The 461,373-nt window shown below is 36.9% G+C and carries 470 protein-coding genes, 10 pseudogenes, 6 riboswitches and 3 other annotated features (2 of these 489 cut by a window edge); of the genes and pseudogenes, 158 read left to right on the top strand and 322 right to left on the bottom strand.

What is annotated here, in order from left to right; all coding sequences use genetic code 11:
- Both ACMGGO_RS11105 and ACMGGO_RS11100 read left to right on the top strand, forming a co-directional pair.
- Positions 1–3,081: the 3' portion of an ATP-binding cassette domain-containing protein gene (locus ACMGGO_RS11105; protein WP_420281907.1), read on the top strand. 90 nt of this gene lie to the left of the window's left edge; 3,081 of the gene's 3,171 nt are visible here — the last part of the coding sequence; its start codon lies off the left edge, out of view; it ends in the stop codon at positions 3,079–3,081.
- A gap of 144 nt (positions 3,082–3,225) precedes the next feature.
- On the top strand, positions 3,226–4,176 hold the full coding sequence (locus tag ACMGGO_RS11100; RefSeq protein WP_420281906.1) for a nucleoside hydrolase: 951 nt from the start codon (positions 3,226–3,228) through the stop codon (positions 4,174–4,176).
- On the opposite strand, the gene ACMGGO_RS11095 is transcribed toward ACMGGO_RS11100, so the two are convergent.
- The 3 genes from ACMGGO_RS11095 to ACMGGO_RS11085 are packed head-to-tail and all read right to left on the bottom strand — an operon-like array spanning position 4,177 to position 7,946.
- Complete coding sequence (locus tag ACMGGO_RS11095; protein WP_420281905.1) at positions 4,177–5,301, bottom strand: Ger(x)C family spore germination protein; 1,125 nt, start codon at positions 5,299–5,301, stop codon at positions 4,177–4,179. It abuts the gene before it with no gap.
- The gene (locus ACMGGO_RS11090; RefSeq protein WP_420281904.1) at positions 5,288–6,409 is read right to left on the bottom strand and encodes a GerAB/ArcD/ProY family transporter; all 1,122 of its coding nucleotides are present in this window, start codon (positions 6,407–6,409) and stop codon (positions 5,288–5,290) included. Before ACMGGO_RS11090 ends, ACMGGO_RS11095 begins: the two co-directional genes overlap by 14 nt.
- Before the next feature lie 16 nt (positions 6,410–6,425).
- Complete coding sequence (locus tag ACMGGO_RS11085) at positions 6,426–7,946, bottom strand: spore germination protein (protein ID WP_420281903.1); 1,521 nt, start codon at positions 7,944–7,946, stop codon at positions 6,426–6,428.
- 418 nt (positions 7,947–8,364) lie between these two features.
- On the opposite strand from ACMGGO_RS11085, the gene ACMGGO_RS11080 reads away from it, so the two are divergent.
- The 4 genes from ACMGGO_RS11080 to argH all read left to right on the top strand — a co-directional run bounded on the left by ACMGGO_RS11080 (position 8,365) and on the right by argH (position 13,941).
- Positions 8,365–9,246, top strand: a complete 882-nt coding sequence (locus ACMGGO_RS11080; RefSeq protein WP_403018836.1) for a GNAT family N-acetyltransferase — start codon at positions 8,365–8,367, stop codon at positions 9,244–9,246.
- Between the two features lie 184 nt (positions 9,247–9,430).
- Entirely contained in the window at positions 9,431–10,726 is a 1,296-nt protein-coding gene (locus ACMGGO_RS11075) for a hypothetical protein (RefSeq protein WP_048392800.1), read from the top strand.
- A gap of 291 nt (positions 10,727–11,017) precedes the next feature.
- The gene (locus ACMGGO_RS11070; protein ID WP_374805524.1) at positions 11,018–12,589 is read left to right on the top strand and encodes an APC family permease; all 1,572 of its coding nucleotides are present in this window, start codon (positions 11,018–11,020) and stop codon (positions 12,587–12,589) included.
- Between the two features lie 32 nt (positions 12,590–12,621).
- Positions 12,622–13,941, top strand: coding sequence for an argininosuccinate lyase (argH, locus tag ACMGGO_RS11065; protein ID WP_420281902.1), 1,320 nt, complete (start codon positions 12,622–12,624; stop codon positions 13,939–13,941).
- A 255-nt stretch (positions 13,942–14,196) separates the two neighbouring features.
- On the opposite strand, the gene ACMGGO_RS11060 is transcribed toward argH, so the two are convergent.
- Positions 14,197–15,060 (bottom strand): PhzF family phenazine biosynthesis protein, encoded by an 864-nt coding sequence (locus ACMGGO_RS11060; protein ID WP_420281901.1) that lies wholly within the window; start codon positions 15,058–15,060, stop codon positions 14,197–14,199.
- A gap of 144 nt (positions 15,061–15,204) precedes the next feature.
- Positions 15,205–16,413, bottom strand: a complete 1,209-nt coding sequence (locus ACMGGO_RS11055; RefSeq protein ID WP_420281900.1) for a CynX/NimT family MFS transporter — start codon at positions 16,411–16,413, stop codon at positions 15,205–15,207.
- A 133-nt stretch (positions 16,414–16,546) separates the two neighbouring features.
- Here ACMGGO_RS11055 and ACMGGO_RS11050 point away from each other — a divergent pair, with 133 nt between their 5' ends.
- Positions 16,547–17,101, top strand: a complete 555-nt coding sequence (locus ACMGGO_RS11050) for a helix-turn-helix domain-containing protein (RefSeq protein WP_131520223.1) — start codon at positions 16,547–16,549, stop codon at positions 17,099–17,101.
- Between the two features lie 385 nt (positions 17,102–17,486).
- On the opposite strand, the gene qoxD is transcribed toward ACMGGO_RS11050, so the two are convergent.
- Genes qoxD through qoxA form a run of 4 tightly spaced genes read right to left on the bottom strand, consistent with a single transcriptional unit; the run spans position 17,487 to position 21,226 of the window.
- A complete protein-coding gene (qoxD, locus tag ACMGGO_RS11045) occupies positions 17,487–17,771 on the bottom strand; it encodes a cytochrome aa3 quinol oxidase subunit IV (RefSeq protein ID WP_036079092.1) in 285 nt (94 codons plus the stop codon).
- A gap of 1 nt (position 17,772) precedes the next feature.
- Complete coding sequence (gene qoxC / locus ACMGGO_RS11040; RefSeq protein WP_048392792.1) at positions 17,773–18,369, bottom strand: cytochrome aa3 quinol oxidase subunit III; 597 nt, start codon at positions 18,367–18,369, stop codon at positions 17,773–17,775.
- Positions 18,366–20,315 carry a cytochrome aa3 quinol oxidase subunit I gene (gene qoxB, locus ACMGGO_RS11035; RefSeq protein WP_048392790.1) on the bottom strand — a complete coding sequence of 650 codons (1,950 nt, stop codon included), beginning with the start codon at positions 20,313–20,315 and terminating at the stop codon, positions 18,366–18,368. Before qoxB ends, qoxC begins: the two co-directional genes overlap by 4 nt.
- A gap of 20 nt (positions 20,316–20,335) precedes the next feature.
- Positions 20,336–21,226, bottom strand: coding sequence for a cytochrome aa3 quinol oxidase subunit II (qoxA, locus tag ACMGGO_RS11030; protein WP_374805529.1), 891 nt, complete (start codon positions 21,224–21,226; stop codon positions 20,336–20,338).
- Positions 21,227–21,578: 352 nt separating this feature from the next.
- Between qoxA and ACMGGO_RS11025 the strand changes: the two genes are divergently transcribed.
- Together ACMGGO_RS11025 and ACMGGO_RS11020 are read left to right on the top strand one after the other, a co-directional pair.
- Positions 21,579–23,009, top strand: a complete 1,431-nt coding sequence (locus ACMGGO_RS11025) for a PLP-dependent aminotransferase family protein (RefSeq protein WP_374805531.1) — start codon at positions 21,579–21,581, stop codon at positions 23,007–23,009.
- A 1,021-nt stretch (positions 23,010–24,030) separates the two neighbouring features.
- Positions 24,031–25,560, top strand: coding sequence for a DHA2 family efflux MFS transporter permease subunit (locus ACMGGO_RS11020; RefSeq protein ID WP_048392785.1), 1,530 nt, complete (start codon positions 24,031–24,033; stop codon positions 25,558–25,560).
- A gap of 128 nt (positions 25,561–25,688) precedes the next feature.
- Here ACMGGO_RS11020 and ACMGGO_RS11015 read toward each other — a convergent pair whose 3' ends face one another.
- A complete protein-coding gene (locus tag ACMGGO_RS11015) occupies positions 25,689–26,597 on the bottom strand; it encodes a C40 family peptidase (protein ID WP_048392783.1) in 909 nt (302 codons plus the stop codon).
- 539 nt (positions 26,598–27,136) lie between these two features.
- On the opposite strand from ACMGGO_RS11015, the gene ACMGGO_RS11010 reads away from it, so the two are divergent.
- Positions 27,137–27,745: a DUF4304 domain-containing protein gene (locus ACMGGO_RS11010; protein WP_279495042.1), complete on the top strand. Its 609-nt coding sequence runs from the start codon at positions 27,137–27,139 to the stop codon at positions 27,743–27,745.
- 47 nt (positions 27,746–27,792) lie between these two features.
- Here ACMGGO_RS11010 and ACMGGO_RS11005 read toward each other — a convergent pair whose 3' ends face one another.
- Positions 27,793–28,395, bottom strand: a complete 603-nt coding sequence (locus ACMGGO_RS11005; RefSeq protein ID WP_131520219.1) for a YczE/YyaS/YitT family protein — start codon at positions 28,393–28,395, stop codon at positions 27,793–27,795.
- Between the two features lie 127 nt (positions 28,396–28,522).
- On the opposite strand from ACMGGO_RS11005, the gene ACMGGO_RS11000 reads away from it, so the two are divergent.
- Entirely contained in the window at positions 28,523–29,041 is a 519-nt protein-coding gene (locus tag ACMGGO_RS11000) for a GNAT family N-acetyltransferase (protein ID WP_054550151.1), read from the top strand.
- A gap of 45 nt (positions 29,042–29,086) precedes the next feature.
- On the opposite strand, the gene ACMGGO_RS10995 is transcribed toward ACMGGO_RS11000, so the two are convergent.
- Positions 29,087–29,704 carry an FMN-binding negative transcriptional regulator gene (locus ACMGGO_RS10995; RefSeq protein ID WP_279495044.1) on the bottom strand — a complete coding sequence of 206 codons (618 nt, stop codon included), beginning with the start codon at positions 29,702–29,704 and terminating at the stop codon, positions 29,087–29,089.
- Positions 29,705–29,870: 166 nt separating this feature from the next.
- Between ACMGGO_RS10995 and ACMGGO_RS10990 the strand changes: the two genes are divergently transcribed.
- A complete protein-coding gene (locus tag ACMGGO_RS10990; protein ID WP_279495045.1) occupies positions 29,871–31,286 on the top strand; it encodes a PLP-dependent aminotransferase family protein in 1,416 nt (471 codons plus the stop codon).
- A 69-nt stretch (positions 31,287–31,355) separates the two neighbouring features.
- Complete coding sequence (locus tag ACMGGO_RS10985) at positions 31,356–31,787, top strand: DUF2935 domain-containing protein (RefSeq protein WP_066036753.1); 432 nt, start codon at positions 31,356–31,358, stop codon at positions 31,785–31,787.
- A gap of 79 nt (positions 31,788–31,866) precedes the next feature.
- Here ACMGGO_RS10985 and ACMGGO_RS10980 read toward each other — a convergent pair whose 3' ends face one another.
- Positions 31,867–32,232, bottom strand: coding sequence for a hypothetical protein (locus ACMGGO_RS10980; protein ID WP_048392769.1), 366 nt, complete (start codon positions 32,230–32,232; stop codon positions 31,867–31,869).
- Between the two features lie 347 nt (positions 32,233–32,579).
- On the opposite strand from ACMGGO_RS10980, the gene ACMGGO_RS10975 reads away from it, so the two are divergent.
- The 4 genes from ACMGGO_RS10975 to ACMGGO_RS10960 all read left to right on the top strand — a co-directional run bounded on the left by ACMGGO_RS10975 (position 32,580) and on the right by ACMGGO_RS10960 (position 37,809).
- Positions 32,580–35,627 (top strand): ATP-binding protein, encoded by a 3,048-nt coding sequence (locus ACMGGO_RS10975; RefSeq protein WP_420281899.1) that lies wholly within the window; start codon positions 32,580–32,582, stop codon positions 35,625–35,627.
- A complete protein-coding gene (locus ACMGGO_RS10970) occupies positions 35,624–36,730 on the top strand; it encodes a response regulator (RefSeq protein WP_054550156.1) in 1,107 nt (368 codons plus the stop codon). Before ACMGGO_RS10975 ends, ACMGGO_RS10970 begins: the two co-directional genes overlap by 4 nt.
- 71 nt (positions 36,731–36,801) lie before the next feature.
- Positions 36,802–37,326, top strand: a complete 525-nt coding sequence (locus tag ACMGGO_RS10965; RefSeq protein WP_279495049.1) for a GNAT family N-acetyltransferase — start codon at positions 36,802–36,804, stop codon at positions 37,324–37,326.
- A 15-nt stretch (positions 37,327–37,341) separates the two neighbouring features.
- Entirely contained in the window at positions 37,342–37,809 is a 468-nt protein-coding gene (locus ACMGGO_RS10960; RefSeq protein ID WP_054550158.1) for a DinB family protein, read from the top strand.
- A 27-nt stretch (positions 37,810–37,836) separates the two neighbouring features.
- Here ACMGGO_RS10960 and ACMGGO_RS10955 read toward each other — a convergent pair whose 3' ends face one another.
- The gene (locus tag ACMGGO_RS10955; RefSeq protein ID WP_279495052.1) at positions 37,837–38,577 is read right to left on the bottom strand and encodes a DUF3888 domain-containing protein; all 741 of its coding nucleotides are present in this window, start codon (positions 38,575–38,577) and stop codon (positions 37,837–37,839) included.
- 90 nt (positions 38,578–38,667) lie between these two features.
- Here ACMGGO_RS10955 and ACMGGO_RS10950 point away from each other — a divergent pair, with 90 nt between their 5' ends.
- Entirely contained in the window at positions 38,668–39,087 is a 420-nt protein-coding gene (locus ACMGGO_RS10950) for a hypothetical protein (RefSeq protein WP_345803567.1), read from the top strand.
- A 31-nt stretch (positions 39,088–39,118) separates the two neighbouring features.
- Here ACMGGO_RS10950 and ACMGGO_RS10945 read toward each other — a convergent pair whose 3' ends face one another.
- Entirely contained in the window at positions 39,119–40,600 is a 1,482-nt protein-coding gene (locus tag ACMGGO_RS10945; RefSeq protein WP_048392759.1) for an Lsa family ABC-F type ribosomal protection protein, read from the bottom strand.
- Between the two features lie 565 nt (positions 40,601–41,165).
- A riboswitch (cobalamin riboswitch) is annotated at positions 41,166–41,346 on the top strand.
- A 173-nt stretch (positions 41,347–41,519) separates the two neighbouring features.
- Between ACMGGO_RS10945 and metE the strand changes: the two genes are divergently transcribed.
- The 15 genes from metE (at position 41,520) to ACMGGO_RS10870 (ending at position 56,342) form a co-directional block, all read left to right on the top strand.
- Positions 41,520–43,817 (top strand): 5-methyltetrahydropteroyltriglutamate--homocysteine S-methyltransferase, encoded by a 2,298-nt coding sequence (gene metE / locus ACMGGO_RS10940; RefSeq protein WP_279495054.1) that lies wholly within the window; start codon positions 41,520–41,522, stop codon positions 43,815–43,817.
- 147 nt (positions 43,818–43,964) lie between these two features.
- Positions 43,965–44,158, top strand: a riboswitch (cobalamin riboswitch).
- A gap of 148 nt (positions 44,159–44,306) precedes the next feature.
- Positions 44,307–45,923 carry a nickel ABC transporter substrate-binding protein gene (nikA, locus tag ACMGGO_RS10935; protein ID WP_374805543.1) on the top strand — a complete coding sequence of 539 codons (1,617 nt, stop codon included), beginning with the start codon at positions 44,307–44,309 and terminating at the stop codon, positions 45,921–45,923.
- A gap of 71 nt (positions 45,924–45,994) precedes the next feature.
- Positions 45,995–46,948, top strand: coding sequence for a nickel ABC transporter permease (gene nikB, locus ACMGGO_RS10930; RefSeq protein WP_115673607.1), 954 nt, complete (start codon positions 45,995–45,997; stop codon positions 46,946–46,948).
- Between the two features lie 2 nt (positions 46,949–46,950).
- The gene (locus ACMGGO_RS10925) at positions 46,951–47,760 is read left to right on the top strand and encodes an ABC transporter permease subunit (RefSeq protein WP_227744871.1); all 810 of its coding nucleotides are present in this window, start codon (positions 46,951–46,953) and stop codon (positions 47,758–47,760) included.
- Between the two features lie 13 nt (positions 47,761–47,773).
- Positions 47,774–48,544 carry an ABC transporter ATP-binding protein gene (locus ACMGGO_RS10920; RefSeq protein ID WP_269898459.1) on the top strand — a complete coding sequence of 257 codons (771 nt, stop codon included), beginning with the start codon at positions 47,774–47,776 and terminating at the stop codon, positions 48,542–48,544.
- 9 nt (positions 48,545–48,553) lie between these two features.
- Positions 48,554–49,360 carry an ABC transporter ATP-binding protein gene (locus ACMGGO_RS10915; RefSeq protein ID WP_374805546.1) on the top strand — a complete coding sequence of 269 codons (807 nt, stop codon included), beginning with the start codon at positions 48,554–48,556 and terminating at the stop codon, positions 49,358–49,360.
- 190 nt (positions 49,361–49,550) lie between these two features.
- Positions 49,551–49,916, top strand: coding sequence for a DUF2089 domain-containing protein (locus tag ACMGGO_RS10910; RefSeq protein WP_004229931.1), 366 nt, complete (start codon positions 49,551–49,553; stop codon positions 49,914–49,916).
- Between the two features lie 12 nt (positions 49,917–49,928).
- A complete protein-coding gene (locus ACMGGO_RS10905) occupies positions 49,929–50,315 on the top strand; it encodes an SHOCT-like domain-containing protein (protein WP_374805548.1) in 387 nt (128 codons plus the stop codon).
- A gap of 9 nt (positions 50,316–50,324) precedes the next feature.
- Entirely contained in the window at positions 50,325–50,606 is a 282-nt protein-coding gene (locus ACMGGO_RS10900; protein ID WP_048392756.1) for a hypothetical protein, read from the top strand.
- Between the two features lie 370 nt (positions 50,607–50,976).
- A riboswitch (cobalamin riboswitch) is annotated at positions 50,977–51,155 on the top strand.
- Between the two features lie 116 nt (positions 51,156–51,271).
- Positions 51,272–51,496, top strand: coding sequence for a glutaredoxin family protein (locus tag ACMGGO_RS10895; RefSeq protein ID WP_004229925.1), 225 nt, complete (start codon positions 51,272–51,274; stop codon positions 51,494–51,496).
- Positions 51,493–51,852, top strand: coding sequence for a class Ib ribonucleoside-diphosphate reductase assembly flavoprotein NrdI (gene nrdI / locus ACMGGO_RS10890; protein ID WP_048392755.1), 360 nt, complete (start codon positions 51,493–51,495; stop codon positions 51,850–51,852). Before ACMGGO_RS10895 ends, nrdI begins: the two co-directional genes overlap by 4 nt.
- Positions 51,849–53,942, top strand: a complete 2,094-nt coding sequence (gene nrdE / locus ACMGGO_RS10885; protein WP_054550167.1) for a class 1b ribonucleoside-diphosphate reductase subunit alpha — start codon at positions 51,849–51,851, stop codon at positions 53,940–53,942. Before nrdI ends, nrdE begins: the two co-directional genes overlap by 4 nt.
- Entirely contained in the window at positions 53,930–54,898 is a 969-nt protein-coding gene (gene nrdF / locus ACMGGO_RS10880; protein ID WP_259950137.1) for a class 1b ribonucleoside-diphosphate reductase subunit beta, read from the top strand. Before nrdE ends, nrdF begins: the two co-directional genes overlap by 13 nt.
- A gap of 12 nt (positions 54,899–54,910) precedes the next feature.
- Entirely contained in the window at positions 54,911–55,348 is a 438-nt protein-coding gene (gene dut / locus ACMGGO_RS10875) for a dUTP diphosphatase (RefSeq protein WP_048392753.1), read from the top strand.
- A 145-nt stretch (positions 55,349–55,493) separates the two neighbouring features.
- On the top strand, positions 55,494–56,342 hold the full coding sequence (locus ACMGGO_RS10870; protein WP_259950139.1) for a copper amine oxidase N-terminal domain-containing protein: 849 nt from the start codon (positions 55,494–55,496) through the stop codon (positions 56,340–56,342).
- An 82-nt stretch (positions 56,343–56,424) separates the two neighbouring features.
- Here ACMGGO_RS10870 and ACMGGO_RS10865 read toward each other — a convergent pair whose 3' ends face one another.
- Positions 56,425–56,916, bottom strand: a complete 492-nt coding sequence (locus tag ACMGGO_RS10865; RefSeq protein WP_048392750.1) for a PaaI family thioesterase — start codon at positions 56,914–56,916, stop codon at positions 56,425–56,427.
- Between the two features lie 300 nt (positions 56,917–57,216).
- On the opposite strand from ACMGGO_RS10865, the gene ACMGGO_RS10860 reads away from it, so the two are divergent.
- Positions 57,217–57,813, top strand: coding sequence for a hypothetical protein (locus ACMGGO_RS10860; RefSeq protein WP_420281898.1), 597 nt, complete (start codon positions 57,217–57,219; stop codon positions 57,811–57,813).
- Between the two features lie 111 nt (positions 57,814–57,924).
- Here ACMGGO_RS10860 and ACMGGO_RS10855 read toward each other — a convergent pair whose 3' ends face one another.
- The gene (locus tag ACMGGO_RS10855) at positions 57,925–58,311 is read right to left on the bottom strand and encodes a hypothetical protein (RefSeq protein WP_420281897.1); all 387 of its coding nucleotides are present in this window, start codon (positions 58,309–58,311) and stop codon (positions 57,925–57,927) included.
- Positions 58,312–58,505: 194 nt separating this feature from the next.
- On the opposite strand from ACMGGO_RS10855, the gene ACMGGO_RS10850 reads away from it, so the two are divergent.
- The 6 genes from ACMGGO_RS10850 (at position 58,506) to ACMGGO_RS10825 (ending at position 64,351) form a co-directional block, all read left to right on the top strand.
- Complete coding sequence (locus ACMGGO_RS10850; protein WP_420281896.1) at positions 58,506–59,000, top strand: DinB family protein; 495 nt, start codon at positions 58,506–58,508, stop codon at positions 58,998–59,000.
- 47 nt (positions 59,001–59,047) lie between these two features.
- Positions 59,048–59,602, top strand: coding sequence for a GNAT family N-acetyltransferase (locus ACMGGO_RS10845; protein ID WP_115673611.1), 555 nt, complete (start codon positions 59,048–59,050; stop codon positions 59,600–59,602).
- Between the two features lie 14 nt (positions 59,603–59,616).
- Complete coding sequence (locus tag ACMGGO_RS10840; RefSeq protein WP_131520203.1) at positions 59,617–60,378, top strand: glycosyltransferase; 762 nt, start codon at positions 59,617–59,619, stop codon at positions 60,376–60,378.
- Between the two features lie 193 nt (positions 60,379–60,571).
- Complete coding sequence (locus ACMGGO_RS10835) at positions 60,572–61,516, top strand: serine hydrolase domain-containing protein (RefSeq protein ID WP_279495073.1); 945 nt, start codon at positions 60,572–60,574, stop codon at positions 61,514–61,516.
- Between the two features lie 330 nt (positions 61,517–61,846).
- The gene (locus tag ACMGGO_RS10830; protein ID WP_048392738.1) at positions 61,847–62,413 is read left to right on the top strand and encodes a TetR/AcrR family transcriptional regulator; all 567 of its coding nucleotides are present in this window, start codon (positions 61,847–61,849) and stop codon (positions 62,411–62,413) included.
- A 57-nt stretch (positions 62,414–62,470) separates the two neighbouring features.
- Entirely contained in the window at positions 62,471–64,351 is a 1,881-nt protein-coding gene (locus tag ACMGGO_RS10825) for an alpha/beta fold hydrolase (RefSeq protein WP_420281895.1), read from the top strand.
- Positions 64,352–65,023: 672 nt separating this feature from the next.
- Here the strand turns inward: ACMGGO_RS10825 and ACMGGO_RS10820 are convergent.
- Entirely contained in the window at positions 65,024–65,911 is an 888-nt protein-coding gene (locus ACMGGO_RS10820) for a LysR family transcriptional regulator (protein ID WP_048392734.1), read from the bottom strand.
- 115 nt (positions 65,912–66,026) lie between these two features.
- Here ACMGGO_RS10820 and ACMGGO_RS10815 point away from each other — a divergent pair, with 115 nt between their 5' ends.
- Positions 66,027–67,424 carry an MFS transporter gene (locus ACMGGO_RS10815; RefSeq protein WP_420281894.1) on the top strand — a complete coding sequence of 466 codons (1,398 nt, stop codon included), beginning with the start codon at positions 66,027–66,029 and terminating at the stop codon, positions 67,422–67,424.
- 994 nt (positions 67,425–68,418) lie between these two features.
- Here ACMGGO_RS10815 and ACMGGO_RS10810 read toward each other — a convergent pair.
- The 4 genes and pseudogenes from ACMGGO_RS10810 to ACMGGO_RS10795 form a co-directional block, all read right to left on the bottom strand.
- Positions 68,419–69,375: an acetyl-CoA carboxylase carboxyltransferase subunit alpha gene (locus ACMGGO_RS10810; RefSeq protein ID WP_420281893.1), complete on the bottom strand. Its 957-nt coding sequence runs from the start codon at positions 69,373–69,375 to the stop codon at positions 68,419–68,421.
- Positions 69,368–70,216, bottom strand: a complete 849-nt coding sequence (gene accD, locus ACMGGO_RS10805) for an acetyl-CoA carboxylase, carboxyltransferase subunit beta (protein ID WP_420281892.1) — start codon at positions 70,214–70,216, stop codon at positions 69,368–69,370. The genes ACMGGO_RS10810 and accD overlap by 8 nt, the downstream gene beginning before the upstream one ends.
- A gap of 21 nt (positions 70,217–70,237) precedes the next feature.
- Positions 70,238–70,874: pseudogene (locus ACMGGO_RS10800) on the bottom strand (FadR/GntR family transcriptional regulator).
- 1,051 nt (positions 70,875–71,925) lie between these two features.
- On the bottom strand, positions 71,926–73,113 hold the full coding sequence (locus ACMGGO_RS10795) for an MFS transporter (RefSeq protein WP_420281891.1): 1,188 nt from the start codon (positions 73,111–73,113) through the stop codon (positions 71,926–71,928).
- A gap of 91 nt (positions 73,114–73,204) precedes the next feature.
- Between ACMGGO_RS10795 and ACMGGO_RS10790 the strand changes: the two genes are divergently transcribed.
- Complete coding sequence (locus ACMGGO_RS10790; protein WP_054550181.1) at positions 73,205–74,074, top strand: LysR family transcriptional regulator; 870 nt, start codon at positions 73,205–73,207, stop codon at positions 74,072–74,074.
- Between the two features lie 485 nt (positions 74,075–74,559).
- On the opposite strand, the gene serS (ACMGGO_RS10785) is transcribed toward ACMGGO_RS10790, so the two are convergent.
- The 4 genes from serS (ACMGGO_RS10785) to ACMGGO_RS10770 form a co-directional block, all read right to left on the bottom strand.
- Positions 74,560–75,840 (bottom strand): serine--tRNA ligase, encoded by a 1,281-nt coding sequence (gene serS, locus ACMGGO_RS10785; RefSeq protein ID WP_420281890.1) that lies wholly within the window; start codon positions 75,838–75,840, stop codon positions 74,560–74,562.
- Positions 75,841–75,916: 76 nt separating this feature from the next.
- Positions 75,917–76,132, bottom strand: a binding site (T-box leader).
- Positions 76,133–76,839: 707 nt separating this feature from the next.
- Positions 76,840–77,364 (bottom strand): GNAT family N-acetyltransferase, encoded by a 525-nt coding sequence (locus tag ACMGGO_RS10780; protein WP_420281889.1) that lies wholly within the window; start codon positions 77,362–77,364, stop codon positions 76,840–76,842.
- Between the two features lie 468 nt (positions 77,365–77,832).
- On the bottom strand, positions 77,833–78,546 hold the full coding sequence (locus ACMGGO_RS10775) for an SDR family oxidoreductase (protein ID WP_420281888.1): 714 nt from the start codon (positions 78,544–78,546) through the stop codon (positions 77,833–77,835).
- Between the two features lie 32 nt (positions 78,547–78,578).
- A complete protein-coding gene (locus ACMGGO_RS10770) occupies positions 78,579–79,130 on the bottom strand; it encodes an NAD(P)H-dependent oxidoreductase (protein ID WP_420281887.1) in 552 nt (183 codons plus the stop codon).
- Between the two features lie 370 nt (positions 79,131–79,500).
- On the opposite strand from ACMGGO_RS10770, the gene ACMGGO_RS10765 reads away from it, so the two are divergent.
- A complete protein-coding gene (locus tag ACMGGO_RS10765; protein ID WP_288582426.1) occupies positions 79,501–79,839 on the top strand; it encodes a winged helix-turn-helix transcriptional regulator in 339 nt (112 codons plus the stop codon).
- A gap of 996 nt (positions 79,840–80,835) precedes the next feature.
- Here the strand turns inward: ACMGGO_RS10765 and ACMGGO_RS10760 are convergent.
- The 14 genes and pseudogenes from ACMGGO_RS10760 to ACMGGO_RS10695 form a co-directional block, all read right to left on the bottom strand.
- On the bottom strand, positions 80,836–81,717 hold the full coding sequence (locus ACMGGO_RS10760; protein WP_420282323.1) for an alpha/beta fold hydrolase: 882 nt from the start codon (positions 81,715–81,717) through the stop codon (positions 80,836–80,838).
- A gap of 1,024 nt (positions 81,718–82,741) precedes the next feature.
- Positions 82,742–83,224 carry a hypothetical protein gene (locus tag ACMGGO_RS10755; protein WP_328024448.1) on the bottom strand — a complete coding sequence of 161 codons (483 nt, stop codon included), beginning with the start codon at positions 83,222–83,224 and terminating at the stop codon, positions 82,742–82,744.
- Positions 83,225–83,247: 23 nt separating this feature from the next.
- Positions 83,248–84,405: a C39 family peptidase gene (locus ACMGGO_RS10750; RefSeq protein WP_420281886.1), complete on the bottom strand. Its 1,158-nt coding sequence runs from the start codon at positions 84,403–84,405 to the stop codon at positions 83,248–83,250.
- Positions 84,406–84,501: 96 nt separating this feature from the next.
- Positions 84,502–84,627, bottom strand: a complete 126-nt coding sequence (locus ACMGGO_RS10745) for a GNAT family N-acetyltransferase (RefSeq protein ID WP_420281885.1) — start codon at positions 84,625–84,627, stop codon at positions 84,502–84,504.
- Between the two features lie 57 nt (positions 84,628–84,684).
- Entirely contained in the window at positions 84,685–86,037 is a 1,353-nt protein-coding gene (locus ACMGGO_RS10740; RefSeq protein WP_131520192.1) for an NAD(P)-binding domain-containing protein, read from the bottom strand.
- 96 nt (positions 86,038–86,133) lie between these two features.
- Positions 86,134–86,355, bottom strand: coding sequence for a hypothetical protein (locus ACMGGO_RS10735; RefSeq protein ID WP_048395860.1), 222 nt, complete (start codon positions 86,353–86,355; stop codon positions 86,134–86,136).
- Between the two features lie 45 nt (positions 86,356–86,400).
- Entirely contained in the window at positions 86,401–86,817 is a 417-nt protein-coding gene (arsC, locus tag ACMGGO_RS10730) for an arsenate reductase (thioredoxin) (protein WP_131520191.1), read from the bottom strand.
- 12 nt (positions 86,818–86,829) lie between these two features.
- Entirely contained in the window at positions 86,830–87,888 is a 1,059-nt protein-coding gene (gene arsB / locus ACMGGO_RS10725) for an ACR3 family arsenite efflux transporter (protein WP_420281884.1), read from the bottom strand.
- Positions 87,881–88,207, bottom strand: a complete 327-nt coding sequence (locus tag ACMGGO_RS10720; protein WP_048395856.1) for an ArsR/SmtB family transcription factor — start codon at positions 88,205–88,207, stop codon at positions 87,881–87,883. The genes arsB and ACMGGO_RS10720 overlap by 8 nt, the downstream gene beginning before the upstream one ends.
- 346 nt (positions 88,208–88,553) lie before the next feature.
- A pseudogene (locus ACMGGO_RS10715) lies at positions 88,554–88,937 on the bottom strand (hypothetical protein); the annotation flags it as partial.
- Between the two features lie 218 nt (positions 88,938–89,155).
- Positions 89,156–89,851, bottom strand: coding sequence for an alpha/beta fold hydrolase (locus ACMGGO_RS10710; RefSeq protein WP_131520189.1), 696 nt, complete (start codon positions 89,849–89,851; stop codon positions 89,156–89,158).
- A gap of 235 nt (positions 89,852–90,086) precedes the next feature.
- The gene (locus tag ACMGGO_RS10705) at positions 90,087–90,305 is read right to left on the bottom strand and encodes a hypothetical protein (RefSeq protein ID WP_131520188.1); all 219 of its coding nucleotides are present in this window, start codon (positions 90,303–90,305) and stop codon (positions 90,087–90,089) included.
- Between the two features lie 197 nt (positions 90,306–90,502).
- A pseudogene (locus ACMGGO_RS10700) lies at positions 90,503–91,251 on the bottom strand (class I SAM-dependent methyltransferase).
- A 299-nt stretch (positions 91,252–91,550) separates the two neighbouring features.
- A complete protein-coding gene (locus ACMGGO_RS10695; protein WP_131520187.1) occupies positions 91,551–91,994 on the bottom strand; it encodes an Lrp/AsnC family transcriptional regulator in 444 nt (147 codons plus the stop codon).
- Positions 91,995–92,233: 239 nt separating this feature from the next.
- Between ACMGGO_RS10695 and ACMGGO_RS10690 the strand changes: the two genes are divergently transcribed.
- Positions 92,234–93,442: an MFS transporter gene (locus ACMGGO_RS10690; protein WP_131520186.1), complete on the top strand. Its 1,209-nt coding sequence runs from the start codon at positions 92,234–92,236 to the stop codon at positions 93,440–93,442.
- A 274-nt stretch (positions 93,443–93,716) separates the two neighbouring features.
- Here ACMGGO_RS10690 and ACMGGO_RS10685 read toward each other — a convergent pair whose 3' ends face one another.
- The 6 genes and pseudogenes from ACMGGO_RS10685 to ACMGGO_RS10660 form a co-directional block, all read right to left on the bottom strand.
- On the bottom strand, positions 93,717–94,100 hold the full coding sequence (locus tag ACMGGO_RS10685; protein WP_131520185.1) for a pilus assembly protein PilB: 384 nt from the start codon (positions 94,098–94,100) through the stop codon (positions 93,717–93,719).
- A 122-nt stretch (positions 94,101–94,222) separates the two neighbouring features.
- Positions 94,223–95,503, bottom strand: a complete 1,281-nt coding sequence (gene serS, locus ACMGGO_RS10680; protein ID WP_131520184.1) for a serine--tRNA ligase — start codon at positions 95,501–95,503, stop codon at positions 94,223–94,225.
- 129 nt (positions 95,504–95,632) lie between these two features.
- Positions 95,633–95,853: a binding site (T-box leader), on the bottom strand.
- A gap of 184 nt (positions 95,854–96,037) precedes the next feature.
- Complete coding sequence (locus ACMGGO_RS10675; RefSeq protein ID WP_420281883.1) at positions 96,038–96,547, bottom strand: EVE domain-containing protein; 510 nt, start codon at positions 96,545–96,547, stop codon at positions 96,038–96,040.
- 11 nt (positions 96,548–96,558) lie between these two features.
- On the bottom strand, positions 96,559–97,095 hold the full coding sequence (locus tag ACMGGO_RS10670; protein ID WP_374805552.1) for a DinB family protein: 537 nt from the start codon (positions 97,093–97,095) through the stop codon (positions 96,559–96,561).
- 67 nt (positions 97,096–97,162) lie between these two features.
- On the bottom strand, positions 97,163–98,110 hold the full coding sequence (locus tag ACMGGO_RS10665) for a helix-turn-helix transcriptional regulator (protein ID WP_374805553.1): 948 nt from the start codon (positions 98,108–98,110) through the stop codon (positions 97,163–97,165).
- A 198-nt stretch (positions 98,111–98,308) separates the two neighbouring features.
- Positions 98,309–98,601, bottom strand: a pseudogene (locus ACMGGO_RS10660) (hypothetical protein).
- 656 nt (positions 98,602–99,257) lie between these two features.
- Here ACMGGO_RS10660 and ACMGGO_RS10655 point away from each other — a divergent pair.
- Positions 99,258–99,404 (top strand): YrzI family small protein, encoded by a 147-nt coding sequence (locus ACMGGO_RS10655; RefSeq protein ID WP_081011020.1) that lies wholly within the window; start codon positions 99,258–99,260, stop codon positions 99,402–99,404.
- A gap of 465 nt (positions 99,405–99,869) precedes the next feature.
- Here ACMGGO_RS10655 and ACMGGO_RS10650 read toward each other — a convergent pair whose 3' ends face one another.
- Positions 99,870–100,364: an NUDIX hydrolase gene (locus ACMGGO_RS10650; protein ID WP_054550199.1), complete on the bottom strand. Its 495-nt coding sequence runs from the start codon at positions 100,362–100,364 to the stop codon at positions 99,870–99,872.
- 558 nt (positions 100,365–100,922) lie between these two features.
- Here ACMGGO_RS10650 and ACMGGO_RS10645 point away from each other — a divergent pair.
- Complete coding sequence (locus ACMGGO_RS10645; protein WP_279495089.1) at positions 100,923–102,350, top strand: serine hydrolase domain-containing protein; 1,428 nt, start codon at positions 100,923–100,925, stop codon at positions 102,348–102,350.
- A 444-nt stretch (positions 102,351–102,794) separates the two neighbouring features.
- On the opposite strand, the gene ACMGGO_RS10640 is transcribed toward ACMGGO_RS10645, so the two are convergent.
- From ACMGGO_RS10640 to ACMGGO_RS10620, 5 genes and pseudogenes are all read right to left on the bottom strand, one after another.
- On the bottom strand, positions 102,795–104,330 hold the full coding sequence (locus ACMGGO_RS10640; protein ID WP_374805555.1) for a multicopper oxidase family protein: 1,536 nt from the start codon (positions 104,328–104,330) through the stop codon (positions 102,795–102,797).
- Between the two features lie 125 nt (positions 104,331–104,455).
- Positions 104,456–104,995: a TVP38/TMEM64 family protein gene (locus tag ACMGGO_RS10635; RefSeq protein WP_115673635.1), complete on the bottom strand. Its 540-nt coding sequence runs from the start codon at positions 104,993–104,995 to the stop codon at positions 104,456–104,458.
- Positions 104,996–105,045: 50 nt separating this feature from the next.
- Positions 105,046–105,225 carry a hypothetical protein gene (locus ACMGGO_RS10630; protein WP_374805584.1) on the bottom strand — a complete coding sequence of 60 codons (180 nt, stop codon included), beginning with the start codon at positions 105,223–105,225 and terminating at the stop codon, positions 105,046–105,048.
- Positions 105,226–105,245: 20 nt separating this feature from the next.
- A pseudogene (gene resA / locus ACMGGO_RS10625) lies at positions 105,246–105,701 on the bottom strand (thiol-disulfide oxidoreductase ResA); the annotation flags it as partial.
- A 38-nt stretch (positions 105,702–105,739) separates the two neighbouring features.
- Positions 105,740–106,450: a cytochrome c biogenesis CcdA family protein gene (locus ACMGGO_RS10620; protein ID WP_420281882.1), complete on the bottom strand. Its 711-nt coding sequence runs from the start codon at positions 106,448–106,450 to the stop codon at positions 105,740–105,742.
- Positions 106,451–106,822: 372 nt separating this feature from the next.
- On the opposite strand from ACMGGO_RS10620, the gene ACMGGO_RS10615 reads away from it, so the two are divergent.
- Complete coding sequence (locus tag ACMGGO_RS10615; protein ID WP_048395961.1) at positions 106,823–107,098, top strand: YqhV family protein; 276 nt, start codon at positions 106,823–106,825, stop codon at positions 107,096–107,098.
- A 549-nt stretch (positions 107,099–107,647) separates the two neighbouring features.
- Here the strand turns inward: ACMGGO_RS10615 and ACMGGO_RS10610 are convergent.
- Positions 107,648–107,968, bottom strand: coding sequence for an ArsR/SmtB family transcription factor (locus ACMGGO_RS10610; RefSeq protein WP_374805556.1), 321 nt, complete (start codon positions 107,966–107,968; stop codon positions 107,648–107,650).
- Positions 107,969–108,465: 497 nt separating this feature from the next.
- On the opposite strand from ACMGGO_RS10610, the gene ACMGGO_RS10605 reads away from it, so the two are divergent.
- The gene (locus tag ACMGGO_RS10605) at positions 108,466–109,086 is read left to right on the top strand and encodes a class I SAM-dependent methyltransferase (protein ID WP_048392989.1); all 621 of its coding nucleotides are present in this window, start codon (positions 108,466–108,468) and stop codon (positions 109,084–109,086) included.
- A 188-nt stretch (positions 109,087–109,274) separates the two neighbouring features.
- On the opposite strand, the gene ACMGGO_RS10600 is transcribed toward ACMGGO_RS10605, so the two are convergent.
- Positions 109,275–110,168 carry a DMT family transporter gene (locus tag ACMGGO_RS10600; protein ID WP_374805557.1) on the bottom strand — a complete coding sequence of 298 codons (894 nt, stop codon included), beginning with the start codon at positions 110,166–110,168 and terminating at the stop codon, positions 109,275–109,277.
- 182 nt (positions 110,169–110,350) lie between these two features.
- Here ACMGGO_RS10600 and ACMGGO_RS10595 point away from each other — a divergent pair, with 182 nt between their 5' ends.
- Positions 110,351–111,220, top strand: a complete 870-nt coding sequence (locus ACMGGO_RS10595) for a LysR family transcriptional regulator (protein WP_319839204.1) — start codon at positions 110,351–110,353, stop codon at positions 111,218–111,220.
- A gap of 64 nt (positions 111,221–111,284) precedes the next feature.
- On the opposite strand, the gene ACMGGO_RS10590 is transcribed toward ACMGGO_RS10595, so the two are convergent.
- Both ACMGGO_RS10590 and ACMGGO_RS10585 read right to left on the bottom strand, forming a co-directional pair.
- Positions 111,285–113,441: an ATP-dependent helicase gene (locus tag ACMGGO_RS10590; protein ID WP_374805558.1), complete on the bottom strand. Its 2,157-nt coding sequence runs from the start codon at positions 113,439–113,441 to the stop codon at positions 111,285–111,287.
- A 224-nt stretch (positions 113,442–113,665) separates the two neighbouring features.
- Entirely contained in the window at positions 113,666–114,115 is a 450-nt protein-coding gene (locus ACMGGO_RS10585) for a GNAT family N-acetyltransferase (RefSeq protein ID WP_054550210.1), read from the bottom strand.
- Positions 114,116–114,570: 455 nt separating this feature from the next.
- Here ACMGGO_RS10585 and ACMGGO_RS10580 point away from each other — a divergent pair, with 455 nt between their 5' ends.
- On the top strand, positions 114,571–114,720 hold the full coding sequence (locus ACMGGO_RS10580; protein ID WP_016992948.1) for a hypothetical protein: 150 nt from the start codon (positions 114,571–114,573) through the stop codon (positions 114,718–114,720).
- Positions 114,721–114,807: 87 nt separating this feature from the next.
- On the opposite strand, the gene ACMGGO_RS10575 is transcribed toward ACMGGO_RS10580, so the two are convergent.
- The 4 genes from ACMGGO_RS10575 to ACMGGO_RS10560 all read right to left on the bottom strand — a co-directional run bounded on the left by ACMGGO_RS10575 (position 114,808) and on the right by ACMGGO_RS10560 (position 117,593).
- On the bottom strand, positions 114,808–115,626 hold the full coding sequence (locus ACMGGO_RS10575; RefSeq protein ID WP_374805559.1) for an SPL family radical SAM protein: 819 nt from the start codon (positions 115,624–115,626) through the stop codon (positions 114,808–114,810).
- 30 nt (positions 115,627–115,656) lie between these two features.
- Complete coding sequence (adaB, locus tag ACMGGO_RS10570) at positions 115,657–116,190, bottom strand: methylated-DNA--[protein]-cysteine S-methyltransferase (RefSeq protein WP_054550483.1); 534 nt, start codon at positions 116,188–116,190, stop codon at positions 115,657–115,659.
- Positions 116,174–116,794, bottom strand: coding sequence for a bifunctional transcriptional activator/DNA repair enzyme AdaA (locus tag ACMGGO_RS10565; protein ID WP_259419463.1), 621 nt, complete (start codon positions 116,792–116,794; stop codon positions 116,174–116,176). Before ACMGGO_RS10565 ends, adaB begins: the two co-directional genes overlap by 17 nt.
- A gap of 85 nt (positions 116,795–116,879) precedes the next feature.
- Positions 116,880–117,593, bottom strand: coding sequence for a 2OG-Fe(II) oxygenase (locus ACMGGO_RS10560; protein ID WP_281216397.1), 714 nt, complete (start codon positions 117,591–117,593; stop codon positions 116,880–116,882).
- 162 nt (positions 117,594–117,755) lie between these two features.
- Here ACMGGO_RS10560 and ACMGGO_RS10555 point away from each other — a divergent pair, with 162 nt between their 5' ends.
- Positions 117,756–118,667, top strand: a complete 912-nt coding sequence (locus ACMGGO_RS10555) for a DNA glycosylase (protein ID WP_420281881.1) — start codon at positions 117,756–117,758, stop codon at positions 118,665–118,667.
- Between the two features lie 123 nt (positions 118,668–118,790).
- On the opposite strand, the gene ACMGGO_RS10550 is transcribed toward ACMGGO_RS10555, so the two are convergent.
- Positions 118,791–119,672: a LysR family transcriptional regulator gene (locus ACMGGO_RS10550; RefSeq protein WP_420281880.1), complete on the bottom strand. Its 882-nt coding sequence runs from the start codon at positions 119,670–119,672 to the stop codon at positions 118,791–118,793.
- A gap of 124 nt (positions 119,673–119,796) precedes the next feature.
- Here ACMGGO_RS10550 and ACMGGO_RS10545 point away from each other — a divergent pair, with 124 nt between their 5' ends.
- Entirely contained in the window at positions 119,797–120,696 is a 900-nt protein-coding gene (locus ACMGGO_RS10545) for a PhzF family phenazine biosynthesis protein (RefSeq protein WP_420281879.1), read from the top strand.
- 102 nt (positions 120,697–120,798) lie between these two features.
- Here ACMGGO_RS10545 and ACMGGO_RS10540 read toward each other — a convergent pair whose 3' ends face one another.
- The gene (locus tag ACMGGO_RS10540) at positions 120,799–121,683 is read right to left on the bottom strand and encodes a LysR family transcriptional regulator (protein WP_420281878.1); all 885 of its coding nucleotides are present in this window, start codon (positions 121,681–121,683) and stop codon (positions 120,799–120,801) included.
- Positions 121,684–121,787: 104 nt separating this feature from the next.
- On the opposite strand from ACMGGO_RS10540, the gene ACMGGO_RS10535 reads away from it, so the two are divergent.
- Entirely contained in the window at positions 121,788–122,555 is a 768-nt protein-coding gene (locus ACMGGO_RS10535; protein ID WP_259419469.1) for a sulfite exporter TauE/SafE family protein, read from the top strand.
- A 126-nt stretch (positions 122,556–122,681) separates the two neighbouring features.
- On the opposite strand, the gene ACMGGO_RS10530 is transcribed toward ACMGGO_RS10535, so the two are convergent.
- The 9 genes from ACMGGO_RS10530 to ACMGGO_RS10490 form a co-directional block, all read right to left on the bottom strand.
- A complete protein-coding gene (locus ACMGGO_RS10530) occupies positions 122,682–123,434 on the bottom strand; it encodes an SDR family NAD(P)-dependent oxidoreductase (RefSeq protein WP_349531726.1) in 753 nt (250 codons plus the stop codon).
- Between the two features lie 71 nt (positions 123,435–123,505).
- A complete protein-coding gene (locus ACMGGO_RS10525; protein ID WP_048393027.1) occupies positions 123,506–123,802 on the bottom strand; it encodes a hypothetical protein in 297 nt (98 codons plus the stop codon).
- A gap of 58 nt (positions 123,803–123,860) precedes the next feature.
- Positions 123,861–124,376, bottom strand: a complete 516-nt coding sequence (locus ACMGGO_RS10520) for a hypothetical protein (RefSeq protein WP_420281877.1) — start codon at positions 124,374–124,376, stop codon at positions 123,861–123,863.
- Positions 124,377–124,643: 267 nt separating this feature from the next.
- Positions 124,644–125,900, bottom strand: coding sequence for a DUF4179 domain-containing protein (locus ACMGGO_RS10515; RefSeq protein ID WP_048393031.1), 1,257 nt, complete (start codon positions 125,898–125,900; stop codon positions 124,644–124,646).
- The gene (locus tag ACMGGO_RS10510; RefSeq protein ID WP_115673645.1) at positions 125,897–126,397 is read right to left on the bottom strand and encodes a sigma-70 family RNA polymerase sigma factor; all 501 of its coding nucleotides are present in this window, start codon (positions 126,395–126,397) and stop codon (positions 125,897–125,899) included. The genes ACMGGO_RS10515 and ACMGGO_RS10510 overlap by 4 nt, the downstream gene beginning before the upstream one ends.
- Before the next feature lie 163 nt (positions 126,398–126,560).
- Complete coding sequence (locus ACMGGO_RS10505) at positions 126,561–126,923, bottom strand: hypothetical protein (protein WP_420281876.1); 363 nt, start codon at positions 126,921–126,923, stop codon at positions 126,561–126,563.
- Positions 126,924–126,963: 40 nt separating this feature from the next.
- Positions 126,964–128,403: a PLP-dependent aminotransferase family protein gene (locus ACMGGO_RS10500; RefSeq protein WP_420281875.1), complete on the bottom strand. Its 1,440-nt coding sequence runs from the start codon at positions 128,401–128,403 to the stop codon at positions 126,964–126,966.
- A gap of 133 nt (positions 128,404–128,536) precedes the next feature.
- A complete protein-coding gene (gene hemL / locus ACMGGO_RS10495; RefSeq protein WP_420282322.1) occupies positions 128,537–129,826 on the bottom strand; it encodes a glutamate-1-semialdehyde 2,1-aminomutase in 1,290 nt (429 codons plus the stop codon).
- Positions 129,827–129,852: 26 nt separating this feature from the next.
- Complete coding sequence (locus tag ACMGGO_RS10490) at positions 129,853–131,079, bottom strand: benzoate/H(+) symporter BenE family transporter (protein ID WP_349531729.1); 1,227 nt, start codon at positions 131,077–131,079, stop codon at positions 129,853–129,855.
- 612 nt (positions 131,080–131,691) lie between these two features.
- Here ACMGGO_RS10490 and ACMGGO_RS10485 point away from each other — a divergent pair.
- On the top strand, positions 131,692–132,723 hold the full coding sequence (locus tag ACMGGO_RS10485) for a S66 family peptidase (RefSeq protein WP_054550224.1): 1,032 nt from the start codon (positions 131,692–131,694) through the stop codon (positions 132,721–132,723).
- A 258-nt stretch (positions 132,724–132,981) separates the two neighbouring features.
- On the opposite strand, the gene ACMGGO_RS10480 is transcribed toward ACMGGO_RS10485, so the two are convergent.
- The 12 genes and pseudogenes from ACMGGO_RS10480 to ACMGGO_RS10425 all read right to left on the bottom strand — a co-directional run bounded on the left by ACMGGO_RS10480 (position 132,982) and on the right by ACMGGO_RS10425 (position 143,679).
- Positions 132,982–133,524 (bottom strand): pyridoxamine 5'-phosphate oxidase family protein, encoded by a 543-nt coding sequence (locus tag ACMGGO_RS10480; protein WP_054550225.1) that lies wholly within the window; start codon positions 133,522–133,524, stop codon positions 132,982–132,984.
- A 171-nt stretch (positions 133,525–133,695) separates the two neighbouring features.
- Positions 133,696–134,169, bottom strand: coding sequence for a flavin reductase family protein (locus ACMGGO_RS10475; protein WP_048393159.1), 474 nt, complete (start codon positions 134,167–134,169; stop codon positions 133,696–133,698).
- A 61-nt stretch (positions 134,170–134,230) separates the two neighbouring features.
- The gene (locus tag ACMGGO_RS10470) at positions 134,231–135,559 is read right to left on the bottom strand and encodes an MFS transporter (RefSeq protein WP_048393044.1); all 1,329 of its coding nucleotides are present in this window, start codon (positions 135,557–135,559) and stop codon (positions 134,231–134,233) included.
- A 53-nt stretch (positions 135,560–135,612) separates the two neighbouring features.
- The gene (locus ACMGGO_RS10465; RefSeq protein ID WP_387254183.1) at positions 135,613–136,479 is read right to left on the bottom strand and encodes an adenylyltransferase/cytidyltransferase family protein; all 867 of its coding nucleotides are present in this window, start codon (positions 136,477–136,479) and stop codon (positions 135,613–135,615) included.
- A gap of 161 nt (positions 136,480–136,640) precedes the next feature.
- Positions 136,641–137,354, bottom strand: coding sequence for a hypothetical protein (locus tag ACMGGO_RS10460; RefSeq protein WP_115673652.1), 714 nt, complete (start codon positions 137,352–137,354; stop codon positions 136,641–136,643).
- 1 nt (position 137,355) lies between these two features.
- Entirely contained in the window at positions 137,356–138,030 is a 675-nt protein-coding gene (locus tag ACMGGO_RS10455; protein WP_054550227.1) for a DUF2848 family protein, read from the bottom strand.
- The gene (locus ACMGGO_RS10450) at positions 138,030–138,821 is read right to left on the bottom strand and encodes a carbon-nitrogen family hydrolase (RefSeq protein ID WP_054550228.1); all 792 of its coding nucleotides are present in this window, start codon (positions 138,819–138,821) and stop codon (positions 138,030–138,032) included. The genes ACMGGO_RS10455 and ACMGGO_RS10450 overlap by 1 nt, the downstream gene beginning before the upstream one ends.
- 28 nt (positions 138,822–138,849) lie before the next feature.
- Positions 138,850–140,316 (bottom strand): 4-hydroxyphenylacetate 3-hydroxylase family protein, encoded by a 1,467-nt coding sequence (locus ACMGGO_RS10445; RefSeq protein ID WP_244205625.1) that lies wholly within the window; start codon positions 140,314–140,316, stop codon positions 138,850–138,852.
- Positions 140,317–140,594: 278 nt separating this feature from the next.
- Positions 140,595–141,266 carry a GntR family transcriptional regulator gene (locus ACMGGO_RS10440; RefSeq protein ID WP_048393050.1) on the bottom strand — a complete coding sequence of 224 codons (672 nt, stop codon included), beginning with the start codon at positions 141,264–141,266 and terminating at the stop codon, positions 140,595–140,597.
- Between the two features lie 261 nt (positions 141,267–141,527).
- Positions 141,528–142,526: an NADP-dependent oxidoreductase gene (locus ACMGGO_RS10435; protein WP_326140988.1), complete on the bottom strand. Its 999-nt coding sequence runs from the start codon at positions 142,524–142,526 to the stop codon at positions 141,528–141,530.
- Positions 142,527–142,557: 31 nt separating this feature from the next.
- A pseudogene (locus tag ACMGGO_RS10430) lies at positions 142,558–142,868 on the bottom strand (ArsR/SmtB family transcription factor).
- A 214-nt stretch (positions 142,869–143,082) separates the two neighbouring features.
- Entirely contained in the window at positions 143,083–143,679 is a 597-nt protein-coding gene (locus tag ACMGGO_RS10425) for an SCO family protein (RefSeq protein WP_004227948.1), read from the bottom strand.
- 584 nt (positions 143,680–144,263) lie between these two features.
- Between ACMGGO_RS10425 and ACMGGO_RS10420 the strand changes: the two genes are divergently transcribed.
- The 5 genes from ACMGGO_RS10420 to ACMGGO_RS10400 all read left to right on the top strand — a co-directional run bounded on the left by ACMGGO_RS10420 (position 144,264) and on the right by ACMGGO_RS10400 (position 148,800).
- Positions 144,264–144,599: a DUF485 domain-containing protein gene (locus ACMGGO_RS10420; RefSeq protein ID WP_004227946.1), complete on the top strand. Its 336-nt coding sequence runs from the start codon at positions 144,264–144,266 to the stop codon at positions 144,597–144,599.
- Positions 144,600–146,153 (top strand): cation acetate symporter, encoded by a 1,554-nt coding sequence (locus ACMGGO_RS10415; RefSeq protein ID WP_257960894.1) that lies wholly within the window; start codon positions 144,600–144,602, stop codon positions 146,151–146,153.
- Positions 146,154–146,634: 481 nt separating this feature from the next.
- Positions 146,635–146,973, top strand: coding sequence for a DUF485 domain-containing protein (locus ACMGGO_RS10410; protein WP_048393058.1), 339 nt, complete (start codon positions 146,635–146,637; stop codon positions 146,971–146,973).
- Positions 146,974–146,981: 8 nt separating this feature from the next.
- Entirely contained in the window at positions 146,982–148,526 is a 1,545-nt protein-coding gene (locus ACMGGO_RS10405; protein WP_048393165.1) for a cation acetate symporter, read from the top strand.
- Positions 148,527–148,623: 97 nt separating this feature from the next.
- A complete protein-coding gene (locus tag ACMGGO_RS10400; protein WP_004227938.1) occupies positions 148,624–148,800 on the top strand; it encodes a hypothetical protein in 177 nt (58 codons plus the stop codon).
- Positions 148,801–148,826: 26 nt separating this feature from the next.
- Here ACMGGO_RS10400 and ACMGGO_RS10395 read toward each other — a convergent pair whose 3' ends face one another.
- The 7 genes from ACMGGO_RS10395 to parE all read right to left on the bottom strand — a co-directional run bounded on the left by ACMGGO_RS10395 (position 148,827) and on the right by parE (position 157,134).
- Complete coding sequence (locus tag ACMGGO_RS10395) at positions 148,827–149,576, bottom strand: TatD family hydrolase (protein ID WP_326141055.1); 750 nt, start codon at positions 149,574–149,576, stop codon at positions 148,827–148,829.
- On the bottom strand, positions 149,566–150,315 hold the full coding sequence (locus ACMGGO_RS10390) for an ABC transporter ATP-binding protein (RefSeq protein WP_103118201.1): 750 nt from the start codon (positions 150,313–150,315) through the stop codon (positions 149,566–149,568). The genes ACMGGO_RS10395 and ACMGGO_RS10390 overlap by 11 nt, the downstream gene beginning before the upstream one ends.
- Entirely contained in the window at positions 150,290–151,063 is a 774-nt protein-coding gene (locus ACMGGO_RS10385) for an ABC transporter permease (protein ID WP_420281874.1), read from the bottom strand. The genes ACMGGO_RS10390 and ACMGGO_RS10385 overlap by 26 nt, the downstream gene beginning before the upstream one ends.
- On the bottom strand, positions 151,063–151,353 hold the full coding sequence (locus ACMGGO_RS10380) for a thiamine-binding protein (RefSeq protein ID WP_004227928.1): 291 nt from the start codon (positions 151,351–151,353) through the stop codon (positions 151,063–151,065). Before ACMGGO_RS10380 ends, ACMGGO_RS10385 begins: the two co-directional genes overlap by 1 nt.
- A gap of 1 nt (position 151,354) precedes the next feature.
- The gene (locus ACMGGO_RS10375) at positions 151,355–152,350 is read right to left on the bottom strand and encodes an ABC transporter substrate-binding protein (RefSeq protein WP_054550232.1); all 996 of its coding nucleotides are present in this window, start codon (positions 152,348–152,350) and stop codon (positions 151,355–151,357) included.
- 153 nt (positions 152,351–152,503) lie between these two features.
- Positions 152,504–152,614, bottom strand: a riboswitch (TPP riboswitch).
- Between the two features lie 108 nt (positions 152,615–152,722).
- The gene (gene parC / locus ACMGGO_RS10370; protein WP_103118203.1) at positions 152,723–155,161 is read right to left on the bottom strand and encodes a DNA topoisomerase IV subunit A; all 2,439 of its coding nucleotides are present in this window, start codon (positions 155,159–155,161) and stop codon (positions 152,723–152,725) included.
- Positions 155,158–157,134 (bottom strand): DNA topoisomerase IV subunit B, encoded by a 1,977-nt coding sequence (parE, locus tag ACMGGO_RS10365; protein ID WP_048393067.1) that lies wholly within the window; start codon positions 157,132–157,134, stop codon positions 155,158–155,160. The genes parC and parE overlap by 4 nt, the downstream gene beginning before the upstream one ends.
- A gap of 561 nt (positions 157,135–157,695) precedes the next feature.
- On the opposite strand from parE, the gene plsY reads away from it, so the two are divergent.
- From plsY to ACMGGO_RS10335, 6 genes are all read left to right on the top strand, one after another.
- Positions 157,696–158,298, top strand: a complete 603-nt coding sequence (gene plsY / locus ACMGGO_RS10360; protein WP_048393068.1) for a glycerol-3-phosphate 1-O-acyltransferase PlsY — start codon at positions 157,696–157,698, stop codon at positions 158,296–158,298.
- Positions 158,299–158,317: 19 nt separating this feature from the next.
- The gene (locus ACMGGO_RS10355) at positions 158,318–158,608 is read left to right on the top strand and encodes a HesB/YadR/YfhF family protein (RefSeq protein ID WP_048393071.1); all 291 of its coding nucleotides are present in this window, start codon (positions 158,318–158,320) and stop codon (positions 158,606–158,608) included.
- 188 nt (positions 158,609–158,796) lie between these two features.
- The gene (locus tag ACMGGO_RS10350; protein ID WP_374805570.1) at positions 158,797–160,341 is read left to right on the top strand and encodes a spore germination protein; all 1,545 of its coding nucleotides are present in this window, start codon (positions 158,797–158,799) and stop codon (positions 160,339–160,341) included.
- A 25-nt stretch (positions 160,342–160,366) separates the two neighbouring features.
- Positions 160,367–161,566, top strand: a complete 1,200-nt coding sequence (locus ACMGGO_RS10345) for a Ger(x)C family spore germination protein (protein WP_374805571.1) — start codon at positions 160,367–160,369, stop codon at positions 161,564–161,566.
- A 5-nt stretch (positions 161,567–161,571) separates the two neighbouring features.
- Positions 161,572–161,805: a hypothetical protein gene (locus ACMGGO_RS10340; RefSeq protein ID WP_221682867.1), complete on the top strand. Its 234-nt coding sequence runs from the start codon at positions 161,572–161,574 to the stop codon at positions 161,803–161,805.
- A 31-nt stretch (positions 161,806–161,836) separates the two neighbouring features.
- Entirely contained in the window at positions 161,837–162,985 is a 1,149-nt protein-coding gene (locus ACMGGO_RS10335) for a GerAB/ArcD/ProY family transporter (RefSeq protein ID WP_374805572.1), read from the top strand.
- A 39-nt stretch (positions 162,986–163,024) separates the two neighbouring features.
- On the opposite strand, the gene metA is transcribed toward ACMGGO_RS10335, so the two are convergent.
- Positions 163,025–163,960 carry a homoserine O-acetyltransferase MetA gene (metA, locus tag ACMGGO_RS10330; RefSeq protein WP_004227915.1) on the bottom strand — a complete coding sequence of 312 codons (936 nt, stop codon included), beginning with the start codon at positions 163,958–163,960 and terminating at the stop codon, positions 163,025–163,027.
- 123 nt (positions 163,961–164,083) lie between these two features.
- Positions 164,084–164,195: riboswitch (SAM riboswitch) on the bottom strand.
- A 203-nt stretch (positions 164,196–164,398) separates the two neighbouring features.
- Here metA and ACMGGO_RS10325 point away from each other — a divergent pair.
- Complete coding sequence (locus ACMGGO_RS10325) at positions 164,399–164,770, top strand: nucleotide excision repair endonuclease (RefSeq protein WP_004227912.1); 372 nt, start codon at positions 164,399–164,401, stop codon at positions 164,768–164,770.
- A 52-nt stretch (positions 164,771–164,822) separates the two neighbouring features.
- Here ACMGGO_RS10325 and ACMGGO_RS10320 read toward each other — a convergent pair whose 3' ends face one another.
- Both ACMGGO_RS10320 and ACMGGO_RS10315 read right to left on the bottom strand, forming a co-directional pair.
- Positions 164,823–165,209, bottom strand: coding sequence for a hypothetical protein (locus ACMGGO_RS10320; RefSeq protein WP_066036677.1), 387 nt, complete (start codon positions 165,207–165,209; stop codon positions 164,823–164,825).
- A 22-nt stretch (positions 165,210–165,231) separates the two neighbouring features.
- Positions 165,232–166,014, bottom strand: a complete 783-nt coding sequence (locus ACMGGO_RS10315; RefSeq protein WP_054550238.1) for a TrmB family transcriptional regulator — start codon at positions 166,012–166,014, stop codon at positions 165,232–165,234.
- Between the two features lie 125 nt (positions 166,015–166,139).
- On the opposite strand from ACMGGO_RS10315, the gene ACMGGO_RS10310 reads away from it, so the two are divergent.
- Complete coding sequence (locus ACMGGO_RS10310; RefSeq protein ID WP_374805573.1) at positions 166,140–166,910, top strand: TSUP family transporter; 771 nt, start codon at positions 166,140–166,142, stop codon at positions 166,908–166,910.
- A gap of 40 nt (positions 166,911–166,950) precedes the next feature.
- On the opposite strand, the gene panF is transcribed toward ACMGGO_RS10310, so the two are convergent.
- From panF to ACMGGO_RS10235, 15 genes are all read right to left on the bottom strand, one after another.
- Positions 166,951–168,396, bottom strand: coding sequence for a sodium/pantothenate symporter (panF, locus tag ACMGGO_RS10305; RefSeq protein ID WP_048393080.1), 1,446 nt, complete (start codon positions 168,394–168,396; stop codon positions 166,951–166,953).
- The gene (locus ACMGGO_RS10300) at positions 168,396–168,659 is read right to left on the bottom strand and encodes a YhdT family protein (RefSeq protein ID WP_004227902.1); all 264 of its coding nucleotides are present in this window, start codon (positions 168,657–168,659) and stop codon (positions 168,396–168,398) included. The genes panF and ACMGGO_RS10300 overlap by 1 nt, the downstream gene beginning before the upstream one ends.
- A gap of 253 nt (positions 168,660–168,912) precedes the next feature.
- Positions 168,913–169,467, bottom strand: a complete 555-nt coding sequence (locus ACMGGO_RS10295) for a short-chain dehydrogenase (RefSeq protein ID WP_054550239.1) — start codon at positions 169,465–169,467, stop codon at positions 168,913–168,915.
- A gap of 61 nt (positions 169,468–169,528) precedes the next feature.
- On the bottom strand, positions 169,529–171,004 hold the full coding sequence (locus ACMGGO_RS10290; RefSeq protein WP_420281873.1) for a class I adenylate-forming enzyme family protein: 1,476 nt from the start codon (positions 171,002–171,004) through the stop codon (positions 169,529–169,531).
- 15 nt (positions 171,005–171,019) lie between these two features.
- Entirely contained in the window at positions 171,020–171,751 is a 732-nt protein-coding gene (gene fabG, locus ACMGGO_RS10285) for a 3-oxoacyl-ACP reductase FabG (protein WP_048393085.1), read from the bottom strand.
- On the bottom strand, positions 171,735–172,646 hold the full coding sequence (locus ACMGGO_RS10280) for an alpha/beta fold hydrolase (RefSeq protein WP_269898412.1): 912 nt from the start codon (positions 172,644–172,646) through the stop codon (positions 171,735–171,737). Before ACMGGO_RS10280 ends, fabG begins: the two co-directional genes overlap by 17 nt.
- 12 nt (positions 172,647–172,658) lie before the next feature.
- Positions 172,659–173,663, bottom strand: a complete 1,005-nt coding sequence (locus ACMGGO_RS10275; RefSeq protein WP_420281872.1) for a 3-oxoacyl-ACP synthase — start codon at positions 173,661–173,663, stop codon at positions 172,659–172,661.
- Positions 173,660–174,676, bottom strand: a complete 1,017-nt coding sequence (locus tag ACMGGO_RS10270) for a branched-chain amino acid ABC transporter permease (RefSeq protein WP_420281871.1) — start codon at positions 174,674–174,676, stop codon at positions 173,660–173,662. Before ACMGGO_RS10270 ends, ACMGGO_RS10275 begins: the two co-directional genes overlap by 4 nt.
- Positions 174,673–175,545 (bottom strand): branched-chain amino acid ABC transporter permease, encoded by an 873-nt coding sequence (locus tag ACMGGO_RS10265; protein ID WP_004227888.1) that lies wholly within the window; start codon positions 175,543–175,545, stop codon positions 174,673–174,675. The genes ACMGGO_RS10270 and ACMGGO_RS10265 overlap by 4 nt, the downstream gene beginning before the upstream one ends.
- A 16-nt stretch (positions 175,546–175,561) precedes the next feature.
- On the bottom strand, positions 175,562–176,269 hold the full coding sequence (locus ACMGGO_RS10260; RefSeq protein WP_103118208.1) for an ABC transporter ATP-binding protein: 708 nt from the start codon (positions 176,267–176,269) through the stop codon (positions 175,562–175,564).
- A complete protein-coding gene (locus tag ACMGGO_RS10255) occupies positions 176,244–177,020 on the bottom strand; it encodes an ABC transporter ATP-binding protein (RefSeq protein ID WP_103118209.1) in 777 nt (258 codons plus the stop codon). The genes ACMGGO_RS10260 and ACMGGO_RS10255 overlap by 26 nt, the downstream gene beginning before the upstream one ends.
- 60 nt (positions 177,021–177,080) lie before the next feature.
- Positions 177,081–178,316, bottom strand: a complete 1,236-nt coding sequence (locus ACMGGO_RS10250) for a substrate-binding domain-containing protein (RefSeq protein ID WP_103118210.1) — start codon at positions 178,314–178,316, stop codon at positions 177,081–177,083.
- Between the two features lie 354 nt (positions 178,317–178,670).
- Positions 178,671–179,204 (bottom strand): GNAT family N-acetyltransferase, encoded by a 534-nt coding sequence (locus tag ACMGGO_RS10245; RefSeq protein ID WP_279495160.1) that lies wholly within the window; start codon positions 179,202–179,204, stop codon positions 178,671–178,673.
- A gap of 1 nt (position 179,205) precedes the next feature.
- On the bottom strand, positions 179,206–180,024 hold the full coding sequence (locus ACMGGO_RS10240; RefSeq protein WP_420281870.1) for an alpha/beta fold hydrolase: 819 nt from the start codon (positions 180,022–180,024) through the stop codon (positions 179,206–179,208).
- Positions 180,025–180,221: 197 nt separating this feature from the next.
- On the bottom strand, positions 180,222–183,410 hold the full coding sequence (locus ACMGGO_RS10235; RefSeq protein WP_326140978.1) for a BTAD domain-containing putative transcriptional regulator: 3,189 nt from the start codon (positions 183,408–183,410) through the stop codon (positions 180,222–180,224).
- A gap of 287 nt (positions 183,411–183,697) precedes the next feature.
- Between ACMGGO_RS10235 and ACMGGO_RS10230 the strand changes: the two genes are divergently transcribed.
- Positions 183,698–183,826 carry a hypothetical protein gene (locus ACMGGO_RS10230; protein ID WP_009371726.1) on the top strand — a complete coding sequence of 43 codons (129 nt, stop codon included), beginning with the start codon at positions 183,698–183,700 and terminating at the stop codon, positions 183,824–183,826.
- Positions 183,827–183,881: 55 nt separating this feature from the next.
- On the opposite strand, the gene ACMGGO_RS10225 is transcribed toward ACMGGO_RS10230, so the two are convergent.
- Positions 183,882–184,862 carry a diaminopimelate dehydrogenase gene (locus ACMGGO_RS10225; RefSeq protein WP_009371727.1) on the bottom strand — a complete coding sequence of 327 codons (981 nt, stop codon included), beginning with the start codon at positions 184,860–184,862 and terminating at the stop codon, positions 183,882–183,884.
- A 284-nt stretch (positions 184,863–185,146) separates the two neighbouring features.
- Here ACMGGO_RS10225 and ACMGGO_RS10220 point away from each other — a divergent pair, with 284 nt between their 5' ends.
- Positions 185,147–185,458 carry a hypothetical protein gene (locus tag ACMGGO_RS10220; protein ID WP_066036665.1) on the top strand — a complete coding sequence of 104 codons (312 nt, stop codon included), beginning with the start codon at positions 185,147–185,149 and terminating at the stop codon, positions 185,456–185,458.
- Positions 185,459–185,553: 95 nt separating this feature from the next.
- Here the strand turns inward: ACMGGO_RS10220 and yeiL are convergent, their stop codons facing one another.
- Positions 185,554–186,216 (bottom strand): transcriptional regulator YeiL, encoded by a 663-nt coding sequence (yeiL, locus tag ACMGGO_RS10215; RefSeq protein WP_054550251.1) that lies wholly within the window; start codon positions 186,214–186,216, stop codon positions 185,554–185,556.
- Between the two features lie 97 nt (positions 186,217–186,313).
- Between yeiL and ACMGGO_RS10210 the strand changes: the two genes are divergently transcribed.
- On the top strand, positions 186,314–187,465 hold the full coding sequence (locus tag ACMGGO_RS10210) for an MFS transporter (RefSeq protein ID WP_048393107.1): 1,152 nt from the start codon (positions 186,314–186,316) through the stop codon (positions 187,463–187,465).
- Between the two features lie 36 nt (positions 187,466–187,501).
- Here the strand turns inward: ACMGGO_RS10210 and ACMGGO_RS10205 are convergent, their stop codons facing one another.
- The gene (locus ACMGGO_RS10205) at positions 187,502–188,686 is read right to left on the bottom strand and encodes an oxalate decarboxylase family bicupin (RefSeq protein WP_054550252.1); all 1,185 of its coding nucleotides are present in this window, start codon (positions 188,684–188,686) and stop codon (positions 187,502–187,504) included.
- 327 nt (positions 188,687–189,013) lie between these two features.
- On the bottom strand, positions 189,014–190,456 hold the full coding sequence (locus ACMGGO_RS10200; RefSeq protein WP_326140975.1) for a PLP-dependent aminotransferase family protein: 1,443 nt from the start codon (positions 190,454–190,456) through the stop codon (positions 189,014–189,016).
- 110 nt (positions 190,457–190,566) lie between these two features.
- On the opposite strand from ACMGGO_RS10200, the gene ACMGGO_RS10195 reads away from it, so the two are divergent.
- Positions 190,567–191,169, top strand: a complete 603-nt coding sequence (locus ACMGGO_RS10195; protein ID WP_054550253.1) for a LysE/ArgO family amino acid transporter — start codon at positions 190,567–190,569, stop codon at positions 191,167–191,169.
- Positions 191,170–191,211: 42 nt separating this feature from the next.
- Here ACMGGO_RS10195 and ileS read toward each other — a convergent pair whose 3' ends face one another.
- The 4 genes from ileS to ACMGGO_RS10175 form a co-directional block, all read right to left on the bottom strand.
- The gene (ileS, locus tag ACMGGO_RS10190; protein ID WP_420281869.1) at positions 191,212–194,304 is read right to left on the bottom strand and encodes an isoleucine--tRNA ligase; all 3,093 of its coding nucleotides are present in this window, start codon (positions 194,302–194,304) and stop codon (positions 191,212–191,214) included.
- A 61-nt stretch (positions 194,305–194,365) separates the two neighbouring features.
- Positions 194,366–194,604 (bottom strand) — a binding site (T-box leader).
- Between the two features lie 192 nt (positions 194,605–194,796).
- The gene (locus ACMGGO_RS10185) at positions 194,797–195,765 is read right to left on the bottom strand and encodes a DUF3221 domain-containing protein (protein WP_420281868.1); all 969 of its coding nucleotides are present in this window, start codon (positions 195,763–195,765) and stop codon (positions 194,797–194,799) included.
- Positions 195,758–196,273 (bottom strand): sigma-70 family RNA polymerase sigma factor, encoded by a 516-nt coding sequence (locus ACMGGO_RS10180; protein WP_081011042.1) that lies wholly within the window; start codon positions 196,271–196,273, stop codon positions 195,758–195,760. The genes ACMGGO_RS10185 and ACMGGO_RS10180 overlap by 8 nt, the downstream gene beginning before the upstream one ends.
- A 64-nt stretch (positions 196,274–196,337) precedes the next feature.
- Positions 196,338–196,781 carry an Lrp/AsnC family transcriptional regulator gene (locus ACMGGO_RS10175; protein WP_048393120.1) on the bottom strand — a complete coding sequence of 148 codons (444 nt, stop codon included), beginning with the start codon at positions 196,779–196,781 and terminating at the stop codon, positions 196,338–196,340.
- A gap of 141 nt (positions 196,782–196,922) precedes the next feature.
- Between ACMGGO_RS10175 and ACMGGO_RS10170 the strand changes: the two genes are divergently transcribed.
- On the top strand, positions 196,923–197,507 hold the full coding sequence (locus ACMGGO_RS10170) for a DJ-1/PfpI family protein (RefSeq protein ID WP_054550256.1): 585 nt from the start codon (positions 196,923–196,925) through the stop codon (positions 197,505–197,507).
- A 55-nt stretch (positions 197,508–197,562) separates the two neighbouring features.
- Here the strand turns inward: ACMGGO_RS10170 and ACMGGO_RS10165 are convergent, their stop codons facing one another.
- Both ACMGGO_RS10165 and acnA read right to left on the bottom strand, forming a co-directional pair.
- On the bottom strand, positions 197,563–199,053 hold the full coding sequence (locus ACMGGO_RS10165) for a DUF6612 family protein (protein WP_374805582.1): 1,491 nt from the start codon (positions 199,051–199,053) through the stop codon (positions 197,563–197,565).
- Positions 199,054–199,267: 214 nt separating this feature from the next.
- Positions 199,268–201,973: an aconitate hydratase AcnA gene (acnA, locus tag ACMGGO_RS10160; RefSeq protein WP_048393126.1), complete on the bottom strand. Its 2,706-nt coding sequence runs from the start codon at positions 201,971–201,973 to the stop codon at positions 199,268–199,270.
- Positions 201,974–203,125: 1,152 nt separating this feature from the next.
- Here acnA and ACMGGO_RS10155 point away from each other — a divergent pair.
- Positions 203,126–204,286 carry a Ger(x)C family spore germination protein gene (locus tag ACMGGO_RS10155; protein WP_420281867.1) on the top strand — a complete coding sequence of 387 codons (1,161 nt, stop codon included), beginning with the start codon at positions 203,126–203,128 and terminating at the stop codon, positions 204,284–204,286.
- Between the two features lie 57 nt (positions 204,287–204,343).
- On the opposite strand, the gene ACMGGO_RS10150 is transcribed toward ACMGGO_RS10155, so the two are convergent.
- The 34 genes from ACMGGO_RS10150 to ACMGGO_RS09985 all read right to left on the bottom strand — a co-directional run bounded on the left by ACMGGO_RS10150 (position 204,344) and on the right by ACMGGO_RS09985 (position 229,458).
- Positions 204,344–205,045 (bottom strand): N-acetylmuramoyl-L-alanine amidase, encoded by a 702-nt coding sequence (locus ACMGGO_RS10150; protein ID WP_328004171.1) that lies wholly within the window; start codon positions 205,043–205,045, stop codon positions 204,344–204,346.
- Positions 205,045–205,311 (bottom strand): hypothetical protein, encoded by a 267-nt coding sequence (locus ACMGGO_RS10145; protein WP_202340978.1) that lies wholly within the window; start codon positions 205,309–205,311, stop codon positions 205,045–205,047. Before ACMGGO_RS10145 ends, ACMGGO_RS10150 begins: the two co-directional genes overlap by 1 nt.
- A gap of 1 nt (position 205,312) precedes the next feature.
- Positions 205,313–205,636: a hypothetical protein gene (locus ACMGGO_RS10140; protein WP_420281866.1), complete on the bottom strand. Its 324-nt coding sequence runs from the start codon at positions 205,634–205,636 to the stop codon at positions 205,313–205,315.
- 67 nt (positions 205,637–205,703) lie between these two features.
- Positions 205,704–205,859 (bottom strand): XkdX family protein, encoded by a 156-nt coding sequence (locus ACMGGO_RS10135; RefSeq protein WP_420281865.1) that lies wholly within the window; start codon positions 205,857–205,859, stop codon positions 205,704–205,706.
- The gene (locus ACMGGO_RS10130; protein WP_420281864.1) at positions 205,859–206,074 is read right to left on the bottom strand and encodes an XkdW family protein; all 216 of its coding nucleotides are present in this window, start codon (positions 206,072–206,074) and stop codon (positions 205,859–205,861) included. Before ACMGGO_RS10130 ends, ACMGGO_RS10135 begins: the two co-directional genes overlap by 1 nt.
- Positions 206,074–208,635, bottom strand: coding sequence for a sialidase family protein (locus tag ACMGGO_RS10125; protein ID WP_420281863.1), 2,562 nt, complete (start codon positions 208,633–208,635; stop codon positions 206,074–206,076). The genes ACMGGO_RS10130 and ACMGGO_RS10125 overlap by 1 nt, the downstream gene beginning before the upstream one ends.
- A gap of 2 nt (positions 208,636–208,637) precedes the next feature.
- Positions 208,638–209,237 (bottom strand): hypothetical protein, encoded by a 600-nt coding sequence (locus ACMGGO_RS10120; RefSeq protein ID WP_288585181.1) that lies wholly within the window; start codon positions 209,235–209,237, stop codon positions 208,638–208,640.
- A complete protein-coding gene (locus tag ACMGGO_RS10115) occupies positions 209,230–209,538 on the bottom strand; it encodes a hypothetical protein (RefSeq protein WP_288585178.1) in 309 nt (102 codons plus the stop codon). The genes ACMGGO_RS10120 and ACMGGO_RS10115 overlap by 8 nt, the downstream gene beginning before the upstream one ends.
- Positions 209,535–210,203, bottom strand: a complete 669-nt coding sequence (locus tag ACMGGO_RS10110) for a hypothetical protein (RefSeq protein ID WP_288585176.1) — start codon at positions 210,201–210,203, stop codon at positions 209,535–209,537. Before ACMGGO_RS10110 ends, ACMGGO_RS10115 begins: the two co-directional genes overlap by 4 nt.
- Positions 210,196–211,371 carry a baseplate J/gp47 family protein gene (locus ACMGGO_RS10105; RefSeq protein ID WP_288585174.1) on the bottom strand — a complete coding sequence of 392 codons (1,176 nt, stop codon included), beginning with the start codon at positions 211,369–211,371 and terminating at the stop codon, positions 210,196–210,198. Before ACMGGO_RS10105 ends, ACMGGO_RS10110 begins: the two co-directional genes overlap by 8 nt.
- Positions 211,349–211,705 (bottom strand): hypothetical protein, encoded by a 357-nt coding sequence (locus ACMGGO_RS10100; RefSeq protein WP_420281862.1) that lies wholly within the window; start codon positions 211,703–211,705, stop codon positions 211,349–211,351. The genes ACMGGO_RS10105 and ACMGGO_RS10100 overlap by 23 nt, the downstream gene beginning before the upstream one ends.
- A gap of 12 nt (positions 211,706–211,717) precedes the next feature.
- The gene (locus tag ACMGGO_RS10095; RefSeq protein ID WP_420281861.1) at positions 211,718–212,257 is read right to left on the bottom strand and encodes a Gp138 family membrane-puncturing spike protein; all 540 of its coding nucleotides are present in this window, start codon (positions 212,255–212,257) and stop codon (positions 211,718–211,720) included.
- Entirely contained in the window at positions 212,254–213,090 is an 837-nt protein-coding gene (locus tag ACMGGO_RS10090) for a phage protein (RefSeq protein ID WP_420281860.1), read from the bottom strand. Before ACMGGO_RS10090 ends, ACMGGO_RS10095 begins: the two co-directional genes overlap by 4 nt.
- On the bottom strand, positions 213,083–213,403 hold the full coding sequence (locus ACMGGO_RS10085) for a phage baseplate plug family protein (protein ID WP_288585167.1): 321 nt from the start codon (positions 213,401–213,403) through the stop codon (positions 213,083–213,085). Before ACMGGO_RS10085 ends, ACMGGO_RS10090 begins: the two co-directional genes overlap by 8 nt.
- Complete coding sequence (locus ACMGGO_RS10080; protein WP_420281859.1) at positions 213,403–213,924, bottom strand: phage baseplate protein; 522 nt, start codon at positions 213,922–213,924, stop codon at positions 213,403–213,405. Before ACMGGO_RS10080 ends, ACMGGO_RS10085 begins: the two co-directional genes overlap by 1 nt.
- A gap of 12 nt (positions 213,925–213,936) precedes the next feature.
- The gene (locus ACMGGO_RS10075; protein WP_420281858.1) at positions 213,937–215,979 is read right to left on the bottom strand and encodes a hypothetical protein; all 2,043 of its coding nucleotides are present in this window, start codon (positions 215,977–215,979) and stop codon (positions 213,937–213,939) included.
- A 183-nt stretch (positions 215,980–216,162) separates the two neighbouring features.
- Positions 216,163–216,429 carry a hypothetical protein gene (locus ACMGGO_RS10070; RefSeq protein ID WP_066037360.1) on the bottom strand — a complete coding sequence of 89 codons (267 nt, stop codon included), beginning with the start codon at positions 216,427–216,429 and terminating at the stop codon, positions 216,163–216,165.
- Between the two features lie 5 nt (positions 216,430–216,434).
- Positions 216,435–216,827, bottom strand: coding sequence for a phage structural protein (locus tag ACMGGO_RS10065; RefSeq protein ID WP_315058773.1), 393 nt, complete (start codon positions 216,825–216,827; stop codon positions 216,435–216,437).
- Between the two features lie 12 nt (positions 216,828–216,839).
- Positions 216,840–217,862, bottom strand: a complete 1,023-nt coding sequence (locus ACMGGO_RS10060; protein WP_420281857.1) for a DUF3383 family protein — start codon at positions 217,860–217,862, stop codon at positions 216,840–216,842.
- Between the two features lie 4 nt (positions 217,863–217,866).
- Positions 217,867–218,349: a phage neck terminator protein gene (locus tag ACMGGO_RS10055; RefSeq protein WP_420281856.1), complete on the bottom strand. Its 483-nt coding sequence runs from the start codon at positions 218,347–218,349 to the stop codon at positions 217,867–217,869.
- Positions 218,346–218,687: a hypothetical protein gene (locus tag ACMGGO_RS10050; RefSeq protein ID WP_420281855.1), complete on the bottom strand. Its 342-nt coding sequence runs from the start codon at positions 218,685–218,687 to the stop codon at positions 218,346–218,348. Before ACMGGO_RS10050 ends, ACMGGO_RS10055 begins: the two co-directional genes overlap by 4 nt.
- Positions 218,687–219,151, bottom strand: a complete 465-nt coding sequence (locus tag ACMGGO_RS10045) for a hypothetical protein (RefSeq protein WP_312126271.1) — start codon at positions 219,149–219,151, stop codon at positions 218,687–218,689. The genes ACMGGO_RS10050 and ACMGGO_RS10045 overlap by 1 nt, the downstream gene beginning before the upstream one ends.
- Positions 219,152–219,517 (bottom strand): DUF4054 domain-containing protein, encoded by a 366-nt coding sequence (locus ACMGGO_RS10040; RefSeq protein WP_259419521.1) that lies wholly within the window; start codon positions 219,515–219,517, stop codon positions 219,152–219,154.
- A 21-nt stretch (positions 219,518–219,538) separates the two neighbouring features.
- Complete coding sequence (locus tag ACMGGO_RS10035) at positions 219,539–219,859, bottom strand: hypothetical protein (protein ID WP_420281854.1); 321 nt, start codon at positions 219,857–219,859, stop codon at positions 219,539–219,541.
- Positions 219,859–220,758: a DUF2184 domain-containing protein gene (locus ACMGGO_RS10030; RefSeq protein ID WP_259950317.1), complete on the bottom strand. Its 900-nt coding sequence runs from the start codon at positions 220,756–220,758 to the stop codon at positions 219,859–219,861. The genes ACMGGO_RS10035 and ACMGGO_RS10030 overlap by 1 nt, the downstream gene beginning before the upstream one ends.
- A 16-nt stretch (positions 220,759–220,774) precedes the next feature.
- The gene (locus ACMGGO_RS10025) at positions 220,775–221,221 is read right to left on the bottom strand and encodes a structural cement protein Gp24 (RefSeq protein WP_259419524.1); all 447 of its coding nucleotides are present in this window, start codon (positions 221,219–221,221) and stop codon (positions 220,775–220,777) included.
- Between the two features lie 26 nt (positions 221,222–221,247).
- On the bottom strand, positions 221,248–222,327 hold the full coding sequence (locus ACMGGO_RS10020; protein WP_259950318.1) for a DUF2213 domain-containing protein: 1,080 nt from the start codon (positions 222,325–222,327) through the stop codon (positions 221,248–221,250).
- A gap of 45 nt (positions 222,328–222,372) precedes the next feature.
- The gene (locus tag ACMGGO_RS10015; protein ID WP_259950319.1) at positions 222,373–223,242 is read right to left on the bottom strand and encodes a hypothetical protein; all 870 of its coding nucleotides are present in this window, start codon (positions 223,240–223,242) and stop codon (positions 222,373–222,375) included.
- A gap of 67 nt (positions 223,243–223,309) precedes the next feature.
- Positions 223,310–224,071 (bottom strand): minor capsid protein, encoded by a 762-nt coding sequence (locus ACMGGO_RS10010; protein WP_259950320.1) that lies wholly within the window; start codon positions 224,069–224,071, stop codon positions 223,310–223,312.
- Positions 224,064–225,404 (bottom strand): DUF1073 domain-containing protein, encoded by a 1,341-nt coding sequence (locus ACMGGO_RS10005; protein ID WP_259950321.1) that lies wholly within the window; start codon positions 225,402–225,404, stop codon positions 224,064–224,066. The genes ACMGGO_RS10010 and ACMGGO_RS10005 overlap by 8 nt, the downstream gene beginning before the upstream one ends.
- 6 nt (positions 225,405–225,410) lie before the next feature.
- Positions 225,411–226,871, bottom strand: a complete 1,461-nt coding sequence (gene terL, locus ACMGGO_RS10000; protein WP_420282321.1) for a phage terminase large subunit — start codon at positions 226,869–226,871, stop codon at positions 225,411–225,413.
- Positions 226,858–227,820: a terminase small subunit gene (locus tag ACMGGO_RS09995; RefSeq protein WP_420281853.1), complete on the bottom strand. Its 963-nt coding sequence runs from the start codon at positions 227,818–227,820 to the stop codon at positions 226,858–226,860. The genes terL and ACMGGO_RS09995 overlap by 14 nt, the downstream gene beginning before the upstream one ends.
- Positions 227,821–227,948: 128 nt before the next feature.
- Complete coding sequence (locus tag ACMGGO_RS09990) at positions 227,949–228,503, bottom strand: hypothetical protein (protein ID WP_259950324.1); 555 nt, start codon at positions 228,501–228,503, stop codon at positions 227,949–227,951.
- A 469-nt stretch (positions 228,504–228,972) separates the two neighbouring features.
- Complete coding sequence (locus ACMGGO_RS09985; protein WP_420281852.1) at positions 228,973–229,458, bottom strand: sigma-70 family RNA polymerase sigma factor; 486 nt, start codon at positions 229,456–229,458, stop codon at positions 228,973–228,975.
- A gap of 434 nt (positions 229,459–229,892) precedes the next feature.
- On the opposite strand from ACMGGO_RS09985, the gene ACMGGO_RS09980 reads away from it, so the two are divergent.
- Positions 229,893–230,180: a hydrolase gene (locus ACMGGO_RS09980; RefSeq protein ID WP_326140946.1), complete on the top strand. Its 288-nt coding sequence runs from the start codon at positions 229,893–229,895 to the stop codon at positions 230,178–230,180.
- Between the two features lie 721 nt (positions 230,181–230,901).
- Here ACMGGO_RS09980 and ACMGGO_RS09975 read toward each other — a convergent pair.
- From ACMGGO_RS09975 to ACMGGO_RS09900, 16 genes are all read right to left on the bottom strand, one after another.
- A complete protein-coding gene (locus tag ACMGGO_RS09975) occupies positions 230,902–231,645 on the bottom strand; it encodes a hypothetical protein (protein WP_259950333.1) in 744 nt (247 codons plus the stop codon).
- Positions 231,646–231,647: 2 nt separating this feature from the next.
- A complete protein-coding gene (locus tag ACMGGO_RS09970; RefSeq protein WP_420281851.1) occupies positions 231,648–232,193 on the bottom strand; it encodes a Holliday junction resolvase RecU in 546 nt (181 codons plus the stop codon).
- A complete protein-coding gene (locus tag ACMGGO_RS09965; protein WP_420281850.1) occupies positions 232,183–232,371 on the bottom strand; it encodes a DUF6011 domain-containing protein in 189 nt (62 codons plus the stop codon). The genes ACMGGO_RS09970 and ACMGGO_RS09965 overlap by 11 nt, the downstream gene beginning before the upstream one ends.
- Positions 232,372–232,383: 12 nt before the next feature.
- Positions 232,384–232,911: a single-stranded DNA-binding protein gene (ssb, locus tag ACMGGO_RS09960; protein WP_420281849.1), complete on the bottom strand. Its 528-nt coding sequence runs from the start codon at positions 232,909–232,911 to the stop codon at positions 232,384–232,386.
- Positions 232,904–233,206: a DUF6877 family protein gene (locus ACMGGO_RS09955; RefSeq protein WP_420281848.1), complete on the bottom strand. Its 303-nt coding sequence runs from the start codon at positions 233,204–233,206 to the stop codon at positions 232,904–232,906. Before ACMGGO_RS09955 ends, ssb begins: the two co-directional genes overlap by 8 nt.
- Entirely contained in the window at positions 233,193–234,314 is a 1,122-nt protein-coding gene (locus tag ACMGGO_RS09950) for a DNA replication protein DnaD (RefSeq protein WP_420281847.1), read from the bottom strand. Before ACMGGO_RS09950 ends, ACMGGO_RS09955 begins: the two co-directional genes overlap by 14 nt.
- 14 nt (positions 234,315–234,328) lie before the next feature.
- Positions 234,329–234,508 carry a hypothetical protein gene (locus ACMGGO_RS09945; protein ID WP_313150853.1) on the bottom strand — a complete coding sequence of 60 codons (180 nt, stop codon included), beginning with the start codon at positions 234,506–234,508 and terminating at the stop codon, positions 234,329–234,331.
- On the bottom strand, positions 234,505–235,224 hold the full coding sequence (locus ACMGGO_RS09940; protein WP_420281846.1) for an ERF family protein: 720 nt from the start codon (positions 235,222–235,224) through the stop codon (positions 234,505–234,507). The genes ACMGGO_RS09945 and ACMGGO_RS09940 overlap by 4 nt, the downstream gene beginning before the upstream one ends.
- A gap of 104 nt (positions 235,225–235,328) precedes the next feature.
- Positions 235,329–235,487, bottom strand: a complete 159-nt coding sequence (locus tag ACMGGO_RS09935; RefSeq protein WP_420281845.1) for a hypothetical protein — start codon at positions 235,485–235,487, stop codon at positions 235,329–235,331.
- 193 nt (positions 235,488–235,680) lie between these two features.
- Entirely contained in the window at positions 235,681–235,815 is a 135-nt protein-coding gene (locus tag ACMGGO_RS09930; protein WP_420281844.1) for a hypothetical protein, read from the bottom strand.
- A gap of 60 nt (positions 235,816–235,875) precedes the next feature.
- A complete protein-coding gene (locus ACMGGO_RS09925) occupies positions 235,876–236,151 on the bottom strand; it encodes a hypothetical protein (RefSeq protein ID WP_420281843.1) in 276 nt (91 codons plus the stop codon).
- Positions 236,139–236,417: a helix-turn-helix domain-containing protein gene (locus tag ACMGGO_RS09920; protein WP_237898078.1), complete on the bottom strand. Its 279-nt coding sequence runs from the start codon at positions 236,415–236,417 to the stop codon at positions 236,139–236,141. Before ACMGGO_RS09920 ends, ACMGGO_RS09925 begins: the two co-directional genes overlap by 13 nt.
- A 134-nt stretch (positions 236,418–236,551) precedes the next feature.
- Positions 236,552–236,860: a hypothetical protein gene (locus ACMGGO_RS09915; RefSeq protein ID WP_420281842.1), complete on the bottom strand. Its 309-nt coding sequence runs from the start codon at positions 236,858–236,860 to the stop codon at positions 236,552–236,554.
- Entirely contained in the window at positions 236,857–237,579 is a 723-nt protein-coding gene (locus ACMGGO_RS09910; RefSeq protein WP_420281841.1) for an ORF6C domain-containing protein, read from the bottom strand. Before ACMGGO_RS09910 ends, ACMGGO_RS09915 begins: the two co-directional genes overlap by 4 nt.
- Positions 237,580–237,766: 187 nt before the next feature.
- The gene (locus ACMGGO_RS09905; protein ID WP_237898081.1) at positions 237,767–238,033 is read right to left on the bottom strand and encodes a helix-turn-helix transcriptional regulator; all 267 of its coding nucleotides are present in this window, start codon (positions 238,031–238,033) and stop codon (positions 237,767–237,769) included.
- A 75-nt stretch (positions 238,034–238,108) separates the two neighbouring features.
- Positions 238,109–238,345 carry a helix-turn-helix transcriptional regulator gene (locus tag ACMGGO_RS09900; protein WP_420281840.1) on the bottom strand — a complete coding sequence of 79 codons (237 nt, stop codon included), beginning with the start codon at positions 238,343–238,345 and terminating at the stop codon, positions 238,109–238,111.
- A 157-nt stretch (positions 238,346–238,502) separates the two neighbouring features.
- On the opposite strand from ACMGGO_RS09900, the gene ACMGGO_RS09895 reads away from it, so the two are divergent.
- The 7 genes from ACMGGO_RS09895 to ACMGGO_RS09865 all read left to right on the top strand — a co-directional run bounded on the left by ACMGGO_RS09895 (position 238,503) and on the right by ACMGGO_RS09865 (position 243,975).
- Positions 238,503–238,865 (top strand): helix-turn-helix domain-containing protein, encoded by a 363-nt coding sequence (locus ACMGGO_RS09895; protein WP_420281839.1) that lies wholly within the window; start codon positions 238,503–238,505, stop codon positions 238,863–238,865.
- Positions 238,866–239,126: 261 nt separating this feature from the next.
- Positions 239,127–239,642, top strand: coding sequence for a TerB family tellurite resistance protein (locus ACMGGO_RS09890; RefSeq protein ID WP_066037330.1), 516 nt, complete (start codon positions 239,127–239,129; stop codon positions 239,640–239,642).
- A gap of 81 nt (positions 239,643–239,723) precedes the next feature.
- Complete coding sequence (locus ACMGGO_RS09885) at positions 239,724–240,995, top strand: hypothetical protein (protein ID WP_066037329.1); 1,272 nt, start codon at positions 239,724–239,726, stop codon at positions 240,993–240,995.
- A complete protein-coding gene (locus ACMGGO_RS09880) occupies positions 240,931–241,335 on the top strand; it encodes a hypothetical protein (RefSeq protein WP_066037328.1) in 405 nt (134 codons plus the stop codon). The genes ACMGGO_RS09885 and ACMGGO_RS09880 overlap by 65 nt, the downstream gene beginning before the upstream one ends.
- Positions 241,328–242,086: a hypothetical protein gene (locus ACMGGO_RS09875; RefSeq protein WP_066037327.1), complete on the top strand. Its 759-nt coding sequence runs from the start codon at positions 241,328–241,330 to the stop codon at positions 242,084–242,086. The genes ACMGGO_RS09880 and ACMGGO_RS09875 overlap by 8 nt, the downstream gene beginning before the upstream one ends.
- Positions 242,087–242,168: 82 nt before the next feature.
- Entirely contained in the window at positions 242,169–242,669 is a 501-nt protein-coding gene (locus ACMGGO_RS09870) for an ImmA/IrrE family metallo-endopeptidase (RefSeq protein ID WP_420281838.1), read from the top strand.
- Positions 242,670–242,805: 136 nt separating this feature from the next.
- On the top strand, positions 242,806–243,975 hold the full coding sequence (locus ACMGGO_RS09865; RefSeq protein WP_420281837.1) for a tyrosine-type recombinase/integrase: 1,170 nt from the start codon (positions 242,806–242,808) through the stop codon (positions 243,973–243,975).
- A 516-nt stretch (positions 243,976–244,491) separates the two neighbouring features.
- Here the strand turns inward: ACMGGO_RS09865 and ACMGGO_RS09860 are convergent.
- The 3 genes from ACMGGO_RS09860 to ACMGGO_RS09850 all read right to left on the bottom strand — a co-directional run bounded on the left by ACMGGO_RS09860 (position 244,492) and on the right by ACMGGO_RS09850 (position 246,944).
- Positions 244,492–245,313, bottom strand: a complete 822-nt coding sequence (locus ACMGGO_RS09860) for a DUF2785 domain-containing protein (protein ID WP_420281836.1) — start codon at positions 245,311–245,313, stop codon at positions 244,492–244,494.
- Between the two features lie 61 nt (positions 245,314–245,374).
- The gene (locus ACMGGO_RS09855) at positions 245,375–245,971 is read right to left on the bottom strand and encodes a hypothetical protein (protein ID WP_420281835.1); all 597 of its coding nucleotides are present in this window, start codon (positions 245,969–245,971) and stop codon (positions 245,375–245,377) included.
- 373 nt (positions 245,972–246,344) lie between these two features.
- A complete protein-coding gene (locus ACMGGO_RS09850; RefSeq protein ID WP_066037318.1) occupies positions 246,345–246,944 on the bottom strand; it encodes an undecaprenyl-diphosphatase in 600 nt (199 codons plus the stop codon).
- A 282-nt stretch (positions 246,945–247,226) separates the two neighbouring features.
- Between ACMGGO_RS09850 and ACMGGO_RS09845 the strand changes: the two genes are divergently transcribed.
- Positions 247,227–247,430: a hypothetical protein gene (locus tag ACMGGO_RS09845; protein WP_231595622.1), complete on the top strand. Its 204-nt coding sequence runs from the start codon at positions 247,227–247,229 to the stop codon at positions 247,428–247,430.
- Positions 247,431–247,880: 450 nt separating this feature from the next.
- Positions 247,881–248,078 (top strand): hypothetical protein, encoded by a 198-nt coding sequence (locus ACMGGO_RS09840; RefSeq protein ID WP_048392664.1) that lies wholly within the window; start codon positions 247,881–247,883, stop codon positions 248,076–248,078.
- 214 nt (positions 248,079–248,292) lie between these two features.
- Here ACMGGO_RS09840 and ACMGGO_RS09835 read toward each other — a convergent pair whose 3' ends face one another.
- The gene (locus ACMGGO_RS09835; RefSeq protein ID WP_048392662.1) at positions 248,293–248,613 is read right to left on the bottom strand and encodes a DUF1827 family protein; all 321 of its coding nucleotides are present in this window, start codon (positions 248,611–248,613) and stop codon (positions 248,293–248,295) included.
- A 303-nt stretch (positions 248,614–248,916) separates the two neighbouring features.
- Between ACMGGO_RS09835 and ACMGGO_RS09830 the strand changes: the two genes are divergently transcribed.
- Positions 248,917–249,252 (top strand): hypothetical protein, encoded by a 336-nt coding sequence (locus tag ACMGGO_RS09830; protein ID WP_054550262.1) that lies wholly within the window; start codon positions 248,917–248,919, stop codon positions 249,250–249,252.
- Positions 249,253–249,533: 281 nt separating this feature from the next.
- Here ACMGGO_RS09830 and ACMGGO_RS09825 read toward each other — a convergent pair whose 3' ends face one another.
- Positions 249,534–249,923, bottom strand: coding sequence for a VOC family protein (locus tag ACMGGO_RS09825; protein ID WP_066037316.1), 390 nt, complete (start codon positions 249,921–249,923; stop codon positions 249,534–249,536).
- 233 nt (positions 249,924–250,156) lie between these two features.
- The gene (locus tag ACMGGO_RS09820) at positions 250,157–250,561 is read right to left on the bottom strand and encodes a MerR family transcriptional regulator (RefSeq protein WP_054550264.1); all 405 of its coding nucleotides are present in this window, start codon (positions 250,559–250,561) and stop codon (positions 250,157–250,159) included.
- 551 nt (positions 250,562–251,112) lie between these two features.
- Between ACMGGO_RS09820 and ACMGGO_RS09815 the strand changes: the two genes are divergently transcribed.
- Both ACMGGO_RS09815 and ACMGGO_RS09810 read left to right on the top strand, forming a co-directional pair.
- The gene (locus tag ACMGGO_RS09815; RefSeq protein WP_288585065.1) at positions 251,113–251,742 is read left to right on the top strand and encodes a TetR/AcrR family transcriptional regulator; all 630 of its coding nucleotides are present in this window, start codon (positions 251,113–251,115) and stop codon (positions 251,740–251,742) included.
- Between the two features lie 28 nt (positions 251,743–251,770).
- On the top strand, positions 251,771–251,935 hold the full coding sequence (locus tag ACMGGO_RS09810; protein WP_066037314.1) for a DUF2197 domain-containing protein: 165 nt from the start codon (positions 251,771–251,773) through the stop codon (positions 251,933–251,935).
- Positions 251,936–252,269: 334 nt separating this feature from the next.
- On the opposite strand, the gene ACMGGO_RS09805 is transcribed toward ACMGGO_RS09810, so the two are convergent.
- On the bottom strand, positions 252,270–252,830 hold the full coding sequence (locus ACMGGO_RS09805; RefSeq protein ID WP_305192824.1) for a hypothetical protein: 561 nt from the start codon (positions 252,828–252,830) through the stop codon (positions 252,270–252,272).
- A gap of 308 nt (positions 252,831–253,138) precedes the next feature.
- Here ACMGGO_RS09805 and ACMGGO_RS09800 point away from each other — a divergent pair, with 308 nt between their 5' ends.
- Positions 253,139–254,080, top strand: a complete 942-nt coding sequence (locus ACMGGO_RS09800; RefSeq protein WP_048392645.1) for a DMT family transporter — start codon at positions 253,139–253,141, stop codon at positions 254,078–254,080.
- Positions 254,081–254,215: 135 nt separating this feature from the next.
- Here the strand turns inward: ACMGGO_RS09800 and ACMGGO_RS09795 are convergent, their stop codons facing one another.
- The 11 genes from ACMGGO_RS09795 to ACMGGO_RS09745 all read right to left on the bottom strand — a co-directional run bounded on the left by ACMGGO_RS09795 (position 254,216) and on the right by ACMGGO_RS09745 (position 261,620).
- Positions 254,216–254,695 (bottom strand): GNAT family N-acetyltransferase, encoded by a 480-nt coding sequence (locus tag ACMGGO_RS09795; RefSeq protein ID WP_054550269.1) that lies wholly within the window; start codon positions 254,693–254,695, stop codon positions 254,216–254,218.
- 252 nt (positions 254,696–254,947) lie between these two features.
- Complete coding sequence (locus ACMGGO_RS09790; RefSeq protein ID WP_374805970.1) at positions 254,948–255,799, bottom strand: hypothetical protein; 852 nt, start codon at positions 255,797–255,799, stop codon at positions 254,948–254,950.
- Positions 255,800–256,632: 833 nt separating this feature from the next.
- Entirely contained in the window at positions 256,633–256,803 is a 171-nt protein-coding gene (locus ACMGGO_RS09785; RefSeq protein ID WP_197078717.1) for a hypothetical protein, read from the bottom strand.
- 118 nt (positions 256,804–256,921) lie between these two features.
- Positions 256,922–257,290: a hypothetical protein gene (locus tag ACMGGO_RS09780; protein WP_048392639.1), complete on the bottom strand. Its 369-nt coding sequence runs from the start codon at positions 257,288–257,290 to the stop codon at positions 256,922–256,924.
- Between the two features lie 95 nt (positions 257,291–257,385).
- Positions 257,386–257,760 carry a DUF6713 family protein gene (locus ACMGGO_RS09775; protein ID WP_420281834.1) on the bottom strand — a complete coding sequence of 125 codons (375 nt, stop codon included), beginning with the start codon at positions 257,758–257,760 and terminating at the stop codon, positions 257,386–257,388.
- 276 nt (positions 257,761–258,036) lie between these two features.
- Positions 258,037–258,642, bottom strand: a complete 606-nt coding sequence (locus ACMGGO_RS09770) for an ABC-2 transporter permease (protein WP_281216352.1) — start codon at positions 258,640–258,642, stop codon at positions 258,037–258,039.
- On the bottom strand, positions 258,635–259,501 hold the full coding sequence (locus ACMGGO_RS09765; RefSeq protein WP_115673689.1) for an ABC transporter ATP-binding protein: 867 nt from the start codon (positions 259,499–259,501) through the stop codon (positions 258,635–258,637). The genes ACMGGO_RS09770 and ACMGGO_RS09765 overlap by 8 nt, the downstream gene beginning before the upstream one ends.
- A gap of 5 nt (positions 259,502–259,506) precedes the next feature.
- Positions 259,507–259,878 (bottom strand): GntR family transcriptional regulator, encoded by a 372-nt coding sequence (locus ACMGGO_RS09760; RefSeq protein WP_004225203.1) that lies wholly within the window; start codon positions 259,876–259,878, stop codon positions 259,507–259,509.
- A 15-nt stretch (positions 259,879–259,893) separates the two neighbouring features.
- Entirely contained in the window at positions 259,894–260,199 is a 306-nt protein-coding gene (locus ACMGGO_RS09755) for a YfzA family protein (protein ID WP_374805968.1), read from the bottom strand.
- A 345-nt stretch (positions 260,200–260,544) separates the two neighbouring features.
- On the bottom strand, positions 260,545–261,390 hold the full coding sequence (locus tag ACMGGO_RS09750; protein ID WP_374805967.1) for an MBL fold metallo-hydrolase: 846 nt from the start codon (positions 261,388–261,390) through the stop codon (positions 260,545–260,547).
- Positions 261,391–261,482: 92 nt separating this feature from the next.
- Complete coding sequence (locus ACMGGO_RS09745; protein ID WP_374805966.1) at positions 261,483–261,620, bottom strand: hypothetical protein; 138 nt, start codon at positions 261,618–261,620, stop codon at positions 261,483–261,485.
- Between the two features lie 272 nt (positions 261,621–261,892).
- Between ACMGGO_RS09745 and ACMGGO_RS09740 the strand changes: the two genes are divergently transcribed.
- The 3 genes from ACMGGO_RS09740 to ACMGGO_RS09730 all read left to right on the top strand — a co-directional run bounded on the left by ACMGGO_RS09740 (position 261,893) and on the right by ACMGGO_RS09730 (position 263,571).
- Positions 261,893–262,402: a DUF3231 family protein gene (locus ACMGGO_RS09740; RefSeq protein ID WP_048392625.1), complete on the top strand. Its 510-nt coding sequence runs from the start codon at positions 261,893–261,895 to the stop codon at positions 262,400–262,402.
- Between the two features lie 454 nt (positions 262,403–262,856).
- On the top strand, positions 262,857–262,973 hold the full coding sequence (locus ACMGGO_RS09735; RefSeq protein WP_004225198.1) for a YjcZ family sporulation protein: 117 nt from the start codon (positions 262,857–262,859) through the stop codon (positions 262,971–262,973).
- A 199-nt stretch (positions 262,974–263,172) separates the two neighbouring features.
- Positions 263,173–263,571, top strand: coding sequence for a hypothetical protein (locus ACMGGO_RS09730; protein WP_048392620.1), 399 nt, complete (start codon positions 263,173–263,175; stop codon positions 263,569–263,571).
- A gap of 205 nt (positions 263,572–263,776) precedes the next feature.
- Here ACMGGO_RS09730 and ACMGGO_RS09725 read toward each other — a convergent pair whose 3' ends face one another.
- The 6 genes from ACMGGO_RS09725 to ACMGGO_RS09700 all read right to left on the bottom strand — a co-directional run bounded on the left by ACMGGO_RS09725 (position 263,777) and on the right by ACMGGO_RS09700 (position 269,446).
- A complete protein-coding gene (locus ACMGGO_RS09725; protein ID WP_004225195.1) occupies positions 263,777–263,977 on the bottom strand; it encodes a cold-shock protein in 201 nt (66 codons plus the stop codon).
- A gap of 347 nt (positions 263,978–264,324) precedes the next feature.
- Positions 264,325–265,218, bottom strand: a complete 894-nt coding sequence (locus ACMGGO_RS09720) for a cation diffusion facilitator family transporter (RefSeq protein WP_374805965.1) — start codon at positions 265,216–265,218, stop codon at positions 264,325–264,327.
- Positions 265,219–265,558: 340 nt separating this feature from the next.
- The gene (locus ACMGGO_RS09715) at positions 265,559–266,314 is read right to left on the bottom strand and encodes an SDR family oxidoreductase (RefSeq protein WP_374805964.1); all 756 of its coding nucleotides are present in this window, start codon (positions 266,312–266,314) and stop codon (positions 265,559–265,561) included.
- Between the two features lie 208 nt (positions 266,315–266,522).
- A complete protein-coding gene (locus tag ACMGGO_RS09710; protein WP_420281833.1) occupies positions 266,523–267,179 on the bottom strand; it encodes a hypothetical protein in 657 nt (218 codons plus the stop codon).
- A 46-nt stretch (positions 267,180–267,225) separates the two neighbouring features.
- Positions 267,226–267,699: a GNAT family N-acetyltransferase gene (locus tag ACMGGO_RS09705; protein ID WP_103118249.1), complete on the bottom strand. Its 474-nt coding sequence runs from the start codon at positions 267,697–267,699 to the stop codon at positions 267,226–267,228.
- A 271-nt stretch (positions 267,700–267,970) separates the two neighbouring features.
- On the bottom strand, positions 267,971–269,446 hold the full coding sequence (locus ACMGGO_RS09700; RefSeq protein WP_281216346.1) for a methyl-accepting chemotaxis protein: 1,476 nt from the start codon (positions 269,444–269,446) through the stop codon (positions 267,971–267,973).
- A gap of 138 nt (positions 269,447–269,584) precedes the next feature.
- On the opposite strand from ACMGGO_RS09700, the gene ACMGGO_RS09695 reads away from it, so the two are divergent.
- A complete protein-coding gene (locus ACMGGO_RS09695) occupies positions 269,585–270,547 on the top strand; it encodes an MBL fold metallo-hydrolase (protein ID WP_374805962.1) in 963 nt (320 codons plus the stop codon).
- A 194-nt stretch (positions 270,548–270,741) separates the two neighbouring features.
- Here the strand turns inward: ACMGGO_RS09695 and ACMGGO_RS09690 are convergent, their stop codons facing one another.
- Positions 270,742–272,559: a DNA ligase D gene (locus ACMGGO_RS09690; protein ID WP_374805961.1), complete on the bottom strand. Its 1,818-nt coding sequence runs from the start codon at positions 272,557–272,559 to the stop codon at positions 270,742–270,744.
- 106 nt (positions 272,560–272,665) lie between these two features.
- Between ACMGGO_RS09690 and ACMGGO_RS09685 the strand changes: the two genes are divergently transcribed.
- On the top strand, positions 272,666–273,487 hold the full coding sequence (locus tag ACMGGO_RS09685) for a Ku protein (RefSeq protein WP_420281832.1): 822 nt from the start codon (positions 272,666–272,668) through the stop codon (positions 273,485–273,487).
- A 31-nt stretch (positions 273,488–273,518) separates the two neighbouring features.
- Here ACMGGO_RS09685 and ACMGGO_RS09680 read toward each other — a convergent pair whose 3' ends face one another.
- The gene (locus tag ACMGGO_RS09680) at positions 273,519–274,040 is read right to left on the bottom strand and encodes an AAA family ATPase (RefSeq protein ID WP_374805959.1); all 522 of its coding nucleotides are present in this window, start codon (positions 274,038–274,040) and stop codon (positions 273,519–273,521) included.
- A 140-nt stretch (positions 274,041–274,180) separates the two neighbouring features.
- On the opposite strand from ACMGGO_RS09680, the gene ACMGGO_RS09675 reads away from it, so the two are divergent.
- Positions 274,181–275,188, top strand: coding sequence for a serine hydrolase domain-containing protein (locus ACMGGO_RS09675; protein ID WP_374805958.1), 1,008 nt, complete (start codon positions 274,181–274,183; stop codon positions 275,186–275,188).
- A gap of 14 nt (positions 275,189–275,202) precedes the next feature.
- On the opposite strand, the gene ACMGGO_RS09670 is transcribed toward ACMGGO_RS09675, so the two are convergent.
- Positions 275,203–275,733 carry a dihydrofolate reductase family protein gene (locus ACMGGO_RS09670; RefSeq protein ID WP_374805957.1) on the bottom strand — a complete coding sequence of 177 codons (531 nt, stop codon included), beginning with the start codon at positions 275,731–275,733 and terminating at the stop codon, positions 275,203–275,205.
- A 100-nt stretch (positions 275,734–275,833) separates the two neighbouring features.
- On the opposite strand from ACMGGO_RS09670, the gene ACMGGO_RS09665 reads away from it, so the two are divergent.
- Together ACMGGO_RS09665 and ACMGGO_RS09660 are read left to right on the top strand one after the other, a co-directional pair.
- The gene (locus ACMGGO_RS09665) at positions 275,834–276,787 is read left to right on the top strand and encodes a helix-turn-helix transcriptional regulator (RefSeq protein WP_374805956.1); all 954 of its coding nucleotides are present in this window, start codon (positions 275,834–275,836) and stop codon (positions 276,785–276,787) included.
- A gap of 90 nt (positions 276,788–276,877) precedes the next feature.
- Positions 276,878–277,924: a DUF418 domain-containing protein gene (locus ACMGGO_RS09660; protein WP_374805955.1), complete on the top strand. Its 1,047-nt coding sequence runs from the start codon at positions 276,878–276,880 to the stop codon at positions 277,922–277,924.
- Positions 277,925–278,280: 356 nt separating this feature from the next.
- On the opposite strand, the gene ACMGGO_RS09655 is transcribed toward ACMGGO_RS09660, so the two are convergent.
- Complete coding sequence (locus tag ACMGGO_RS09655; RefSeq protein WP_054550286.1) at positions 278,281–279,135, bottom strand: hypothetical protein; 855 nt, start codon at positions 279,133–279,135, stop codon at positions 278,281–278,283.
- 426 nt (positions 279,136–279,561) lie between these two features.
- Here ACMGGO_RS09655 and ACMGGO_RS09650 point away from each other — a divergent pair, with 426 nt between their 5' ends.
- Positions 279,562–279,807 (top strand): hypothetical protein, encoded by a 246-nt coding sequence (locus ACMGGO_RS09650; RefSeq protein ID WP_115673264.1) that lies wholly within the window; start codon positions 279,562–279,564, stop codon positions 279,805–279,807.
- A gap of 53 nt (positions 279,808–279,860) precedes the next feature.
- On the opposite strand, the gene ACMGGO_RS09645 is transcribed toward ACMGGO_RS09650, so the two are convergent.
- Complete coding sequence (locus tag ACMGGO_RS09645; protein ID WP_036076405.1) at positions 279,861–280,253, bottom strand: RidA family protein; 393 nt, start codon at positions 280,251–280,253, stop codon at positions 279,861–279,863.
- A 707-nt stretch (positions 280,254–280,960) separates the two neighbouring features.
- Positions 280,961–281,509, bottom strand: a complete 549-nt coding sequence (locus tag ACMGGO_RS09640) for a hypothetical protein (RefSeq protein WP_374805954.1) — start codon at positions 281,507–281,509, stop codon at positions 280,961–280,963.
- A 217-nt stretch (positions 281,510–281,726) separates the two neighbouring features.
- Here ACMGGO_RS09640 and ACMGGO_RS09635 point away from each other — a divergent pair, with 217 nt between their 5' ends.
- Positions 281,727–282,392 (top strand): response regulator transcription factor, encoded by a 666-nt coding sequence (locus ACMGGO_RS09635; protein WP_036076407.1) that lies wholly within the window; start codon positions 281,727–281,729, stop codon positions 282,390–282,392.
- A 106-nt stretch (positions 282,393–282,498) separates the two neighbouring features.
- Complete coding sequence (locus tag ACMGGO_RS09630; RefSeq protein WP_374805953.1) at positions 282,499–283,641, top strand: sensor histidine kinase; 1,143 nt, start codon at positions 282,499–282,501, stop codon at positions 283,639–283,641.
- A 141-nt stretch (positions 283,642–283,782) separates the two neighbouring features.
- Here the strand turns inward: ACMGGO_RS09630 and ACMGGO_RS09625 are convergent, their stop codons facing one another.
- The 11 genes from ACMGGO_RS09625 to ACMGGO_RS09575 form a co-directional block, all read right to left on the bottom strand.
- Complete coding sequence (locus ACMGGO_RS09625) at positions 283,783–284,337, bottom strand: ferric reductase-like transmembrane domain-containing protein (RefSeq protein ID WP_054550290.1); 555 nt, start codon at positions 284,335–284,337, stop codon at positions 283,783–283,785.
- Positions 284,327–285,232, bottom strand: coding sequence for an FAD:protein FMN transferase (locus ACMGGO_RS09620; RefSeq protein ID WP_374805952.1), 906 nt, complete (start codon positions 285,230–285,232; stop codon positions 284,327–284,329). The genes ACMGGO_RS09625 and ACMGGO_RS09620 overlap by 11 nt, the downstream gene beginning before the upstream one ends.
- A gap of 28 nt (positions 285,233–285,260) precedes the next feature.
- Positions 285,261–285,518, bottom strand: a complete 258-nt coding sequence (locus ACMGGO_RS09615) for a hypothetical protein (protein ID WP_279495204.1) — start codon at positions 285,516–285,518, stop codon at positions 285,261–285,263.
- Between the two features lie 17 nt (positions 285,519–285,535).
- Entirely contained in the window at positions 285,536–286,180 is a 645-nt protein-coding gene (locus ACMGGO_RS09610; RefSeq protein WP_420281831.1) for a copper amine oxidase N-terminal domain-containing protein, read from the bottom strand.
- A gap of 324 nt (positions 286,181–286,504) precedes the next feature.
- The gene (locus ACMGGO_RS09605; RefSeq protein ID WP_036076413.1) at positions 286,505–287,710 is read right to left on the bottom strand and encodes an EAL-associated domain-containing protein; all 1,206 of its coding nucleotides are present in this window, start codon (positions 287,708–287,710) and stop codon (positions 286,505–286,507) included.
- Between the two features lie 443 nt (positions 287,711–288,153).
- Positions 288,154–289,257, bottom strand: a complete 1,104-nt coding sequence (locus ACMGGO_RS09600; RefSeq protein WP_288584977.1) for a hypothetical protein — start codon at positions 289,255–289,257, stop codon at positions 288,154–288,156.
- Between the two features lie 14 nt (positions 289,258–289,271).
- The gene (locus ACMGGO_RS09595) at positions 289,272–290,603 is read right to left on the bottom strand and encodes an SPFH domain-containing protein (RefSeq protein WP_048392584.1); all 1,332 of its coding nucleotides are present in this window, start codon (positions 290,601–290,603) and stop codon (positions 289,272–289,274) included.
- Positions 290,604–290,766: 163 nt separating this feature from the next.
- A complete protein-coding gene (locus ACMGGO_RS09590) occupies positions 290,767–291,141 on the bottom strand; it encodes a DUF423 domain-containing protein (RefSeq protein ID WP_066037288.1) in 375 nt (124 codons plus the stop codon).
- An 11-nt stretch (positions 291,142–291,152) separates the two neighbouring features.
- Positions 291,153–291,578, bottom strand: a complete 426-nt coding sequence (locus ACMGGO_RS09585) for an acyl-CoA thioesterase (RefSeq protein WP_004225136.1) — start codon at positions 291,576–291,578, stop codon at positions 291,153–291,155.
- A 709-nt stretch (positions 291,579–292,287) separates the two neighbouring features.
- Positions 292,288–292,791: a hypothetical protein gene (locus tag ACMGGO_RS09580; RefSeq protein WP_281216338.1), complete on the bottom strand. Its 504-nt coding sequence runs from the start codon at positions 292,789–292,791 to the stop codon at positions 292,288–292,290.
- Between the two features lie 203 nt (positions 292,792–292,994).
- Complete coding sequence (locus ACMGGO_RS09575; RefSeq protein ID WP_197078715.1) at positions 292,995–293,171, bottom strand: hypothetical protein; 177 nt, start codon at positions 293,169–293,171, stop codon at positions 292,995–292,997.
- Between the two features lie 471 nt (positions 293,172–293,642).
- On the opposite strand from ACMGGO_RS09575, the gene catA reads away from it, so the two are divergent.
- Positions 293,643–294,293 carry a type A chloramphenicol O-acetyltransferase gene (gene catA / locus ACMGGO_RS09570; RefSeq protein WP_420281830.1) on the top strand — a complete coding sequence of 217 codons (651 nt, stop codon included), beginning with the start codon at positions 293,643–293,645 and terminating at the stop codon, positions 294,291–294,293.
- Positions 294,294–294,402: 109 nt separating this feature from the next.
- Here catA and ACMGGO_RS09565 read toward each other — a convergent pair whose 3' ends face one another.
- The 4 genes from ACMGGO_RS09565 to ACMGGO_RS09550 form a co-directional block, all read right to left on the bottom strand.
- Entirely contained in the window at positions 294,403–294,546 is a 144-nt protein-coding gene (locus tag ACMGGO_RS09565; RefSeq protein WP_420281829.1) for a hypothetical protein, read from the bottom strand.
- Positions 294,547–294,819: 273 nt separating this feature from the next.
- Complete coding sequence (locus tag ACMGGO_RS09560) at positions 294,820–295,008, bottom strand: hypothetical protein (protein ID WP_054550360.1); 189 nt, start codon at positions 295,006–295,008, stop codon at positions 294,820–294,822.
- Between the two features lie 210 nt (positions 295,009–295,218).
- On the bottom strand, positions 295,219–296,577 hold the full coding sequence (gene pbfA / locus ACMGGO_RS09555; RefSeq protein WP_420281828.1) for a (R)-1-hydroxy-2-aminoethylphosphonate ammonia-lyase: 1,359 nt from the start codon (positions 296,575–296,577) through the stop codon (positions 295,219–295,221).
- A gap of 642 nt (positions 296,578–297,219) precedes the next feature.
- Positions 297,220–297,900 (bottom strand): TraR/DksA C4-type zinc finger protein, encoded by a 681-nt coding sequence (locus ACMGGO_RS09550; RefSeq protein ID WP_374805974.1) that lies wholly within the window; start codon positions 297,898–297,900, stop codon positions 297,220–297,222.
- 235 nt (positions 297,901–298,135) lie between these two features.
- Between ACMGGO_RS09550 and ACMGGO_RS09545 the strand changes: the two genes are divergently transcribed.
- Both ACMGGO_RS09545 and ACMGGO_RS09540 read left to right on the top strand, forming a co-directional pair.
- The gene (locus ACMGGO_RS09545) at positions 298,136–298,765 is read left to right on the top strand and encodes a LysE family translocator (RefSeq protein ID WP_048392575.1); all 630 of its coding nucleotides are present in this window, start codon (positions 298,136–298,138) and stop codon (positions 298,763–298,765) included.
- Positions 298,766–298,838: 73 nt separating this feature from the next.
- On the top strand, positions 298,839–300,071 hold the full coding sequence (locus tag ACMGGO_RS09540) for an MFS transporter (RefSeq protein WP_279495210.1): 1,233 nt from the start codon (positions 298,839–298,841) through the stop codon (positions 300,069–300,071).
- A gap of 409 nt (positions 300,072–300,480) precedes the next feature.
- Here ACMGGO_RS09540 and ACMGGO_RS09535 read toward each other — a convergent pair whose 3' ends face one another.
- Positions 300,481–300,609 carry a hypothetical protein gene (locus ACMGGO_RS09535; RefSeq protein ID WP_279495212.1) on the bottom strand — a complete coding sequence of 43 codons (129 nt, stop codon included), beginning with the start codon at positions 300,607–300,609 and terminating at the stop codon, positions 300,481–300,483.
- 377 nt (positions 300,610–300,986) lie between these two features.
- Between ACMGGO_RS09535 and ACMGGO_RS09530 the strand changes: the two genes are divergently transcribed.
- The 3 genes from ACMGGO_RS09530 (at position 300,987) to ACMGGO_RS09520 (ending at position 302,947) form a co-directional block, all read left to right on the top strand.
- Positions 300,987–301,325, top strand: a complete 339-nt coding sequence (locus ACMGGO_RS09530) for a hypothetical protein (protein WP_048392571.1) — start codon at positions 300,987–300,989, stop codon at positions 301,323–301,325.
- Between the two features lie 286 nt (positions 301,326–301,611).
- A complete protein-coding gene (locus ACMGGO_RS09525; RefSeq protein WP_048392570.1) occupies positions 301,612–302,001 on the top strand; it encodes a hypothetical protein in 390 nt (129 codons plus the stop codon).
- A gap of 763 nt (positions 302,002–302,764) precedes the next feature.
- Positions 302,765–302,947: a hypothetical protein gene (locus ACMGGO_RS09520; protein WP_115673274.1), complete on the top strand. Its 183-nt coding sequence runs from the start codon at positions 302,765–302,767 to the stop codon at positions 302,945–302,947.
- A 125-nt stretch (positions 302,948–303,072) separates the two neighbouring features.
- Here the strand turns inward: ACMGGO_RS09520 and ACMGGO_RS09515 are convergent, their stop codons facing one another.
- Both ACMGGO_RS09515 and ACMGGO_RS09510 read right to left on the bottom strand, forming a co-directional pair.
- A complete protein-coding gene (locus ACMGGO_RS09515; RefSeq protein ID WP_305192842.1) occupies positions 303,073–307,200 on the bottom strand; it encodes a chitobiase/beta-hexosaminidase C-terminal domain-containing protein in 4,128 nt (1,375 codons plus the stop codon).
- A gap of 871 nt (positions 307,201–308,071) precedes the next feature.
- Positions 308,072–308,581: a ClbS/DfsB family four-helix bundle protein gene (locus tag ACMGGO_RS09510; protein WP_054550367.1), complete on the bottom strand. Its 510-nt coding sequence runs from the start codon at positions 308,579–308,581 to the stop codon at positions 308,072–308,074.
- Between the two features lie 246 nt (positions 308,582–308,827).
- On the opposite strand from ACMGGO_RS09510, the gene ACMGGO_RS09505 reads away from it, so the two are divergent.
- Together ACMGGO_RS09505 and ACMGGO_RS09500 are read left to right on the top strand one after the other, a co-directional pair.
- A complete protein-coding gene (locus ACMGGO_RS09505) occupies positions 308,828–309,031 on the top strand; it encodes a hypothetical protein (protein ID WP_048392560.1) in 204 nt (67 codons plus the stop codon).
- A 174-nt stretch (positions 309,032–309,205) separates the two neighbouring features.
- A complete protein-coding gene (locus tag ACMGGO_RS09500) occupies positions 309,206–309,667 on the top strand; it encodes a DinB family protein (protein ID WP_048392558.1) in 462 nt (153 codons plus the stop codon).
- Positions 309,668–310,130: 463 nt separating this feature from the next.
- On the opposite strand, the gene ACMGGO_RS09495 is transcribed toward ACMGGO_RS09500, so the two are convergent.
- Positions 310,131–310,292 (bottom strand): hypothetical protein, encoded by a 162-nt coding sequence (locus ACMGGO_RS09495; RefSeq protein WP_199768259.1) that lies wholly within the window; start codon positions 310,290–310,292, stop codon positions 310,131–310,133.
- Between the two features lie 398 nt (positions 310,293–310,690).
- Here ACMGGO_RS09495 and ACMGGO_RS09490 point away from each other — a divergent pair, with 398 nt between their 5' ends.
- From ACMGGO_RS09490 to ACMGGO_RS09480, 3 genes are all read left to right on the top strand, one after another.
- The gene (locus ACMGGO_RS09490) at positions 310,691–312,115 is read left to right on the top strand and encodes a VanZ family protein (RefSeq protein ID WP_387254405.1); all 1,425 of its coding nucleotides are present in this window, start codon (positions 310,691–310,693) and stop codon (positions 312,113–312,115) included.
- A 243-nt stretch (positions 312,116–312,358) separates the two neighbouring features.
- A complete protein-coding gene (locus ACMGGO_RS09485; protein ID WP_103118271.1) occupies positions 312,359–312,883 on the top strand; it encodes a hypothetical protein in 525 nt (174 codons plus the stop codon).
- A gap of 294 nt (positions 312,884–313,177) precedes the next feature.
- Positions 313,178–313,912: a class I SAM-dependent methyltransferase gene (locus ACMGGO_RS09480; protein WP_048392554.1), complete on the top strand. Its 735-nt coding sequence runs from the start codon at positions 313,178–313,180 to the stop codon at positions 313,910–313,912.
- 1,390 nt (positions 313,913–315,302) lie between these two features.
- On the opposite strand, the gene ACMGGO_RS09475 is transcribed toward ACMGGO_RS09480, so the two are convergent.
- Positions 315,303–315,737 carry a hypothetical protein gene (locus ACMGGO_RS09475; RefSeq protein ID WP_112118491.1) on the bottom strand — a complete coding sequence of 145 codons (435 nt, stop codon included), beginning with the start codon at positions 315,735–315,737 and terminating at the stop codon, positions 315,303–315,305.
- Positions 315,738–315,871: 134 nt separating this feature from the next.
- Between ACMGGO_RS09475 and ACMGGO_RS09470 the strand changes: the two genes are divergently transcribed.
- The gene (locus ACMGGO_RS09470; RefSeq protein ID WP_387254409.1) at positions 315,872–316,786 is read left to right on the top strand and encodes a class I SAM-dependent methyltransferase; all 915 of its coding nucleotides are present in this window, start codon (positions 315,872–315,874) and stop codon (positions 316,784–316,786) included.
- Positions 316,787–316,947: 161 nt separating this feature from the next.
- Here the strand turns inward: ACMGGO_RS09470 and ACMGGO_RS09465 are convergent, their stop codons facing one another.
- A complete protein-coding gene (locus ACMGGO_RS09465; protein WP_131520058.1) occupies positions 316,948–317,331 on the bottom strand; it encodes a VOC family protein in 384 nt (127 codons plus the stop codon).
- Positions 317,332–317,473: 142 nt separating this feature from the next.
- Between ACMGGO_RS09465 and ACMGGO_RS09460 the strand changes: the two genes are divergently transcribed.
- A complete protein-coding gene (locus tag ACMGGO_RS09460) occupies positions 317,474–318,667 on the top strand; it encodes a Ger(x)C family spore germination protein (RefSeq protein ID WP_083225348.1) in 1,194 nt (397 codons plus the stop codon).
- Between the two features lie 47 nt (positions 318,668–318,714).
- On the opposite strand, the gene ACMGGO_RS09455 is transcribed toward ACMGGO_RS09460, so the two are convergent.
- A complete protein-coding gene (locus ACMGGO_RS09455) occupies positions 318,715–319,470 on the bottom strand; it encodes a class I SAM-dependent methyltransferase (protein ID WP_066037270.1) in 756 nt (251 codons plus the stop codon).
- Between the two features lie 267 nt (positions 319,471–319,737).
- Here ACMGGO_RS09455 and ACMGGO_RS09450 point away from each other — a divergent pair, with 267 nt between their 5' ends.
- The 3 genes from ACMGGO_RS09450 to ACMGGO_RS09440 all read left to right on the top strand — a co-directional run bounded on the left by ACMGGO_RS09450 (position 319,738) and on the right by ACMGGO_RS09440 (position 321,761).
- Complete coding sequence (locus ACMGGO_RS09450) at positions 319,738–320,604, top strand: AraC family transcriptional regulator (protein ID WP_066037269.1); 867 nt, start codon at positions 319,738–319,740, stop codon at positions 320,602–320,604.
- 16 nt (positions 320,605–320,620) lie between these two features.
- A complete protein-coding gene (locus ACMGGO_RS09445; RefSeq protein WP_048392543.1) occupies positions 320,621–321,196 on the top strand; it encodes a GNAT family N-acetyltransferase in 576 nt (191 codons plus the stop codon).
- 142 nt (positions 321,197–321,338) lie between these two features.
- On the top strand, positions 321,339–321,761 hold the full coding sequence (locus ACMGGO_RS09440) for a hypothetical protein (RefSeq protein ID WP_066037268.1): 423 nt from the start codon (positions 321,339–321,341) through the stop codon (positions 321,759–321,761).
- Between the two features lie 81 nt (positions 321,762–321,842).
- Here the strand turns inward: ACMGGO_RS09440 and ACMGGO_RS09435 are convergent, their stop codons facing one another.
- The gene (locus tag ACMGGO_RS09435) at positions 321,843–322,685 is read right to left on the bottom strand and encodes an alpha/beta fold hydrolase (protein WP_066037267.1); all 843 of its coding nucleotides are present in this window, start codon (positions 322,683–322,685) and stop codon (positions 321,843–321,845) included.
- A gap of 185 nt (positions 322,686–322,870) precedes the next feature.
- On the opposite strand from ACMGGO_RS09435, the gene ACMGGO_RS09430 reads away from it, so the two are divergent.
- Complete coding sequence (locus ACMGGO_RS09430; protein WP_054550378.1) at positions 322,871–323,314, top strand: SMI1/KNR4 family protein; 444 nt, start codon at positions 322,871–322,873, stop codon at positions 323,312–323,314.
- Positions 323,315–323,344: 30 nt separating this feature from the next.
- On the top strand, positions 323,345–323,830 hold the full coding sequence (locus ACMGGO_RS09425; RefSeq protein ID WP_112118482.1) for a tetratricopeptide repeat protein: 486 nt from the start codon (positions 323,345–323,347) through the stop codon (positions 323,828–323,830).
- A 36-nt stretch (positions 323,831–323,866) separates the two neighbouring features.
- Here the strand turns inward: ACMGGO_RS09425 and ACMGGO_RS09420 are convergent, their stop codons facing one another.
- From ACMGGO_RS09420 to ACMGGO_RS09400, 5 genes are all read right to left on the bottom strand, one after another.
- Positions 323,867–324,082: a DUF3955 domain-containing protein gene (locus tag ACMGGO_RS09420; protein WP_244205579.1), complete on the bottom strand. Its 216-nt coding sequence runs from the start codon at positions 324,080–324,082 to the stop codon at positions 323,867–323,869.
- Positions 324,083–324,372: 290 nt separating this feature from the next.
- On the bottom strand, positions 324,373–325,416 hold the full coding sequence (locus ACMGGO_RS09415) for a phosphotransferase family protein (protein ID WP_333880336.1): 1,044 nt from the start codon (positions 325,414–325,416) through the stop codon (positions 324,373–324,375).
- A gap of 13 nt (positions 325,417–325,429) precedes the next feature.
- Positions 325,430–326,206 carry an SDR family oxidoreductase gene (locus tag ACMGGO_RS09410; protein WP_048392531.1) on the bottom strand — a complete coding sequence of 259 codons (777 nt, stop codon included), beginning with the start codon at positions 326,204–326,206 and terminating at the stop codon, positions 325,430–325,432.
- Entirely contained in the window at positions 326,203–327,438 is a 1,236-nt protein-coding gene (locus ACMGGO_RS09405; RefSeq protein ID WP_103118285.1) for an acyl-CoA dehydrogenase family protein, read from the bottom strand. Before ACMGGO_RS09405 ends, ACMGGO_RS09410 begins: the two co-directional genes overlap by 4 nt.
- Before the next feature lie 150 nt (positions 327,439–327,588).
- Positions 327,589–328,476: a LysR family transcriptional regulator gene (locus ACMGGO_RS09400; RefSeq protein ID WP_103118286.1), complete on the bottom strand. Its 888-nt coding sequence runs from the start codon at positions 328,474–328,476 to the stop codon at positions 327,589–327,591.
- 140 nt (positions 328,477–328,616) lie between these two features.
- On the opposite strand from ACMGGO_RS09400, the gene hutG reads away from it, so the two are divergent.
- Positions 328,617–329,582: a formimidoylglutamase gene (hutG, locus tag ACMGGO_RS09395; RefSeq protein ID WP_054550383.1), complete on the top strand. Its 966-nt coding sequence runs from the start codon at positions 328,617–328,619 to the stop codon at positions 329,580–329,582.
- Positions 329,579–330,763, top strand: coding sequence for a sodium/glutamate symporter (gene gltS / locus ACMGGO_RS09390; protein WP_016993292.1), 1,185 nt, complete (start codon positions 329,579–329,581; stop codon positions 330,761–330,763). The genes hutG and gltS overlap by 4 nt, the downstream gene beginning before the upstream one ends.
- A 48-nt stretch (positions 330,764–330,811) precedes the next feature.
- Here the strand turns inward: gltS and ACMGGO_RS09385 are convergent, their stop codons facing one another.
- From ACMGGO_RS09385 to ACMGGO_RS09360, 6 genes are all read right to left on the bottom strand, one after another.
- Positions 330,812–332,074 (bottom strand): polysaccharide deacetylase family protein, encoded by a 1,263-nt coding sequence (locus ACMGGO_RS09385; RefSeq protein ID WP_420281827.1) that lies wholly within the window; start codon positions 332,072–332,074, stop codon positions 330,812–330,814.
- 528 nt (positions 332,075–332,602) lie between these two features.
- Entirely contained in the window at positions 332,603–333,439 is an 837-nt protein-coding gene (locus ACMGGO_RS09380) for a D-alanyl-D-alanine carboxypeptidase family protein (RefSeq protein WP_115673283.1), read from the bottom strand.
- A gap of 78 nt (positions 333,440–333,517) precedes the next feature.
- Positions 333,518–334,135, bottom strand: a complete 618-nt coding sequence (locus tag ACMGGO_RS09375; RefSeq protein ID WP_016993289.1) for a histidine phosphatase family protein — start codon at positions 334,133–334,135, stop codon at positions 333,518–333,520.
- Between the two features lie 44 nt (positions 334,136–334,179).
- A complete protein-coding gene (locus ACMGGO_RS09370) occupies positions 334,180–334,599 on the bottom strand; it encodes a DUF3995 domain-containing protein (protein WP_420281826.1) in 420 nt (139 codons plus the stop codon).
- Positions 334,600–334,691: 92 nt separating this feature from the next.
- Positions 334,692–335,201, bottom strand: coding sequence for a TetR/AcrR family transcriptional regulator (locus ACMGGO_RS09365; protein WP_279495226.1), 510 nt, complete (start codon positions 335,199–335,201; stop codon positions 334,692–334,694).
- 198 nt (positions 335,202–335,399) lie between these two features.
- Complete coding sequence (locus ACMGGO_RS09360) at positions 335,400–337,088, bottom strand: AAA family ATPase (RefSeq protein ID WP_416141790.1); 1,689 nt, start codon at positions 337,086–337,088, stop codon at positions 335,400–335,402.
- A gap of 93 nt (positions 337,089–337,181) precedes the next feature.
- Here ACMGGO_RS09360 and ACMGGO_RS09355 point away from each other — a divergent pair, with 93 nt between their 5' ends.
- Positions 337,182–337,613: a hypothetical protein gene (locus ACMGGO_RS09355; RefSeq protein WP_048392515.1), complete on the top strand. Its 432-nt coding sequence runs from the start codon at positions 337,182–337,184 to the stop codon at positions 337,611–337,613.
- A gap of 32 nt (positions 337,614–337,645) precedes the next feature.
- On the opposite strand, the gene ACMGGO_RS09350 is transcribed toward ACMGGO_RS09355, so the two are convergent.
- From ACMGGO_RS09350 to ACMGGO_RS09335, 4 genes are all read right to left on the bottom strand, one after another.
- Positions 337,646–338,566, bottom strand: a complete 921-nt coding sequence (locus tag ACMGGO_RS09350) for a helix-turn-helix transcriptional regulator (protein WP_420281824.1) — start codon at positions 338,564–338,566, stop codon at positions 337,646–337,648.
- 395 nt (positions 338,567–338,961) lie between these two features.
- Positions 338,962–339,276: a YbjQ family protein gene (locus ACMGGO_RS09345; RefSeq protein ID WP_004225046.1), complete on the bottom strand. Its 315-nt coding sequence runs from the start codon at positions 339,274–339,276 to the stop codon at positions 338,962–338,964.
- The gene (locus tag ACMGGO_RS09340) at positions 339,276–339,767 is read right to left on the bottom strand and encodes a nucleoside 2-deoxyribosyltransferase (protein WP_115673287.1); all 492 of its coding nucleotides are present in this window, start codon (positions 339,765–339,767) and stop codon (positions 339,276–339,278) included. The genes ACMGGO_RS09345 and ACMGGO_RS09340 overlap by 1 nt, the downstream gene beginning before the upstream one ends.
- 12 nt (positions 339,768–339,779) lie before the next feature.
- A complete protein-coding gene (locus ACMGGO_RS09335; RefSeq protein WP_420281823.1) occupies positions 339,780–340,214 on the bottom strand; it encodes a GNAT family N-acetyltransferase in 435 nt (144 codons plus the stop codon).
- A gap of 183 nt (positions 340,215–340,397) precedes the next feature.
- Between ACMGGO_RS09335 and ACMGGO_RS09330 the strand changes: the two genes are divergently transcribed.
- Together ACMGGO_RS09330 and ACMGGO_RS09325 are read left to right on the top strand one after the other, a co-directional pair.
- The gene (locus ACMGGO_RS09330) at positions 340,398–341,564 is read left to right on the top strand and encodes an immunity 26/phosphotriesterase HocA family protein (protein ID WP_259419599.1); all 1,167 of its coding nucleotides are present in this window, start codon (positions 340,398–340,400) and stop codon (positions 341,562–341,564) included.
- A gap of 116 nt (positions 341,565–341,680) precedes the next feature.
- Positions 341,681–342,715, top strand: a complete 1,035-nt coding sequence (locus ACMGGO_RS09325) for a YdcF family protein (protein ID WP_048392508.1) — start codon at positions 341,681–341,683, stop codon at positions 342,713–342,715.
- A 61-nt stretch (positions 342,716–342,776) separates the two neighbouring features.
- Here the strand turns inward: ACMGGO_RS09325 and ACMGGO_RS09320 are convergent, their stop codons facing one another.
- The 9 genes from ACMGGO_RS09320 to ACMGGO_RS09280 form a co-directional block, all read right to left on the bottom strand.
- A complete protein-coding gene (locus ACMGGO_RS09320; RefSeq protein WP_103118297.1) occupies positions 342,777–343,244 on the bottom strand; it encodes a hypothetical protein in 468 nt (155 codons plus the stop codon).
- Between the two features lie 21 nt (positions 343,245–343,265).
- Positions 343,266–343,733, bottom strand: coding sequence for a DUF4259 domain-containing protein (locus ACMGGO_RS09315; protein WP_259419601.1), 468 nt, complete (start codon positions 343,731–343,733; stop codon positions 343,266–343,268).
- A gap of 129 nt (positions 343,734–343,862) precedes the next feature.
- On the bottom strand, positions 343,863–344,663 hold the full coding sequence (locus tag ACMGGO_RS09310) for a hypothetical protein (protein WP_259419602.1): 801 nt from the start codon (positions 344,661–344,663) through the stop codon (positions 343,863–343,865).
- A gap of 17 nt (positions 344,664–344,680) precedes the next feature.
- Entirely contained in the window at positions 344,681–345,376 is a 696-nt protein-coding gene (locus ACMGGO_RS09305) for a DUF4274 domain-containing protein (protein WP_259951133.1), read from the bottom strand.
- Between the two features lie 13 nt (positions 345,377–345,389).
- Positions 345,390–347,051 (bottom strand): DUF6138 family protein, encoded by a 1,662-nt coding sequence (locus tag ACMGGO_RS09300; protein ID WP_387254441.1) that lies wholly within the window; start codon positions 347,049–347,051, stop codon positions 345,390–345,392.
- 66 nt (positions 347,052–347,117) lie between these two features.
- Positions 347,118–348,179, bottom strand: a complete 1,062-nt coding sequence (locus ACMGGO_RS09295) for a suppressor of fused domain protein (RefSeq protein ID WP_420281822.1) — start codon at positions 348,177–348,179, stop codon at positions 347,118–347,120.
- Between the two features lie 369 nt (positions 348,180–348,548).
- Positions 348,549–349,097, bottom strand: coding sequence for a hypothetical protein (locus tag ACMGGO_RS09290; RefSeq protein ID WP_036076496.1), 549 nt, complete (start codon positions 349,095–349,097; stop codon positions 348,549–348,551).
- Positions 349,098–349,973: 876 nt separating this feature from the next.
- On the bottom strand, positions 349,974–350,696 hold the full coding sequence (locus ACMGGO_RS09285; protein WP_066037249.1) for an SDR family NAD(P)-dependent oxidoreductase: 723 nt from the start codon (positions 350,694–350,696) through the stop codon (positions 349,974–349,976).
- A gap of 557 nt (positions 350,697–351,253) precedes the next feature.
- Positions 351,254–351,424, bottom strand: coding sequence for a hypothetical protein (locus ACMGGO_RS09280; protein WP_167444824.1), 171 nt, complete (start codon positions 351,422–351,424; stop codon positions 351,254–351,256).
- Positions 351,425–351,561: 137 nt separating this feature from the next.
- Here ACMGGO_RS09280 and ACMGGO_RS09275 point away from each other — a divergent pair.
- A pseudogene (locus tag ACMGGO_RS09275) lies at positions 351,562–351,978 on the top strand (SDR family NAD(P)-dependent oxidoreductase); the annotation flags it as partial.
- Here ACMGGO_RS09275 and ACMGGO_RS09270 read toward each other — a convergent pair.
- Positions 351,979–352,146, bottom strand: a pseudogene (locus ACMGGO_RS09270) (SDR family oxidoreductase); the annotation flags it as partial.
- Positions 352,147–352,176: 30 nt separating this feature from the next.
- Between ACMGGO_RS09270 and ACMGGO_RS09265 the strand changes: the two are divergent.
- Complete coding sequence (locus ACMGGO_RS09265) at positions 352,177–352,782, top strand: hypothetical protein (RefSeq protein ID WP_420281821.1); 606 nt, start codon at positions 352,177–352,179, stop codon at positions 352,780–352,782.
- Positions 352,783–352,843: 61 nt separating this feature from the next.
- Here ACMGGO_RS09265 and ACMGGO_RS09260 read toward each other — a convergent pair whose 3' ends face one another.
- The 3 genes and pseudogenes from ACMGGO_RS09260 to ACMGGO_RS09250 all read right to left on the bottom strand — a co-directional run.
- Positions 352,844–353,197 carry a hypothetical protein gene (locus ACMGGO_RS09260; protein WP_009370358.1) on the bottom strand — a complete coding sequence of 118 codons (354 nt, stop codon included), beginning with the start codon at positions 353,195–353,197 and terminating at the stop codon, positions 352,844–352,846.
- Entirely contained in the window at positions 353,181–353,516 is a 336-nt protein-coding gene (locus tag ACMGGO_RS09255; protein WP_009370357.1) for a YolD-like family protein, read from the bottom strand. The genes ACMGGO_RS09260 and ACMGGO_RS09255 overlap by 17 nt, the downstream gene beginning before the upstream one ends.
- A 12-nt stretch (positions 353,517–353,528) precedes the next feature.
- Positions 353,529–354,590, bottom strand: a pseudogene (locus ACMGGO_RS09250) (DNA polymerase thumb domain-containing protein); the annotation flags it as partial.
- A 198-nt stretch (positions 354,591–354,788) separates the two neighbouring features.
- Between ACMGGO_RS09250 and ACMGGO_RS09245 the strand changes: the two are divergent.
- The 4 genes from ACMGGO_RS09245 to ACMGGO_RS09230 are packed head-to-tail and all read left to right on the top strand — an operon-like array spanning position 354,789 to position 361,619.
- On the top strand, positions 354,789–356,150 hold the full coding sequence (locus tag ACMGGO_RS09245) for a hypothetical protein (RefSeq protein ID WP_094878436.1): 1,362 nt from the start codon (positions 354,789–354,791) through the stop codon (positions 356,148–356,150).
- The gene (locus tag ACMGGO_RS09240) at positions 356,143–359,133 is read left to right on the top strand and encodes a hypothetical protein (RefSeq protein ID WP_094878435.1); all 2,991 of its coding nucleotides are present in this window, start codon (positions 356,143–356,145) and stop codon (positions 359,131–359,133) included. Before ACMGGO_RS09245 ends, ACMGGO_RS09240 begins: the two co-directional genes overlap by 8 nt.
- A gap of 6 nt (positions 359,134–359,139) precedes the next feature.
- A complete protein-coding gene (locus ACMGGO_RS09235) occupies positions 359,140–360,873 on the top strand; it encodes a tyrosine-type recombinase/integrase (RefSeq protein WP_094878434.1) in 1,734 nt (577 codons plus the stop codon).
- Positions 360,874–360,878: 5 nt separating this feature from the next.
- Positions 360,879–361,619, top strand: a complete 741-nt coding sequence (locus tag ACMGGO_RS09230; RefSeq protein ID WP_094878433.1) for a hypothetical protein — start codon at positions 360,879–360,881, stop codon at positions 361,617–361,619.
- Between the two features lie 156 nt (positions 361,620–361,775).
- Here ACMGGO_RS09230 and ACMGGO_RS09225 read toward each other — a convergent pair whose 3' ends face one another.
- The 9 genes from ACMGGO_RS09225 to gfa all read right to left on the bottom strand — a co-directional run bounded on the left by ACMGGO_RS09225 (position 361,776) and on the right by gfa (position 371,983).
- Positions 361,776–362,123, bottom strand: coding sequence for an aconitate hydratase (locus ACMGGO_RS09225; RefSeq protein ID WP_094878432.1), 348 nt, complete (start codon positions 362,121–362,123; stop codon positions 361,776–361,778).
- Positions 362,116–362,448, bottom strand: coding sequence for a YolD-like family protein (locus tag ACMGGO_RS09220; RefSeq protein WP_094878431.1), 333 nt, complete (start codon positions 362,446–362,448; stop codon positions 362,116–362,118). Before ACMGGO_RS09220 ends, ACMGGO_RS09225 begins: the two co-directional genes overlap by 8 nt.
- Before the next feature lie 11 nt (positions 362,449–362,459).
- Positions 362,460–363,719: a DNA polymerase thumb domain-containing protein gene (locus tag ACMGGO_RS09215; RefSeq protein WP_094878430.1), complete on the bottom strand. Its 1,260-nt coding sequence runs from the start codon at positions 363,717–363,719 to the stop codon at positions 362,460–362,462.
- A 381-nt stretch (positions 363,720–364,100) separates the two neighbouring features.
- Positions 364,101–365,378 (bottom strand): IS110 family transposase, encoded by a 1,278-nt coding sequence (locus ACMGGO_RS09210; RefSeq protein ID WP_131522764.1) that lies wholly within the window; start codon positions 365,376–365,378, stop codon positions 364,101–364,103.
- A 157-nt stretch (positions 365,379–365,535) separates the two neighbouring features.
- Positions 365,536–365,658: a hypothetical protein gene (locus tag ACMGGO_RS09205; RefSeq protein WP_256990655.1), complete on the bottom strand. Its 123-nt coding sequence runs from the start codon at positions 365,656–365,658 to the stop codon at positions 365,536–365,538.
- A 1,195-nt stretch (positions 365,659–366,853) separates the two neighbouring features.
- Positions 366,854–369,121: a bifunctional glutamate--cysteine ligase GshA/glutathione synthetase GshB gene (gene gshAB / locus ACMGGO_RS09200; RefSeq protein ID WP_094878428.1), complete on the bottom strand. Its 2,268-nt coding sequence runs from the start codon at positions 369,119–369,121 to the stop codon at positions 366,854–366,856.
- Between the two features lie 112 nt (positions 369,122–369,233).
- Complete coding sequence (gene fghA, locus ACMGGO_RS09195; RefSeq protein WP_094878427.1) at positions 369,234–370,067, bottom strand: S-formylglutathione hydrolase; 834 nt, start codon at positions 370,065–370,067, stop codon at positions 369,234–369,236.
- Between the two features lie 5 nt (positions 370,068–370,072).
- Positions 370,073–371,188 carry an S-(hydroxymethyl)glutathione dehydrogenase/class III alcohol dehydrogenase gene (locus ACMGGO_RS09190; protein WP_014824368.1) on the bottom strand — a complete coding sequence of 372 codons (1,116 nt, stop codon included), beginning with the start codon at positions 371,186–371,188 and terminating at the stop codon, positions 370,073–370,075.
- A gap of 216 nt (positions 371,189–371,404) precedes the next feature.
- Positions 371,405–371,983: an S-(hydroxymethyl)glutathione synthase gene (gfa, locus tag ACMGGO_RS09185; protein WP_094878426.1), complete on the bottom strand. Its 579-nt coding sequence runs from the start codon at positions 371,981–371,983 to the stop codon at positions 371,405–371,407.
- A 125-nt stretch (positions 371,984–372,108) separates the two neighbouring features.
- On the opposite strand from gfa, the gene ACMGGO_RS09180 reads away from it, so the two are divergent.
- The 3 genes from ACMGGO_RS09180 to ACMGGO_RS09170 all read left to right on the top strand — a co-directional run bounded on the left by ACMGGO_RS09180 (position 372,109) and on the right by ACMGGO_RS09170 (position 374,478).
- Positions 372,109–372,471, top strand: a complete 363-nt coding sequence (locus tag ACMGGO_RS09180) for a winged helix-turn-helix transcriptional regulator (RefSeq protein WP_094878425.1) — start codon at positions 372,109–372,111, stop codon at positions 372,469–372,471.
- 350 nt (positions 372,472–372,821) lie between these two features.
- A complete protein-coding gene (locus tag ACMGGO_RS09175) occupies positions 372,822–373,970 on the top strand; it encodes a zinc-dependent alcohol dehydrogenase (RefSeq protein ID WP_094878424.1) in 1,149 nt (382 codons plus the stop codon).
- Between the two features lie 79 nt (positions 373,971–374,049).
- Entirely contained in the window at positions 374,050–374,478 is a 429-nt protein-coding gene (locus ACMGGO_RS09170; protein WP_094878423.1) for an ASCH domain-containing protein, read from the top strand.
- Positions 374,479–374,675: 197 nt separating this feature from the next.
- Here ACMGGO_RS09170 and ACMGGO_RS09165 read toward each other — a convergent pair whose 3' ends face one another.
- From ACMGGO_RS09165 to ACMGGO_RS09155, 3 genes are all read right to left on the bottom strand, one after another.
- Positions 374,676–376,982, bottom strand: a complete 2,307-nt coding sequence (locus ACMGGO_RS09165; RefSeq protein WP_094878422.1) for an ATP-binding cassette domain-containing protein — start codon at positions 376,980–376,982, stop codon at positions 374,676–374,678.
- A 700-nt stretch (positions 376,983–377,682) separates the two neighbouring features.
- Positions 377,683–377,916: a hypothetical protein gene (locus ACMGGO_RS09160; protein WP_420281820.1), complete on the bottom strand. Its 234-nt coding sequence runs from the start codon at positions 377,914–377,916 to the stop codon at positions 377,683–377,685.
- Positions 377,913–378,134, bottom strand: a complete 222-nt coding sequence (locus ACMGGO_RS09155) for a transcriptional regulator (protein WP_048392481.1) — start codon at positions 378,132–378,134, stop codon at positions 377,913–377,915. Before ACMGGO_RS09155 ends, ACMGGO_RS09160 begins: the two co-directional genes overlap by 4 nt.
- A gap of 240 nt (positions 378,135–378,374) precedes the next feature.
- On the opposite strand from ACMGGO_RS09155, the gene ACMGGO_RS09150 reads away from it, so the two are divergent.
- Together ACMGGO_RS09150 and ACMGGO_RS09145 are read left to right on the top strand one after the other, a co-directional pair.
- Positions 378,375–379,031: a cupin domain-containing protein gene (locus ACMGGO_RS09150; RefSeq protein WP_420282320.1), complete on the top strand. Its 657-nt coding sequence runs from the start codon at positions 378,375–378,377 to the stop codon at positions 379,029–379,031.
- A gap of 97 nt (positions 379,032–379,128) precedes the next feature.
- Complete coding sequence (locus ACMGGO_RS09145) at positions 379,129–379,611, top strand: DUF3231 family protein (RefSeq protein WP_048392480.1); 483 nt, start codon at positions 379,129–379,131, stop codon at positions 379,609–379,611.
- 48 nt (positions 379,612–379,659) lie between these two features.
- Here the strand turns inward: ACMGGO_RS09145 and ACMGGO_RS09140 are convergent, their stop codons facing one another.
- The 5 genes from ACMGGO_RS09140 to ACMGGO_RS09120 form a co-directional block, all read right to left on the bottom strand.
- A complete protein-coding gene (locus tag ACMGGO_RS09140) occupies positions 379,660–382,266 on the bottom strand; it encodes a cation-translocating P-type ATPase (protein WP_048392479.1) in 2,607 nt (868 codons plus the stop codon).
- Between the two features lie 253 nt (positions 382,267–382,519).
- Entirely contained in the window at positions 382,520–383,710 is a 1,191-nt protein-coding gene (locus ACMGGO_RS09135; RefSeq protein WP_009370354.1) for an MFS transporter, read from the bottom strand.
- Positions 383,711–383,783: 73 nt separating this feature from the next.
- A riboswitch (purine riboswitch) is annotated at positions 383,784–383,883 on the bottom strand.
- A gap of 397 nt (positions 383,884–384,280) precedes the next feature.
- Positions 384,281–384,841 (bottom strand): signal peptidase I, encoded by a 561-nt coding sequence (gene lepB, locus ACMGGO_RS09130; RefSeq protein WP_048392477.1) that lies wholly within the window; start codon positions 384,839–384,841, stop codon positions 384,281–384,283.
- A 149-nt stretch (positions 384,842–384,990) separates the two neighbouring features.
- A complete protein-coding gene (locus ACMGGO_RS09125; protein ID WP_004230560.1) occupies positions 384,991–385,101 on the bottom strand; it encodes a hypothetical protein in 111 nt (36 codons plus the stop codon).
- A gap of 347 nt (positions 385,102–385,448) precedes the next feature.
- Positions 385,449–386,384 carry an LCP family protein gene (locus ACMGGO_RS09120; protein WP_387254456.1) on the bottom strand — a complete coding sequence of 312 codons (936 nt, stop codon included), beginning with the start codon at positions 386,382–386,384 and terminating at the stop codon, positions 385,449–385,451.
- Between the two features lie 292 nt (positions 386,385–386,676).
- On the opposite strand from ACMGGO_RS09120, the gene ACMGGO_RS09115 reads away from it, so the two are divergent.
- Together ACMGGO_RS09115 and ACMGGO_RS09110 are read left to right on the top strand one after the other, a co-directional pair.
- Positions 386,677–387,765: a M24 family metallopeptidase gene (locus tag ACMGGO_RS09115; protein WP_420281819.1), complete on the top strand. Its 1,089-nt coding sequence runs from the start codon at positions 386,677–386,679 to the stop codon at positions 387,763–387,765.
- Positions 387,766–387,779: 14 nt separating this feature from the next.
- Positions 387,780–388,979, top strand: coding sequence for an aminotransferase class V-fold PLP-dependent enzyme (locus ACMGGO_RS09110; protein WP_387254458.1), 1,200 nt, complete (start codon positions 387,780–387,782; stop codon positions 388,977–388,979).
- Between the two features lie 27 nt (positions 388,980–389,006).
- On the opposite strand, the gene ACMGGO_RS09105 is transcribed toward ACMGGO_RS09110, so the two are convergent.
- The 6 genes from ACMGGO_RS09105 to ACMGGO_RS09080 form a co-directional block, all read right to left on the bottom strand.
- Entirely contained in the window at positions 389,007–389,780 is a 774-nt protein-coding gene (locus ACMGGO_RS09105; protein ID WP_036077236.1) for an IclR family transcriptional regulator, read from the bottom strand.
- A gap of 440 nt (positions 389,781–390,220) precedes the next feature.
- Complete coding sequence (tnpA, locus tag ACMGGO_RS09100) at positions 390,221–390,697, bottom strand: IS200/IS605 family transposase (protein ID WP_115673398.1); 477 nt, start codon at positions 390,695–390,697, stop codon at positions 390,221–390,223.
- Between the two features lie 179 nt (positions 390,698–390,876).
- Complete coding sequence (locus tag ACMGGO_RS09095) at positions 390,877–391,305, bottom strand: MarR family winged helix-turn-helix transcriptional regulator (protein ID WP_004230567.1); 429 nt, start codon at positions 391,303–391,305, stop codon at positions 390,877–390,879.
- A gap of 25 nt (positions 391,306–391,330) precedes the next feature.
- Complete coding sequence (locus ACMGGO_RS09090; RefSeq protein ID WP_036077242.1) at positions 391,331–392,086, bottom strand: SDR family NAD(P)-dependent oxidoreductase; 756 nt, start codon at positions 392,084–392,086, stop codon at positions 391,331–391,333.
- 171 nt (positions 392,087–392,257) lie between these two features.
- Complete coding sequence (locus tag ACMGGO_RS09085) at positions 392,258–393,262, bottom strand: anti sigma factor C-terminal domain-containing protein (RefSeq protein ID WP_420281818.1); 1,005 nt, start codon at positions 393,260–393,262, stop codon at positions 392,258–392,260.
- Positions 393,252–393,755, bottom strand: a complete 504-nt coding sequence (locus ACMGGO_RS09080; RefSeq protein WP_403018639.1) for an RNA polymerase sigma factor — start codon at positions 393,753–393,755, stop codon at positions 393,252–393,254. Before ACMGGO_RS09080 ends, ACMGGO_RS09085 begins: the two co-directional genes overlap by 11 nt.
- A gap of 195 nt (positions 393,756–393,950) precedes the next feature.
- Between ACMGGO_RS09080 and ACMGGO_RS09075 the strand changes: the two genes are divergently transcribed.
- Positions 393,951–394,319, top strand: coding sequence for a hypothetical protein (locus tag ACMGGO_RS09075; RefSeq protein WP_048392470.1), 369 nt, complete (start codon positions 393,951–393,953; stop codon positions 394,317–394,319).
- A 44-nt stretch (positions 394,320–394,363) separates the two neighbouring features.
- Here ACMGGO_RS09075 and ACMGGO_RS09070 read toward each other — a convergent pair whose 3' ends face one another.
- Together ACMGGO_RS09070 and ACMGGO_RS09065 are read right to left on the bottom strand one after the other, a co-directional pair.
- Positions 394,364–396,097 carry an ABC transporter ATP-binding protein gene (locus ACMGGO_RS09070; protein WP_054550412.1) on the bottom strand — a complete coding sequence of 578 codons (1,734 nt, stop codon included), beginning with the start codon at positions 396,095–396,097 and terminating at the stop codon, positions 394,364–394,366.
- A complete protein-coding gene (locus ACMGGO_RS09065) occupies positions 396,094–397,836 on the bottom strand; it encodes an ABC transporter ATP-binding protein (RefSeq protein WP_115673309.1) in 1,743 nt (580 codons plus the stop codon). The genes ACMGGO_RS09070 and ACMGGO_RS09065 overlap by 4 nt, the downstream gene beginning before the upstream one ends.
- Positions 397,837–398,750: 914 nt before the next feature.
- Here ACMGGO_RS09065 and crcB (ACMGGO_RS09060) point away from each other — a divergent pair.
- The 3 genes from crcB (ACMGGO_RS09060) to ACMGGO_RS09050 are packed head-to-tail and all read left to right on the top strand — an operon-like array spanning position 398,751 to position 399,804.
- On the top strand, positions 398,751–399,116 hold the full coding sequence (gene crcB, locus ACMGGO_RS09060; RefSeq protein WP_396631922.1) for a fluoride efflux transporter CrcB: 366 nt from the start codon (positions 398,751–398,753) through the stop codon (positions 399,114–399,116).
- Positions 399,113–399,442 (top strand): fluoride efflux transporter CrcB, encoded by a 330-nt coding sequence (gene crcB / locus ACMGGO_RS09055; protein ID WP_054550415.1) that lies wholly within the window; start codon positions 399,113–399,115, stop codon positions 399,440–399,442. Before crcB (ACMGGO_RS09060) ends, crcB (ACMGGO_RS09055) begins: the two co-directional genes overlap by 4 nt.
- 14 nt (positions 399,443–399,456) lie before the next feature.
- The gene (locus ACMGGO_RS09050; protein WP_048392463.1) at positions 399,457–399,804 is read left to right on the top strand and encodes a hypothetical protein; all 348 of its coding nucleotides are present in this window, start codon (positions 399,457–399,459) and stop codon (positions 399,802–399,804) included.
- Positions 399,805–399,834: 30 nt separating this feature from the next.
- Here ACMGGO_RS09050 and ACMGGO_RS09045 read toward each other — a convergent pair whose 3' ends face one another.
- From ACMGGO_RS09045 to ACMGGO_RS09035, 3 genes are all read right to left on the bottom strand, one after another.
- On the bottom strand, positions 399,835–400,536 hold the full coding sequence (locus ACMGGO_RS09045) for an SIR2 family NAD-dependent protein deacylase (protein WP_259951143.1): 702 nt from the start codon (positions 400,534–400,536) through the stop codon (positions 399,835–399,837).
- Positions 400,537–400,590: 54 nt separating this feature from the next.
- A complete protein-coding gene (locus ACMGGO_RS09040) occupies positions 400,591–401,217 on the bottom strand; it encodes a trimeric intracellular cation channel family protein (protein WP_233732807.1) in 627 nt (208 codons plus the stop codon).
- A gap of 229 nt (positions 401,218–401,446) precedes the next feature.
- Positions 401,447–402,373 carry a substrate-binding domain-containing protein gene (locus tag ACMGGO_RS09035; RefSeq protein WP_420281817.1) on the bottom strand — a complete coding sequence of 309 codons (927 nt, stop codon included), beginning with the start codon at positions 402,371–402,373 and terminating at the stop codon, positions 401,447–401,449.
- Between the two features lie 163 nt (positions 402,374–402,536).
- Between ACMGGO_RS09035 and modA the strand changes: the two genes are divergently transcribed.
- A complete protein-coding gene (modA, locus tag ACMGGO_RS09030) occupies positions 402,537–403,316 on the top strand; it encodes a molybdate ABC transporter substrate-binding protein (protein ID WP_420281816.1) in 780 nt (259 codons plus the stop codon).
- A 3-nt stretch (positions 403,317–403,319) separates the two neighbouring features.
- A complete protein-coding gene (gene modB / locus ACMGGO_RS09025; protein ID WP_103118319.1) occupies positions 403,320–403,976 on the top strand; it encodes a molybdate ABC transporter permease subunit in 657 nt (218 codons plus the stop codon).
- A gap of 37 nt (positions 403,977–404,013) precedes the next feature.
- On the opposite strand, the gene moaD is transcribed toward modB, so the two are convergent.
- The 5 genes from moaD to ACMGGO_RS09000 are packed head-to-tail and all read right to left on the bottom strand — an operon-like array spanning position 404,014 to position 407,524.
- Complete coding sequence (moaD, locus tag ACMGGO_RS09020; protein ID WP_004230585.1) at positions 404,014–404,247, bottom strand: molybdopterin converting factor subunit 1; 234 nt, start codon at positions 404,245–404,247, stop codon at positions 404,014–404,016.
- Positions 404,244–404,720, bottom strand: coding sequence for a molybdenum cofactor biosynthesis protein MoaE (locus ACMGGO_RS09015; RefSeq protein WP_048392456.1), 477 nt, complete (start codon positions 404,718–404,720; stop codon positions 404,244–404,246). Before ACMGGO_RS09015 ends, moaD begins: the two co-directional genes overlap by 4 nt.
- A complete protein-coding gene (gene mobB / locus ACMGGO_RS09010) occupies positions 404,717–405,235 on the bottom strand; it encodes a molybdopterin-guanine dinucleotide biosynthesis protein B (RefSeq protein ID WP_420281815.1) in 519 nt (172 codons plus the stop codon). The genes ACMGGO_RS09015 and mobB overlap by 4 nt, the downstream gene beginning before the upstream one ends.
- Positions 405,205–406,494, bottom strand: a complete 1,290-nt coding sequence (gene glp, locus ACMGGO_RS09005) for a gephyrin-like molybdotransferase Glp (protein WP_420281814.1) — start codon at positions 406,492–406,494, stop codon at positions 405,205–405,207. Before glp ends, mobB begins: the two co-directional genes overlap by 31 nt.
- Positions 406,495–406,507: 13 nt before the next feature.
- Positions 406,508–407,524 (bottom strand): thiazole biosynthesis adenylyltransferase ThiF, encoded by a 1,017-nt coding sequence (locus ACMGGO_RS09000; protein ID WP_288584813.1) that lies wholly within the window; start codon positions 407,522–407,524, stop codon positions 406,508–406,510.
- A 107-nt stretch (positions 407,525–407,631) separates the two neighbouring features.
- Between ACMGGO_RS09000 and ACMGGO_RS08995 the strand changes: the two genes are divergently transcribed.
- The 3 genes from ACMGGO_RS08995 to moaC are packed head-to-tail and all read left to right on the top strand — an operon-like array spanning position 407,632 to position 409,188.
- The gene (locus tag ACMGGO_RS08995; protein ID WP_115673315.1) at positions 407,632–408,126 is read left to right on the top strand and encodes a MogA/MoaB family molybdenum cofactor biosynthesis protein; all 495 of its coding nucleotides are present in this window, start codon (positions 407,632–407,634) and stop codon (positions 408,124–408,126) included.
- A complete protein-coding gene (mobA, locus tag ACMGGO_RS08990) occupies positions 408,123–408,713 on the top strand; it encodes a molybdenum cofactor guanylyltransferase (RefSeq protein WP_420281813.1) in 591 nt (196 codons plus the stop codon). The genes ACMGGO_RS08995 and mobA overlap by 4 nt, the downstream gene beginning before the upstream one ends.
- A complete protein-coding gene (gene moaC / locus ACMGGO_RS08985; protein ID WP_048392450.1) occupies positions 408,706–409,188 on the top strand; it encodes a cyclic pyranopterin monophosphate synthase MoaC in 483 nt (160 codons plus the stop codon). The genes mobA and moaC overlap by 8 nt, the downstream gene beginning before the upstream one ends.
- A 49-nt stretch (positions 409,189–409,237) precedes the next feature.
- Here the strand turns inward: moaC and moaA are convergent, their stop codons facing one another.
- Genes moaA through ACMGGO_RS08970 form a run of 3 tightly spaced genes read right to left on the bottom strand, consistent with a single transcriptional unit; the run spans position 409,238 to position 411,430 of the window.
- Positions 409,238–410,254 carry a GTP 3',8-cyclase MoaA gene (moaA, locus tag ACMGGO_RS08980; protein WP_054550427.1) on the bottom strand — a complete coding sequence of 339 codons (1,017 nt, stop codon included), beginning with the start codon at positions 410,252–410,254 and terminating at the stop codon, positions 409,238–409,240.
- Complete coding sequence (fdhD, locus tag ACMGGO_RS08975; RefSeq protein ID WP_412758696.1) at positions 410,255–411,070, bottom strand: formate dehydrogenase accessory sulfurtransferase FdhD; 816 nt, start codon at positions 411,068–411,070, stop codon at positions 410,255–410,257.
- A gap of 12 nt (positions 411,071–411,082) precedes the next feature.
- On the bottom strand, positions 411,083–411,430 hold the full coding sequence (locus ACMGGO_RS08970) for a DUF2294 domain-containing protein (RefSeq protein WP_420281811.1): 348 nt from the start codon (positions 411,428–411,430) through the stop codon (positions 411,083–411,085).
- 572 nt (positions 411,431–412,002) lie between these two features.
- On the opposite strand from ACMGGO_RS08970, the gene fdhF reads away from it, so the two are divergent.
- The 3 genes from fdhF to ACMGGO_RS08955 are packed head-to-tail and all read left to right on the top strand — an operon-like array spanning position 412,003 to position 416,482.
- Complete coding sequence (gene fdhF, locus ACMGGO_RS08965) at positions 412,003–414,939, top strand: formate dehydrogenase subunit alpha (protein WP_420281810.1); 2,937 nt, start codon at positions 412,003–412,005, stop codon at positions 414,937–414,939.
- Positions 414,940–414,943: 4 nt separating this feature from the next.
- Positions 414,944–415,423 carry a DUF1641 domain-containing protein gene (locus ACMGGO_RS08960; RefSeq protein WP_420281809.1) on the top strand — a complete coding sequence of 160 codons (480 nt, stop codon included), beginning with the start codon at positions 414,944–414,946 and terminating at the stop codon, positions 415,421–415,423.
- 12 nt (positions 415,424–415,435) lie between these two features.
- On the top strand, positions 415,436–416,482 hold the full coding sequence (locus tag ACMGGO_RS08955; protein ID WP_420281808.1) for an Mrp/NBP35 family ATP-binding protein: 1,047 nt from the start codon (positions 415,436–415,438) through the stop codon (positions 416,480–416,482).
- Positions 416,483–416,528: 46 nt separating this feature from the next.
- Here ACMGGO_RS08955 and ACMGGO_RS08950 read toward each other — a convergent pair whose 3' ends face one another.
- The 4 genes from ACMGGO_RS08950 to ACMGGO_RS08935 form a co-directional block, all read right to left on the bottom strand.
- Complete coding sequence (locus ACMGGO_RS08950) at positions 416,529–416,819, bottom strand: hypothetical protein (RefSeq protein ID WP_048392436.1); 291 nt, start codon at positions 416,817–416,819, stop codon at positions 416,529–416,531.
- Between the two features lie 93 nt (positions 416,820–416,912).
- Positions 416,913–418,022 (bottom strand): PA2928 family protein, encoded by a 1,110-nt coding sequence (locus ACMGGO_RS08945; protein WP_420281807.1) that lies wholly within the window; start codon positions 418,020–418,022, stop codon positions 416,913–416,915.
- 24 nt (positions 418,023–418,046) lie between these two features.
- Complete coding sequence (locus ACMGGO_RS08940; protein WP_342556753.1) at positions 418,047–418,877, bottom strand: CbrC family protein; 831 nt, start codon at positions 418,875–418,877, stop codon at positions 418,047–418,049.
- 25 nt (positions 418,878–418,902) lie between these two features.
- Positions 418,903–419,211 carry an antibiotic biosynthesis monooxygenase family protein gene (locus ACMGGO_RS08935; protein ID WP_048392433.1) on the bottom strand — a complete coding sequence of 103 codons (309 nt, stop codon included), beginning with the start codon at positions 419,209–419,211 and terminating at the stop codon, positions 418,903–418,905.
- An 88-nt stretch (positions 419,212–419,299) separates the two neighbouring features.
- On the opposite strand from ACMGGO_RS08935, the gene ACMGGO_RS08930 reads away from it, so the two are divergent.
- On the top strand, positions 419,300–419,986 hold the full coding sequence (locus ACMGGO_RS08930) for an ArsR/SmtB family transcription factor (protein ID WP_066037762.1): 687 nt from the start codon (positions 419,300–419,302) through the stop codon (positions 419,984–419,986).
- Positions 419,987–420,005: 19 nt separating this feature from the next.
- Here the strand turns inward: ACMGGO_RS08930 and ACMGGO_RS08925 are convergent, their stop codons facing one another.
- The 14 genes from ACMGGO_RS08925 to ACMGGO_RS08860 form a co-directional block, all read right to left on the bottom strand.
- Entirely contained in the window at positions 420,006–420,878 is an 873-nt protein-coding gene (locus ACMGGO_RS08925; protein ID WP_420281806.1) for a DMT family transporter, read from the bottom strand.
- A gap of 177 nt (positions 420,879–421,055) precedes the next feature.
- A complete protein-coding gene (locus ACMGGO_RS08920; RefSeq protein WP_420281805.1) occupies positions 421,056–422,018 on the bottom strand; it encodes an alpha/beta fold hydrolase in 963 nt (320 codons plus the stop codon).
- Between the two features lie 163 nt (positions 422,019–422,181).
- On the bottom strand, positions 422,182–423,543 hold the full coding sequence (locus tag ACMGGO_RS08915; protein ID WP_054550443.1) for a sensor histidine kinase: 1,362 nt from the start codon (positions 423,541–423,543) through the stop codon (positions 422,182–422,184).
- Positions 423,540–424,214: a response regulator transcription factor gene (locus ACMGGO_RS08910; RefSeq protein WP_112118421.1), complete on the bottom strand. Its 675-nt coding sequence runs from the start codon at positions 424,212–424,214 to the stop codon at positions 423,540–423,542. Before ACMGGO_RS08910 ends, ACMGGO_RS08915 begins: the two co-directional genes overlap by 4 nt.
- A gap of 141 nt (positions 424,215–424,355) precedes the next feature.
- On the bottom strand, positions 424,356–425,144 hold the full coding sequence (locus ACMGGO_RS08905) for a lipid II flippase Amj family protein (protein WP_054550492.1): 789 nt from the start codon (positions 425,142–425,144) through the stop codon (positions 424,356–424,358).
- Positions 425,145–425,555: 411 nt separating this feature from the next.
- A complete protein-coding gene (locus ACMGGO_RS08900; protein ID WP_420281804.1) occupies positions 425,556–426,047 on the bottom strand; it encodes a kinase in 492 nt (163 codons plus the stop codon).
- Between the two features lie 16 nt (positions 426,048–426,063).
- Positions 426,064–427,332, bottom strand: a complete 1,269-nt coding sequence (locus ACMGGO_RS08895; RefSeq protein WP_112118420.1) for an MFS transporter — start codon at positions 427,330–427,332, stop codon at positions 426,064–426,066.
- A 153-nt stretch (positions 427,333–427,485) separates the two neighbouring features.
- Complete coding sequence (locus ACMGGO_RS08890; protein ID WP_420281803.1) at positions 427,486–428,673, bottom strand: MFS transporter; 1,188 nt, start codon at positions 428,671–428,673, stop codon at positions 427,486–427,488.
- A gap of 220 nt (positions 428,674–428,893) precedes the next feature.
- Positions 428,894–429,763: a metal ABC transporter permease gene (locus tag ACMGGO_RS08885; RefSeq protein WP_420281802.1), complete on the bottom strand. Its 870-nt coding sequence runs from the start codon at positions 429,761–429,763 to the stop codon at positions 428,894–428,896.
- Positions 429,760–430,632, bottom strand: coding sequence for a metal ABC transporter permease (locus ACMGGO_RS08880; RefSeq protein WP_420281801.1), 873 nt, complete (start codon positions 430,630–430,632; stop codon positions 429,760–429,762). Before ACMGGO_RS08880 ends, ACMGGO_RS08885 begins: the two co-directional genes overlap by 4 nt.
- Positions 430,633–430,643: 11 nt before the next feature.
- A complete protein-coding gene (locus ACMGGO_RS08875) occupies positions 430,644–431,372 on the bottom strand; it encodes a metal ABC transporter ATP-binding protein (protein ID WP_420281800.1) in 729 nt (242 codons plus the stop codon).
- Positions 431,373–431,381: 9 nt separating this feature from the next.
- Positions 431,382–432,296 carry a metal ABC transporter solute-binding protein, Zn/Mn family gene (locus ACMGGO_RS08870; RefSeq protein ID WP_420281799.1) on the bottom strand — a complete coding sequence of 305 codons (915 nt, stop codon included), beginning with the start codon at positions 432,294–432,296 and terminating at the stop codon, positions 431,382–431,384.
- A gap of 150 nt (positions 432,297–432,446) precedes the next feature.
- The gene (locus tag ACMGGO_RS08865) at positions 432,447–432,608 is read right to left on the bottom strand and encodes a hypothetical protein (protein WP_004230657.1); all 162 of its coding nucleotides are present in this window, start codon (positions 432,606–432,608) and stop codon (positions 432,447–432,449) included.
- A 205-nt stretch (positions 432,609–432,813) separates the two neighbouring features.
- Complete coding sequence (locus tag ACMGGO_RS08860; protein WP_420281798.1) at positions 432,814–433,422, bottom strand: TetR/AcrR family transcriptional regulator; 609 nt, start codon at positions 433,420–433,422, stop codon at positions 432,814–432,816.
- A 160-nt stretch (positions 433,423–433,582) separates the two neighbouring features.
- On the opposite strand from ACMGGO_RS08860, the gene ACMGGO_RS08855 reads away from it, so the two are divergent.
- Both ACMGGO_RS08855 and ACMGGO_RS08850 read left to right on the top strand, forming a co-directional pair.
- Positions 433,583–434,320, top strand: coding sequence for an SDR family NAD(P)-dependent oxidoreductase (locus tag ACMGGO_RS08855; protein ID WP_349531846.1), 738 nt, complete (start codon positions 433,583–433,585; stop codon positions 434,318–434,320).
- A 125-nt stretch (positions 434,321–434,445) separates the two neighbouring features.
- Positions 434,446–435,474: an S-layer homology domain-containing protein gene (locus ACMGGO_RS08850; RefSeq protein WP_054550451.1), complete on the top strand. Its 1,029-nt coding sequence runs from the start codon at positions 434,446–434,448 to the stop codon at positions 435,472–435,474.
- A 22-nt stretch (positions 435,475–435,496) separates the two neighbouring features.
- On the opposite strand, the gene ACMGGO_RS08845 is transcribed toward ACMGGO_RS08850, so the two are convergent.
- The 4 genes from ACMGGO_RS08845 to ACMGGO_RS08830 all read right to left on the bottom strand — a co-directional run bounded on the left by ACMGGO_RS08845 (position 435,497) and on the right by ACMGGO_RS08830 (position 438,945).
- Entirely contained in the window at positions 435,497–436,396 is a 900-nt protein-coding gene (locus tag ACMGGO_RS08845) for a LysR family transcriptional regulator (protein WP_420281797.1), read from the bottom strand.
- Between the two features lie 261 nt (positions 436,397–436,657).
- The gene (locus ACMGGO_RS08840) at positions 436,658–437,197 is read right to left on the bottom strand and encodes a flavodoxin family protein (RefSeq protein WP_420281796.1); all 540 of its coding nucleotides are present in this window, start codon (positions 437,195–437,197) and stop codon (positions 436,658–436,660) included.
- Positions 437,198–437,378: 181 nt separating this feature from the next.
- Positions 437,379–437,981 carry a hypothetical protein gene (locus tag ACMGGO_RS08835; protein WP_054550453.1) on the bottom strand — a complete coding sequence of 201 codons (603 nt, stop codon included), beginning with the start codon at positions 437,979–437,981 and terminating at the stop codon, positions 437,379–437,381.
- A gap of 253 nt (positions 437,982–438,234) precedes the next feature.
- Positions 438,235–438,945, bottom strand: coding sequence for a TspO/MBR family protein (locus ACMGGO_RS08830; RefSeq protein ID WP_420281795.1), 711 nt, complete (start codon positions 438,943–438,945; stop codon positions 438,235–438,237).
- A gap of 355 nt (positions 438,946–439,300) precedes the next feature.
- Between ACMGGO_RS08830 and ACMGGO_RS08825 the strand changes: the two genes are divergently transcribed.
- From ACMGGO_RS08825 to ACMGGO_RS08815, 3 genes are all read left to right on the top strand, one after another.
- Positions 439,301–440,209 carry a MerR family transcriptional regulator gene (locus tag ACMGGO_RS08825; protein WP_054550455.1) on the top strand — a complete coding sequence of 303 codons (909 nt, stop codon included), beginning with the start codon at positions 439,301–439,303 and terminating at the stop codon, positions 440,207–440,209.
- Between the two features lie 378 nt (positions 440,210–440,587).
- Positions 440,588–442,159, top strand: coding sequence for a phytoene desaturase family protein (locus ACMGGO_RS08820; protein WP_420281794.1), 1,572 nt, complete (start codon positions 440,588–440,590; stop codon positions 442,157–442,159).
- 57 nt (positions 442,160–442,216) lie between these two features.
- Positions 442,217–443,020, top strand: a complete 804-nt coding sequence (locus tag ACMGGO_RS08815; protein ID WP_004230681.1) for a methyl-accepting chemotaxis protein — start codon at positions 442,217–442,219, stop codon at positions 443,018–443,020.
- 115 nt (positions 443,021–443,135) lie between these two features.
- Here the strand turns inward: ACMGGO_RS08815 and ACMGGO_RS08810 are convergent, their stop codons facing one another.
- The 3 genes from ACMGGO_RS08810 to ACMGGO_RS08800 all read right to left on the bottom strand — a co-directional run bounded on the left by ACMGGO_RS08810 (position 443,136) and on the right by ACMGGO_RS08800 (position 446,186).
- Positions 443,136–443,672: a DUF6143 family protein gene (locus ACMGGO_RS08810; protein WP_004230683.1), complete on the bottom strand. Its 537-nt coding sequence runs from the start codon at positions 443,670–443,672 to the stop codon at positions 443,136–443,138.
- Positions 443,673–443,922: 250 nt separating this feature from the next.
- Positions 443,923–445,668: an adenine deaminase gene (gene ade, locus ACMGGO_RS08805; protein WP_420281793.1), complete on the bottom strand. Its 1,746-nt coding sequence runs from the start codon at positions 445,666–445,668 to the stop codon at positions 443,923–443,925.
- Positions 445,669–445,763: 95 nt separating this feature from the next.
- Positions 445,764–446,186 carry a pyridoxamine 5'-phosphate oxidase family protein gene (locus tag ACMGGO_RS08800; RefSeq protein WP_048392416.1) on the bottom strand — a complete coding sequence of 141 codons (423 nt, stop codon included), beginning with the start codon at positions 446,184–446,186 and terminating at the stop codon, positions 445,764–445,766.
- A 163-nt stretch (positions 446,187–446,349) separates the two neighbouring features.
- Between ACMGGO_RS08800 and ACMGGO_RS08795 the strand changes: the two genes are divergently transcribed.
- The 3 genes from ACMGGO_RS08795 (at position 446,350) to ACMGGO_RS08785 (ending at position 447,999) form a co-directional block, all read left to right on the top strand.
- A complete protein-coding gene (locus ACMGGO_RS08795) occupies positions 446,350–446,976 on the top strand; it encodes a YczE/YyaS/YitT family protein (RefSeq protein ID WP_004230690.1) in 627 nt (208 codons plus the stop codon).
- A 143-nt stretch (positions 446,977–447,119) separates the two neighbouring features.
- A complete protein-coding gene (locus ACMGGO_RS08790; RefSeq protein WP_054550495.1) occupies positions 447,120–447,407 on the top strand; it encodes a PadR family transcriptional regulator in 288 nt (95 codons plus the stop codon).
- Positions 447,394–447,999, top strand: coding sequence for a DUF2812 domain-containing protein (locus ACMGGO_RS08785; RefSeq protein ID WP_281216279.1), 606 nt, complete (start codon positions 447,394–447,396; stop codon positions 447,997–447,999). The genes ACMGGO_RS08790 and ACMGGO_RS08785 overlap by 14 nt, the downstream gene beginning before the upstream one ends.
- 48 nt (positions 448,000–448,047) lie before the next feature.
- Here ACMGGO_RS08785 and ACMGGO_RS08780 read toward each other — a convergent pair whose 3' ends face one another.
- The 8 genes from ACMGGO_RS08780 to ACMGGO_RS08745 all read right to left on the bottom strand — a co-directional run bounded on the left by ACMGGO_RS08780 (position 448,048) and on the right by ACMGGO_RS08745 (position 455,879).
- Complete coding sequence (locus tag ACMGGO_RS08780; RefSeq protein ID WP_420281792.1) at positions 448,048–448,683, bottom strand: 50S ribosomal protein L25/general stress protein Ctc; 636 nt, start codon at positions 448,681–448,683, stop codon at positions 448,048–448,050.
- 82 nt (positions 448,684–448,765) lie between these two features.
- On the bottom strand, positions 448,766–449,962 hold the full coding sequence (gene cntE / locus ACMGGO_RS08775) for a staphylopine family metallophore export MFS transporter CntE (RefSeq protein ID WP_112118409.1): 1,197 nt from the start codon (positions 449,960–449,962) through the stop codon (positions 448,766–448,768).
- Complete coding sequence (locus ACMGGO_RS08770) at positions 449,959–450,771, bottom strand: ABC transporter ATP-binding protein (protein ID WP_281216276.1); 813 nt, start codon at positions 450,769–450,771, stop codon at positions 449,959–449,961. Before ACMGGO_RS08770 ends, cntE begins: the two co-directional genes overlap by 4 nt.
- Positions 450,765–451,637 carry an ABC transporter ATP-binding protein gene (locus tag ACMGGO_RS08765; protein ID WP_420281791.1) on the bottom strand — a complete coding sequence of 291 codons (873 nt, stop codon included), beginning with the start codon at positions 451,635–451,637 and terminating at the stop codon, positions 450,765–450,767. The genes ACMGGO_RS08770 and ACMGGO_RS08765 overlap by 7 nt, the downstream gene beginning before the upstream one ends.
- Before the next feature lie 17 nt (positions 451,638–451,654).
- Complete coding sequence (locus ACMGGO_RS08760) at positions 451,655–452,458, bottom strand: ABC transporter permease (RefSeq protein WP_269898253.1); 804 nt, start codon at positions 452,456–452,458, stop codon at positions 451,655–451,657.
- Positions 452,458–453,399 (bottom strand): ABC transporter permease, encoded by a 942-nt coding sequence (locus ACMGGO_RS08755; protein ID WP_420281790.1) that lies wholly within the window; start codon positions 453,397–453,399, stop codon positions 452,458–452,460. The genes ACMGGO_RS08760 and ACMGGO_RS08755 overlap by 1 nt, the downstream gene beginning before the upstream one ends.
- A 5-nt stretch (positions 453,400–453,404) precedes the next feature.
- Positions 453,405–455,012 (bottom strand): nickel ABC transporter substrate-binding protein, encoded by a 1,608-nt coding sequence (gene nikA, locus ACMGGO_RS08750; RefSeq protein ID WP_420281789.1) that lies wholly within the window; start codon positions 455,010–455,012, stop codon positions 453,405–453,407.
- Between the two features lie 162 nt (positions 455,013–455,174).
- Positions 455,175–455,879, bottom strand: coding sequence for a YjjG family noncanonical pyrimidine nucleotidase (locus ACMGGO_RS08745; protein ID WP_279495320.1), 705 nt, complete (start codon positions 455,877–455,879; stop codon positions 455,175–455,177).
- A 62-nt stretch (positions 455,880–455,941) separates the two neighbouring features.
- Here ACMGGO_RS08745 and ACMGGO_RS08740 point away from each other — a divergent pair, with 62 nt between their 5' ends.
- The gene (locus ACMGGO_RS08740) at positions 455,942–456,787 is read left to right on the top strand and encodes a hypothetical protein (RefSeq protein WP_420281788.1); all 846 of its coding nucleotides are present in this window, start codon (positions 455,942–455,944) and stop codon (positions 456,785–456,787) included.
- 14 nt (positions 456,788–456,801) lie between these two features.
- Complete coding sequence (locus ACMGGO_RS08735; protein WP_066037785.1) at positions 456,802–457,056, top strand: hypothetical protein; 255 nt, start codon at positions 456,802–456,804, stop codon at positions 457,054–457,056.
- 281 nt (positions 457,057–457,337) lie between these two features.
- Here the strand turns inward: ACMGGO_RS08735 and yfkAB are convergent, their stop codons facing one another.
- Complete coding sequence (yfkAB, locus tag ACMGGO_RS08730) at positions 457,338–458,441, bottom strand: radical SAM/CxCxxxxC motif protein YfkAB (RefSeq protein ID WP_066037786.1); 1,104 nt, start codon at positions 458,439–458,441, stop codon at positions 457,338–457,340.
- 222 nt (positions 458,442–458,663) lie between these two features.
- Between yfkAB and ACMGGO_RS08725 the strand changes: the two are divergent.
- Positions 458,664–458,867 (top strand): annotated as a pseudogene (locus ACMGGO_RS08725) (radical SAM/CxCxxxxC motif protein YfkAB); the annotation flags it as partial.
- 93 nt (positions 458,868–458,960) lie between these two features.
- On the opposite strand, the gene ACMGGO_RS08720 reads toward ACMGGO_RS08725, so the two are convergent.
- The 3 genes in view from ACMGGO_RS08720 to ACMGGO_RS08710 are tightly spaced (at most 13 nt apart) and all read right to left on the bottom strand, a layout consistent with a single transcriptional unit that may run on beyond the window.
- A complete protein-coding gene (locus tag ACMGGO_RS08720) occupies positions 458,961–460,175 on the bottom strand; it encodes a hypothetical protein (RefSeq protein WP_420281787.1) in 1,215 nt (404 codons plus the stop codon).
- Positions 460,176–460,188: 13 nt separating this feature from the next.
- Positions 460,189–461,016, bottom strand: a complete 828-nt coding sequence (locus tag ACMGGO_RS08715) for a hypothetical protein (protein WP_420281786.1) — start codon at positions 461,014–461,016, stop codon at positions 460,189–460,191.
- A protein-coding gene (locus ACMGGO_RS08710; protein ID WP_066037788.1) for an ABC transporter ATP-binding protein crosses the window boundary here: on the bottom strand, positions 461,013–461,373 show its 3' portion. The gene runs 329 nt beyond the window's last position; only the last 361 of its 690 coding nucleotides appear in the window; its start codon lies off the right edge, out of view; it ends in the stop codon at positions 461,013–461,015. The genes ACMGGO_RS08715 and ACMGGO_RS08710 overlap by 4 nt, the downstream gene beginning before the upstream one ends.

Here is a 461,373-nt window from a genome sequence, read left to right as displayed (position 1 = left end):
GGTTCAGGGAAGACGACATTTTGTCAAACGATTGGGGAAGAATCCAAAAAACGTCTTGTTTCTTTATTGCCAAAGGCTGAATATCAATATTTGTTTCCAAACATTATGGAAACGAACTTCAGTGCCATCAAAATGGAGGACATGCCCCTTGTACTTTTTCTAGGAAAATCCTCAATCTCTAGCAATCCACGTTCCACAATTGGTACACATACAGGTGTTTTTAAAGAAATTCGTAATCGACTGGCAGATGAGTTTCAGCTATCGCCAGAGATGTTTTCCTTTAACAATGCGTTAGGTTGGTGTCCTGCATGTAAGGGGCGAGGCACGACAAAAAATGTAGAATGTAAAAAATGTTTGGGTAAGCGCTATAGTCCAGAAGTGGAGCAGTATAAAATCACTTTATGGAATGAACTCTATAGTATTTCTGATATTCATCATTTAAGTATAGAAGCCATCTATTCCTTATCAAAAGAATTAAATATCAGTGAAGAAAAACAGCATATTCTGCATAATATTATGCAAATGAATATTGGCTACTTAACCTTAAATCGTATTATGGGGACTTTATCAGGTGGAGAATTAACAAGGCTGTACTTAGCAGAATTCATGGCAACAAGCGAAAACACCGTGATTATTGTTGATGAAATTTCTGTGGGTCTGGACCATAACACCTTACTAAAAATTTTAGAGCAAATACAACAGCTAGGCGCTAAAAACCAAATTTGGTTGATTGATCATTCTGATACTGTGTTAGACACGGCAGACGAGCATCTATTCTTTGGACCAGGTAGTGGAAAATACGGAGGAAAAATCGTTGAAGAATCTCCACGACCAAAGCCTATTTATTGGGAACGAAATCCAGCAGCAACAACATCCTATTATCAATTCGGAGATTTATATTGCCGTAATATCCAAATGGATGCAATAGACATTCCACAAAATCGACTTGTTACCTTTACAGGAGAGTCTGGTTGTGGGAAATCAACGCTTGTTAATGAGTGTATTGCTAAAGATTTTATCAAACGCTATCCAAAGGACAAACTCGTGATGGTTGGGCAAGATCGTAACCAATCCATTACGAGTCGTTCCACTGTCGCGACATTCCTTGATATTAAAAAGAAACTAACAAAATATAGTGAGGACATTGATGATATTTTCCAGCGCTCGATTGAAGATATAATCGATGAACTACCTAATGAGGATATCGCACATAAACGCTTAAGCTTATTGATTAAGCTTGGACTGGGCTACTTAACGCTTGAGAGAAAAACGCAATCTCTATCGACTGGTGAATTCCAATGTGTGCATCTAGTCTCAGAGTTATTTGCCAACGCTCGTAATCCCCATACATTATTTATTTTTGATGAGCCTTCTAAAGGGCTATCTCAGAACATTTTAAACCAATTCATCGATAGTGTCAGGGACATCCTAGAGGATGAATCTATCTCCATCATCATGATTGAGCATAATGCCTATATGCTGGAAAGCTCTGATTTTGTTGTTGACTTCGGTAAAAGACAGCAGGAGCCTGTAACACATCTAAATGTATTTAGTCATGAAGATTATTTTAATCAGGATAATCATTCAATGGGTTCAACTCCATTACAAATCACATCTACACTCGCATTAAGGCAGGGCATTCAATACTTAGAAGACAACCATATTAGCTATTTCAAAAATGCGGAAAATATATATAAGGGTGGCATCTTAAAAAGCTTATCTTCCATGGCTCGTCTGATTTACGGTGAATATGAATCGAACAAAATTGCCCCAGTTGTTGCCATTGATTTGGAAAGACATTTATATAGCCAATATAGCTTCCTGTATGAAATAGGTGGCCTAATCAATCATATTGTGGCTGCTCATCCAACAAATAAGGATACGAGAAGCTTCGATTTTTATAGCCAAGAAAATCATTGCCCTAGCTGCTCTGGTCGATTGGAAATTGAAAAATTCGATTTTGATCTTGTGGTACAAGACAAAAACGTGCCATTTTGGGACGGCCTACTACATCCCGATATAATGGAGGTTTTAAAATACTATCAACATTCTAAATTAGAATTTCTCTTTGAGCAGATTAAAATAGAGCTGGGTCAGGACATTAGTAAAAGCTATCATGATATGACTGAGGAAGAAAAGCATACATTTTTATATGGTTATTGGGACAAGTCCTTTTATGATAAGGCAACGAAATCCTCGAAAAAGTGGGAGGGCTTTAATTTTATCATTGGTCGTTATATCGTGATTTCAAAATCCATTATTAAAGAGCAAATGAAGGAAACAAGAGAAATGGTCCCATGCCCAATTTGTCATGGGACTGTGCTCAACCACCAAAAGAAATTACGATTTGGGGACACAGATATTCGTGACTTAATTCGCCAGCCGCTTGATGAAGTCATCAACATTGTAGGCAACTTACCACAACTAGAAAAAATCAAAGCCATCGTGGGCGGAGACATGTCACTGCTACAGGATGTTTCCTTATTGCCAAGGGAAACACAGGTATCCCTAAAAATGCTGGAATTAGAGCTAGCAAGCTTTGTCGGCTATGAAATCGTACTACAAAATGCTTTTCCTTTTTGGGCCAAAATCAAAGATAATCTAGAGCGCATCAGCCATAAAAATCAAGTGACCATCTGTGATTTTGCCAATATACAGGAGACAAGAGAAACCATCATCGATCAATATTTTACGAATGGTAAATATAAAAAACTAACATATGTATATGAAGCATTTGGCTACAAGAAAATCGTAACCCAAATCAATAAAGTCAAAGCCAGTCATTCCTGTCCATTCTGTAAAGGGAAAAAGGTGCTCTCTGAAGATGGACTGCATGATGGAGTCCATAAATTAACCGTGCCCTGTGTAAGCTGTGGCGCAAGTGGCATTAATGAGGAGGGACGCCAGCAAATCGTTGATGGCATTGATGTGGAAACATGGCTAACTGGTACTGTAAGCGATGTTGTTACAGAGGGCTCCCATCTTGAGGCCGTTGCCAATATTCCTATTTTTAATCGTATACGCGAATTGAATAAGCAGGAAATGATGGCAGTCTATCAGTTCCTCCAATCAAATCACTAAATCATCAAACCCATGTGCTTCGGCATATGGGTTTCTTTCGTTGGACTAGAATTACTCACTCATTTTTCCACAAAAATTCATAATTCGTGTCATCTTTGATTACTATAAAGATAACAGTAATGGTAGTAAAAGGGAGGACATGGTTTGGTAAAAAAAGTGCTGTTATTCGGGGATATTGGCATTGATGATACGGTGGCATTGATCTATGCACGGCTTAATCAAGAAATAGAAATTGTGGGACTCGTTGCAGATTATGGCAATGTATCGCGAGAGGATGCGGTATCCAATATTTATTATGTCATGAAATTGTTCGACTTCCCTCAAGGTATTCCTGTGATCTTAGGAGCAGAAGTACCCTTAACAGGAGAGCAGCCGACCTATTACCCAGAAATTCATGGTGAACGAGGTCTTGGACCCATCATCCCAATTGATGATCACGAATTAAAAATTGAGAACTTTTTTGAAATCGTCAACATTATTGAAAGGTATAAGCATGATGAGCTAATTATTGTTAATATTGGGCGATTAACCTCACTAGCCACGATGCTTATCCTTTATAAAGAGCTTATGAAAAATATCAAGGAATTTTATATTATGGGTGGAGCATTTTGGGTGCCAGGTAATGTAACGACAGTGGCTGAAGCGAATTTCCATGGTGATCCCTTTGCCGTTAATATTGTGCTTACCTATGCAACGAATGTGACAATCATCCCTTTAAATGCGACACAAAAGGCCATTGTCACACCTGGGATGGTGGACTATATTGACTCCTTTGGCAAAACAAAAATTCTAAAGCCCTTAATGGAATACTATACACGTTTTTATAAAGAACGGGACCCCTCACTTCTAGGAAGTCCCGTGCATGATGCGTTAACACTAATGGCAGTCATTTATCCTGACATGTTTATTTATGAGTCCTATCCTGTAACCGTTGTCGACAAGTTAGAAGGACCTGCAAGGGGGCAAAGTATTGCCGAGACAAGACCTTATGAAAATAATAATGGCGAAAAAAAGCATCGTATTGCTGTTGATATTCATTATGAACATTTTTTCCAAAACTTTTTATCGGTTATGACAGGGCAACCATTTCACTAGTTATTCAAAAACACCATCCCTTAAAATTGTAAAATCAACATGGACATTTACCTTCATGTCTTTATATATTTTTTGCCATTTATCCTTTGTTAGCTTAGAATGTCTTACTTCGCTTCGATATTTCTCACCAAAGCCAAAGATATCTGACTCAACTTCCTGACTATGAGCAATCACTCTACGTATTTCCTTTGACAATTTTTTCTCGATTGCTTTTTCCAGTGCCGCCACACTTTTTGGGTCCCCTTGATTGATATCAGGGTACACCTCTAATACTCTCGATTTGATTTTGATGTTCAGGTCAAATGTTGGCGTATCCGCATCAACTAACATCATTTCTCGTTTCGACTGGATTGCATCAAAGGCTACCGTTATTTTATTGGCAGGCTTTTGAAGAATTTCGGAAGGTACATCTTCGTTTTCCAGAACAGTTTCATATAAACTTACTTTAAAGGTATCTCTGACAATCTTTACGTAAAAGCTATCATTTGCTGGAAGGGTACTGACCATTTTGCTGCCTTTAAAAAGAGCTATCCCACTTAATTCCACCAGCTCGTCATCTCTTTTAATAATAGGCATGGCAAATTCTTTTCCAGATGAATAGAAATCATGGGCAATTTGATGAAGTGTAGAGGAAATCATATATTCCTGCTTGACATTTTGTTCAATCAACCTAAAAATATGCTGCCCAATATCCTCAATATTTTGATATTCGTATTTCAGTAATGTTTCTGTTTCACCTTCCACAATAGCCATAAAGATTCCATTGCTGACACTAGCATTTTCTAGGTTTGTATCAATATAATAGCGAAGGTCTTTTTTTGCCAATTCCTCTCCAAATAGGATGACTCTCATTTGACCAACCATGATTTTTTTCGAAAGCTTACGATTGGCTTCCATCCGATTTCCTTTACTCGTATCGTTTTCTGTAGACAGAACTTCCACATTGCTTTGAAATTCGGGATTTACTTCACGAATAACAGCTGTTGTCTTTATTTTATCCTCTGTTCCTACATCATAGCCGACTAAAGTAGTTAATCCAACTTTATCCAAAATATTGGTTTGTGCACATCCATATAAAAAAACAAAGGATAGAAGAATCATCCATCTTCCTCTAAGTTTGTTCATTATTTTTCACCTTCTTTGATGTGAAGTTCTTCTTTAGTCGTGCTATTGGCCAAAGTAAAATAGGGTAGACAAAGATTACGTAAAAAGCAATCTGTCCAAACACCGTGTTAATTGTATTAATCTGTGTCCGTGTTTGAACCAATAATGTTCCAATTAAAACGATGAATGAAAAGAGCCAAACAAATGTCTTTTCACTTATCGGGAATAAACGAATTGCTCCGCGGTACGCAGCCCATAAGTATAGACATAGATTCGGTAAAATGATTAGCATCCAAAAACAAACAGCTACAAATTCAAAGCGTTCCATAAAGGGAAAGCTAATAAAACTAAATAATGTCAAAGTTGCCCATATCGTTTTCAATAGCTTGCCCTCACTGTAATAAGCAATGGACACCAGCATCACGGCTAAATAGATGATGGTTGTAGCTAATAGTCCTAAATGAACAGGTTTTCTGATTTTTTTCTTGTCTTTTACAAAGGGGTAAATCACGTTTAGAATTTCAAAGCCGATAATCGTAAAGGTCATTGATTGTGCCCCTTTTAAAATGGAGCGAATATCATTTTCTAAAATAGGGAGAAGACTTTCTACTGTAGCGTATTTCATCGGAAATGCTAGCATTGGGAAAATCCATAAGGAGAGAATGATACTAAAAAAAGACACGCCTACAATGACACGAAGCCCTCCCGTAAAGGCATAAATAATAATAATTAATAAAGTTGCGGACAGGAACCAGGTCTCGATGCTAGGAAAAATCCATGCTTGTATAACTTCAATATAATTTCGTAAAACAGAAAAGAACGCCACAGAGCAATAGATGACATAAATTGCATTTAAAAAATTGCCAATCCATTTGCCAAAAATATCAATTTGAATTCCGTAAAGATCATCAGAGCCGTAAATTTCTAACGTTTTAATCATACAAAACGTAACAAGATGTGTGGCAATCCCAGCCAGTAGAACAGAAATCCATGCATCCTGTCTAGCATCCTGATAGATAATGCGTTGAAATCCCTGTATACCAACCCCAATTTGAGCACCGTGTACCACAAAAAAAAGCAAATAAGCATTAATCATATCTTTAGGGCTAAGTTGTATAGGTTTTGCCATTTATTTCACCTTCAGTTCAACTTTTATCAGGTTTCACTGGCTCTGGCACAAATTTATGTTCATCCTTTGGTCTTGTCAAAGCAGGTCTTTTTGATGTTAATGGGACAGGCATTCTAATAATACTATCCCGCATTTCCTTCAACCTCGGTGGATAGAAGGGAGACATATACGGAGCACCCAAGCTTGACTGACGTAACAAATGAATCAGAATAAAACAAAAAGCCAACATGATACCATAAAAACCCCAAAATCCTGCAAGTATAATAATAGGGAAGCGAATAAGACGAATCACATTGCCCATCATATAACTTGGCGACGTAAAAGAGGCTAGGGCACTTAACGCAATGATAATCAGCAATATATTACTGGTAATCCCTGCCTGTACAGCTGCTGTTCCAATAACGATACCACCAACGATACCGATTGTTTGTCCAATTTTAGTTGGTAATCTGGCTCCTGCTTCTCTCAGTAGTTCAATAATAAATTCCAGCAGCAAAGCCTCAAATATGGGCGGGAAAGGAACTAAAGCCCTTGATTCACTTAATGGTACGAGAAAGGCTTGTGGAATCACTTCATAATGAAAGGTAAGAGCTGCCACATAAAATGGTGTTAAATAAACAGATAAAAAGAAGGCAGCCAGTCGTAATAAACGAAGAAAAGTAGCAATTTGCCATCTTAAGTTTTGATCTTCCTGACTTTGGAAAAACTCTGTAAACGCTTGTGGGCAAACTATAGCCATGGAGCTGCCATCCACAAGAACACCCACTTTGCCATCTAAAAGAGCATCACATAATCTATCAGGCCTTTCAGTCATAAGCATTTGAGGGAAGACTGACAAAGAGTTATCATCAATCATTTCAGCCAAAACTGCGCTATCTAGTAATTGATCAACATCAAGATCTGATAATCGTTGACGCAATGTATTAACCATTTGATCGGAGGCAATACCACTCATATATAAAATGGAAACTGACGTATTCGTCCGCCTGCCAATTTTGAGCTTTTCATTACAAAGTTCTGGACTCACTATGTAGCGACGAATTAAGGAAATATTCGTTGAAAGACTCTCGTTAAAACCAACTTGTGTACCAATAACTTGTGATTCATTTTCAGGAGCTGATAATGCTCTAGATTCTCTTGTTGCAATATCGACTAAAAGAACTTTAGTGTAGCCATCTACATGAATTACAACAGATCCATTTACCATTGATTCTACTGTTTCCCTCAGTAGACTGGACTCATTGACTTCTGGTACAGAAAGGGAAATTTCAATATCTTCGGGTGTTTCTTTTGGATTATTTTGTAAATTAGCGATAATATCATGATTTAATGTTTGATCATCGACTAAATTATCAATATAAATAACAGTAAGGTTTGATGGAAGAGATTTTATGATTAAATCTGCCGGATTATTAGTAGCATTTTTAATCGATTGAATAAAATGATCTGTGGCATGTGCAACTCTCACAAGATTTTCTTTAGGCGCCTCTTGAACTGGTTGTTGTTGTTGTTTGTTGAAAGGTAGTTTAAATTTCATAGTAAATGGTAGGCTCCCTTCATTGCTAACTTCGTTTATAGAATAGGCTTTAAAGGGGTATTCTATACTTATTTCATTTATTTTCATCATGTAGACATATCTAACAAATAACGGTAATATAATAGTAATCTTAAAAACAGAAGGGAGATTAGCCTTTTTTATGCTAAAACTAATTATCGCAAATTAAATTCAATGAATTTAATAAAGGGGTTATTCTATAATTTTTTTAAAATTATAGGGTCTATTTAGTAATGCCCTTTTGCGATAAAAGAGAAGCATAATGATGTCTAATCCACAGTTATATTTTATATAACAAAGGACTCTATGAGCTTGTTCTCATAGGGTCTTTTTCTGTTTTTAGGAGGTGATGATTCCCACAAAAATTAGCGATTGAAACATAAAATAGGAGGGAATAGACGTGGCAAAATATGAATTAGTTAGTGATTATCGTCACAATGAAAATTTAAAGGCAAGTTTTAATGATTTAGCAATGAAAACATTTGGTTTGGACTTTCGAGGCTGGTATAACAAAGGCTATTGGAATGACCAATATATTCCTTACTCATTTGTACAAGCAGGAAAAGTAATCGCGAATGCTTCTATTTATAAGATGTCGATTCGCGTAAAAGGTGAGCGATTAAAGGGAATTCAGATTGGTACAGTGATGACGGATGAACATTATCGTCATCAAGGCTTGGCAAAGCAGTTGATGCTGCATCTCATGAAAGAGTACGAAGATGCCTGTGATTTCATGTATCTCTTTGCCAATGAAACAGTACTAGATTTTTATCCGAAGTTTGGCTTTACGCGAATCCATGAAAGTGAATACAGCTTAGATCTTACCACAAGACCTATTCAGCCAAAGCAGACCAGCGTCCAACAGCTGACAATTGAGCAGAATCTAGCACTTCTTGAAGAGTATGCAAAAAATCGTTATATCCATTCTAGTATGATTGCTGTTGAGGAAAATGAAAGTTTATTAATGTTTTATTTTACGTTAGTTTTCCCTCATGCTATTTACTATTTAGAAGAATTTGACACAATAGTATTAATGGAGGAGGAGGAAGGGGTATTAAATATTTATGATATCATCTCTTTACAGGCAACCAATGCAGAGACTGTATTAGCAAGCATTATTAAGGATACAACAAAAAAAGTAGTATTCTATTTTACACCTGACTTTACAATCGAAGGTATGACAGCCACCATCACCACAAATGATGACGATGCCTTATTCATTCTCTCGAAAAAGCCCTTCTTACAAGGGCACTTTATGTTTCCTTTAACATCCCATTGCTAGGTTGGGTTTCAGAAGGCTGTATCGGAGCTTTGTGAATTAAAGAATGAGCGCGCTTTTGAATAAAATATGAGCAACTCCTGTCCCCTTGTCCTTTACCAAAACAGACTTTTTTAATTGACACTATAAATATTGGGCAATTCTCTATAGAATGGTATATATAAAGTAATTTTACTAGGAGGAAAAAATGTATACAGTTGGAGTCATTGGCCCTAATTCATCTGTAGAGCGCATCATTCAATTAGGCAAAGAATACGAAATGACTATGAATTTCGTAGCATTTCCCTATCATGATTTTCATGAAACCGTAAATATCGTAAAGGATAATCATCACGCTGTTGATGCATGGTTTTTTTCTGGCCAAATTTCGTATATGGTTGCGAAAAATACGTTACAATCAGGTGAAAACTTAGTTTATATTCAACATACTGAATCCGGCATTTATAAATGTCTATTGCATATGGGCTTTTATCAGGGAGAATTTTTGAACAAGGTAAGCATTGATGAAATCACGACTTCACACTTGGAGCAAGCCGTCAAACAGCTAGATTTTGCGCCTAAAGAAATCTATGTGAAAACCTTTGATGTAAATACCAGTACAAAAGAATTAATGGATTTTCATATCGACTTATGGAATCAACAAAAAACAGCAGGTGCTTTGACTTGCTTTGAAGCTGTTTATCGCGGGCTGAAAGAGGCAGGTGTCCCTGCTTATCACATTTCCACTACAGATATGGAAATCCGCCAAACATTACGAATACTGGAAGAAAAACTCAGAGCCTTCTATTTTAAGGATACACAGATCGGTGTGCAAATTATCGAAATCGAACATTTTGATAAAATCTCTGAAAAAGCGAAGAGCTCCTATCATTTACAGTATTTAGAATTAAAATTAAAGGAAACGTTATTGCGATTTTGTGAGCAACTAGATGGCTCCTTGTTAGAAAAAGGAAATGGTCGCTATATCATTTTTAGTTCGAGAGGAGCCATTGAACGTAAAATCAAGGATTTACAGGATACCATCTATCAGCTATCACATGAATCCCATACAACAGTCACTGTCGGAATTGGCTATGGGGTAACTGTTCACTCTGCGGAAATCAATGCGCAGCGAGCCATCCAGCTCTCCAAGGAGAAATCTGAGCAACCAATTGTGATTGTCCAAGAAAATGGAACGATTACTGAATCGGCTGGTGAAGAAGATGAAGTGAGCTTTTCATACCGTATTAATGATGACATTTTATTAGAGAAATTAAAAAAAGCAAAAATTAGTTTAAAAAATTACAGTAAATTATACACACTTATTAAAAAAATGAATTGGCAGGAATTCACCATTAAAGATTTAGCAGCACATCTCTATTGGGATGAAAGTAATGCTAGACGCATTTTAGCCAGTTTATGTGAGGTTGATCTCGTCGAATACACAGGGAAAGACGCACAAATATCCAGAGGACGACCAAGTAAAATTTATCGTTTGAAATAACCATCTAAGTGAGATGGTTATTTTTTTTGTAAAAAAAGTGTTGAAAAATTCAAACGATTAAAATAAAATCATTTTAAGGTAAAAACCTTTTAATAACCTTTAATTAATGGTGCATGAAAAATGTGTCAATGTTTCATCATCTAGAAAGGAGCACAATCTATATTAGTCACCTACACTACATTGCACTGCAGAGTAAAATATGTAAATTTTTTCTGTCAAAACGTCATTTTATTGAAGCGTCCAAATTAAAAGGGTCATACCAATATTCTCTTTTCAGAGAGGGGAACATTCATGAGTCAAGAACAATATTTGAAAAAGAAAATGGGGTTTTGGTCACTTACAACATTATCTCTAGGGGGAATAATAGGATCTAGTTGGCTCTTTGGACCATGGGTAGCAGCTAAATTAGCAGGCCCGGCAGCCATACTTTCTTGGATTATTGGTGCGTTTGTTATCACACTCATAGCGCTTGTTTATGCTGAATTAGGAAGAGTAAAACCTGAAACAGGAGGCCTAGCAAGATATCCGCTTTATTCTCACGGAAAAATGCTTGCTACCGTTACTAGTTATTCAATCTGGTTTGGCTATTGTGCTACAGCTCCCGTAGAATCATCCGGTGTTATTCAATATGCCAATCAGTTTTGGCCAGGGTTATATGATGTAGCAAAAGAACAACTAACAACATCAGGTATTCTTGCAGCGATGGTTTTAATGATATTCTTTGTTGTTTTCAATTATTTTGGGGTGAAATTATTCGCAGTCACGAACAATATCATTACAACAATTAAGTTTATAGTCCCTGTACTAACAATCATTGCATTTTTTATGACAGGCTTTCATCCAGAGAATTTTTCAAGCCAAGGATTTGCACCAAATGGCTATAGCGCTGGTTTAAGTGCCATTTTAACAACCGGAATATTTTTTGCTTATACTGGGTTTGGCAACGTCATCATGATGAGTGGGGAAGTCGTCAACCCTAGAAGAAATATTCCACTTGCCCTCATTACATCATTAGGTGTTGCGGCAGTATTATATGTGTTACTTCAAATTACATTTATCGGCGTAGTTCCAACAGAAATGTTAGCGAATGGTTGGAGTGGCATTAAATTTGATTCACCATTTGCTAATTTAGCAATGATGGCTAATATGGTTTGGCTATCTTGGATTATTACAGCTGATGCGATGGTTTCGCCAACAGGTTCAGCTCTTACTTATACAGCTGGTACGTCAAGACATGTATTTGGTATGGCGAAAAGTGGATTCCTACCATCTTATTTTGGAACAATTAATAAAAAATTCGGTGTTCCAACACGTGCACTTGCACTCAATTTCCTAGTAGGATTATTATTTTTATTCCCACTGAAAAGCTGGACAGCTATCGTTGCGATTGTAGGAGCTATCGGTATTTTTAAATATGCTTCAGCATGTGTAACGGTTATGGTTTTCCGTAGAGTAGGTCTGACAAAAAATAATGGGCTACCTGGTATGCAATTCATTGCGCCAATGGCATTCGTTTTTGCCACACTGCTTATTTATTGGACAAATTGGAGTAAGGTACAGCTAGCCATTACTGGATTAATAATAGGTATTGTTTGTTATTTAGTAATTTTCTTTATTCAAAAACACCAATCAGTTGAATTTTTTGGTGGTATCTACATTATTATTTATATTTTAATGCTTGTATTGATGTCTTTCTTAGGGAATTTCGGTGGGAAAGGTATCATTCCTGACCCTTATATGTCCGTAATTGTCGCTATATTTGGCTTAGCCTTTTACTATTTTGCTGTTTACAATGGTGTCTGGTATATGCGTAAAAGAGGAAATATTGAGGAATTACAGGAAAGCATTTCTGAAATATCATAACGTTTAATAGATTGATTGAAGGAGAATGAATGATGAAGCTTTGGGGCGGTCGCTTTAGAAAAGAAGAAAACAAATTAATGGAAGATTTCAATAGTTCATTAAAGGTGGATCAAAGACTTTACAAAGAAGATATTAAAGGCAGTATTGCCCATGTCCATATGCTAGTACAATGCAATTTATTGACTGAGAGGGAAGGACAAGATATTGAGAATGCACTTCTTTCCATTTTAGAGGATATTGATAATGGCACATTACAAATTGAAGGAAATTATGAAGATATTCATAGTTTCGTAGAGTCGAATTTGACTCAACGGATCGGTGACACAGGGAAAAAACTTCATACAGCGAGAAGTCGTAATGACCAAGTAGCAACAGATATTAGACTTTATGCAAAAAACAAGGCGTTTGAGGTGATTGCCTCAATTGAAGCGTTACAACAGAGCTTAGCACAAAAAGCAAAAGACAATAACGTTATGATGCCAGGATACACACATCTTCAACGTGCGCAGGTTGTAACGTTTCAACATCATTTGATGGCTTATTATCATATGTTAAACCGCGATAAAAAAAGAATTGTGAAAGCGATAGAAATTATGAACGAAAGCCCGCTTGGATGTGGAGCATTAGCAGGAACTACTCATGCGATTAACCGTGAGATGACAGCTAATGAGCTAGGCTTCTCTAAGCCTGTAGATAATTTCTTAGATGGAGTAAGTGATCGCGACTATTTATTAGAGTTAATGTCAGATTTTTCAATCATTATGATGCATTTAAGTAGATTAAGTGAAGAGCTCATTTTGTGGAGTAGTCAAGAGTTTAGATTTATTACGATTGATGATGCCTATTCTACTGGCAGCAGTATTATGCCACAGAAGAAAAACCCTGATGCCGCTGAGCTGATACGAGGCAAAACAGGACGTGTATATGGTTCACTGACTTCACTCTTAACAACAATGAAGGGCTTACCACTTGCTTACAATAAAGATATGCAAGAAGATAAGGAGCCATTTTTCGATGCATTGGACACCGTATTATCTTGTCTACAAATTATGTCAAAAATGATTGCTACGATGAAGGTGAACAGTGAAAACATGAAAAAAGCAGTCAAAGGAGGTTTTCTGAATGCAACAGAGGTCGCTGATTATTTAGTGAGCAAAGGCGTTGCGTTCAGAGATGCACACAGCATCGTGGGTTCCATCGTTATTTATTGTGAAGATCATGACAAAGCCATTGAAGATTTAACAATGGATGAATTGAAAGAATTAAGTTCGTTCATCGATGACGATATCTATGACTATATTGACTATCAAAATATTTTAAATAAGGGGATTAAAGTAGGCTTATTATTATAATGAAGCAGGGAAAACGACTTTGTTGAAATGCATGACGGGCTTCTAGGGTGGAAAAAAGGCAAGGCATTCATTGAGGATGTACCACTTAAGCAATGGAAACGAATCGGTTACGTCCCACAAGCTCATAAAAGGTAGCAGAAATTGAAGACAAACACATTGTTCAATTATAAAAATGTGTTTGTCTTTTTATCTATTTTTCTATTTTTAAATTAAAATTCAAAAAATCTACAGTCTGAGGTTGAAAAATTAAATTGTTCACACCATATCTTCTACATTTAAATATTTTGTTTCACAGTAATAGCCTTTGCCGCCAACATAAACTTTTTCTATTTCATTCTTGCTATTGGTTGCTAATTTCACTAATATTTCGGAAGGCGAGTGTAAAGAATAACCTTGTTCAAATACATAGACTTCCTTTTGTAAGTGATGCTGTTCATAAAGGTAGCAAGCTAATGCACCGTTAGAAGTTCCAGTCGCTGCTTCTTCATTGATGTCGTATAGTGGAGCAAAATTTCTACATATTATTCGATTGTCATTAAACGTATACAGATGCGTCCCAACAACATGATAATACTCGCTGATTTCTTTTATTTTTTCAAAATTAGGTTGCAGTGCATGTAATTGTGTTTCGCTTGTTATCGGAATTAAAATATCTTTTAAGCCAGTGGAAACAATTTGTATTGGGTATTTATTGTCTATATCTTTAATGTCAAAACAATCGATAAAGTCGTTTGGAGAAATAATATCATAGAATATCGGTTTGTTTTGTTCCATGAAAATGATGTCATCTTTTATGGTAATAGTAAGAACACCGCTGTTTGTTTCAATCGTATAGCGATCCTTGAAAAGTTTATTTAAATGCATCAGTATCGTGAAAGCGCCAATTGTGGCATGACCACATAAATCAACCTCTTCTTTTGGTGTAAAATACTCTAATTTATAATCAGCCATTTCAGATGCTGATATAAATGCGGTTTCCGCATAGCCCAATTCTTTAGCTATCGCCATTTTTTGAGTAGTGGTCAATGTATGCTCATGCTCATTAAATACCACTCCTGCTTTATTCCCGCCTTGATAATCCTTGCTAAATGCACTTGCAACGTAAACAGATATTTTCATAAGACTCTTCCTTCCTCACTTATAATGAATAGTAGCATAGAAATTACGATTTAAAAGTATTTTTAGCAGGAGACAAACTATTTTAGCATCTGAAATCTCTAAATATAGTTTGTCTACAATCTAAAACACGGTTGAAACACTCCGTCATCTACTAGGTAGAACGCGAATAGTAGCTGATTCCGTCTTTGTTTTAACCTTTAACGTCAGCCCCATAATAACGATGATTATAAATAATAAGGTGAAAAGGGCAACGTCAAATGTATTCGTCATATCTTTGATGACACCAACAAGCATAGGAATGATACCACTAATGATATAGCCACCGAATTGAATCATCGCTGTCCATTCACTTGCCTCTTTTGGTGTAGTCGTAGCATCTAAAGGTAAAATCATTGCTAGCGGGAATAAACCACCAGCACCGATCCCTGTCAACGTCGCACAGAAAATTGGCGAGATGCCGCCCATAATTAACATCAAAATGCCAATAAAGGAGCTTGAAGCGCAAAGTAGCATCCAAGGCTTTCTCTTGAAACTATTATTTATTAAGATGGGGATGATAAAGCTACAAATCATTTGCATGACAGAAAAAATAGTGACCGTTGTTGCGGCGTAGGCGTCACTATATCCCATATCCTGTACTTTTGGAGCGAGCCAAGTCGCGAGGGAATAATAAACGCCAGATTGTAAACCGAACATGACCATAAGGAGCCAAACATATCGGTTTCCCCAAGGTAGTCGACTTTTTTGACCTGTAGATTTCTCTAATGACTCTTGAGATTGCTTGGATTTTTTGATAATTGGAATCCAAACAATAATACCCATAAAAGCAAATGCCGACCATATTGCTAAAGCTGCGTTCCATGATTGATGAAAAGCATGCATAGCAGGCACAACTAACCCAGCACTTAATGACGCTCCAATTCCCATACCCGCAGAATATACACCGATCATCGTAGAAGAATATTTAGGAAATTCCTTTTTGATATAGCCTGAAATCAGTGGACCTGTAATAGCAATACCTATCCCACTAAGAATTGCTGTTACTAATAAAAATAAAGGAAAAGTTGCCACTAACCGTAAAGCTGTTGATACACCAATTAATAAAACGGATAGCCCAATCGTCCATTCGATACCCCATCGTTCACTTAGCTTGCCAGCCAATGGTGCAAAAATCCCCATACAAAATACGGGAAGTGCTGTTAATAAACTTACAACAACACTTGTCATCTGCAAATCCATTTGAATATTTTTCAATACCGGCGAGATAGATGTGATCGAAGCTCGTAAATTCATAGATAGTATAAACAAAGAAAAAACGCTCCAAATAATCGGAAAGTTTTTTGATTTCGCCATCACTGAAAACACCTCTTTTAGTTATTATTTGATATACTATAGTTAACTTTTAAATTAAAAAATAAACTATAATTAATCGACTTGTATACTATAATATACTATTTATACAAAGTCAATGGGAGGGGTGCGCAGAATGCAGGAGGAAAATATCGACTTATCTGGACAAGTTGGAGGAAATTTACGGGAAATTAGAAAAAGCAAAAGGATGAGTTTAGAGGAGCTGGCGAATGTCAGCAATGTTAGTAAATTGACGTTAGGGAAAATTGAACGAGGGGAAACGAATCCGACTGTCAATATTCTGTGGAAAATTTGTAGAGGGCTTAATATTCCGCTTGTCGCTTTACTATCTTTTGAAGAAAATATAGAGGTTCATCGTTTTGGCTCAGACTACCAATTCGCAGGTCATAATAACGACTGGTTTGTCGATCCATTATTCAAAACAAATGGGACTGAGTGGTTTAGAGGTCGTCTTGAACCGAATAGTGAATACAGCGAGTGTCACCTAGCAGGTTCCGAGGAAATTGTGCTTGTATTAAATGGGCAATTGGAGCTAAAGGTCGGAGAGAAAACCCATCAGCTAAACCAATGGGATGTCATTAAATTCAAGGGTGAAGAACTTCACACGTATATCAATCACTCGGATGAAAAAGTACATTTAATGCTGTCATTAACATATACAACCCCATGATTGTTCCACAATAATCAAGCAGAAGATGATCCTATTTTGGGGAGGAAAAAAATAATTCTGATTATCGATTTCATCATTGTTTATTATTTTCATGAATATCAATAAAAGCTTGTAAAGGATGTGCTATACGCCAATCATTTAAAAGAAGAAATCGATAAAATTGGCATTATAAAAATAAACATTGATAAAGGCAATCCTATATTTATCCCATTCAATCAATCTCAACAATGATTACTTGATATCACAATGAATGAAAGTGTGGACTCTTACTTTGATGGTGAAAATTTCAAAGAATTGTTTACCCTCATTGTCTTTTGACTATATATCATGCGTTTCCATACAAAAATCGTCCTTACTAAGTTAAGTAAGGACGATTTTTTTCTATTTAGATATAACCCCAAATCATACATAATAATGTTCCGAAAATGGTCACGAGCGCAATGATTAAGCCATAATAAATATTGGTATAGATGGCTGGTTTATCATTTGTTTCACCAGCATGCATAAAGACAACTAACTGCAAGCCTGCCTGAATAAATGCTGTGACTAATAAAATAGTCATGGTAATTGGAAAAGATAGATTGAAAAAATATACACATGCCGCAATGATCGTAAGGATTATGGACACACCAAACCCCATGACTTGTTTCATCGGGAATAAATCACTCATGTTACACCATTCCTTTCAAGTAAATGAAGCTGAAAATAAAAATCCAGACCACATCTAAAAAGTGCCAGTATAAAGAGAAGATAAACGATTTATTGGCTGTTTCTGGTGTTAAACCACGTTGGATGAGCTGATAGACGATGAACATTCCCCAAAATACCCCAAAGGTAACGTGTGCACCATGTGTTCCTAATGTTGTTAAAAGGGCAGCCGTAAAGGCACTCGTCTGTAAGCTCGCACCAACATGAATATAGTGCATAAACTCGTAAACTTCAAAACCAATAAATACGACACCGAGTACTAATGTCAAAACATAAAACCATATCATTGCTTTCGTATAGCCCTTACGCATAGCATGTATACCTAAGCCAATGGTAAAGCTACTTGTTAAAAGAATAAACGTTTCAAATAAAACAGGTGTAATTTCAAAAATCTCCGCTCCTGTTGGACCATTCCCAGTACGGTCTACTAAAACAAAATAACCTGCGAATAATGTGCCGAAAAGCATAATTTCAGCACCAATAAACACCCAGAAGCCTAATATATTCAATTGATTTTGCTGAGTACTATATTCTAAAGGAAGTGATTGATCGATTTTCATAATTGACTACCTCGCAATTTCGATTCCGTTGCTTTCACTTTTTCGACAGGTACATAGTGTCCTGGATCTTTTTCCAATGAACGGTGAGCCATGCAGATAAAAATACCAATGGTTGTGAGAATTGTTGGTATCCACATACCAAAAACAAAGGAGAAGCCCCATGCAAAGAAAATACAGCCTAATATAAAAGGTACACCGCTATTATTCGGCATATGAATCTTTTCATATGGCTCTGGGAACAGTTCATGCTGATGATATTTTGCATCCCATAACGCTTCTGTTGAAATCACGTGTGGAACCTTGGCAAAATTATAATAAGGCACAGGGCTTGGTGTAGCCCACTCTAATGTGCGAGCGTCCCATGGATCCGACCCAACATTCCTTGGTGAATAACGAATACTGTAAATAACATTGTAAACAATTAAGATAAAACCAATTGTTAAGCCAATTGCACCAATAAACGAAATCATATTCCACAGCCCAAAACCAGTAGAGGCAGAATAAGTGTACATACGGCGTGCTTGTCCATCTAAGCCAGAGACAAACATTGGCATAAAGGCTAGCAGCGTACTGACGGCAATAATCCAAGCCGTCCACTTGCCGATTTTTTCATTCAACATAAAGCCAAACATTTTTGGCCAATAGTAATGTAAGCCAGCTAGCATAGCAAAGACAACACCAGGAATAATCACCATATGGAAGTGGGCAACCAAGAACATTGTGTTATGGTATTGATAGTCAGCGGCTGACATGCCAAGCATTACACCCGTTACGCCACCTATTGTAAAGGTAGGAATAAATAACATGGAGTAAAGCATTGGCGTTGTAAAAACAATTTTTCCTTTCCAAAGGGTGAATAACCAGTTAAAAATTTTAACCCCAGTTGGGACGGCAATAGCCATCGTTGTAATCGAGAAAATACTATTTGTTAAAGCACCTTGTCCCATCGTAAAGAAATGATGTGTCCATACTAAAAACGAAAGGAAGGAAATGATTACCATGGAGCCGACCATTGATTTATAGCCATAGAGATTGCGTCCTGAAAAAGTAGAAATAATCTCACTGTAGATCCCAAACGCAGGTAAAATCAGGATATAAACCTCAGGATGCCCCCAGACCCAGAAAAAGTTTGCCCACAGCATATCCATACCACCATCGGATGTTGTGAAAAAATTAGTAGCAAATAGTCGGTCAAAAGTTCCCATCGTTAAAGCTACCGTTAAAACTGGAAAAGCAAAAACGATAATCACGTTTGCTACTAATGAAGACCACGTAAACATCGGCATTTTCATAAGTGTCATGCCTGGTGCTCTCATTTTAAGTATCGTCACAATCATATTAATACCAGTAATTAATGTGCCAAGACCTGAAATCTGTAAGGCAAATAAATAATAGTTTGTTCCTACAGATTGACTAAATTCATTATTTGCTAGAGGGAAATAATTCGTCCAGCCAGCATCAGGGGAGCCACCTATAACAAAGGATATATTTAGTAGCATAGCCCCCATGAAAAATAGCCAAAAGCTTAATGCATTCAATCGTGGGAAAGCAACGTCTCTTGCACCGATTTGTAAGGGCACAATATAATTCATAAAGGCCATAATAAAAGGCATGGCCATAAAAATAATCATGACTGTTCCATGTGTTGTGAAGATTTCATTATAATGCTGCGCATCAAGTAATGTATTGTCAGGTACAGCCATTTGGGCGCGCATCATAATCGCATCTGCTCCACCACGGAAAAGCATCAGAAGGGCAGAAATTAGATACATAATACCAATACGTTTATGATCAACGGTAGTTAACCATTCACGCCAAAGGTAGCCCCATTTTTTAAAGTAGGTTAAGCCAACTATAATTGCTATCACCGTCAGTCCAATCGCAACCATCGATGCATAGATAGCTGGGCTTGGATGGGGTATAGCAAATCGTTCGAAGTACTCCATATGACTATGTCTCCTTTTAATTAATGATCGTTTTGTTGAGAAGCATGATCTTTAATGTGTGATGTACCATGCTGATGTCCACCATTCTCACCCTCAGGGGCTGGCAGGAATGTTAAATGTGTACCAGTGTAGGTTGATTGGCCAACGTGTCCTGGTTCTAGCAACGTATTAAATTTTTCTTCTGTTAATGGTTCAGCTGTTGCTTTTACTTCCTTCACCCAATCATCAAACTCATCCTGAGTCACTGCTGTTACGTTAAACGTATTTTCAGCGAACCCTTTACCATTAAAGTTTGCATTTCTCCCCATATACTCCCCAGGTAGATCCGCAGCCAGATGCAATGTATTCACCATATCGGCCATTGCATATTTTTGACCACCCAGTTGAGGAATCCAGAAACTTGTAATTGGTCCGTAAGAATAAAGTTTAAATTCGATAGGACGCTCTGCAGGAATATACAAATAATTCACCGTTTCAATATCTTCCTCTGGATAGCTAAAATGCCATTTCCAGTTCGATGTTGAAGCATAAATGATTAACGGCTCTTCCTGTTTGTATTTCTCTGGTGTAGATTCCACCTTATAGTTACTTTCAACAGAAATAAAGGATAGGTACGCTACAATTAAAACGGGTATACCTACACAAATGATTTCCACCTTTGTACTCCCCTTAATGTGGGGAGGCTTATAGTCAGGGCTTTGCTTAGATGCACGAAATTTCACTAACATATAAGCTAACAACACAAAAAGAATGAGTACGATAAAGGACATAATCCCTATCGAGAGTATAATATCTTTGGCTTGCACTTGAGCTTGAGGTCCTTTTGGATCTAATACTAACAATGGGTCACAGCCTGTTAGCATTGTGACAATAGTGGAAAGACCAATTAATCTGAGCCAACTTTTTTTCATAAACAAACCCCTTTAACTATTTCATTGAAGTGCTATTGGCTACTACGAGTTTGTATGGAATTCGATTCACAATTGATTTTTATAATAGGGGCACTTCTTTTGAAAGACAAGGCGTTTTCCAAGATAACACAGAATGTTCTCAAACGAGAAAAATAATTTCAGTATAATTTTATCGAAGGAAATGCGCATCGAGTAAGGGCTTTCATCAATTAGAATAGATTGAAATTGAAAGTGGATGGTGAAAGTAATAAGGAAATGGATGGTTAGTTTCAAATATTGTTATAGTATGATTGTCTTTTTAGCTTATTTACTAGAGCTAAGAAAGGATAAGGTATAACCGAGGTGAATAAACATGGATTGGAAACCTGATCGAACAGTAAAAAAAGCGATTTATAAGCAGCTCGCAGAATACATTGAAAAGGGTATTGCAGATGGGACATTCCCGCCCGATAAGCCCTTACCATCTGAGCGCTATTTAGCAAACGCTTTGAGTGTAAACAGAAGTACGGTAGTTAGTGCATACGATGAGTTGGAAGCAATGGGGCTGATTGAACGAAATCGTGGAAGTGGCACAACCATTAGCAAAGACATCTGGGGCATCACAAGGAAACGAATTCCTAGCTGGAATCGCTATATTGAGGCAGGTTCCTTTTTACCGAACCTTCCTGTTACCCAAAAAATTAGAAAAGAGGCTATTGAACATAAATTAATTAATCTAGCTACTGGCGAATTATCAGAGGATCTTTTTCCCAAAAGCGCCTTGAGAGAAATTACCGCAACGCGTTCATTTATCGGTAGCCTTGGGTATGACCATCCTTTAGGGAGTGACATATTACGGACAACCCTTACACGGCATATTAAAAACAGCAGGGGAATTGAGACAAAGCCGTCCTCCATACTGATTACTTCAGGAGCACAGCAAGCGCTACATTTGATTGTCCAATGCCTGTTAAAGCCTGGAGATGCAGTCGCCATAGAAGATCCTTCTTACAACTTTAATCTGCCTATATTTAAAACAGCAGGCTTGCAAATCCATTATCTTCCTGTCAATAAGGATGGCATTAACCCGGATGATTTGCAAGTATTATATAAAAAACATCGAATTAAAATGATTTTTCTAAATCCTGATTTTCATAATCCTACGGGATCTTCCTTAGATTTGAAGAAAAGAGAAGCTATTCTAGACATATCCTCTAAACTAGGTATACCAGTAGTAGAAGATGACCCCTATAGCCTAACAGCTTTTTCGGGGGATAAAATGCCTACGCTTAAATCGCTCGATAAGAACGGGAATGTTTTATATATTAGCTCTTTGTCCAAAATTGTAGCCTCAGGCTTACGAATAGGATGGATTGTTGGTCCTACATCTGTAATCGAACGACTATCCGATGCCAAGCAACAAATTGACTTTGGGCATTCTAGTTTCACGCAATGGATTGCCAATGATTTTTTAGAATCCCCTAATTTTAATTTGCATATTAAGCATTTAGTGAAGGAATTAGAAACACGACGAGATACCATTGTACAGAGCCTCGATATGTATTTAAAGGACGAAGTGACGTTTTCCATTCCTCAAGGTGGGATACATTTATGGTGTAATGTTCTCAAGGAATATAACGAAACGCAATTACTTGAGGAATCCATTAAGCGAGGCGTCATTTATGTTCCTGGATCTACGATGGGCTCCAAAAAGGGTTTTGTACGCTTCACTTATGCGAGGGAGGATGTTCATTCAATCAATGAGGGGATTAAAAGGTTTGCACAAGCTCTAAATAGCTTCTAGTAATTTTGTAAATTATAGCCAAGTGGATGGCTAAGAAAGTGCTTAAGTGGATGGTTTAAATTCGCTAGAAAGTATTTAAGATAGAGTCATGGATAACAACTATCCATCAAGGCTAACTACTATCATGGCAGTGTGGATGGATTCACAATTATTCACACAAGTAATGAAATTTTTTATGATCTGGAAGGTGATAGGACAAACCTATTAGTAGCAAGAGAAAGATATCAGTGAAGAGGTAGTTCACTTGATTCGCTATAAAAATAGGCAAACACTTTAATCAAGAGATTTAAAAAATTCACAACAAGTATCGTTGGTTTTCTCAGTTTTACCTGTTCAAACAGTCTCAATCGTTAGCTTTAGGCTGCTGATGAGAAAACATCAAGGCAGTCACACCTTATTATATTTTAATTCCCACAAAGGTATAGTGGGGAAATAGGCACCCCTTCTATACGGACACTTAAATCTTAGTTAAAAAAACACCATCCAGCCACTTAGTCTCGATATTCAATCGATGCTAGGTGGCTGCTTTTTTTCATTAAAAGTAGTTGAGTAGTACAAGAAGACAATTTGGTGGAGCTATCATTAGTGTTTTGCATAATCGCCGCTACACTTACAAGAAGCCGCCACTACATTATGAATTAACACTAGGGAAGGATTATTTAAAAAATAACGACAACAAAAAAAGCCGCATTCCTGTAGTTCAGGGATCGACTTTTTGGGAAAAAATTTATGAGAAATACATTGAAATATGTATAGTCTTGTGATAAATTTATAGAGATAGACACTGTATAATTATTATACCGCGCATTATCCCTATTTTAATTATACAATACAATCTATTGTGTCGTCAACAATTTTAATTTAAATTTTTTGAGGGGTGGTTGCGATGAAATCAGCAGGGGCAAAACAGCAGATTGGGGGAACAAACACACGAAGAAGCTCCATTGTTTGAGACAATCAAATGGCTTCCTAAAGATGTGAATGAAATTGAAAAAGATAAAGAAAGTAGGACTGATACTATATGTCAGAGAAAACCATTTCAGTTGAGACAAAAGCGCCTTATGGCATGATTGCCATTTTATTTATCGGGGCCTTTGTTGCTATTTTAAATGAGACCTTACTCAACATTGCACTACCAGCCATTATGGACGAATTCGATGTGAAAGCCACTGCAGTACAATGGCTTTCTACAGGCTATATGCTAATTAACGGTATTTTAATTCCTGCCAGTGCATTCTTCATTCAACGCTTTACAGATAAAAAATTATTTATTACAGCGATGGCTCTGTTTACATTAGGTACATTTCTAGCTAGTATTGCACCTGCATTTGGTGTGTTATTAGCAGCACGTATGATCCAAGCTGCAGGCTCAGCAATCATGATGCCTTTATTAATGAATGTGATGCTAACTGCATTTCCAGTTGAAAAGCGAGGAGCTGCAATGGGGATGTTCGGTCTTGTCATGATTACAGCTCCAGCGATCGGGCCGACGCTTTCTGGTTGGATAATCGAGCATTATAGCTGGAGAATGTTATTTGATCTTGTGCTACCAATTGCCATTTTAACTTTAATTTTTGCAGCCTTTAAATTAAAGGATGTGACACCACAACGTGCCATTAAGCTCGATGTAATTTCTCTTATTCTATCAAGCATTGGATTTGGCGGCTTGCTTTATGGCTTTAGTTCCGCAGGTGAAAAAGGATGGGATCATATCCTTGTATATGGAACTATTATTATTGGGACGATTGCTTTAATTACGTTTACCCTTCGTCAGCTACGAATGGATGAGCCCATGCTTGAGTTTCGGATTTTCAAATATCCAATGTTTGCCTTATCCTCAGCCATCTCCATCGTTATTTCGGTGGCGATGTTCTCGGCTATGATTTTAATGCCTATTTACGTACAAACCATTCGTGGTATTTCCCCAATGGATTCAGGTCTACTCATGCTGCCTGGTGCCATTGTGATGGGCATTATGTCTCCGATTACAGGGAAGCTCTTTGATAAATACGGGGCAAGAAGCTTGGCTGTATTTGGCTTGATCATTACCATTGTTACGACATATTACTTCAGTAAAATTAGTATGGATACAGCTTATTCTACATTGGTGCTGCTGTATACATTACGTATGTTTGGGATGTCTATGGTAATGATGCCCGTGATGACAAATGGTTTAAATCAGCTACCAGCACACAATAATCCACACGGTACAGCTATGAACAACACATTACAACAGGTTTCTGGTGCGATTGGTTCTGCGGTGCTGATTACGATTATGAACAATAAAACAACTGCCAAGGCAGAGGAACTGGCTGCAGGTGCGATGAACAATATGAGTGCCAATGCAGCACAGGCTACGACACAGTCTGCCAGCGAAGTAAAACAGCAAATCTTAAACGAAGCCATGCTGCATGGCATCAATTATACGTTCTTCCTTTCCACATTGATTGCGGCCATCGCACTCATACTTGCCTTCTTTATAAAGCGAGTTAAGCCTAACTATGATAATCACTCAGGTGGGGAAGTTGCTGGAAAACAGGTAGAGGAATAATAGTAGACGGGTGTTGCTTCAGTTTAGCAACGCCCGTTTTTTCTTAAGACATTTTATATAGAGGTGGGGAAACCTAGTAAGAATAAAAAAAGGCATTCCATCCATAGATGAAATACCTTTTCTAGTAGTTATTGAGCTAATCGTTGGATAAAGGCTTCTAATTGGACCAATGTGACATTGTCGTTCACACCGAATGTGCCGTCACCTTTACCTACGGTTACTTTATTCGAAGCAAGGATCCCTACATAATTATTTGCCCAATGTGAGCCTGGAACATCAATAAATTGTTCAGCTGTTCCTTGCTGTGTTAAATGAAATGCTTCCACTAAGACTTTAGATAGTTGTCCACGTGTCATTGGAGAACCAGGATTGAACTTTCCATTATCATCACCCGTAAAAACGCCAATTTTTTTAAGTGCCTCTGCAGCACCTGCATATTTAGACGAAGGCTTAATATCTGGGAAACTTGAATTCGTATTACTCGTATCTAAATGTAATTTATTAGCTAATCGAAGAGCTACCTCTCCACGCGATGCATATATGCTAAAGTCAATTTCCGCATCTTTTACTTCTCCATAATCAGAGAAGTTGGCAATACGTTTTGCTCCTACATAACGTGAACCCCAATAGTATGGGTCATTCACTGTATCTACCTTAACCCCAGAACTTGTAGTAGCTGAGATAAAATTATTGTCACCTATGTATATACCAACGTGTGAAACACCGCTTCCAGATGTATTAAAAAATACGAGATCACCCGTTTTTAAATTGTCTTTTGCGATCGAAGTACCTTGTTGGTATTGAGCTTTAGATGTACGCTCTAATGAAATGCCTAGCTTAGAAAAAACTAACTGTGTATATGCTGAGCAATCCACACCTGTCTTAATATCCGTTCCTCCATATTTATAAGGAGCTCCTATATATGCTTTGGCTGTATTTGTTATATCTGCTATTGTTGCCGCTTTCGCATCATGAATACCCATACCTGTAAAGAACATAAACGATGCGAAAATGGGTAGTAACCATTTTTTCTTCAAATCAATCTTACTCCTCTCAAAAAGCTTTCGCCTTTGAACTAAAGTAAGAATAGCATGAAATAGGGCAGAGTTATTTTTCAATAATATTACCAATTACCCCTAATCACCAAAATTGAAACCTTAATTTTAATTGTGTAAAACTTTTGCAATAATAATGGGCAATTTTACTAAAAATATATGAAATTAATGGATTTATAGGGACATAAGTGTTAATTTAAACGTTTTATCCAATTGAAAAATCGTTATTGTAATAGTGGCTTTCCATCATAACGGTTATTTAAACATTATTATTTTTAGGTGATACTACGTTATGACACTAAGGATAGTGGTAGAAAATTCTGCTTTTATGTAGCTCCCGTAACTGCAAAGTCGTTTACTGTTAGATAGGAAAAGTTAGCCTTAATTTATGTTTTTGAACAATGGATACGTTAAACTATAATAAAATAAGTAGGTTCAACATGAAGAAATACAGCTGCGAGCTAATGAAATAATAAGGAAACATAAATCGAATGAATACTAAACGAGAAGGAGGTATTCCATTGCAGCAAATTTTTAATGAATTAATAAAACAGGACATCAAGCCATTTCTAATCAAGCTAGGCTTTAAAAAGAAAGGATTGAATTTCTATCGAAAAACCGAAAACCTTATCTATCTGATCAATTTCCAAAAATCTTCTGGTAATACAGTCGATACTATGATGTTTTATGTGAACTGTGGGATATACGCGGCAGAGCTAGCACGACTACAATCAAGAGAAATGGTGACAGCACCCAAAGAAGCAGAATGTCACTTCCGAGCAAGGATTAACTCCATTGTCGAAGATGCACCTGATCGATTTTCCATCACAGCCACTACAAATTTGGACGAATTAACAAAAATATTGCTGCTGGGGTTAGAGGAGGTTCATAATTTCTATGAAACCATGACTTCTGCAAGATCCATTGTTGATTATTATATAGCAGGGCCATTTTTGCACTTGGGCGAAGAAAGTTTTCATTTGTTATTACAAGCCAATGATGTAACAACAGCAAAGCTCTATTATAATGCATTGCAGAAGAAGCATGGAACCGAACAGAGGTGGTCCATTTTTCAAAATAAATACCAAGCCATTTTCAATCAATACGGTGTGGAATTTGGGGAAAATTAGTCATCAAAACCAGAGCTCATTCTTGAACGAGAATCTGGTTTTATATTTTAGGAGTTGTTCAGTATATTATCTAGTATTCTTCCAGTTATCGGCATAAAAAAATGGAGGATATAACCACCTAAGCAAACTGTTAATAATGTCCCGACACCGATGGGGCCATTAAAAATGATAGCTAACATTAAAAATAAAATATAAATAAGGGTTCTTGAGAAGAAAACCGTTTTTCTTGTTAATTCTTTGATGATCAAAGTAAGTCGATCTACAGGAATTGGTGCAAAATTTGTATGTAAATAAGTTGCCGTTCCTAACCCAACCACAACTAATCCAGTGGTAAAACAGACAGCTTGGCTAAACCAAAGATCTGGGGATACTATATCATGTAATAAAAATAACCACATATCAATCCCTATGCCAGTGATCAATGCAGTAACCAACCCTAAAATTTCAGGTCTTTGTCTAGCTAATAGGGAATTACTACCTATTAATAGGAGAGCTAAGATGATTTCCCAACTACCTACAGTTAGCCCCACATTTTTAGATAATCCTACTAGAAGCGCATCGAAAGGTGATGTGCCGAGTTTAGATTGAATCGTGAGCGAAATACCTAGCGTTAAAATTAAAATGCCCACTACATAAAAGACATATTTCAACAAAAAGACCTCCTCCTACTATTTTTATTGCAAATACAACAAAATTGCGTTAAATTGACTATATACTCTTTTTATTGCATTTGCAATATAAAATCCAGAAAGAGTTTACAACAAAGGAGTGGAATCAATGTCTGTTAAATTAGAGAAGTGTGAGCACGCAGATTTAAAACAGCTTCAAGCAATAAGTATTGAAACATTTAATGATACATTTAAAGACCAGAACTCCCCTGAAAATATGAAGGCTTATTTAGAGCGTGCCTTTCATAAGCAACAGCTAGAGAAGGAATTGGCCAATTTGGATTCAGCATTCTATTTTATCTATTATGAGGAAGAAATAGCTGGTTATTTAAAAGTAAATGTCAACGAAGCACAATCCGAACTAATGGGGGATGAGTCATTAGAGGTGGAGAGAATTTATGTTCGACATCAATATCAAGGAAAAGGGCTTGGCAAATACCTTATGAATAAAGCAATAGAGGAGGCTGTGGCTCAAAACAAAAAAAGCATTTGGCTAGGGGTTTGGGAGAAAAATGACAGTGCCATCGGTTTTTATCAGAAAATAGGCTTTGTCCAAACAGGCGCCCATTCATTTTATATGGGTGATGAAGAACAAATTGATCTTATCATGACGAAAACACTTGCCTAAATTTTATGGCAGAAACGTTGATTCACAACATTTCTGCCTGCTATTTTAATGGCTTCTATTTTTCTTCATCGCCTCAGCTAACGCATCAGCATGTGGATTTTCCTCTTTATAAAGTTCCTTTATTATGTTGGCGTAATCACTAGCATTTCGATTTTGACTTAATTTATAGGCTGCCTGCACTTCTTCAACCTTTATTTTAAACCCTTTTATTCCTTTCATTTCTTGCTGCAAAAGCTCAGGAGATAGTTTATCCCACAACACAGGATTTTCACGGAATGACTCATATTTTTCAAGTAAGCTAGTCAAATCTTGTTCTAAAGCTATTCCTTCAATCAGACTTGCCTTTCCATATACATGGACAGCTTGATAATTCCAGGTTGGCACATTTTCATGCTCATACCACGAAGAAGAGATATAGGCATGTGGACCATTAAATATCACGAGAATGTCTTGTACTTCCTCAAAGGTCTTCCATAAAGGGTTACCATAGGCTAAGTGACCTGTCAGATAAAAGTCATCCTCGATTTTTTTCAGCAACACGGGTATATGGGCTGCAATAGGCTTACCTTTTCGAATTGAAACGATTGTTGCAAAGGAATTATGTTGAATAAATTCTTTGATTTCTTCTAAATCCGATACTTTGTAATACTTAGGAACATACATGGAAACCTCTCCTTATACATAAAATCATCGTGAGTTTTTCGAATAAACAAATAATTATGTAGGCACGTATTTACATTTTCTGCTCAACGATGTAGATTTTATTATAATCAATCACTGGCACCTCATAAAAGTGCCAACAACGCTATTTCTAAAGGAGCCAAGAATCATGCTCGAAATGACACCAAACCTGAATAATGAGGAACCACTTTACCTTCAATTATATAACTATATAAAAGCAGAAATTCAAAATGGAAAGATAAGGGCTCAAAGCAAATTGCCGTCTCAGCGTAGTCTAGCTAAACATTTACAGATTAGTCGCAACACTGTAGATGCAGCTTATCAGCAGCTCCTTGCAGAGGGCTATGTGATAAGTAAAGAGCGAGATGGACTATATGTGGTTGATCTTGAAAAAGGTTATTTTCAAGGAGGCCCTCATCATTTTGAACCACAATTAGCGACTCAGCAGAAACAAGAACGACCAGCAATTAAGTACGATTTTAATTATGGAGATATTAATTTAAAAGATTTTCCCTTTAAAATATGGCGTAAATTATCAATGCAGAGCCTTGATGAAGAACAGGCTCAACTCCTTTTATATGGAGATCCACAGGGAGAGCTGGAATTAAGAAATTATATGGCAAGCTATCTTTATGAATCAAGAGGGGTGCAATGCAGTGCAGAGCAAATCGTTATAGGAGCAGGCTTGCAGTTTCTTCTTGGTATCGTATGTAACCTAATTGGACGGAATGAGCTTTTTGCTATGGAAGATCCAGGTTATTATCGCGTTCGTTACTTGTTTAAAGATAATGGTATAAAGGTGAAACCAATCCCACTTGACGAGCATGGTATTCATATCGATCCGTTAAGAAACAATAACATCAAGGCTGTTTATGTCACACCCTCCCATCAATTTCCCCTTGGAACGGTTATGCCTATCTCAAGAAGATTAGCATTACTAGAGTGGGCTAAGGAAGAAGATGCTTATATCATTGAGGATGATTATGATGGGGAATTTCGATATGCTGGAAAACCAATTCCTGCACTACAGGGATTAGATTCAAGTGATCGCGTCATCTATATGGGCACCTTTTCAAAATCTTTGATTCCAGCCATTAAGCTAAGCTATATGATATTACCTAGAAAATTAATGGGTTTATTTCATCAAAACAATTACTATGTTCAAACTGGGTCTAGACTCCATCAGCATACGTTACAGCTATTTATAGAGAGTGGGCATTGGGAGAGACACTTGAATAAAACACGAAATAGTTATAAGCGAAGATATGAGACATTACTAAAGTCCATTCAACAAACGTTCGGGGAAAATGGGAAAATTTATGGAGCCAGCAGTGGCTTACATATTTTACTTGAACCAAATAATAAGATGACTGAAGAGGAATTGATTGATACAGCAAAAATGGCTGGTGTTAAGGTCTACCCAACATCTATTTTTTATGCAAATCCCTTGGTTGTTCAGCCTGCAAAGGTATTACTTGGATTTGCTAATCTAGCGGAAGATGAGATTGACACAGGCATTAAGCTATTAAACAATGCTTGGTTTAAAAGTTCTACTATGACGTGAATCTCTTTCAAAGTTCTATTTCCACATTTCTTGTATATACATAATAGAGATAAGTGGGAGGGGATTTTTATGCAATTTTACTATGGCCATCAAATGCCATTACGTGTATTAGATGAAGCTGAATTTTGGAAACATCAAGAAGAGGAGCATACAGTAGTAATAAGAGAGCTTGTGAAAGATTTGGAGCAGCAATATGTCGATGCGTTAAAGGAATGGGAAAAAGCTTTTGCTCAAACACATCAGCAAGTTGTAAGATATATAGAAACCGTCAATCGTTCCCAGGGACAAGTTTCTCCAGCTCTGTTTCAGGATATTTTACAGCTTACTTCCTTCTGTTTGCAACAGAGTGATCAATTTATCCAGTTTTGCCGAACGCTTATGCAAGAAAGTCAACCGATAAGCGCAAATCCTACAGCTAAAGTTGTATTAAATCATATCATTGTAGAATCCGAATATTTTATCGGAATTGCCCAAACCATTTTATATCAACAGAAATACTAGGTCTAGCGTCTGGAAAATGGAGTTTGGAGAAAAAACACTTGCCACACTCCATTTTTTGGACGTTTTCACCATCACAATATTAACTATTCGGAATTTTCTCCTTATATTTAAAGGAAAGGAGACTTAAAGAATAATTTTTAAGTGTATCTGTGTGAACAAAGTCATTTAGAATACTTTCAATTGAATGACAATGTTGATTGATTAAATTAATTTCTTCTATATAATTTGAATCAATCAATACTTCTTTTAATGTTTTAAACACTACTTTCTGCTCGTTAAATAAATAAACCAGTTCAAACCTAGTGTTCAATATTAGAGTGGTAATCTCAGGGAAAATAATTCGATCCTTTAGTACTTCAAGAATGGAATTCACGGATTTTACTCCATCAATAGTTTGTAAAGATGAAAAAACACCATTTAATAACTCTTCAAAATCAACCTTCATCAAAATCCTCCATCAATCAAAATACTTTCTGATAATAACATTTTTTTAGAAAAATTTTAATGATTAATATTTTCCTTCAATAATGTGGAAAGTCTATTTAGACAATAGTAATTTATTGAAAACAATTCACTTCACATGTTTCCAGAGGCTAATAAAATTTTTTAATCCGCTCACAATCATTTTTTTAAAATAACAACAAACAAAACATCAAGAAAGGTATTATTATTGCTTGTTTAGATTTTGTTCAAACACAGTATGCTACTATCTCAAAAGGGGTTGATTGTAAAAACAGTGAGCAATATGATGTAAAGATACATCATAAATGATCGATCTTTGGGGGCACGAAAATGAAAAAAAATATCATAATTATTGTAAGTATAATCATGCTTTTTGTGATTGTTTTTTTTATTGGTAATTGGCATTATTTCTCCACTAATCAGCCAAAAATTATACATAAAGGTGTAGGAAAATTAGAGGAAGAGCAATTATTAAAGCTTGTAAAGCTAGAAGGAGAATGGGCCTTTTATCCAAATGTATTAATTTCTTTGGGGGAAAATTTTGATAGCTATCAACATAAAAAACTGAATTTAAATGTACCCTTTAATTGGCAAGCATATGTAGAGCCAAATGAAGAGGGGCTTTCGGTGGGAACCTATCACGTCAACATAGAAGTACCATCAGATGGAGTTTACGGCCTATATATTCGAACCATTCGTCAAGCTAGTCGTGTATTCATTAATGGCGTTGAGGTGGGGGCTAAAGGAAATCCAAGTACTGTTTTAAGCGCATATGCATCTGAAAATGATGATAAATATACCGTTTTTTCTCCTAGTGTCAATAAAAGACTAGACATTGTCATCCATGTTGCAAATTACAATTATCCTCAGGCTGGAATTGTTTATCCTATTGAATTTGGTACAATGAAGGCTATTCAAAAGCATTATCACTGGAAAGTTTTTTTAGATATAGTAGTGAGTATAGGTCATATTATAGTTGGTGCGATCTATGTCTTTACATTTTTACAGAATCGCAAGCGTAAGGAAGAGTTATTCTTTGGTCTTTTTACTATTTCATTAGGATTTTATATGTCGTTTATCAATCAAAAAGTGTTTTTTCTGTTATTTACTGATCTATCGACGGTCAATCAAATACGTCTGCAATTAGGAATCATTCCACTCGCATTGCTTGCTTTAACATTTTTTATAAATGCGATGTATCCACAATTACTAGAAAGAAAAATTTTATACACGCTTGCCATATTACTTGGTATCGTGTTTGTTATGTACGGTATCTATAATCCCTTTACAAAAAATGAAAGGGCCTCCTCAGAATTTGAAATGATTATGAGAAAAATAATCTATATCAGTGTCACGGCTCCAGTTATTTTCTATAATATATGGTTGCTTATAAAGGTCATGCTAAAACGTTTAGAGGCTGTGCGTTATGTGCTAATAGTTATTACAGCGATTAGTTGTTATTCTATTTTACTCATTTGTAACTTTTTATTTGGGATGCCTTTTGACTATACAGAATTTATGTTATTTTTACTAATATTATTTGGCTTTGCCTCATTATTAAATTATCGTGCCAATCAAGCTGTTTTAAAAATAGCAGCATTGTCAGAGGAATTGCTTGAACATAATCAAATGAAGAATGAATTTCTTCTGAAAACTTCGCATGAACTCCGTGCCCCCCTAAACGGAATATTAAATATATCCAGATCCTTAATGGAAGGTGCTCAAGGACCTTTAAAACGATCTCAACAGGAGCAAGTTATTCTAATTCACAGCGTTACACAGCGCATAGGTCATTTAGTAGAAGATTTATTGTTTTCTTCTAATCAAATGACAGGAGAAGTAAGGATTAGTCTACGCAGTGTATCTCTATCTGTTATACATGAGGTAGTAGCCGAAATTCGTAGTCTTATGCCCAAAAATAGTCAAGTAAGGGTAACAGCAGAGATAAACTTAGATTTGCCAAAGATCTACACGGATGAATTACGCTTTAAACAAATTTTATATAATTTGCTGCATAATGCTATTAAATTTACACAAAATGGAACAATCACAGTCACTGCGCATGTTGAACAGGAGCAGATGGTCATCCAAGTAAGTGATACAGGCTGTGGAATTCCGACACAAGAATTAGATCGTATTTTTAACGCCTTTTATCAAGGAAACAATCATCATAATAAAGAAGGGCTAGGTTTGGGACTAAGTATCACTAAAAATATTGTTGAAAAATTAAATGGTAACATTTATGTGACAAGCACTGTAGGGGAAGGGACAACATTTACATTTACAATGCCCCTCTCAACACTAGAAAACGTAAGTAATGAACAAGCTACCATTACATCACATACAGATACAGAAATACAGCTTCGACTGCCCCTTATTTATAAAGGAAGCGATAAAAAAATACTGGTGGTAGATGACAACCATGTCAATATAAAAACTTTAACGGAAGCACTAAGTTTAAAGGGATATACAGTGATCGCCTTAGATAACGGCTTTGATGCGATCGATTATATTAAAACCAATCATGTAGATTGTATGTTAATCGACCTAATGATGAATGGGATGTCAGGTTATGAGTTATGTAAACGTGTACGTAAACAATATGATATGCTGGAACTACCAATAATTATCTTAACTACAGTTATGAAGCAATCTGACTTACTGCAAACGTTAAAAGTAGGGGCGAATGATTATCTACAAAAGCCGATTTCTACCGATGAACTTTTTATTCGTATTGAATCTTTATTGGCTGTTCGACAATCATCAATCGATGCAATCGAAGTAGAAATGAACTATTTATATTCACAGGTCACACCACATTTTGTATATAACACACTTAATACGATTATTGGTTTAAGTTATACAGATATGGAAAACACACGTGAAGCTCTTTATTGTTTAGCCACTTATTTCCGTGCAAAACTGAATGTTCATTATCGAAATAGCATTGTCCCCATTGATGAGGAGATGGAGCTTGTAAAAGCCTATTTATCAATTGAAAAAATGCGCTTTGGAGATCGTTTACGTATTAAATATGATATTGACGAATCGATACAATTAGGAATCCCTGCATTGTCCATTCAACCTTTAATTGAAAACGCAGTGTTCCATGGGATCTCTAAGAAAGTAGAGGGAGGGACCGTAGAATTAAGCCTACAGAGAGAGGGACAATTTGTAAGAATTAAAATCTATGATAATGGTGTAGGAATTTCAGAAGAAAAATTGCACCAATTGCTAAATGAAGAAAGTACAAGAATTGGCTTTATGAATCCATTAAAGAAATTTAAATTAATAAAAAATGCTAGTTTACGAATTTACAGCGAAGAAGGAAAGGGAACAACAATTGTCATTTTATTACCAGAGGGTGGTGTCACATGAATATAATGATCGTTGATGATGAAAAATTGGCCATTGATGTTTTATCTATTATGGTTAAACAACTTGCCCAATTTCAGATTAACATTAAGGGAACATTTACAAATTCAACTGAGGCCCTCCAGTTTCTTGAAAAAGAAATAATTGATGTAGTGTTTTTAGATATTGAAATGATTGACACACACGGTATGCAACTTGCAAAGCAGCTCCTACACAAGCAACCATCCTTACAAATCATTTTTGTTACAGCTCATACACAATTTGCCGTGGAGGCTTTTGAAGTTGAGGCAACAGATTATTTATTAAAGCCAGTACAGGAAAAACGACTGATTAATGCGTTAACAAAAGCACAGAAAAAAATGGTCGTGACGGTGGCGCCGAGGGATGAGAAGAAAAACTCATTATATGCGCATACATTAGGCAGCTTTTATCTACTGGATGTTCAACATAATGTGATTAAGTGGCGAACAAGAAAAGTACGTGAACTATTTTTATATTTACTATTTCACCAAAAACGGCCTATGTTAAATGCAGTTCTTTTAGAGGAATTGTGGCCAGATTTGAACTTTGAAAAGGCAGCTAGTAATTTACATACAACTATTTATCATTTAAGAAAGATATTAAAGGACAATGGTATTCAAGATCCCATACTCTTGGTCAATAATCACTATAAATTAAATGCGGAAATTCAAACTGATTATGATGAGCTGAATCAACTATTGGAGCAGGATCAACATGATGAGAAATCCATTCAGCAGTTATTGAATTGCTATGAGGGTGATTTTTTAATAGATGAGGAGTATTTATGGGTTAATCAAATCAGGCTCCGCTTAAAGCAATCTGTATTACATGTGCTTGAACAGTATATTGCACGTACAGACGTTGCCCACACTTTATTAAAGTATAATTGCCTACAAAAGCTTTTAGAGCTAGACGAATACAATGAACAGTATATGTTTCAATTGTTAGAATTCTTAATTCAACAAAATAGGAAACAAGAATGTATAAAATTCTTTGAATCTATAGAGGCAAAATTAGCTGAAATTGATCTCCCTGTGCCAGAAAAATTTTATAGAAAATACAACGAGTTCTTACTCAACGTTTAGAAACGATTTCGGAAAAGTAATTTCTGTTTTAATAGTAGGTAATAATTTTATAAAAAGGAGATGCTTTCGGCATGCAAAAGATTGAAATAATTGAGCTTCACCATATTGAGCAAGATTTGGAGAAGCTTACTGAATTATTGATTATGGTCGTAGATGAAGGAGCATCCGTAGGTTTTTTACCTCCACTCACACAAGAACAAGCGATAAAATATTGGCAATCTGTCTTAGCGTCAGATGTCTTACTGTTCATTGCGAAAATAAATAATGAAATTGCAGGTAGTATTCAATTGCATTTAACTAGCAAACCAAATGGCATTCATCGTGCTGAAATTTGCAAGTTAATGACACATCCCAACTTTAGACGCAACGGTATTGGACGAGCGCTGATGCAACAAGCAGAGGAACGAGCAAAACAAGAAAACCGTTCCTTGCTAGTTTTAGATACGAGAGAAGGGGATCCTTCCAATAAATTATATAAATCATTAGACTACCAAGAAGTAGGGAAAATTCCGCAATATACTATTTCACCAGATAGAGAATTAGAAGCAACCGTAATTTACTATAAATTGATATCGAATATAACTGAAAACGTGTAGAAAGGGAGCTAGTATATGAACGAAGCGCAATTATTTATGCAAATGAAAATGTGGCGTAATTGGACTGTTGAATTTCTACGTACGATCCCTGAGAATATTGCTGATCAGATACCCGCTGGACATCATAACAATATTCGTTGGAATGCTGGTCATCTATTAGTTGGTTGGGATCATACCGTTTTTCCAGCTGTTACACAAGAAAGGCATTTGCCCCTATCCTATCATGTAATGTTTCCTAGTGGCAGTAAACCAGATGACTGGACTGAGCAACCGCCAACAATGGATCAAATCATTATGCTCCTAGAGGAACAACCAATTCTTATTGAACAAGCTTGTGCAGGACATCTACATGAACCGCTTAAAGAACCTTTTTTAGGTATGAAAACATTAGGTGATATGGTTGTCTTTCATATGAACCATGAAAATTTTCACATGGGAATTATAAAAAGTATGATGCAAACGCTCTTAAAGAATGAAGCCTAACTGATGGAATCAGTTGGCTTCATTTTTCTATATATACCATGGTAACAGATCCTCCATTTTCTTACCTGGCTTACTTTTTTTATCTTTTACGATCCATGTGCCGTCTTTCTTTTGCAACTGATAGCTTACATTTGTACCATCCGCCCTTTTAAAGAGCATATAACCTATATTACCCTTAATAAAAGTGACAGGGTCTATGACATTTTTGTAGGGAATCTTTCGCTCAGGAAATAAAATATGGGTCACTATTTCCTCTGCAATCATAGCAAGGGATTTCATATCATTATTAATTTCAGCTTGATATTGCAATTGATCGTATCGGTAGGAAGTATACGATGCTAAGTCCAGTTTAAAACTCTGCTGTATATCTAACAGTGTTGCCCTATAGAATGCGTTTATTGCCTTTTCTACATCATCTGCCTCATGTATATAGCGAAGTGTGCTGACACCAGTTGGACTGACTTCAAACGTAATGATTTCCTTACTGTAGGGTGGGGAATGCGCATGCTCAAAGGTCGTAACTTCCACGCTAACTTTAAAGCTAAACTGACTTTCTTTGACAATTTTTAAAATTTTCACATCATACAAGCCATACTGCTTAGGATAGCCATAGTAATGATCAATTTCCTTTTCGATAAATGGATTAAGGATTGTAATGAATGTGTCCCTGATTAGTTGCTCATCAGCTTGTTCACTTTGCGCATAAATCTTACATGGCAGAATGAACATAGTGAAGATAAACATTAAAACATAAGCAAATTTTTTCATGGAATAGTGACCTTTCTGCAGGATGATACTTTATAGAGTGCACCAATCACAGCAAATTATCGAGCATTTTTAAAGAAAGGGAATTGAACAATGGGAAAAATAATACTGCCCTTTTTATGTATGCTTTTGTTATTTCCAACAGCTACTTCGGGGTCAGAACCTGAAGGCTTAAAATGTCCAAATCCAGATGTATTGATGAGAACAACGGAGAAAGACAAAGACGAGCTTAGTCAAGCATTAGCTGACATCATTCCAAAAGTATATGGCTCAAGCCCTGATTATCAGGAGTGGCAAATTGAGGTGATAAAGCCCATGCCCATATTAACTGGCATGGAGGAGAATTACTATAAAATGGCGGTGAACTTCTGTGGAGAAAATGTGGCTAATCACTCCTGGTTTGTTCGATTAAGGTTTCCAAGATTACTGCCAGCGCAAAGTGCATCACTAGGTGAGCTATATATCGTAAAAGAGACAAATTCTAAATGGATCCATTGGTTTCAATATCATTAAAAAGGAAGAATCCATAAATGGATTCTTCTCTTTATGACATCGCTATCGTTTTCGTTGCTACAGTTTGTTGAAATGCCTGATCATGCTCAACAATCACCATTGTGAGATGAGAGCTTTTTATGAGCTCTTCAATCTGCATGCGTGAATAGATATCAATAAAATTGAGTGGTTCATCCCAAATATATAAATGAGCCTTCTCACACAAGCTTTTAGCAATCAGCAGCTTTTTCTTTTGCCCACCAGAATAATGAGAGATATCCTTCTCAAATTGAATACGCTCAAAATCCATCTTGCGCAGGATTGATTTAAATAACGTCTCATCAATACCATGCTCTTCAATAAATTCCGATAGCAATCCCTTTAAATGGGATGTATCCTGCTGAACATAGGAAATGACTAGACCTGAAGCTAACTTTATCGAGCCTGTATGTTGGATGGGATTACCTAGAATAAGTTTTAACATACTACTTTTTCCGCTTCCATTTTTGCCATCTAAAACAACTCGATCCCCTTGTGCCACTTTGAAGCTAATAGGCTTATTCACGATATGGTCATCGTACCGAATCGATACATCCGTGACAACAACCATTTCTTTTGATGGATATGCCAATGGCTCTACTTTCAATGACTCGGTTTTTTCAACATTTTTTAGCAGTTTTGATTTTTCCTCAATAGCTCTTTGTTGTCTGGATTCCAGGTTCTTCGCTCGTTTCATCATCTTGGCTGCTTTATGTCCAACAAAGCCTTTGTCCAGTTTGGAACCTGAATTGGTTGTGCCGTTTTTGGAGGCTTCCACTTGATTAGACCAACCTGACGAACGCTTTGAGGATTGTTTTAATCGGTCGATATCTTTTTGCAGTCGTTGATTGGTTACTTCTTCGTGTTCCTGCTGACGATCAAAATTTAACTTCCAAGAAGAATAATTTCCACTTTGAACGTCAATATTGGCTCTATTAATCGATAGGATATGGTCAACACAGCCATCTAAAAAGCTTCTGTCATGTGAAATTAAAATAAATCCTTTTTTCCTGCGAAGATAATCGGAAACCGTCTTTCTTGCATCCGTGTCTAGGTGATTGGTTGGTTCATCAATTAATAAAAATTGACCCTCTGTCAAAAACAACGCAGCAAGCAGCACCTTTGTTTGTTCGCCATTGGATAATGTTTTAAAAGGACGATACATGACCTCCGCATCTACATGTAGGTAAGCTATTTCACGTAGACATTCCCAATCTTCTGCCTGAGGACAAATTTCCTCAAATATTTCATGGGTATATTTATTTGGATCAGAAACTGGATAGGGGAAATAAGTGAAGTCTACAGAAGAGATGATTTTTCCGCTATACTCATAATTTCCTAATAACAACTGAAAGAATGTTGTTTTACCTCGTCCGTTTCTACCGATAAATCCAAGTTTCCAATCCGTATCGATTTGAAAGTTGACATTCTCAAAAATATTGTCAAAGCTGCTTGGATAAGAAAAAGTTAGGTTTTGTACTTGTATCATGGACATGATAATTCCTCCTTTGTATTGCAACAGTTTACTTTTCATACAAAGTCGGTCTATCCATCTATGGTTCATTTCTCCGTATAAGCAGATGGATATTAACGACTTATACGGAGTGTTACATGCGTTACAATAGTTTCTGAATCGCTCATATTTTTTCCTCTCCTTTATGGGTAAATGAAAGGTACAAAATCAACTATGAAAGCAAGAAAAAAACCCTCCAATTGTACATTGGAAGGATTAGTCTTTCTCTGAATAAATGCGATTTGCCATTTGTGTCATGACAAATAAAATGCAAACTGATAGTTAAAAATGGATAGACTAACCCTATATTTTGTGTTTGAAATCATTCAATTCAAATAAAAATATAGTTTAGTTCTTCATTGTCCATTCATCAGTCCTCTCATAATTGTCTTTTTATAGTAACAAATTTTTTTACAGAATACAATGTAACCTTATTTTCATTTAGTACTATACAACAATTCCTATAATATTTATAGAAATAATTTATATAATAGTTGAAAAATAATTTCTACTATTCTGAAATATGTGCTATAGTAGGAGCATAATTGAATATTGTGTAAGACTTGGTGCCAAATGAAAGTTTGGCTTAAAAGGGAAGTCGGTGCAAATCCGACGCTGTCCCGCAACTGTAATTCGGAGCAAATCACAAATGCCACTGGGGAAACTGGGAAGGCTGTGAGGCGTGTTGATGGAAAGCCAGGAGACCTGCCAATTTCTAGTACACACCAAATACCTACGTGGAAATAGGTGGTGAAAAGTGACCAAATAGGCACTGTGCGATAACGTTTATGCGAAAGTAGATACTTTTTCGTATTGTTTTAGCATTATTAATTTTAACATGCAGCCATTTTCCTAATAGGAGAATGGCTTTTTATTTTTTCTAAAAAAGGAGCTTAAAAACATGAACTATACAAGTACATTGATCGGTTATCCCTATATAGGGGAGGAACGCGAATGGAAAAAAGCACTAGAAGCATTTTGGCGCAATGAACTTTCTGAGGAGGACTTTGAGGAAAAATTAAAGAAAATCCGTTTATCAAGAATAAACAAGCAGCTGCAACTTGGAATCGATATGGTGACAGTTGGCGACTTTACGTTTTACGATAGAATGTTAGATACAGCTTTGATGTTTGGTTTAGTTCCAAAGCGCTTTAACTGGCAAGGTGGTAAAGTCGATTTTCATACCTACTTCAGTGTAGCAAGAGGAGACAAAACAGCCGTAGCTAGTGAAATGACAAAATGGTTTAATACAAATTATCACTACATTGTTCCAGAGTATGAGGGACAAGCCTTACAACTAACAGAAAATAAAGTGTTAGCCGACTTTTTAGAGGCGAAGGAAACTTTCGGTATCATTGCGAAGCCGACACTAATTGGTCCCTATACATTTTATAAGTTAACGAAAGGCTACAACAAATTAACACAGGTTGAGTACTTATTAGCTTTATTACCACTCTATACGCAGGTATTAAAAGAATTAGTGGATGCAGGTGCCACTTGGATTCAGCTAGAAGAGCCATCCCTCGTCTTAACACTTGATCCAGCAGAGATAAAGCTGGTGAAAGAAATGTATGACCAGTTAGCCACTGCCGTTCCTGAGGCTAAAATAATGCTACAGACTTATTTCGAAGCTTTAAGTGCCTATGAAGCATTAAGTACATTGCCTGTTCAAGGATTCGGTTTGGACTTTGTTCATGGCTATAAAGGAAATATGGCGTCACTTCGTCAATTTGGTTTCCCGCAGGATAAAGTATTAGGAATAGGGGTAGTGAATGGCCGTGATATTTGGCGTTCAAACCTGGCGGAAGTCAATGCGACGATTCAAGCCATTGAACAGCTAAGTCATGCTGCTGAACTATGGATTCAACCATCAAGTAACCTACAGCACGTTCCAATCACAACCTCTCTTGAAAATGAACTTGACCCTGTTTTAAAGCAGTCTCTGGCCTTCGCAGATGAGAAAATCATAGAAATCACGGGGCTGACTAAATATAGACGAGATAAAGATGGTTCCTTACAACATAATTTTTCAGAAAGTATGAAGGCGATTGAGGCTCTAAAAAAACATCCAATCCGCCAAAATAAGTTAATTCATCAAGCCGTTCAAACTGTGACAAAGCAAGATTTTGAACGACACAGTAATTTTACGAAGCGACAAACGATCCAACAACAAGCCTTAGGATTACCGCTGTTTCCAACAACTACAATCGGTAGCTTCCCGCAATCAGATGAAGTGAAAAGAAATCGTAATGCGTGGCGAAAGAAACAATTATCGAATGAAGCCTATGAAACATTTTTAGAAGACGAAACAAAGCGCTGGATCTCCATACAAGAGGAATTAGATATCGATGTACTTGTTCATGGTGAATTTGAGCGTACAGATATGGTTGAATATTTCGGTGAAAAGCTGACTGGCTTTGCCTTTACAAAGAAAGCGTGGGTTGTTTCATATGGATCACGCTGTGTGAAGCCTCCGATCATTTATGGAGATGTTGCATGGGCTTCACCAATTACCGTAAAAGAATCCGCCTATGCCCAAAGCCTAACGAAGCGATTTGTAAAAGGCATGCTGACAGGGCCAGTAACAATATTAAATTGGTCCTTTGTGCGAGATGATTTGTCCCGTAAAGATGTCGCTTATCAAATTGCATTAGCACTCCGTAAAGAGGTGGAAGCACTAGAAAACGCAGGTATATCAATTATTCAAGTGGACGAGCCAGCGTTAAGAGAAGGTTTACCGCTTAGAAAGGAGGAATGGGGGGCTTACTTAGAGTGGGCTGTCAATTCCTTTAAGCTTGCGACATCTAGTGTCAAAGATGAAACACAAATCCATACACATATGTGTTACTGTGAGTTTAATGATTTCATCGAACCAATTAGCGCACTAGATGCAGATGTGATTTCCATAGAAACATCACGAAGTCATGGGGAACTTATTACCTCACTACAAGTACAGCCCTATAAAAAAGGAATTGGCTTAGGCGTCTATGATATTCATAGCCCTCGTGTACCAAGCGAGGATGAAATGCTCGCTATTATGAAAGATAGTCTACAGGTGCTGGACCGTTATCAATTCTGGGTGAATCCAGATTGTGGCTTAAAAACGAGAAAAGAAGATGAAACCGTTGCAGCTTTAGCGAATATGGTTGCTGCTACTAAAACGTTGCGTCAAGCTGTACAACAATCTACATCAAGCTAACGAAATGATTTTTAATCTACTACATCTACTCTCCAATAACGAAGACTAGGGTAAATCCCTAGTCTTTTTATCTTACGTCGATATATATATTATCTTCAGAAAGTAAAATTGACGTGAACATGCGAGCATGTTATGTTTATTACTAATTTCATAGCAATCATTACAAGTTTGAGTGAAATCGTCTTTCATTCAATTAAAAGGAAAATGGGTGAAAATCCCATGCTGTCCCGCAGCTGTAAATGAGGAGTTTTGTTTCAAATACCACTGAGTGAGTACTTGGGAAGGTGAAACAAAATGATGATTCATGAGCCAGAATGCCTGCTTGTAAGAAGATTCATTGATGATCTACGAAAGATAGGGAGATGGATGGAGACTTGCTCATCGTGGGTTTTTCTGTCCTTATTCTTTCTTAGAATAAGGTTTTTTTATGCCTTCTCTTCTTCAACAAGTAGATGTATTTGTACTACGAATAGAGATAGGAGACAGAAAATGAGATTGACAAAGTATTTACTTCCTTTCCTGCTTGTCCTGACGTTCAGTTTACTTGCTGGCTGTACAGGCACGGATGAAGAAAAGGAAAAGACCTCAGCAAACCAAACAGATGAAAAAATAATAACGATTGGCTGGCCATTAGATGTCGGTCCATTGAATCCTCATACATATTTACCGAATCAAATGACTGCCCAAGCAATGGTTTATGAATCCTTGGTGGAATACAATGATGATGGTACTGTTACGCCTAAGCTCGCCGAAAGCTGGGACATCTCTGAGGATAAAACTTCGTATACTTTCCATCTAAGAAAAGACGTGAAATATTCAGACGGCACTGCATTTAATGCAGATAATGTCATTCGTAACTTTGACGCCGTTTTAGCGAATCGAGACATGCATTCTTGGATGGGCATGGTTAACCACATGAAAGAGGTTGTAAAAGTAGATGATTTTACAATTCGTCTGCAATTGGATGAGCCTTATTATCCAGTCTTAAACGAACTTGCCTTCGTCAGACCTTTCCGTTTTTTAGGGGATAACGGATTCCCAAAGGATGATATGACGCAAGATTCTATCAAAGCACCGATTGGAACAGGCCCTTGGGTATTAACTGAATACAAAAAGGACGAATATGCATTATTTAGTCGCAATGAAAACTATTGGGGAGAAAAACCACTAGTTGAACAAATAAAAGTAAAAATTATTCCTGACTCAGAATCTATTTCATTAGCATTTGAAAACGAAGAATTAGATTTAATTTATGGGCGTGGCATTATTAGTTTAGATAACTATACGTATTTAAAAGACAGTGGCAAATACAAAACTACTACCTCTGAGCCTTTATCTACGAAAGCACTGCTATTCAATACACAATCTGGTCCATTATCTGAGCTAAAGGTACGTCAAGCCATTCAATATGCTATTAATAAGGAACAAATGGTCGACAGTATTACACATGGTACGGAAAAAGTAGCGAACACATTGTTCTGGGATGCGATTCCTTATGCCAATATAGATTTAGCACCTATTGTATACAATCCAGAAAAAGCCCAACAATTGCTAGATGAGGCAGGGTGGTTATTACCTAAGGGTGAAAAAATTCGTTCAAAAAACGGACAGCTGTTGTCTTTAGATTTGATTTACATTGCATCTGATGCAATTCAAAAACCAATGGCAGAATTAATGCAAGGTGAACTCGCAAAAATTGGCGTTCAGTTGAATTTAGAAGGGGCAGATGTAATGGTCGGTCTTCAAAAATTGATGGATGACCAGGTGGATATTAATTTCTGGCGTACCAATGGACCACCTACAGATCCACATAGCTTTGCAAATGAATCAGCTACACCAAATGCTAGTGGTGTGTACGAGGCGAAATTAGGCCTAGCAAACGCCAAAGAAATCGATACGAAAATTCACCAATTATTAGTAGGAACAGATGAACAGGAACGCGTGCAGCTTTACACGAATATTTTAACGATGTTTCATGACCAGGCACTCTTTTACCCTATTTCTTACGAAACAAATAATGTGATTTATCAACCATCTCTAAAGGATTTTGCACCACGTGCATCTGAATATGATATACCTTATGCACAAATGGCTAAAGAAAAATAAAAGTGGAGGAGAGAGTGTGTCTAGCAGAGACAGCTCTCTCTTTATCATAGGATTGAGTAGGAAGTGACAGCATGTATGAATCAACATGGATCTTTTGTTTAAAAAGAATTTTAACATTGCCCTTTGTCTTATTAGGCGTTTCCATCCTAACCTTTGTATTTATTCGTTTTGTTCCTGTAGAGCCTGCTGAAGTCATACTACGTTTGGCAAGGGTTGCGCCAACAGAGGAAGCCATTCAGGCATTACGTGAGGAACTGGGAACGGACAAGTCGTTTTTTCTTCAATATTTGCTATGGGGAAAGGGCATAATCCAGCTAGATTTTGGAACATCTTTTGTTAGTAAATTACCTGTGGCACATGAACTATTCGTGAAATTACCCGCAACCATTGAATTAGCTATTGCTGCGTTTATCCTCATTTTAGGGCTAAGTATTCCATTCGGAGTAATAAGCGCATTGTATAAGCACACCATCATCGATAAAATCATACGATTCTTTAGCATATTGAGTGTGTCGATTCCAGCCTTTTGGTTAGGTTTCCTATTACTCTATTTATTTAGCTTAAAATTAGGACTCTTTCCGACAAACGGGAAGGGCACACCTGCTCATTTAGTTTTACCCGCCTTCGCACTGGCGTTACCAACAATTGGATTATTCGTTCAGCTTATCCGTTCAACCATCCTAGAAGAATTACAGCAGCAATATGTTCAATATGCACGGCTAAGAGGATTAAAAAGCTCCGTGATTCTTATCCGTCATGTTTTGCGAAATGCTGCTATTCCCTTGACTTCCTTGCTAGGCATGACCCTTGGCAATCTTTTAGGTGGAGCCGTGATTGTGGAGCAGGTTTTTAGCTGGCCCGGACTCGGCAGGTACTTAATAGAATCCATTATGAACAGGGATTATCCAGTTGTACAATGCTATGTGTTAATTATTGCGGTTATCTATGTGCTTGCCAATTTATGTACAGATATATTGCATCGTTTATTGGACCCTCATCTAATGATGAAGGGTAGGAGAGATTAAAAATGAAATTTGTACGAACAAAAAGTGGCAACTTAACAGGATTAATCAGTCTATTCCTCCTTGTCATTACTGGCTTATTAGGACTGTTGGCGCCAATTTTAATGCCACACGACCCTTTTGCTGTCGATATTGCTAAGAAATTTTCAGTCCCGTCTTGGGACTATCCATTAGGTACAGATCATTTAGGAAGGTGTATCTTGTCACGCCTTCTTTTAGGTATTCGTTATTCTTTAGGTTCAGCGCTCATCATTCAGCTAGTCGCTATTGTTTTAGCTATCCTACTGGGTGCTTTTGTAGCGTTGAAAAGAGGATTAATTGATTTTCTTTTTATTCGATTATGTGATATTTTATTAGCCTTTCCGACACTCGTACTTGCATTTGGGCTGTTAGGTATATTAGGTCCTAGCTTAAAAAATGTTTTAATAGCGCTCATTTTCACACAGCTTATTTATTATGCAAGAATGATCCGAGGTTTGTTTATTGGCATCAATGAGAAAGACTTTGTTCAAGCTGCTAGGATAACGGGCACTACAGGTATCCAATTAATTAGACGCCATTATATACCCAATCTATTGCCATCTATTGTCACGATTGTCGCATTAGATATCGGGAAGGTGATTTTAGAAATTGCAGGCTTTTCCTTTATCGGACTTGGGGTGCAGGCACCGATTCCAGAATGGGGCATGATGATCAATGAAGGAAAGCAATACATGAGACAGCATCCTGAATTAATGCTTTATCCAGGACTTGCCATCATCCTTGTTGTGTTATTGTTTAATCAATTAGCAAATCGTTTAAAAAGGCTTGACTAGGAAAGGGGAAGTTATGGAGAAAGTTTTAGAAGTGATAGACCTCACAGTCAAAATAGGGGAGAAAAATATATTAACCTCTATCAACCTGACAGCTTATAAAGGGCGAGTCCTAGGAATTATCGGGGAAAGTGGCAGTGGCAAGTCTATGCTTTGCCATGCCATCATGCAAACATTACCGTCCTTTGCCCATGTCAGCCAAGGGGAAGTACTCTATCTGCAAGAAAATTTATTAAACGTTTCAGCTACTAAATGGAGAGCTTATCGTGGCAGACATCTTTCGATGATTTTGCAAAACCCACCCGCTGCATTTGATCATATTCAAACGATTGAAAGTCATTTTCGAGAAACATTAAAAGCACACTTTAAGCTTACAAAAAAAGAAATGAGACAGATCGCCCTTGATGCTTTGAAAAAAGTTCATTTACCTCAGCCAGAGCAGCTCTTGTCCTACTATCCTTTCCAGTTAAGTGGAGGCATGCTACAGCGAGTGATGATTGCTCTGTCAATGGCGATACAGGCCTCCCTCTACATCGCAGACGAGCCTACGACTGCTCTGGATACCATCAATCAGAAACAAGTATTAACACTATTTAATCAAATTCGCTCAGAAACAGATGCTACCATACTCCTTGTCACGCATGATTTAGGTGTCATTGCTGAGCTTGCGGACGATGTGGCTGTGATGTATCAAGGAGAAATCGTTGAGCAAGCAAATGTTTTTGATTTTTTTGATGCGCCTCAGCATCCCTATACCAAGAAACTTTTACAAGCGAGAATGCTATGAGGTGATAAAATGACGCTACTAGAAGTAAAAAATATTGAGAAATACTATGCGCAAAGACCATTTCTATTCAAACGAGGACAGGAAGCCCCTGTATTAGAGAATGTGACATTTTCACTTCAGGAAGGAGAATGTCTTGGCATCGTCGGTCAAAGTGGTTCTGGAAAAAGCACATTAGGGCGCATTATTTTAGGGATTGAACGACCAACAAACGGAGAGCTGATCTTTCAAGGTGTCAATTTATACGAAGCACCCAGCAAAGAGAAAAAAATGATACGAAGAAATTTACAGGCTGTTTTTCAAAATAGTTATCATTCATTTAATCCAAAACAGACGATTTTCGAAATACTCGAAGAACCGTTTTTGAATTTCGAGCATTTTAGCAAAGCAGAGCGACAACAGAAAATAAGGGAATTACTAGACTGTGTAGAGTTAGAGTGGGCAATGGCTCAAAACTATCCCTCACAGCTAAGTGGGGGACAGCAGCAACGAGTCAACATTGCTAGAGCTCTTGCATTAAAGCCGAAACTGATTGTTTTAGATGAGGCCATTAGTAGTCTTGATATGATTTTGCAAAAGACGATTATAGAGCTACTGCAAAGACTTCAAAAAGAGCTACAGCTTGCTTATCTATTCATTTCACATGATTTACAGGCCACACGTTTTATGTCAGATCGCATCCTTGTGATGCAGCATGGTCAGCTAGTGGAGGAGATAGGCAAGGATGGGACATATCAGCACCCCGCTTCACAAGCGTTATACAATGCAATTTTGCCATCACACCCGCGGGAAAGAAAAAAGAAGGATAGACCCAATTAAACAGAAACGCCATTTTGAGAAATTAAAAATGGCGTTTTCTTAATTTTTAAAGCAATATAGAAACAAAAATAAATAAAATTAATCAAGATATTAATTTTATTTATTTTTTAATTAAAATTATTAATTTTATTATTTACATCTTTAATTTCTTTATTATATAATCAGCTTAACTTAAAGGAAGGAGTTCACTATGGCTTATCAAGTAATCACAAATTGTCCTGTCTGCAGTAAAACATTAAAAATTACGAAGTTACAGTGTTCTCATTGTCACACGACCATTGAAAATGAGTTTGAATTGTCGAAGCTAGCATCCTTATCACAGGATCAGCTTCATTTTGTGGAAGTATTTTTAACCTGCCGAGGAAATATTAAAGAGGTTGAAAAGGAACTGGGGGTTTCGTATCCAACAGTTCGAGGCAAGCTAAATGATATTATTTCATCCCTTGGCTATGCTCAAAAGAAGAAAAATGAAGTAGATGAGAAAAAAATTGTAAGCATGCTTGAAAATGGCGAAATCACAACAGATGAAGCCATAAAGCTCTTAAAAGACGAATAGGGAGGAACGACCATGAAAGAGGAAATTACAAAAGTGTTAACGATGATTCAAGAGGGCAAAATTGATGCGGATAAAGGATCAGAGCTGATTCAAGTGCTACAACAGAAAGAAGAATCAGAGAATAAATTTGCGGAAAAAACAAAGTATTTAGATAAAACGTTAAAGGTCCGTGTTGTATCCACCGAAAATGATAATGTCACGGTAAATTTACCAATTAAACTTGTCAAAGCCGTATTGATGGCAGGACACAGCATCGCTGCAAGTATTCCGCAATCTGAAAAATACGTAAAAGATATCGACATCAATCTTCTTCTTGAAGCAATTGAAAATGAACTAGATGGACAAATTGTAGATATAAAATCAGCAAACGGAGATTCCGTTGCAGTCTTCATTGAGTAGAGGCGACGAATGATGCATGTAAAAGTGAAAGCAAAAGACGTTCGCTTTACCGTCCCTGTTCCCTATACTGTGCTAACCATTGTCCTCTCCATTTTAACTTCTAAATGGATTCAGCAACAAGCCAATAAGTGGACAAAGGCATACTTCGATAAAAAGAAAATAGACTTTACCTTTCCCCTCATCGACAAAGAAATGCTAAAGCCGATTATCAAGGAACTACAAAATTATAAAGGACTTGTGCTAGTCGATGTCAAAGCTCAGGACGGGACTGAGGTTAAGGTTAGACTATAATCCCAATGATAGAATGGTAAGAGCATGTTATGATAAAAGCATGCTCTTTATTAATGTAATGAGCATCATTTGAAATGGGTAAGAGATGATCATTATTTCAGGACTTACGATAGAGACAACTATTTTTCAATGGTACATAAAATAGAAGATTTCTTTAAACTCAAATTAGAATTCTAGATCCATTTTAATAGAAAATCACGTACATCGTTAAAAATAGATTTTTGATTTGGGTATAAGTGATTAGTGGTAATCTATTTGGAACTACATAATTAAAAATACTGAATAATCCAAAAATAAAGAAGTTTAGAATCTTGATTTACTTTTCATTTGAAGGATGGTACACTTAAAACTATTGAACAACAACTATATATTGTGTTCGTTTTACAAAGGTACTACTACATGTAGTTTAAAAGGGAAGTTCGGTACAATTCCGACGCTGTCCCCGCAACTGTGAAGCTGACGATGATTGCAACCACTGTGCATTTGCATGGGAAGGGAATCAGAGAATGAAGCAAAGCCAGGAGACCTGCCTTTATAAAACAAATTTATCATTTCTTCGGGGATTAAGAGATGGGAACGTCAGTATTTTTGGTATGTTAACGTTTCCATTTAGCCTATCTCTTTAGAGGAGATAGGCTTTTTATTTTATGAAAAGAGGGATTTCTATGAAACTTTATACGAAAACAATTTGTCCAAAATGCCTATGGGTAAAATCTGAACTACAACGTGCAGGACTTGAAGCTGAAATTGTTAACATCGATCACGATGAACAAGCAAAGCAAACGATTATTGACGCAGGTTTTTTAAGTGTGCCTGTTTTAGAGATGAATGAAACTTTCATAGGAGATGTTCAGGAAATTGTTTCTCAAATTGAGTTGATTGCCCTATGATTGTTTACGCGAGTCGTACAGGTAATGTCCGAAATGTTGTATCCAAATTAAAGGCAGAATGTATCGAGCTCTCGGAAGAATTGCGATTGAACAAGCCATATCTCTTAATTACCTACACAGATGGTTTAGGTGACATTCCAGCAAAGGTACAACGTTTCTTAGAAAAAAACAGGGATTTTTGTAAAGGAGTAGTTGCCAGTGGTAATAGTAACTTCGGTCATCATGTATTTGGCGCTGCTGGTGAGAAAATCGCTGCTACCTATCATGTACCCTTAGTAAGGAAATTAGATTTACGAGGTAATCAAACGGATTACGAAGCAATACAAACGTTTTATGAAACGAGGGTAATGAGATGAAAACCTATTTAAAGCTTAATAATGACGTACTGAATCGTTATAGTACAACTGGATTACTTGAGTTAGAAAAGGACCGCGAAGCTACGCGCCGCTACTTTTTAGAGTATGTTAACGTACGTTTGCGTTATTTTATAGATATTGAGGAAAAAATACGCTATTTAGTTGATGAGGGCTACTATGAGAAAGCATTTATCGACATGTACGAAATGGAATTTATTAAGAAGCTGTACAAGAAAGCCTATGATTATAATTTCCGCTTTCCATCCTTTATGAGCGCAAGCAAATTTTACGATAGCTATGCTATGAAAAGTCGTGATGGGGAAGAGATCTTAGAAAAGTATGAGGATCGTATTGTCATTATTGCTTTGTATTTAGCTCAAGGCAACACGGCTCTAGCAGAACGCTCTGTCGAAGCAATGATGGAAGCCTATCAGCCTGCAACACCAACTGCTTTAAATAGTGGTAAGAAAGCACGTGGTGAATTAGTCAGCTGCTTTAAATTATCAATGGATGACTCCATGAATAGTATTGCTGAAAATATTGGCTATTGTTTAGAGCTATCACGCCTTGGTGGTGGAGTTGGGGTCAACTTAACAGATTTACGTCCATTAGGTGATCCAATTAAAGAGATATTAAATCGTGCAAGTGGTGTCATCCCAGTAGCGAAACTGTTAGAAAATTCTTTCAGTTATTCTAATCAGTTAGGGCAACGAAATGGCTCAGGTGTTGTCTATCTAAATATTTTCCATGCAGACATAGAAAATTTCATTTCATCAAAAAAACCAAATGCTGATGATAAAATTCGCCTCGCTACCCTTTCAACAGGGATTATTATACCTAGTATTTTCTTCGAACTGATGAAACGTGATAAGGATATTGTTTTGTTTAGCCCATACGATATTTTTAAAGAATATGGCAAACGTATGTCTGAAATTTCTATTTCAGACATGTACTACGAGCTACTTGATAACCCTAAAATTCGTAAAATTAAACGTTTAAATGCACGCAAGCTTTACACAGAGGTGAAAAAAGCACAATTTGAATCAGGCTATCCGTTTGAAATCTTTGATGATAATGTCAATAAGGTACACCCTTTAAAAAATATTGGACGTGTCAAAATGTCCAATTTATGTACAGAAATCTTACAAGTACAAGAGACAAGTATCATTACGGACCAGGATCAACCAAATGACTATGGATTAGATGTATCGTGTAACTTAGGTTCCATCGATATCCATGCAGCAAGTAAAGTCAATGATTTCGGCGCATTAGTCGATACAGCCATGCACCTATTAACAAATGTATCGCAAATGACACACATTAAGAATGTTCCGTCTGTTGCAAAAGCCAATCAATTAATGCATTCTGTAGGGCTTGGCTGTATGAACCTCCATGGGCATCTCGTGACAGAAGGCATCCTGTACGGCTCAAAAGATTCCATTGATTTCATGGATCACTTTATGGAAGCGATGAACTATTATTCTCTGAAATCTTCGATGGAAATGGCGAAAGAAAAAGCTGCAACCTTCTACCGATTTGAGGACAGTGATTATGCATCAGGTAGCTATTTTGACCAATATATCAATAAAACTGAAGAAGAACTATCGCCTGCTGTGTTGAAGGCGCTTGGCAATATTCCAATCATCACAAACAAGATGTGGGAAACGTTAAAGCAGGATGTAATGCAGTACGGTCTATTCCATTCCTATCGTTTGGCTATTGCCCCAACTGGTAGTATTTCATATATTCGTAGCTGTACGGCTTCAATCGCACCATGTACAGAGCGCGTAGAGGTTCGTGATTACGCCGATAGTAGAACCATTTATCCAATGCCTCATTTAACAAATGACAATAGTCATTTATATGTGGAGGCGTATGATGTGAATCCTTATGATTTAATTGATTTATATGCAGCTTCTCAAAAGCACGTTGACCAAGGTATTTCCATGACGCTTTATGTAACGGACAATTGGACAACCGAACAATTGGCTAAAGTATACATTTATGCGTGGATAAAGGGCATTAAGTCTGTTTACTATGTTCGTCAACGATTACAAAGCTTAGAGGAGTGTGTAGCATGTCAAATATAATTTATGAGGCAGTCAATTGGAATAAGGCAACAAGTGAGCTTGCCAATATATTTTGGGACCAGCAATGGAAGCAAATTTGGTTTCCAGAAGAAATTGCGGTCAGTAAAGATATTAAACAATGGAAAAGCTTTGAGCATCAGGACACATATAAAAAAGTATTTGCAGGATTAACCTTACTGGATACTGTACAAACAAATATCGGGATGAATCGTGTTGCTGCTTATACAGACGATTTACAGGAAAAGGCTGTCCTAACCGTTTTTGATGCATTCGAGGCGATACATGCCAAGTCCTATTCTTATATTTTCACAACGCTTTGTACAAACGAAGAAATCGACGAGCTATTTGAATGGGTTAAGAAAAATGAATTTCTACAGTATAAGGCCAATAAAATAGCAGACATTTATAATAGTATTGAAGAAGGCAATCCAGAGAGCTTATGGAAAGCGATGTTTTCATCCGTTATGCTTGAATCTTTCCTGTTTTATTCTGGCTTTTTCTATCCACTATACTTAGGAGGACAAGGCTTCCTACGAAACAGTGCCGAGATTATTTCACTCATCTTGCGCGATGAATCTATCCATGGGGTAGCAGTTGGATTTTTTGCTCAAAATTTATTCAAGCAATTTTCAAAGGAAAAGCAAGAAGAGCTACATTTATGGGGCTATGAGCTATTATTAGATTTATATCAAAATGAAATGAAGTATACAGATGATATTTATGCGGAAACAGGATTATCACCTGAAGTGCGAGCATATGTACGTTATAATGCTAATAAAGCTTTAATGAATGTCGGCTTTGAAGCCATGTTCCCAGAAGAGGAAGTCAATCCAATTGTGATGAATGGTATTCGTAATGAAGGCTCCACATATGATTTCTTTTCACAAAAGGGTGCTACCTATGCCAAGGCAAAAGTTGCGCCAATCACAGATGACACATTCAATTTTAATCGTTAAGGATGAAGAACAATGAATCTAGAAGTAAAAATTAAAAAAGTTCACGCTGATGCCATGCTACCGATACAAGCCAACCCTGGTGATGCAGGCATGGACCTCTATTCCATAGAAGCAGTAGAAATCCCAGCAGGCGTAGCCAAACTCATTAAGACAGGTATTCAGATTGAGTTACCTAAGGGAACGGAAGCCCAAATTCGACCAAGAAGTGGACTAGCATTAAAGCATAGTGTAACCGTACTGAATAGCCCAGGCACTATAGATGAAGGCTATAGAGGCGAAATCGGTGTTATTTTAATCAACCATGGTCAAGAACCATTTATCGTAGAAAAATCAATGCGCATTGCTCAAATGGTTATTCAATTTGTTCCTTCTATTCAATTAGTGGAAGTAGATGAATTATCTCAAACGGTCCGTGGAGAATCTGGATTTGGTGCAAGTGGTACGAAATAGCGTACCTATATATAAACCGCATAAAGTTTACTTAAAAATCCTGCGAAAATGCAGGATTTTTTTGTTACCGTTGCTAATAGCAGGAGGAAATAATAGGGTACATATGGAATGAAGTAATGATAGCGAATTAAAGGAGCTAATAATCATGAAAAAAATATGTTCAGGTATTTTCCTTATGTTGATTGTCATTCTTACATCTATCACAACTGCTGCAGCAGCTAGTAGTCAACTAAAAGTGGACGGTATGACAGTACAAACGGATGTGAAGCCCGAAATAAAAAACAATCGAACAATGGTACCTTTACGCGTGATTAGTGAAAATTTAGGGGCTAAGGTGCATTGGTCGGATGGGCAAGTGATACTGACCCAAAGTGAGATGAAAGTCAGTTTAAAGTTAAACAGTAGTAAAGCCACAGCAAATGGAAAAACGGTATTATTGGATGCAAAGCCATACTTAAAGAATGGACGCACCATTGTACCATTACGTTTTCTAGCAGAAATCTTTGGCTGTAAAGTTCATTATGATCATTTAACGATCTCTATCGATACAGAGCCATTGATGATTAAGGGTGTGGAAGTGAAAGCATTACTTCATGAATACCACATGACAATGGGGGGAGTAGTCGAGCAAATCAATGGCAATGCCTATATGCAAGAAATGCACCGTATATTTACTAAAAATATGGGCAAGAAGATAAAACAGCCTAACGACTACACATGGTCTGTCCATAGCACCGTAATTGGGGGCTATTATAAAATGGGCCAATATGATTTCCTGAACAAGGAAGGTAGTAGCATAGCACGTTATGATCTCTATTCGTTGGTGCAATCTTCAGATAAACCTTTGACTGGACAGCCAGACGTGTTGATTTATGACGCAGCTGTTGACCAATGGTATGAGTTTAACAAAACTGCCAGTGACTCTATTTATTCGTTAATGGAAACTGCTAAGAGAAATGGCTTTGTGACAGTTATTAGTAATACAGTTCCTTGATTATGAATCCATTAAAAACGCAATAGAAGAGCACATCTATAAATAAGATGTGCTCTTCTTATTTTAGTGAGGATAAAAAATGCTAATCATTTTTATTTAGAAAAGTACTAGGCATGACTACAAGAACTACTGTTCCACGAGCACAAAGCGTATCCTGCGCGTAAACTTCAGTTTCTACTTTCCATTTCTTCGGATGAATTTCTTCAACAGTGCCAATTGCCTTTAATGGAACATGTTGGGGTGTTGGCTTTAGGAAATCTACATTAAGGTTAGCCGTTACAAATCGAGGTGGCTCCGCTCCATCACCAATTTCATGTCCATTTTTACGATGCAAGGCAAGCGCTGCCGACCCTGTTCCATGGCAATCAATTAATGAAGCAATTAAACCACCATAGATAAATCCTGGAATACCCATATATTTTGATTCAGGTGTATAGATTGTAATCGTCTTATCACCATGCCACCCCGTGCGAAGATGATGACCATCATCATTCAAACGGCCACACCCATAACACCAAGCGATATCATCTGGATAAATATCTTGAATTGCTTTTTCTACTTTTAATTCTTCCATTCTTCTCTCCCCAATACTCTAGTATTATTTGTTTCTAATCGAACGTTAATCATTTAAGTATAATTAATCATTTCCATTCCATCAATAAAAATCTAAATATTCCATCTATTTAAACTATGTAAGAAAGCACTACCATAAAGTTGGACAAATTTTATTAGTGACAGATGGGGAGGGCTGGTATCAGAAAGTAGGAAAAGCTGCATAGCTTGTAAAACGCTGGCATGGTGCAACAATAGAAAGATGGTATACTATGATCGTTGCATTGCTGTGCTGAAGAAGGAATTAAAGGAGTCAAAAGGTATGTCATTAAAAAATATAATCGATTGTATTTGCAAGGAAGCAACTAATAAAGACAGTAAAAAATTAGAAGAATTACTAGAGCAATTGTATGATTATGAAAGTGCTAAAATACTTGATATTTACCCTTATCAGATAAAAAGTAATGAAAAATATAGTCAAGTTGAAGTATTCTTCGATAAATTAGAGATGGTCGATTTCCAACAAAAAACGCAGGATTATCATTCGTACCAGAAAAGCCTAGAAAAATTTGAGAGATTTTTTGAATTGATGTGGTTAAAATCATCTGAATTTTATGCATTTTATTATTTACCAGATCCTTTATATAAGGATCAATTGTATTATAAAGTCTACGAGAATGAGTGGAATAAAATTATACCTAAAGATCTTACAGAAGGCATTTTATTAAACATTGATGAGTACACAATATTAATTTCACTAATAAAATTAGCTGTTTCGGACCATCTCCATTTACATTTTATTTTACCTGAGGAGAATATTGTATTTAGTGGGAATGGCTTAGCCTTTTTAATTTTCAGCCAACATAATCTTGAGTTATTAGAAAAGATCGCTAATACGGAGGGGCTCTATATCCGTTGAAAAAGTGAGAGAACATTCCCAGCAACATGAAGCTAGATAATATGAAACATACCCTAAAAAAATAGCAACAATCTATGTTTCTTACAGATCGTTGCTACAATTATTTAAAAATCATTTATTCTGCTCTCGATAATTAATGGCCTCTTTAAATTCATCGGTAGCTAGGATATTGTAGAACATATTTTTACTGTTTACGTTTGCTATTGTCCCAGTGATTGTATTATCAATCCATAGATAGTATTCATCATCGTTTAGTTTGATCTTATACTGCGGAGCAATTTCGTTATCGACCTCACCGAATTGTCTAGCTTTTTTAAATGTTTTTTCTATAATTTTAATATCTTTCGCATCGGAGATTTGTTGTAAAGTATCGGGTTGCACTTCATCGAAATTAATTAATTCTTGAATTTCTATCACCTCCGATGCTTCTTTCTGATCGTTACAAGCAACTAACGCTAAGGAACAAATCATTAACAACAAAAATGTTTTTATTTTCACCTTGTCTTCACCCCTTTTTGTTCAATCTAGTATATTCCCTTATGAACATTTCTTCAAACTGCAAAACCCTCAAAGTATTTACATATTCTAACAGTCTAAAAAAAAGGTTTAACCATAGCATAAAAACTTATCTGAGAGCTTTCCCCTTGAATGGAATTTATAGTATGCTGATTAAAAGGGAGGAGAGGGATTTTATGGTTAAACAATTGATTGTTGGGGATACAACACAGGAATTGGCTTCTACTCGTCGTATGCTGGAACGCTTGCCCGACGAGCATATGACATGGAGGCCACATGAGAAATCAATGACACTAGGAGGTCTGGCCACGCACCTAATCAATCTGCTAAACTGGCAAATGGCTATTTTACAGTACTTAGACTTTGATCTTTCCGCCGTTCCGTTGCGACGAGAGGCATTAGAAAAGCGAGCTGACATTCTGGATGAGTTCGATACAAACGTAAGAAAACTGGAAATGATGCTTACTGAATGTGATGAGAAAACGCTCGGAGAGGAATGGACACTACGTCATGGTGACCATAGTATTCGCCAGGAGCCTCGAGCAATTGCGTTCCGCACCTTCGGATTAAGCCACATGGTCCATCATCGGGCGCAACTTGGGGTATACTTGAGACTTCTCGATATTCCAGTACCAGGCATCTACGGCCCCTCTGCAGACGAAGAAGCCTAGTAAACTACTTCCATGAATCGCTATTTAGAAAGGTATGAGGTGTTCGATTGACTAAGATAATGACGAAAACAGAACGATTAATTATTCGATTAATGGAAGAGGGAGATTACTCTTCTTGGCTTACGCAATATGAAAATCGTTTACCTTCCCAGCATAAATACGATGAAGGTAAATTAGATATGAGCATCTGTACGAAAGAATGGTTTATTGATTTAGTTACTAAGCATCATCAGATGGCTGAGGATGATAAGGTGTATGTATTTGGAGTATTTAGAAAAACAGATAATACGCATATTGGTTTTGTAGACTTTTCCACAATTATGAGGGAAGAATTTCAATGGGCTAGGTTCGGGTATACCATTCATAACCATTTTTGGAGAAAAGGTTATGGTAAAGAGGCTGTAAAGGCAGCGATTGATCTAGCATTTGAAAAATTAAATTATCATCGAATAGAAGCTCATATAAACCTCGACAATACGGCATCTATAAAATTAGCAGAAAATGTTGGGATGCTTTATGAATGCACGAGGAAAGGATTCATATACGAGGACAACAAGTGGACTGATCAGCTGGTTTATTTTATAAATGCAGAAGACATTTAAAAGGGAGGAGCTGTATGTACGACATGGAGAACTCTTTAGAAGTGCAAAAGAAAGAGGATATAAAAATTTCAATAGTCATACCAGCCCATAATGAAGAAAAATACATTGGAAAGTGCTTAGAATCTATTTTAAAGGCTTCCAAATCCTTTGAAAATCAAGTAGAGATTATTGTTGTTTTAAATCGCTGTACAGATAGAACAGAGGAAATTGCAAAATCGTATAATTGTATCCTACTAAAAAATAGCGATAAGAACCTTTCGAAGATTAGGAACGCTGGCGTTGATATAGCAAGAGGGGAAATCATCGTCACAATTGATGCCGATACACAGATGAACGAACATGTGTTATCGAAGGCAGTGGAGAACTTAATCACAGGTAAGTACATTGGCGGGGGCGTTACAGGAAAGTTTGAAAGAATGTCCTTAGGAATTTTTTTTTCAGCTTTGTTGTTAATCGGACCACTATTTTTAAAATATGGTGCAATTTCTGTAGGTATCTTTTGGTGCTACAAAAAAGATTTTCAAGCAATTAATGGATTTAATGAAAATATGCTCATGGCAGAAGATGCCGATTTTGCTAAACGATTAAAAGATTGGGGAAAAAAGAACGAAAAAAAATACGGAACAATTCAAAATGGAATGATCACTTCAAGCAGAAAATTTGATAAGCATGGAGACTGGGTTTTACTTAAACGTCCTAAAATGATCCTAGCATACCTTAAAGGTACAGATCAGAAACATGCGAATGAAGCATATTATGAAAATGAAGATAGATAAAAAGAAACCGTAACGTTAATCGAACAAGGATTAACGTTTTTTTGTTATCACACTAGCTGGAAAAAAGAAAAGAATTGAATAATTTTTTATAATAAATTATTCTTTATTACATCAATATTGATGATTCATTTTAGCGAAAGGATGGGGATTGATATAGCTGACGTCAATGTGTCAAACCCTAACAATCAGAATGATGAATAACTTTGAAGATTTAATAGAAAAAGAGTATTCCAATATAGCAGGCATCGCTATTAGAAAAGATAATTATTTAATTTACGAAAAATATTTTGATGAGTACACCCAAGATGATGCTTTGCATATAGCATCTGTCACTAAAAGTATCATCTCCATTCTTATTGGAATGGCAATTGATAAAGGATATATGAAAAATATAGAACAGCATGTGTTAGATTTTTTTCCAGATTATACAGTGAAACGTGGCGAAAAAACCATTCAAAACATCACCATAGCAAATTTGTTGTCAATGACTGCACCCTATAAATACAAGTCAGAGCCTTATACGAAAGTATATTCAAGTGATGACTGGGTAAAAGCTGCATTGGATTTGCTAGGAGGCAAAGGTAGTATTGGGGTGTTTAACTATTCTACCGTTGGCACACATATTTTATCAGGTGTTCTTACAACTGCCACTGGTCAATCTGTTCTTGATTTCGCTACAGAAAACTTGTTTAAACCTCTTTCAATCAAAGCTCCCACAAATACAACTATACAAAATAAAGAAGACTATTTCGCTTTTCTGAAGGATAAATATGTCACTGGCTGGATAGTAGATCCTAAGGAAGTAAATACCGCTGGTTGGGGACTTACGTTAACAACCCGAGATATGGCCAAAATAGGTCAGCTCTATTTAAATGGGGGTGTATGGAACGGTCGCCAAATTCTTTCTTCTCAATGGATAGAGGACAGCACTAAAGTACAAAGTCGATCAGGAAAGCTGACCTATGGTTATTTGTGGTGGATACTTGATGATTGCTATGCAGCTTTGGGGGATGGTGGAAATGTAATATTCATAAATCCTCAAAAGAAGATGGTCATTTCGATTGCTTCGCGCTTTATGCCACGTGCCAAGGATCGTGTTGAATTGATTAGAAAGCATATAATACCATTGTTTGAATAACAGCTAGGGATAATAAAAAATTATGGTAAATACACTCCATTTTGATCATCATCAATCAAAATGGAGTTTTTATATTGAATAAAGGATATTAATGAATCAATTTTGTCAATCATCCTTAATGAGCATAAAAGCATCTACTTTATTGACTACAAAATAACATTACAAGCCATCCAAAACAGTTTTGAGGATCCGTTCAACTTTGTTCAAAATGACATTTTTAAAATCAATTAAAGTTTCGCATTTTTAATCAAAATTTTTTTAAACTAACAAAAATACTTGCAACACCCATTGTAGTACTGTATAGTACTAATTATGACAAAGGTAAAATTAATGAATCAAAAACGTGTAATTGAAGTAGCTGCAACATTATTTTTAGAAAAAGGGTTTGCTTATACAAGCATGGATGAATTAGTTCGTGTAAGCAAAGTTTCAAAGTCTAATGTGTATTATCACTTCTCTAATAAGGAAGAATTGTTGGAAGGGGTCGTTGATTATTGGATTGAAATGTATCAATCTGCAATAGATGACTTACTATCTCAAAACCAATTATTAGTTGAAGATCGTATCAAATTATTTTTAAAGCAAATATCACAAGGAGTTCAGACGAGAGAATATAAGGGGAGCTGTCCATTTATTACGCTTTATATTCAAAGTCCTACAAATGCCACAAAAGTAAAAGAAAAAATAGGTCTTTTTTTTAAAGGCTTACAAACGAAAGTTTCTCTGTTCCTTAAACAAGGGGTAGAGAATGGTGAATTTAGAAAGACAATAAATATTGACGAGGTTGCATCTCTTTTTATTACAAATCTTGAAGGAGCGCTATTTATTTCAGAAACACTGGAGGATGCAACTGTAATCATGAAAACAGCAGATCATTTGTTTAACTTGCTTCGGTAAAAGAAGCATTTTTTTTACATCAAATTAGTACTGCTCGGTACTACTAGGAGGATTTTTATGAGAACAGTATTTTTAACGGGTGGAACAGGTTTTATTGGAAAGCAATTAGTGAAGGAATTAGCCAAAGAGGATGTGAACATTCTTCTTTTAGTGAGGTCGAAAAGTAAAGCAACACACATTTTTCAGGAAAGAGGCATCTTAAAAGAGGAAAATATGCACTTTATTGAAGGTGATTTAACGAAAATAGACTTAGGTCTAAGTGCTGAAGATAAGGAGTTGGTATTGAAAACGGATGTGATTATTCACGCAGGAGGCTCCATGGATATTCAAGCGACAAACAAAGAGGCAACTTCTGTATTTTTGAATGGCGCCAAACATATTAGTGAATTCGCTAAAAGTATTCATCACTTGAAGGGCTTGCAGCAATTTATTCATGTTGTAGGTTACATGAGTCCCTTTGATGATAATAATAGCAAGGTTACGATAGATGTATTTAAAGAAGGAAACAAATTTTTAAAAATAAAAAATCCATATGAGAAAACAAAATTTTTAGCTGATCTTTATATCCGTCAACAGGCATCAGCAGTAGGTTATCCGCTGTCTGTCATTAATCCGCCAACTGTGGTTGGTAGTAGTAAAACAGGGAGTACAGAGCAGATAGCAGGATTAGGTTTGCTTGTGACAAGTATGCGAAGAGGGCTCATGCCAGTGATTCCGGGAGGTAAGGGATATAGGTTGCCACTGATTTCAAACGATGAGTTTGCGAAGTTTATTGTGCAGGTTTTCAAATTGGAGCAGCCGGCTATTCAAACATATACACTTGTTGATGACAAAGAGAACGATCCGAACATTGCTGAATTATTAAGTGTTATGTCGGAAAGTATGAATATGAGGGCACCAAAAATCTCTGTTCCAATGCCGCTTATGAAAACAATAATGAAAAGTGGAGTAAGTAAAATAACAAACATTCCTTCTGATGGACTGAATTTTATCACAAAACGAACATTTTCAAATGGTTCGGTGAAAACCATGAGGGGGGGAGATTGGTTTAAGAAGATGAGTGTCATGAACTTTTTCCCTGCCGTAGTAGCTGATCTGGATTATCGATTGATGTATCAAAATGGGGAGCATCATCATTTATTTGAGCGAACATTATGCGATAACAATACCCTTTACCAATTACACGGAGAGGGAAAACCGTTTATTTTATTACATGGTTTATTGAGTGATGGGGAGGATTTATTTCCTTTAGCGCATGAGCTTCATGAAAAAACGGGTCAACCTGTATGGATCTTGGATCTTCCAGGTTTGGGACGTTCTCCTTTTAAACGCGAGAAAAATCTTTTAAATATCTATTTGAATGTAGTAAAAAAGTTATTGGAGAAAGCTACTAACGGCGCCCATCTAATTGGCCATTCATTTGGTGCGTATATTCTTTTGGAAGCATTAGTACAAAAGTACATAGATAAGAAGTATACAATTACTTTACTTCAGCCACCTATTACTAAAAAAAATGCTAAATCGATAAATGTTCCTCAATTTATGAACAAATGGACATTGAAATTGGCAACTACTAATTTGATAGAGCGATATTTATTAAGTAATGGTTTATTTGAAAGTACAGAGAGCATCCCTGAACATTATATTGAAAAACTAAGTAAAAGTTTTACTTCTCCTAGAATTTTAAATACTACGGTTCAGCTTAACAGTTTACTAACGAAAAACGTTCAAGGTGATTTCAATGAAGTAACAACGTATAATCTTCACATTATTTGGGGGGATTCTGACAGAGGCTATTCTGCTCCTTCACATCTGGGTAAGGTTGATTTTGTTCCATATGGTCATCATTTTCCTCTTAGCCATCCGAGTGAAACGGCTAATTTGGTCATAAAAAACAGTAATGCATTTGCAAAAGAAGCTGAGATCTTGCTTCGGTAAAACTACTATTTAGTATCCTTTCTACAGGTAGCAGTGAAAATTACTGATATATTACAGCTGAAAAAGTATATACCTAACCAGTTGTCGAAATTTATTTGACGACTGGTTATTTAGTATTATTCTTCAGAATTAAGGAATCAAGAAGAACGAATTTAATAAAAGGAAACTTGATGCAGTATATTGTTTTATTTAAAGAAAATTCTTTTTTAGAGTATGGGGAAGACGAAAGGGACTACGAAATTATTCATATTCCAACAGAGACATTAAAAGAATTATTTGAAGATAATTCAAGATCTAATTGCATTTTTATAAAACGATTTAATAGATATCGAGGTGATTGAGGATTAATATCTTTTTCAATGAGCATTCGTAAATAATCGCCTATGTTCATTTGTCCTCTTATTGGATATGGCAGCTGAAAACAACTTTTTTATTATATGAAATGGGGAAACTATTTTTTAAAGTAATACTATCTTAGGCACCAATGTATTAAGTTTTTTAACATATATTAAACTTTCATTCAACAATTGGGCCAGATTGTAGAGTAACTTCAGGGCATAACTTCTAACTAATAAATATACTATGTACGTTATTCGTTAGAAGTTATAATACTCAATTTAATAGTAGGTTGTTCCTTAACCTCATCGAATCGGTACGAGTCATGCAATAAGATTAATTGGACTGGTTTGATATTGCCTCAAAATAGTCTAGAACTACCTTGCGGAATTCCAATGAAGCTTGCGTCATGTATCGACTTTTATGCCATAATAAAGCGATATCACGTACAAGTTCATGATCCTCAACTTGCAAATATTTAATCTTTTCCCATGATATTTTTGCTGTGCTTGGTATGAAGGCAAGTCCAATTTCAGCTTCTACAAGAGTGATCAAACGTGTAGGTTCATCGCCCTCATACACATATTTAAGGTCAATTCCAGCCGATTTGCATACAGCGTCTACTAAATCACGAGTGCCGTATCCTCTTTTCACACCTACAAAGCTTTCATCCTTAAGTTCTGTTAAACATACGCTACTTCGGTCTGCCAGCCGATGCCCATTAGGAACTGCAACAAGAATGGGATCAACAAAGACAACTTGACATTCGATGTCTTGCCCCTGAAAAGGAGAGGACGACAAGCAAAAATCGACTTCGCCTCGATGTAAAAGCGTGACCATTTCCAGTGTGGTCAGCATTTGCACATGAAATTGGATATTAGGACGTTTTTTACGAAACTCTCGCATAATCTGGGGTAAAGTGCTTGCTGTGGTTACCGCAAGCTTAAGTGTACCAGATTCTGCTCTGGACAAATCGCTAATCTCCTGCTTCCCCTGTTCCAACTCAAACAAAGCCCTTTCCGCGCGACGAATGAATTTGTTGCCAAATTCATTTAATCGCAGTTTCCTGCCTGTGCGATCAAATAAAGGTACCCCTAAATCTTCTTCCAGACGCTGAATCGTTTTGCTTAGCGACGATTGCGTAACGTGGAGACTTCGGGCAGCTTCGGTTACATGCTCTAATCGAGCTACCTCTAGAAAATATTGTAGTTGAAGAAGTTCCATTTCTTTTTCTCTCCAATCATTCCTTTTGGTCAATGATATCATAACTTTAAATGCGTTGGAACGAATGTAAAATTTCAAGTAAGATATCAATGTAACAAATAAAGGGGGGTAAAATATGAATTCTCGTAGCAGGTGGTTAATGATATCCGTTGGACTAGGAATATTATTAAACCCTTTAAATTCATCAATGATTTCTGTTGCTATTGCTAGGTTGCAACATGTGTATAGCATTGATTTTACTGCTGTTTCCTGGATTGTGTTTTCATTTTATATCGCTAGTGCTATCGCCCAACCTGTAATGGGGAAGGCTAGTGATTTATTCGGTCGGAGAAAGATATTTCTGGCTGGTCTTGTTGTATCCTTAGTTTCTTCTATTCTGGCTCCATTTTCTCCAAATTTCGGATGGCTTATAGTGTCCAGAATTGTACAATCAATCGGAACTAGTATGCTGATTGCAGTTGGAACAGCTATCGTACGCATTCATATTACAGAAAAGCAAGCAGATGCTTTAGCAGGTTTATCGATTTTCCTATCCGGTGCGGCAGCTATAGGACCTTTTGCTGGAGGAGTACTTATTCAATGGTGGGACTGGCCAGCGATCTTCATCGTCAATATCCCGTTTGTTGCGGCGAGCTTTATATTAGCTTGGAAAATGATTCCTAATGATGGATCGGCAGCAATGGTTTCACGTGACATGTCGTTTCAAAAATTACTGGGTGTGATTGATGTGCCAGGAATTCTGCTCTTTACGGTGGGTCTGATTGCACTTCTAGTTGGCTTGCTGTCAGCGAAATCATCTGGGCATTTCTCTATGTGGAATGTCGTTGTTGTGCTAATCGGGCTCGTTGCGTTGGGAATATTCGTACAACATGAGCTAAAAACAATGTCGCCATTTATTCCTTTACGCACCTTCGCCAAATATCAAGGGATGACTTGGGTCAATATACAATACTTGCTAGTTAACTTACTTTATTATTCACTCTTTTTTGGGATTCCATCATACCTGCAAATGGTGCGTCATGTCAGTGGATTTCATACAGGAATTCTTATGTTAACCTTGGGCTTGAGCTCGATTGTAGCTTCGCCAATAGCAGGGAAATGGGTCGGTAAATCGGGACCAAGACCTGCATTGATTGTATCCTCATTACTGATGGTAGTGGGGGCAGTGTGGATTGTGACATGGACGCAAAGTTCACCAGTCATCAGTGTGTGCCTGGCGTTAGCCGCATTCGGTTTTAGCAACGGGCTAAACGCTGTTAGTATGCAGGCAGCTTTGTTTAAAAGCTCTCCAAAAGAAATTGCTGGTGTAGCATCTGGTCTATTTAATACATCGAGATACTTGGGAACAATTTTATCTTCACTGTTGACAGGTATCATTATGGGAGGTGCGTTCAACTTGACAGGATTCCGATTGCTGGGAGTTTTCCTAACGGTCATTGCATTGGTCTTAGTATTTATAAGTCTGCGATTCAGAGATTCTGAGCAATTGGATGAACCGCGTACAAGCAATTAAAACAAAAAATAAAAATAGGAGTTGAATGTTATGACAACTGTTAGTATCAAGGAATGGTCCTCATGAGATCAAGCTTGGAAGGAAATGCAAAGGATAAACAACCCCAAGATGAGAAAGTCATTTAGAAGTTGAATGCGAGAGCGCAAACTTTCGCCGCGAATACCCTTGGAAATGCAGGTCAAAAACGGACGGAGCAAGTTATTCAATGGTTCAATGGAATGAGGATTACGATAAAAGAATTGGTTCATACAGATGCAATAATAGAAGACCAATTGACTGTTAATTTGCTAGGTGAATTAATGTTGCACCAAGAGAGCTGGATTCTTTATTATTTGCCATCTTCAATGACTATCTTGGAATAAAAGAGCAGTTGAAATGATGGTGGCTTTAGTTTTACATTTTAAATCCATTTTGTCTCACTATTATTAGTATACTTTTCATTGAAACGTAACTTCCTATAATTTATATTATGTAAACTAAAATTATTTTGCGTGGAGGAGGGCCTTGATTCATCAACTACCTTGTACTTGTATATGGACAAGAACTTTTACACTGCCACAAACCTACCTTCTTTGCACGATGATTTTTTGATTCTTTGGACAAGAAATTTTAGACATTTTATTTTTATGGACAGATGAAAACTCATAAAGTTTAAATTACTCTGTGTAAATAGTCACTTAAAGCAAATTAATAAGACACAAAAGTGTTGGTTTGGAGTAAAGTTTAATTAAAAGTTTGTTGCAATCGTTGATTTTATAATAGAAAAAACCCACGCATTTTGAAAAAAGTTTGATCAAAATGCGTGGGTTTTATTTAAATACGAAGTTATTTTTATCAAACTATATTATAAATAATCGAGCTTTATTATAAATGCTCAATCTTTTTTACCAACTACAACTCTTTTTTCTTCCATCATTAGGATATTAATTTATTTAGGAAACGTTTTTTATCTCTTTACGAACAAATTCACATATCCAATAACCTAAAAATGAATTTAAACTTCTGTATATTGTCCAATCTTTCTGAATTTCTCATAGCGATCTTCAATTAATTTTTCGCCATTTAGAGAATTCAATGCTTTTAGTGTGACGCTTATACATTCTTTTATATAAGATGCTTGCTTCGCAACATTGCGGTGTGCTCCACCCGTTATTTCAGGGATTATTCCATCAATAACGTCAAGCTCTTTTAAGTCAGGTGCTGTTATCCGCATTGCTTCTGCAGCTTGCTTCCCTAGGCTACCATCTCGCCATAAAATCGATGCAGCCCCTTCAGGCGAGATAACCGAATACGTTGAGTTCTCTAACATAAAGACGCGATTAGCTACCCCTAATGCAATGGCACCACCACTTCCGCCTTCCCCTATAACAATACTAATAACTGGTACTGTTAGAATCGCCATTTCAGAGAGGGTTCTAGCAATGGCTTCACTTTGGCCGCGTTCCTCGGCTGCCTTACCTGGATAGGCTCCTTTTGTATCAATAAAACAAATAATTGGGCGCTTAAATTTCTCAGCTTGCTTCATTAAGCGTAATGCCTTACGATATCCTTCAGGGTGTGGCATACCAAAATTTCGTCGAATATTTTCTTTAGTTGATTTTCCGCGTTGATGTCCAACAATGGTTACGGGCTGTCCTTCAAAGAGAGCGATTCCTCCAAGAATAGCTGCATCATCACCAAATGTACGATCTCCATGTAACTCAATAAAGTTTTCACACATCGCTTCTATATATTGTAAAGTTGTTGGTCGTTCTGGATGTCTAGCAACCTGTACACGATCCCATGGCTTCATATTGACATAAATAGATTGTTCTAGCTGTGTTAGACGTGTTTCAAGCTTTTCGATTTCGCCTGTCATGTCTACATTTGCCTCTGTAGCAATCGTTTTTAATTCATCAATTTTTTCTCGTAATTGTACGACTGGTTCTTCAAAAGCTAAATTTTTAGACATGTTGCACACCGCCTTTTGTATGCATTTTTACAAGTATTGCTACTTGGTTTCGTAAATCCTTCCGATGGAAAATTGCATCAAGTTGACCATGCGCTAGTAAAAACTCTGACTTTTGGAAATCATTTGGTAATTTTTCTCTTAATGTTTCTTCGATTACACGGCGACCAGCAAAGCCAATCAATGCTTGCGGTTCTGCAATATTAATATCTCCAACAGAGGCAAAGCTTGCTGAAACGCCACCGTATGTAGGATGCGTCATGATCGAAATAAATAATAGTCCTTCTTCACTATGACGTTTTAATGCCACACTCGTTTTTACCATTTGCATTAATGATAGAATACCTTCTTGCATGCGCGCTCCACCACTAGCAGTAAAAATAATAACCGGTAAACGTAATTCAATAGCTTTTTCAACGGCACGTGTGATTTTTTCTCCTACAACGGAGCCCATTGAGCCCATACGGAAATGAGAATCCATAATGGCTACAACAATTTCTTCTCCATCAAGAGTACCTAACCCAGTCAGTACAGCTTCGCTTAATTCCGTTTGTTGTTTAGCCACTGAAATTTTTTCTACATAATCAGGGAAATTAAGTGGATTACTTGTTTGTAAATGATCATCCATTGAAACAAATGAACCTTCATCTAAGAGATATGCTACGCGCTCCTGTGCAGTCATTTTGAAATGATGGTCGCATTTTGTACACACTTTATGATTTTTTTCTAATTCCTTTGTTAACTGAATGTGACGGCATTCTGGACATTTTGTCATAAGTCCTTCTGGAAATCCCATTTCCTGTCTGTCCTCTTTCTTTTTACTAAATAAGCTACGTACTACCATGTTTTACTCCCCCTTTGTTGTCTAAATGCCTTGTTCAGCATTCATCCACTGTTGGTAAGCTTTTAATGCTTCTTTTTCATAGCCAAGCTGTATCGATTTCAACATAGTTTGAATGATTAATTTTTCTTCTTCTGTTGAGTTTCGATTTAAACGGTCACTGGCATAAACTGCTAACTGAAACCAAACTTTTAGTGAAAGACGATTTCCTGACGTGATGATTATTTCTCGTTAAACATCCCGACAATAAATCGTACTTTCTATCTCTAGCTTTACAAAAAAACTGCCCCACACTGGTAGTGTTCGCAGAGTCTCTGTACAACTTATAACGCGAATGGCTTCCTTATCATGAATTTGTCGCGTTAATTCGCATCCTTTTTTATTTTTCATCTTCTAATATAAACATCGACAATATTTCTACGAGCTGATGCTTTTGTAGAAGCTCGAAACGTCCTTCCACATGTCTCGTTTCAATAAGACCTAATAACTCTAAACTTCGCAATGCCTCTCTCACAGAGGATCGCCCGACACCTAGACGTTCTGAAAGGACTCTTTCGGAAGGTGACTTTTCACCAGCCTGTATTTTTTCTATTTTAATAAGTTGTCGTAATTGTTGGACGATATCTAAAAACACTTTCTTTTGTTCGGTTTTTTTATCCATACGATCAACTCCTCGGTCAATCTATTCGCCATGGAATAATTATTGCTGTCGCTTTCCTTTCGCGCAGATAAACAATGCATCCAAAGGCTTCATCTTCATTCAGTAGGTGTTTGGATACCTACTAAAAAGAAACAAAATCCACCACCTTCAGATGATGGCGTCTCTTACTGAATGAATTCAAAAGTGGTCTGGCCACTTTTGAAGTTGGCTTTATCTTACAAAATAATTATTTGAAAGTAAAGAAAAAACTGCATAAAAATTTATGCAGTTTCTAAAATTCCCTTCAATTTCATATTCTTTTCGTCATTTGTGCATATTTTATTTTCACTTGAGGTCTACCAAAGCGCTTTTCAAGCGTTCTCTCAATGTAAAGCAATTCATCTTCTAGTAAAAGCTCCTGAACAAGAGGAAAAACTTGCGGGAATAAGGTTACAGAAACCGTTCCTTGCTGCTTTGTTGTTTATTAAAAATGAGTAATGATTAAATTCTAAAAAAGAGCTTTTGAAACAAGAAACTGCCCTTAGAAAGTTTGGAACTTTAAAGGACAGTTCTGATTTTTAAGTATTCTATTTAGATTTTTAATATCAATCAACAATTTTTAATTTTTAACTCCTCTATCCATCCATTTAAACAGCTATTATTTTCTTCTATTTGCACTCTTACCCAATTATTTTTTTCTTTCTATTACCTCAACTATTGTATTTTTAGAAATTTTTGTTTCTTGAATAGTCTAGATTGTCGGCTTTTCCCAAATCTTATATAACTTCCATTACTAATATCCCTAAATCATAAGGTAAATAATCTGATTTAGATTTACGATAATTTTTTTGTATTTCTTGAACTGTTGAATGTTCAGTTATACTAGATTGAATCTTATTAATTGTCTCAGTACTATAAGTGTTTAAAAACATCGAAAAAACCATTAACAAAACTTCATCTCCAATTACTGAAATAGTCTCCTTAGTAAAATCAGTTATTTCTTCAATATAAACAATACCTAATATTCCCTGAATATCAAGGCAGTTGAGTTTAGAAATTACTTTTTAATTCATTAAAGTCGATGGTGCTTCATAACTTTTTTATTTAGGTAGAAAGAACATCTGATAAAAATAAGTGCTAGTATTACGAATAATCCACCAATCCAGCTTAAATTTTCTATATTAGTATATTGAATAATGATTCCTCCTAATGCAGAGCCTAGCATCATTCCCACATTCATTAAGGCGGTATTAAAACTGAGTACTGTTTCAGAGGATTGTGGTTTTAGTGAAATCAGATAAAACTGCTTTGCTGGTGTCGTTGTCCAAGTTGCTACTCCCCAAAAAGCTAGTGTGACAAATACACCCACTGCCCTATACTGTGTAAATGCTAGTACAAATAAAGAGATGATATGAACACATAAACTTAATGTTATTGTTCGATTAGGTCCCCATCTATCTACCGCATATCCTCCAAAGCGTGAGCCAATAAAAGCAAATGTGCCTAAAACAAATAATGCGATACTTGTCATTTCTATAGAAAAACCAGCAGTATGACTTAATAATGGAGCAATGTAGGCAAACACCATCGTATAACCTAAAATCCAAAAAATCGTTGTCGTTAAACCAGTTAGGACTCGTTTATCATTCATTATTTGTAGCTGTTGTGTAAATGGCAACGGTTGGTTTCCTTTTATAGCTGGTAATAATTTATAAAGACCTATCATTAAAAAAACTGTACCAAGCACAATGATCAAGAAAATATAGTGCCAATCAAAATGTCCAGCTAAAAATGTTCCAATAGGCACTCCAAGTACTAATGAAACAGTGAAACCTGTAATGACTGTTGCCATTGCACTACCTCTTTTTTCTGGAACTGCAATTTGAGCGGCATAATTGGTGGCAACAACAATATACAGCCCTCCACTCATTGCCATAATGACTCGGGATAACATAAGAATGACGAAATTATAACTGAAAAATGCAACTAGATTTCCTAGAATAAATATAGAGATGGCACTTAAAAGCACTTTTTTACGGTCAAATTTAGACGTTAGCATGACCAATACCAATGCTCCAATAGCATAAGATAAAGAATAAATCGTAATCAACTGGCCAGCTATTGAAATTGAAACATTTAATTCAAAAGAAATCAGTTCTAAAATTCCAGAAACAACAAACTCTGCTGTTCCTGTTACAAAAGCTCCTAAAGCTAAAAGTATGATGATTAGTTGATTTATATTATTTTTCAATTTGTACATCTCCTTATATTTGAACTGCTGTTTTTATTTTAAGTTCCATGTTAACATAAGTAAAATTGATGTTTTTGATAAGGGAGATGAGTAATTACTCATGACTATCGTGCGCTACGAAATCATTGCAAAAGTAGTCGAGCTAGGAAGCTTTACAGAAACTGCTGAAACATTAAATATGACTCAATCTGCCGTGAGCCATGCAGTTGCGAGTTTAGAATCTGAATGGGGAGTTTCTTTATTAATTCGTGATCGAAAAAAAGGAATAACACTTACAGAAATGGGACAAAAAATTCTGCCGCATATCAGAGAAATATTGAAAAGAGTGGAAGTCATTAATCAAGAAATTGCACTTATGACAAGCTTGGAAACAGGTATTATTCGTATCGGCACTTTTGCAAGTGCTTCTTCCTGCCTATTGCCTAAATTACTTGCAAAATTCCGGAAAAAGCATCCTAAAATAGAATTTAAATTTTATGAAGGAACCTATGAGGAAATTACGGAATGGTTGGGTTCAGGCATTATTGACATTGGATTTGTAGTAAAAGGAAAATCAAGCCCAAATTTCGATTTGGTTCCTTTGATTAAAGACAAGATGGTAGTCGCTTATCACTCTGCTCATCATTTCCGCTCTAAAGAAATTGTAGAAATGAATGATTTAATGGATGAATCCTTTATTATGCCAACAGGGATGTACCAATCACATGTTGAGGAATTATTTGCAGAAGCGCAAATTAAACCATCTATTCTTTTTGAAGTACACGACTGTACAACCATCGCTAATATGGTACAGGAAGGACTTGGCGTTACGATAGGTCCAGAATTATACTTAAAGACACAGCAAAACATAAAAATCAGCAAACTAAATATTGAAAACAGCCGTGAAGTAGCACTTGCCTGTCATTCTATTGCAAATGCTTCTCCTGCAGTTAAGGAATTTCTCCATGTGGCAAAACATGTTTTTAAGTGAACATTTGGAGCGATTACGTTTCAAAATAGAACTTCCTTTATTCATGTAACTCATGATAAAAGGAAAGAAAAAGGAATTTTTATGTATAGGCCTTTTAGATTTATTAAAAACACCTAACAAGTGTAGTGGAACGTCCCCAAGTGCCGTTTTGGAGCCTTTCGTTAAAAAATGTTTTTCAATAATTGGGCCCTTTTCATGAAGAAAGACGCTTTCTTTTTTTCAGAAAAGGGCCAGATTGCGGAATAGTGGAAAATGCGACAGAGCAGCAAAATGTCATTTCTAAATTTTTTCTAATACACCCACCCCATTCTTGATTATAGAAACATCTTTTTTAGTCTCGTTAAATTTCCTTTAAGAAATAATAAAGCATTTTTTTCAATTCCACGGTGTTTACACCACCCAATACTATTAAAAGTATCTGTAATTCGATAAAAAGCAATATAATTAACTGTTAAAGGACATCTAAAATAGCTTTTATCTGTTATTTATTTTAGTGCAATTATTTCTTTACCACCCATGTATGGTCTTAGAACTTCTGGAATTAATACGCTTCCATCTGCTTGTTGGTAGTTTTCTAAAATAGCAGCAACTGTACGTCCAATAGCAAGACCAGAACCGTTTAATGTATGCACATATTCCGGTTTTGCATTTGGCTCACGACGGAAGCGGATATTTGCTCGTCGTGCCTGGAAATCCTCAAAGTTAGAGCAAGAAGAAATTTCACGGTACATGTTTTGTGCAGGAATCCAAACTTCTAAATCATATTTCTTCGCTGCAGTAAAACCTAAATCAGCAGTACACATTTTTAGTTTACGATATGGTAAGCCTAGTAATTGCAGTACTTTTTCAGCATGACCTGTTAACAACTCTAGCTGTTCATAAGATTCCTCTGGTTTTACAAAGCGTACTAATTCCACTTTGTTGAATTGATGCTGACGGATTAAACCACGTGTATCACGACCCGCAGAGCCTGCCTCTGAACAGAAGCACGCACTGTAGGAAGCAAAGCCTTGTGGTAAAACATCAGCCAGTAAAATTTCATCACGATAGAAGTTTGTTACAGAGACCTCTGCTGTTGGAATCATGAAATAATCTGTTTCCTCTAATTTAAATAAATCTTCTTCAAATTTAGGAAGATTTCCAGTACCCGTCAAGCTATCACGATTAACAATGACAGGTGGTAGCATTTCTTCATAACCATGCTCTTCTACATGTAAATCCAACATAAAGCTCATTAATGCACGTTCCAAGCGAGCGCCAAGTCCACGATAGAATAAGAATCGGCTACCCGTTACTTTTGCGCCGCGTTCAAAGTCTACAATTTGAAGATCTGTAGCAAGGTCCCAGTGTGCTTTGATTTCAAAATCAAAAGTTGGTACTTCGCCCCATTTTAATACTTCAACATTGTCATCTTCTGTTGTCCCTACAGGCACAGATTCGTGCGGAACATTTGGTAAGCGCATCAACATATCTTTGAAGCGATCTTCTACATCATTTAACTGTATGTCTAGCTCTTTAATTTCGTCGCCTACCTGACGCATACGTGCAATTTCTGCATCTGCCTTTTCTTTGTTACGCTTCATCACAGAAATTTGCTCAGATACTTGATTACGTTCAGCTTTAAGTTCCTCTGTTTTAGCGATTAACTCACGACGGTTCGCGTCTAAGCCATCAAAGTCGTCTAAATTTCCTAAATCTTCATTGCGTGTTAACAACATTTCTTTAATTTCCGCGAAATTGTCGCGGACTCGTTTAATATCTAACATAGTTCATACCTCCAGTAGATTGATAATGATGGGAGTAGATGTTTTATAAATGAACACAAAAAAGCCCTCATCCCATGAAAGGGACGAGAGCTACCCGCGTTGCCACCCTAATTGATTAGACATTCGCCTAATCCACTTATCTCATAACGGCATTTCAACCGGCGACAGCCTACTTTACTCACTTCGACTGCGCAACTTCAGGACGGATTCACAAGTGCTTTTATCAGCTTCCACCACCCGCTGACTCTCTAAAAAAAACGTGATTGCTACTACTTCCCATCATCGTATTCACATATTTAAATTTTAACCATACTGTACTATATGAAAATAGATTTTGCAAGCTATACCATAGGATACAAAATATTCTAGAATTCTTGAATCTCCGGCAACTTACGGATGAAATACACACCCCAATAAAATGACCATTTCGCGCTAAGATAACTTTCACCTCATAATCAGCAAGAATTTCAACATTTTTACCAACTGCTTAAATACGAGGAGCCCGAAGTCTTCAATAGAAAGTTACAATCAAGTAGTAATTAATCTTGCACTAATCTGCCCCCTTAGTAAACCGCCCTAATGACGGTCTCGTTGTTGCGTTAAAGCACCAGTTTGTTAAAGAGCAGTATTTCATAATCTCACATGAAAGTTAACATAAATATATAAATATCCAGTTTTATTTAAAACTTTTATTCCATTAAATGGCCTTTAACTGAAGAAGGCACAATCCCTTTTCCCGATTGCTGATTATAGAAATTAGAAAAAAGCTATAAAAATAGCATCTCTGATTGGGAAATGTGAAAATGGGAACAATCGATAAACTCAAATTTGCTGAAGATGTTGCAAAAAAGTCCGAAAAATGTGGTTTTCCCACTTCTGAAAAATCAAAAAAAAGGAAGAGATCCAAGACTACAAGTAAATTGGCTCTTTTTTTCTTTGCTAACTTTCATTTGGGAACGTTATTTTGAGTTTTAGGTATAGTTGTGCATAAAATAATTCTCACAATGTAATCCAATATCTCCTTGTTAATTTTTTGTCTCCTGGGTCTACACGTTTATCTTCTAATACGCCACCGTTATTTTCTATTACACCTGCTGAAGCAATATTGTCATCTGTGCATGTTACAAGTACTCTATCTAAGCCAAATTTTTTTGCTTCAATTAAAGCAAGCTCTAACATTATCGTACCTAATCCTTGGCGTCTTTTGCTTGGCGCGATTGAGTAGCCAATATGACCAATATAATTTAATAAATACTCATTTAATTCCTTTCGAAAATTAAGCATCCCCACAATTGTATTATTTCTCGTATCGACTGCAATATACTGTTCTGCTGGCATCCAACCTTCATGCACAGTATCCCAATGCCTATTTTTTTCAACTTGATTAAGCCAATCCTCTATATTATTTGCTAGAACAAGCTGCGAACTACCCTCAATCCCATTTGGGCTATATGGAAATTCATCTTTATAAGCATTTAATTGTGATTTATACGCAAGTGTAGGTGTGATAAGTTGAATGGACATCATTTAAATCTCTCCCTCTTCCAGTAATAGTCCTACCGTTTAAATAATTCTGTATACTATTGGAAATCCCTTTTGAATAATTTTTGAAATTTCGGAGAATTAGTATAAATTCACATACCTACTTAAACTAACTTCTTTACGTTAATTAAAGTAAAAAATCTTCCCAAAGCATTGCTTTGTACGTGTCAAAAAAATGTTAATCAATAACATGACCCTTTAGCTAAAGAAAGACGTATTCCTTACTAAAGAAAAGCGCTCGTTAGTTGAAGAAGAAAAAGTCGAATGTTCGTTAGGAACAACGTGAACATGCCCCATGTTATTGGGCCACCACTTGCTTGCGATAAACGCTGTTTCTTGTATATTCTGATAAATAATGTCTCTTTGTTTCGTTCCCTTATTGGTTTTTTGTTCTACAAAAAGAATAGCATTTTTTCTTGTTTAGTGGATATATTTTCCTCAGCTGCTGGCTTAAGTTAAAATATGACCACCTTCTACATGAAGAACGGTTCCAGTCACGAAACTATTTTGTAGCAAGTATAGTACGCTTTGTGCAACATCTTCAGCTCTTCCTATTCGTTTCACAGGGAGTTTGTTTTCAACTGCATAATAGAAGTTATTACGTGCTTCTTCTGGCATTTTGCTACGGGAAGGTGTATCAATTATTCCAGGTGAAACGATGTTTACTCGGATCGGAGCAAGTTCTAAAGCCAAAGTCTGTCCTAGATTCGAAATAGCCGCATTGACTGCACCTAGAATTGCTGAGCCAGCCATAGACTTGTAGGCTACAACCCCCGAGAACAAAGTGATTGAACCGTTTGGTAAAATTTTTGAAGCACCGTATTTCGCTGCATAATATTGTCCCCAGAATTTATTTTCAAACAGTTCTCGGGCTTGGGCTGTTTCCGTTTGGAGGAATGATCCGCCGGAGGTTTCTGCCGCGCTTACCACAAGATGATCGAACTGGCCGATCTTTTCAAAGAAAGACTGGACTTGCTGTTCTTGCGTTGAATCTAAAGTATAAGCCGTTGCTCTATCTCCTAGTTGCTCTTTTGCATTCCGTAATTTATCTTCGGAACGGCTGGCAATGATTACTTCTGCCCCATGAGCTATTAGCTGTTTAGCTGATTCCAAACCAATCCCAGAGCTTCCACCGATAATTACAACTTTTTTATCTTTTAACATGTTTTTCTCCCCTTATACGTTTACTTAATAGATTAAAAATTCAAAACCTCTTGCAGATGTAAATCAAGTTCGGATACAAACTTTTCAACTTTCGGATTTTTGACTACATCATAACAAGAGAAACTCTTTAAAGGTTTCATTCCGAGAAATTTCTGTATACGATGTAAATGACTTAATGCTTCTTCTAGGCTGCTCCCTTCAAAAAATTGACTTGGATCGTTAAATGCTTTTTCAGGAGCATTCCAGGTAGTCGAAAACATATATTTCTTTTCAGTCAACAACCCGCCTTTTCCATACTGATCAGCACCCCTAAAAAATAAACCATAAGCATATACTTCATCCATATACGACTTCAATAAGCCCGGGACACTGAACCAATAGATAGGTGTTTGGTAAATGACAATATCAGCCCATATAAATTTTTGTTGTTCTTCTTCGATTTTATATCCTTTTTGAATAATTGTTGTTTTTACATTGTTTTTTTCACTTAAAAAACTGACCATTTTGTTCATCAATGTTTGGTTTAAATTCCCCTCTGCTGAACTATACTTCTGATGACCGTTAATTATAAGTATATTTTTCATCTTTATCTAGCTCCTTCAATTTATATGATTTCTAAAAAACTGCCTAGCGTGTAGTTAATAACCCTACTGTACTTAAGGTAAAATTCAAATCGTTTGCTTCATCCGGAAGAATACTCATGATTATGTATTAATAGCAAAAGCATTGATTTATATAGCAATGAGAGCAAACGGTAGTTTGTTTCGTTGATTTCTTGCAATAATTTTAGTCACCTCCTTAATAAGGGATGAAATTATAAGTACTACGATATTATAAATACAGTAACTTCATTTACGGAAGTAGTGATATTTATTTCATAAAGTTTCTGAAAGTATACTATTGTGATATGATAAGGTGAATTAAACAAAAAAATTTTTCGGGAGGATGTTTCATATGAGTGTTATTGAGCCAGTAATATTAACCAAAGGAGCACAAGGTGAGACTTGCCCCATTGCTAAAACGCTCGACGTGATTGGGACTAAATGGACTTTTTTAATTATTCGCGATCTGCTTATAGAAGGAACAATGCGATTCAGTGACCTATTGAAATCAATGAATGGAATTAGCCCGAAAACACTTTCACTCCGTCTTAAGACACTAGAAGATCATGGGATATTGAATAAAAAGGTATTCCCGGAGGTTCCCCCTCGTGTGGAATATACGTTAACAGACAAAGGAAAACAATTGGAAGGTATTTTTATTGAATTAAAGAGATTTGGATTAAATTTATAAGAAATTAAAGTCATTCTTTAAATTTTGGTAAGTTAATTATGAATCATATCAGAGCATTTTTATTTTTAAATCTATTTCTCAGGCTATGAACTATACAAACTACGCTAACACCGCATATTGATAGTAAAGTAAAGCTATTTTAGCCTTAAACCTCCGAATTTTGTTACTTAGGGTCACTCCTATCCCAAGTGACCCTTTTTATTGTTTATATTTATTTAAATGAACCTAGGCTGCTTCACTTTTGTCTTTTATTAGATTTTGCAAGATCATAATCAACACCTTTTTTAAATACTTATTAAAAATTCAGCGTATCAAATTTATTACTTGTCGCTACTTTCAATCCTTTGTAATCTTTTCTCAGTCAATTCAACAATAAAAAAGTTATCCATTGGTTCTATATAATGTGTAAAAAAGAGTCGAACATACAAATTTGTATGTTCGACTCTTTAAGTATTCCCGTTTTAAAATCTCAATATATATTTTCTTATGAACTTGAATCGTGATTCTTTAACAACAAGCTAAGTTCATCTCTCTTAGAATAATTTTTATGAATATTAGACAAATCTACATTAAACTTAAACGATAATTAACATTATTTAAACGAATAATCCCCTTTTGAACGATAATCTATAGGAACCATTGGATAACTAGAAGGTTGTGTCAGAGGTATTTATATTATGTAAACTAAAATCATTTGGCGAGGAGGAGGGCTTTAATACGTCAAATTCCCATTATATCTGTACATTTCGACTTGTAATTCTGAAGTTCTTGGCTGTTCGAAGTATTCTAACAGTCTAATTTTTTAAATATTACTAAATAAACAGAGTCAAAGAGTCCAAAATAAAAATGGACAACCTTACATTGAATATTGTAAAGTCATCCATATCTCTAGTTAATCAAATAAACAATCCTTTTCATGCACCTCCTAAAGTAGAAATATCTATTACAAAATACAAGAAGGTGATTCGTATACTAATTTAAATACATATGAAGTTGTTAATAGGTAATCAAAAATTTTATTAATTCATCATACATTCTTTCGGAATCATGCCCGAGCCAAATTAAATGACCCCAATTTTGAAGAATACAAAGTTTCGAATTTGTGATGTTATGTTGTGCATGATAAGCATGTTCAACAGGTGCAGCACTATCATTTATACTATGTAAAATTAATGTAGGACACTTAATTGAGCGTAAATCAGCTACAGAAATTGTTCCAGTTTGTGATAAGTCAATCATAAAACCATGTCCAGAGCGTTGTCTATTGTTCATTTTACGAAACATCTCAATATCAACATCAGTAATTTGAGCGACTACTTCAATATAAGGCAGTTTACTAAAAGAAGGGACCATTTGTTTAAACATAAATTCGGAAAATCGGTTACTTAAGTGACTAATTATTCTCCAAGTATATTTTTCTATAGTAGGACGAAATAAAATTTTGGCTGCTTTATATTCCATATCTTTAGATGTAAGCCATTGTTTCGTTACGGCCGATTGTAGAGTAAGACTTCTTACACGTTCTGGATAATTAGAAGCAAAAAAGATTCCACTTGGTCCTCCAGCAGAAATGGCAATTACATGTACCTTTTCGATATTCAAATGATTGAGTATAGTTAAATAAGCATGGCAGGCTGTTTGAAGATCTTTCCCGAGAAGTGGATCTGTATTACCATATCCAGCTCTAGAAGGAGTTATTATTGAATAACCTTGTTCCAATAATTCAGCGTAGCCAAACTCTTCTTTACAATTAGAATGTCCACCATGAAACACAAGTATTGGTGTACCTTTTCCTATAATTGAATATTCCATTTTTCTTCCAATGTCGTCAATAAAATGATCGATAACTCTTTCCTGATAAAGCTCCGTTTCCCCCATTGAAGTTTGCACAACTTACACCCCATTTTTTAAAAAAACTTAGAATATTGATACATATATAGGATCTAATATCGTTTTTTCTTTTTTAACTTCTTGTACAATTAGTTCTACAAAAAAATGCGTAACCCTGCCTTTTTAGATGAGAAAAGAATTTCGCGATCATTATATTGAATCTGGCTCTTTAATGAAAACGAGCGCTCAATTGTTGAATATCACATGGGACTCTTTTTCAACACTATAAACGGTTCAGTCCTTAAAACTTCTTTTTCATTTTCTGAGACAATAACGCGGACTTCTTTTGCGTTTGAAATGATTCATCAGAAATGTCCAGACTTGTATATGGACAAGAATCTACAGACCCTTCGTTCATGATATTGGTTCAAACTCTACAACAGTTGTTGGGCTCTCCATAAATTTTTATCAGCTATGATTTTGTCAATTAGTTCGATACCATCTTGTTTCTTCATTTCCATGTTTACATCCCTACAAACTCTTATATGCTCTTTTGCTTCTAGCTTATCCCTCTATAAGTAGCCATCTATTCGGTCTATATCCCGATGTTTTCTGTGCTTCGGCGGGATGTCTCCACCTCCTCCTTGTTTCTTTCAAGATTTGAGTTTGTTCTGTCATTCACCATAGTTGACTTGGCTCATCTGACTATCACTAGTCAAATTGTTAATTAAAATAACCCTCAAGAGACCTCCCCGGGTAAGCACAACCACTTTCCTCTCATATAACCGCCAGATTTACTGTATGGGATTCGAACAGTATTAGACTTCGCTTTGTTATGCAAGTTTATCCATCCCAAGCCAGCCTTCTATCTGATTTCTGTTCAACAGTTTGAGAGTTTGCGTCCTATTACCTCCAGATTCCACGTCGCCATGGACACCCCTGTCTTTTGCTAACAGATCCTACTGCCAAGCCTGTATGGACTTTTACCATCGAGTTGTTGTACATGCCGGGCACACATAAAAAGCGTTAATCCATTTGGATCAACGCTTCATTTATTCATCTTGTTTAAAAATTAATCTCTTTGCTTAACTAATGCGAAACAATAAGCTATAAAAACAGTGGTAAATAGTAACGCAAGTAATGTCCATCCATTAAAGAAGATATTATTTGAATATGTGTTAAGTAATGGAATTTGAGTTATTTTAGTAACTGAATCATTATTTTCAAAGACTAATAATCTAAATTCTCTTGCTTCTTTAAAAGTAAAGAAATATATAATACTCGAAAGAAGGAATGAAAATATAATTATTATTTTATATTGCATTGTCTTGAAAGTTTTTTTAGCAAAAGAATATGCAATTTTAAATGTACCAATAATCGAAACTATCAAGAACGGGATTAAAAATACTAAAGGAAAGAGTCCTGGATTACCATTACTAATATTATTCTCTGAACTACCTATCAAAACTGGTTCAGTTAAAAAATTAATCAAGTAAAAGGCGATAGAAGTTACAATAATGTTTAAAGAATAAAAAAACAATGATAATTTATTCACTTTTCCCCCTCACAATCTTTAAATTATCTACTCATGTAAACTGTATTGATTTTATCAGATATACTTGTCCAACTTACATAATTAGTAGATGTATTATATTGTCCACCGTCTGGATCTTTATAACCTACATAATTTCCACCTTCAGTGTCATAACCATGTATTAGTCTCCAATGGTAGTTTTCTCCACTAAGTAATAACCATACTGCTCCAACAGGATTATTATCGTTTATCGCTGTTTGGATACCTCCAAATGTTGGTGCACCACTAGAATTATAGTTCCATCCTGTCATGTCATGATTTAAGTGAAGTTTTAGACCATTTGCAAAAGAATATGCATTAGTACCCCATAAAGATGAATTCATATCAAAATATAAATGATTTATAAGATTTGCATTTGAATATGAATAGTAGTTATAGTCTCTAACAGAATAACCTTGAGTTTTATAGTAGTTGGTGATCATTGCACCAGTAGCAGGTCCACACGATGAATCGGGATTGGCAACGTTCGTCAATCTCTGCCACACTCTTGTGATAGGTAATTCTTTTGGACCTATAACGCCCAACGGAGTAATATCTAAAGTATTTTCTGAAAATGTGGAAACCTCATTCGTTTGAATTTGATCTTGCTTTTGCTTGTATTGAAGTCCAAATTTATATCTTTGAAGTTCTCTAGCACCCTCGAAATCCTTAGCTTCTTGAGCTTTCTTTACCATTCCATTTAGTCTATCGTTCAATTTTGCTTTAAGTGACTCTCCTGAATCACTAAACTCTATTTCATCAAGTCCTAAATAGAATGCCTTTTGATTAGTGTTTTTCTCTAAGATTTCTCCATACTTTGTATCAATATTTTCATCGAAATTGCCAAATTCCAAAATGGCATCTAATCTTTCGTCATTGGCAGCTAAAACAAAGCCTGTTAATTTTTTATTAACATATATATTGTAGTAATGTGCAATTACAGTATCATCCAAACCATACAATTCACGGATGTGAACCAAGTTATATGAGTCATCGTTAGTAATATTGAATTTCTCTTTCTTTAATTCTACCAAATTCTCTGCGTTGGAATCAATCGAATCCTTACCACTTGCTTCTGTGTTAAAATTAAACAAGAAAAATGTCACAAGTACAAGAAAAAGTGATGCATAAAATTTCCCACTTACTTTTTCAAAAATATACATTTTAATTCCTCCATTTCTAAATTTAGACATTTTTATTTTCTATTATATAACATCAGATAGATATTTCAAACAATTTTAACTATTTTTACCTTACCATTACCTCTGTTCACTTGGCACTATTGTTTCAAAAGTTGCCATTCCTGTTTCGATTCCCTCTTTATAAATCTTTAATACCTCTTGTAAATCCTTCTTTTCCATTTTACGAATAATAAGTTTGTACATCCCATTTCCCCCTTGGTATTTTAAAAGGACTGCTAGCTTGCGCTAACAGTCAAATTTTTAACAACATGTATTGGATTGATTGACAAGATTAACACTACATACGCCTGTTTCTGGTAATTCTAATTCCACACGTTTCGACGCTTCTTCATCTCCTGATAAATAGGCTGTTATAGAACGAACTTGTTCATAACCTGTGGCCATTAAGAATGTAGGTGCACGTCCATAACTTTTTGCACCGACAATATAGAAGTCCTTTTCTGGTTGTCGTAGTATTTCTTCTCCATGCGCCCTTACTGTGCCACAACTATGCTCATTAGGATCAATTAAGGGCGCTAATGCTTGCACACTTTCTGTAGCTGTATCGATAGATAAACGCAATTCATTGTTCATGGTAAAATCAGGTCGATTTCCTGCATTAACAATAAGTTCATCGAATCCTGTAAGTACTTTTTGTTCTCCATTTCTAGTACCTACAATATGGATATTCTCTTCTTTTTTCACTTGTGAAATATAGAAAGGTGTTACTACCTCAATCTTTCCTGTATCTACTAACTCATGGATGCGAATACCCAGTGCGCCACGTGCTGCCAACGCATCTTTTTCCTCACCGCCATAGGCCTCTTCTACAGATTTTTTACGCATAATCCACACAAGCTTTGTTGCAGGATTATCTTTTTGTAATTCAGCCAAAGCTAATAAGGTATTGATCGCTGAATGACCACCACCAATGACAGCAACCTTCTTATTTGCATATCTCTTAGGGTTCGTATTTATATCTGGAATACCATACTCAATGTGATCTGCTAATGCTTTTTCATTTTGCAGCCATACACCTGTAGAATTTGCTGGGTTTGGATTTCCCCATGTTCCTGTTGCATCAATAACTGCTTTCGCCTCAATAATATCGATATCATCCTCTTTTTCAACATATATATTAAAGGACTGATTGAATCGATTTTTTGATTTCATTTTATCATTTAATTGTCTTGATATACCTACTACTTTTGAGTTCAATCGGATATTTGGTTTTATTTGTGTTAACTCTGCTAAAGGTTTTAAATAAAGATCTATTAATTCATGCCCCGTAGGTATTGTTTCTAAGTTAGGTTCTATCCAATCAGACCCCTCTAATAATGATTTAGTAGCTTTATTGATGTTATAACGCCATGGTGAAAATAATGTAACATGCCCCCATGTACGAATATTGTGTGCTATTTCATGCCCAGCCTCAAGTAAAATAAATGCTTGCTTTTGCTCCACTAAATGAGCAGCTGCAGCTAATCCAATTGGACCTGCACCAATTATGACAATCGGTAAATTCTTATTGGAATTATTAACAGTCTCTTGGACTTCAATAGCGTTAGTAGTACAACAAGATCCATTTTGGTTGATTATTTTAAGTGTTTTCATCATTAATTTCTCCTCTATTTTCTCTATATAAGCATTCCCTTATATAAAATATATTTTTTACGCCTAGCAGTTAGCTAGACGTTGTAAACTTTGTAATTAAAAAATTTCAATTTCACACATTGTTTTATCAATTTCTTTTATGGCTTTTTCAAATTGCAAACATGTCGAAGTGCCGTAACGATCCATATCTCCTTTAAAGAAGAAATCAAAAGCGAACTCTTTAGCCTGTTTCAAAGTGTAGTCTCTACTATTCATAATTAACTTTAAATAGGCGATAAAATAATCTTTTGTTAATACGCTAGCATGATTTACTGTCATTTTTAATCCTCCATTCAACAGATTGAATAATTGCTAACAGAAGTATTACAGCTGCTCAGCTACAAATTGCTCAATCCGTTTTCCAATTGCATCACGTACAGTTTGGAATACAATCCATTTTTCTTCATCTGTACCTGTCGCTTTCGCAGGATCTTCAAATCCCCAATGCTCCCGACGAACGTGAGAAGGTGTCATCGGGCATTTATCTGCTGCATCCCCACATAACGTGACAACTAACGTTGCACTGTTTAATGTCTCAGTATCAATTACATCTGATGTATGATTCGAAATATCGATGCCTACCTCGGCCATCGCTTTTATAGCATTCGGGTTTACACCATGTGCTTCAATACCCGCACTTTTAACTGTCCAATTGGTAGGTAGTAATTTCTTTGCCCATCCTTCAGCCATCTGACTACGGCATGAGTTCCCTGTACATAGGAAATAAAGTGTATTTGTCATAGTAATTGCTCCTTATAATTTAATGGTTTTAAAGTATTTTTTCTGCCAACGTAGGGCAACCCATACAAGTCCTATGAGAACAGGTACTTCTACAAGTGGACCAATAACAGCAGCAAATGCCACGCCACTATGCAGGCCAAACACACCCACTGCAACCGCAATCGCTAGCTCAAAATTGTTACTTGCAGCTGTAAAAGAAAGAGCTGCTGTGATAGGATAAGATGCCCCAACTTTACGGGAAGAGAAGAATGACACAACAAACATGATCACAAAGTAAATAAATAATGGAATAGCAATTCGCACTACATCGAATGGTAGTTCAACTAATTGCTCACCTTTTAAGGCAAACATCATCACAATCGTGAACAGCAGTGCAATTAGAGTCAGTGGTGAAATCTTCGGTAAGAACTTTTCCTCATACCACTGTTTCCCTTTTGCTTTAATCCCTATCCATCGTGTAAGGAACCCTGCAGCAAACGGGATACCTAAGTATATAAGTACGCTCTTAGTAATCTCCCACATAGAAATGAATACATGGAAATTCTCTAAACCAAACCAACCAGGTAATACATTTAAGAAAAAGTAAGCAAAAATTGAATAAGTCACGATTTGAAAGATGGAGTTAAACGCAACTAAACCAGCTACATATTCACGGTCTCCACGTGCTAAATCGTTCCATACAATCACCATTGCAATACAACGAGCTAAACCAATCATAATCAGTCCAGCCATATACTCTGGATAATCGTGCAGGAAGATGATGGCTAAAAAGAACATTAAGAACGGTCCGAGTAACCAGTTTTGAAAAAGAGAAAGTAAAAGCACTTTCCAATCCTTAAACACACGCCACATTTCTTCATACTTTACTTTCGCTAATGGTGGGTACATCATGACAATTAACCCGGTAGCAATCGGTATGGATGTTGTGCCAATAGACATGGCCTCTAATGCTTCTCCAATATTAGGCATTGTTAAACTTAATAAAACACCTATTCCCATAGCAACAAATATCCATAAGGTAAGGTAACGATCTAGAAAAGAAAGCTGCTTGGTTAAAGAATCATTACTCATTTATATTTCCCCCTACATGGCAACAATCTGTGCCACAGTTGCAACCCTTTAAAGGCTGAATTTGTTCTAAGATGCCCTTCATCAATGGCGTTTGATCCTCTACTAAACGGTAATGTTTCCAAGTCCCTACTTTTCGTTCCGTAATAATGCCTGCCTCCTTTAACTTTCGTAAATGTTGACTAACAGCTGGTTGCGATATTCCGAGAACATCTACAAAATCACATACACATACCTCCCCATTCTTCATGCATGCAAGTAATTTAATGCGGTTTAAATCTGCAGCTGCTTTTAGTTGTTTTTCAATTAGTGTATTTTCCATTTATCTGCACTCCTTATATAATTATTTGCTTATATATTATTTTAAATAAAATCACCTCGTTAAAGAAAGGTGAATTAATTCGTATATAACTATATTCTTATGTTATGATTTAATGTTTTGAATTGCAACAGATTTTTACCCGATTTGAATATTTTTTTATGTAGCTTTGAATTTAGTTTGATCGAAAATATCTTACGAACCAGCATTTTTATAGACAAAAGAGATATTTATTGACTGGTTCTACAAAAAAAGACCAACTTTTTGTTGGTCTTCATCTACGAATTAGTCGTAGTGGGCTAATTGCTATTCTAAAAAATAAAAACAAATTATCTTCTATTTACTCAAAAGGGAACTCTGTGAAATAGCTAAGTGTAATGATCTGTTTCATTACTTGAACTACTTCTGGGTGCTGCTCAATAAATGCACCCTTGAATTGTTCGAGATAGATATCGTCACTATCATCTTTTAAGACTTTCAAAGTATCTCTTTCAATCATTAAGAACGGATAAGTACGATATGGCTTTTTCATTTCTACATAAGTTTGATGGTCAATCCCTTCAAACGAATTATTAGTTGTCTGAATAACAAAAAACTCACCTTGTATTCCATAGTTTGTTTCTAAATATTCTTGTATTGGTTGATTCAGATCATCTTTAGAGAAACATCCACTAAGAATTAGGATTGATGTACTTGCTAAGATAACTTGAATCAATCTTTTAATACTCTTCATTTCCTAAACTCCATTTCCTAAATTTTGATAATATTATAACATTTTCCGTTAAACTAAGCTGCCACGTTGGCATAAGTACATTTCTTCACAATCTTAACGAAACAATTAAGAAAGTCACTCCATAATCTGGCCCTTTCCATGAAGAAAGACGCTTTCCTTATTTCAGAAAAGCGCCCGTTTGTTTAAAAAGAATGAAGGTAAAGGTTAAATTTGGAAACTCAGGAATTAAGAAAAGCTTTTACAGCCGCTAAGAATTCTTGTAAATTAGCATCATGCACAAAGTGTCCAGCATCCTCTACCGTTACAAAATTGCAATTTGGAATAAGCTCAGAAACCTCCTGCAATTTGTTTTGAGGAACATGACTGGTACTCCCACCACCTATAATAAGAGTCGGCATGTTTATGTCAGTAAGACGTGTCCACCATTCGGGATTGGGCTCATTAAGTTGCCCTAGAATCGAAGGTACAACCTGCCAATCAAATGAGAGGGGTTCAGATGGTTTGGAAGGAATTACAAACGGCCTATCAGGAACTGGAGGAGGAGGAGTGTCTTCAACAATCAACCGTTCTATCCTTGAAGGAAATGTTTCCGAAAAAATATATGATACTGTTCCCCCCATGGAATGACCTATTAGCGTAAACCTTTCTAAATTCATTGCATTCGCAAAATGAAGCAAGTCATCGCACATTCGTTCAAAAGTATATGAACTAGTTCTTGCACTACCACCATGACCCCGTTGATCTAAAGCTAAAAATCGATATTTTTCTCCTAATACAGTAGCTACTTGATCCCATGATTCAGCACTTTTTCCCAGTGCGTGAAGTGCAACCACCGGTGGTGCAGAAGGTTCCCCACTCTCACGATATTGAAAAGTGAGTCCATTCAATTCAATTTGATTCACCCGTATTTCCATCTCTGATCATCTCCTAGGGGGGTTCGTCATTTGAAACCCGATTTATTTAATGTCCCATATCTATATAATATTTCAGCGAATGTGTGAATATTTCCTTCTTAAACTCTTTCTCTCTTTAGCCATAATATTCATTGCTCTATCTTCAACAATCTGGCCCTATAATTGAATAAAGCACGTTTCCTATTCAGGAAGGTGCTGCACCGAATTGGGCCCAATTGTTGGATAAGGATTTTTACTAATTCAAAATTTGCGTAATTATATAAATAATAATAATTAGTGTTATCACAATAATACTGATTAAGGCTTTCACTTTTGTATTACGAATTGCACTTTCAGTTAATTGAGGTTCTTCTTTGTACATCCCTCGTTTTCCCCATAATAAACTTTCCTCTGGGTTGAAATAGGTCCAAATTAAAATTCCATATATTATAATGATGACTATAAATAACTCCATCTTTTACAGCACCTTCCTAAATTGTTGCATAACTAATATACGCTTAAATTTCTTGATAGTTTCATAATCTTTATCTACCAGTTTTTTTGTTATTCCACAATATGGCCCTTTAATAAAAAAAGACGCATTCCTTAAAGAAACGCGCCCGATTGCTGTAATCAATAATTGTTTATTTTAACGGTAATCGTAATCGAATATTAATCAGTTTTATTTTGTTTTTTTGATTTAATAATAATAAAAGAGGGTCTACGCTTCTCATTTATTAAATTTGGCATTTGCTCCAGCCCAGTCGAAATTGACTGTGGTTCAATGATTTTATCTAGTACAAGTCCACCTTCAATTAGCGTGTTTATTAAAGTAGAATGGTTCTGTGATACACAACTACTCCATCAACAACCCAATCGTGTTCTCTTATGCCTTCTTCTTGGTAATTATCTAATGCCCAGTGTAGTTTGTTGCCTTCCTCATTCTTAATCCAATGATTACTTCCTTTTCGGGCAGTCGCTATTGGGTGTTCAGTTGAAAAAATAAATTCCCCATTATTTTTTAATAGTCCATTAATTTTTCGAATCAGCGTTCGGTAATCTTCTACATAATGTATAGATAGAGAACTTATAATTAGATCAAATTTTTGATTGGCTAAATTCAAGTCCTCAATCGGTAAACATACAAACTCGATATTGTTATCTTTGTTAATCTTATTAGCCCGCTCAATCATATTATTAGAGATGTCTACACCAATCACTTTTTCTGCTCCGTTTTCTACACAATACTTTGAAAAGTGACCATCGCCACAGCCTAGGTCTAATACCGATTTTCCCTTTAAATTCGAAATCATTGATTTAATTGCTGGTTGCTCTATAAAATCATTATAGGTTATTCCACTTTCACGTAAGTTTATGTAATCCTTAAAAAAAGTTGAATTATCGTAAATATTTTGCTTCATTTTTTTACTCCCCCGTACAGTTTGATTTTGGACGAAAATCTCACGTCATATTTCTATTATCTTTACAAAAGTTTATTCTATTAAATGGCCCTTTAATGAAAACGAGCGCTGATCCTTATGACAGAAATGCGCCCGATTGTTGAATATTAAGGTAGTGGTTACTGCCATTTGTGAAATAAAGTTTAATAGGAAACATACTATAAACGCTGTTATATCAACATGGTTATTTTCTACTAGAAAGGCATTCAAAACTTAATTTGATAGCCTTAAGTAACTGTATGGTTAAAAAAATAATATTATTAATAATCAACACTTAAATTTGGTATCAACGGCTTGTCTTCAATAGGTGATGATAAGGAAATCAATGTAGTTGAATCACCATACTTCATACTAGCATTTTCAAATAATTCGAGTTCCTTTGTTGATTCAACTACTACTTTAATCAAATAATTGTATTCCCCGCTAATTCGATGACATTCTACTACTTGTGAAGCCTGCTTACAATAATCAACGAAATTATTGCACTTTGTGGTACGGAAAAGGATAAAAGCAACAATGGATTTTCCAACTTTCTCATTCGATACTTTAGCTCTATAGCTTTTTATCACGCCTTGTTCCTCTAGTCTTTTTACCCTCTCTGTTATTGCTGGTTGAGATAATCCAATAAGTTTTCCAAGTGCAGTCATTGACAACCGAGCATCTGATTGTAAATGCATTAATATATCTACATCAATACTATCCATTTAAGCACCCCTTCATATAATATACGATACCACCATTTACCATTTAATAGCTATTTTAACTAATCAAATTGTAAGACGAATATGATCCCCTAATCATTATATTATACTTCAAATGTAATATCCCTAAAATACATTGATTTTACAGTTAAATATGAAATTATTCTTTTAATATCAAATGTAAAATCTAAAATACAATTTGTATAATTAATCCTATCAACTAATCAGGGGGCCTTTTATAAATGGATTATAATATTGATTTAGATAACCAAAATGAAAAACCAAATGAAATATCATCAGAACGTCTTCCTTGGGCAGGTTTAATTGCACTAGCTATGGCTGGGTTCATATGTATCCTTACAGAAACTATACCAGCTGGTTTATTAATAGAGATAAGTGAAGGACTCGATGTGTCAGAATCTCTTGCAGGTCAACTTGTTACAGCTTATGCTCTTGGTTCACTAATTGCAGCTATTCCCATAACCACTGCAACACAAGGGTGGCACAGGAAGCCCTTACTGCTTTTATGTATTATTGGGTTCCTTGTATTTAATACTATTACAGCCTTATCTTCTAGTTTGACCTTAACGATAATAGCTCGCTTCTTTGCGGGAGTAACTGCTGGAGTACTGTGGGGAATGACCGCTGGATATGCACGACTTATGGCACCAGAGTCACTGAAGGGAAAAGCAATGGCAGTAGCCATGATTGGTACTCCTCTTGCATTAGCTTTTGGTGTTCCTGTCGGGACATTTCTCGGTTCCTTTGTTGGTTGGAGATTTGTCTTCGGAATAATGTCACTCTTAGCAGTATTTTTGATTTTATGGATTATCTGGAAAATACCAGACTATCCTGGGCAAACATCTGAGAAGCGAATGACACTTCTGGAAGTTTTCAGTACCCCTGGAGTTCGCCCAATTTTGTTTGTTGTATTAGCTTGGATACTTTCTCATAACATACTATATACTTATATTGCCCCATACCTTTCCGAAGCAGGTCTTGCTCAACGAGTCGATTTGGTTTTACTAGTTTTCGGTATTGCATCTTTAGTTGGAATCTGGGTTGTAGGTATGTTCATTGAGCATAGACTACGTACTTTAGTTTTAATGAGTCTGGCCGGATTTGGGTTAGCATCATTAGCATTAGGTATCGGAATTAATCATCCTATTATCATTTACATTGCTGTAACTTTATGGGGGTTAACCTTTGGGGGAGCAGCAACACTGACGCAAACAGCAATAGCAGACAATGCTAAAAAAGGGGCGGATATTGCCCAATCTATGTTAGTTACCGTTTGGAATCTGGCTATTGGTGGTGGGAGTGCAATTGGAGCAATCTTAATAGAATCATTTGATGTGGGTTCTTTTCCAGGGGTAATGTTTATCCTCATTCTTCTTGGGTTCCTAGTAGCATTTCGTGCAAATGTTTATGGGTTTCCTCAAAAACAATGATTGTGTAAAGAAGGTAGTCAGCCTCCTTAGATAAATTTATCTAAGGGGGTATATTTGATATTTGCTGAATCATATACCATGTCGCTCTAGATAGAATTTGGTCTTCTATCGCATTATTTCAAAGACTTTCTCTATCTTTTTAATGTGCCTACTTCTTTTGTTCAATAATCTGGCCCTTTAATGAAAAAGAACTTTTCTTATTCAAGGAAAGCACCCGAGTATTGAATATTGAAGGAAATGATAACCAACCTTCAGTCATCCTTCTCTATATTTTTTAATTCGCATCAGAATTGAATCGTATTAACGTTAAAATTGAGAACAATGGGAAAATCAAATATATAGACCTAAAACCACCAAGAGTAAAGAACCAAATATCAATGCAACCCACCAAAATTAAACCGATAACATTTGTTAGAACAAAAGAAAGTATTTTGTTTTTTATTCTATGAGTTAAATAAATTTCAATAGTGACTACAAAGATAATAGTAAATAAATAGATTCCTAAATAGAGCAGTACAGAAAGCAGTACTTTCTCAGCTGTCGAAGGAGGCATTATATCCGATTGGAATACTCCCTCGATAAACACGATACTTAATGTGGTAACTAATGCTACTATTATCGGGAAAAAAAGTATTTTTGCTATAGAAATCTTTCTCATTCAAGTCACCTCTTTTGTTATTATAATCCAGTCTTTAAGATGACGACTAACCTAAATTACTATAAAGACGTTATTTCACAATCTGGCCCTATTCTTGAAGGAGAAGCGCAATCTCTACTTATTTATTTTGGGGCAATTACTTCTTTACCACCCATGTATGGTCTTAAAACTTCAGGAATTACTACGCTTCCATCTGCTTGTTGGTAGTTTTCTAGTATAGCGGCAACTGTACGACCAATCGCAAGACCTGAACCGTTTAATGTGTGAACATATTCTGGTTTTGCATTTGGCTCACGACGGAAGCGGATATTTGCTCGTCGTGCTTGGAAATCTTCAAAGTTAGAGCAAGAAGAAATTTCACGGTACATGTTTTGTGCTGGGATCCAAACTTCTAAATCATATTTCTTCGCTGCAGTAAATCCTAAATCAGCAGTACACATTTTAAGTTTACGATACGGTAAGCCTAATAATTGCAGCACTTTTTCAGCATGACCTGTTAACAACTCTAATTGCTCATATGACTCCTCTGGTTTTACAAAGCGTACTAATTCCACTTTGTTGAATTGATGCTGACGGATTAAACCACGTGTATCACGACCCGCAGAGCCTGCCTCTGAACGGAAGCACGCACTGTAGGAAGCAAAGCCTTGTGGTAAAGCATCAGCCAGTAAAATTTCATCACGATAGAAGTTTGTTACAGAGACCTCTGCTGTTGGAATCATGAAATAATCTGTTTCCTCTAATTTAAATAAATCTTCTTCAAATTTAGGAAGATTTCCAGTACCCGTCAAGCTATCACGATTAACAATGACAGGTGGTAGCATTTCTTCATAACCATGCTCTTCTGCATGTAAATCCAACATAAAGCTCATTAATGCACGTTCCAAGCGAGCGCCAAGTCCACGATAGAATAAGAATCGGCTACCCGTTACTTTTGCGCCGCGTTCAAAGTCAACAATCTTCAAATCTGTAGCAAGATCCCAGTGTGTTTTAATGTCAAAATCAAATGTTGGAATTTCTCCCCACGTATATTCTTCTACATTGTCATCCTCTGTTGTGCCTACTGGTACAGATTCATGTGGAATGTTTGGCAAGCGCATCATCATATCTTTAAAACGCTCTTCCACATCATTTAGTTGAAGATCTAACTCTTTAATTTCGTCGCCAACTTGACGCATACGAGCAATCACTTCATCTGCATTTTCCTTGTTGCGTTTCATAATTGAAATTTGTTCAGATACTTTATTTCGTTCTGCTTTTAATTCTTCTGTTTTAGCAATTAACTCACGACGCTTAGCATCTAAATCCTCAAAATCATCTAAGTTTCCTAAATCTTCATTACGTGTTAATAGCATTTCTTTAATTTCCGCGAAATTATCGCGTACGCGTTTGATATCTAACATAGTTATACCTCCTGTAGTTTAATGATGGGAATCATTGCATCCTTTAAGTCTTGATGTAATTTCGTTCAGCGGATTACTCAAAAAGCTCTAGTTTAAATCAAAATAAACACAAAAAAGCCCTCATCCCTAAAAAGGGACGAGAGCTACCCGCGTTGCCACCCTAATTGACTAGACACATTTCTGCCTAATCCACTTATTTCATAACGGCATTTCAACCGGCGACAGCCTACTTTACTCACTTCGACTGCGCAACTCCAGGACGGATTCACAAGTGCTTTTATCAGCTTCCACCACCCGCTGACTCTCTAAAAAAAAACGTGCTTGCTACTACTTCCCATCATCGTGTTCAGTTATTTAAATTTTAACCATACTGTACTATATGAAAACAAATTTTTCAAGTCATACCATAGGATACAAATTATTCTAGAACTATTATTACTTTAACAAGATACTTCACAATATGGCTCTTTAGCTAAAGAAAGACGTATTCCTTACTAAAAAGGTACTGCACCCGATTGCTGAAGATTGTTCTAACTAAGGTACACTATAGTTTAAGTAAAATTGTTCACAAAATGTAATCAGTGTTTTAATATCTCGGAGTTCCTCACCATCTAACATCGAAGTAACGATTGTCATAAAATCTTCAGCTCCAATTTCAAAATGACCTCGACGGAATGGTAACCCCCAATTGCGATTTCCACGCGTAAAAGTGAGCTGGTTTAACAACAGTGCAATCTTAACTTCTCGACAAGGAATATAACGCATATCTCTGCGAAATGGCACAAACGACTCCGACACTTGATGTTTGTAAGCACCGTTATCCGTAACCTGACCAATAGCAGTAAATGCTTGAACTGGCTTCCCTTTGGACATGTCTGTGCGAGGGGAATAGTATATCAGCCAATCACCTGGAGACATTTTACGCAAAGGTGCTGCCTTACCGTGACATAACTGTGCAAAACCACCTTCTATGGCTAAATTCACATGAGAAGCGGATACAACGCCAATCCAATATCTGCTTTTCTGACTTGTTATATTCGACATGATGCATCCCCCTACTCTTCAAATGCTAAACTTTTCAACCGATCCAGTTGTAAAAAATGATGTCTGTAATGCATTTCAATCAACATAAACCATTCCTGCGCGTTTAAAGCACCGAACGCCGGATGAAGTATCTTGTTACTTACAGGCACTTGAAGTAGAACTGATTCCGTATTCCTCATCCGTTCCACTACACTGTGAAGTCCTTCTACCAAATGCTCCATGCTCTCTGGTGGTTTCGGAGTATAGTTTGGCGAAGCAGGGACCTTAATACGAACAGCAGGAAATTGTTCTAGTTTAAAAACAATCTTACCCTGCTCAGTTTTTTCCTTCGCTGGGTTCAATGTCGATTCGCTACCAGCTAAACATTGCTCGACATTATGTAGATGCATGAAAGCTGATTGAATTAAATGTACATACATCTGTCCAATGGACCAATCTTCTTCGTTCAGCTTTCTATGCATTTTATCCATATTGAGTTTTGTCAGTTCTGCCAAATATCTTTCTACTGTAAGTTCAAATGACTTCAATACTTCCGTTGTACTTTTCATCCTTCAAGCAGCTCCTCTTCATCTTGGTATAGTCACAGTATAAAAGAACACTACTGACAGGTGTATGTCAGTAGTGTTCTAGAATTTTTTTCGCTACTTCCCGAATCTTGAAGCGTAAAGACTTTGGCTCAATCACCTCGATATCTCCGCCCCAGCCAAGTAAATGCTGTAATAGTTCCTCTGGATACCGAACACGAAATTGAAAGATTACATCCTCCTTCCGCTCCTCAATAGATTCAATATAAAAATTTACTGCCTCAATGATTTTGTCGGCAATTTCGGGGTTTGCCCTCATTATTATTCTTTCATCTCGATTGTCAGGTGGCCGATAGCTACTTAGGTCAAAATCATTTGGTAGAAGAAATTGATCTTCCAACACAGAAAGCTCGGACATCCGGGACAAGCGGAAATGGCGCATTTCTTGCCTCATATCACAGTATGCTAGTAAAACCCAATTTTCATGGACAAGTGTTAATCCATATGGAGAGACGACACGTTTATTTTTCCGATTCCCATCTGTTCCTGGCATTTTTTTAATATACATAAAACTGATTTTGCACTGTTTCAAAATTGCATCGCGAACTTGATTAAGATACGTTTTTACCCGCTCTTCAGTTGACTGCTCACCTATATGAAGCAGTCGCATTGTTTCCCGAACAAGCCTTGACTCGTTACGAACTGACTCCGACAAAGTAGCCTCGATTTTGCGTTTAGCGGACCTTGCATTAATACCATAATCTGTATCCAACCTTTGCTCGATAAAATCAGCTCCCATGAGCAGGGAGACGGCCTCTTCTGCTGTGAACCTAACCGGGGGTAGAAAATATCCTTCCATTAAGGAATAACCCTGACCAGGGGCGCCTAAAATGGGAACCCCAGCCTCACTTAGTGCTTGAATATCCCTATATATCGTACGTACACTTGTCTCAAATTGAGAAGCTAAATCTTCTGCTCTCAATTTTTTGCTTCGCTGTAATTCAAGCGTGATCGCAAGCTGCCTCTCCGTTTTATTCATTTTTTTCCTCCACAATTTCAGCATTCTATTACTTGCCCAATAATTGAATAACAGCAAGCAATATTGAGTTAAAAATGAGCTGCCTATGCAACTCCGTGTTCTTCAAGCAAAGCACCCGTTTTAGCTTAAATATTTTCTTTCATATGTTTGGTGTTAATCAGATTTAATAACCTCCCATAACGCCGTTTTATTGCTATCCTATTTCAAAAGTGTTACTGCCTCTTCAAAACATGCTCTTTGGATAATGATATATCTTTTGTAGGAACTTTAACACCAAATGAAAATTCTTTTAATACTTAAACGTCTTGTCCCCAAAGGAAATTCCCAACTCCACCTTCTACTGGTAGTGAAGAACTAGATTCTAATTCAATATATGGATAATCTCTTGTAAAGCCAGCCTCTTCAAATGCTTCTCGTTTAGTAGGAGTCTCAACCTCTTCTCCACCACCAGCTAATCCCTTCCAATATCCATAATCACTTCTCTTAAAAATTGCATATTCAACCCGTGAATGTAAACACCGAGTGCGCTATGTGCTGGCCAAAGCATCTTTTTCTTCGATCTATAGGCTTTTTCTACAGACTTTTTACGCATTCCACACTAGCTTTGTTGCAGAATTCTCTACTTGTAATTCCGCAAGTACTAGCAATAACCGAATGGCCACCACCCAAAACTGTAATTTTCTTTCGTATTCGTATTTATAGTTGAGATACCATACTCTATGATCTGCTAATGCTTATTCATTTTGTAATTTTAACCCTGTAGAATGTGCTGGGTTTGGATTCCCCCATGTACCCGTAGCATCCATAACGGCTCACACTTCAATAATTAGGAAAGCTTTGTAAAAGATGTTTACAAACAACTTAAATTTAGATATACTTACAAAGTAAACAAAAAATTCTTAAGGAGGTCGAATAAAATGATCGTTATCGTTAAATTGATGTCATTGGTAGCTACAACTTCATTAAAAATGAAAATCACACATTCGACCGCATCGGAATGGATCGCTTAAGGTTTTTTTGTAAATAAGCATATCCATACCGCAGGGAGAAGTGTGCCCCTGCGGTATTTTTGTGCCTTTTTTCGCCGTAGAGGAGTCTCTCTACGGTTTTTTTCATTTTTCATGACAATTTAAGGAGGTGATAATAAATGATATTAAACTTTTTTGCGCTCACGATAACTATTACAAAACGTAAGGTCTCTCTTGAGAAAGCACTTCATGATGAATATGTGAAAAAAATCTTTGAAGAGAACCGAAAAAAAATTGACGATTATATTCGTATTCGTCAATATTAATCTTGTTAATTAAAAAACATGAAAGGTGGTAATTGAAATGTATTATATGATCAAAAGACGTCATGCAGTTTTATGGCTGGAGAAAGACACAACCACCAGATGAAGTAATATAAAGTGATAAAATAGCTAATTTTATAATCTCAGTTGAGCTAACCCGTTCTAATCTAGGACGGGTTGCTTACTCCAATCGCAATGTTAATTAAGTTAAAAAGAAACTTATAAACTAACTATTCCAGACTACACAGTGATAACCCTTCTTGCTTAGAAATTCATTAAATCCTTATTACTTTAACCTTCCCAGTTAGTTAAGTACATTACTTTTCCAACTAACCTAATTTTCAACATAATTCCTTTAAAAACGTTATTCAATTAAATAGCCCTTAAACTGAAAAATGAGCTTTCCTTTTTCCAGGAAAGAGTCCGATTGTTGAAGATCGTTGTTATTAAATTAAAGCACACGTTAGTTTAAGAAGAACAAAAGGTTAACGCATCGTCTAAGATTAATTTTGAAAGTTTATGGTCATTAATTACAAATGGTATTTCAGAGGGTTCTACCCAAATTCGAGCAGATGATTCATGTTCTCGGAGAAAAGGTAAGCATTCGGTAACATCCATTCTAAAAAATGCCTGATAAGCAATCAATGGATATTTTCCACTTGAATCAAAGGACAGATTTTCTTTATGGCTTACTTCAATAGAACCTATGTATTTAATTGTTCCCTTTACATACCCCTCTTCATATGTTTCGCGTAGTATAGCTTCTTCTACGTTCTCCCCAATCTCTACGTGTCCACCTGGATAATTAAACCCTCGATTTTTTATTTGTGATAATAACACTTTCCCATCTCTAAAGCACACTGCATGAACACTCGTCACTATTAAAGATTCTGTTAATTTCATTCGAGGCATCCAAGTTAGCTTCACATTATTTCCACCCCAGTCTACAAAAATCGTCTGCATATATCTATCCCATCTCCTGTTAAATGCAATTTATCACCTAATATTAACTTTCTACACTGTTTCAAAAATCCCTCTTATACAACAAACTGGAAATAGATTTTAAAACGTGGTAAATATACGTTTTTTATGTTGCATCAATTGTAGAATATATTAAGAGTAACCATTCTTATGCCAATAGAATATATTTGGAATTTGCATATTGGTCCGTTTAAAAGAATGAGGCTTCTGACTCTTATTCGAGTTCTCGTCATCTAGTAGATTTAAAAGTCTTATCAGCAAAGCCTCCCTCATGGTAATAGATTTCTTGTTTGTTTTACAACTTTTATTCACAATCTGGCCCTTTAATGCAAACAAGCGCTGATCCTTATTACAGAATGCACCCTTTTGTTGAAGATCGTTTTTCTTATTGAACTAACGTATCTGTTCGTTAAATGTAACTCTTCACATTTTACTTAATATTATAAAGGTGAATAGAAAGATACGTTATAATTTAGTTTAGTAGTTGTAAAAGTATGTTATTTATATTATTCTCTTATAATTTTTCAAAAAGGAGTGTTTATGAAAAAGATTATTGTTGTTGTATTAATGATATTTATATTATTCTTAGGATCCACAACACAAAGTTATGCACTGTCAGATTCGAAATCTGCGGCAATACAAGCGTTGCTAGATGATGCCTCTCGAATATCAGGTGTTCCAGGAATTTCAATCTCAATAATTGTCGATGATGAAGTGTTCTACTTTTCTTCAGGGTATGCTGACCGTGAAAAGGGGTTGACTGCAAGTGAAAATACACTCTATGAGTTAGCCTCAGTCAGTAAAGCTTTTACTGGTATGGGTATTATGCTGTTGGAAGAGCAAGGGCTGCTCTCAATGACGGACCCTGTGCAAAAATATTTACCTTGGTTTACGTTAAAGTATCAAGGAAAACCTGTTGATACGCAAAGCCTTACACTAAATAACTTTCTTCACCATACCAGTGGTCTAACAAATATTAGGCATACTCAAAATATTCCACAAGGCAATACACCGGATATGTTGCAAAAGACTGTGGAAATGCTCGTAGATGCTGAATTGGCGTTCAATCCTGGTGAACAGTATAACTATGGAACCGTTAATTATGACGTATTGGGTTTGGTTATTGAGATTGTGTCGCAACAAAGCTATGAAGACTTTATGAAGGAACAAGTATTTCAGCCGTTAGGTCTTCACCAGACGTATGTTTATAAAGAAGATGCTCAAGCCACTGGACAGTTGGCACAAGGCTACCGTTCTTCCTTTTTTATGACAACTCCATTTAAAGCTCCGGATTATGCTGGGAACAAACCCGCAGGCTACATCATTTCTAATACAAAAGATATGGCACGTTGGATGGGCATACAGATGGGTATTGTGCAGGACATACCCGAAATATTTCACACGGTTATCGAAAAATCACATAGGGGTGATATGTCTGTCTCGGCTGTCAACGATATGTATTATGCGGCAGGCTGGTCGGTAAACGCCGACCAAACAATTATCGAACATACTGGGGGCAATCCAAATTTCCGAACCGAAGTAGCCATACTGCTAAATGACAGAACAGCCGTCTGCTTGCTGAGCAACGGCGCAAATACCAATATAAACTTGGTACTAAAAGTTAAAGATATATTAGACGGCAATCTAACTCAGTCATATGAAATAAGTGGCACACAGCTTTTGGATATCATTTTGTCGTCTATCACTATTATTCTTTGCCTATTGGCTGTTCTGCTATTTCTCTTAGGATTACGAAAAAAGAAAATGAATAAGAGACAGCCAATGACAAAAAAGAGAATAATCATAACAGTTATTTTCCTGATGGCTACGATTGTCCTTGGTATACTGTGCTATGCTATCGATTGGTCAACGATACTTATTTGGCAAACATATAGTATTCTTACAGCGTTGATTTCGTCAGCATTATTAACAGCCAGCATTACATGGTTTGTATACACTCACCGATAAAATACCTCGCTCCCAAGATAATCATAATGTTAAGTAATAAAATATAAAATTATCGGTATGCTTAATTTGAAAAACATAAGACACTTAGATTGCTTCCACTAACCTGCTCTGTTCGTGGAATAAAAACAACTATATTATTTTTTAAATGACTTAATTGTAAATTAAACAACAATATTATTTTTACAAAAGCGTCGTTAGGTAACATTTCTTAAAAGACTGTTATTCAACAAGCTGGCCCGTTTGTTGAACAAAAATTAGTTTTCAGACTAATGGTAGCTTATTTAATTGTTAAGTTACAAAAAGGTCGTATCCTAGAAGTCTTTAAAGCAACAGAAAGCATTTAAATGGCTCGAAATGGCTTTATCTGGTGTTTTAAGTCGTTTAAAATCCACTCTTGAATGACATCTAAAAAACCTCCAAATATATGGAGGTTTTTAAACTATTTTATTTTACTTCAACTTGACCCATCATCCCATTTTCTTCATGTTCAAGGACATGGCAATGGAACATGTAAATGCCTTTATTATTGAACTTCACTGCTAATTTAACTGTTTGACCAGCTTCAACTGAAACCGTATCCTTCCACCCTTTTAAATTTAAAGGAGGTTCTTTCCCATCAATCGACACGATTTTAAATTGAGTGCCATGTATGTGGAAAGGATGTGTCATGCCACCCATCATATCAGGTTTATTATAAATTTCCCAAATTTCAGTATCTCCCTGTTTTTGAGTGAAATCAATGCGATTCATATCAAACTGTGAACCATTGATTGAAACCATTGTGCCCATACCAAAAAGTTCAAGTTTCTTTGTAACTGGTAAGGTTTTTTCCTCTTCCGTAACACCAAAATCATTTAATTTTTGTGCAATGTTACTTGTACTTGCAGCTTTTTGTTCAATTTTAAATGGTAAAAGGGTAATTCCTTCTTCATTTATTAATGCTATATCAGTTTTGTCATCCATCTTTGAAAAATCCACTATTACCTCTGCTCGCTCACCTGGTGTTAAGGTAATTTCTTTCATATCAGTTGGTTGATTTAAGAAACCTCCATCAGTAGCAATTTGTTGGAATGTAGCTCCATTATTCAATTTAAACGTATAATTACGAGCATTAGAACCGTTTAATAATCGTAGTCTTATTTTTTCTTTACTGACTGTAAGTTTAGGATTCACAGTACCATTAATTAACAAAGTATCTCCTATTGTACCATCCTCATTAAGGACTGCTTGATAATTTAATTGCTTTTCTTCAGTAAATTGTCTATCTTGGAATACTAACGGAAAATCATTCACACCATACTCATTCGGTAAATTGATTTTTTGCGAATTTTCATCATCAATATAAATTAAGCCAGCTAAACCTTTATATACTTGCTCTGCTGTAGCACCTTCTGGATGTGGATGGAACCACAGCGTAGATGCTCCTTGATTAACTGTAAAATTTACATCTTCTGTTACACCTGGCTCTAAGACTTGGTGTGGACCTCCATCACCATTTCCGGGGATTTCTAATCCATGCCAGTGAAATGTTGTTGGTTCAGATAAGTCATTTTTAGTTCTAAACGTTACCGTTTGATCTTTATAAATACGAATGATTGGCCCTAAAAAGGAACCATTATATCCATATGTCTCTGTTTTAGTTCCCTTAAGGATTTCTGTCGTTCCTTTTTGAGCAGTAATATCAACAATTCCATTTTTAGGTTCAATAATAGGTGGAAGCGCAAGCTCATTTTCCCCAGTTGAATTATTTAATGCTAATGGATTGTTATGACTCGCATGACCATTTTCCATGCTACTATCTTTATTATCCATACCCTCCATGTTTTTCATTTCTTCATCACTCATATTGGAATGGTCCATACCAGACATAGTAGAATGGTCCATATTTGAATTATTATTAGATTCCGAATTACCCGCACTACATCCCCAAATTATAATAGCGCCTACCAATAATGAAGCAACCAAAAGTTTAGATTTCATTATGTTTCCTCCTTTTATTCTTTACATAGGCACTATAACAAAGAAGTATGGAGAAATTATGGATTTGTAATTAAATGAGACAAGTATTAACCACGCTATCTAAGAAAACTTTGATATGACTTTTTTTACTTCTTAACTTTCCAAATCAAAATGATAATTGACATTAATAAGATACTTATTACAATTTTCCCTATTAAATTTACTTGCATAAAACCATATACGGCTCCTGCTTCAAAGATTAAGGCTGGTATTTTTCCAATCGTACTAGCAAGCGCAAATGTGCCTAAAGACACCTTAGAAAATGCACTAGTAAAAGTCACAAGACCTGATGACATAAAAGGTAAAATCCTTAAACTGACAATTATCCAAAATGCATCAGACCCTTCCAATTCCTTTAATTTTAAAAGTTTAGGGTGTAATACGAACGGTCTTTTCCATTTATTGATTCCTTTTCTATATAAAATAAAGCTAATAACTGCACCAAGTGATTCACCGATAATAGAAATCAACAAACCGTTGAATACGCCAAAAAACACAAGGTTAGTAGCTGTAACAAAAACACTTGGTAGTATACCTATAATACTAACCAAAGTATTTATCATTAAACTAACCAAAATTGCAAATAATCCAGATTGTTCAAGTAATTGAAGTAATTTTTCTTCCATGATTAAACGCTATCTTTTTTAACCTATTACTTGCATATAATGAACTATTGTTAATAAACAACAACTGCCTGTTCGCCTAATGCTTCATAGCTATTAAAAAATGCTCCCTTATCCAATGTTATCAATCCCTTACGTGGATCCATTACTTCCACAGTCGTATTTCCCACAGATAATAGTACCATTGTATGTAAATTTTGATACATTTGATGGTACTCACCTGCTTCTTCCATAATCCATCCCCCTTTATTTTCCCCTCAGAATTAATAAGAATAGTCGTTGGTAATGGATTGATATTATATGCTTCCATTACACTTTTATTTTTATCTATTAAAACCGGGAAAGTTAGACCTTTTCGGTCAATATAATTTTGAACCACGAAGTCGGATTCTGCTATATTTATAGCTAATACCTGTATCCCCTTTTCTTTATAATCATTATAATATCTATCTATAATTGGAAATTCTCTTTCGCAAGGTTTGCACCAAGTACCCCAAAAGTTTAAAAAGACGCCTTGTCCTTTGTATTCCTCCAAATTATGTTTCTCACCATGCATATCAACTAGAGTAAAATTTGGAGCATCATCCCCTATTTTTAATACTTCATTTTTATCTTGCGTTAAAGTTGTATAGACTGTGAAGAATATTGCCCCAAATAATATAATTAATATAATTGAACGCATAAGAAATCTTCTCTTTTTTTTATCCATAATGAAGTTAGGTCCCTTCCTCTCTTATATATGTAAAACTAGAAACCAGTAAATCCTCCAAAAATCGGTGTTAAAAACGCAATAATTTTAGTCATCATATCAAAGTATAATAAAACCCCCATCACAATCATTATTGCACCACCTATTTTCATAAATAGTCCATTTTTTCTTTGAAGAAACTTCATTTTTCCGATAAATAAAGACATTATTAGGAAAGGTATAGAGAAACCTAGCACATAAAATAGCATGTACAACATACCCTTCCCAGGATCAGACACGCCTAAAGCTATTACTCCTGCAAGAATTGGTCCAGTACAAGGTGTCCATCCAGCTGCAAAACCCATACCAATAAGTACGGAACCAAAATATCCTTTGGGCCTTTTTTTAAAATGAATCTTTTTTTCAGATTGTAAAATATCGATTTTAAAAAAACCTAGAATAACTAATCCAAAAAAGACCATGATAATTGCTCCAATTTGTCTTAGGAACTCTTTATACTGAATAAAAATCTGTCCGATAAAAGAAGTTGAAAAACCTAATGCCATAAAAATAATAGAAAAACCAAGTAAAAAAAGCAGGGTATGTATCAGAGATTTTCGTCTCAAAATCCCTTTTTCTTCTTTTAGTTCATTAAAGGATATTCCTGTTACATAAGATAGAAAAGCTGGATACACTGGTAATGAACAAGGTGATACAAATGATAATAATCCAGCACCAAATGCAAGAAGTAAATTTAATTGCTCTAACAAATACGCTCACTCAACCTTTCTATAGTCCATTTGAAAATAAAGTATAGACTATAAATATGGAGAATATATGCATATGCAGCGTGATATAAGAATTAGAATTTTTTTGATAGCTTTCGAATTGAGCATTTATCTAAATAGGGATTAAAAATAAAAATGAGCCGTGTTTCAACTATAGAAACACAGCTCATTTATTATGATAATTCTAAACATTGGAAAAAATCTTTAATTATATTCCTAGTCTAAGGATTAAAGCATAATCTAACAAGAATATTAGATACGAATCATACATATATTGATTTTAGTATTTCATTAAAACAAAAATCTATTATTCTATTCATGATGGAATTATATTAAATTTTCTATAAAGATAGGATGATGACAATTATTGAAAAGTCGGTTCTTGCTATGGTTATTTTACGTGTATTGTCTGGGAGTATTGAAGTAAGTGCTGGATTGTTGATGCTAAAGTTAAATAATCTAGAAAAAGCATTTTATATTAATACAATGCTTGCTTTGGTTGGTCCAACAGTTTTAATCGTAACGACAGCAATTGCATTATTTGGACTAGCAGATAAAATACCTGTGACAAGAATCGTTTGCTTATTTACGGGTATAACACTTATTATTATTAGCTCACATATTAAGTAAAAATAAAAGATTACTAAAATTCAGCAAAAGCATACAAGTGTCAGAATATGAGTTTGACGAAAAAATAATCTTCATAACCTTTTGGATCCAAGTTATCTTCTGTATCTTTATAGCATGGTTCCATTCATAATCTTTGTTAAACTCTTTTATGAAACACCTAACATGTTCATTAAATTACTGTAGCGTGTGACGACGCTGCTTTTTTTTTATGTATAATTAGCCTTTATTTGCACAAATTTATATTGAGTGTATCGCACGCACTTATACGGTGGTGGCGTTGGTTGACCGTCACGACCTCCCTCAATAAGGGTTACATTATCTCAGTAACCCTTTTATAATTTCTATTCAGATCAGGTAGTTTTCTACTTTGGACTAACCTTAATTAAACCTTTACGACCACTAACCGTATTAGTAAAGATGTTCCTCTATCTTTGATTTTTTCTGTACTAGCTCATTCATATAGTTACGGAACACCCATTTCCTCATAATTTCAAATCTCCTGCATCCTTCCCTATAAATTATGGAATCTGCTTTTATTTATATATATCTTTAATCTACATGGTTTGCACAGCATGCGACATCAGAATCAACATCTTCTAAAACCGTATCAAACATTTCAAGAAGTTCGCGAATACGCTCATTTCTCAAACTATAGTAGCAATATTTTCCTTCATTACGACCAACAATAATGCCACACCCTTTTAAACAGGCTAAGTGTTGAGAGATATTAGACTGATTTCCCTTTAATTCCTCGACGATTTGAGATACTGTCTTCTCTTTCTCTTTGATACACTCTAAAATTTGAAGTCTTACCTTGTTTGAAAATCCATGAATTAGTTTAATTTTTAAGTCAATATTTTTTTCTGTCACAAAATCTCCTCCAATTCATATTAGACTTAGCTAATATGTTTTGATATGATTATATTCGATATCACTAATATGTGTGTCAAACATACTAGCACTACCTAATATGTCTGTCAAAATTTTAAAAAATATGGGTCTCTCTTCAGCTAATAAACGTAGGCATCCTCAAGTTAGATTTTTTACTGTCTGAAAAGGAATATTAGATTAAATTTGGGACAGGTTTCGCAACTGGCTGGAAACTTGTAATAATGGCTTTAGGGCTAACAAACCCTGATAAAGGCTTATTATACATACTTATTAATGTACTGGTTTTTTCAATTTCCTTTCTTAAGCTGTCTCAAATTACGTTTCTTCCAAAAAATCCATTTATGATTATTGATTTTAATGGGATTTTATTATATTTTGACATGATGACAAAGATTATTGCGTGGGTCACTCCTATTTTCGGAGGGGACACAGGATTTTAGAAGTTCATACGCTCTGTAGAAAGGCTGGATGTAGCATTGAATAATACGTGGAACAAAATTATCTATAAAATTGGCTCTTCCTTTTACGATAAATTTTTTAATACAGGTACTTTTTTAAAGACTAGAAAGAGGATTTTTCAAGAAGTGCCTTTTCAGCGTAAACAAAAAATCCTCTATGTAGGAATTGGTACTGGGGCTGATTTAGAATTAATCAACTATGTTGATTATGATATAACTGCCATTGATTATTCTCCTGATATGCTAGCGAAAGCTCAACATAAATTCGAGCACTCTTCTATCAATTTTTTAGAAATGGATGCTCAAAAAATGTCTTTTGCAGATGAATCATTTGACTATATTGTAGCTAGTTTAATACTTTCTGTGGTTCCTAATGAAAATAAATGCTTTGAAGAGATGATAAGAGTTTTAAAGAAGGATGGTAGAATTCTTATCTTTGATAAATTTGCTCCTAAAAATCAAAAACTAACGCTAACAAAAAAATTGGTAAGGCCATTTATAAGTATGTTAGGAACAGATATTGGTAGAAGTTTTGAGGAGTTGTTTAAACAAAATGATCAAAGGCTCAGAATTATAAGAGATGAATCTGTTATGTTAAAGGGTATGTATAGATATATTGAAGTTCTTAAACTCTCTTAGCTAAGGGCATAGCTGAACTAGCAGTTAACGTTTTGGAGAAACTCATCAAGAAGCTCAAGCATCTTATCAAGAGTTTAAAAAACAACAATTAGCCAACTTGAATTGGCTGATTGTTGTCTTAGTAATTGAACAACCCTATAAATGTTAAATACCATGTACTATCGATTTAAGTCTCCCGTGATAAATTGTTACTCTATTTGTTTTTTCATGAGTTGTTTTGAAAAGTTAAAAGATCGAATTTCGCTAACAAATGTAGAACCTAATAAAAATACCCCTCCGATAATTTGCACTAGGGTCATTTGCTCTTGCAATATCATTGCAGAAATCAATATTGCTACAAAAGGATCGACATAACTTAGCATCGCAATACTCTGCCCTTTCAATTTTTCCATTCCCGAGAAAAACAACCAAAATCCAATCCCTGTATTAACGATACCTAAAATTAAAATAAAAGGAATAGATGCGCTTGATAATCCAAAAATCCCAAAGCCTTCTGTCAAAAAAACATACGGCAGCAGTAATAATGCAGTTGTTCCAAGTTGAATAATGGTCAGCTCTAGCTTGTCCATCTCTTTAATAAATTTGTTTAAAAGTAACAATGCCGCATAAAACGCAGCTGCCATCAATCCAAAGGTAAGTCCAAGGAAATCATCTGATTCCGTTGCACTCACCCCTTCTCCTACAATCATTATCATACCGATAATTGCTATGACAATGCATATTATTTTTTTTATGGATAATTGTTCCCTAAGTACAACAGGTGAAAGAATCATTACAAATACTGGTGCAAAGTAATATCCTAGTGTGGCATTGGCAAGTGATGTGTGGTCGTAGGATTGATAGAGAAAAATCCAGTTTCCTCCCAATGCAACGCCTGAGAGAAACAAAAATAAAGCATTCGATTTCACTAAATTCCAGGATATTTTTTTCTTCATTATGGAGAAGATGAAGAATAAAAATAAGCATCCTAGTAAACTACTTAGTAAAGCTCTTTCACTCGCCGCTAAATCAATGTAACGCACAACTAAACCGATTGTGCCAAAAATAATCATTGATACGATAAATTGAAAATTAGATTTCATGGCCTACTCCCCTAACCTACCGCAATTTAATAGGAACTATTAGGTGTTTTTTTCGTCCTTTCCTTCCACTCCCTTTCAACTTGCTTTTGTAATGGGAATAGCATAGCATACTTATATGTATTACAAAATTGAATGTTTGTCATGCTACACATAACTAAATAGCATGCAAGGGGGATAGCGCAATGAATATCCAAAAATATATGGCCTTTGTCAAAGCAGTAGAATATGGGAGCTTTACAAGTGCTGCCGATGCATTAAACTATACACAGTCTGGTATCAGCCGTATGATCAACGATTTAGAATCAGAATGGGGAATTTCCCTTTTTGAACGAGGTCGTGCTGGAATCAGTTTAACATCCGATGGCTTAAAGTTACTGCCCCAATTACAACGTATATGTAATGAGCATGAAATGTTAATGATGCAGATCGAAGACTTACATGATATCCAATCAGGAATCATCCGAATTGGTACATTTTCTAGTGTAGCAACACATTGGCTACCTTATATGATCAAATTCTTTAAGCAGGATTATCCAGGGATTGATTTCGAGTTACTCTTAGGAGATTACACCGAAATCGAAAGCTGGATTATCGAAGGTAGGGTCGACTTTGGATTTTTGCGACTACCAACAAAAGCTAAAATGGAAACAATCTTTGTAGAGCAAGACCGTTTGTTGGTAGTCATTCATCAGGATCATCCTCTTGCTGATTGCGATAAATTTCCTATAAGTGAATTATTGACCAGTCCATTCATGCTTTTAGAAAAAGGCGCAAAAGCTGAAATCTCCGAAATTTTTGAGAAGCACAATATCTCGCCGCACATTTCTTTTACAACATGGGACGACTATGCCATTATGTCAATGGTGGAAAACGGGTTGGGAATCAGTATATTACCTGAACTGATTTTAGAACGCATTCCTTACCAAATTATCGCGAAAGAGCTTGAGATCCCTGCTTTTCGAACTATTGGGATTGCGATGAGAGAGCAAAAATCGCTGTCACTTGCAGCAAAGAGATTTATAGAATATTTATCCTATAGAAAGAGAAAATAAGAAGTTTAGCTATTATTTTGCACACTATAAAAAGCGTATTCGAAAAAATCTCGAATACGCTGCATTAATCTTCAACCGCTTCTAAATAGCCTTGCTGTAAACATGTATCCGTCATAAACTGCTTTATCCCTGCATCAAATGACAATTTGATCGTGCTACTTGTGACCTCCAAAATTTTTCCTTCTCCAAACATCACATGCTTCACCTTTGAGCCAACGATTAACGCTGACTCCGTTGTAATTGTCTGATCATTACGGTATTGCTTCAATGCTTTCCTCGGACTTTTCGACGCTTTCTTTGGTAATTCCTGAGGAGAAACGATTTGCTTTAACGCCTTCATAAATATTGATGGCACCACACTTGCTTTAAAGCGCTTGCTGTACGAAATTAATTCCAAATGGCGAATTGCACGTGTGATACCGACATAAAAGAGTCTTGTTTCTTCCTCTATTGCTTCTTCTGTCTCAGTAGGTAAAATCCCATCAATTAAGTCAATCAAATACACACGGTCAAATTCCAAGCCCTTTGAACTGTGTAAGGTTGTTAATGTAATGGCATTCATTTCATTTTTCAGATGAGATGTACGTGCTAAATTTTCAAGGTACTTCAAACGACCCGCAAATTCAGTCATCGTCGACGTATGGCGAGCAATTAGTCCAAGTACATCCACAATATCTAGTAAATTTTCATAATTAAAACCGAGGTCCTCGCTCATTTTCTTTAAGGCACGCTCATAACCAAAGTCATAACGGATATGCTCTAGCATGGCTGTTGGTGTTGTTTGATCAAATTGAATGCTATCATACGTTTTGCGAATTCGCTTAATATATTCAGGCTGATAATCCTTTAATTCCACATGCTCTAGTAATAGTGAGAATACACAGCCATCCTCCGGTACTTTCTGCAGTGCCTTTAATTGCGTTGGTGTAATATAAGCATTCATTTTTCTGTAAACTTTTTCAAATATCGAGATATTTTTTGTATTGTACGCTAGACGCATGAAGTTCATTATATCCTCCACAACCCAATGCGTAAAAAAGCGAATGGTGGAATCTTTCATATAGAAAGGCAAGCCCGCTCTGTCTAATGCGTCCATAAGAGGAATGGCTGACGTATTATTTCGATATAAAACAGCCGTTGAGCCACGCTTAGACAAGCTTTTTAACTGATTCACTACATATTTGGCCTGTAAGCTGTAATTCTCTAGGATTTTAAACGAGATTGGCTCTGCTGCATGATTTTGCGTAAACATTTGTTTGTTATATCGTTTTTTATTTCGCTGAATGAAAAGATTGGCTGGCTCTACAATCGAGGCAGATGAACGATAATTTTGTGTCATTAGTAAAACACGTGCCTCTGGATAAATCTTTTGGAAATTCAACAAATAATCTGGCTCTGCACCGCGCCAGCTATAAATGGCCTGATCCTCATCGGCAACGACGCATAAATTTTGATGGACAGCGACAAGCTTCTCGATGATCGCATGTTGAACAGGCGATGTATCCTGACTTTCATCCGTTAAATAAAAATCGTATCGACGTTGAAATTGCGCCAACACCTCTCGATTTTTCGTAAAAATATCATTCGCCATTAACAGCATATCGTCAAAATCAATGAGCAATCGGTCACTAGCTGTGCGCTTATATTCCTCATAATGCTGTAAAATCTCGACTTTTCTTGGCACCTTTACTTCTGCAATTGCCCATTCCTGTTCTGGCAGCATTTTATTTTTGATGAACGTTATGTACGTCAGTAGCTCGTCTAACTGATCTTCCGTAATTTTGGAGCCATTTAATTGTTCAAAAATCTCACGAAGCACTCGTTTTTTTGACATTACACCAGGCCCGTCCGCTTCTTCGATAATCCCGTACGAAATGCCCTGACGTTCAAGTGTCTGCCGCACAACTTGAAATGCTAAACTATGAATCGTCGAAAAATCAACTGGTGGCAAATGCGGAAAAAACTTTGCAAAACGTGCCTTCATATCATTTGCTGATGCCTTACTAAACGTAACAGCCTTTATGCGAGCAGGCTTGACACCAAGCGCCTCGATCATATAGCCAATACGCATAATAATCGTCGTCGTTTTTCCTGAACCAGGAGATGCCAATAGTAGCAGCGGTCCATTCGTCTGCAATACGGCCTGCTTCTGCACATCATTTAGATAAACGCCAAGTGAACACTCCTTTTCTTCAAAAAATGCTTTTTGCGCTCCATTCATATCAATTACTCCGTTCTAAAAAAATCTATTTTCTATTATACCAGATGATACTGATTAACTTCTTAAGAGCATTAAAAGCAACTAAGCTCGACTACTACTCATTCGAGTGATCTTAGCTGTTAAGGAAATTGTTTGCCTCTTCATCATTTTTAGATCTTATCAAAAACAAAAAAGCGTATATACAAAATGTACAACGCTTTTTAGTAGCTCGTTAGTGAAATTTTTTATTTGGCTATCCATTCATATTGAATATCAGCTAAATTTTCTTCATTTTCATGTCCTCTCCCTATGATTTTAAATCCATGTTTTTCATAAAATCGTTGGGCATTTTCATTAACCTCAAATGTGTATAAAGTTAATCGCCCTTTTGATTGTGCTTTTACTTTATCTAGTAATGTATGACCTATGCCCATCCCTTGATAGTCAATATGAATATATAGTTGGCTTATTTCTTCTTCGTTATAGGCAATCATGCCAACTACTTTTTCATCCATTAACGCTAAATCGATGTGAAACTGCTCAGCTAATAGATGATTTAAGAAATATACATGACTTTCAAAGGTATGAATTTCTTTTTGACCAATCGCCTGTTCCTTACTATCTCGCCACATAGCAACTGTTTGTTCAGCGTATTGGGGGGTATATTGCGTAATAATTATTTTGTGTTGGTTCACTACGATGCCTCCTTAAGCATAATGTAAAAAATAGATCTTATGAAAAATACTTGGTTGGATTCCTAAATCCTGATTGCATACGACTTTAGCAATGCAATATACTTTAAATCAAATATTTTACATTCAAGACTAAACCTATGTAGTTTGTATTTCCTCACATCTTCTGGAAAAATATAAGACATTCCTGTATGCTTCAATTTTTAATCGACTACAATAATTATTTTCTCGTCTTGTCAATGTCGTAATTCAAACAGCGTGATAGCCCTTTTATAAACCACCTGCTATCATTATCAATTACTTCCTACCCTAGTTTGAACCGTAGAATTAAATTTGGATAATTTTCATTCATACTGTACTCCTTAATAAAGTAAAGCACATTACTTGAAGAATTAAATGTAAGTTCTACGGATAAAAAAACATCTTCCACTCACACTAATGGTGGAGGTGAGATGAAAATGGGAAATAATAAACATAAAAATAATAAAACGCAAGACAACAAAAAACAGCAGAATCAAAATCAAAATGCTAACAATGAGCGTAAAAACAGAGAAGAGTTTGCTGAAGAAGTAGATTTCAGTCAAATTCAAAATGAAAACAAACGTTAATCATACTATCATGTGAAGAAACCCTAATACTCACTTCAGTAAAGATGGGTATTGGGGCTATTTTTATAATCCATCTATTACAGCATTTTACGGCTCAAACCCAGCCTGACTTATATAAACATGATTTTCTGGAAAGATTTCAATAAATCGGTTGTATACTTTTTTTATTACATCTGGTCCATACCATTCTTCTAAACCAAGTTGGTCATATTTTTTCTCAATCTCAAGTTTTCTTGTGCGTTTTCCACCACTGCCATCTCCCATGAAGTAGTCATCTATACATATCCGATCGACGAGTTGCTTCAATTTCAAAGGAAAATATTCTCCACTTGGTAAAATGGGAGCGATAGCAACTTGGGTCGGTATGTCCGCAGCTGCTAATTTTTCCAATGTCTTAAAACGCGCTTGGATTGGAGGTGCCATTGGCGTAAAATGTTTACGTATCGTTTCCGAATCTGTCTCAATTGTCATACTTACCCGCACTTTTTCTTTAAATTGTCGCAGCAAATCAATATCTCGACTGACAAGTGGACTTCTCGTCTGTACAAATAAGAAATCAGGGGGATCCTCTAGCATAACCTCTAGTAAAGATCGCGTCACTTTTTCCTTATGCTCTATTGGCTGATACGGGTCTGTACTTGAGGACATAAAAATGGTTACAGGCCCTTTGGCTTTAGCACGATGAAGCTCCTTTTTTAATACTTTCGCCGCACCGTTTTTAACATCGACCCAACTACCCCATTCCCCTTCTCGAAAAAGAGATACAGGCATTTGACGTACATAGCAATAAGAACATCCAAATGAACAGCCTGTATAAGGATTGAGCGAATGCGTATAGCCAGAAAGAAAGCCAGTTCCTTTATTCAAAATGGTTTTTGGATGCTTATAGAATAATTCGCTTTTCATACGAAACCTCCATTCAATGTAAAGCAAGTATTACGCATTGCTAGATGAACCTCGCTTTTCAAGTTCCAAGAGCAATTTCTTCATTGCTAATCCGCCCCGATAGCCTGTTAAAGAGCCATTCTTTCCTGTTACACGATGGCACGGTACAGTAAGTAACACTGGATTAGCCCCAATAGCCGCTCCAACAGCACGAACAGCTGCTGGTTTATTGATAGCATGGGCAATGTCTGAATAGGATTTCGTCTGCCCATAAGGAATTTCACAAAGTGCTTGCCAGACTGCTAGCTGAAATGGCGTACCTACGTACTCAAATGGGATAGTAAAGGTTTGCCTCTTTCCTGCTAGATACTGAATGATTTCATTGACATAGGGTTCAAGCTTTTCCTCATCTTCAACAAAAGGACTTCCTGGAAAGCGTTTCTTCGCCCATTCAAACATTTCCTCGATTGGTTTGTTCTGTGAACCAACAAACACAAGGCCCTTGGAGGTAGCAGCAATATAAAAATGCCAATCCTCAAACTTGAGTAAAGACCAAAAAAGGGTTGGTTTATTTTTTATTTCCATCATTCATTTCCTCCATTTTTCTCATTTGACGAAATTGCGCTGGGGTCTCACCTGTTTTCTTTTTAAATAAAGTAATAAAATAGGGTGCATTCGCCATACCCACACATATGGCAATATCGCCTATTGCTTTATTCGTCTCAATCAAATACTTTTTAGCCGCGTGTACGCGAACTTGTTGTATATACTCAATGGGCGTCAAGCCTTTAATCTTTTTAAATGTTCGATGCATATGATAGGGACTCCCATGACAAATCATTGCTAATGATTCGAGCGTTAATTTTTCAGCGAAATTTTGATCAATGTATGCTGTGATAATATCAACCCACTCGCTATCAGGCAAATTTTCATTAGTAGGCTTGCAACGTTTACAAGGGCGAAAATTTGCTTGGAGTGCTTGTTCTGCGGTTGCAAAAATACATACATTCTCTTTTTTCGGAACGCGAGACTTACAGGATGGTTTACAGAATATCCCTGTTGACTTGACAGCATAAAAAAATTGATTGTTGTACGCTGTATCATTCGTGATAATGGCTTGCCATTTTTCATCTGTCATCATTTCTACATTATTCAAAATATCATTTTCATCATTCATAGGATCCAGCATTTATCTCACCTCTCCTTACAATATACTCCCTAAAAATTCACAATGTACAATTCTAGATATGGAATAGCAAGATATTGAAGTTTTTTTATTTAGAATCGTGAAAAATGATGCCAAGACCGTATCGTTCTCCAGCAGTAATCGTACTTACTCCATGACGAACCGTATGTTTATAATATCCCCTTTTCCCTAGAACAGGTCTATGGTTTGTAGGAAAGATGAGCGCACTGCCTTGATCTAACGTAATGACATGTCCCCTACTCTGAGCACGTGGAATTTGTTCCACTAGGAGGGATTCTCCACCAAAAAAGTCTTGTTCGCGTTGATTTAATACAAATACTACTTGAAACGGGAAGAACACATCGCCATATAAATCTTGATGCAAACAATTAAAGCCACCTGTTTCATACTTTAAGAGTAAAGGTGTCGGTCTAGTTTGTTCAAATTCTTCACAAGTGTTCAAAAAATCTTGAAGCTGAGCTGGAAACTGCGCTGTTTTCTTTAAATAACCTAACCATCGATTAGCTGTTTTGGCCAATTCTTGATAAAAGGACTCTCTTAGACTTTCGATAATTTCAGGCAATGGATAGGAAAAATATTTGTATTCCCCCTCCCCAAAGCGATACCTGGTCATATTAATGGTCGTTCTATATGGCTCTTCTGTACCATACAACCCTATTAAGAATTCACATTCCTCTTTTGTTAAAATTACTGGAAGCTTTGCAAATCCTTGCTTATCTAGTTCATGTTGAATGGAATCCCACTCCAAGCCGCCAACACGTGTTTGAATATCTTGGACCATTTTTATTCCCTCCTTAGCCTTCTTAATAAGTAACACTATAACCTCATCAATAGAAAAAAATAAGGCGTTTAGAATGGAATAGCAAGATAACAAAATGAGTAAAGCTACTTTTATGATAAAGTAAACTAACAAACTGTGTATGTTGAAAAGGAGAATGAAAAAGTGATATGGCATGACGTTGACGATGTGATGATCATTACCTTACCAGCAAATTTTGATATAAATGCAAATCTAGGCTATTTAACAAGAGAAAAAAATGAATGCCTGTATGAAATAGAGAACAATATCATCACAAAAGTGATAGCCATTGGAGAAATGCAGTCTTTAGTACAGATAAGCGTAATCGATAATCAACAAATGGTTGTTCAATTCCTAAATGGTTCTAGGCCTATTGAAAAGAGGGAGCGGGAAAAAATTGCAACATATATAATTGAATGGTTTGATCTTGATAACGATTTAACGCCATTTTATGAAATGGCAAATACAGATCCATTACTTAAAATACCTGCCCAAAAATTCTATGGATTACGAGTTATCGGCATTCCCGATTTATTTGAAGCGTTATGCTGGGGCGTTTTAGGGCAACAAATCAACCTTGCCTTTGCCTACTCTTTAAAGAGACAATTTGTAGAAAGCTTTGGCGATTCTATCGAATGGAATGGTAAAAAGTATTGGGTATTCCCTCCATACGAACGAATTGCACAGTTAGAACCTACTGATCTAGCAGCTATTAAAATGACGGTTAAAAAAAGTGAATATATCATTGGCATTGCAAGATTAATGGCATGCGGAGAATTATCGAAGGAACAATTAATGAAAATGAATTTTAAAGAGGCAGAAAAAAGCTTAATCAAAATACGAGGAATCGGACCTTGGACAGCCAATTACGTGCTAATGCGCTGCCTAAGGTTTCAGACAGCTTTTCCAATCGATGATGTAGGTCTGATTAATTCAATAAAAACATTACGTAATATGAACCAAAAGCCTACGAAAGAGGAAATTTTAGCGCTCTCGATACCATGGAAAAACTGGGAATCCTACGCTACCTTCTATTTATGGCGTGTTCTTTACTAAATATCATCACCTTGATTTGAGCATGTCTTGAAGAAATGAATCAAAACATGCTCTTACGTAGGTATGTTTTATGCTTCTACAAAAGCACAATGATGATGAACAATCGCAATGGACACAGAATTCTTATAGCTGTAATTCTTTAATACAATCCATGGTTGTTTTTATAAACTCTTTGACAGCGGGAAGGGGTTGCTTCTTTGAGCGAGTAATGATGCTTATTTCTCGGAAAGGTTCGGGTAAGAGAGGTTTTACAATGGTACCTGCTAAATTATAGGGTAAAGCTAGTTCTGGTATGATTGTAATGCCTAATCCTTCACGTACCATTGCAATGATTGTTTGATTTTCTTCCACATTAAACTCTATGTTTGGGGATACCTCTTGTTCCTGTAAAAACTTCTTAACACTCACTTCACATCCTAGCTGAGGCATAATAAAAGCCTCCCCTTGAAGTTCTTCCGCCTTTACTTGTTCATTTATGGCAAGATGATGATTAATCGGTACGATTGCTACTAATCTATCTCTTACTATGGTAGTAGCCTCCAAATGATCCATAGGGTTACTTAAAGATGTAAAACCTATATCCACTTTCCCCTCTTCTACCCAACGTGTAATTTGGTCATAGCTCCCCTCATAAAAGTTTATTTCAATTCCCTTAAACTCTCCTTTAAACCGTGATATGATTGTTGGCAACACTTTTGAAGCGAAACTTGAAAAGCTGCCAATATTTATTTTTCCGTTTTGTATTCCTAAAATAGATGCCGCTTCTTGTTTAATGCTTTCTGCTTCGGATAAGATATTTCTCATATTGTTGATGATACGTTCTCCACTATCTGTTAATGAGATGCCGTTTCTTCCTCTATTCAAAAGTTTAATACCGAGTTCTGACTCTAATGAAGCGATATTATGGCTTATGCCCGATTGTGTCATCGCCAATATTTCTCCTGCTTTTGTGAAATTCCCAATATCGACTACTTTGACGAATATTTCTATTTGCAAAAGGTTCACAAGCTAACCTCCGTATAAGATTTAACTTTCCATTCGACTTCCTCATGTTGATAATCAAAAACATGAATTTTACTTATCAATTCTATCATACTACAATAATCGTAGAATGAAGGAGGAGATAGCAATGAAAAAAGTGGTAGAGTTTTTTTATGTTGATGCATTCACCACAGAAACGTTTGGAGGAAATCCAGCTGGCGTCATACCTCATGCAGAAAATTTAACAGATGAGGAAATGCTAAACATAGCCAATGAATTAAACCTTTCGGAAACGGCCTTTCTTTTACCATCAACAAATGTAAATGCAGATTATCAAATAAAATATTTTACTCCTACAAAAGAAGTTGACTTTTGCGGTCACGCTACGTTAGGTACAGCATGGTTAATGGCTAATAAGTACAATTGGATTGATAAGGACGAGAAAATAATTTTTGAATCAAACATTGGACTAATTCCTGTAAAATGGATTACGGAAAACAATCACTTAAAGAACGTGTCCATGACTCAAGTACGTCCCCATGTAAAAAGTATAGACATTAGCCCTGAAGTCGTTGCGGACCTTGTCGGTTTAGAGGAAACGGACATTGATGATCGATACCCGATAAAAATAGCGAACACAGGGGTCCCACATCTTATGGTTCCCGTTAAAACACGTCAAGCAATTGATCAAGCAGAACCTAAATTAAATGAGCTTAAAAAGATGAACAATCATTTTAACATATCAACCACTCACCTCTTTACCTTTGACACAAATGGGGAATTTGATATTTATACAAGAGATTTTTGCCCAAATATAGGGATCGATGAAGATCCAGTTACAGGGGCAGCAAACGGTGCATTAGGTGGTTATTTATATCTAGAAAATATACTAGCTCCACAAGAAAAACATCAATTAGTAATTGGGCAAGGACATACGATTAATAGACCTGGGACTCTTTATGTCACGATCACACCTGATGGGGAGAATGCTGTTATTGAAGTAGCAGGAGCAGCAGTTGTTTCAATAGAGGGAAAAATACTTTTATAATAATATTTTTCTGAATTTTCTGTGTTAATTATCATCATAAATAAACTTCTCTAAATTCTTCACTTAAATTTAGAGAAGTCTTATTTATGCCAAATAAAGTGGTTAGTTTAATGCATTTAAATGCGTTTTTAAGTATTGCAAAAATGGTTGCTCCATGAGATCGGTTTTTCGAGAACAAATAAATAAACTTTGCTGAATAGCTGCCTGCTCAACATACACTTGAGCCAGTTTCCCGTTTGCTATACTTTCATCTACACTATAGGACGGAGCTAAAGTCATGCCGTACCCCGCTTCCACTACTTTTATGGATTCGTGTAAGCCCTGCATCTGAAGCCCTAATTTAGGTAATGGCGCATTAAATGTGTAAAAAATGGACTCCAATAAATCGAGTGTCGAGCTACCACGTTCCCGATAAATAAAGTCCTCGTTCGATAATTCATAGATGGAGACAGTTTGATTTGCTAGAGGATGTGAAGGATGGACTATAAACCAAAACGGGATATCCAATACCTTTTCAAATTGTAAATCTTCATGACCAAATTTACTTTGAACGACAAAGCCAAAATCTACTTCATAATTCAGAACTTGCTCCTCCACAGATTGAACATTGCCTAACGATACAAAAAATTCAATTTGAGGATGCGCAAGCTTGTATTTAGCTATGATAGGCGGAAGTATATAATTAATAGGGATGTAAGAAGACGCAATATGTATTTTGTCTTCCTTTGCTAAAAACTTACCAAGCTTCTCATCGATTTGTGCTTCTAAGTAAAATAAACGCATGCCTTGCTCGTATAAAAACTTCCCCTCTGGCGTTAATTGAATTCCACGCCCTTTACCTTCAATCAATTTTGCCCCTATTTCATTCTCTAATTTTCGAATTTGTATGGTAACAGCAGGTTGACTTAGTAGTATACTATTCGCCGCTGCAGTAATTCCCCCAAGCTTGGCTACATTCGTAAAGATCCTCAATGCATGTAAATTCATTCCATTCCAACCTTTCTATCCATAAATAATATTTATGAATAAGCAATAATTATATATTTGTTTTATGTATAGTTTACCAGTAATTTAAGTATTGAGGTGATTGAATGGAAATTTTACTACATGAATGGTTAACAGTAAAAGGAGTTATTTTATTTACAATTGGTTTACTCGCAGCCATAATAGGCGTTCTTTTTGGTGCAGCAGGCTTTATTTTGATGCCTTCATTGTTACTCGTCGGCATTCCAATTCACACAACCGTTGCCGTTAATAAATTTGCGACAGGCTTATCAGCCCTATCAAATGTTGTTTCATTTGTCATAAAAGGACATTTATCTGTAAAAAAGTATTTTTCTTTCATGTTTGTTGCTAGTATAGGTGGTGTATTTGGGGCATTATTCGCAATCCTCTTATCAGAACAAATCATGAATGTCGTCGCTTGTATAAGCTTAATTTTTGCATTTCTGATTGTCCTTTGCAGTAATAAATGGATTGTCAAAGATGTAAAAGAAACAGAGGAACAACCCTTGAACAAGCTTATTCCATTTGCAATTTCCATATATGACGGTGGTTTTGGACCAGGCTCAGCTCTAATGAATATAACCTATTTCTTGAAAAAACAATACCATTATTTAAAAGCAGTCGAGTTAACGAGAATGCTCTCGTTATCAAGCTGTACAGGTGCTTTTCTCTTTTATTACTTTACTGGCATTGTTAATTGGGGAATTGCTATCCCTGTGTCACTTGGCTCTATTGCTGGCTCTTTCTTAGGTTTAAAGATCGTTCCGTATATCCAAACAAAATGGATTCAAATTATTTTACCAATCATTTTTTTGTTCTTAATTGTTCAAGTAGTGTCGGATTTAATAAAATAAGCGAAACAAGTCCTACCTTTTTTGCCCCCAAATTTAAGGACATCTAAGGTGGAGCTTGTTTAGAATCCGAAATTTACGACTGTTAGTATAATAGACGAAAGCAATAATAATTTGCCTATTTTTTATTTATCTACCGCCACTCACATGTATAATTTCTCCAAGGATGTAATTTGAGGCATCAGAAGAAAGGAAGGCAATTACTTCTGCTATCTCTTTAGGCGCTGCAGCTCGTTTAATTGGTACAGAGGAAGCCATTCGTTCAAGCCGATTGTCGCCAGGAGCAAATTTTTCGTGAAAGGGTGTTTCGACCATTCCAGGAGCTACCCCGTTCACGATAATTCCATATTCAATTAATTCTCTGGACATACCAATCGTCATTGTATTGATAGCTCCCTTAGCAGATGCATAATGAATACTTTCCCCTGCTCCACCAATACGTGCTGCTGCAGAAGAGACATTAATAATTTTTCCGCATTTCTTCGGAATCATATGTCTTAATACTTCTTGAGAGCATAAGAGCACACTATTGACATTTAGCTTGAATGTTTCTTCCCATAGCTCTTCACTCATCTCCATAAAAGTACTTTGACGGATGCCGCCTCCAGCGTTATTCACTAAAACATCAATCGTGCCGAATGTAGAAATAGCCTGCTCAATCATTGCGTTCACTTCTTCTTTATTCACAATATTAGCTTGAATAGCAATGGCGTCTCCACCTTGTTCTTGAATTCGTTGGACAGCTTCGTTGGCACCTTCCACATTTGTATGATAATTGATAATTACTTTAGCCCCGTATTTTGCCACTAGCTCAGCCGTGGCAAATCCAATCCCAGAGCTTGCACCTGTGATAAGAATAACCTTTCCTGACAAGTTATGCATAGCGTCCCCCCTAACGTTTTTAATAGTAATTCGTTCATAAACAACTAATGCTCACGCACCACGATAGTTAATTATATGGTTCTACTACTAGTATATTTTTTAATGATCGTAACTAAAATCGCCAGAATAAATACAATCAAACTATTAATGAGTAAATAATAGGCAATGTTCAATCCATAGAATAATGCAAAGGGATCACGAATAATAATTAGTGCTAATACACTTCCTAGTCCACCAAATACACCTGCCAGTAGTAAAATGATAAAAGCAGCATTATATAGATTTTTCTTTTTTTTGTAGAATACAAACCCAATCACATTTGCAACAACAATTAAAAAGCCTATCAGTATGAAGAAAAAACCTTCCATTCAGCTCCCTCTTTTCAAAACGATTTTGTCATGGGATAACTATTTCTTCCCCCTTGAATTAAAGTGGTCCACCCTCAAAACCAATAGGCCAACCATTTTCTTTAAATTTCACTTTATACTGAAACTCAAAGTGACCCTCATAAATAAAATCTAAACTAAAGCCTGAAAAGATATAACTATCGAAGTTAGCCATATTTCCAAAGCTTATTGTGGATAAATAATAACTGTTTATTTCTTGATTAGGAAAAAACTTATGTAAATACGCCAATGCGCGGCTTATATGTAAATGGAGTTCATCGAAAATTCTTTCTGCTAGTTCGATTATTCTCACCTCAGGATTTTCATTATTTCCTTGGATAATAATCTCTACATCCTCCCATTCCCCAATATTCATGCTGTATAACCACTGTTCCTGAATAAGATACTTTTCTTTATTGTATACAGGGGGATTGACTAGGTTTATTTTATTGATGTCATCTTTAGTCAACGGTTTTGCAAGAATAAGCTTATTATGCAAAATGTCTTTGATATTAGAGACCATATATTTTGATTTGTTTAATTCTAAAGAGTCCATTTTCCACCTCCGTTTAAAGTAATTATACCATCATCGCTCTACAACCATTGTAAGTTCAAAAAGAAAAAAGAGCTAGCTATGTAACTAATTCTAGAAAAGATAACCGCTTCGAATCTAAACATATCGTTACCTCTGTTTTGACTAAATCAAGTGCCTCTTTAATCTATCATCTATCAAGTTGTTCAGAAAAGAAGCCCCCAATCCTTGCAGTCAAAATAGCAAAACAGCTATTCAAAAAGGTTCGTCTTTTTGAACAGCTGCTGCATTTTATTGCAATGGAATGTTTACTTCAATATTTTCACCAATCGGATTAGGGTAATAGTTTAAATATAGCTTAGCTTTTCCATTATATTCTTCAAATTGTGATGTCTCCACTACATACTGCTCGTCTCGAGAAATAGTCAAACTTTTGAATTCTAATGGCGTGCCATCTTCTTTTATGGCGTCAGAGAGCATTAATAATTTGCCTTCATTATTTTTTTTCATCTTAACTGCTACACTTTGCTGCACTATTGAAATGTCCCCCTTAAAATAAGTAGGCTTCGTGATTATCTCTTTTGTGCCAAAATCAACTTCGATAAAATCCTCACCCTTTGGCACAGCTTGAACGGCGCCAATCATAACCGTCAATGACGCTGGATCATCGAAATAATTACTTTGCAAATAGAGCGTAAATTTGCCATCGCGAATATTCCCGTCTGTTGAAATGTCATTTCTAATACTTTCTCTACGTTCACCGCTTTCTGTCATGATGGCAACATCATCTAGCGCTAATAGTTGCATTGTATTATCTTTGGCTACCTCAATATCGAGTGCCACTTTTAATGGCGAACGGCGAATTTGTGTAATCGTAAATTTCTGCCCATTGACATCGATCGTACGATTTGCAGTAAAAATTTTCTCCTTTGCGATCTCGTTTTTCAGTGAAAACGGTAAAGATATTACAATGTTACCTTTCTCTTCATCCTGAAAGTGAAAAACTGCTTTAAAATCCTTGGAAGTATAGGCGATAGGCTTTAAAAAACTATATTTCACGGATGAAGAGATGTATGTTTGATTGCTAGCATTCATGGTAAACGTACAGCCGCATTCAATCTCCTCAGCTCCTTGAAACAATTGAACTTTCTCTAAGTTTAATTTTGAAATATCAAATGAGGCATCAGCGTCATAGAACAGGACAAATCCTAAATTGTCGGCAATCACGCCCTGCAATGTAAGTGCTAGACCTTTTCTAGATTGCGTCACATTGATTTCTTCATAGTATTCATGGTCTACAATATCTTTTATTCCTTTATCTATTGCAATCGCTGTTACAATTGCTTGAAAGCCGGGTATTTTGGCAACTTGGCTAGCAATCGTTGGCGAGACGCGAATTGAAAAGAGAAGGCTTAGGCAAAGCATGGAGATGCATGCAACCGAAACAATGCGCTTCTTTCTTCTTTTTTCTCGTTGAACCTTTCGAAACATGTCCATGCGAACTTGTTGCAGTTTCTCCTTTGGAACGTCAATTAATGGTTTACTCATAGCCAGTCCTCCTTCTCTCTAGCAAAGCTTCTAAGCTTCTTTAAAATGTGATGAAGCTTCGATTTCACAGTACCCTCAGGAATTTGATTGAGCTCAGCAATTTCTTTATTTTTTAGTTGCTGGAAATACTTCATATAGACGAGTTGCTGCTCTGACAAAGATAAATGTTCCAATAATCTCTCCATATCTGAGTAGATGACCCATTCAGATAAGTGGTGTTCCTCAATCTGAACAGTCGGCGGACGTTTTCGTAAATGGTCTTTACAGCAATTGATTAAGACGCGCACAAGCCATGTTCTGGCATATTCGTGCTGTTGAACGGTATGCATTTTTTTGAGTGCCTTGTAAACAAGCTCCTGCATCACGTCCATAGCATCTTGCTCATTTTTCATATATGTAAAGGCCATGCGATATAAAATATCCTCATCCATTTCAATCAGTGAAAGTATCGCTTCTTGATCTCCACGTATAGCACGCTGCTCTAATTCAAATTTCATCCTTTTTCGCCTCCTTCTCTCATTAGACTCAACATTGTTGCATTTCGTTCAAAATTTTTGAAACTTTTCAGGGAACTGTCATTCATCTCCCCATTAATAGTAAGAAGCGATTGCTCTAATTGAACAATCGCCTCTTCCCCTTACCTGTATGTATTGGTAAAAATTAAACACCATAATGAATCATCCATTTATCTTGTTTTATTGCTTCAGCTATTTTTTTGATTAATTCTTCAAGTTCTGCAGATTGGTATTCGACATTGGCTTCACTCACCATATTTAAAAATTGTATATGAGAGCTTGGTGGTATCAAGGTTATCCCCCAATAGGCGAGACTTTTAAATGACCTATTTGTGTTGTGTGCAAAAGTTTCGAGGTGATGTATTTTTTTGCCAAAATCCTTAGAAAGCAGTTCATCAAAGAGGTCACCATCTACACCAATGCAATTGTATTTTTCAGGTTCATAAGCAGCATACTCCTTGTCTTTTTCTATACAAGCAATGATTCCAAACTCATGAATGTATGGCATAGTATCGCAACCCCCAATTCCCTTTATGCCCAGCTAATGATTACGTTTCTTGCAAGAGGATCTTTGCAAGACGAAAAATGCCTTCCTCAATGGCTTGCTCATCAATTTTAGCAAAGCCTAGTACCCATCCTTTTCGAGTATTTTCTAAGCAATACTTGCTCAGTGGATAAACACGTATCCCATTTTCGAGTGCGAGGTTCGTCATTGCTTCTTCATCAAACGATTCTTCCGCCTCAAGAAGCATATGCAAACCCGTTTCAATGCCACTTAGCTTGAAACGCTCGGCTAGTCCTGTCGCCATAATTGCCTTTGTCATCGCTTCATGTCTACGTCGATAGACATTTCTGGCTCTCCTCATATGACGCATAAAATGACCGTGCTCAATAAAATGAGCAAGCGTTAATTGCTCCATAATGGGAAGATGCCGATAGGTTAATTGTTGTACTTGCGCAAGCTGGCGAATAGCATCTTTGGGGCCGATAACAGCCGATATTCGTATGCCAGGAGCAACCATTTTAGAAAAACTCATCATATATAATGTGTTGTGAGGTTGTTGGCTAAACAAGGTAGGAAGCGGGCCACCTCGATACCTGAACTCACCATCATAATCATCTTCTACAATCCAGAATTGATTTTTCGCGGATTTTTGCAGCAATTGTTGTTTGCGTGGCTCAGACATTATGACACCAACCGCACATTGGTGAGAAGGTGTAACAAAAATAAGCTTGGTTTGTGGATCAATCTGCTCTACTTGAACGCCATACTCATCCACGGGTACAGCAACAACATTCATACGCCGATATTTCATGGTCATCCAGGCTGCCGGAAAGCCTGGATCTTCAACAGAAACCGTTTCTCCTTCCTTAAGAAGGGCTTGGGCAATCAGATCGATGCTATGCTGGGCGCCAGAGGTTAATATGATTTGGTCAATCTCTACATGTACACCTCTTTCAAATGTCAGGTAACGTTGAATCTGTTCACGGAGCGGTGTGAAACCGTAGGCATCGCCATAGCCCCAATTGGTCAGATCTGTTTCTGCTGAAGCCTGTAAAAACGATTGTCGCCAAGTTTTTCGGAAATGCTCGTCCAAATACGGCTCATGGGGACAAAAATCGATTGAGACGTTTCCATTTTCTTTGCCTCTAAACCAACTGTTTAATTCATCAACTGCCACGTTTAATAAAGGTAATGTTGGCGTAGATGGTCCTTGAGGAATCACCTCTTCTGCCAAGTTGGTTTTAAACCCCCATTCACTTACTCTTGTTCCTCCACGCCAATTTGTCACAGTATACCCTCGACTAAATAATTCCTCATAAACAATTTGTATGGTTGAGCGTGAAACACCTACTAATAAGGCGAGTTCTCGGGATGGAGGAAGTAACTCCCCTGGTGGCCATTTGCCTGTTGTAATATGATGAATAGCTTGGTCAAGTAACTGTTGCCATATAGGATTTTTATTGTCTCGGTTAACTTGTAACATTCAATTCACTTCCAGTTAGAATAGGGATTGTTAAAATATGCGAAAATTAATCGTTTTGTACCGTCAATAAGTATTATACTATCAAATCGATCATTTTATAGATATAGGATGTTTGTAGTCCACTTTGCATCATCTAATTACACGCCATCCTTTTAAAGGCTACATCTGCAGCATGAATCGTTCTATCAATATCATGTATGGAATGAGCAGTCGAGATAAATATGCTTTCATATTGAGAAGGAGGTAGAAGTATACCCTGTTTAAGCATTTCTTTATAAAAACGGCGAAACATCTCAGCATCTATTTTTTGAGCATCATCAAAATTTTGTAAGGGATGATCAATGAATGCGTAGCCAATCATTGTCCCAGCTTTCGTTGTTTTAAGTGGAATATGATTGTTATGAGCTACTTTTGATAAGCCTTGAATAAGCCGCTCTGCTAACGCTTCGATATACGTATAACTGTTATGATTTAATTTATTGATTGTGGTATACCCTGCTACCATAGCGATTGGATTACCCGATAAGGTTCCAGCCTGATAAATACTACCTTCAGGTGCAATGTGATTCATGATTTCTTTTTTTCCACCATATGCCCCAACAGGCATCCCTCCACCAATGATCTTTCCTAAACATGTTAAGTCTGGTTTTATGTTATAAAGCCCTTGAGCAGAGTGGTAATCTATACGAAAACCAGTCATGACCTCATCGAGTATAAATAGTCCACCATACTTTGTAGTGAAAGAACGTATTGCTTGAAGAAATTCAGGGTTAGCTGGTATTCCCGCCATATTGCCTGCAAACGGTTCTACGATGACTGCTGCTATTTGTGAGCCATATTTATCAAAGATCTTTTTCAGGACTTCGATATTATTATAAGGTATGGAGATTGTATGCTTAGTGATCTCTATAGGTACACCCAGACTATCAGGAAGGCTGAAGGTAGCAATTCCTGAGCCTGCCTTTACTAATAGATGATCACTGTGCCCATGATAGTTTCCATCAAATTTCACAATCATGTCTTTGCCAGTAAAGCCTCTAGCTAGTCTAATGGCGCTCATTGTCGCTTCTGTACCCGAATTAACCATTCGAATCTTCTCTATGGAAGGTATGCGAGTAGCTATTAATGTTGCCAGCTTATTTTCTTGTAAAGTTGGCAATCCAAAACTTGTCCCCCTCTTGATGGCTTCAAGAAGTGCATCTGAAACTTCCTTATCTGCATGTCCATGAATTAATGGCCCCCAAGATAGAACATAATCTATATAGCGATTGCCATCAATATCATATATGTTTGAGCCTTTCCCGTGACTCATAAAAATTGGCTCCATCCCAACTGATTGAAATGCTCTCACTGGGCTATTTACCCCACCAGGCATAAGTTTTTTTGCTATTTCGAAGGCTTCTATTGATTTTGTCGTATCGATGTTAAAAACCACCTTTCGTAGTGATATTATCTTTGTCTAATTTGTTGTCCCTCATTTATACTTTGCTGTTTTCTGAGCAATGGAACATTCATTAATAAATGGGCGCCCAAACCAGCTACAAGCCCCCAAAATGCCCCGCCAACTCCAAGTAAAGTAACATTTGCGGCTGTTGCCAAAAAAGTAATGAGTGCTGTTTCGCGTCCAATAGGATTTGTTAAAGCATTGGCAAGGCTACTACCAATTGTGCCTAGCAACGCTAATCCCGCTAATGTTGCAATGAACGTAGCTGGGAGAATTAAAAACAATGCAGCCAATGTTACCCCAAAAATTCCGACAATTATATAAAAAATGCCACAAACAATACCTGCAATATAACGTTTTCTTGAATCCTCATGAGCGTCCTTCCCCGTACAGATGGCTGCTGTAATTGCTGCTATGTTAAAAGCATGCGATCCAAAGGGTGCTGTCAGGAGTGATCCCAATCCTGTTACAATCAAAATCGGATTGGCACTCGTTTTAAATCCATCATTTCGCAACACTAACATGCCTGGCATGTACTGTCCTGTTAAGGTAATAATAAAAAGCGGCAAAGCGACACCCAATAATGCATGTAGAGAAAACGTTGGCGCAACAAATACAGGAGACGCGAAGGCTAACTCGATATGGCTGAAATCTACCTGCCCCATACTTATTAAATAAATCAAGCCAATGACTAGAATACCGACAATTGCATAGCGAGATGTAAACCTTCTTAGTACGATATACGTAGTAAACAGGACGATGACAAGTAAAGGTTCCACTTTCGCACCACCAAAGGCTGAAATACCAAATTGTAATAAAATACCTGCCAGTAGACCTGACGCAATACCTGGAGGAATAAGTTGGACAAAACGTTCGAACATGCCTGATAAACCTAACAAAACAAATGCTATTGCAGAAATAATATAAGCTCCAATGGCTTCAGCATATGGGGTAACAGCTAAAGCCGAAACAAGAAACGCCACGCCTGGTGTTGACCAAGCTGTAATAATGGGTTCACGATACCGGTAACTTAGCCAGATACCCGTTACCCCCACACCAATGGAAATCGACCATATCCATGATGCAGTCATTTCTGGACTTAGACCGGCAACCTTGGCAGCCTGAAACACCAAGATAAAAGTGCCCCCATAGTTAACTAAGACAGATATAAAAGCAGCGATGGTGGGCGACAGGAAATCACGTACATTCAGTGAAACGGATGTTGAGTTCATACACTTTCCTACCTTTCTACAAATTATTTTAATCTCTTCTTCATACTAGGAATTCATCACGTATTCTCGTCCTTTAAGGACTGTTCCCTTGTGGAATGTCGTTTTCCTATTGTCATTAGCCCTCTTTATGTAACGTGTCATTCCATTAAAATTTCAATTTGCTTGATTCCAAGTAACGCTTTACTTGCCGCTATTTGATAAAATGTCAATCTACCTGAACTAAACAGTAGCACTTCCCCTCCTTGCTAATAAATGAACGGTCTTAGCATAACGTAATACGGATTGATAAAAAACATCCAAAACTACGAATTTTAGCAGTCCATAAAATTAGGTACAATAAAAAAACACTATCCTTATATTGTAGTTTTAAAAAAGAATTGAACGTTTAAAACAAAGATTGATCATTCATTTTAAAGTTTGATTAAAAATCCTGTGTTGCTATGTAGGATTTTTTTGTTCAACAAACGGGCCAGATTGTGAAATAAAATCATTTTGTGCAATGTTATCAAACAAGGATTTAGTAGCTTATTTAACATAAATGATAGACTGTTTAAAAATTTCCATTAATATGTTATTTTTAATGAAATTAAATCTAATTTGAGGTGAATTTAAATGTTATTAAAGCCAAATAAACTCCAGCAAGGAGATTATATCGCCACAATAAGTCCTTCTTGGGGAGGTGCTGGAGATCCAGAATTAAAATGGCGTTATGAACAAGGCGTAAAAAGACTTGAAGAGGTTTTTGGACTGAAAGTTATAGCAATGCCAAATAGCTTGAAAGGTGCAGATTATCTAGACAAAAATCCAAAAGCACGTGCAGAGGACTTAATGATGGCTTTTAAGGACCCCAAGATTAAAGCTATTATTGCAAATATTGGTGGAGATGATAGTGTTCGTTTACTCCCTTACATTGATTTTGAGGTTATAACTAAAAATCCTAAAATTTTAATGGGTTATTCAGATGTAACGATTGCTCATTTATTTTGTTTGAAGGCGGGTATATCTTCATTTTATGGACCAGCAATTTTAACCGATTTTGCAGAAAACGTTGAAATGAACTCATATACCGTTCAATCTATTCAGAAAACGCTATTTTCTAATGAAGTAATAGGTGAAATTGTTCCTTCTGTAGAATGGACAAGTGAGCATTTAGAATGGATAGAATCAAATAAAAATCAAAAACGCACAATGCAACCTAATAAAGGATACGAATTGCTGCAAGGTAAAGGTATAGTACAGGGACGTTTAATAGGAGGGTGCATTGAAGTACTAGAGTTTGCTAAAGGTACCGTGCTATGGCCTGAAGAAAAATACTGGGAAAATTGCATCCTTTTCTTTGAAACATCTGAAGATCAACCGGAGCCTAACCTACTTAGATATTGGTTGAGAAACTACGGTGTACAAGGTATTTTACAAAAAGCAAACGGAATTATATTTGGTAAACCACAAGATGAAAAGTATTTCGAAGAATATAAAGAAGAGATTTTAAAAGTGATGGGAGAATTTAACTTGGAGGATACACCAATTCTATACAATATGAACTTTGGACATACTGAACCAAAATTCATTTTACCTCTTGGTGCATTAGCAGAAATTAATTGTAATACAAGCTCTTTTACTATTTTAGAAAACGCTGTACTGTAAGATGTTAGCGGCTTTTTGGGATGAATAAGGATATTCAATAATCGGGCGCAATTTTGGAACAACATAGCTAAAAAATGTTCAAACTTTTTTATAAAAATCTCATACTTATCTATAGAGAGTAACTCCATTTTGAGCAATCTTTTTTCAAAATGGAGTTTTTGATGTTGCTATTAGATAAGGATTAAGGGATGGGATATTTTTTAATCCATCTTTATTCTAGTTTACAGTGATTTGATTTACCAATTTCTAAAACCAATACTATGTATGTGGGATTTTCTCAATATTGAACATCTCCCCTAAGGCAATTGGATTTTCTTTCGCGGTAATATGTTGAGGATCAATACGGTAAACTTGAACAGGCCCTCCGAAAACGGCTGATCGATATTTATCCACGTGTTGCTGGGATAAGGGGCGATTATAGTAACCAGGTACATATTTATTTATCATTTCTTGCAACATGTGTGTCGCTTCATTCAAATCCAAAATAGGCTGAGCCTTGCCAAAAACCATGACACTCATATAAGCCGTGTCCGTTTTTGCAGGTACTGGATTTGTAATGGTTCCATATTCATCGCAAACCGTAAAGCAAACCTCTGGGTTCTCTTCCATCACTTGATTTCGTCTCCCGCCAGTGGCTCCATGGAAATAAAGCACTCCATTTGTCCACACAAAATTAAGGGGGACAACATACGGCAAATGACCATCAACCATACCCAAATGCCCAATGCGAGCTTGCTGCAAAAATGCATCAATTTTGTTCTTGTCCAACACTTCTCTTACTTTATAACGTACCTTATCCATTGTTATCACTCCTACTTATAGTATGATGTGATTTTATCAACCTTTGGATTGAATAAAAACGTCCATAACTACAGCAATTAAGCAATCCATTTTCCAACTTGAAACAAAGACAAAACCACCGTTCAACAAAGAATGCTCAAACGATGGTTCTACTTTTTAGGAGATAGGTAATTATAAGCTTATTGGCTGACTAACTTTGCTATATTTGCCTTCAAAGAACGCAAGTGGTGAACCATCACTCATCTCAATATCGGTTACCTCTCCAATAAAGAGTGTATGGTCTCCTGCAATTTGTTTGCTATGAACATTACATACAATATTTGCTAATGCATTTTTTAATACCGGTAGTCCATTCACCCAGTCAAATTCAACTTCACGTTCTTCTTTAATTTGTCCTGCAAAATGCATGGATAGCTCTTTTTGTTCCTCTGATAATATATTCACAGCAAATTTGCCTGAAGTATTAATCTTATCTAGCATTCTAGCTTTTTCGCCAATGGATATTAAGACTAATTTCGGGTCAAGCGAAACGGACATAAATGCGTTTGCTGTCATACCGTGTGCTTCCCCTTCAATCACAGTCGTAATTACTGTTACCCCTGTAGCAAATTTACCCATTGCATTTCTAAAAGTTCTATCATCCATCATGTTATTTCCTCCTTAAAATTCCCGAATTTATTATTTGAATATTCTGATATATAAAAAGCTATTTAATAACCAATTCCTTTTGAGGCAATGATTGCTCTACTAAGCTCTCTTCTATTACTGGCGCTTTGCGTAAAAATGTAACAGAGATAAAGGAAGCCACTGACAGAATCACAATGAAAATAGCGAGTGGAATCCAGGAGTTATTGTAAGTGCTAAGTAAAACTGTCGCAATCATAGGAGCAGTTCCTCCAAACAACGCCGACCCTGCTTGATAACCAAGTGTTATTCCTGTATAGCCGACATTCGTACTAAACATTTCTGTAAACATGGTGCCAATTATACTGGCAATAGCTGACCATAGAATGCCTAAACCGATAATAGAAGCGGCATAAGCCCAAAACGTTGATGCTGTTGATAATAAATAATAGTAAGGGAAAGAGAATAACGCAATTCCTGCCGCTCCCATCATGAATAGGCGTTTACGTCCCAGTACGTCAGATAATTTCCCCATGACTGGAATACACAATGTCGTCACAATAGTTGCAGCAGTAATAATGTTCAGTGCTGTAGTCCTTGAGAAACCAATGTTATCTGTCGCATAGGAGATAAAGAATGTTGTGAAAACATAGAATGGACCCACTTCCACACATTTTGCCCCTAAGGAAATTAATACAGCTTTCCAGTGATAACGTAATGTCTCAAAAAGGGGTACTTTTACAACATTGCCTTTTTGCTTTTCTTCACTAAATGCCGATGTCTCCTCGATGCCACGGCGTATCCAGAATCCCGTAATCACTAGAACGGCACTTAATAGAAAAGGAAGTCTCCAGCCCCATGAAAGAAATTGCTCCTCTGGAAGCAAACTGACGATTGAAATAGCCGTTGTGCCAAGTAGCATACCTAGAGGAATTCCCATTGCAGGAAAACTTCCAAAGAATCCTCGTTTTTCTTTTGGTGCATTTTCAACTGCTAGGAGAACAGCGCCTCCCCATTCCCCACCAACAGCTATACCTTGGAGGAGTCTCAAGAATACTAGTAGAATAGGCGCGAAAATGCCGATTGAACTATATGTTGGTAGCAAGCCTATACATACGGTTGAAATCCCCATTAATAAAAGTGAAACAACAAGGGTGTTTTTCCTTCCAAATTTATCGCCCATATGACTAAAAATGAGCCCCCCAAGAGGTCGAATGAAAAACGTTACACCAAACGAAGCATAAGCGAGTAACAGACTTACATATGGATCATGGCTTGGGAAAAATAATTTATTGAAGACAAGCGCTGCCACGGTACCATAAAGAAAGAAATCGTAAAATTCAATTGTACTGCCAACTAAACTAGCGAATAATACTTTTCGGGAACTTGCAGTTGATTTTTCTTTTCCCATTCATCACATTCCCCCAACTATTTGTTTTTTATATACAGATTTGTGGATAAACTTTAATTCCAAATAGGGATTGTATCCATATAAGCGACTCTGTTAAAAAATTTCACCGTTATTTCCTTTTGGTGTACCTCTTTCAATCTTTCTAATTTATTACTAAGCAGTTCAAATCTGATTTCGTGAGAGCTATTATGGTTTAAAAAACCTTGAATGGTTTTACAGTCATCAGTAATCTCTACTTTGTATAAACCTTGTTTTGGCAAAACATATTTACCCTGAATTTGAAAAGCCATACTATTCAATCGCAGTTGTCTATCCAAATCTTTCGGATAATTTATAAATCCTTTTACTTCATAATGTTTGCCCAAGTAGTATGGAACTAGGTGAACATCCCCTTCACTTATTAACTCTCTAATGAATGTTGAACTTATTTTGTTATCATTCGTGACCCTTTTGGAGATCACTGTCACTTTAAAGGGATTGTATCTACTAGCCTTGCGCAAATAATTTACATTGCCTTGTGCTTTATAGCCAAAGTTAAAGTCAAAGCCCACAACAATGTGTGTAGCATGGAGCTTGATGATATATTGGTTAATAAATTCACTTGCAGGAAGTGAAGCGAAAAGCGATGTGAATTTCATGACAAAAACTTTATCAACACCGATTTGAGACATTTCTTCAAGCTTAGAAGACAAAGGGGTTAAATATTTTCTATCTGTTTCACCTTTGATAATCTCACTAGGGTGAGGATCAAAAGTCATGACTGATAATTTACAATTATTTTTATGAGCAATTTTCTTTGCTTGCTGCAGTAAAAATTGATGTCCTATATGAACACCATCGAAAAAGCCTAACGCCATTACATGGGGTTCTTGCATGTCAAAATGCTCCTTCATTGGATGTGTTAAATGGATAATTTCCACTACGCTTCACCTTCCTTACAAGTTAGCTAATCTTTAATGTATACTGTACTGTGTATACATTGATGAACAATAAAAATGTAGAAGTTTATATGCATCAGAGGCAATTTTAGATGAGATTCTTGACCCCATCTAAAAAATTAGCTTCTCTAAAATTGAATCGCTTATTTATTGGCGTAATAGCGAACTTCGAAAATTTTACAGCCATTTGGGGACTGCCATGGTCCATGCTCCATTCCAGGAGGACGACACGCAACCATTCCTGCTGTAAATTCCTCGTTTAAACGTAAATCAATTAACGATCCTTCGATAATGTATAATTCTTCCCAGAAATCATGAATTTGCACACCGTCTGGAGATGTATCTGTCCCTGCTCCTAGTTCTAGAATACGTGTTGCTACTTCAGTACCTGGAATCTGTGCAATAATTCGTTGGGAGGAGCCTTCTACAGTTTTTGATGGGACAGCCTCAAACGTCTTGAAGTCAACAAACTCATGCTCTTGCTTTTCCTGATCAGCATAATAACGAACTTCAAAAATTGTGCAGCCATTTGGGGACTGCCATGGCCCATGCTCCATTCCAGGAGGACGACATGCAACCATTCCTGCTGTAAATTCCTCATTTAAACGTAAATCAATTAACGATCCTTCGATAATGTATAATTCTTCCCAGAAATCATGAATTTGTACACCGTCTGGAGATGTATCTGTCCCTGCTCCTAGTTCTAGAATACGTGTTGCTACTTCAGTACCTGGAATCTGTGCAATAATTCGTTGGGAGGAACCCTCTACAGTTTTTGATGGGACAGCCTCAAATGTTTTGTAATCAACAAATTCATGTTCTGGTTTAATAACCACTTCTATTTCTGAATTCCCCATTTCATACTACCTCCGCATCTGTTAAAATATGAACCTTATAATCTAGTTGAATTTTTCGGTCTGTTAAAGCATCATACAATTCTGCTGAAAAACCATCACCGTAAATAAATTCTCCAGTTACGATTGGTAGAGTCCCACAAAAAACCATCAAATCCTCACTGTAATATCCACGCTCTGTAATAATTTTTATTAGCTCTTTTGGATGCAAAAACTCTCCAAGTGTTCCAGTTTGGTATTCTTTTTTTTCACCATTCACAATCATCCAACTTCGCATTTCAATGTCATCCCAGCGACTCTCTATGTCATCTAGCAACCAAAATTGAGTGGAAATCGGCTTACTGCAAACCTGTTTGGATTTTTGAATGGACAATTTTTCAAGCTCCCGATCTGTGTGATCACTACCCAGTCCTACGTACCATTTCCCTTTCACGTTCATAATAACGACTTCTGCTTCTCCACTACTACTTTCCTGAACTACTGAAATGGATGGACTTGTTGTAAGAAGATTAGTTGAAACATCGTAAATCATTGGCACTTGAGGTGGGGCTGGAACACCAATCTCTCTTAATTCATCAATATGTTTTTTTACAGATGCTTGATCTTTACCTGTATAGCCAGCAATAAGTAAGCGTTTAGGTGTAGCCTCCATTTGCTTTCCAGAAACGATAATATTCATTAAATCAATTCCTCCTGTCTATCTAAAACTCGATGCTTTAAATTAGGGAAGGCATCACGAATAGTAGCAATTTGGGAAGGATCAATTTCTGTTTTTACAATGGTTTCCTCATCGCCTCCACTTGCCATAACTATTCCCCAAGGATCAACCACTTGACTGTGACCACCTAACTGGATGCCATGTGTATTACCTACACAATTACTTGAAATTAAGAAACATTGGTTTTCTAATGCGCGTGCTGTATTAAATATTTTCCAATGCTCTAATCTAGCATGTGGCCAAGCAGATGTCACAAGAAGTAATTCTGCTCCTAAATCAACTTCTGCGCGGTACAATTCAGGGAAACGTAAATCATAGCAAGTTGATAATCCTACCTTCCCAAAGTCCGTATCTACTACAGTCGTTTCGATTCCTCTTGTTAAAATTTTCCCCTCTTGCGAACCATAACGGAATAAATGTATTTTTCTATAGGTTCCAATGAGTGTACCCTCGGGAGAAAATAGAACACTTGTGTTATAGTACTTTCCATTGTTTCTTTCTATGAAACTGCCTGCAAATAGATAGGATTGGATTTCTTTTGCCTTTGAAGAAAATCGCTGTACAAAATCACCGTTTATTTCTTCTGATTCATCAACATAACGATCAAATGCAAAGTACCCTGTCGCCCATGTTTCGGGTAGTACAATTAAATCTTGTCCCTTTAATTGATCAATCATTGCTTCGACACGATCGATACGAGCATTTTTCGATTCCTGATCTTTAATCTCTAACTGTATTGATGCAATTTTCATTTTTTCAACATCCTTTTATCTATTTTTCCTAAACCAGCTCCTCCACTTGCGTAGGAAGGGAATAACTTTCTAAAAATGTTTCAACCATTTTTACTGGCTCTTCATATCCATAATTTCTAAATGAATAGCCTTTCGTAACGAATGGTGCACCATTATAGAACAATTCATATTGTTGATGTCTACCACCAAACTCTGAGCCAATGATATCCCACACTAACTTAAATAATTTGATTCTCTCTTCAGCTCCAACTCCTGTGGAACGAATATATTGATAGATATCATCTTTCGTCTCAGGATTAATCATTTCTTTATAGGAAGAAGGTAATTGTAAAACACCTCCACCACAAAGCTCCCTTAAAATCCGAATAGTAGACGCATAAATAATATCCTGTTGACCAACTACACCATACAGGAAACGTGGATCTGGTCGAGCGACCCCATTTTTATCAATCGTGCAGTTATATTCGGATGCTAATAGGTTACCTTCAACAGAAGCTGCAATGGATGCCAACTCACCTAGCTTTTCTTGAACAGAAGGAATTTTATCAATGCCATTCATAGCTGTTACTTTACGTGCTGCACCAATTAAGAATTTCAATTTATTACTAAATCTTATTTGAGCTTGATTATTGCCTAATACGTGAGCTGGTGTTTCATGGAACTGAGCTCTTACAATATCAATGTTTTTATACACAAAAATATCTGACCATGGAATAAATACATCATCAAAAACCACTAACGAATCACTTTCATCAAAACGAGAAGACAACGGATAATCAAATGTACTCGGTGATTTTTCCGCATAGCTAGGTCTTGCATAGAATTTTAATCCTTTCGCGTGAATCGGTAAGACAAAGGATAATGCATAGTCTTCATCCCCAGGACGGAGTGGCGTAAGACAGCTTACAAATAAGTAGTCGGATACTGCTGAAGCTGTACCAAGCATTTGAGAACCTCTCACAATAATACCGTCCTCTACCTCTTCATAAACGCCTACAGGAAGGTATTTATCTTCTAGTTCATGAGCCGCTTTACTTCGATCAATTTGAGGAGGAATGATTACGTACGTTACATATAAATCATTATCTCGTACATGTTTATAGAAATTTAAAACATTTTCTCCATAGCCTTTTCCTCCACGTTCGAATACTTCAGGTGCACTAGCAAATGAAGCTAAAAAACTAGCAACATGATCAGGGCTTCTTCCAACAAAACCACAAGTGGCCTCAGACCATTTTGAAATGGCCAATCTTCGTTCTTTCAGTTCTTCACGACTCTTGGGAATCATATAAATTTTGTTTGCTAGCGTTCCATCTTCTGTTTGATAAATCATATTGTTTGATTCATCTAACGCTAAATCATATAAACCTGCAATTGTATTTGTAATACCTTTAAAAGCAGGATGTGTTGCTACATCTTTGACTCTTTCCCCATTTATGTAGATCACACGATCGTCTTTCAATGCTTGTAAGTACTCTTGACTTGTTCTCACCATATTTAATTCCTCCCCATGTGTTGTTTAAATAGAAGCTATAAGAGACAATCTTTCAGAAATTAATGAACCCAATCAAGTATTCTGTATACTGTATTGTGTATACATAAATCTCTGAAATAATTCAAAAAATTACAATAATTAAGTACGGACGAAGACGCAAGCGCTTACAACGAACAAATAAGTAAACCTCTCACGTTTTAAAATTTATCTTCATTGAAGTACACCCTACACGATAGTAGTAACTTCCTTAACACCTCCCTTCAAAGCATTCATGACTATTAGCTATTATCAATAACCATTAATGTTTCTTTTGTTTTTTCTAAATGATTTAAAATCATTTTTGAAGCTAAATCAGGATTTTTTTCCTCAATAGCTTGAATAATTTGTTGATGCTCAACTAAAACACTTTTCATTCTTCCAGGCTGCCTAATTGCTCTTAAGCCCATTAGCTGTGTTAGATTGTGCAAATTGGTCAAAATTTGTTCCATTATCGTGAATTTAGCCAACTTTGTAAGCGACAAATGAAATTCATGGTCTAACCCAATAAATCGAATAGCATCATCATTTTGGAGCGCTTCATCTTGTTGCTTCAAAATTAGCTTGAGTGACTTTAGCTGCTCAGGAGATGTTATGATTTCAATTAGCTTCTTTACTGCCTCCACTTCAATAGCACTTCTTAATAAGAACACTTCTTTTTGCTCATCTTCCGTCAGTTTTTTTACAGTCATTCCTTTTCTGGGAATAGAGACAAGTAAACCTTCCTTTATCAAGTCTTGAAGAGCTGCTCTTACTGGCGTTCTTGAAGTATTTAATTTCTCTGCTAATTGAACCTCTGTAAATATCTCATCACTCGTTATACCACCGTATAAAATCGCTTTTTTAATTTCTTTATACACTTTGTCTTGCGTTGTTTTTTCCTTCTCAATCGGCTTTAATTTTGCCCCTTCCATAATAATCCATCCTTTTTATTAAGTCTTTACCATACGAAATTAAAAATTTGAATTTATATGAATGGTTTAAACTCTTTATGTTTTATGTATACATAATACAAAACACTTTTATTATAAGTCAACATTATTTTTTGTTTTTTCTGAAATTTCAACTCTGCTATAAACAGTCAGCCCTTTTCCAATCTCATCTATCCTGCAAAACAAGAACTGTGAAAACGGAAAAGGGCTGTTTGAATTAAAGAATTTCAGGGAACATAAAGACTATTTCATTTTTACGATAATCTTCCCCTTTGCTCTACCTGACTCCGCATATTCCATCGCCTTTTGAGCATCTTCAAATGAAAAAGTTCTATCAATGACTGGTTTGATTTTACCAGATTCAATTAAATCGGCGATTATGCGTAATTGATCGCCACTTGGTTTCATAAATAAGAAGGAATATTGAGCATGATATTTCTTTTCAAGTGAGGTCAGTTTATGACTTGCTGCTGAAAATAATAATGTTTTGAAAAATCCTGAACCATATTCTTTGGCGAAACGAGCATTCGGCGTGCCTGATACGGAGACAATTTTTCCACCATCCTTGATAATCTCGAAAGATTTTTCTAAGGTCTTTCCTCCAAGCGTATCAAAGACTGCATCATAATTTTTCAGTATAGCTTCAAAGTTTTCTTTCTTATAATTAATCACTTTATCTGCACCCAAAGATGTAACTAGGTTTGCACCAGCTTCGCTAGCCGTTGTTGCCACTGAGGCACCCATTACTTTTGCTAGTTGTATAGCAAAGGTACCTACACCACCAGAGCCAGCATGAATTAAAATCTTTTGCCCTTTTTGTAATTGCATGATGTCATGTAAAGCTTGGTATGACGTTAAGCCAACCAGTGGGATTGATGCAGCTTCCTCAAAGCTCAAATTTTTAGGCTTTAGGGCTATGTCATCTTCATGAATCGAGATATATTCCGCAAAAGTACCAATTTTACTCTTCCTTGGACGTGCATAAATTGCATCTCCTACTTTAAAGCGCGTCACTTTTTCGCCAACCTTTACGACGACCCCTGAAAAATCATTTCCAAGGATTAGTGGCATTTTATAGTGGATTAACAGCTTCACTTTCCCATCACGGATTTTAAAATCAATCGGATTAATACTTGCTGCATGGATTTCAGCAAGTACCTCATATTCATTTATTTCAGGTGTAGGTACTTCTTTCATGCGCATTGGGGCTTTGCCATATTGATCGATCACCATTGCTTTCATCGTTCATTCCTCCAGATAACCTACTATATTGTCAATAAAATTCCGTTAACAACGTCTCAATATCCAAAACAAGATCTTTTAACGAACCTAGTTTTGTCCGTATATCTATATAGTAAAAGTTTTTTGTACCTTCTTTGCGCATTAAAATAACACCAGCATCTCGCAAAATCTTAAGATGATGTGACACAGCTGGCGAGATAAATGCGTTTGTTCTGTGATTTCACCTACACGCAATCCCGTTTGACAATCTGTGCTCATTAATACCATTAGAATGGCTTGTCTGGTTACATCACCAATTGCTAATAGTACCTTTTGAGAATTTATAAAGTCTTCCTTAATCAAGTTAAGCTGGTCTTGTTAATTCATTTAAATCCCTCCTCTTACTAATCAGTTGAATAGTTTAAGTTAATGAACCATTGCTGCATAAAACGAGACAATATTGCCGTATTCGGTGCAATATTGGGAAAGTAAATCGAGACGAATGATTTTTTAAAGGCGTACATCTTACTTTCCCCTCTTTCCATAAAAAAACACAAAAGTCACATGGACTTCTGTGTTATTTGCTCTCCTTAATAAGAGCCTTCATATCTCCAACGATTGTTTCAACTGGTACGTTTGTCGCGCCATCATAGTCTTTTACAACTGTGCCGTCTGCGTTTACTAAATAATAGCTCGACATATGTATGACTTGGTCTGAGTTAGGATCGTTTTTAACTAATGAATTAAATGATTTACGTGCAAATTGTTCAATGAATTTTTGTTGATAGCCAGTTAGTAGCTGCCATTTGCTTTCATCTACAACATTATACGTATTTAAGTAATTTGTTAAAACATCAGGCTTATCCACTTCTGGATCCACGCTAAATGCCACAATTTGATAATCTTCAAGGCCTTCATCCTGTAGTGCTTGTTGAACTTCTGTCATATTAAATGTCATGGGTGGACAGATTGTCGTACAGTTTGTAAAAATAAACATGGCTAGCCAAGGCTTACCTTTAAGATCATCTAGGGTCACTTGTTCATTTTTTTGATTCGTTACTGTGAAATCTTGAACCTCGAGATTTAATGTTGGTTCAAACTTGTAACTACCGCAAGCAGCTAGAATGCTACTAAATGCTAGAACTAAAACTAGCAATATACTTTTCTTTGTCATTAGTGGTGCCCACTTCCCTTCATTTCATCACCTTATTTTATTCATTATAGAAGCTAAACACAAGATAATGGACTTACACCCAGATGGCTATTTGTATAACATGTGAACATTAACTGATTCTGGAATTCCGCCTCACTAATTCTTCCAAATGACACATCCTTTTTAAAAATTTTTTCATAGCTTTTTTTATCATTTTCGTTATTTCCCAAAACCTCAGATAATTGTTATATAACAAATTTTTTCTACTTAACAAGCTCCCATGGAATTTAATAGCAGAATAATAAAATACAGAAAATTCTCTTTTATGTTTGTATTTTCTCCTACATTCATTTTTATCAACAACAAACTATTTTAACAATATTATTTCATCAGAAAACTGAACGCTCTTTTAAACAGAATTTTTCTAATAAATCCTTATTATTTCTATGTTATTTCCACAAAACAGAAGTGACTAAAAATTATAAAAACTCAAAATTTAGTATTGCATTATAGGATTCTCCCCCATAAAATAAGTGAATATAACGACGAACGAAAAAGAAATATGTCGTTTAAAACAGAAATATATAACTTTAGGGGGAATAATAATGGCGAATGTTTCAAGCAAAAAACAGGCCCAATCAATTGATTATCATGCAATTGAAGCAATGGAATCGTTTAATAGCTTTGTAAAAAAGAAAAATACCTTTCTTTTCTCGATTACAGCAGTGTTTTTAATTCTTTATATCCTGCTTCCGATTCTTGCTTTCCAGCCTGTACTACAACAAAAATTCTTCGGAAATATTACGGGTGTATGGGTTTATTCTGCAGGTTTATTTATCATGACCATTGTGCTTTGTACAGTATATGTAAAAAAAGCTGCTTCATTCGATAAAGCTGCAGCTGCTGTTCTTGCAGAGTATCAGGCGAAAGGTGGAAAATAAATGAACATCGTATCCATAGGTTTCTTTTTAGCTATTGTTGGCTTAACACTTGTTGTTACCTATATTGCAGCAAAGCGTACATCTTCTGCGGCTGATTTTTACACTGCTGGTGGTGGTTTAAAGGGGTGGCAAAACGGCTTTGCGATTGCTGGTGACTATTTATCTGCGGCAGCCTTTCTTGGGGTGTCTGGTGCAATTGCCTTAACTGGCTTTGATGGTTTCTTCTTTTCTGTAGGCTATGTAGTAGCGAATTTAGTGCTGCTTTATGTTATTGCTGAGCCAATGCGAAACTTAGGCCGCTACACGTTAGCAGATATGTTAACGGCTCGTTTTAATGAAAAGCGAATTCGTGGTGTGGCAGCGTCTGGGACCATTATTATCGTAATTCTTTATATGATTGCACAGCTAGTTGGTGCTGGTGCATTGATTAAGCTATTATTCGGTATTGAGTATTGGATTGCCGTTTTAATTGTCGGTGTTATGATGACAACTTATGTATTGTTTGGTGGTATGACAGCGACTTCTTGGGTGCAAATCATTAAAGCAAGTCTATTATTATTCGGGACAGGTTTATTAGCGGTTTTAGTGTTAATGAAATTTGACTTCTCTCTTATGAAGATGTTCGACACAATTGCAGTAGATCATGGCGAAAAGTTCCTTGTACCTGGAATTAAGTATACAAGCACAATCGACTCCGTTTCGATGATGATGGCTTTAGTTTTAGGAACATCTGGTTTACCACATATTTTAATGCGTTTCTTTACTGTAAAGGATGCAAAAACAGCACGTTCCTCTATTTCTTGGACAACTTGGATTACAGCTATTTTCTTTTCATTAACAATTTTCTTAGGGTTCGGTGCATTAAACTTTGTAGGTTTAGATCAAATTCTTGCTGAAAGTAAGGCTGGTAATACAGCTGCTCCGCTTCTTGCGCATTACTTAGGTGGAGATGTATTGATGGCATTTATCGGCGCAGTGGCATTTGCGACTATTTTAGCCGTTGTTTCTGGTTTAGTACTAACAGGGGCTTCAGCCATTTCTCATGATATTTATGGAGAAATCATTAAGGGCGGTAAATTAACAGAGAAGCAACAGGTAGTAGCAGCTCGTACAGGCTCTATCTCAATTGCGATCGTGTCTATAATTCTCGCTCTGTTTGCACAAAGCTTAAACGTTTCATTCCTAGTATCATTCGCCTTTTGTATCGGTGCGTCAGCAAACCTACCTGTAATCCTTTATACAATCTATTGGAAGAAATTTAATTCTACAGGTGCTGTAACTGCGATGGTAACGGGGTTAGTATCATGTTTAATTTTAGGAGCAATGGGACCAAATGTGTGGAGCCCTGTTGAAGGTGCGGCTATCTTTGTTGGACAACCACTTGTGCCACTTGCTGTTCCAGCGATTATTACGATTCCATTAGGCTTTATTGCTGGATACTTAGGTACTGTTCTTTCATCTAACAAAGTGCCACAGGAAGAAGCAGAACGTATTTATAAAGAAATTCGTGTGAAAGCAAATACAGGCGTGTCTGTCTCTGATATTTCACATTAATATTTATACACCTCCTGCATAATGAATCTCAATTCAAAAAATGCAAAAAAATAGGCAAAAAATTCGATTTTTGGTCGAGTTTTTCGCCTTTTTTGTTATTCAATATCTACCAATTTATTTATCGAACAATATTATTTCACTTCCAAAAAACAGAAAAAATCCAATTTTCACTAGGTAAATAGTGTTTATTTTTAATTGAAAAAACAAGATTTTTTTGTAAATTTACCCTTCATTTTTTGTTAAGAATCTAGATTTCTCTTCACTTCATTTATTTATCTGAATTTTCTAAAACCCTTTATATTCTTGGCTTTGCGCCATTTTTTCTCTCTTAAGAGTATTTTCTGAAAAATTTTTTTTACATAATTTTTCTGAAATGTATTGCAATTTTGTGAACTGTTACATAAAATGAAAATGTGAATTCACTAAACTAGCAAAATCAAGTCTTGAGGTAGAAAAAATATACACAAAATGGGGAATGTTAATGGCGAACAATCAAGCAAAAAAAGGTATCGTGATTGACTATGATTCAATTGCAAATCAAGAATCATTTAAGTCTCTTGTACGAAGAAAGAACTCTTTTCTTTGGTCAATGACTGCCATATTTTTATCGGCATACATGTTGTTACCAATTCTGACATCGTACACGACAATTCTACACCAAAAGGCATTTGGGGAAATTACTTGGGTGTGGATCTATGCAGCAGGTCTTTTCATCATGACATGGGGGTTATGTCATTTATATGTAGCAAAAGCAAACAGCTTCGATAGAGAAGCAAAAGCGATTATCGCTGAATACGAGAACGGAGGTGGCCGCCGATGAGTAACGGAATGAGTCTTACAGCCATATTCTTCTTCGTAGCCATTGTTGGTTTAACATTAGTTATTACATGGTGGGCATCTAAACGTACATCTTCAGCAAGTGATTTCTATACTGCTGGTGGTGGCTTAACAGGCTGGCAAAATGGACTAGCTATCGCTGGTGACTACTTATCAGCAGCATCCTTCTTGGGTATCGCTGGTGCTGTAGCATTATTTGGATTTGATGGATTCTTCTTCTCTATTGGTTATTTAGTAGCTTACTTAGTGGTATTATATATCGTTGCTGAGCCATTACGTAACCTTGGGAAATTTACATTAGCTGACATGATTACAGCGCGTTTTGATAACGCCAAAGTCCGTGGAACAGCTGCTTTAAGCACTATTACAATTGTTTTATTCTACATGATTGCACAACTAGTTGGTGCAGGAGCACTTATTCAATTACTTTTAGGAATCGACTATTGGATCGCCGTATTAATCGTAGGATTCATGATGACAACTTACGTACTATTCGGTGGTATGACAGCAACATCTTGGGTACAAATTATTAAAGCTTGTCTTTTAATGTTGGGTACAGTTATTATTTCGTTCTTAGTATTAAAAGAGTTCGGCTTCAGTATCTCTACAATGTTTAAAGAAATGACAACGGTTACTGACAGTGGAGCTGCTTATTTAAACCCTGGTCTTAAATATACAAATGGACTTGATACAATCTCTATGTTAATTGCGTTAGTATTAGGTACTGCGGGTCTTCCACATATCTTAATGCGTTTCTTCACAGTAAAAGACGCGAAAACAGCTCGTTCATCTGTTATTTGGGCTACTTGGATCGTAGGTATCTTCTACGTTCTAACAATTTTCTTAGGCTTCGGTGCAGCAGCATTCGTTGGGAAAGAAGATATTATCGCAGCAAACGCTGCTGGTAACATGGCTGCCCCACTTCTTGCAGAAGCACTTGGTGGCGACATTCTATTCTCATTCGTTTGTGCAGTAGCATTCGCAACAATTTTAGCGGTAGTAGCAGGTCTTGTACTTTCTGGTGCATCTGCCCTATCTCATGATATTTATGGACAAATTATCAAAAAGGGTAAAATTACAGAAAAAGAGCAAGTTCTTGCAGCTCGTATCGGTTCGATTACAATCGCTGTTATTTCTATCCTATTAGCACTTGGTGCACAAACATTAAACGTTGCATTCTTAGTATCTTTAGCATTCTGTATCGCAGGATCTGCTAACCTTCCAGTTATCATCTACACAATTTATTGGAAACGCTTTAATACAGCGGGTGCTGTTACTGCGATGTTAACAGGTTTAATCTCTGCGTTAGTATTAGTTGCTATGTCTCCAAACGTTTGGAATCCAGTTGAAGGTAAGGCAATTTTCGTTGGTGATCCTTTAATTATGTTAACGAACCCAGCCTTAATCTCTGTACCACTTGGTTTCCTTGGTGGTTTCATCGGCACATTACTTTCTAAAGAAACAGATGATGCGAAGTATCGTGAAGTTGACGTTAAAGCAAACACAGGTATTTCTGTACAGGACGTATCTCACTAATACACTCGACAGCCTCGTAAGTATCTTGCTTACGAGGTTTTACTTTTTCTTCCCTATTCGCTACTATAGAATTAAAAATGAATTGGAGGCGATGCTCATGTCACAATCTAAAGCTAAAAAGAAGCGGATGCACATTAAACGCACAGTAGGTAAAGATGTTGAAAAAAATCGACAATCTATCTCTTTTAGTACACATGAACGTCTAACGAAAACAAAAAACGAAAAATTAGAGCATGATTATACGAAATATAAAAAGCAGTATAAGGACGAATAACTCGTACCCTATACTGCTTTTTCTTATTAAAGCCGATAAAATGTTTTCGTGTTTTGCGTAATAATTTTGGCCACTTCCTGTGTTGATAGCCCTTTGATGGAGGCAATCACCTCAATCGTTGAGTGCATCATCCAGGGAGATGTACGCTTCTTCGTAAACGGTCCCTCAAACGGCCAAGGACCATCCGTTTCTACCATCATTAGTTCAATGGGATAAGCATGAATTAGCTGTTGAATTTCCTCTTCGTACAAGCAATCTGGCGTAATAGAAATAAAATAACCTCGCTCTATCATGCGCTTCACAATAGCTTCATCCCCTTTAAACCAATGAAAATGGGCTTCGTGATGCTGATGCTTTTCCAGCAAATCACACACAATATGGGCGTCCTCATATACTGCGTGTAACACAATTGGCTTGTCCAGCTCCTTCGCCAATACAACAAAACGCTCTAATAGTGCCACATAGGGACGTTCATCAATCGCTTGCTCTTGTTTTAAATAATAAGGTAGACCCACCTCACCAATAGCAACCATATCATCCTGATGCGAATGAATCCAATCAAATAAAGCTGTCTCATCATTTGGACTTAGTAAAGGCTGTTCAGGATGAAAGCCAAAAGCAGCCTTTACTTGCTGATAGCTATTCGATAAACGCAACGTTCTTTCACAAGAGGAAAGTTGCATACTAACCGCGATTACAGCTTTCACTTCTTCTAATAAGGAAGGAATTTCCTCATCGGTGTACTGATCCAAATGAATATGCGCATCAATCAACATACATATCACCCTTTTCCTCCTGTAAATACATAAATAATTGTTGCTTTAACGCTGTGAATGCTGCAGAATGTCGAATTTCCTCTTTCCGAGGTCTCTCAAACGGCACGATGATTTCCTTTTTAACGGTAGCTGGACGTTTGGTTAAAACAAGTATGCGATCTGCTAAAAAGAGAGCTTCTTCAATACTATGTGTAACAAATAGAATGGATTTGCGGTACTCCTCCCAGATAGATAAAAGCCATGCTTGCATTTCCAGTCGAGTAAATTCATCCAACGCAGAAAATGGTTCGTCTAAGCATAAAATCGGCTTATCACTGACCATTGCTCGAATAAAGGACACACGCTGCTGCATGCCTCCAGACAGTTCGTTCGGGTAGGCATGGATAAAAGAGGCAAGACCAACCTTTTCTAACCATTCCTTGGCACGTTCAACATTTGGTTTATGTTGTAATTCCTCTACAAGCGTGACATTTTCTACTATTGTACGCCAGGGTAATAGACATGGCTGCTGTGGCATATAGCCAATCGTTCCTTTTTTTTGTTGGATATCCTCTCCATTCAATAAAATGGCTCCTTGATCAATTGGCGAAACACCACCAATTAATTGAAAAAGTGTACTTTTACCACTGCCTGAAGGACCAACGATGGCCACAAACTCTCCATCCTTGACGTCAAAAGAAAGTTGATCAAGGACTTTGAGCGCATCGAAGGATTTAGCGATGTTTTGAATGCTGAGCATGATAGCCTCTTCCCTTCACCATGAATTTTTCAATTAAACGAATACCACTAAACAATAGTAAGCTCAAGAGAACAATCGCAAAAATTGCCACAAATACGCGATCCGTACGGAAGGAGGATTGGGCTAGGGTCATGTAAACACCAATACCCTTTTTTGCACCAAGCCACTCCGCAATCACAGCCCCCATCACACTATATGTAGCCGCAATTTTAATGCCTGAAAAAATAGCAGGATAGGCATAAGGCCATTCCAGCTTCCAAAAGGTTTGTGCCCTTGTAGCACCAACCATGGCAAAATAATGCTTTAATTCTGGAGCTGTTTGTCTAAATCCATCCATCGCTGCAATGACAATCGGTAAAAAGCACACAAGACAGATAATGATAAGCTTCGGTAATAAGCCAAAGCCAAACCAAATAATAAGGAGCGGTGCCAAGACTAGAATAGGAACATTCTGCGACATAATAAGAATTGGATAAAACAGTTCTCGAATAAATGTAAATCGATGCAACACTATTGCCACCGTTAGCCCACAAGCGATGCCAATGGCCAATCCTAGTAGAGCTAATTGTACCGTAGCGAATGCATGTGGTAGAAAGGTTTGATACGACTGGATGGCTTCCGACAAAATACTACTTGGTGCGGGTACTAACCAATGAGGAACTTCAGCAAACCGCACGATTAGTTCCCATATGAACAAGAGGAAGGCGATAAAAATTATCGTCCTTCCCTTCTGTAATGCACGTTTCATTACTGATATTTCTCCGTTAATGTATCCATCGTAATACCCGTTGGCTGATATAAAATTTTCACTTGTGTAATGACATTAATGGCACCAAGTTCGATCATCTTCTCATTCATTTTTTCAATGATTTGGAGCAATGTTGAAAGCTCACCCTCCATCGTTGTTTCCAATGGATGTACCTCATATTTCACCCCAGAAGCATCGATCACCGCAATTGCTGCATCGACATATGGTATAACATCTTCATATTTCTCTGTCTTCGGAATGATTTGTACACTGATTAATGAATTTGCCATCTTATTTGGCCTCCTTTTTAGGTAAGAAATCATTAGTAAAGGCTTTTTTCGCATCAAATTCGCCCTCTAATACTTGATTGCTAGACATCCATTTCGCGTAATTTTCCCACACCGAAAGCTTTTGCTCTCCCCATTGCTTGGCATCGTCCTGGTATTTATCGGCCAGCCATTCCTGACTTTTTTGCACCAACGCTTTATCTAAATCAGGAGCTGCTTCGATTAAAATATCAGCCGCTTCACTTGGGTTTTCAATTGCGTATTCATAGCCCTTCGATGCAGCTGCCACAAAGGCTTTAACAACATCAGGATTGTCCTGTATCATTTTTTCATTTGTAGCTAAAACTGGCGTATAATAATCTAATTGATCACTATAATCTGTAAGATATAGCATATTGATCTTTTCCCCACGCAGCTCAGCTTCAATTCCTGTCCATGCATAATAAATCCAAGCAAAATCAATATCTTTTTCCATCATTGTGAAGAAATCTAAATCGCCTGCATTGACGATATCTAGCTTATTAATATCTGCCTTTTCTTTTTGCATGAGTGATTGTAAAACGGCTTGCTCTAATGGCGCGCCCCAACCACCATAGGTTTTACCTTCAAAATCCTTTGGCGATGTAATGCCCTTCGAAGCAATAGAAGCAAAGCCAGATGTATTATGCTGTATAATTGCTGCGATGGAGACCAGCGGCACATCCTGTACTCGTGCCTGTGTTATGCCTTCCTGATAGCTCACGCCAAAATCCGCCTTTCCAGAAGCAACAAGCTGATCTGCGCCCGCCTCACCAGGCATAATAATATCAACATCTAAACCCTGTTCCTCAAAATAACCGAGTTTTTTGGCAACATATAGTCCTGTATGATTTGTATTCGGCGTCCAATCCAGTACCACAGACACCTTTTTCAGCTTGTCTGCAGCCTGCTTGTCATCCTTGTCACTACAGCCTACTAATGTCAATAGTGCTGCCAATAAAATAAAAAACCATTTTTTCATGCGAAAGCCTCCCAGTTTGTAATATGAAAGTGTTCATGAATGAATGTTGTCACCAGAAGAAAGCGTATACAATGTTGGCAAGCTGTTGCTTGAAAACATAAAAAAACGCCTAGGATTCCTCCCAGACGTATTGCAATCAATCTTCAAAACTTTGCTTTTTGAATAGATGTTCCCTACGCTGGTACGAGCCAAATCAGGTTCAAAGGGTCAGCGTCTACCGGACACAATCTCAGCTAGCAATTACTAGCCCCCCTACATTCTTTCGCTATGAACTTTTCGATGATTATTATACCCATAGTTTCACTTAAATGACAAGGTGCTATTTTTGAATAGAGCTTAAAGCCCAGCGCTCCTAAGAGGCTGGGCATGCTATTAGCTTGGTTTCTGTTCTTTTTTGGCTGTTACAACATGAGAAATTGCTCCATCTGTTGCAATATCCACTTTAAATGAACCATTGGAATGGCGATCCGCACGAGACAATGCTTGTACGTCAATCATCTCTTGAACACCTTTTTCAGTTTCAATCACAACCTGCTCCTCGTCTGTTGCTTGAACAACTGCCACAATTCGGTGAGGGTTTGCTTTTAACTCTGTTAATACTTTTAGTCCACGTTTTGCACGACTTGCTACTTCAACTTCAGCGACATTCATTTTCTTCACGGCCCCACGCTGTGTCACAATCACTACATAGTGGGTAACATCTGGCTGTAATACATTGACGCCAACTAAGGCTTCTCCATCTTTTAGTGTGATCCCTTTCACACCACCTGTTTTCACACCTGTTACAGGTAGTTCCTCCATTGGGAAACGAATCGCATAGGCTGTATCTGTTGTGAGCATCAGCTCCACGTCATCAGTCACAAATGATGCATAGATCATCGCATCACCAGCCTTGACATTCATCGTTTTAATTGGCTTTGAATAACGCGTTACCGCATAGTCTGCGAGTGGTGAGCGCTTAATTTGGCCATCTTTTGTGGCTGTGAAGACATACGTATTTGGCTGGTCAAATGTTTCGAAACCATAAACCGCAATAATCGATTCATCTTCCCCTGTTGGTACAATACTTGAAATATGCTGGCCGAGATCCTTCCAGCGTATATCAGGCAGCTCATGAACAGGCTGATAAATATAATTGCCTCGATTTGTGAAAAGCAGTAGATGGTGCTGAGTATTTAAATTTGCTTCATACAATAAATAATCTGAATCCTTCATGGCAAAATCTTGCCCGTTTGAAGCGGCATGAGAACGTGTGGATGTACGTTTAATATAACCATCCTTCGTTACTGTTACGACAACCTCTTCACTTGGCACAAGGACATCCAATGTAATTTTGATTTCTTCAATTTCTTGCTCAATCTTCGAGCGACGAGGTTCTGTAAAGCGTTTCTTAATATCTAGTAACTCTTGTTTAATAACACGCACTAGCTTTGCTTCACTTTGTAGAATCCCCTCTAGCTTCGCAATTAGCTTATTTAACTCGTCCTGTTCCTGACGTAGCTCTGTAATATCCGTATTCGTTAAACGATATAATTGCAGGCTTACAATGGCCTCTGCTTGTACCTCTGTAAAATCAAACTTTGCTTGTAAATTAAGCTTCGCATCCTTCTTATCATTAGAAGAACGGATCGTCGCAATGACTTCATCTAAAATGGAAAGAGCTTTAATTAATCCATCTACAATATGAGAACGATCCTTTGCCTTTTGTAAATCATAAATGGAACGGTTTGTTACCACTTCTTTTTGATGGGCAATATACGCATCTAGCAATAATGGCAATGTCATCATCGTTGGACGACGGTTATGAATGGCAATCATATTAAAATTATAAGCTACCTGTAAATCAGTTGTTTTAAACAAGTACTGTAAAATTCCTTGTCCTGGTACATCCTTTTTCAGCTCAATTACGACACGTAAGCCTGTACGGTCTGATTCATCACGAATTTCTGCAATGCCTTCTAGTCGTTTATCTACACGTTGCTCATCAATTTTTTTCACAAGATTCGCTTTATTTACATCATATGGTAACTCAGTGATAACAATTTGCTCTTTACCACCCTTAATTGGTTCAACAACTGCTTGTGCACGGACGATGATTTTACCACGACCTGTTTCATACGCCTTTTTAATGCCATCAACACCTTGAATGATTCCACCCGTTGGGAAATCAGGTCCTTTAATCACCGTCATCAATTCATCTACAGTAACATTAGGCTTGTCTAAGCGCATCAACACAGCATCCAGTACTTCATCTAAGGCATGTGGCGGAATATCTGTCGCATAACCAGCGGAAATTCCTGTAGAGCCATTGACTAAAAGGTTAGGAAAACGTGCTGGTAATACAGTTGGCTCCATATCCTGATCATCAAAGTTTGGCACAAATTCGACCGTTTTCTTGCCAATATCTCGTAGCATTTCAGCGGCAATAGCTGATAGTCTCGCCTCTGTATAACGCATTGCAGCTGGAGGATCGCCATCTACCGAGCCATTGTTCCCGTGCATCTCAATAAGCATATGACGTGCCTTCCAGTCCTGACTCATCCGTACCATCGCTTCATACACAGAGCTATCGCCGTGCGGATGATAGTTACCAATTACATTACCCACTGTTTTTGCGGATTTACGGAACGGCTTATCATGTGTGTTGCCTTCCGTAAACATCGCATATAAAATACGGCGCTGTACTGGTTTAAGACCGTCACGTGCATCAGGCAACGCGCGGTCTTGAATAATATATTTACTATAGCGACCAAAACGGTCACCCATTACTTCTTCTAACGGTAAATCTTGAAACTTTTCTGTACTACTCATGCTTGGTCCTCCTCTTGTTGGATGAATTCATTCTCTAAAATGTTAGAATCATCCTCCATACCGAAGTCTACATTGGCTTCGATCCATTTACGACGTGGTTCCACCTTATCACCCATTAACGTCGTGACACGTCTCTCCGCTCGTGCACCATCCTCGATTGTGACACGAATCAATGTCCGTGTTTCAGGGTTCATCGTTGTGTCCCACAGTTGGTCTGCATTCATCTCACCAAGACCTTTATAACGCTGTAATATGTAACCCTTTCCAACCTTCTTGATGGCCTTTTGTAAATCACTTTCTGTCCAAGCATATTCAATGACTTCTTTTTTCCCTGTACCTCTAGAGACTTTATAAAGCGGCGGTAGTGCGATATAGACCTTCCCAGACTCAATGAGCGGACGCATATAACGATAGAAGAATGTTAATAGCAAGACTTGAATATGTGCCCCATCCGTATCCGCATCGGTCATGATGACTACTTTATTGTAGGCAGAATCCTCCACCGCAAAATCCGTACCAACACCTGCCCCAATCGCATGGATAATCGTTGAAATTTCTTCGTTTTTCATAATATCCTGTAGCTTGGCTTTCTCTGTATTGATTACCTTCCCGCGCAATGGCAGAATCGCTTGGAATGTACGGTCACGACCTTGTTTAGCAGAGCCACCCGCAGAATCACCCTCGACTAAATACAGCTCATTTTTTGCCGCATTACGTGACTGAGCTGGTGTTAATTTTCCAGATAAAATCGTACTACCCTTTTTGTTTTTCTTGCCATTTCGTGCATCCTCACGCGCTTTACGAGCTGCTTCACGCACTTGCTGCGCTCGAATCGCTTTACGAACAAGAGAAGCTGATAACTCTGCATTTTCCTCTAGCACATACAAAATTTGCTCAGACACTACACTATCTACTGCAGAACGAGCCTCACTTGTCCCAAGCTTGCCCTTTGTTTGTCCTTCAAATTGCAGTAAATGCTCTGGGATACGAACAGACACGATCGCTGCTAAGCCCTCACGAATATCTGTCCCCTCAAGGTTTTTATCCTTGTCCTTTAACAGGCCAATTTTTCTTGCATATTCATTAAAGACACGTGTCAATGCTGCCTTTGCACCCGTTTCATGTGTACCACCATCACGTGTACGGACATTATTAACGAATGATAAAATCGTTTCTGAATAACCATCGTTATACTGGAAAGCGAACTCTACTTCGATTTCATCCTGTACGCCTTCTACATATTTTACTGGATGAAGGACATCTTTTTCCTCATTCAAATACGCAACGAAAGCCTCGATGCCATTCTCATAAAAGAACACATCGCTCTTGCCTTCCTCGCGCTCATCAATTAATTCAATTTTTAAGCCCTTTAATAAAAAGGCTGATTCACGTAATCGTTCTGCTAACGTATCATAATTGAATTTTGTGACAGAGAAGATCGTTTCATCTGGTAGGAAATGAACAAGCGTTCCTGTCTGCTTGGTCTGCCCAATATTTTCAAGTGTTGTGACAGGCTGTCCACCATGCTCAAAGCGTTGACGATACTTTTTACCATCGCGATGGATTGTCACCTCTAAAAATGTTGAGAGCGCATTCACAACGGAAGAACCAACACCATGTAAACCTCCACTTGTTTTATAGCCACCTTGACCAAATTTACCACCAGCGTGTAGCACTGTAAAAATAATTTCTGGTGTCGGTTTGCCCATTTTATGCATACCGGTTGGCATCCCACGTCCAAAGTCGCGCACACTCATACTTTGATCTTTATGAATTGTGACAATAATATGAGATCCAAAGCCAGCCAGTGCTTCATCCACCGCATTATCTACGATTTCATACACAAGGTGATGAAGTCCACGGCCATCCGTAGAACCGATATACATGCCAGGTCGTTTGCGTACCGCTTCTAATCCTTCTAATACTTGTATAGCGTCATCATTATAGACGCTAGGTGACTGTTTATTCGTCAAAAAAATTCCCCTCCAAAAAACAAACGCATGTTCTATTTATGTTCTCATCCTAATAATAATAGCATTTCCTGTCAATAGCTAGCGACAGGTCCAATAAAATTTTAAAATTTGCTCACAGTTTTGATCTTTTTTATTAATAGTAAACATCTTCAACAGTTGCTTAAAATTGGTATTTGAGCAAGACAGACTGCTTCTAGCTTCCATCATCATTTGACGCATTGAAGCCTACTTAGTTGCAAAATAAAGTTGTGATGCTTGCAAATAAAAGCACACTAACTCGTGCCTTGCGATTAAACAGGATAAAGTTAGACTTCTATTCTACCAAAGGAATGAGCGATTGACAAAATTGCCATTTTGCCTATATTTTTATAAAGGTTTTAGTGCTTCCTACAAATTTATGTCTAAAAGCCTAGTCCTCACTAATAGATTCTCTTTTGTATTGATTCAAGACTTCGGATGAAATCTCCTTCATAACATTGTAGATTAGCAAGAAAAAGTGTAAAATACTTGTTACAAACTATTAGTACCAAGTGATGGACTATGAATGAAAGGAGTCCAACTATGATCAATGGACTTATTATTTTATGTGCTTATCTAATCGGCTCTATACCTTCTGGATTATGGATAGGCAAAATTTTTTATAATACCGATATTCGTGAACACGGGAGCGGTAATCTTGGTGCGACCAATACTTTTAGAACATTAGGGAAAAAGGCTGGTATTATTGTTACGGTGATGGATGTCTTAAAAGGAACTGCCGCTGTCTTACTCGTGACACTTCCTGTTTTCTCTGATACTACACTCCACTCTTTATTACTGGGTCTTGTCGCTGTTATCGGTCATATGTTCCCGATCTTTGCCAACTTCCGTGGTGGGAAAGCTGTGGCAACGTCAGCTGGTGTATTATTAGGCTATTCTTGGCCACTCTTTGTCCTACTATTTATTACCTTTATTGTGACATTAAAAATCACAAAAATCGTCAGCTTAACATCAATGATAGCCGCTTTAGTAGCGCTTATCTATGCAATCGTTTATTATTTTATTACAGGTGACTTTGCATTAGGCATCTTGGTAGCCTTTTTATTTACCTTTATTATTTATCGTCACCGTGCCAATATTGCTCGTATTAAAAACGGCACCGAACCAAAGGTAAAATGGCTGTAGGAAGAGAGGAGCATTTGAAATGAATATTGCATTGACAGATGAAGCCCTACAATGGTTCAAACATGAAATGGAAGTTGAACCTGGTGATACAATTCGTTTTTATGCACGTTATGGTGGCTCAAGTCCGTTTCACGAAGGCTTTTCATTAGGCATGACACGTGAGGAACCTATTGCCATAGGTGTGCAAACAGAAATTGATGGTGTTATCTATTACATTGATGAGAAAGATCTTTGGTTCTTTAACGATCACAATTTACATGTTGATGTTGATACAAGTAATGATGAATTACAATACGACTATCGTACATAAAGCAGTTTGTCCTTTCCATACATGAAAGGACAGACTGTTTTTTTATTTATTACAAAACAAGACACACAAAAGTTGCAAGGAATGTGATATTGCCACAAATAGCTAGATTTTTCATATCGCTTTCGTTTATCTCTCAAAAAAATTGTCCATTCTAAAGATAATGAACGACCATTTGAGGAGGAAAACACATGTCCATGTCTAACAATCACGAGACCTCCCCATCCCATACAACGAACGATTTATTGTATACTTCCCTATCTAAAAATATAAAAATCATTCAACAGTCACTAGGGCATAGTAATGATATTATCATACGTGAAATTGCGATTGGAGAAACTGATCCTCATAGCCTCGCCATTATTTCCATTGATGGCTTATCGGATAAAACGACTATTTCTGATTCTGTTATCGATAAACTGATGGCAAATATTGAAGAAGAACAAGATATTGAAATAACAACCATTAATCAATATGTTCGGAATTCCTATTTAACGGTAGGCGATGTGACGAATATTGAGCATTTCACAACACTCTACAATGCCATTCTCAATGGTGAAACGGTTATTTTATTAGATGGCTTTGCCGAAGGGATTGTGACAAGTACTAGAAGTGCCAAGGATCGAGCTGTCACAGAGCCATCGACGGAATCCGTAATTCGCGGACCGAGGGAATCCTTTACGGAAACCTTGCGAACGAATACAGCGCTCATTCGTCGCAAAATAAAAAGTCCGAATCTCTGGATAAAATCACGCGTTATCGGAGATGTGACACAAACAGATGTAGTAGTGATGTATATAAATGGCATCGCCAGTGACAAAATCGTCGCAGAGGTATTGGCTCGATTAGATCGTATTAATATTGATGGCATTCTAGAAAGTGGCTATATTGAGGATTTTATACAAGACTCAAAAAACTCTATGTTTCCAACCGTCTACAACTCTGAACGACCTGATGTCATCGCAGGTGAATTATTAGATGGCAAAGTGGCGATTCTAGTTGATGGCACACCTTTCGTCTTAGTCGTTCCAGCGCTATTTACATCCTTTTTACAATCAGCAGAAGATTATTATCAGCATTGGATGATTAGCTCACTTGTACGTATCTTGCGTTTCTTTGGTATCAGTCTAGCATTAGTAGCACCATCCTTGTATGTGGCGATTACTACCTTTCATCAGGAAATGCTACCGACACCCATGTTAATTAGCATTGCTTCACAAAGGGAAGGCGTACCCTTTCCTGCAGTAGTAGAAGCGCTTATTATGGAGGTTGCCTTTGAGGTCTTAAGGGAAGCTGGACTTCGTATGCCTCGAACAATCGGTCCTGCGGTATCCATCGTAGGTACTTTAGTTATTGGTCAGGCAGCAGTTGATGCAGGCGTCGTTTCCGCTGTAATGGTAATTATTGTAGCCTTAACAGCGATTTGTAGCTTTCTATTCCCTGCCTATGGTTTATCGAATACGATTCGTGTACTACGTTTCCCATTAATGATTTTAGCTGCTATGTTTGGTTTATTCGGTGTAATGTTTGGCATTATGCTAATTATTCTTCATCTATGTAGCATTCGTTCATTTGGTGTACCTTATTTAAGTCCATTCGCACCGTTGGTATTACAGGATCAGAAGGATGCGTTTCTGCTGTTCCCGCGTAGAAAGTTACTTACACGACCTCGTTTAGTCAATCAAAAAAATATTGTTAGAGGACATAACTATATCAATGTAAAAAGCAGGAAATAACAACTGGATAAATGAGGAATAGAATATGGCAAAATTAAACTGGATTTGCTTACTATGTATCCTCACTTTACTGTTAAGTGGTTGCTGGAGTAAGCGAGAATTAAATGAATTAGCCATTGTGGTAGCACTAGGCATTGACAAAATAGATGAGGAATATGAAATTACGGTTCAAATTGTTGATCCTAGTGAAATTTCAATGCGCCAAGCTTCCACTCAACGCTCTCCTGTCGTTAGCTATCATTCGAGAGGCGAGACCATCTTTGAGGCCATTCGCAAAATGACGACTATTGCAGCACGAAAACCTTATTTTGCACACCTTCAAGTGGTTGTATTAGGGGAAGATCTCGCAAAAGAAGGCATTAGTGATGCACTTGATTTAATTGTAAGGGACCATGAATTTCGTAAGGATTTCGACGTCATTATGTCTCACGAAGCAACAGCGAAGGAAGTATTAAATGTACTAACACCCATCGAAAAAGTTCCTGCTAATAAAATGTTAAATTCCCTTGATGTCTCTGAAAAGGCTTGGGGCTCCACAATAGCTGTTAATATTGATGAATTAGTCAATACATTAAGCAATAAGCATAAAGGGGCGTTAATTTCTGCTATTGAAGTTCATGGCGATAAGAAATTAGGGGTAGATCAAACAAATGTGCAACGTGTTAAAACACCTGTGCTATTACGTTATACAGGTTTAGCGGTCTTTAAAGGAGATAAATATATAGGGCTACTGACTGAAAGTGAAAGCAAAAGTGTTAGTTTTCTTAATGACAAAATTCAAAGTACGATAGAAATCATTGCCTGTCCTAATAAAGGGACCTTGTCTACTGAAATTACCCAATCCACTACAAAGGTGAAAGGGTCATTTAAAAACGGGAAACCGAAAATCGATGTTCATATTAATGTAGAGCAGAATGTTGGAGAGGTCGAATGTGATATCGATCTTACCAAAAATAAATCGATTGATTACGTTAACAAAAAAACAGCCCAGGGAATTGATGAACGCATAGAAAAAACAGTAGAGAAAATTCAACAGCAATATGAAGTAGATGTTTTTGGATTTGGGGATGCCCTACATCGGGCAGATCCTAAGCAGTGGAAAAAAATAAAGGATGATTGGACTTCCATTTTTCCAGATTTAGCAGTGGTAGTTCATGTAAAGGTAACTACCCAAGGTTCAGGTACGATGCAAAATTCATTATTAAACAAGCCAAAGGAGGAATAAATGCAATGGTACTAGCCGTAGCTATCTTGATCATCGCGATAATCATTGCGCTTATTTTTATTCCAAAGCTAAAAAAGCAACAGGATAGAAAAGCCATGATTGTATTCTCCTTTTTGCTTCTTATTGGAACGGCTTTAAATATGGGGATTGCCCTGAAAATCCATATTCCTAGCCCATTAGATTTGATTACCTTTATCTTCACACCAATTAGGGATTACATTGTGTCATTCACAAAATAGAAAGATGGACTGAGAAACGGAGGGTAGCTTGATGGAAAAAGAGATAATTAGTTCAAGACAGTTTACAATCGTTACCTTCCTCTATTCTATCGGTACAGCGATTTTAATTATCCCTTCGAGTATTACTGGTGCCGCTAAGCAAGATGCTTGGATAGCGGCAAGCATTGGTGTTCTCCTTAGTTTACTGGTACTAAAATTATTTTTAACACTGGCCAATCAAACACCATCTCTAAACTTTATCGAGGCCAATGAAAAAATTCTTGGGCGTTTTTTTGGGAAAATCACAGCAATTTGTTTCCTGATTATGACCTTTCTTTCGGCTGGAGAATTACTCTATTTTATCGGTATTTTCATGAAAACGGAAGTAATGCCAGAGACACCGACATTAGCATTTGCCCTACTGTTCAGTATCATTATTATGTATGCCGCTTATTTAGGAATTGAGACCTTTGCCCGTTCGGCAGAAATCCTCTTCCCATTGTTTATCTTTATTTTTATTTTTTTCGTCATTAGTATTACCCCTCAAATTACATTTGAGAATATTCAGCCTCTACTAGAAGCGACCAAAGCATCTATGTTTTATAGTATTGCACGCTTTATGAGTATCTTTTCCTTTCCATTAATTGTATTATTGATGCTCTATCCTACTGGCGTCAATGTACAGCCGTCTGCACAGAAAGGGCTATATATTGGGGCAATTTTTGGCGGAATCGTCTTAGTTACGTTGATTGTCCTATCGATTCTTGTATTAGGTCCTGAAAACACTGCATCAAGGACATTTCCTAGCTATGCCTTAGCACAAAGAATATCTATAGGGAATTTTTTGCAGCGTATAGAAATCATTATGGCATTTATGTGGATTTCGTCTATTTATATTCGTACATTTATGTATTTCTATACGACCGTTGTTGGCCTTGCACAAATTTTGAAGATCAAGGATCATCGTCCACTCATTATACCGATGGGGATAATTGTTATTGGACTTTCTCAAATTGTTCATCCAGATATTGTGCATTCTACTAATTATAATAATGAAATTTGGCCAATCTTTTCCTTTATTTTCACCATTTTATTACCCATACTTTTGCTGATTGTGGTAGTTATTCGCAATCGTAAATCCAAGGCTCAAAATAACGAAACACCTCAGCAGGAAACAGAAAATGACAATCAAAAAGTCTAATTTCTTCTAAGCTAGAAAAGAAATTAGACTTTTTATTAATTAAATATGATATTCGATTTCATCTACAAAATCCCATTCATATGGTGTTTCTTGGTAAACATAGTAGTTCAACCAGTTAGAGAATAATAGATGCGTATGGGCACGCCATGTATTCATCGGCACTTGTGTCGGATCGTCATTCGGGAAGTAGTTTACAGGAACGGCGATATCTATGCCCTTCGCCACATCGCGACTGTATTCATCGGCTAGCGTTGTCGCATCATACTCTAGATGCCCCGTAATCATAATATTTTTATTATCTTTTGATTGTACAATAAATACCCCAGCATCCTCTGAATAGGATAATAATCGTAGATCTGGATGATTGCGAACCTCGTCAATCGAAACAGATGTATAGCGTGAATGAGGTGCAGTAAATAAATCACTAAAGCCACGTACCAAATCTACAGTTAAATCTGTAATCACATGGGAATAGACGCCTGAGCATTTAGCAGAAAGCTCAACCTTCCCAATGCCATAATGATGATACAATGCAGCCTGTGCCCCCCAACATATATGTAGCACGGATGTCACATTCTTTTTAGACCAATCCATAATTTCTGAAATTTCCTGCCAATAGTTGACCTCTTCAAAAGCCATTTTTTCTACTGGCGCACCAGTTATAATCATACCATCATAGCGTCGGTGTCGAATCTGATTGAACGTTGTGTAGAAAAGCTGCAAATGGGATTTACTCACATTTTTAGACTCGTGTGTGGCTGTATTCAAAAAGGTAATATTGACTTGTAATGGTGTATTCCCCAATAAACGTAATAATTGGAGCTCTGTTTTTTCTTTTTCAGGCATTAAATTTAATATTAATATATTTAATGGACGGATTTGCTGTGTTTTCGCACGATCTTCTTCCATGACGAAGATTTTTTCCTCACGTAAATGTTCTCCAGCTGGTAAATTTTTCGGAATATTAATTGGCATCTTGCTTTCCCCTCTCTATAATCACTCTCTTTTAGCAAATCTTGCTTGCGTAGGATGCAACGAAATTAAAAAATCCTCCTCATTCCATACGAGATAGAATGAGAAGGATTTTTTTCACGTCCACTCTTATCTCTCAAAGGAAAAAATCCTTTGCTGGAATTAGCACCTTTCTAACGATTGTTAGAGGTTGCTGAAGCGTCATCGGGCCAAATCCCTCAGCTTCTCTTGATAAGATTATTTAATTATCTTGAATTGTAACATGAACTTGTTAGAATATCAATAATTCATAGAATATTTTGTGATTCACGCGCATGTTTCTTGGTCATTTGATGTACACTAAGCTTGCTATCTGTGGGGTTTCTACATTTAAAATTTATGGTAAACATGCCGTAATTATGTTACCATATACTTTTAGTAAGAGAGAGGAACGTGAATAGTTTGATTAAAATTGAATTTCCAAAACCAGATCTAGTAATCCGTCAACGTGAACAAGATTTAAAACCAGGTGATGTGCCGATCACACCTTACTTTGGTTTTATTGACTTCCATAAAATCACACGTGATAAAGGCGGCATTTTCTTATTCTATAATGACAAGAATGAGCTATTGTTTGTTGGGAAAGCACGTAAAATTCGTCAACGTATTAAAAAACATTTCGAGGATAATGTATCTCCGATGAAAAACCATCGTGATGAAGTGTTCAAAATTGAAGTCTATGAAGTAGAAGATCCAATGGAACGTGAAATTTACGAAACATATGCGATTAATACTTTCCGCTCTAAATATAACGTAGACAAAGTCTTTTATTAGGCATCACGTAAAGAAACCGAAATCTCATCTAAAGGGATTTCGGTTTCTTTTATCACATAATGGTCATACGATCAATTGGCGTACTCTGACCGTTTATTCGCAAATCAATGGTATCCAGCTCAGGATTCTTGACGGTGATTTTAAAAACATAGGGTTGTGCCTCTTTCCTTTGCTCGCTGCCTTCTTCTAACTGGATAATAAGCCTATTTCCCTCAGCTGTAATACTTGCCAATACATTCCCTTTTGAATAATAAACAAGGTAATATGGAGCATCCTTTTCATGCAATAGTTGTATTCTGTCATTAGAAACGATATTTTTTTGAACATTATCTGGGACAACCGTTAGCTCATGAATCGTTGGTGGATCGGTAGGTGGTGTAGCATTACAGGCTCCTAGCATTAGTAGGCTTATTAAACCTAGCAACACGAATTTTTTCAAGTAACTCCCCTTCCTTATACGACTATTCTAAGAAAAAAGCTTTACGCTCCTTAGCAATCCAGTCTTCTAACTCCTGATCATCACGTTTTACTAACCGATTGATGAGCACATCATGCCATATATAATCCTCTAACAAATAAATATGAACTGGATCATTGGTGATAAAGGCCGTCTCTTGGGTAGATGGAGAATGACCATAAATCATTTCCTGACCATCTATCGATAAGATAAACCAATGCGGTGTAGACGCTTTTTTTGTATAATGTGTGGCTCTATGCTGGTCAATTGAGGCGAGATGCTCTCCTACATACAACGTAATGCCATGAACAGGAACATGCAGCGCCACCTCTTGCAAATCTTCACGTAAGGCATCATACATATCTTCCCACATCGACAGCATCACTTTTTTCTTCGCCTTCTTTAGAAGTGACTGACAATAGTTGATAATGGATTCCTTGCCCTTCAGCATGACCACTTTAGGCTCAGCTTCCTGTACTTTTTCCTCTAATTTCTCTAATTTCCCGCTTATAGACGTAAAATTCGACTCCCAGCGCTGTTGCATTTGCTGTAAGAACACAGACACAGGCATTGCCGAATAGGTCGTTTGTTCTGCGGTCTCTTCTTTTAACACGATGCCCTTTTCTACAAGGATATTTAAAATATCATACACTCTTGCACGTGGTATGCCAGAATTTTTACTTACCTGATAAGCACTGACATGACTTTGCTGAACAAGTGCCGTATAGGCCTTCGCTTCATATTCTGTAAAACCCATTTCTTTCAGCTGGGTGATTAATTCCTCCATGTAATCCCTCCATTATCTTTATTATAGGCTACCAATGTGAAGATTTGCCAATGAAAAAATGGGGTTTACAGCGCAAATAAAATTAGTTACTATTTCAGTAGTAACTAATTATAAAGAGGTGTCATATGTTGTTTGAAATCGATGTACATATTCTCATACTATTAATTTCTTTTGGATTTCTGGCGGCTTTTGTTGACTCAGTAGTGGGAGGGGGCGGTTTAATTTCACTACCAGCCTTACTATTTGTTGGGCTCAATCCAGCTGCTGCGGTTGCCACGAACAAACTAGCAGGAGCTATGGGCTCGCTCACTTCCTCTATTTCTTTCTATCGTTCTGGCCAGCTGGACATTCACTCTGTCCTCAAATATTTTCCACTAGCATTTATCGGATCATTATGTGGTGCTTGGACTGTGCATCTGATTAATCCAGCATTACTAAAGCCATTAATGCTTGTTATGCTGGCGGCTGTTGGGGTATATACGATCTTTAAAAAGGATTGGGGTGCCGTCTCTACCGTAAAAAATCTATCTAAAAAACATTTGTTTTTATTTATGCTGCTATTATTTGCTATTGGTTTTTATGATGGATTTCTTGGTCCTGGGACAGGGTCGTTTTTAATCTTTAGCTTCTTATTGGTAGGCTTCGATTTTTTAAAGGCGGCTGGTAATGCGAAGTTTTTAAATTTGGCGAGTAATGTGGCTGGTGTTTGTATGTTTGCTTACTTAGGTCAAATTCATTATGTTTATGGTCTAGTCATGGGCATTGCGCAAATTGGTGGGGCTATGCTTGGCTCACGGATGGCAATCAAGAAAGGAAGTGGCTTTGTCCGCACACTATTTATTGTCGTTACAATGACATTACTTGCGAAAAATGCCTATGATTTTATGATGCATTAAAATAAACGCCACAGAATTTGAAATCTGTGGCGTTTTGGCGTTAAATCATAAGCTTTTCGTTTTTAAATTTATGACTAGTGGACAAACTGACAATCACAAAAATAAAGAAGGATGCGACAATGGGTATCGTGACTGTATGCATACCAAAGACAGAAGGATAAAACCGATCAATCATAATATACAACAACATGCCTGAAATCATTGACGCAATCGCTCCGTATTTATTCGCTTTTTTCCAATACAATCCTAAAACGACTGTCCAAATAAAGACAGCCTCTAGTCCACCGAAGGCAAATAAGTTCAACCACACTAATAAATCAGGTGGATTGAGTGCAAAGATGACAACGGCTAGGCCAATGACTGTTGTTACAATAAAGCTTGCACGCTTTATCTCTGCATCACTAGCTTTCGGCTTCATATAATTTAAATAGATGTCTTTGACAACTGTAGAGCTGACAAGCATTAGTAAAGCATTAACCGTAGACATTGTCGCAGCCATTGGTGCAGCTAAAACGATTCCTGCTAAAAATGGCGGTAATACCTTCAATGTCAGGAGCGGCATGACTTTATCACCAATCTCAATGCCCGGTAAGACAGGTCGGGCTAACACCCCAATTAAATGCATGCCAAACATGATTGTCCCTATGGCAATCGTGCCAATAAGAATCGCTTGATGCATACTTTTGGAATCCTTATAGCTCATCGCACGAACCGCAATTTGCGGAAGTCCTACAACCCCTACACCAATGAGAATCCAAAATGTTGAGACATACAGAGGCGTTAAATCTCCTTGTGCGCCAAATGGTGACACAAAGTCAGGATTTTCAGCGACCAGTGAGGCCATTATATTGTCGATGCCTCCACCTGCCACAATGGTGCCGATTAATAAAATAATTGTACCAATCACCATAATTGAACCTTGGACCGTATCTGTAAGTGCAACCGCACGGAAGCCTCCAATAATCACATATACTAACACGGAAATCGCAAAAATAAACAGTGCAGCTGTGTAGCTTAAGCCAGTTAATGACTCAATTAAGCGTGCACCCCCAACCCATTGAGCCATCATAGCCGAAAATAAGAAAACAATGATGCTAATGGCTGATAAAATAACAATGACATGGCTTTTGTAGCGTTCACGTAAAAAGTCGATTAACGTAATGGCCTGGTAACGACGAGCAATAATGGCGAATTTTTTCCCTAAAATCATGAGTACAAAATAACCTGCTGGTAGCTGAGCCATTGCCAGTAATACCCACCCAAGTCCTTTTGTATAGGCTACACCCGGTCCTCCGATAAAACTACTCGCACTGCCATATGTAGCAATCATCGTCATTGCAAGGATAAAACCACCCATTTCACGACCACCTAGGAAATACTCCTGCAGGAATGAATTAGAGGAGCGGACATGCTTATTGGCCCAAATACCGATTCCAAAAATAATAATTAAAAATAATAGCAATGGAAATACAACTTGCCAATGCATTAGCGATCCACCTCCTCATCATCGAATGGTACCTCTTTGAAAAAGAGTTTCATCACAATCCAGATAAGAAGGATCATAAAGCCTGTCCCAGCGATACAGCTATAGAAAAACCAGGCAGGAAAACCAAATACATACGTATAATTTCTTGGATCTCCTGAACCTAATCCATAGGCAAAGCCAAACCAAATCGCAAAGTTGACAAGGACGAGTCCAATTCCGATAAGCGCCTCTCGATGCGCTATTTTAAAGCGTTGATCTTTCACATGTAATCCCCCTAACCTACTCTATTTTACTGATATGTCGGTCTGATGGGAAGAGATGTGAGTAAATAAGGATAAGTTATATGGAAATGATTTTGTTATACTAAGTAAAAGGTAAGGAGAAGAAAGTTGCTTGATCCTGACGTTTTTCACACAAACCTAACTATCCCTCACAATTATGTAGACATCTACAACAAACTGATAATGGAGATAAGTAAAAACCTTCGTCCATCTAGTTAGACGAAGGTTAGTTAGTTTATAATGGTCGCTTTTCCCAAGGTTGTAGCGTCCCGACAATATGGATAGGTTGATCCTGTTGAATAGCAGCAACGACACCTTGCGATATTTCCTCATGCGTAAGCCATCTCGCATGACCTTCTTCCATCATAAAACCTAGCTGGATTTGCCTGTATTGCGAACGAGCAGGGAGCTTCAATTTCTCTTGGACTTCACTTAAATTCGCCTTACTCCCCAACACATGAAACAGTTTCCATTCCCCGTTATTCTCTATTGAAATTACATTGGAGATGTTCTCTAATGTAGTGTCCGCATAGGAATGAATCCAAGCAACGACCAATTCAATGGGCCCGTTATGCTCGAGCGTTTCTTCTAGCTTCTCTTTTAATAAGGCTATATTACAATAATCAACTAAAATCGGCGTTAGAAGGGCAGGTTTGGTTGTTCTATTTCGCAAATCTTCCATTCGATGGGCACTACGTCCAATTACTGAGACATGGTAGCCATCATTCACTAACCAAAGGGATGTGTCAGCCAACATCCCTGTTCCACCAATAACTAATGCGTGGGCCATTTATGTGTCCCTCTCTTATTTCGGATTTAGAAAGACGAGCGTTTCTTCCTTCTCATCATACTTAACAGATCGATGAGTCGACAAGCCTATACAATGCCTTTTTATCGATTTTACCAACGCTTGTTTTTGGTAGTTCGTCTAAGAAAATCATTTGTTTTGGAATCTTATAACGTCCTAATTGTTGATGACATAGCTCATTAAGATCATCTATTAGAGAGGCTACTTGGTGGGGACAAACAATAAAAGCTGTCACGATCTCACCCCAATAGTCATCACCTACACCAATCACGGCCACCTCCCGCACATCTGGATGCCGTAGTAGACATTGTTCTACTTCCTGAGGATAGATATTTTCACCACCTGAAATTATCATTTCTTTTCTACGCCCAACAATATAAAAATCGCCTTCCGCATCCATCATAGCTAAATCCCCTGTTTTCAACCAGCCATCTTGCAGGATATTGGCAGTTTCTTGCTTGTTATTCCAGTAAAAGCGAAACATATGCTTCCCTCTTACCAATAGCTCTCCTACTTCTCCAGGTGCACAACTTTTTCCTGTATGACTGATGATTTTAGCTTCATTGAATTGCATGCTTTTCCCGACAGCCCCCTTTTTTGCATAGGCACGCTCTCGGTCAATATAAAAATTATTGGGTCCTGCTTCTGTTAAACCATATCCCTCTTTAAAAAATAATCCCTTATTATAAAAAGCATCGTAAATAGGATGAGGGCACGGGGCACCGCCAGATAAAAATACCTTCATGGAAGGAAATTGATTTTCCTGAAAATACTTCGTAGCAATCATTGCTTGATACATAGTTGGCACAAAAAGAGAAATTGTCGTTTGATATTGGTTCGTTGCTTGTAGTGCCTCTTCTGCATCAAATTTATCGCCAATAATGACGGTTCCTCCCGCCATCAGTAAGGGAATGCATAAAGCATTTAAGCCACCAGTATGAAACATCGGCATATAATTTAATGTCCGATCTTGAGCATGTAAACCCCAGCTAATAATAGTATTCATGGCATTCCAATTGACCGACTGAAAGGATAACACTACTCCCTTTGGCTGACCCGTCGTGCCTCCTGTATAAATCATTAACCATGGATCATCCACATCCACGTCTTGCCTACTTGGTTGTATCTCCTTCTCATGCTGGCTAACATGAAGTGAAAACATTTTTTCTAAAACTAAGGGACAATGACTATCCTCTTCGTATAATAGGATAGCAGGAGTTGCATCCTCCAAAATTTGTGTTAGCTCCTCCTTGCTTAAGCGCCAATTTAAAGGTACATAAATGAGCCCACGTAGCCCACAGGCAAATAAAACAGCAAACAATTGGATATGATTTTTCGCAAAAACAGCGACTCTACTTCCCTTTTGTAGCTGCTGCCGTTCGAAAAATTGACTCCATTTGCCGATTTCCTCAGATAATTGCTGGTAGGTCCATTGTTCCTTTGATGTTAAATTAATCAAGGCGAGGTGGTGAGGTGTTAAAGCTGCACGTTTTAAAATCCATTCTTGCTCAACAAACATCTTGACTACCCCCTATCACATCATAATTGCGCCATCCACATGCAGAGTATGCCCATGAACATAGGAGGCCTCATCAGATGCTAAAAATAAATAGGCATTGGCAATATCACGTGGTGTCCCTAGGCGTTGTAGGGGGACGATTGATCGCATTTGAGCCAAAATATTTTCAGGCATTTTTTTGACCATATCTGTTTCTGTAAAGCCAGGTGCCACTGCATTAACATTAATCCCCTTACGCCCTAATTCCTTCGCCCATGTTTTTGTCATACCTACAATCGCTGCTTTTGTCGCTGCATAATTGGTTTGACCAACATTGCCATATACTCCACTAACTGAGGATGTATTTATAATTTTGCCTCCACCTGCTGCCACCATATAGGGAATGACCTCCTGTGTACAATGGAAGACACCTGTCAAATTAACATCTAGTACCTGCTGAAATTGATCCTCCGTCATTTTTGTCAGCATCGCGTCTCTTGTAATCCCCGCATTATTCACTAAAATATCAATCCGTCCTGCCTGTTCGATCACTGCCGTCACCAGCTGATTAACGCTCTCTCTGCTTGCAACATCTACTTGTATAAATACAGCATTTTCGCCTAGTTGTTGTGCTGCTAGAATGCCTGCTTTATCGTCATAATCGGCGATAAATACCCATGCCCCCTCCTCGATAAAACGCTCAGCCGCCGCATAGCCAATACCATTTGCAGCGCCTGTAATGATAGCCACTTTATTGTTCAAACGCATACTGTCTTCCTCCAATTTCTAAAAAGGCTTCAATTTCAGCTGTCAATTGTGCTAAATCATCGACCAAAGGCGAATGCCCACAATCTTTTAGGCTTACAAACTGTGCTGTTTTGCCTAAATCATGTAATATCTCTGCATTCATCTCCTCTGTAATCACCAAATCACGATCCCCTCGGAGCACTAAAATTGGGATATGAAGCAGCATGGCCTCCCGAGAGCCTTTTGCCACCTCATTGTCAACAGCGCTTATATTAAATGTATTGAGTGCATGATATACTTCTGCTAAATTGCGCTGTGTAAGCATATCCTCTACATATTCTTGATATTTTCCCTCGTTTGGTCGATGATGCGTATAAATTAATGCATTCCATATAGACTGTAAGCCTTCCGCATTTTTTTCATCGTAGAAGCCTTGAATAAGCTTTGTTTTGGATGTATCCACCAATACCTCCTCATAATGATAGGCTCGCTTAAAGGAGGCTGGATTGCCTGTTCCTAAATCCGTGTAAAATGGATAACCACGTGTAGAAGCAGACGCAAGTAAAATTAGTCGTTGACAGTGTCCTGGATAATTTGCTACAAACTGCATACAGACAGCTCCACCTGTTGACCAGCCAATCATATCAAAGCTTTGCAGTTGCAGTGCATCCACAAATAGTTTGACATCATCACTAAAATCTTTAATAGCAGTGATTGGCTTAAGATAGGATGATTCACCAAAACCACGTAAATCTATCGCGTAAATGGTGTATTTCTCGTCTAAAGCATCCATCAGAATATCCCAATGCTTAGAAGATGTCATATTGCCATGTACCAACACTAAAGGATGACCTCCACCTGATCGCTTGCGATAGGCCATTGTTTCTCCATTTGCTAGTTGAATCGTTTTTACCATGCCATTTCCCCCTTATCCCCAACGTATTGTGATAGCTCCCCATACATAGCCAATGCCAGCACTAACAAGCGTCACAATATCGCCTGCTTGAATTTGGTTTTGCTCCTGTGCTAGCTGTAGGGACAATATTTGATCGATCTGACCAATATGTCCATAGTCTTGCAAATAAATAGACTGCTCCTGCTGTAAGCCAAGCTCCGTTAAAATATAATCATGTGCAGATCTTTTCATATGCAACATCGCTAAATAATCTAGCTGATCGTCACTGTATCCACTTTTCGCTAAAGAACTGCGAATGACCTTCAAAAAATTGCTTAAAGATTTTTGTTCTAGCCGCTCCTTCATCCCAATGGGGTCCAAAACGTCAAGCTTATATAAATTTTCGGTTAAATGGGTTGGGGTTAATGGATTTTTCGTTCCCCCGACTGGCACGACTACATCCTCTGAGAAAGAACCATCCGTTATAATATCAGCCTCTAGTAGCAAATTTTTTTCATAGTTTTTTTGTAATAACATGGCCCCTCCACCAGCCGCTAAATTGTACATAAAGCGCGTTCGTGGATTGCTGTAATCGATAAAATCAACATTGCGATAACCACCTGCTAACAGAATGGTTCGTATCGTGTCATCTGAGGCCAATAGGCTTTTCGCCACTTTCAACGCCATGATTGTAGTGCCGCAGCGTAATTGCACATCAAATGCCCATGCATTCACAGCACCAAGCTCCTCTTGCATTTTAATGGAGGCTGTCCAGAGTGGATATTCCTTATGTTCCTCCCCCATATAGATGACAACATCAATATCCTTAGGGTCTATATTTGCTTTTTGAATCGCCTCCTGTGCTGCCCATATACCCATTTGCACGGTATGATCAGACTTATCAGGAATTGGCTTTTCATGAATGCCCATTTTTTGACGGATAATGGCCTCAGGAATATTGGAAAGAGCCGCAATTTCCTGCGATGCCATCTTCTGTTGAGGTAGATAAATACCTGTACTAACAATACCAACTGTCATTCAAATCGCTCCTTTTCCTGAGGCAAGGGACCTGTCGTTTTTCGTTGCTTTAGCCTTCCTCGCCACTTCCAAAAGAGCAATCTTAATGAGCCAATAATACCTTTTGGGAAGAAGATAACGGCTAAAATATAGAGAATCCCGAAGAAGATAATCCAACGTTCGAAAATAGGATAATCTCGTGCAAGCCCCGACAGTGCATGTTGCGCATATTCAATGACCGCCGAGCCTAATAACGGCCCCACTAAAGTACCAACCCCACCGATAATCGTCATTAACAATGCATCCAGCGTAATATCCATGGCCATCACACTCGTGTTAACGAAGCGCAATGACACTGCATATAAGGAGCCAGCAAAACTTGCTACAATGCCTGCCACAACTGAGGCAATGACTTTATAGTGCAACGTATTAAAGCCTAATGATTTCGTCCGCTGTTCATTTTCACGAACGGCAATTAAAATACGGCCTGTTGGTGAATTAACAAAGCGGTAGAGCGCCAAAAAGATGACAACCAAGCTTGCTAGCACAAAGAAATAGAAGGTCATTCGATCTCTAAATAGATCAGGTGCTCTGAATGTAAAGCCATCATTGCCATACGTAATAGAGCGCCACTTTTCAGCTAAGACTAAAAATAACCCCGAAAAGGCTAGCGTCAGCATCGCAAAAAAATGACTTTTTAAGCGTAAGGTTAATAAACCTACTAAAAAGCTAATGAAGCCTGCTAGTATCATACCAATCACGATGGACAGTACAAAGATCAAGAGTGTGTGATCCATCTGCTTAAGCATGACTGCTGTTGTGTAGGCACCTATGCCGAAGAACATGGCGTGCCCAAAGGAGACGATGCCTGTATAGCCTAGTAAAATATCATAACTCATTGCCAATATCCCAAAAATAAAGATTTGTGTGAGTAAAATAAGTAGTGTCCTTGAATCATTGACAAAAGGAAGGATAATAAAAATGACAAGTAACAGGAAAAAAGCGAAAGCGCGTAAAGATATTTTGTTGTTCATGATGTCCGCTCCTTTCGCATCGCAAACAGCCCCTGAGGACGGAAAATTAAAACGATGGCCATTAAAATCATATTGACCGCCAGTGACAGCACAGGGACATAATAAGCCATAAAGCTACCTGCTAGCCCTACTAAAATCGCTGCAAGCAAGGAGCCGGAAAAACTACCCATACCGCCAATTACCACAACAATAAAGCCTAAAATGGCATACTCCATGCCCATTTCCGCATAAATCACACCTGAATAGGGAGCCATCAACATCCCACTAAGTGCCGCCAGAGCAGCGCCCACCATAAAGACGTATAAAAATACACGCTTAATATGAATACCGAGAGCCTGCGCCATTTCCTTATCCTGCACCCCAGCCCGAACGATCAAGCCAATCTTCGTACGCTTCAGCATGTATTGGAAAATACCAAAAATCACAAACCCTATGACAATAATAAATAAACGATATTTAATGATGATCACATCACCAATTTCCCAGCTACCTGCTAAATAACTTGGTGTTTTTACTGCCACCCCATTTGGTCCAAAGACCACCTTAATAAGCTCCTGCAAAACGAGCATCAGCCCTAAGGTAATTAAAATTTGCTGAATATGATTGCCGTAAACAGGCGTAATAATGAATTTCTCTGTCAGCAGTCCAAGCAACGCTCCGGTCACAATCGCGCCTATAATCCCAACGATAAAACTTTCTGTCAACATATAGGTAAAGATGCCTGCATAGGCCCCCCAAACAAATAGCCCACCATGCGCAAAATTCAATACATCCATTAAACCGAAAATTAATGTCAAACCAGCTGCTAGCAGAAAAATTAACATCCCAGTGGCCAAGCCATTAATGATTAAATTGACCAATAGCTCCAATGATAGTCACCCCCCTCTATCCAATGCCAAGATACTTGCGTTTTAGCTCTTCATCGTAAATCAAATCCTGCATATTGCCCGAATTTACTGTTCTACCATCATCGATTAATGTATAGGTATCACCAATTCGACTAGCCATTATAAAGTTTTGCTCCACTAGAACAATGGACGTTTTCTTTTTCATTTCCACAATCGCTTCCATCACTTTTTCCACAACTATCGGAGCAAGTCCCTTGGAAGGCTCATCTATCAATATTAATTGGCTATCATTGATAAAGGCTCTAGCCATGGACAGCATTTGCTTTTGACCACCCGATAAATGTCCACCAGCCTTTTTCCAAAACTTCTTTAAGTCAGGAAACAGCTCTAGCACATATTGCTGTCGCTCTAATGTGGCTGTATCCTCCTTGCGCATCGCTACCTTCATGTTTTCCTCTACCGTTAAATCTGCAAAAATCCCTTGATTTTCAGGTACATAGCCGATTCCTAATTTCGCCACCTTATAGGTAGGACTTTTTTTAATCGATTGGGAGCGAAAGGCAATGTCACCCTTTGTTGCAGGCGTTAAACCCATTATTGTTTTCAGGGTGGTCGTTTTCCCTGCGCCATTGCGTCCGAGCAGTACCGTAACCTGCCCCTCCTTCGCTTCAAAATTAACGCCCTGCAAAATATGATATTGACCAATGTGCGTGTGAACCTCATTCAATGTCAGTAAGGTGGTCATCGTACAGCCCTCCTAAATATGCATGTTGCACAGTATCATTATTCATAATTTCTTCTGGTGAGCCATCTGCTAATAGCTGACCATTGAACAACACCATAATAGAATCCGATAAATCCAAAATCATATCCATTTTGTGTTCAATGAGCAAAATGGTTTTATCCCCCTGCTGTTTTATGCTTCGAATAATTTCTAAAATCGTAGGTACTTCCTCTAATGACATCCCTGCAGTGGGTTCATCGAGCAGTAGAATTTCTGTATCTAATGCGAGTAGCATGGCAATCTCAAGCTTTCTTTTCTCTCCATGGGATAGCATTGTTGTCAGGGCATCTCGTTTATTGTCGAGTAACACAAGTGCCAATAACTCCTCCGCTTTGTCCGTAATCGCCTGATAGCTTTTGTAATGGCGGAATAGCTGATAACGAATTCTCTCCTTGGATTGGACGGCTAAACGAACATTTTCGAGAACCGTTAAGTTTGGAAAAACATTGGTAATCTGAAAAGATCGTCCCAATCCCATTCGAGTTCTTTCAATGGCCGACTTTTGTGCAAGTGATTGCCCTTTAAAATAAACATCACCCGCAGTTGGCTTTAGCTCACCACTAATCAAATTAAAGAAGGTTGTTTTCCCAGCACCATTCGGCCCAATAATGGACTTTAAATGCTTCTCAGGCATTTGAAAATTAACGCCATCTACAGCCGTATGTCCCCCAAAACGAATTGTTAAATTATCTGTATATAATATAGGCTCCATTCTCTACTCCCTTCCTTCTCACATTTATGTAGAGAGACAGCTATGCTGCCTCTCAATTCTTTAATTCATAACGGGAGGTGCTGTCTCTTCAGGACTAAGCTCCCGAATAAGTACTGGTACTGGATAATCCACACCATCTTGTTGCTCTAAGCGAATCGAATACATGGATTGTAGAGCCTGGTGATCCTCTTCACGGAATGTCATTGTCCCTTTTGGTGTTTCAAAGGACATACCTTCCATAACGTCGATTAACTTGTTGGCGTCTGCATCCCCATCCGATTGTTTCAATGCCTCCACAATAGCAATCGCCGCAGACATGCCGCCAGGAGTAAATAAGTCGGGCACTTCATTGAAACGTTTTTGATGTTCATCTACTAACCATTGATTGACATCATTTTGAGGAAGTGTATGATAATACACCGAGAAGCCTTCCATCCCAACCAATGGATTCATAAATTGAAGCGCAATAATATCCGGCGCACCCGTCGAAATTTTAATGCCTTTTTCTTGAATTTTAAGATCTGCAATTTGATTCCATGGTGAATTTGCCCCCGCCCAAACCACAAACAAATAGTCTGGCTTCGCATCAATCACTTTTTGCAAATTGGAAGTAAAATCTGTTGCGGCAGGATCTGCATACTCCTCTAGTACAATTTCAGCCCCTAATTTCTCCGCTGCCGTTTTAAAGGCATTCACACCATCCCAGCCAAACGAATAATCTGGCGCAAATGTAGCAATTTTCACACCTTTGCCTGCAATAGCCGCTGCTGCCGCATAGGCATCCTGTGATGAATTACGACCTGTTCGGAAAATATACTCATTGAACTCTGAACCTGTAATACTGTCAGCCACTGCAGGCTCTACCACCATAATTTTTTCATACTCCTCGGCAAGCGGTAGAACAGCGAGCGTATCACCCGAGCTTGAAGAGCCCACTAAAAAATCAACCTGATCATCTTCTAAAAGCTTTGTCGCTTTTTGCACAGCCACCTCTGGCTTTGTTTCGGTATCCTCATATACAATTTCTATTTTCTTACCATTGACCTCCATCGTGCCCCCTGTTGCATACTCAATTCCTAAATCAAATCCTCGCTGCGTTTGCTTCCCATATGACTCAAGCGCCCCAGTTAACGATGCAAGTACACCAATCTTAATTGTGCCGCCTTCCGCAGTAACCGCCTTCGTCTCCCCATCAGAAGAATCCGCTTCCGTTGCGCCGTCTTTCGTATCCCCATTACAAGCCACCAACACCACAGCCAACATCACTAAAAGAAACCAATACCACTGCTTCCTCATCCCATATCCCCCTTCAAAATAAGCTCCCTAGAAAGCGCTTTCTTGCTATGACAACACTATATAAGAGTTCAGTTACAAATTAGTTACAAGCTAGATAGCTCAAATATGAGCCACCTAGCTCTGTCCCGAAAATGGAGCGAAGCAGAATGGCAACTAAACAACATTTCTTAAAACAAAAAGCAAGAATGTTTAGAAATCAACATTCTTGCTTTTTAGAGTCCACATCTATTTTTCTTATAATTTTTTTCTCATTCACTACTGCATTTAATTGCAGTGATACATCGGATTCTTATTGCTCTTTTCCTTCTGCATAACTTTATACCCCTAAATAAAGATGACTTTTAATCGTACGCTTCATGATAACCATTCCTGTTTCAACATACTATACAATAATGAATCTCGCCAAACGCCATCTTTCATTAACATGTTTTCACGTAATATTCCTTCCTTTGACATTCCTATTTTCTCTAATACTTTGGATGATCCAATATTTCGAGGGTCGCATGTTGCATAAATACGATGGAGCTTTAATGTTTCAAAGCCGAAAGTCATCATCAATTTAGCACTCTGCGTTGCTATTCCCTTACCCCAATAATCAGGGTTCACGATATAGCCAATTTCCCCGACTTCATTTACAAAATCCCTAATCATGATTTCTACCGCACCTATTAATGTTTCTTGATGAATAATAGCAAAAACATATCGTTCCCTTGGTGTTTGTGTTGCTTCATCGAGAGCATCCTGAATGAATTCTTTTGTATCCTCTTCTGAATTCGGTCCCCATGTTTGATACCTACAAACAACCTCCTGAGAGGCATATTTATGCACATCAACCCAGTCTTGCTGCCTGAATTCTCTTAAAAATAATTTATCATTTGCAAGTATCACTTTAATCCATCGCTCCCTCTACACGATTCAACCATTCACTCATCAGCTCGGTAAACAATTCAGGTTGTTCGATCTGCAAATTGTGGCCAGCACTATCTAAGATTGCAAAGCTTGCTCTGGGGAACTTTTCTAGAAGTGAAAACGCGTCCTTATAGCCAACCACAGAATCTTGTTTACCAAGCAAAAAGAGACTTGGCTTATCAAAGGACTTTTCGTCAATGGCAAAGGAAAATCCGTAGCTTTGCTGAATTTTTTCTAAAAATGCCTGATCTGCTAGATTACACCCTGCCAACACCTCTGTTGAATAACGCTCCCAATTATAGGCATCTAAGACAACTTGATTAGCCATAAAATCATCTTGCTCCTGCTGACTTAATGTTGATAAAAAAGCAGTGTCTGCTTGTACAATACAATGCGGTGGCACCGTACGTTGTTCTTTTTCAGGAATGATGAGAGGGCAAATAAAGGCAGTACCTAAAAGTTGATCCACTGATTTCCTCATAATACCGCGCGCTAAATAGCCACCATAAGATTCACCAACCAACAAGTACGATTCTTGTGGAATGATTGTGTGTATCAATTCGATAATCGCTTCTAGCATTTCATCCGAGTTTTGAATTGATGAATAGTCTGTTGTTTTTCCCATTCCCGGAAGATCCAGATAAATACGTTTCCACCCTTCACGTTCTTTAAAAACAGGCTCCATACAGCCCTTCATCAAACGATGATCAGGAGAAAAACCATGTAGCATGATGATAGGTATCCCTGTTCCAATTATTTCGTAGTAAATATTCGCTTTTTTCGTCTGACAAAATGGCATTGTTGTTCCTCCATATAGGTTACATTTTTATAGTATTGTCTACCCCACTGTTGGAGCGAGTTGACATGGTTCATGAGCGGCTCTACCTTAATTAGAGCGCTTTGTCTACTCTTAGGAGCGGGCCTCCCCTCAATAGGAGCACTTTCATATTACTTAGGAGCAGTTCGAATCACTTCGCTTAGCCTAAACAACACTGGCTAACCCATTATCAAGTCATAGACTGACATGGTGGATTCCATCGGGGTTGTGTTAAGCTCTAGATGTAATTGCTGGACACATTTTTCATACCATTTTAAGGCAAGAGAGCGATTTTGGAGCTGGTAGTGGCTGTACATGAGCAGGCGGTACGCTTCCTCCCAGAGTGCATCCTCGCGTAGCATCTTTTCTGCGAAAAAAATGGCTTTTTTATATTGCTGTTGTCTTGTTGCATTTTGTGCTAGTCGTTCTAAGACTTCGATATATAAAAATTGTAGCTTTTCACGGTCCTGCGTTAGCCAGTCGATTTGCTTTTTTTCCGCATAGAGCGCATCCGTATAGCTCGCTTCCGCTAATAAGAGCCACTCATTGGACAGCTGTGGATCAAATTCGTCGATTCCTAAGCTGTAATAATAGTGAAAACGTTCAACATCAATTTGGAGAAAAGCAATATTTTGTAACTGATACATATTATTTTTCCGCTGAATGAAAAAGCTCTCTTGTCTTGCATGTCGTTGCGGCTCCAACACTTTAAGTAACGTATTTAACACCACCTTAAAATCACGATCCAAGGACTCGACACTACGATCTGGCCATAATGCCTGTGCTATTTCTTCCTTTGGTGTAAAGCGATGGCGATGGCAGTAGAGATATACGAATAATTCCTTTGATTTATCACGTTGCCATTCTTTGTCTTCTAGCTTTCGTTGTGTACGAATTAAATTTAAACTCCCGAAAAGATTCATCTGTATTTCATCATGCGGATAACTAATACTATCCTCGACCTGAAAATGATTTTGCAATGCTAATATAGCTGGATGCTCCATCTGGCATTTTTGACTAAATTGCAATAGCTCGTAAAAAACCATTCGATTGCTCGGACCAAGTATCGTTGGCCTTTGTAAGAAGTATTCATAGCCATTTGAGACACATAGTTGTGCAAACTGTTGAAAATACTGTTGAAACGGCTTCTTATTACACTCTTTCAGGGCAATCATTGATTGATAAAATAAGACATGCATCAAGCCATTGCGATCACCGCACTCCTGAAATAGTTGCTGTGTCTTCTTTAATAATTGCTTCGCTCGCCCTATTTCTTGCTCAGAAAGTATTATTTTTACTTCTGCTAAAAGAATAAGCGCTGTCATCCAAGCATCTTGAACTTGCTCCGTTTCCTGTAAGCCCAGTGCTAAGTATTTCTTAGCCGCTACCATATCTCCTAACAAATGTTTGACAATGGCTAACCCCATATATGGCTCCGCCTTCACACGAGAAATATTAATGGCATTCATGAGGGTCAACGCTTTTTCATAGGCTTGACATGCCCCATAATGATCTGGGAAATCCATTAACAGCAGAGCATGAGCCTTTCTGATATAGCCAACCGCCTCTATGAAAATAGACTTCTCTTTTAATCCTCTTCGAATACCATGCTGGGCAGCATACCAGGCTTCTTTGCCTTGACCTAACAGTGCATAAACGAAAGCTGCCAGCAGTTCACTTTCTCGATGGGTTGCAACAAGCTGAGGCGGTAATTCAAGGCGCTGCGCTAATAACTCCTTGGCCTCCCGTAGTTGTCCTGTTCGTAGTAAAACACGTACATCAACATTTGCTCGCTGTATGACATCCTCTGGCAATGCGACGTCCTCCATAAAGAGCTGTGCACCCTTGGCCTTCCCTAGATTCACTAAATTTTCAGCGTATTGCCGTTGAAGTTCTAGTAATTCCTCTTTGCGCAATGGTGTATGTTTCGCTAGCTCTAATGCTTTCTCGAGATATGGCTCTGCTAAAGCAGGTTGAATGGTGTCTAAGTAAATATGGGCTATCCCAGCTTGTGACTTTGTCATAAATAGGTGATCCCGTTGCTGCTGTGCGAGGATTGCACATTTTTCATAGGATTGTTTCGCTTTCTCATAATAAGCTCGGTAGCGATGGCATTCACCCTCAAAATAATTTAATTTATAAAATTTATCTTTTTCCTGTACAGTGAATCGATTGATTTTATCTAGCAACCATTCAAATTGACCAGCCCGTACGATTGATTCTGCATGAAGCTGTAGGAGCTCTCCGCAGAAATGATGATCATTCGTTTTAAAGGCATGATACAGGACAGCTTGAATATTTTGATGTTCTACATAATACAATGCTGCTTGTTTATGAAGGTCCGCATGTTGTGTTGGATACTGTTGCCATTTCATTTCTAAAAATCGACTAAACAATGCATGAAAACGATAGAAGCCATCTGTTGTCACAGGTTGGATAAATAAATGACGCTGAGTTAATGCATTCAGCATTTGCGCAATCTCAGCGCCATAAAACGCTTTCAATAGCTCCGCAGAAAAGGTAGGAAAAATCGCCAATTTTAAGATGGTCTCCTGCTCAGTAGCAGTCATCCTACTATAAACTTCCTCTGATAAATATGTGAATAGCTCATTTGTGGGAATCGTCAGCCAATGATCTAGCGAAGCATGATGCCATTGCTCTGCCAATAAGGAAATGCTAATGGCCCAGCCTTCAGTGATCTCTAATACTTTTTTCATTTCAGCCTCGGATAAATGTACATCTACATATTCTTCAAAAAACACTGCAATCTCCTCAGTTGAAAATGCCAGTTCGTCCTCTTTTATAACGAGCCATCTTTTTTGTAGCTTTAATTTCCTCATAATATCCCAATTGGGTAGTGTTCTGGAAGCCAAAATAAAATGAATGCTGGGTGGAGCAAATTCAATGATTTTTTCCATGAAATAATTAATAGGAAAAACATGATCTACTAGGTGAAAATCGTCAATCACGATGAGAAGAGGCTCGTCTATATCGCAGAGGCAATTGACAAAAAGCTTATACCATCGATTGAGCTCATCCATTTTTGGAAAGCGCGATAATTGGTTCCACCCATCAAATGTATGACCAAAATTCGGTACGACGCGCTGTATACTAAAAAAGAGGTGCCTCAAAAAGGGTAATAAATTATCATCTTCATCAGAAATACTATACCAAGAAAACGTACTTGATTCGGTTGCAAGAAATTGAGTTAGAATGGTTGTTTTACCGTACCCTGCTCCACTATGCAAGAAAGTACAAGTATGATGATGACTTTTCTTTAGCGTTCGCATTAGTGTTGCTCTATTAATACAATGCGTGGATGGATTGGGGGCCATACATTTTGATTGAATAATAATATCTGCTGTCATATAAACATAACCTCCATATTTTGTAAGGTTACAAAAATTTCTACAAAAATTCAGATTATTAAATTATTGACAGTTTACCATATTTTTTATGTATTTTTATAGATTTTATCCCCATTTTTTGTTTGAGGGATGGAAGTTGAATTTAGTGGGTATTTTCTTCCCAATTTTAGTATCCTGTTATATTACTAAAATTTAGAAGGAAAGTGGCTAAATGAACCGCTTTTAAATATAGAGATTATACGAGTTCCGATTATAATGGAACTGCTTTACCGAGCGAAGGAATTTGAGTGAAGTATGGATATGTGGTTATTGCAATTCCAAAAGACTTAGTACCATTTATGAAAGAAAATTTAACAGTGGCAACTAGAAAGGCTATTCTTGCTATAAAGGAAGCATTACTTTTAGCAAAAAATTAGGCTTAAAAAAATTCCCGATTATCAACTCAATGATAATCGGGATCATTAGCTACGTTTATAGTAATTCTTTACGTAATTCAGCAGCTGATTTTGGCGAAAGTAGGCTGAATGGGATATCAAATACTGTTTTCGCCCCTTTATCACCCGCTTGACTTAAACGGTGTGCTGCACGTGCATAAGCCACTAATACGCTAGATGTAAAGTTTGGATTACTGTCCAGTTTTAATGAGAATTCGAGAATTTGTTTATCGTTTGCACCACTGTCACCACTGCGAATGACAAAACCACCATGTGGCATACCAGTATGATTTGCTTTAAATTCATCTTCAGAAATGAAGTTCACTGTTGTGTCATATTCATCGAAATAGTTAGGCATTGTGACAATTTCTTGTTCAACCTTTGTTGCATCTGCACCTTCTTCTAATACAACCCAACATTCACGTGCATGTTTTTCACGTGTTGTTAGTTCAGGGTTTTCACCGTTACGAACACGTTCTACCGCTTCTTTAATCGGTAATGTGTATTGAACAGCATTTTTTACGCCTTCAATACGACGAACAGCATCTGAATGTCCTTGACTTAGGCCATCGCCCCAGAATGTATATGTTGTACCAACTGGTAATACTGATTCTCCAAGTAGACGATTTAAAGAGAATAGACCTGGATCCCAACCAACTGAGATAACAGATACTTTACCAGATTTTTGTGCCGCTGCATCTACAGCATCGAAAAATTCAGGAATTTTCGCATGTGTATCGAAGCTATCAATTGTATTAAACCATTGTGCAAAATGTGGACCTTGCTCTGGTAAATCTGTTGCAGAACCACCACATAAAATCATAACATCAATGTCGTTTTGGAATTTTTCAGCGTCATCTACTAAATATACGCTTGCATTGCTTGCTACGTTTACTGTTGAAGGATCACGTCGTGTGAACACTGCTACTAATTCCATATCTGGATTTTGTGAAATGGCATACTCCACACCACGTCCTAAATTTCCATATCCTACAATACCTACTCGAATTGCACTCATTAAAAATTCCTCCTAACGATTTCGCGACTTTGTGAAAACTTTCACGTTAAATCTAATTACAATAATACTTCGTGTTAGAAAAATTCACAATAGTTTGAGTATGAGTTTTTTAAAAAGAATTTATATCAGTTTTCTATGGTTTTTATCCCATAATGGTATGAATACGGTTACAAATCACTAAATTTTCCATGAACCTTAAAGTTATTGTAAAAGCCTTGTAAATAACGGCTATTTTCCCACTTAGTCTTGTACAATAACTGTAACGACAAAAGGGGGCATGTTGAATGAAAAGTACTGGTTACTCATCAAGGACAGCATTGGCACAAGGAGAACTACTTGCATTCCATATGACACAAAACTCAATGAACAAGCATAGTGAATCGATACAAAGTGGCAGTAAGCAACAAGGAGATTTTCCAACAAATAATCATTTATGTATCGGTGTTTTACCTTTTGACGTTTTAGAAAACACCCCTGACCTCTCCATCCAAAAAAACAAGGTAAATGAAGTGGACTTTTACCATAGTGGTAAGGATATCGCTCGCTGGTTAATTAAAAAAAGTGAATACAACAAAAAAGGATTTGACTTCATTTAAAGAAGTCAAATCCTTTTTAATTTATAACTTATAAAATTGAATTAATTCCCTCAGCTGATCTGCACTAATAGGCAACCTTTATGGAATGGTTGTTTTCATAGTACTTCCTGTGCCAGTTGTGCGAGACGATTTTTATCAATAATTTGGTAGCCTGTCTTACGCTTTTCCAATATCCTTTCATCACAAAACTGTGCCAAGACATATAGTAAATGGCGATAAGAGACCCCTAAATATTCGCAGATTTCCGTATGTTTTTCCTTGTAGACACCTTGGTCGGCTGATAATTGGATAAAGGCTGCTAAGCGATTTTCCAGCGGATAGGCCTGATTTTGTGTATATTTAGATGTCATTTTTGTCGCTTTTTCCCCTAAAAATACACAAAGTCTACGTAAAAACAAAGCATCCGCAAGTAACTTCTCCTTACATGACTGTGTAATCGAATAGCAAATTGTTTTGGTGACGGTTTGTATCCCCTTTGTATACCTAGCCTCATTTAACAATTCAATTTCCCCCATAAAAAGAGGAGCCTCTAGGTATTCAATAAGAGATACCTTCCCATTTTTATGTGTCATATAGAGCTTCGCCTTTCCTTCTATCATGTAATACACGGTGTCTGGAAAGGAGCCTTCCTGGAAGATCCACTCCCCCTTGTCAAACTGGCGGACTTCTAAATAGGGATTGATATCAAATGAGAAAAAATCATCGATCGGATATTTTTCAAGATAATGGGTACGGGCTTCAGCTGTTAAAATATGCATTTTTTACTCTCTCCTATAAAAAATATGAGATATCTCACATTATTGTAGCGATGAACATGCTATTATTCAACATAGTTAATGGAGGTACGGAAATTATATGAACAATCAACGATGGCTTTCTCAGAATTTCTTTACATTTTTTATCACTTGGGGCATTTTCTTACCCTACTGGACAGGTTGGCTGGTGGATGCGAAACATCTAACCGTCTCGCAGGCAAGTGTAGTGATGGGCTGTGGGCTCCTAGCTCGTGCCACATCCAATCTCTTCTTCTTCCCAACACTTGCAAAATACGTACACAATAAACGACTCATTACAATTTTAGCAATAGGCTCGTTGCTAACTGCCTTGCTCTATATTCCAAGCACAGGCTTTACAGCATTATTAATCGTGACCATTTTATTTAGTGTTTTTTACCCAGCACTATTACCTGCTGTGGAAAGCAGTGCCGCTACGCTTGTGCAGTATGGCAATATTCATTATGGTAAAAGCCGTTCCTATGGTTCATTTGGCTTTGTCATCGCTGTTTTAATTATTAGTATGCTGACCGGGGTTTTTGGAAAGAACATCATCTTCTGGAGCATGATTATAGGGTTGGTGGGCATGTTACTTATGCAACAATTAGCAACACCAAAGGAATTACTCGTAGTACCAACAAAAGAACAGCGTGCAAAATCATTGTCGATGAAAACACTATGGACTATCAAAGGTTTCCCGATTGTTTTATTCATCGTGATCTTGCTACAGGGTGCACATGCCTCCTATTATAGCTACGGTTATATTTATTTAGAAGATTTACAGGTTGATCCATTCTATATGGGTATGATTATTAATATCGCTGTTATTTGCGAAATTCTTTACTTTATGAAGGCTGATACGTTATTGACGAAATGGCGCTCATCATCCTTATTACTCTTAGCAGCGAGCGGCTCTTCCCTACGTTGGTTACTTATCTTTTTGTTCCCAAATGTCTGGGTATTTATCGCTTCTCAAACCTTGCACGCATTATCCTTTGCATTAGCCCATTTTGCCTTTATTCGCTACTTAACAAAAGCGCTACCAAAGGAACAAATCCCCAATGCACAAGGTTTATACTCTGCATTAGCTATGGGCTTAAGTACCGCCATCCTTACATTTTTAGGTGGCTATTTATACGAAATATCACCAGGTCTGTCCTTCGCAGCCATGCTCATTTGTACAATACCAGCCATCGCTATTTTGCTAATGACACGCAAAAAATATCAATATTAAACTAAAAGCAGGTGAGAACTTCCTCACCTGCTTTCTTTATTTCGGATAATAGGAAAAACCAGGATATTTTACAACCGGCCATTTTTCTTTTCTGAGAGCCTCAAGCAGCTCAGGACCGACCTGTAAATTACTTCGCACCAATTCTGTCGGCGTTAACGCCATCCATTGATTTAAGGACACATCCTGGAATCGATCACTTTTAAACATTTCTAAAAACCATAATGGCTCTGTTCCAGTATTTTCAATATAATGCCCCGTCGCAAATGGGACATAGCCAACATCTCCCGCCCGATAATCAAATGTTCGAGCCGTTCCATTCCCTGTGAAAACTGTCATACGGCCTTTTCCTTGCAGATAATATTGCCATTCATCGTTGTTAGGATGCCAATGCAACTCCCGCATCGCCCCTGGCTCAATTTCCACCAGTGCAGCCGCGATATTTTTAGAAATTGGAAAATTAGTCGAATCGACAATGCGCACACTGCCTCCAGGTGTTTTTAATGGAGGCTGTGCCAACAAACGATGTTTAAAGGTTTGCGGAACCTCACCATATGGAGATTGCACTTTCTGAGAATCAATTGGCCCCGGAACCCGATCCTGATAAATATATACCTGTTCACTCGGGATGTGATCGAAAGCATGAATAGGAACCCCAAAATTCGCTGATAACACTTCTTTTGGCGTATGAGCAAACCAATCTGAAATTGACAGTGTGTTCAGATCGGAGAAATGCCCATCATCAAATACTAATAAGAATTCACAGCCATCCTCAAGTCCTTGAATGGAATGAGGAATGCCAGGTGGAAAATACCATAAATCACCGGGTCCCACATCCGCTATAAAGTTACAACCATTCTGATCGACAGCTGTAATGCGAGCATGGCCAAGCAGCATATAAGACCACTCTGCCTGTTGATGCCAGTGCAGCTCACGTACGCCCCCTGGTGTCAAACTCATGTTCACACCCGCCAAAGTCGTAGCAATCGGTAATTCACGAACCGTAATTTCCCGTGACCACCCACCTTGATTTAAGGTCATATGCGTGTCTGAAAACGAGAATCGTAAATTAGGAATCAAACCCGCATCAGTCGTTGGTGGCACTAGCATATCAGGATTTTCTAAATCCCTCATAATATCCCGTGGCCCCTTATCCACCCCTCCAGCCCCATCACCTCGAATAGGCTGAGGCACCTGAAAATAACCCGGTGGCAAATTTTCCAATCGTTCACCTCTTTATGTTTGTAATCAAAATAAAATACTTCTATTCTTCTAAAATGTATGGATACACAGCTTGGATTATTCACTTTCTTTTCTGGCAGTGGGTTGGCTACTAAGCATAGATACTTTATTGAGAGAGGAGCTTGCTATATTGATCACTTTTCGCTAATTTTCGAGCGAGTTCTTCAGTTGTTTGATCACTTCTCATCTACTTTGGAGCGGATTCCTTACTTGTTTGATCGTTTCTCAACCACTTTAGAGCGGGTTTCTCACTTCTTTGATCACTTTTAGAGCAACCTTCTCTCGTTTTCCTAACTTCAGGGTAAGTCCTTACTTACTCTTTCGTCCAATAGCCTCCACCGCACATTCATGTAGGATTTGTAAGCCTTCCTGTAATTCTTCATAGGTTGCATAGGCGTAGGATAGACGAATATGATGATGATCTTGTGGATCGTAGATATAGCCTGGATTGATTAATACTTGCTGCTGCAACAGCTTCATAAAGAAGTCTTTATCTACAAGCGGCTCATGAAACTTGAGCCAAATATAAAAGCCTCCCCTTGGTTTGCTCCAATTCGCCACATCTGTAAACTTCTCCTTTAAAAGCTGTTCCGTAAAATCGGCTCGCTCCTGTAATTGTTGACGTAATCCTGCGAGATGCTTTTCATATTTTCCTGATTGCAGCCAATGTAGGACAATTTCCTGAGAAATGGCACTTGAGCCATAGTCTGTTTGCATTTTTATATCGGCTAATCGCTCAATGACAGTGGTTGGACCGATGAGCCAGCCAATGCGTAGCCCTGGGCTTAAGGTTTTAGAGACGCTGCCAATATAAAGAACTTGTCCGCTATTATCCATGGCCTTAAGCGGCGGTGATGCCTCTTCAAAAAGCAATTCATGATAAACATCATCTTCTACAATCGGAATCCGTGATGCCTGACAAGCTTCATATAGCTGTTCTTTTTCTCGTGTTGTCCATACATGACCTGTTGGATTATGTAAAGTAGGAATGGCATAAAACACGGCTTGTTTCTTTCGTTTCCTTTGCGCTAATGTTTGAGCAAGCTGTACATCACGTTCAATACTAATCATTTGCATGCCAACTGACTGAAAAGGGTGAACAGAATTTAAATAGGAGGTTGGCTCCTGAAACACAATAGACCCTTGCTCTAATAAGCCAACAGCAATTAATTGTAGTGCCTGAAGTGCACCTGAAACAATACAGACGTTTTGAGGCTCAGCAGGAATGCCTCTTTTTTGAACATATTTACAAATAGCTTTACGAAGCTGATCATTACCTTGTGGCGAAGAGTAGCCTAATGCTTTGGGTTGAAAGGATAGCTCTCGCAGTGAAGCTTCTATTTCCTCGGTAGGCAACAAACTGGGTGCTAGCTCTCCCGTTCCTAAACGAATTACATCCTCGCGCTGTTCGTATTCGTTAATTAATTGGATGGTGTGGTAGTTTGGCTTGTGGATGCTTGTTTCGATATAAGTTTGCCAATTCGGCTGTGTTTGTTGGATTAATGCATGCCAGGAATTGTGCGTAACATAAACACCAGAGCCTACCTTTGCTTCAAGAATGCCCATTGCTTTTAATTCCTCCAAAGCCTGCTGAACTGTGCTACGATTCACATCGAACTGCATGGCCAGCTGTCTTTGGGTAGGTAGTTTTGTCCCTGCTGCCCAGTCTCCTCGCTCCACATTGGCTGTTATCCACTGTACAATCTGCTGCTGTAATGTATTATCACTTCGTCTATTCGGCTGCCAGCTCATGTTCCTTCTCCTTCCATGCAATGAAATTGGGTGGATAAAAAACCATCCAATTGGTCGTTTTCTTTTAGTTATACCATATCTAAAATAAGTAAAGAAAGGAGGAATGGTCATTGGAAGCTTTTCTTCATGGGATCATTTTAGCATTTGGACTCATTTTGCCATTAGGTGTACAAAATGTTTTTGTTTTTTCACAAGGTGCTACACAACCAAGTTTATTACGCGCTTTGCCAGCAGGTGTGACTGCTGCGATCTGTGATACACTGCTTATTCTACTTGCGGTATTCGGTCTGTCATTAATTGTTCTACAGTTTGAATGGTTGCGTATCACTTTAATGACTATTGGTATCATCTTTTTACTTTACATGGGCTATAGCATTTGGCGTTCAAATCCAGCAAACACTGAAAATAGCGAAGCATTGCCTATAAAAAAACAAATTCTCTTCGCACTCTCTGTGTCACTTCTAAATCCACATGCTATTTTAGATACAATCGGTGTTATTGGTACAAGCGCATTAAAATATAGTGGAACCGAGCAAATAATGTTCACTGTTGCTTGTGTGTTCATTTCCTGGCTATGGTTTTTCGGTCTCACATTGACTGGCGCCTCGTTCAAAAAACTAGACGGCTCTGGAAAATTGATGCGACTATTTAATAAATGCTCCGCCGTCTTTATTTGGGCAACAGCATGTTATCTCGCAAGTGGCTTATTTTAACGTACATAGAAAAAGCTCAGGAGGTAACCCTGAGCTTTTCTTTTATAGAGAAACAAATAAAGTGAGCTTTTCATTAAACAATGCCGTCTCAATGGATTTTGCATGAGGCCATTGCTCACCATAATGAATAGCTTTGACTAATACATTTTCTTGTAATAAAGCTTCGTGCTGCTGAATCATGAAAAGTACCCCTGCACTACCATTAAAGGCAATCGATACATATTGCGCCACTGGTAGCTGCCATTTTTTTCGTGCATCTTGTATAGTACGAATCAATTCTCGTATTTGCCCTTCTTGTAGTAAGCTCTCTGTAAGTTGAACATTCATCAAGACACGGCAAGTGCTATCCTCCGCTAAAATATAATGGTCCTTGACGATTGATTCAGCTATTACATGTTCTCTTAATAATGTTAGCTGTTGACCGTCCATCATGAGATCCACAGTTTCATGATGTTGTAACCTTTGTTTCTCTTCCTCTGTTAATGACAACACATACTCTTTTACTTGATGAACCTTTGGACCAAATGCCGCTCCCGCTGTTTTAAAATTCAATTTATAATGCACGCTTTCATAGGCTGAAAAATCATGTGTCCATCTACAAGCTTTGATGTTTAACTCATCCTGAATGAGTTCGCTATAGGCTTGGTAATCCGACAGTTCACCTTTTAGGGCAACAATGAGTTCACTTAAAGGCTGCTTGACCTTTATTCCCTGACTATTGCGAATGCTACGTCCAAGTTCGACAACTGTTAAGACCGTTGCCATTTCTTGTTCAAGTTTCACATCCACTAGTTGATCGTCGAATATTGGATATTCCTCAAGATGAACACTTTTTCCACATAGTTGATGGTAGATATCCTCTGCTATAAAAGGTGTAAACGGTGCTATTAATTGACAAATGGATGTCAGTGCCTCGTAAAGTGTGCTAAATGCACCTCGTTTATCTGCTGTCATTCCATTTGCCCAAAATCTAGCACGTGAACGACGTATATACCAATTGCTTAACTCTTCCACCAATTGACCAATTTCCCTTGTAGCCTGTGTAAATTGATAATCATCCATAGAGGTTGTGACAAGCTGGATAGTGTGATGTAAGCGGGACAATATCCAATGATCTAGCTGTGAACGTGTACCTGTATTTGTAGCATCATACGTAAAGTTATCGATTTGGGCATACATGTCATAAAATTTAAACGTATTGTCGAGTGTATCCACTAGCTTAGATTTCGCATCTAAGACAATTTTCTTCGAAAAACGCTTTGGATTCCATGGTGAGCTATCAACTAAAAATGCCCAACGTAGAGCATCTGCTCCATACTCCTGGATTAACTCAACAGGCTCTAATGCATTGCCTTTACTTTTGGACATCTTCTGTCCATGCTCATCGAGTACATGCCCTAACGATAGCACATTTTTATAAGGTGGTTTTCCTGTAAACAAGGTCGATACTGCTAATAAGCTATAGAAAAATCCTCGCGTTTGGTCGATGCCCTCAATGACCACATCTGCTGGAAACAGATGATGAAAGTTCGCTACGTCTTCAAAAGGATAATGCTGTTGGGCAAATGGCATCGAGCCACTGTCAAACCAAACATCGATAACTTCAGGCGTACGTTTCATGTTGCCCTGGCAGACAGGACAGGTACAGACAATGTCATCTATAAATGGCTTATGCAGCTCTAATTGTTCATTGACAGCTCCTTTGGCTAATTGTTGTAGCGCTGCAACACTATTAGGTGCCTCCTCATGATTGCAATCCTGACAAATCCACACATTGAGTGGTGTTCCCCAATAACGATTACGACTAATATTCCAATCCACTAAGTTTTCTAGGAAGTTGCCAAATCGTCCATCCTTAATATGGCTAGGGTACCATGTCACCTGCTGATTATTTTGTAAAAGCTGCTCTTTTAATGCCGACATTTTGATAAACCAGCTATCTGTTGCATAGTACAATAATGGTGAATCACAGCGCCAGCAATGCGGATAGCTGTGCTCATATTTTTCTTTAGCAAATAAAAGCTCTTTTGCTGCAAGCATTTTAATGATATCGACATCACAATCTTTCACAAATCGTCCAACAAGCTCAGGTACCGCTTCTGTATAACAGCCTTTAAGATCAACTACATTGACAAAGGACAAGCCATGTTGCTGCACCGTTTTATAATCGTCCTCTCCATAAGCAGGCGCTATGTGTACAATTCCTGTTCCACTATGCTCTGTCACATAATCTGCCATGACAATGATATGCCCTTTATCGACGGTAACATAGGAAAATGGTGATAGATAGGAAACACCTGCAAACTCCTGTCCGTCATGCTCACTTAATATTTCTACAGGCTCTGAAAAAACCTTTGATACCAACGATTTAGCTAGTATATAGATGCTGTTTGCATGCCTTACACGGACATATCGAAGAGCAGGATTCATAGCCAAGGCTACATTGGCTGGTAATGTCCAAGGCGTCGTTGTCCAGCCTAAGATATATTCGTCTCGATCCTCTAGCTTAAACATTGCAGTAACGGATAAATCCTTAACATCCTTATAGCCCTGTGCCACCTCATGAGAGCTTAAGGAAGTTTGACAGCTAGGGCAATAAGGTGAAACGCGATGTCCTTGGTATAACAGTTTTTCCTTGTGAACATGGCTTAAAATATGCCACACAGATTCAATATAGTCATTACTTAATGTTGTGTAAGGATCATCCATGTCAAGCCAGTAGCCAAGCTGCTCTGTAAAAGTACGCCATTTTTGCTCATAGGTAAAAACGCTCTTCTTACATGCTTGAATAAATTGCTCCACCCCATAGTTCTCAATCTCCTGCTTTCCTGAGATTCCTAATGCCTTTTCTACCCCTAATTCCACAGGCAACCCATGTGTATCCCAACCTGCTTTTCGTTCAACTAAATAGCCTTGCATTGTTTTATAACGTGCCACCACATCTTTTATGGTTCTACCAAATGCATGGCCGACATGTGGTAAACCATTCGCTGTTGGGGGTCCCTCATAAAATACAAAGGGCTGCTGTTCAGCACGATTACTTACGGATTTTGCAAAGGTCCCTTCTTGCGCCCATAATGTACGAATCCTTGTTTCTCGTTCAACCGTTGTTTCTTTCTTTTGTTCTTTCTGCATATTAGTTCCTCCTATACAAGCAAATTTGTATAAAAGGCATACAAAAAACCCCGTCCCAAGGAAAAGGGACGGGGTTAACCGCGAATACCACCCTAATTCTATTGACACGATGGCCAATAGCACTCAGCAACGTACAATCATACGTGTTCTTTTTAACGGTAGACACCCGGATTAGCTTACTCCATTCAGCTAATCTTCTCAGAGAGGATTTTCATGTAACACCTGCACACCGACTTCCACCAAATGTCGGCTCTCTGTAGAACAAAGTGAAACACTACTCTTTCTCATCAACGAATTTGTATGCTTTTATTGTCCTTCATCTTAGCAAATTACCAATTGTCTGTCAACGGAGGACAATCTTAAAAAATTTCGTTGAGACAAGTGGCAATACTTTGATGGAGATCAGCATATTGTGGCTGTTGAATGGTTTGAATCAAAAAGCTCTTCAGCAATGTTTTACTATTGAATAGCACGAGAATGTCTAGCTTCTTGTTAGTGAGATTCCTTTACTATTTTCATTTCTACGATATCCTTATAATCAATGAATGGCTGAGCGTCATCGTTCCCAATCGACTGTCTATATTGAACTTCTACTCGATCACCAACTGATAGTGTTTGCGGGACATCCACTAGAGGGAACCATGTACCATTACTATGTTTTTGCACTAATTCATCGACAGATTTTTGCCCAACCTCGCTAGCCAAGACGCCTGAGACAACTAAAAATTCATGTTCCTTGATCGCTAAGACCGTTCCACTTCTGATGAGCTTCATTTGGCTGTCCTTTTCAGGGATTTTATATTTTTCTCGTAAGGAAGCAATGTCTTTATGATAATGTTGTTCTAAATAATTCATGGCTTCTTGCTCGACAAGCCATGTACGAATGGGACTACTTACATCCTTATAATCGGCTTGGCTTGCCTCCCATAACAAGTCAAATGTAGCCATTTTATAGGCAATTGGCTTGCCATAGTTCTCTATAAACCCTTCGTTTGTGACTTGCAACATTTGCAGAAGCTTATCATAAGTTGGCCGAGTATCATCCTCATAGCTCCACTCTTCCATGAACTGTTCGAGTGCCTTATCTACTTGCTCTTGTGTAGGTACTAGTTTTTTCGATTGCGCATAAGCAAAGGTCGATTCTAAATATAAAAGGTTATCAAAGCTTGCCTTATATAAACGATTCTTTCCGTTCATAAAAGAATCAAGTTGTAAATATAGCTCTAAAATCCGCTCATCTAATACGGGTGGAATAGTAGAAGCTTGCTGTTGTTGTTCATTATATTGCTGATATATAAACAGCCCTATGCAGACACTTAAAATCATAGCCAAAACACCATATGGCCAGCGTTTTGCAGATTTTTTTTCTTGGCGTTGCTGTAAATGCTGAACCACATTTGTCATCACACGCTTTTTACTTTCTGATAAATCCCTTACTACGCGAGCATCCATTTTACTCATGCAGGAGCACCTCCCATTCAACATGCTGTAATTGTAGCTTCAATAACTCTCGCCCACGACGTAGCCTTGTTTTGACGGTGCTTTCAGGAATCGTTAACAGCTCTGCAATATCTACCACAGGCATTTCTTCAAAATAAAAATGTATAATGACCTCTCGCTGTTTGAAAGGGAGAGCTAGAATCGCATTTTCAATCAAAGTACGTTCATCTTGCTGTACAAGCATATCTCTTCTCATAACGGTTTGCTGCGGAAAAATCTTCTGTTGCACTTGAATTTTCCGATAGGTCCAGCTGCGTAAATAATCTTTACTTCGATTACTAACTAATTTCGATAAATACGCCTTTAGCTCCCCGCGTTCCTCATAGTTTTGCTGATTATCATAGAACTTAATAAAGACATCCTGTACGATATCTTCAGCACTTTGTAAATCTCTCACATAGTAAAAGGCAAGACGAATAAGCCTCTCTGTATGCTGTTCCATTATTCTTTCCAGTTCATGAATTAGCAACATTCTTCCTCCTCTCTACCCTATAAACGGTGCTCACGGCTTCGAGGTTTGCTTTTTTTGTCATTTACTCCAAATCATTGTCAGCAAATGGTGTAATCACTTGTTTTTCCGTTGAAGATAACACGATATTAGTAGAAGGTGTGCCATAGGGCATAGCCGCATCAATAAATTGTTCTAATGTTTCTACTGAATAGGTCGCTAATTTAACAATATAGCTAATTTCCCCAGCCACTCGATAACATGCCAAAACATCAGGATGAGCATTACAAAATGAAGAAAGACTTTTACAATCAATGGACTTAAATAAAATAATGGCTTCAATCGTACGCTCCATCTTTTTCAGATTTACCTTTGCATGATAGCCCTCAATCACCCCCTGCTCCTCTAGCTTTCTGATTCTTTCAATAACGGCAGGAGAGGATAAATGAACGGTAGTGGCTAATTCCTTCATAGAGATTTTGGCATTTTGCTGTAACTGCTGTAATATTTGTGTATCAATATGATCCATGGTCCTTCACCTTTCTAAATAAATTATTTATGACATAATACCTTTTCAAATAAAGTTTTTTACCTAAAATCCATTATACAACGTATGTAATCTTTTCTCCCTTTTGTTTACAATAATATCAATAAAGGAGGCAAATCAAACATGAAAAAAATATTGTTACTATTAGCAAATGGCTTTGAAGCGGTGGAGGCAAGCGTCTTTACTGATGTGCTCGGCTGGAATAAGTGGGAAGGTGATGGTACAACAGATGTGGTTACGGTCGGCCTGCATGAACAGCTGCAATGCACCTGGAATTTTAAAGTCACTCCTGAAAAATTGCTTCATGAAATTGTATTAGAGGATTTTGATGCATTAGCGATTCCTGGAGGCTTTGAGGAAGCCGGTTTTTATGAGGATGCGTTTAGCGAGGAATTTCAGGCAGTCGTTCGTCACTTTGATGAACACAAAAAACCGATTGCAACAATCTGTGTAGCTTCTCTTATTTTAGGCCACAGTGGAATTCTTCAGCATCGTCAAGCAACAACCTATAATCATCCAACAAGTAAACGTTTAGCACAGCTAAAGGGCTATGGTGCAGCAATTGTCAACGAGCGCATTGTGCAAACTGATCATATCATCACCTCCTCCAATCCAGGAACAGCCTTTGATGTTGCCTTTCGCTTACTAGAAACTCTAACATCTGCTCCAAACACAGCGAAAGTAAAAGAATTAATGGGCTTCCACTAAAGCATAAAAAAAGTAGGCTTACACCAATATACTTGGCATAAACCTACTTTTTGTATTATTTACTTACTGGTGCTGTTTCTGATGCACTCAAATCCATTTCCTTTGCATTGTCTAGCACATCTTTTGGAATCGTAATTGTCGTTACCGCATTGAAATCATGATATTTGATCGTTGTTTGCTGTCTTGTTTTGATCGAATTGCCTTCTATTTGCATCTTTAATGTCATGTCCATAGCAATTTCTTCTACATCGAATGTTTCTTTATTAATCAATAATTTATATGTGAGACCATCAAAGGAAATATTGCCTAATTGTGCCTCTAGATCCGCTTCCATTCCTAAATCCATTGCGCCAAGCTGCTGCTTCACTAGCTCTGTGAATTTATCGCCAGAGCCTTTTAATGTTAATTCATAACGGTTTGCTGATTCTACTAATGTAAAATCTTCGGCAAATGCTTGTAGCATCTCCAATTGTTCAGTTGCATCTGGCTGCATCCCTGTTTGGCTCAGTACATCTTCAAATAATTGTTTCGGGAACTTTACCCAGGCCTTTTGTTCTGCCTCATACATATACATACCATCTTTAGCCGTCATATACATTTTAATCGGCAAATTAATCGCTTCACCACTTGTTGGATCTGTTAAAGCCATTGAACCATCAGCAAAGAATTGCATTGGCTCTGTAACAATTTCCATCTTCATGTTGCCTTTAGAATCCATTTTCATGGTTTCCTTACCATCGTTTGCCTCCACTGTCTGAGAGATCGTCATGGTAGCCTTCATGCTTTTTAGCTCTTTTTGCTTGGCTAATGTTTTCGTAAATACTTCCTCTAACAAAGCACTATCCTTTGTTGTAGTAGGTTGTTCTTCTGTTACTTGCTCCTCTTTAGGCTCTTCCTCTTTTACTTCTGTTGTAGGCTGTGTATCCTCAGCTATGCCTAATGCGTTCACAATAAATGTTGCTAACTGACCACGAGTAACATTTTTATCTACACCAAATTCTGTGGCAGTAACACCCTTCGCAATGCCTGCCTCATACAGAGCTGTTACTGCATCTGCAAATGGACTATCTTGCTGTACATCTGTGAATGGACTTTTACCTTCTGCTGTTAAACCTGCAGCCTCTGCTACCATTACTGCCATTTGACCACGAGTAATAGTGTCATCTGGACGGAATGTATCATCCTCATAGCCTTGTACGACGCCAAGATTAACTAATGTAACAATCGCTTTATAGTATGGGCTAGATGAGTCGACATCCTTGAAATTCGGATTCTCGACAGCCGTATCCGTTGTAGTTAGATGAAAAGCACTTGCTATCATCTTTGCTGCCTGTCCACGTGTCACATCCTTTGAAGGCTTAAATGTACCATCTGGAAAACCATTAATGATGTCTGCTGCATGCAATGTAGAAATACTATTAAAATGCGCATAATCCTCACTCACATCTGAAAATGGACTAGCCGCCGATACAGGTACTACCGCAACAGCAGTAACCGCCATTGCCGCTGTTGCCGCTGTATAAAACTTATGTTTTTTCTTTGTCATAATCAATCGTCCCCCGTTTATGTAAATTTAATGCTTACCTATTAATTTTAGCGAAAGAATTGGAAAAATGCTAGGTTCATTGGAAATTAAATTATAATTATCCATTAAATCCGTCATTTGGTGCTATTTATACATATTTTGGTCACTTCTATCCAACACTCTCTTAATAAATAAAAAAACCGACCTCCTAAGAGATCGGTTTTTATGGTGATGATTACTCAGCAGCTTTTGCGCGTAGAACCATTTGTAGGATACCACCATGGCGGTAGTAGTCTACCTCTACTTCTGAGTCGAAACGAGCTAAAGCTTGGAAAGTTTTAACTGTGCCGTCTTCAGATTTAGCAGTTACTGTTAAGATTTCACGTGGTTTTACGTTGTCAGTAATGTTAACAGAGATTTCTTCTTTACCAGTTAAGCCTAATGTATCAGCAGATTCACCTGGCATAAATTGAAGTGGAAGAACACCCATCATTACTAGGTTAGAACGGTGGATACGCTCGTAAGATTGTGCGATAACAGTTTTCACGCCAAGTAGGAATGTACCTTTCGCAGCCCAGTCACGAGAAGAACCCATACCGTAGTCGTTACCAGCAAGTACGACTAAGCCAGTACCTTGCTCTTGGTATTTCATACATGCGTCATAGATGTACTCTACTTCGCCTGTTGGCCAGTAAGTAGTGAATCCACCCTCTGTACCAGGAGCAACTTGGTTACGGATACGGATGTTTGCAAATGTACCACGCATCATTACTTCGTGGTTACCACGACGAGAACCGTAAGAGTTGAAGTCACGGATTGCAACACCGTTTTCAATTAAATATTTACCTGCAGGTGTATCTTTACCGATTGCACCAGCTGGAGAAATATGGTCAGTTGTGATTGAGTCACCGAACTTCGCCATAATGCGTAAGCCGTCTAAGCCTTTAATAGCTTCTGGCTCTTTTGCAAGACCTTGGAAGAATGGTGGGTTTTGGATGTAAGTTGATTTGTCATCAAATGTGTATAGAGACTCAGTTGATGTTTCAATTGCATTCCATTTTTCGTTCGCTGTGAATACAGTTTCGTATTCTTTTTGGAATAACTCACGGTTAACAACAGTACCTAATACTGCATTAACTTCTTCAGTTGAAGGCCAGATATCAGCGAAGAATACTTCGTTACCATCTTTGTCTTTACCGAATGAATCTTTTTGTAGATCGATATCCACTGTACCAGCAAGTGCATAAGCAACAACAAGTGGTGGTGAAGCTAAGTAGTTAGCTTTTACAAGTGGGTGTACACGACCTTCAAAGTTACGGTTACCAGAAAGAACTGAAGTTACGAATAAGTCATTTGCTTTAATTGCTTCTTCGATTTCAGGTAATAATGGACCTGAGTTACCGATACATGTTGTACAACCGTAACCTACAGTGTTGAAACCGATTTGGTCAAGGTATGTTTGTAAACCTGAATCTTCAAGGTAACCAGTAACAACTTTAGAACCTGGTGCTAAAGAAGTTTTTACCCATTTCGGTACTGTTAGACCTTTTTCTACAGCTTTTTTCGCCACTAAGCCCGCAGCAATTAATACGTATGGGTTAGAAGTATTTGTACAAGAAGTGATCGCAGCAATCGCAACAGCACCTGTTGGAATTTCTACATCGCCTTCAGCGAATTTCGCTACAGAAGTTTTTTCGAATTCATCTTCTGTTAAACCGAAACCTTGTGTACCTTGTGGTGCCACTACTGCTTCTTTGTAACGAGAACGCATTTGAGATAGTGGAATTAAGTCTTGTGGACGTTTAGGACCAGAAAGGTTTGGTTCGATTTCAGCTAAGTTTACTTCTAAAACGTCTGTGTAAACTGGCTCTAATGTTGGATCGAAGAACATGTGGTTCGCTTTTAAGTAAGCTTCTACAACCGCAATGTGCTCTTCGTCACGACCAGTTAAACGCATGTAGTTTAATGATTCTTCGTCGATTGCGAAGTAACCACATGTAGCACCATATTCAGGAGCCATGTTAGAGATTGTCGCACGGTCAGCTAGTGGTAATTTAGATACGCCAGGTCCGAAGAACTCAACGAATTTACCAACTACGCCACGTTGACGTAATACTTGTGTTACTTTTAATGCTAAGTCAGTAGCAGTTGTTCCGTTTGGAAGATCGCCAACTAATTTAACACCGATAACTTCTGGAATTGGGAAGTATGAAGGCTGACCAAGCATACCTGCTTCAGCTTCGATACCACCTACGCCCCATCCAAGAACGCCGATACCGTTGATCATTGTTGTATGAGAGTCAGTACCTACTACTGAATCTGGGAATGTTTCGAATGTGCCGTCAGCATTTTCGTTTACGTGTACAACTGGAGCTAAGTACTCTAAGTTTACTTGGTGAACGATACCTGTTGCTGGTGGTACAGCACGGAAGTTATTGTAAGCAGTTTGAGCCCATTTTAAGAAGTTATAACGCTCAGCGTTACGTTCAAATTCTAGGTCCATGTTTGCTTGTAATGCAGATGCATTACCATATTTGTCAACTTGTACTGAGTGGTCAATTACAAGGTCAACTGGAATAGCAGGGTTGATTTTGCTTGGGTCGCCGCCCATTTCTTTCATTGCAGAACGAAGAGATGCAAGGTCAACAACTACTGGTACACCAGTAAAGTCTTGTAATACAACACGAGAAGGTTTGAATGGTACTTCTGCCTCTGGGTCAGCACCGTTACCCCATTTTGCTAATTCGTTTACGTGTTCTTCTTTAATTACATACGCATCATATTGACGTAAAACAGATTCTAATAATACTTTAATTGAGTAAGGAAGGTTTGAAACTTTTGCAACGCCAGCTTTTTCAATCGCAGCTAAGTCATAGTAATTGTAAGTTTTACCATTCACTTCGAATGATGCACGGCTGTTGTGTAAATTACCTTGTGCCATTTGCGGATCCCCCTAATATATCTTTTTGAAAAGGCTTTAAAAATGTGTAGCATCTTTTCTCCAATACCCATGATAGCGCATTTATATTCATAAGTAAATTACATTAATATTATCTTTTTTGATAAGCATAACTTATGACCTTGGTTTCTATCCTGTTGTTTTTAATTTTTTGATGTGCATAATATCAAGGTTTTGTATTAATGAGGGTTTCTATACCTGTCTAACGAAGTGTATCTAAATGTATTTAACTGGGGCACTTTTTGGGGCACTTGCTGGGGCACCTGTAAATTTTTTAAAAATGGTGCCCCAGTTCGTAAAAATGTAGATAAAGGAGGTTTGAACAGGTACTCACTTATAAGGAAAGAACAATATAAATTCCTTTAAAGTTAATATTATTTCTTTGCCACAATCTGTGGCATTTTTATTTTTTTAAATACAAACAACATTCTACTATATTAATACATTTTTATTATTACAAATAACTACCAAGAGAGTAAATACATTATGGAGAATTTTTTTATTTGACACTTTTTAATTCTCTAATAATTAGTAGGAGGTGTAGATTCTTCAGAGGATAATATTTATAAACCTGATAATTTACCAAGGCTGGCCTAAAGAAACACTTTATCGTCGGTAATTTCTCTCGTTAATATTCTTGGTTGTCAGACCAAATCAACCAAAAGTCCTCAATCCTGTTTTATCAACGGTTTGAGGACATATCTTTCACTTCATCTTCTCCAAAAGTTTTAATAGCTGTCATAATCACACTGTAATGATTTGATTTAGTACCAATTGATCTTCTCTTTTAATCATCATCGTTTAGTAAGGAAGCTTTTTGGATCTGATCAAATGTAATGCACTTCACTTAAACTATAGCTAAGTTCCTCAAGATCAAACTAGTCACGTTCAGGGTGTTTAGGTGGTTGTTTCAGTTTTTCGGCAACCATTTTAGCTGGATCTTTTTTCTTTGACTTTGCCATTTTTATTTCTCCTGATAAGAACGTTTGTTTGATGCGTTATAGAACTAACGATCTGTTTTATCACAATACTGTTATTTGCCTCCCTAGTACAGAAGTGTTTTTTTTATAGTTTAGAACCAAAACGGTAGGCGAATACTAAAGGTACACTTTATTAATAAAAGTAGGCGAAAAAATGACAATGAATAAATTATTATTTCTTATTTTATCCTCTACTCTGCTCCTGGCAGGCTGTTGGGATGTAACGGAACCTCAAAGAATGTACTATATCAATGCCGTTGGGGTTGATTTTGAAGACGATAAATATAAAGTTTACTTACAAATTATCAATTTTGCTGATGTAGCTAGATCACAGCAATCTGGTGGTGATGTTGAACCTGCTGAAGTCGGGTATGCTGAAGGTAAAACAATTGAAGAAGCGATTTATAAATTGTACCGTTCATCTGATCAAGAGATCTTTTGGGGACATATGAGATACCTAATCTTCTCAGAACGTGCCATGGAAAATGAACGAAGCATTCCTGTTATTGATACTTTTATTCGTTTTCGAGAAACAAGATATCATATTTGGGTTTATTGCACAACGGACCCTATTAATGACTTAATGCTTGTAACACCAATTTTGCGAAATTCTATGACAGCTTCGAAATTAAGTAATCCAATTAGTACTACTGAACAATTAACATTTGTTCAACCTATAAATTTGAGGGAATTAATTATTGGTTTAAATGAACCGAGCCATGAGATTGGTATACCTTATGTAAAGATAATGAAAGGTTGGGAAAATGATGAGGGAAAAATGGATGAAACCACCTTTTCCGGTATAGGCATTCTTTCAAAAAATGGGATTAAAGGTTTTATTAAAGATTCCTCAGCAAGAGGCAATCAATGGATGAATGAAGAGACAAGTCGGGGAGAAGTTACCTTTAAATTAGAAGGTGGTGAAAGGGATTATCTAACTGTTGATATAGATAATTTAAATCTCGAAGTTAAGCCCATTGTTAATAAAAACGATCAAGTTGAATTTGAAATTGATATCAAAATACAAGGAACACTCAATGGATTCAAAGGAAAGATTACTACGGATGAAGTGAGAAAAAATATCGCTCAACAAATAGAAAAAGAAGTTAAAGAAACTTATCAAGAAGGTCTAAAATTAGATGCTGATGTATATCGTTTATCAGAATATCTATACAGAAGTAATGTAAAGGTGTGGAAAAAAATCGAGCATAATGGAAAAATACCTTTAACGGAAGATTCAATAAGTAAAATAAATGTTCATGTTAATAAAATAAATCCAGGAAGAAAAACTTTTGATGAGACAATTGAAGAATAAAAAAGCCCGTTACCTTAATTGGTAATGGGCCTTTGAATTACAAGAGAGCTGATATTATCATTTTACTTCGTATAATTTTGTTATTTTACTTTCATTGTTATAGACAAGCTTTAAATTTAACAAATCCGCAATATTACGTACTTGAACATGCGTCCTACCATCTATAATCACAGCTGGAATAGTTTTTGTATCATTAAACATAACTTTAGCTTCTGTAATTTGAGCCCTTTTTACTTCCTCCAAGCCATTTAAAATGTCTAGCTTGAATTGTGCCTCGGAGATTCCCATACTCGCTAAATAATCATAAGGATCTCTATGAGTTGTGCCTTTTAGATTGTCAGTAATCCATCGATGGGACTTGATACCGTTACCTGCCCCATCCAATACAACTGGTATACCTGCCTCTTTTGCAAGTTCTCTCAAAAGCCAAATATAAGCTGCATAATCTTTTTTAAATTGTTCTTTGTCATTTGTTCGAGCCAACTCAACCTGTGCGTAGCTAAGTGGATTCCCTTTTGGACCACAACCATACTGAACACGATTAACTGGCGCAATTTGCACGATACGTCCTCCACCACCTACCCAGTGGGAAGTGAATGCCTTTGCTTTATTTCGGTTCATATATGCAATTTCATTTTCTAATGCGTTCGGTCCACAGTTTTCGGGATTGCCTGATTCATGAGCAATTACATATTTAGCGCTATCTAAACGTACATTCGGTAATCCAGACATTAAACGTTTTTCAATTAAATAAGACATTACTGCTCACCTTCTTTTTTAGCTGCTTTTAGTAAATCAAATGTTCCTGATGCTGTTAATCCTGCAAAAAATCCAGAAATCACCATTACATAGAGTGGGTAGCTGGCTAAAGGCCATAACACCAAACCAATAAAAATACCAATCACTACAGATGTGATTGGCATGTATTGGGTATTTAGATTAAAAGTCTTTTTAAGTACCTCTGCAACCGCTAAGACAATTGCAACCATTCCGATTGCAATCATAAAAATATTTGTTAAATCCATTTTACGCACTCTCCTTGTTATAAGTACGTTTTTCAATACGGTCAACTCGACCCTCTAATGTCGAAAGACTTGAATGAATTCCTTCTAATGCATTTGCTGTCCTTTCTTGTGATTCATTAGAACGTTCTAAGTGTGTCATTAATGCTTTTTCCCGTTCTTTTGATTCGTCACGATGCGATTGATCTAGTTGTATTAAATAATTGAAAATGTAACGTCCAGCAATCAAAACCGCGATTATTAATATGATTGACAAGTAAATCCACGGATTTGAACTATTGGCCACTTTTTCAGCTATACCCGCCCCTGTTATTACTAAAAGCTCCACTGTCCTCACCTCAACATAAAAATTTGAAAAGCCCTCACATCTATCTATGAAGGCATAAAAAATAACGCTAAGCTTCTGCCTGCGTCTCAAAATCTTGTTTTGTTATAGCTTTATATTGTTCAGGTGTAATCTCACCAAATGGATTGGCCTCCGTTTTTACTGCAATTTTTAATTGTTCAGCAGTTACCCACTTTAACATGAAAGCTATTTGCCAAAACTCCATCATTCCCCACCACCTTTCATTGTAATGACATCAAGTTTTAGCTGTGTTAACTGTGAACCTAGATTATTAATCAGGAGGTCTTTTTGTATATTTTTCATTTTTTCTTGTGCCAGTTGTTCACCTAAAGACATTACTTGATCTTCTGTAGTAGGTATTGAACCCACTTTTTCAAGCGGACCCCATGAGCCATCAGGTAATCTTCTACGTCTTTGCATTATTCAACCACCCCCATAATTAAATAAACTTTATTGTCAATACTTATGTTGGGTCTAGTTGTGGTTAATTTAAGAATGATATTGTCCTTTGGTTCTACTGTTTCATGGTAATATTCATCTTCCACAATCCCATCAGTAACCGGTACTATTTTGTCTGGGTCTGCTTCAAGTAATATATATTGCTCCTGCTCGCCAACCAATGTCATTGATAATTCAACTCTTAAATCCAATTCCTCGTCACGTTGAACCCATATTAAAACGCCTCTTGCTGAACCTTTAGGAGGGGAAATCTTATACCTCGCTACAGATTGCAAAATAGGCGTTTTGACCGCATTTTTATTGAGTTTAATCGTTTTACTTGTTTTTGCACCATAGTTGTCAATTACCTCAACAACGATTAAATTTTCGCTGACTTGTAGCTGGCCAAGTGATACCTCAAACTCCCAAGTCCCACCTGCGCCATCATAAATTTCAATTGGATTTGCTCCATTAATTCGATAATTTACTTTAAGATTGGAATTAGCGTCCTGATCTGATACTGTACCACTGATTTTAAATTTATCAGTATTAATAATTCCACTTGGCACAATGGCATCTACCGATAAAAGTGGAGCTCGGTTAGGTACGACATAAAATGTTCGCTCAATAATAGCAGACTGGCCATTTTCATTATCTACTGCCCATACTTTCAATGTGTGGGCTACACCTTCAGTAAGTGTTCCAGTAAGTACCGTTTCACCATCAAACAACTTGCCATCTTTAAATGTGAGCTGCTTAGATAAAGTAATTTGTTTCTGACTGACATTAGTTGCTAAGACTTTTCTTTGGTCCCCATTAATTTGGTAGAAAACTGTTACTGATTGATCTTTGTCTGCATCATAAGCATCGCCTGTGATGTTTATTGTATCGTTTTCATACAACGTCTGATTGTCAGAAGGTGATATTAGGGTAACTGATGGCACTTTGTTGATACTTAATGTCCCTCTAAACATCGGACGAGGTGCATTAGAAGCTCCACTGATGTTTTGTATATATAGTGTGGCGGGCGGGTTTTGCAATGTTACCGAAAACGTAGGGTCATAAACTACGAAAGGCACTGTTAGGTTGTCTATACTAGATGTGGCGACAAATTCACCTTGTGTCCAACTATCACCGCCGTTACTACTGTAAAAACTTGCAATGTCGTTATAACCATCACTTTGTATGAGGGCGCTTGTAGACATTACAACTACAAGTTTATTAGAGGCGTCTACCGAAATAGTAGCATCGTGGCTATGTTTACCACCTACGGAATTGGTTAGATATTTAGTTCCGCCCCAAGTAACGCCCGCGTCAACACTACGACTGTATACCACGTTGTATGTCGAATTGCTAGCGCTTGTGTAGACGCTACAAACGGCATGTAAAACCCCGTTTTTGTCTACTGCTAACGATAGTTTGCCTAGCGGTAAACTGTGAGCAAACACTTCGTAATTTACAGATGAACCATTACTGCTATTGATAACATGGGAATATATAGTATAAGTGCCGATTGACTGATTGTAATGTTGACTTAATGCAATCGGCACACCATTTCTTACTACCAGATCAACGTATGAGTAGTTAGTTGTGCTTGCGTTCAATTGGGTTGTATTTGCAGCACCGTCCCACGTACTACCGCCATTGGTACTCTTGGTATAACGTAAATTCCACGAGTTCGGATACGTCGTTGTTTTAGCTACCCACAGTAGGTGGATTGCACCGTTTAATGGGTCTGTAGCAATTGCCATCGAATTGACGCCTGTCTGCCCTGATGGTGTGAGGACTACAACGGGTTGTACTGCGTTACTAACAGTTGCGGCATCAAATTTCACGACCCCAGTCAGGCCACCACTAGTCGCCACGGCTGTATACACTTTTGTACCATAACTAGCTATCGCAAAGTGCGCGGCCCAATTGCCATTGTTATAGCATAATTCAGACCACGTAGTACCGCCGTCTTTAGATACATGCCAATACACTGTACCTACAGATTTATTTGCTGCAACCATAACAAGCCACCCGTTGCTTAGTCGTGTGACTTTTCTGCCGCCTGTGTTTTCGTATGTGATTGCGGACGTCGTTATCGTTCCAGGCTCACCAACCACTTCAGCGCCTCTAACGTACCAATAACCATCTGTATGACGTCCGTTGGCGGGATATGTGCCATTCTCGGCCACGATGTTAGATTGCACTAGCGACCCTTTGTTGTAACTCGGTACTGACGTGACCTCACTCGCCTTTTTTTCTGCTATCGTTACATTATGTGATGCCCCTGATAAGTTACCTTCGTTTTGCGCGTAGATAGTAAAACGTTGTAAAGTAGAACCACTTATTCTATAGGCTACATCACCTATATTAAGTGGTACGCTGTACCCTATCTGATTAGATACACCATAACTCCCGTTCTGGCTATAGAATGTATAGTTTCTATACAAATCCCAAAATGTCATTGGCGTCCAACCAGCTTCACTGCTCCACGGGCCTTGAGAATAAGTATAATTGGTTATCGTATTAAATTTATCGTAATAAAACTGTGCCATTCTTAAACCACCTCCACTAACTCAACGCTATATGTCTGCCAATCTCCTACGCCCATTTCAGCATTCACAGTGTCAATTGCTACATTACTACGAGCCACTTTAGCCCCTTTTTTGTACGCATTTTTCAAAGCTTGCACCTTGATAGTGTTTGTTCCTACCTCAGTGATCACAACGTCCTCAATGTGTTCATCATCAAAAATAGTGACTTGTGTAAATGGTGTAAAACCATCCATACTAGCCACTTTTAAAGTAGTTGTGCCTATTTCAACAGCCTCAATAATGTCCGTTAAGGCTTTATCCAAGCTTATTTTGTTTGAGCTGCCATCAAAAACATCAGCAAAAGTTCCACTGTTGCCAGGCACACGACCATCAAGTTCTAACTGAACGCGCATACGCTCCATCTGACGATACATTTCAATTAAAAACCGATATGCATTATAAATTCCCCACTCAAAGTTATTTGCAAACTCTGACATGAACGGTGTTCCATCATCTATAATTTCGCCTGTGACTGGATCTTTAATATCATCATGCCATTGGGTACGCTCATAGGGATTCTTTTTGAAATTTAAAGGTATCTCACCATTCATTAGTTTACTCACTTACTTTCACTTCCTTCACCTCGAGTTGTAGAGGAAATGCGATAACATATCCCTGTGAACCTTTTTGATAGTTCATTGTTTTTACATACAATTCACGCCCATAACTATCTACTAAAGCAGCACGTGTAACCAAGCCTTGTTCCAGAGTTAATTTCACATACTTTCTTAGTCCATACTTTGTGCTAGTATGATAGATTCCTTTGTCATAAACGACTCCATCAATCGTTATCTTTGCACCTACAACAAGGTTACTTAAAAATTGTTGAGTTAAATCTATCATCAAAGGCTGTATTTCGTTCAACTCCTCACACCTCCTGCTCTAAATCTGCCACAAACTCGATTGTTCATAATGAAACCATAAGCATTATTTGAAACAATTAATACTTCATTTCCAAGTGCACCATGAGTTCTTGCTGTTTTAAAACGCCCACAAATTTTATGGTTTATTTGCCATGAATAGGTGCCACCGTGAAGTATCAAAAATTCATTTAATTCATTTAAAAAAATATAAATTCCAACACCAGCAACCTTAATTTTCTTGATTAAGGAATCAGGAATTGTTTTAGCAGATGTACGTACATTAAGTAACAATGTAGCTGGCTCAAACTCTCGCCAACCTTCCTCAAAGCCAATAAAATCATGACCCATATAGGCGTCCATGATTTTATTCATTGTTTCAATATCTCCCTCAGATAGATTGAGGAGACACTGTATTTTTATCATTTTGCGATACTCCTCATCGTCCCAACTACCACGAGAAATACCCTCATCTTTCCCAAGTCTATCTAATCCGTACCCCTCAGCTTGATCTACATCCCAATACTTTAAAATGGTCTGTTGTATAGCTAAGTTTTCAACACTATTTGATGCAATCATCTTTAGGAGTTTATAGTTATTACTATCCTCATCCCTTGCATATTGACGAGGCATCCGATCAAGTAATGTCTGCAATCGTTGATTAGACAAGGTTCATCACCTCAATTTTACTCTCATCAGTTTCTGCAACTTCAGGAAATGCAATGGTTACATTATGCGGTTCAAAAGTAACTCCATCTGTTGAAAACTCTACTCGTACATCATCGACTCCATCAATTGATAAAATGCGAGCTTCTGCTTTCGTACAAACAACATCTTTACTCATGCCTACACCAGGATAAAGTTCATCGTTGTATGTTCCGCCAATATATTTAACAATATTAGCAACGGCTAAATCTTCACCGTTTATTGGGAATTGGTTATTTTTTTTGATATATACCCTTACATATACACTGACGGTTGAGGCACGTGTAAAACCTATTTCATGCACAATACCTCTGTTGTCTGTATAAGTAAAAACAGTTGATCCATATGCACGAATTCCTCCGCCCTTTTTACGGAATATAGCCATTGCAATGTCTTCATCTAGGCCACCTAATACCACCGTTTCGAACGAATTTGGAGGCCGACCATCTGCATCTTCAACATTTGTGTCATTTTCAATCACAACAGCAGCACGTACTCCTTCAACGTCATCAAGTACATTCGCTTCAATAGATTCAACACGCCTAGAGCCTAGCTTTCCCAATGATTCGTAATAACGATCTTGTAATTTTTCGTCCATTTCTTCATCTTGACCATTAAAAAAAGCATCTTGATTCGTTACCGAATTGATGCCTGATTGAGGATTTACAATAATAGAAATATCATTAGGTTCTACATTACCTATAGCGCCATATTCGAGGGCCTCTACACTTACACGGTAGCTTCCATCTTCAATTGCATCTATGGCCTCTAAAGCTTTAAAATACACATTGTACTTTGTTCGAAATAAATCACCTATATTAATCTTTGCGCCTTTGTCTAAATTGACGATGACCTCACCAGTTGCTTTAGTCCACCGTTTGCGAGTAATTACACGTTTAACATTAGCATCTAATGATGCTCCTTCTGAAGTATCAACAAAGCGAGCATTATAAACTTGTTCGAGTTCCTCATTATCTTCAGCTTTTTGCTGTGCCATCAGATAAATAAATTTTCCTAAAGGAGTACGGTCTGATAGGTCAGCATCCTCACCAAACAATTCTCTTGCTAACTCTTGGATTATCGGTAAGTAATCTGCTGTACGCATTCTTTTAAACCCATATTTGGTTAACAACTGCTTCCCCTCCTATCTCCTTGCCATTTGTAGTACGAACTCTAAAGTTAATAGATAAAAACCTTTTAATACGATAAAATTCATATTCCACACTAAGTACCTCTGCTGTTCGAGGTTCTTGATACAAGCAATCGTGCATAGCTTGTACAATTTCCTTTTTATTCGGTAGTTTTTTTTCGATTACATCTCGTCTAAAGCCATGGTAATCATCAAACATCCATTCTGTTACTCGAGTTCGTAATAATTGCTTATAGTTTTGAATTAACTGGTCATCACCATATACAAGCTCGTTTAGAACCCAATCCCCATTATCGTTATATTTAAGGGTATGCATGGAATCCCCCCATTACACTAAATCAGTAGTTAAATCTTCACCATTAGCAGTGATAGTACCACCAACAAACTCTATATCATCAGCTTCGACTTTAAACTTAGAAGATTTTATACTTATTTCTCCAACTTCATTTATAACTATTTTGGTAGAGAAATCTTTCGTACCAATTACTACGTCATTAGGATGTTCATTTTGTATCGGTGTGTTAAAAAGATTCAGGCCACCTATTATTAGCGCGTCGTTAGCACTAAATGAGCGACTAGCAGCTTCTCCTCCACCAAACATAATGGGATCAATATCAGCTTGTGAGCACACAACGAGCACTTTATCTCCTTTTTTGTAGGGGATTTGAATAATAAATTGGTCTGTTTGATGAAATGCTATAGGCACATCTAAAATTGGCGTTGCTTCTGGGTCATTTTTAGGAAGAACATCAGCTTTATACAAATTCATGTCTACTTCAAGTACTTCACATATTAAACATGTATTCAAATTCATCAAATTTTCCTCAATATTTTCACTCATGAATTGTGTTATTGATGTTTTCGTCATATTGGCACCACCTCACATTCCGTATAGTATTCTGTTCCAGATGTATCTCCCTTATGTTCACCCTTTGATACTCGAAACACACCACTAACCTTTCTTGAAGTTAGTTTAATAATGACATCTGTAGTGATTTTATGGTTTAACAACATCTTAATTTTATAACCCTTTAACTTTTTCTTCGGATTTTTAGATTTGGACTTTTTCTCGTCCTTCACTTCCTCTTCAATTTCCTCAGGTTCATCAATTAAGCCAGTTTCTTTTGATATATCTAAACCAACCTTGTCACCTTTGGCTCGATCACGTACATACATACGCCCCTTATTGATATGCAATTTCGCCTTACAATCTTTTGCTATTTCAGATACAAGAAACTTAATCTTCCCATTGAGTGCCTTTCCAGAGCGATAAATAAAGTCTACTGGCAAGTCGATATCACCAATTGCAAGCCCTGCGTCTCGTGCCAGTTCTCTTAAAATTAAGGATGCTGGAGTATTCCGTGCATAAGTTCGCTTGATTACACCTCGAGTATAGTCTAATGTGCAATCGATGCACTTAAAAGTTGTAATCTTGTCCAAACCTTCCCATTTAGTTTCTTTCTTTTTGAGGGTGCCACTAAAAATAACCCCATGGTCATCCACATAGCCTGCACTTAAAATAGCTACTTTGTTCGCTGAAATTGAATTTATCGTTTCATCTTTAAGGTTATAGACTTGTATGTCGATGGTATCCACTTTATCGTTATCACCAAAAGGTACACTAAATTTAATAGTTAATGGATCTGTAATTTCTCTGCCACCCACTAAAAATGTAGTTTTACGCATATATAAATTACTCATCTGATTCACCTACCACATACAAAAAGACCGTCTCGTTCAGATTATCGTAGGTAATACGAGTAACTGAATTAGCTCGGTCTTTAGGAATTATTTGTACTTTTGGCAAGTCTATGTTGACATGGTTTCTGAACAAAGGGCGATTAAGGATTAGTTTTTCTCCAATAACCAAAACACCATCATCCTTGAATAGATCTACAGTGAAAAAATCATGTGTTTGATTGTAGTTGATTTCAATTTCAAATACTTCACCAGCTAACTCTATTTCAAAGGAATAAGGTATCTCATTTTTATCAATGTCAATATATTCATCCATTACTTACGCCCCTCCATTGCTGCCCAACCACCACTTGATGAACTCTTAGGTGGTGTTGTATATTTCTCTTTATTGGATTTTGTTGTTGTAGTAGGTGTCTTTTTCGTCTGCTGACGGCCTTTTTTTGTTACAGGTTTTGTTTGTTTTTTTACTGGGATAGCAACACTTACGAACTTACCGACTTTAGCGACATTTATTTGTTTCAGAGTCATTGTGAAAGCATAGCCGTCTTTAATTTTGGCTTCATAATCGCGGTTAAAATCAGTAATGATTACATGTTTTAATGATGTCATGTAATCAAAATCAAAAATAACACCTTTTTCTCGGTATTGACGTAACTTCAAGACTTTTGCTTCAGTATCATCAAGAATTACACCCGTCAATGAAATTGTTGTAGGGTTGCTTTTCACATGGTCAGTTATCTGCTCACCATCTTCAAGTGCGTGCTCCGTAGCTGTTGAAGATTCTGGCATAGATACCTTCGTAATAACATCAATTAAAACATCCTTAATATATGGCATTACATGCACCCCCTACGTTGTTTGCATTTCTGTATCAAGAATATCGCTGATTATTTCGCGTACTTCTCTGCCAATATCGATGGCATTAACTCCTGAAATATTGAAGATAAATTGATTTCCACCACCACTAGTAGTAGTTTTGTTGCCACTGTCAGTATTAATAGCTTGAGGTATTCCTGTAGCTGAACCTTGATTATTATCAAGATTCAATTCAGGTGTACCCGAACTACCTTGACTTAATATCCCTGCTCTACGTAGCATATTCGATTGATTTGCTGTCAAAACTGATTCATTTTTATGGAGTTCTGCTACATATCCGTCATAAGGTACACGTTCAAGCCCAGTAGCATGAGAACCACTAATAAAATTACCTACTGCTCCAGCAGCTTTACCTATTGTGCTTCCGATAGAAGAAACCCATTTTGGCAATTTGAAATTTGTGATAGCATTTTTGAATTTATTGAAATTACTAGTTATCGTGTCCCAATTTTTATAAATTGTGATACCTGCAGAAATCAACCCTTTTATAGGTCCTGCTAAAAAGGATAGTATAGGGTTGTTATCAATAACTTGCCATAGTTGTATAGCTTTTGTTTTAACGGTCTCCCAATTTTGGTATAACAGTATCCCTCCAGAAATTAGTAGACCGACGGCGGTCACAACCATTCCTATTGGATTAGCTCTCAAAGCTGCGTTAAAGCCTTGGGTCGCAAAAGTAGAGGCAATTGTACTGGCTTTAAATAAATCTAATGCTGTTTTTACAAATGAGATTGTTTTCATTACAGCAAAACCACCCGCAATACCCGCTGTGGCAGCTATTACTAATTCTTTATTTTGTATAAGCCAACTAACTCCAGTTTTAAAACCATCGAAGGCAACACTTGCAACGTCAATTCCCACAGCCACTGTACTACTCATTGTGTCTGCAAATGAAGCGATATTATCACTAGTCTCTTTAGGTAGACCGAAGTTTTGCCATAAATTAGATACATTACCTGAACCATTAACCAATGACATGAAAGTATCTTTAGCTGTACCCACAAAAGAAACTACTCGATCTATTTTACTGACTAACTTATCAGTATCTAGGTTTTCGATCCACTGTGACGTAGAAGCCATACCATCAACAAATGGTTGTAAGAGTGGGCCACCAATTTTCCCTTTTAAATTCGTCCAAGATTGCTTTAAATTCCCTAATTGGTTTTCATAAGCATCTGCTTCACGTGATGCTTGTCCCATCGCCCCTGACAATTTGTTACCATCCTCAACCATGGCCATTAAAGTTAGTTGCTTTTGAGATTCGCTTAATTTAGTGAATGATTTACCATACAGTTCATTTGCTTTAGCATTACGTGTAGTTTCTGTTGCTGAAATACCTAATGCCGCATCATTTTCGAAGTTCCCTTTTAAAAATGATTGCATATTTTCAATTACTTCTTCAATAGATCGGTCATAAAATGCAGCACTATCGGCAGCAGCCAAAGTCGCTCGCTCTGTTAAAGACAAAGCATCTGCAGTGTCCGCTCCAGTTGTTTTGGCAAACGCTGCTATTTGAGTGAAACTACCTTTAAGCCTTTCTGGTAGCATCCCAGTATCTTTTGCAATTTTATTCAGACCCTCAGATGCATGTTGTTGTGCATCCGAGAAAACTTGCTCAAATTGCGCATCCATTGCTTGGAAACCTGCGGCTGCTTCAATAGCACTTAATCCAAACTCTTTAACCTTATTAACAGCAAAAACACCTGCAACAATCCCTACAAGACCACGCATCATTGATTTAAAACCATTTAATGTTTTGCTAACATGTTGTACTTCTTGATTTAATTCTCCAGCCTCTGTTTCAGCAGTATTTAATCCGTTTGCAATGTGTTGTGAAGCTGTAAGGCCTGTTTGACCGAAATGGTTAAAACCTTGTGCTGTATGTGTTAATCCTTGGCCGACACTAACTATTTCACCCTCAATGTTATCCATGACCTGATTTAAGTGTTGTAGGGTGGTTGTTGCTTCATCGCGGAAATATATACCTACAAACATGTCACGCATAGCGCTACTCATTTGATCACCCCTAGCATTTTTAAGGATGCGAGTGTTTCTAAAATAGTATCGTTATCCCAATCTTCCACCGAATGTGGATCAATTTTATAGTGATATCCAATTACGTACTTCCACCATTTTTCGCCTGCTGCTTTTTCATAAAAAGAAGGGATGCTTTGCATCCCTGAAAGATTTTTTATTTTATTACTTTCCTGTTCGAAGAAAGTTAAAGGCTGCGTTAGTGACCTCCTCTAACTCCTCCCATGTTTCAAAATCATCCATGTTTAATTCATTTGGAATAACTACCACATGCTTTAACATAAGGGGCATCATTCTTGAATTTAGAACTTTCCCATGTAATCCTGTACCCTCATCCATAATTTCAGCTTGCTTTGAATTAGGTACATTTTGGAATGTGTAATCATTACCTGCTGTTGACGTAAATTCTTTTGTTTTTGGTGTAAATGCCATTTGAATTAATCCTCCTTATATTGTGCTGCTAAAATTGTGTATTCGACCCCTTCAACTTCTGCTCCACGAGAAAAGTTTGGGTTTTTTGCAAAACGGCAATCCATACCATTCACACGTTTCTTACGTTTTGCATCATTGAGAGAAACGTTAAATGATTCTTTCGATTTCAACAACGCATCTAACATTGGTACAACACTGGAATCTTGTTTTAATGTAAATGTAAAAGTACCTGTTTCGTCTGCTGATTCATTGTAAGTAACAGAACCATCAGCGCCTACATGTTGACTAAATGTATCTTCATTCTTCTCAGCTTCGATTGGCGTGCCATCCATAAAACCAGTAAGGATTATGCCACCAACAATCGCTACAGTGTCTTTAAAATTAAAAGTTTCTGCCATCTAAACCTCTCCTTAAACAGTTAATACACCACGTATTTGCACTTTTTCGAACGCTCCTGAAATAGTAGCCGTCCATTGAATATCGGGCAAAATACGTTGTGCTAGGGTATTTTTTGGAATATCTTTCCTTCTAGGAAAAGTTATTGTATACATTGGATTACCTGCGTCATCTCGGGCAATAATGCCTTCTCCAGTTGTTGTATTTTCTACTGTCGAAGCAAGTACGCTTTCCACCTCTGCAACAGCTAAACCAATACCTGTATCGGTACCTGGAACTTTGTCTCTCAATGCAAGCAATCTAAATACGCTTTCAGCCATACGTGCTTTAAGATAATGCGTTGCTTGAATAACATCAATGAACTCACCACTAGTTGCTACCCCTTTCGAGTTCAATAACAATCCTGCTTCATTAATGTAAGTAGAAGCGTTTGCAGCATGAACACGATTAATCATTGTGTTGTCATACTTTACAGCTGGCACACCTTGCACATTTTTGAAGGTCCATGTATAAGCGCCAATTTTCTTAGGAGCACATACGCCAATTAACCCTTCAGCTACATACGTATCAGGTTGATCATGAACTACAAGGAATGCATTATCATATAATCCTCTTAACTTTTCAGCTAGCTCAACATTAGACGTTGTAGCACCATAAATTTTATCTTTAGTATTAGTCCATTCAGCTAAGGCAGTGATTTCCTCATCTCTTTGCTCTGGACTTACAACATAATAGAAGTCGTTGTGTGTTTTAATCAATTCGTTTAGGGATGATATTAAGGCAGTTGGCTCTGTCGTTACTGAATCATAAGCAACACCAAAAACAGCAATTTCTGCTGGCCTTGGATTTTGACCAAACATACGAGATAGTAATTTATATTCATTTGTTGTTTCTTCAAAATCCTCTGCTACACTTTCTATCCCTGTATATTCCTTGTAATCTATAGCTTTACTAGTCGCTAATAACAAAGGTAATCCAAAACCTTTTTCAGAAATCGGCTTTGTCTCTCTTGAAATTTGCACATCAACATAGCGCATTTAATCACCTTCCTAGTTTCATTTCTACTTCCACTTTGTCGAAGTAATCTATATCGTGTTCTTCAATATCAAGATAACGAATGATTACATCAAATCCCCACTTTTCATCATAGGAATCTAACAAAAATGTAGTACGGTTTGTTACATCAGTTAGATTTACTATTGCAACATTAATCTCATCTAAAAATAAAGAACCTCGCCACTCAAACCACTTCCGAAGTTGAGTAGCCACTTCAAAAGCGTTATCATGCGAAGTTCCATAAGTGTTAAAAGAAATAGTTGCATTGCGTTCTTGTATTCTGGTTTCTGATAAGGAATCAGACTTATTAACGTAGGATACATCTTCTTGCCCTACACCTTTGCGGTCACCTATTACTTTATAAGTGGCATAAGGTAATTTTGGTATATCACCTGTTTGATCTGCCCTTATAATCGTTAAATCAGTGTCGTCCAAGAGCTGTTTGCGAATTAATTTAATTAAATTCACTTTTCTCGCCACCTCAGCAAATATATATTGACGTCAGTATATACAGAATAGTCTTTAAAAGCTTGAAGAGTGTATTTTTGCCCATTGTACTCTACCTTTGTACCTTCTGGTATTTGATCTATGGTTAGTAGTTTCTTTTCTCTCACTGTATATGTGCCGTTTTCCGCATACTTTAAATCGTCATTGCTGAGAGGCAAAATAATCCCTGTCATTTCCTTAGGTATTTCTTGCCCCGTAACCCATTCTCCGTCAACGTAGTCACCTTCGCCTTGCATATGGGCAATAAAAGGCACCCCTTGCGATTGGATGACAGAACCCAACAACATTTTTTCAGGCATTAACGTCTCACCACCTTGTATGTGATCCTTTGACGCAAACCCCCTGTATCAATCAAAGGGTTACTAGACCCTTTTTTAGCAATTGTAGCAGGTGCATTTGGTGGACTATTTATATCCGTCAGTTTTTCCTGAATATCTCCCACCATTTTGGCACCAAGACGTTCACATAGTATTTGGGAGTTTATTCGACCATTAATTACGTGCTCTAATTGTTTTTTTAAAAATGTGAACCACTCATTATTCTTATCATCGAAAGTAGACCTCAAAAAAGAACGTTCAGGAATTACAATAGAACCTCTTTCTTTACGGATAGTAATACCAAATTCTTGCACTCCTGCGATCATGACATATTCAGCGCCCGAACTACCGAAAATCCCTACTTCGATATCATACTTTTTCAAATCCTTCAATGACTGAATCACACGTGGAATATTGTTATTCCGGCTAATAATACGGACTCCCATTTATATCACCATCAAATTCAAGTGTTTTTTTGGCTTATTTTCTAGCTCAGCTAAATCTTCTAAAATTCTTTGGTATTCTTGACCGTATTTAGAAGCCAATAGCCCAATATTTTTGTTTGGATCACTGTATTGGCGCTCAATAACATCTACTTTTTCACGAATAATAGCTTGTTTTGGCTCCGCAGATAAAATAGCTAAATGTGCAGCTAAATAACGTGTAAGACGCTCATGATGTGCCTCTGGAACGCCTAAAGAGGACACTTCCAAAGAAGCATCCTCAATATATAACTCCAACCGCATATCAGAAATAGCCTCAAATTCGGTTCCTAGTAAGCGCACACGTTCAATTGTTGTTAAAGCAGGCATGCTCCATACCTCACTTTCATATTAATTCCCTTGAATTTCAGCAATTTGAGCATCAATAGCTGCTAGAACTGTTTTACGTTTCTCATCCTCTTTAAATTTCTCTAAAAATTCGATAGAAAACGTATCTTTTACAAGTTTAATTGCTTCATCTGCGTCTAAATCCTTGAGAGAAGCCGAATTTTGTCCTTCTGGCACCACAATTTCTCCGCTTTTAATCAAGCTTTTAATGATTGGGTGTGTAATAAAAGCTGTATATTCAGCTTCTGGTAATGTATTTGCCCCAGGAATAACCTTTACATCATTTGCAATACGTGTGTAATTACCTTTGTTGTGTACTAACATTAGATACCCTCCCCACGCACAATAGCCATTGGATAGCGGACAATTGCACCGCCACAGCGTTCTTCAAGCGGAATCTTATAATTAGGGAACTTGTATTCTTGCGGATGACGTGTAATATCCATCGATACAAGCATTTCAACAACATCTGGTGAGGAATCAAATACTAAAAAGCAATCTGTCCCGCCTGTGCCTTGTTCATTAAGATCAGATGTATAATCAATACGTTTGAACCAATTTTGTGACTGAATGTACTGTAAACACGTTTGCATTGTGTGCTCATTGTAGACTTTTTCTAAATGCTCATATTGTTCTGCAGCTACGAAAAGCGTATCTGCTTCATGACCGGGTAACTTATTAACTAAGTTTTTAGCCTTTTTGATGTCCTCAACAATATCGACACCTTTTTTGTCCTTCCATTTTGTTGATGTACCTGCTTCATTGTTTGGTACCGCGAGCACTTGAATGCCAGTGGCATTAACCACACCTAAAATATTATGGTCCTTGTCACCCATCCAAACGAGTTTGTTTTCCTTTTCTGCTATGGCTTTGCGTGCAGTATCAGCTTTTGTCACCTCAACGGGACGACGTGCCATTTGTGCATTACGAATTTCTTGTACGGATATATTGAATGCTGTAGCAATGGAATAAATATTGACTGTATGACGTTTTAAATCAGCATCAACAAGTGGGATGTCTGTTGCTCCTGGTGCTAAAATTTTAGCAGCTCCTGATCGCGTCATGACATCATACGAATAAGTTTCAGCACCTGCAGGTACGTCGGTTTTGACGTTTAAAATGGTACGAGCCTTTAATTCTTCTTTTTTTGGCTCATAAATTTTCTTGTCTACTGCCTCTAAATCTTGTGGGCGTAGTAGTGCATCTTCACGGAATTGTGACATAAATTATGTTCCTCCTTTAAGGTAAATTAATTTCAATTTGAACTAATGAATCAGCAGTAGCATTTCCTCGGAATACAGCACGTGAGAAATCACTTCCACCACTTGCAACAAACTTGCCTGTTGCTACATCAACTTGTACAGCCATGCCATTTGTGACATCCCCTCCAGCAACAACAAAGATATTGCCTCGTTTAACCACTGGCACCGGTTGACCAACTAAATATTTTTGGTCATCTGCATTCGTTGTGTAATCATGTATACCACGTGATAAAGCAATACCAATCGGTTTGCCATCCGTTTTAACTGGCACAACCCCTGTCCCATCTGCGGTTAATTGAACGGCCGCACCAAATGGAATAATTTCTTTTGCTGGATAGCTGTCTGCTGCATACTCTTGATAGTTTGCTAATTGTCCTGGACTGCCAGCTAGTGGCATGTACTGTCCATATTCTGTAATGGCCATGGAATAGCCCTCCTTTTAATTAGTAATTAAGAACGCATGTTTAAACGCTGTGCACGCATTGCATTTACATCTGTATTTTGTCTTGAATCACCCGTAATAATGGAATTAGATCCGGTAGACGAAAATCCTTGTGAAGCGACTTGCTCAATAGTTGCATCAAAAAAGGCGTTGATATAGTCATCTGACTTCCCATCGCCTTTAAAATCCTGTTTAGTTGTTGAAATAACCGCTTCTTTAATTTCACGTTCCGTTTTTCCTGTAAAGTCGAAAGAATCGCCAAGAAGCGGCTTTGTTGTGCTAATGAGTTGCACACGTGCTTCTACCTGCTTGTCCAATTCATCTGCTGATACTTGCTTTGCTTTCTCTTTAGCAAGTTCTGTTTCAACGTTTTGCAGCTTTACTTCCAACGCATCATAACGCCCTTGTAACGCGTCCATGCTATCACCCTTGACTTTAGCTGTTTCTTCTTTCGCTTTTAGAGCATCGATGTATGCTTTAACTGCTGGATCCACTTCATACTCTGAACCTTCAATCTTAATTTTTGCCATTTTATTTTTTCCTCCTTCATCTGAATCAATTTGCCATGCGTCACTGTCTGCGCGGATGGCTACCTCTGGACCAGCTCGCCCTTGATCTACAATAGCAATGTGATTAATTTCAATGTTTCGCTGTACATACTCATATGGTTGCCCATTATATGTACCCGCTTCTGCCACAACATCACTCATAAATCCGATGCTGATTTCTCTTTTGCCATCATAAACCTTCTGAATCAGATCTTTATCAGTGATAGTCATCGACACATAGAGCTTCAAGTCCTCCACGTGTGCGTCCGTATGACTCATCCCCTTAGCATAAGCCTGATAATTATCCAAAGTAACCGGTTCGTTAGGATGTTCATCTGTAATAGGTTTGGAGCGGGCTGAGTGCATTGTGCGGTCACTAAAGATTTCATCAGGCAACTTCGCTTCCATTTGCACTGTACCATCCTGTCTCGCATAAGGAAAAACACCAGGACGAGTAATCGGCACACGTACCGTTAAATACCCTTCTGGTGTCTCTGCGTAATCGTTAATTAAACTACGGTCATAGCGTTGTAGTTTCAATGTTTCACCTCCTCCCAAGTTAAAAGACATGCTTTTGCATGTTTTTTAACTTAATGGAATTTCCATACTCCAATTGTATTTTAGCTCTTGGATATATAGTCTAGTAGGATTGAAATCTATTAATTCAAGTTGAATTTCTTCAAAGATTTCATAACCATTCTTTTGTATTTCAGATTTTATTTGTTCTTCTTGAGATAATAAATATAGTTGTAGTTTTCCAAGTGTGTTGTTAGCATTTATAAATGCCATACTATCAGTAATTGAAGTTCTTACACTGGTTATACCTAAACCTGAAGAAGATATAATTGGATTCCCATCAGAATCTTTAATCTGTACTGGTGTATTTATTCCTGATTCACGTAATACTCTACGGTGTTTATTTTCTATAGGAATACTTGAAAAACCTTTAAACCCATACCTATCTATCAAACTTGGCCAGTTATTATACATTTCTTGTATCACATCTGAATCTGCCCAATGACCGTGTCTAAATATATTAATAAAATAAACGACGTTTTTGTGTAGATAAGCAAATAATACAAAATCATCTCGTTCTACAAGATGCTCACCATCAATTAGTTTATCACCAAGATGAAAATGCATAATACCCCAATCCGAAAACATATCATCAAATCTTCCTAAATCAAATGCAGCTCTATTAAAATAGGGTGTAATATCGCCTCCATTTCTTATAATGTTTTCTAAGTTAGAAAAACCTTTTAATACTTTGGGAGGGCAATGAAAATTTTTTGACCTTTTTATTTCATGCGGACCTGCAAATTCTTTCTTTCGTAAAAATGCAAAATATTTAACTATGATGTTTTCATCATCATAATTAACAGGAATCTTCAACCCACTCTTTTTTATTTTTTCTATCATTAATTTTTTATAATTATTTTGCAAGTCTATAATCATAGAAAATCACCCCTTTCTATCCATAAAAAGGGTTTATCTATAAAAAGTCAATAATAAGGTTTCTAAACTAATCATCAAAAATAGGTAATGCAATGCAACGACAATGAAAATCTTCACCAGGTAACCCAACAGAAGGAGGATCTTCGTATGAAAATATTTTATCTTCAAGTACTTTATGATAATCACGTACACGCTCATCCTTAGACGTACGCCATTTAAATTTCATAACACCCATATTCTTATGACGTTGAGCAGTCATCTGCCCAAATAATGTACCTGATTGATCTACAGCAATAAACTTAGCACGGCGTTGAGACATGCCTATTTGCTCTTCCAATTGCTCACGGATTGTTTTGTAGCTACTGCCATCCTTTATACCTTCATAAATAATAGATTCAATTTTATGAGTATATTCATCACGAATATTTGTAATGTAGACGACATTCTTCTGGATATTCTCTTTCATGAAAGGAGCAAGCCATGATTCGGTAGCTGTTAGTTCTATGCCTCTTACCCTTCCTTGCTGTTCCATATTCGTTTTATTCACTTGATTTAAATTTTTCATAAAAGAAGAAGCAGCTCTATCCACCCTTTGTTGTGAATACACAATCGAAACAGCTTTTTTGATATGACTTGTCAATTTCTTAAAAAAATCAAATGGACCATCTTGCACATAACCTCGGCCATCTTTCTGCATTTCGCTTTTTACTGCAGTATCGTATAACGAAAGGGTTGCCTTGCCCGCTTCTTGAACCAATTTATCGATGGAACGGAAATATGATGCAACAACAACGTCGGGAAATCGAGTAGGTGGCACCCATTTAGCCATGCTGTCCATTTTCCTTCCATGCACTGTATACTTCATTGGCCATACGTTGCCATTGTGCATCATCACCGCTAAACTTGAAATCATCAGAAACGCCGAACTGTCCGAAGCGGGTCTCTCTAATTTCATCAGAAGAGATAACACCATTAGACACATAAATTTGGTCTGTTTCTGCAACGATTTTACGAATTTCTGCATCAGTTTTAGAATCTACTGACCAAAGCGGATTGAATTTTATTTCCCACTCAACTGTATCTGGATCGACTCGACCACCTGGTTCCTTCTCTGCCCATAACAACATACGAATAAGTTGCTCAAGAAGCGGTTTCATTTCATTTTCTTGTGCTGAGGTTATTCGAGCATAGTAATTCATCACATCATATTGTGCCCCTGTCAACGTACCCGCTTCTTGTCCTTTAATGACACTCTTAGGCATTCGAGCAGAAGCCGAAATATAATCCCATACAAAGTCCAGTAAGTCTTTCATTCCAGATACAGGCGTTGTTTGCTTTGTGAGCGTCTCTCCCTTTGCGATAAGGGCAAGTGCCTCTGTTCTAAACATAAAGTCAAGTATCATTGAAAGTTCTTTTTTTTCCTCTTTCGACAGGTTATCAATGTCAGCAGATTCATACACCTTAAATGTGAAATCATGCAATATCTGTCCAACGGACCATAAGGATGTATCAAGTACTGTAATAGCATCATACAGTGTCTCTAACAGCGACATGCCCTGTTCTTCATCCTCTAAACGCCTTGTTTGGTCATGCAACACTCGAGAATAATGAACAAGTGTTTCTGTCTCTACGGCTTGTATTCCGTGCCTAGATGCGCGGCTAATTCGTAAATTTTCCAACTTGCCATAGTTCTTATCAAATACATCATCATTGATTAAAAGCTCGCTTACTTTCATTGATGAGAATGGATGCAAGTAATCTATAGAAAGTAGACTATCTAACTTTAATGGATCTTGTAACTCGAATTTACTTCGCTGGGTAACGCCTAAGGAAATAAATCCATCACCACGCATACGTTCGTACATCCTCATTTTCTTAAAAGCATCTTTCGCTTTAAGGTCTGCTAATCGCGCCATTATATCTCGTGCAAGCTGGTCATCCTTCATACGTAATGTAAACCAGTGCCTTGTCATGTCCTCCGCTGGAATATCGACAATATTTTGTACTATTGGATTATCTGCATATAGGGCAGATATTTCAGCATGGGTTAACTTTCTGCGAATACCAGGCACTTGCCGAGTAAGCTTATCTTTAGCACCTGCTTTCCCATGACCTTGCATAAAATCCTCTTTGTACTGCTTAGCTACTTCGAGAACACTCAATCTTTATCACCTACCCATGCCTAACAATTTTTTCGTTCTATCTAACAAGCTTGAATTATTCGTGTATAGCTGATTTAGCGCTTGCGTCAATGCATCCACCATGTCATCATGAGCCCCGTTAGGGAAGCTCACCATTTCCTCAATGACATCATTCACCCAAGGACACATATTCGGGTGAGGGAAATAAACATTACCCGCTTCAAATAAAGGAGACACCGCGTTTGCACGTGCCTCCTTACCACCATCGGGATCAACTGGAATAATGCCACTGATTTCATCTTTTAATGTATCTATGACAGCAGAACCGTTTGCTTTATCCTCGATATATTTACTGGTAGCTTTTGGCCATTTGTCAGTCATTGCGCGAATTGCTTTAACTGTATCTGGGAAGTTCATACGTTTGTGGTCCTGATCTAATAAGAAATACTGTGCCTTTTTTCGTGACCATACTTGGCCAGCAACAAAGTCACTACTTTCTGTTTTCTTAAATGTACAGTCCCAAGATTGAGCCATTTTGTCAAAGTGAATCGGTAATACAATAACATCATCACTTAAACCCCAATCCCGCTTCATTTGCTCGTCACGCACATAGTATTTAACCCATTCACGCTTAAAGATACTACCACCTGCAGGAGCGGGTCTTTGTTGGTAAAGAGACGCCCACGTTCGTGATCCAACCTCTGCCTTTTTATCCTCAGCCCATTTCTCATCAAAGCCGAGCTCTGGACATAACGGCTCGCCAATTTTACGGTTTAATAGATCATTTTCGTCCTCTGCAATGGCAGGTAACCGCAATCGCACCCACTTACGAGGGCTCCGAGCAAGTAAACGGCCAATTAAGTCATCTTCATGCCATCGTGTCATAATAACGATTACAGAAGCTCCATCATGTAAACGAGTTGATAATGTCGCTTCCCATTCATCCCAGATACTATCACGTATCGTTTGTGACATAGCCTCTTTCATGTTTTTAATTGGATCATCAATAATCATTAAGTCTGCGCCTTGCCCTGTGATAGAACCACCTATACCAGTGGAGATCATTCCACCACGTCTGTCCTGAATTCCCCAATCCTTTGTAGCTGCATTGGACTCGGACAATTGCACATTAAATAGATCATGTGAAAACTCATTAAACTTATTACGATTTAGACGACCAAACTTGGTTGCTAACCCATCTGAATATGCAGCAGCTATTACCCGCTTATCAGGATTTTTGCCCAAATAAAAAGACGGAAACGATTCTGTTACCGTCATACTTTTACCATGTCGTGGAGGCATCTCTATTAATATAGATAACTGTTCACCATTGGCCACACGTTGGAGGACATCACAAATTAATTCAGTATGACGAAAGTGCTCATAATGGCCGTGATGTACATATTCAACATAATCACGGTAGAAGCGGCGTGCAAGTTCTTTGTCTGCTTCGTTTTCCAATGCGCTCATTTTCTCATCGCTTAGAATTAGCAATCGCTCTCAACTCCTCCGTCGTTAAATTACTTAAGTCAACGCCTGTGGTGTTGCTACCTACAGTACCTTTTGTTTCAGAACGTACTTTTGCAATGTCTACTTTTAATTTTTCTTCACGTAACCTTTTTAGCTGTTCATCACTTAATAAATCGGTGTACTTTGAAAGCATTGCAAGTGCTGCCATTTTGTCAGCAAGCTTCACACTGATACCATCCTTGCCTTTTTTGACCTCGGTTATGATCGTGCCATCTACCTCTGTGGCATCGTGGAAGTGCACTGTATTTACCTTGTATGTCTGCATTCGAGGGTTTCCATCTTCATCTAAGATTACGCCCCCCATACCATCTAACATAGGCTCCTCCACTTCACGCATGCCGAAGTCCACAAAATCGGTGATGTCAGCAAATGCAATGTCGATGTACTTTTGTAAGACCTGGCGTGCATCCAGCATAATACCGTTTGCTAATTCTGCCTTCAATCGATGAATCTCCTTTCGAACCTTATCATTTCTTATCAATCGGCTGCCGTTACTCATTGCTGAAGCGTAGTCACATCCATACACTTTTTGATATGCTTTCGTGGCATTCCAATACTTTGTGTAGTACAAACAAAAAAGCAACTGTTGACTGTTGAGACCGTCACTGGGGACGATTTCAAACTGTACAGTTGCTTGCGATTCCGCTTCTGGGATCGCTTTGCTCCGTTGCGTTTTTTTCGTTTTCTTTTTTACGGAACGTTCCGTATTTTTCTGCTGTTTTGATTGGAACGTTCCATTCGATTCTGCTTCAAGACGATCATCCCATGAATCTTTATTCTTCCAACCTCGCACGGTGCCCTCAGATATACCAAGTTGTTCGGCTATGTCTTTAAGCCTTATATCACCGTTACAGGCTTTGTATATATCATATGCTTGATCACGTCTTGGATCTCTTGCTCTACCCATATCTCATAATCACCACCACCTCCACATTTGATTGTTTATAAATCACCCATATGTAATTGCTTTCTAAAATAAAAAAACCACGATTTTTTTCGTGGTTTTTGATAAAATGTAGTTTTTTTAAAATTAATTTACGGTAGTACATACATTACTGTTACTGCTGCACCAAACGGAAGTGCCCCATCCCCTGTTACAATCCTTACAGATAATAGGTCACATTTATTTATAGCATAGTTAGCTGTTGTTGAACCACAACAATTGGGGTTTTCAGCAGTGTTTGGCCCTGTTACTGTAGCAATAACACCTGTTGAAATCGGGTCAGTAAAACCACAGCTTCTACTAATAACTACTTCAGCCGTTACTGTATCTGCAGCTGTTAGTGTATTATCACGTACATTTAAAACTAATCCAGTTATAATTGCGTTTTCTGGTATAACAACCGTATTTCGTGGGAATAGCGCGGAAGCAGTCCCTAATCCTAAATATTGACCATTTCCTATAGATTCATCTGTTGCTAAATAAATTTCACACACTCTTGCGTTATTAACTGGTGGTGGTGGAGTTACTCCATTCATTTCTGGTATACATGGTGCTTTGAATCTAAAGAAACACTGATTTTTCTCACAACCACACATATTGTTTGCATGGTGGTGATTCCAAGCTTTATTACAATTTCTACATCCCATTTTTAAAATCCCTCCTTGTTTTTACTACACTATTCAATTAGGGATAAAAGAAATAGACAATTATACTATGTTCAATTCATTTCGTTAGTTTTTTATAATAATACAAAAGACCACTAATAAATTGTGGTCTTTTAACAAAGGGATAAAAAAATGTGTTTGAATAATTCTAGTGGTTACTCAAGCCACTTCTACATCCTATTCCTCACAAGACGTTTCTCATAGGTAAAAGCCTATGGCATATACACAGATTATGGTTCTAAATAGTGCATTACCGCGAACTTTATTGTTAGTTAATTGAATTAAATGGAAAGTGGACAAAAGTTCACATAAAAACCACTTATTTATTATTAATTAAGACATCTAATCACTTAAAAAATATAGGCTGGCCGTTGGTCTGTTTTCCTCTAATATTTCGGTTTTTATAAATACCAAGGGAGGAAAACCTTACTGCACCGTCCTGCCTCCCATTTTACATTGCAAATTTTTCGTAGGTCAAAATAGTACTTATTTGGCTATTTTGGCTAATCTGGCTAAAAATGATTTGTTTCTTTAACCGCACATAATCTTTAGATGCTGATAGATGTTCAGCGATTTGTCTGTACGTCATTCCATCAAGTAAGCAATCATAAATGGATTTAAGTTGTTCATCGTCAATTAGATTGTAAGCTACCTCTAACGCATATACATAAGTACGTAGCTTTTCTAATCGCGCTATCTGACCACGTTCACGTATATCCATTCTTTTAAGCTCTTCTACGCTACGAATCAAACTCCCTTTTGGCATTGCTGCATCTATTCCATACTGAGCGACCCCCCAAGAAACCATTGAGCTTGAACTACCATATAACACTCTTTCTAACCGATTAATTTCTTTCTTCCAGAAACGATAGTTTTTCACTAGATAATCAATGTCTGCCTCTGACCATACTTCTTTTACTGTTTGAGCTGTTAACATAGGTTTGGCCTCCTAAGTTGTGTTATAATGACTTATCTGTGAGGCCATCAAAGGGCATAAACCATTTCTAGCTGTAGCGTGAGTCGACGCTACGGCTTTTTTCTTATTTTCAAAAACACCTCAAACATACTAATCCTAGAAATTTGGTAAGTATAATTCTTACCAAACTTTTTCATTAAATTTAAGTAAATATTAGTTTATTGTATAAAGATATTTCGTTTATTCAGTGTTTCATATTAACTTTTTATTACAAAATAGTTATAAAATAACACTAAACTATTAACTATACACAAATGTTTATATTTGTTCTGTACTTTATTTATAAAATTATTTATTGTAGAATAGACAAATTACCAGCCAATTTACAATCCTTTTCATAGATTAAGAATGTAAGGTTACGATACCTTAATTCTACTATGAAAGGAGGGTATACGATGAGTGTTAATAGAAATCCAGCAGCTAGAAAAAAATGCTCCTCTTGCCATTCAAGAGTAAGTAACGTTTCAAATGAGAGCAATCGTTGTAAAGGCTGTGCTTGTGACCAATTAAGAGATTTAAAAGTTAATTCTCGAGTTAACATCTTTTTAAAGAGTGGTAGAGAATTTAATAATGTAAGATTTCTTTCCTTAAACAATGAAGATTGTTGCGCATATTTTCTAGATGGCTCTAGAACTCTAGTTGTAAATTGTAAAGATATTGAAGCTATTCTATTACCGGTATAGTAGCTTTAATTTTAAAGAAGTCTATTCTTCTATGGATAGGCTTCTTTTCTCCAATTAAAGACTTTAAATTTAGCCTACATTAAGACATAATTTTTATTTTTCCAAAGGCAATAAACTATAAACCCAAGTTACCTAAGCATATAAATAGTAGTGTTAAGCTAAACTAGTTTAACAGGAACCTCCTGAATTGTTACTTAGGGTCACTCACACTCAGTGACCCGTTTTTAGTTTCTTTCCTCAAAATGCTCAGTAAAGAATTCTTGACTAACAACTAAATTAAGCCACAAATCACAGGCTTTATTTATGTTATATTTTACATAAAATACATATAAGGTGATTCTAATGACATTTATCAGAAAATACTTGAATATTGTTTACTTCGTTATACTTTTTTTACTTTTATCTGTTTCAGATTATTTCAAAAAAGGTAATTGGGATTTTCTTAATAATCTCTTCTTTTCTTTATGGGCAGTACTTGTTTATGCTTTTTTAAATTGGGCATGGGATAGTAAGAAATATGAAAAAAAATAGCATTTTGTTCATTAACTCTTAGGATAATCTGCAACTCTTTCCAACTGTTTAACCCATTCTTAATGTTTTCGGACATCCTATCAAACCATAAATACACCCTTCTCCCTTCTTTACAATATTTACTAAATATCTAATTCTTGCTTTCGTAATTCATCACGAAAACTTAATTGCTTATTCATTTCTGTCCCTCCTAAAATAAGCTCAACTGCTCATATTCTTGTTTTTTGGTAGGCACGTGCACAATTTCAGGCTTATCGTGCACCATCTCTATCGATTTTTTTACCTTTTTCGGCTTATCGTTCACCATAACCGCTTCTAGTAAGGTTCTTAATTTAACTTTTTTAATAGCCTGTAGATCCTCTCCTACTAAAAGCACGCTACTTATGACCATTTTATCTACAGGTTCATTTCTTTGAATTGATATGCAACCATAAAAATTCTCTATCACCGTTGCCTGCACACCATTTTCATAATGTTTACGTTTTATAATCGATGCGTCTATAATTTCTACAATGTCACCCACCTCAAATATGGTAGCTGTGTCTTTTGCTGATTCTTCAAGAGACACAATACGCTCAAAACAATCATTACGTTTATATGCCCCAATTGGTGGATCATCTGGACGATGCTTAAAAAACACACTGTAGTAACCATCTGCTCGTGGCTCCGTAATGATGTATTCTTCGTCAATTTGATAAAAATGTGAGGGTGGTTTCACTACACGAGCCAAATATTTATTAAGTACTCGTGCTGGTGCATCAATAGCAACATCCACTAGCTCAAAGTGATTCTCTTGGTAGGCCCCAAAGTGAGACCCATGTCTAGGGAAGCGGCTAGCACAATATGCATGACCGCCATGTGGGAAAAGATAGTACACTTCACCTTTTGTAAGATTAGTAGAGCCGCCCGTATCAATACATTTTCCCTGTAACATCCTCACCACCTACTTTCGATAAATGGCAGCAAGTAGTGCAATGTATAGCCGTCCATTGATACAACTTCACTTGCATGTTCCACAAATGTTTCAAGCGGAATCGATTTGCGCCCACCACTTTTAGCTGTCTGCCAAGCTGCTTGGAGCGGTGGAAATGGTAAGCGATAGTATTTATCCAACTCGTTGAAATACACAAGTAGAAAGGTGATGGCGCCTTTTTCGTACCAGGAGCGAAGCAATTCGTATTGATGTTCATGTAAGTTTTGAAGCGGAAAACTTTTGCCCTTCGTTTCCTTTGCATCAAACACCACTGCTCGTCCATTACAGACACCTGCATAGTCCACCCATTCAGGCTTTTCCTTCCGTCCTTCTACTTGGGAGCCTTTATCTTTTGTAATTTGTACAGGCGTTGGAATTTTACGAATGTCAGCTAATCCCGCATTACGATATTTTGTGTTGGCCATATCAATGACACGTTCTAAAAACTTGCCACGGTTAGCATGTGTTACTGATTTTGCACGCTGCTTAGTTGATTGATTATGAAACATTCTGTGCCCTCATTTCTTCATGATTTTCTGCCTCTAGTACGTCATAAATGGTGAGCTGGTTCTTCAAAAACTCTTGCTCAAGATCATCCAAATGCCGCTTCCAGCAAGTAACCCCATACTGTCTTACAATGGATTCCCCATTTTTTAAGGGTCTGTTGCATCTTTTACAACGACTCATCCTATCAGCCTCCTAAAATGGCAAATCATCGTCAGACACTTCTATCGGTCCTCGACTATTCGCAAATGGGTCCTCATCTAATCTTGTATAGCTAGATTGATACATAGGCGGCTGATTTTGCTGATAAGCACCTTGCCCACCGAATTGCTGTTGCGGCTGTCCACCAGTATATGTTGGCTGGTTGTTGCCGTATTGAGGCTGCTGTTGACCACTAGCTTGATTACGTGACTCTAAAAATTGGATACTGTCTGCTACAACAGTAGTTGTATATACTCTTTGTCCATTCTGATCCTCGTAACTATGTGTTTGAATACGTCCCTCTAAACCAATCAGTGCCCCTTTGCGCTGATAGTTTGCTAGATTTTCAGCTGCTTTACGCCATGCTTGGCAGTTAATAAAATCTGCATCACGCTCACCATTTTGATTGGCAAATGTACGGTTAATGGCTACTGTAAAGCGGCAAGATGCAATACCGTTCGGTGTGTAACGTAACTCAGGATCTTTTGTAAGACGACCAACTAATACGACACGATTAATCATTGTATGAATCCTCCCTTTTTGTGGCGATGCCAGCATGTACATTGTTTTCTAAATATCTAAGTTGTTGCATTGCATAATGGGGGCAGTTGCTGTCACTTAACCGCTTCTGTACGTCTTGTAGGACTGGAAGCGGGAACTGATAATCACTGACAAGCTGGTTAATACGCTTCGCTACTTCATCATGTGTCACTGCCCGTACCAGTGCTTGGTCAGTGCCATTAGTAAAAGTACCTTTAGCCTGAGCAACCTTGGCGAAATGGTCACGTATTTTCATATGTTCTTCATGTCTGCTCAAATTTTTCTTCCACCTTCCCTAACGTTGCTAAGATTTTTTGTCGTTCTGCTTCAAAGTAAGCTTTCTGTTCTTCCGACGGCTCCGCCTCTACATCCGTAATAAGTATTGATGATTCGATGATTTCTCCATTTTGTGGTTTTTTAAGTTGCCGCTCTTTAAACCATTGTGGAACAATCTCTCTCCGCACCCGTTGATATTGCAGAGGAATACTTCCGTTAGCTTTCTCCCTTTCCCCTTTGATTTGAAGGATTAATGTGGTTGCTTTTTCACGTAGTTTTTTGGTTGAAAGAATATTTGATTGCCAGAAGCTGTTGTTTTGTGACCAGTCAATTAAGTATTCAATTTGTTGAGCTGTCCGTTGATCTCGTTCCATCATGAGACGAATATGATCAGCCCAGCTATTCAAATTTGGCTTTTTAAAATTGGCATCGTTAGCAAGAATTTTTTCATAAAGCCTATTTGCTAATTGATATTCAACAGAAGATTCGTCGTAAACTCGTTTGCGACTAGTATTCTTTTTAGTAATCTCTGTATTTGTAATCTCTGTAGTAATCTCTGTATACGTATTACCCTCAAGGGCAATAGGTGTTTCCCGTTTGGGTAATACCCTATTGCCCATATCGGTAACACCCTCTTTCCCATTTGGGCAATACCCTCTTTCCTTTTTGGGTAACACCCTATTACCCAAAAAGGTAATACCCTCTAAAAGTCCTATGTTTAAATCGATAAATAATACATTAGATAAATTTGTTCCATTGGATGTGATTGTCCGAAAATCACGAGTAATTAAACCAAGTTGCTCTAAACGATCCATGGCTTCTCTGACTTGTTTTTTGCTAAAGCCAAATTGTTCAACAAAGCTATCATAAGAACGTTGTAGCGCATCCGCTTTAAACTTCTTTTTTATACCCAGTAAACGCCCTGTTGCCTCTTCTTTCACATGTGTAGGGCGATACCAATAAACAATTTCACTGAGCAGTGTGATAGCAATTAAATCAGGCTTACCTGTGCTTAATCGGATGTTTTCATACCAAGTGTGTGGGATGACATTCCCTTCTAAATGCATCTGTCCAATCGCATCTACTGTTGTATTTCCTGTTGTAAACATTTGGTTTGCCCTCCTTATAAAAATCCATCTGTTCGCTTACAAATGGCAAAACTGCCTTTGATTTCAATCAACTTATAATCAGGGTAGCCCTGCCATATGTACCGGCGTACAAGGCGATATAATTCCTTTTCATCGTCTGCCGCCTGTTCAAAAATCCAATGTGGTAACAACACTCTGTGCGGTACAGAATTCATTGAGGCACTTGCATCTTGATAGCATGTAAATATTGAATTAAGCTATCCGCTTCTTTCATTGTTAATAAATCTGAATTCTTATCAGGGATTTTGCATCTCTGCATAGCACCGTTATAAACTGTGTTAGGATCGGAACCATATGCTGTGGCAACTTCACTCAACAATTTTGCTATTTCATTGAATTGTTCCTGAGTCCTTAAACCTGTTTGATTTGGTTGATTTCTTTGTTGCTGTAGCTGACCACTGTTACTTGGCTGTTTCGGAGGAGCTTGATTCATATATTGATAATCGTTTCCGCTCGCTCCATTTGCATCATCATCCTTCTCTGTAGCAAGCCCTAACATAGCCGACAAGCTATAGCGCTTCATGTAAGTAATCTGACCACCGAAATCTTGCATGCTATTGGCTGCTGGAAATTTGAGTGGATAAGATTTCACATATTCTCCTGATTCGTGCAGGAATATGGTTTCTACACAAGCCATTGTTAAATTGCCTTCAACGGTTGTATAGCTGTTCTGAATGATGGATAAATGATTTTGAACAAATATAGGTCTGACAGCATCTAAAATGCCATTGAGATCCGTGTATTCAAATGTGTATGAACCACCATTTTTAGTGCGAACATTTACTTTTGCATTGTGTTTTGGTGTTTGAATAGTAGCCCATGCTTTAGCTAATGCTGCCGAAATGTTTACATTACTCTCGGAAAAAAGCATATTCTTCCTCCTAGTTAGTTGATTTTTTGAAGTATTGGGCGTAAAATACAAAGTAACTATTTTTGCAAATAATTTTTTCAGACCACTGCCGCAAACAGTGGTTTTTACTTTGTATAGGATTGAGAATAAAGAGTTGAACGTTCTGCAAATTTCAATGTCACAACTTCACCATCTTTAGCGACACCTTCAAGCCCCGTGTTCTTAACTTGTAAAAAACGAAATTCCTTTTGATCTGATAACCGCTTGAAGTAAACAATACGCATTTCAATCACCTACTTTCTGATGGAATCCCATCAAGCAGCCTATAACTGCAAAGCAATCCGTCAAGGGGAGGAACGGGTTATAGACTGCTTGACGAGAGCGAGTATCGTACTCGCAATCATCTAGTTTTGTGATATAATTATCGAGACTAATATAGTTCTGCTGTTTAATCGCGCCAACGATTAAGCAGCTTTTTTATTGCCAGCAAGCAATAATGATTGGTACGCCAATAGCAACCATGACAATTCCGCATTTCACACAGGACTCCTTATGTTCTTGATCGCGGCCGTCATCTGGCATATACAAATAATTCACTAGCCATTTCACCATGCTGACCACCACTTACCTACTGAAACTAAGCGTTCTTGCAATGACAAACTACTCCATTTATTAACTTTTAATATTTTCATTAGCAAGTTTCTTCACCACCTTTAGGGAAATACCTCGCCTACTAAAATCTTGAATTAACCCACCAAAATTTTTGTTATCTTGTAGCTGCACTTCTAAACGTTTGATAGCATGTTCTGCCTTTTTAATCCGCCAAGCACATTCAGCTGCTAAGTTGTATGTACCGTGCTGTCTATGAAATGCCATGGCTCCTTGTAAATCCTCAATGCATGCTTTCTTTGCGGCTATCTCTAGCTCCAATTTCTTTACATGATCCAATTGAAAATCCCTCCTCCTATAAACATTGGTACTGTCTGTAAAAACTGCACTGCTGCATCTGCGCTAAATAATGCCGCTACTACTGTGTCTTGAGAATTTGTAATAGCTGCTGCTCGAGCTAAAAATTTAGCTTCACAAGCAATGAGATTTTGCTCAATTCGACTAATCGTAGATTGCGTAGTGTGCATAAGCTCCGCGAAGGCTTCCTGCGATAATTTTGCTTTCTTGCGGCACTTTCTGATTAACTCTCCAACATCTACATGCAATGAAATCACCTCCTTATGCAGAAAGTGCATATTATGCTTACCACGCATGGTTTCTCTATTAAGTTATCTTTATAGTTGAGATATGAGATTGTTTGCCCCAATCTCTTCTACATACCTGTCCGGGTAGTTGTTTTTTAGTAATCATTATTCAAAATTTCATCAAGCACTTTAGCTGTGGGCTCTGCTAACCAAACCCTTTTGTATCTAGAGCCTAATTGTCTTTGGTGCTCCCTAATGCGAGGGTCACAAAGAATATATTTTTCTAATGACGCCTTACTAAATCTAGTTTCTCGAACTAGATCATCGATATCCCAATACAGTGTTCGTTTCCTAATGGTGGCTTGTACTATTTGGTCGTACCTTTCTAACAGTTCTTTTTTAGAAAGACCAGCGTTCTCCAGTACTATTTGAGTAATGTCCATATCATTTTTAATCACGGTCACTTGGCACCACCTTCAACAAGCTTTAATCCCTGTTGGTTGTAAGCGTTGATTTCCATTCGTAGAGTTGTAGATGGCTGCCACATGGAGATAAATTTGATACTTTCAGCAAAACGTGTTTTAGGAATTTCTCCATAACGTGGGACTTCAAAGTGATTTTTAAAATCTCTCCAAAAAGCGGAAAATACTTGACGGCTTATTTTTTTATAGGCATTCGATTCTTTGCCGCCTAACGCAGCTATCACAACTTCTCGGCCACGCTTACTTATCTGCGCTTCTTGATTGCCATCAATACGCATTGTGACAATAAGGTTTTGTACAGTTTCTTTAACTTCAACAACTTCCATTTGGATGCTCTGTAATTGCTTTCGCGTATTTAACACTGATTCAAGCGCTAATGTAATAGGATCTTGTGATAGTTGCTTTTCAATCTGTTGCTCCATTTCATTGAAGCGTTCGATGTATTTAACAGCGAAATGTGTACCCTTTTCGCCAGTCATGCGAGTGCCATATAATTCGCACCCCTTCTTAGTTAACAAGAAGCAAGGTTGCTGCTTGTTTTGACTATTTGTATAAGTAGATTCGATGAAATAGGACTGGGGTAAATTCCCCTCTCCTAATTGAGCAATAATGCGTCTCAGATCTTTCAAGACTTCGTTATGGTCACGCCCGACCATTTCTGCAACTTCTGTACTCGGGATATTCCTTGACAATTGATTCATTTTGAGACCTCCTTCTCTAATACTATTTATTATAGAAATTGGCGTTTTGACATTTTTGGAATTAACTTGCTTATTATCCTGATGTATTCTGATGTATTTAACTTCATTTACGAGTTTGACCTATCCAACGAAGTATATTTAACTTTAAAATTGGAAAAAAGGAGACAACCTCAAGTCAAGAACTTTTTTATAAGTCTGGGAACAATTCAAAAAATGGTGTTTCTAGAACCTGTTCTAGCTTCATTGAAAGCTCTATATTTGGATTAGCTCGTCCGACCTCTAAATGACTAATCAGAGCAGTTGAACAACCAATTAATTTTCCGAGTTGTCCCTGTGAAAGACCCTTGGCTTTTCGTTCAGCAATCATTCGTTCGCGTTTAGAACCTTTAAGATTTCGAAATTGCTGTGAAGGAAACTGCTCTTTGCGTTTCTTTTTACGCTTTGATTTAGTCATGCTCACACCCCCTTTCGTTGTTGGATTAGAGTTGCTACCGCTTCGTGAGCTATTAGGATGAATAAAATAATAAATCTAAATAACTCTTTCAGCTCCAAAAAAATTAGACGTTTTGTCCAATTCGTTACCAAAAAAAATTTCATCTACACTACAGTCAAATAGAGATGCTATTTTTCCAGCAAGCAAAAAATTAGGATTTCTAACACCACTTTCTATTTTATAGTAGTGTGACTGTGAAATATTTAATAGTTGAGCCATTTGTTCTACGCTTAAATTTTTATTCATGCGAAGTTCTTTCAAATAAACTCGCATACTTTCACCTCTTTTCTTTTGGACAATTTGTCCTTGAATTAAATATAATAGACATTTCGTCTAAAGTCAAATATTTTTACACGTTTTGTCCAAAACAAATTATTTATTGGACAATGAGTGTAAAATAAATTAAATAAATACATAAAGGAGGGCTCTAATGTTTCATGAACGGTTAAAAAAGCTGAGAGAACAAGAAAATATTAGTCGAGAACATTTAGCTAATTCATTAGGCATTACATATTCTGCATTGTCCAAATATGAAACAGGGAAAAGAGAGCCTGATTTTAAATTACTACAAAAAATAGCGAGCTATTTCAATGTAACAACTGACTATTTACTTGGTAATACAGATAAATTTGAACAACTTTCTCTACAAGATAAAGACGAAGCTGAGTTCCAAGCTTTTGCCAACAACCCTACCCTGCAAAAATGGTACAAGGAATTGCCGAAGTCGAAAGAAGAAGATTTGGAGAAGTTGCGTAAGATGTGGGAGATTTTGAAGGATAATGGGGAATTGTAATCGTTATTTGGAGAGAATCAAATAAACGATTTTTAATTAAGACTAAAAGTAACATAATGATATCTTAAAAAAGGACATGCATAAACATGTCCTTTTTTAATACCATTATTGGAAATATTATTTATTTATGATATATTTTTTGTAGTGATTATAGGTATATTTACGCAAGAACTATTAACCACTAAACTGGAATTAAATATAACTTTGCTTTAACTTAGTCTGGTTTTTCATTATTTAATATATTAATAGGAGGTTTTATTAATGGGTTTATTTGATATTTTCAAGGGAGATAAAACTGGAACTGAGCAAGGGATGCATCCACATTTCGCATTTGTAACATCTCTACTTTACATGATGGGTGCTGATGGAGAATATGACCATGAAGAAATTGGCCAGCTGTTATCTGTTATCGGCGGACAGAAAAAAGGCGATAAAATCTATGTTGGTGGGAACAACGATGATTTAATGTCAAAAGCAATAAAATATGTTAACAAGAACTCTGTAGAACGATTCTTACGTGAAGCTGCACCAGTTCTTACTGATGCTCAAAAAATGTGTATTTTAGTTAATTTAATTGACTCCTCTCTTTCAGATGGTGAAGCTGAAATCGAAGAACAACAATTATTTAAAAAGTTTTTAAATGCTTTTGGTATTTCTGAAGAACGCTTTAAGCCATTTTTTGAAGTTATCGTATTAAAAAATGATCGTTCTGTATTTTTAGATACGAACCATCAAAAAAATAAAAATGGCTATAAAGTAGAGCTTTCGAAATACTAAATTTTAGCCTCTTAATTGAGGCTATTTTATATTGAGTTCAATATAAAATATTTATAAGTATTTTATCTTAGGGGGATTTATATGTTATACAACCAGCTTACTCAATCTCAAATTGATAATTTATGGCACTTACTTGAATATTCTCAACTCCATCAATTGAATAACTTAAGAAAATCATTTCCAGAAATTATAAAAAAGAGAGATTTAGAACTTTATAGAAATAATGTTTTAGAATTCATAATGTTAAATGAAATTGAGATCGAAGATTTATTTGATTGGTTAAACACATTAAAGCAAGACAGTAACAATACAATTGTTCATATGGAGTTTTCTACTATAGAAAGTAAGAAGAAAATAAATTTTGCCGAACTTTCGAGGAAATTCAACAATACTTCATTAAAAATTCTTGATATTTCACGGAATGAAATTGAAAAACCTATTTTTTCACTAGTCAATAATATTAAAAATGAAATTGAATTAACTTTAGTAGTACCTGCTCGAAAACTAAAAGAGGAAAAACAAAATTTCCCAATAAATAACAATCGGAAAACTTTAATTCAGCAACCTGCCTTATATTTTATTTATATTTGGTTCGATTTTAGTCAAAAAAGCATTACTTTTTCGCTTCCTTCTACCAAAGAATATTTTTCTATTTGGGATGTGACTACTAAAAAAAATTTACCTGATATTTTAACTCGAAAAACTATTGATTTTTTAGAGGATATTATAGGTGATATTGAGTTAACTTCTCCAAATTGGGTAAATAAAGCGTTAAGAGATATCACAAACGAATATTATTACCATAATAATTCAGAAATCGAACTCGAATTGGAGAATATAAGTAAAAATAAAAAGATGTTTGAATCTTCTAATGAAAATGATGTGATAGAGGAATATTTCTCTACTTTATCGCCTATATTTAATAATGAAGTTACATTACAACGCATTAAAAATGCTATAGATAAGGTTATTGAAAAAGAACTCACTGCTCATTTTGGCCTAAACCCTTGTCGTCATCCATTTGAAGTATTTTTACAAGAAGTAAATAAAGGAGATACTACGTTTAAATCAAGAAATGGTAGTACAAATCATGATATGAAAAACTTACCTTCTCTTAGTACAAGAGATACTATTTTAAGTATTTTAGACTCTAGCTCCTTAAAAGTACTCGGGTTAAAATATTATTCGGACACTAATGAAACTGTACCTTACAAATTTATTTGCAAAGATAATTGGTTTATTTTAGAGCAAACAAATGAAACTGGTACAACAAAGGAGTTGGTAAAAAATGTACTTACAGAATTCAAAGCTTACAAAGGAAGTGAACCAATTTCTAACACAAGAACAAAATAGTCAACTTGAATATATAATTGAATCACTCTATCCTGAATCTATACTTTCTATTGAAGATATAGCATATAAACTTGAAGCTACTGAGGACGATGTTGAAAGTGTCCTTATTAAATTATCTGAGTATCAAATTATTGATCCTTTGTTTATACTCAGATGTGATAATGAGGAGTTTGATCACGTCCATACTTTTAGTTTTAATTCATTTATGGAATTAAGTAACTTTGTAAATAAAAATAATGCTATTTGTCCTGATTGTAATTCTAACTTTTTTGATAGTAATGTTGAAGTTTACTTTAAAATACCAAAAGTAAAATTGAAGAAGGTGAAGGACAATGGCTAGAGGAATTAGCTTTAATAAATATAAAAATAGTTTATCAAGTGATGCGTACTGGAAACCTATAACTTCAGAAAAAGATAAAAAAGAATTTAAAATATTATTAGAATCTGTTGAATCATCTAGAAAAACTGGTACTAAAGATCAAAAAGGAAAAGCTTTGGAATTACTAATGACATATATCTTCAATAGATTTGTTTATGCTGAAGTAAAAGATGATTTAAGGACTAAGGATAACCAACTAGATCATGAAATCTTTTTTTACGAATTTGAAGCACCTGACTTTATAAAAAGAATCGTAGGATGCCATTTGATAAATGAATGTAAAAATCATAAAAAATCAGTTTCTTCTCAAGAGGTAACAATTTTAAATAGTAATCTAGAGATTAGAAACTGCAAATTTGGAATAGTTTCTTCTTATAAGTCATTTTCCAAAGGAAGAAATAGTGTTTGGGAGAATGCTGAAGGGAAAAGAAGAAAATTTGCATTATTATCAAACTTTAATAGATTAATCATTGGATTTAATTATATTGATTTTGAGAAAATTTTAAATGGCGGAAATTTTTATACTATGATGCAACAAAAATACAGAAATATAATTGATGAAATACATGATGATGAGATATTTGATAATTCTCAACCGTATAATGCAAGATTAATAGCAAATTTAAATCATCTGAAAAGTATTGGGATTATTCCAGAAGATGAATGTAATACATATATTGATGTAGTAAACAAAAAATATGGAGCATTATAAACCTTACTTCCCAAAAGTAGGGTTTTATTATACAATAAAACAGAACACATGTTCTGTTAGTCGTTTTTAGGGGTTGATTTACATGCACTATACACATCTTGAAGATTATGTCCAACAGTTCTACACTCGCCTGGGCATTACAGACCCTACCCTGCTGCATGTTGAAGAAGTGGCTTTTAGAATGGGATTGAAAGTTTTTTATTGGCCAGATAAGAGTCAGGCCTTATTTATTAATGGACAGCATTATATTTTTCTTAATGAAAATCAATCGCCACAACAAAAATGGCAAGACTTTTGCCATGAGCTATCACATGTCCTATTACACACAGGTGATCAATTTCATATGTATCCCCTATTTCGTGAGTACCAGGAATTCAAGGCCAACAATTTTATGTACCACGCTTGTATTCCTACTTTTATGTTGGAAGCTTTGTCAATAGACGATCATACACCACAAACAATTATGAAAGTAATGCAAATCTTTAACGTAGAATACGATTTTGCTTATAGAAGATTAACACAATATAACAATAAGCAGATTATGCAGAGGTTGCATAATATGGCCTGTCTATATATGAGATGATGAATATAGGACAGTTCATAAGTGAGTTTAATATAGGTTATCTGCTTCAAATTACTGTGGAAGGAGTGATGTTCTAATTGTCCTTAAACTCTATTCAATGTACCTGTCCGGGTCAGTTAGATAGGAAGTGGACGATATGGTTAGAAAGAAACTTAATAGTACTAAAAAGGAAAATATTTATTGGTATTATGATTCAAACAAGAAGAAGAAATTTGCCTACCGTTACAAATTTTATGACCATACTGGAGTACGTAGAGAAAAAACGAGACAAAACTTTAACTCTAGTATCGAAGCTGAAAAAGCATTAACAGCATTAAAAGCTACTGTTTTAAATGGTGGAGAAAAAATAATATTTAATGAAAACATGACAATTGCTCAATGGGTAGATATTTATTTTGATCGTAAAAAATCAAAATGGAAAGGTACCTCCCCTAAAACTTATCGTAATGTAATTGAAATTTACATTAAACCTTATATCGGTAGATATAAGCTATCTCGACTGTCCAAAAGTTTATACCAATCTGAATTTATTGATAAATTATCTTTAATAGCTGCTCCAAAAAGCATTCAAATGTATCATAATTTTTTCATTGGATGTATTAATGCTGCTGTAGAAGATGATATTTTGGATAAAAACCGCATTGCGAAAGCTGAATTACCTAGGATAGAAAAAATTAATAATGATGAAGTCGAGGGCAATTATTTAACTCCGGCTGAGCTAGAATACTTACTTAAATGTGTAAAGCAATCTTGTGATATTTCAAGATATACTTTAATTTCTATTCTAGCAGCTACTGGTATAAGACGTGGCGAAGCTGGAGGTTTACGTTGGTCCGATATAGATTTTAAGAATAATTTAATTTACATCAATCGTACTCGTGATTTTTATGGGGAGCGCTCGGCCAAAACACTAAACAGTATTCGCTGTATTGATATGACAGAGGTACTAAGTAAACAATTAGATCGTTATAGAAAATGGTGTATCGAAAGAAAATTAATTTTCGGGATTCAACATAGCGAGGATGATCTTGTCTTTATAAGTAAAACATGCAAGCCTCTTAATCAAAATGCAGCTAGATTAACGCTAATCTTAATGCATGAATTATATGACGTTAAACTCATCTCTCCTCATGGTTTACGACACACATTTGCTACCATCTCAATTGCATCCGGTACACCGCCAACAACGATTGCCAAAATCCTTGGTATGACTACTTCTACTCTTTTAAAAACCTACGCCCATTCGTTTGCAGATCGAGAGAAAAGAGCAATGCAAGTTCTAAGTGAAATAGTCAATTTCGATTAAAACACTATTTTTCATTTAAAATGGGGCACTTTTTGGGGCACCAATGTGGTTAGCCCCTCCCCAACCCTTGATAATCAAAGGGTTTATAAAAAAATAACTATAAGCATAACTTATGACCTTGGTTTCTATCCTGATGTTTTTAATTTTTTGATGTGCATAATATCAAGGTTTTGTATTAATGAAGGTTTCTATACCTGTCTAACGAAGCCTATCTAAATGTATTTAACTGGGGTACGATGTGGGGTACAAACTGGGATACGCGGACTTTTTGTAAAATGTGTACCCCAATTTGTAAAATGTAAAACATGAAGGTTTTGGCAGGTATTATTATAAGGAAAGAACAATATGAATTCCTTTAAAGTTAATAGTATTTCTTTGTCACAAACTGTGGCATTTTTATTTTTTAATATACAAACAACATTCTACTATATTAATACTTTTTTATGATTACAAATAACTACCAAGAGAGTAATTCATTATGAAGATATTCTTTTTTTTTATTCGACACTTTTAAAATTAGGAATAGTATACTTTTTCTACTTTATATAATGTCTGCTCGATAGTCGAGCAGAGAACGGCATCCGCTTTGTAAAATTTAACTCGAAAGTATAAACTTTTCAAAAAGTTCTTTATATTATTTTTTTGCTTAAAGGCAGGGAGAAATTCTGAATTTTTCTCCACATCACCAAAACTTTGAATCCACTGCTCTACACAAGTCTGACTAAGTATTTTTCTATTTAAAACACTAATTATGGATTTGACCATTCTCTCATCTTCCCCATCGGAGTAAATTCGCTCTGTTATAGTCATCTTTTCGTAAACCAAATCGAGGATAGTTAAGAGGTCGCTTTTATCCAGTTCGGAACATTGAGCCAAATCATCTAAAGCATCTGCTGCATGGGCTATGGCATGAGCCCAGCCTTTTTCTTCATCATACCCACGGTAATCTCGCTCTTCTTGTACATTGTAAAATACTTTCTCTTTTATGTGATGAATTTGCTCTCTTGAGAGAAATGGTGATTCTCTATGCCTCGTTAAGAGAAGCGGTATGACTAGCATGGAGAAAGACCGAGTGAAGACAGAGTCTGTATTTGTTTCACCAAGCTTAAAAAGCAAATGGTTTTTATCCAAAACAACCGGTAAAAGTTGTTCTAGTTCGTTTGCGGTGAGAGATTTATCAGGAATCCAGTGTGATAAGGTTGTATAAATTAGCTCATCACGTAGTTGGGCATCCAAAGAGCCAATGTTATTTATCATTTCTAGTATCAACTGAAATCTATCGGGAGGTGCTTGGTACCCTTTTTCTTTTATTAATATCAACTTTTCTTTTAAATTCATTTTACACGCTCCTATTAGAAAAATTTGTTTGAAATCAACCCTTTATTGATTAGTAAAGTATTCAACTTACGCCTTTTCTTAATTCGCTCAGTTTTACTACAACAAAATCATTCAAATCTTTTAGTAATTTATTTGAATCATTTATGTAATACTTATTATGCCATCGGAACGTTTCTTCTAGTTCATTTAAATTACCTATCGAATCTAAACTATTAATTATTATTTCGATATTCCGATTAACTGTATGTTCGTAACCATTAATTTGGTCTGATAAAATTCCGATGTAAATATTTTTTATAATTAAAGTATTTAAACAAACTGTTAATTCGTTTCGCAGTTTTTCGAGTTTCAGATTGTTTTCGACCAAATCCCTTTTAGCCATATCATAAATTTCGTCATCTTTACGTTTTAAAGAAAATCTATCCTCATATGTGTTAATTAAGATTTGGTGTGTTTTAGTAATTCTGAAATTATCCATTATTTTTTTGTAGATTTGAGTAGATTTTATAATTTCATGGTTCAACTCTTCTGCTTTGGTAAGAATTAATGCAATGTAATCTCTATCCCTTGCCTGCTTATCTTGGTTTTTTAACGAATCCTCCACTGATTTTTTGTTTGCTTCGATAATGAAATAAGTAGTTACAATTACGCCTACCATTCCTATTATCCCACCCACTATACTACCTATAAGTCCATTATCAACTTTTAATCCATCGATCAATCAATATTGTATCAATTACGAATGATGTCCCTAAAATTAGGACAACAAAAAATATGATTCCAATAAAAATGTTTTTAATTTTATCTGACATTATTTAACCTCCCACTAAATCATAATCTGAGAGATAATAAATTGGAACAATTTTCTACAAATTCCACTTTCAAAACATCACCAAACCATGCTATCTCAACTCATAGCGTTTTGGCTGTTTGATGCTGTTTTCAAAGCAAAAGAAAAAGCCACAACCCATATAAAGTGTACCCTTTGTAAAGGGTACACTTTAATTTTAGACGTGACCTTTAATATTGTTTTACATTAGATTTGTTTTATGGAATTTTCTTCTAATTACTTTTTCAATGGATTCATATTTGGTAATTCCATTTTCTATTAGTGTTAATTTCGGAAGTGTAAAGTAAATTATTATTGCAGAAGTAATTCCAATAAGAGCACCTACCATTACATCTAATGGATAATGAACTCCTACCCAAATTCGTGAAATTCCGACTAATATAGCAAGCAAAATCCATAGAATCCATTTTCCTTTTTTAAATAACCAAAAGGACATACAGAATGAAAAAAATAATATGGTATGATCGCTTGGAAATGAATTATTTATTGCTTTTTCTATCAACTGATTTGTATTCGAAAGGACAGCAAATGGTTGGTGATTAAAATGTAATAACCCTGCAAATTTCCCTATAATTTCAGCCAAAACGAAAGCTATGCTTGCGCACATGAGCATTATTTTATTTTCTCTATCTTTGGTAAACCAGAACAGAATAACAAAAATAGCTAAAAAAATAACTGTGTATTCAGCAATAATAATCATTGGTAAATTGAAGAATTGAAATTCTTTTCCTAAACTATTAAGCATTCTAAATAAATCATTATTTATTTCTAATATATTCAAGACATTCTCTCCTTTATAGCTTATAAAGCTATGTTAAGAAAAAATGTATCTTTAAACCATCGTAAAAGGTGACAATTAATTGCTTAAGCTAACATTATTGTCACTTTGATTTGAAAGCCTTTATGATTAGTTGTATCAATTGCTCGTTTCTGACATACACGTACAAGTGAACGTGTTTATTTTACATATTCATAATGTATATTGACTCAATCTGAATAGTGAAATATTTACCAGTTTATGTTATCCTTATATAAATTATTAGGAAGCCTCGGGGGTTGTTTTGTGTTGAAAATACATTCTACAAATAGATATATCATATTTATTTTTGGCATTACTTTGATGATAACTGGATTAGGAAGATTATCTGGTTTCTTTGAATATGATTCAGTTATTCCAAATCAATCTGTTGCACTACTATACATATCTATGGGCGTTTCTGTAATGTTCATTTCTTACTTTGTTAAACCCAAAAAAGAAAAAAGTTAAAAGTTTACCATTCCAGATCTTTCAAGCATGTTCCTCATATTGTGTAGTTAGAAACTGTAAACAACCATCCTTGAAATATCTCTTTAATTCTCTTTTCCTAACAACCATTTCTTTATTGTTATTTACTAATCTTACATACTATTCTTTGTTAGCATGAAAGTTTAACTTTCGTCTGTTTCTCCTTTAAAACCTATGATATAGGTTCTGCGATACTCTAATTTGTTAGGTAGCCAACCCAGTTTATGCCGTAACATAAATGGTTTCATAAAACATACCCCTTTATTATAAATTCATATAATTTACTGACAGCCCATATTGACTTTTGTACTTCTTCCATCAACCTCAAATACTCCTATTGTGGAATAATCAAACTGAACCATATTTTCAAATATTACCTAATCATGTTATCCTTTTGTAAGTTATTACCTAAATATCAGGAGTTGTTATAAAATGAAAACACCTTCTAAAATTGGACATATCATATTTGTTTTAGGCATCTTATCGCTTTCAATCGGATCAGCGAGATTAACAGGTGCCCTAGAATACAATTCATTTATTTCAAATAAATCTGTTGCAATACTTTTCATTGCTATAGGGGTTTCTGTTATGTTCATTTCATTCTTTGTAAAACCTCTAAAAGTTAAATAACTTACAGAACAATATCTTTTAAATATCTAACTCCAATTGACCTGTTATTTCTTGTACATGATCATTCCAAGCAATTTGATAATTACTTGCTATCAGAGTTAGCTGGAACAAATTTAAAAGCCTCTAACAGTCGAAGGGATAGTTGCAAACTACGTTTTAAAAAGACCATTAACGATATAACCAGTACTCATATTATTTTATAAGTGACCTGACTTTACTGAGAAAGTGAATTAATATCTTTATTACGAATATGAACAACTCCTGTATTACTAACTTTTATATTCACTTCTGTAATGCCTCTTTTTAAAATATGTTCTATTGCATATCTAATCTCCCATTCTTTAACTTGACCAAGATCATTTGAAATACTAGCATGGCTGGATTTCTTATTTTCACTATGAATAATGACTGTCCCTTCACATTCATATACCTTTACAACACCTCCCATAAAACCAGAAGCAATAGTTACAACATCGACTCTTTCTTTTGTTATATCTCGAAATGCTTTAGTTGGAAAATTATATATTTTCGCCATTTTGACCTCTCCTTCTACGGAACGTTTGTTTGTATTTATATTAGAACAAACATTCGCTCTTTAGCAAGGAGAAATTTATGAAAATATAAAAAGTATGTTATGTAGATTTTTTTGAGATTAACGCTTATTCTATGTACAAATTAATCTGCTAATTATTGATAGTTCTTTAACCACTCATAATGCATGTGTAACACCTACTTTTTAATCAATTTCATAACCAATAGTCACCATCTGTTGCTATAAATACCAATATATGTTTAAATGTAAATTACTAGGGGATTATACTAGAATGGAGGAATAATAATGGTAAAAACAATTAAAGGTCGCATTTTTGGTTTTGCTCTACTCTCAGCTTTACTTGTTTCATTTTTCATCTATCCATCAGGTAATGTTTCAGCAGCCGAAATCAACGTTGTTCAAAACTCTACTAGTATAGACAATGTTAGTCCAGCTGCTGTGTATACTAAATATGTCACAGTTAATACAAGAACTTCAACGTTTCCACCTGGACAAATTTATCATGTTGAATGGGATGGAGATTTTAAATACGCAGGATACCTAACAAGATTTGATTATGCATACGATCCTGATGCAGGTATTTACTTTGCAACATATAAAGGAAATATTACAATTCAATAAAATTGAATAAACACCTAATCCCCTAGAGTTTTAATAAAGCATAACTAAGCATCCTGGTCACTTTTAATAGAAGTGACCTTTTTCTTTCGATTAATCCTCGGTAAACTTAATTAATTGGCTACCTTCTCCTCGCTAGTACGCTTTTGATGTCATGTAAAACTTGATAAATTTATCATCAATCTTGAATTGTTTGTCGTTTATCACTTTGTACAATGCATATTCAGCTGCTATTGACTCCCCACTTTCTTTCCAGTAGTCCAAAGAGCAATTTTCGCATTTTTTTAAGTAGTTTCTTTACAAATCATTAGTAAATTGCCATCTAAATCTTTGAACACAAAATAAAAATTATCCTGAATCTCTGTAACCAGTTCAACATTATTTTCTTTCATAAATTGATATGAAGCTTCAATATCATCGGTCAAAAGCTGAATTGAAGGAACTTGGTAAGTGGTAATATCACCATCTTCTTTTCTCCACTTTGGCATGGAATCTAAAATTAATCCAGCTGTACCTTTCATGGGTACCACGAATAAATGTCCAAAATATTCTTCTCCCCCTTCCAAACCAAGTATTTTTCTGTACCATTCTTTTGCTTTCTCTAGGTTACGAACTGGAACAAATACACCGCCGATTCTGTTTTTTATTGGTGATTTATAGTCATGGCTAGTCACAAATACATCCTCCTTACTAATTTATTTCTACTTCTATTTCAACGTGATATTCTACTATTCCTTCTTGCACACCTTCTCGATAAGTTGAAGAAACAACACTTTTAGAAATAACTAAATAGAAGAGCTTAAAATATTGTTTCTCACCTACAGACGTTCGTTTCAAACGTTCAATTAGAACGTCAAACAGCTTTAATTATTAGTACATTCTTTTCCTTTATTTTCTAAACACATCGTTAAAACCAGCAATTTTCTTCTTTATTTTTCTCTAAAAGGTGCTTTATTTTATTATCTATATTTAATAAAACCTGTTTAATTTGTTTAAGCTGATGTTCTCTTTGTAACATCTGCTCATACTTTTCTTGGAATATAACTTTTATTTCAAGTAGATTTTGTATTTCTTCTTTTGTCAGTTTTTTATTTTGATCAATATTTCCCGACCAATCAAAAAGCATTTTGATTTCTTGGAGAGAAAATCCCGTTTGTTTAAGTTTAAGAATTGCTTCCACTATATCAATGTCTTTCTTGTTATAATAGCGGTGCTTATTTTTAATTTCCGGTTGCAATAAATTCATTTTTTCATAATAACGAATAGTATCTTTACTAAGACCAGTACATATTGCAAATTCACCAATTTTCATTAAAATCTCCTTCTATAATATAAATTTATAAACCATTAGGGCAATTATACAATGGAAAATGAAGCGAATGATATGATGGCTGAAAGTAATTCGTCCATTTGTTAACCTCCCTTCTATAACTGCTAGTATATGTAACAAGATAAACGCAATTATCAGTAATATAAATAACCAACCTTTGCTTGGTATCCATAATATTAAGAGAATACTAATTGATATGATAACAAATATGAATGTTCGTACTTCAAATCCAACTTCTTTCCATTTTTTTATCCCTGCCACTCCTATTAAAACCGCATATAACACAATTAGTATAGTTGTCAAAATTACCATCCCATCACTCCATTCTTTGATTTCATTCATCTTAAAAGATGGAGCCGACTCCATGTCAACAGATAAGAAATAGTTCCTTTAAGCTCAAGTATCATAATCTTCCTCACGAAACGCCCTAGTCTAGCCCTTGACATTTCAAAGTAAAAGAAAAGCCTCCATTTAGGAACCTCTCTAAATGTTTTTTAATCGCTTAATTAGTACAACCGTGCTAAAATAAATACATGAGTAAAAAAAATAAAACAACTAATCAAAAAGAAATGTCATTTATTGAAAAAGCTCGTAGAACTCAAATTGTGGAATGTGCTATTGAAACCATTGCAGAGGTGGGTTACGCTCAAGCTTCTTTAGGTCAAATTGCAAAACGTGCACAAATCAGTAAGGGGGTTATCTCCTATCACTTTGCAAGTAAGGGGGAATTGTTAGAGCAAGTAATTTATGATTACTATATGGCGTGTCAAGCTTATACTGCTCCTCTAATCGAAAATCAAAAATCTCCTATAGATATGCTTAGCATTTATATTGAATCAAACCTTAGATTCATAGATGAAAATCGGCAACATGTTTTCGCTGTCATTGAAATTGTTTCTAATGAAAGAACTGCTGATGGCAAACTTCGTTTTGCGGCGGATCATGATGATACTATTTTTCTTCCCATTGAAAACATACTTACACTAGGAATGCACGCGGGTGTCTTCCGAGAATTCACCAAATTGGCTTCGAGAGTAATGGCGTTAACGATACGAAATTCCATTGACGGATTCACTATTGAATTAATGAGAAATCCCCAGTTAAATGTTGAGGAATATACGAGAGAACTAATTACAATATTCGTTAAATCAACTAAAAAATAATATGTCAGAAAACTTGAGGAGGATAGCTATGCATTACTATGAGGTAATTTGTTCTAGTTGTAGAAATAAATTCAGAGTATACGAGGGATCACTGAGATTTAGACAGTTAAAGGAAAGAACCGATAAGATTTTTCGTTGTGAAGAATGTTATAGCAAAATTCGTATGGATGCTATTAAAAATTTCTTTAGATAGCTCCTTCAGCAGATCTTGAGAATAATAAAAGGGATTACAAGTTAAATAAGTATAAAGCCCAGGCTCAAAATTAATGAGTATCTGGGCTTTGTGGGATCATTTAGTTCTATCTCTACTTACAACTATGCTATCGTCAGTCGTTTCTCAAAACAAATTCTATCATTTTCTTATGCCTATCCATGTTTGCATTAAGAATTTGCTGCTGACATTCTACTTTAAACACAAAACCTTTGCAAAAATAAAAAGCCATCAAGAATCAGGAACAACTACTACTGCCCAACTCGATTGCACTCAAAGCATTTAAAAAGAACACCTATGTTAGGTGCTCTTCCGATCATTTTTTCTTGTTTAAATCATCTGGATAAACTATCGTGTTAATTACATCTCCATTTGATTCATCTTTAAAAATTACTTTGACTTTATAATCCTTTTCATCCACACCATTAAATAATTGATAGTACATACCTGTTAAAGCTAGCCCGAATGAGGCCATGGTGTCAAGACTATTATCAAATTCTTCTTTGTTTACAGATAAAGTGAATTCTGAAAAAGACTTGTCATAGGTTACATCTTTAATAGATTTGAACTCTTCACTTGCTTTAAGCTCATCTACACTTGCTAGAATGCCTTCTTTTAAACCTTTCATCATTTCTTTATGTTCTGTTTCAGACATTTTATAAGTTAAAGAACCATCCTCATTCTTACTGACTTCCTTCATCCCACTGCTTTTTGCCTTTGAAATAACAGAATCAATGTCCTGACCCTCAAAAAATAGAGCTGGAATAGTTACTTCTACATCTCCACCATCTTTGCTACCTTTTTCCTGGCCCTCACTACAACCAGAGATCAAAACACCTACTAATATAAATAATGGTAGTATCCATTTTCTTGCCATTAAATCTCCTCCTCATACACCAATATACAGAATATGAAGAGATTACACTATACTTTATTAATATAAAGCTCTATTTCTTAACCGCTTCTATACATGAAAAATCATTTCTTTTTTGAGAAACTGATTTTTTATCGTTATCTTAATGTGTTTGGTGAAGTTCCACATCATATAAATAAAATCTATTTCTTACTTAGTGTTCAGTGCTTAATTTTATAAAATTCAACACGTACTTTGATATAATCAAACATGCGTTGTTTTACATTTCTTTTTCTTTACATTTTCTTCAACAAAGGTTGTGATGAATTTTTATGTTTGCAGTACTTTTGGCTATAAGTATTGGAGCTATTCTTGCTGTGCAAACAGCCATTAATGCTCAATTAAGAAAGTTTGTGATTTCTCCTTTTTTAGCTTCAATGATTTCCTTCGCTGTTGGTGTCATCTTCTTAACTATTACATTAGTAAGTAGTGGTTCATCACTGGGGATTCCATTAGATTTATTGTTGAACCAACCTATCTATATATGGTTGGGGGGAATTGGTGGCGCTATTGCGATAACTACTAACATTCTCTTGTTTCCTAAATTGGGAAGTGTGCAAACAACTATCCTACCGATCTTTGGCATGACTCTCATGAGTATGTTAATCGATCATAATGGCTGGTTTAATGCAACACAATATTCCTTTGGATGGAATCGAATCTTTGGCATATTACTAGTCTTACTAGGCGTCCTTTTAGCTACAGCTATACGAAGCAAGAAAAATGAACAGTATTCTCCCCAAACAAATAAGGAGAGTGTGCGGAATCTATGGATTTGGCGCATAGTAGGGATTCTAGCAGGGATGTTACTAGCTATCCAAATCGCTGTTAATGGACAATTAGGAAAAGTTCTTCACTCTTCTTCTCATGCTGCCCTTGTTTCATTCTTTGTTGGTACTATTACCTTGATTATAATTGTTGGGTTAAAAGATCGATCTTACACAAGTATTAAAGAGCCTTTTAAACAAGCTGCTCCTTGGTGGATATGGATTGGCGGGATCTTAGGAGGATCTTATGTTCTCATCAATGTATTTCTTGTCAATCAAATTGGAAATGGCCAAACTGTAGTTCTTGCTTTATTCGGTCAAATCACTGGTAGCTTGCTGGTACAGCAATTCGGATTGTTTAACTCGCTAAAGAATCGAATTCAACCATTACAAATAATTGGTTTAATGGTGATGATAGCCGGTGTATTTTTAATCAGGATATTTTAAATAATTTTCTTTGCTAATCTTGATCGATGAAATGAAACTCTTTTTCAAGAATGGATGCGACATTTCCCCAAAACATAAAACCAGAGTTCATCTACAAAATGTAGCATAAACTCTGGTGACAATGGTGGTCTAACTTTATTTTATGAATTGCCTCATGATTATTTCTTCGCCGATACGTCCTATTAGCCTTTCATTTGTATCTTCAAACCCTACTTTTACATATAGTTTCTGTGCTGGAATATTATCTTTGTCTACAACTAAAACAATTTCATCGCAATTTGGAAATTCTGCTTTAACAAACTCAACTAGTAATGTCATTCCTTGTTTTGCATAGCCCTTCCCTTGTTCTGTATGATTAATTGATAATGCAGATAATAGCATCGCATTTCTATTCGTAGAATATTTCTTAACTCGTTCATTTGCATTTAGGAGAAAGAAACCAACAGGTGTATTTTCACTTAGAATTACAATGCGATGCTGTCCTTCATTAATTTCCTCAAAATTACTCGGCAGTGCAGAAAATTGTTTTTGCTCTTCAGTAAGTACAAAAGCGTTCAGTCCTTGCATATATTCACTTGAAAAATGTTTTAATTCAACCTTCTTCAGTTTTTCCATTACATAATTCTCCATTCACTTTTTCTATACTTTACCACTTTATTAGGTTGTGGTCATTTATTTATTTGAAATTTCGAAAAACAACACGTTCGTTAGATAAATAAATCACATAAAAAATGCCCAGGCTCAACATTAATTTGAGTACCTAGGCTTTGGTGTTACTTAGTATATTCATTCTAGTTACGTTTGTGGATTTGCCGCTAACACTCTACTGGCTTCATGTTGTACTTTTGTTAGCAATGTATGTAATCTTTACTTGATTTCGTTCACTAACACTGCAGTATTTGGAGCAACAATCGCTTCAATGCCCGAAGCTTTGTAGCTAACTCGAATTGAGTCGTTGCTTTTATATAAATGGAAAGTATCCGAACTAAAAACAAATTCCCCGTTCTCATCTAAAACCGGTGAATAGGTGATGTCATAATGGAACTTTATGTCCTTTGCATCGGCTGGCATATCTGGTTCAGGTTGATAATCCTCAGGAACTTCCGTTGTAACGTATCTAAAAAATAGTTGTATGTCGTTATCATCTATTTTTTCCCAAAGGTCATATGTATTTCCTTGTGTCTTCATACCATCAAAATAAGTTGTTTCCTTTTCTTTATCAGTAAGGGGCAGATAAGGAACGGCTGCTTTTGCTAATTCCGTTATTTTTATTCTTTTCGTTTCTTTCCCTACGGCATTATAAACCAATAGTGTTTTGTCTATACTTCCAAACAAATCATCTCTTTTTCCAACGAGAAGATGATTTTGAAAGGTTAAAAACACCTCATCAGTTTGCAAACTTACATTATATTGATTTACAACTTTATTCATCTCTTTATTCATTAAATGTTCTTCAAGGATATATTTTAAATTTCCAAATCCCAATAAAGGAATTATTGTTGCGATAATCATGCTTAAAAACAACAAACCAAATTTTTTGGATAAACTAATCTTATTTTTAATAAAGATGATTGGCATACCCACCGCAAAAGTAAAACCTAATAAGCCAATATATGCAAAAAATTGCATCAACCCTAATTCATCTATTTCGTACATATTAATATATACACACACACCAAGTAGAGCGATAGCGATTATTCGTATCAATTGATTTTTCATAAAATACTTCCCTTCCTTTTACAAACCCTCTAAAAGCTATGGTCGCACTAAGAAAAGTTCGGATAATTTCTCTACAATAGTTTCTCTATTCTCAATTATCAGCTCTGTTTTTCCTTTCTTTATTACGTAAGGACTGCCATTTCTGCTCCTATATTTTATTTTGACTACTTTTTTAATTGTCCCTAAGTTTAGACCTATGTACCATTTTTTAAAGTTTGTAATGACTAACTAGCGTTCTATTCCAATTCCATCGAATACTTTACCTATCAAATCTTAACAATGTCTCACCTAATTTTATATATGTAATATTTTCCTTTTTCGTAATGGAAGGAGCATTACTTTTAGAAATGTGCAACTAACTAATATCATTATTGTTGGAGGAGACTGGAATAGTTCATAAGACATTTTTCTTACTTTATCGTATATTGTTTATTTTGTAATCGTACTTTTCTTAACTTATTGTATCCAATGGGTGACTGTGCTTTTTATGGGAGGTATTCGATTTACAGCTGCAGAAAGTTATCCAGGGGATTTGAGTAGTATTTCTTTAGTTATATGGAGCTTCTTATTTTCTTGCATTCATTTTGTTATTTTAACAATGTATTTATTTCTTCATCATTTAGTGTTGTCTCTCTTTAAAATTAGGTTTCAAAGCAAGATAGCATTTTTGTTTAATACTTTTGTGACTGTTTAATTTTCTATTACTTAAAATCATTTTTATAGTACGTATCAGCAAGATAACTCGTTACTTATGAATAATACTACTCTTTAGGATCAATATCAAAAGTGTGTCTCTACAATCTCTAGACACCAAGTATTTAAATCTCAATGGATTACTTTCTCTTGGATATTGTTACAGGGAGAGTGGCAACCATTAATATTAACCCTAGATAGAGAGGATATTTTAAACATTCATTCGTTGAATACCCCAATAAATAAGGCATACCTATTAAGGCCATTACTACTCCAATTACAAACAAACCCATTTCAATTTTTCTAATCATATTTTTCTCCCATCCCTTAACATTTCTTATTCATTTCTCCCTACAACCAGAGAAGCTTAATCTAAGGAGCTTCTTTAAAATAAAAGACACCCCTCAGAAATAAGGAATGTCTAACTTTTTATCTATACACATCTAACAGATTTAACAAATATCTTTCTAATTCATTAATCGCAAACAAAACTTCCTTATGAAGTCTATCCTCGACGACGCTATCATCATTAAAGACCTCTAAGTATTTATTCACTTCTACAAAAAATTTTTCATACTCCTGTAAAAACTTATCAATCGTTTGATCACCAGGTGTTACAGATAAATAAATTGTTTTAAATAAATTAAAATCACTATACGCATTACTTAAAAAATAGATAGCCAGTATTCTATCGCTATTAATATACAATTTCACAAAAGATAGATTTTGCTTCAATTTTTTCAATGCATTGATAAGATTGTTCGTTTGCTTCAACATATTTGCCGTATTACTATACATCTGATAATCACCTCCATCTTTATAATAAGCAGAAAATCAACAAATTGGAATAATTTTCTGCAAATTACTAGCTGAAAACTTCCTTTACAATACAATTAAATCGAAATACTAATTAATAATGCTAAATGTATGACAGAAAGGACCCCCAATGGATAAATAATGGATCTTGAAAAGCTATTTTTAAATTCATTTCGAGGATGCCTTTCAAAAAATAAATGCAGGATTGCATGAATGATAAAGAATAGATCAAGGACCCAAAAAATGATGGTTTGATACTGACTGAAAAGTAAGGAAAGGATTAATACGTATAGAAACAGGTGAATAAAAGTGAATACTTTATAAGCCTTTGAATCTTCCATATCTTTAAGTATTATAAACAATCGCCACTCAGAGCATCTTATTGCATCCATTTCGTGCAAAAGAAATAAAGAAAAGTTAAATAAAAAAAGAACGAGTAATAAATCAGGCATATAAAACCTCCTACAGTATATATACCAAATATTACTATAAAACCACTTTCGAAATACTAAGTAAACATGCCTAAATATGTCGATTTGTAGGCATATGGAGGCTTTCATTCTTTCCCTTATATTAAGCAACATAACCTTTTTACTTCATTCATTTTTGCATAAAGACATTTAAATTTCATCTTACATTCAGCTCCCAATGAAATTTTATCAAGTGCACCATTCTAAAATTGTCCACTTTCCTTGAGTAATCTTCTAGAAGTAAACAAAAGCACACAATCAGAAGGCTTTTCGTTGGTAAATAATATGTGTAATCCCCCAAGAAATAATATAGATTAGCATAATAAAAAGTGTCGCCCCTGTATATAAAACCGTAACGGATGTATTATCTACAAAATCAATAATTGTTGTTAAGTGTTCATTCATATACAATGCAATTGGTCGTGAAATCCAAGTTAAGAGGATAAAGCTAATAAGTATAACCGTTGTAATATAACCCTGTTTAAATATCTGAAATAATGGGAAGGTAAGCGCAGCAAATAGTAAGAATAAGCCACTACCAATGGCAATGTCAGATACCGTAAAATGTTTATTGAAAGCTAGCAGCGCTAGACTTGTAACACCTATGGATAAAATCATATAGACAATCGCTCCAAGATAACGGGATGCGATAATTTCTGTACGTGTGTATGGCAAGGAGTTTAATAATATATTCGTCTCAACTTTTTCATCGTATGCATATGTGTTAAAGGGAATAAAAATACTGGCGACCAGAAAAATTAAAACGGGTGGTGCCCCCATCAAAATAAAAACTAAGATAAAAGGAATAAAAAGTAATAGCTGTCTTTTCTGTAGTATGACATCGCGTTTAATTAAGTTAAGCATGATGGATGCCTCCTTTAAAGTAATACATGATATCTTCCAGAGAGGCACGTTCAATAATAACTGTGTCTCCGAAAATATTTTTCGCTGCTTTAATATTATCCGTTAATGCTTCAAATCCTGTGGATGCACGATGAACATGGACAAATGCTTTTTCAGTGTCTCTATCAAGTAGATTCAACTCACCTTTAACGAGCGCATAGTTTTCAGCTACATCGTGTATAGATTGATTAAATACTAATTCCCCTTTCTGTATAAATGCTATGTAATCTGCGATACGATCTAAATCAGTTGTAATGTGCGTAGAAAAGAAAATAGTGCGATTGCCATCAACCATTAATTCCTGTAATAGATCTAACAGCTCCCGTCTAAAAATGGGATCTAATCCTGCTGTCGGCTCATCCATAATGATTAGCTCTGCCTGATGTGAGAGGGCTATTGCTAATGAAGCCTTCATTTGCATCCCTTTAGAAAATGTTTTTATTGCTTTGTTAAGTGGTAATTCGAATTGTTCTACGTATTGATAAAATATTGTATCGTCCCAGCGTTTGTAAGCAGGTGCAACTATACGTTTTATATCTTTTAAGTTCAACCCTTCAAAAAATATATTGCCATCGTATACAAACCCAATGCGCTGCTTAATCTCCTTCTCATGCGTCTTGTAGTCTAATCCGAAAAGCTTTACTTCTCCAGCATCTGGCCTTAATAGATTCATCATCGTTTTTATCGTTGTAGACTTACCAGCTCCATTTGCTCCAATGAAACCCGTTACAAAGCCTCGCTTTACCTGTAAATTTATATGATTTACAGAAAAGCCCTTGAACCTCTTTGTGACATTCTTTAATTCGACTACATTTTCCATCCCTTTCACTCCTCGTATAAAATCTTCAATAATTCCTTTAGTTCATCAAGAGACAGGCCTATTTCTCTGCTATTCGCAATGACCGCACTTAGCTGTTCCTCAATAACCTTCAGCTTCTTTTCCCGTATAACCTCCAAATTTTGCTCTGCTACAAAAGATCCTTTGCCAACAATGGAATAAATAAAGCCCGCCTTCTCCAATTCTTCATAAGCGCGTTTTGTCGTTATTACACTAATTTGTAAATCCTTTGCGAGGTTACGCATGGAGGGTATTGCTGTGCCCTCCTGTAGTTCACCTGCTAAAATAAGTGATTTAATTTGATTCGTAATTTGTTCATAAATTGGCTCCTTTGAACTGTTCGAAATAATTATTTGCATGCCAATCCCTCTTCTTTATTTTTTTGAGAATATCGTTGAAATAATATTCCTTAGTGCTGCAATCAGTATAGCAATAACATGGATTGTGATGAACATATTAAAAAAAGGAAAGGAATAAGGCGTTATCCATTCGGTGAAAAGCCTCGAATCCAAAATCCATCTTCCCATTCTGGCAACTAAATTATTACTATCGTTCATGTTCGGCTCAAGAGCAGTGCCATCGACCGCGCTAAAGATCAATTGAACAATTAAAAATATACCAATAGTGATGATCCATCGTTTTAACAGATTACTTTCATCCGCTTTTTCAGTGCTTATCACTTAAACAATTCCCCCCACAAATTCATTATATTGTATATATACTATATAAACATTATATACACAAATAAAAAATTTGTTCAACCACTTTTTTTAAAAAGGAAATTTTATACCATGAAATGATCTATGACATTCAATACAAAGAAGGAGCCTGTTTTGATAGCTATTATCAAAACAGGCTCCTATTAACAACTTGGCCACTCATTGTGTCTTGTCATTCAAATATGTTCATTCTGCAGTTGCAATCTGATAATTTATGATATAATGAATCATCTGACTAAATTGGCAAGACAATGGCTGTAGCGTGTGACGACGCTGCGGCTTTTTCTTTGTTTTTTCCTTACGTGATTAATTTAAATATTTGCCCTGCTTGGGTAGTGCGATTTGTTCAAAATCATCGACAAGTTTTTTTAGGTTGCTTGTCAGTTCTTCGCCCTTCATTGGTAATCCGTGCCCTGTGATGGCAACTGAAGGTTTTAGTATTGCTAATTTTTCGATAGATGCTCGAGCAGCCAGCCAATCTGTTGTAAAATATTGAGGGGGACCACTGATTTCTTTTGTCTGCGTAATCACCTTATAAAGAGATTCTTGTTTGACCGTAACAAATGCATCTCCAGCAATAAGCACCTTATCCTTCTCACGGAATAAAGATATATGCCCTGGTGAATGGCCTGGCGTATGAATCCATCGGAAACCTGCCATAAATGGAACACTACCATCAGAAGGTAAAACTTTGAGGTTACCACCTAAATTTATAGCTTCATTTGGAAAAATAGGTGACATTTTAGCAACCAAGCCGTTATTTACCGTTGGATCAGGCTCGGGATAATTTTGTTTTCCAGATAAAAAGGGTATTTCCAATGTATGCGCATAGACAGGAACATCCCACCGCTCTATTAATTCTAAGATTCCTCCGACATGATCAAAATGACCGTGAGTCAGTATGATTGCCTTCGGTCGAGACTTAGAACCATAACGTTCTTCAACAACTGAAATGATCTCATCCGCACTTTTGGGCATCCCCGCATCTATTAGCACAAAATCTTTCATCTGCGGTTCACCATAAAGTACAATATTTACAATTTGAATCGTGTATTGATATAAATCAGGTAATATGTCTATACCTACACCGCTTCCAACAGAAGTTGCTGGGATAAATTTATAATCTTCCCCGTAATTCAAATTCTTGTCCATTTTAAATCATCTTCTTTCATTTAAGTCATTGGAGGTTCAAGCATAAACTATATGGAAATGCCACAACCATTGATGATGGCATACTTACCTTCTTACTTCTTTTCTTTTTTATTGTAGGGCTGTTCTTTCTGTTGCTCTTGTTCCTCTTTTACTGCTTCTAATTCTTCAGGATTAAATTCCATTGCTATTTCTTCTTGCTCTACTTCATTCTTTTGCTTTTCTTTTGTCAAAACACTCACCTCCAATATGCTTTAAAGTGGCCTTCCTTAAGAAAATCTATACTTTTCACTTTTTCAAAGCTACATTAAACGTATAACTAAACAGAAAACACCCATTCTATAAGTGCGTAGTGTTTCACTACTTAAAGAGCTGCAGAGATTTCTTTCTCTGTGGCTTCTTTTAATTTTTACATTAATAATTTTATTAAAAGTGAATTTTACTTATTTTTTCAGCCATACTAACATGGCTTTAATGGCGAAAAATAAGAAAAGGATGTGTACAGATGGGTATTCTTGGTGGAAATCCAAAAGATGAACCGTTGCATTATGGTGAGGTATTTAGTGTTTGGTCGGGTTTAATTGCAGACTATGGCATGATTTCTGGCTATCAAACGTTTTATAATCATGCTGGTGATGAAGATCTTAAAAAAATTATTGAAGATATCATCGAAACATGCAGGGAAGAAGTAAAGCAATTAGAAAAAATTCTAAAAACAAACGGGATCGCACTACCTCCTGCATCACCTGAGAGACCTGTAGCAAGACTTGAAGATATTCCTCCAGGTGCAAAGTTTAATGATCCAGAAATAAGCGCTGCTCTAAGTGCTGACCTAGCAGCTGGATTAGTTGCATGTAGTCAGGCAATGGGTACTTCTACTCGTGAAGATATCGCATTAATGTTTGGGCAATTCCATATGGCTAAAGCTCAACTTGGTGCAAAGCTTTTACGTTTAAACAAAAATAAAGGCTGGCTTGTACCACCACCATTACATGTTAATTATCCTGAAAAATAAAGATTCCCTTAATTTAGTACTGTACTCATTGACACGTAATCAGAAATTTCGAGGCACTTTAGGGGTAGATTGAACACAGTCCTGGCCTGAAAGATAAAATATTTTTAGCTGTAGCGTTTGTAGACGCTGCAGCTTTTCGAATGTATAAATAGACTATAATTGTATCGCACATTTCAACACACTTCATAGGCTGTGACGTTGGTTGACCGTCATAGTCTTATTTTTATTTTAAAGGCAATAAACTATGCACAATGAGTTAACTTTTCATATAAATAGTAGTGTTAAGCTAATCTAGTTTAACATGTACCTCCCGAATTGTTACTTAGGGTCACTTTCAGCCGAGTGACCCTTAAATATTTATTCATTTATATAAACCTCGTTTTAAAGGAGATTATTTTGCCTGAAGCTTTCTATACTTTACATATTCTAGATTTTCGAAAGGAGGGACTTTCATATGGGATATGAAGTTTACGGTTCAAACTATGGCAAGCATGATAATTTATCATTCGCTCTAATTGTTGTCCTCTTTATTCTTTTAATTATTGCTGGTGCTACTTTCTTATATCATTAATAATTACCTTCTATTATCCTCAAATATTCATGCTATGATCAAAGGGTCGTCTCCCACCCTGGTGACCCTTTTTTACTACTTACTTTGTTGCATAGAAGAATGTATGTAGGTAGTTTGTTGCTTAGTGTACTAATCTAATAAACAGTTCATAGAATATATCAAGCATAATTTGGGCTAAAAATAACAAAGGAGAATGCCTATGAGCATTGATTTTATTACACTTGCCCCAACAGTCATGCAGGTGTTTAAAGCAGGAGATGCAAATCCAAAAAAAGTAAAGCGCATTGTTTATGGACAAGCTACCTCTGATGCAAATGGAATAGCCACATTATATTTTACAGACAATGCATTAGCGAATGGCAATCCTCTCTTATCTACTATTGACTATGCAGTGGCAAGTGTATACTCGACAAATCCAACGATAAACTTAAGACCGAGAGTTCAAATGAGAGAGAAGAATATTAGTGGGAAATATGTCTCTGCTAATATTACAAATATTAGTGGTGTGACAGTATTAGGAATTAATGTATTAGGATCGGAAAATCCAGTAAGTGGCGTGATTGTAGATTTTATGATTTTAGGTAGTTTTGATTTGTAAACAGATTATACTGAACAAACTCCCTCGTGTTGCTTTTACATTCTTCTTGGTAAAACCTCATATCCTCACTTCTTTCATCGAGAATAGGCAAGTAACAAATGTATTTTGATTTGAAATGTAATGAAAAAAATAAAGACAAAGTCGAAAAAATCGACTTTGTCTACTGAAACCACTCTATTTAAGAATGTTTTTCTTCATTTAAAAATTAAAGTTTAACGATGTTAGCAGCTTGTGGTCCACGTTGACCTTCTTCAACTGTGAATTCAACTTTTTGACCTTCTTCAAGTGATTTGAAACCTTCACCTTGGATAGCTGAGAAGTGAGCGAATACGTCTTGTCCGCCTTCTACTTCGATGAAACCAAAACCTTTTTCTGCGTTAAACCATTTTACTGTACCTTGTGTCATTTAAATGACCTCCAATAATGTTATTAAATAAAATCATACAACTTCCAAAGAAAAAAATTCACATATTACAAAAAGTAACTAACAAAACACGATTACTCTTTGTAATATGTGAATTTATTATTTCTTTAAGAAAGATTCTATTACATACAGTATATGATAAAAAATCGTATTAGTCCAGTGTAAAGTGAAATTTTTTATCAATGAAAGGCTAAAACTTGCATATACCACTTATTTAAAGGGGTAAAATTAGTCATTTCACCGCCATTAAGTAGCTAGAAGCAATTGTTTTTGTATTTCAATAGCGACATTCCTTACCTCGTATATTTTTTGAAGCTGAATATTACATTTTAGGACTTATTTGCCCCCTTTGCATCCTTAGGCTCTACATGGACATGCACTTCATAAACCCCTTGCTCTTCCACCATATTTTTTTCAACAACCGAAGCAACATCATGCGCTTTCGTGATATTTAACTTTGCATCTACAAGTATAACGACATCAATTACCTCATTATTCCCATAATTTCTTCCTCTGATTTCTTTCAATCCTTTAACACCATCTATTTTTAAAATAATCTCTTTGTATGTTTGAAGAATTTTCTCATCAAATCCATCCGATAGTTCATGAGAGGCTTCCTTGAAAATCTCCCAAGCTGTTTTACAAATGATGAAACCTACGACAATGGCAGTACCCGTATCTAACCAAGGCATATGTAGTTGTGACCCTAAAATTCCTACAGCGGTTCCAATACTTACCCAAGCGTCTGACAAATTATCTTTAGCTGCAGCCATAACGGCTTTACTATTGATTTTTTTAGCCAATTGTTTGTTGTAACGATAGACTAAATACATCACCAATGCTGATCCTATCCCTACATAGGCTGCGACCATATCCGGCGATTCTTTTCCACCTTGAAAAATGGAAGAAAACCCACCGACCAGTACTTGAATACCAACGGCCATCATAATAAATGAAGCGACCATTGATGCAATGGTTTCACTTTTCCAATGACCATAGCGATGATCATGATCTGCTGGTTTTTGTGAAAGCTTTAGTCCAATAAGTACTGCAATAGAGGCAATAATATCTGTCGTATTATTCAATCCATCCGCTTTTAAAGCTTCTGAACCACTCAAGTAACCAATGCCAACTTTTATGATGGATAAAATTATATAAGCAATAATACTGATAATGGCACCACGTTCACCTAATTTAAGATTATTATATCTTTCTGCTTCCAATTCACTTACCTCCCTTACGTACATTATCATCATAACAACCCAACATCGAGTGGGTCTACAGCAACCTTTTTGCCTTGCTATACATAAGTAGGAGGACTATAAAAGTGTTGATATGGGGAAAAAATAAAGCCCTTAGGAAGATACGCTGTCACTGGTTTAAAGCCTAGAAATTATTATACTAACCGAATAAAATAGTAGTGTATCTGTTCTTTAAGATTTTTTCCTCCAACGAACACACCTAACAAACCTTGGTCATTTCCAATTTCGGGAGTGACCCTTTTTACGTACATATAAGCACGTAGAAAAGCCTCGCCACAACTGTAGCAAGGCTTTTAATCAATTATCCTCGTAAAAATCCGCCCTCTGAGTGGATTATTTGACCAGTTATCCATGTAGCCTCCTCGCTAGCAAGAAAGCTAATCACCTTGGCCACATCCACTGGTGTCCCAATCCGTCCCATTGGAAATTTGGGTAACAGATAACTTCTAATCTCATCATTCATCCATGTAGAATCTGTTGGCCCTGGATTGACAGCATTGACGGTAATGCCTAGCGGTGCTAGCTCCTGTGCTAATGATCTAGTAAAGGCTGAAATTGCCCCTTTCGTTGCCACATAGGCTAGCTCTCCCATCATAGGACCTAAATCTTGACCAGAAGTCATATTAATAATTCTCCCTGAGTTTAAATTAGCTTTTTCAAAAAGACGTGCAAATTCCACACAAAGTAGTAGGGTTGACCTTATATTCACCGCGTAATGTTCGTCTAATGTTTGAGCATCTAATGCTAGATAACCATCTTGTGCTGAATGGGCAGCATTATTCACTAAAATGGAAGGTACACCTAGTTTTTCGAAAACCGTTTGGAGTATCGTTTTTGGAGCTTGGGAATCTGATAAATCAATTGACATTTCTTCACATGAAACACCCATACTCAAAATTTCCTGTTTGAATTCTCCTATCCACTTACGATCAGCATGCCAGTGTGTGAAAAAAACATTGACACCATCCGTAGCCAATCTTCTACAAATAGCTGTTCCAATATCTTGAGGGTGGCTTGCACCCGTAATGATTGCTATTTTATGTTGTGTTTTATTCATTTCTTTTTACCCCCATGGTTATTGAGATTATTAATAAAAAAAGAGCATCACCATAATGGTCCGCTCCGTTTTTAGAAATCAAAACCCTTACACTGCACTTCTTTGAAAATGACCATCATACCTTGACACACACCTATAAAAGAAAAAGATACAGAGTTTGTCACATGTAGAGTATGTATTCCCCTCTTCATCTTATCTGAATTATTTTTTAATCTAAAGTTTTCATCGTATTTTGAACATCAATAGAAAAGGTTTCTACATCAAATTGATGCTGCTTTATCGTATCTTCCGCTAACTGTTGAGCCTTCTTTTTAGCCTTGTGATTTTTCTCTTGTGTTAAATCAATTCTTACTTGAATTTCCTCAGACGTCATACTATGGTCAATGATGAAAGTGCCAAAATTTTCTGCAAACATCACCTCAAATAGATTGGCCATGACATCATTATAACTTAGCCGAGTTGAGATCGCTTCTGCTGGCTCATAGAGTTGCTTTAACGTTATTTGAAAAGAGATGGGGTTTAATTCATTAGCTTTGATAACGTCCAGCATTGTTTCTTCTATATGTTGCTTTGTCTTGTGATCGACCTTGTCGGTTAATGACACAAGGAGCTCTATTTTTCCATTAGGTAAAATTCCATAATCTAATAGAAAGCTATAGGATTCTTTACGCAATGTATAGGAAATCTCACTAATTAAAAATTGATATTGCTGAATATAACGCAATAATTCATCATTACTAGGCTGTGACATAGAAACATTGGTTTTTTCAGCATATTGAATAGGTGCATTTGCCAAAAAGAAAAATGCACCACAAACAATGCTTAAAAGTAGAAACCATAACGTAAATAACCTTTTAATAAACATGTATAGCCCCCTTATTCGGGACTATATGCCAACTATCGAAAGTAAATTACGGTAGAATTTTATAAAACAACACACGATCTTGATTTTCACCACCATAATTACTATGAATGGACATATTATCTAACACTTTGTCACCTTTTTCCATTCTAAAACCCAGATTCGTATGGAAGGCGATGGATACTTCATTAATAGGCGACGTGACACATTTCACAATATTTCGATGGTATTGCTTCACCACATGAAAGAATACATCATATAATCTTTTTGCAATATTCTGTTTTCTGTAATCAGGATGGACCCCAACAAAATGGATGAACGCTTCATTTGTTTTGGACTGCGATAAAAAGCCAATGAGGAAGCCGATTATTTCGCCATCCTTCTCCATAATAAGGCTTGTATTTGTAAAGTGATCAAAAAATAATTTAGGCAGCTTGTCTGACATATTCCTACCACCCCACCACTCATTAATCAATGGAGATAAAGTATAGTAATCTGAACTCTGTACACTACGAATGTTCATGGAATCCCTCCTCCTTTTCAAGTCATACAACAGATTTATGGTCTGAATGTATCTACAGCTAATATATAAATGGTGACAATCACCATAACATACCCCACTACAAATGCATATTTAAGTTATTGTGCTGAGGCTCATACAAACTCAAAAACAATCACCACAACCAGATATGGATAAAACAATGTCGATGAATACTATCTCTATACCCTCCATCTAGGAAGGTTAATCCTACTCTTATTTTACACTACCATTTATTTCAATATCAATGGTTCTATTATACCTTTGCCATCACTAATGCCTTTAACGTGTTACTTAAAGCCTGAATGTGGTTCGTTGTATCCGTCATGCTTACTAGAAGCTGATTTTCGTCCTCCACTGAATGTAGAATAGCACCAGTAGAAGCCGCATTTTGCTCGGTCATGTGATTCAGTTTTTCAATTTGCTTTTGAATTACCTCGAATTGTGAGATGGCACTGCTTAATTCATGCATCCCTCTTGTTAAATCTGTATTCGTTTCCGTAAAAGAATCCTTTAAACTATTAAAGAAATGACTGACATCCTGTAAAAGCTGTTCTCCATGCTGGAGTGCCTTTTCACCGTCATCAGAGCGTTGATGAGCCTCTGTCGATTTTTCAAACAAGGTTTTTGTGACATTGGTAATACTGACAGTAATTGCAGCGCTTTCCTCTGCTAGCTTACGCACTTCATCTGCTACAATGGCAAATCCTTTTCCATGTTCTCCCGCTCTAGCTGCTTCTATCGCCGCATTTAAGGCCAATAAATTAGTCTGTTCTGCAATATGGGTAATCCCCTTTAATAGACTATCCACTGTTTGCAGGCTGTGTTGCAGCTCATTGACAGTTTCTGCAGTTGAGCCCATGGCATGACTCATGACGCTCATTTGAGTCATTGCATCCTGCATTTTATCCCACCCTGCTAATACTTCTTGTTGTAGATCAGTAGATTTAGCGACCGTATCCTTCGAAATCGTCAATGTTTTATTGACAAAATGAACCGAGTCGCCCATTGTGCCATGAATCATTTGTAAACTAGATGCCTCCTGCTGAATACTTGCAGAAATATCCTCTGTCGCTACTAAAATTTGCTTACTAGAGCCAGAAATCCTTTGCATTGTTTGTTGGAATTGCGTGACATGTTTGTCCAATGCCTGACTGCTCTTTTCGATTTCCTGAAATGTATTTTGTAGTTGATTGAAGGATGCTTGCACTTCATTTTGCTGGATTTCTGCATGTTGAATCAATTCATTTCCCCATTTTGCCAGCAAATAAAAAGCAATAATGACCCCATTCATAATTGCCAGAAGTGTCACAAAGACAATGGTGTCATCAAATGGGCCTAACAATGATGATGAGTTGACCATATATAAAATGAAAAAACTAAGATTGGTTAGAATCCCAAAGAAAACAATCAATTCTTTTTTAAAATATAGGGCAATGATGGCCACTGTGCATAGTAAAATATAATGTTTATTTAATGAGAAGCTATCAAGCAAAAATAAGGTAAACACAACACTTGATGGAATGAGGCCAAAAATAAAGCCTTTGACATACGTTTTTATAGGTAAAAAATAATTACATACCGCCAAAGCAATGACAGCTAACCCAATAAATAAAAAATGGATGCCCTTTGATAGAATCATAGGTCCACATATTAGAATGGCCAAAATTGAGATAATAGCCAAATTTACACGATGAACTTTTCGTGTATCATAACGAATTTTATGCTCCATTACTATCCCCCTAAAAAAATGAATAGACATTCAGTTTAATTTTCTATTATTATATAGTATAACAACTACTTTTTGTAGCTAAATATTGCATTTATAAGCAGAATTAGCTTATTTTTGAAATAAAAGGGGGAAATTGAATTGACTAGCGTCCAACAAATCGCATCAAATTTCTACTGTATCGATACACATGATTTAGGTCGAGAGCAGCGAACAAGCTCCTATCTTTTAATCGATGAAAAGATAGCTCTCATCGAAACTTCAGCCAGTCCATCCGTACCTTATATTATGGAAGGGTTACAGAAATTAAATATTTCCGTAGAGGATATAGACTATGTCATCGTGACACATATTCATTTAGACCATGCAGGCGGAGCAGGGTTATTTTTGCAAAGCTGTCCCAATGCTAAATTAGTGGTTCATCCACGAGGCGCAGCCCACATGATTGATCCAAGTCGTCTTATCCGCAGTGCTAAAGGGGTTTATGGCGCTGAATTTGACCGCCTTTTTGATCCAATTATGCCCATTGACGCTACAAGAATTATTGAAGTCCAACACGAACAGCTATTACAATTAGGTCAACATCATTTAACGTTTTATCATACTGAGGGGCATGCTAAGCATCATGTTTCAATGCTTTATTCCGCAACAAATGGCTTGTTTGTAGGAGATACAACAGGTGTTCGCTATCCCGAAATGGATGAGGAAGCAATTGATTTAATCATTCCGTCCATCTCTCCAAATCAATACAATCCTGAAACAATGGAACAATCCTTAAAATTGTACGAAAAGCTACAAGCAAGTGAATTATACTTTGGTCACTATGGGGCTTATAAAAATCCAGCTGAAGCCTATCGTCAGGTGCGCTATTGGACACCACTCTTTTTAGAAGAAGGTAGAAAAGCGCAAGCAGCATCCAGCCAGTTCCAAGAACAAGTTCACTACTTAGATGCTCGCTTAAAGGAACTTTTATTTAACTATCTACAGGAAAACGGCATTCCGTCCGATCATCCTGTTTATCAAACCATCCCATTCGATACCATTGTGTCCGCAATGGGCATACTGGATTATCTCGAAAAAGCAAATGCGCAGATTCCACTTTAACGGCAATAAGAGGTGTTCCCAATGACATTGGGGACACCTCTTTTTTAGAAGCGCTTATAGTACTGGTCAATGCAAGCTTTTTGTAAAACCTGCCCTTTTACATCGGAAGGCGCTCTTTTTTCAGGTGAACCGCTCGCTTTACATCGAACTGCGCTTATGCCCTGTCCAAGCTTTCCCTATCTCCATAAGTGTCCTCATGCCTTTAATTGATCTAGAACTGCTTGAAAATTTTGTTGCTCCCCTACTTCACGAAATAATTGAAAGGGATTGCTCATTTTTTTCATGCGCTCCATGACAAAGGGAATCGTAAAAAGTGTTGGCGTTAGGTTTTCATTGACCTCCTCCCATAGAAGCGGTGTTGCTACTAAACCCATTTCATTGCCACGAGTGGAATACGGGGCAATGATAGTCTTGCCCTCTGCATGTTGTACATAATCTAAATATAATTTTTCATGACGATTCTTTTTTAAACGCTCAATTGTATATAGATTTGGCTTTTGCTCACATAAAAAGCGACAAACAAACTCTGTAAATATACGTACCTCTTCATAAGTAAATGTATTTGCGGGTAAAGGAATATACAGCTGTAAACCTTTTCCACCTGATGTTTTGACAAAGGATTGGAGCTGAAAATAATCAATAATGTTCTTTAAATCAAGTGCTCCTGAAACGGCTAATGAAAAATCTTGTACTGAGGGAGGATCTAAGTCGAAAACGATTTCTGTCGGGTACGAAGAATGATGTGTTTGAAATGGAATGTGGAACTCTAATGCCAGCTGATTTCCAAGCCACAATAACGTTTCCAAGTTATTACACACGATATAATCAATATCATCCATCACAGCTGTTGCCACAAAATTAGGCATTTTTTCTGGTTTACTTTTTTGATAAAAACTTTCGCCTGGAACACCATGTGGATAGCGTATTAGCGTTAGAGGGCGATCCTTTAGAAAAGGCATTACATAGGGCGAAATATTTTGCAAATAGAACAAGTATTGATCCTTTGTAATACCCATATTCGGCCATACAGGCTTGTCTGGATGTGTGATAGCAACTGAATCAGGGATAGGATACAGTTGACGTTGCATGTGCAGCCAATGACATTCCTCAGGTGATATCTCTAATCGAAAGGCATGAAATCTAGGTTCCCTAAGCTTACTACCATCAAAATCAATACAGGCAATATCAACACAAATCGAAGGCTCAAGTGCCCATAGCTCCTTTTTACGCAGTCCATTAGTCTGAAAGAATTTGACAAGTGTTTGATGCTCTTCCTCTGTCATCCCATGCTTAAACGTAACAACTTCTCGTAATTGATTGTCCTCAAAAACTGCACCATGAAAATAACTATTGCTATGGTCATATTGTGTGACAATGACTGTGACATAACGCCAATTTTTTATCTTTAACCAGTGATTTGATCGTATGTTTTCAAGCCATTTACTTGTTTTCTTCTTAGCAACAATGCCTTCCCCATTGTAAAGCTTGATGGACTGCCATAAGCTCTCATGCTCCTCACTACCATGTATGACTTGGATAGGCGTTGGATTCTCATAGTTTACGCTTGGCCATTTGAACTTCGTCGCAAGCTTGCCCAATTGCTCCTTACGCGTTTTTAAATAGTGGTTTTGGAGAGATTCTCCTTTAAGGGTTAAAACATCAAATGCTAGATAGTGAAAAGGACATGAATGAGCATGTTCCTGAATCACGTCTTGATTTTGCATTCTCCCCCTCTTCTGAACAACGGCAAAATCACTTTTAAAATGATTGCGTAAATAAACTAACTCCCCATCCAAGGTTAGGGGTAAAAAGGTTTGGATGGATGTATATATTTGCTGACAAAAAGCTAAAATTTCGGGAAACAAGTGATTTAAATGTCGTCCATTTCTGCTAATGAGCTTCGGCTCCTCATCCCAAACTAATAAGCAGCGAAAACCATCATATTTCGTTTCAAATAGCCATTCATCTCCACTAGGAATATCGTTTGTTTCGGATAAAAGCATTGGTTTCATTCCGCTATACCTACTTTGCTTTTTATATTCAGTGTTTGAAGATTTCATTTTAAGATACATAAAAAATCTCAAAATACATCATAGTAAGAAAAACGAGGTGACAACAATGCATACAGTGTGGAAAGGCAGTATTTCCTTTGGACTTGTTAATATTCCTGTGAAACTACATGCTGCAACTGAAAATAAAGATGTCAAATTGCGTCAGCTTCACAAAGACTGCCATACGCCGATTAGCTATAAAAAGGTTTGTGAGGGCTGTAACCAAGAGGTAACAGATGAGGATATCGTGAAGGCTTATGAATATGCCAAAAATAAATTTGTTGTGTTGGATCAAGAGGAGTTAGAAAACTTGCGTAAGGAAAATGAAGATAAGGCTGTGGAAATTATTGATTTTGTGCAATTAACTGAAATCGATCCAATCTATTTTGAACGCACCTATTTTTTATCACCCGATTCGACGGGAGCCAAAGCCTATTCATTGTTACGAAAAACATTAGAACAATCAGGGAAAATTGGCATTGCCAAAATCGTTATCCGCTCTAAAGAGCAGCTTGCCATTGTGCGTGTTTATCAAAATGCCCTTGTGATGGAAACAATTCACTATCCAGATGAGGTAAGAAGTATTGGCGATGTCCCTAATATTCCAAGTGAACAGGATGTAGTACAAAAGGAGCTCGATACAGCCCTCATGTTAGTGGAACAACTAACAACTACATTCAACCCTGAAAAATATACAGATGATTACCGCAATGCTTTATTAGAACTAATTGAAGAAAAGAAAGCTACAAATACGATATCTACAAGCGATAAACAACGTCCAATTCCTGAAAATGTCACGGATTTAATGACAGCTCTACAGGCCTCTTTAGAAAAAACAAAAAAGCCCGCTACAAGAAAACGGACTACACGTACAAAGAAAAATGCTTAAGAACAAGCGTATCCTGACATCGGGATACGCTTTAGAATTGTCGAAAATAGGAATCTAAATCCTTTTTGCGCTGAATCATTAAAAGTTTAGCCAATACAGCATGTTGCTGTTTAAAGAATTTAGGCTTTCCTACCCTTTCAAAGCGTTTATTCCAACGAAACATTTTAAAAAAGATCGAAAAAGTAGGGTGATAGTGAGCTTTTTCGAAGCCCATTTTTTGTTTTATAAATCTTTTTATTATACGAAAGACTCGAATTTTATAAGGCGTATCGAGAAAGATAATGCAATCAGCTTGCTGGAAGCTAGCAACAACCCAATCCTCCTGATGGATCCCCTCTATAATCCAACTGTTCGTTTGGAGAATGGTTTGTAAGTGCTCCTTTTTTTCTTCATCTGTTCTTAGAATATCCCCTGATTCCTTTCGCATCCATGCCACATTATCAAGCTCATAATAAGGAATCTGCAAGGTTTTAGATAACTTCCTCGCCAATGTCGTTTTCCCACTGCCAACGGACCCAATGATATGTATTTTTTGTGGAAACGCTTTTGTCACAAAACCCCTCCATTGTATGTACCTTTGTAGAAATAATTCCTTTATTATACAATAGATTTCAGCTGACATAACGATAGTTTTCCAAGAACATTCGTTCCTAATTATGGTATAATAAAGGAAAAACTAGGAGATCTTTATTCATGACAATACATGAGCAAATGTCGCAACAACAAATAGCTGGCCTCAGCATTGCCTATATAAAGGATGGTGAGCTTCAGAAGGCAGAGTGCTTTGGTCTATTAGAGGTCGGGAAAACTAACAGAATCAATACGGAAACCATCTTCAATGCCTGTTCAATTAGTAAACTAGTTACAAGCATTTTAGTGATGAAGCTGGTCGAGCAAGGTATAGTAGATTTAGATGAGGATATTAATCAAAAGCTCACATCTTGGAAGATGCCAGATCATAGCTACACTCAGGAAAAAAAAGTAACATTACGACATTTGTTAAGTCATCAGGCCGGAATTATTGACCCTAAAGGCAGCTTCTCTCCCTTACATTCACTATGGCAGAGGCCTTCGATGGTCGACTTATTAAAAGGTACAACTCCTTATTGTTCCATACCAATCGATAGTACTTTTGAGGCTGAGCAAGAATTTCACTATTCAGATGCTGGCTTTTGCATTGTTCAATTGCTGATTGAGGATACAACAGGCTCAAGTTTTTCAACACTCATGACAGACGTGATTTTCCGACCACTAGCCATGACAAATAGCTTTTTTTCTTCCGCAGTCCCAACTGCCAATGCAGCAAGTGGTCATCAGAAAGATGGCACCCTAACAGCACAAAGATACCCTATTTACCCGTATGATGCAGCTTGTGGATTATGGACAACACCGTCAGATCTAGCAAAATTATTACAAGAGGTAATGCAGGCCTTAAAGGGAAAGGGTACACTTGGTTTAGCTTCAATCCATGAGCTAATTCGTCCTCAGGGCTGTAAAGAATGGATGGGCCTTGGTGTATTTCTTGATGGTGCTGGTGAGCAGCTTGAAATATCCTCGCTTGGCTGGGGCGTTGGCTATCAATGTATGCTAGTGGCCTACCCCCACCTAGACAAAGGCTTTGTTGCCATGACTAACACCGATACAGGCGTACATCAAATGCAAGGTCTCTTAGGAGAAATCTATCGTTCCTTTATCCAATAAAGAAGAGGCTTGATTTAAGCCTCTTTCCTTACCTCATAATGCAGTTGTACCATTTGACCATATCGTTTTGTTTCCAATAGCCTTAAGTTTTCGAATGGACGGGGAGATTTAAACAAGGGTATCCCTGAGCCCAGTAAATGGGGTGTAATCGTAATAATCCATTCGTCAATTAGCCGCTCCTGTAAAAAAGCATCTAGAAGGTTACCTCCCCCTACCATCCAAATCTTTGTGCCTTCTTGCTCTTTTAAACGTTGAGTAAATGTGATGACATCCTCCTGGATAAACGTCACATGCTCATTTTCCCCAGTTTGAGTTGTTGAGAACACATAGCATTTTTTATCAGGATAAGGGAACGGTTTAAGATGTTCTAGGATATAATCATATGTTCGTTTTCCCATAATGACGGTATCAATGGTTTGATACATATCACCGTAGCCATTATCACCCTCTCCTTCTGTTTCCTCTAGCCACTGTAGATCATCATTTTCCTTAGCAATAAATCCATCTAAACTCCCTGCAATAAATACCAGTATTTCTCGTGACATTACGTCAGCTCCTCTTCTTTTGAAAATCTCTTGTACAATCTCTATACTAAATATAAAACATGACAACTATTGGCATGATTAAATAAAAAGGTGAAAAAATATGACCAAAGCTAAACGATTAATTGATATTTTGCTATTCGTCAGTGTGAAAAAGAATTTTACAGCGCAGGAAATTGCCGACACCTTCCATATTTCCGTGCGAACGGTGCATCGTTACCTTTTGGATTTAAGTGATATGGGGCTACCCATTTATGCGGAACAAGGAAGACATGGGGGCTATACGGTGCTATCAAATGCCATTCTCCCCCCGATATTATTTACTGAGGAAGAGGCGGTCGCCATTTTCTTTGCATTCCAGTCTTTGCACTATTATCGTGATTTACCCTTTAATACTGAAATGAAGTCTGTCTCTCAAAAACTGTATGAATCCTTACAGAAGGAAGCCAAGAAAAAGGTGGATACGCTGCAATCCTATATTGCCTTTTGGAACCCTAAAAGAGCCATTACAACACCACTCCTAACGGACGTTTTAGAGGCTATCATCAACCAATCACAATTGCATATCCAGTATGAATCGAAATCTGGTATCACCTCTAAGCATATCCAGCCTATTGGCGTGTACGCTCATGATGGCTTATGGTATATGCCTGCGCTACTGCTATCAAATGAAAGAATATTACTCTTCCGTGTAGATCGAATTAAAGGGATAAAAATTAGTGAAGCAAACCATAAAACGACGATGAATTTGCAGCAATGGCTTGAAACTGACTATGAGCCTCAGCAGCCTATTCGGTTATATGTAGAATTATCAAGCGAGGGCGTTCGTCAATGTTTAAGTGAGCCCCATCTTGAAAAAGCGGTTGTTCGACATAGTGATGGAACAGGCTATATCGATACGATTATCGATCAACATGAGCTCCACTTTAATAGCTCCCTTTTCTTTCGCCTTGGTCAACATGCGATTGTCAAAGAACCGTACGCACTAATTCAGCTTATACGTCAGCATGCATATGAGCTATTAGCGATTTACACTGAGCCAATAGAGCCTCTATAAGATGACAATTTTGTTAGATTCACGTAACATTCATCGTTACTACTTTTAAAAGATCTTCCTTATAATTGGTCTTGAAGGAGGAGATATACGTTGCAACCGACCAACAGTAATAAACGAATTGACACATTAGATTATTTAAGAGGGTTCGCCTTACTGGGCATTATTTTAGTCAATATCCCCTCATTAATGTGGATTGAACCACCTGAATTGGCAAACGATATTGCCTATAACCGCTTTCTGACACTTTTTGTAGAGGGTAAATTTTTTATCATTTTTTCATTTTTATTTGGAATAGGATTCTATCTCTTTATTTCACGCGCACAGGCAAGGGACGAAAAAGCCTATGCCTTATTTAGTCGTAGGCTTTTGATTTTACTGTTTATGGGGCTAGTGCATTTTTATTTCCAACCAGGTGAAGCCTTAACTGTCTATGCTATCTTTGGCTTTGTAGCCTTACCTTTTTATAAAATGCGCAAAGACATCAATCTCATCCTTGGATTCATCCTATTAGTCATCACTGCCTATTTTGGTCTAAAAATTTTAATGCCATTTCCACTGATTTTACTTGGTCTAGCTGCTGGTCAATATCATTTATTTGAAAATATCTCGTTACATCGAAATAAAATCATGTTCGTGACGATTGTAATGGGCTTTATAAGCATGGCTAGCTGGTTTTATCAATGGCAGTATGTCCCTGAGCCTCTTGTTAATATCCAGCATTTGCCCAAGGATCAGCTAGCGGCTCATATTACAAATATTGAGCAATTTTCATTAATCGGACTACAGTTTAGCCCATTCGCTTCTGCCTTTTACATGGGAACAATCATCCTATTATTACAAAGCACTTTGTTCCAGCGACTATTGGCACCGTTAAAAGCATATGGGCGCATGGCCTTGACTAATTACCTGGGGCAAACAGTGCTTATTCTCTTAATTGGCCATACTTTCGGTTTAATTGGACAACTTCGCTATCTTGAATCTTTGTGGATTTGTCTAGGCATTTATGGTTGCCAATTGCTCTTTAGTAAGCTATGGCTATACTTTTTCCGCTTTGGCCCTATGGAATGGCTATGGCGAATCGGGACATATTGGACAATTCCTCCCCTACGACAAAGTACGAAAGATTATTTATCGTAAAGGATAAACACCTATCAGCTTGGTGGTAAACATCATATATTGGTAATGTACCCTACTCGCTTTCCATCTTTGCTCATATCTTCAGCAAGAAACACATCCCCATTTTATTTAGTCACCAAAGTGACTAATTTAAAAACAGCGTTAAGCCATTGTTAACGCTGTTTTTTTACTTTTATTACATCTAATAAGTGAATCATTGGGGTTACTTTGTGTGGAATAGGTATTAAAAGCTAATAAAGTTATTGGGACAAAAACATACAAGTCACTGGATTTTAAAATCCAGTGACTTGTATTTATTGCCATTTTTTCTCTTGCAAGCAAGTATAGCTCTTTATCTTGATAATTGGTTCACTGTACTAAATACGGGTTAATGCGCCATCAGGTTTGGGAATTTCTTGAACTGTTAGCTGATTCATTTTACAAAAATGTTTAAAGAATTGTTGTGCCAACTCCAGTTCTTTTGGGTCACTTTTCAACGAAATGATATCAAGTAAAATTTGAGCCATCCATAAATTTTCGAAATAACGATATTTCCCTGTTTTCCATGTCATTTTTTCGGGGAATTTTTCATTGATATAATATTGCCAGAAAAGTAACTGATCCGATTCCTGTTCTGTCAGTTGAATTCTGTATTTTGAATGAGCAGGAATATGTCCATCTTCACACAGCTTGCCGACGAATTTTTCATTCACCATATAGACACCTAAGATGCGTCTATCACTTTCAGGCTGGCTGGAATCTCTTGCTGTTAAAAGGACAGCGCTATTTTGGTGCAAGCGGCTCGGCTTGTTTGGCTTCCCTTTATTATTACCACTCTTTAATATACCTGAAAAAACATTCCACTCTGAAACAGAACTATTCTGTTCCTCTGAATCACACCAAAAAACCATCTGTGATGCGGGATGAAGTTTATGATTACTCATAAGTTTTTCGTGTTCCAAGCGAAGCAAGAGTTCTTTCCGTTGAAGCTCTTTGGCCTCTTCCATCCGCGATTCTTCTTCTTTTCGTTCAATTTCTTTTTTTTGTATAATTTCCTCAAGTAACTTAGCATCACTTTTATCATGTATTGTTAGGTGCTTTCCAAATACATCTGGAAAAACAAACCTTTTATTTTCTGATGCAAAATGTATTTCAATACTTGAATCATTTTGATTAACTATACTACCTATGCCAAAACGCTTGTGTGTAACTTTCTTATTAATTAGATTCATTCATCTAGTCCTCCTTATGGAATAAAAATTAAGTTACTATTAGATAGTAAAATTTCAAATAACTTCTTTAAAACAATTTCGAATTTTTCTTCTGTTTAAAAATAAAAAAACGTATCCAAATTCTTTCTGCAAAATAGGACATCGGAATTCGAAATACGTTTATAAAAAAATGATCGTAAGACTATTATAACATTTTTTAATAAAATTACAAATTTATTATTGACAACACATTTTTACATGAGTTAAAATATTTATTTATTCTCTGAATGTCATTAGAATCCTGTTAGAAAAGACCATAAACTTCTAAAAAATGCCTTATAAAATCCAACTTTTCCTTGTTACCTATTTGATGCCCATAAATTCTTCACCTGTTTCTTATTCTTAGCATACAATGCAAATAATACCCTTTTTTGTAGGGAGGATTATATGAAGCAAAATAAAGGTAATCGGAATAATGAGGGATTGGAATCCGTGAGTCAAGCAGCTAAGTTGGCTGTCATTGCGGGGGCGATTACAACACTTGGAGACGCTCTAGCGACCATTGCGGCTGGTCTTGCTCTAGAGGATGAGTTGAAGGAAATTGAAAGTAATAGCAATGATATTGACAAACTACAAAAGCAAATTGACGATTTAAATTATGAAATGAAACAATTAAAAAGGATGTTACGGTAATACCGTCTGTACACAAAAACGACAATACCACATGGATATTGTCGTTTTTTAGGCTATTTAGCAGCCCAAAGTTCAATCTCTATTTTGATATCTGGTAGCCCCAATGCAGATACATAAGCAATAGTCATAGAGGGATAGGAATGACCAAACATTACTTCCCATTGCTGATAGAAATGATGCCAATCAATCTCCTCTGTCGCCCATATATTCACCTTTACCACATGAGATGCATCCAATCCCTCAGTTGCTAAAAGCGCTTCAATATTTCTAAATGTATTGGTGGTTTGTTCAATTAAATCTGCAGGAAGTTGATCATCTTGATCAACCCCAATTTGTCCAGAGAATGCATACATTGTTGCATCTTTCGGAATGATTGTGATGTGGCTATACTTCCCAACAGGGCTAGGTACCTGCATTGGATTTTTACGTACTATGTTTGTTTTCATATTCTTTTCTCCTTTAGGATTGTTTTTTTTCTAAAAAAGGGCAGACTTATCCCATGTTCGTTGATTTTAGAAAAAAACAGCTGTGGAGAACCCTATACCCATGCTTAAAAAACGAATAGCTCTTTTTTTCATGTGAATTCTCCTCCTTGGCCCTAAAGTTATGTTCACTTTACCATTTCTATCCTAGACAATCAATGAAATACCCAAACTCTTTTGCATTTCATCGATTATTTCTCAGGCAATTAACTATTCAACCATAGCAATCACAACATATATATAGTAGTGTAAAGCTAAATTAGCCTTACACCTCCGAAATTGTTACTAGGGTCACTCCATCCCAAGTGTCCCTTTGCATAAAAGAACTAGGTACCCCTCTTTGGCGGTACCTGTTTTTTTTGTTATTTGGGGTCGAGTCGCACTTATGTTGGCTAAGTTTTGTCCACCTGCATTACAGCTAGTTTTAATTCATCTGCAAGTAATGCTGAGATGTAGAATTCTTATACGGAAATATACCATAGCCAATACAAGAACTATAAACTTAAATATAATTACACAGCACACTTCCCTAATGCGATCCTTTTGCTTTAAGCTCAAATACTAGAGATTCTTTGTCTAAGCATTGTTTATACAACAAATATAGAAAATGAATGCAGTATGCAACAAAAATGTTAAGCTTAGTAATTATGAGCCGAGTCATGTTTACATAATTAAGAGATAAAAATATGAATCCCTCCTGTAATAACACTTAATGCCGCTATTGAGATATGGATTGTTCGCAAGCTTCGATTTTTTCTATAGTTGAATAAATTCATTCCTATAATAGCAGTAATTGATAAAAGAATAATTGCAATTAAGCCAATAATTCCTTCATTCTCCAATTCACCCTCATTAAAGTACATGATTATCCCATGACCAATACCTAACAACAATGCCATTGTGCCAAAAAGAGTATGATATCTACCTATTAACTTTGCTACGTATAAATATAGCCCTTTAGATTGTGGGAAAGTACGAGTTACAGACTTCAAGAAAGTTCTAATAGGAAAAATCATACCCGCTGCACCAATTCCTATGAATGTACACCAACCAATTAATTCACCAAGGTCCTCATAACGCCCTTCTTCGTGTTGTTGTCTACCGTTACCCTCATCATACTCATCTTTTCCTTCAAAAATATCATCTGCATAAATGGGATTTACATCATACAAAAAAAACATAACTACCAATACTATCCCAAACATTTTTAAATATCGCATAGGAGATCTCCTTCCATATTGAGGTTCAACATTAGTCTAAGCAACCAATATGAAAAAAATCTGAAAAACGGTACTAGAAAAAATTACGATATTTAATTTAAATTTCTTTTTTGGCTTAGAATAAGTAGAAGATTGGTTGCACAAAAAATTCAGGTGGATTTCATAATGTTGTTATAAATTAGTTATATTGAATATAAAAAAGGTAGGAGGAGCTTCGTTGAAAATACTGATAGCAGAAGATGATAATCGATTAAGAAAAAACATTGTTCACATCATTCAAAAAGAATTTCATCAGGTGGATGCTGTAGATAATGGTCAGCATGCATTAGAATACATACTGTTTCATACATACGATCTAGTCATTTTAGATTGGATGATGCCAGAAATAAGCGGTATTGATGTGTGCAAAGAAGCTAGAAGAAATGGTTATGAAGGTGGCATTTTAATACTAACAGCAAAGGATGATTGCAATGACATCATCTGCGGATTAGATGCAGGTGCTGACGATTATGTTGTTAAACCATTTAAAATGGAAGAACTCTTAGCTAGAATACGTGCCATTTTAAGAAGAAAAAATAAATCCATTCATCAAATCATTCAAATTGATGATTTAAAGTTATATTTGGATTCCAGAACACTTTTTAAAGATAATCAAGAAATACTATTAACTAAAAACGAATTTTTATTGTTAGAGTACCTTTTTATCAACAAAGGCATCATTCTTACTAGAGAACAAATTTACACACAAGTATGGGGCTTTGATCATGAAATGACAAACAACAACCTTGATGCGTTAGTAAAATTAGTTCGTAAAAAAATCGATCATAATCGTCCAAAATCCATTATTGAAAACATTAGAGGAATAGGATACAGAGTGAGGTAGCATGTTTAAGAAAACTCGTAAAAAACTAACTTTATTTAACTCCATTTATTTTATAGGCTTTTTCTTTGCTTTTCTTATTATTCTATATTTTTCATTAGTTCAACTAATGGATTATCAACAAATAGAAGAACTAGAAACTTATTATAAAGAACAATATCATGACTTTTTTGAGCACAAAAATGATAATGAAGGGAAATTAGAATTTAACCCAAATGGTATGTATTTTTACTATATTTATACAAAAGACCAGATACTAGTCCACGGTGACGAAAACTATCAAGGTTTATTTAAAGACCTAGAAAAAATCATTCGAACGGAAGATCCTTCTAAACGTTTTGTAAAAAATATTAAGTGGCGCGATAAACATCTTTTAATTTTATCGAAACCCATTCAGCCGAACGATGAATTTCTTGGATATATTGTTATAGGCAAATCGACCACATCACAATATCATTTTTTTCAAAAAATGATCTTACTGTTTATTGTTTTAATTATAATTTTTACAATAATAATTGGATTCTTAAGTTACTACATGGCAGGAAAAGCCATGATTCCCATTCAACATGCACTTGAAAAACAGAAAAGCTTTGTTTCAGATGCTTCTCATGAGTTAAGAACACCGCTAAGTGTATTTTATAGTTCACTCGATATTTTAGAAACTGATGAAGCTAATAATATGAGTGATTTCGGTAAAGAATTGATTGAAGATTTAAAGCATGAAGCAGAGTTAATGAAAGAGCTATTAGATAAACTATTATTTTTAGCCCGACATGACAAAAATCGTATTCATTCAACTAAAGAAAAAATCTCCTTAACAGAGTTGCTACTAACGATTAGTAGGAAGTTTAAAAGAGCGTTACCGAAATCAATCGTTTTCGAAACAGAAATCCAACCTAATGTTGAATTTATTGGAAATTCAAATAATATAACTGAATTAATTTATATATTATTAGATAATGCCGCTCAGTACACACAAAGAGGATCAATCTATCTAAAGCTTTTACAAACTGATAAAATGATATATATCTACATTGAAGATACAGGCATTGGGATTTCTAAGGAAGACCTCCCTTTTATTTTTGATAGATTTTTCCGGAGTGATGCTGTGAGAAACAGAAACGGAACAGGACTAGGACTTGCTATAGCTGATTCTATTGTTCAAGATCACGGAGGAACATTCACAGTTCAAAGCGAATTGGAAAAAGGTACAACATTTTGTATTCAATTTCCTCTTTATACTAAAAAATAGGCTCTTCATCTTTACATGATGGATAAACCATAGAATGGCATTCCATGTATCAGTAGTGCCATTCAACTAGTTTATTTTTTTGAGCTACTTTGGCAGTCTAGCTAACATGGAGAAACTGCCTTTCATCCATTCATGCACCGCTTACTTGCTAACCCCTTGCTTTTGATCTTTCTTCTTAAATCCATCACTCATCAACCTTACAAGTAGTGCGGTAATTATAACCATTACTGTACTGCTATAAAATAAAACTACCAACATTTGATTAGAGTCAGTACCAATGAATAGCCCATGAATAAGTGATAATATCCAAGCAGGTAAAACAAGAAAATGCATCTTCTTCCAAAGTGAAAAGTTCATTTTATTTATCCATATATCTGATGTTAAAAGAACTATTAAAAATAAATAAAAAGCTATGGTTCCTAGCCCAGACAACAATGCCTGATAGTTAGCGCTAAAAGGTAATACGATTTCAGAAATAGTATAGGGTTCGTATTGATCAATCATTAGTAAAAGTAAATGTACAATAACAGTTATAAATCCCATCCATCCACTCATTTGATGTAATTGAAAGTATAAGTTTTTATTGGACTTGAGAGTAGAAGATTTCCTTAGTAAACCAAAAAAAATTGACATACTGAAGTAAAAATAACTTAAAAGCCCTAATAATCGAATCCATTCCCAAGTACTAAATAACATCTAATTTTTCTCCTCCTTTCAGCCAATATATACTTCCATCATCTTTTGCTATTAAGCACGCACAAGGCATCTGTAGTTTGTCAAACCATACTTGTAATTCTTGTTCATTTAATAAAAAAGCCAGTTTTGTTGCCACTTCTGCTTGACATAATGAGTTTGTTATTATCGTTGTTTGAAGGATAGGGCTAATGATTACCTCTCCGGTTCTTCCATCTAATAAGTGATGCTTTTCTTTCCCCTGCTGTTTCCAACTTCTGAATATACGATTCGATGTGGCAATTGCTCCGTTTTGAATTCTAATTGAACTGATCTCTTTGTGTATATGAAATGGATGAGCAATCCCAATGGTCCATGTCTTTTTGCCTGACGACCACATTTTCATATCTCCACCACCATCTACAATTCCAAACTCTGGAGAAACCTGTCTAAGCCAATCAGCTATTTTTTCAACTACGTATCCTTTGGCAAATCCACCTAAATCAATTAATTGATTATCCGTTTTTAAAACTTCATTGTGATCCAAAAAAAGAAATGGCTTATTTGTTTTTTTTTCTATTTGTATTGGCTTATACGTTGATTCTTGAAAAGGAAAGGATCGATCATACCCATGTTGTTCTAAATGTAATTTTAAATACGGAGAAAATATATTATTAGTTAATGTATAATAGTTGTCTGCTGCTTTTAAACAATCATATAATGCAGGAGAAATTCTACCTATTTCTCCTACCTTTAGTTGATTAATTTGATTTAACTCATTATTTGGCTCAAATCTCGACCACTCTCTTGCAACGTGTTGCAACCATTTCACCACTTTGTCTTTCCAATCCATTTTTTGCGTTCCAGCAATTTCAATATAAAAGTTTGTATTCATCGTGTTTAATGAAAGGGTATCCAAGCAACTTCAACTCCACTTCAAACTAAGTTTAGGATCGTTTGGTAGTTCGATCGGTACGAATTTTATTTTGTTGTAGTTGATTCACTCCAACAATTTCAAAATTTGTCCAATCTAATTGAACAAGTTCCTTTTCTCGGTCTGACATTTTTTTTGATTGTTCATTTGTCAAATTTAGATCAGCTATGTTTATATCTGATGGAAAATTATTAAATTGCGTTAATAGTAAAGAAGATAATATTACTCCAGAAGTGCCTAATATCCATTTAGCTTTCTTTTGATCTTTCATTCAATCATCTCCCTTTTTTATTTTAATAACTTCAATACAACAGCGTTATTCATTTCTTGCCATTCAGCCACATAGCCCAAACCATTTGAAATTACACTAATTGGAACATATATATTATCATTCAAGTAAAATGTAACAGCTGGTATCGGTGTTTTTATCTCGTTATAGTACACTACATTTGTCCCCGCACGAAAAATTAGTTCTGTACCAGCTTTATTAATTTCTAATATTTTACTATCATCATAATTAACTACTTTTGCACCTAAAAGTTCAGCAACAATTTTACCTGGCACATATATTTCACCATCTAAAGGAATCAAGTAAAGTGACACTGTATTATTATTATTTTCTAGTTTTAATTGAATTTCTTTTGCTTCTTTTAGGGGTAACTCTCCTTTATTTACATAAGTCGATCTTGTCCAAATATTCCATGTATTACTATTTGTTTCAGGGTCTATTTGGTCATAATATTCATATTCATCCTCTTCTTTATAATAATCATAATCATCATCTTCCTCGTCATCATCATAATCATCATTGTGCTTTTTATGAACATCACCCTCGTATTTTTTATAATCTTCTTCATCATCCGCATTTGCTATTTTGGCATCAACAAATGGCCAAATTAAACTAATAATTAGCAGTATTTTGATAATCCTCATTTTTTCAGCTCCTTTATGATATTTCCATCTTAATTAAGCTAAATGAAAAAATACTGAAAAAACAAAATCATTCATTACAAATTTAACAAATGTATAGACTGCCATTTTTGTTTCGATAGAGGTAGTTAATTTTCTATGAGAACTTAAATAGCATTCTTGATTGAAATCAAAAAAAATTGCCTTCTGCAAATATAGAAGGCAACTTCAGTATTTTACTAGGCTTTTAGGATTCTCCCCCATAATACCTAATACATTTAATTAAAATAAATAGATCGAATTGCAATTTGTACCCATGAAATGTTGTCACTAAAGAAATTACTAATATTATCTAAAGATTTTATGCTCATAAAGATAGTCATAGGAAAGGTCAACAAACAAATATTCATGCTCGTTGATGGCAATGGAGAATGTTCTTGTAATTTCTCCTGTTTCAATATCCCGATACAATTCAGAGATTTCCCCACTTTGATCGTTGCGCATTTTGATAATCGTTTGAAGGAAATAAGGGCGCCAGCTCCAATTTTTATTGATGGCACGTGGCTGTAGCTCCCAATTCCCATCAATTCGCATAACGTTAGGCGTTAACTGGAACCCATCCTCATTACAAATATAGAGACGGAAGGAGTAGTTATCCAATAATTCAGCTAAGTACTCTAAATGGGAGACATTGTCGCTTGTTGGTTTCACACGGTGAACAATCGCCTCTAATTCCTCCCTTAATTTTTTCAACTGCAAATATTGCGCCTCCAGCATTTTCTTTTCGGAAGTAATAAATTGCTGGCATTCTTTTTTAAAACGTTCCTTTAATATATCCTTATCGACAAAAGTCATAGCTGGATTTGCTAGATATGGCCCTTGATAAAATCTACCGCCATTTTTCCAAGCAAATTGTAGCTGATAAACCGTTTCAATATCTTCAAATAATAGATTTGCTCCAATTTTATAAGCTAGGCTACCAATGGCAGAAATCATGTCCGATTGAGCGGACCAAGAATCGTAATTTAAATCACGTGTATTGACCTTTAAGATATGTGGTGCCAATAGCGCAATATGCTCTAAATGACTTTCGGCTCCTACTTCCTGAACGGCAATTTTTACCCCAAACGTCGTAAAATAGCGTAGGGCGTGATGTAATTTGTTAATATCTCCTATAAAACGATGCTCTGATACGACAAGTACGATACGCTGTAAATCTTTTTCCTCTATATATTGTTGGATAATATTAAAATGACTTTCACCAAAATCTTGCATCAATAAATTTGGATTGCTTGGGATATAAATATCAATTTCTGGTGCAATTTCATCAATTTTGGCTAATGCCGCATGTAAAATTTTATGTTCCATATCAATTCGATATTCTTCTGGAATATCTTCATTGTTGACAAAATCCTTTAAATTAATTTGCTGACCTTGAATTTGTAGATATCCGGAAATTTCGTAGGCAATCACCGTATGCGCATCTGCGCTAAATATCGGTTGATAATACCCATGTATTTGATCTAAATTTGTTAACACTTCAATTGCGTCCATCATCGAAACCTCCAATATGAATAACGTTTTCATTGTTATTCAAAAATAACATTACATTTATCATGACTAGCCTAAAAAATGCTCTCTGACTGTATAATAAGTTGTTTAAAGTAAAATCGCAACTTCACTTCTCATCATTAATGGAAATCCGTCCTAATTTTTAACCACCATAATTGCATTATTTCTAACGACTTTCCTACATAGTAGGTTGCTTGTTACACCATCTTGCAACGTTATGCTTTTGTCCAACCAAGGCTGTTCTGATATTTTACTCTCCCTTTAATCTATGCAACTTGACGCAATGACAGCCGTGATAATGGATGATGATTATCCTATACCAGTCAATTAATTCAGTCATTTACCCAGTATTTAAGGACAATTTTATGAAAAAAACAGTATCCCAAAAGGACAATAAGAGGCTCCTACTGGCATACTGTTTATTATTATTCAGACATAAAGAAATACCAAATCAGAGCGATTACTGCTAATGATAAAATAACTGCAATTGTCACCCGAAGCGGTGAAATAGGGGCATTACCACCAACTCGACCCGTTTGTCCATTCACCATAAAGCGGTAAATCTTCTCCTTATAGCGGAAAGAAGATAACCAAATCGGTAACATTAAATATTTGTATGTAATATCATCATGGTTTGTGGAAAAGCGTAGATTGGATACTACATCCGCCCTATTTTCCCAACGGATTTTGGATGTAATCTGCGCATGGAGGTGATCATGGATTTCACTTTTTGCTTGGCTCCAGCCATCCTGCAAACCAACACTGTAACGCTCTGATAAAAATCCAGCTACATATTGAGGTTTATAGGCCTTATTATTAAGAAGATTAAATGGTTCAATTTTTCGCATCATATCTCGATCATAGCGTGTTGTGGCACTCACTAAATGATCGTCTATAAATTCCTGATAAAACCCACTTGTTGAATACCAATCCGTTTCAGTATGCGTTTTACCATCTTTATCCGTAACCGTTCGATGTCGTCCATATCTTGCGGAGTATCTGGAGCTTGTTTTTGAATCAAACGTCCAATACGGGAGGTATACCCCTTTAAAGGCATCAGGCTTTGCACTTATTTTGGCAGCCTTTGGTGTAAACCATCGACCTTTGATCCATTTCTGAAAATGTTCTCCTGCCTGCTTATCCGTTACTTCAAAAGCACATACGCCATTGGGAGCAAGCGTATTTTCAGCGCTCGCTTCCATGACCTGATTTGAGCCGCAGTAAGGACAACTGTCAGCGACCTGCAGAGCATCATAAATTGTCTCGGCCGCGCAAGCTTTACAAATAACTGTTTTCTTCTCCACGCCCCAATTGAAATTCCCACGTTCCTCTGCTTTTAAGAAGTCCATTTCCTGTGCAACCTTTTCCTCTTCTTGCTCAGGGGTTGCAATTTCAGATTCAAATCCACAATACGGACAGGTCAGCTTACCTGTAGCAGGATTAAACTCAATTGATGCACTACAGGATGGACATTCCGCATCAAAGTCAAGGTTTACTTGTTTGACATGTTCAACTTCTTGCGTTGACATAGGTCATCATCTCCTTACTTGACATCCTTTTCATCAAAAACATCGCCGCATTCTGGACAGAATTTAGGCGGATTGGCAGGGTCCTCTGGTGCCCACCCACATTTATCGCATGCATAGAGTAAAGCACCAGCTGGTTTTTTAGAGCCACACTCGCTACAAAACTTTCCTTTATTCACCGCTCCACATGTACATGTCCAGCCCTCTTCCGCTGGTTTTGCTGCGCCACAATTTGAACAGAATTTCCCTGTGTTGTCATGACCACATGCACATGTCCATGTACCAGATGCTTTGGCTGATTGATTTTGCATCGCAGCCTGAGCCATTTGCGCTTGCTTATTTTGCTCATTCATTTGATAAAGCTGACCAGCATTGACTCCACCTGCTTGTGCAGCCATATTCATCCCCATAAAGCCTGCCATAGCGCCACCATCATTGTTAGCAGCTGCAATCATCGCTTCTGCCTGAGCGCCTGTTAAATGGGCAGCAGCCATACCTGGATCACGCATAACCGCATTGCGTTGTAGTTGTTTTATCATGGCTTCGTCTTCCTCAGAAGCCTTTAGGGTACTAATCCCAAATGACACTACAGCTAAACCACGTGTAGCAAGCCACTTTTCTGATAATACCTTATTGAGTGCGTCTGCTAACGCAACCGTATGCGCAGGTATTTCACTATAACGAACGCCACTTGCTGAAATTTGTGCAAAGGCTGGCTGTAACGCTGTCATTAATTCTGATTTTAACTGGCTATCAATGGCCTCTCGCGTATATTCACGCTCTACATTTCCACATACATTTGTATAGAATAATAACGGATCAATGATTCTATAAGAATACTCACCATGACAACGAATGGCAATGTCGATATCTAATCCGATATTACGATCAATAACACGGAATGGAATTGGTGCGGGAGTACCATATTTATTGCCAACAATCTCCTTTTTATTAAAATAATAAACTCGCTGATCTTTAGCAGGTTCTCCACCAAATGTAAAACGCTTGCCTATCTGTTTAAATGTTTCCATAATGCCATGAGATAAATCTGAGCCATACATAATCGAAGGCTCTGTAGATGTATCATAGACATATTCCCCAGCTTCTGAAGAAAACTCTACAACCTTCCCCTGTTCAACAATCATCATACATTGCCCTTCATTGATGGCAATAATCGAGCCATTGCTAATAATGTTGTCATTTCCTTTATTTGAACCTCGTTTAGAAGTGCGTTTAATACCCTTAGTTACTAGAACATCTGAGGATAATGCCTCACAATAAAAATATTCACGCCATTGATCCTCTAAAACACCTGTTAATGCCCCAACGCCTGCTTTCAATAAACCCATAAATATTCCCACCTTCACATTGATGTTTAGCTTATTTTAACATCTCTTCATACTATGTAATACGCAAAATCAGACAAATTGTTTCATTTTCTTCCTATCAACTAAAAAAACGAGAAGCGCCAATGATATAAATCATCAAAACGTTCTCGTTACTTTTTCTGTATTAGGATAAGGCAGCAATTATAACAAGCACCCACGCAACAATAAATAACATGCCACCAATTGGCGTAATCGCACCTAGCTTTTTCACACCTGTCACGGCTAGCACATATAGACTACCAGAGAAGAATACAATCCCTGTAAACATCAAGTAGCCTGCCCAAGAAAGTAGACTTGAGCTTCCTAAAAATGCATCATTGGATAGAATGCCAAGGGCTAGAATCCCTAAAGCATGATACATCTGATATTGCACAGCCGTTTCCCAAACGGCTGCATAATGCGGTGAGGCAAACTTATCCTTGAGTGCATGTGCACCAAAAGCACCTAAAACAACACCAAGAGCTGCCAAAATAGCGCCTAAAGCTATAAACATTTCCATCTATTGTTCTCCTATTTTGCCTCGACGGCAATTTCTTTATATTTGGCATCCCAAGCTGGGTCAATCTTACTTAATGATACCGGTCGCAATGTATCCTTATGCGCAAGAATATGTACGGATTGAGCTGTGGCTGCTACCGTGCCATCCTCATGTAAAATTTCATAGCCATACGTCGTTCGTAAACGATCATGCTTTTCTACCCAAGTGCGCACCGTCGCCACTTGTCCATAATGCATGGCTGCTTTATACGAAATCGATAAATCCATCACTGGCGATACATAGCCATCTTTTTCTAAGGCAGCATACTCAAAGCCTGCATCACTTACAAGCTGGGTACGCCCAATTTCCATCCAAATAATATAGTTCGCATGGTACACCACGCCCATTTGGTCGGTCTCTGCGTACCGTATTTCAATCTGTTTCTCACTCACAAACATTTTCTTCACCTCGTCCTACATTATAGCGCAAAAGTGCTGATTTGGTGGGGTTTTTGCTCTACTGATTAGAAAAAGTTAATAAATTGTAATTTAAAAAAATTTGAAATTAGATTCAGAAAAATATTTGGTGAAAAATGTTTTTTCTGTTTTTACCCGTTTTACCCCACTTAATTGGGGTACAAAAATATAAAAATAAAAGATCCTGGTCAGGTACTGGAAATCAAAAATGTAATTTTTTAACAATGGAATTCGAAGCAAAAAAAGGTTTTAGTTTATAAGTTTTCGATAAATATGATTGAGAAAAACCACTCATCACTTTATTAGAACTGCCCCGTAAAAGTTAAACAACAATCTAACTTTACGGGGCAGTTCACACACAGAGTTGTCTTTTATTCATTTATTATTTTATTGACTATCCAAAAATTATAAAAAAGGCAATAAAAAACATCATTGCGAATGAACCTATAGCAATTAATACATTTACATATGACAGCAATTCACTCGCTCTTTTCCATCCTTCTAAATAGACCCATGACAAAAGTAAACATACCTATATTAGCAAACACACTTGTTAACAGCTTTCCTACCCAATCTTCCTTCTTTGCAAAGGTTGAATGTGCAATGCGAGATGATATAATTACAATAGCTATTAGACTAACATAGAAAAAAATCCATAAATCTCCAATATATCATTTGGGTGCAAAATCCATTAGATACATCCTTCACTTTGCATGAAATCTTCAATCTTTTTCCGTACTACTGCTGGGGAAATTAGTTGAATATGTTCCCCTTTATCGTCACATGTAAAAATTCCTTTGAAAACTTCAGGCATAGCGTCGTACTGTTTTTTTAACTGTTCATTAAATTTTTTGAAACAGTCATATTGATATTTTTCCAATAAATAAGGTATTAGAAAAGATGAACGCAAGATTTCGTATTCCTGATAATTATATGGTGTACTTTCTGGTCGCCTTTTTAAGATTTCCAACATCTTTTTCATTAAAATCGCAACTTCTTCTTCGCTTGCATAGGCAGCATATCCTCTAATCGCAGTTAGCCGCATATCCAAATATCTCTCTTTTTTATATACTTTGAGAAAAAAGTCCTTTCCGTTCTCAGGCAAGTCAAATACTATTTGTTTTAATAATACATTACGTTTAGCAATATCCTTTGTATTAAAATATGTTTCCATTATTGAATTTCTTTTGTCCATATATCACACATCCATTCCTAAGCTACGAAGTTACATTTTGTTTTTTAACAATACGGTACGAAATAGTTACTATATTTCTGTTATGTCAAGCGTACCATTTCCAACATGTCTTTACGATTTTAAGCGTTAATTTTCAATATCGTTTTTAACATAAATATCTAAAAACTTATTCCTAGGAATAACTACTTCCTATCCAACTACACTCACCCTCTACCGCTAAATTGTTGACTCCATTCCTCGTAACTTACGAATGGTACTACAACACGTGGAGGCTTCACCTCTTTGTACGCCTTATTAAAAGCTTGTTTGTAAGTTAACCCTAAATCAGACATATAAGCATCAATACGAACAGCCAATTGCTTTTGGTAGGTATCGTCCATGTAGTCTCTGCCTCATCGATACTCTGGTAACTTGCCATTCACCATATATATTTTGTGCCATCGACACTGACTATCCATCGATGCAATGCCCCATACCATAATGTTAGTAGCCTTCATTATCAGCTTTCTGACCATCTAGCTTTCTATGTGACTTACTAACCCTTGTGTCAAGTGATGACATCCAGACTTTAGTGAACCGTTTTAATTGTACTAATACTACTATCTATTGTGTTTTTCGGCGAAGAAATATTAGAATTTTTCAAAAATTACCTTCCTGAAGACGATTTCTCATATTGTGCAGTAGTTTTTTGATTAGCAGTTTAAGCTCGCTATGCTAATCTAAATAATCGAAACCGTAATAATATGTTAAGATTGGCTTATATAAAATTAAAGGAATGATCTTATGAAAAAAGCAGTCAAATTAGCTTCCTAAAATTATCTAGATTTTAAATTTTAGGAGGCTTTAGTAAGATGAAATTCAATAAAATTGATATTAATAATTGGGAACGAAAAGAAATTTTCAATCATTTCTCAAATCAACAAACGAGCTTTAGCATCACCAGAAATATTGATATTACTGAACTTTATAAAATTACAAAAGATAAGGGATATAAATTCTATCCTGTATTCATCTTTTTAATTACTCACGTGGCAAATTCAAATAAACATTTTAGAATGAACTTTAATTCTGCTGGAGAGTTTGGATACTGGGATAAGGTAGTCCCAATGTATACTATCTTTGATAAGACATCAGAGTTATTTTCAGCCATTTATACAAATACAGATGAAGGTTTTAAAAAATTTTATGAGAATTATATTTCCGATACTGAGAAGTACAATGGTACAGGAAAACTGTTTCCTAAAACACCGATACCTGAAAATGTCGTCAATATTTCTATGATTCCATGGACTTCTTTTACTGGTTTTAACTTAAACGTGAATAATAGCCCAAATTATTGTTTGCCGATAATCACTGCAGGTAGGTTTATCAATAAAACTAGTAATATTTATTTACCTTTATCCTTGCAGGTTCATCATTCTGTCTGCGATGGTTACCATGCAGCTCTATTTATGGATAGATTTCAGACTCTTGTAGAAAATAAACTAGAGTTTCTTATATAAATAAAACACGAAACACTGACTAATCTCTTTTAGTTGGTGTTTTTTACTAACCTGTAGGAAAACAGGGTAGTATATGTGCCTTATTTTGTGTTGTGTTCCTTGTATCTGATTATTGTCTTTCTGCTTTCCTTCTATATCCATTCAAGTTACTGAACAATATCTTACTAGTAATCGATTCACCAATACCAATTGAGTTCAATGCTCCTTGCATCTGCGTTTTCGCATAGCCAATCATTGTTTTAAGGTTTTCCAATTCCCTTTCAACTTTCAGGCGGTTACCCTTTTCATTTTCATACATTTCAAGTATTTATTCTTTTGTATTTTCCTGCTTGCCCAATTTAGTGATCTGTAAGAATCCCTAAACTGTTCAAACGTGTATTTCCTATCGTTCTTTATAGCGTCTGCCAGTAAAAAAACAGAATAAAAAGCCACTCAAAATGAATGGCTCAATCACAAACTTAGTATTAAATTCTCGGACTAAAAATTATTACTTATCTTACCAACAATTTTGTTAGTGGCACTACATTTATTGTAATCGCTCTAAATCCTGATATTCTTTCATATAAGGACCATCTTCTGCAACAAATGAATGATACAATGCCTTTACTGCGAAATTTTTCTCTAAACCCATTTCAGATTTTAGCTTTTTTAATTCATCATGCAATGTTCGATGTTCATTTATAAGCTTTAGCATAACTGTCTTATTATATTTCATTACATCCGTCCTTTTTATTTACAACATGAAAGCTATAATACACTATTTTCACTTATAATCGCAAGAACAGCCTTGAACACCCCCACCTCCATCGTCATTTGTTTGTTTTGGAATGTTTACATCAAGTTTCTTTATATAATAAAAACACCTCATATGAGATGTTTAGTTGCTTCAATCTAGTAAATTGTATAAATTCTTCATAAATCTATATTACTGTCCTAAAATCTCCTGGATAGATTGTTCTAAAATATCCATAGCCAGTTCTAATTCATGTTCCTTAATGATAAGTGGTGGAGTGAGAGTAAGCACATTTCCTTGGGATACTTTAAAGCTTAATCCCTTTTCCATACATTTATACATTACTTGCTCTGCTTCAGATATAGCTTTTTCTTTCGAATTTCGGTTTAATACTAATTCTACTCCGTATAAAAGACCGATTCCTCGAACATCCCCTATAATTTCATACTGTTCTTGCATCTTTTCAAGACGTATCCTCATATAATTTCCTAATTGATTAGCCTTATCAATTAATTTAAACTCCTCGATATAATTAAGAGTAGCCAATGCTGCTGCACAACCTAATGAACTTTTTTCATGAGTGTAATGACCAAGTGCAATATCTTGGGCAACATCAAGTTCTCCTTTTACCAGCATCGCTGCCATTGGAAAAACGCCTCCACCCAATCCTTTTCCCAATAATACAATATCTGGAATAACTCCAAAGTTTTCAAAAGTGAACATTTTACCTGTTCGCCCTAAAGCTGTTGGAATTTCATCAAAAATCAATAATATATTGTTTCTATCACAAATATTACGTAAACGTTGATAGTACTCTTTTGGTGGGATATGCACGTCTGTACAACGAACAGGCTCTAAAATAATTGCACCGATTTCATTTTCTCTTTCAAGTATATACTCAAGATAGTCAAGAGATTTAAATCTACCATTGTCATCATCAAACAAACCACGATATGAATTGTAAGGAGCAATATGCTGACTCCCTGGCATTAAAGGACCCATACCGTTACGGAAAAGTGCTTCTCCTCCAACTGAAATAGCGTCTAAAGAAGCACCGTGAAATGAATCCCACATAGATATAGTTTTAAATTTGCCTGTTACCTTTCTAACAAGTTTTAAAGCCATTCCAACAGCTGAAGTTCCCCCAGGAGACAACAGTACTTTATTTAAACTTTCTGGTGCAATATCAACTAATTTTTTTGCTAGCTGGATCGCAACTTTATTTGTATAACGTCTTGGTGAGAATGGAAGGATATCTAACTGCTCTTTTACTGCTTGAATAACATATTCATTACCATAACCTATTTGATGAACATTATTTCCATGAAAATCCATATACTTTCTTCCATCTATATCCTCTATGTAAATTCCATAGCTTTTTTCAATAATATTTAAACAAGGAGTAGAAAGAGATTGATGTAAATAATACTTGGAATCATCGTTTAAAAGCTCAAATGATTCTTTGCTCAAGTGTTTTCCTTGCCATAAAGTACGAGTTTTTGTTAAATTAATGTCCCCTTCTGTTCTTAAAACTTCAATGTTTTTTTCCATTATTTCTTCTCCTCTCATTATAGGTAATTAATTTTTTTACTTAAACAAAATAACATTTGTTTTTTAATTAGATATTAATATCTTGTAAATCTTTTCACCCAATAACATTTAGACGTAGTTGTTGTGAATCAATAATAATAATCTATGCTCATAGAACACCGTCGAATCAAAGGGGAGGAAAAATTTGGTCGAATTTCCAAATAAGAAAGTAAAGTTCCCTGAGCACTAGCTTCAACTTTAAGCATTGGTAATTATTTGCTCTCAAAACCACACCAAACACTGACCTCTCGACTCGAAGTGTTTTGGCTGTATGACGCAGTTTTCAAAGCAAAAGAAAAAGCCTCCATCCTAAGATGAAAGCTTAAATATTATAGTAATCCTCTTGGCAAGAGCTCACTTGTAACTCGTGATAGAGCGACACCACGTTATATGTCATGCTCCAAACAGAATTATGGAGTGCAGGTCGATCGTTGGTCTGTCTTTCCCTAATATTGAGGTTATTGAAAATACCACATGACCTACCTCCGAGTTTACATCCTATTTTTCTTATTACAAAACATGCTGCAAGTTTTGCATTTGTTCAAAACATTTTATTAAAGCATTCATTTATAACAATTGCGCCTATCTTTTTGAATCCCACATTTAATCCTCTAAATAATCAAACTTTCTCGCGTGTTCTACTTCCTGAATGGAAACTTGACGTGTTAATTCATCTGTTTCAGAGATATGGTATGAATCCCATTCGTCATTAACGGCAATTTCTTCAGGATCTTCATATAATTCATCATAATTTTCAAAATCTCCTTCAAAATCGGAAGGTGTTTCAGAAGTTCCATATTTTGCTACAACTTGAAACATATCTTCATAATCATGAATATCATCCTTGTCATCACGGCCAGCAAAAGAATTGTCAACTGGAGGAAGCATCACTTGCTCTTCAACCGGTCGATCTGTTGGAACGTCTTTTGCAGTATGTTCAATACAAAAAGAGGTATAAGGCAGTGCCACCAATCGATCATATGGGATATCTTGTTGACAAACTTCACATACGCCATAGGTACCATCCTCAATCTTTTGTAAGGCCGTATTTACTTTTGCTAACTCATCATTGTCATGGACTTTTAACGCCATATCTTTTTCACGCTCGTATAATTCGGTACCCAGATCTGCTGGATGATTATCGATTGTGGACAACTCATCAACAGAATCCCGTAAACTACCTCGTTCTAAATATTCATCATCTGTATCCATTCTTCGTTGGAGCGAGTGTTTTTGCTCAATTAACATATTTTTTAGCTTTGATATCTTCTTCTCATTTAGAATAGTCATCACGTCCTTTTCATTATTATGAACGAATTTGATTGAATTATTTGTTTTAAAGGATAAATTTAAAGACAAAAACGAAACTATATTCTTTGATAAATATGCTATATATAATTAGTTTAGCGTGCGATAAGGACATATTAAATCCGCATGTTTTTTATGCCCTTTTAGATTGTCCTAAAAGTTATTGCCTTCGAATAAAATGCAATTACATTTGATTATTGGAGGCTATTTTATGGATTCTATATTTACTTTTATCTTTTTAGGCATATCAATGGCTGCAACAATTGGACCTGTTAAGACTGTCCTATTGAATACAGGTTTAAAAAATGGCTTTTTTCATGCATGGTTTTTTAGTCTTGGTGCCATAGCGACTGACATTATCTATATGTTTATCGTATATTTTGGAATTGGCCAATTTATCAATTCCATCTGGTTAAAAACAATCCTTTGGTCCTTCGGCTGTTTTGTTCTTTTGTACACCGGTATCGAAAATTTACTGTCGCTACATAAAATTGAGATGGATTCGAAAACAGGGAAAAGGACACGACTGAGACAATCCCTCATGACTGGATTTTTCATGTCTTTTTTGAATCCGCTAACCATCCTTTTCTGGCTGGGAATATACGGCTCCATACTCGCAAAAACGGCTGGTATCTCAACAGGGTATGAAATCATTTTGGTGAGTATTGCCATTTTAATGGGCATTATTTTTGTAGATTTTATTTATGCCTTTTTATCCAGTGTCGCTCGAAAATTATTATCTATACAGCTTTTGAAAACGGTCTCTTTTATCTCAGCCTTATTAATGATTGGCTTCGGGATCTACTTTGGGATGCAGGCTTACCAAGTGTTATTCCAATAAACTCACCGACAGCGCATAAAATAAACACGAAAGGAAACCATACCTTTAAAAGAATATTAGTCGAGGTGTGGTAATGGACCAAGAGAAGGTTAATGTAAGTGTCTGGTGTATTGTAAGTTTGACTTCTATTCCGCTCATCATGACACTTGGAAATTCAATGCTTATTCCCGTGCTCCCTATACTGGAGGATAAGGTCGGGATCACATCATTTCAGTCGAGCATGATCATAACAAGCTATTCAGTCGCAGCTATTTTTCTGATCCCCGTAGCTGGCTATTTATCGGACCGCTTCGGCAGAAGAATGGTCATATTACCAAGCTTAATATTAGCTTTAATCGGTGGTCTGATTGCTGGATTTGCTTCATGGAAAATGGATGACCCCTACGCAATGATTATCGCTGGAAGAATTATTCAGGGAATTGGGGCCGCTGGTGCAATGCCAATCGTATTGCCTCTTGTAGGTGACCTTTACCAGGATGATGACGAAAAAATAAGTTCTACATTAGGGATAATTGAAACGTCTAATACGTTTGGGAAAGTGTTAAGTCCCATTTTAGGATCAATATTTGCTGCGTTTTTATGGTTCCTTCCCTTCTTTTCCATTTCAGCGCTTAGTTTGATTTCGATTGTACTTATTTTTTTCTTCGTTAAAGCTCCTAAAGATGATGATGAACCATTGAAGCTCAAAGAGTTTTTACGGAATACAAAAAAAGTTTTCAAGGAGGAAGGTAAATGGTTATATACCGTATTCCTTAACGGGGTCCTTGTGATGCTCATATTATTTAGTATGCTATTTTTCTTGTCAGAAAATCTGGAAAAAGTTCATGATATAAAAGGGATTAAAAAAGGGTTTGTCCTGGCCATCCCACTTTTATTACTTTGTATAGCTTCATTTATATCTGGTCGAAAAATTAAAGGAAACATAGGAAGGATTAAAAAAATAATCATTGCCTCCTTGATTGCAATGTCTGTCAGTATTGTCTTTGTTGGGTTTACAAGTAAAAAACTGATTCTTTTATTAGTAGTTACGAGTATAGTGGGGATTGCTATTGGTGCACTATTGCCCGCACTTGACACAATTATTACTGACAATATTAGAAAAGAGTTAAGAGGAACCGTATCCTCTTTTTACAGCTCAGCACGATTTATAGGCGTTGCAGCAGGCCCTCCTATTATGTCTCTCGTCATGAAAAATTATCTCAATGCCAGCTATATTACGGCAGGTGTATTAGGATTTATTCTCCTGTTTGTTGTCTTAAAGTTTATCAAAGTAGAGGATATTGAAAAAAACAATGAAATGGCATAAAAATAAAGAGCTTTAGACTGAATGACCTTATTTGAAAGCACATTGTTTATCCAGATCTCATACTAAAATAATTCCGCTTAAAAATACTTTTAGAAATAACTTATAAGAAGTAGTCTCTCGGCTACTTCATCATTTGTTGTCGTACTGGATAATTTCATGAGCTTCCAATAGCGCGTATGCTATCCCATCAAGCAATCTCTGAAGTACTTCAACCTCTCAATCCCCATGCACTATCGAAATTTGCTTTTGCACCTTTTCCTTAATTCGATAATTTAATGAATATATACGACATTGTAATTCCTGTATACAACGGTTGTGCCCACATGCCTTTGGTAATGTTGATTCAATCACTCCAATTTAGCTATTGTTATCAGCTTTCGTTATTGGCTACCTTGCTTCCTCGATTGTTTCAGCCATCTTTAGTAACTGTAACTGTTGTTTGCCCTGTTACATAGTTTCGTCCTCCTAAGTTACGATATACTACGTTTACTAGATTGACTTTAAAGGCATCAACCAATTCGAGCTGTAGCGTCTGCAAACACTACGGCTTTTTTATGTATCTTTAATTGCAAATTAATAATTGAGTGTATCTCACACCCTTATTCGTTTGTGGTGCTAGTTGACCGTCACGGCCTCTCTCATGTTAGAGTCACTACCAATCCAGTGACACTAGTTCACTAGTTTCTTTCCTCAGATTGTTCAATAGCTCCACTATTCGATGTTCTACTAAGGTGCTATGTCATGAGATATAGGTTAACCTTCACTTACATACTTCGCATTACTTACTAAACCAATCCACACTTTTCTTAAATTTATAGATATGATTAATAAGACTAGAGAGTATACAGAATACTTCATACTATGAAAATATAATCTGCAGATTATACAAATTTTGTTTATTTGGAGGTGAAATAAATGAGTTTAACTACTGGCCCAATTGAAAATACAGGAAATCAACCAGCTAATGCAGCTAGTGTTCGTGTCAAAATTCTTAACCTTACGGGAGGTTTATTAACTGGCGTAGTAAGAGTTTTTCGACTAGATGGGTCAAGACAATTATTATCAACAACTCCTTTTGCCGCTATTGCGAATGGTTCTACCTTTGTAACGCCTGGTGTAGTTGGAGCTCAATATGAAGTTGAAATTATTCCAAATCAAAATGGTGGAATATATAGTGTTTATGGACGAACAGCTTCAGGTGTAATTATTGCTGCCCAACGGTTTGTGAACTCAGAATTAACACAGATTCTTTAGAATTTAATGTTAAGATTATAAAAGCCCTATACCAGTGTATAGGGCTTTCCATATTCATTCATTTACCTCCAGCTTATCACTCCTTACAGCACATTTTCTTTCTGACATGAACTTCAAATTGTCCAGCTAATCCCCATTCATATCCGAAATTGTAAATCTATCTCACCCTACTATTAGCTTCTAATGACTTCAGACCAGAAACTATTTTTCACTCCCCCCTCCTTAATGTCCAAACAACTGGATTTGATATGAATAAGATATTTAGAGAATTGGAGGTGAATATAAAATGGCATCATTTGAAATTGGGGCAAGAGGTCTTTTCAATTTTCGAAACGAACGCTTTTTCGTATTAGTTGAAGATGAAATTACAATTCCAGAAAAAGGTGTGGAGATTGATCCAGTTAATATCTATGAGATTGACCAACAAACTTTTGATTTTATCAGAGATGAAGGAGATACACCTTTAGTTGTACCACGTTTCAATCTTCCTCCTGTACCACCTGGATTTGAATTAGAACGAAAATGTATTTTTACAGTCGATAATTCATACTTTGTGATCTATGAATTAGAAAATGGCACTGATAACTTTGTTATTTTAAGAATCAGTGCAGCTTTATTTAACTCATTGAGAAATTCTGGTGTTCGTGAATGTATTCCTCAAAATTTTATTAATTAATAAAAAAATTATTATATTTATAGTAATGTTCAGCAAGAATCCTCTTCCTTGCTGAACATTTTATTCAAAGTGTACAGTAAAGTTTCTTTGTTTTTATGACACTCACCAATAAACATAGAATAGGTTAACTAAAAATACATTTTGTGTTAACCTATATACATACCATTATTTGGAGGTGTGTGTGTTGACTGACAAAAATAAAATATTACTTAGTTCGGTTGGCAGTTTGGCTTTATTTACTTTAGGAGGATACAGGATATTCACTAACAACTTAGAAGTTATGTCCATACTAGTAGCCTATATTTTCTTTATTTGTGGAGTTATAGGCTTTGTTTTTAATGTAGTAAGGTTGTCAAAAACTCCACGTACTTAGCATTGCTTCGTTGCAATGCTTTTTTCGTTTCCCATAGTCATTCATTCTTTCATCTGCACAAAATATTGATTTGGTCGAGTTTTGATCTAAGGAAATTGGAACGTTGAAAAAAAGAGGGATCCTTTTCTTGATGGTTAAGATAAATAGTGATTTTTCTAATATATTCACTACCATCTAAACTTCTATAAATCCTTTTAAGTGGGGTATACTTATAAATAGTTTTATACATTAAGCATGAGTAGTTACTCTTATAGATACAATGCGTCCCTCATTTACCTCCAACTGAAATAATTGTATTGAAAGAAAGGTTGGATGCTAATCTTTGATAAAAAGAAACTGCTTTGGGAGTGGAGTAAAAATTAGTGCTTATTTAAATAAGGGGATGATAGATTGAAATATATTTCTGCTTTGATTGGATTTATTTTTATTTCCTTTGGCTGTTTACTAATGAATATCACTGAAAATGGAGAGACATTTACAAATGTAACATTAAGGATTTCAGGGTTCTTTGCTTTAATTATCGGTTTAAAATTTATTTTTCCTAATATGGGCTTTATAAAAAGTAAAAAATAACCAAGTAATCATATGGACACTTGGTTATTTTTTGTTTAATGAACAACTTTTCAGTGTTATAGGTTAATTAGCAAACAACCCAGCACCAAATCAATATAGACTAGTGCTGGATTGTTTTTTAGATACTACTTAAATTCAATTTCCTCTGCCGAAGCCCCTTTAGTATACGTAATGGTCGCTCCATCAGGTAAATTTCGTATTTCTTTTACATTTTTTCCTTCGATAATAATTTCACCAATTTTCGTACCTTTAAAGTCAATAATCGCATTTCCTTTTTTTGGACTAATCGTTACTGTTTTATCCGCAAATCCTTCCCCATGGAATTCAGCATATTGACTAAATACAGCAATTCCATTTTTAATATTTGTATTTTTCCCTAACGATAGCGAAATGCTTGGGCGATTCATGATCAGTTTACCTGTTTTGTAGTTATCAAAATTGTATACATTTTCAGGTGTTATTGGTGTTGGTATTTCCTCATTGTCTGCTTTCAAATCAATTTGAACTAATACTGGGTCATGATCTGATGCACGGCCTTGTGCTTCTGTAAAGTTCGCATTTATATGAATCAAGTCAATTTCTGTAACGTCAGCAAGCTTATTCGAAACTAAAATATGATCCAACACTTGATTGTTTCCTTGGAAGAAGTACGTAAAACGATCTTGCTCCGGGGCCTTATCTATCATATTCGTTAAAACATCACCCTTTAACGTTTGAAGAGCTGGTGTGAATTCAAAGTCATTCATGTCCCCTGCTACAATGATATTTAAATCTGGATTAATGGCAAGTCCTTCATCGATAAAATCATTGATGGCTTGAGCAAGCTGAATACGTTTCTTTACTGATTCTAGCACTGGTGGCTGAGTTGGTCCCCAAAGTGAACCATCTCCACCTTTAGAGTTTAGGTGAGCTCCGATAATCACTACACGTTCTTTCTGGAATTCAAATTCGGCTGCAATTGGTTTTCGTGTATCTACAAATTTTGATGGATCAACAAAGCCAGGATTTAAAGCGAGGCTTCCATCTGCTGTCCACGTATTGGTTTGGTCACCCATCCCTTTTATACCTGACACTAATGAAACACGTTCTGGATTATATAGGTAACCTACACGAATATTACCGCCAGGTGCACCACCTACTGTATTGTTAATTGGCATGACATCAATCCAATCATACGCAGGACCACCCGCAGCTTTAATTGCATGAATTAATCGCATATAGCTTTCCGATGCATCCGCATTTCCTGAATCAGTTTGTCCATCATTATCTTGAACTTCGACTAATGTAATAATATCTGGTGATTTCATATTATTCACAAATGTCCCTGCAATTCTGGCTACTTTTTCGTTTGATGTATTGGCAGGATTATTTGAAAAGTTTTCGATATTATAGGAAGCGACATTCAACTTGTCCGCTACTGGTTCAAGATGCGTCACTTCTTGCTGAAGATTCGCTTTTGTCACTTCTGGGAAGACTTTATTTGTGTTCAGTCGATAGCCATCTGTAAAATTCTCTACAAATCCGATAAGTGCATCATTAAAACGATCACCTGAATCATAATTTTTACCAGCTACCCCTTCAAGCATAATTTTTTCTGGGTTATAATCATCGGCCGCTATATTTAAACCACCATTCACATTGAATGTATTATTAGTTGTGCTCGGTACAACAATTGGAGAATCGTTATTATAAATCGGTCCTATTACTCTCGCATCCGGGAATGATACCAGCATATACTCGATAGATTCCCAAAAATCGATACCATCTTCTTGTGGGTCAAAAATTGCAAAACTATCATTATCGATAATTTTATTTGGTGGCAACAGATCCTCCCCTATCACAAGGGCTTCTGGAATTCCTGCTGTACCTGTTTTTGTAATATTTGTTGCTGCAATTTGTGTATCTGTCAATCGAGAGTTGCCACCTGCCTCTACTACATTTCCTGAAACGTTAATAGCGTCCCCTACTGCTACATTATGTCCTGTCTTATTTACTTTGATAGCAGTTGATTTTACGCCATCAAATGACGACTCGTTTTCTTGCATAATAAAGCTAGTTGAATTTAAAACGAATGTTACAATTCCTGCCACATCATTTACTGTTAAATCGACATATGGTGATTTATGGCTTGCCCCTTGAATATCGCTAATCTTGGCATTTTTAGTATCAATAATTTCATAAACAAATGTAGCAATTGCACTGTTCGTTAAACCTTCTTTCACTGCAATCGCTTTAAGCGTCATTGGTTTATTAACAAGGATTTCCTCTGTATACTTTGCACTAGCTGTTGTTGGCGTTGAGCCATCCACTGTGTAATAAATCGTTGCTCCTTCAGTCATTGTAGAAAGGGAGACTTTCGTGCCAGCTGTTACGCCCCCGACGTGAGAAGCTTTGATATCCTGCACCTTTGTTACATCTTCAATAACGCGAAGAGGGAGCAATTGATGGTTTGTATATTGACCAACAATCCCTGTAATTTCCCCATAAGTTTTTCCACTCACTAAACCAGAATCTCTTGTTTTATCGTAAATAGCAAATGGGCCTACTTCGTCAGTACCTGTAAAGTTTTGACCCGAACCAGTAACGGTAACATTTTTAATTGTAACTAGTTTCGATTCATTGTCTTCCGCTACCTCATTACTTTTAATAAGATGTGGCTCTGGTATTGTCGAAGGAACAGGCATACCAACAAGTGAAATATTCGTTAATTGCTTTAGACCGCTATATTCATCTACTCGTCCTTGCACCGTCACTCGATCACCGACATTTGCGGCAAGACTATCCACAGGATAGATGGCTATCGCCGCCCCATCTTCATCTTGAATGTGTGCTGTAGCCGTTTCTAATTTTGCTGTCACGATCCCTGATACGATAACAGTTTGCCCGATTTCTTTATTACGAGCTTCCGTAATGGATATAACAGTTGGCTCTTCTTTAACTGTATAATTAAAGGAAGCAATGTCACTATCGTCTAGGCCTGTTGCAGTAGCAAATGCTTTTATAGTCATGGCTTCATTTACAACAATCCCCGCTGCTGCATCATAAACCTCACTAGCTACTGACGGTTCAGAACCATCGATTGTGTAATAGATGGTTGCATTTGGGGTATTTGTAGACAATGTTACTTTCGTTCCTGCATAAACTTCGCCTGTTGCTGGTAAAGCCTTAATATTCTCTACTTGTGTTGGCTCATAGTTTGATACTAATTGGAAGCTTTCCGCGCTTAACGTTTTTAATTGATAGGTCCCGTTAAAAATTGACGCAATCCCTGTCACTGTGATGACATCATTGTTATTGAAGCCATCTGCTTCAAACTGAGAGAACTGATAGCCTGTACGGTTATCATGGCGAATTAACAGCTCGTTATTTGCTGCATCGACTGCTTTAAATTCAAATGTACCATACGTACCAGATGGCGCTAAATCTTTAATCTTCACATTTTCAAGTGTGATTAATCTTCCTTGTGTGCTATCATCCGCAATCGGTAAATTTACTGTCTGCGGTGTAGGTGCCGTCCCTGTAGAAATCCGTTCAATTGTCGGTGTATTAAATTGAACTTCTCCACTATATAAACTAGTTTTCCCTGTGATGCTGACAATATCTCCAACAGCTAAGCTCCCTGCTTCTGCAGAACTAGAGAAGACATATACCCCTGCTGTCTCATCCTGAACATAGAAGGCCTTGCCTCCCCAGCTACCAGGTGTTGTCGTAACCGTCCCTTGAATTTGAACTGTGCGGTCTGTTCCAACAGCTACACGAGCTTCGGCAATTGTTGCTGTCTCGGGAGGATTTGGTTCAGTAGTATCGTCCCCAACAAACTCCATTGAAGTTGGTGATTTTAGCCCTGCATGGTTGCCAAAATATTTTTCCAGTGAACCTGTTATTCTAACTTTTTTCCCAAGATTACTTGGGTTAGTAAATAATCCGAAATTGGCTCTATAGGAGCTTGGTAATTGAATATACAGCATTTTCGTGACATCTGTTTCATCTGGTGTATCAGCGATCGCAATATTTGTGTCACTTTCTGCTATCACAGAATAAGAAGTTTCACTTTTGGCGAACCCTACTATATATCCCTCTACAGTAACATTACTCTTTACTGCGGTTGGATCAAATTGATTGACCGCTTCCCCCACTCCAATTGCTTCTGTCGTTTCGGCCTTTACAACTGTGAAGTAAGGTGAAATCATAGAGATTACAAGTAAAAATGATAACGCTATTTTGGTAACGACATTACATTCATATTTCTTCATTCGCTTAGCTCCTTATGATTTTAGTCTGAATAATCTTTTCCTTAGGTTTTACATGGAAGTTATTATTCAATTACTGTGTTCCCTACAATGGTTAACCCATCTAAAGAGAGGGCTACATTCGGCGCATAAATGATTAAATCCCCCGAAATAGTACCTGTACTACCAGATGGCATTAAAGAAATTCGTATTAAAGCTTCTCCAAAATACAGATGATTAGTTTTTTTCGGGTTTAAATATACCCATCATGGCACGATCATTAAATTATTAATCTTTTTATAAAATTGTGACGAGCGCTGTACATCCTTGTAATCGGTGTTACTACAACCGCTGAAGCTGTTAATGCGTTCAAATACTTGGATTTCCCCACCTACTCATACTTGGCGTAATCCCTCCCTTTTCCTGTTTAGTAAAGATAAGTTTTAAATCCTCTTAACAAAATTATCGGTAATTATCAAACAATACCAAAATATTGTTTAACATAATAATTTTAACAGAAAAATAATAAATACTTTGTTATTTAATATGAATATTCTAAATTCTATGTAAAATAGTACATATTTATCTTTTACAATAGTCATTCGAATAGTAGTTTTATATTATGTAATTACATTTTCGTATGAGCTAATGTACCAGCTCAGTTCCGGCGGCATAAAAAAACTTCACTACTTTTATAGAGAAGGACTGACATGACACCATAATAGCAGCTCGCTGAAAGATTGTTGCTTGACTGATTCCCTTCCACCTCCTTCATAGGAAGCATCGAGATACAGTAAAACGTACCATAACCCATCGCACTTGTTGTCATAGTGGATAATAAAAAGCCCTCCATTTGTGGAAGGCTAAAGTCAAATAGTAAGGAACATCTAATCTTTTAAAGGTTCATCTTCTTCCATTTACGAATTTTGGTTCTGAAATTTGTAAATGGAGCAACTGAGTTAATATGAACCCATTTCCAAACAGGCCAATTAGCTTGTGTTTTTGCCCATCGTCTTTGATCAACTTCAAATAATTCCTTTTCTGAAAGGGTATTTAACCACTCACATAAATGATTGACAGCTTCATTAAGCATTGATTGTTGTTCCTTCAAAGAGTACTCTCCGTATTGTTTATAAAAAGAGTTATACAATCCACTTAGATTATTCCATTTATAGCCTTCTGCAGGTGTATGTACTTCTTCGCCCTTTTGTTCTTTTTGCTCCCAGTGAAGCAAAAGATTTATCCAACCAAGTTGATAAGAAAGATTTTCAGACGGCGTTTTATCAACTTCTTTAATCCGTTTGTTTTTCAAGATTTCTGGTATATCATGAAATTCGGCAATATATTTTTTATACTTTTCGTTAATCGTACTAATCAATTCTTCTTTGTTGGCATACTGTCTCACTCTATTTCCGTCCCTTCCACCTATTTCTTAAGTTCAGTCTAACATAACGCGAATACGCTAATTTTGAAATTTTTTTAAAAAAGTTGTTATATGGTAAGTGTTACCTTCTATTTTTTCGGTGGATGTATAAGTAACCAAAATTTACACACACTAACCTTGAGTGTATTACCCATAACGAGTGAAACAGAGGGTTTTATTACGTTCTTCTTTTCTTATGTGTGATGATTAATAATAGAGGTGCTTGAAGTGACTACATTCGGAAAATGCTTATATATCGCATTCTTCATCATTATTTTTTTATTTACAACCATTTGGAATTATATTAAAAATGGTCATTGGGCTTTGCTAGAAAATTTATTCTTTGCCTTTTGGGTGGCCAGTTTCTTATTCATGGCATTACTACTCAGAAGTAAAAAAGAAGAATCGGAAAAAGCTGAAAATAGAAGCTGATTTGCCTGTTTTAACTAGTGTTAAAATCCGCATCTATATTTGCTGTAGCTCTAATAAGCTGCAGCTTTTTTATTGTTGCATTCATAAAAGCTAGTCAGAACTACTATTTTATCGGTATATTAAAACTTAAAATGTTATACTATTCAATAAATTACTTTGAAGAAAGGAACGTGAATGATGGAGGCGAAGACCATTTTGTTAGATCAACTTTTAGCTAATGCAAATGACCCAAGTTGGTATATCTCATTTTCTGAAGTCGTAGAAGGGTTATCTGAAGCAGAAGCCTTTTGGAAACCCGATTCTTCTAGCCATAGTATGGCTGAAATTGTCCAGCATCTAATCTACTGGAATGAAATTTGGCAAATACGGTATCGAGAAAATCAAGTGAAGGCTCCTTCGCAAACAAATAATGCGAATACGTTTCTAGTTAAAGAGGAGGTAACTTTCTATGAATTAAAAGAAAAGTTATTACATATCCTACTTACGTGGCAAGAATTAATTGAGGAAGAGCAACTTTTATCTATCGTAAATGGGTTCCCTGTGAAGGCGCAATGGTGGGCCATCATATCTAATGCCGCTACCCATAATGCCTATCATATTGGACAGCTCGCCTATTTACGTAAAATGGAAAAATAGACATTTATATGCTATACTCTTAAAATAGGACTACTGTTAATAGTCCTATTTTTATGTGCTGCCGCTTATTTAACTCAAATAACACCAAAGGGAGATGCATGTGAGCCTTGAAGAAATTACACAGATCTATTCATTTTTCTTAACAACGCCACTTATAGTAAGGCTAGTTGTATTTAATTTTATTTTTAAAGCTTACAAACATACTATGGTTATTTTATTGGATGCGATTGTTTTAGTATCAACCACTATTTGGTTAATATTGATTAGAGAGGTCATTTTCCCTCTGCCTTCGTTAATTTTAAATGTATTTAGTGTACTCTACATCCTATTGATTATTGACATTTCTCTCAATTATTATCGCTTAAAAAGGAAGAGCTCCTTGCAGTGAAAAGCCCAATTTATACATATAAACAAGCTCCAAATAAAAGAAAAAAGCATCTTTTTTCAAGATGCTTTGCTCTTACTATTGGGGCAATTCTTCTGGTGCTTTCTCAAATTCAAGTATATGTCCATCAATTTTTGCTCTTTCTAGTTCCTCAATAAATTCTTCTTTACGTTCATCAAGTCTGGAGTCAAGTGTGTTTTGATAACCCGGAAATAGATTGTAATCTACTGGTTTCCCCATAAGTTCACCTCTTATTCTCAGCTTTTTTATTTATTATAGGGTATATTGATATTTTCTGACAATTGTTTATGTCAATTTTGATTACAAGGACTGACAAGACAATACAACGGAAGTCTTATAAAAAACGCCTACCTATACTTTATTGCCCATAAAATTATGCTGATAAATCGAAACAGCAAGGTTTGTCTTTGCCTCTAAACGTGCAATTTTCACAAACTTTGTTGATAATCCCTAGACTGTTCCTCCCCTTTTTTACGGAAAATAAAAGCATTTTCCCTCAAGTAGATATGCTACAAAATCTTAAGAAATCTTCATAATTTTTCTCAATAATTATTAATAATTACCATTTACAATAAGAAAAGTCGACAATAGATTAACATAGTTAGGAGCATCTTGTCTTGGGCGTTACAGATATTATGAATAACATTCGAATTTTAATGTTGCCAGTCATCCTTATAGTTGGTGCTGAGTTCTTACTTATTGGACTTTATTATTTCCTCTATCATAAAAAACATCAGTCAAATCGAAAAAAAATAAACTTTAAGCAACTGATACTTGTAGCACTCTTTATCGGCTATATTGTATTTGTGTGTGAACTAACGATTTTTGGGCGTGGTTCTTCCCATTTCATGCAAATGAATCTACAACCATTTAGTGGCTATATAGATGCATGGAAGAAATACTCGTTACGTGATCTTCAAAATTGTATTTTTAACATTTTAATGTTTGTGCCACTAGGCATTTTCTTACCTTTACTTTTCTCTAAATTTAAATTGTTTAAATGGCTTCTTCCTGTAGTGGTGATGGCAACCTTATCCATTGAAACGTATCAAACACTTACAGGAGCAGGGATTTTCGAGCTTGATGACTTAATCAACAACTCGCTTGGTGGGATTATTGGATACCAGTTATATAGACTAGGATCTTCCATTGTTCAGCATAAAAAAATAAAAATGAAAAGTTTGATCGGTAACCTAGCCATTCCTCTCATGATGGGTTTGATTTTTATTGGCATGATGATTGTCTACGCTCAACAGGAATTTGGTCATTTAGCAATTAATGCCTACACAAAATCAAATATGTCGGATGTTGATGTAACAACCTCATTAGATTTACATACAGCATCTACCGTTGCCCCCGTGTATAAAAAAATAATTCATACAGATGAAGTTGAGACTTTGTTGCAAAAGAAATTTGATTTATCAGAGTTAAGTCGGCAGGATATTAGTGGTGATCGTGAGCTCTTATTGAAAGATAAAGCCGAGAACTCGTATACGCTATTTATTAATTCAGAGGGAAATTGGTCGCTAACAGACGATCTTTATACGCCCGTGCAACCTTCCTTAGCTGTGCAAGAGACACTTGTGAAGAAGGCAAAGAGTATGATGGATAAGCTTTCTCTCCTTCCTAAAGATGGGGAGTTTACAGCTTTGGATAATGGCGTATTTGAATGGACGCTTCCTGACCAAGCTGAATTGAACCAAGATTATTGGCTTGGTGAGGTAGAGCTCGGTTTGAAACCAGATGGTAGTTTGTATTCATTATCGTATAATATTCATGAGCATCAATTGATCCGTGAAGTAAATATTTTGTCACCTGCAGAGGTGTATGAGCGAATTAAAAAGGGCGAATTTCCACAGATAAAATATAATGCACTCGTAACAGAAGAAGAACTGTTGATAAAAAAAGGCGATCAGCTTACTGTCGATTTAATAGAGCTCTCGTATATGTATGATACAAAAGATTTCTATCAACCCATATACAGAGTTTCTGGTACATTAAATGGAAAAAGTTGGTTCACCTTGATTCAGGCGAGAAAGTAGCTTTTTTGATACCGCTAACTAAGGAAAGCCCAGACTTGATACTGGGCTTTCTTTTTATATGAGTTGAAATAACATCTCAAACTTTGGAATACTTCTAACAAAATGGAGACCATCAACAAATAACTACTTAAAAATACTAGTGTTTTTAGATTTTATCTAATCTGTAGCCTAGGTGTCCGTTCAATTAAAGATAAGAGAGTTGAATATAATATTTATATTGAGAGCATAAAGGAGGGTTAGAGAATGTTCGGTAAACATACATGTCAGAACTGTTGTCCAAATGAAATGAAATATTTTCCAAAAATTGTTGCACTTCCTGGTCCTGTTGTTCCTGTCCCTTCACCAGATCGAAGTGTTTTAGCGTACGGATCCCTTAGAGGAGATACATTGGGCCCTTTATCACCTGATCCAACACCCGTCACTTTCCAAGTGGTTGGTGCGCTATCAAATGTTACGGTTAGCCCATCTGGGAATGAATTGGTCGTTCAAAATGACGGTGTCTATCAAATCACCATTTCGATTAATGCGCAAGCAACAGCAGCCCCTGATCCTGATCAACCATTTTTCACAGTTAGCATTACCGTCAATGGTCAACCGATTTTTCTAAACGGCATTGCAGTCTTTAATGTTGTCAATAGAAGTAGCTCGGCCTATGTGGTCCAAGCTACATTAGCCGCAGGGGATTTGGTGGGAGCCAGTGCAGCTTCAGATTCCTTCGTCGCTAGTTATGCTAACCGCTCCTTAACGATTGTTCAATTGAGTGGTTAGATTAAAAGTATATAAAGGACATTAGCTCTCATCTCTAAATTTTAGAGATGGGATCTTTTTGATTTGACGAGGAGTGTATTCAGCTTCCTCTAATACTTATTATTTATTTCTTACTCATAATCAAGTGACGCCAAGTCTGTTCTTCTCCTATTTTTTAGGTACGCCTGAATGATCATGTGTTATAGTAAAAAAAATAGTTACATGAGGTGGAACAATGGTTAGAAGAAGATAGCTAGCCTCCTAGGTTGTCAGTAGATTTAGGGGGCGAACTTAATTGATAGGAGTGTTCTATACATGAAACAAAATAAATATGATGAAATCAATTTCTTTTCCGAATATGAAAAAATGCCACGTTCTGTTCAAGGACTAGACGCGGCAGGTGAATGGCACGTATTAAAAGCACTTCTTCCAGATTTCCAGGATAAGACCGTACTTGATCTAGGCTGTGGCTTCGGCTGGCATTGTCGCTATGCCCGTGAACAACAGGCAAAATCAGTAATTGGTGTGGATTTATCAGAAAAAATGCTGCAAAAAGCGCAGGAAAAAACGAATGATCCTTTTATTACCTATTTAAAGATGCCGATCGAAGATATCCATTTCTCCGCTTCTCAATTTGATGTAGTAATTAGTTCATTAGCGATTCACTATGTACAATCCTTCGAAGCACTTTGTAAGAAGGTTTATGCTTATCTAAAACCTAATGGTTCATTTGTCTTTTCTGTAGAGCATCCTATATACACATCACGCAATGAACAAGATTGGGTCTACGATGAGAATGGCAACCGCCTGCATTGGGCAGTTGATCATTATCAGACAGAAGGCATTCGAGAAACGACCTTCCTTACCGAAAATGTTATTAAATACCATCGCACACTGTCTACTTATATGAATGTCTTAATACAAGCTGGATTTACGATAAGTGCGGTGAAGGAACCTATGCCTTCAGAGGAAATGCTAAAAAATATTCCGGACATGCAGGATGAACTACGGAGACCTATGTTTTTAATCATTGCAGCTGAGAAAAAATAATCACTGTGTGCTTAGGCAATATGGATCGGGTATCGCTAAGTATACAGCTATATCGTATATAAACAAAAAACCAGATGCTCTCTTATGGGGAGCACCTGGTTTTATTGTGAAAGTGAATCTTACTAACTTACTTAGTTTTGATTCGTTATAATACTACGACAACTTGAGGCGCTGAACAAGTTAAAATATTTTCCAATAGGATTTTAGGGGGAATTAATGCTTTTTCGAGAAAATAAATCATTCTATCAAATTTTAAGTCTTTCTTAGTTTCATTAAAATAAGAAATAATGAAATCTCATAAATGACTAACCATAGCTCATGACACAGGGTCATTTACCAATGACAGCCCCACTGTATAGGTGGTTGACTGTTTGCTATTTTCACATAATTTAAAGTATGTTTCTACAAACTGAAATTGATAACAATGCTCTCCCTGCTCTAACTGAAAAATTTCTGCTGAAAGCGTGAAATCCACTTCATCATTCTCGCTTGGTGATGGGAAAGCAAGACATGGCTGTTACAACCATACAGGTCTCTATGGTTTTAACTATGATAGGTGAAGTTACTAACTTTTTCGTGCTATTCATAAAATATGCTGAAGAATCTAAGTCTGCTAAAGGAACATTAAACAAAAAGACCAGTCATTCTTTTAAAAGAGAACTGGCCATTTTGCGTTTAGGTTGAAGACTATGAAATATCTTCTTTCATAGATTAACATATTATTCTGAACAATATCTGAACAACCATACAAAAAAGACTAGACTCTCACATGATGATGTAAGCTCTAGTCTTTTAAGTGAAAGTGAATCTTACTAAATCTTGTCTAGCTTTAGATTCAAATTACAATACGAATGAACAGGCTAAAGGTTTCATAAATTCTTTATTTTTTCGTTAAATTATAGGACTACCACCACAAAAAGACCAGGAAACACGAAAAAATGTGAATCCTGGCCCTTTTGTGAAAAGTGAATGTTACTAGTTTGCTTTAGTTCTTTGTATTCTACTGATGAGTTAGACGGCTGATGTTTTAAAAAGTTACACATTCTTAAAAATTTTTTACTCTACTAATTAAATGGCAAATCAAACACGCCGTCAGCTCCATCTATAGCACACGCTCCTCTGACTTATATAGGTCTTTTTCCAGTAAAGATATTTGTCCTTCAGCAGCTACTCTACCTTTAGCCCATATTTTCCCTTCCGAAGCCGTGACACTCCAGTTAAATTGTTGTGTGCCTTTATTTTTCACCTCATATCAGATACCGAGTTCTTCATCAGAATGGTCACTATAAAAGGAAGTGTGAAATTCACCATTCCCAGTTGGTTCATCTACATAATTCACAGGGAAGATCTATGCTGTATCCCTACTTATTTAGCTTGTGTTGGATACTAACTAATTCTGTGAATCTTCCGTTGCTTTTTCTAAAAGACTAAAAAAAGCGTGATCTTTTATCAGTTCAAAGCTTTCATTTGTGTTAAGGAGAACCAATATTTTATTTTTAGAATCAATGAACATCGGGTAGCTTGTATTGAGTGAAATTGTCATTCGGTAATCGTAATCAATAGTTTTTATGGCTGTTTTTTTGAATGTTGCCTGTTGAAAAGACTGTATCAATTCTTGCTGTGTTTCTTTTGATATTTTCATTTCAGAAAAGATATCTTCTGTATCTGTATCTATACGATGTAGCGTAACAGTGGAATTCTCCACATGAAAATTAGCATTTTCTAATAGATCAATAGCAGAATAGCTTTGATCTTTCCATGTAATGAGCATACCACTAACAATTACTGCTAAGAGTAAAGATAAGCCTATTTTAAATTTTTTCATATTACTCCTCTTTCTCAGTGCCTAAAACTTGACAAAAAAATGTTTTTATGCTAAAATTTACATTTAAATAAATATTATATATAATAGGATTCTCCTGGCCAGGGGAATCCTATTTTTTGTTAAGGAGTGTTGATATGAATCAACAGGAATCTAGTATCACTTCATTTGTTGCTGCCTTTAGTAGAGCCTACCATAGCCAATTTGATACGCCGAAAATTTTTGATGATTATATAGCCAAAGAATTGATTTCACAAGAAGAATATCAAAATATCCAAGCTAATTTGATACAAGGCATTGAATTTTTTAATAAAGATATCGCTACAAAGTTTAAAGACGATTCAAAGGAATTAATAAAATGGATTACACAAGTTCAACTCTCACCGACTCCTTTGGCACGTGCTGCTTATTGTGAAAGGGTCTTGCATAGCGAAATACAGCTTGGTGTCGAGCAATATGTCATCTTAGGTGCTGGCTTTGATACTTTTCCATATCGTCAGCAACAAGGACAAACCATGCTGGAAATTTTTGAGGTGGATTATCCCACAACACAGGAATCCAAAATGAAAAGATTACAGGAAGCTTCTCTCCCCCTCTTGAATCATCTGCATTTTGTACCAATGGATTTTACAAAGCAATTTCAATCTCAATTATTTTCAGAGCAAGGCTTTCAATCTAAAAAAACATTTTTTAGTCTGTTAGGTGTGTCCTATTATTTAACAAAAGATGAATTAGCAAGTTTACTCAATCATCTATTTGCCTTAGTTCCATCAGGTAGTTCCATTGTTTTGGATTATGGTGATGAAACACTCTTCACGGAAAAAGGACTCTCCAATAGAGTAGAAAACATGGTCAAAATGGCCGCAGTTGGTGGTGAACCAATGAAATCATGCTATGCTTATGAGGACATGGAGAGGATGCTAGATCGATTAGGTTTGCTTATATATGAACATCTATCTCCTACAGCGATTCAAGAGCTGTATTTTCAAAATCGAACAGATTACTTATGTGCTTTTGAAACTATCCATTACATGCATATTGTTAAAAAATAGGTCCACCCCATTTGATTTTATAAAATTCTAAATTTTCTTTTTATTACCCAGGCAATTAACTATTTCAATATAGAGAATTAGTATACTATAGTAGTGTAAAGCTAATTAGCCTTACACCTCCTAGATTTGTTACTAGGGTCACTGTTAACGCAGTGACCCGCTTATAATGATTGACAAACACCTAAAGGATTCCCATCAGGGTCATAGAAGGTAAAAAATTTGGTGTCCCCTTCTCCTTCTAAAGCCTCGACCTGAACATGATGATCCACTAGAAATAAATAGGTCTCTTCAATATTTTGAGAGAGGAAGTTCACATATTTCCCCACACCAAAGTGATTGTCTGGAAAATGACATGGCTGATGCTCCTTAGCTTTTACTAAGCAAATGACCGTGGGGGATTGTTCAGTGATTTTCATAACTGCTGCGCCCTCTTCTATATATTGAAGCTTAAATCCGAGTATTTCCTCATACCATTTAGCCGATAATTTAGGATCTTTTATTGGAATAAAAATGGCCTCTACACCTTTAAATAAGGATTGTTTCATTTTTCTTACTTCCATTTCACAGTTTGTTTTCTTCATTTTATTCTCCTTCAAAAAGATTCATTGAGATTTTCATTATTGATTATTTTGCCTGTCTTTTGCTTATCCTTAATAGTATCCGAAATGTCTTCTTTTCCTGGAGGAGGTGTCCACCATTAAACACAAGGTATCATTCATCCTATTGCTGTCAGTACTTCTTTTACTAGGTGGATGCTGGAATAAGCGGGAGTTAAACGAACTAGCTATTGTTACGGCTGTTGGTGTGGATAAATCGGACGAGCAATTCGAAATTTCTGTTCAGATTGTTAATCCAAGTCAAGTGGCTTCGAACAAAGCATCTGGCATTCAAGTCCCTGTTTTTACCCACCATGCAAAAGGTAAATCATTATTTGATGCCATTCGAAAATTAACAGCGCTAACACCTAGAAAGCCTTATTATGCGCATGCCCAAATTATTATTATTGGTGAAGAAATGGCTGAGGAAGGTATGAATAGCATTTTAGATTTATTTCAAAGAGACCCAGAAGGACGAAGTGATTTTAATTTTATTGTTTCTCATGATTCGACTGCACAAGAAATATTAAGTGTTTTAACCCCTTTAGAGGATGTGCCTGCTAGCAAAATGTTTAAATCATTAAAGGTTTCTGAAGCAGTATTGGGCACAACAGAATCTGTTATTCTTGATGATTTAATTCAATCGTTAGGCAGTATTGATCATAGTGCCGTCTTACCCTCTATTCATATATACGGTGATGCAGATGCTGGAGATTTTAACTCGAATATAGAAAAAATTGATAGCCCTGCACAATTAAAATATGGTGGACTGGCTATTTTTAAAAATTATAAGCTCATCGGCTATTTATCAGAACAAGAAAGCAGAGACTATAATTTTTTAAATAATAATATAAAAAGTACATTTGAAATTATTGCTTGTCCTGAAGAAGGGAAAATCTCAACAGAAATTATTAATTCTTCTACTAAAATGACGGGTCATTTTCAAAATGATGTACCCTCAATTTCCATTAAACTTGATATTGAGCAAAACGTTGCAGAGGTAAGTTGTTCTTTGGATTTAACAAAATCAAAAACCATCGATGCTTTAAATAAAGAAACGAGCAGACTAATCAAGGAACGATTAGAACGTACACTGCAAACAATTCAACAAACCTATCAAGCCGATTTATTAAAATTTAGTAATGTATTACACCGAGAGGACTATCAAGCATGGAATCGAATTAAAAAGAACTGGCAAACCCTCTACCCTAATCTTGAAGTTCAAATTGAAGTCGATGTGCATACAAAAGGAGTAGGAACTGCAACAAAATTAAAGCTTGACTAATTCGTAAAAATGACCAGTACTCTTTTAAGGAATACTGGTCATTTTAATTAACGTACCGCTTCAAACGTTATGAGTGACGTTTCTTCAGTTGGTTGTTGAAGGAACTTATAATTCGCAGAACAAGTTATTGCAGAAAAGCCAATACTTTGTAATAGAAGCTTAAATTCTTCAATTCCATACCAGCGTAATAAAAACTTTTGTAGTTCTGTATCACTTAATGTGCCTTGTTGCCACTTCTCATATTTTAAAACCATCAGCGTATATTGCTCCACCCAATTCATGGCAATCGATTTTCTTTCAAGGGCAATTCCTTCATCTTGTGAAATTTGATGGTAAGATGTCGTAATTTCTCCTGTTTTCCAGTCTGTAGGAAGTAATAAATCTACTAGGAGTCTCCCACCAGGGACAAGGTGCTGATACATAGAGGTTAAAGCTGATAGTGCTTCTTGATGATTTTCAATTAAACAAAATGAGCCTGTAGGCATAACAATGGCTTCGTATTGTTGACCTAAGGTGAATTGGCAAACATTTCCTTCATACAGCACTGGCGTCAATCCTCGTTCTTGGCATCTTTTTCGACAGGATGCTAGCATTTCTGGGGAATGATCAATTCCCTCTATTTCAAAGCCTTTTTCCATAAAAGGAATATAGAAACGTCCAGAACCAACCCCTGCTTCTAGAATCTTCCCCTTTACACCTTGCAGTCGTTCTAGATAATATTCAATATCTCCATCAAGCGAGTATCCAACTGGTTTCGTAAAATCATAAAGTGCTGTGCTTAACGGTCCGTAATTTTTGTACATATATTCTCCTCCGATTGTTTGCGGAAGAAATCAACTAATCTATTTATTCTCCCGCACCTTAATTATATTCAATGGGAAAACAGAGCTGACTATCATCATCTATCACTCACTTTCTTGTAAATTTAGTTAAATTATACATTTAATTGTTGTTTTAATCAATGTTTCTATTGATTTCCTATACATTACAATTTAATGTACAAATTAGCACAAATTATCAAAAAACCCTTCCCATTAAACGGTACCATTGAGTTAAGAAAGGATGATGGTATGGATTATTTTGAAAGAATTCAAAACGCCATAGAGTTTATTGAGAAAAACCTACGTGAAAAGTTAACGATTACAGATATTTCTTCTCAGTCTTACTTTTCAGCATTTCATTTCCAACGACTTTTCCAAGCCATTACAGGTTTTTCTGTGCAGCAGTATATTCGCAACAGGAGGCTTTCTGAAGCAGCTTCCTTATTAGCAACAACAACGCAGAATATACTTGAGATTGCAATCAACTTTCAATATGGTTCTCAGGAGGCATTTACACGGGCATTTGTTCAGTATTTTGGTGTCACACCTGCTAAATACCGAAAAGGAGCCAACTCCATACCATTTCAAACCAAAATAAACTTTTTGGATTATAAACTGGAAGGAGAACTCCCTATGCAGCGACCGGAAATACTTCACTTATCTAAAAAACGTATTACAGGCTATGAATACAAAACGTCCTTACAAGACGAACAATACTATGCAGAAATCCCTGGCTTTTATTTGGATTTTGGTCAGCAGCAATATTATGAACGAATCTCCCATAAGGTAGCCCCTAATATGGCGTATGGCATTTCTACAAACTTTCAGGAGGATGGCCGGTTTTCTTTTATTGTAGGAGAGGAAGTCGAAATCTTTGAGGAGCAATTAGAGAAAGGCTTCACCCACCTTGAAATTCCTGCTGGTAAATATGCAGAATTTACATTGAATGGTACTGCGGAAGGAATTCAAAATACAAGACGTTTCATTTACGGAGTATGGTTGCCGAATTCTAATTATGAGCGCGATACAGGTCCTGATTTTGAAATAACGGATGTCATGCAATCGATCTATCCACAGGAGATGAAAATGAAAATCTACATTCCCATTAAAGAATAATAAAGGAGCAAGGTCGATGATTATTGAGAAAGTATTTAAGCAGTTCCCTACCCTACATTCAGCTAATTTACAATTTAAAAAAATTGAAGACTCACATATACAAGAGCTATTTGCTATTTATGATAATGACAAGGTATTTGAGTATTGTGGCATCATCCCAAAACATAACCTTCAAACTGTTCAAAAAATGATTGGCCATTTTGAACGTGATTATACGAAGAAAAGCAGGATTAAATGGGGGATCTTCGAAATATCACAGCGTGAAAAACTAGTAGGGATTATCGAAGCGATGGACTTTAATCAAAAAGTAGATATGGTAACAATCGGTTACTATTTAGCTGAAGCATCCTGGGGAAAAGGCATTGCATCAGAGGCAGTTGCAACAATCGTAAAATTTTTATTGGAAGAGGTAAATGTTAATCGAATACAGGCAGAAGTCATGCCTTTAAATGAACCCTCGAAAAAGGTTCTGTTAAAAAATGGATTTTTAAAAGAAGGTCTTCTGAGACAAGCTTCATTATGGTCTGGTAAGGGTGTTGTTGATTTAGAGATATATGGCTTATTGAAAGGCGATTACAACTTGAAAGACTAAACTCTACTAATGAGTTTAGTCTTTTCTTATATTGTACAGATAAATGGACATTTTACCATCTCCTAAAGGGCTCTTTAACATAGACTAGAAATAGATGACTCATGCTAGCATGACATTGTAATCATAAAGGAGCGTTTTAGAAATGGATGGAAACAGATATTTAACACGAATGAATTGGGAATTTAACAATTATCATAAATTTTCTAAATGCTATTGTGACTCAAAGAATGTTTACTTTGGTCACTCTCCCAGCGTAGATCATCCTATTATTGAGGAAGATTCTTATAAAATAAAATATTATAATAGTCCCCAATTTGAAAAAAAATATCAGAAACAAAATCAAATTGAAAAGCATTGTCAAAGCTGTATTTGTAGTCACTTAGAATGTTTTGAACCAGGGACTTTAGTAGATGTATACCTCTCAGATGGCAGCCAATTTCTAGGAATATACTTTATTTATCTTATTCCGCAAAGCTGCTGCGGGTACTTCCTTCAAATCGATGATATGGCACGGCCTGTCATTATGGACTGTCAAAACATTGATGCAATACGTAAAACTTGTTGAGGTAGTTGATACTTTGGCTTTTCTCTTTTTATTATTAAAATAGGCTGGTTAATTGCTATACAAGCATAACCAGCCATTCGACTACCTCTCGTTTATCCATTGAATTAGTTGTTCATTAAAAAATACAGGCTCTTCAAACATAGGATTATGACCACTTTTTTCAAAAATGACTTTCTTTACATAGGGAATATGATCTACTGCATCCCATAATGAAATAGGGGCTACTAAATAATCATACCTGCCTAGACCTAGAAAAATTGGCTTGTTAACTTGTAGCATTTGTTGTAAAAGGTTCTGCTCCGCAAAAGCTACTCCCCATAGATAATCAATAATTTCCATATTCGGATGAACGTTATCCCACATAGAGGTAGCATTGAACATAAAATCATAAAAACTATGCGCCCCCATACGAATACACATATGAACAAAGCGTCGTTCAGGCTCCTTCTTTAGATCCTGTTCCAATAAGGCTATTTCGTGCGCAAATTGATGTTTACGCTCCATACTTGCATGTGCCTCAAAATAAGACAAGCTTTGTTGCTGTCTTTCTTGACTATTCGATGTTGCTGTATTTAAGAGTACGAGTTTTTGAACATGCTGGGGATAGGCTTTGGCATACGCCATTGCCATAAATGCATGTCCTGAATGTCCTAAAACTATTAAATTATCTAGCTGTAGGATTTGTCTCGCACACTCCATATCCTTCACTATTTTGTTTAATGTGTAATCTTCTTGCGTAAATGCTTGAGCTGGCTTACCAAAACCTCGATGATCTAAAAAAATCACCTGGAAATGTTGATAAAAGTCTTCTGAGAACAGACGTGGATAATAAACACTACTCCCCACCACTAAAATTGGTTGGCCTTGCCCCTTTATACAATAGTTTAATTCAAATCCATCACACATAAGTTTTTGATATGTCATTATCTTCATCCTCTTTTCTATTTTTGTATCATCACTCCCTTCCCTCTTGGTTTTCCCGTGTTTTTTCCATTGAACGCTCTAGCATTCTATCACCCCAGTAGATGTTATTATTTACATTAACAATATCATTCCCACAGATTCCTAGCAATGAAGGATCGTGTATACTGAATAAAAGGAGAATGTCTATGAAGGAAGATCTAATAAAGCGTTTGCGGTTATTTTTATTTAATGAGAAGCATCAAACGTTAGTGGGTAAACCTGCAAGTCAAAGGGAAATCATAGAGGCACAGCAACAACTTCATGTACAATTTCACAGCGACTACGTAGCGTTCATTGAAACGTTTGGTGGGGCATATGCAGGTATAGCAATCCATGCTTTTTCTAACGGCTCAAGTCTTGGAAACGAAACCGTTGTCGATTTAACACTGGATTTTCGTCAACAATATAAAGAGTTCCTATCTCCAAATGTTTTAGAAACGAGCTATGTTATTTCAATGGATGGTGGAGGTAATCCCATTTTCATCGATCCATCAGGCCATGTTTTTATTTGCGATCATGATTGTGGAGAAATTAAGCGAATAGCTGATTCATTTGAGTTGCTGATAGAAGATTGTTTTTATGAATGGTAAGTTACTTAAGTAAAGAAGAGGTTAAATATAATGGACAAACAATTAGAACACATACTTACATTAAGAAAAAACGGACAGCTTGAGGAAGCAAATCAATGTATGGTGGCACTGGTCAAGGAACATCCTCAAAATGCTTATTATCAATTTCAATGTGCTTGGACATTTGATTCTTTAGGGCAGGAAAAAGAGGCTGTTCCGCACTACGAAGAAGCGATAAAGTTGGGGCTAGAACCAGAAGTTTTAGTGGATGCCTATCTCGGTTTAGGGAGCACCTATCGTACTATAGGGCAATACGAGCAAGCAAAACGGATCTTTGAACAAGCCATTCAAGAGTTCCCCAAGGCTGAGCATATCAAGGTCTTCTATGCCATGACACTCTATAATCTTGGCGAACATGCAAAATCAATGGAAACATTATTGAACACGATATTACGCACAGCCAATCATCAAGGCATTCAAGATTATAAAAAAGCTATTCACTACTACAGTGATAAGCTAGATCAAACATGGTTATAAAAAACAGGCCCTATTTAGAGCCTGTTTTTAGCATTATTATATGGAAGTTTGCTTTTTGAATGTAGAAGATAACGCCACAATCAAGAATGTAAGTATACCGCTAAAGAAAAATAAATAGCTCAATGGAATTAAAAAGAAGTTTTTCTCCACTATCGTACCATCTGCTAGTATCTCATCTCCTATAAGGCCTTTTATAAATAAACATACGATCCCCATGATCATCGGAATTGTGGCAAGTAAATATTTCCCCATTATTTCTTCCTCCATTTGTTAAATCCCTGTTGTAATTGATGATAGCGTTATTTTTATTGCAAGTCAATTATTTTTTATCGAAAAACAATAAATCGTTATTGATTAACACTCCCACCTAAAAGAACAAACGTTCCCTCCTCTTTTAATTTCTTGTACGTGATTTATTATGTTTTTTGAGTAAATTTTGTGCGAGTTAGTATAAATAATTATATAAATTAATGTCGGATAATCTGTTATAATGGGCTATAAAAAACAGCTACTTTATTAAAAGTAACCGTTTTTCCATAAAATCATATTGATTGAGAAGCTTGTTGTATGAGGGCAGCGACCATTTTATCCATCTGAGCAAAGCGATCATCCTGCGTTTGTCCTTGAACATAGCGATAATAGATTTGCTGACAAATAACGGCTAATTTAAAATAAGCAAATGTACAGTAATAATGAATAGCTGACAAATCTCGCCCACTTTTCTCTGCATAACGATCAATAAATTGCTGTCGGGTATAAAAGCCTGGTAATACAGTTACTGGTGGTTCACCAAGTGCATATAATAGCATCTTCGGGTCATCCGCTTGCATCCAATAACTCATTGCTACACCAATATCAGCAAGTGGGTCCCCTACTGTTGCCATCTCCCAATCAAAAAGGCCAATCATTTCGGTATAGTCCTCAGAGAACATTGCATTATTCAATTTATAATCATAATGAATAATGGTTGCCTCATGATTGGACGGAAGATTGTTTTTTAACCACTCTGTTAACATCGCTACTTCTGCATGTTCTGCTGTTTTCGCATTTTCATAACGCTCAATCCAGCCATACACTTGTCTTTCAAGAAATCCGTCAGGCTTCACGATATCCTTTAACGGAGTGTCCTGATAAGGAATAGCATGTAATGCAACTAAAGAATCAACCATCAGTTCGGACAATTGACGTGCTAGCTCCTCTGTTGGTTCTGTGCCTTTTGGAAAATGTGTATCAAGGACGATTCCTTTTTTGCGCTCCATTAAAAAGAAATCACTACCGATAATGTCTCGATCCTCTACATAGACATATGGTTTTGGAACCGATGGTAAAAATGGATGCAGTGCCGATAAAATCGTAAATTCCCGCTTCATATCATGCGCTTTTTTGGCAACTGGTCCAAGCGGAGGACGACGTAGAACAGCTTCAAAATCAGCTATTTTTAAACAATACGTCAAATTGGAATGCCCTGCACTAAATTGTGCTATTTCAAGCTTCCCCTGTGGAAGCTCAGTGAAATAACTCTCTAAAAAGGCATGTAGTTTATCAACATCCAAACGTTCACTTGACCTTACTTGCATCGTATCCATTCTATTTCCCTCCTTAAATAATGGAGCTCATGCCCCCATCTACTACAATGACATCCCCTGTTACATAGTCCGAAGCTGGTGCTGCTAAAAATAAAGCTACGCCCTTCAAATCATTTTCGGAGCCTAAGCGTTTCAACGGTGTAACACCCATCAAATAGTCTTGTCCACGTTCGATTAAGACATTGGACATTTTCGTAGGGAAAAAACCTGGTGCAATAGCGTTGACATTGACTCCATGTGGCCCCCATTTGACGGCTAAATCCTTCGTTAAAGTAATGACAGCCCCTTTACTCGCGTTATAGGCAATCGTATCCATAAAGGCTGGTAGCGTCCCACCTAGTCCAGCAATAGAAGCAATATTAATGATTTTGCCGCTTTTCTGCTCTAGCATAATTTTGCCAACGGCTTGGCTGAATAAAAATGTCCCGTTGACATTGACATCAAATACTTTTTGCCAGGCTTCGTAGGGCATATCAATGGCAGGTGTTCCCCATGATGCGCCACTGTTATTGACTAAAATATCAATTCTACCAAATGTTGTAATCGTTTGGGCTACCACATTGGCAATATCCTCAGGCTTTGTGACATCACAGGCTAGAGCTAATGCTTGAACACCAAGCTTTTCGAGTCCTGCGGCAACCTCCTCACATGCCTCCACCTTTCGTGAGCATAAGACCACATTGGCTCCAGCCTCTGCAAATCCTTGAGCAATTTGCGCACCGAGTCCACGTCCTCCACCTGTAACAATCGCTGTTTTACCTTTTAAGCTAAATAACTCTAGGACCGTCATTTCACCAGCTCCTCTTGTTTGTTGGCATGCTTTTTCAATTCTAGTTTAGCAATGGTATTACGATGCACCTCATCTGGTCCATCCGCTAAACGTAATGTACGAGAATTCGCCCATTGTGCAGCAAGCGTAGTATCGGGACCTACCCCAGCAGCACCAAATGCTTGGATAGCTCGATCAATGACTCTGAGTGCCATATTTGGAGCAACTACCTTAATCATAGCAATTTCAGCTTTTGCCTCTTTGTTGCCTACTGTGTCCATCATATAAGCAGCCTTCAATGTTAAAAGTCTTGCTTGCTCAATATCCATCCGAGATTCTGCAATGCGCTCCCGCATTACCCCTTGATCTGCTAGTGGTCGATGAAATGCCTGTCGCGCTTGTACACGTACACACATTTCCTCTAATGCACGCTCTGCGGCACCAATAAGACGCATACAATGATGAATTCTACCTGGTCCTAGTCTGCCTTGCGCAATGGCAAAGCCTTTACCTTCACCCCATAAAATATTTTCCACCGGTACACGCACATTGGTAAATGTAACCTCACCATGTCCTTCTGGCGCATGGTCGTAGCCAAAAGCCGTTAGCATACGCTCCACTTTTACTCCTGGTGTATCCATCGGTACAAGAATCATAGACTGCTGCTCATGGATAGGAGCCGTTGTATCTTTATGCTTGCCCATAAAAATAGCCACCCTACAGCGAGGATCCCCAGCACCAGTTGTCCACCATTTATGGCCATTTAAAATGTATTCATCTCCATCGCGTTCAATGCTTGCCTCAATATTTGTAGCATCACTGGATGCAACGGCTGGCTCCGTCATCGCAAAGCAGGACCGTATTTCACCTCGTAATAATGGATCTAGCCACTGTTTTTTTTGCTGTGCCGTTCCATAGCGTACAAGTACTTCCATATTGCCTGTGTCAGGTGCATTACAGTTAAACACCTCGGGGGCCAGAAGTGAACGGCCCATGATTTCACATAAAGGTGCATATTCTAAGTTGGTTAAACCTGCCCCATATTCACTATCTGGTAAAAATAAATTCCACAAACCTGCCTGTTGCGCCTTCTGTTTCAGCTCCTCCATAATCGGTGGAATCGCTCCCCAACGATCCTCCATTGCCTCAACCTGTGCAGCATAAACGGCCTCATTTGGATAAATGTATTGCTCCATAAAATTCTTCAGCTTGTCCTGTAACTTCTCAACTTTTTCACTATAGGAAAAATTCATTAGAAGATACCCCCTTTGCTTGAACTTCGCAAAATGAATGAATGTTCATTTTCATTCTTACAATAAATGTTACCGCTATTTTTCTAGTAAAGCAATGTTCTATTTTTGAATTTTCTAATAAAAGAGAAAATTCATTACTATGGACTTACATCATTTATTTTCAAAAAACTGTACTATATCCTTAAGTAATTGTCGGATGGCTAATGGTAAATGACGGTTTTTTAAGTACACTAGATAGACATTGCGACTTAAATTCAGACCCTCTATTTCTTTTTTTACAATCGTTTTGGCAGTCGGTCCTTGCAAGTAATTTTCAGGTAATATGGTCACTCCTAAATGTTCTCGTACAAGCGATACAGCGGTTTCAAAACGCTCAATTTCAAATTGAATATTGATGTTTTTACCAGCCTGTTCAAATGACGTTAAGATATCTCGTCTTGTTTGAAAGCCCTCGGTACTAATAATAAATGGTTCTTCACAAATATCTGAGATGGTTAAAATATCCTTTTGGGCTAACGGATGATGTAAAGGTAATACTGCGACCAACCGTTCTTCATATAAAGTTTGAACTTCCAACTCTGGATCATCCATTAGCTGATTGGTGATGATTAAATGAGTTTTATAGCTTTTCAAGGATTTTTTCACCCGCTTACTACCTAAAATATCGACTAAGTGAATTTTCATGTGAGGATAGTCTTTTTTATAGTTGGCGATTACCTTTGGCAGCCAATGCTTAATAGATTCCATGACACCAATGGTGATGTCTCTCGTGCCATGAACAATCACTTCATCCATTTCGATTTTTAGCACTTCCATATTTTTTACAATAACTTTTGCTCGTTCAAAAAGTAACTCTCCAGCTTCTGTTAATTGCAGATTTCTAGTATTTCTCTCTAATAAAGGGGAGCCAATCTCTTGTTCTAATTTTTTGATCGCATTACTTAAGGAAGGCTGCGAAATATGCAGTCTTTCTGCGGCTTTTGAGAAATTCATCTGTTCTGAAACAGCGATAAAATAGTGTAATTGTTTTATGTCCACCTATAGATACCTCCCAGATTTATAGTTAAAAGCTATAGATTAATATTAATTATATATTAGTAATTATAATTATGTGAATATATAATGAATTACAACAATACTTTTTCTACAATAATATTCACAATGGGGTTGATAAGTTTATGTACACAATGACAGATCAAAAACAATGGAAAGGCCGAATAGATTCAACGACAAATACAAGCAGCTTTCGTTTACATCAACAAGTAAAAAGAGTTGCGATTAATGATGTAAGCGCTTCAGATAAGAAAAGTGCTGCTCTCGTTGGCTTTATCTGCGATGAAGGGGTACGTCGAAATCAAGGCCGTGTAGGGGCAGCAAATGGTCCAAACGCCCTACGAGAAGGCTTAGCCAGTTTACCGTGGACATTTGAGGACGATCAGCAAATTATTGATGTTGGCAATATCGTTTGTCTAAACCATGCTTTAGAGGAGGCGCAACGTGAGCTTGGTGAAGTCGTAGCAACAGTACTACAAAAAAATATATCATGTGTGGTGCTAGGTGGCGGGCATGAAACGCTGTATGGCCATTATTTAGGCGTTCGTTCTGCTCTACCAAAGGAAGCTAAAATCGGCATCATCAATATAGATGCTCACTTTGATTTACGACCATATGATGAACAACCTTCGTCAGGTACGATGTTCCGTCAAATTTTAGAGCAGGATCCACACGCTGACTATTTTGTTGTTGGTATTCAACGCTACGGCAATACAAGAGAACTTTTCGAAAAAGCTGATGAATTGAACGTGAAGTATGTTTATGAGGATCAAATGACGGTAGCCTACCAACAACAATTAACGGATGCATTACAACATTTTATGGATAAGCATGATTATATTCTTTTAACATTATGTATGGATGTATTGAATGCAGCATTTGCTCCAGGTGTAAGTGCTCCATCACCGTTTGGGCTTGACCCATCGACTGTGCGCTCCATTTTGCAACAAGTCACTTCACACCCTCACACCCATTCATTTGATATTTGTGAGGTCAATCCGTTATTAGATGAAAACGGACGTACAGTGAAATTAGGTGCCTATTTTGTATATGAGGCACTGAACAACTTACTTAGGGGGCAAGGTTCATGATCGAAATTAATCAAATTACAACGGTATTCCTAGCTGTTGCACTCTTTGCATTAGGAAGCTTTCTTATCAATAAAATAGGCTTTTTAAAGCGTTTCTGTATCCCAGCACCAGTGGTTGGTGGTTTATTGTTCGCTGCTCTTGCCACTATCTTAAAAACAACGGGTATTTTAGAAATATCACTTGATACTTCTTTACAAAGCTTATTTATGATTACTTTCTTTACGACAATTGGCTTAGGTGCAAGCTTTAAACTTGTAAAGCTCGGTGGTAAATTACTGATTATCTACTGGCTAGCATGTGGCTTCCTAGCGTTAATGCAAAATGTCATTGGGGTATCTCTGGCCTCACTTATGGGGATCCATCCTTTAATCGGTATGATGGCGGGTGCCGTTTCTATGGAGGGTGGTCATGGCGCTGCAGCTGCATTTGGCCAAACCTTAGAAGATTTAGGGATTTCTTCAGCTATGACAATTGGTGCTGCTGCCGCAACATGTGGTCTAGTTGCTGGTGGCTTAATTGGTGGTCCAATTGTCAAATATTTAGTAGGTAAATATAATTTAACACCAGATGAACAAGAATCGGAAGAAGTCCAATATGAAAATAAACATGAGCAAATTACATCGGATTCGTTCTTTACACAAGTCTTATTAATTACTTTCTGTATGGCTGTTGGTACGTACGTCGGCACACTATTCTCAGAAGCAACAGGTTTCGTTCTACCTGGCTATGTAGGAGCAATGTTTGTGGCTGTATTAGTGCGCAATATTATGGATAAATTCAAGCCTGAAGCCATTAATATGAAAAGCATCTCATTAATTGGAGATGTCACATTAGGTGTATTCCTTTCCATGGCTCTCATGAGTATTAAATTATGGGAAATTGCTGATTTGGCACTACCATTATTCATCATTGTTTTTGCGCAAGTATTCTTTATTGTTGTATTTAGTATTTTTGTGTTATTTAAATTACTTGGCAAAAACTACGATGCTGCTGTTATGGTAGCAGGTTTTGCAGGACATGGTCTAGGCGCAACACCAAATGCCATGGCTAATATGTCAGCCGTTGTGCAACGCTTCGGTCCTTCTAAAAAAGCCTTTCTTGTCGTACCGATTGTCGGCGCATTTTTAATTGACGTATTTGGGATTCCTATTATTATTACGACTATCAATTTATTTAAATAAAAAAGAGCTTTGCATTCGTTCTGAGTAGACGATTGCAAAGCTTTTCTATTATTGTAATATCTCACTTACTGTAACAAATTCATAGCCTTGTTTTTGTAAATAAAGAATAACATTTTCTAAACCATTGGCTGTCGTTTGATGGATATCGTGCATTAGAATAATACTCCCATCTTTTACAGAGGCTTTGACATACGCTAAAATTTTATCTGGATTGTGATGTTTCCAATCCAGTGTATCAATCGACCACAAAATCGAGGGGATTGTCATGACAGAACGTACTTGGTCATTGGTCGCCCCATAGGGTGGGCGGAAAACAGTTGGATACTGCCCGATGGCTGCATAAATAGCATTACTTGTGCCATTGACTTCTTGTTTAACGCCTGCTATTGATAAGGTCGTTAATTTTTTATGGCTCAAGGTATGGTTTCCGATTTCATGTCCTGCTTCATAGACTTGTTTAACGATTGCAGCATTTCTTGACACATTTTTACCTACCATAAAGAATGTAGCCTTGGCATCGTATTTCTTTAACGTTGCCAAAATTTGTGGTGTCACCTTAGCATCTGGCCCATCATCAAATGTTAAGGCTACCCGTTTTTTTGCGCCTTTCGCTACTGGCACACCTTTATTATAAACTTTATTATCTATTAACTGAATATCGGCTAGCTCAGAAGCTTTGACATACCCTTTTTGGTCGCCTGCTTCTACATAAGCCCAACCAGCAAGTGTTATGTAATACTGGACAGTTGTTTTATTGGGAAGTGTACCAAGAACTTCTCCGTTTGGACTAGCTGTTAAACGTAATTCAGCATCAGCAACAGCATTAATTTTTTTCTTCGTTGGAGCTGGTTTTTTTAATGCGTTTGTCGCTACATATCCTATCTCCTCGCCATATTGAACGAAAGACCAACCACCAGGTGCTGTGCCATATACATAAATTATTCGTCCTTCATAGAGCTGTCCTACATGCTGGGCATGTTGACTTGGGGCTGTAAATAATGTTGTACCACCCTTTTGAATCACTAGGTATCCCTCAGACTTCAACTTGACTAAAGCATCAGATGTGACATAGCCCTCCTGCTCTGGCGTTTGAATATGTGTCCAACCTTTACTTACTTTTGTTACTGAAACAAAGCTACCTTTCGAAAGTTCCCCGATCTCCGCACTATTCGTAGAAGCTTCTTCAAAAATAACCGTATCTTTGACTACCTTGTGAATCACCACTGACCCTTCAGCATTTACTGAAAGTTGCCCTGCCAAGATGCACATCATAAACGTCAAAACGATGGCAAAGGGTAAAAATTTTTTCATTGTTCTACACCGCCCTTAGATGTCTTCCATGTCTGTTTGCTAAAAAATTGCTAAGATTTAACTTTTATTATAGAGTAAACAACCCTGCCATAAAATAGTAATAATCAACTAGATTCCCTTTTACGATGCTGCTAAAATTCATATTTTAGTAAATACTTATACATTCCTCCTTCCCTTTTTACTGAGAAACTATGCATAGGTTATGATAATTAAATGATGGTGGCTTATTTTGTAGATTTTTTGTTAGCTCCTTTTTCTCATGCTGCTAAATGGCCTACGGACTTAGGTGAGTGACCTTCTCCTTACTGGGAGAGGGCTCTCACCTCTTTGAGCAGGTTCGCCACCTTTTGGAGATGGCTCCCCTCTCTTTTTGAACTGCTCCCTCACTTTTAGCAGCAGCTCTCCCCGTATTTGATGGTTCCTATAAAAAGCTGGTTATCCACCACCGAACCTCAGCTATATAATTCCCCTTTCTATTAAGACGTTAGGAACCATGAAAAAGTTGAGGTTTTTTCATTATTTTTCCTGCTATAAAGCTTCGAAGGCCGTTAGGGCATCTTCAATATGTGGGGGTGGGTTCCATATATAGCTAGGAGCATTGGTTGTAATGAATAAAAAAGATTTCCCTTCTTTCTCGATTATGGTCGCCAGACACAGTCCTGCTTCTGGGGTATAGCCTGTTTTTCCACCTATTATCGGACTGTCTAGACCCGGTAATTTTGTAAATAATGAGTTTGTGATGATTAATTGATTGGGAACATAGGTTGTGTAGTTTTTTGAGGTAAATATTTGATAAAAGGTAGGATTTTCCAATGCATATCGCAGAAGCTTGCTGATATCCCGCACGGTGGATACATGTGCCTCATCATGTAGGCCACTGGTATTAACAAAATGTGTGTCATGCATGCCTAATTCTTGCGCCTTGTTATTCATCAACGTGACAAATTTGTCCTCACTGCCAGCGACAGCATCTGCAAGTGTTCCTGTTGCATCGGCACCTGAGGCAAGGAGTGTACCATACAATAAATCCTCCATCGTGACAAAATCTCCTGCTTGAAAGCCTGCCATCGAAGCATTTTGTGCCGTATAGTTCGCAATCGTTTGAGGCTCTACAATGGTTTGTGTTTGTAAATTATCTGTCATCTCTATGGCAACAATGGCTGTCATGATCTTTGTTAAAGATGCAGGATAAATAATAGCATCCGCATTTTTTTCGTATAATACATCGCCCTGTTCATTGAGTAACAAAGCATTTTGACTATGTAATGATGGCAGTTCTAGATGCGTGAATTCATATGTTTTGCTTGTATAATAAAATAAGAAAACCATGATACAAATACAGACTACTAACATCCATTTTTTCATAAAAAACGCCTCCTACACATTATAAGAGGCGGCATTTCTGAATATTCCTTGAGAAAAATGGGATGCGCTCAAATATTTTCACAGGTAAAAATCATCATCGAAATTTGAACTAATTCTTGTAATCTCTTTATTTTTTAATTTGAACATTACATCTTGAGAAACCTCTAACTTGAGCGTCTCTTCTTTGCTTAGACTTGCATAGACGCCGCGTAAAATACGACCAGTTAAGCCATGCGAGACAATAATCACTTTTGAAAGTGGTTGAATCGTTTCAAGCAAAGCAGTTAATCTGCTTACAACAGCTTCATAGGTTTCCCCATCTGGTGCACGAAAATACCAATTGAAGGCATCTGTGTTCGTTAACAAGGCAGGCCATTGTTGCTGTATTTCCGCCATGGTTAATCCAGCCCATTGTCCCACAGCAACCTCTGTTAAACGTGGATCCTGCCTCACCTTGTTGCTGTCATAGCCCAGTGTTTCACAAAGTATGGCTGTGCTTTGCATGGCTCTTCCCATTGGGCTTGATAGGATGGTCCATTCATCTGCATCGCCAATGAGTGATTTCAGCATGCGTGCATTTTGCTGAACCTGCTCCCGACCACGCTCAGTGAGTGGTGAATCAAGCTGTCCTTGATATCTCCCTTGTGTATTATAATTTGTCTCACCATGGCGAAGTAAGTAGATCATTTGCTCCATTTTATATCCCCCATTCTGCTCCCCTTATTAAAGTAAAATTGCTGTTAAACTAACACCAGCACATAAACAAAGCTAAGAAACAAGCATAAAGGACTATACCATTTTGAATCATTTTGAGCAAATGTGGAATGCTTAATCGTTTTAAAAATACCAACATACTTAAAATCACCAATTGCTCGTAGCAAAAATACTAGCGCACAAACGATACTTCCTACTTTTGAAAAAATAGAGGCTTGAAAAAATGGCATGAAGCCTCCTTGAACAAGGTTGATACCACTTGCTAGCATCAACAGCATTGCAACAAAGAGCGTTCCCCATTTTCTAGGCGTAAAAACGGCTTGTTGGCTGCCTTCTTTCATAGGAATAACAGCTTCTGTACCCCATCGACCACCAAAGGCCCAATAAATATGTAGGATACTAATGAGCCCTAATAGTCCCACTGCGACAATTGATAAAATAAACATGTTCTACCTCCTCTTCACATTTACATACGCTACCGTATGTTCTAGCGTTAAATATAGTCCCTCAAAGCCCATGTTAGCTCCGAGAGACCTTCTTACTGTATTAACAGCTTAATCATTTTTTCGAGATCGAAATGAGGATTGGCTTCAAATCGTGTCATCCAGCCTATATAGGTTAAATATGCTAATCTTGCACGATCAGTGGATTCGTCTATGCTGATACCACTTTTTTGATAGAGTGTCGCCACACAGGCTATTCGCTGCTCCTCTATTTGAACGATACGCTTTGCGACATCTGAATCATATTTGGCCCAAGCATAAATGCCTATCTCCATCTTTTTATTTTTGTGAAAACTTATCCGTAAAAGCTGCTCTAGAGTAGCATCAACTTGCTCCATATTTTGAATAATGGCCTTTGTTGCGTGGTTTTCCCAATAGTCTAGCATGGCATCTAATAGTTGTTGACGATCAGGAAAATAATGATAAAAGCTACCTTTACTAATGTTTAATGATCGAGCAAGTGCTTCAATACGTACTTTATGAATCCCCGCTTCTGCTAATTGCTCTAGACCCGCTCTAATCCAATCCTCTTTCGTTACTTGCATAATTGCCCTCCAAAAAATACGTTAGCGTATGTTTTGTCTTATATTACCACTTTATACATCACTCATCAACTTTTATCGTTTTTATGGCGTACATTAATATGATTATTCACTGTAACATGAACTGTTACTAGTCGTGGTAAAATACATGCACACACTAAAATAAACACTAATAGCTTTTTCATGAATTTACTCCTTGTCTTAAAAAGTATTGTCAAACAACTTTTCTGCAATGCCCTGTAAAATATCCTGCTCCTCAAATGTCATGAGTTCTTCTCTCGAGATTGTTGCCTGTTGAATCAATCGGTTTGATTGGATAGTCACTAGTTTCTCAAACAAGTTTCGAATATAGCGACCATTCGAGAAATTAGGGATAGTTTCAATTGGCATATGACGTAGCTGTGTTTTCATATGTTGGGCAAATGCTTCGCCAAATTGATAATCGTTCGTTTGACAAAGCATCGCAAAAATATCATAGAGTTCATCCGTGCTAAAATTATCAAATTGTACAAAATGATTAAAGCGAGATTTAAAGCCTGGATTAGATTGTAAAAAATCTTCTATTAGCTCTGTATAGCCCGCAACAATAATTACCAAGTCATCACGTAGATCCTCCATTGCCTTTAATAAACTATCAATAGCTTCCTTCCCAAATGCATCCTGTTTATCATTTATTAATGAATAGGCTTCATCAATAAAAAGTACCCCGCCCTTTGCTTTGTTAACGACTTCCTGAACCTTTAACGCTGTTTGTCCAACATAGCCAGCGACTAAACCTGCACGATCTGTTTCCACAAAATGCCCACTTGAAAGGACGCCAAGATGCTTGTAGATTTGGCCAATAATGCGTGCCACTGTTGTTTTACCTGTGCCTGGATTGCCCGAGAAGACAAGATGATACGTAATAGGAAAGCTTGTTAAACCATGATCCACACGCAGACTTTGAATTTTAATAAAGTTTATTAAATTATGTAATTCCTTCTTTGCATTCGGAAGACCTACAAGACTATCTAATTGTTTTTGTAGCTTGGCAATCTCTTGCTCGACTTCAGGTGTAATGCGTAACCGCTCATCGTTAATAAATTCACCACTATAGATAATTTTGCCTTCTTCATTATAATAATCGCCTCGTCCATGTTTTTTGCCTTGAACGAGGTCACCAATATAGGAAGCTTGCCCATTGGCATAATAGAGCGTTCCTTGCCCTGTCATCATATCCTCTTTAAATTGCCCTTCCGCTTCTAAAATTCCATCCCTAGAATATACTTTGCCTTTACCATGCTTTAGGTCCTCAAAGAAATGACCTTCATAGTGGAGATTAGTTACACCACGTGCAAGCTCCTCAGCTGTTGGTGATTCCGTAGGGTAATATAGCTTCCCAGCCCCTTGCATATGATGCCAAATAAAATCACCCTCATATTGTAAAAATCCATTTGGAAAGTATTGCTTGCCTTTTCCCTTTTTCATGCCGTGGACAAAGTCACCCTCATACTGCGGTTGATTTAAATGTGGATACTGTGCTCGTAGTGTTTGATAAGGGCGAATTACTTCTTCTTCATAATATAAAACACCATAGCCATCCATTAAGTCATTTCGAAAATGACCTTCATAATGGATATGACCATCCTTATATAAAATGCCATGACCCTGTTTTTTATTTTGTATGAATTCACCCTGATAAATGAGTTGTCCTTTCAAATACATAATGCCATTGCCTTGCTTCATATGATTGACGAATTCACCCTCGAATAATAATTCTCCCTCTTGATCAAATAGCGAGCCTTTGCCGTCATAAATATCGTGACCGAAATCATTCTTCTTGACGCCACCTCGATACATGATGATTCCACTTGGGTAAAATAGTTCTTTTTCTTCATGATTATGTGTCATTTAATTGCCTTCCTTCATCATTTCAGTATATGCTCAATTATAGCGTGGAAAAGAATACATATGTGTGAATTTTTAGAATTTAAGGAGACAAGCATGAAAAAAAGATACAAACTACTTCTAGGCATTTTACTACCACTACTTATTCTGTATATCTCGACAATGCTGTTAACACGAGACACTGATTTTACAACAGAGGTAACAGAACGTCTCGAAATGGAGGAAATTCATGAGATTGAAATTATTCGTTCCTCAGATGAAAAAACAGTAACGATTACTGACGCAGCAGAAATCAATCAAATTATGCAGCCATTCAAGGACCTACCTTTAAAAAAGGTGTGGTTTTCGAATTCTGATTCTCATGAAGCATACTGGCTAACACTCTCAATTAATGACAACAGAGAAATTGGCTTGCGTTTAGATGATGACCAGCATTTATTCGTGTATTTATATGAGGAAAATTACATGAAAGATTATAAGCTCACTAAGGATATCGATACGACATTTATCAAACAATTGTTTCAGTAAACGTAAAAACCCGTGCATGTACGCACGGGTTTTTATATGTAACGATAATTTTGCTGCATAGCTTGTAAGGTCTCAATGATCTCTTCTCTCAGTTCAATTGGCTCTAATACCTCCATATCGGCTCCTTGACTTAACAACCACTCTTTCACGCCATATTCTAACACTTCTGCCTCAAAAACATATTCATGATTGTTTTGTGAAACTAGGTGGGCTGTTGGGAACCGACTGTAGACTATTTGAGGAGAACGGCCTTTATAGAGAAGACGGATATGAGTAAGGTCATTAGCGTCCTCTACTTGTAATGGATGGACAGATGGAAATTCAAAATGGTTAGTCATTTCACGAAAATGCTGAATACGATCCATTCTGTAAACAGTTGGGGTTTCTTGATTATCTCCTATTAAATAAAAATAATGTGTTGAAAAGATAACAGCGAGCGGCTTTAAAATTTTTGCAGTTGGAATCGCTTCACCCTCCTGTAAATAATCAATTGTAATGACCTTTCTCTTTTGAATAGCTGTTGAAATTCCCCATATCAAGGACAATAATGACTTGTTTTGATGGATATCTTCATATACAATTTTTTCATTTAATAACAGTTGATCGTCTGCTACACGTGAGAGAAGTTGATTAACGATCTCACCGATATCCGATTTTACGAGAGCTTTTGAGGCAATCAGTATTTTAACGATGACTAGTACCTGTTCTTTAGATAAACGATTGTTTTTTGTATGCATTAATTTATACACTTTTTCTGTACGTACATATTGTAAATGGTAATCTAGCTTAGCCTTTTCCAGATACGTACGAATTTCATCGATATCCCGTTGTATGGATTTTTCACCAACCTGATGTGTCAATGCTTCTTGCTTCTTGTTGATTCCTTGGCCATCCATCAATCGATCAAACATCGATAGTACGCGATAGCCTTTGCCTTGTTGTGAATCTACCATATATCCCACTCTTTCTTCTATCATGCCCAGCTTGCAGTATATTGGCCATAAATAGCCCTTCTACTGATTGCGTCCAGATTTTTTGCGAGTTGCTCAAAAAGCTCCTCTTCAAAATCTGTGACCTCCGCTTGGGCTTTTATCTTGATTCAGTTGGTGTTTTGACACCTACTCCATTTGTGCATTCATCTCATTATCTATAAACTGAATCAAGATAAAACTTCTACTTTATTGGTATAATTTGTACTATACGCATCCTATAATAAATCACCATTCAAGCAGCACAATAGACTGTATTTTTGACATAATTAACTAAAATTTTACAGCATTTTAGATGAATGTGTCACTTTTTAACCATTGAAAAAGGACTTCCATTGAATGAAAGTCCTTGTACTCTTTTATTTGAATTTTACAGCTGTTCCATATACCAATACTTCGGATGTACCATCCATGACAGATGAAGTAGCATAACGAACGCCTACAACTGCATCTGCACCTAATTGTTTGGCTTCCTCTACCATTGCCTCTGTGGCAATTTCACGAGAGCGCACAAGCATCTCCGCATACTCCTTCATTTCTCCACCGACAATATTGCGAAGACCTGCTATCATGTCACGACCAATATTTCTAGATTGAACAGAATTCCCTTTCACTAGCCCTAATGTTTCCATGATATCTTTTCCTGCCACCATGTCTGATGTAGCTAATAGCATCATGATGCCTCCCCGTTCTGTAGTTTTTGTATGGCTTTCACAGCCTCTTCAATAGAAGATGTAATCACGCCATTGCGTTTAATTAACCCCACAACAAATAAATTACGATAAACAAACTGATTCTCTAGCCCATCTCGGATCAGTGCCTCTATTTTTTGCATATTGTCCCGCCCTTGCTGACGAACATCTGTTAGCACACCAATAATGGGACGATTCAGCATCGAAAACGCACCTATCTCTGCGGCAACGCCTGAATCAATTTCCACCCCATCTAATACAGCTATCAGAACATCGCTATCCTGTAGCATCTCTAAATCTGCTTGGGCAATCGCTAAGCTATCTGCATAGGCAGATTTATCATTGATGGCCTCATTCTCCTGAGGTACATATAATGCGATGCCTGGTGCTGCCTCGCGAATAGCTGCTGCCAATTGTTCATTTACAAAACGATCGCCTAACGAAAATAACCCATTTGCTAAATATGCTTTCATGTATAAAACTCCTTAATCAATTGTTTTTTCAAATATAATTTTATGTCTGCCTTTTTCATCAATAAATGTTGATAGTATATCGAAACCATGCTTGAGGTTTGTAATGAGCATGGCTTTGAATGTATTTCTTCCATATGTACGAACTTTGTGAAAGCCTAAAGTCTTGATATGCTCATGCTGTTGTTTCATTAATTGACTTGCAATTCCCTGACCTCGATGTGCTACATGAACGCCACCCAACCAACTATAAAAAATATCATCTGGTTGTGGGTAGCCTAGTTTAAAGCCGATCAATGTGTCACCTTCCACTGCCAATATGCAAAGAAGGCCTTCTTTCTTTTCTAGCTTTTCGAGTGGCAAATTTGCTCCATCAAAAACGTGAGCGTGGATTTCTTGTAATTGTTCAAGCCAAGCATAGGGTATGCCTTCAATCCTCACAATATGCATATTCATCACCTCTGTCTGTCATTATAGCAGTTCTATAGCCTGAAGAAAAAGGTAGGCATCTGCTCCAAAAGCAATTATTATCACTGCATAAAAGTAACTATTTTCCATCTAAGCTATTTTCGACACCCACCAAATTCAGTATACTTGACCAAAATACAAAACAATAGCTAGGAGGAAATTCGATTGACACCATTTACTAGTTGGTTAACGAATTCATTGCGCCCCTATTTCGGCCTACATACTTTAGAAGCACATTGGGAAACGATTCCGATTCGAGAGGATTATTTTATTTGCCTTGAAGGCGATCTCATTAAAAAAAGAATTTTCGTGAATGAGCATAGCTACCAAGAAGCGGATGTCGACATTTTAACACGTAATCGTGAAGTCATTGTCCCTCAAACCGCGCGTGGAAAAGAAAAGAAATTGAATTATACCAATATCTCCGCTGTGAAAGCTGCAGGCGTTGTTTTTTCTGCTGGTCTGGGTAATGAAAACCATCCATCTAGCTATATCACAGCTCGTAACACTAAAACATATTACCAGCTACCATTAACAGGCTTTGAGCATTTAACGACTAAGTCGGCTCTCTTGAATTGGTTAGAGCAATTTCCCTCCCAGCTTCCTGCTGATTACTCAGACAAGCTAGAAAAGCTAACCAAGATGAAAAGTCTACGCTATAAGACTGTGCCAGGTGATATTTTTCGTGTAGAAATCGATTTATTTGTAGATGGCTATGTGCTTGTCATTGGCGATTTACGTCAAATGCAAAAGGATCATCTTTTTGGAGAAGATAGTATTTGGCATAATGTAATGACAATGCCATTGTTTGTACGGCCCTATTTGTTGACAACGACAGAGCGCCTGCCTTCTCTTGAGGAAATCATATCTGCTCCATTGGCCCCTCAAACCCATATTGTGATGGATGACCATTTTATGCGAGGATGCTATGAAAAGATAGGCCATAAAATGTTAACAGAATCCGATATTGTATTTCCAATGGGCTATGGCGTGACACTAAACTATGGGAAAGAGCCTCGATATCGTCTATCCTGGGGGACAGGAACAATTAGTAAACCTGCACCTTCCACCTCCTATCAAACAGCTAGCCGTTTTACCAATCATGGTGTCTATGCAGGCGTTGCCAGTGATTGGTTGAAGCAAGAGGAAGGAATTGTAACAGAGTCGCTAGATCATCCACACTTCCGCGAAGATCGTCAGCGGGCACTCGCTGAATTTAGTTTTCCAGATGATATCTCCTACGATGACTTTAATCGCCAAACGGGTGGATTGACCCGCACCCAATATATTCATTACCTCAATAAAACCTATCATCGTACACAAAAAAAATAGAGGGAGCTTCTAGATGCTCCCCCTCCACTTTTTCATCGATGGTTGATTTCATCCAATAATTACTTATAATATAGAGATATCATTAACCAACTTCCATCACTAGAGGTGCATTTTGTATGTATTTTGGCATTATTCCACTGATTCTTTTCATCGTTTTTCTTATTTCTTACTTCAAAGACCCAAGAAAAATGATCAACGGACTATTATTTAATCTATTTGTCTGTTCATTTCTGCTATTCTGCGTCATTCTATCTTTAGCATCTGACCATTACTTTTTAAGGCTTATTGTCATTATTCCACTGATTGCTCTTTTCATTTTAATTCCTTTTGGTATTGTGGCTTTAATGTTTGGTTTATTTTTAAATGCGAGAGTATTAATGAAGCGAGAAGGTAGACGTTTAGCCAATTCCTTAACATTACTTGTGGCGATTGGCATTTTACTTTTTATCCTATTACCGATTATCAATCCAGCGAGTTTGTTTTCAGTCCACCTCCAGCCCATTTTTGGTGGAATTTCACTCATTACGTTTTATTTTTTTATCCATTTATCCAATTTTTTATCTGCTTATTTTCTCTACCAATTCAATCGCCCTCGATTGAATCAAGATTTTATTATTGTACTAGGCAGTGGATTAATTAATGATAAGGTGCCTCCACTTTTAGCTAGTAGAATTCAAAAGGCAATTGACTTCTATCATAAGCAAGCAGCAGTGACTACTCCACCTACCATTATTTTCTCTGGTGGACAAGGTCCTGATGAAAATCTACCCGAAGCTGAAGCGATGCAACGATATGCAATAGAAAAAGGCATTCCCATTGAGCATACACTTCAGGAGAACCGCTCTGTGAATACCTATCAAAATATGTTATTTTCTAAGCAGCTCATGGATGATCGGAAACAGGGTGAGGCCTATAACAGTATTTTCACCACGAATAATTTCCATCTTTTTCGTGCGGGTATTTATGCAAGACTTGCGGGCTTAGATAGTCAGGGCATTGGCTCTAAGACAGCCTTTTATTATTGGCCAAATGCGATGATTCGTGAATATGTAGCGATTGTTGTAATGGCACGAAAACGACATATGAAAATGATTGGACCTATTGTAATCATTTCGATTGCGCTATCTCTATTCAGCTTTTTCTTTGTATAGGTTCTAGGAAATGGATTCGTACACTTTTTATAGAAAGTGTTACGAATCCTTTTTGATGCTATCATACCCAAAATTTCTTCAGCTGTTGTTCATATAATGTCTCATAGTAAAGTTTTCGAGGATAGCGTTGTTCTTGTAATACCTGATAGAGAATGGATTGACCTTCCTCATAGCGAATCCCCTCATCACAATTATCAAATAGTTTTCGTGTCAGCTGTCTTACTAGGTGAACATCTTTTGTGTTCACTCTCCAGCCAAATTGAATTAAATCCAGCTGATCGAGCGGATCTCGATAAGTATCAAGTACCACACAGACATGTGGTTGCTGCTTATTCGCAAATACTAAAACATGTCCTGTATGAATGGATTGACCAAAATAACGTTCGTAAATCTCTGCTATCGGTACTTGGATTTCAAGCACATCCATGATCGTCTGTAAAGTTGGATGTGCTATATAGTCATCACTTGTCTCATCTGGATATTCAACCAACTCCATGATGGAAGCCATCATCCAAAAATCATAGGTCATTTCCAATCACTCCATTTATTTTTATTGTGGCAAACGGTTAATCGCTTGTTCCACCGTCTGAATAAGATAGGCTAAGTTGGACTGCCATTCTGGCCAACTCTTGGACTCTTGCCATAATTCTACAATCTCTCTACTACCATGTTGATCAGGTACTTCATCTCTAATGTCCTGTAAATACCGCAATATAAATGTCAAAGAGCTTTCATCTACTACCCATTGTATTTGTTCATCCTTACTTTCTTGACCATAAATGGTTCCTGTATCCAGATATTGACTATAAAGCTCTGCCAAAGCCAGGGCACTTATATCGTAGAAAAAATCTATATCCTCCAATGTTTTACCAAAAAAGCCTTGCTGTTTCATAGCCTGTACAATATCCGATAATGTTAGCTGATTGGATTCCTTATGCTGTTCCATAAACTCCCGCAAAAACGCCACTACATCTAAACCTTCATCACTTTCCAATGCTTTGTATCCCCAAGCCCCCATCTTACTGCACCTCTCTTTCTTATTCTAGTAAAGCTCTGGTAAAAGTAAAATCTGCACGCATGACCATGACAGCTGTTCATTATAGTAGCCGCTCTTAAAATTCCTTTGCTATATCAATAATCCTCAGCTTTATAGGTAGGAGCCAAAGTAAAACTTCATCTTTTCCTGTGAATAGCCATCCTGTCCTCTCCAAGTCGCCATTGACATAAAATCAGTTCCACGTCCACGCTCCTTGCGATAATCATCCTTTGATACGAGTAGTCCCGCATAACCCCAGATTTCCATGACCACATCTCGTTCATGTTGATTGGACTTGAAAACATCTTTCCAGCGCTTTTCAAGCTGTCTAGCTGCATCTGTGTCGTTACAGGATTCTATTGCTGCTACCATCTGTTGTAAGATGGCTACGTCATCCTCACTTACATTCAATGCTTCTTGTTCTTTCACTAGGCATTCTAAGTCTAGTAAACAATAGATGAGCCAATTGAGGCGAACCCCTCCCCACTTGATGCGTTCAAAATTAAGCACATTTAAATCTTCATTGACATACGTATCATTGGACATGATTTTCTGCTCATTACAGTAGCCACAGCCACTATAGGAGACCAATGCCACAGGTTGTTCATCATACGTATGCATTGGTAAATCATGCGTAAGAGCCCAGCTCGATAAGGCACTGCGTAAATGTACTTTGCGCGTCGATAAGCTATGCAAAAATGCCTTTACCACAAGCTCCTTTGTTAAGAATTTCTCATGAAGCTGTCGCAATCTTTGTACACATTCATCATGGGAAATCGTTAATCGATCAAACATCAAGCCCTTACTTTTAGCATATTGAAAATCTTCTTCTGTATAGGTATAACCACCTGAACGCCATCCACCAGATTGCCAATAGGTTTGCATTAATATTTTCCTTGCTTTTTGGTCCATTATTCTCTCCTCGCTAGCTAGCACTTTAATTTTTCTTGTAAGGTTAGTGCCATCTCTTTCCATGGTCGCTTCCAATCGGAACTCGCTATCTCTTCCTCTGTTAGTGCTAACCAATATTCTCCTTCCATTAGCTCAAACATGTCTATCATGGTAATAGGGGCACAAACTGGATTAGCTAATGCTGCGAGCATAGGCTCGGGGCCATCATCCCAGTTATAGCTATTGACAATGGCATGTAAAATAACAGCTGATGATACCTTGCTTATGCGCTGGCACATTGTATTGAGAGAATCCTCGTATAAAATGGCATCAGCTTGCTGTTGTTCTTCTGCATTCAAAGTTAGACGGATTGCACCTGGTGTATCTACCAATAAATCAGCTATTCTTGCATGCTCCCTTGCCGCAAACCAAGCTGTAGCGGTAATCCCCTCTGGCTCAGATAAATTTACACCCTTTGCAAGTAGTAAAGAAATCACTTCTTTCTGCTTAAACTTTACCGCTTTTTTAAGTGCTGTATCACCAAGCTTATCTCGTGCCTCCAAGTCTATATGCTGTGCCAAAAGAAGCTTGATTCCTTCATGTGGCATTCGATTTGTTATAAAAAGCATTAATGGTGTTCTCCCACGTGCTTCTCGCTCATTTACATCTAATTTACTAATGGCCTCACGAACGACCTCTAAATCCTTGGATTTACTCACTTCCGTCCATTCCATTCGTCTACCCCCTTCAGGAATCCATCCATTGCAGTAATTTCTCAAGTTCATCCCTTATTGGTGCTGATTCTTGCTTTAGTCGCTGAGCAAGCTTCTTGGAACTACCGAATATTCGATATAAAACAAATGGACGCTGATAATCTGCTTTCTTTTCAAGTTCTTGTCCGAGTGCCACGAGCAAATCTAAATCCATGATGTCAATGTTCTTTATTGGCTTAGCTGATTCACTTGCACCAAGTAAAATAGCTACAAACACAGGCATCATCTCTACTGATAAGCCATGTGCTTCAAGAAAGGCTTCCGCATAAGCATCTTGCACGGATTGATGCTCTGTATCAACGAGTAACATATATCGTTGAACAAGTGGAAAATAATCCTTGCTATAAAGTCCTAATCCAAAAACCGCATAGGTGCTGGGCATAGCTGATTTTTCACTCGGCTCAACATCCTGATACCAAGCAAATTCCTCCATAGCAAGCTGGGCATAGTCCGCTAATAAAGGGAAAAGATTTGGATATTGTAGGCAATTGGCGAAAAATTGATGAAGCTTTGATTTAGCTAACTTTTTAATAGGAAGATAATTTTTCGCTTTACTCTTTAAAGTCAGCTTATAGCCCTTTGGAAAACCTTCTTGTAGCAGTTGAATGATATAGTAAAGGGCTTCACGATAAGCGTTTTCCTCTTCTACCATCACTCGTATATCAATCGTTTGTAAAATATCATTTGCCTGTCCTTCGAATACATCCCGCTTTCTTATACTTTCAAAACGACCGCTTCCTTTTTCCAAATAATTAGCTGCCTGCAGCGAGCCAAGCTGCTTCGCAAGTTCCAAGTATTCTAATCGAGTGGCTGGCTCTTTTTGACCAATCTTCAACGCGACATAAAGAAAGAAATCTAGTTTTTCCTGCTCTAGTTGTTGTACCGAGTCCTCTGTTTTCAATACCCACTCTTTCCTATAATCACCTGCTTGTTCAAAATAGTGCGTTAAAAAATGCTCCTCTGCCCACTGCTTAAAGGCCATTGTATAATAATAAATCCATTTGTCTAAACGTTCTTTATTCGCCCGATGCTTTTCTTGAAGCCGATGAATAAGTGGTTCGACTTCCTCAGCTGTTTGATGGAAAAAATGTGGATTGACTAAATGCTTCGCAAGGAAAAATTCATCATTGTCACTTGGCCTAACTGGTAGCTCTGCCATCACCTTTGTTTCTATAAAGCTTGCCAGCACTTGTTTCGTTGACGCTAGTTTACGATTATTCAACAGCTCCTTTTGATAATGAAGCACCGTTTTATCATGTTCAAATTCCAGCACAACCTCAAAGCGGTAATCAAAAAATCGGGGACCGTATTGCTCAGATTGAAATACTTCCTCTGTTTTAGTACATAAAGCACTAAAAAGCTCTTCAATATGCTGGACATCTGTAAATTCTTGTATGTATGAACCCGCTTCCACCTTATAGGAGCTATCACTCCAACTAAATGGCTCATAAACATCTATAAAGATTGTGCCATTAGGACTTTTTCCTTTTTTCCAGGCAACTTTCAAATATTGAAGGATGCCTGCTTGTAACCTACTTTGCTCTTTCAGCCCTGTTATTCGTTTACTCTCTTGTTGATAAACAGCCGTGATTTGCTCCCACACAGCCGCTAGAAAATGCTCTACACACTGCTTCACTTTACATCCTCCCTTTCTATGGATTAGAGAAAAATCTCCCGCTAAAGCCTTAGCGAGAGATCCATCTTATCCGATTGTTTTCACAACCGCTCCTTCTTGATTTTTAATATGTGTCTTCAAAATTTGAAAACTTACACCAACTAAAGAAGAAATAGTGAATTGACTTTCTTGCGGTATCAGCCTCTGACTTAATTCTTCTACCGCTGCCTTGTTCAATGTGATCGTAATCTCTTGACCATTCTCTGAATAACCTACCTGAGGGCCTGCTTTAAATATTATCGTTATTTGTTGACCGACTAAGGTAAGATCTTTATCTTTCAGAATACGTCCACGTAATAATTTACTAATGACAGCTGCTTGCTTTGCTCCAAGTTGAACAACATTAGACGGTTTGTTAAACCAGCTCTTTTTTTCTACTTCCCAAGCAAGTTGATCTACGAAAAGAAACCCCGTATTAGAGCCATCTTCTTCCATTCCTCGCACAACTGCCTCGGCAACTTCAGGATTTTGTAGGAGAGAAGTTCTTGTTAAATCCGTAGTATAGCTTGGTATTTGCTTCATGCCAGCCTGTAGTACACCAAGTGTATTCCATGTCTGCATCGCTTCTAACTCATCCTCTGAAATACCGACCATTTGGATAAACTCCATCTTGCCATTTGGTGTATCGATTTCAGCAAGCTCTGGATCATGTGTAAAGGCTAGTGCCGTTAATTGTGTGTCGGCATCGAGGCAAATCGGACCATTTGCATCCAAATAATCTCCCGCTCTAAAAACATTACCACTATTAAACACATATCTGCCCATATTCTGTAGTAAATTCAATGCCCAGGCAGGTGGCTCGTCCTCATCTAGTTGACGTACTAGTCGAAATGTTAATTCAAATCCATATCCACTATAGTCCTTGTTTTCAAATTCCTTTTCATATAGTTCCGAGAAGCCATATGTAACAAAATGCCAATGCGGAATGGATGTTTCGCTTTTATAAACACTAATTCCATCTAAAGGATCTTGTCCTCCCAGTGAATAGGGAATCAAAGTTCCATAATGCTTTGGCTCCTGCTCACCATATACCTGTGCTAATGCCTGATCAATCGCATCCCAGCCAACTGCTGCTATTTCATCACTCATTTCCATATCCTCCTTGCTGATATCACTCGTAGAACGTACGTATCTATTATTTATGATAGCAATTTTATGGTGACTCTTTTAACAGGAATAGGACTCATTTTCCAGTTTCCAGCAACTAGGTTTATTGACATTCTATATGGGGTAAATATGACTAATATTGATGACGCCTTAGCGTAATTGCGTTCATTTTTTTCGAGCTTGCTCGAAAAGTATTGGGACACCATTGAAGCAAAAAGTACAATTTGTACATTTATCGCACCACCGATAAAGAGGTGTTTTTCGCTGAAAGATAAAAAGACAATCCTCTTACAAAATAGAAGATTGTCGCATGAGTGTCTATTTTACTATTTAAACGTCAGGTAGTGCATCTTAACCATATAGCATAGCTGGCTCACGAACCGTTTGTAAATAATCTGCCAATTTCCCTGCAAATACTTTCTCTAAATACGGTAATTGCGCTAGGCAATGAGGCGTCATTAATGCTGGGTTTTGATATATTTTTAGCCCTCCCACCTTTAGTAGCGTCGCTACAAACTGGGAACAAAAATAAGCACGCTCACGTCTCACTTCCTTTTGCATCACCACACCAAAAAGTCCGATAAAATTATATTTATAGCGATCTCGATTCCAGTACATATAACGGACAATTTTCATCATGTCTAAATATTGATAATGTGATATACGACAGCGATAAATAACACAATCCGCACACTCAAATAGCCCTCTTTCTGCATCCTCTCGTAAAAAGCCCCCACTTAACGGATTGTTCAATTGCCTTCGACCAAAGCTATACATTTCAAATAGCCCCTCATCAAAGGCTATGGATGCATGATTCATCTCCTTACCCGTATACATGCCGATCGCTTTTGATAATAACGTCCCTGTTTTGGTTAATACTATGTAAATCGTATGTGCCATATCTTCACCTACTTCAATATTCTCTCTCCTACTACCAATACGTTTTAAATCTTCAAATGGTTTCGTGAATTTCCTTTTTTTATAATTATACACAGCGAATCTTAAATATTTCCTAGTAGAACCTGAAGATTTTCTTAAGATTTGATAGGCTGAAAGTGTTTTTAGAATTGGATTATGACGATGAAAGGATGTTGATTTTTTTACTACCTTTATTTATATGAGCCTAATTGTAGTGTTATGTGTGAAGGGGTCGTGAAAATTTTTTCTAAGAGAAGGAATCTATTTCTCCTTTTAATTAAAAGACGCTACTCACGTCCTGTTGTTGAAAAAAGGTGATGTCAACGGCAGAAAAAGTAATTTTGAAAGGCAAGGGGTTGATTTCCGTTCCGCCAGCGTCCTTTCCAGGGGGCGTCCCATGAGCCGCTTCACTCACTTTCGTTCGCTCCAGGGTCTCATCTGTGATGCTAAAAACCCTAGGAGTGACACTGGCTCCACTCCAATCAACCCTTCTGCAAAAGTGTCTTTACTTTTTTCATCCTAGCATAGCAATCAAATAGTCCAATATCTGTATTCTTAGGAGGATAGGATTTTTATTTTCAATGTGGAGAAGTGATGAGTGACAACACCCCTCCATAAAGAGGAATGAAAACCTTTGCTAAAAAAACATTTTTGTGGGTTGGGGTGAAAGGCTACTTGACTACCATGGGATAACGAGACAGGCAAGCCACTAAACAGAGGAAGCTGCTCTACGCTCGCCCACAGGAAAGCAAGTAGCCTGCAATGGAAACCACTTTCACTTTTCACAAAAATGCTATGGATGGTTTTGTTTTTCAACACTATGACGCTACTCAATATTGAGTAGTGTTCACTGAGTAATCATGCATTTAAATCCGTTATGGCTGGGACATTAATTTCTTTTACACAGGAGACTGCTGATAGATTAATTACACATTGCACAAGAGAGACAATATCTTGTACGGGGATTCGTGTACCTTCATATAAATGAATGGCTTTTTCCGCTCCTTCTTCATAGGGTACTTCTGCTGCCAGTTCACCAGGATTAATGCATGTGACAGAAATTTTATCTTTCCTTAAATGTTCACGTAGTGCATTTGTAATGCCCCTTACGCCGAATTTAGATGTGACAAATGAAACTTGTGCATTGTTTGTGTGATCTAAGCCTGCTGTAGATCCAATTAAAATAACCTTTCCCTGCTTCGCTTGTCTTAAGTTGGGTAAAAGTGCCTGAATATATGTAATAGTAGAAGTTAGATTGATATTGATTAATTTCGAAATATCCTCTACTTCATCCTTATCAAATGTATAATCATCTTCAAAACCACGCTTTTCCCATACACCCACATTATAAATTAATACATCGAGCGGAATGCCTTGTAACACTTCTTTTAAAGTGGAAATTTGTTGTTGACTAGACAGATCAATGGATAACCAGTGACGATTTACTCCATCATTTAGCTCTAAACTATTGGGTCTCGTTCGTGCTACCATCCATACTGTATCTCCTTTGACAGGTAACCCCTTAACAAATGCATCTCCCAATCCTTGGCTAGCTCCAAAGATAATAAAATTCCTACTCATATTACCATCCTTTCTCATGACAAAATGTAATGAAAACCTGTAGCTTGTTGCCGATCAATATATCCTTAAGTGAAAGGAATTTCTCACTTTCAAAATTATCGCTACTAACTGAAAAGAATGAATAACTTTCACCTTATTTGATCTTAACGTATTTAATGCTATTAATCTCTTTTTATCACTTGAACTTGCCACTGTCTCTTTTACGATTGTCGTATGAAAATTATTGTGAAGAGAACCTAAAGTAGTTGCAGTTACACAGCATATTTTTAGAAAAATTAACCTTATTTTACTTTTCATCAATCTCTACTTTACATTTGTTAGTCATTACCAATAAAATTTATTGGATTAAACATGCTCTCATTTTGTGGGTAGTGGTTAAAGCAGGTGAATGCTGAAAAGAAAGCTTTTATACAATTACGTTCGTTTCATTTTTTAGTGAATCACCTACCTGTCTTTGCGAATAGTTTTGAGAATAAAAAAACTCCCGAATTAACTGCAACAAGAAGCCATCGGATGTTGAAAAAATAACAACACCAGATGGCTTCTTCGTTTACAGTTTATTCATTGTCCCAAATCGGATAATATGACTCGTAGATTGGGTAGCTATAATAAGGTGGTCTTACGCCAATGGTTGGTGTTAACCAGGTGTCATTCAAATAATGGATCTCAAGTGTAGACGCTTCATTTTCTAATAATCGCGTAACTTCTGGGAAAAATTCAACCTCCATTTTCAGTCCTCCTGTTTCCTTCACGGCTTGTTTGGATGTTTAACACAAAAAGCTAAGCTTTCATAGTATATGTTGAAAAGGAGGGATTGGTTATTACTAATCCGAATGACAAGGACTATCGTGAATTATTAGCACAAATCCACTTTTATCAAAAGTGGTTTGAGGACAATAAAAAGGAAGATCCATACCCGCAATATCCTGTCTATGGAAAGATTACGCAATATAAAGAAGTGCCACTGACTCAACCTGAACAAAGACAATTACGCCAACCGGGATTGGAAAGCTTAATGGTTCCTAAGCCCATCATAGAAAACCCTCATTATAAAGGGAGTGGTAAATTAAAGGGAAAAGTTGCGCTTATTACTGGGGGTGATAGCGGGATGGGTGCAGCTGCTGCCATTGCCTTTGCGAAAGAAGAGGCCGATGTGGCCATTGCTTATTTAGATGAGCATGAAGATGCGCTAAGAACGAAAAAAAGAGTTGAAGAATTAGGACAAAAATGTCTGCTGCTTCCTGGAGATCTTCGCTTTAAAAAACAATGTGTAGACATTGTTTCGTAAATAAGGGAGAGCGGCTTTTGTCGTATAGAAGTGAGCATATACATTTAATTTAAAGGTTTCATCAAACTGTTCATCCGTGATGTCTGTCAGCTCATTTTGCTGAAATTGAATCCCAACATGGTTACATAAAATATCCAACTGACCAAAAGTGTTCATCGTTTCGAACAGTTGGAGATACAGCATGAGGCTCCATTGATCGCCGTTTCCGATGATGAGAAGGTGAGATTATTTGCACGAAATGAAGCACAAAATGAAATTACAGAGGTAACTTTAGATATTGATGGTAAGCGGAAAAATTTTGACTGGACAATCCCTGATACAGGAACTAAACCTCAGTTATTCTATACAGATCTGACAAATGATCATAAGGAAGAGGCTGCTATTATTATCCAAACTGGACGAGGGACAGGCCTCAATCACTATGAGATTCATGTGGTAAATGGAGAGGATTTATCGGAGATGAATGTCCAACATTATGAAGACATCGTTGCACATACTATTGAATCAACGATTACGAAAAAAGATGATGGCACATTAGCGATTACGATGAAAGCACAGGGAAAAGAATCTACATTTGATTATGACTTTGATCCAGCACCAGATATCAAGCAAGCGCAACTTGCTTTCGGTGGTGTGGTTATTTATACAGTAGAAAATCAAAAAATAATGTTAAACATCCCTGGATCGATTGGCATCTCACCTATTTATGTAGCCGATGTTCGTAGTACCTATCAATTTAATCGTACTAACAATGAGTTTCTTGTTGAGCAAATTGATGTGAAACCTATCGAGAAATAAAGCCGCCAAAAGCTGACCACTCCTGTCATCAGCTTTTGGCTTTTTCGTCGTAGACGTAAGCCTAGGCATTGTGTAAATGTTTATTCATTAGCTCTTCGACTTGTGTTTTTAACGCTTGATTGGCATAGCGTAGTACCTCATCATTGCCTGCGGTAGCCACCTGCACATCACTAAAATAATCATCAATTCGATGCCAGCCAACTAATCGTATTTTTTGTTGGGCGAGCTGACGTTTTAATTGAAAATAATCTTTGTGTAGCTGCTTTAATAAAGCATCCATAGCAGGTAAAAATACACGCTTCATCTTAAAATGCTCCGCCACTGTTAGATCGTGCTGTAAGGATTTCACAGCTAAATCAAGCAGCAAATATTGATGTAATAATCGTCGTTGCTCTCCATTAATCACATCCATCATCTTCTATACGAGCAGCATAAATGTATCTTAACGGGATGTGCTTCGTTGTGGTAATGGTTTCTAGTAGCAGCTGGTCCTCGTTCATCGCTTGAATGGTACCTCCCCATTGCACATAGTTACCATGTTCCCATATAGTTAACATAATATAGTTATGCTGTGTGAATGCTTGTGTGATTATTTGCTGTAATTCTTCAAGCTCCCATTCAGCATGTTCCCGAGGCAACTCTGTCAACACCTCTTGTTTCCATGCCTTCAAAAGCATTAAATGCTCTGGTAGCATCATCGCTGTCCATTTCATCGTTCCTCTATCTCTTATCATTTTTTCCACTCCTTATGCTAAATGCCCGCCCACTAAGCGATTCCGTGAAATAGCTGTACCAGCGCTGGTATAGGAGGCTGCGCGTAATAAGGCCACCACTCCATATTTTCTACGAATCGCATCCATGACATGACCAATGACCTGTCGCTGGTCCTTACGCTCATCAAATAAATCAAGCTGAATACTACGCTCTGGCTCTAAGTTTGTCAGTCTAACAGATAATTGACGCGCTGGCTCACCCGCAAAATGCTCATCTAGTAAGTCCAGACAAGTCTGATACATAACAAGGGTCTCATTGGTTGGACTTTCGATGGTTCTTGAGCGATGGAACCCCTTCGTCATCGCATTGCGACTGTAAGAGAGCCCCAAGCTAACAGTCCGCCCGACATAGCCTGCTTCCCGTGTACGTCGCATCACATCCTCACACATTTCTAGGAGTACAACTGCAATATCCTTTCGTGTGTGATAATCCTTCATGAGCATTTGGCCCTTCCCAAAGCTTAATGCCGCATTGTTCACCAATGGCTCACCTAATGTGGAGAGATCAATGCCCCATGCATGGTAATAGTATTGATTACCCATAATACCAAAGCGCTTTTCTAATTCGGCTAAATCGGCATGGGCTAATCCACCGACTGTTTGAATGCCCATCGCATTTAAATTGGCTGCCATCTGTTTCCCAATCCCCCACATATCAGATAAAGGACGCACTGGCCAAAGCTTTGTTGGGACATCGGCATAGGTCCATTTGGCAAAGCCTGTTTTTTTTGCCTCTAAATCTAATGCTAATTTAGCCATCAACATGTTTGGTCCCATGCCAATAGCGGACGGAATGCGAAACTTTTCATAGATGTCTTCCTGAATCAATTTGGCTACCTGCTCAGGCGAACCCCAAAGTTGCTCCGTACCTGTTAGATCTATAAAGCTTTCATCCACACTATAAACATGGATCGCCTCTGGAGGGACATATTGTGCAATCAGACGCGTAATGGCCATGGACATCTCTAGAAAAAAGGACATTTTTGGTTCAAACAACTTAATATCTGGATGTTTGGGAATTTCATAACGTCGATTATGTGGGTGGTTTTTCTGATAACTATTTTCGTAAAGAAAATTCTCAATATTAAGATTGTTTTACCGGTATTTATGACATAAAATTAATTTATCTCATAATTATATTTTTAGAGATTAATATTTCCAGGAACATTTTAATACTTTTAAGAGTTTTCAAATTGGAAGAAGCCTATTAGATTTTTAAGGAGGGGGAAAAATATGGATCGCAATTATGAGAGTATTAAATTTAGTGTAAAAAAAGCAAGTGTAGATTTAGATTTGGACTATAAAGTGGAATATGCAACTATAGTTGTGGAAGATACAAAAACTAACTTTTTTAAAGTGCACCCTGTTACAAATTTTATTAAACACCGCTATGGAAAAACAGATCACAATTACAATACACAAAAAAGAGCTGCAGACGTCGTTGTACAGTTCTTAAATTGGTTGATTATTGATAACTATGAAATCTACAAATTAAACTCCTTAAAAGATCTAACCCTTTCGCATGGTATTGACTTTTTAACACATCTAAAAACAACTAAGTACAAGAAAAACAAAGATGAAAAAGGTAGATATAGATCTAGAGGAACATTAGAACACGCTGATATGTATCTAAAATACTTCTTCAAATTCTTAAAAGATAAAAAAATTATTCAAGGTCAGTTGGCAGAAATTATTGATGATAATACATACAAATTAAAAAATAACAAAGAAACAATCGGTTCTATCTTTATTGGAAATGGATTTTCACTACCAGCTAAAAATGTAACAAGATATGAATTAAGACTAGAGCATTTCCCTCACAATAGATTAATTACTTTATTATTGGAAGTAGCAGATTCAGTGGCACCAGAAATTGCATTTGGTATTTATCTTCAAATATTTGGAGGATTGCGTAGAGGTGAAGTGGTAAATGTTTTAAGAAGTGACCTACGTGAGATTGGTCCTAACGGAGAGTTTGGCTTATCTGTTAGGATAGGATACAAACCTTATTTATGGGAGAGGCTGAACGATATTTCATCCTGTTCAGTAAAAAGGGATACCAAAATATTCCCAATACAACCAATTCAAGTTATACCAAGCCTCTCGATAACATTATTAAAAAATCTAAAAAGTAGATTGGAAACTTTACAAAAAATTAATAAACATAATGCGTTATTTATTGATAACGAAGGTAATCCAATGAGTGGTGATACATATGATGCAAGGTTTAAAAAAGTTAAAGAACAATTTTTAAAAACTGTAAAAAAAGAAATGCCAGCTTATTACTCAATTTTATCAACTAATTCCTGGAACACTCATATCGGTCGTCGTATCTATACAAATATGATGGCAAAGGTAGTTAATGGACCATCTGAATTGGCCCTTCTTCGAGGAGATAAGAATCTGGCATCCGCACTTGCCTATATGAGTAAAGAAGCTATTCTTCATGAAATCCAAGATGGCTTGCAAGAAATGTATCAAGAGAGTATTAATTCATGTGATGATTTGGATGTGGAAACAGTAAATTTATCACAAAAATACTGTGAAGGAATAGTAGAATCATTTTCCAGAAAGGATGTTTTAACTTTTGGATAGAAAACTAATGCAAAAAGAAGTTGTAGATTTAACAGGCTTTAGTCCAGATAAAGTTAAAAGATTAGCTGAGCTAAAAGTAATCGAATTTGATGGTAAACATTATAACGAAGGTACCGTAAAGCAATATATGAATTATGAACTAAAAATATTGAATGATTGTTGCGATTTAAATGAATTTATAACAATAGTAGGAATACCTAAATATACTGGACTCCATAATATCGAATTGCATTTCCCTGATGAGTTTCCCCTTCTTAATATAATAAAACTAACTTCCCCTATTAATGGGAAATACGTTTATATTACTAAAAATTCAGCTATCGATTTTAAGGTTACTTTGGATAGAAAAAGGGCAATATTCAAAACCCATATTTCTACAAATAACCTTAATAGAAAATATGGATTAGGATTTAAAAGATTAAAATATTATACAGAGATTAGAAAACTTAATCCAATAAATGCGCCTACTGGATTTAAAGAGCAAGGTTTATACTTTCCAATAGAAGAAGTAGAAACAGTTGTAGCTGAGGAAAAAAAATTTCTAGAACGACACTATTCAGTTAGTGATGTAAAAAAATTACTTGGTTATTCAGAAGGTAGTACATCTTCAATTATGGAATTAGTTAAAGCAGGCTATTTAAAATTTCACAAAACAGATTTCGGATTGGAAAGTAATGGTGTTAGCTCTAATAAATCATGGATAACCAAAGACTCTCTTCACTTATTTATAGAGTCTTTGGAAAATGACTACATTAAACTAGACTATATAGTTGACGAATTAAAACTTACACGCAATTACTTAAAAAATAAATTCTCAGTTGAAGACAAACTTATTATTAGTAAACAGACATATGTAAAGAAAGATAATGCATTACAATTTATAAAGAAATACTATTTAGATAGTATTCCTAATTTAGATAGTACCCCCGATTTAGATATTATTCCCGAAAGCTGCTTTCCCTATGAAGAACAAAATTATTATATTTTTAAAAGTATTAATAAACTCTCCTTAAGAAGAGAAAAAAGTTTATATAGCCTATTACAAAAATCTGAATATAAAAACTTATTTAAAGATTTTGTTGAACCTAACGACACTGAAGGATATTGGAAAATTAATAAAAAAGAAGTAGATGACTATTTAGAAATGATCAACGATTTAAGAAGAAAATATTATACACGCCCCGAACTACTAGATAAATTAAATCTACAGAAAACTTTTAGATATATCCCAATAACTGCTATTGAAATGCCTTTATATATGAAATTTTTCACAAACTTAACTGGGGAATACTTATATGATAAGCAAGATACTTTACGTTTTTTAGAGAAAAAGGAATTATTTTCACTCGTTTTCGAGCAATTACATCTTGAATTAAGCGATTATATTAAAAATTATATAGAGGTAAGAGATATGCCTGTACATCTAGAGAAAACTGTAGAACTATTAAAATCTTTTGCAGAAAAGTCTCTATCTTCAAAACAAGCTAATCCTGATACCTCAGAAAAATATAAACGACAGTACTTATTATCGATTGAATATTTAATTAATTACAATCTAAAAAAAGAACTTTTTAACTATGACAATGCAGAAGTCCAATTATTAATCAATAATTGTCCAACAACAAGTCGAAAAATCTACATTTGGGAAATTTTGCTTTTTATAAAAAACGAAAGGTTATGTAAATATTCACTTGAAGAATTGCCTAACCCAAGAATAAAACGCTCTTATAAAGAAAATGAAAAGATTAGTTTTGAGGATTGGATTAATATATACAATTATTGCTTAAAACTCGATAATCACTTAAATCACGCTATTGTTGATAAACAGTATGCAAATTTATGGTTATTCATAATGATCCTTTTAACTAACGCTTGGAGACCTAGCGATGTATTTCGCATTCCCCCTATTCAACCCGAACTAATTGGAGTGCCAAATATAGAATGGTTTAAAATTTATAAACTTACTAAACCTCAGGCTCAAAAAATTATTAATATCATCAGAAGTTATAACTTAGTTACAGCCAAAAATGGCATGCCTAGAGATTTCACATGTAACCTTGATCTAGTTATACCTATGGTAACTGCATTGTGTATTTGTGAATTTCATAGACGTAAAAATAATTCCTCATCAATAATTGATTTTACTAGCGAAACCAAAAAGAAAAATAGGATTCGAGCAAGTCAGTTTAACTTATTTTTCAAGAAAAGTGATGATTTAAAACACATCAAATTTTCGCCATTAATTGCTAATCGTTCACTTATGGAACATCTTTTCTATTCTATACAAGAAAAAAAGGGGAAAGGTAATTCAGCATTTGAATTGGTTATGAAACTTCGCAAACATAAAACTGAGGTAACAAAAGAATATATCGGCTATGGTGAGAACCAAATTTCAATTCATTTATTTAACCGAGGTGAATTTGGCTTTTTATACGAACAATTAATAGAACTTTTAACAGAAGTTAAAGAAAGTTCATTACAAGAAAGAACAACAGAAATTTCATATGTAAAACAATTTTTTGAACCATTTGAAGTTGAAAATCTTTTTAACTTCTTTTCAAAAGTAATGAGTGAGCAAGAACAAAATTTAATGGACCAACTTTTATCTTTATCACCCGATGATGCATTAGAGCATATACGAAATATGTATCTAGGACAAATGCCAGCAAAAAATCCAAACACTCAATGTCTAATTTATCCTAATTGTCATAGACCTTCAAACCAATATAGCTGTAATCAGTGTCTATTTGCTGTTCATAATGTTTATGCCTTAACTTCAATCTTTAATGAATTTGAAGATAGTATACAGAGGTATAAAAACTCAAACAAAAAAGGCGTAAAACAAAGAGAACAAAACACCATAATAAAAATCCAAAACCTCCTTATAAAAACAATAGAAAAATTTGGAGAGGATTATGTATTTAGTTTTTACGATGGTGGAGAAAATTTATTCACGCAAAAATTAGCGCTTTTAGAGGAGTGAGCAAATTTGTCGCAAATTATCGCAAAATCCGACAATTACGATGATATAGAGGAATATTCAGATGATGAATTTATAACTAACCAATCCATAGAAATAGCTAAAGAAATAATTGTAGAGTTAAAAATTAATCATGTTCTAATCAACGGAGAATTTGATGAAGATAATTGGACATTGGTAGATAACAAGGAAATAAACATTCAGAAATATTTCACTTTTAACGATATTACTGACTCTGTAATAAAAATTAAAGTTAAATGCTGGATTTTAAATTATTTACTAAAAATAAAACCAAGTTCAGGCGCAATTTATTTACATAATTTAAAAGAGTTTTTAACAATCACCAATAATTTATTACTTCAAGATATCGAAGAGATTGAATTTTCTTTAAATAATTTAGATTCCTCAATCCGACACCCTATTTTGTTATCCGGTGTAAATTTCATTGACTATATATACAGTAGTAGAAACGCGGATTCCTATATTGAATTATTTTTAAACCAATTACGTTTATTGTCCGCAAAGTTTACTCGTTCTTATAACACAAGAGACTTACCTCCATTTAAGGACATTATCAGATTTAGTTATATACTTACATCATACGCTAGAATATGGGATGCAAAGCACGAATTGAAGTTTTCACCAGTTTTGATATGGTGGAAATTAACTTCGATTATACCAATGAGACCTTCTGAATTTTGTTCAATTAAAAGAAACTGTCTGTCTGTCAAAGGGAATTCCTATTACATAACATTGCCTAGACAAAAACAAAAAGCCACAACAAAAACTTTTGAGGTAATTGATACATTACCAATATCTCAAGAAATTTACAACCTTATACAAAGGTACCTTATTATATCTGAACCTTTTGGTGAAACCAGTACACTTATCTCTGCTTCAGTCTATCGAAGTACTATGATACAGTTTCCATCACAAGTCAGAAAAAGAAAATTTAATCCAAATTATTTTGTTCTATATATGTTAAATAATCTATTAAATTCATTTTATAACGAGGTCATAAATGCAACTTTTAGTCTTGAACCAATAAAAAAAATAAACTGGATTAAAAAGAAATATAATAAAAAAATGAATATCGATCAAGAATTAAATGAATTTATTACTGATAAACAGATTATAAAAATACAACCCAATGATACCAGACACTATGCCATTTGCAGTATGATGATTCAAGGTTTTAATCCACTTACTATTGCACGGATGGCGGGTCATCAACATTTAGAATCTCAATATCATTATCAAAAACACATTGAATTTTTTATTGATTCTAATGCATATGGGACAATTATAGAAAATCGGTTAATAAATAAAAATGATACTGGTAGCTTCGACTCCACTCTAGCCATAAAAGATATTGTTCTTAAATCACTTGCACCTGAAGAATTATTTGACTTCAAAGATGAGGTTGAAATCGGCTTTTGTACAGACAAATTAAAAAGATGCGAATCTAGAATTTGCCTTCTCTGCTCAAAAAATTGGATTCCCCGTGAAGAAATAGAAAAAAATCTCAAGGAGATTATTGAACTAAAAACGGGATTAAAGAAGAAACTTAAAAATAGATCCGATACACTTAAAAGAATTTACAAAGACATCAAAGTAGAATATAAAAATTGTAGGATTAGCCCTATCGACCTGGAGGAATTGGCCAGAGAATCCAAGTTAACGATAGGTGATATCCATGATTATGCCACGCTTATTACAAATATCTTTAAAGAGAAAGAGTGAAATTAATGATTAAAACAAGAAATCCCAAAGGAGCCGGAAGGAAAAGAAAATATGATAATCCAGAAGAACAAACTAGATTAAAGAACTTAGTTTATCTGTATAGAGAAAAACATCCTTCTGGAATAATCAAAATGGCCGATATGGTAAGATTCTCTGAGGAAATGAATAAGATAAATCCAGATGAATTTCCAACAATATACAAGAAAGATGTTTGGTCTACTTGGGGAAAGGAATTCATTAAAATAGCAAATGAACCAATTACTATAAAAATTGAGTCGGAAACAGGTTTAAAGATTGAAATACCCAACTTTTCTGACATTGTCGAAAAATATTCTCATGATAAAACTAAATTATTAGAACATCTTTTACCTTCTGAGAATTTTTTGCATGAATCTTTAGCTAAGAATATCAGTTTAGCCGAACGAAATAGTGAATTGGAACACCATATTATTTCATTAAAGCTTAATGTAAATGAACTTGAGGAAACCATAAAGAAATATCAAAAAATGAATTTAGAGATGGCACATCATAGTGGTATAGACAAATATAGAAAAAAATATGGGTTAGTAAACCAAATATCAACTTCAGAAAATCTTGATGCTTTTGATAATTTAGATAACCTTCATTCTTTCCTCGAACCTAAGTCAGAGCAAAATAATAATTCTATAAAAGATGATGTTAAAGACACTGACATTAACAAAAAAGACAATATTGTATTAGCAAACTGGAAAAGATTAAGAAATTAATCATATTCTTAATACGAAAAATAAGACCCTGTTTCAAGTAAGTTGAAACAAGGGTCTTATTTATTTTGTTTATCAAAAATATTAATGGTGATATAAAGAGGTTAACTATAGTTGCCATGATATACTAGTGGGTTAAGGAAATAGATCTAATACCTTTCATTTGTTACTTCTAATATGATTAATCAACAGCTTTTCCACCTGTGATTTAAGAGCTTGATTTGCATAACGGAGTACTACATCATTACCTGCAGTGGCAACTTGCACATCACTAAAATATTCATCAACTGGTTGCCAACCTACTACTCGTATACTTTTTTGTGCAAGTTTTCGTTTGAGATTAAAATATTCTTGCCTTAGATCCTTTAGCAATGAATCCATCATTGGAAGAAATACTGTTTTCATTTTAAACTGCTCTAATTTACAATAATCAACCTGTAATGATTTAACTGCTAATTCTAATAAAAGATACTTATGAAGTAACTGTCTTTCGTCGGCTTTAATCATAGTAACTAGCATCCAGTTGGGCTGATTGAATATTTTGGATTGGAATGCTTTCCGTTTTAAGTAGTGTTTCAAGTATGAGTTCATTAGTATTCATCGATTTAACTATTCCAGTCCATTGTGTGATTTTATGGTCCTTCCACACTTCTAAAGTAACTGCCAATTGCTGATTAAAAGCTTGATTAATTGTTTTTTGTAGTTCTTCCATCTCCCATTCAGTCAATGCTCTCGGCTGTTCCGTATACTCTTCTTTGTACTCTCTGAGAAGCTCTAAATGTTCTGGCAACATCATCGATGCCCATTTAATATTCCCTCTATCCTTTATCATTCCAATCACTCCTATGCCAAATGGCCACCAACTAAGCGATCTCGTTTAATAGCTGTACCAGCTTTTGTATAAGAAACTGCTCTTAATATTGAGGTAGCTCCAAACCTGTTACGTATTGCATCCATTGTAGGACCGATTATCTGACGTTGTGGCTTACGTTCATCAAATAAATCCAATTGAATGCTATGTTCTTTCTCTAGGTTGGATATTCTGACTGATAATTGTCTTGCTGGCTCTCCAGCAAAGTGCTCATCCAGTAATTCAATACAAGTTTTATACATCACAAGCGTTTCACTTGTTGGCACTGCAATTGTTTTAGAACGATGAAACCCTTTGGTCATGGCATTATGACTATATGAAAGTCCTAAGCTGATTGTACGGCCAACAAACCCTGCATCACGTGCGCGTTTCATTACGTCTTCACACATTTCTAGAAGCACTACAGAAATCTCTTTTCGTGTGTGATAATCCCTCATCAGCATTTGACCCTTACCAAAACTTAAAGCTCCGTTTGTTATTAACGGTTCCCCTAATTTTGATAAATCTATTCCCCATGCATGGTAATAGAGTTGATTGCCAATTATGCCAAAGCGCTTTTCTAATTCTGCTAAATCTGCATTTGCCAAACCACCAACAGTTTGTATTCCCATAGCATTTAGATTTGCTTCCATTCGTTTCCCTATGCCCCACATTTCAGATAAAGGCCGTACAGGCCATAATTTCTTTGGAATATCCTCGTACGTCCATTGGGCAAAACCTGTTCTCTTTGCATCAAGGTCTAACGCTAATTTAGCTATTAACATGTTTGGTCCCATCCCTACTGCACTTGGTACATTAAATTGATCCAGAATAGCTCTTTGTATTTCCTTAGCAGTTTCCTCAGGCGAGCCCCATAGCTTCTCAGTACCAGTTAAATCAACAAAGCTTTCGTCCACACTATACACATGTATAGCCTCGACTGGTACGTAATTAGAAATCAATTTGGTAATTGTCATCGACATTTGAATAAAGAAACTCATTTTAGGCTCAAATAATCTAATGTCAGGATGTTTAGGTATTTCCCAACGTCGACTGCTAGTTTTGATTTTGAACTTCTCCCTCATCAAAGGTGATACAGCAAGCACTATGCTGCCTGGGTGGTCAAAGTTTGCTACTACTGCAATTGGAATTTTTAAAATATCTAGTCCATGTAACATTGCCACGCAGCTTGCGTAAAAACATTTCATATCGATACACATAATAGGTTTATTTGGCATACCCTCATAATTCATACAACTTCACGCTCCCTCTATAAATGTTGATATATCAACGGTCTGACCCGTTTTTAAAGTGATGAAAATATTTTTTCACCGCATAGTACATATAGTCTTTTCTAGTTCTTCAATTCATTGTCATTTGGTGAGTACGCTTCGCTAAAGTTAATTGAAAAAAATTAACTTTTAATTCCACTATATGATGCACTAATGGATCTCTGCGATGCTTATGACGACTCACCCTCCCATGTCTCTTGGCGTCTAGCGCATACATTCCTTCGTTCGGTCTATTCATAAGGCAGAGGCTGGCGATGCTCCTTAAGGGACTCGTAGTCTTATGGTGAAAATAATGCCGGCTTCTCCGTGTCATCCTTCTGTTAGAGGTCGAGTTCTGATTGCTTAGGCTGCCTCTCCGAGACAATAAAGGTCTTTCATCATTTGGCTCACATCAAAATGTACTTTCTTCTTGCACAAGGTGTGTAAAATCTTCAGTAACTTTCCACAGAGCACGACAATCGATTGTTTCTTTCGAAGTGGATTGATGGTGCGTGTAGTGTAATAATCATGTAATTGCTTAAAGGCCTCATTATGACGAATTAACGGTATCATGACACGGAATAAAAGAGCTCGAAGTTTTCTTCTACCACGCTTAGAAATCCGTTTTTGTCCTTTATGCTGTCCAGAAGAGTTTTCACGTAATGTGAGTCCCGCTAGTTTGATTAATTGGCGTGGATGCTCATATTGTGTAAGAGAACCAACTTCGGAAAGCAGCTCGACAATTGTTACGTCTCCGATTCCAGGTACTGATGCTAAATACGCATAATCCGTCATTTGTTTTGCCAGTTCTATAAGCTGGACTGTTAATTCATCAAGCTGAGCTTGCATCAATTGATACTGGGAAAGTAGTGTAGCGATTTCAATGCGTGCCATCACTAAGCCTTCTGTCAGTCCAATCGAGCTTTGTGCCACCTCGACTAATTGTTTTGCCTTTGGTAGCTGTGGACTTTTCATCCCATCTACTTGGCGGTATAAAAATAATAATTCTTCTGGCGTTTTCCCTTGAATGTCCATCGGCAGTGGTGTCTTTTCAAGCGCCGCATACGCCATTTTCCCGAAGTTTTTAAATACCTGTGTAAACTCAGGAAAAAAGCGATCTAACCAACGGATCATTCGATTTTGTAAGGCATTTACATCTTCTTGGATTTTGGCACGCAAGGTTGTACCATTACGCAATTCAGCTTCCACGCCTTCTAGAATACGTGGGTAACTAAATCGTCCATCTCGCATTAAACGTGCAATGACGAGCGCATCCTTTTGGTCATTCTTTGTTTGAAGATTGTCATCTAGCTCTTTGGAACGATTGACATGATGAGGATTCACCATGATAAATGGAATTCCATGTGCTTGAAGATAGGCAGCGAGATTCATCCAGTAGTGACCTGTGGGCTCGAAACCGACAAGAATTTCACTTTTTTCATGGGTAGCACGTAAAGCCAGTAATCTTTCATAAAAAGCATCGAAACCTTCTCTTGTTTGCGAGAAAGGGAACGATTTATGGAGCACGCGTCCTCTTTCATCAACCGCGCATGCATAATGTGTACGCTTGGCAATATCGATACCGATGACGAGTGTTTTTTCAGAGACTTGATTAATCTTTTGGTTCCTATTAGAATTCATAAAAGGAGTCCTCCTGTGTGATAGTGGGTCAATGGCTGTTGACACTCATGCATCATACAAGAGGGCTTTTCTGATTTCAAGCCCCTGAAAATCCTTCTAACAGGAATGCTCCTTATAAACAAAAGGAATAATGACGGGAACATTACTGATCAAAAAGTTAAATAACCAAAATTCCAATAACTTTTACATTCCATTTGGTTAAGGAACCCTCTTTTTCTACATACATAATGTTCACTAATTGATTGCACTGTTGCATAACTTTAATCAGTCGCTCTCTCATCTTAGTTTCCTCTTTCTATCTCTTGAAATTTCCTAAATAATAACTGTATATTATTGATATTTTTTTGCCACAATGATTTTTCCCTTTACCTAGCATATGTAAGAACATTTGTTTGTATACATATATTAGAACAAACGTTTGCTTTTTGGCAATATTAAATTTTTGGAAATAAAATAAGGGTAGGTACTAAAAGCATAATCTACCGCTGTCAAGTAAACAAATGAGCTGTCCTTTTATCACCAATCGAAATATGTAAAACTTTTCATAATAGGGTAAGAATTCTGTTTAAAGGCTATGAAAACTAACTTACGAAGAAAAAATAGATGAATATATAGTATATGTTAGGCTTTTTTACCACCCTTACATATTTCTTTGTTTAAGGAAGCAGTCCAGATTGTGGAATAACTCATAAATGAATATTGGATATTTATGTTAAAATCGAAAAATGGACGGGGGAGATTAAATTATGGATATTATCACATTCGGTGAAAAGAAAGAAGATATAGAATACAAAGGAGAACAGCTGTTTATTGTTTAATGTTCGATATTCATAAAGAAAATGCAGGGATTCTTCAAACAATTGATGGAAGTATTTTCTTCTAGGCAGCGGAATTTCGTACAGTGAACACTTATGTGGGGTTTAAAAATTAAATAACATTTTCAAACATAATGAGAGAAATAAAAATGACAAAAGGTATCGAGAATGCTCTTCTAGATACCTTTTGTCTAAAGTTCATAAATAGGTCATAAAAAGCAAATAATCAATAGGCACTTAAATTTATTATTTCAATATACAAAAATTACACATCTAACTTGAAAAGAATTTCCTTATGATAGTGTGAGGTTAGAAAAGTTATTTCTAATCAGGAGGGCTAACAATGCTACCTAAATATTATACTAAAAAATATGTTCTAAATTAAAGACATTCAATACAACAACAACCCTTAATTGTTAGGCGTCGCCCAACAATTAGAGATGCTTTTCTTATGATTAGATTTACGCTAAAGAAAATAAACGCAGTCACAACCTATTCAAATAAGCATGATGTTTATATAGTAATACAGAATTTAAACAATAGTATTTTAACCCCGCCCTAATCAGGACGGGGTTATACATGGTTGAGATTTGAATAGTTAATGCTTTCTTGTCATTCAATAGCCTAACATTGTATCTTCAAATTCCAATAGTGGCGTCCTTAATTTGACTGTAATAGTTCGGGGAATAAGTAGTGTATGATATGCATAGTTAAACGTCGTGACTCACCTTTATATGGATAAATGTGCATATACATGGATGGATTAAAGTTTGCTTCAATAATTCCATAAGCATTTTTATTAGCAGCGGGAATTTCGGTATTTTCAATAATCAAATCAATACCGCAAATTTTAACTCCAAGTGCTGCTACCGCATCCACTGCTACTTTTTTATAATCATCAGGAATTTGATCTGTCACATCAATCGAATCTCCCCCTGTACTAATATTAGAGTTTTCACGCAAATAGATAATTTCATCATTCTTTGGAATTGAATCCATTCGACATCCTTGGGCTTTTAGCATAAGGTTCTCCAATTCACCTAATTGTATGATTTCTAAAGGGGTCCTATGGTCTTTACCTCTTAATGTATCACGATTCTTTTGCATAACTAACTCTTCGATTGTATGTTTACCGTCACCTTTAACATTCGCAGGAACTCTTAATAAAACAGCCTGAACTTGATTATTTAATACAAAAAATCGATATTCTGTTCCATTAAGAAACTCTTCTACTAATATGGAAGAGTCTTCTTGGAATGCCAGTGCAATAGCCTTTTGATAATCTTCGTAATTGGCACCTTCTTTGAAAATCGATATTCCTAATCCATAGTTTGTTGTTTTTGGCTTCACAACAAAAGGCCTAGTAGAAAAGAGAGCATAGGAACGTAAAGCCTGTTCAATTGTATGAAATTCCTCACCTTTTGGCACACGGAATCCATGTTGTTGAAGAATTTTCTTTGTTACTGTTTTATTTTCCATAATTAAAGTGGATACATAAGTATCTTTACTTGTCATATTTCCATTTTTTACATATTCAACATGATCTTTTAATTTCAACTTTAAAAATTGATCTTGTCGATCCAAGATTTCCACTTGGATTCCTTGTTGTATTGCATCAAACATTAAAATCTGAGTAGACAATTCCATGTCAGTAAATCCTGTTAATTGATAAGGCTTATCCCATGATTTTTTATAATTTGCTTTAGCAATCAACGTTGCCACTTGACCTTGACTGTTTTTTTCACTTTCTTTATAAAGTCTTCCAGCTAAAGTCTTGCTTGGGTCCATTATCATTTCTCTCAGATGAACAAATAACGTTTCAGAAGTAGCTAAATTTAAAGTTGCTGCTAAATGTTCCATTTCATCGATCATGTTTTTAGCTTCTGTTTCAAATTGTGTATGATTTAATGGGTGCTCAAGAGCCACTATATCATTGTGAATATTCCCCATTTTTACCCACTCATCACAATCTTGCCCTTCATCTTTCCATAATAAATAAATTAAGAAAAGATGGAAAAATTCTGCTTGCTCGTAGCTAATTCCATGCGCTTCAAATGGATTTAAATCTATATTTCGCAATTCAATATAACTAATGCCGTGATTTTCTAGGTCAGAAACATGATATCCACCTCTTAAACGAACAGGTGAATAAAATTCTCTATCTGCTGAAAGAAGTCCCTTTTTTACCATCAAAGAGAGATCTGATACATAGTTCTGTATACTGCTATATGAAACTTGAACATCGTCGGAATTTGTATAACCATATTTACTACTTCTAATACTTCTTACTACATCTTTCAACGAATCTTCTTCAAAAAAATTCTTTTCACTGCTAGGAGAAGCTCCATAAAAGTAAGTGACTAACCAGCGATAGTGTAAATAGTTTCTTGTGGCTTTTAGATATATCTCTGTTTTAAAATGTTGATAATCTTTAATCTCTGATTGTGCTTTAAATAACGATTGAATTAACTCATCTCCAAATTCAAAGTTAAAATGAACACCACAAAGCATTTGTTTACGACGACCATAAAAATCTGATAAATATTGACGATATCGAATATTTTCTTCCTTTTTTAATTTCGCAATTACAATATCTTCATCTTTTTCTGGTAGCTGTGGCGGCATACTTAAAGGCCAAAGCATTTCATCTTCACCCATAGACCGATAAGCAACATCATGAATCGCTGCCAAGTAATCAAATAGTTCCTCCAGTGTTTCGGTAACAGGTGTGATTATTTCCATCTGTAATTCTGAAAAATCTCGCTGAATATACGGATGATCATCTCGCAACGAAATACTTTTAGGATGATCTGTTTTAGCTAAATTCCCTAATAAATCAACACGTTTACTTTCTTTTTCAATCCCATATCGGGCTTTTAATAAGTATGGTTTAACACATTCATTGACTAACATTTTTTTATAATCCAATTTAACGATACCCCCGATCATTTTTTAGTTAATAACCTGAGAAATATAACAACATGTAGCCATCGAAAAATATCCACATTTAATGATAATGTGGATATTTTTTCAAAAAAGGTTATCTTAAATACTTCATATGAAAGGCGAAATGTTCCTCTAAGAAAGTAGCTATGAAGAAATAACTATGATCATAGCCCTCCATTTTTTTGTAATTTACTGGTTTATTATTTTCCTGAGCCACCTTTAGGAAAAACGTTTCGTCTAATTGTTCTAAATAAAACTCATCTTGAGTACCTTGCGTAATGAGAATAGGTGGCATACTGATTTCCTTGATTAGTTCTGAAGTATCCCATTGTTTCCAAGTAGCTTGGTCTTCACCTAAATATGCTGAGAAGGCTTTAATTCCCCAGGGGACTTGACTTGGACTTAATATTGGTGAAAAAGCAGAAATCGCTTTGAATCTTTCTGTATTTTTCAACCCAATTACTAAAGCACCATGACCGCCCATAGAGTGCCCCATAATACTTTCTTCACCAGAAAAATGAGGAACTAAAGATGCCGCTATTTGTGCTAATTCATCTACAATATATGAATACATTTTATAATGCTTTGCCCATGGCTCTTGTGTAGCATTAACATAGAAGCTGGCACCTTGACCGAGGTCATAGCCTGCATCATTTGCTACATGCTCTCCACGTGGTGAAGTATCTGGAATCATAACAGCTATTTGATATTTTTCAGCCAATCTTTGGAAGCCACTTTTTTGACTAAAATTATCATCTGTACATGTTAAGCCAGATAACCACCAAATAAGAGGGATTTTTTTCTCTTCTTTATTGGATGGTAAGAAGATGCTAAAGGTCATATCACATTGTAAGGTTTCTGAATAATGGCGGTACTTACATTGTTCTCCGCCGAAAGAGTGATGTTTTTCAATAAGTTTAAAACTCACTTTTCTCACTCTCCATATGTTAACATCGTACGGATGGACTCACCCTTATGAAGCAACTCAAATGCCTCATTGATGTCTGTAAAGTTTAAATGGTGTGTGATAAATGAATCGATATCGATTTTACCGTTCATATAATCTTCCACCATTCCTGGAAGTTGTGTTCTTCCTTTTACGCCACCAAAGGCAGAACCACGCCATACTCGACCTGTTACTAATTGGAATGGGCGAGTATGAATTTCTTTACCAGCGCCAGCTACACCGATAATAACACTTTCGCCCCAACCTTTATGACATGCTTCCAAAGCTGACTTCATTACCTCTACATTACCAATACATTCGAAACTGTAATCTACGCCTCCATCTGTCATTTCAACAATGACTTCTTGAATTGGTTTATCAAATTTAGAAGGATTTACAAAATCAGTTGCGCCCATTTTTTTCGCTAATTCAAACTTATCCTCATTTAAATCTACAGCAATAATTCGGCTTGCTTTTGCTTGAACCAATCCTTGAATAGCGGCTAAGCCAATGGCACCTAAACCAAATACGGCTGTCACAGCTCCTTCTTCTACTTTTGCAGTGTTGTGTACAGCACCAATCCCTGTAGTCACGCCGCATCCAAATAGTCCAACTTTATCAAGTGGTGCTTCTTTGTCAATTTTAGCCAAAGAAATTTCGGGAACGACTGTATATTCACTAAATGTACTAGTGCCCATGTAATGATAAATAGGCTCTCCATTATAAGAAAAGCGAGTCGTTCCATCAGGCATTAAACCTTTACCTTGCGTTTCTCGTACAGCACTACATAAGTTTGTTTTACCAGAACGACAGAATTTACATTCTCCACATTCAGCCGTGTATAGTGGAATAACATGATCTCCCGGTTTTACTAAAGTCACTTCATCTCCTACAGCAACGACTACACCAGCACCTTCATGACCTAGTACGGCAGGAAATACGCCCTCTGGATCATTACCTGATAAGGTAAAAGCATCTGTATGACAGACAGAAGTATACAGAATTTTTACTAATACCTCCTTCGCTTTTGGCTCTTCTACATCGATTTCTACAATTTGAAGTGGTTCTCCTGGATTAAATGCAACAGCAGCTCTACTTTTCAAATGAATCCCTTCTTTCTTTTTTATAATCTTTACTTTTCCCATGATTACATACTATAATACACAATGGAATACTGACGTTTTTGTCACTATAGACATTATTTTATATCGAACACTATTTAGAAAGATGAGCAATTTATATCTATAAGATGGGGTGAAAAGTACCTCATCCAGAAATATTCTTTTTCTGAATGAGGTACTTCTAATATTTACTATGGTCTAATCCCTGTATGTCCCTTTTAATTTAGCTGTTTGGATTGAAAGCACATCCATTAACTCAGGTGACAAACAATCATAGGTAGGTAAACCTATATTGTGTAAAGCATTTCTAACATCACTCATTTTTGAAGCTGGTGTTCCTGTTTCAATTACCGAAGAAACAAATGCTGCGAATTGAGGCGCCGACCAGCCATTTTCATTAGATAATTCTGTGTGTACAAAATCTAATCCATAAAATGCATGGTCTTCATTTCTAATTCTTCCAAATAAATGGGTACCACAATCTTTACAAGCATGGCGTTGAATTACTGCTGATTCATCGATCACTTGTAATTTATCTTCATTGCTTAATACCTTAACATTATCTTTACCTACAACGGCAACAAGTGAGAAAATAGCTCCCTCTGGTTTCCAGCATTTAGAACAACCACATGCATGGTTATGCATTGTTTGGGCTGTCACAGCTACTTCTACAGGGTTATTTTCACATAAGCATTTTAATGTTCCACCCGAAAAATTTGAGTCTTGTTGATAGTGATATTCGCTATCTAATCTTGGATGAAGTAAAACTTTTGTCATAAAATAATATACCTTCTTTCTGTTTTTATTGTTTACACCACTAAGAATACTCTTTATAATAAACATTACAATACTGACATATTTGTCATTATAAACTTTTTTTTGCAGAAGGGACCACAAATTTTATGGTTATTCATTATAAAGACAAGGAATTTTTCACTGGGAAAGATTTAGCTCTATCCGTAATAGGAGGTCGATGGAAAATATCTATTATATGGTGTTTGTTGAATCAATCCCCATTGAGATTAAGTGAAATACAAAAAAAGCTTCCTGATGTGAACCAGCGCATGTTAATTAGACAATTAAGAGAATTAGAAGACGATAAAATAATTACCAGATGTGTCTATCCAGTAGTCCCTCCAAAGGTTGATTATGAACTTAGTGAAATTGGGCATCGTTTAGAACACGTAGTAACTGCCATATGTGATTGGGGAGATAGTTTTAGTAAGTTTGTAGACAACACAACTGATAAAGAACTGGAGGAATGAAGCTAATGGTAATCTAAATCAGTTCTAGTATGAGATATTTTTGGCATATAAATACAAGCATTTTAAATTCAAAATTTTGTACCTTTTGTTATCAATGTATCGAAACATATAAATGAGTAAAACCACAAAATGTCAGTATATAGCATTTTGTGGTTTTTGAATTAAAAAAATTCTCAAGTATCAATTTCATTTTGCAATAAAATACATGTATCAAATTTATAAGTATAACATTTGGAAGAACTCCAATTCAAGAAAGAAGTTCTTTGGAACACATTGAAAGAAAGCAAACTGTATACATTTTAATTCATTGGGCGATACTGAAATTCATTGACAAACTAGGGGGTAAATAAATGAAAGCAGTCACGTACCAAGGGATTAGAAATATGCAGGTTAAAGAAGTACCAGACCCAGTTTTAATAAAAAACGACGATATTATTGTAAGAATCACATCAACTGCAATCTGTGGTTCCGATCTCCATATTTATCAAGGATCATTACCAGCTCAAAAAGATTATGTAGTCGGTCATGAACCGATGGGAATTGTTGAGGAAGTTGGACCAGAGGTTACACGTGTCAAAAAAGGTGACAGAATTGTATTACCTTTTAACATTGCTTGTGGTCATTGTCACTATTGCCAGCATGGTATGGAAAGTCAATGTGATAATGCCAATACTGACCCTAATCCTTATAACATAGATACTGGTGGGTATTTCGGGTTTACAGACCGATATGGTGGATATATCGGAGGTCAAGCAGAATTATTACGTGTGCCTTATGGAAACAATATTCCCTTTGTTATTCCTGAATCATGTGAGCTACCTGATGAATCAGTATTATTTCTATCTGATGTATTACCAACAGCTTATTGGAGCGTCGTACATGGTGGAGTAAAAAAAGGTGATACGGTCGTTATTCTAGGTTGTGGTCCAATCGGCTTAATGGCACAAAAGTTTGCTTGGATGCATGGAGCTAAACGTGTGATTGCTGTTGATCGTCTACCATACAGATTACAAAAAGCAAAACAAATGAACAATGTGGAAACAATTAACTTCGAAGAAATCGTTGATACTGGACTGCATATCCGTGAACTAACACAAGGTGGGGCGGATGTGGTTATTGATTGTGTAGGTATGGATGGCAAAAAAACAACACTTGAAGCTATTGAACAAAGTATGAAGATGATTGGAGGTACATTAAGCCCTCTTAAAATTGCCTCCGATGCAGTTCGCAAATGTGGGACAATTCAGATTACTGGTGTTTATGGCTCCAAATACAATCAATTCCCACTCGGTGGTATATGGGAAAGAAACATTAATCTAAAAATGGGACAGGCACCCGTTATCCATCTTATGCCAATGCTATTTGATAAAATTATATCTGGCGAACTTGATCCAACTCAAATCATTAGTCACACAATTCCATTGGATCAAGCAAGCGAAGCGTATCGAATTTTTAATGACCATGAGGATGAGTGCACGAAAGTTATTCTAAAACCATAAACATGAAACAAAGCCGTACTCTTTTGAATACGGCTTTCCTTTATCATTCAACTATATTAAGGGAAGTAGGATTACTTACATGAAGGTACTTTCAATGATTCAACCTTGGGCAAGCCTCTTTCTTTCTAATGAAGTTCAATATGAAACAAGGACATGGAATACTAAATATCGTGGTCCATTAGCGATTCACACCAGTAAAAAGTTAGATAGTGCTGCTTGTAATGATAATACAATTCAGCCTCTGCTCAGAAAACATGGATTGGACAAAAGTAATCTACCAACTGGTCAGATTATCGGTGTGTGTACTCTTATAAATTGCTTCAAGGTCATCGAAAATAATCACGTTAGTGCAGTATTAGAAGATGGGCGTATCGTTTCAGGGAATAACTATTTTTTGGGGGATTTTAGAGTAGGGAATTATGTGTGGGAAGTTTCTAATAAAGAACTGTTAGTGAACTATATACCAGCCAAAGGAAAATTAGGGTTGTGGGATTATGATATAAATTAAATATGGCTGTGGACACTATACAAAATTCTTTTGTGAGTTAATAGAAAACGATAAGCCATGATAAGGGTAATGATTAAAAACTAAAATGTGCTAACAGTCAATTTTCGTCAAATTGATTGTTAGCACATTTTTGATAAGAAATTTCTGCCATCTAAAGTCATATTGGTGATGAACTTAGTTGACAGAAATTATTTATATTAGCGCAAATCCGAAATATTCTTGTTATTAAAACTATCTTGTTCTAAATAATCTTTTATAGCTTTACCTGTTCGTGAGTTAGCATCATATTGACTTTCTTCTGGTTTTCCAACATAACATACTTGCCCTCCATACTTACCTGCATCAGGTCCCATATCAATTAGCCAATCTGCTTGACTAATTAAATGTAGATTATGTTCAATCAAAATTAGAGTATTTCCTTGATCAACTAAATCCTCAAATAATGCAATCAAATTTTCAGTATCACGAAGGTGTAGCCCAGTAGTTGGCTCATCTAAAAAATAAATACTACCCGTATGATTTAATTCAAGGGCCAATTTAACTCTTTGAACTTCTCCACCAGACAGAGTAGTCATGGATTGATTAAGTGTCAAATAGCCTAGTCCCACTTTAACCAATGTTTGAACTTTCTTATAGATATTATCCTCATATTTAAAGAAGTTGAGCGTATCTGCAAGTGTCATATTTAAAACTTCAGAAATATTCTTCTCTTTATACTTATACTGTAAAGCTTCTTGATTATATCGTTTACCATGGCACAGCTCGCATTCTTGAATAACTGGGTCCATGAAAGCCATTTCTGTTATCATAACCCCTTTCCCTTTACATCTAGGGCATGCGCCTAAGCCATTATAGCTAAACAAGCGTGTTGTAACGTCATTTGCCTTTCCAAATAATCGACGAATTGGGTTTAAAATATCAAGATAAGTTGCAGGAGTAGATCGAATATTAATACCTACAGCATCTTGACTGAGATCAACGTAGTCTTGGTCTGCCACTCTACGTTTAATTGCAGAAACCAATGTACTTTTTCCAGATCCAGCAGGTCCTGAAATAACAGTCATTATACCTGTTGGTACCTTGGCACTAACATCTTTAAGCGTATGTTCAGTTACATGCTCAACTGTAATCCAATCTTTTGGTTCTCTACATGGAGATCGGAATTTTAACGTTTGATTCAACATTTTTCCTGTAATTGTGTCGGATTCTAATAATTCATTATAGGTACCAGTAAAAGTCACGTGACCTCCGTTTATTCCGGCTTCAGGTCCTATTTCAATTACATAGTCAGCCATAGAAATAATACCAGGATTATGATCAACTAAAACTACCGTGTTTCCTCGTTCTTTTAGCTTGTTTAATGAATCTATAATTAATTTAATATCATGAGGATGTAAACCTACACTAGGTTCATCTAAAATATATACTAAATCAGTGAGAGAACTAATTAAATATTTAGCAATTTTTATACGTTGGGCTTCTCCTCCAGATAAAGTGTCTGTACCACGATTTAGTGATAAATATCCTAATCCAATATCAATAAGTGCAGTTATTTTATTTGATAACTCGGTCACCATTGATTGAGCGATTGGATCTTTAATTTCTTGTAAAAATTCTAAAGCTGTCACAAGATCCATTGCACAAACTTCAGCAATATTTTTACCATTGATTAAACACGTTAGGGCTTCATTGTTCAATCGTGCACCATGACAAGTTGGACATACTTTATTAGTAACAATTTCGTCAACGGCTGCTTGATGCCTTCTTCCTGAAGCACTGTGTACTATTGATCTCATTATTCGAGGAACTAATCCCTCATACAATGCAGTTTTAGGCCATGATTCCGGTGGATCAGTTAATTTTTGTCGGGGTGCATTCATCAGCAGTTGATATTCTTCATCAGAGTAGTCTTTAATCTTCTTATCTAAGTCAAATAGTCCCGCATCACTATATTCTTTCCATCGCCATGTTCCAGGTCTAAAACCAACAAAAGTGAGTGCGCCTTCATTTAAGGATTTTTCAGGATCAATAAGTTTCGTTTCATCAATCTCATCTACAAAACCCAGTCCTGCACAATGTGGACACATTCCTTGTGGGAGATTAAATGAAAACCATTCTGAATATCCTACCCAAGGGTTACCTACTCGAGAAAAGAGTAATCGCATTATGGAATAAATTCCAGTGTATGTAGCTAAAGTAGATCGTGCGTTTCGTCCTATTGTTTTTTGTTCAACTACAATTGCCACGGGTAAATGTTCGATACTATCCACTTCAGGTTGTCCATATTTAGGTAAATATTGTTGAGTAAAACTTGGAAATGTTTGATTTAATTCTCGGCGAGATACCGCAGCTAAGGTATCAAATACCAAAGAACTTTTACCTGCACCTGATAGTCCAGCAAAGACAGTTGTTTTATATTTTGGTATTTTAACATTGACATGTTTAAGATTATTTTCTTGAGCATCATTTATCTCAATATATCCACGATTAAAAATATCAGACATAGTTATTCCTCCTTTTAAATGCAACCACAGATTGATTAAAGTAAAACAGTATTACAAATTATAGTATTTCCATACAATAGTTATTTTAATTAATACTTTCTAATTCAGTCTATCGCAATCTTTTGATTTTAGAAATCAATTACCCGAGATGTACAAGCAACTCAAAAAAACACTGCAACTAGCAATGATGAATTATTAGAAATTATTCAAACACTTATTGCAGAATTAAAGGCGAATCCAGTTGGTGAAGCTGAACTACAAGAAGATTTTTTAGATGATTTAACGGATATTGTTGATGCCACGCAAAATGGGGAACAGCAAAAAAGGTTTGATTTGTAGAACTTTGGAGAAACTCAAATCTGTTAATAAACTTTTAGCAGAAGGTACAATACTTGCTCTTAATGCTCAACGATTAATCTCTTACCTGGGGCAACTACAAATTCCGATGGGATAAATATTTGTAGTATTTATAAAAAAAGAAGATTGTACATTTAAAACAAAGTTCAAAACTCAGAGGTGATTTTTATTAAACAAAGAACACTAATTTCAATAAGAAAGTAGAAATCAAACAGGAATAAAACAGGAATATCATCTGACATCCAATAGCTTTATATGTAAATTATTGAGTAGCTGAGTGAATTAAAGAATCCATCTTCTAGAATAAAATTAAGATAAGTATTGATAGATAACACTTATTTAATTAATCGCCTAAAAAAACATGCACATAACGTCTATTCCCTGTTTTAATGTTAAATTTTTCTTTCATCACTGGTGATGCAGCCAGCACAATACTACCAGGTTGTTCAAAATTACCGATGATAGCAATTGGATCTGTCAGCACATCTAGCCCTTCTAGCATGGCAATACAGCTTGCATAAAAGCACTTCATATCAATACAAAAAATATCTTTCTGTGGGAAGTCGTTGTAATTCATATCACCTCAGACTCCCGTTGGAGAATGGGCAGAAGTGCTAGAACATTGTTAATATGAAACGTACGCTTCGCTAGCCTTGTAAAACAAAAGGCGGTAAAGGAATCACCTTTAATGTGGATGATTTTCACGCGCCTTTTCGTAATGGCACCTGATTTCGCTATATACATCATGTGAACGATTTGGTGACGATGCATGGCTTTTATCAACTGTTCTTTCATGTTGAATGCTCCTTTACTGACTCTGTTTGCGTTCATGTTGAACAGAGTTTTTGATAACTAAGAACAAACGTTTGTGTTTTTATTATACGCACGTATGTTCTGAAATAGAAGTGGTAATTTTAGCTAATTTTTTATCCAGATAGAGGCTAACTGTAGCTAGGCATTTGTGTAAGTCTAGAAGTACCTAAAACATAATCTATGATGATGAATAGCTCAATTTATATGAGAAAGGATGTAAGTATCAGCTCAAATATCGATTATAGTTCCCCTTCTGCAGCGTTCACTTTTGATGTCAATAAAAGTACGCTTTTTAAAAAAGACTCCCGAAATTACATTAATATTCTCGGTGTGGAACAATTAAATACATTAGAAAATACATCTTTGCTTGATATTTTTTTAAGTAAAGACAATGTCATCGAGCCACATTACCATCAAAATGCTGCAGAGCTTGTCTATTGTATTGCAGGAGCAGCAACGGTTTCTATATTGAATCCCTTTACCAAGAAAATTCAAAACTATCCTATCAAGCCTGGGCAGGTTGCGAATGTACCACAGGGCTGGTGGCATTATGAAGTAGCCACAGAAGATGACACGCATCTACTTGCTATTTTTGATGCGCCAACGCCAGAGGTCATTTTAGGCTCTGATATCTTAAAATTCACACCAGCCAATATTATGGCCCATACGTATTGTTTAGATGAAGAACAATGGAAAAAAACGATTGCACCGATTGTTCCTACGACTTATATCGGACCAGCAAAAGGCTGCAATCGTGTCCAATCAGCAACCGATCAAGCCCCTTATAAACCAACCATGCCACAGCAATATATGAAACCATGTCCATACCCTTATCCCTATCGTTACCCTCCTATGTACCCTTATGGCATCTACTATTAGCGACCTCTTATACATTTTTTATTGTAAAAGATGAATAGAATGTCATTTACTGCTACATCCTAATCTTAAATCAACCTAAGAGTTAGGAAGTGTCAGGATGACAATGATAAATGAAAATCTAGCATCGCTACGATTTAAGGAGGTTTTCAAGCTTTGGTCACAGCTTGGGATCAATCAAGGCTATATTGCTTCCAGTCATGCTTTTTTTAAGCATACGCGTGATAAAAACTTAAAAATCCTTACATTGGAATTTATTCAATGTTTAAAAGAGGAAAATAAACAGCTAACACTGCTATTAAAGGAAAACGGTGTGCTGGCACCAACAGCATCAATAGAATACAGTAAAATGAAAATAACGGATATTCGTGGGAAATCTTTCATTAATGATGGCGAAATAAGTGCTATTTTATCGATGAATATTGCCTCTTCTTTGATTGCCGTAAGCCAAGCTTTAGAGCTGGCAGTAAAGAAAACACATCTAACCAAATATAGTGAACTCCATATGCGTTATGCGCTACTTGGAGCGAGATTGATTGACCTAAGTAAGAGTAAAGGCTGGTTATTAGCCTCTACACACTAAAAAGAAGCCTCCGTTTTAATAACTAACGGAAGCTTCTTTTTTTAATCTTTATCGATTTCTCACGAACAGTAGCTTATACCATTGATTGACTAGGAATGGTAACACCGATAGGCTATAAATAAAGCCTAGCTGAGCAGGTGTTAATGGAGCTACCTCAAAGACCGTTGTAAGCATCGGCATAAATAAGACCATGTGTAAACTTAGCACACCAATGATAAAGGCGAACCACGTATATTTATTCGAAAATACACCAATCGCAAAGATGGATTGTTTGGATCGAGAATTAAAGCCATGCACTAACCTTGACAGGCATAGTGTTGTAAAGGCCATCGTGCTTGCTGTTAACGTATCGCCTGTCGATAAACCGATTTGAAACGCAATAATGGTGGAGATGGCGATTAATATCCCTTCAAGCACAACTTGTGTGGTAAATTTTTTATTTAATAAAGGAGTATGAATGTTTCTAGGCTTGTCCTTCATTGTTTTCTTATTATTTGGCTCTAAACCGATGGCAATAGCAGGCAGACTATCTGTTAATAAGTTGATGAATAGAAGATGGACAGGTGCGAAAGGAACAGGTAAGCCCAGAACCGTTGCATATAACACGACAAAAATAGCGCCTGCATTTCCAGATAATAAGAACAGAATGGCATTTTTAATATTTGTATAGATGCTACGGCCATTGGCGATTGCTTTAACAATTGTTGAAAAATTGTCATCCGTTAAAATCATGGATGAGGCATCTTTTGCAACCTCTGTGCCTGTTACGCCCATAGCCACCCCAATATCTGCTTGCTTCAAAGCAGGTCCATCATTGACACCGTCTCCTGTCATGGCCACCACATGTCCTTTATCCTGCCATGCTTTAACAATTCGAATTTTTTGGGCTGGTGTCACACGGGCATAAACAGAATAATCCTGTACTTTCTCTTGCAGCTCTTGATCAGTTAAGCCTTCGAGCGCATGTCCCTCTATAGCTTCAGCTGGATTTTGCAAAATACCAATTTGTTCGGCAATCGCGGTTGCTGTAATTTTATGGTCTCCTGTAATCATGACGGGTTTAATACCTGCCTTTATACAGCTTTCCACAGCCTCTTTCGACTCTTTTCTTGGAGGGTCCATCATCGCTACTAAGCCGACAAAGATTAAATCTCGTTCCGCTCGTGGATCGACTTTTTGTAGAGGCAATACCTCCTTATAAGCAATGGCTAACACCCTTAAACCATTCATAGAAAAATCACGATTCACCGCCTCGATTTTCTGGCGATGCTGCGGGGTTATCTCAAAAATACCTGTTGATGTTTTGATTCGCGTCACTTTTGGTAAGAGTACATCCAGAGCCCCTTTGGTAATCATGATGGGCTGCTTGTCCATCTGATTAACAGTGCTCATAAGCTTCCTCGTCGAATCAAATGGAATTTCAGCCAATCGTGGATATTGCTCACGTATCTTCAATTCATCTAACCCATACTGTTTCCCCAATTTCACGAGCGCAATTTCTGTAGGATCACCAATTTCTTTGTGGTCACGCTCGACAGCGTCACTACATAAAAGCGCTTTTACCATTAGTTCTTTTTCCACTGGATTTATTGGATTGAGCCAATCATGAGGAATTTTCTTCTGGTCCACAAAAACTTCCTGTACTACCATTTTATTTTCTGTTAAAGTACCTGTTTTATCAGAACAGATGACCGATACACTCCCCAAGCTTTCCACAGCATAAAGCTTGCGGATGATCGCATTTTCCTTTGCCATCTTTTGGGTGCCAAAAGCTAATACGATGGTCACGATAGAACTTAAAGCCTCAGGGATAGCCGCCACAGCAAGAGATACAGCAAACATAAAGGATTCTACTAAGGCTCGTCCTCGGATAAGATCAATCGTAAAGATTGCTAAACAAATCAGCGTAATCCCTAAGGCTAATTTTTCACCGAATTGATCGAGACTAATTTGTAATGGCGTTTTCTTTTCCTTGGCTGTATCGAGTAAATTCGCAATTTTTCCGATTTCCGTCTGCATCCCAATTGCCGTAACCATCACGATGCCACGTCCATTGGTCACAAAGCTTCCTGAGTACACCATATTTTTCTTATCCGCAATGGTGATATTCTGCTTCCGAATGGGGTCTGTACTTTTTGCCACAGCAATTGATTCGCCTGTAAGAGAGCTTTCGTTGATGTGTAAATTATGGCTTTCTAGTAGTCTTCCATCCGCATTAATATAATCTCCCGCCTCCAACATCAGAAGGTCCCCTACTACAATTTCTTCAGAAGGAATTTCTACTAGTTGATTATGACGCATGACCTTGGCAATGGGAGAGGTCAATGCTTTTAGATTATCTAATGATTGTTCAGCCTTCACATGCTGCACTGTACCTAAAATGGCATTTAAAATAACCACGATCATGATCACAATGGTGCTTTCTACTTCTCCTAGTAGAAAGGAAACGAAGGCAGCAACGAGTAAAATGATGACCAATAAATCTTTGAATTGGCCCATAAAAACAGCCAACGTACTTGTCTTTTTCCCTTCCTCTAATACATTATAGCCATAGACTTGTTGCCTCTTTTGGACGTCATCATCAGTCAAACCTTGCGTGGTGACGTTCAATATCTTCATGACTTCAGCAGTTGATTGTTGATGATATTCAGTCATTGAGTTCTCCTTCCATTTACAAGATTTGAAAGTCTCCTACTATTTTTCTTAAAAATAATATTCGCTCTTAAAATCTCAAACTCCTCAAATCTGTAAATTCATTAACTACAACAATCTATTCCATAGGTAATTAGAGTATGCTAAGAAACCATAGAGAATTTAATTTTGGGAAGTGTACGAAAATAGATTCATGCAAACCAATTAAAAAGGTATTGGGATGGCTTTCCCAATACCTTTCAGGGCTATCGTTCGATTATGAATGATGATGTGCTGACTGATAATCTACGTGCTGCTCCTGTCCAAGAGGTGCCCTTTTAATAGAAAAGATCGCGCAGCCTAATGCACAAAGAACTAGAATCGTACCAAAGCTAGCTAGGTGCATAACAGAACCTGTCCAAGCAAACATTGCGCCACCAACTGCTGATCCGATAGAAATACCAATTTGCAGGGCAGCTGTATTTAAGCTTTGCTGAATATCCGATGATTGAGGATCCGCCTGAATTAAGTAATTTTGTAATGGCGGTGTCAGTGCCCAGCTCAACGCACCCCATAAAACCGTAAATACTAAAAACAGTGGAAGGGCAATAATTGTATAAGGAATACTAAATAAGACAATGGCAAAAGCTGAGACAATTAAAATAATGGCTTTACTTGTGCCAATTTTATCACTCACCCATCCACCTACAGCATTTCCACTAACAGAGGCAATACCAAAAATTAAGTAACAAATACTAATCCATGAAGCATTCATATCAAATGCCTCTACTAAAAATGGTGTTAAATAGGCGTAGAGCATGTAATGGCCCGCTAGCATAAATAGGGTAGTTAACTGTGCTGTCAGGATTTTCAAATTCGCCAGCGATTTAATTTGCGCCTTGAGTGGCACTACTTCTCCAATTGGCATTTTTTCAAGTAATAAAGCAATTAATATCATTGAAATCGTTGATAGGATACTAATACCTAAAAATACAGCTCGCCAGCCAAACGCTTCTGTAATAAAAATACCCATTGGCACACCGATCACCAGCGCAGAACTTACACCCATAAAAACAAGCCCCAGTGCTTTAGCACGATGGCGAGGCTCTACGATTTTAGTTGTAATCGTTAATGATAAAACAATCACTAACGCTGTACTCATAGCTGTGAAAATACGTGCGATTAGCACAATGATAAACGTTGTACTAAAGAAGGTCATTAGATTTCCTAACGTAAAAATAAATAAAGAAATAAGGAATAAGCGCTTGCGTTCCACCTTGGCTGTCAAGGATAGTAGGACAGGCGCAGAAATCGCATAAACAAGTGCAAAAATAGTAATTAATTGCCCCGCTGTCGCTAAAGACACATCTAAATCCTCTGCAATATTTGGCAGGATTCCACCAACAATTAATTCAACTAACCCTACTGCAAAGGTAGTCACAGCAAGAATATAAACTCTCCAATTCATCGTAATCTCCCCTTCGATACCGTTCATTTTTGTAGGAGATTGTTTTAAAACAAACTAAAAAAATCCTGACTACAAAAATGAAGCAAAGTTTTGTAGTCAGGATTTTATGGTTCCTGGTAGAGACCCTCAATCCATATTATTGAGGTTATACAGATCAAATATTTACTTTAGCTATAGTAGCACATCAAAATTTCATTGACAATAGCTTTTTTCATAGAATTCATTGCCTCTAAAAATCTTTTTGGCAAGAGAAAATTTCGATTTTCTGCTTATATTTCGACGAATTTGACCATATATAAACATACAATAACTATTTTACGAGGTGATTGTTTGCGTATAGTAGGATTTGTCTGCTATTTTTTAATACTATTTTATGGCGTAGAATTAGTAGAAGAAGCGTTCACAAATGAAGAACCAGCAATGCAATCTCCCATGAAAAGTAAGCCATCGCCCATCAAGGAAACCGTTGAAAATTCAAGGATTTGTGTCTATTATCCCACTTATAAAAGCTGTACCGATTTACCCCAACAATAAAAAAGAGGCTACTCAATGGAGTGACCTCTTTTTTCATCATTTTGAGCCAATATGAAAATGACTAAATGGATATAGTATTAATTTCGATTCACCATATACAGCATCCTCTGAAATTAAACCATAATGGCGACTGTCACTACTTTTTAGGCGATTGTCACCAAGCACAAAATACATGCCCTCTGGCACTTCTTTTTCATTCACTAATTGTTCCAATGTAAAGTTTTCCGTAATGCGTAATTGATTAGGATCATCCGTTTGACGGTTCACATAATCTTCTTTATATGCTTTGCCATTGACGTACAATACATCATCTTTCATTTCCACTTTATCCCCTGGAAGACCGATGACACGTTTAATATATAACTCATCTTCGACAGGAGATTGGAAAACAATTTGATCAAAACGCTCGATTTTACTTGTTTTGCTTACAATAATAATATCCTTATCGTGATAAGTTGGATACATAGATGCTCCCTGTACTTTAATCGGCGCAAACAAGAATTGCTTACAGCCAAAAACAACAACAGCTGTAATGACAATAATTTTGATGTAGGATAATATTTCTTTTTTAAGATTGGATGTTTTTTCCGCTTGCATGCTCATTCCCCGATACTGTTTTTTTAATAGTATAACATTTTCTCACTATTATTGACGAATGAATCACACAAATTGTTTCCTATTCATAGAAAAATAGACAAGGCTACAAAGTAACATTGTCTAGAAATTGATATTTTACTGTTTCAACGTTATGAATGGTTAGTTTGTGTAGCAGAGTGATGCTGCTCGTTTAATAAATCTACTGCTAATACGATACCCACTGGTAATGCAAATGCTAATAAAATTGTGCCTACAATCATCACAATCACTCCTTTAACCATTTCTAATGTCAGTATACACTTAATTTTCTGATATTTCAAGAAATATCGAAAAATGATGAATAACAGCAAAAAAATCATTCAACTAGGCATGCACCCTACCTGAATGATTTTTTATCCCTTACATAAATAATTTTAAACATAATACTTGTAGGCCTCTTATTGCTGATTGGACTGGATTTTTTCGCACTTTACGTTTAGGTACATAGCTTTGCATGCAATGATTCAGCGCTGTATACCTCAGCACCTGGGTCCTCCCATTCATTCATCTCCCTCCCTTCGTGGCCAAAAAATTTACAACTAGTATGCGACATTTGTAAGCAACTTTCTTACTTTTGTAAATGGTTTTTTAAATCTGTTTGTATTTTTTGAAGCTCTGCCTCATTCGGAATATAGTACCAAATGCGGTTAATCCTTTCACCGTCTCCCTGTTCGAACGATAACTGCTCAATATCCTTATCCATTTTTTTATAAATACTTTGTAGCTGAATAAGATCCTTCACCGAAAAGTTCATGCGAACATTGTCGCCTAGTACATTCAACATATCAGTTGCTTTTAATAATGTTGATGGTGTGGAGGCTTTTTTCATCACCGCTTCAATGATTTGACGTTGTCGAATTTGGCGTCCAAAATCACCTCGAGGATCTTCATAACGAATACGAGAAAAAATAAGGGCCTCATTACCATCTAATGTGATTTCTCCCTTTGGATAATGGTATTCGTCAAAGGTTAAATCCATATCATTATCGATTGTTACGCCACCCAGCGTGTCAATAATTTGTAAAAAGCCCTCCATATTAATAAATACATAATAATCAATGGGTATATCTAAAAAATTTTCGACCGTATCCACAGCCATAGGGACGCCTCCAAAGGCATAGGCATGATTAATCTTATCTACCGTATCATGACCAACGATTTCTGTTCGAGTATCACGGGGTATACTAAGCATTTTCATCGTCTGCTTTTCAGGATTTACAGTGATTACAATCATGGTATCGGAACGTCCACTATCATCTTTACGTTCATCGACCCCAAGCATTAGAACCGAAAAGGGATTTTTTTTAATCACTGTTTTTTCTTCTGGTTGTGCTGCATCTGTTGTTTGAATAAGTGGTGTATTTATTTTATTCATAGTTTTTTGGATGGTAAAGTAGGCAGTACCTATAAAAATTAAAAAAATTGCTAATAGGCTACCAACAATCCACAGCCATAATTTTTTCTTGCTCTTTTTCTCTTTTGAGCGTTTCATGTTTTTTTCCATACATAAGTCCTTTCTTGCTTAACAATTTTGCCCCTCTTTTTGACGTATTAAGTTGGAAAAAAGTTTATCTAGTCTACTTATATGCATAATGAACGAAAAAAAGACGTACACTAGTATTTACTAAATTTACAACATACTATTCCCTCATTTGTCAATTATCTTCCTTTTACATTCATTGCCCTCTATCAAAATGGTGCTATCTTAATTTATTGAAAATTCATTATTGTTGATATATACTATTTTTCAGATACAACGTCTCTATAATAGAAACGTTTTTAGGAGGAATCACTCAATGTTTCAAAAAAGAAGAGAGCAGCTCGTTTCCCGTATGCAGCAACAGTCAATTGATGTAGCAGTGCTAGTGCCAGGGTCAAACATGTATTATTTTACAGGTCTTCAGTTAAAGCAAAGTGAACGCCTAACAGTAGTCGCTATTACTGCTCATCATCAATTATACTTTCTCGTTCCACAAGTAGAATTAACAAAAGTTGACTTGGGTAATGGAAGGACAATCCTATCCTATTCGGATGAGGAAGGACCGTCACAGGCCATCCAGCAACTAAAAAAAGAACTAGGAACAGCGCAGACACTTGCCGTTGAGTTTGACACCATGCGCGTGAAGGAACAGAAAGCTATCGAAAACCTTACATATGACACTTTATGTGATATCGGTGAAACCATTCGTGATATACGTATGGAAAAAGATGAACACGAAATAGCCCTCATCCGTCAGGCTGTACAGATCGTCGAAGAAAGTCTTGCAGCCACATTACCGATTATTCAAGCTGGTATTTCAGAGATGGAAGTCGCAGCCCAATTAGAATATGAAATGAGACGACGTGGATCAGAGGGAACACCTTTTGGAACCATTGTTGCTTCTGGTTATCGAGGTGCACTTCCTCATGGTAGAGCGAGCACAAAGAAAATAGAGACAGGTGAATTAATCGTCATAGATTTTGGCGCGATTTATAAGGGCTATGTGGCGGATATGACTAGAACAGTTGCTTTAGGAGAAGTTTCTCCAACGCTCAAAACAATTTATAGCATTGTGAAGCAAGCAAATGAAACAGCCATAGCAGCCATAAAACCAGGTATGACAGCTCATGCCATTGATGATCTGGCAAGAGACATTATTCGCGATGCCGGCTATGGCAATTATTTCACACACCGACTTGGCCACGGCATTGGTTTAAGTGCACATGAAGAGCCTTATATGATGCAGCGGAATCAGCTAGTGTTAAAGCCAGGCATGGCCTTTACCGTGGAGCCAGGTATCTATGTGCAGGATGTTGGTGGTGTTCGTATCGAGGATAATTTAATCGTCACAGAAAATGGTTACGAAAATTTAATGACCTATTCGAAAGAATTAATCATTTTATAAGGTTGGTGTGTACAATGATCGATATGAGGAAAATACAACAGGATATGCCGCTACTTGAACACTATATTTATCTAAACACAGCTGCTGCATCTGCCATGCCACAGCCAGTAGTGGATGAAATGACTAGCTATCTCCAAAAACAAGCAAGTATTGGTCCCTACTTGCCCTCTTTTCGTCAAGAAACGTATGCGCAAGTAGAGCGTATTCGAGAAAAAGCGGCCTTGTTCATCGGCGCAACAAAAGAGGAGATTGCCTTTGTGCCAAACGGTTCAATGGCGATTAATTATGTCGCAGGTGGCTTGCAATGGAAACAGGGAGATGAGGTCATAGTGCTCGACACAGAAATGTTGAGTAACTATGTACCTTGGCTTGCCCTTCAGCAACAAGGGGTTCAGCTGAAAGTGTTAAAAACCAATGATGAATATATGGTAGATTTATATGCACTTGAACAACTCATCACACCACAAACAAAATTGATTACCTTTGCCCATATGTCTAACGCTGCTGGGGCACTCCAGCCCGCCAAAGAAATATGTCAACTAGCCCAGCAACACCATGTACTAACATTGATGAATGCCAATCAAACACTTGGTTTAACACCCATTAATGTTGCCGAACTTGGCTGTGACTTTCTAGTTGCAAGTGGGCGGAAATGGCTACGCGGCCCTGAAGGATCAGGTATTTTATATGTACGAGAAGCACTCATTCCAACATTGACGCCTATTATGATTGGCTGGGGCAGCACCCAGTGGGATTATCAGAACAATGCCTATTCTTTTGTAGAAACAGCTAAACGTTTTGAGCCAGGTTGTCCGATCATTCCAAGTATTTTCGGCTTAGGGGCAGCTATTGATTATGCGAACAATATCGGTATCCATCACATATATGATCGTGTAAAGCAGCTAACAAACTATTTAATTGAACAGCTTGCAACCATTCCAGGCATTGTCTTATATGGTCCTCAAAATAGTGCTCATCGATTATCGATTACGCCGTTTAACATTGAAGGGCTGTCACCAGATGAGCTAACCAATGCTTTAGCAGAACATGGGGTCATCATTGAAGCTGGCACATTTATGGCGAATACCATTATGGAACGCAATCAAATTTCTAAAATGGCCCGTTTTTCACCACACTATTTTAATACGTTTGAAGAAATTGACAAGGCCGTATCCATCATGAAAAAAATCCAAGCAAAGGCTCAAGATAGTTAATGTCTATCTTGAGCCTCTTTTTCATGCTTATTCATGATATAATTTAAAGCTGTATTGATCGAAATACCGTTGAATATTCATCGCTCCATATTGAAGAACATTCACCATATCAGGTAACTTCTCCTCTGTTGGCTTACGATAAATAGGGCCAGCAATTGTTAAAGAGGCAATGACTTCTTTTTTACTATTAAAAAGAGGTACACCTAGCCCAAATACTGAATGAGAGTACTCTCCTGTTGAAAAGCACCAGCCTTGCTGTTGTATTTTTTCTAAATCGGCTAACATTTCATCAGGGTCAGTAATGGTTTCAGGAGTTAATCTTTTCATCCCATGCTCCATGATCTCCTTTTTTCTCTCTTCAGGTAGATACGCCATGATGACTTTACAAGATGCCCCGATATGTAGTGGTGTCCGCGTGCCAATCGACACTGAAAACTTAATGGTTTGAGAGCTCTCAGCTATTTCTACTGTGACACCATCTGTTCCATCCAGCCATGTTAAAAATACGGATTCTTTGATGGTATCTGCAAGGTTGATCATAATTGGTAAAACAAAGTCAGAAAGATTTAATTTATCTTTAACCATCTGGCCATATTCTAGAAAGCGAAGCCCTAATTCATATTTTTTTGTCTCAGGATTTTGAATAAGAAAGCCTTGTTTTTCGAAGGTTGCTAAAATCCGATAAATAATGGAGTGACTAATATCCATCTCTTTTGCTAGCTCACGAACACCCCATGTAGGATTTTCCTTATTAAAATATTTCAGTACCTCCAATGAGTTATCTAATGTTTTTAATGTCATTTCACACCTCAAATGTCTCTATAATAGAACCGTATTTTGATTATAAAATGAAGACGGACAATTTTCAATAAATTCAACTATTTTACAATTAGATTTTAAATGAACTATTTCATTTCAAGCAGTTCATATGGACATTCGGATTGTGCTGAGCATGGCTATCACCTAAAAAAGGAAAGCTATCCGCCAGTGGACATTCTATCCACTTAGAGCCATTCTATCACGCAAAAAAGGAAAGCTATCCGCCAGAATCCTCTTTTTATCCGTCACATTTTGAGTTTTATCCGCCAGTTTACGTACCCAATCCGCCTAAATCAGAACCACCAGTCTAACTGGTGGTTTGCTCTACGCGTGAAACGCTGGGGTACTGGCCCATGTCTAAAGACACACTGAAAGGTCCGCCAACCGCACTCCGTTTTCACGCTACCACTAAAGTGGTTTTATTATTTTCGCTTTTTTGCTTGTATTTCTTCTCCTGTAAATGGATCAATGAATTCTTTCATGGTCATTTGATCCTCAAGTATATCCTCTTGCAATTGATTTTTTATATATTCCTGTATGATTTTTCTGTTTCGTCCTACTGTATCTACATAATATCCGCGACACCAAAACTTCCTATTTCCATATTTGTATTTCAGGTTCGCATGCCGATCGAATATCATTAAACTACTCTTCCCTTTCAAATAACCCACAAACGATGAAACACTTATTTTTGGTGGAATACTCACCAACATATGAATGTGATCAGGACAGGCTGTGGCTTCAATGATTTCTACTCCTTTTCTTTCACATAACTGGCGAAGAATTCTACCTATATCTGCTTTGATTTGTCCATAAATAATCTGCCTTCTATATTTTGGCGCAAAGACGATGTGATACTTACAATTCCATGTCGTGTGTGCTAAACTTTTATTATCCATTTGGAGCCCCTTTCGTACGAAGTCGGTTGACCAGACCTGATTTCATTGTACGGCTGGGGTTTTTTTCTTGTCCATAGCTAGAAGCTCTTTGGAACCCCTCGCATAGCAAGGGGTTTTCAAAATATACAACAAAGAAAAATCAACCCACCTCTTAAAAGGTAGGTTGATTTTTTACATGGTTATTTCTGCTGGATACCCTGTACTAATTTTTCTTGAATCCGCAAGTATTGGGCAATTTCCTCATCATCTAATACTTCAAAAAGCTGTACAAAGACCTCTTTTCCGATAGATTGAGCCTTTGCTAAAGCACTTTGACCCTCGTCTGTAATTTGTAAGCGAATGGTGCGGCGGTCGGATGGATCATATAGTCTTTCTGCTAATCCAAGCTTGACCAGCTTTTCGGCAATGCTCGTCATAGCACCTTTTGTATAGCCGATTGTCTCAGCTAATTCGGCTTGTTTTTGAGGGCCTTTGACATGTAGCTCATTTAAAACTAAAATTGGTGAAATTCCTAAAGGATATGGGAACGCTTTTGTAAAACGTATAATATTCGCATTGTTCACCTGTTCAATCATATGAATCAGTTTAAAAATATTTGTCTGTTTCAAAAAAATCCTCCTCAAACGCTGAGAATTAATGAAGCATTAGTGAGCCTCCATCCACCATAATCGTTTGACCTGTAATGTATTGAGAATCGTCAGAAGCTAGGAAAACAGCTACTCGACCAATATCTTGCTCAATATCACCAAAACGGCCTAACGGGATTTTACTTCTCACCGCTTCATAATACTCTGGCTGTGCTTTTGCCCATGCTTGTACACCTGGTGAATCAGCAAGCGGACTAATGATATTGACATTAATACCAAAACGTCCCCATTCATTTGCGGCAACACGGGAAATACCACGAATGGCTTCCTTGGCAGCGGCATAAGCAGCCTGTGTTTCATGACCTTGAATGCCTGCTCCAGATGCAAAGTTAATAATATTACCCTTAGTTTCTTTTAAATGCGGTAGGGCTGCTTGCATTAAATAGAAGGTTGGATAAAAACCTGTTCCAAATGACAAATCAAGATCTGCTTGTGTAGTTTCTTCTATTGTAACTTGTTTAGCAGCATGAGCGTTATTAACTAGCACATCTAGTTTACCGTATTTTTCTACGACTGTATCAATAATTTTTGGTAATTGGTCGCGTTCCATTAGATTAGCCTGTAAAAACATAGACTTCGGAGACATTTCTTGTAATTCTTTTGCCATTGCCTCGCCTGCTTCTGCATTTAAGTCAACAATTGTAACAATCGCCCCTTCCTTTACCATAGCTTTTGCCATTCCACTACCAATACCACCTGCACCACCAGTAATGATGACCACTTTGTTTTGTAGTTTACCCATTGCAACAACATCTCCTTCTTGTTTATCTGTTAATAGTTTAACACTAAACTATTTAATTTTAAACTAAATTGTTTCCGATAAAAGAGCCTATTCTGGAGAAGGGTTCATCCAAAATAAGCTTTCTAAAATTGATCTTTTTACATGATTGTGCCGATTCTCTTTTCCAACGCTCTATTTCTGATTTGATATTACCCCAAATATAGACCCTTTAATGTAGGTTTGTCCTTGTAAAGACTGCAATTGCTCTGGAGTACCAGTTACTACAGCCCCACTTATTTTCACATCACTTTTCTCCAGGGTGCCATTTTCCCCTACTAAAGCTTGATAAACCTGGTTTGTTTCCCACTCAAAGTTCTTGCTTTTACGAAGAAGCTCAATGTTTCGAATAAAGGTCTCAACCTCGTCGTTTGAAGAGCGTCGAGGTTTTGGTTTGGATTGCTCTGATTGAAAGCCATAAATGTATGGATCATTGGCTGAAATAGTATTCTGTCCTTGCTTAAAAAAATCTAGTGTATCATCTGTATAGGCATCCACCCACCACCAATCTACTTGTACTTCAGAAGGTAGCTTGCTTTTAATTTCACCAAAATCATAGGCATCATCAAAAGAAATAGCTATTTCTACTAAAGTATTTTTCTCCAATTGATGCAGTTCACTAATATTATCTTGATAATGGTCGTAGGAAATCCTTGGATGATAAAAAAACATTTCTCGGTCACCTGTGTAGTCATTAAACCGTTCGAATTGAGATGTTTCCGCCAGTGATTCTGAACCTTCTATTTGGATGGGGTTAGAAATGGCCGTTCGTGTAAGCGTTCCAAATAAATTATAATCGCTTTTGATAGGCTGCCAAATATATGGCCGATGCTGATCTCCAAGCACCTTATAGGTTGTTGTTGTTATTTTCCCTCCCAGCAAATGATCGTCATAAACCTGATTACTAATTTGAACATTGGGCGCACTTATTTCGTTAAATAAATGAATATCATCCATTACTTTTTGCGCACTATTTAACGATAAAGCCCTCAGCCCATACCATAATGCTATTAGCACAACGGGGGTAACGATTAATGTAATCCAAATCATTTTGACTGTTGACCAAAACCTTGCCTTTCTCATTATTTTTTTCGTTTGTCTATCATCAAACAAAAATTCATTTTCTTCATTATTCATCATGAATATCCTCCTTAAATCGTTCAGTAAATTCTTCCCTAGCACGTCTGACATGCGTTTTTAGTGTGTTTTCATTCTTATTCATCAAGGCTGAAATTTCCTTATACGATAATCCCAGCTCATATTTCAGGATTAATAATTCCTGATGCAAAATGGATAGCGTTTCCAGTGTGTTCTGTATGTCCTTTAATTTTTCTTTCTTTAGCATCTGGATCTCAGGAATATGAATCAATGAAGTCAATTGAACTTCCTCTAATTCTGTTGTTGGATGACGTGTTTCTTTTCTCTTGAGATCATAAAATTGATTGGTTGCTACACGATATAACCAACTCATTACTTTGTCTGACCGAATTCCATTTTTATGTAATAAAAATTTATAACATGTATCTTGGACGATATCTTCTGCATCCTCATGGGCTAATCCACGTTTTCTCAAATAACGATATAGCAGCGTTCCTGCTTGCTGTAGAAACGCATTCATTGATTGCTTTACCATGTCCACCTCCCTTCTGCCTATACAACGCAGAACTCCATGAAAAGTTTACATATTACAAAAAGTTCTCATTAAATATTTTAGTTTAGTGAAAACCAACAACATTTATTTTCAAATACATACAAGCATCTTTTTAATTTGACAAGAATATACTGTAGCAGCTAGCTAAAATCACTTTCAAGAAAGGAGTTGTGGATAATGGGTGCTAAATGGATAAAGGTTTCAGTCTTTTATTTATTAATTGTTTTTGCTTTTGGCCTGTTTATGCATTATACGGTTCAACTTCAATGGAAAGCGACACATGCTCATATTGGTGTGGTAGGTTGGCTAACTACTGGATTCATTGGTTTAATTTATTCGACTTATAAAAATGCTGCGGAGACAGGTCTCGCCAAAGCACAGTTCTGGCTTTACAATCTCGGTTTACCCTTCCTTTTTGTTGGCATGATGATGGTGTATTGGGATGTACCACGCTGGTTATTTGAGCTTTTCGTGTCTGGTGGTGGAATTGCTGTAGCGCTGTCTGTCCTGTTATTCTTTATCAATGTCTTCAAATATGTAAGATAAATAGAAAAGCCCCGCTTCACAGTTGAAGTGGGGCTTTTAAGCTATTATTGTAAGGAGTTCGCCTGCATTTGATACATCTTGTCATAAATTCCGCCAAGCGCTAGCAGTTCATCATGCGTGCCGTTTTCTACAATTTTTCCTCGATCAAGTACAAGAATACGATCTGCATTTTTAATGGTAGAAAGTCGATGGGCAATAATAAACGTTGTTCGTCCTTTTTTCAGGACATCCATCGCATGCTGAATAATTTCTTCCGTTTCCGTATCAATATTCGATGTCGCTTCATCCAATATTAAAATTGCTGGATCAAACGCCAGGGCGCGTGCAAACGAAATCAACTGACGTTGTCCTGAAGATAATGTGCTGCCCTTCTCAATAACTGGTTCCTCATAGCCATTTGGTAAATTAGCTAAAACACGTTCTCCCCCTACAGCATTTAAGGAAGCTTCTATTTTCTCGTGAGAGATGCGCGGGTTGTTTAAACTAACATTGGATGCAATCGTACCCGTAAATAAGTAAGGGTCCTGTAGCACAATACCCATATGTTCACGCATCGTTTGACGTGGAACAGAAGTAATATCAATGCCATCAATGGTTATTTTGCCTTTTGATGGGTCGTAGAAGCGGAACAACAAGTTCATAATGGAACTTTTCCCTGAACCTGTATGACCAACTAAGGCAATTGTTTCACCTTGATGTGCTTCAAATGACAGGTTTTTCAGCACATATTCATTATCTTTATAGGCAAAGGAAACATCTTCGAAAACCACATTTCCTTTATATCGTGGGATGCTCTTTTCAGAAACAGGCTCACCATTCGTATCTAGCACCTCAAAGACACGTTTACCTGCAATGAGTGAACGCTCAAGCTGTGAAAACTGGTTCACAATATTCGTGATCGGATTAAATAGCTTTGTTAAGTAATCAACAAATGCATACAATGTCCCTGCTGTAATCACTTCAGTTGATGTGAATGAGCGTGTACCAAAGTAGAAAATAAAGACCGTAAACATGATAAGTCTTAGCGTATTCACAAGGTTAAAGGATGTAGCTGAATCAAGCACCAGCAGCTTACGTTCATACGCATAATGCTCATTATTCATGTCATCAAATTCCTTCGTCATTTGCTGCTCACGACGGAACGCCTGAATAATTGTCATGCCCTGAATGGATTCGTTAATCATGGCATTAATATCTGCAATTTTTGTACGAATGACATCGTTATATTTAGAGGCAAATTTTCGATATAAAATCATCCACACATAAACAATTGGAATCATGGTTAAAGCAAGCATTGCCATTTTCCAATTTAAAATAAAGAGCGCTATATACACCCCAAAAATAGAAATGAAGCTCGTCACAAAATTGGATAGTACCTGTACATATAAATTCCGAACTGCCTCTGTATCGTTTGTTACACGCGCAACAATTTTACCCGCTGGTAAATTGTCAAAGTATTGGATTGGTAAAGTTTGAATATGTTCAAAGACATCTTTACGTAATTTTTGGATAACACGGTTTGCCCCAATTTGCAAATAAATATACATAAAATAACGTAATATGGCTGTTGCAATGGCTAAAAGTAAATACACAATGAGCAACCATGTAATCGGTTTGATTTCTATATGACCGATTGTCATGTAATTATCAATAATATGTTTCGCAATAAACGGTCCAACAAGCTCCGTGAATACGGCAATTGTTAGGAAGAATAAGCCTAATAGTATCGGCTTTTTAAAATACATCGCATAGCGCATTAAACGTTGACTCGTACTCATGAGGCACCTCCTTCTAGCTGCTGACGGTCAAATTGCTCTTTATACCATCCTTGTTGCGCAAGAAGTTCCTCATGTGTTCCCTGCTCTACAATTTGCCCATCATCCAGTACGATGATGACATCGGCATGCTGAATACCAGACAAGCGATGTGTCGTAATAATCGTCGTTTTACCTTGACGTTCACGCTGAATATTTTCAATAATTCTTGCCTCTGTCTTCGCGTCGACAGCGGAGAGTGAATCATCCAGCATTAAAATTTCAGGATCTTTAATTAAAGCACGAGCAATAGATACACGTTGTTTTTGACCGCCTGAAAGAGAGACACCCTTTTCTCCAACAAGTGTTTCAAGGCCCATTGGTAGATTGTCTAAATCCTTTTCAAAATACGCGGCACGTATCGCCTGCTGCAACTCTGCTTGTGTTGCATCTTCTTTCCCAAATAATATATTTTCACGAATAGTTCGTGAGAATAACACATGATCTTGTGGCACATAACCAATCCAATCGAGGATCTGCTCCTTCGTTTGAGCGGTAATATCGATACCGTCAATGGAAAGCTGTCCCTGACCGATTGGGTATTCTCGCAATAATTGGCGTAGGAAGGTTGTTTTACCTGCTCCCGTTTTACCAACAATGCCAAGCGTTTGGCCTTTTTTCAAGGAAAGTGAAATCTGCTGTAGGTTTTTCACCTGACTCATCGGATATTGGAATGTTAAGGCATCAAAGCCAATCGCATTTGGTGTCGCAATCATTTGTGGATTCGGAATATTTTGAACATCCGCCTCGTAGTTCAAGGTTTCCTGCACGCGATCTAGTGAGGCATTCCCCTGCTGCATAACATTGATGAGCTCACCAATCGCAAATATCGGCCAAACAGCCAAACCTAAATAAACATTAAACGTGACCAGTTGCCCAACCGTCATCGCCTCAGTTGCCACTAAATGAGCCCCGTAACCAAGTGCTACAACATAGCTAATGCCCGTTCCGACTTTTGTAATTGGACCAAATAAAGCATTGATTTTCGCTGTATGAATATTTTTCGCATACACAACTTCACTCATATCTGCAAAATTAGCCTCATCCTTTTTTTCCTGCACATAGGCACGCACCACTCGCACTCCTGCTACAGATTCTAGCACACTATCATTTAGTTCCCCAAAAGCATCTTGTGCCTTCATATATCGCTCATGAACAATTTTCCCTAAATATTGAATGAGGATCGCCATAATAGGAACTGGTAACATAGCAAAAAATGTAAGCTTCCACGAAATCATATAGCCCATCGCAAAAATGATAAAACCCATATAAATCGTTGAATCAATCAACGTCATAATGCCAAAACCTGCTGTCGTGGATACGGCATTCAAGTCATTTGTTGCACGCGCCATCAGGTCACCGGTACGGTTTTTTTCATAAAATGTTGGGGTCATACGTAAAAAATGCTGCATTAAATTACGACGTAAAATTTTCTCAAGGTTGATAGCTCCTTCAAATAGTCGGAATTGCCACACAAAATTTAATAAATAGCCCCCAATAATAATCCCAATAAAAATCAAGACATATTTTGTTAAAATAGCTGGGGTCATTTCTCCGGCTGTCAATAGATCTATAATAGAACCGAGTAAATAGGGAGGGACAACCTCTAATCCACTGGCAACCATTAGTAGAACAATGGCCACCGTATATTGCTTCCAGTATTTTTTAAAGAACCAGCCTAATTTACTTAACACATCAAACATACATCATAACCTTCTTTCCTCCGTGCTGTTGTGGATGACTACCCACTTTCTAGAAATTCCTTTTTGAAAATCATTCTTCTAACTGTTTTTGTCATATACATACACTCCTTTTTTGTTTGCACTACAACCTTTTTTGCACAAAAAAAGACACATACCCTAAAAGAGTAAGTGTCTCTTATAAAAGGCAGGATAATTCCATACCTAGTTCTGCAATAGTAAATAAAGCGTTAGGCACGGACAATGTATGTAACTGTGATTGAATTTGATACTGATAAAATTAACATTGTCATGCCCTCCTTTAGTTTATTTGTTATAGTGTTCTTGAAGATTATCACACTATAGAAATATTTGTCAACTATCACCCTGTTATTTTTTATCATTTTCAGGAAATAGTTAGCGCTTTAAAGCATTGAAATGCTCTAAGGAATCAAAGGGAGAACATGCTTAAAATTACAGTGTTGTCTATAACCTTACAATAATTCTACGGCACAAACATTAACCTAAAGACTGAAATACACGACTAGTGATTTTGATACCCAGTAGTAGACACTAGAATATTCTTTTTGCGTCTGTTGCACTCCTTCCATATGCTTATCTCATCATCTTTATTTAGTTAATTATTATTTAGTTATTTATTATTTAGTAGTGTCTGGATTTCCGTTTATGGATTAGCCGTCACCGGGTTTTCCGTCAACGGCTTCACATAAGAGGGACAAAGAATTGTCCTTATAATAAAAGATATTTCATTTTCCACATATAATATTTCGAAATATTATTTCATGCGCATCTATAACTTTCTATACACTATATACATTTCAACAATCGATTTTGGGACATAACTCGAATTGAAATATTTCTAAAATTTTTGTCTCATGATACACTTTCATTATAGTCATTTTCAGTAAGGGGTTTTTATGTTGAGGTCATTTCTAGCCGTGGGAATTGGTGGAATTCTTGGTGCAATCTGTCGATATAGTCTGAGTCTCGCCGTTCCCAATACAGAAATATTTCCATTCACAACACTGTTTATTAATTTACTGGGCTGCTTTTGCTTAGCATGGTTTTTTACTTCATTTATAAAACGCACACCTATTGTACTAGGAGTAGGTACAGGGTTTTGTGGAGCTTTTACTACCTTTTCGACATTTTCCTTAGAGACACTATTACTCCTAGAAAATAGCGAGTGGCTACAGGCTGTACTCTATGTTACAGTAAGTGTTTTAGGTGGATTAGCTTGCACATGGCTGGGAATACGACTTGCTAGGGGGCGTATTACATGATTTTAGTCGGAATTGGTGGATTTTTTGGCGCTCTTTCTAGATTTTATTTAGGAAAATTACTTGTACATCCCTATCCATGGGCGACTTTTATTATTAATTGTACAGGCTCCTTTGCGCTTGGTTTCTTATTTGCCCTACATCTTAGTGATTGGTTATGGCAATTAATGGGCATAGGTTTTTTAGGAGCCTACACAACTTTTTCTACTTTTGGATTTGAATGTCTACAGCTTATAGAACAACAAAAATGGAGACAAGCCATAAGCTATATTGCCAGTACCTTGCTAATTGGCGTACTTTGTGCAGCTATTGGTTATCTAGTCGTATAAAAGAGGGTGAACTAGTGACACAGCCGTCAAAAGAGTTATTGGAGGAATTAGAAGTTGAAATAGAGCAAACGCTCTATGCATTGATTGACCTAGAATTAGAGGAAAATTACGCTACCATGAATACACAATTTGCGCAATTACTTGCCAAGGTTCAGACAGCCCAGTTAATTAATTACAAGCTGGATGTTCTCGTTGAACCTCAAGCTTTTGCAACTGAAACTTGTATTCTTTTACAGAGCCTCATAGAAGCAAAGGCGAGACCAAATAAAAGGCATAAACTGTTAACACATCGCATGATTTTGAAGATATGGTTAAGAAAAAATCAACGATTCATGAGGGAATTTCTACCTCAAATGTTTTAGGCGCCACTTGAAATTGCAAGGGCGCCTTTTTTAAATTTGAAGTTTTTGCAACACTTCTTTTATTTTTCCCCTCACTGTCAGATCAAATGGGGTTGTCTGCTGTGACATATCCATATTAATATACACGGTTTTTCCTGTTGTCATCATAGGTAGTTGGTTGACGGGATATACCTCAAGACTCGTTCCAATGACAAGGACAAGTTCAGCTGTTTTAATTGCCTCCATTGAACAGTGCCAGCTTGCTTGTGGTAGGCTTTCTCCGAAGAGCACAACATTTGGACGAAGTTTCCCACCACAATGGGCGCAACTAGCCTTATTCAAGAAGCTTGCCATGACAGCCGCCTGCTGGCAACGATGACAACGAATAGACCGGATCGAACCATGTAACTCCTCGACGGATTGACTTCCTGCCAATTGGTGAAAACCATCCACATTTTGAGTAGCGATTAGAGACACTAAACCTCTTCGTTCCCAATCAGCTAATATATGATGTCCCTCATGGGGAGCCACCTTTTCTAGGTTTTCAATACGTGTTTTATAAAATTCATGAAATAATGAGTAATGATCTGTTAATGCTTCCGTTGTCGCGACAGTTCTTGGATCCATTTGTTTCCACCAACCAGATGCTGAACGGAAATCAGGAACTCCACTTTCCGTTGACATGCCCGCTCCTGTTAGAATCACTGTATTATTTGAGGATAGTAACCACTCACGTAAATGTTCTATTGCCATTTTCCCCCTCCTTTTTTCGAATTAAAACTACCTTCACCTATTTCGACAATCAACCTATTTTTCCTCTGCATTCTTATAGGAATGTTTAAAAGGAGGCTTCCATTTTAATTTATTATTCACAGATAACATGCGAATCACTACTATAAAAATAACAATGACTGACAATTCAAGCGGGCTGTCCCACCCTAACCATATACAAAGGGCACATACAAATGTTAGGACAGCATGGATTTCTTCTCTTAATGCAAGCGGTGTTCTACCAGCTAACAAATCTCGAACCATCCCTCCACCAACACCAGTAAACATCGACGCTATAATAATGATACCTAGGTCGTGATGTAAGCTTTTTGCTAACAATCCGCCTTGTATTGCGAAAGAAGCTAGGCCAATTGAATCAAAGAAATAGCCCCAGCGGTTCCAATGATGAATCCAGTTCCTTTTGACAAATAAAATGGTCGTCAGCGTGACTAAAACGACTAATAAGGATTGCCGTTCCCATATATCTGACACAGGGATATCCAGTACAACATTGCGGATAATGGAACCACCATAAGACGTTGTCAGACCAAGCACAAATATGCCAATAAAAGAATAGTTGGCCTGTAACGCAACAAATGCTCCACTAATGGCGTAGGCAATAATGCCAATGATATGTAATACTGACCATGTCACATCATCCATCTCCTTTTTACTATACAAAAAAGCCCACCATAAAATAGTTGCGCATTGAGTACGCAAGCTATTTTATGGTGGGCTAATATCCTAGCAGTAGTACCTACTAATTTATCCATCTCACCATTTATCATAAAAGAATATAGCTGCTGTGCCATACTAATTGACACAACGACCATAAAATTTCCTAGTTAGAATTGTAATTGATTTTTTTATTAAACTCAATATGAATTTTTGATTATAGCGTTTCATACATGACTTGGCCCATTAAAGAGATGTCATAATCTCCTAATGCAGCTACTTCAGATTGGAAATCAGGTGTATTTAAAATCTCCTTCACCATATCGATGAGCGGTTGATTTTCTGGTGTTTTTAATAACACAATATCGTAACGTTCAGTGACCATTGGTATAAAATCGACCTGAATAAGCTTGGCGATTTTTTCAATGCCAATCCCAACATCTGCACGTCCATTGGCAACTGCAGAGGCGACATCGAGGTGGCTCATTTCTTCATGGGTATAGCCTGAAATCGTGGATGGAGCGATACCGTGAATGCGCAATTGCTCATCTAACAGAGTACGAGCACCTGAGCCTTTCTCACGGTTGATGAATGTGAATGTCTTTGTTTGGAAATCTTCAAATGTGCGTATCTCCAGCGGATTCCCCTTTTGAACATAGAAACCTGCTTTACGTGATACAACATTGATGAGAACAAAGGCATGGCTGACAAAGATTTTTTTTACATAAGGAGTATTATAATCTCCTGTATCCCCATCAAACATATGTAAACTCGCAATATCACAGTCTCCGTGATACAACGCCATTACACCATTAAAACTACCTTCATGTGAGCGTAATACTTTCGTAGATCGTCGTTTCTCGATATATTTTGCTAAAATATCTAATACTAAATCTTGCCCACTCACTATAATTTTCGCGTGATTTTTAGTCGGAGTGGCTATGGAAGCCTGTGCCACAGCTGGCATACTACCTGTTTTTCGATTTTGTATATAGGTTTGCAAGTCAGCACGATCTACCCGCATTTGTCGCCCTACGCGGAAAACTGGCAAATCACCCTTTTTCACTAAATCATAAATTGTTAATTTTGAAACCTTTAATAATTGTGCAACCTCTTCAATCGTATAGGATTGTTCTTGTGACATGTAAAAGTTCTCCTCCTATAAGCCTCTATTTTACATGGTAACGTATTTATAGCCTTATGAACATCTTGACATTTTCTACCCTTACTAACTTTCTTTTTTATTTATATCTGATTATAATTAGTTATGTCTTGTTATAACGAGTAATAAAAGGAGTATACTCATCGTGAAAAAATATTATCGTTTATTTGCGACACTGTTAGTACTAGTTGGACTATTAGCAGCCTGTGGTAACCAAGAGGCGGCAACAAACGAACCAGTTGAACTAACAATTTCTGCGGCAGCTAGTCTACAGGATGCCTTAGAAGAACTGAAAACAACTTATGAACAACAACACGATACAATCAAAATCCTCTATAACTTTGGAGGTTCAGGTGCTTTACAGCAACAAATTTTACAAGGGGCTCCTGCAGACCTTTTCTTTTCAGCAGCAAAGGATAAATTTGATGCGCTTGTAGCGAAAGAAATGATCGATCAAAAGCTAGGAACGGATCTTTTAGCCAATGATTTAGTATTAATCGTGCCTAAAAGCAATGAAAAGCAAATTCAATCCTTTGAAGATTTACAACAAGCAGGAAAAATTGCACTCGGTACGCCCGAAACGGTTCCTGCCGGGCAGTATGGTGTGGACACATTAAAAAATATGCAACTGTGGGATTCACTCGAATCAAAAGTAGTGTATACAAAAGATGTACGTCAAGTACTTACTTATACAGAAACAGAAAATGTGGATGCGGGTATGGTCTATAAAACAGATGCCCTTGTCTCTGATAAGGTCAATGTCGTGGCAACTGCCGATGATGCTATGCACGCACCGATTATTTATCCTGTAGGTGTTCTAAAAGCTAGTAAGCATGGGCAAGAGGCGGAGGATTTTTATCACTTCTTACAAAGTGATGAAGCTATGGATGTCTTTGAAAAGTATGGATTTAAAGGGGCTCAATAAAAGATGAGTACCGATTTTTGGTCTCCACTTAGGCTTTCGATCGAAATTGCTTTTGTTGCAGGGATCATCGCTATTATAGCAGGTATTTTAATGGGTAAATGGATGGCAACCCATGATTTCAAAGGTAAACTAGTGCTAGAAACAGTATTGCTATTACCATTAGTATTACCTCCTACAGTAGTCGGTTTCCTGCTTATCGTCATTTTCGGGAAAAATAGTATGTTAGGAGATATCATTATCTGGCTATTCGATCAACCTATCATGTTCACATGGTGGGCGGCCGTCATCGCTTCTACAATCGTTGCCTTTCCATTAATGTATCAATCAGCTAAAACTGGCTTTGCCTCTGTCGATCGAGATATTGAAAATGCAGCACGTGTGGATGGAGCGAATGAATGGCAGGTCTTTCTTTACGTGTCCATTCCCCTTGCATTAAAGGCACTTGTTTCTGGTGGGATTCTAAGCTTCACACGAGCTTTGGGTGAGTTTGGAGCGACACTTATGTTTGCGGGAAATATTCCAGGGAAAACACAAACAACACCACTAGCAATATATATGGCCATCGATTCTGGAAACATGCCCCTTGCCTGGACATGGGTTCTGTGTATGATCGCCATTTCCTTCCTTTTACTTCTTAGTATCCATATCCTGAAAGTATAAAAGAGGTAGTTGGCTCAAGCCAACTACCTCTTTTTGCTCATCCCCCACTGATCGGTGGAATAAAGGCGATTGTGTCGCCAGATTTGACAATCGTCGTATCCGTTGCAAATTCTTCATTAACCGCTGTCATGATCTGTTGTAATGATAGCTGAGGGTAGCGCTTTTCCATCCACTCTTTTAATTGCGCAACTGTCACATCTGACAGCTCTACTGATAGCTTTGATTCACCTAGTGCTTCCTGTAGGTGGGCAAATAACAAAATGTTAATCACAGGTTTTCCTCCTCCTGAATGGCTGGTTTCCCTTGCGGATAGGGAACATTTTCTAATTGATCACCAATCCACTCTGTCCCGTCCTCCCAATGTTCTTTTTTCCATATGGGCACGATTTGTTTTATACGATCAATTGCATATTCATTCGCCATGTAAGCTATTTTACGATGCGGTGATGACACAGCAATCACTACGGCAATATCGGAAATAGCTAAATGACCGACACGATGGGTGATGGCCACTTTTGCTTCTGGCCACTCTTCTTGTATTTCCTTTGCAATCTGTTCAAACATTTTAATCGCCATTGCTGGATAGGCTTGATATTCCAAATGCATCGTTTTTTTACCATTTGTCATTTCACGCACTGTACCGATGAATAATGTTATGGCTCCAGCATTTCGACTAAGGACTTTTTGTCTTACTTCCTCCACATCTATTGGTTGATCGATAACTTCAAATAACGCTGTCGTCATAGTTTTCCCCTCATTTCTGTCAACAAAAATTCCATATATTGTGATTCTTCATAAATCGAAAAAGCAGGGATTGCAAGGGATAGATCAAGCGGACAGCTTGGCCAAAAAATCACACAGAGGATATTGGTTACTTGCTGTAGTAGTACTTGATCCTGTGCAGTGCGCAGCAGCACAACCTTCGGATAATGTTCATTTTTATACCCTTCAATTAGCATGATATCCAGTGGAAGGGACTCATAAATCGCTAGTATATCAGCCAATTGCCAGCTATTTTGGTGGATACTCATACGTAAAGTACCCGCCCCCTCCACTGCTGTAACAACCGCACCTGCTTGCTCATGCCGACTACTATCCTTGGAAGTTTCGATCGTCGGTACTCCACCATGTCCATGATGCTTAATGGTTCCTACCCTTAGCCCTTCCATTGTAGCCTGCTTGATCAATTGCTCCATCAATGTTGTTTTCCCACTATTTTGATAGCCAACTATCTGTAAGATTTTTCGATATTGTCCCAAGGCCACTCACTTCCTTGCAGATCTTCTAGCAAAAGGACATCCACTTGCATACCCTTTTCATAGCCTCTAGAGCCACCTGGTAAAACAATGAATGCATTAGCTGTCGCTAAAGATGAAACTGCACTCGATTTATCGAACCCAGATGGGACTGTTACGAGCTTCCCTTTTTCATAATCGATACGAGCTCGTACAAAGCGTGTAAAGGGATTTGGCTTTGTAAAATCAGCCCCTAAAATAGCTTGCTCTCTGCGTAAATGTGGTTGAGTATGCCCATATGCAGAACGTATAATCGGACGTACAAATAGCTCAAAGCCAACATAGCAGGCTGAAGGATTACCAGAAAGGCCAAATAATAATTTGTCGTTGCGGGCAGCAACCGTTGTCACACTACCTGGACGCATCGCTATTTTATTAAACAATACCTTTGCATCAATCGCTTCGTAAATGGCTGGTAAATAATCATAATCACCTACGGAAACGCCACCCGTTGTAATTAAAATATCTACTTCCTGTAAGGCTTTTTCTACGTTTTCAATACATAATGTAAGATCATCACTCAACTTGCCGAAATATTTCACTTCTGCCCCAGCACGCTCAATTTGCGCCATCATCATATAGGCATTACTATTGCGAATCTTACCTGGCTGTAAAGCTTCACCTGGCTCTAGTAATTCGCTACCAGTGGCAAGCACACCAATAACTGTTTTACGATAAACAGGTACTTGCTCGTAGCCAAAAGTAGCAAGTAAGGCCATCACACCCGGGTTAATATATTGGCCTTGTTCAATGAGGACTGCACCTTGCTGTACATCTTCCCCTTTATAGGAAATATTAGTACCTGCTTCAAAAGGTCGTTTAATCGACATATACTTTTGATGATTTTCTTCGAATGTTTGGGTTAATTCTAGCATGACCACTGCATCACATCCTTGCGGTATCGGCGCCCCGGTCATAATGCGGACTGCTTGATAATCGCCAACTACGTCTTCATAGACATAGCCTGCGCCAATTTCTCCAACGACTTGAAAGCGGACTGGATGCTGTGAAGATGCCTCTTGGCTATCGACGGAACGAATGGCATAGCCATCATACGGTGAACGATCAAAAGCAGGTACATCATGATCGGCTCTAATAGCTTGTGCTATAAAGCGTCCATGTGCTTGCGTTAATGACACATGCTCCTTTTTTGCTTGAAAGGCATAGTCCATTACACGATGAACGGCTTCTGCCACAGGAATTGGTTGTCTTTTTTCTACCATTTGGTACACTCCCTTAACCTAATAAACGATAATAAATGCTTTTGGCTTTCTGTATATCTTGTATACCATGTATCACAACTCGCCCATCTTGGAAAATAACGATTCGGTAATCGTCCGCTTGGCAAGATAGCAAATAAGGATTAACCTGGACTTCTCCGTGGGAACGGAGCTGATTTGCCAGCTGATCAAGCGAATAGTAAATGGGCTTTGGTGGTCGAATTTGTACCGCGTCTCGGCCACAAAGGATCTGTAATTTCGTTTGATTTTCATAGGATAGGTAAGGATAGGTCGGCTTGTCGCCACAAGATGGACAATCACCTTGCCTTATTTTCTCCACATTGATTTCATAGTGTTGATTGTGCCAAACATCAAACGTTAAGTAGCTTTTTCGTAAGGCTTTGTCATCTCCAACAAGCAGCTTGAAAACCTCTGCCACCTGATAAGCAGCAACAATTTGAACTGCTGGACTAATAATGCCAACGGTATCACAAGTCATCCCTGTATGGGGCATCACCTTTAATAAGCAATGCAAACAAGGCGTTTTACCTGGTACAACCGTGTAAGTCGCACCATAACTACCAACACAAGAGCCATATACCCAAGGAATACGATATTTTTGCGCAAGGTCATTCATGACAAAACGAACATCAAAATTATCGGTCGCATCGACCATCACATCAACATCTTCTAGTAATGGTAGCAAGGTCTCTGTACAAGCATCCATAATGCCGACATGAATTTCTACCTCTGTGTTTATTTGTTGGAGACGCTTTTTAGCTGCGATAACTTTGGGCATTTTTTCTTGTGCATCTAGCTCTGTATATAATTGCTGTCTTTGTAAATTACTCCACTCTACATAATCACGATCAATGAGTGTCAGCCTGCCAATACCTGCTCGCACAAGCGCTTCTGCACTAGCACTCCCCAATGCCCCCGCACCTATAATAAGGACGTGTTTTTGCTGAAGGGATTGTTGCCCAGTTTGTCCGATAGGGTGAAATAATTGTTGTCTAGAATATCTATTTTGCATACGTATGTGGCCTTTCTTTCTATGAATTTTCGTTTGACCTTTTCATTTATAGCATTATAATAAAAGCAATGTTTTTTAGCAAAAACGCATTTGAAGGAGGTCTTACTGTGCATCCCACGCATCAGCAGCAACCAATTCAAGTTGCCATTTTAACGGTCAGTGATACACGCACAAAGGCAGATGATCATGCTGGTCAGCGTATTCAGTCCTTACTACAGGAAGCTGCATTTGAAGTTATAGACTACCAACTAACAAAGGATGAACCGCTCGATATCGCTCATTATGTTAAAAATTGGTGCAGCGATCCAACAATTAATACCATTATCGTTACGGGTGGAACAGGATTTACACCAAGAGACCAAACCTATGACACCATTCTGCCTCTGTTTGAAAAAGAAATGATGGGGTTTGGTGAATTATTTCGAATGCTCAGCTATGAAGAAATTGGCCCAAAGGCGATGTTTAGTCGTGCCACCGCTGGAAGTCTTCAGCAAACAGCCATTTATGTTTTACCAGGCTCTACAAATGCGGTGACTTTAGCTATGACGAAGCTCATAGTACCTACAGTCCAACATTTTGTCGGTGAGTTGAAGCGCGTATGAAAATTGCAGGTATAGTGTTAGCTGGCGGTCAATCCTCTCGCTATGGACAGCCAAAAATGTTTGAGATGTTTGCTGGACAGCCATTATATAAACATAGTCTCATAGCCCTGCAAAAAAATCAGCTGGATCCTCTTATTATCGCTACAAATGCGCACTTACAACATCAGTTTGGACAGGAAAATGTCCACTGGGTTATTGAAAAGCAGCCACATCAAGGCCCTCTTTTTGCTTTGCATCATATCATGACAGCCTATCCTGATGTGGAATGGTTTTTTGTCGTAGCAAGCGATATGCCTTATATGAATGCAGGATTTATCCAAAAAATGGTAAGTTTGATTAATGACACTTATGATGCCATTGTTCCGACGCAAGCACTACGCGATCAGCCATTAGCTGCATTATATCGACGTACTGCTTTACCAAAGGCGACACAATTAACGGCACAAAATAAACGGAGTATGAAAGTGCTTTTAGAGCAACTTCGTGTTTGTTATGTCCCTTTTGATGACAATAGCTCAACATTTATCAATATCAACGCACAACAAGACTGGTCACAAACAAGTAAAAAGGAGTTTAATAATGAATAATTTTACACACTGGAACGAAGAAGGTCGTCCTAAAATGGTCGATATCTCCGCAAAAGAAATCACAACACGTACAGCCATTGCGCGCAGTACGATTCTTTTATCCGATGCAGTCTATGAAGCCATCCAACAAGGTGGCATTAAAAAAGGTGATCCGACGCAAGTTGCGCAAATTGCAGGGATAATGGGAGCTAAAAAAACAGCTGATATTATTCCCATGTGCCATCCCATCATGCTACAGGGTACGGATTTCCAGTTTGACTATGAAAAAGCAGAGAATGGCTATGAGCTCCATATTCAAGCCACTGTTAAATGCAGTGGAAAAACGGGTGTTGAAATGGAAGCTCTCACTGCTGTGTCTGTCGCAGCACTAACTTTTTATGATATGTGCAAAGCCGTTGATAAGACGATGGTCATCAAAGAAACTTACCTTGTTGAAAAAACAGGTGGGAAAAGTGGCACTTTTGTGCATAAATAAACAGAAAAAATTCGGCATTATTGTGCCGATTTTTTCTGTTTTTTACACGCTACCCCCCAATATGAGACATTTCAATTTTTGACGTTTTCCTTTTTGCCATCGTTTGTTCATTGCGTTCATCTGAATAACGATCATTTCTTGTTTCCCAAACGTTCGTTATGCACTTGATGATGGCAGCATCATCTTGCCCTGAACGTAACAATTCCCTTAAATCCGTGCCTTCTGTTGCAAATAAACAAGTGTATAATGAACCTTCTGCAGAGAGACGAGCACGTGAGCAATTGGAGCAAAATGAATCCGTTACAGATGAAATTACACCAATCTCACCTTGAGCATCTTGATACTGATAACGCGTTGCCACCTCTCCTTTATAATTGGGCGCTACTGGTTGTAACGGCGTAAACCGATGGATTTGCTCAATAATCTCTTTTTTGGACACCACATCATCCAAACGCCAGCCGTTCGAATTCCCTACATCCATATATTCAATAAAGCGTAGAATATGCTGTTTTTCTTTAAAAAACTGCGCCATGGTAACAATATCTTGTTCGTTTTTCCCTTTTTGAACAACCATATTAATTTTTACTTGTAAGCCCGCTTCTGCAGCCTTTTCAATTCCCTCTAACACTGGCAATACCTTGCCTCTATGACCATTCATCTCGAAAAAACGCTCATCATCAAGCGAGTCTAAACTAACAGAAACTCGGGCTAAGCCTGCCTGTGCCAATGAGTGTGCGTATTTTTTTAATAACGAGCCATTGGTTGTTAAAGCAATATCTTCTACACCTTTTATGCGGTGAATACGGGCAATTAATTCAGGCAAATCACGACGTAGTAAGGGTTCCCCACCTGTAATCCGTATTTTTTTAACGCCCAATGAAACAAAGATTTTTACTAATCGTTCAATTTCATCAAAACTTAATATTTTATCAGACGGTAAAAATGCGTAATCTGGACCAAATACTTCTGCTGGCATACAATAGCGACAGCGAAAATTACAACGATCTGTCACGGATATTCTTAAATCTCTTAACGGTCTGTGTAATTGGTCTTGTAGATTCGTCATCTAATCTCCTTCTTTCAATTCATTAGCTGGTAATAGGATGCGTTGTGGGTGTGTATAAATATTCAATGTCTGTTGCCGAATAAAGCCAACCGTCGTAATACCAAGCTGCTCTGCTAATTGCAATGCTAATTCTGTGGGTGCTGATTTAGACAGTACGATGGCACAGCCTATTTTGGAAACCTTTAGTAAAATCTCCGATGATATTCGTCCGCTAAAGACGATAATTTTATCTTCCATACGGATGTTGTTGCGTAGGCAATAGCCGTAAATTTTATCCAAAGCATTATGACGTCCAATATCCATGCGACTTAGGACGATGCCATTTACATCACATAGTGCAGCATTATGCACCCCACCCGTTTTCTTAAAAATATCGGCACTCTCCTGCATCGCATGCATTAAACGGAAGCAATCTTCGGTCGTTATTTGCACATGGACTTGATCCATTTTTTTTGCTACTAATGCATCGTTCGTAAACACAAAGCCTTGTCGACTCATCCCACAGCAAGACGTAATATAGCGCTTGTTTTGCGTCTGTTGGTAATAAGGATTAATATGCTTTGTTTTAATATGCACAAAACCCTCTTTCTCTTGGTGCCAAATTTCCTCAATATCCTCAAAACTACGAATCACTCGTTCAGAAGCTAAGTAGCCAATAACCATATCTTCTACATACTCGGGTGTACAGACCATCGTGACAAATTCTTGCTGATTAATTTTTACGGTAACAGCGTATTCTGAAACAATTAAATCAACCATTTCTGTCACTCGTTGTCCTTCAACACGCACAATTTTTCTTGTCATTGCTCGATCCATAAGGCATCCCCTTTATTCACTGATATGCTTTTCAAAAACAAAGACGGAAATCGCAAAATCCTCTTCAATTTTAATATCTGAAAATAAGTGAAGTAATTTGCTGCCCATCAATTCTTCCATACCCTCTGGTGGCGATTGTCTATATAAATCTTGAATCATACTCGTCCTTGCAGCATGCACCATTTTCAGCCCTTCTGGTGTACTGGCAATAAATTTTTCTGTCGGAGTGATATTTCCGTATAAGGTAGATACAGCCATATTCTCTACAAAAACGGTATGAATACGCTCCGGACCTTTACCAAATACTTCCTTTCTTAACTTTCGAATCATGTCATTAAATTCGTGATTTTTTTTAGACATAGCAACGATTCTCCCATCATAATTAAACTTTTTTAGGCAAATGGTTATGTAGGCCACCCTTACAGTTTGTTAATGATATAGCAACTTTTAAAAAAATAAAAGAGAAAATACTTTTTGATAACAATTCTCATTTAATAAATTTTATGATAAATATTGTTCATTTTGAAGGAAAGGGCTATAATATGCATATCAAATGGAATTAATTTATTTTGAACCCTATGTTACGATGTTGCATAGTGTTTTTAATAGTTGAATTCTATTGTAATTAAAAAATAAAAGTAGATTGAGTTTTTAGCAAGACCTGCTAAGAATTTTATCCACCATGAATTATTAGCATGTCTCGGACATGTAATTTCATGGTGGATTTTTTTATTTTTTCAAAACCGAGACATGGATAACATGTTATGATCTAGCAATTTACCTATTTTGAGGTAGCTTCAAGAACCATTGGGAATTACAATGATAACAAGACAATCTTTTCAACAATCACCAACTCGATTTGTTATTCCCTTTTGTCTTAAGCTGTACCATGTTATTCGATTCGTCTCAAAGTGCAAAAGGAGGAAGTTACCTTGACTCAAATTAATATTAATGGCGTACCGTATGAAGTAAAAGAAGGAGCTACAATCCTTGATACCATTAATCAACATGACATTCCGCATCCACAGATTTGTCATGTGCCCGCTGTTGACCCCATTGAAACATGTGATACATGTATCGTAGAAGTGAATGGCCAATTAGTTCGTTCCTGCTCTACAAAGGCAGTAGACGGCATGAATGTATTCCTAACTTCTGACAAAGCTAAAGCGGCACAAACAGAAGCGATGGACCGTCTACTCGAAAATCATTTACTGTATTGTACAGTTTGTGATAACAACAATGGCAATTGTGCTTTACACAACACTGCCGAAATGATGGAAATCGAGCATCAAAAATATCCCTACCAGCCAAAAGTGGAACCTCATGAAGTAGACATGTCACATCCGTTTTATCGATATGATCCTAACCAATGTATCGCTTGTGGTCAGTGCGTAGAGGTTTGTCAGAATCTACAGGTAAATGAAACATTATCCCTTGATTGGGAAGCAGAAAGACCACGTGTCATTTGGGATACGGGCGTTGCTATCAATGATTCTTCCTGTGTAAGTTGTGGTCAATGCGTAACCGTATGTCCATGTAATGCCTTAATGGAAAAATCCATGCTTGGAGAGGCTGGATTTATGACTGGCCTCAAACAGGATATGTTAGATCCGATGATCAGTTTGATTAAGGAAGTTGAACCAGGCTATAGTGGTATTTTTGCCGTTTCTGAAGTGGAAGCAGCCATGCGTAGTAAGCGCACCAAAAAAACAAAAACAGTATGTACTTTCTGTGGTGTAGGCTGCTCGTTCGAAGTTTGGACAAAGGGTCGTAAAATTTTAAAAGTACAGCCTTCCGATGGTCCAGTAAATGCGATTTCTACATGTGTCAAAGGGAAATTCGGCTGGGATTTTATCAATTCTGAGGAACGTATTACAAAACCACTCATTCGTAAAAATAATGAGTTTGTGGAATCATCGTGGGATGAAGCACTTGATTTAATTGCAACAAAACTAGGTGGCATTCAACAACAATATGGTCCAGGTTCTGTTGGCTTTATCTCCTCTTCTAAAATTACAAATGAAGAGAATTACTTAATTCAAAAAATGGCCCGTCAATTATTTGGCACAAACGATGTCGATAATTGTTCTCGTTATTGCCAATCTCCTGCAACTGATGGTTTATTACGTACAGTTGGCATGGGAGGAGATGCTGGTACGATCAAAGATATCGCTAAGGCTGGACTTGTCATTATTGTTGGGGCTAATCCAGCTGAGGGACATCCTGTTTTAGCAACACGTGTGAAACGTGCACATAAATTACATGGTCAAAAATTAATTGTTGCTGATATTCGTAAGCATGAAATGGCAGAGCGTTCCGACATCTTTATGCGTCCAAAGCAAGGTACTGATCAAGTTTGGTTAATGGCTGTTACCAAATATATCGTTGATCAAGGTTGGCATGATGAAGCCTTTATTCAAGAAAACGTCCTTCATTATGATGATTTTAGACAAGTACTTGCAACCTATACACTTGATTATGCACAAGAAATGACTGGTATTAGTAAGGAAACATTGATCGAAGTAGCTGAAATGATTCGTGATGCAGATGGTACATGTGTTCTTTGGGGCATGGGTGTAACACAAAATACTGGTGGCTCCTATACATCCGCAGCGATTTCAAATTTACTTTTAGCAACTGGGAACTATCGTCGTCCAGGTGCTGGTGCCTACCCACTCCGCGGCCATAACAATGTGCAAGGTGCCTGCGATATGGGGACACTTCCAAATCTTTTGCCAGGCTATCAAAGAGTCACAGATGACGAGGCACGTGCAAAATTCGAAAAAGCCTATGGTGTCCCTATTCAACCACACCCTGGTCGAAATAATATGCAAATGTTAGATGCGATCATGGAAGGGAAAATGAAAGCGATGTATTTAGTGGGCGAAGATATGGCACTTGTTGACTGTAATGCCAACCATGTAGATGAGGTGCTTTCACAGCTTGACTTTTTCGTTGTCCAAGATTGTTTCCTATCACGCACAGCACAATATGCAGATGTGATTTTACCTGCTGCGCCTTCGCTTGAAAAGGAAGGTACATTTACGAATACGGAACGTCGTGTTCAACGCCTGTATCAAGTATTACCAACACTTGGTGAGTCGAAAGCAGATTGGGAAATATTGCAAGCGGTTGCTCGTCGTTTAGGGGCAGATTGGCATTATGATCACCCAAGCGACATTTTTGATGAAATGGCGAGCCTGTCTCCCCTCTTCTCACAAGCCAACTATGATGTTCTTGAAGGCTGGGGAAGCTTCTGTTGGGGTAGCCATGATGGTAAAGATACACCATTATTATATGAAGATGGCTTTAACTTCCCTGATAAGAAAGCTCGTTTTGCTTTAAATGATTGGGTGCAGCCTGTTGAGTTTGAAGCACAATACGATTGTCATATTAATAATGGCCGTATGCTTGAACACTTCCATGAAGGAAATCTAACAAATAAATCGAAAGGTATTCAATCGAAAGTACCTGAAATTTTCGTTGAAGTATCACCAGAATTGGCGAAAGAACGAGGCATTGCAGATGGAGCCCTACTTCGTTTAGTGTCTCCATATGGTGCCTTGAAGCTAAATGCTCTTGTTACAGATCGCGTACAAGGAAACGAATTATTCTTACCAATGAACTCTGTTAGCAAAGATTCAGCCATCAACTTCCTAACTGGTCCTGCAGCAGATGTGAATACGTCAACACCAGCTTATAAACAAACAAAAGTACGAGTAGAAGTGCTAAAAGCAAAAGGTAAATCACCACTTCCTCGCACAAACCCACGCTATAAAAAGCGTCATCCTCAAAATGGTGTTGAGGTACAACGAAAATGGAATCGTCCTGGCTACGTTCACTTAACAACCATAAACGAAAGAGAGTGAGAGCATGGCTGTACCCATTACAGGCATTAAAAAACAACAATTAACAGAAGAACAACTAAAAGAACAAAAATTAGATAATCTAAAAGAACTGCTTTCTGAAAATGAAGAAGCCGTCAATCAGGTGTTTAGTATTATGGCTGAATTAAATGATATCGGTGCACTAGAAGCAGCAATGAAGCTACTTGAAGCCAAAGAGGAAGTGGCACATATTGCACTTGGACAATTAACACGTAAGCCTGTAACCAATATCATTAACAATTTAATGGGTGTTGCGGGAGCATTGACGGAGCTCAATCCTGAAACAACGACTAAGCTGATTGAAGGCTTAAATACAGGCGTAGAAGAAGCAAGCAAAGCACTTGAATCTAATGAAAAGGTCAGTGCCTTTAAGCTCATGAAAATGATAAACGATCCAGATGTCAATCGTGCGCTCAATTTTGGGGTTCATTTCTTAAAGGGACTTGGCAAAGGCTTAAAAGAATAAGGTGGTTCCTAAATGTTAACAAAAGAAAATGTTGTAAACACATTGAAACAGGTGAATGATCCTGAGCTACATCAGAGTATTGTAGATTTGAATATGGTGCGAAACATTCAAATACATGACAACCATATAGCCTTGGATATTATTTTGACCATACCAGGATGTCCGTTAAAGGCGAAAATACAGCAAGATGTGGAGGAGGCCTTACAAGCGCTTGGTGCCTCCACTGTTACCATTAGCTTTGGCTCTATGACAGATCAGGAGCGTCGCACTTTAACCGCCTCTCTACAGGCAAAGAATGTGACTGATCAAGGAATGCCAAACATGCTACTGCCTAATTCTGGTGTTCAATTCATTGCCATTACAAGTGGTAAAGGCGGTGTTGGAAAGTCTACAGTGACCATTAATTTAGCGGTTGCACTTGCTCGTCTTGGCAAACGTGTAGGTATTTTAGATGCTGATATTTATGGTTTCAGTATCCCTGCCATGATGAAGATTGATCAAAAGCCTACCATGCTTGATCAAACGGCGATTCCAGTAGAACGTAACGGCGTAAAAATAATGTCGATGGGCTTTTTTACAAATGACAACCAGCCTGTTATGTGGCGTGGTCCTATGCTCAATAAGTGGATTCGCAATTTCCTTGTCAACACGCTATGGGGAGATTTAGATTACCTCCTCATCGATTTACCACCTGGTACAGGAGATGTTGCAATTGATATGGCTGCGATGATTCCACAAGCCCAAGAAATCATCGTGACAACACCGCATCTTGCTGCTTCTCATGTTGCATCTCGTGCAGGCTTGATGGCGCAACATACGAAACACAGGATTCTTGGTGTTGTTGAAAACATGTCCTATTTTGAAGGCGCTGACGGTCAAAAAAACTATCTATTTGGACAAGGTGGAGCCGAACAATTAGCAGATTTATTACAGACAGATGTAATCGCTCAAATTCCTTTTGCTCAACCTGAGGAAAATACAGGTTCCTCGGTCTATGATGAAGTGTCGATAATCGGTGAAGTGTTTACTCATTTAGCAGAAGATCTACTCTATAAATAATTTAAAACCCTTGATTTGTTTTTACGCAAATCAAGGGTTTTTTCTATTACTTATAACCAGCCTTTTGTAACACCTGCATGAAATAAAAACGATACGTATTTTTTACAAATGTCTCTAGAGGTAGCCCTACATTCACTTGATATTTTGTAAATATAAAATAAAATCGTTTATCCCACTTTAGGCGTAATAACTCGCCTGCTTCTTCGCCATACTTCATCGTAAATTCTTCCATCAAAGGTTCGATCATCTCATAACAATAATCTTTTAAATGGGCCAGTGCTTCAATATCCTTATCCCTTTGAAAGCGTATAATCCAATCTACTAATTGTTCATTCATATTTGCACGCCGTCCTTTTAAAAAGAGTTTCTTCCTATTAAATTATACTCCTTTTTTGGCGAATCAAAAAAAGAACGATTTTTCCAGTAGATTTCACTCATCAATAGGACGATTCCAACGTAGATGATAGTGAACAGACCTCTTTTTCGTTTCTTTATCGAATACTAGTAATCTATCACCAGCTTGAATGACGTAGCTATTCTCTAATATCCGAACAGTGGGCTGTTGTTGTTGGGAATTAATGATGCCAATATTGCGTTCCCACAATACCTGACGTTTGTTCATATCATAGAGCAATAACATGTGTTCAGCACTTTCTCGCTGTGTTTGCCTATATGAAACAAGAGCCGTTTTTTCTATGATATCTACATCCACCACTTTTGGTTGTAAATTTTCATAGGCTTGAATGGCTGGCTCGGTTAGGACAGCTTGACTAAAATCGCGAATGACCTGATAATCCTCTACAGGCTGTGGATGTGTAGCAAAATAGCCCGGCAACTCTGTCTCGATGAAAAAACGGGCAGATAGGTAATCTTGAGCCTTCGAATCCTCACTTAATGTTTTACCATCAAAGCGATAGAATTTGCCATCGACCCCTTCCAAATATAAATGGTTCTCTAGGACAGCCATTTGATGTGCATTATTGCTCAATATCGCTATTAATGACGGATGTTGCGTTCGAAAATCTTTTTCAGAAAGTAGTTCTTTGCCTGTTTCCATATCTACCAAGGATAATTGACCAAACTCATCATTACGATGATGGACAAGAACCCCCCCCATAAATTCCCCAAGCAGTGTTTCTTTATAGGAAGCTGATTTTGTCCATTGCTTTTCACCTGTTTGTAAATTCACAGCTACTAGGAGATGATGTGCGATTAAATGCGTAATTCCATTCGATGTCCCATTATTTTCTGAGCCTTGCACCATTTGAACAGCAATACTTTGTGAATCATCTGTATAAATCGGCGAATCGGATTTGATGGGAAAGCCTCGCCCCGCTAAGCCAAAAACAATCATTAATAGATTACTGACGAATAAAAAGGCAATGAGCAAAATGCTAGAAGTAACGAGGCGTTTACGTTTCAAGACGATAAACATTAACAGTAAAAATCCTATGCCCAGCACGATGCAGAAAAAAATATCATGGATAAGCCAACCATTTAAACGCCATGAATAGATATATCGTTGTAGAAATTGTTCCACTTCTCTACCCCCCTCAAACAACGACTAACTAAAATCTGAATAAAGGACATAACGGTCACATTCCAAGCATTGAAATAAATAGCCTTGATGATGACCATTGTTCATTAAGGATGCAGAAAGTTCTTCTTTTGAAAAGCCGGTATAATTATCAAATTGATCCTCAATTCCTAGCTCTACTAAATCACGCCAACCAACATAGCCGATAAACGCACAATAGTCAGAGCAATGTGCCACCCAATTATTGCCCTGCCAGCTTACATAGCCAGGCGTCCGAAAGAGTACTTCCTCAGCAAACTTGGGGTTCGTAACCTGTTCATCATCCATTAAGTCTTGCTGGAAAGAACCATCATATTTTTGAGCTGCTTCCCCACTATGGATGCAGGAAGGACAAAGATAATCTACTTCCTCAATTGCATAAATACCACCAGTATAATAGACATCCACTTCTTGCTCGCAACAATCACATACAACGATTTCATCTGTTTCAAAAATTTCAGCCTCTAGAGGGTTTGGTAGATATTTAAACGTTGGAATTTTCGTTTTAAGCTGCTGATGGTCTCTAATTTTTCTTGGCAGCAGAGGATTCACCGAATTTGGTTTATCTATGTAGGTCTGGAGAACGCCATACTTTTTTCGATCCTTTTTATCGTCTTTATTCATAATGACAGTAAATAACTGATATGCCTCATGATACATCCTAAGTAAACAGTAGACCTCTACTAATATCCTTAATGTTTCTTCTGTTTGTTGAACCTGCTTTAATTGATCTTTAAAAATATGCATTTGATTAATGGTTATCGGATTGGAAGGATTAAATTTTTGTCTTAGTTCGTGCCATTCTTCCACAATCGTCATAAAAAATAAGCCTCCTTCTCACTTGCTATTTGGCAAATGAATAATCTTTTATCATTTGGCAGATTTCCACTTTATAGTTTGTGTACCATTTGTCTTTACCCAATTGTTGTGCTGTTAAATGCTTGGCATTGTCTTTCCATGCTTGGATAGCCTCTAGCGATTCCCAATAAGACACCGTTATGCCCTTTCCTTCCTCATTTCTAACACTTTCAACACGAATGAAACCAGGCTGTTGCTGTGCTAAGGCTTCGATTAGATCAGCCATCTTGCCATAGCCATCCCCATCTTGCTCAGTTCTTTGCGATGTAAAAATCACTGCATAATATGTTTCCATTTATTTCTCCTCCTCTATTACTTTTATTGTAAACCATAATGACTTTGACTAAAATCTAAATATAGGACACTGAAAGGATTGTGACAGAATGGGAATTAATCCAAACATGGCAGAAATAGCGGCACTTCTTGGTGAAACGTCAAGGGCAACCATACTTGCTAGTATGATGGACGGTCGTTTTCATACGGCTAGTGAACTAGCATATATGGCTGCCATCAAACCACAAACTGCTAGCTTTCATCTTGCTAAATTAGTAGAAGGAAAGCTGATAAAAGTTGAAAAACAGGGTCGTCATCGTTATTTTCAATTGGCTGGTGAGGACATTGCTCAATTTTTAGAGTCATTCCTAGCCATCTCTCCACCACCTGAAGTACGTTCATTAAAGCAATCGAGCCAAATCAAGTTATTACAGGATGCTAGAACTTGCTATGATCACCTTGCCGGTAAATTGGGTGTCCAATTAACGGAATCGATGCTCAAGGCAGGCTATCTTACATTGGAGGGTAAACAATTTGTCCTGACAGATGAGGGCATATTATTTTTTACGACATTCGGAATCGATTTAACTGCTTTAAAGAGAAAACGACGATCCTTTTCTCATGCCTGTTTAGATTGGAGTGAACGGCGTTATCATTTAGCTGGTGCACTAGGCTGTGAGCTATTAAATCAATTTTTCAACCTTGGTTGGCTTTTACGAGTTCCCTCTATTCGCGCCATTAAAGTGACGGAGAAAGGGAAAATAGGCTTTAAAGAGGTCTTTCATTTAGATTTGTAAATTAGGAAAGGGCATGGAGTTATCTCCTAGCCCTTTCTCCACTAAAAGTTCGGTTTACTAAATAAATGCCCATGATGATGAATAAGCCGCCAACCATTAGTGATGGTTTTAACGGTTCTTCCAATAACACCCAGCCTGTTAATACGCCAAAAAAAGGAGCTAAAAATAAATAGGCACTTGTTTTTCCTGGATCACTATTTTGCAGAAGATAATACCACCCTGCAAATTGTATGATCGAGGAAAAAATACTAAGCCACAACAGAATCAATAACGATTGTGGATTCACAATAAAAAATGGCTGTTCTAACAATGCGCTTCCTAGTAATAAGAGTAAGCCTCCAAATAGCATCTGATAAGCAGATAAAACCCACGTATCAAATAACACGCCCCATTTTTTCACTAACAAGGTGGCAGTAGCCCAAAAAACAGCTGATAGCAAGCCAAAAAAGATGCCTACTTTCAATTCAACTTGTGCCCCCATCGTAATCATCACCCCGATTAAGCCAAACAAAACCCCGATCCATTGATAGAAACGGTAGGACACTTTCATGAAAATGGTGGCAAAAATTACAACTAGTAATGGGTTTGTAAATGTTAAAATAGAAGACTCACTTGCCGTAATGGTGCGGAGACTTAAAAAAATACACCCCATCACACCTGCTGTTTGAAAGAGCCCGATCATGCATAACTTGAACCACTCCCTCCTTGTAATAGGATGAGGTCTCTTCAAGATGATAACAACGATAGCCATGATTATACCAGCCAATATAAAGCGAAGTGCAGCTAATAATAAAGGAGAGGCATACGGTAAGCCTAATTTAACAATGGCAAATGATGAACCCATTAAAAAGGTCGTTACTACTAATAAAGCAATAAATTGATAATTTTTCATCCAATAACTCCTTACCTGATAGAATAATTGTTCTACGTACATTATAATCAGGAAGTATTTCAATGCTCATCGAAGTATGGATTACAACTCAATTGAAAGATTTTATAAGATTTCGTAAGGAAGAGGATAGTATTAAAAAATCTTACCTCCAAAAGCAAAGAGGTAAGAAACTATGGATTATTTATTTTGCATAAACGATCTGACGTTGTCTGCGATTTCCTCCGATTTTGTATGGTGTAAGTAATGATCCCCATCCAGTGTGATTACTTTGCCGTATACGGAATGTTTGACTTGTTCTTCATGCAGCGGTATCCAGTTCTTTTCAACTCCACCACTTTTCGCTTGGACAAATAAGAGAAGAGGTAAATCTTTAGGGAATGTAAGAGTTTTGGCTGCCGTGAAATTTTTGCTAATATGCTCTAATTCATTTGAAGTGCTTGTATTATAAAAGTTTTTGAGTGTAATCATCCTAATTTGCTCTTTTGTGTCGTCATCATACGGAAGACCTGCATAGGGATCATCTGAAAATTTTATAAGAATTCTTGCAATCCCTGATTTTTTTAGCAGCTGTAACGACTTAATTGGAAACTTCGTGTCCATACCACCCTGTGTAGGGACACTGCTATCAATCCCGACAAATCCAGTTACCTCATTCGGATATTTATTAACATAATCGAGTCCATAGATGCCTGCTATCGAATGTCCCATTAGCATATACCGATCAATCTTTAACTCCTGTAAAGCTTCATGGATTTCACTAACAATATTCTCTGTGCTTCGTTCTTTAGCTGTATCCTCACTTAAGCCATAGCCAAAGGGCTCTATTGAAACGATTTTATAATAGGGAGCTAGTTCATCTATCAATGGCTTAAAGTCGAGCGTTGGTGCTGCAGTACCGAAGCCTGGTAGTAATACGATGGTTTCAGCACCCTTACCTTGAATGGTGACATTCATTTTTTCCCCATTCACGGCGACGAGCTGACCATAAGGTTCTATTTTTCCTTGCTCTATCTTGTTGCAAATAATGTTTATTGTAAAAACAATGACAAGTAGCCCCACAATGGATATACCTAGGACTGCCATTGATTTCAGTAAAACACGCATAAATTTTTTCATGTTTGATGCACGAGAGGGATTCACCTTTACTCGTGCCTCCTCCTTTACTACGATTATTCCAGCTACTTTTGAGCTGTTAGTGCAACAATAAAGGAGAGAGATGTCTTCCGAATGACGACAATATGAACACAAGATGAACAACAAAAAAATGTTACGACATCTGTATAGGAGTCGTAACATGCTCTCTTTAATTTAAGGTAATAGGTAATTTGACAATCATTGTCGTTCCATGCCCAAGCTCACTCTCGACTTCAATTTCTCCTCGATGTAGTAAAACGATTTGCTTCACGATAGCAAGCCCCATCCCACTTCCTTCATACTTGTGACTATGGGAACGATCGGCCTTGAAAAACCGTTCGAATATACGTTGCTGATCCTCTAAAGAAATCCCAATGCCTCTATCCGTTATTCGGACTATCACATGATTTGCACTTTGCTTCATGCTGATCTCAATCGTATCATTAGGACTTGAAAATTTAATACTATTCGTAAGAATATTTGTCCATACCTGATGTAATTGATCGTAATCAGCCATGAGGCGAACAGCCTTCAACTGGAGCTCAAAATCAATATTGCGAGAGGACCATTGAGGCTGGAGGGAGACAATGACACGTCTAATTTGTTCATCTAGACTGAACGTATCGAGATGCATTGGCTGTGTCTTTGATTCTAGTAAGCTCAGCTTTAAAAGGCTATCACTCATCTTAGACATTCGATTGGCCTCCGAAATGATGATATCAAGATAACGGTTTTTCTCGTCATCCGTTACATCAACTTGTTTCAGTGCCAATGCGTAACCAGAAATGGAGGTAAGTGGAGACTGCACCTCATGGGACACATTCGATACAAAATCTCTCCTCATTTGCTCTAGCTGCTGTAACTCCTCCGCCATATCTTCAAAGCTTTTAGCCAACGTACCTAACTCCCCTGATTGCTTAATATTTAATTCGACATTGAAATCACCACCAGCAATATGTTTAGTGGCTTGTGTTAGTTTTTTGATTGGCTTGACTAAAAACATCGCTGCAACTAAAAACACAACGCTTCCAATAACAAGGGCATAAGTAGCAAAATTTAGAATCAACTTGATGGAAAAGGAGGTTGAAGGTAAAGCAATCGTTTGGATAAACATCGCTCTCGTTCCCATTTCAGTTGTTAGAGGTATGCCGACAAGTATGGATGAAATACCACTTGGAATTACTTGAATGACCTCTCCATCCAGTACAGCTTGTACTTGTTCCATTGTTACAGGGGCTAACTGATTGCCATGAAGCTTTCCGTAAGCTGTAAACTGCCCTGTTTCTTCATAAATGCGAACATGATAGGATTCAAGCTGATGCATATCACGTATAAAACGATCGGCTTCATGATATGGCAATGTGTTAAAAATTTGTACCATGTCTTGTCCAAAATTTAATAAGGGGATTTGTAAGTTTTCATTTAATTTATCTTTAAATACCCATGTTGCCATGAAAAAAGAGATAACCGTTCCCCCAATGACAGCAACTAGAAAGATTAAAACGACGCGAGTATATAAAGATTTAATCATTCCTCAACCTCAAGCCTATAGCCCAGACCCCTTATTGTGTCGATATGAAAATCAGTGATGGTGTTGAAGCGCTCACGCAGGCGCTTAATATGTACATCGATGGTTCGATTATCTCCCGCATAATCAATCCCCCAAATTTGATCGATCAGTTGTTCTCTTGTATAGACTTGTCCAGGTGTTTCGGCAAGCTTATATAATAATTCAAATTCCTTGAGCGGTAGTGAAATAACATCTTTTCCTCTCATAATTTTATAGGTCTGACGGTCCAGCGTGACTTGACCAAGTTGAATGGTCTGCGAATGGCCAATCCTGTAGCGCTTCAAAAGTGCCTTTACACGTACAGTTAGCTCTAACGGATCAAATGGTTTTGTTAAATAATCATCTGTTCCAAGCTCAAAGCCCTTCACTTTTTCCCATGTTTCCCCTCTTGCAGTCAGCATCAGGAGAGGAAGATCCGTATTCGTTTTGCGGAGCTCCTTACATAGTGTCCAGCCATCCATCGTTGGCATCATAATATCTAGTACAACAAGATCAATAGGTGTTGAGCCGTAGATGGCTAATGCTTCTTTACCATCTCCTGCCTCCATTGTAGTGAACCCGTCTTTGCGCAGAAAAAGGCAAACAAGTTCACGAATGTTCGCATCATCATCCGCAACAAGTATCGTCGGCATACATTCGTTCCCCTCTTTTCGAATCTATTATTCACCCACATTATACTATATAGTTTCTTTACTTCTCCCCTACCACACCTCACGATTAATTGCTGTAGCCTAAAAAACCACTTCCTAAAAACATAAAGGAAGTGGTTCTAATCAAGCAATTAACTTTGCAAACCATGCAACGTAATGAGCACCTGGAATCAATAGTAACTGTGCCACAATGGTTCCTAAAAATCTGGAGAACATCATCATAACAGACATTCTTTTCAGGTCTAGATAGCTTCCTCTCTTATTGATCACATCATCTGCTAGAATGGATATTTTCGGGTCAATGAATAGGATTAATAGTATTGTTGCAATGCCATTAATTAATCCAGATGCCATAACAGCAGTAGTCTTTAATTCTGGTACTAATAATGTGGCATACAATGCAGATAAAACACCAATCGTATAGATAGCTGTAATAACAATATTGATAACAAATAATTTAATCGGTATATCCTGTAGACGAATGCCTTTTAAATAACTAAAATTGGGTGTATGAATATGCTTAATCCCCCGTCTTACATAGTCAAATGTAAAGCCCTTTTTCAATAAAGCCGGGATTGAACCTCTTTCCTCAGCCAAATGAACGATAGCTCTTGAAAAAATGGCTACAAAGGTGGGAATAAGTAAGATTCCTACTATTGTTCCAAGCGAAGCCGCTCCAATAATTAGTCGAAATTGATGTTCTACAAATGTCATGGCATTATCCGTAGGTGCTGTATCAACAAGGCTCCCTGTGAATGGTTGTTGCATCATATTGGCTAACCTCGACACCATGACCATTACATTAAAAAGAGATAAAGCCGAAGCTAGTAATTTGACACGTGCTCCTGATAAACGAACTGCATATGCAAGCGTTTCAATCGCATGAATGATTAAAATAAATAAAGCAATCATGATTAATTTTTCTGTTATTAAATTCACATATGTACCTACTCTTTGCTTTCTAACGATTTAATATTGTAACGCTTATTCAATAAAATAGTTCCAATTGAAAAAATGTGCTGTCCACGCCATAAAGGTAATTATAAAAGGCGAGAGGTTGATTATTTCCAATGTGGAGAAGTGATGAGTGACTACCCTCGCCATAAAGAGTAGTGAACACCTTTGTTTTATTTGAAAATTTTTTCTAAAAAAGAAACATTTTAATGGGTTGGAGTGGAAGGCTACTTGAATCTTCTTGAATAGCGATACAGGTAACCTCTAAACGGAGCTGTGTTCGCCCAGAGGAAAGCATGTAACCTGCACGGAAATTTTTCAACACTATGAAAAAACTTACCCTAAGAAAGGGTAAGTTTTTTGTTACTTCTACATTTGCTTTACCATTAATTTTAATAAATCATCCTGTGACATCTCTTCCGTCAGCAGCGTTTCACCATCCACCCCAAGATAATCATGCGGATTCCACCAAGCACGTAAAGAATCTTCCCCGAAGTCATTTTTTTTGGAGCTAGAATGATGACGAATAACGGTTTCCTCAAAAGATAAATCAAAATAATAAGTATTGGCCTTCTGATCATAGAAGTGGATTAAATCCTTTAACATAGCTCCATAACGACTGGCATATAATATTCCTTCTACAATGACAACTTCACAACGACCTTTACCATACTCTGCGATTTGACGAATTAATTCAATAGAAAGATTGCCTTCTCGATCATGCACCTTTAACATATCACGTCGGACAACATCTTGCGCAATCAAAAGTGTACCATGTCCAAGATGATGCTGAAGTTTCTTTGCAATTGTCGTTTTCCCACTACCTGAATTTCCTCGAATAATAATTAGCTTAGAGTCCAATTTCCCCTTCTCCTTTTTAAGCTGCTCTCCTAGACCAAATGACAACAGGAATCAATACTAACGACAATAGCCCTCCTGCTAAGGACAACACTGCATAGCTTGAATTCGCCACTACCATACCTGATAGCGCACCACCTGATGCACCTGCCAATGCCACAAAAACATCCATCTTCCCCTGTGTTTTTGCACGGGTAGAAGGCTCCGTCGCATCAACAATTTGAGCAGTTCCACTAATTAAGCCAAAGTTCCAACCTAATCCCAGTAAAGAAAGTGCCACAATGAGTAACACCATTGAATCGCTTGGTGCAAATGCAGCCACTACGCCAGCGAGTAGCAACGTAATACCTGAAGCTATACTCATTGCCGTACGTCCGATTTTATCAACAAGAATACCTGTGACAAGTGATGGCAGATACATAGCACCTACATGAAACCCTATCACAATACCAACCTCGGCTAATCCATGTCCATGATGTTTCATATGTACAGGTGTCATTGTCATGATGGCCACCATGACAATTTGTGTCAGGACCATAACTGTTGCTCCTACCGCTAGGCCTCTTTTATTGCTAGATATAGGCATGGATGGTGTTTGATTTTCTTTGTTCATTTTTTGCTTATGTGCCTCTATGGCTTTCGCTATTTCTAGCGGGTCAGGACGCAACATAGTAAACAATACAAGCCCCGCCATAATAAAGGCCAAAGCAGATAATAGAAATGGACCCGCTAGAGCTGGAATACCGATAGACAGCGCCACTTTTCCCATCCATTCTACTAAATTCGGACCTAAAACAGCACCAAACGTGGTCATAAGCATGGTTGTACTAATCGCCGTAGCACGTTGCTTATTATTGGCTAAATCTGTCCCAGCGTAACGTGCCTGTAAATTAGTTGCCGTACCAGCTCCATAGATTAATAGAGAGGCAAACAATAACACAATACTATTCATTAAAGTAGCAAGGACTACACCTATTGCACCAAGTCCACCCACTATAAAACCTGTTGATAAGCCTATGCGGCGACCATAACGCTGTGATAGTTTTCCTACAATGAAAGCTGCACCCGCAGAGCCTAACGTAAATAATGCAGAGGGTACACCCGCATAGGCATCCGTTCCAAGCATTTGTTGTGCCAGTAGAGCGCCTACCGTAATACCCGCCGCAAGTCCAGCTCCTCCAAAAATTTGGGATAAGCTAACAACTATCAGTACACGCCTATATAGGTTTTTTAGTTTTTCTGGTGACTCAATATAGGACGCAATTGACTCTTGAGATTTTTCAACCATTTTTCAACCTTCTTTCTCTATGTATATCAAACAAGATTACTTGAATTAATGAAGAAGGAACCGTCTCCATCTAGACAGTTCCTTTCCTATGCTACCATCTTTTTATACCTCTATCGTATGCCCCAATTGGTGTCATGCATAAAGGACATGATATTAATGTGCATGCATAACGACATTCTTTTTCTTTGCGTAAAATAAGAAAGTAGTGGTTAAACTTAAGCTTATGATTCCGAAAACAAGTCCCATACCACTTAAACCAATTAAATCTAGCATCATACCTGTCGATAAAAGCACGATTTGAAAGACGACGGAATCAATCATGTTGCGGAATGAGAAAAAGCGTCCATGAAACTGTTTGGGTACTTGTTTTTGGAAAATTACCATTGTCGTTGGGAAAAAACAGCCAACTGAAAAGCCAAAAACGCCAAATGCCACTAAAGCGAAAAATGGAGTCTCTGCAAGTAATAATAGGAGCTCCATTGAGCCTATAATAAAGGCTAATGAAAAAAGCAGTGTACCCATTTGTACACGGTCAGCAATCATTTTCAAACCAGCTGCACCAAGCATAAATCCGATACCTTCCACCGTATACAATAATCCTGAAATTGTGGTAGATTGATGAATTTCAGATATTTTCATAATCACTAAATTAAAAGAGCCTAAAAATAATGTAGGAATTAACATTAAGACAAGCGTCATCAAGACGACTGGATGCTCTTTGATCATCGGTAACACTTCTTTAAAATTCCCTTTTTCTTTGTTTGTCATCGTTTCAGTAGATGCTTCATCCAATTGCAATAAACTAGTAATGACAAACATGCCTAAATAGACAATAAATGAAATAATATATAACCATTTTAACTCAAAAAAACTGAGCATAAACCCGGCAGCGGCTGTACCGATGATCCTTGAAATGGTTCTCGCATTCATTTGCCAAGCATTTAATGTAATTAAATCCTGTTCCTTCGCAATCATGGGAATAATAGATTGCAAGGCAGGCATATAAAATGCTGCTGCTATTTGCAGTGTGATTAAAAATAGAATCATCCAAATGACATAATTAGTATAAAGTGCGATAAACATAAATAAAACACTGATGATGCGTCCGATACTCGCCAACTGGACAACCGTTTTTTTCTTCGATTGGTCAATGATACGCCCTGCCATTGGACCAACGACTAAGCCTGCTAAAATACCACAAGAAATAATTAATGATTTGTGAAAGTCAGAAGGTACTACCTCTTGCATAAAGGCTAAATTGCCAATAATGCCAGCCCATAAGCCGAGACCTACGACAAATTCACCAAATAAAATAATCCATACGTTTCGATTTCTCCACATGCTGTTCTCCTTGTTGCTATCATAAAATTTATCGTAACAAAATTTTAAATATTCGTACATAACAATATAGAAAAATTTGCTAGATGCTACTATTCTTTCTCTTTCTAGTTTATCTTAACGAGTATACTATTTTTCCTAGAAGTAGTACTCATTCAAAAGTTTGAACTTGTCCTCAAAAGAAAAAACATCGTTTGATGGGCGTATCAAACGACGTTTTTCATTAAGAAGTTTCTAGTTTATGAACAAGTACTTTTTTTCTACGCTCAACGATTTTTTGACAGATGAACGTCACGATAAAAATGAAGCCGACTGTTGTTGCCATCATACCTGCTATAGAGGTATCCCAAAATTTCGCTAAATAATAGCCAATGACGGAAGCAGCAGCTCCAAAGAGCATACTATAGACGAACATTTGCTTAATCGTTTTGCTGATTAAATAGGAGGTAGCAGCTGGCCCAATCAACATGGCAACCACTAAAATGGCCCCTACACTATCAAAAGCTGCCACTGTTGTAAACGAAATCGATGTCATAAAGCTATAATGAAGAAAGACAACGGGAATGCCAATGGTTGCTGCATACACAGGGTCAAACGTTGCAAGCTTCATTTCTTTAAAGAATAGGAGTAGGAACGCAATATTAATGACGAGGACGAGTAAGAGCATCCATACTGCCTTAGGCATTGCCAGCCCAAGCAATGTCCATTTATCCCAAGGAACAAAAGCAATTTCTCCCATTAAAACATGCTCAACATCTAAGTGCACATTGCCTGCAAATAAGGTGATGAGGAGAACACCTGCTGCAAACAGAGATGTAAACACTACGCCTATCGCTGCGTCTTCTTGAATACCAGAAGAATGTAATAATTGCACAAGATAGGCTGTTAAAATCCCTGCAAACGCAGCACCTACCAACATCCAAAAACCATTCAACGTTTGGGTAATAAGGTAAGCCATCACAATGCCAAAGAGCACTGTATGACTGATCGCATCTGCAATCATGGACATTCTACGCAAGATGAGGAAGACACCTGCAATTCCACAAGTTACCCCAACTAACAGTCCCGTGAATACAACCCAAAATTCGATCATCCTACATCACCCTGCTTTCGAAATTGCATTTTCCTACGATATTTACTAATTTGACCAGTTGGACTTATAAAATACGAAATAAAGAATATACCTGCTGCCACTAAGACAATTATCGGACCCGTCGATAACCCTGTTCGAATTGCACTAATAAAGGTTCCTGTTATGCCAGCGATACCTCCAATCGCAGCACTTAAAATGAGCATTGTGCTCAATTTTTTTGTCCATAGCTTGGCACTGGCAGCAGGAATAATTAATAGAGCTGACATTAAAATAACGCCAACAGCTTGTATACCTGTAACAATTGTCATAACAATTAAAACCGTTAATGTTGCCTTTAAAGCCTCTATCGGTAAGCCAATCCCTTTTGCATAAACAGGATCAAAGATCAGTAGCTTCCATTCCTTATAAAGCAAGAGACTAACTACAATAATGATGGTTGCACTAATAAAGAGCCACATTAAATCTGCCTTGGTCATCGTCGCTGCTTTACCGAAGATAAAATTATTCAGACCGCTCTGATTCCCCAGTGGGCTACGGTTGACCACTGTTAAAAATACAACACCAACACCAAAAAATACGGTGAGGACTAATCCAATGGCAGCGTCAGCCTTCATTTTTGAAAATGACACAATCCATTGAATACAATACACAGATAATGCAGATGTAATGCCCGCTCCTAGCATTAAAATTGGCAATTCCTTTTGACCTGTTAGCAGGAACGCAAGGGCAATACCTGGTAATGCTGCATGCGCAGCAGCATCCCCAACTAGACTTTGTTTCTGTAAGAAGGAGAACGTGCCTGTGATGCCTGCTGCAATGCCAAGTAACATCGTTCCACTCAGTACCCACAATAAGTTACCGCTTAACATTATGTCCCTCCTTACACATGCTGCATCATGAAAAGTTTACCACCATATGTTTTTTGTAATTGCTCTGGTGTAAAAACATCTTCCGTTGCGCCTGATGCTAAAATCGTTTTGTTTAATAGAATTGTATAGTCAAAGTATTCTTTGACGGTTTGAAGATCGTGATGCACAACAAAAATACTTTTTCCCTGTGCCTTTAAATCCTTTAAAATATCAATAATCGTTTTTTCTGTCGCAGCATCTACTCCTGCAAATGGTTCATCTAAAAAATATATATCTGCATTTTGTGCAAGGGCTCTAGCTAGGAATACACGTTGTTGCTGGCCTCCTGAAAGCTGCCCGATGGAACGCTCTGCAAAATCCTGCATCCCAACACTTGCTAAAGCTTGTCGAGCAACAATTTTATCCTGCTTAGACGTTCTTTTAAATAAGCCTGTATGGCCATAACGCCCCATGAGCACCACATCCAACGCATTTGTTGGGAAATCCCAATCCACCGCATTACGCTGAGGCACATAGCCTACGACTAAACTCTTTGGCTCAAACACCTTCCCTAAAATTTCTACCTTTCCTACTTTATTAGGAAGCTGATTTAAAATGGCCTTTAAAAATGTGGATTTCCCTGCACCATTTGGGCCAATAATGGCAGCTAAATGGCCTGTAGGCACTGTTACACAGGCATTTTCTAATACTGTTTTTTTATCATACGCCACTGATAGATTTTCCACTGTTAATGCATACATATTCTTCACCTACTTTAATGCATCGACGATTGTGTCGATGTTATGTTGATACATACCTATATACGTACCTTCTGTTGTTCCTTCAGCTCCCATAGCATCTGAGAATAATTCTCCACCGATGACAATGTCGTGACCTTTCTCCTTAGCCCCTTCAATAACAGCTTTCATTGCCTTATCGGACACACTGGATTCTATAAAAAGAGCCTTAATCTTATTTTCTACTAAGAAATCAACCATCTCCTGAACATCCTTCACACCATACTCTGAATCCGTACTCAGCCCTTGCAAGCCACGTACTTCAAATCCCTGACTTCTGCCAAAGTAATTGAATGCATCATGAGCCGTTACTAATATTCTTTGTTGCTGTGGTATTTCATTCACACGTTTTTCTGCGTAGCTTTGTAAATCATCCAGCTTTTTCAAGTAAGCTGCTTCATTTGTTTGAAAATCTTCTTTAAATTCAGGGTATTCTTCCTGAAGCTGCGTACTGATTGCCTTGACAACACCTTTCCAAAGCTCAACATCAAACCAAATATGTGGATCATGGAGCATGGCATCCGTATCACTGGCAAGCAGTTGCTTTTCATCTAATGTCTCGCCCACTGCCAAGACCGTTTTATCCTTCGCCATTTGTTCAAAGATATCGAGCATTTGTCCTTCTAAATGTAAGCCATTATAAAAAATGACTTCTGCTTTATACAATTTCGATAAATCACTTTGAGTCGCCTTGTAGAGATGGGGATCTACGCCTGGACCCATCAATGCTGATACCTGTAAATGATCACCACTGATTTCTTTAATCGCATCTGCAATTTGTCCTGTGGTTGCAACCACAATGCCTTCTTTTTCACCCTCTGTTTCTGCTGAACAGCCAAATAATAGAAATGAGAGTGATAATATCACCACACCTAACCATTGTTTCATTTTCCTACCTCAACTTTCTCTTTTTTAAGCAATTGTTAGAAAAAAGTGCCTAAACTACGAAGTAACCAATCGGCGGACAAGCCGTAAATCGTTTGTCATGCCCGCCCTAGTCGTATACAACTAATATCCCAACTTTTTCCACACAATACCTTAATTTATATTCATTTTCCTGATAAGCTGGCGCCAGCTCATCCAGAAAAGGATTAACATCATACCTGCGCCTACTGAATCGGTCAGTTTCCATACGATTGCTAAAATAATTAAAATGGCCATTGGAAGAATCGTCAGCTTGAAATCACCTAAATCTTTCATTCACGCACTCTTCTTTCTTTGGAGATATTTTGTTTCCCTTAGGAAAAATATATGCTTAATACAAAGAAAATTCAACTACTTTATGAAAATTTCTTTAAAAAAATTTTTTTCTTATAAAAAAATTAGTTTAGCCCAAACAAAAAAATCCCTAATGCAGACATTAGAGATTTTTTATAAAAATACATAGATTTATGTTAATATACTTTCATCTTTCTTTTTCCAGCGACTTTCCTATAAATTCAAATGCATAAATATGTGTTTTTGTTAATTCAATAATATCCTTGATTAAAGCTTCTTCTGATTTTTCATAGCCGCTTGCAATCCATTGCATCATCAATCCATAAAAGCCGTAGGAAGTATAATGTTTGAACATGTTCATGTTGACAGGCTGCTGATTGATCGTCTCAAATTTAAATTGCTCTTGATAAATTTTTGTGATCGTTAAGGGCATACGGGTGTGCAACCCAGGAATCGTATCTTCCACATTCAGCAGCTCGAAAAACAAACGGTGCTTATAAATGTAATGAATAATATTAAAGGATGGTGCTTTCAATTTTGTCGTGTATACCTTTTCTCCATATAGGTAGGGTTCACCTACTGCCACTTCCAGACCATTCATCATTTGTTCTAGCAAATTCTCTGCTAGTTCAAATTTATCTTGAAAATGCACATAAAAGGTACTACGGTTATAGCCCGCTCGTTCTACAATATCCTTCACTGTAATGGCTTGAAAACCATGTTGTTTCATTAAATCGACAAACGCTTCATAAAAATGACGGCGGGTTCTTTCTTGTCTTTGTGTCCATTTTGGCAATTTTACTTCCCCCTTTTAGACATTTCAGGCACATATGTCTACTAGTTAGATATTTACTACGACATTAATGATTGTTTCCGTTTTCAGGCGTTTTACAATAAAAGTACACCGTGATTTACACAGTGTGCAAGAAAAAAGTTTGTTTAAGGGAGTGTCATGTATGGGGAAATTACAAGATAAAGTCGCAATTATTACAGGTGGTGCTTCTGGTATCGGTGCTGCAACAGCCCAATTATTTGTAGCAGAAGGTGCAAAAGTGGTGCTTGTGGACCTAAATGAGGAAAAAGGCCAAGCATTTGCAGCTGAACTACAGGCAACAGGAGCAGAAGCCATGTTTATCAAAGCAAACGTAACGGATGAACAGGAAGTAGCAGCTATTTATCAAACAACTATTGAGGCATTTGGCAAAGTCGATGTCCTTTTTAATAATGCAGGGATTGGTCGTGTTACGCCAACTGAGGAGCTTCCTTATGCGGAATGGCGTCAAACTGTAAATGTAGACTTAGATGGTGTATTTTTAATGGCGCAGGCTGCCATCAAAGAAATGCTAAAAGCGAATGGTGGTACAATCGTTAATACAGCTTCGATGTATGGTTGGGTTGGCTCGCCAGGATCAGCTGCTTATAATGCAGCAAAAGGAGGCGTGATTAATTTAACACGTTCATTAGCATTAGAATTTGCTACGCGAGGGATTCGTGTCAATGCCCTATGTCCAGGCTTTATTGATACACCAATTATCCCAGAAGAAAGTAAGGAGCCATTACGTCAAATCACACCTATGCAACGACTAGGAAAACCAGAGGAAATGGCGAAAGCTGTTTTATTTATGGCATGTGACGATTCAACGTTTATGACAGGGAACACATTAACAGTAGATGGTGGCTACACAGCCCAATAACGACGTTTAAAATAATCGCTACCCGACAAAGGGCAGCGATTATTTTTTCACTAGAAAAATTTGCAGTTTTTATCCATTTCCTGCAAACTATTACTAAAGCGAGCAAGAAAGGATGAAGACAACAAATGAAAAAATTAATAGGTACATTATTATTTTCTATTCTGATTATAGCTAGTGCAGGCAATGTACAAGCTGCTGGCTTTCGGGACGTATCAAAGGATCATTATGCATATGAAGCTATTTTATGGGCAGAAGAATATGATATTGTTAATGGCTTTACAGACGGTACATTTAAACCGAATGCTACCATTACTGAACAGCAATTAGCAAAATTATTAGCCAATTTTTATGAGCTCGAAACGCCCATCGACGAATTAAAAAAGCAAACGCCTTCGGCAAATTGGTCGGATGATTTCTATAACCAGCTCGCAAGCTATGGGGTCCCTTTAAATGGCTATTTCGATAACCGAATCCGAGCGGCTACTGTGAAGCGTGGTGTAGTGGCACAGGCTATTGCTCATTTAGCTAGCGGTAAGAAGGGCTTAGATCAATCTATTCAATTTTTACTTGATACCTATATTTCTTCCGGGCTAAATCCACAGTATGAAGAGCGTAATTTACAAAAGTTTTATGGCGTGACAAGCAACATGACCCGTGCGCAAGTTGTTACGATGCTCTATCGTATGGACGAACGAAATTATTATGAAATTTCAGCGGATGCACAAGCAATTCATGAGAATGCCAACAACGTATCCTTAAATAATAGGGCAAAAAATGCTCAAAATCAGCTCGACAAATCATTACAGCAGGCTACTCCTAGTAAAAGCGCATGGGAAGGTGTGTATACTTATTACTACAAATGGGGTAAGGGTACAAATGAGTTTAACCGCCGTGATGCTATAATCTCCAATGCCACAAACAAGAGCTTTTCTATTGCTTTAACGGCGAATGATGGCTCCGCTTCTGGTAGTGTAAATGGCACAGCCACAATTACAAGCAATACGAAAGCCCTTATGAATACATCCTCGAATGGCAATCGTTGTGTTGTCGAGTTTGAACGTTTATCTAATAATGCCCTAAAGGTGTCCGAGATTGATTGTCGTGCTGAACGTAATGAAGGCACCAATTTTTCGGGTACCCTCAAGCAGCAATAATTTGTAACAGAGTCTGAATCATTCAGGCTCTTTTTTCATCCTTAAAAGCTTCATAGCTATGTTTGGCGATGGCAATAAAATCTTCGAGACAGAGATGCATATGCTTATCTTTATGCCATGCAATATCTGTATAAATTGGCGCTAAATCAATTGTGGACGGTACTTCCATTAATTGCCCACTTTCCAGCTCCTTCTCTACAACCATTTTAGGTAAAAATGTAATACCTAACCCTGCCATCACACATTGCTTGATTGCTTCAATACTGGCGAATTCAATCATTTGTAAGGGATTGACACCCTCTTGCTGTAGCTGTGCTTCTAAATGATTACGATAGGAGCACCCTGTTTCTGTTAACAACATCGTTTCAGTTGAAATTTGTTGAGCCGATAGAGGCTGACTAATTTCTTTGGGGGCACTCACAAAAACAAGCTGTTCCTGAATCAATCGCTCTCGCTTGAGCATGGCTGTTTCCTGATAAGTGTCCGTTATCAATGCAATATCAAGTTTACCAGCTTGTAATAAATCCTTTGCAATAGCTGTTGTATGCACAGGCTTGAAAATGATTTTCACTTGCGGGTGTGCTTGTTGAAATTGCTGTAAAATACTTGGTAGTCGATAGACACACTGACTTTCCTGTGCCCCTACCTTCAATAGGACTTGCTCCTGCTCGTTGGATATAGCTTTTTTCATTTCACGGTCTAGCTCAAGCATTTTTTTTGCATAATGCTGTAGACGCTTGCCCTCTTCTGTGAGAATAATACGCTTGCCAAGCCGCTCAAAAAGATGAACACCTAACTCTTGTTCTAATGTTTTTATCTGAGCTGTAATACTCGATTGAGCGTAGTCAAGAAGCTGGGCTGTCTGTGTAAAGCTTAATGTTTCAGCTGCTGTAAAAAACGTTTGAAGCTGCTTAATATCCATCACTTGAACCCCTTCATCTATTTCTTCGATAGTTTTTATTGAAACATTCACCCTTTTCGATAATAAAATCCAATATACACTAGTTTGTAGCTGAAAGAAAGAGATGGCTTCATTTACCAATAGCGCAAGTAAATATCTAACATCAAAAGAACCTTTTATCATATAAAGAGAAACGAATTTGGAGACTTCTTTCCTCCAAATTCGTTTCATTGTATTGTGCTATAAAAATAGTCAATATCATCTAAAGGCAATAAGGTCGACTTATTGTAAGTCTTTTCTAAGATGATCAGCTGCAGACAATGCTTTTAGATCTTGAAGGATCTCGCCTGGCTTGTTTCCTTCTCCTAGAATATATCCCTCAAAGGTTATCCCAACAAAATCAAAAATATGTTGAAACTGCTGAATCATTGGTAACCCCTTTATATAAGGCTCATCTCCACCAACTGCAATGACATATGCTTTTTTAGAAGACATCAGGGCCTTAAAATCAGGATAATCTGGATCCCTTAAAGTTTGCGACCATCGATCAATAAAATTCTTCATTATTCCTGTCATGCTATACCAATAAATAGGCGTAGAAAAAATAAGAATATCATGTGGAAGAATACGGTCAATGACGGCGTTATAATCATCGCTGACATCTGTGAAACCTTCCGCAGCATGACGCTTATCGATTATTGGCTGAATAACACAGTCCTTTAGATAAATTTCTTCAATCATTAGGCCTTGAGTGGCTAATTTTGTTAAAGTCTCTACATTCCCATTCGACCGATTGCCACCGTAAATAACTGCTATTGACATTTAGTATCCCTACTTCCTTAAAGTTTTAACTAGTGTCCCCGTATATCAATAGCTTATTATGATTTCACAAATCGATAAAGATGATTATTTCGATAAAATAAATCGAAAGATTCGATTACAATTAGCATGCATACTTAATATGTTCAATTAAACTAGGATACAAAATGAAATCAATAGTTAGTTATAACCCCTCTAAATTATCCAACAAACTATACCCATATTTAGCAAATTGTTGTTTGACTTGGTTAATGCAATATTCAATTCGTTTCTTTTTTTCTTCTTCAGAATATCCTATTGGGTTTTTTACACACGCCCCCAAATCAATCCATTTCAAAGTGCTATTTTCCGTATCCCAGTATATATGTTCAAATTTAAAATCAAAATCGTATCTGTCTACATTCATCATATCTTTTTTTGCTTCAATCATTTTCAAAACAATTTCTTTTAATTCGTTGTTAGTTATACCTTCTTTTAAAACCTGTGATAAAGTTTTACCATTCACTTTTTCTACAAATAAAAACTCTCTTTTTTTATATGCATAAATTTTAGGAAAATAAGGACTACTGTTTAACTCCAACAATGCGTAAATATCGTTATCCCCTTTTCCTTCAGATAAAAATTTTTTCAATATAATTCCTTTGTTTTTCATTTCATAAACAATTGACCGTTTTCGATGTAATTGAATGATTTCAACTTCTTTACTCAATATAAGATTATATTCATATAAATAAATAGATTCTTTGGTCTCTTCTGGTAGATCATAAAAATAATTTGTGACAAGCAAAACTTGATTACTCCTTTCATCATAAGAAGATTCGACAAAAAGAGCTCATTCCCTTTATATTTCCATTATTTCTACATTCAAAAAAGTGAATACATTTTAATCATTGGATAAGAAGAATTGGATGAAAGGTCACCTATCTTTACCAAAAACCCAAACTACACAGAAGCTCATAACACTTCATTAGTTTGGGTTTCTTTATAAATAAATTTTCTTTTCAAAGCACGCTTTCTATCAAATATTATAGATACTTTAACTATATTCTTTTAGGCCTTCCAATGAAAATCCAAATTACCAGGAACAAACTATATATAAATGGCATATAGAAAATACTCCCTGCATCTTCTCCATTCTTGATAGCGATTCCTATAAAAGCCCAGATAATTACTAATGGAAAAAATACATCTTGCTTATAAACACGTATAAAAGCAGCTAGCACAGTCGCAAGAATAAGTAATAACTGTGCCCATATTTCCTCCGAGAGCCCAAACCCATCCCACTCATAATATTTAAGCACAAAGCTAATATTAGCCATCAACGCCACACTAATCCACCCTAAATATACAGAAAATGGAAGTCTCCCTGAAAAACGATTATCCTCTTTCGGGTAACTTACATACAGAAAAATTATATGAACCAATAAGCCGACCATAATAACAATGGACGTTATAAACAATTCATAATGCCAGCTCAACAACCATGCGATATTTAAAAATGCAGTGATTACAAAGAGACCCAGATTGCTATTTATACGATTAGTAGTTGAAGACCGAAATTGTTGTACAAGCCAAATGAATAATAAAAAATAAATCAAGCCCCAAATACTAAAAACATAGCCTGCTGGAATAAACAATACATCTACCTGATTAGAAATTTCACCTGTCTTTTTCCCATTAATCCCCACCGTGCTAGCTAGTCCATTAATAATAACCATGGCGAAATAACTTATGAGTGCAAGCCATTTCATGTTCTTTCCCCCTCTCATTTACATCATCTAATTCAATATATTCATTACCCATTCCAACTTATAATTACTCCGCTTACATAACATTAATAAATTATTTAAAGCCATTAGCTTATCTATAAAATCGTATAGCCTACTCATTATGGTATGGAAGAAAAAACCAACAAATTGTCTCATTAATTTCCCCACCCTTATTTTCCTGTTATTCAATATTCAACCACTCTAGTTATACAATTGTTGTACAACTTTTAAATATCTATATTATAATATGAAAAGTTGTAAGGTTTCGGATAGAGCACTACGGCACACAAATACTCACAATCATGAATATTAATAGCTATAGAAAGGCAGGGAAATAATGACACCAACAGATTGGCAATATAATATTACGCAGGTATCTGAAATCACAGGACTTTCCAAACAAGTGATACGTAAATGGGAAGAGCGCTACCAACTTGTTCATCCCAAAAGATTAGAAAATGGACACCGTGTTTATAGTGAAAAGGATGTGCAGCTATATTTAAAAGTACTTAGCCTTTCGAACCAAGGCTATTCTATAAAACAAGCAGTGACAATTGTACTTAGCAATCAAAATGTTTTAGAGGCAGTTACCCCCACAGTGTTGACCAAAAGCGACAATGTAGATCATTTCTGTAATCTTTTATTGGAAGAAGGAAGACTTTGCAATGAAGTAGAACTTAATCGACTCCTGCAACAAGCAAATCATTCATTAGGATTAGCAAAATTTCTATCTCATGTGATTATTCCTTTCTTACAAGAGGTAGGAAGATTATGGGAAAAACAGGTATGGACCGAGTATCAAGAATCTGTTACTACAATGATTGTTAGAGATTATTTAGTACAATTAAGAAGGAATTACCACTCTAAAGAGGATGCACCACTTATAATGGGAGCATGCTTACCAGGGGAGCATCATGAAGTTCAACTTCATATTTTATTGTTGCAAGCAATGATGGCTGGTTGGCGATCATTCCTTGTTGGCAGTTCTCCAGCTGTTGGGGCAATTGAATCTTTAATCATACATTTTAAACCAAAGGTGGTTCTATTATCTGCTATGACTACAAGGCCATTTGAGTTATACCCTACTAGCATTCAGCAATTAGATGACTTCGCTGCAAAACATCCTGCTATTCGATTTTATATGGGGGGTGCTGGCTCTGAAGAGTATTTAAAAACACATTCCTTACATTCAATTGCTATTGCCAGTACTATTGATGAAGTTATAAATAACTCTCACTCTAAATAACATTTATTTTTAGTAGGAGTTTAACGTTTTGGTTAGAACTAGTACTATAAGCAAAAGTTAAAAAGTTTATTAATACTGCTATCCCTGTTTAAATAAGGCATTGTTCTTACAATCTATTTTATTGAGAAGTTCAACGAGAATATCATGGATGAAAGCATTGGTTACACATGCTTTTGTCTATGATTTTTTTTTGCACGCAATAGCCATAAAATAATTTTTTAAATTTCAAGAATATATAGTTTGCACATTTTTGTACACTAATTGTATAATCACTGTATAACTTTTGTACAACAAATAAATATTTTTATCTATTTATAAATCATGACTCAATACAGGTAGTGTTATAAGACTAAATAGCAGATACGGAGGTTTTTCACAATGAAAAAGGAGATTATTGTTATAGGAGCTGGTCCAGGTGGTTTAGCGTCGGCAATGCTGCTTAGCGCTAAAGGATTTAATGTCAAAGTTTACGAGAAACAACCCTATATTGGTGGTAGAACAAGTGAAATAAAGCTAGGAGAATATAAATTTGATATGGGCCCCACATTTTTAAATATGTTTTATATTATTGAAGAAATATTCGAGCTTGCCGGTAAAAATATACATAATTATATAGATCTAGTAAACCTAGATCCAATGTATGAATTAATTTTTCACGATAAGCGCATTAAAATGACTCGTGATCGTGAGGAAATGATTCGTCAGATAAATGAACTATTTCCAGGCAATGAGGGCTCTTTTGAAAAATATATGAAGGAAACTAATCACAAATTAGAAGCGTTAGTACCTGTATTGCAAGCAAGCATGAACCGTTATACAGATTTACTACACCCAAAAGTTTTAAAGGCATTGGGTGAGCTTGAAATCGGTAGATCTTTAATCGATACGCTTTCACGATTTTACAAGCAAGAGGAATTACAACTTGCCTTTACTTTCCAAGCAAAATACTTAGGCATGTCTCCGTGGGAAAGTCCTGGTGCATTTTCCATTCTATCTTTTATTGAGCATGCTTATGGTGTTTACCACATTACAGGTGGCATTAATAAGTTAACACAGGCAATGGCAAAGGTTGTACGAGAAAATGGTGGAGAGATCTACACGAACTGTGGCGTTTCAAAGCTCTGGTTGGATGATCGAAAGGTAAAGGGTGTCATTTTAGATAATGGCGAAAAAATAGCATCTAATGAAGTAATAATAAATAGTGATTTTGGTCATGCGATGACTCACTTAGTCGAGCCTGGTGTTCTAAAAAAATACACTAAAGAAAAGTTAGAGAAGAAAAAATACTCTTGCTCTACTTTTATGCTTTATCTAGGTGTCAATAAAAAATTTGATTTGCCCCATCATACGATCTGGTTTGCAAAAAATTACCGAAAAAATGTTGAAGAAATTACTAACCATAAATTGTTGTCGGATGATCCATCTATCTACATTCAAAATGCAGTTGTAACAGATCCGACAGTTGCCCCACAAGGGAAATCTACGCTATATGTATTAGCACCAGTACCTAATAATTTCAGTCATATTGAGTGGGATACCTGTGAACAAGATTATCGTAACATGCTAATTGGGTTAATTGAGGACAAACTTAGCATTGAAAATCTAGAGCAATACATTGAAGAAGAACACATAATTTCACCGAAAAATTGGGAAGAGAATTTAGGTGTATATAAAGGAGCAACTTTTAACCTAGGTCATCAGCTTACACAGATGCTGACATTCCGCCCTCACAATAAATTTGAAGAATTAAAAAATAGCTGGTTAGTTGGAGGTGGTACACATCCAGGAAGTGGTTTACCGATTATCTTGGAGTCTGCACGTATTACTTCTAATGGAATTCTACAAAAGCATGGTCTAGCACAATTAGCAGTGAAACCTTTACCTAAAATAGATCTCTTTAATACGGAACTCAATAACAAACCTAGTGAAAAAGTAATGTTGCATATCTAATAATCATTAAGTATGAATTAAATTTAGCTTAGCTACCTAATATAAGGATTTGAAAATATGAATATTCAGACAAAACATATGAATGAAAATGCAATTGTAGATTCAATGAAAAAAAATTTAGCCCTTGTAGAGTTTAACTTGAATAGAAAAGTGATTTGGGCTAATAAAAAATTTGCAGAGGTTCTAGGATATCAGGTGGATGAAGTTATTGGGATGGGTCATGAAAAGTTTTGTAAACCGGATTTTATACAAAGCCCAGACTATCATCTCCTATGGCAAGGTTTATTAAATGGAGAAAAATATGAAGGAAAAATTGAAAGAATAAGTAAAATGAACGATTCTATATGGCTTGAAGCAACTTACCTCCCCATTTTCAATGACAATAATAAGGTAAGTTCCATATTAAAAATTTCAACAGATATTACAAATCGAGAATTCAATACTTTAGAGATTATTGCTAAACTAAAAAGTATGCCTCAGGAGTTAGTAGAAATTGTTGTATCCAATTCAGAAGAAAACATAAAAGCCGTAGCATCACTTGCCAAAGAAGTTGACGCAATTAGAGATACTGTAAAAGTGATTCATACTATCGCTAAACAAACAAATGTCCTAGCACTGAATGCCGCAATAGAGGCTGCACGTGTTGGTGAAAAAGGTCGCGGATTTAAAGTCGTAGCAGAAGAGGTACGAAAATTAGCACTGAATGTTGATAATGCACTTCGAAATATCGAATATAATGTAATGACTATAGAAAGTGATACGGAAAAGGTCGATAATATTACACATGATTTGAAGAAAGTTGTAACAGAAACTCACAATGAATTTAATAAAGCCATTGATAGATTCGAAAAAATGCTTTAACTAGTCAATAATACAGCAGCTAAAGTTCTCAATAGATATTTGAGAGCTTTAGCTTCTTTTTTCTAACTAATTAATATCACTATAAATTATATTCTACTAACAATATCCTTATTATTTAATGGTATTTTTTCATTTTTTCAAACCACCCAAATGCTATCTCAGCCTCTATACATTCATTGTCCTGTGTAACTAAAAAAATTACAAATGATTCACCAGATGGAAAAATAAATTTTCCATCTTCATCGCTTACTAAAGTACTTTGTGGTGGAACAATTCGTTTAAACGCATTTACTCCTTTATAGGGGTGCCCTTCAACAAGTTCAGCAAATTCAATTTTAACGTCTGGATTTGGTGGTGGATAAATGGCTGTATTAGTAGGCGTTACATTTTTAGAAATCATTGAATCCCCAGGAGGTATTGCATTAAACCAAATTTCAGCCAGAATAGGTTGTTTAGAATAATTAGTAATGGTAAACGCATTTACAAACAAATCCACATTAGAATATTTAGGATTACTTAAGCTTCCCCACGCATTTCTTCCTTTTTTTAAGGTAATTAATTCGGTTTGCCCAACAAAATATTGACCTAATAATGATTCATATAAAGGAGTAGGAATACTAACTATTTTCATAAATCGATCATTATTTTTCATTGTCAATCTCACCCCCTTTTATATATTAATGTATGTATTTTTAGTAGGGATGTTTAGACGAAAATATCTTACAAATAAGAGGTTGAATTAATCAACACGCAATCCTTAATTTTACGACTAATTCCATATTACAATGACTTGTAAGCATGTTTATAGTTCGTAAATGATGGTGAATGAGAGCTAGCACTAAATAAGCAATATAAGAAAACGACCTAAAAGCTTAATGAAAGCTAGTAGGTCGTTTTTTTATCTATGCTTCTACCGTGATATGCTGGAAGGTTGTCACATCAAATAATCCTGTATCTGTTAGCTTTAAAGCAGGAATAACTGGTAATGCCACAAAAGAAAACGTTAGTAGAAAATGGAAATCTAATGTTGGATTAAGCGTCTTTAATGCCCTGTGCAAGCCTGCTAGCTGCTCCTTTGCCTGTTGAGCTGGTACATCTGTCATCAAGCCACCAATGGTTAATGGCATCTCCGCTAGAATTTGGCCATCCGCAACAATCACAAAGCCCCCTTGGATTTCCTGAATGCGTGTAAGCGCCAGGACCATATCCTCATCATTTGTTCCTACAACAAGGGCATTATGGGAATCATGAGCTACTGTTGTGGCTACTGCTCCTTTTTGTAAGCCAAAGCCTTTAACAATTCCTAAACCTGTCGTGTGTAGCTGATGATGACGTTCGATGACGGCTAGTTTCAGTAGATCTTGTTCTACAGAAGGGACGAAAACACCATCCTTTACAGGTACATCCATTATTACATGATTGGTAATTAGCTGATTCGGCACAATCTCCATTACATTCGCCTTTGTACCCTTTGTGAATGCTAGTTGTAGCCTATCCTTTGTAATGGTTGGTAAATGGACAGATTGATGGATATGAGCAGGCACAACTGGCTCTTGACGATTAGTCAGCATCTCACCATTTTCAGCCACTTTCTGCCCATTTTTCCATACGGCCTTTGCCTGCATTGTTGACAAATTCTCTACTAACACAAAATCTGCCTTATAGCCTGGTGCAAGTACACCTCGATCTAATAAACGATAGCATTCTGCGGTGTTAACGGTTGCTAACTGGATTGCTTGCAATGGTGGCATCCCTTCAGCTATTGCCATGGCGATATCATAATTGATGCTGCCTTCGTCGATTAACTCATCCACATATTTATCATCCGTACAAAAACCAAAACGACGAGCATTATATGACTGGACAGCTGGCAATAAGTCACGTAAGTTTTTCGCGGCTGAGCCCTCTCGGATTAGCACATACATCCCCTGCTCTACACGGTCAATGGCTTCCTCAGCCGTTACACATTCATGATCTGTGTGAATACCCGCAGCTCGATAGCCTGTAATTTGTTCGCTTTGTAAGCCTGCACAATGCCCATCAATGACTAAATTTGCTTCCTGCGATAATAAAATTTTCTGAAGCATGTCCTCTTGCCCATTTAATACCGCTGGGAAATCCATCACCTCAGCTAATCCACGAACCTGTTCATGTTGTAGAAATGGTGCCAAATCCTTAGCTGTTAGTGTAGCGCCTGCATTTTCAAACTGTGTACCTGGCACACTTGATGGCAGCATCACAAAAATATCCATATCTGCCTTTTGTGCATCATCGAGCATAAATTGAATGCCTTCTGCTCCTGCGACATTGGCGATCTCATGAGGATCTGTCATTACCGTTGTAATCCCATGAGGAAGTAAAACGCGACTAAATTCCCCTGGTGTCAACATAGAAGACTCAATATGTATATGACCATCAATTAAACCAGGAATGACATAGCCTCCTGCCGCATCCTCTTCCTGTTTAGCGTGAAACTTATTCGTGCGATCTAGAGCCACAATCATACCATTTTTCACGACGATATCTGCTTTTTGCCATGTTAACGAAAAAACATCCGCAATTTGCGCATTTCTCAGTATAAAATCTGCCTCTAATTTTCCTTGAGATGATAATACATTTTGTGTTAGCTGCTGTAATTTTATCGACATAACTTATACTCCTTTTTCTTTTAAGAACTATCATGCCAAAAAGATGCTAGCCATTGCAACTATTTATCGCTACATCATAAAAAAACGACCATTGATCAATGGTCGTTCGAAAATTCTAGCTCTTTAGGTGGTTGCCCTTTTTTATTCATCAAGCGCATACGAATAGGCTCAATCTTTAATGTCACCATTTCATCCTGATTGCCAATAAAGATACTTGTAAAAAATTCGGCTAGTTTATTTTTTATCCCTTCTTCATGTACTTCAGTAAGTTTGCCTTCTATTTCCACATACGTATCACCAAAGCCACCATTTTCGTAGCCATATAAAATATGGGTATATGGGTTTTTGCGCAGCTCTTCCATTTTTTCTGAATGCTTATTCGTCACCGTATACAATACAAAATCTTCATGCTGGAATGTCATGTATCGTGAGTAAGGTTTGCCATTTTCTACAGTCGCCATTGTGCCAATCTTTTCTCGATTTAACACTTCTAGAATTTCATCACGTACAGAAGTCATAATATCCCATCCTTTCATCTATATATCTATTTTGCCCTCTCCCAAGAAAGCTAAACGGTCTTTTTTTGAAAAATGTGAAATGACAATCTTCGGGCATATTGAAAATCTATTGTTATAATAACTGGATGGACAACAGGAATTTTCGAATGAATGAGGGTTAAAAATGAAACAAGCTTTTTTTACGCGCTGTTTGTTTTTCATAACAGGCATTATCGTGCTTTCTTTTGGTATCACATTAACAATTAAAGGCCAACTCTTTGGAGTGGGCTCATGGGATGTACTACATATTGGCTTAACAAAAACAGTAGGCCTATCAATCGGTTCATGGTCCATTATTTTGGGACTTGCTATTTTAGCGTTTGATATGCTGATTACGAAAAAGTTCCCTTTACCTGGAACGTTTATCGATATGTTTTTGGCAGGCATTTTTATTGATATTTTCAACTATTGGTTACCTGATATTGATGGTTTTTGGATGCAACTTATTTCTTACCTTACAGGGTTAGTGTTACTAGGCTGGGGCTGTGGAATGTATATGGTAGCAAATTTAGGTATTGGACCGCGTGATACACTCATGCTGATGATGGTTCATAAGCTTGGCTGGAGTGTGACTCGCTCTCGTACAACAATGGAAGTAACAGTTGCAATCATTGGCTTCCTACTTGGCGGTCCTATAGGCATCGGTACGGTATTTATGGCATTTGGGCTTGGACCAATCGTACAATTTGCCTTATCCTATAACGAAAAATTATTTATGCGATGGACAGGCGTGAAAAGCGCTGTTGTCTAAACATTAAAGACAATGCATTTTTGCATTGTCTTTTTTACAGTTGAAATATACAGTTCAACTATATATAATCAAACTATATAGTCCAACTGTATATTTGAGGTGAAGATGTGAAAAAACATAAATTATTACCTTTATCCGAAACCATGCATTATATTCTACTTGCCTTACGTGAACCGCTACATGGCTATGCCATGATGCAAAAAATCGAGGAAATGAGCGCAGGTAGTGTAAGGATTGCTGCCGGCACTATGTATGGAGCCATTGAAAATTTATTAAAATATCATTGGATCGCGCCTGTTGAGACCCAGGATACAAGACGCAAGGTTTATCAAACCACAGAAGAGGGTCTAGAAATATTAGCGGCAGAGCAACAAAGATTGCAGCGCATTTTATCTTTATACGAGGGAGCTGGCGAACATGATAAAGTTTAAAATCTTTTTTGATATCGAAAAGGAAGAGCGTTGGTTAAACGAAATGTTAGCCAAGGGTTGGCTATGCTCTCACATAAACTCAGCAGGTATTTATACATTTCAGCCTACTGAAAATCTTGAACAAGTTATTCGGATTGATTGTCAGCAGGAGCTTCGCAAAGAAAAGAAAGCTACCTATAAGCAATTACATGAGGATTTTGGCTGGCGTATAGTAAAAGAAAAATCATATGATGGCACTTTTTATTGGACAAAAAGTAAAGATGGTAATGATGAATTATTTTCAGATCATGATTCCCACATTGCGAAATATAAACGTTTAATGAAACATGCAAGCAATTGGGCAATACTCTCACTTATCTTCTTAATGATTTTTAATGGCAACGATGACGTCGCTCCCTTTTTCAGTATAAAAAGCGCATATTATACCCCAGGTTTATGGGATAAAGAAGGTTCTGCCTTCCTTTTTGCTTTTTTATTAGAAACACCCTTTGCCATCATGCGCTTTCTTCCACCATGGCTATTTTTAGCAACTTGTTGTATTTACATCACACTCTATTATCGTTATCGTAAATCCATACAGCAATTTTTATAGCAAATAACAAGGAGCCCCTTACGTAGTGTAAGGAGGCTCCTCTTTCCTTTATGCTTCTGGTTCAGCAGTATTTTGTCCTGTTGCTTCCATCACTTCTGGTGTATCGTCCACTGTATCATCTTCCTGTACGTTTTCAGCAGCCGGTGGTGTAATCGTCACAAGTGTGTAGTCATCCTCTTGTAAAATTTCAAACGAGAACTGTTGACGAATATCTCCGACGTATAGAGAAGTCCCAATTGCAACATTTGTAACATCTATTTCAATGGTTTCTGGAATGTCAGTTGGCTTCACTTTAATACGCACTTCACGATTAGGCTGGAGCAGGAATCCGCCATCAGCAACTCCAACTGCATCCTCAATTACAGTCACTGGAATATCCACTTCTAGCTCCTCTGACATATTGATGGATTTAAAATCCACATGCTTAACATTCCCTTTTAATGCACAACGTTGTACCTCTGTTAAAACTGCATTAATGCGTTTTCCTTCAACATCTAATTGGAAAACACTTTTCGTACCGTGTGTAGCTAACATTTTTGAAAAGGCTCTCGCATCTAACATAATTGCCGTTGATTCCATTTGAAAGCCGTAAACCACACCTGGAATGCCCCCATTTTGTCGAAGCTGTGTTAAAGAAGATTGTTGTCCCTTTTGACGTTTACTGGCAGTTAAAACCATATTCATCGAATATTTCCCCTTTCATGGAAACTAGTCTCATAAAAGGTTTTGCCTTTTCTATTGTATTTTATACATAGCAAGCACGCGATTATTTGGTCAGTATGGTAGTGGTAATTTGCCTCTCGGGATTACCGTTACGCAATACAACACAGAGTGCGATAATCGCTAAAACCGTACAAACCATAAACATGACCATATAGGATGTAAATTGCACAATAAAGCCCATCAAAAACCCACCCAACCCAAAGCCTAAATCATAGGTAGCTAAAAATAAACCTAGCAAAACATTTCTCGATTCTTGTGGTACAACAAACGACATATATGTAGTAATTGTCGGATATAGCATCGCTGAGGCAAGGCCATTGAAAACAGCGGAAATATAGACAAAAGATCCTATTTCAGGTAAAACAGCAAGCAACGTTGTGCCCAATATGGAGCTGAAAAGCACACATGCAATAAATTTCGGATGCCATTGTCCATCTGAAGGAATAGAGCGTCGCAATACAAAGCGACTACCCACCACGACCAATGCCTGTAACGTTAAATAAACAGCTGGATTCCCCACTCCCTCGGTCAGCATAAACAATGGTAAAAAGGTGGTGATGGCGCCAAAAATAGCAGCACCAAGAACCATAACGATTGCTGATATGACTAGCCCCTTGTGTTGTTTTACCCCCTTCATGGCGGCTATCAGCTCTCTTGTTGTCACAACTTCTGTGTCTTCCTTTGCTTTTGGTAAAGGGGAACCAATAAAAAACAGTAGTGGCAGAAGAGCCAACATAACCACAAAGATTAATAAATCCTGTCTATCCAATTGCGTCCACAAGAGTAGCGCTACTGCAGGTCCATATAAACCAGGTACAACACTGGATAAGGAATACATCGACATGCCTTGCCCCCGATCATGGTCGTGTAAGACAACTGTAATACCTAGCTGCATCGCCATAGAAAAGAAAGCGGTGATGATACCCTGTAGGACTCGTACTAAAAAAACACTATCAATACCAAATATGACATAGATAAGCAGTGCAAGTGCATGGCCTACTAACAGCCATTGCATAATCGTATAAGGACTATGCTTGGCGACCATTTGGCCAGCAAAAGGTCTTAATAGCATACAAACAAGCATATACATGGCCATCATGACTCCAATTTCACCCTCCAAGTACCCCCCATCCGCTGCTTCTAATGGAAAAATAACTGTCAACACGGCATTGGCGGTAAAAAAAATAATCGCAAGCCCATATAATTGCATCATGCGAAGGGATAAAGGCTGAAGTTTCATGAGACTTTCTCCCCTTGCAACGAAGAAACTTTTTGACGATTTATAGGTAATCTAGAGGCTAATAGGCGTTGGCTGGTCGGGTGTGTCATAAATGGAATACGAGACACTTCCTGAAGAAACTCCACCACTTCACCCTGGTCTACAACAGCTACTTCATCTGCAAACAAACTAACTGCGTGTAAATCGTGAGTAATAAATAAATAACTGAAGCCTCTCTCCTGTTGCAATTGTTTCAGGAGTTTTAGGATACTGATTTGTACCAATATATCTAAGCTATTAATGGATTCATCTAAGATGATGAGCTTAGGCTCTGTTGCTATCGCCCTTGCGATGGTCACTCGCTGTAACTGACCACCACTTAATTGATGAGGGTATTTTTGAGCATCTCTCTCAGATAGTCCCACCTGTACTAAAAGCTCCTTTATTTTTTCTAGCTGCTGTTGTTTTGTCAACTGTAAATGACAATTCATTGGCTCTGCAATGATGTCTTGAATCTTCATTTTCGGATTCACAGCACTATGGCAATCTTGAAAAACGATTTGAATATTTTTTTGTAATAGCTTCTTCTCTTCTTTAGATGTAGTTGCTAGATTAATATGATCGAAGTGAATGGTACCGCTATCTGGCTTTTCCATACCTATTATCAGCTTTCCTAGTGTGGTTTTGCCACTACCGCTCTCTCCGACAATGGCTAAGCAACCCCCTTGCTTCAAGGTGAATGACATATTTTTCACAGCTTCTATTGTTTCATGTTCCCCAAACAATCTCTTTTTTCGATAGGTTTTAGATACTTGTTGGATTTCTAACATCGGTTTTCCTCCTGTCTTACCCAATAGTTCGTGTCTAGTTCATATAGAATTCCGTTTGTATCACCTGACCAGCTATCCACAAGTTTTTCAAGTTGATCATCCTTCCTTTTCGCTGCGACTAATGCTTTGGTATAGGAATGAACAGGGTTTTGTAATAGCCGTTCGGCTGGACCATATTCCATGATTTTCCCTCTTCGCATAACAACAATTTGATCTGCCATTCGGGCAATGACGCCAAGATCATGTGACACAATCAGCATCGTTGTCTGATATTGTTGCTGACAATGAGACAATTCCTCTAAAACCTTGAGCTGTGTCATCGTATCAAGGGCTGTTGTTGGCTCATCTGCAAGCAAAAGCTTTGGACGAAGACTCATAGCCATGGCAATCATGACACGTTGAAGCATGCCTCCGCTTAACTCGTGAGGATATTTTTTTAACAGTCTTGAATCGGTCAATTGAAAAAAAGCAAGTTGCTCAGTTGCTATGTGCAATGCTTGTTTTTTACTGAGCGATCGGTGTGCCTGTACTGTTTCAATCATATGGTCTCCTATTGTTATAATAGGATTAAACATAGCCATAGGATTCTGCAATATACATGCTACGTCATTGCCCCGAAGGCCTCGCAACTGCTGTTCATCCATTCCCAGTAAGGAACGGCCTTCCAATAAAATGTCTCCCCCATAGTGTCGAGACTCCCGAAACAGTTGCAGGATGGCATAACATAGCATCGTTTTACCGCTACCACTTTCCCCGACAATACCAAGCGTTGTACCAGTTGGAATCTGGAAATCAACATGCTGCACAACTTTTTTAGGTCCCTGCGCTGTTTGAAGCGTAATTGACAAATCCCTTATCTCTAACATATTGTCACCTCTTCTTCTTATATTTTGGCGTCCATAGCCGTACGAAGGGCATCCCCAAACCAATTAAAAATAAGAACGGTTAATGAGATCATGATACCTGGTATAAACATAAGCGTTGGTTCACTCATTAAATAGGTTTTACTATCATTAATCATCATGCCCCATTCTGCCATCGGTGCCGTAACACCTAACCCTAAAAACGACAGCTCCGAAATTAAAAGTATTGTGGAGCCAAGCCCGATTAGTTTTAACAAAAATATTTGTGGAAAGACAAACGGCAATATATGCCTCCTAATAATTTTTCGTTTCGGTACACCTGTCAGCCGTGCATATTGTACATAAGTGCTTTCTTTTAAAGAACGCACCATATTGCGAATGATACGCGCAAAACCTACCCACGACACAAAACTAATTGCCACAAACATATTTTTAATGCCACCACCTAACGCACCTACAATGACAAGGGCAAAAATAAAGTCAGGAATGGATAGAAGAACATCACAAATACGCATTAATACTAGATCAACCAGCCCACCGATGTACCCCGCCAGACACCCTACAATGATGCTAATGATTAAGGTAATGAATAGTACGCCAGAGGCTAGCAGAAGAGAGGTGCGTGTACCATACAATAAACGAGATAGCACACAGCGCCCTAGGTGATCTGTACCTAACGGGTACTGCATAGAAAACCCCTGTAATTTATTGGCTATATCTGTTGTATAAGGATCATGAGGCGCTAACCAAGGAGCAAATAGAGCCATCACAACTAGCACAAGTACAAGCAAGCTACTGATGATGAGTGACAGATGCTTTTTCATTAAAGAGCGCCTCCTTTCAGCCTGACACGTGGATCAATAACCGCACAAAGTATATCTGCTATGAAATTGACGATGATATATAATCCCCCAATGATGACGATAAAGGCTTGTAGTACAGCGTAGTCTCTTGCTAACATAGCCTCCACAATAAAGTGCCCTACGCCAGAAATGGCAAAAACATTCTCAATAATCGCTGCACCCCCTAATAAGCCTCCACAGGTCATGGCAAGGGATGTGATAAGTTGTGGTAAAATGCCTTTGAAAATATGTGTACGCAAAATAACCGTTTCTTTTACACCTCTTGCACGGGCAAATAGAACATGCGGTTTCTTCATTTCTTCTCTCATGCTTGAGCGGATGAGCCTAATGTAATAAGGGATAAATCCTAAAGCCAGTGTTATCGATGGTAAAATGACATGAGCAAAACTTCCCCACCCCATGAGTGGTAAGACGCCCCATTTCAAAGCCACTGTGTAAATGAAGAGAAAGGCCAGCCAAAAACTGGGCATGGAGGCGATTGTAAAGATAGCAGTACGTGTAAGCCAATCGAGCCACCCACTGTTTTTACTTGCAGACCAAATACCAATAGTCAAGCTACTGACAATAATTATGACTAATGCTGTTACCGCTAAAAGAAATGTCGTCTCAAAGCGTGGAAACAGTTCTGTTGCCACAGCCTTTTTCGATACAAAGGATGTTCCAAAATCTAATTGCAATGCATGGCTGAGCCAAGCAATATATTGCATCCACAAAGGTTGATCGAGACCCATATCTTCACGCATACTTGTCATGGCCTCTTCAGTAGCTGGAATTTGATTGATTGTAAAATATGCTTCAACGGGATCAACAGGAATGAAACGGATTAATCCAAAGGCGATGATGGTTATACCAAACAATGCAAGTAACATACTCACTAGCCGTTTAACAAAGAATGCAAACATCTTGATTATTTCACCTCATATTGATTGAGTGGCACTTCAAATTGCTGCATAGAAAACGATAAATTGGCTAGACGTTGATTGGCCACCAAATAATTTGTCCGATAAGATAATGGCATGAAAATCGCCTCTTCATGAATGGTTTGTAAAATGGTTTCATACAGGCTCTGTCTCTCTGATTCATCAGTTGAGCGAATCACTTTCGCAATATTCGCTGCTAATTGTTCTGAATGTGCTGTGCCTTTTAACGCATAATAGCCAATTTGCTTTTCCCCCGTCATCATTCGTAAATACATATGGGGATCATAAGGTGCCCCCCACGTATCATTCATAATGACATTGAACTCACCTGTTTTACTTCGCGTTCGAAAAAGTTGATCTTCTTCTCCAATCAATTTGACATCAACGCCTAATTCACGCCATACGCCCTGTAAATATTCAAAAATAGATTTATGCACTTGGTCATTACTGTTATATGGAATTGTGATGGCCAATGCTTGACCGTTTTTGGATCGAAACGGAGCCCCTTCTGCAAAATTCCAGCCTGCTTTATCCAATAGTTGCTGAGCTTTTTCTAAATCATAGCTGTAAGACTCAAATGGAATATCACTATACGGAAATCCTGGAGCAAATAAAGACTTGGCCTCTTGTTCAATGCCATTTAATACATGTTTAATAATTGTTTGTCGATCAAAAGCATACTGCAAAGCAAGTCTGACATCTTTATCTCGCGTCACGCCATAGTATGAATTGAAAGATAGTATTCTAGTAGAGGAAGGTTCAGAAATTAGCGTTTGATATTGCGGATTTTTCTCCAAAGCTCGGAGTTCCTCAGGTGCTAATTGACCACTTCCGAAAATTAAATCAATATCTCCTTTTTCAAGTGCCATCATCCGTGCTTGTGAATCAGGAATAATTTTGACGATGACCTTTTCTAGCTTAGGTTTCTCTCCCCAATAATGCTCATTACGTGAAAACTCAGCAAAATTGTCTTGCTTGTAATCAGTTAAAATCCAAGGACCTGTTCCAACCGCTTTTTCAATGCCTTCTTTGGTTGTCCCACTTGCTGGGAAGCCACTATCCCCTAACATACGTAATGGACGAATCAACGTTAATTCCTGTAAAAATGGATAGTAAGGCTCTTTTAAATGAATCTGTAATTTCAGTTTATCTAAGACTTCTACCCGATCAATGACTGCCACCACTTCTAGCCAACTATGCGGTGCAATATTCTGTACTACTGTTTCGATATTACGTTTAACATTGTCAGCCGTAAGCTGAGAGCCGTCTGAATACAAGACATTGTCTCGTAATGTAAATATGTAGCTCTTACCGTCTTGAGACATTTCCCATGCTGTTGCTAATCCTGGCTCTATTTGCCCATCATTTCCATAGCGTACAAGCGGATCGTATAACATTGCCTGAGCAAACATTTCATTTGGCGCATACAGGTGTGGATTTACTTCTCCAATATCCTTTGGCCAAGAAATGGTTAAAACATGTTCATTTTCACCTTTTGCCTTGTCTTTTTTTGTCTTGTCATCTGAATTTCCGCAGGCCACAAGCATACTTCCACTCACAATCAATAGAACTAGTAAACTCATTATTTTTTTCAATATACTTTCCCCTCCACTTAAATAGTAATGATTACTATTATCATTCAAAATCGAATTTTAAATGATTCATGACTTTTTGTAAAGTAGATATTCAAAAATAAATCTTAAAGACATAAAAAAAACACCTCCTCTGTCCACGGAACAAAGGAAGTGCCTTCTGTCTTAATATAGTGCTATTTTTGTATGCAATAGCTCTTGTAACTCATGCAATTTTTTAATTTCATAATGCGGTTCAATATCACTCGTATTTTCAACATTGCGGATGTTAAACCAGCATGTATCAATGCCTGACAGCAATCCGCCTTTAATGTCTGATGTCAAAGAATCGCCGATTATAAGCGTTTTAGCTTTATCAAAATGCTCAATCCGCTCAAATACATAATCAAAAAAGGCTGGCATTGGTTTTTGATAGCCCGTTTGCTCGGAGATAAAGATGCCTTTAAAATATTGTGCTAAATCGGCATCCACTAGTCGTTTATTTTGTGTCAACGTTACGCCATTTGATACGACATACAAATGATAGTGATTGGCTAGTTGAGCGATGACTTCATAAGCTCCCTCTACATAATGATGTGCTTCCTGTAAGTATTTTTGGAATAGCGATTCAAAGTAGACGCCATCGACCTCCATCCCAAATTCCTTTAAAGCAACCGCAAATCTTGTATTATGTAGGGTATTTTTTGTCACTTCCCCACGCTCAAAAGCTCGCCACATCGATTCATTAATTTCTTTGTAGCGCGCTATCATCTCGGGCGTAGTGGCTATCTTTTCCTCTCTGAACATGCGGTCAAGTGCTGCATTTTCAGCTAAATCAAAATCTAGTAATGTATCATCTACGTCAAACAATAATATCTCATATTTCGTCATGTTCATTCCCACTTTCTTCGATGCATTGTGACTATTTACTCTATATCATGATAACGTTTTTTATGAAAAATAACAGTAAAATGTCCTATGACAGAATATTAGAACATGTATGCGCTTTATACACATGCTTATCCGTCCACACAAAAAAAATACTTACAGGTAACATAGTCGCAGCATTGCTTTTAGCTGGTCCATTATCATTGGCTGGTACACAAAATACGTTTGCAGCTTCTAATGAGAATGAGTTTTCTAATATAGAGAACTTAAATTTTACCGAATCTGGCCAAACATTCACATTAGTTTATGATGAAGGTGAAACAGATTTTAACATTGAATATAATGGTGATAAAATGTTGTTAACTACTACAACTGGTAACAAAATTCATACATTTGAATATAATGAAGGTGATTCTTTTGCTATAATGGACGGAGAAAAAGTGGAATTATCTTTTGAAGAGTTTGTTGACCCTACTAAAGTCAATGATGATTCCCAACCTATATTTAGTGCTTATAAAGCAGATGATTATACACCTGTCTATATGTCAACTGCAAAAATCAATTTCGATAAAATGGTCACAGATGTATCTGATATTGTGACAGTAATTGGTGGTGTTATTGCAATTGGAGGAATTATCGGAGCTGCAATTACTAAAAAACAAATTGCATCAGTAATAGGAAATTGGGCTGGGGCTGTAGGGTTCGCCACACTTATAGTATCTAAGACATTTTCTGGGAAAATCACATATGATCAGTACAGAACTAAGGGTCTAGTTGATACAGGATATGGAACAAAATACCATGCAATTAGAAACGATAACGTTAGAGTAATTGCTTCCGTTGCAGGTTTTAGTATGAATGAACAATTAAGAGGTACTGGTGATTGGTATTTTAATACAAAGCCATATTAAGGAGGTTTATAGGTTTGCAAAAGTCTAGCATATTTAATAGAATTGCGTTAGTAGTGCTGTCTATTATGGTTATCGGGGTTCTTTATTCTTTCATTTGGCATAAAGAGAGTTTTGATAGACCAATTTGGATACAAGTTGTTATGACTTTTTGCTTTTTAATGTTGAGTATAAATAACTTTAGACTAAGGAAGTACGCTATGGGTTGGATTTTTGCTGGAGTAGTAGTAGCTTTTGGAATCAGTATATTTTGGGGTACTACTGCTGTTTAATCAATCAACACCATGTCAGTAAACTAAGATCAGCCAACAATTTCTTGTTACATTTTATGACAAAACCTCAAATTCAGATAAAGAGTAAAACGACTGTTTAAAAAGAATGGTCTTACAAAGACACAAAGCCTGTGATAACAGGCTGTAGGCCTTTGTCTTTGTGTATTAAGGTACAAGTAAATTGTGTTTTGAAAAACTTTTAAATTTAAACTGAGTAGAAAAATTATATAGTATATCCTAAGAAACCTCCAATGGTTATTCCAATGGAGGTCTTCATTTCATTATTTAACTGAGCCACTAATAAATGTTTTATCAGGATAATACATATTCTTTACAATTACATTTGGTCCTAAACATTTGACTGCTGGACAGTGGCAATTAATTGATTTAGAAATATTGGAATCTAACCACCGTTCGTAAATTTGAGGTAATGATTCATTTTTTATATTTCCGAAAGCCGAACCGTCATCTGAGAAATCCGTAACCGATATATCCCCAGTGAAAATATTTAAATTCATTCTTGATCGTCCATCAACATCATTTCTGATTGTTATATTATGTTCACTATTGATTCGCTTGATTAACGCTAAATCTCGCTCATCTTGACTACAAGGGTAAAATGGCAATGTACCAAACAATACCCATATGTCTTTATTTCTATAATCAAGAATTTCATTCACAACTTTTCTGTATTCCTCCAAACTAATAACTTCTAAATTTTCAGCGAAGTCACTAGCATACATAGGATGAATTTCGTGTCGCTTACATAACATTTCGTTAGCCACTTCATTATGAATTTTCTCCATATAGGGGACAGTATTACGATTTAACATTGTTTCTGCTGATACAAACATCCCTCCTTTTGAAAGTTCCCTTGCATTGTCGAAAATATTACGATATAAATTGCCTCTATATTCAATTGAAGGTTGCTTATCCATCATAGCGAAGCCTGTTTCAACAAATTCTTTTTCATCACACCAGTTATGCGATATGTGCATAACATCTAGATAAGGAGCAATTAATTCGTAATGAGACATAGGCAAAGTTAAATTCGAATTAATTTGCGTCTTAATTCCCCTACCCTTAGCGTATTTCAAAAGTGGTAACAAATTTTCCTTTATTCCCTTTTTAGTCATTAAAGGTTCTCCACCTGTAAAACTCATTGTACGTAAAGTTTCCACCTCATCTAACTTGTGGATAATTTCTTCTGTAGGTAATGCTGGTAATTCTTTGGTTAATAATGTGTAGCCAACTGCACAATGCGAACATCTCATATTACATAAATGTGTTGTAGTAAATTCAATATTTGATAAAGTTAATTTCCCATACCTATCAATGTCATGGTAACTTTCCCATTCATCATGAGTTTTCTGTACTGTAAACATATAAAAAACTTCCTTTCCATGCTTATAATTTTCGCACAGATAAAATAATTTTTAAAGTGCATTTATTTATAAATTATCTCGGAATCGAACTTAATCTTTATTATAACTTTTTTATTATTTTGTTTACATCTGCTCTATTTCTGACAACTCTATCTTCGTATCCTCTTTTATCTTCTATACAATTAATTTTTCTTGCGCCACTTTGTAATTACAAGGAGTTAAATTACCGACTTTGGTGACACACCAGCCCTCGGCAATATTGTGCATGACGAACTACCATTGATTTTTGATAAATGGATGGCAACCGACTTAGCAAAATCGCTTAACTGCCATTGTCCAGCAGTCAAATGCTTAGGGCCAAATGTACTTGTAAAAAATATGTATTATCCTGATGCCGCGTTTGTGAGTGGCTCTGCTCGTGTATAAGTTCATCGATAAAGAAAGAAACTCCATGTTGAACAAAGACTGATCAACATGGAGTTTCTTTTATAAATTGTAGGTTGTCCTTATGCATGCTCTTTAATGCATCGTATATAATTGTTCGATCCTAAGAGAGGAATCCGCCTCTTGATTTTTTTTGTCTTCGGAAATGATTTTCCCTTCATAAATCAATCCACCTGTACGTAAATCAACGATAGACAACCACTGTCCATCAGAAACACGATATACTAAATAAAATTTTCCCTCTGCTATACGTAAATATGGAGCATCATTCTCATTCGCAATGCTTGAATATTGAAGGGTTAAGGGTTCTTCCCACTGTTTCTTTTCAATATGATAACGATTCAGCGTTAGACCATTGGCTGAATAAACAGGAATATATATTGTTTCTTTATGAATCAGCATTGACTTCCGATAGGGTTTTAATTCTTCTGGCATAATCCATTCCTCTGCTTCATTCTTGGCATTATCATAGAGATATATTTGACTAGAGATAACTTCTAGCTCAGTATTTTCTTTTGGCTCACTGTATTTTTCTACCATATATAAATAATAATTTTCGTTTTGAGTAGTAGTATTGTATTCATTAAAAATACGGATACTGGAAGTGCCTCTTTCTTCTGACACTAATTCTGCAAGGATGGCATCCTTTACTAATTCCTTCTTCTCCTCATCAATCGTATAGACATGCAACTCTTCCCTAGCTTTTATAAGATAGTTGGCTGATAAATAGTTTGTTGTTAAAATATTTATCTTTCCATCTCCTACGTAGACGTCATTCACATTAATCCAATCATAGCTAGCTTTGACTGGTATATCGATTTTAAAGGAAGAACTGTCATTTGTATTTTTATCAAGTATATCAATTTGAAGCGTTACGACATTGCTAGCTTCTTTTCCACCATCATCTAAAAACGTTGTGTAAATCAAACGTGATTTGTCTTCATAATATTTTCTTGGATCAAATTCTTTCCCGCGCATAAAATTACGGTGTTCCTCACTATATTTTCGAAGAATCATAGGTTCATTCGGTGCCATCAAATCTCTAAAAAAAGACTGATTATTGGGATTCGTGGAACCATCCTTTGATATGTACAACATATGATAAAGATCATTACTCTGATAACTTGTTTGAAGAATAAGATTTTCGATTTCTTCCTTATTTCCGCTGATCGTTTCAATTTTATAGGATCTATCATTTTTAGAAGCCATTGCTGTTTTTTGGATATAGTAAGAACTGATAAACACCACGATGAAGAAACTAATACTGATTGTTTTCCAATATTTTTTCATTGTTATACCTCCTCTAGACCCTGATTTTATATTTTAATAAATGATTCGCAATCCAAATGGCACTGCCTAAAACGATCATGCTCGTTACCAGTACCATTAAGAAAATTTCAAGTGGGTAAAAGTAATTTGTATAAACATTAACTAATAGGATTGGAGCAAAAAATACCCCAAGTGACAGTAAGCCATAAAAAATAGCGTAAAAAATCCCTTTTAAACCATAACTTCGCTCAATTAAAATCGCGGTAAATATTACTGCCACGAAAAGTAACCCAAGTGCATATACCAGGATAAACTCTGTAAAGTTAGTCGGATACAGCCACCTCCACATATTTAAAGTAGAACTAGCATAAATTGAGAAATTTGATTGGAGGTCTATTGGTATAATCTTATTCACTATTTGTTTTTCCATCAAAATTAGCAAGATTTGCAAAGCAATCAAGCCAAGAACTAAAAGCATAATCGTCGTTAATTTCGCAAAATAAATGACGATTCTTTCAGTTGGTAACATGAATAATCTGTAAATAAATGTATTTTTACCCAACCAATCTCGATACCAAATAAAGAAAACATAAATCATCAACATGGCGATACAAAAAAAGATTGGCAGCAGAAACCATTCTGAATCAGTGAATCGATCGAAAGAAAAAGTCCCGTATTGCTCCACATACTGGTTCATGGATAACTGGTTTTCTGCCATCAACTGTTTAGCATTTTTCATATAGGTTTGTGAGATAATTCCCGCTCCTATAAGCTGGCTGAGCATGGTCAAGCCTATTAAAATCAAATACAATTTAAAAAATCGATTTACTTCAAAATTAACAAGTTTTAAATAGTTTTTCATGCTCGATATACCTCCCTCATCACATCAACCACTGATTTCCCTTCATTTTCACGTACTTCCTCCACGCTAAATTCCCTCAATACTGCACCGTCATCAATAAGGACTGCTTTATCAATCAAATGCTCAATATCACTAATTTCATGCGTTGTTATAATGACACCACGTTCTTCAATTAAATGGCTTGTAAACACCTCTGCAATCTGCTCACGAGAGAAAATATCAATGCCAGAGAATGGTTCATCCATCAGTAAATAATCGACATCAAGTGACAATCCCAGTAGCATATTCACTTTTGCTGTATTTCCTTTCGATAAGTTAGCAATACGTTCATTCGGATCAAGTTTAAAAAATTGTAGT

The sequence above is a fragment of the Lysinibacillus sp. BNK-21 genome (genome assembly GCF_048684915.1).
In the GTDB taxonomy this organism is placed as follows: domain Bacteria; phylum Bacillota; class Bacilli; order Bacillales_A; family Planococcaceae; genus Lysinibacillus; species Lysinibacillus capsici.
Note: the sequence above shows the minus strand (reverse complement) of the source record. Positions and strands in the feature narration are given on the sequence as shown.

Bases quoted from the DNA above. Each gene is read 5' to 3' on its own strand.
- ACMGGO_RS11095 (WP_420281905.1), bottom strand. From the start codon at position 5,301: ATGAACAAACTTAGAGGAAGATGGATGATTCTTCTATCCTTTGTTTTT.
- ACMGGO_RS11090 (WP_420281904.1), bottom strand. From the start codon at position 6,409: ATGGCAAAACCTATACAACTTAGCCCTAAAGATATGATTAATGCTTAT.
- ACMGGO_RS11085 (WP_420281903.1), bottom strand. From the start codon at position 7,946: ATGAAATTTAAACTACCTTTCAACAAACAACAACAACAACCAGTTCAA.
- ACMGGO_RS11075 (WP_048392800.1), top strand. From the start codon at position 9,431: ATGTATACAGTTGGAGTCATTGGCCCTAATTCATCTGTAGAGCGCATC.
- ACMGGO_RS11070 (WP_374805524.1), top strand. From the start codon at position 11,018: ATGAGTCAAGAACAATATTTGAAAAAGAAAATGGGGTTTTGGTCACTT.
- argH (WP_420281902.1), top strand. From the start codon at position 12,622: ATGAAGCTTTGGGGCGGTCGCTTTAGAAAAGAAGAAAACAAATTAATG.
- ACMGGO_RS11060 (WP_420281901.1), bottom strand. From the start codon at position 15,060: ATGAAAATATCTGTTTACGTTGCAAGTGCATTTAGCAAGGATTATCAA.
- ACMGGO_RS11055 (WP_420281900.1), bottom strand. From the start codon at position 16,413: ATGGCGAAATCAAAAAACTTTCCGATTATTTGGAGCGTTTTTTCTTTG.
- ACMGGO_RS11050 (WP_131520223.1), top strand. From the start codon at position 16,547: ATGCAGGAGGAAAATATCGACTTATCTGGACAAGTTGGAGGAAATTTA.
- qoxD (WP_036079092.1), bottom strand. From the start codon at position 17,771: ATGAGTGATTTATTCCCGATGAAACAAGTCATGGGGTTTGGTGTGTCC.
- qoxC (WP_048392792.1), bottom strand. From the start codon at position 18,369: ATGAAAATCGATCAATCACTTCCTTTAGAATATAGTACTCAGCAAAAT.
- qoxB (WP_048392790.1), bottom strand. From the start codon at position 20,315: ATGGAGTACTTCGAACGATTTGCTATACCCCATCCAAGCCCAGCTATC.
- qoxA (WP_374805529.1), bottom strand. From the start codon at position 21,226: ATGAAAAAAAGTTGGCTCAGATTAATTGGTCTTTCCACTATTGTCACA.
- ACMGGO_RS11025 (WP_374805531.1), top strand. From the start codon at position 21,579: ATGGATTGGAAACCTGATCGAACAGTAAAAAAAGCGATTTATAAGCAG.
- ACMGGO_RS11020 (WP_048392785.1), top strand. From the start codon at position 24,031: ATGTCAGAGAAAACCATTTCAGTTGAGACAAAAGCGCCTTATGGCATG.
- ACMGGO_RS11000 (WP_054550151.1), top strand. From the start codon at position 28,523: ATGTCTGTTAAATTAGAGAAGTGTGAGCACGCAGATTTAAAACAGCTT.
- ACMGGO_RS10995 (WP_279495044.1), bottom strand. From the start codon at position 29,704: ATGTATGTTCCTAAGTATTACAAAGTATCGGATTTAGAAGAAATCAAA.
- ACMGGO_RS10990 (WP_279495045.1), top strand. From the start codon at position 29,871: ATGCTCGAAATGACACCAAACCTGAATAATGAGGAACCACTTTACCTT.
- ACMGGO_RS10985 (WP_066036753.1), top strand. From the start codon at position 31,356: ATGCAATTTTACTATGGCCATCAAATGCCATTACGTGTATTAGATGAA.
- ACMGGO_RS10980 (WP_048392769.1), bottom strand. From the start codon at position 32,232: ATGAAGGTTGATTTTGAAGAGTTATTAAATGGTGTTTTTTCATCTTTA.
- ACMGGO_RS10975 (WP_420281899.1), top strand. From the start codon at position 32,580: ATGAAAAAAAATATCATAATTATTGTAAGTATAATCATGCTTTTTGTG.
- ACMGGO_RS10970 (WP_054550156.1), top strand. From the start codon at position 35,624: ATGAATATAATGATCGTTGATGATGAAAAATTGGCCATTGATGTTTTA.
- ACMGGO_RS10965 (WP_279495049.1), top strand. From the start codon at position 36,802: ATGCAAAAGATTGAAATAATTGAGCTTCACCATATTGAGCAAGATTTG.
- ACMGGO_RS10960 (WP_054550158.1), top strand. From the start codon at position 37,342: ATGAACGAAGCGCAATTATTTATGCAAATGAAAATGTGGCGTAATTGG.
- ACMGGO_RS10955 (WP_279495052.1), bottom strand. From the start codon at position 38,577: ATGAAAAAATTTGCTTATGTTTTAATGTTTATCTTCACTATGTTCATT.
- ACMGGO_RS10950 (WP_345803567.1), top strand. From the start codon at position 38,668: ATGGGAAAAATAATACTGCCCTTTTTATGTATGCTTTTGTTATTTCCA.
- ACMGGO_RS10945 (WP_048392759.1), bottom strand. From the start codon at position 40,600: ATGTCCATGATACAAGTACAAAACCTAACTTTTTCTTATCCAAGCAGC.
- metE (WP_279495054.1), top strand. From the start codon at position 41,520: ATGAACTATACAAGTACATTGATCGGTTATCCCTATATAGGGGAGGAA.
- nikA (WP_374805543.1), top strand. From the start codon at position 44,307: ATGAGATTGACAAAGTATTTACTTCCTTTCCTGCTTGTCCTGACGTTC.
- nikB (WP_115673607.1), top strand. From the start codon at position 45,995: ATGTATGAATCAACATGGATCTTTTGTTTAAAAAGAATTTTAACATTG.
- ACMGGO_RS10925 (WP_227744871.1), top strand. From the start codon at position 46,951: ATGAAATTTGTACGAACAAAAAGTGGCAACTTAACAGGATTAATCAGT.
- ACMGGO_RS10920 (WP_269898459.1), top strand. From the start codon at position 47,774: ATGGAGAAAGTTTTAGAAGTGATAGACCTCACAGTCAAAATAGGGGAG.
- ACMGGO_RS10915 (WP_374805546.1), top strand. From the start codon at position 48,554: ATGACGCTACTAGAAGTAAAAAATATTGAGAAATACTATGCGCAAAGA.
- ACMGGO_RS10910 (WP_004229931.1), top strand. From the start codon at position 49,551: ATGGCTTATCAAGTAATCACAAATTGTCCTGTCTGCAGTAAAACATTA.
- ACMGGO_RS10905 (WP_374805548.1), top strand. From the start codon at position 49,929: ATGAAAGAGGAAATTACAAAAGTGTTAACGATGATTCAAGAGGGCAAA.
- ACMGGO_RS10900 (WP_048392756.1), top strand. From the start codon at position 50,325: ATGATGCATGTAAAAGTGAAAGCAAAAGACGTTCGCTTTACCGTCCCT.
- ACMGGO_RS10895 (WP_004229925.1), top strand. From the start codon at position 51,272: ATGAAACTTTATACGAAAACAATTTGTCCAAAATGCCTATGGGTAAAA.
- nrdI (WP_048392755.1), top strand. From the start codon at position 51,493: ATGATTGTTTACGCGAGTCGTACAGGTAATGTCCGAAATGTTGTATCC.
- nrdE (WP_054550167.1), top strand. From the start codon at position 51,849: ATGAAAACCTATTTAAAGCTTAATAATGACGTACTGAATCGTTATAGT.
- nrdF (WP_259950137.1), top strand. From the start codon at position 53,930: ATGTCAAATATAATTTATGAGGCAGTCAATTGGAATAAGGCAACAAGT.
- dut (WP_048392753.1), top strand. From the start codon at position 54,911: ATGAATCTAGAAGTAAAAATTAAAAAAGTTCACGCTGATGCCATGCTA.
- ACMGGO_RS10870 (WP_259950139.1), top strand. From the start codon at position 55,494: ATGAAAAAAATATGTTCAGGTATTTTCCTTATGTTGATTGTCATTCTT.
- ACMGGO_RS10865 (WP_048392750.1), bottom strand. From the start codon at position 56,916: ATGGAAGAATTAAAAGTAGAAAAAGCAATTCAAGATATTTATCCAGAT.
- ACMGGO_RS10860 (WP_420281898.1), top strand. From the start codon at position 57,217: ATGTCATTAAAAAATATAATCGATTGTATTTGCAAGGAAGCAACTAAT.
- ACMGGO_RS10850 (WP_420281896.1), top strand. From the start codon at position 58,506: ATGGTTAAACAATTGATTGTTGGGGATACAACACAGGAATTGGCTTCT.
- ACMGGO_RS10840 (WP_131520203.1), top strand. From the start codon at position 59,617: ATGTACGACATGGAGAACTCTTTAGAAGTGCAAAAGAAAGAGGATATA.
- ACMGGO_RS10835 (WP_279495073.1), top strand. From the start codon at position 60,572: ATGAATAACTTTGAAGATTTAATAGAAAAAGAGTATTCCAATATAGCA.
- ACMGGO_RS10830 (WP_048392738.1), top strand. From the start codon at position 61,847: ATGAATCAAAAACGTGTAATTGAAGTAGCTGCAACATTATTTTTAGAA.
- ACMGGO_RS10825 (WP_420281895.1), top strand. From the start codon at position 62,471: ATGAGAACAGTATTTTTAACGGGTGGAACAGGTTTTATTGGAAAGCAA.
- ACMGGO_RS10820 (WP_048392734.1), bottom strand. From the start codon at position 65,911: ATGGAACTTCTTCAACTACAATATTTTCTAGAGGTAGCTCGATTAGAG.
- ACMGGO_RS10815 (WP_420281894.1), top strand. From the start codon at position 66,027: ATGAATTCTCGTAGCAGGTGGTTAATGATATCCGTTGGACTAGGAATA.
- ACMGGO_RS10810 (WP_420281893.1), bottom strand. From the start codon at position 69,375: ATGTCTAAAAATTTAGCTTTTGAAGAACCAGTCGTACAATTACGAGAA.
- accD (WP_420281892.1), bottom strand. From the start codon at position 70,216: ATGGTAGTACGTAGCTTATTTAGTAAAAAGAAAGAGGACAGACAGGAA.
- ACMGGO_RS10795 (WP_420281891.1), bottom strand. From the start codon at position 73,113: ATGTACAAATTGAAAAATAATATAAATCAACTAATCATCATACTTTTA.
- ACMGGO_RS10790 (WP_054550181.1), top strand. From the start codon at position 73,205: ATGACTATCGTGCGCTACGAAATCATTGCAAAAGTAGTCGAGCTAGGA.
- serS (WP_420281890.1), bottom strand. From the start codon at position 75,840: ATGTTAGATATTAAACGAGTCCGCGACAATTTCGCGGAAATTAAAGAA.
- ACMGGO_RS10780 (WP_420281889.1), bottom strand. From the start codon at position 77,364: ATGTCCATTCAACTTATCACACCTACACTTGCGTATAAATCACAATTA.
- ACMGGO_RS10775 (WP_420281888.1), bottom strand. From the start codon at position 78,546: ATGTTAAAAGATAAAAAAGTTGTAATTATCGGTGGAAGCTCTGGGATT.
- ACMGGO_RS10770 (WP_420281887.1), bottom strand. From the start codon at position 79,130: ATGAAAAATATACTTATAATTAACGGTCATCAGAAGTATAGTTCAGCA.
- ACMGGO_RS10765 (WP_288582426.1), top strand. From the start codon at position 79,501: ATGAGTGTTATTGAGCCAGTAATATTAACCAAAGGAGCACAAGGTGAG.
- ACMGGO_RS10760 (WP_420282323.1), bottom strand. From the start codon at position 81,717: ATGGGGGAAACGGAGCTTTATCAGGAAAGAGTTATCGATCATTTTATT.
- ACMGGO_RS10750 (WP_420281886.1), bottom strand. From the start codon at position 84,405: ATGTATATTTTTGAAAAAGTAAGTGGGAAATTTTATGCATCACTTTTT.
- ACMGGO_RS10745 (WP_420281885.1), bottom strand. From the start codon at position 84,627: ATGTACAAACTTATTATTCGTAAAATGGAAAAGAAGGATTTACAAGAG.
- ACMGGO_RS10740 (WP_131520192.1), bottom strand. From the start codon at position 86,037: ATGAAAACACTTAAAATAATCAACCAAAATGGATCTTGTTGTACTACT.
- ACMGGO_RS10735 (WP_048395860.1), bottom strand. From the start codon at position 86,355: ATGACAGTAAATCATGCTAGCGTATTAACAAAAGATTATTTTATCGCC.
- arsC (WP_131520191.1), bottom strand. From the start codon at position 86,817: ATGACAAATACACTTTATTTCCTATGTACAGGGAACTCATGCCGTAGT.
- arsB (WP_420281884.1), bottom strand. From the start codon at position 87,888: ATGAGTAATGATTCTTTAACCAAGCAGCTTTCTTTTCTAGATCGTTAC.
- ACMGGO_RS10720 (WP_048395856.1), bottom strand. From the start codon at position 88,207: ATGGAAAATACACTAATTGAAAAACAACTAAAAGCAGCTGCAGATTTA.
- ACMGGO_RS10710 (WP_131520189.1), bottom strand. From the start codon at position 89,851: ATGGAAATACGGGTGAATCAAATTGAATTGAATGGACTCACTTTTCAA.
- ACMGGO_RS10705 (WP_131520188.1), bottom strand. From the start codon at position 90,305: ATGGAGTTATTTATAGTCATCATTATAATATATGGAATTTTAATTTGG.
- ACMGGO_RS10695 (WP_131520187.1), bottom strand. From the start codon at position 91,994: ATGGATAGTATTGATGTAGATATATTAATGCATTTACAATCAGATGCT.
- ACMGGO_RS10690 (WP_131520186.1), top strand. From the start codon at position 92,234: ATGGATTATAATATTGATTTAGATAACCAAAATGAAAAACCAAATGAA.
- ACMGGO_RS10685 (WP_131520185.1), bottom strand. From the start codon at position 94,100: ATGAGAAAGATTTCTATAGCAAAAATACTTTTTTTCCCGATAATAGTA.
- serS (WP_131520184.1), bottom strand. From the start codon at position 95,503: ATGTTAGATATCAAACGCGTACGCGATAATTTCGCGGAAATTAAAGAA.
- ACMGGO_RS10675 (WP_420281883.1), bottom strand. From the start codon at position 96,547: ATGTCGAATATAACAAGTCAGAAAAGCAGATATTGGATTGGCGTTGTA.
- ACMGGO_RS10670 (WP_374805552.1), bottom strand. From the start codon at position 97,095: ATGAAAAGTACAACGGAAGTATTGAAGTCATTTGAACTTACAGTAGAA.
- ACMGGO_RS10665 (WP_374805553.1), bottom strand. From the start codon at position 98,110: ATGAATAAAACGGAGAGGCAGCTTGCGATCACGCTTGAATTACAGCGA.
- ACMGGO_RS10655 (WP_081011020.1), top strand. From the start codon at position 99,258: ATGATATTAAACTTTTTTGCGCTCACGATAACTATTACAAAACGTAAG.
- ACMGGO_RS10650 (WP_054550199.1), bottom strand. From the start codon at position 100,364: ATGCAGACGATTTTTGTAGACTGGGGTGGAAATAATGTGAAGCTAACT.
- ACMGGO_RS10645 (WP_279495089.1), top strand. From the start codon at position 100,923: ATGAAAAAGATTATTGTTGTTGTATTAATGATATTTATATTATTCTTA.
- ACMGGO_RS10640 (WP_374805555.1), bottom strand. From the start codon at position 104,330: ATGAAATCTAAACTTTTGGTTGCTTCATTATTGGTAGGCGCTATTATA.
- ACMGGO_RS10635 (WP_115673635.1), bottom strand. From the start codon at position 104,995: ATGGAAGAAAAATTACTTCAATTACTTGAACAATCTGGATTATTTGCA.
- ACMGGO_RS10630 (WP_374805584.1), bottom strand. From the start codon at position 105,225: ATGGAAGAAGCAGGTGAGTACCATCAAATGTATCAAAATTTACATACA.
- ACMGGO_RS10615 (WP_048395961.1), top strand. From the start codon at position 106,823: ATGATGACAATTATTGAAAAGTCGGTTCTTGCTATGGTTATTTTACGT.
- ACMGGO_RS10600 (WP_374805557.1), bottom strand. From the start codon at position 110,168: ATGAAATCTAATTTTCAATTTATCGTATCAATGATTATTTTTGGCACA.
- ACMGGO_RS10595 (WP_319839204.1), top strand. From the start codon at position 110,351: ATGAATATCCAAAAATATATGGCCTTTGTCAAAGCAGTAGAATATGGG.
- ACMGGO_RS10590 (WP_374805558.1), bottom strand. From the start codon at position 113,441: ATGAATGGAGCGCAAAAAGCATTTTTTGAAGAAAAGGAGTGTTCACTT.
- ACMGGO_RS10580 (WP_016992948.1), top strand. From the start codon at position 114,571: ATGGGAAATAATAAACATAAAAATAATAAAACGCAAGACAACAAAAAA.
- ACMGGO_RS10575 (WP_374805559.1), bottom strand. From the start codon at position 115,626: ATGAAAAGCGAATTATTCTATAAGCATCCAAAAACCATTTTGAATAAA.
- adaB (WP_054550483.1), bottom strand. From the start codon at position 116,190: ATGGAAATAAAAAATAAACCAACCCTTTTTTGGTCTTTACTCAAGTTT.
- ACMGGO_RS10565 (WP_259419463.1), bottom strand. From the start codon at position 116,794: ATGCTGGATCCTATGAATGATGAAAATGATATTTTGAATAATGTAGAA.
- ACMGGO_RS10560 (WP_281216397.1), bottom strand. From the start codon at position 117,593: ATGGTCCAAGATATTCAAACACGTGTTGGCGGCTTGGAGTGGGATTCC.
- ACMGGO_RS10545 (WP_420281879.1), top strand. From the start codon at position 119,797: ATGAAAAAAGTGGTAGAGTTTTTTTATGTTGATGCATTCACCACAGAA.
- ACMGGO_RS10540 (WP_420281878.1), bottom strand. From the start codon at position 121,683: ATGAATTTACATGCATTGAGGATCTTTACGAATGTAGCCAAGCTTGGG.
- ACMGGO_RS10535 (WP_259419469.1), top strand. From the start codon at position 121,788: ATGGAAATTTTACTACATGAATGGTTAACAGTAAAAGGAGTTATTTTA.
- ACMGGO_RS10530 (WP_349531726.1), bottom strand. From the start codon at position 123,434: ATGCATAACTTGTCAGGAAAGGTTATTCTTATCACAGGTGCAAGCTCT.
- ACMGGO_RS10525 (WP_048393027.1), bottom strand. From the start codon at position 123,802: ATGGAAGGTTTTTTCTTCATACTGATAGGCTTTTTAATTGTTGTTGCA.
- ACMGGO_RS10520 (WP_420281877.1), bottom strand. From the start codon at position 124,376: ATGGACTCTTTAGAATTAAACAAATCAAAATATATGGTCTCTAATATC.
- ACMGGO_RS10515 (WP_048393031.1), bottom strand. From the start codon at position 125,900: ATGAGTAAACCATTAATTGACGTTCCAAAGGAGAAACTGCAACAAGTT.
- ACMGGO_RS10510 (WP_115673645.1), bottom strand. From the start codon at position 126,397: ATGAAATTTGAATTAGAGCAGCGTGCTATACGTGGAGATCAAGAAGCG.
- ACMGGO_RS10505 (WP_420281876.1), bottom strand. From the start codon at position 126,923: ATGCCATACATTCATGAGTTTGGAATCATTGCTTGTATAGAAAAAGAC.
- ACMGGO_RS10500 (WP_420281875.1), bottom strand. From the start codon at position 128,403: ATGTTACAAGTTAACCGAGACAATAAAAATCCTATATGGCAACAGTTA.
- ACMGGO_RS10490 (WP_349531729.1), bottom strand. From the start codon at position 131,079: ATGAACTCAACATCCGTTTCACTGAATGTACGTGATTTCCTGTCGCCC.
- ACMGGO_RS10485 (WP_054550224.1), top strand. From the start codon at position 131,692: ATGTTATTAAAGCCAAATAAACTCCAGCAAGGAGATTATATCGCCACA.
- ACMGGO_RS10480 (WP_054550225.1), bottom strand. From the start codon at position 133,524: ATGGATAAGGTACGTTATAAAGTAAGAGAAGTGTTGGACAAGAACAAA.
- ACMGGO_RS10475 (WP_048393159.1), bottom strand. From the start codon at position 134,169: ATGGATGATAGAACTTTTAGAAATGCAATGGGTAAATTTGCTACAGGG.
- ACMGGO_RS10470 (WP_048393044.1), bottom strand. From the start codon at position 135,559: ATGGGAAAAGAAAAATCAACTGCAAGTTCCCGAAAAGTATTATTCGCT.
- ACMGGO_RS10460 (WP_115673652.1), bottom strand. From the start codon at position 137,354: ATGGGGAATTCAGAAATAGAAGTGGTTATTAAACCAGAACATGAATTT.
- ACMGGO_RS10455 (WP_054550227.1), bottom strand. From the start codon at position 138,030: ATGAATATTATCGTTTCTGGAAAGCAAATGGAGGCTACACCTAAACGC.
- ACMGGO_RS10450 (WP_054550228.1), bottom strand. From the start codon at position 138,821: ATGAAAATTGCATCAATACAGTTAGAGATTAAAGATCAGGAATCGAAA.
- ACMGGO_RS10445 (WP_244205625.1), bottom strand. From the start codon at position 140,316: ATGGTGAGAACAAGTCAAGAGTACTTACAAGCATTGAAAGACGATCGT.
- ACMGGO_RS10440 (WP_048393050.1), bottom strand. From the start codon at position 141,266: ATGGAAGGGGCAAAATTAAAGCCGATTGAGAAGGAAAAAACAACGCAA.
- ACMGGO_RS10435 (WP_326140988.1), bottom strand. From the start codon at position 142,526: ATGAAAGCAATGGTGATCGATCAATATGGCAAAGCCCCAATGCGCATG.
- ACMGGO_RS10425 (WP_004227948.1), bottom strand. From the start codon at position 143,679: ATGACAAAGAAAAGTATATTGCTAGTTTTAGTTCTAGCATTTAGTAGC.
- ACMGGO_RS10420 (WP_004227946.1), top strand. From the start codon at position 144,264: ATGGCGAATGTTTCAAGCAAAAAACAGGCCCAATCAATTGATTATCAT.
- ACMGGO_RS10415 (WP_257960894.1), top strand. From the start codon at position 144,600: ATGAACATCGTATCCATAGGTTTCTTTTTAGCTATTGTTGGCTTAACA.
- ACMGGO_RS10410 (WP_048393058.1), top strand. From the start codon at position 146,635: ATGGCGAACAATCAAGCAAAAAAAGGTATCGTGATTGACTATGATTCA.
- ACMGGO_RS10405 (WP_048393165.1), top strand. From the start codon at position 146,982: ATGAGTCTTACAGCCATATTCTTCTTCGTAGCCATTGTTGGTTTAACA.
- ACMGGO_RS10400 (WP_004227938.1), top strand. From the start codon at position 148,624: ATGTCACAATCTAAAGCTAAAAAGAAGCGGATGCACATTAAACGCACA.
- ACMGGO_RS10395 (WP_326141055.1), bottom strand. From the start codon at position 149,576: ATGTTGATTGATGCGCATATTCATTTGGATCAGTACACCGATGAGGAA.
- ACMGGO_RS10390 (WP_103118201.1), bottom strand. From the start codon at position 150,315: ATGCTCAGCATTCAAAACATCGCTAAATCCTTCGATGCGCTCAAAGTC.
- ACMGGO_RS10385 (WP_420281874.1), bottom strand. From the start codon at position 151,063: ATGAAACGTGCATTACAGAAGGGAAGGACGATAATTTTTATCGCCTTC.
- ACMGGO_RS10380 (WP_004227928.1), bottom strand. From the start codon at position 151,353: ATGGCAAATTCATTAATCAGTGTACAAATCATTCCGAAGACAGAGAAA.
- ACMGGO_RS10375 (WP_054550232.1), bottom strand. From the start codon at position 152,350: ATGAAAAAATGGTTTTTTATTTTATTGGCAGCACTATTGACATTAGTA.
- parC (WP_103118203.1), bottom strand. From the start codon at position 155,161: ATGAGTAGTACAGAAAAGTTTCAAGATTTACCGTTAGAAGAAGTAATG.
- plsY (WP_048393068.1), top strand. From the start codon at position 157,696: ATGATCAATGGACTTATTATTTTATGTGCTTATCTAATCGGCTCTATA.
- ACMGGO_RS10355 (WP_048393071.1), top strand. From the start codon at position 158,318: ATGAATATTGCATTGACAGATGAAGCCCTACAATGGTTCAAACATGAA.
- ACMGGO_RS10350 (WP_374805570.1), top strand. From the start codon at position 158,797: ATGTCCATGTCTAACAATCACGAGACCTCCCCATCCCATACAACGAAC.
- ACMGGO_RS10345 (WP_374805571.1), top strand. From the start codon at position 160,367: ATGGCAAAATTAAACTGGATTTGCTTACTATGTATCCTCACTTTACTG.
- ACMGGO_RS10340 (WP_221682867.1), top strand. From the start codon at position 161,572: ATGGTACTAGCCGTAGCTATCTTGATCATCGCGATAATCATTGCGCTT.
- ACMGGO_RS10335 (WP_374805572.1), top strand. From the start codon at position 161,837: ATGGAAAAAGAGATAATTAGTTCAAGACAGTTTACAATCGTTACCTTC.
- metA (WP_004227915.1), bottom strand. From the start codon at position 163,960: ATGCCAATTAATATTCCGAAAAATTTACCAGCTGGAGAACATTTACGT.
- ACMGGO_RS10315 (WP_054550238.1), bottom strand. From the start codon at position 166,014: ATGGAGGAATTAATCACCCAGCTGAAAGAAATGGGTTTTACAGAATAT.
- ACMGGO_RS10310 (WP_374805573.1), top strand. From the start codon at position 166,140: ATGTTGTTTGAAATCGATGTACATATTCTCATACTATTAATTTCTTTT.
- panF (WP_048393080.1), bottom strand. From the start codon at position 168,396: ATGCATTGGCAAGTTGTATTTCCATTGCTATTATTTTTAATTATTATT.
- ACMGGO_RS10295 (WP_054550239.1), bottom strand. From the start codon at position 169,467: ATGGCCCACGCATTAGTTATTGGTGGAACAGGGATGTTGGCTGACACA.
- ACMGGO_RS10290 (WP_420281873.1), bottom strand. From the start codon at position 171,004: ATGTTTGTTGAGCAAGAATGGATTTTAAAACGTGCAGCTTTAACACCT.
- fabG (WP_048393085.1), bottom strand. From the start codon at position 171,751: ATGCGTTTGAACAATAAAGTGGCTATCATTACAGGCGCTGCAAATGGT.
- ACMGGO_RS10280 (WP_269898412.1), bottom strand. From the start codon at position 172,646: ATGGTAAAAACGATTCAACTAGCAAATGGAGAAACAATGGCCTATCGC.
- ACMGGO_RS10275 (WP_420281872.1), bottom strand. From the start codon at position 173,663: ATGACAGTTGGTATTGTTAGTACAGGTATTTATCTACCTCAACAGAAG.
- ACMGGO_RS10270 (WP_420281871.1), bottom strand. From the start codon at position 174,676: ATGAACAACAAAATATCTTTACGCGCTTTCGCTTTTTTCCTGTTACTT.
- ACMGGO_RS10260 (WP_103118208.1), bottom strand. From the start codon at position 176,269: ATGACCACCTTACTGACATTGAATGAGGTTCACACGCACATTGGTCAA.
- ACMGGO_RS10255 (WP_103118209.1), bottom strand. From the start codon at position 177,020: ATGGAGCCTATATTATATACAGATAATTTAACAATTCGTTTTGGGGGA.
- ACMGGO_RS10250 (WP_103118210.1), bottom strand. From the start codon at position 178,316: ATGAGGAAGCAGTGGTATTGGTTTCTTTTAGTGATGTTGGCTGTGGTG.
- ACMGGO_RS10240 (WP_420281870.1), bottom strand. From the start codon at position 180,024: ATGCCATTTTGTCAGACGAAAAAAGCGAATATTTACTACGAAATAATT.
- ACMGGO_RS10235 (WP_326140978.1), bottom strand. From the start codon at position 183,410: ATGACAGCAGATATTATTATTCAATCAAAATGTATGGCCCCCAATCCA.
- ACMGGO_RS10225 (WP_009371727.1), bottom strand. From the start codon at position 184,862: ATGAGTGCAATTCGAGTAGGTATTGTAGGATATGGAAATTTAGGACGT.
- ACMGGO_RS10220 (WP_066036665.1), top strand. From the start codon at position 185,147: ATGAAAAGTACTGGTTACTCATCAAGGACAGCATTGGCACAAGGAGAA.
- yeiL (WP_054550251.1), bottom strand. From the start codon at position 186,216: ATGCATATTTTAACAGCTGAAGCCCGTACCCATTATCTTGAAAAATAT.
- ACMGGO_RS10210 (WP_048393107.1), top strand. From the start codon at position 186,314: ATGAACAATCAACGATGGCTTTCTCAGAATTTCTTTACATTTTTTATC.
- ACMGGO_RS10200 (WP_326140975.1), bottom strand. From the start codon at position 190,456: ATGAGCTGGCAGCCGAATAGACGAAGTGATAATACATTACAGCAGCAG.
- ileS (WP_420281869.1), bottom strand. From the start codon at position 194,304: ATGCAGAAAGAACAAAAGAAAGAAACAACGGTTGAACGAGAAACAAGG.
- ACMGGO_RS10185 (WP_420281868.1), bottom strand. From the start codon at position 195,765: ATGAGTAAAATGGATGCTCGCGTAGTAAGGGATTTATCAGAAAGTAAA.
- ACMGGO_RS10175 (WP_048393120.1), bottom strand. From the start codon at position 196,781: ATGGATCATATTGATACACAAATATTACAGCAGTTACAGCAAAATGCC.
- ACMGGO_RS10170 (WP_054550256.1), top strand. From the start codon at position 196,923: ATGAAAAAAATATTGTTACTATTAGCAAATGGCTTTGAAGCGGTGGAG.
- ACMGGO_RS10165 (WP_374805582.1), bottom strand. From the start codon at position 199,053: ATGACAAAGAAAAAACATAAGTTTTATACAGCGGCAACAGCGGCAATG.
- acnA (WP_048393126.1), bottom strand. From the start codon at position 201,973: ATGGCACAAGGTAATTTACACAACAGCCGTGCATCATTCGAAGTGAAT.
- ACMGGO_RS10155 (WP_420281867.1), top strand. From the start codon at position 203,126: ATGACAATGAATAAATTATTATTTCTTATTTTATCCTCTACTCTGCTC.
- ACMGGO_RS10150 (WP_328004171.1), bottom strand. From the start codon at position 205,045: ATGTCTTATTTAATTGAAAAACGTTTAATGTCTGGATTACCGAATGTA.
- ACMGGO_RS10145 (WP_202340978.1), bottom strand. From the start codon at position 205,311: ATGGATTTAACAAATATTTTTATGATTGCAATCGGAATGGTTGCAATT.
- ACMGGO_RS10135 (WP_420281865.1), bottom strand. From the start codon at position 205,859: ATGGAGTTTTGGCAAATAGCTTTCATGTTAAAGTGGGTAACTGCTGAA.
- ACMGGO_RS10130 (WP_420281864.1), bottom strand. From the start codon at position 206,074: ATGCAAAGACGTAGAAGATTACCTGATGGCTCATGGGGTCCGCTTGAA.
- ACMGGO_RS10125 (WP_420281863.1), bottom strand. From the start codon at position 208,635: ATGGCACAGTTTTATTACGATAAATTTAATACGATAACCAATTATACT.
- ACMGGO_RS10100 (WP_420281862.1), bottom strand. From the start codon at position 211,705: ATGCATACCCTTAAATATAACGATAATGGGGATTGGGTTCTAAACGAG.
- ACMGGO_RS10095 (WP_420281861.1), bottom strand. From the start codon at position 212,257: ATGACGAAAACATCAATAACACAATTCATGAGTGAAAATATTGAGGAA.
- ACMGGO_RS10090 (WP_420281860.1), bottom strand. From the start codon at position 213,090: ATGAGTAATTTATATATGCGTAAAACTACATTTTTAGTGGGTGGCAGA.
- ACMGGO_RS10085 (WP_288585167.1), bottom strand. From the start codon at position 213,403: ATGGATGAATATATTGACATTGATAAAAATGAGATACCTTATTCCTTT.
- ACMGGO_RS10080 (WP_420281859.1), bottom strand. From the start codon at position 213,924: ATGCCATATATTAAGGATGTTTTAATTGATGTTATTACGAAGGTATCT.
- ACMGGO_RS10075 (WP_420281858.1), bottom strand. From the start codon at position 215,979: ATGAGTAGCGCTATGCGTGACATGTTTGTAGGTATATATTTCCGCGAT.
- ACMGGO_RS10070 (WP_066037360.1), bottom strand. From the start codon at position 216,429: ATGGCATTTACACCAAAAACAAAAGAATTTACGTCAACAGCAGGTAAT.
- ACMGGO_RS10065 (WP_315058773.1), bottom strand. From the start codon at position 216,827: ATGGCAGAAACTTTTAATTTTAAAGACACTGTAGCGATTGTTGGTGGC.
- ACMGGO_RS10060 (WP_420281857.1), bottom strand. From the start codon at position 217,862: ATGCGCTATGTTGATGTGCAAATTTCAAGAGAGACAAAGCCGATTTCT.
- ACMGGO_RS10050 (WP_420281855.1), bottom strand. From the start codon at position 218,687: ATGCCTGAAAAAATGTTGTTGGGTTCTGTCATCCAATCGCAAGGGGTG.
- ACMGGO_RS10045 (WP_312126271.1), bottom strand. From the start codon at position 219,151: ATGGGAGTCCGTATTATTAGCCGGAATAACAATATTCCACGTGTGATT.
- ACMGGO_RS10040 (WP_259419521.1), bottom strand. From the start codon at position 219,517: ATGCCTGCTTTAACAACAATTGAACGTGTGCGCTTACTAGGAACCGAA.
- ACMGGO_RS10035 (WP_420281854.1), bottom strand. From the start codon at position 219,859: ATGTTAGTACACAACAAAGGTAATTACACACGTATTGCAAATGATGTA.
- ACMGGO_RS10030 (WP_259950317.1), bottom strand. From the start codon at position 220,758: ATGTCACAATTCCGTGAAGATGCACTACTACGCCCACAAGATTTAGAG.
- ACMGGO_RS10025 (WP_259419524.1), bottom strand. From the start codon at position 221,221: ATGGCCATTACAGAATATGGACAGTACATGCCACTAGCTGGCAGTCCA.
- ACMGGO_RS10015 (WP_259950319.1), bottom strand. From the start codon at position 223,242: ATGATTATAGACTTGCAAAATAATTATAAAAAATTAATGATAGAAAAA.
- ACMGGO_RS10010 (WP_259950320.1), bottom strand. From the start codon at position 224,071: ATGGCTAAATGGGTGCCACCTACTCGATTTCCCGACGTTGTTGTTGCA.
- ACMGGO_RS09995 (WP_420281853.1), bottom strand. From the start codon at position 227,820: ATGGGTAGAGCAAGAGATCCAAGACGTGATCAAGCATATGATATATAC.
- ACMGGO_RS09990 (WP_259950324.1), bottom strand. From the start codon at position 228,503: ATGGGATGTAGAAATTGTAATAAAGCTTGGAATCACCACCATGCAAAC.
- ACMGGO_RS09985 (WP_420281852.1), bottom strand. From the start codon at position 229,458: ATGTTAACAGCTCAAACAGTAAAAGAAGTATGGTCAGAGGCAGACATT.
- ACMGGO_RS09980 (WP_326140946.1), top strand. From the start codon at position 229,893: ATGAGTGTTAATAGAAATCCAGCAGCTAGAAAAAAATGCTCCTCTTGC.
- ACMGGO_RS09975 (WP_259950333.1), bottom strand. From the start codon at position 231,645: ATGTTACAGGGAAAATGTATTGATACGGGCGGCTCTACTAATCTTACA.
- ACMGGO_RS09970 (WP_420281851.1), bottom strand. From the start codon at position 232,193: ATGTTTCATAATCAATCAACTAAGCAGCGTGCAAAATCAGTAACACAT.
- ACMGGO_RS09965 (WP_420281850.1), bottom strand. From the start codon at position 232,371: ATGAGTCGTTGTAAAAGATGCAACAGACCCTTAAAAAATGGGGAATCC.
- ssb (WP_420281849.1), bottom strand. From the start codon at position 232,911: ATGATTAATCGTGTCGTATTAGTTGGTCGTCTTACAAAAGATCCTGAG.
- ACMGGO_RS09950 (WP_420281847.1), bottom strand. From the start codon at position 234,314: ATGTTTACAACAGGAAATACAACAGTAGATGCGATTGGACAGATGCAT.
- ACMGGO_RS09945 (WP_313150853.1), bottom strand. From the start codon at position 234,508: ATGAATTCTGTACCGCACAGAGTGTTGTTACCACATTGGATTTTTGAA.
- ACMGGO_RS09940 (WP_420281846.1), bottom strand. From the start codon at position 235,224: ATGCTTTTTTCCGAGAGTAATGTAAACATTTCGGCAGCATTAGCTAAA.
- ACMGGO_RS09935 (WP_420281845.1), bottom strand. From the start codon at position 235,487: ATGCGTATTGTTTACTTCAAGCGGTTATCAGATCAAAAGGAATTTCGT.
- ACMGGO_RS09930 (WP_420281844.1), bottom strand. From the start codon at position 235,815: ATGGTGAAATGGCTAGTGAATTATTTGTATATGCCAGATGACGGCCGC.
- ACMGGO_RS09910 (WP_420281841.1), bottom strand. From the start codon at position 237,579: ATGAATCAATTGTCAAGGAATATCCCGAGTACAGAAGTTGCAGAAATG.
- ACMGGO_RS09905 (WP_237898081.1), bottom strand. From the start codon at position 238,033: ATGACTAAATCAAAGCGTAAAAAGAAACGCAAAGAGCAGTTTCCTTCA.
- ACMGGO_RS09900 (WP_420281840.1), bottom strand. From the start codon at position 238,345: ATGCGAGTTTATTTGAAAGAACTTCGCATGAATAAAAATTTAAGCGTA.
- ACMGGO_RS09895 (WP_420281839.1), top strand. From the start codon at position 238,503: ATGTTTCATGAACGGTTAAAAAAGCTGAGAGAACAAGAAAATATTAGT.
- ACMGGO_RS09890 (WP_066037330.1), top strand. From the start codon at position 239,127: ATGGGTTTATTTGATATTTTCAAGGGAGATAAAACTGGAACTGAGCAA.
- ACMGGO_RS09885 (WP_066037329.1), top strand. From the start codon at position 239,724: ATGTTATACAACCAGCTTACTCAATCTCAAATTGATAATTTATGGCAC.
- ACMGGO_RS09880 (WP_066037328.1), top strand. From the start codon at position 240,931: ATGTACTTACAGAATTCAAAGCTTACAAAGGAAGTGAACCAATTTCTA.
- ACMGGO_RS09875 (WP_066037327.1), top strand. From the start codon at position 241,328: ATGGCTAGAGGAATTAGCTTTAATAAATATAAAAATAGTTTATCAAGT.
- ACMGGO_RS09870 (WP_420281838.1), top strand. From the start codon at position 242,169: ATGCACTATACACATCTTGAAGATTATGTCCAACAGTTCTACACTCGC.
- ACMGGO_RS09865 (WP_420281837.1), top strand. From the start codon at position 242,806: ATGGTTAGAAAGAAACTTAATAGTACTAAAAAGGAAAATATTTATTGG.
- ACMGGO_RS09860 (WP_420281836.1), bottom strand. From the start codon at position 245,313: ATGAATTTAAAAGAAAAGTTGATATTAATAAAAGAAAAAGGGTACCAA.
- ACMGGO_RS09855 (WP_420281835.1), bottom strand. From the start codon at position 245,971: ATGGTAGGCGTAATTGTAACTACTTATTTCATTATCGAAGCAAACAAA.
- ACMGGO_RS09840 (WP_048392664.1), top strand. From the start codon at position 247,881: ATGAAAACACCTTCTAAAATTGGACATATCATATTTGTTTTAGGCATC.
- ACMGGO_RS09835 (WP_048392662.1), bottom strand. From the start codon at position 248,613: ATGGCGAAAATATATAATTTTCCAACTAAAGCATTTCGAGATATAACA.
- ACMGGO_RS09830 (WP_054550262.1), top strand. From the start codon at position 248,917: ATGGTAAAAACAATTAAAGGTCGCATTTTTGGTTTTGCTCTACTCTCA.
- ACMGGO_RS09820 (WP_054550264.1), bottom strand. From the start codon at position 250,561: ATGAAAATTGGTGAATTTGCAATATGTACTGGTCTTAGTAAAGATACT.
- ACMGGO_RS09815 (WP_288585065.1), top strand. From the start codon at position 251,113: ATGAGTAAAAAAAATAAAACAACTAATCAAAAAGAAATGTCATTTATT.
- ACMGGO_RS09810 (WP_066037314.1), top strand. From the start codon at position 251,771: ATGCATTACTATGAGGTAATTTGTTCTAGTTGTAGAAATAAATTCAGA.
- ACMGGO_RS09805 (WP_305192824.1), bottom strand. From the start codon at position 252,830: ATGGCAAGAAAATGGATACTACCATTATTTATATTAGTAGGTGTTTTG.
- ACMGGO_RS09800 (WP_048392645.1), top strand. From the start codon at position 253,139: ATGTTTGCAGTACTTTTGGCTATAAGTATTGGAGCTATTCTTGCTGTG.
- ACMGGO_RS09795 (WP_054550269.1), bottom strand. From the start codon at position 254,695: ATGGAAAAACTGAAGAAGGTTGAATTAAAACATTTTTCAAGTGAATAT.
- ACMGGO_RS09790 (WP_374805970.1), bottom strand. From the start codon at position 255,799: ATGAAAAATCAATTGATACGAATAATCGCTATCGCTCTACTTGGTGTG.
- ACMGGO_RS09785 (WP_197078717.1), bottom strand. From the start codon at position 256,803: ATGATTAGAAAAATTGAAATGGGTTTGTTTGTAATTGGAGTAGTAATG.
- ACMGGO_RS09780 (WP_048392639.1), bottom strand. From the start codon at position 257,290: ATGTATAGTAATACGGCAAATATGTTGAAGCAAACGAACAATCTTATC.
- ACMGGO_RS09775 (WP_420281834.1), bottom strand. From the start codon at position 257,760: ATGCCTGATTTATTACTCGTTCTTTTTTTATTTAACTTTTCTTTATTT.
- ACMGGO_RS09770 (WP_281216352.1), bottom strand. From the start codon at position 258,642: ATGCTTAACTTAATTAAACGCGATGTCATACTACAGAAAAGACAGCTA.
- ACMGGO_RS09765 (WP_115673689.1), bottom strand. From the start codon at position 259,501: ATGGAAAATGTAGTCGAATTAAAGAATGTCACAAAGAGGTTCAAGGGC.
- ACMGGO_RS09760 (WP_004225203.1), bottom strand. From the start codon at position 259,878: ATGCAAATAATTATTTCGAACAGTTCAAAGGAGCCAATTTATGAACAA.
- ACMGGO_RS09750 (WP_374805967.1), bottom strand. From the start codon at position 261,390: ATGGACAAGAATTTGAATTACGGGGAAGATTATAAATTTATCCCAGCA.
- ACMGGO_RS09740 (WP_048392625.1), top strand. From the start codon at position 261,893: ATGGGTATTCTTGGTGGAAATCCAAAAGATGAACCGTTGCATTATGGT.
- ACMGGO_RS09735 (WP_004225198.1), top strand. From the start codon at position 262,857: ATGGGATATGAAGTTTACGGTTCAAACTATGGCAAGCATGATAATTTA.
- ACMGGO_RS09730 (WP_048392620.1), top strand. From the start codon at position 263,173: ATGAGCATTGATTTTATTACACTTGCCCCAACAGTCATGCAGGTGTTT.
- ACMGGO_RS09725 (WP_004225195.1), bottom strand. From the start codon at position 263,977: ATGACACAAGGTACAGTAAAATGGTTTAACGCAGAAAAAGGTTTTGGT.
- ACMGGO_RS09715 (WP_374805964.1), bottom strand. From the start codon at position 266,314: ATGAATAAAACACAACATAAAATAGCAATCATTACGGGTGCAAGCCAC.
- ACMGGO_RS09710 (WP_420281833.1), bottom strand. From the start codon at position 267,179: ATGTTTATTAAAAGGTTATTTACGTTATGGTTTCTACTTTTAAGCATT.
- ACMGGO_RS09705 (WP_103118249.1), bottom strand. From the start codon at position 267,699: ATGAACATTCGTAGTGTACAGAGTTCAGATTACTATACTTTATCTCCA.
- ACMGGO_RS09700 (WP_281216346.1), bottom strand. From the start codon at position 269,446: ATGGAGCATAAAATTCGTTATGATACACGAAAAGTTCATCGTGTAAAT.
- ACMGGO_RS09690 (WP_374805961.1), bottom strand. From the start codon at position 272,559: ATGAAACCAATGCTTTTATCCGAAACAAACGATATTCCTAGTGGAGAT.
- ACMGGO_RS09685 (WP_420281832.1), top strand. From the start codon at position 272,666: ATGCATACAGTGTGGAAAGGCAGTATTTCCTTTGGACTTGTTAATATT.
- ACMGGO_RS09675 (WP_374805958.1), top strand. From the start codon at position 274,181: ATGACAATACATGAGCAAATGTCGCAACAACAAATAGCTGGCCTCAGC.
- ACMGGO_RS09670 (WP_374805957.1), bottom strand. From the start codon at position 275,733: ATGTCACGAGAAATACTGGTATTTATTGCAGGGAGTTTAGATGGATTT.
- ACMGGO_RS09665 (WP_374805956.1), top strand. From the start codon at position 275,834: ATGACCAAAGCTAAACGATTAATTGATATTTTGCTATTCGTCAGTGTG.
- ACMGGO_RS09655 (WP_054550286.1), bottom strand. From the start codon at position 279,135: ATGAATCTAATTAATAAGAAAGTTACACACAAGCGTTTTGGCATAGGT.
- ACMGGO_RS09650 (WP_115673264.1), top strand. From the start codon at position 279,562: ATGAAGCAAAATAAAGGTAATCGGAATAATGAGGGATTGGAATCCGTG.
- ACMGGO_RS09645 (WP_036076405.1), bottom strand. From the start codon at position 280,253: ATGAAAACAAACATAGTACGTAAAAATCCAATGCAGGTACCTAGCCCT.
- ACMGGO_RS09640 (WP_374805954.1), bottom strand. From the start codon at position 281,509: ATGCGATATTTAAAAATGTTTGGGATAGTATTGGTAGTTATGTTTTTT.
- ACMGGO_RS09630 (WP_374805953.1), top strand. From the start codon at position 282,499: ATGGATTATCAACAAATAGAAGAACTAGAAACTTATTATAAAGAACAA.
- ACMGGO_RS09625 (WP_054550290.1), bottom strand. From the start codon at position 284,337: ATGTTATTTAGTACTTGGGAATGGATTCGATTATTAGGGCTTTTAAGT.
- ACMGGO_RS09615 (WP_279495204.1), bottom strand. From the start codon at position 285,518: ATGAAAGATCAAAAGAAAGCTAAATGGATATTAGGCACTTCTGGAGTA.
- ACMGGO_RS09610 (WP_420281831.1), bottom strand. From the start codon at position 286,180: ATGAGGATTATCAAAATACTGCTAATTATTAGTTTAATTTGGCCATTT.
- ACMGGO_RS09605 (WP_036076413.1), bottom strand. From the start codon at position 287,710: ATGGACGCAATTGAAGTGTTAACAAATTTAGATCAAATACATGGGTAT.
- ACMGGO_RS09600 (WP_288584977.1), bottom strand. From the start codon at position 289,257: ATGTCAACGCAAGAAGTTGAACATGTCAAACAAGTAAACCTTGACTTT.
- ACMGGO_RS09595 (WP_048392584.1), bottom strand. From the start codon at position 290,603: ATGGGTTTATTGAAAGCAGGCGTTGGGGCATTAACAGGTGTTTTAGAG.
- ACMGGO_RS09590 (WP_066037288.1), bottom strand. From the start codon at position 291,141: ATGGAAATGTTTATAGCTTTAGGCGCTATTTTGGCAGCTCTTGGTGTT.
- ACMGGO_RS09585 (WP_004225136.1), bottom strand. From the start codon at position 291,578: ATGTTTGTGAGTGAGAAACAGATTGAAATACGGTACGCAGAGACCGAC.
- ACMGGO_RS09580 (WP_281216338.1), bottom strand. From the start codon at position 292,791: ATGGACAAAAGAAATTCAATAATGGAAACATATTTTAATACAAAGGAT.
- ACMGGO_RS09575 (WP_197078715.1), bottom strand. From the start codon at position 293,171: ATGGACGATACCTACCAAAAGCAATTGGCTGTTCGTATTGATGCTTAT.
- catA (WP_420281830.1), top strand. From the start codon at position 293,643: ATGAAATTCAATAAAATTGATATTAATAATTGGGAACGAAAAGAAATT.
- ACMGGO_RS09560 (WP_054550360.1), bottom strand. From the start codon at position 295,008: ATGAAATATAATAAGACAGTTATGCTAAAGCTTATAAATGAACATCGA.
- pbfA (WP_420281828.1), bottom strand. From the start codon at position 296,577: ATGGAAAAAAACATTGAAGTTTTAAGAACAGAAGGGGACATTAATTTA.
- ACMGGO_RS09545 (WP_048392575.1), top strand. From the start codon at position 298,136: ATGGATTCTATATTTACTTTTATCTTTTTAGGCATATCAATGGCTGCA.
- ACMGGO_RS09540 (WP_279495210.1), top strand. From the start codon at position 298,839: ATGGACCAAGAGAAGGTTAATGTAAGTGTCTGGTGTATTGTAAGTTTG.
- ACMGGO_RS09530 (WP_048392571.1), top strand. From the start codon at position 300,987: ATGAGTTTAACTACTGGCCCAATTGAAAATACAGGAAATCAACCAGCT.
- ACMGGO_RS09525 (WP_048392570.1), top strand. From the start codon at position 301,612: ATGGCATCATTTGAAATTGGGGCAAGAGGTCTTTTCAATTTTCGAAAC.
- ACMGGO_RS09515 (WP_305192842.1), bottom strand. From the start codon at position 307,200: ATGAAGAAATATGAATGTAATGTCGTTACCAAAATAGCGTTATCATTT.
- ACMGGO_RS09500 (WP_048392558.1), top strand. From the start codon at position 309,206: ATGATGGAGGCGAAGACCATTTTGTTAGATCAACTTTTAGCTAATGCA.
- ACMGGO_RS09495 (WP_199768259.1), bottom strand. From the start codon at position 310,292: ATGGGGAAACCAGTAGATTACAATCTATTTCCGGGTTATCAAAACACA.
- ACMGGO_RS09485 (WP_103118271.1), top strand. From the start codon at position 312,359: ATGTTCGGTAAACATACATGTCAGAACTGTTGTCCAAATGAAATGAAA.
- ACMGGO_RS09480 (WP_048392554.1), top strand. From the start codon at position 313,178: ATGAAACAAAATAAATATGATGAAATCAATTTCTTTTCCGAATATGAA.
- ACMGGO_RS09475 (WP_112118491.1), bottom strand. From the start codon at position 315,737: ATGAAAAAATTTAAAATAGGCTTATCTTTACTCTTAGCAGTAATTGTT.
- ACMGGO_RS09470 (WP_387254409.1), top strand. From the start codon at position 315,872: ATGAATCAACAGGAATCTAGTATCACTTCATTTGTTGCTGCCTTTAGT.
- ACMGGO_RS09465 (WP_131520058.1), bottom strand. From the start codon at position 317,331: ATGAAACAATCCTTATTTAAAGGTGTAGAGGCCATTTTTATTCCAATA.
- ACMGGO_RS09455 (WP_066037270.1), bottom strand. From the start codon at position 319,470: ATGTACAAAAATTACGGACCGTTAAGCACAGCACTTTATGATTTTACG.
- ACMGGO_RS09450 (WP_066037269.1), top strand. From the start codon at position 319,738: ATGGATTATTTTGAAAGAATTCAAAACGCCATAGAGTTTATTGAGAAA.
- ACMGGO_RS09445 (WP_048392543.1), top strand. From the start codon at position 320,621: ATGATTATTGAGAAAGTATTTAAGCAGTTCCCTACCCTACATTCAGCT.
- ACMGGO_RS09440 (WP_066037268.1), top strand. From the start codon at position 321,339: ATGGATGGAAACAGATATTTAACACGAATGAATTGGGAATTTAACAAT.
- ACMGGO_RS09435 (WP_066037267.1), bottom strand. From the start codon at position 322,685: ATGACATATCAAAAACTTATGTGTGATGGATTTGAATTAAACTATTGT.
- ACMGGO_RS09430 (WP_054550378.1), top strand. From the start codon at position 322,871: ATGAAGGAAGATCTAATAAAGCGTTTGCGGTTATTTTTATTTAATGAG.
- ACMGGO_RS09425 (WP_112118482.1), top strand. From the start codon at position 323,345: ATGGACAAACAATTAGAACACATACTTACATTAAGAAAAAACGGACAG.
- ACMGGO_RS09420 (WP_244205579.1), bottom strand. From the start codon at position 324,082: ATGGGGAAATATTTACTTGCCACAATTCCGATGATCATGGGGATCGTA.
- ACMGGO_RS09415 (WP_333880336.1), bottom strand. From the start codon at position 325,416: ATGGATACGATGCAAGTAAGGTCAAGTGAACGTTTGGATGTTGATAAA.
- ACMGGO_RS09410 (WP_048392531.1), bottom strand. From the start codon at position 326,206: ATGACGGTCCTAGAGTTATTTAGCTTAAAAGGTAAAACAGCGATTGTT.
- ACMGGO_RS09405 (WP_103118285.1), bottom strand. From the start codon at position 327,438: ATGAATTTTTCCTATAGTGAAAAAGTTGAGAAGTTACAGGACAAGCTG.
- hutG (WP_054550383.1), top strand. From the start codon at position 328,617: ATGTACACAATGACAGATCAAAAACAATGGAAAGGCCGAATAGATTCA.
- gltS (WP_016993292.1), top strand. From the start codon at position 329,579: ATGATCGAAATTAATCAAATTACAACGGTATTCCTAGCTGTTGCACTC.
- ACMGGO_RS09385 (WP_420281827.1), bottom strand. From the start codon at position 332,074: ATGAAAAAATTTTTACCCTTTGCCATCGTTTTGACGTTTATGATGTGC.
- ACMGGO_RS09380 (WP_115673283.1), bottom strand. From the start codon at position 333,439: ATGAAAAAATGGATGTTAGTAGTCTGTATTTGTATCATGGTTTTCTTA.
- ACMGGO_RS09375 (WP_016993289.1), bottom strand. From the start codon at position 334,135: ATGGAGCAAATGATCTACTTACTTCGCCATGGTGAGACAAATTATAAT.
- ACMGGO_RS09370 (WP_420281826.1), bottom strand. From the start codon at position 334,599: ATGTTTATTTTATCAATTGTCGCAGTGGGACTATTAGGGCTCATTAGT.
- ACMGGO_RS09365 (WP_279495226.1), bottom strand. From the start codon at position 335,201: ATGCAAGTAACGAAAGAGGATTGGATTAGAGCGGGTCTAGAGCAATTA.
- ACMGGO_RS09360 (WP_416141790.1), bottom strand. From the start codon at position 337,088: ATGACACATAATCATGAAGAAAAAGAACTATTTTACCCAAGTGGAATC.
- ACMGGO_RS09355 (WP_048392515.1), top strand. From the start codon at position 337,182: ATGAAAAAAAGATACAAACTACTTCTAGGCATTTTACTACCACTACTT.
- ACMGGO_RS09350 (WP_420281824.1), bottom strand. From the start codon at position 338,566: ATGGTAGATTCACAACAAGGCAAAGGCTATCGCGTACTATCGATGTTT.
- ACMGGO_RS09345 (WP_004225046.1), bottom strand. From the start codon at position 339,276: ATGCTATTAGCTACATCAGACATGGTGGCAGGAAAAGATATCATGGAA.
- ACMGGO_RS09340 (WP_115673287.1), bottom strand. From the start codon at position 339,767: ATGAAAGCATATTTAGCAAATGGGTTATTTTCGTTAGGCGATCGTTTT.
- ACMGGO_RS09335 (WP_420281823.1), bottom strand. From the start codon at position 340,214: ATGCATATTGTGAGGATTGAAGGCATACCCTATGCTTGGCTTGAACAA.
- ACMGGO_RS09325 (WP_048392508.1), top strand. From the start codon at position 341,681: ATGTATTTTGGCATTATTCCACTGATTCTTTTCATCGTTTTTCTTATT.
- ACMGGO_RS09320 (WP_103118297.1), bottom strand. From the start codon at position 343,244: ATGACCTATGATTTTTGGATGATGGCTTCCATCATGGAGTTGGTTGAA.
- ACMGGO_RS09315 (WP_259419601.1), bottom strand. From the start codon at position 343,733: ATGGGGGCTTGGGGATACAAAGCATTGGAAAGTGATGAAGGTTTAGAT.
- ACMGGO_RS09310 (WP_259419602.1), bottom strand. From the start codon at position 344,663: ATGGACCAAAAAGCAAGGAAAATATTAATGCAAACCTATTGGCAATCT.
- ACMGGO_RS09305 (WP_259951133.1), bottom strand. From the start codon at position 345,376: ATGGAATGGACGGAAGTGAGTAAATCCAAGGATTTAGAGGTCGTTCGT.
- ACMGGO_RS09295 (WP_420281822.1), bottom strand. From the start codon at position 348,179: ATGAGTGATGAAATAGCAGCAGTTGGCTGGGATGCGATTGATCAGGCA.
- ACMGGO_RS09290 (WP_036076496.1), bottom strand. From the start codon at position 349,097: ATGGCACATACGATTTACATAGTATTAACCAAAACAGGGACGTTATTA.
- ACMGGO_RS09285 (WP_066037249.1), bottom strand. From the start codon at position 350,696: ATGAGTAGGAATTTTATTATCTTTGGAGCTAGCCAAGGATTGGGAGAT.
- ACMGGO_RS09280 (WP_167444824.1), bottom strand. From the start codon at position 351,424: ATGGAGGTTGAATTTTTCCCAGAAGTTACGCGATTATTAGAAAATGAA.
- ACMGGO_RS09260 (WP_009370358.1), bottom strand. From the start codon at position 353,197: ATGATGGATGTGATTAATGGAGAGCAACGACGATTATTACATCAATAT.
- ACMGGO_RS09255 (WP_009370357.1), bottom strand. From the start codon at position 353,516: ATGATAAGAGATAGAGGAACGATGAAATGGACAGCGATGATGCTACCA.
- ACMGGO_RS09245 (WP_094878436.1), top strand. From the start codon at position 354,789: ATGGATCGCAATTATGAGAGTATTAAATTTAGTGTAAAAAAAGCAAGT.
- ACMGGO_RS09230 (WP_094878433.1), top strand. From the start codon at position 360,879: ATGATTAAAACAAGAAATCCCAAAGGAGCCGGAAGGAAAAGAAAATAT.
- ACMGGO_RS09225 (WP_094878432.1), bottom strand. From the start codon at position 362,123: ATGATTAAAGCCGACGAAAGACAGTTACTTCATAAGTATCTTTTATTA.
- ACMGGO_RS09220 (WP_094878431.1), bottom strand. From the start codon at position 362,448: ATGATAAAGGATAGAGGGAATATTAAATGGGCATCGATGATGTTGCCA.
- ACMGGO_RS09215 (WP_094878430.1), bottom strand. From the start codon at position 363,719: ATGAATTATGAGGGTATGCCAAATAAACCTATTATGTGTATCGATATG.
- ACMGGO_RS09210 (WP_131522764.1), bottom strand. From the start codon at position 365,378: ATGAATTCTAATAGGAACCAAAAGATTAATCAAGTCTCTGAAAAAACA.
- ACMGGO_RS09205 (WP_256990655.1), bottom strand. From the start codon at position 365,658: ATGAGAGAGCGACTGATTAAAGTTATGCAACAGTGCAATCAATTAGTG.
- gfa (WP_094878426.1), bottom strand. From the start codon at position 371,983: ATGACAAAAGTTTTACTTCATCCAAGATTAGATAGCGAATATCACTAT.
- ACMGGO_RS09180 (WP_094878425.1), top strand. From the start codon at position 372,109: ATGGTTATTCATTATAAAGACAAGGAATTTTTCACTGGGAAAGATTTA.
- ACMGGO_RS09175 (WP_094878424.1), top strand. From the start codon at position 372,822: ATGAAAGCAGTCACGTACCAAGGGATTAGAAATATGCAGGTTAAAGAA.
- ACMGGO_RS09170 (WP_094878423.1), top strand. From the start codon at position 374,050: ATGAAGGTACTTTCAATGATTCAACCTTGGGCAAGCCTCTTTCTTTCT.
- ACMGGO_RS09165 (WP_094878422.1), bottom strand. From the start codon at position 376,982: ATGTCTGATATTTTTAATCGTGGATATATTGAGATAAATGATGCTCAA.
- ACMGGO_RS09160 (WP_420281820.1), bottom strand. From the start codon at position 377,916: ATGAATTACAACGACTTCCCACAGAAAGATATTTTTTGTATTGATATG.
- ACMGGO_RS09155 (WP_048392481.1), bottom strand. From the start codon at position 378,134: ATGAAAGAACAGTTGATAAAAGCCATGCATCGTCACCAAATCGTTCAC.
- ACMGGO_RS09145 (WP_048392480.1), top strand. From the start codon at position 379,129: ATGACAATGATAAATGAAAATCTAGCATCGCTACGATTTAAGGAGGTT.
- ACMGGO_RS09140 (WP_048392479.1), bottom strand. From the start codon at position 382,266: ATGACTGAATATCATCAACAATCAACTGCTGAAGTCATGAAGATATTG.
- ACMGGO_RS09135 (WP_009370354.1), bottom strand. From the start codon at position 383,710: ATGAATTGGAGAGTTTATATTCTTGCTGTGACTACCTTTGCAGTAGGG.
- lepB (WP_048392477.1), bottom strand. From the start codon at position 384,841: ATGCAAGCGGAAAAAACATCCAATCTTAAAAAAGAAATATTATCCTAC.
- ACMGGO_RS09125 (WP_004230560.1), bottom strand. From the start codon at position 385,101: ATGATTGTAGGCACAATTTTATTAGCATTTGCATTACCAGTGGGTATC.
- ACMGGO_RS09120 (WP_387254456.1), bottom strand. From the start codon at position 386,384: ATGGAAAAAAACATGAAACGCTCAAAAGAGAAAAAGAGCAAGAAAAAA.
- ACMGGO_RS09115 (WP_420281819.1), top strand. From the start codon at position 386,677: ATGTTTCAAAAAAGAAGAGAGCAGCTCGTTTCCCGTATGCAGCAACAG.
- ACMGGO_RS09110 (WP_387254458.1), top strand. From the start codon at position 387,780: ATGATCGATATGAGGAAAATACAACAGGATATGCCGCTACTTGAACAC.
- ACMGGO_RS09105 (WP_036077236.1), bottom strand. From the start codon at position 389,780: ATGACATTAAAAACATTAGATAACTCATTGGAGGTACTGAAATATTTT.
- tnpA (WP_115673398.1), bottom strand. From the start codon at position 390,697: ATGGATAATAAAAGTTTAGCACACACGACATGGAATTGTAAGTATCAC.
- ACMGGO_RS09090 (WP_036077242.1), bottom strand. From the start codon at position 392,086: ATGGGTAAACTACAAAACAAAGTGGTCATCATTACTGGTGGTGCAGGT.
- ACMGGO_RS09085 (WP_420281818.1), bottom strand. From the start codon at position 393,262: ATGATGAATAATGAAGAAAATGAATTTTTGTTTGATGATAGACAAACG.
- ACMGGO_RS09080 (WP_403018639.1), bottom strand. From the start codon at position 393,755: ATGGTAAAGCAATCAATGAATGCGTTTCTACAGCAAGCAGGAACGCTG.
- ACMGGO_RS09075 (WP_048392470.1), top strand. From the start codon at position 393,951: ATGGGTGCTAAATGGATAAAGGTTTCAGTCTTTTATTTATTAATTGTT.
- ACMGGO_RS09070 (WP_054550412.1), bottom strand. From the start codon at position 396,097: ATGAGTACGAGTCAACGTTTAATGCGCTATGCGATGTATTTTAAAAAG.
- ACMGGO_RS09065 (WP_115673309.1), bottom strand. From the start codon at position 397,836: ATGTTTGATGTGTTAAGTAAATTAGGCTGGTTCTTTAAAAAATACTGG.
- crcB (WP_396631922.1), top strand. From the start codon at position 398,751: ATGTTGAGGTCATTTCTAGCCGTGGGAATTGGTGGAATTCTTGGTGCA.
- crcB (WP_054550415.1), top strand. From the start codon at position 399,113: ATGATTTTAGTCGGAATTGGTGGATTTTTTGGCGCTCTTTCTAGATTT.
- ACMGGO_RS09045 (WP_259951143.1), bottom strand. From the start codon at position 400,536: ATGGCAATAGAACATTTACGTGAGTGGTTACTATCCTCAAATAATACA.
- ACMGGO_RS09040 (WP_233732807.1), bottom strand. From the start codon at position 401,217: ATGGATGATGTGACATGGTCAGTATTACATATCATTGGCATTATTGCC.
- ACMGGO_RS09035 (WP_420281817.1), bottom strand. From the start codon at position 402,373: ATGTCACAAGAACAATCCTATACGATTGAAGAGGTTGCACAATTATTA.
- modB (WP_103118319.1), top strand. From the start codon at position 403,320: ATGAGTACCGATTTTTGGTCTCCACTTAGGCTTTCGATCGAAATTGCT.
- ACMGGO_RS09015 (WP_048392456.1), bottom strand. From the start codon at position 404,720: ATGACGACAGCGTTATTTGAAGTTATCGATCAACCAATAGATGTGGAG.
- glp (WP_420281814.1), bottom strand. From the start codon at position 406,494: ATGGTAGAAAAAAGACAACCAATTCCTGTGGCAGAAGCCGTTCATCGT.
- ACMGGO_RS09000 (WP_288584813.1), bottom strand. From the start codon at position 407,524: ATGCAAAATAGATATTCTAGACAACAATTATTTCACCCTATCGGACAA.
- mobA (WP_420281813.1), top strand. From the start codon at position 408,123: ATGAAAATTGCAGGTATAGTGTTAGCTGGCGGTCAATCCTCTCGCTAT.
- moaC (WP_048392450.1), top strand. From the start codon at position 408,706: ATGAATAATTTTACACACTGGAACGAAGAAGGTCGTCCTAAAATGGTC.
- moaA (WP_054550427.1), bottom strand. From the start codon at position 410,254: ATGACGAATCTACAAGACCAATTACACAGACCGTTAAGAGATTTAAGA.
- fdhD (WP_412758696.1), bottom strand. From the start codon at position 411,070: ATGGATCGAGCAATGACAAGAAAAATTGTGCGTGTTGAAGGACAACGA.
- ACMGGO_RS08970 (WP_420281811.1), bottom strand. From the start codon at position 411,430: ATGTCTAAAAAAAATCACGAATTTAATGACATGATTCGAAAGTTAAGA.
- ACMGGO_RS08960 (WP_420281809.1), top strand. From the start codon at position 414,944: ATGGCTGTACCCATTACAGGCATTAAAAAACAACAATTAACAGAAGAA.
- ACMGGO_RS08955 (WP_420281808.1), top strand. From the start codon at position 415,436: ATGTTAACAAAAGAAAATGTTGTAAACACATTGAAACAGGTGAATGAT.
- ACMGGO_RS08950 (WP_048392436.1), bottom strand. From the start codon at position 416,819: ATGAATGAACAATTAGTAGATTGGATTATACGCTTTCAAAGGGATAAG.
- ACMGGO_RS08940 (WP_342556753.1), bottom strand. From the start codon at position 418,877: ATGACGATTGTGGAAGAATGGCACGAACTAAGACAAAAATTTAATCCT.
- ACMGGO_RS08935 (WP_048392433.1), bottom strand. From the start codon at position 419,211: ATGGAAACATATTATGCAGTGATTTTTACATCGCAAAGAACTGAGCAA.
- ACMGGO_RS08930 (WP_066037762.1), top strand. From the start codon at position 419,300: ATGGGAATTAATCCAAACATGGCAGAAATAGCGGCACTTCTTGGTGAA.
- ACMGGO_RS08925 (WP_420281806.1), bottom strand. From the start codon at position 420,878: ATGAAAAATTATCAATTTATTGCTTTATTAGTAGTAACGACCTTTTTA.
- ACMGGO_RS08915 (WP_054550443.1), bottom strand. From the start codon at position 423,543: ATGATTAAATCTTTATATACTCGCGTCGTTTTAATCTTTCTAGTTGCT.
- ACMGGO_RS08910 (WP_112118421.1), bottom strand. From the start codon at position 424,214: ATGCCGACGATACTTGTTGCGGATGATGATGCGAACATTCGTGAACTT.
- ACMGGO_RS08905 (WP_054550492.1), bottom strand. From the start codon at position 425,144: ATGATTGCTTTATTTATTTTAATCATTCATGCGATTGAAACGCTTGCA.
- ACMGGO_RS08895 (WP_112118420.1), bottom strand. From the start codon at position 427,332: ATGGTTGAAAAATCTCAAGAGTCAATTGCGTCCTATATTGAGTCACCA.
- ACMGGO_RS08890 (WP_420281803.1), bottom strand. From the start codon at position 428,673: ATGTGGAGAAATCGAAACGTATGGATTATTTTATTTGGTGAATTTGTC.
- ACMGGO_RS08885 (WP_420281802.1), bottom strand. From the start codon at position 429,763: ATGATCGAATTTTGGGTTGTATTCACGGGACTGTTAGTTGGGGTAACT.
- ACMGGO_RS08880 (WP_420281801.1), bottom strand. From the start codon at position 430,632: ATGTTAAGCGGTAACTTATTGTGGGTACTGAGTGGAACGATGTTACTT.
- ACMGGO_RS08875 (WP_420281800.1), bottom strand. From the start codon at position 431,372: ATGTATGCATTAACAGTGGAAAATCTATCAGTGGCGTATGATAAAAAA.
- ACMGGO_RS08870 (WP_420281799.1), bottom strand. From the start codon at position 432,296: ATGAAACAATGGTTAGGTGTGGTGATATTATCACTCTCATTTCTATTA.
- ACMGGO_RS08865 (WP_004230657.1), bottom strand. From the start codon at position 432,608: ATGAAAGATTTAGGTGATTTCAAGCTGACGATTCTTCCAATGGCCATT.
- ACMGGO_RS08855 (WP_349531846.1), top strand. From the start codon at position 433,583: ATGGGGAAATTACAAGATAAAGTCGCAATTATTACAGGTGGTGCTTCT.
- ACMGGO_RS08850 (WP_054550451.1), top strand. From the start codon at position 434,446: ATGAAAAAATTAATAGGTACATTATTATTTTCTATTCTGATTATAGCT.
- ACMGGO_RS08845 (WP_420281797.1), bottom strand. From the start codon at position 436,396: ATGGATATTAAGCAGCTTCAAACGTTTTTTACAGCAGCTGAAACATTA.
- ACMGGO_RS08840 (WP_420281796.1), bottom strand. From the start codon at position 437,197: ATGTCAATAGCAGTTATTTACGGTGGCAATCGGTCGAATGGGAATGTA.
- ACMGGO_RS08830 (WP_420281795.1), bottom strand. From the start codon at position 438,945: ATGAAATGGCTTGCACTCATAAGTTATTTCGCCATGGTTATTATTAAT.
- ACMGGO_RS08825 (WP_054550455.1), top strand. From the start codon at position 439,301: ATGACACCAACAGATTGGCAATATAATATTACGCAGGTATCTGAAATC.
- ACMGGO_RS08820 (WP_420281794.1), top strand. From the start codon at position 440,588: ATGAAAAAGGAGATTATTGTTATAGGAGCTGGTCCAGGTGGTTTAGCG.
- ACMGGO_RS08815 (WP_004230681.1), top strand. From the start codon at position 442,217: ATGAATATTCAGACAAAACATATGAATGAAAATGCAATTGTAGATTCA.
- ACMGGO_RS08810 (WP_004230683.1), bottom strand. From the start codon at position 443,672: ATGAAAAATAATGATCGATTTATGAAAATAGTTAGTATTCCTACTCCT.
- ade (WP_420281793.1), bottom strand. From the start codon at position 445,668: ATGTCGATAAAATTACAGCAGCTAACACAAAATGTATTATCATCTCAA.
- ACMGGO_RS08800 (WP_048392416.1), bottom strand. From the start codon at position 446,186: ATGACTTCTGTACGTGATGAAATTCTAGAAGTGTTAAATCGAGAAAAG.
- ACMGGO_RS08795 (WP_004230690.1), top strand. From the start codon at position 446,350: ATGAAACAAGCTTTTTTTACGCGCTGTTTGTTTTTCATAACAGGCATT.
- ACMGGO_RS08790 (WP_054550495.1), top strand. From the start codon at position 447,120: ATGCATTATATTCTACTTGCCTTACGTGAACCGCTACATGGCTATGCC.
- ACMGGO_RS08785 (WP_281216279.1), top strand. From the start codon at position 447,394: ATGATAAAGTTTAAAATCTTTTTTGATATCGAAAAGGAAGAGCGTTGG.
- ACMGGO_RS08780 (WP_420281792.1), bottom strand. From the start codon at position 448,683: ATGAATATGGTTTTAACTGCCAGTAAACGTCAAAAGGGACAACAATCT.
- cntE (WP_112118409.1), bottom strand. From the start codon at position 449,962: ATGAAACTTCAGCCTTTATCCCTTCGCATGATGCAATTATATGGGCTT.
- ACMGGO_RS08770 (WP_281216276.1), bottom strand. From the start codon at position 450,771: ATGTTAGAAATCCAACAAGTATCTAAAACCTATCGAAAAAAGAGATTG.
- ACMGGO_RS08765 (WP_420281791.1), bottom strand. From the start codon at position 451,637: ATGTTAGAGATAAGGGATTTGTCAATTACGCTTCAAACAGCGCAGGGA.
- ACMGGO_RS08760 (WP_269898253.1), bottom strand. From the start codon at position 452,458: ATGAAAAAGCATCTGTCACTCATCATCAGTAGCTTGCTTGTACTTGTG.
- ACMGGO_RS08755 (WP_420281790.1), bottom strand. From the start codon at position 453,399: ATGTTTGCATTCTTTGTTAAACGGCTAGTGAGTATGTTACTTGCATTG.
- ACMGGO_RS08745 (WP_279495320.1), bottom strand. From the start codon at position 455,879: ATGACGAAATATGAGATATTATTGTTTGACGTAGATGATACATTACTA.
- ACMGGO_RS08740 (WP_420281788.1), top strand. From the start codon at position 455,942: ATGAAAAATAACAGTAAAATGTCCTATGACAGAATATTAGAACATGTA.
- yfkAB (WP_066037786.1), bottom strand. From the start codon at position 458,441: ATGTTTACAGTACAGAAAACTCATGATGAATGGGAAAGTTACCATGAC.
- ACMGGO_RS08720 (WP_420281787.1), bottom strand. From the start codon at position 460,175: ATGAAAAAATATTGGAAAACAATCAGTATTAGTTTCTTCATCGTGGTG.
- ACMGGO_RS08715 (WP_420281786.1), bottom strand. From the start codon at position 461,016: ATGAAAAACTATTTAAAACTTGTTAATTTTGAAGTAAATCGATTTTTT.